Genomic DNA, 461373 nt, shown 5'->3' on the forward strand with positions numbered 1-461373 from the left:
AGTTCTGGAATGTAATTGTAGCAAGTGTCATGCTCTCGTTCTGTACTTCAATGCCCTCTTTGGCTTCAATCGCCTGGTGCAATCCATCACTGTAACGACGTCCAGACATCAGACGACCTGTGAATTCATCAACGATCATGACTTCCTCATCACTCACCACATAATCCACGTCGCGACGCATGATAACGTTGGCTTTCAACCCCTGTACGATGTGATGGTTAAGTGTAACGTTGGCATGATCATACAAGTTCTCGATACCAAATGCTTTCTCTGCTTTTGCTACGCCCGCCTCAGTCAACGCTACGGATTTCACCTTGATGTCTACCGTAAAGTCTTCTTCAGGAACAAGTCGCTTCACAAAACGGTCTGCTGAATAGTACATGTCCGTCGATTTCTGAGCTTGTCCAGAGATAATGAGTGGCGTACGCGCCTCATCGACCAAGATGGAGTCCACTTCATCAATGATACAGAAGAACAATGGACGTTGTACCATTTGCTCTTTGTACAGCACCATGTTGTCACGCAGATAGTCAAAGCCAAATTCGTTGTTCGTTCCGTACGTAATATCACATGCATAAGCATGCTGCTTCAAAGCATGGTCCATACCGCTCAGGTTAACCCCTACCGTCATGCCCATGAATTCATAGATTTGTCCCATTTCCTGGCTATCCCGCTGTGCCAAATAGTCATTGACCGTAACCACGTGTACACCTTTGGACATCAATGCGTTCAGATATACCGGCAGTGTTCCTACCAGCGTTTTACCTTCACCCGTTTTCATCTCGGAAATACGGCCTTCATGCAGAGCGATACCGCCCAGCATCTGTACATCGTAGTGACGTTTGCCCAGTACACGGCGTGATGCCTCACGTACGGTTGCAAATGCCTCTGGAAGAAGTTCATCTGTCGTTTCTCCCTTTTCAATACGAGCACGGTATTCGTCCGTTTTACCTTTCAGTTGTTCATCAGACAACGCCTGAAATTGTGGTTCCAGTTTATTGATCACATCGACCGTCTTCATCAGACGTTTAACATCACGTTCGTTCATGTCGCCGAAGATCTTTTTGACAAGTCCTAGCATGGTATACCCCTTTCGCGCAAAACAGAATAGACCCCCTGTTGCCGCCACGCGACACCATCGGATGGATGTTGCATCCACTTGCCCGGGGGTGACAAACAATATAAAAAGTAATATAGGATGAATCAACTTCAGGCTTGCCAAGGGTTCCTCATGAAGCTGATTCGGTATTCAAACGGATTCGGTTATTAAAAACTAGCCGAAGCCCGAGCCTTGCGAATCATGTTCATGGTGCTGTGCCTGTCATTGATTATGATTAGCGATCATTCGTTGACAATTCTCCATCAGGACAATGATTCTCTTTGCATAAATTGTAACAGTTTGTAAGGGTCGCCGCAACACGCCACGGCACACTTCTTTGAACTTCTGAAGGATCTCAAATCGAGTTTAAGTGCAAAAAATCATAGTCGTTAGCCGAAGCCATCGATTGCCATGTTTGATTTTGCACGGTAGACTGCCCTGCCAACGAATTTTTATGGTAAATTTGGATGGAAATCTCAATATCCAGTTCTCGAATGCATGTGTACGAATATTTTCGTAACCATCTGAATCTGGTCGTATCATTGCACAGTTTGTGCTTCTTCTTACTATCTATTAGACGCAGCAGCATAGGGAATAGTTTCACCATTTTATTTCCAATGGTCATTTCCCAGCCCCTTTACGCACAAAAGAGCCCCATCCCCTAAGGGATGGAAGCTCTTGTTAAGTCTAATCAGGAAACTACCTTTCCTGTGTTCATTATTGAAATTTAGATATTCATATGCAAGTCCGATCCGATGATCCTGTACGTTAAGATTAACCTTGTTCAATCAACCCGTACTTACCATCGTTCCGTTTGTAAACCACGCTAACTTCTTCACTATCAATGTTGGAGAATACGAAGAAATTGTGGCCAACCATGTTCATTTGGAGGATTGCCTCTTCCACGTCCATTGGTTTCAACATAAAGCGTTTCGTCCGTACAACTTCCAGATCATCTTCATCCGTGTCCACATCCAGTTCAGCTGTAGCTACAGTGCCTGTTGGATCTTCAACGAAGAGTGTTTTCAGGCTGCCTTCCTGGCGGAACTTACGGTTAATTTTGGTTTTATGTTTGCGGATCTGACGTTCCAGCTTGTCTACCACGGCGTCAATGGATGCGTACATATCGTCGCTCTCATCCTCAGCGCGGAGCACAATGCCTTTCAAAGGGATCGTCACCTCTACCGTATGCAAGCCTCTCGTCGTGCTCAATGTAACAGCACCGTCAGAGTTAAGGGGTGCATCGAAATACTTCTCGAGTCTACTCAACTTTTTGTCGACATAATCCTTCAAAGCATCAGTAACCTCGATTTGTTGACCTCGAATACTTAAATTCATAGGGCACTCCTCCTTTTTCCTTTGCCACTCCATTATAACACGAATGTAAGCGCCATGTAAAAACTCACGGTGACCGAATAATGACATCTGTTCAAGCCACATCTGCCAACGTAGGCATAACGCCATATTTCGCGATATTTCATCATAATCAGCCATAATCGCAAATTTACATGCTATGTCTTATTAGGCGCTTGATGATGTAATTAACCCATTTCGAGCATACTCAATCTATTATGTAAAATGAACTTCAATCTATCTCTTAAATCTATTAAATTTTTAAGAATATTGTTTCCTGAATGATCCTTAAATCTCGAATTTATTAGAACAAAAAAAGACCCCGGAACCTACCGGAGTCTGATGCTAGCGATAATTCAATTTGGTAACCATCTAACCATATATGTAGGTCGGATTGTCCGGATGATTATAATTTGATTACGTTAGCTGCTTGCGGTCCACGCGCGCCTTCGACGATGTCGAATTCTACGGATTGACCTTCTTCCAAAGTTTTGAATCCTTCGGATTGAATTGCGGAGAAATGTACGAATACGTCGCCGCCGTCTTCAGTTTCAATGAAACCGTAACCTTTTTCTGCGTTGAACCATTTTACTTTACCTTGCATGCACTAACATTCCCTTCGTCATCAAATGAAGTGAAGCTTTCGGCCTTAACCTCTGCCCACAATTCAGATAATACCACCCAAAGTTATCCATTGTCAATTGGTAAAGTAAATGTTTTCTTGGAATTTTTTGTAGATTAATTGGGGATTGTGTTGAACGGTGGGATATCTTGAATATATCAGGAAATTGGCGGGTTGATAAGTCGTGGGAGCTAAGATGAAGTGACCTATTTTAACATATATTATCAGCAAAAACACCCTTCACACAATCAATATGACTACTTACAAATCAGTTTAGTCGAGAGTTGCATGAAGGGTATTTATATGTTTCTTATTTTTTCTTGTCCATCAAAAAGCTATCTGGCGTATAGCTCGACTCGTAAGCATTTCTCTGTGTCTTGGCCTGACCGCGCTTATGCAACCAATCCTGTGCTTCCAGTCGCAAAACGTTCATACGTGCTACAATCTCATGATCATTGCTTAAGAGCTGTTCAATTTCCATCTTCTCAGTTAAACTTGCGGCCTGTAATGCGAACTGTTCAGCGAGTCCATCAATAATGATCTGACGTTCCTCAACAAAAGCTTCAAGCTGTTCATAATTCGCTTCATACAATATATCCATAATAGTTCCCGTTAGCTGCTGAAGCTGGGTCATGTACGTCAATTTATCCATGAGCACTTTCAGTAGAAACAGGTGATGCTTCTTGTCCTGCAGCAATTTTGGAAGCCTGGAGCCACGTCTCACGTAGATCCGTTAAATATCCCACTGCTTCTTCGGCTTTGGTCACATCTTTACGAATATTCGCTTCTACAAGCAGATAATTTGTATATTCATATAGTGAGTACAGACTCTTCGAAATATCATAAGAGCGATCCAGGGTACTCATCAATTCACTAACAATGGTTTGAGCTTTTCCAAGATTCAGATTCGCCTTCTCATTATCCTTCTGCGCCAACCCATCCATAGCCGTCTTCACAAAACGAATTGCCCCGTCATACAACATAATAACCAACTGCGCAGGGTTCGAAGTCTGAACCGAGGATTGACGGTATTTATCATAAGGAGATGTAATCAAATGGTCTCACCCTTTAAATTAAGATAGTCCCATACTGGACAAAAGACTCGACGACTGTGTTTGCAATTTATTCATCGCTGATTCCATCGCAGAAAATTGCTTGTAATAGCGATCTTCTGTCATTTGAAGGTTTCTTTGCATCGTTAATATACGACTATTATAACCTTTAAGTTGTTTCCCGATGACACTTTCCTCTTTAAAAGTACTCGTTAAATCCATCGAGAATTTATTGGTACCCGCGCGAGCAGAAATCATATCTAAAGTGCCTGTAATGCTATTTGTTAATTTATTGAAGATGCCTGAATCCGGAGCATTTGCGGAACCTTGAAATAGATCAATAGTAAGTTGAGGGTTAGCACTTATAGCATTTTTCAGCTTCGTCTCATCCGCTATAACCAACTTACCGTTCTCCATATAATTTCCTGTAGTAATACCAATTGCATTAAGACTTCCAAGTTTCTCCGTAATTGCTTCTCTCATTTTCGAGAGAACACTTGTGATTATGTCGTTATTTTTGAATAAACCGCTTTTGGCCTTCTCTGTCCAACTATCAATTTCGCCTTCTTTCAGTTCCTTTTTTTGTTCATCTGACAGAGGCTTAAAGTCACGATACTTAGTTTCATTAACTTTGCTATTAAGTGCTTTTATTAAATTATTGTAGTCCTCTATGAAACCCTTGATAGATTCCAGTGCCTTATCCGGATCACTTTGGGTTTTAACATTGGTAGGAACGTCTGTACCGCTACTATTAGTAACGTCCAATAATGTAAGTTGAACACCGTTGATAGTGAAAACGTTACTATTAACGTTTTTTATAGGTTCACCATTAATTGTGACTTCTGCATTCTCACCTTTAATAACCTCTTTGATCGCATCCGAGCCCTCAGCAAAAGGTACAGCTCCCTTGAATAGATTCAAAAATTCGTAGGAAGCTCCGCCCATCTTCACTTCTCCACCATTATTACCGGTGATCGTTAGTTTACCGCCATCGACTTTTGCAAACACATTAGCCTCTGTTTTTGAATTAATTGCTGATACTACTGCATCTATTGAGGTCGAAGCATCGAATGAAAAGTTATTCCCATTAATGCTGAAACTGTATCTTTTGGCTGGTGCACCCGGATCAGGATCTTTTCCATCCAGCATCTTTTGCAATTCAGCCAGTGTTTGGTTATTCGTGACGGTATTACCCGCCCCATTCGTTTCCACCACTGTCTTTTTGGAAAATAACGCTATCAATGAATTGCTTCCAGCCGGAGTATTAACTACTATCTCCCCTGCTTCCCCTCCAACCTTCGAGGCAATCGACAGCTTTCCAGTTATCTCATCATAACTTGCGACAGCATTGGCTTTTTCATTGGAATTGATCGTTGCTATCATAGAAGATATAGATGTCATACCATTAAATAGTGAATTGCCTGCACTATCCTTAAAGCTCACTCCATTAATGGTAATATCAAAACCTTTCTTAAGATATGCAGCCTCTTCTTCTTCACTAAGCTCTGACAATGCGATACCATCTAGCTGTGCCAGTGAAGTTGAACTAGGTACGCCTTGGCCTAAGCCAGGAGTCTGAAGTGTGGTTTTGGTAGCAAGTTTAGTTACACTGACCTTCATATCCACTCCGGTTGCCGTTGCCGTAGCTTCTGCTTTTACTGCAGTTGTGTTACCTGTAGTTACAGCTTTATTCGCATTTAGAGAGTCAGACTTTTTATATTTATCGTTCAGCTTATTTGTACGAAAATCATATAGCACACTGTTCAATTCACGGTACCCTTCTCTGGTCCACTGTAATATTTGCTTATCCTGATTAAGTTTATCTAGCGGTACCCGCTTCGTTGCCATCATGCTCTTGACCATACTATCAATATCCATGCCAGAAAACCCATTAATTCTTGTAACCAAAATCAGCACCTCCAAATATTAGATTTTCTCGTCCACCAGTATACCTGCGATTTCCATCATTTTAGCAACGAGATCCAGCGTTTTCTCTCGGGGAACTTCACGAATTAACTCACCGGTATCCTTATTAAGTACCTTCACCATAATATCATGCGTCTTCTCGTGGATGCTGATCTCCAGCGTGGTTTGAGGCCCTTGTAGAGATTTCACTGCTTGTTCAATCGTTCGAATAAGCTGCTCTTCAGCAACAGATACGTGTGTACCTTGCTTCTCCCCCGTCCCTTTAATATCTTGAGTTGGAGAAAATGGTTTTACCTGTGATGTCGGTTCTGTGCTGTGACTGCTCTCTGTACTGCTAGGTTTATTTGTGGTAGAACTAGCAGTAAGTGAAAACTGTACATTCATTATCCTGACCTCCAGCGACGCTTATTTATATTATATATCGGTTTCATTTAGGGATAATTTAGGATTTTATAGCTGTCAAGCGAGAAAAAAAGAAAAAAGCTCCGGGAAATCCCGGAGCTTTGGTCATACGAGAAGAAATTAACGAAGCAATTGCAGAACACCTTGTGGTTGTTGGTTAGCTTGTGCCAACATCGCTTGTGAAGCTTGAGCAAGAATGTTGTTCTTCGTTTGAGCCATCATTTCTTTAGCCATATCCACATCACGAATACGGGATTCAGCTGCACTCAAGTTCTCGGAAGCTGCACCCAAGTTGTTGATTGTGTGTTCCAAACGGTTTTGCATAGCACCCAGGTTACTACGTTGGGAAGATACTTTTTGCATAGCGTTTTGAACGGTTTCAATTGCAGTAGCAGCACCGAATTTGCTGGAGATATCGATGGATTTAACACCCAGAGCGTCTGCACGCATATCTCCTACAGAGATAAATGCCGTTTGACCTGCATTAGCACCAATTTGAGTCATGATGGAATTATCCAAATCACTGCTTGCAGCAACATCTTTACCGAATACAAAAGTCATACTCTCTCCGACTTTCATGTTTACATGTAAATCTCCGACTGCTAATGTAGTTGCGCCACCATTAAGAACTCCAGCTCCAAAAGTAAGGGTATCTTTATCTGTAATTGTAATACCCGTAGATTCTTTACCATCTGGCCCAATGATTTTATAATCATCAGCATCAAATCCAGTAGCAGTAGGATCTGCAGCTCCAGTTCTTACAATCATGTAAGCACCATCAGAATTAGATTTGGTAGCAGCTGTACCAGCCGCTGTATTTAAAGCTTCTAGGGCTGCAGAATCAATTTTAACACCGGAGTTATTGTTAACTTTTGCTGTACCAGCTACTGCTTCAGTTACACCTTTAGCAGAACCGTCCAACAATTTTTTCGTATTAAACTCTGTAGTGTTACCGATACGATCCAATTCAGTAACCAATTGTTTAACTTCGGATTGAAGTTCTTTACGGTCAGCATCTGTGTTTGTATCATTCGAGGATTGAACAGAAAGCTCACGCATACGTTGCAGGATGCTGTGGGATTCGTTCAATGCGCCTTCAGCAGTTTGAATCAAAGAGATCGCATCTTGTGAGTTTTTGGAAGCCATGTCCAAACCACGGATTTGACCACGCATTTTTTCGGAGATTGCCAGACCGGCAGCATCGTCACCGGCACGGTTGATACGAAGACCGGAAGACAATTTCTCGATATTTTTGTTTGTGTTAGCTGTGTTAGTAGACAGTTGACGATGAGTGTTCATCGCTGCGATATTGTGGTTGATAATCATTTGGTATTTCCTCCCTGAAATTGAGTTAGTTCCACATCCATGTGGTAAACGCCGCGACATTAAGGTCGGCCGCCCTGCCGAAGCAGCGTCTAAATAATATATCGACAGGAGGGGATCAACTGTTTATAGCAAATTGGAATTATTTTATTCTTTTTTAGTATTATTGTTCCGCAAGCGTTCCATAAACGCTTCAACGTTGACTGTCAAAGGCGTTGCAGATTCACGATTAGCTTCCTGGATCGATGTATAAATCTCCTGACGAAAGATATCGATATGCTTGGGTGCAGAAATTCCAATTCGCACGGTATCCCCTTCTACAGCGAGCACAGTTACCTCAATATGATCCTGAATTACAATAGACTCGCCCTTTTTTCGTGATAATACCAGCATGTCAGACTCCACCCTTCGCTGAGTTTGCTTCATCTTCTGCCCATATGAGATGACGTGTCTCATAGCTGGATTGATGGAGTACAACTTGCTTACCCACACGATTTTCGGGATTAAGCACAACTGGCGCAAGTAGATTCATTGTAGATTTATTTGTTTGAGAATGGATTGTAACTATGGAGTATACCGATACCTGATCCACGATGCCCATCTCTTCCTTATCTACCTCACTCAGTTCAAAACTATAATCAGATACAAACGTAAATGGACTCACTAACAAGAAAGATAAATCGGGTTCTTGCAGCGACTGTAAGTAACTGAACGGTGTACCCGCCCATGGAATCAAGGCAAATTCCGTCTCTTCTTCAAATCCCGGCAAACCTTTCGGAAACTGATATACATCGTCCCCACTAACCTCTACTTCTCCCCACGTGCTTGTATGAATAATAATACCAAACGCCTCCTTGGCGAAGAATTTATGCAAAAAGAGCCATAGTGGGCTGCTTCCAAGACCGTCTATAGCTCTACATTATAACTCACAACCCCATATCTATGGCAGGTGGAGTGTATTGAACTGATGCGTATTGTTTCACGTAGATATCTAGCTTGCCTCTTTGATACTCAATTTCCGGTTTATTAACAATAACATTCATTTCAGAAACAGCTGGTTCATAACTAATATCTGGCGGTCTCGTATCAATTTGAATATCTACGTTATCAAATGATGCGGGAGTTCTTGTTTCTGGAAAGGGCTTGGACTGCCAATCCGCACCTATAATATCAGCTATCGTATTCCCCGGTTTATGGATGGCAGCTAATTGATTCCCTTGCTGAACACGTTCAGCCATGTTTTGCAAGAACTGTTGCTGAATTCCTGAATAGATACGTGCATTCATGTCAATCATATTTCCACCATTATAGGCAGAGAAAGCTTTGCTCTGATCTACATGAAGAGTGATCGGATGACTCTGAACGGTTAACTTCGCCGGTCTGGTATTAAGCTGTACTTCCGCCTTAGGCTGACGAATAGAGTACTGACCAGGGTTAGTATCCATATTCAATATTGATGCCGTTGTTCGAATCTGAACAATGGGAAGAGTCTTCAAGGCGTATTTCCCCTTCCTATCTAAGGAAATCCACTAACGACGGAGAAATAATCTTAGCTCCAGCAGATAGGGAAGCATTATAAATATTCTCCTGTATTTTAGCTTTCATCATCACTTCTGCAACGTCTGCATCCTCCACCTTGGCCTGCATATCCGTCAGATTAATCTCAAGATCAGTCAAACGATCCGTCATTAAGTCTACCCGGTTAGTTTTCGCACCAATCTCGGCGCGGATTGCCAACATTTTGTTCATTCGGGTATCTATATTTTCTAATTGATTCGATAATCCCTTCGTATCCCCACTTGCTAGTGCCTTTATAATATTGTCGACTGTCACGAACAAATGATCATCTTCTGTTTCAAAGCCGAATACTTCATTGCCATTTACATTAATGGGAAGCTGCACACTCTCCCCAACAATAAAATTAATTTTCCCCTTGTCTGTAGCCACTGATGCTGCATTCGTCGTATCCAAGGAACCGTCTGCACTAGTAGGGAAATCATACGGCTTAACATCATAGGTTTCACCATTGAAAATATACTTACCATTCAGTTTACTGTTAGAAACATCAATAAGTTGTCCCTTAAGTTGTTTCACCTCTTCATTGATACTGTCAAGTGCAGACTGGGGGTTGGTATCTGTTGCACCTTGTACCGCTAACTCGCGAATACGTTGCAATACACTACCCGCTTGATTCAGAACGGTATCGTTAAACTCCAGCCAGGAAACCGCGCTATCCACATTTTTCTGATACTGCTCATTGGATGAGAGTTCTGCCCGATAACGAAGGGAGTACGTAATCCCTACCGGATCATCCGAGGGTTTATTAATTTTACGGCCCGTTGCCAGCTGGGTTTGTGTGTTATTCATCTGCTGAGCATTCCGGTTCAGGTTCAAAAGTAGCTGTGAACTGAGCATATTATTGGTTATTCTCATGGTCTGTTATGTCACTCCTTACTATTATCTGCCTACTACACCAGTAGAGTTAATCAATTTATCAAGCAGTTGGTCATATGTCGTCATAAAACGAGCAGATGCACTATAGGCATGCTGAAATTTAATCATATTTGCCATTTCTTCATCTAAGGATACGCCACTAACCGATTGACGTCGGGTGTCCACTTGCTGTACAAGAAACTCCGAATTTGACGTTTGACGTGCAGCTTCCTGAGACTGTACCCCAAGTTGTCCCACCATCGAGCTAAACTGTGCGCCAATGGTTGCATTGCGCAGGCCGTCCGCGGTCTTCATTGATGTATCCTTCAGATTGGCAATTAGAATAGCAAGGGTATTATTTCCTTTAATCACTGTTTCTGTTCCAGAAGCATCCACAGTTCGTAACGAAGTAGCAATCTTGTTCGGATCTGCCAGGATTTCTGCGTTCAATGAGATATTACCAGCTGTAATAGCCGTACCACCACCCGATGCTGTGAAGAATGGTAGGCCCGGTGCGGTCGTTCCGTCCATACTGTAACCAAGTTGATGCAGACCATTTAAGCCTTTTACTGTTACCGTCAGATCTGCAACCAGTGTACGAGCAGCCCCTGTATATGTAACACCATCCAAAACAGTGTTGTCAGGCAGGACAGAACCAGCAGGAATCGTAAGTTGGATATCTCCGTTAGCCAACGTGTTGGCTAAGTCATCCATTTGTTTCTGATAATCAGTCACCAAAGTGTCTCTGGACTTAATCATGCCGTGGACCTCGCCGTTGGTGAGCGTACCTGCTGCATACGCAGCATTCAGAAAAGCAGGATCTACCGCTACTTGTACCGCTCCACCTGTGACCAGTGCCTGTCCATTCATCTGAATCTGGTATCCTTGCGGAGAATCAGTGACAGTAACATTTATAATTTTGGACAATTTGTCCGTCATCAGATCACGTTGGTCACGCAAATCGTTGGCATTGTCACCAAGAGACTCTACTTTCACAATGGCGCTATTAAGATTCGCAATGTTACCCAGGTAACCTTGGATCTCATTACCTTTGACCCCGATGTTGTTATCCAAATCCTGACTAAGCGCATCCAGTTGGCGGCTAATCTGGTTCATCGCATCTGTTAGCGCCAGAGTCGTTTCTTTCACAATTCGACGTGCTGTAACGTCCTCTGGGTTTTTACTTAGATCTGACCATGATTTGTAGAAGTTATCCATAACCGTTCGAAAACCCGTATTGGATGGTTCGTTTACAATAGCTTCTAGTTTCTCTAGCGTATCTCTCTGAATGGACCAACTCCCGAAGTTGGTGTTTTCATTGCGATACTGGTCATCCAGGAATTTTTCACGCACACGTGTAATGGAATCGAACTCTACACCTGTACCGAGTTGTCCTGGTGTTGTGCTATGCAGAAATGCGAACGGCTCCATTGGAATAGATGCCTGCATGTTTACCTTTTGGCGTGAATAGCCTTCGGTGTTGGCATTGGCTATGTTATGGCCTGTTGTGCTAAGAGCTGTCGTCTGTGTGAACAAACTGCGTTTAGCCGTTTCGATTGAATGAAATGTAGATGTCACCTGGTTTCCCCCTAATTAATCAGGCACGCGTGTCAAACAGACCGATTCGCCCTGGATTGCCGTTCTTATCAGCAGGATGCTGATATGTGGCATCCTGTTCTGGCCGAGAAGCAAAGATGTCCATGGATAGGTCAATAAACATCAACGATTGCTCGATCAGCTTTTGATTCAGTTGATTGATTTCCTTTAATTCCTGCAGTGTTCCCGCCAGCTTCTTCTGGACTTCGAGCAATCGCTGTTTGTCAGCCGGGTCAAAAATCAGCTTCGAGATCTCGGTGATATTCAGGTTCAGCATGGACTTGATGCCTCGCTCCTGTAGCAGTTCGTGAACTGCGCTCTGCCGCTCGATCTCCAATGGCTCCTGTTGTTTCATGAAACGAGATTCTTTGTTGAGGAGGGCAATGAGTTCATCCACATCGTTTTTGACAATGACCTGTCTCTTGACCTCACTGAGTGCCAGCATATCGCGGTGACTTTGTTCCATTTGCTGCAAAACTGCAATCAATCTGTCCAGTGCTGCCATTACGTGATCACCTATTCCTTATCAAAAGACTTAAAATACGGCAGCAGCTTGTCAGCAAGCTTACTGCTATCTACCTGATACGTTCCTGAACTGACCTGTTCTTTCAGCTCCTGTATCCGTTGTATGCGTCCTGCATCCTGTGTACGACTTTGTTCCTCAAGCATCTTCATCGCCTCCGGAGAAATGGATACTTCGTCCTTACGGCGGCTCTTCTTGGCATCAGCCTGCTGATTGGATTCAACGTTCCTCTGATATGAATTGATGGCGCCAATCCTACTCGGTTCATTGATTTTCATTTAACTTGCACTTCCTTCCACATTAGAGTTTTACGACGATATACGTTTTTCTTACTTTATCTTTATGTTATCAAAATGATTAGGATAATAAAAAAAACCGATAATCTTTAATAAGTTTATCGGTACGTTTCAAAACATTTGTTATAGCAAAACATGTATTTGAGCCCTCGCTCCTATTAATCGCGTAGTTTGTCGACAGCATTGTAGGTTCGTCCGCCTACATTGTTGTTATCCTTCTGACCTACTTCACGAGCTGCTCCTGCCAAGTCTTTCGTCAAACGATTACGGCAAGAATCACACATATGACCTTCACGAATCAATGTACCGCATACTTCACAAGGATACATCATATTCGGGGCATTCTCGATGGAAATTCGTCCCTCACGAATGAATTTGGTAATGTTTTTAATTGAAACTTCTGTTGCATCGGATAGTTCCTGTATGTTGGTGCCCTTGTTTTCGCGCAAATAATCTACACAGATCTGATATTCCAGCTCTATTTCCTTAATACAGTTTGAACATACATCTCTAAAATTTAACGCATATAATTTACCGCAGCGAGGACAATTACCTAGATTCATCGCTAAAACGCCCCTCTCAAACTTCCGTTTCCGAATAGATAATAACTATACATTACCTTATTTTCTCTGATGAAGCCATAGTCTATTTACAAAACAAAAGAGGGAAACAGGATGCATATATACGCAACCCTGTTCCCCATTATACATCACTAATTCAAAGTTCTAATACTTAGTACTGAAGACCATACGCTTGTGTTCTGATCATTGAATGCCCGAACACGATATTTATGCGAACTGGACGGTAACAGATCAGACTGAATAAACGTTGTTTCACTGACAGTCGCCACAATTTGCCCATCGGCTTCAATTTCGTAAGACGAAGCTCCCTCAACCGCGTCCCACGTCAGAATAACGTTCGTTCTGTCCGAAGTTCCCTTCAGCACAGCTGCAGTTAATTGAGTCGTCCCCATTATGGTCTCACTCCAAGCTCCTGCACCAGAAGCATTTTTGGCACGAATCCGGAATGTATGCTCCGTATTTGGTGCAAGGCCACTTTTGGTGTAAGCAACTCCACTCACGGCTACCACCGTACCATCAATCTCAAGGTCATAACCAGTAGCTCCGGTAACGGCACCCCATTTCAGCGAGATACCCACTGTTGTTGCAGAGTTAATACTCAAACCTGAGACACTCGCAGGTAACGTAGTTTGGGACAATATTGCTGTCCATGCGCTCACATTGGTGTCGGTCAGGGCACGAATACGGTATTTATGAATCGTGCCACCAAGTACTCCATTATGGACATACGAGAGATCACTCACAGTAGCAACTACTATGCCATCTGCCTCAATCTCATATTTTGTTGCACCAGCAACTTCATTCCATGTCAGCGTAACTGAAGTTTCTTCAGGTACAGCTTTCAGTGTTGTTGGTACATTTAATTGGGTAGAGGCGGTTACGATCTCACTCCAGTTACCGATGCCAGCAGCATTTTTGCCACGAATGCGGAAGGTATGATCTGTATTGGCCAGAAGACCACTTTTCGTATAAGCAGCTCCACTCACAGAAATCACAACACCGTCAATTTCCAAATCATAAGCGGTAGCACCTGTAACAGGGGTCCATTTCATTGAGATAGCCACAGGTGTAGCGGCATTTAACATGAGACCGTTAACTATAGCAGGGATGGTACTTTGCGTCAGGATTGCTGTCCATGCACTCGTATTGGTCTCCGTCAACGCACGAATGCGATATTTGTGCGCCGTTCCTGGCAGCAATGATGTATGGGTGAAGCTAGGTTCTTCTACCGTTGCCACTACTGCTCCGTCTGCCTCAATCTCATACTTCGTTGCGTCTGCTACCTCAGCCCACGTCAGATTGACAGCAGTTTCTTCCGATGTTGCCTTTAATACTGGTGTATTCAGCAGTGTCGTTCCACTGATCAGGTCGCTCCATACCCCTACACCAGCGGCATTTTTCGAACGAATACGGAAGGTATGATCTGTGTTCGCTGCAAGACCACTCTTCGTGTAAGCTACTCCCGTTACGGGGACAACCGTTCCATCTATTTCTAAATCGTATCCTGTCGCTCCCGTTACCGCTGTCCATTTCAATGCAATAGCGACATTCGTGGCCGAGCTAACAGTTAATCCTGTAACTGAGGCAGGAATAGTACTCTGCGTCAGGATTGCTGTCCATGCACTCGTATTGGTAGCCGTCAACGCACGAATGCGATATTTGTGCGCCGTTCCTGGCAGCAATGATGTATGGGTGAAGCTAGGTTCTTCAACCGTTGCCACTACTGCTCCATCCGCTTCAATCTCATACTTCGTTGCGTCTGCTACCTCAGCCCACGTCAGCTTGACAGCAGTCTCTTCCGATGTTGCTTTTAATACTGGTGTATTCAGCAGTGTCGTTCCATTGATGAGTTCACTCCACACTCCTACACCGGCCGCATTCTTCGAACGAATACGGAAGGTATGATCTGTGTTCGCTGCAAGACCACTCTTCGTATAGGCTACTCCTGTTACGGGGACAACCGCTCCATCGATCTCCAGATCGTATCCTGTCGCTCCCGTTACTGCTGTCCATTTCAATGCAACAGCGACATTCGTGGCCGAGCTAACAGTTAATCCTGTAACTGAAGCAGGGATGGTACTCTGCGTCAGGATTGCTGTCCATGCACTCGTATTGGTAGCCGTCAACGCACGAATGCGATATTTGTGCGCCGTTCCTGGCAGCAATGATGTATGAGTGAAGCTAGGTTCTTCTACCGTTGCCACTACTGCTCCGTCCGCTTCAATCTCATACTTCATTGCATCAGCAATGGCTGCCCATGTCAGGTTGATTGCAGTTTCTTCCGATGTTGCTTTTAATACTGGTGTATTTAGCAGTGTCGTTCCATTGATGAATTCACTCCACACTCCTACACCGGCCGCATTCTTCGAACGAATACGGAAGGTATGATCTGTGTTCGCTGCAAGACCACTCTTCGTATAGGCTACTCCTGTTACGGGGACAACCACTCCATCGATTTCCAGATCGTATCCTGTCGCTCCCGTTACTACTGTCCATTTCAATGCAACAGCGACATTCGTGGCCGAGCTAACAGTTAATCCTGTAACTGAAGCAGGAATGGTACTCTGCGTCAGGATTGCTGTCCATGCACTCGTATTGGTCTCCGTCAACGCACGAATGCGATATTTGTGCGCCGTTCCTGGCAGCAATGATGTATGGGTGAAGCTAGGTTCTTCAACCGTTGCCACTACTGCTCCATCCGCTTCAATCTCATACTTCGTTGCGTCTGCTACCTCAGCCCACGTCAGCTTGACAGCAGTCTCTTCCGATGTTGCTTTTAATACTGGTGTATTTAGCAGTGTCGTTCCATTGATGAATTCACTCCACACTCCTACACCGGCCGCATTCTTCGAACGAATACGGAAGGTATGATCTGTGTTCGCTGCAAGACCACTCTTCGTATAGGCTACTCCTGTTACGGGGACAACCGTTCCATCAATCTCCAGATCGTATCCTGTCGCTCCCGCTACCGCTGTCCATTTCAATGCAATGGCTACATTCGTAACCGAGCTTACTGTTAATCCTGTAACTGAAGCAGGGATGGTGCTCTGCGTCAGGATTGCTGTCCATGCACTTGTATTGGTATCCGTCAACGCACGAATGCGATACTTATGGGCAGTTCCTGGCAGCAGCGCTGCATGGCTATAGTTAGGCTCTTCTACTGTTGCCACTACTGCTCCGTCAGCCTCAATCTCGTATGTAGTCGCATCTGCTACATCAGCCCAAGTCAGGTTGATATTCGTTTCTTCTGATACCGCCTTTAATACAGGTGTATTCAACAGTGTCGTTGTACTGAGCGGATCACTCCAATCACCCACACCTGCAGCATTTTTCGAACGAATACGGAAGGTGTGTTCTGTATTTGCTGCAAGGCTACTCTTTGTGTAGGCTACGCCAGTAACAGCTACAATTGTACCGTCAATCTCCAAATCATATCCTGTCGCTCCTGTCACTGCTGTCCATTTCAGACCAATAGCTGCATTAGTGACCGAGTTTATAGTGAGATTCGAAACAGGACCAGGGAGTGTACTTTGGGACAAAATTGTAGTCCATGCACTTGTATTCGTATCATTCAAAGCTCGTACACGATATTTATGAAGTGTCCCTGGTGATAGATCAGTGTGTGTATAAGCCGGATCTACAACAACTCCTACGTTACCTCCATCAGCTTCAACCTCATAAGAGGTAGCCCCCTCAATTGCAGGCCATACCAAAATCATCTCTTCTTGCGATGAAATTGCTTTAAGAACAGGTGTACTTAAAAGTGTCGAAACAGTTAGCATATCAGTCCACTTACCTACGCCGCCTGCATTTTTAGATCTCAATCGAAATGTGTGCTCGGTATTGGGCGTAAGAGCTGTCTTACTGTATGTTGTACCAGAGACCGGAACGACGACCCCATCAACCTCCAGGTCATATCCACTAGAACCTTTAATTGCAGTCCAACTTAAAGAGATTTTATTGAATGTATTTTCTGTAATTTTCAAATCACTTGCTGAGTCTGGCACAACAAGTTGCGTAACCGTTCTGCTCCAGTTGCTCTCATTATCTGAAGATAGTGCTTTTAATGCATAGGTATGACTGGAGTTTGCCTCCAAATCAACGTGTTCGTAATTAGTTACATTACCTAGATCAATCGGGGCTTCACCATCAATCTGGAGTTGATAACCATCGGCATGATTAATTGCAGCCCACTCTATTATATTTTTCCCTTGCTCAGAGCTCGTGGAGATAACAGGTTCGTTAAGCAGTGTTTTGATATTAAAGACACTACTCCATTCACTTTTGCCTATAGAATTTATAGCACGTATTTTGTAAGAGTAATTTTTGTTAGGGATAAGTACGGCATCATCGAAGCTCGTACCATAATAAGGCCCCATTAAAATACCATCACGCTCAAGTTCATATTGTACAGCTTCCTGTGCATGATCCCAGCGAATATGAGTAATGTTTTCACTTGAGTTACCCGTTATATTCGAAGGCACAGATGGTACTTTATTAATCGGTAACGGATTTACCTCCTGTTTGGTAAAAGAAGCGGGTTCAGCTTTACGTGTATAGTACGGATTTAGTTCAGAGTAAAAATCTACAACCTCTCCCGTATCTGCGTTTACAACCAAACTCAACTGTCTTACATCATAATCATATACATCAATTGGCGTTAGTTGACCCAGCACATTATAGTTAGTAATTGTCCACTGTCCAACTTGAGTACCCGACTGTCGGTACGTCATCTCGGTAGCAATTTCACGAACTTTGCTCAGATCGATAAGAAAAGCATTGTCTACCTGTCCGGCATATTTGGATGTGTACGATCCAAAACTTATATTGGTAATATCACTTGTGAAACCCAAGATAGACTGCCTTCTGGTGAACGAATAACCTGATGTTGAAATATTATAGGATCTCGCCCAACTTAAATTAATATCTTTCTGGTTCACCTGTAACTTACCATTATTATCAGTCATTACATATTGGTAATCATTACTTGATGAGACTATCCCGCTTCCTACTGCTGCATGTGCCCGGTTCCCCCCGTACACACCAAACTGTCCGAATACCAGCATGACTACTAGTAGACGGACGGTCCATAAGTAAAATCCATTTTTTCTTTTTCCTGCGACCACTTTTGTTCTCCCCTTCAAAAGATATGTTGTGCCACTCCCTATGCTGTCACTTGTGGTGAACGGCAAAACTATCTATTCTGCGTGAGAAAACCAATTCCTCTTTTTTACATGTGAAAATTTTCTTATAACGCTTTCATTCATAATTTCTTCAAACAACTATACTTCAAATGGTATAAATGGAGTGGAGACACGCATTAACATACCAATAATTAATAAAGGAATTTATTTTCCTGTCTACTATTAATCAGAATGTATAGATTCCCAACCTAGAGTGGCTAAAGAATACTAGACCCTCATTCATTATTTGGATTTCCTCCTAGGATCGTGCCAATGTCAATGTGTAAATCTCGACCCGAATCTCCATGGAAAAGGCAGCATTTAGGATAACCCGCCCACAAGCGTCCAAGGTGCTACCTGTTGTGTATATATCATCGATTAGCAGTAACTGTATGGTTTTGGCATGTGACATGCTCATCTGTGTTGGCAGATAAAATTCCCTGTATAGCTCTCCTATAAAATGCATGCCATCCGGGTTGATGGAAAAAACATTCTTCATCGTTTCAATACGCTCACCGCGTGATTTGAAGCTTTGTTTGGTGGTGTTGATCTGGCGCTGCAACAGATCCACGACGGGTAGGCGGCAGGCGGCGGCAAGTCCTGTCGCCAGCCGCTCTGCCTGATTGAAGCCGCGCTCGGCTAGGCGCTCGCTGCTCACCGGAACATAGGTGACTGCGTCAGGCCGCCATTGCGGCTTCTTTTGTTGAGCAGGTGTGGCGAGATGAGCCACGGGGGCTGGGGGTTCTTTTGCCGAAGCAGAATTCTGTTCCTCGCTCATCGCTTGAAAAGCTTGAATCAACAGCGCGGTTAAGAGCGGCGCGTATCGTTCATGGCCTCTGAATTTGTACATGCCTATCCATTCTTTCATAAGAGGGTTGTATTGTACGGCGCTGCGGTTGGAGATAAAAGAACGGTTTTGCATGTGTGGACGAGCACAGTCCGGGCACCCGACACCCCGACCACAACGCAGACAGCGGATGGAACGAATCCATGGAATCTGTTTCACACAGCGTGGGCATATGCCCGGATAGATTGGAGACAGAATCGCTCGAGTGCCACATGTCAGACAAGTTGCTCCCGGTGGGGCGAGCAGTTGGTGAAGACGCTGAGTCAGGTACTGCGCGTGATCGGTGATGTTGCTGAGCCAGTTTAACATTAGGATGCAAACCTCCAGTCTGATGAATGTAATGTGAAATATGGATATAAACTTGGTAGATGACGATTATGTTTGGGATGGCGAATGCAGATAGCCTTTCCGACGAGCGATAGCGTTCATTTTCCGAATCTGTGCAACGGCCTTCACCTGTGAACGTGTCCGACGAGAAGATGCAAAAATCACTCTGCCCGCCGGGTCATCCATGGAACGCCCTGCTCTACCCGCCATCTGAACCAGCGATGCCTCATCGAAGAGCCCATTGTCAGCATCCAATATAAAGACATCGCTTCGCGGAATGGTCACGCCACGCTCCAGAATTGTGGTGGTTACGAGCAGACGAATCATACGTTCACGAAAGGCTGTAACTTTGCTAGCGCGATCGGGGTCCTGAGATGATGTTCCTTCGATATGAATTCCGGGAAAGGTACGACGCATCAGGTTCACAAACGCCTCAATCTGGGCAATGCGTGTTACAAAGACAAATACCTGAGCGTCGCGCTTCAATGAAAATTGGATGTTACTCTTCAAGGCAGAAGGAAGATTTCGTTTCTTAATACATTCAGCAACGGTAACCATCTTGATCAATCTTGGCACGGGCAAAGGATGACGGTGGAAACGTACTGGAACTTTGGCATGAGTGAGTTTCCCCTGCGCTGCTTCCCTCTGTAGCCGAGCTGGCGGTGTGGCAGATAGATAAACAAAATTCCCGTCCGGTTTACAGGAGGATGCCGCCGCGTGAGCGAGCATGGGATCGTTGTGATAGGGGAAAGCATCCAGTTCGTCGATAATGACGAGATCGAACCCCTGATAAAAACGCATCAGTTGATGTGTGGTCGCGAGCGTGAGCTGAGCGTCTTTCCAGCGTTCGTCACTGCCTCCGTAAAGGGTAGCGAGTGAGGTGTCCGGGAAAGCCTTCGCCAGACGTGGAGCCAGCTCCAGCACCACGTCTCTGCGTGGCGTAGCGACCAGAGCTCGTCCGCCACGATCCAATGTATGTTGGAGCAGTGGGAAAATCATCTCGGTCTTGCCGGCCCCGGTCACGGCCCACAGCAAAAACCGCCCCGGCCCATCCCCTGCGGGTGGCCGGGCCAAAAACGCGAGCGCAGCGGCTGCTGCCGCGCTCTGCGCTGCGCTAAGCCCCCACCGGGCGAGCCCGCCGCCGGTGGGGGCCAAGGCCGTGCCACCACGCGGTGCTTCCCCGCGTGGTGGCACGGCCCCTTGCGCTGCACTGCGTAGCAGCAGCGCACAGGCACGGCTGCGCCCCAGCGCGAGGCAAGCCTCGCAGTAGGCGCACGCCGCCAGGCCGCAGGCAGCGCAGGGCACGCGCTGCCTGGCTTCGCTGCCACAACGGTGGCAGCGGGGCGCGCTCCGCGCGCGTCCAAGCCACGCGTGCCGACGGCGCGTGGCAGGCCCTTCAAGGGCGGCTGTGATGCTCAGCCGCCCATGCAAGCGCGCGAGCTGCGCAGCCGCGCGCCACTCCCCTGGCGGCTGGGCGGTATCCACCAGCAACGCCTCCGCCTCGGCCGCCAGTAATTGGCGGCCGCTGATCCGCTCAGCCAGCAGGGCCGCATCCCGCTCCAGCTGAGCCCAATGCCTGGCGGGATACGATTCTGGCATCCCGCCTACCAAAGCACCACGCACAGCGGGACTCCCCGGTTTGCCCGCTGTAGCTTTCCTGGCCTCTGTTTCACCCGAGGCCAGTTCATACACATCCAGATTTCGCGCAAGATAGCTCTGCCATTCGCGCTCGCCCCACTGATCCATGCCCCACTCCATCTCAAAATGTTCGACCAACCAGGATGCCTGGCTTAGCGGCAACGCCGTATCCAACAACAACCAGCGCAGCACATGGCGGCCACTTCCTCCCTCCAGCCACCAAGCTACATCCACTCGAATATCGAGAGACAACATCATTCTCCACCCTTCCCGTACACGGCGTACATATAAGGAAACTTTCATTTATGCTCCTCCCCCATCACACATTTTCCGAACGCAAAAAAAGCACATGACAACCCGGCTGTTCGCCGGAGCATGTGCTTCATGTCCATATTCGATCTTCGTATGATCAATCTACTTATCACTATACCAATTGAATCTCTACTTCACAAGATTAGTCATGCATCATATAATTCTTCTAATAACCAGAATCTATCTTTAAAATTGCGAAACTTTTTCCAGTCTGCTTCGTCTATACTTTTAAATTAAGAGTTCTGACTTCGAAAAGCTTATTTCTTTGACCAAGAATTCACCACATCCAGGCAATAACCATAGATTGCATAAAAACCCATTTTTAATTTAAAAGCAGACTTGGCTACAATTACAAAAAAAGACTACAGCTTCTGCTGTAATCTTTTCACTGTAGATCTGCGAAATGCCCATCCCATTTCCGTTCACACCCTGATCTATTGCTTTGGCTCACGCAAATCAATCAAGCGAAACGTGTGATCGGTCTGTGCTACCCGTTCAATATCAGCAGGGACAGCAGGCAGATAAGATGTCTCCATTCCTTGCCTTTGCATAAGCTTTTCAATAATCGTAATCGTTTCCGCTTCTGTACGATCAGCGACAACTGTTAATCTGAAGCTCTTTCCACGGTACAACAATTCCCGGCAAAGTGCTCTTACAGTGCCTTCGATCCGTCCTGCCTGATTGGAAGGGATGAGCAGGATCTGCTCGAAGCCTTCAGATTCCGGACGGGAAAGATGGCGCTGGTGCATGGCATGAACGGCCATTGCCGCCAGGAAGTATATGAGCAGAATCATAGTCAGATGAGCAACCATGGCAACTGCACCTCCTCGGAAGGTCATGCTCACCCATGGCGAACATCCCTGTATACAGCAGTATATGCTGTACTTTCTGAAGGGTTACATTTGCAACTCCTATCACTCATATTCCATTCTGATCGACACTGGACGAAGAAAGACAGGCCAGGTCATTCATTCACGCCTAGCTTGAACATATGTTCTGCACAACTTCACACTTTGCTCATTCACAGTGATAAAGTCCATTAACCCGCAGACCAATCCAACATTCTGGAAAGGGCGCGAGTGAACACCAATCTATACCTCATCAGGTTGCATCAACCAATGGACTGACTTCCGACAAGAATATTGCTTTAAGAAAAAATAAGGTATTAGAGCGTAACCCAACCATATTTAATCGAATTGATTACAGCTTGTGTACGGTCGTCCACTTCCATCTTCTGCAGAATACTGCTGACATGGTTTTTTACCGTTTTTTCACTGATGAACAGGAATTCACCAATCATTTTGTTGCTCTTACCTTCTGCCATCAAGCGCAGCACTTCAGCCTCACGACGTGTGAGCGGGTTATTGTCGCCAGCGACAAATTTAACGCCTGCTTCCTTCGAAGCTCCTTCACTCATTGCCCCTGTTTCATTAAGATACGTCATACGGCGCAGCTGCATGATCAGTTTGCCGGTTACTTTCGGATGAATGAATGCATGTCCTTCATGCACGGAACGAATCGCATTGATCAGAGACTCAGCCTCCATATCCTTCAGCAAGTATCCATTAGCCCCTTTACGAAGCGTCTCAAATACATAACTTTCATCATCATGAATGGACAAGATAATCACTTTGACATCAGGGAACAGCTCACGCAATTTCTCCGTTGCCTCAACCCCGTTTTCGATCGGCATGTTAATATCCATCAATACGATATCAGGTTTATCCTGATTACAGAACTCGAGCACTTGAATACCATCGCCGCACTCGCCGATGACCTCAATGTCGTCCTCCATATTTAAAATGCGTTTCAGTCCCTCACGGAACAGCTGATGATCATCAGCCAAAAGAACTTTAATTGATGCTTTACCAGTATCACGGTTTTCCATCATCCTGCTACTCCTTCCCCTTATCCACGTTTGTCGGGATATGAATTACTATTTTGGTTCCTTGATTTTCTCCGGATTCAATCTCTATTCTTCCTTCTAACAGTTCAACCCGTTCTCTCATCCCAATCAGACCGAAGTGGGTATGATCCTTGCTTTTCTTCGCAAGAAGCTCCGGTTTGAACCCAAGCCCATTGTCCTGAACGACAATTTTGACGAGCTGAGCCTGATATGTAATTTCCACTACAACATATGTGGGATAAGCATGCTTTGCAGCATTCGACAGACCTTCCTGCACGAGGCGGTAGATCGCAGCCTCCATGGCTGAAGATAAACGATGTTCCTTGCCTCTTGTTTCAAAAAGCGACCGGATTTTCGTTTTTACCTCAAAATCCTGCACATACTTCCGAAGCGTTGGAATCAGCCCCAGATCATCCAGTGCCATAGGACGCAGATTGAAAATTACTTTTCTCATTTCTTCAAGACTGGAACGAACCTGGCCTTTCAAATCTACTATTTCGGCCTGGACCATCTTAAAATCCTGCTTAATGAGCATTCTTTCTACAATTTCCGTCCTAAGCACTAGATTGGCTAGCATCTGCGCAGGCCCGTCATGAATCTCACGAGCAATGCGTTTCCGCTCTTCTTCCTGGGCCAAAATTATTTTCAAACCAATCATTTGTCGATTTTTGGCAGATTCGATGATCCGGGTCACTTGACCCAGTTCACCTGACAGGTACTCGAGTACAACACCCATCTGCGAACCGATGGTCTCGGCACGCTCCACAGAAGCTTCCACATTTTTGGCACGCTTCTGCAGATCATCCCGACGGGCCTTCAGATACATTTCCTTCTCACGATAAATCATCAAATCCAGCTGCAGCTGTGTTGCTTTCTCATACGCCTGCTTGATATCATGCTCGGAATACCGGACAAAGTCACGGCTAACCTCCGTCAGCCGGATCCGGGAACGGCGGTAGTTCAGCTCCAATTGATCTACTTTCTCGATCGTTTCCGCCGTCTCCTTCAGTACCGACTTCAACTCCTCGTTGAGTGTTTTCAGCTCATCGCGGGTCGAGTCCATGATTTCGAACATTTGATATTTGCTGTTTTCCATGACTTGTATGGCGTTTTTAATGACGCGGTCTATGGCATCGGCTTGTAAATCCACGTTTGTTCGACTCCATTTCTATCGTTTCCGGTATATATCATACCATATCACGATGAGATGGTAACGGTCTTCGTTTTCTGTTCCCATTTTACAGTCAGACCAAGTTGCTCGGAAACGAGTCTAAGCGGGACCAAAGTCCTACCACCCGTTACGTATGGTGCAACGGTTGCGCTCTGTCTTTTACCATTCAGAATGAATTCTTTCTGTCCTACAACCAGATCAATCAGCTTGCCCCCACGTAATACCGTGATCCGCTGATTTTTGCTATCCCAGCTTGCCTGACCACCAAAAGCATCCAAAACATGTTTGATTGGCACATACGTGGTACCATTTTTCAGGATCGGTGCTGCATCAATTGCTTTTTTCGTTCCATTCACTGTCATCGACTTCTGTCCAAGCACTAGCGAAGCTGTACCCGTAGGCAATCCGACTTCACTGGACTTGGAAGGCATCGTGAATGCGATGTTGTCAAAGGCAACCGTACCCGATTTCGCACGCTCATCCTGTCCTTCTTCCACGTTTACTACATAGACACGTTTCAGCTTCGCCGGATAGGCGATGTTCAGTCCGTTCAGGTCCACGCTCAGCTTCTTCCACCCGTTCCAGTCAATTGCCTTGGCGAGATCGGCATATACTGTTTTGCCATTGGCATCCGTGAATTCGGCACGCAGCCAGTTCAGGCTCTTATCTCCCATAACATCCATTGACATTGATGTGGCTGCAGCAGATAACTCTCTGCCGGTAGAACCGTTCAGTTGTGCATAAGCGTACATTTTGCCTGTTCCAGCTGTCATGTCATAACCGAGTTGCAGTACATTGGAGCCAGCTTTCTCACCCGTTCCTGATGTAACGGTTGCCGAACCAGTTACACCTGCTGCGTTCGTCGTGAAGTTGATCGGATAATTCACGTTTTCGAAATTCTCCCAGATCGTTTCGCTGGCAGAAGCCGAGAGTACTACGACTGTGCTATAACCATCATAACGTCCAATCGCATATCCCACTTGTGCACCGGAATTGACGGAAGATACCGTTAATTGGTCAGCAGTCACTTTACCTTTGAAGCCGATAAATTCCCATGTCAGCGAGTCTGCCGGAACCGTTACACTTTGTCCGCTCTTCGTCGTTGCCGTCACCGGAATTGACATCGTTGTGCCCGCTTTGAGCGAACCGAGACCCGATCCTGCTGTCAGGGAAGACAATTCACTTCCACCCAGTACCGATACTTTAATGGAGGATGAAGCTCCATTGCTCGTTGCCGTCAGGGTTGCTGTACCCGGCTTCAAGCCTTTGATCGTTCCGTTGCTAACACTCACGATGCTGTTGTTGCTGGACTTCCAGGACATGCTGATATCGCCTGTTGCGATCGGGTTATAGTAGGTGTCATATCCTTTGGCTGTGTACTTGCCCTCTTGTCCCACCAGCAACGTTTGGCTGCCACTCACGGCAAAGCCCTTCAGTTTACCTGCGGGAGCCGTAGAGAACACCCCCAGCGTGTTTACAACCTGACGTTGCTCGGTGCCATACTCTGTGTTGAACGTCAGGCTGGCTGTTTGCTCCCCTAACGGACGGGTCACCATTGTTGTGGAGCCGCCTCCGTCCAGGTTCATGCCTTTCCAGACACCCACACTGGTCATAAAGGACTGCAGTTCTGTCAGCGACATACCGCTGCTGTTACTATTTTTCTCTGCGGCAATGATGTAGACATACCGACCATCCTGGGAGTATCCTACTGCCGTTCTTGCACGAATGCCACCGATGCCTGAAGATGCGATATCACGGGAAAAGGAAGCTGCCTTTCCACCGTTCACCAAAATGGTGTGACCACCAATCATCATCTCCAGGTTACTTGGATCAACCGATTGCCCGGTTGTTTTGGCTTTTAACTTGTAATCCGCATCCAAGGTTTGTCCAACAGATAGATGGCTCATGATCCATGTCGCCGCTGTTCCATGCGCACGCAAAATGTACCCATCCTTCGGCACCGTCATGTTTAGCGCTTTTTTATCCGAGATTTGGGTAATTACCCCGTTCTGTACTAGAACCTCTGTTGGTGTTGTGGAAGGGTCATTTGGGCGTTTGGTGGACGTCCATTCCGGTGTATAAATATACATCGAATTGGCATGGCTATATTTTACCGCCCCCGACTCTACTGTATAATCCTCTTTATTTATCCCACGCAAAGCAAATGTTGAACCATCCTGTGCCTTCACGGTCCCATCAAAAGAATACTCGTCGATCATCGGTTTGCCATCCTTGGTCACCGTGAGGGCATACATGCCCGACAGTTCGGAAGGTGTGGAGACCAATACACCATCGGAGACCTGTCCACCAATGGGGGCGAGCTCCCCGGAGACATTGAAGTAATCGCCATTCACAGCGGCTACTGCACCATTTTCCTTAGCCATGGCACCTGTGCTCTGTTTACTGTTCAGATTACCGCCCTTGCCTGTCATTACATCCAGCTTCACATACGGGTTCTGCAGATCCACCTGGATCACATCCGCCAGTACGTTGACCTTGGAACCGGAACGTGTTGTCGTATATCTGTATTTCAAGAGCTTCGCACCCGAAGTCAGAATTTCCTCACTCAACTTGCTTGTATTCGTAGATGCTGCTGCGGCCACCGATTGCCATGAAGTACCCGACCACATCTGCCCGCCTGCACTCATCACTGGTGCAATCCAGATTACACCCGCCAGCGTCACAATCGCCCATTTCTTCACCTTACTACCCTTAACGTCTTCCAGCTGTTTCCCATGTTTCCCCAGCATGTCTGAAACGTCTCTCCCATCTTGTATATCAATCTTAGACATCACGGACACTACCCAATGACAGTAGATAGCGAGATCTCTAGTATACTCTTCTATTAATAGACTGCTTTTTGTGGAAAAAGTTACGCCAATAGCTAACTTTGAGGATATTCTTGGCAAAAAAGAATCCCAGGCACGGCATTAACTGCGCACCTGGGTTCTACCTGAATAATGATTTATGTTGAATCCTATTCTAATTCTTGAAAAAACATTTCGGGAAACTCTCTATTCGACTTTTGATCATACTTAACCGAATGCTTGGTTAACCAGGCGGCATAACGGATAGGTAAATAGAAATTTCCATCAATCTGAGTACCTGGCCTTTGTAATTCGTAGTAATCTCCCGATCCACTAATGTAACCATCATCCGGTAGGAAGATAAATGTTGAATTCCCGATCCTGCTGAAATCTCTCGATCTACCACTGAGTAATCCGCTTGGTACCCCATTAGTTGAATAAACTCTCGAAATGGAACATACACCGTTCCTGATTTTGTCATCAGTTTAATGTCTGTAGCCTTTTCATTAACGTACAGTTGTATGGATTCTTTATTGTTTTGGCATAAGCCAGAGATGGTATGGATATTAACCCCACAACGAGGGAGAATACTGGCATTTTTTAGCAAATTCACACCCTCTATCCATGAAAATCATGACTTTATAATATAAAAAAGCGAATTCGATCAGTTGAACTTATTCCCCTGATCGAATTCGCTTCACTAAGATAAAAGAGCTAATTACTATTACAGATATTCCAACTTATCCAGAACACGTTTCAACATCACTGCTGCCTGAGCGCGAGTTGCGTTCCCTTGGGGTTCGAATGTTCTCTCTGTCATACCTTGAATAATTCCCTCTTGCACTGCTTTGGCGACAGAATCCTTGGATTGGATTTTGTTACTGTCCTTGAACTTGGATAACGTCGAAGCGGCAGACGTGCTCAGAACTGTCGGTTGATCTGCATAGTCCAAGGCCCGCACCATCATAATGGCCATCTGCTCACGTGTAATCAGGCTATTAGGTCTGAAGGTACCATCCGTATTGCCAGTTATAATTCCGGCTTTGGCTGCTGCTCCGATATAGGCACCTGATGGGTCACCATAGCGCACATCCTTAAACTGCTGCACACTGGAGTAATCCCCCGGCAATCCGAGTCCTTTAGCAACCAATGTAGCGAATTCTGCACGTGTGATTTGCTGGTCCGGACTATAGAGCGTGCCATTCTGTCCATAAATAATCCACTTTGCAGACAATTCACTAATCACATCTTTCGCCCAATGAGACGTCGTATCTCGATAGACGACCGGGTGTGAGGCTGCTACAACGGTCTGATTACCGCTAAGTTGACCTCTAACCATAACCGCTCCCGATGCATTGGTAAACATATGAGGAATATTAGCAAGCATTAACGTACCTTGATCAATATACACTAGACCTGTATTTGCCCCTGATGTCGTTGAAGGTAATCGGAGAGCCAATTGGCTCTTGATCTGTTGCTCAGCACGTTGACCACTGTAACCATTGTATGCTGACAGATACACATCTGTAATGTCAGAAACCTTCTGTGCTCCTGCAGAGGCTAACATGCCGTCCATTGTACTAGAGATAGTTACCGGCACAGACTCCAACTGGACATACAAGTATGATGTATCTGAGCCGGTTGTTGCACTGACACTTTGTCCGATACTGGTTGGATTTAGACTTGATAGAGGGACAGACCATAAACGATCACCATACTTTACCCCAATGAATGCGAATCGTTCACGAGTTGCGATCTCCGTGAGCATGTTAATAGGGAATCCCACATAAGCGGATGTCTCTGTTGAAGGAACTTCAAACACAACCATGCGGCTTGAATTATTGGACAAGTTGGCATACTGGAAAGCCTGATTTAATTTGCTCGCATCCACATTAAACTGATGACTTGAACGACTGTTCCGTGACTGGGCAGAAGAAGATGTTGCCGAATCTGGGCTCATGATATACATAGACTGGTTAAATAAAGTTGTATCCGACAGCGTTAACCAAGATGGTAAACTACTATTCAAATTACCTGTATTAGTAGTCGTATTCGTCGAGCCATTTTGAGTTAAAGACAGTGGCCCAAAATTCTCCACGACAACACTTTGCAGCGTACGAAGTGGTATGATTCCCGGCGAGTAACTTACAGCACCCGTTTGTCCACTTGCTGGTGAACTGGATAGTTTTAACGTCAGTGTCGTACCTGCTGATGTAGCAGAAATAACACTAGCCGCTATTCCCCCCAGTTGCACATTAAATTGGGAAGGTGTCAGTGCAGTCTGCGACTGCAGAGACTCCCGGAACGTAATAGTGACTGTATCCCCCTGCAAAATTGCAGATTTGACTATACTGTTGCCGGCAGTATAGCTTACAGGAGAGAGGTTGATATACCCGGCAGGGTTACCATTGAGATCCGTTAAACGCAGTGCACCGGGTACATATGAGAGCGTTACATTTTGGCTGCTACCAACAACAGAAGCTAGAGTCAGCGTGATTGTATCATCTTCAACATCCGTATCGTTAACAAACAAAGGTTTACCATCTACTAAAACAGAAAACTGGCTTTTCAGCGGTTTGTTCGTTGTTCGGAGTGGTTCGTTATAACGAATCCACAGCTTGGAGCCGCTCACTTCAGCGCTCTGGAATTCAGGCGGTTTCGTATCAATGCTATTACGAACGTAGAAACCGCTGAATCCAGCTAGCGCTTGTCCACGACTATCTTTGACAGGGGAAGAACCTGGTGTATACGAGACACGAACTACTTCGCCATCTGTAATATTACGACTAAGATTTAAGGTGACGAGTGAACTATTGTTCACTGAGATACTGTTGATGCCCACTGAAGACTGATTTGCAGATACACTAAATTGCGCGGCTGCATCACTGGAAGTGACATATACAGTCTCAGGATAATACAAATTAATGGTACTGTAGTATGCTGTACCTTCACGCGGCTTGGACATCACGGAGTCCAGACTGTTCTCTACATCACGTGCTGCAAAAGAAGCTGCCGGATTCAGCGATGTATCCTGTATAGGGCGTAACCCCTGTGTATAACCTATCCGAACAACCTGCCCTACGGCTACGCCTGTATCCAAAACAACATTCACAGTATCTCCATATATATATGCACTACTTACATTACGAGCTTCACCATTTACAGTCACTGTAAAATTGTTATAAACCGGATCAACACTATTCAATGTCTCGTTGTAGGTAAGACGGATCGTATTATTGCTGTACATTTTTGCCGTCTTCAGGACAGGAGCAGTTGTATCTCTGCTTAGCGTCTTAAAGCTCCATGAGCTGTTTCCCGTCAATCCAGTGAACAGATTACCTGCTTTATCCCGGAATACATTGGCGGGAATATCCACGTAATAATTCGTGTTGCTTTCCAGCGTACTTTGCGGAACAATCCGCAACTGCCTATTATCGGAACTGTTAATGCTTGTCGTTACGGCTACAGTTCCTCCGTTTGCTTTTCTCAACATCACGTTAGCCGGATATTTTGTATCAAGCTCTTTGTTAAATGTTACTGTCAAATCTGACGTTAATGACGCACTGGTAGTTCCATTCGCCGGAAATACAGAAGAAACAGTGAGAGCCGTTGGGTCAGAGAGTACCCCAAAGCCCCATTCTGTTCCGTTTATTGCACTTATGTCATTCCCCTGCTCATCCCTCAAGAACCCTTCCGGCATTACGATATAAAATGATTTGTTACTATTCCAGTTTTCCTCAGGGTCAATCACTATGGTAGTTGTACCAAAACCTGAAATACGTGGAGAACCAGCATTCACTGCAACCTCCTCATACAACGAATCCCCTTGAAAAATCTGGATTTTCCCAGCACCTGCATTTACCTTTTTGTTAAACGTCATCGTCACATTGGATGAAGGAGCAACCTGCATTGCAGCATTCGCAGGGAGCTTGTTCACTATCGCCGCCGAGCCGACTCCCAGTGTACGAAACGTCCATTCCTTGTTCAACCCGGCAAAGGCTGTATTATTCACATCTGTGTAGACAAAGGAATTTGCATCGATCTGAACGTAATAAGTTCCACCCGGCAGAGGGGCATGATTAATTGTTACTTTTTTTCCCACATCTGGAGTGTTCGCATCATCTGGTGTAATGCTAATGTTACTAGACTCCGTAGCATCCACTTTAATTGGCTCGATAACTTCCGTATTATCCACCACACGTTTTATAGATATGTATCCGTTTGTAGTCCCCACAGCTTTACGAACGGGTTGATCAAATTCAATGACTAACGGTGTTGTTCCGTTCACATTATTTTCTCCTATGGCTGGTACCGTCGCCTTGATTCCAAGTGTTGTTAAGCTATCAGCTCCATAAGCCTCCTGTCCCACACCATTCCAACCAGTCAGCCATCCCTGAGCAGTCAACATAATGATCAATAATCCGAGCATGCTATTTCTTGCGATTTTTTTAAAATTCACCGATCTTCCCCCTTATCTCTATTTCTTCTCGCCTGGTGTACAGACCTCTTTATGTATGTCGGTTGGATCGTCATTATTTTTTAGAAAAAAGGGGATAAAAGGGATATTATGAATATGTTTGAATACATATTACTCTCCTTAGAATCTGTATTCAAAAAAGCCCTTAATTCCTTAAAGGAATCAAGAGCTTTTCATATTGCGATTAAGCTTACAGACCTGCTTGAGTTTTCAAAAGGTCTGCCTTGTCCACTTGCTCCCAAGGTACATCCAGGTCTGTACGGCCGAAGTGACCGTAAGCTGCTGTTTGTTTGTAGATCGGGCGACGCAGATCCAGCATACGGATGATGCCAGCCGGACGAAGATCGAAGTTGTTGTGTACAAGCTCCACTAATTTCTCTTCGCTGACTTTGCCAGTTCCGTATGTATCCACGTTAATCGATACCGGGTTGGCTACACCAATCGCGTAAGCGAGCTGGATTTCCACTTTGTCTGCAAGACCTGCAGCTACAAGGTTTTTTGCTACGTAACGAGCCGCATATGCTGCGGAGCGGTCTACTTTTGTTGGATCTTTACCAGAGAACGCACCACCGCCGTGACGTGCGTAACCGCCGTAGGTATCTACAATGATTTTACGTCCAGTGAGGCCTGCATCTCCCTGAGGGCCGCCAATAACGAAACGTCCTGTTGGGTTGATGAAATATTTAGTCTGCTCATCCAGCAATTCAGCTGGAACGACAGGCAAGATTACATGTTCTTTGATGTCTTTTTGAATCTGCTCCAGTGTAGTCTCTTCAGCGTGCTGAGTAGACACAACGATTGTATCCACACGTACCGGCTTGTCACCGTCGTACTCAATCGTTACTTGCGTTTTACCATCTGGACGAAGGTACTCCAATGTACCGTTCTTACGCACTTCAGCAAGACGGCGTGCGATACGGTGAGACAATGCGATTGGCAAAGGCATAAGTTCAGGCGTTTCGTTCGTTGCAAAACCGAACATCAAACCTTGGTCACCCGCACCAATATCTTCTGTTTCACGAGCGACTTGTTCCGGGTCACGGTTCTCAAGCGCTGCGTTAACGCCTTGGGCAATATCAGCGGACTGCTCATTCAGAGAAGTCAGAACTGCACAAGTGTTATAATCAAAACCGAACTTGGCACGTGTGTAGCCAATGTCCTTAATTGTATTACGAACGATGGACGGGATGTCCACATATTCAGAAGCTGAACTGATTTCACCGATGACAAGCACTAAGCCTGTGGCTACGGAAACTTCGCAAGCTACGCGAGCATTGGGGTCGTTTGCAAGAAACGCGTCCAATACGGCGTCTGAGATCTGATCGCAGATTTTATCCGGATGTCCTTCGGTTACAGACTCCGATGTAAATAGATGCCGGCCTTTAACAGACATGAAGTTTCAACCTCCCATAACTAGTAGTATGGCGATTGCCCGAACAAAACATGACAGCGATTCGTTCACTGTACCCTCGAAGCTTTCCAAAATGGAATAAGGACGCAGGGTCCGCAGTTACGAAGATAAGGATTTTTCAGGTAATTGCCTCTAACGAAAATCAACCTTTCCCTAGTGGAAAAGGTTGCATACCTCAAATGCCATCTTAACGTATTTGTCAAGACGTGTCAAACGAATTGGGATAAGGGAAATGTCCTATAAGTGCTGCTCTGCCTGACGAATCAGCCTCTTGGTGATCTCTCCACCAACTGATCCATTCTCGCGGGAAGTCAGGTGTCCCCACCCTTTGTATTGCCCATAAGAGTGATCACTCACTTCACCCAGTTCAGATCCAAATTCTGTATCTGCTCCAGTCAGACCTCTACGGCCATATCCCACATTGAGCCCGAATTCCGCAGCAATTTCATACTTCATCTGATCCAGCATTTGACGACTTTCCGGTACGACTCTGCGATTGCTTCTAGCCATGGTTCCTGCACCTCCGTTAATTGGTTGTCAACAGTTATAGAGTGAGCAGCAATAAGGCTCGCTAGCCGTATTAATGTTTGTTAGAACTGGGTAATCTGAGCAAATGAAATACATGACTAATGAATAATTCCTTTAACAGCTACAAATCCTATTTCAGAGTATATCCACCACGAACCATTACGGTTAGGCTATATTTATTTCCTTCCAATACCATGATCCCCCGTCCATCCCTTGGAAAAGAGAGCAGGTGATTGGTCGGCGCTGCCTTTCCATTCGTCAGGTCAATCCCGTCCGTCAGATCAGCTACACCATTCGTACCTTCACTGACGATCACAGCCTTGCCGCTACGTACAATGAACTCCGAGCCAGACTTCCCAATCAGCTGTTGACCCGGTTTCACCGTTACGATCTCAACGGCATCAGATGCGCCTGAGACCAGTGGAGGAAGTGAAGTGTCTCCACCTGTGCTACTGGAGTTCCCGGTTCCAGTCGAGCCGTTATTGCTGCCTGATGAGTTGCCAGACCCTGTGCTAGCGCCTCCACCCAATGCTTTTTGAATCTGCTGGTCTACATAACTCTTCGTTACAACCGGATCGTCTGCTGTTCCTGGCTGGCTTGTACCTGCACCGATGGCTGTATTGCTGTATACCGACCCAACCCACACGCCAACACCAATGGCGAGCGCTGCAAGGGATACTTTCATATAAGGTTTCATGTGAATCATTTTCCTCCTCTGGTAATCTATTAACTTTAACTATAGAGAAAAAATAGGGATGCGACAAGCAAAACCTCGTTTCCGTTGGGATGGAAACGAGGTTTTGTGGATAATTATAGTGCTGTCTGTTCTTTATCAAAACCCATCCGTTGGGAACGTAGGGAACTCCGGTTCTTCTTTTGGAAGCTTAGAAATGTCGTATCCATAACTTTGCTCTGCAAGACGGATACGTTGTCCTTGAAATTGATCATATACTGTCAAACGATACGAACCACCACGCAATTTTTCGAAGAAGCTGTCTTCTACACTCCAGCTCAGCGTCTGGTTGGTTCCCACTTTCAGATCTGTGCCCAAAGTCAGTTCTTTCTCATATGATTTACCGGCTTGATCCGTCAGTGTGAGAATTAACTTGTGCTCGTTCTCACCCATCTCAATCTCTTCATTGCGTGATAAACTGTAATTCATCTCGATCTGTACAGATGAGCTGCCTGCCAGATAAGCACGTACACTATTAGCTGTCCAAGAGTATGGATAGAGATCAATATTGGTTAGCGAACCTTGAACACTAATGGAAGTTGGCGGCACTTCGAATGCAAGAGCATTCACATAAGCAGTCGCTTCCCCTTCACCGGTTACAAATTTGCTGTCTGCAATACCTTCACCCACAATCAAGCGCAGGTCTGAGAAGGTAACGGATTTCGGAATCTTAGCCCAGAACGTAACAATCGACTTCTGACCCGGCCCAGGCAGACGCTCTGCTTGTTTCGCAGTGGCTCTGTAATACTGGCCATCCGATGTTTTGAAGTAACCTACCAGTTTTCCAAGTCCACTTTGACGCAATGATTTATTGGTCATTTCGAATTCGGTATATACAATATCCGATGACGTTCCCGGATAACGGATCGTTCTCCGCACACCCATTTCGGTCTCTTTATCCGCCGTGCCCAAAGTGTATGTCTTGCCGCTTCCAACATAAGATACCGGTGGAATTAATCCAGACGTATTTAACGTAATCCACTCATTCGTCTCTTCTTCACTAACTTTTTCGTTCAGACTAAGTTCCAGACGAGATATACGTAATTCAGAAGGAATCTTGGTCAACAGATAAGCCTCGGTTGTCATGCCCGCTCCAAGTAGCTTGCCACTTTGTGTGTAAATTAACTTCTTGTCTCCTTCAATCTCAGCAGAATCAATCATAAACATCGCTTCAAGTTCTGGAAGTTGTACCGTTTTGTTACCTGCATTACGAATGGTCACTTTTGCGGCAATAATGTCACTATCGAGCCACGGCAACCGCTGTAACGATCCAAAAGACACACCAAATGTACCTTTGTTATTCTTAATGACCGTTTCGGTCGTCAATCCATCTCCGCTGGATACCGATTCAGGAATCGCATAAACACCTACAGGATAGGAGAAGACAAAGCCATTCGTTGGAGAAGACGTTGTGGATTCCGTGCTTTCATTTTTGTCTACCGGACTCATTACATACAACTTGATTTTGCTCGTATCACCATCACCCTGAAGGGTTGCACTGAGCTTAATTGTCTTGATATCGCCTGGGTTCAACTTTAATGTATCCAGTGCTTTGGTTTCGATCGGATAGACTGTTCCGTCTGTATTCCGTACCTCGAAGGTATACGTCGGTACCTTAATCGCTTTCTTGCCTTCATTCTTAAGCTTCCATTGAAGGTTAAGACTATACTCACCATCATCGATTCGGACTTTGGCGGATTCAAGCAACGTGGACAAACGTTGTCCTTCAACAGAAATGATATTCGATTGATTGGCAGATACCTCTACATTCGTTTTGCTCGCTTCAGGCAGTTGTAACGCAGCAACAGGAAGAACACTCTTCTCTTCACCCTGTTCTTCTACCAGCAACAGCTCGGACTTTTGCAGCTTCACTGATGTAGGGAGAGAGGCCATCAGGCTAAGCGCTTTATTGGCCTGTGCCTGGATGCTGACATTTGTGCTGTCTTTATCCGGAGTTAACGGATAGTTCGTACCACTTGGCGTACGCAAAATCCATTTGGTATTCGGATTTTCAAGTAATTTATAACTGATATTGTTTAAATTCACGCCAATTTTCACATACTGATTCTTATCTTCACCTGGATACACTTTAATGCCAGATACTTTGACCTTCACAGCAGAATCGCTTAGACGAACCGTCTTCGGTTTGCCTACAGGTGTGGTAATGCTATAAGATGCGGGCACGTTAAACTTACCCAGCGTACGTTCATAGTTAGCTTGACTGAAATCCCATTTAACGATGAGGAAGTTCAGATCACTCAGTTTCACCTCCCGACCGACCTTCATGACATAGGTCAACTCCACCGTTGATCCCGGCGCAACCGTTTTCTTTTCCTGATCTTTTGCGATCAGTTTAGGTGAGAACGATGTTCCACCCTTTGTTTTCACTTTGCTCCAGTAATCGAGCATCATCATTGGGGTGCTGTCATTGTTATTGTAAGACAAAGTATACGTAACTACATTGCCGTCATCTTGCGCTAGGATGTTAACGTCCGTTAATCTCACAGAACTACGCGCTGTTACTTTGACAGGGGACAAGTTGTTCAGAGTATGTACAACCTTCTTCGTTGATGTTGTTGTTTTCTTCGATGTGCTATTTGAACTGGTGGCAGACGTTTTATTGGTTGTGCTCGCTGCCATCGCGATACCAGCCGTTGAACTGATCAACATCACACTCGCGAGCAAGCTCACAAACATTTTCTTTTGATCCACTTCCAAACCTCCCATATGTTGCTTGTTGCTTTATAGTATAAACGTATGAGAAGGGAAGAAAGTTACGATGTTGTTGTCTAATGATAGTATTAAATTTATTTCCTTAAAAATCAAAAACTCCTTGCATCAAAGATGCAAGGAGTTTTCTTAAAGATTCATTAATTATGGAGCCAAGATTGCGCTGTTTTGAGCGGCAACTGTGAATGCACCCAATGCATTAGCATTAGTATCAGTTACTGCACTAGCAGCATCGTTCTTAGTTCCGTTGAATTTCAACGATACAATTGCATTACCATTGTCAGCTTGAGCTGCAGTAGCAATAGCAGTTACTTTGATTTGATTAGTACCATCAACAGTTACGCTGCTGATAGCAACCTCATCAGAACCAATGTTCAAAGTGAACAATCCTTTGATAAAGTCGGGAGTTACATCATCACTCTTAACAACACTCTCAGAGAGGTTAATAGTAGCAGTGTACGTGTTTCCTACTTTAGTGAATGCACCATTTTCAAATGTTGGAGCAACGCCATCTTTAACATTTGTTGCTGCAATTGGTTGAATTTTATTTCCGTAAGCATCTTGCGTGTAGTTAGTTACAGTTCTCACTGTTACACCAGTAAGGTTTACAGGAATTGCGTTGTCAGCAAATTTCAACAACAATGTTTTGTTGTTATCAGCCAGTGTGTAAGAAGTAGGCTGAGATGCAACACCAGCAACCGAGAAGTCACTCAAGTTTACATTAGACAAAGCAGCGTTAAACTTGATTTTGATTTCTTTACGGCTTGTTGCATAGACATCACCAGTAACAGTGATCTCTGAACCAGTCAGATCTCCACCCAGGTTGTAAGTTCCGTTGTTGAAGTAGTTACCTTCGGAATCTTTGATGTAGCTAGCTGTAACAGAAGCACTGTTCCATTGCGTAGCTGTCAAAGTAGTTGGGAATGTAGTGTTAGTTACAGCAATACGAACAGTGTTAGTAGAGATCAAGTTAATATCATTGTTCTCTTTAGCGATTTGGTAAGTATTTCCACCAACTGTCACTGTGTACTTAGCTGCTTCTAATGCGTTACCTTCGCCAGAAGTTGCAAGTGTTTTGTTGAACTGAATGTAGATATAACCTGGTTTTTGACCAGTTACATCAGCCCATACACGGGAGATTTTACCGTTTTGAGCAGTGTTAGCATTCAAAGTAGCAGTGTATGGCAACAATACGTTACCTACATACGCTGTATCTACAACACCAGCAACAGTCAGAGTGTAAGTAGACTCAGAGTTCAAGCTACTTCCCAGGTTAACAACAACTGTTTTGTTGTTATCTGTGTAAACAGGTTTGATTACCGGATTTCCGTCTGCATCGATACCAGCAATAGATGGTACGTTACCTGCAGAATTTTTCAAAACATAGTTAGAAGCATCTGTTGCAGAATCAACTTTCAGCGATTTGCTGAATTGGAATTTAGCATAGTAGTTTCCGTTTTCAACGTAGAAGTCTGTGCTTACTACAGTTGGGCGAACTGTATCCAATGTTGGCGTTACTTTAGCATCTACAGAAGCAGTATTGTTGCTGTAGTCACTTACAGTAGCCAAGTGGATTGTGTTCTCAGTGTAGTTCAACGGGCTATTGAACTTCAAAGTTACTTTGTTATCGTTGATTTCGATAGTTTGTGCACTGTTACCAGTTACATTTGCATAAGCACTTGCAACACTTTTCACAGTCTCATCGAATTCAACAGTTACTTCTTTCAAGTCGTTAGACTTAACAGAAACAACTTGTGGAGCAGCTGTGTCTTCAGCAGCGGTGAATTTAGTTTCAACTGGAACGATAGTCAGACCAGAGAAATCTTTCACGTCGCTAACACGCAGAGTGTGTTCGCCAGCTGTAAGATCTGTAGTTACGATAGCTGTGTTAGGATATACATATTTAACAGAAGCAGCAATTACATTGTTGTCAACGCGGAAAGAAGTAGCGTTAACTGTAGATTGTTGAACTGGCTCACTGAATACTACTTTGAACGCTTTTGTTCCCAGAGCTTTAACTTCTTTAACTTCTGGAACTGCCACATCAAGTGGAGTGAACTCTACTTTTTGTGTAAAGGTTTTAGTTGCATCAGCATTTTTAACATTGTTGATTTGCAGGCTAGTTGCTCTTTGGTTAGTCAGAGCTGAAGAGTTTGCATCAACCAACAAAGTTACAGTTGTTTTGTCATCAGACAGTGTAGCACTTTTGAAAGTAATACCGCTAACAACATAGTTATTAGTGCTTTCAGCAGTAGCTGGATCTACAGTACCGTCGAATTTAACTGTGATTTCTTTCAGGTTAGTTGCAGTAACAGAAGATACTGCTTGAGCTACTGTAGTTACATAAGTAACTTTCTCAGTGAACTCTTTATCTTTGTAAGTAAATTTCACTTCAGTCTCTTTGTTAGCTTCGAGAGCTTTGTCCAAAGTTACTTTTACTGTTTCGCCGTCGCTGATTTTAAATTCTACTACTTTACCAGCTTCAGTTACTGTGTAAGAAGATACTTTCAAGCTTTGAGCTTGATCGATTGCGAATGCTGCACCTACCAACAACTCGCGGGAAGCATTACCAGCGAAGTTAGCGTTAGCGTCGATCAGACCTGCATTGATCGCTGCTTGAGCATAACCTTTAGCCCATGCTGCTGCACTGTTGTTAGTTTCAGTTGGGATTTCAAGATCAAGTGCACGAGTCAAGATTGTAGCCATTTCAGCTACTGTCACTTTACCGTTGAAGTCAAAGATTTTTTTCTCTACGTTTTTACCTTCCATGATACCCGCAGCTGTTACAGCTTCGATGTAAGGTACAGCCCAGTTTTTAGCTGTGTAGTTTTTGTCAGTGTAAGAAAGAGTTCCAGTGATCTCTTTCAGACCGAGCAATTTAGTGATAACTTTTGCGAACTCAGCACGAGTCATGTCTTTATCAAGACCTGCTGTGCCATCTGGATAACCAGAGAAGATACCTTTTGCTTTCAATGCATCAAACTGTTGTTGTGGTGAAACTGCTGTGTCACCGAATGCTACAGATGCAAACATTGAGAATGCCATTGCTGTAGACAATGCTACGGATAAAATTTTCTTCATAACCTTTTTTTCTCCTCCTTGGGCGTTCATAACATTTGAATTTTCTTTAATAGGGTCGCTCGTATTCCTCATATATTGTTGCACCCCCTTTCCAGAGTTTTGAGCAAGTTAATATAAATGATGTCTGTGAGCATATCACAGAAACTTGTAAACAAGATAATAGAATCACACGTAAATAGAGTAGTTTCCTAATCCTACCTACGTATTATACAATGGGTCTCTCGTGTCGTAAAGCAATTTTTTCTAATAAATAGACAAGATTCTTCACGAGGTCAATCTTGGTAAGTTCCCCAATGTTTTTGACTCTACATCTTAAACGCAGTAGATTTCAAAAAGTTGCGGATTCCTCAAAAAAAGTTTTGAACTTATTTATGTATTGATGCATTGCGGGTATTGCGCACGTTCAAAACCTTGTAATTAGCTGTATTAATTACGATTCCTCTAAAATTTTCATGTGTCCAAAATGATGTGGACGTTTATTTATACCCATTATTCTCCACGATGAAGCGACAAATTTCACAATAATAAAAAGGAGCCCTTTCAGGCCCCTTTTTATTGAAACTTATTGAATTAAATTAGCGAATTTTCATTGCCAGTTCAATAATCTGAGCACGCATATTCGGGTCGCTATTCAATCTCAGATACATATCGTCAATTGGTTGTCTGTTCTCACGGTATGTTTTCTCGTGCTTCATCGTAGTATGAGACCATTCAATCAATTCATTCTCAGCCAGAACCAGATTGTTATACGCATCATGGAATCCAGTGGACTGTACAAGTCCTTCCATCACTTCCTGAGAGATCTCCTCAGTCTTACGTGTATCTTCCAACTTTTTTTCCAGAATGACTGCCTGCTTCTCGAACTGTGTCTTTGCCTTCATGTAACCCAATTGAGCTCTCGAATAAATCGGTTTCATTAGCTAACTTCACCCTCTAGATCATTGTGTATTTACCGTTATTGTATCTTAATCTCTAACAAATTACAAAAATAGTTATTGGTAAAAAACAGATATCTTCTATTATAAAAGTTTTCTTTACCGAGTTGTTTTAGTCATAAAAAGGATCTGACCCTTTAATATAAGGGACAGATCCTTCCTATACTGCGTTAATATTTTTACGTAATTAGCTCAGGTTTTTAGGGAATACCTTTGTACTTTTCTTAAGCAACTCTACTGCAATCTTCCCAGCTTCTGCACGAGTGAGATTGCCTTTCGGGTTGAAGCTGATTTGTGCCTTTTTCTGTCCAGCTATCGTGGAAGAGGAGCCTTCCATAATTTTCGCTTTGGACACTGCCATAATGGATGGACCTGCATATTTCTCCATTTTGCCTGAATCAACAAAAGACTTGGCAAGTTGGGCTTCAAGTTTGCTATCATTGTTCGCCAGCTTCAATTTCAGGGCACGTGCAATCATAACAGCAGCTTGTTCACGTGTCAGCGGTTGATCAGGCCCAAATACTCCGTCAGTCAGTCCTGTTACGATCCCCGCTCTTGCTGCAGTTTCAATTCGGTCATAATCCCACGTTGCAGAGCGTGCACCTGGTACAAGATCCACAAAAGTACGGTTATTGTCGGAGTTAATTGGTAAATTAAGTCCTTTGACCAACAAGGTAGCAAACTCACCTCGGGTCGTCTGATCATCTGTACCAAATTGCTCAAAACGCAAGTTATTCATGAACCCTTTGGAATAAAGTCCATTCAAGATATTTCGAGCCCAGTTATGATTCGTTACATCATTATAGCTGCGGCTTAATTTCATAACTTTATAATACCCAAACTCGTCAAACGGTACAGTAACTGTATGTGCTTTTGTATCTACCTCACCACCAATATTTTCCCACTGACGATTAGCTGTGTAGCGATATACTGTAATCGTCGAACCTGCTTCGTCTACCACATTAGGGTCAAATGACAACGTAATTGTTCCCCGCTGTGATGGCGTAATTTTACGTTCTGCAGGAGTCTGTGGATTACCGAACAATCCTTCTACAGAGTATGGAGCAAGTCCGTCAGTTGGGGCAGCATATGTCGCCGAACCAAGATCCCCAGATTCACCCATACCACCATTTACCCAGAAAATCTGAGATATGCGACCGAAGTTGCTCGACGCACTCGTGGATCCAAAGTTAAGCAGATATTCATCCGGAATGCTCCATGCAGGTGCACCACTGCTTTCACCCGTTCCAGGGAAACCAATTACATTACCGTAGTCATTACGACGTTCTACGATACCTGTAGTCGGATCTGCAATACCAAACAGCAGTTTCGTATCTGGATAGTACTTCGTAATTCCTCTTGTATTCGTACTTTGCATAACAGTCCCTTTCGGGAAACTCAACTGTAAACCTTTATTAAAGACGGTATACTTGGTTGCTACCTTTGGAGCCATATACTGTGCGTCCACACCCACTGTTCCCGTGTAGAACACTTCAATCGTATCATTGATGCTTGCACCCGCACGGGTGATCGTAATTTTGATTTTGTTTTCCTTATCCTGCTTTAATCCTACATAATCATACACGAAACGGTTGTCCCCTAAATCTGTACGTTTCACAGCAGGATCTTTGCCGATTAATACTTGCGTTGCTCCCTCGGCTTCGATATCAAAATGAACAAAGTTTTTGTTCACCACAATTTGATTACCAACCGTAGGTTGAGGAGAAAGAATGCGATACGCACTTACTTCTCTAACAATTTCTAATCTTTGTGTTGTCTTAGCTCCGGTCTCATTGATTAATTCCAATGTGTACACATAAGTTCCTGGTGCATCAGCAACCAGATCCTGAACTCGCATGATAAAGTCTTTTTGGTTACCAGCAAGATCATACGTGTAACGTTCACCCGCAAATGTAACAATAGCATTATCTACCGAGTTAACCGGAAGATCAACAGATAGAATATTTTTCGTTCCCATGTTCAGGTTCATTTTAATTGCCCCGCTACCACGCAGGACTACATCGTAATTCTTCAAACTGGTTGTGTATTTATTATCGTTATAGATAAATTCAGGTGTCAGATTGAAAATCTGAGGAAGCTGCGGGTTATCCGCGCTGAATTCCTTCGGCGGGAAGCTTGGGCGATCTTTACCCACAGCTGGCTGGAAGTTCAAAATGGTAGATACATTGTTATCCACAACATAAATACGCAATTCTTTTCTGATTTCCCGAGCCTGTCCCTTGTCGTCCTTACCTATTCCTGTCAGAATAATACGATTTTCTCCGAAGACCAAAGGTCCGTTCTCCAAAGAAATATCGAGATTAATGTTAAATACTCCGGTCGTTTTATTCAACCAATTTGGTTGCAAGGCTTCTGAAGTATTAGTTGATCTTACTTTCTCACCATTAGCAAATACTTCTGCAACGAAAAAATCACTATTAATTGTATCTTCAAAATCAATGTATTGTCCTTTAACCGTAAGGGTATTTCCAGAACTTATATTGTAAGTCTGCCCATCAGTAAGGTTTTCTACATAAATAAAGTTCTTGGAGGCATAGGAAATCGTCACATCTCTATATGCTGTGGATCCCTCGTAATTAAAACGAACTGTCTGGTTACCGTTCTTCAAACCGGCCACTTTTAAAATATAACTGGTATCTGACACAGTCGCCACATATTGCAAAGGAATAGAGCTTGTTCCCAGTGGAAGATAGTTTGCTTTCAACCCCGTTTCTGGATCAGCAGGCTTACCATTCGTGTTTACCATAATATAGAAGTCTCCTGAATCTACTTTAGCTCCGTTCAGGGGTTCTCCTGTTGGCAGATTCGTTATACCAGTTCCGCTATACCCTTTAAGGTACTTCAGGTCAGTAATGACCGTTTGGCCTTTCATGTACTGGAAGTCCATCTTTTTGCTTACAGTCTTCGTTCCATAGGTTACGGATAAAGTATGATTTTGATCTACCAAAACTTCACCATCTGTATCTTTGTTAAAATTCACGGCATTAATATCAAAGGATACTAACCAGTACGATGGCGTGTTGTCCTTCAAACTTGGAATAAACAGTTCTTCGGTAAAAGTAGGCGTCTCTTTGGTTGTGTTGTTATCCACAAAGATCTCGGCACCCTCACTGAATTTATTTTTGTTCACTTCATCATAAGGTATCAGCATTTGCACATGTACTTTGGCCTTGTCTGTATCTTCTGTGAAGACTGGCTCAACACCGAGCAAACTCTGTTCATTACCATTTGAATCCAGCAAATCAAGTTTAACTACCGGGTTTTTTTCATCATAATAGAATAAGGAATAGTTAAATGTGAGTGTATCCGAGCCATTTTGTATCACCAACTTCAAGTCATTCACACCTGGTTTCAGCTTAAGCTGCGGCGAGAAGAACGTGCCATCTTGTAAAAGCTGTGTCGCCAAAGCCTGACCATTATTGACTGATACAGTTATCTTGATTGCATTCATCGCTTTACCTTGAAGGGTAACTTCATCTTTATTAACTACAATTTGTGTACCTTCATTGAGATCGAGATTGTCTGAACCGCCAAGTACCTGCAGTTTCTCTACATAAGGCACTTGGTCAAACAAAATGTAAAACGTCTCTGAACGTTCATTCTGTCCTTGTGCACCTGTAAAAGTAATCCGATTCATACCCGGATATAAGGTTACGTTTGCTCTGAAGCGGTTATCCGGTCTATCTACATCAAGGGTAACTACCGCTGGAGCAACACGTGTGGGGTCCTCTACCCAACTATTTTTACTTTGATCCCAGTTCAGGAGTTGGATGTTAGCACCCAATGTAGACCCCGTTACTTTGGTATACGTACCAGTAATCACTTGTTGCGCATCCGTCACTTTATATACTTTTTCTCTCGTTATCTGATTAGCCCCTGCCGTCAATGTTAAGTCAACCGTATTTCTCAAGTCAGATACATCGGGGGTAAAATAGCTTGTCAATTTGTCCGCCGCCGATGCGACTGGTGCAAGGCCAGCTGGTATTAGAGATACAACCAGTGCCACCATCATCAGCCAGATTAACGGCTTCTTCGTACGCTGCATTCAATCATCTCTCCTCTTTTTAAGTCAGTTACCTTTATATATCGGCAAAAGGTTCCAATTATTTAGTAAAAATCTCAAAATAAACAAAAAACCTTATCCACTAGGGATAAGGTTGGGTCTGGAATAATATTCAAGAATAGCTGTAACCATTACATTTATCTATTTATGATTTCGAACGAGTCTCCGGATTCAACTTGACGCGCATGCGCATCAGGAAGTTAATGACCGGTCTTCTCGTTTTGCTGACAAGCCCGATGACTTCTGCTCCCACTTGGAGGAAGAACATCATGATACAGATGACCACGAACGTTACCCAGTTCGCTTCGAACATCGCAGCGGAAGATTGAATAATCGCCAGAACTCCGAAGAAAGCGGCAATTCCATAAATGATCAGGACCGTCTGACGGTGACTGAATCCAAGTTCACGCAAGCAGTGATGCAGGTGACCTTTATCCGGTGCGAAAATCGGTTTCCGCTGTACCGCACGACGGATAATCGCGAAGAAGGTATCCGAGAGCGGCACACCGATAATGATCAGCGGTGTAATAAAGGACACGATAGCAATTTGTTTGAATCCCAGCATGGACAGCATCGCCAGAGAGAAACCAAGGAATAGCGATCCGGTATCCCCCATGAAGATCTTGGCCGGGTGGAAGTTGAAGAACAGGAATCCAATGATGCTACCCAGCAATACAAGGCACATCAACGCAATCATCATGTTACCCATCAGGAACGACATCACGGCAATGGTACCAATTGCAATACCAGATACACCGGCAGCCAGACCATCCAGACCGTCAATCAGGTTAATCGCATTCGTTACACCAACGATCCATAAGATCGTCAGCGGAATGGATACCCAAGCTTCGAGTGAAGAATAGGAATCCTGAAAAGGAATGTTGACGAAATCTACCCGGATATTAAATCCGAATACAACGACAGAAGCGGCAACGATCTGACCAAGCAACTTCACTTTGGCTGACAGTTCAAACCGATCATCAAGTGCTCCGATCAGCACGATAATTGTTCCACCAATCAGAAACGCGCTGACAAAACTCATATCCCGAGTCGTGAACCATGCCGATACAAACGGAAGCAATGCAGCAACTGTAATAATAAAGGCCAGGAATATCCCCAGACCACCAAGACGTGGCATGATCCGTGTGTGTACTTTACGTGCATTCGGCGTATCCATCGCGCCAATGCGGACTGCGAACTTTTTGACAAGTGGTGTCAGGGCAAGAGCCAGTCCCATTGACACGATAAATCCAATGATAAAGATCGCTACCATTTGAACATTCGACCCCCAATTATAATACCTGTACGAAATTATAAATCCCCTGATCTCTTTTTATATATAAAAATTATTGTTAGTCACTTTTGATGAAAAATTCCGTTACACGATAACGGAGAGTGCAAGGAAAACCTAGAGAAGTGTAACGCTTCTGTTTTCATGGAGTGGCACACATGTAATCCGGAATGAATTATACGCTCATCACACCCGAAAAGCCATCCTCAATTTCTAGCAAAAACACGCATTTATCTCGCAATTACCTGTTTTTAACGGACTTTCGTCACGTTTTCTTTGTCCCGCATCACCTTAACAGCGAATTTCGGAAGCGCAAGCATTCGGCCAGCCCGGCTTGGTTCACGCAACAAGCGATAGAACCACTCCAGTCTTAACTTTTGGAACAGTACAGGCGCACGTTTGGTTTTGCCCGAAATCACATCAAAGCTGCCACCAACGCCCATCGTTACGGGAACCTGCAATGCATCTTTATGCTTGTGAATCCACGGTTCTTGGGTGTCGGCCCCACGTGCTACAAACAACAGGTCAGGTGCCGCTTCCCGAATGGAAGCGATGACCTGTTCATCCTCAGCCGGACCAAAATAACCGTCGCGATAACCCACAATTCGAATCGCCGGATATTGCTGTTGTAACCGAACTGCCGTTTCTTGAATCACCTCAGGGGTGGAACCAAGGAGATATATGCCCCATCGATAGTTTTCTCCAACACGCAGCAATTCATGTAAAAGCTCAAATCCCGGCACTCGCTCAGCTACAGGATCTCCACAATAATTCGCAGCCCATACAACACCTGTTCCATCAGGAACAATCAATTCCGCAGCTTGCATGACTTTCATGATTGCGGGATTTTCCAATGCAGCCATAACCATAATGGGGTTGGCTGTAATGACCTGATGTGGTGTCTGCTTGGACAGCACAGCTTCCTGGAGAACCTTCACCGTTTCTTTCATCGTCAGTTTGGAAAAAGGAATGCCGTAGATCGAAACGGTAGGTATTGATCCGGTCTGACTCATCTTTATCTCATCCTTTGCGGCCTAAATAGTTAATAATCTGCTGTGCAGGCACTCTGGCTTCCTGCTTCAGTTGGGTGATGCCTTCTTCATGTTCCTTCAACCACTGTGAACGTTGATCCAACAGTCCAACGACAGTCTTGGCGAGTTTGTCTCCATCGAGTGTATCCGTACTGCCTGCTGGCTCACTATCCAGACGAAGCAGGAATTGATCAATCTTCGGATCATACGAGATGCCTACCGGCGGAACATACTGCGATGCCGCATAGATCAGACTGTGCAGACGCATACCGATGACGAGATCACACTTGCTGACTTCCTCCAGCATAAGCTGAGGGTCTGTCAGATCCGGTGTGATGCTAATCTCGCTGCCTTTGCTGGTCACATCACCGAGCATTTCCATAAGGAATCGTGATGCCTGTTCATCATTCGGCAAATGAAATGGCAGAAAACGCAAGTGCACAGCTCTTTTGGAGCACAACTTTTTCAATCCTGCAGCAATAGCCGTAAGCTCTTTGCGGTCTGACTCCCAGAACCGTACCGATATGCCGATCACAGGTAGCTTGGTGTGTTCTCCAGATGAAGGTTCCATCCGATTAGCTTGAGTAGCAGCATTTGCAGAAACAGCATTTGCTCCTCTCTCCACTTTTGCTTCAGGTAATGGCAAGCCCATTACTGGGTCGGGTACGACATGGATCTGATTCCACTGTAACCCGAGCCCACGCAGATAATCAGCGGACTGTTCATCACGAACGGATACATAGGTGCAGGCCTTGAAGACCGATTTGATCATAGGATTGAAAATGTTACGCTTCACAGGGCCAATCCCCTGTGCATAGATAAACGTTGGTTTTTTCAACCACTGGGCAAGCTTGATTACACCCAGATAATAAGGAATGGATTTCAGTCCAGTTGCATCCTGCAGTAGACTTCCTCCACCACTGATTAATCCGTCACTCTCCTTGAGAGCTTGACGGACTTCCTTCAGTTTCATCCGATGCACGGAACGCACACCGTACATGGAGGTGGTCCATTCGGGATCACCCGAGAGTACAATCGGTTCAATGGTGACGTTCGACCTTTGACTTTCCTCTTCCAGCGCTGTCAAAATCGACTTTAGCACCGCTTCGTCTCCGCTGTTGCGGAATCCGTAATACCCCGAGATGACTAACTTTTGAGAAGTGGTGACCATTTTTTCCAACATCCTTCCGCTACTTGCCACACACCCACAGCAATGATACCGAAGATTAAGCCAAGTCCCAACCCCATCACTCCACGAATGAGTGACAATACCGCCGGCGTATGAATATGCGCGAACGTATCCACCATGGACAACTGTCCAATCGCTGCAATAATGAGCACAAAGACGACTTTACGATATTTTAAAGCGGCGAACACGCCAACGATAAACAGCGGGTGTCCCAGCATAAATTCTTTGAATCTCGGCCGTACACCGAACGTATCTTCCAGCGTGGTACGCAGGAACATCTCGAACGGGGTAACCGATCCTGCATTACCTGTACGGGTTAAATAATAATAACCAACCGCGGCAGCAAAAACACCTAACACAACCATTAATACATTAATCGGTGTACGCAGCAGATCCTTGACTTGCTTGATAGAGAAGGAACCCGAGCCACGATAAAACACAATGTAGATCGCTACCAGTGCCATAGGTGCAAAGTGCAACAGACTTACACCGCGGAACTGGTTAATGACCAGACTGTACGTAATACTGTTAAGCAACGCGATGACAAAGGGTACCGCCAGGAACGACAGAATTGACGTTCTTACATATAAAACTAAAGTCTGCTTCAAACGACGACCCGCTGATGCGTCTGGTTGACGCTGTTGCTGATAGTTCACTGTACGAACAGCCAGCACCATCGCTATGGTCGGCGCAGCTATGGCCACAAGCAAGGCAATTCCTTGCTCCAGCAGTGTTGGTTTCAAAAGGAACAATCCCGCACTGCCCACCAGAGCAACTACAAATGTGATCAATGTCAGTAGTGGGATAAAATAAGAAACCATAAGTGCAATCATGGCAATCGCACCAACGAGAGCAACCAGCTTGGCATAACGCTGAATTGAAGAATCCTTAACAGTGAATGCTTCAGCCTGTCCAAGTTCAAATCCATGCTTCGCCATGCGTTCTACCGCATGCCCCGGTTCACCCAGGCTGTTGATCAGATTCTCAATTGGATCTGTAATCATGGCCTTGGCTGTATTCCGGCTAGGGGAAGCATTCATATAGAGCATACGAATGTTACGATCCTTGGTTGCCAGAACAAAACGGTCAGCAATGACATCGACGTCCAAGTTGGCATCACCGTCACTAAGCGAGTACAGACGCGTAACGTTGTAATCCGTTTTATACGCAAGAGTCTGGAATCCAGACTGTGGTTTCTTCAAATTCTCGATGGCTGCAAGACCAATATTGTGCTTGTTCAGCAACTGTGCGAACTGGTCGAGACTTTTCATCTCTTCATTATCATTGTACCCTTTCACAGCATCACCATCAAACAAGATACGATTCACGCCATTCTCTTCGAAGAAAGTAAGCAAGCGCTCCATCGATTCCTGGCTGTAAGGCACACTGTCTGAAATCCGCGGCAAAATGTAGAAACCTTTATCACGCAGCATCTTCACGGCTACCGGATCAGGCTGCAATGGTTGCATGTTGGCATTCTCCGGAGGAGTCTGCAATATTAAGCCGCTACGACCTTCATATTCCCATGGAACTACTGGGATCTGCCGATCAGCGAACGTTTGTTCAATAATAGGGGTATACGTCAGTGCGTTTTCCTCCGATGTAAATAACACATACGTGTAATTTGCATTAGAAGGAATCACATCTTTAGTCAGGTTTGCGAGATCCTGGCCGTTATACACCATTAGTCGGCGTGTCTTTCTGAGCTCATCCAATGTACTTTCGAACACAGCCATCGTTGTTACGCCTGCGTCTTTAAGACGAGTCAATTGTTCATTCATGAAATCTTGCGGATGTGCCTGATAGGCGGAGATATCCAGCAGACCTCTATAGTTGAAGACAAGCTCCACCTTTTTGGCAGAAGATTCTGTCTGCACCCGATCACTGATTACAGGGATGGACGCAACCAGACCGATAATAACGACGAGCCACAACCACTTCCGAGAAGCGTTATTCCAATAAAGCCATTTTTGACGCACTACATGTACCTCCTCAAGTGTTGGAACCAAATACACGTTCAGCTCAAGTAATTCGTTCATTTAACATTCATACAATAAATAGGATACAAACAGCTTGTGTCAACAAGTCCTCTTATATGCCAGATCCATCTACACTTTTATTTCAAAGAAAAACCCCTCCGCCAACCAACCTTACGGTGCGGAGAGGCCTTCTCATGTCCCTGCTTGTTGATGCATTCGTATTATTGTGCGTCTACACGCGACATCACTGTAGTTACCAGACGCTCGATCCGGCTTTCCGCATCTTCCAGGTTCTCTCCACGCACGGCGAAGTATACTTTGATCTTCGGTTCTGTTCCTGAAGGGCGCAAGCAGAACCATGAACCGTCTGCCAAAATAAACTTCAGCACGTTCTCCTTCGGAAGACCGTCTAGACCAAGGGAGTAGTCCAGTACATCTTGTACAGCAATTCCCGCTACTTCTTGTGGTGGATTAGAGCGCCAGTCCGTCATTTTCGTCTGAATCTGAGCTACGCCGTCTTTGCCTTTCAGCGTACGGGACTCCAGCTTCTCCAGGAAGTATCCGAATTGGTTGTACAGCTCTTGCAAGACATCATAGAGCGTCTTGCCTTGACTCTTATAATACGCAGCTGCTTCAGCAATCAGCATCGAGGCAAGGACAGCATCCTTGTCACGGGCATAATTGCCTGAAAGATAGCCATAACTCTCTTCATATCCGAATAAGAATGTATGACTGCCTGTTGCTTCGAACTGGTTCATTTTTTCACCAATATATTTGAAGCCTGTCAGTGTGTTCATCACTTCTGCACCGTAATGTTCAGCAATAACAGCACCCATCTCACTTGTTACGATCGTTTTGACAACTGCACCGTTGCTTGGCAGTGTACCCGTCTCTTGCAGGCGGCTCAACAGGTAATGTACCATAATGGCACCAGACTGGTTACCAGACAAGACGAAATATTTGCCATCGTTGTCTTTCACGACAGCACCCATACGGTCTGCATCCGGATCGGTTCCGATCAGAATATCAGCGCCCACGGATTCTCCTAACTTCATTGCGAGCGTAAAAGCTTCGCGTTCTTCCGGGTTAGGCGATTTCACTGTAGAGAACTCAGCATCCGGCTGTTCTTGTTCAGCCACAATGTGCACTTGCTCGAATCCGATCTGCTCCAGCACGCGACGTACAGGGACATTGCCTGTTCCGTGCAGCGGTGTGTAGACGATTTTGAACTGACTACCTATACCGGATTGGATCAGTTCGCCACTAAGGCTACGGCTTGCTACGGTATCCACGAACGCTTGGTCTTGCTCTTCACCCAACCAGATCAGGAGGCCTTGAGCTTCTGCTTCTTCTTGCGTCAGCTTCTTCACATCAGCAAGGGAAGGTACTTCTTGAATGTACTGAATGACTTTTTCCGCTTCATCCGGTACCAATTGACCGCCCTCATGATTGTACACTTTATATCCGTTATATTCCGGTGGGTTATGACTCGCTGTAACAACAATTCCGCCAGTGGCCTTCTGATGACGCACTGCGAATGACAATTCCGGAGTCGAACGAAGGGATGGGAACAGCTTGGCTACAATGCCGTTTCCAGCCAATACAAGCGCAGCATCCAGTGTGAATTCAGGTGAGAAATGACGGGAATCATGGGCAATAACGACAGAAGGCTTGCCTTCTTGGTCACCATGCTGTTCAAGCAGATAACGTGCAAATCCCTGAGTTGCCCGCCCCACAGTGTAACGGTTCATCCGGTTGCTTCCGGCACCAATAACTCCACGCAATCCCCCTGTACCGAACTCCAGGTTTCTGTAAAAACGTTCCTCCAGCTCTTTCGGCTGATCCTGCAAGTCACGAAGCTCCTGTTTCGTTGCTTCATCAATCGAAGCATCCTCCAACCATTGCTGCAACGTCTCTGCTGCTGCTGTGCTTAACTGTTCCATTCCGATAAACCCCTTCCGTCTATATAAATTCAGGTGTGCTGAGATACTTCAGCATCTTGCATCATTCGGCCCGACTACGTTCCTGCATGATGTAAATGCTCACGTATGTAATCAGCTTGGGTCAGACAGCGCAAACATGATTTCGCCTTCAGCGACCACTTTGTCGCCCACTCGGGCTGTTGCTTTACCTTTACCAATAGAACCCTTCAGACGCGTAATCTCCACTTCCAACATCAAGGTATCTCCGGGCACAACTTGTCCACGGAATCGGAAGTTGTCCAGTCCCGCCAAAAAGCCGATTTTCCCTTTGTTGCCTTCCATATTCAGAATGGCTACTGCGCCAACCTGAGCCAGCGCTTCTGTAATCAGTACACCCGGCATTACCGGATACTCTGGAAAATGACCAATAAAGAAAGGTTCGTTGATCGTTACGTTCTTCAATCCAACGGCACGTTTGCCATCCTCAATCTCTAGAATCTTGTCCACCAACAAAAACGGTGGGCGATGCGGGATGATCTCTTGAATCTGTTTGATATCGAGCATAGTGTAATCTCCTCTCGGGATGTTTATATGAGCATTCTTCATCATTAAGTTCTCATGTGCACAGGTGGCCGTTGCGGTTACGGATCGTTCTTTCGATCGCTGTTGTTTCCTAATGTTTCTGAACTATTTTCAGATGTATAACATTCGGAAACAAAGGCGAGCGCTTCGCTTCTTTCGACCGATTCCGTTCCCTCCACTGACTTTAGTGCGGACATGGAAAACCTGATTATGATCAAATCGAACCTCATATAAAAGGTTTTTAATTTTAATGTTGTATGAAAAGCATTTTTTCGGTTAACACTAGTTATATCCTTCATGACTGCAGTAGTGAAGGTTAAGATAAGGGGTCTCTCTTCGCGATGACGAATGTCTTTCGCAGGGGAGGCCTCTTTTGCTATGAAACGTCATCCATCATTATACTGTTTTCAACATCAAAAAGAAAACTCCTGCCTGCGCAGGAGTTTTCGCTGAACTCGTTACATTATGGAGCGAACACCAGATTATATACATGTTCCCATGTACTCCATTGCCATACGGAACCGATATCCTGTTTGCCCAGTACCACATATCCAGCTACCATTCCGCCAGCGAGGGCAAGAACAAGCAGGACCGGAACCAGGAACCATCTTGCGATGCGCCATCCACTCTTCTTCTTCTTGACTTCCTTCTTCTCCGGCTTACTGTTCTGCTGCTGTGTTTCTGTCATCACATTCACCTTTTACGCTCTCATATTGTTGGCAAGACCCAACATGGAATCACTCGAAGTCAGCGCTCGTGCTGCCAGCTGGTATGTTCGCTGTCCTTGCATAAGCAAAGACATCTCCTGTGTCAGATCTACATTGGATTGCTCCAGATAACCTGGACGGATCATGGCAGCCGCTTGACGTGTAGCCGCGTTGGCGCCAAATACATCATCCTCAGTCAATCCCGCATCCAGGCCGAATAGGTTATCCGCATACTGCACAAGTCCCTCAGGGCGTTCAATGTCTACCACTTGCAGCTGTGCTCCAATGGTTGCATTCGCCTCATTACCGCGTCGGATTAACAGGTTGCCATTTTCATCAAAAGCAACTTTGCTATTCGTCGGTGCCGTAATACGGTTGCCTAGACGATCCAGGGCAAAGTGACCTTCGCCGTTGACCATGACCATCATATCTGGTGCATTCGGAGTAGGCTTCGGTCTTGTATCCGGTACAAAATGAAATGCACCCTGACGTGTCCACATCTTCTCCCCATTGGCTTCAACCGCAAACATGGCATTTCCTTCAATGGCCAGATCGGTCGGAAGACCAGTCTCGTTTAAGGTACCTTGAGACATATCCTTAGTCACATCTGCCAAACGAGCACCAAAACCAAGGTTATATCCCATTGGTGTAGAACGTCCGTCGAGCTTGTACTTGTCGTGTTGTTGTTGCACCCGTGTGAGCACATCCTCGAAAGCCGCTTGCTTGCTCTTATAGCCTGCCGTATTCACGTTGGCAATATTATCGGAAATGACATCCAGACGCTGCTGTATAGCGGACATGGAAACCTTGGCACTAATCATGGAATTATTCATCGGTGGTTTACCCTCCCTTGTGTCCTGTCCACCCTCCCAAACCCTCCCTAGCAGGGAGGGCCCCAGATGGCGCTGCCCTCTGGACTCCCGAAACAGGCGGATTAGGTAAGTGGGGTACGATCTTGCTAAGTGACGGTGGTGTGTGTGCGCCGCGACTGCCCGACTATGATTCACGCCATAGTTCACATGGCTGAATCATAGTCGGGCACGCTCTTTATGCGGCGTGGTAGCTCCGCGTGGTCTCTTCCTTGCTTTGCTTCGCAAAGGACTGTCGAGACCGTCGCTGCGCTCAGGCACTGCTGCGCAACCCTCGCATAGGCTCGGATGCGTCTTGGCTCTTGCGCTCCGCGTGGTCTCTCCTTGCTTTGCTCCGCAAAGGACTGTCGAGACCGTCGCTGCGCTCAGGCACTGCTGCGCAACCCTCGCATAGGCTCGGATGCGTCTTGGCTCTTGTGCTCCGCGTGGTCTCTCCCTGCTTTGCTCCGCAAAGGGCTGTCGAGACCGTCGCTGCGCTCAGGCACTGCTGCGCAACCCTCGCATAGGCTCGGATGCGTCTTGGCTCTTGCGCTCCGCGTGGTCTCTCCCTGCTTTGCTTCGCAAAGGACTGTCGAGACCGTCGCTACGCTCAGGTACTGCCACGCAACCCTCGCATAGGCTCGGTTGCGTTTGGCTCTCCGCTTCGCGTTATATTTAAACGTCGGCGTTATACACGCCCGACTTCATTGACGGCTTTATCCAAACTGCGGTCGTAGAATTGCACGACCTTTTGGTTTGCTTCATACGCGCGGAATGCGGCGTTCATATCAACTGTGGCCTGTGAAGCATCCACATTCGATCCTTCAAGGTAACCCTGTCGGATCTGCACATTATCTCCTGCAGCAATCATCCGGGCCGTTGCCCCGTTTGCATCACTAAGACTGAAATTTCCATCACCTTGACGAACCAGCTGATTCGGCTGGTCAATGACACTGATCCCGAGTGTTACGCCTGTCGGTGCACCTGTTGCTGCATCCACAAGACGACCTTGCTCATCCACTTTAAATTGCTCCACAGAACCTGTCAACACGACAGGTTGGCCATTATTATCCAACACTTGTGAACCTGTCGAACTCAGCAATTGCCCCGTTCCTGTAATATCAAAGTGACCATCGCGTGTATATCTCGTGTTACCTTCCGCATCCTGAACTGTAAAATACGCCTGAGGTTGGTAAGTTACCGTGCCATCGGCCCGTACAAATTTGCCTGAAGCGTCAAACGGGACAGGTTGTCCAGTCTGCGGATCATTGACCGTCATATTGGATGAGATGGAAAAATCATTTTTCTGCCCCGTCTCCATAATAGTCCCTTGCAAATTCATGGACAAACTCTCTTCCGCGAACACACCCGTGTTCAGCTTGCCCAGCCGCTTTGTTGGAAGATTTGCATCTCCGCCTACCAAAGTAATGAGCATTTCAGGGAAGGAACGGCTTACGCTGTTCACCTGTTTGTATCCCGTGGTGTTCATATTTACGATATTCTGTGTTGCTGTGTCATGGCGGCGTTGTTGCGTAATCATTCCCGCAGTAGCGGTGTACAGACCTCTTAACATGAATTAACCCCTCTCCTCAAGCGCTTGTCCTGCATCGCAGGTGGCTGCTTGTCCGTTCTGCTTCCCGAGCATGGCGAACCTTTGCTATTTATATCGGCAGATTAGAACTTTTTCTTAACCACCTGATCCAAATTATTAAGCATAATGCCTGTCCCCTTCACGACACAATGCATTGGATCTTCCGCAACCCATACCGGTACATGCAATTCATTGGACAAAAGCTCGTCCAGTCCTTTGAGCAGTGCGCCTCCACCAGTCAACACTACACCACGGTCGATAATGTCCGCTGACAATTCTGGCGGTGTACGTTCCAATACTGACTTCGCTGCAACGATGATGGATTGCACAGAATCCCAGAGTGCTTCCTGTACTTCTTTTCCCGATATCGTTACGGTAACCGGCAGACCGGATACCATATCGCGTCCGCGAATATCCATCTCGGACTGATGTCCTCCTGGTGTCACGGAACCAATCGCAATCTTGATATCTTCCGCGGTCCGTTCGCCGATCATGAGCTTATACTTGGCTTTGATAAACTTGATAATAGCTTCGTCGAACTTGTCCCCTGCAACTTTAATAGAAGAGGCGGTGACCACGTCGCCCATAGAAAGGACTGCAACGTCAGTCGTGCCGCCGCCGATATCCACGACCATATTGCCGCTCGGCTGAAAAATATCCATTCCCGCACCGATCGCTGCCGCTTTCGGCTCTTCTTCCAGAAACACTTCTTTGGCACCGCTGCGCTCCGCCGCCTCGCGGATGGCCTTCTGCTCCACGGAAGTAATGTTCGTTGGTGCACAGATCAGAATTCGAGGGTGGCTGTACCAGCTTCTTGCACCTACACGATTTATGAAATGTCTGAGCATCGCTTCTGTAATCTCGAAGTCCGCAATAACGCCGTCGCGCAACGGTCTAATGGCAACAATGTTACCTGGAGTACGCCCCACCATACGACGCGCTTCTTCCCCAACAGCAAGGACACGCTTCGTATCTCTTTCAATGGTCACGACGGAAGGTTCATCGAGGACAACCCCGCTTCCTTTCACGTGAATAAGCACGTTCGCCGTGCCAAGATCAATACCGATATCCTTGCTAAACATAAAAGAGCCCCCAAAGTGATATTATTTGGTCAGCGTATCCTGTGAAAAAGAGTCCCTTATCACGTCACCGCTCGTTCGACAAAGTGCAACATATATATGTAAAAATCGGGCTGATAAGATGTCATAATTCGATCCTGTACCAGCTTTTAACATATCATACTTCAGGGGATGGATTCAATGCATGTGTGAGCTTTTTGGCCTACGTCTTTGAGAAGATGCTTACGATTTGGCGGAAGCCAACACCTCACGTTTCTTGCCACTCGTTTTTTTGTATTTGATTTTGGTCGCTTCACCGCCCCGCAAATGGCGGATTGACTTATGATACTCCAAAATGTGTTTCACCTGGTCAGCAAGATCAGGGTTGATTTCCGGCAGACGCTCCGTCAGATCCTTATGCACAGTACTCTTTGACACGCCGAATTCCTTGGCAATGGTACGGACCGTATTCCTCGTCTCAACAATGCAGCGACCAATTTTGATGGTCCGTTCCTTGATGTAATCGTGCACGCTCCCGCCTCCCTACTGTGTGGATAGTTTGGTACATTATATGAGGAGCATGCCTATATATTCGCGGTTTAGAGGTGTGACAAGCTTCGAAGGTCCCATTATTTTCTGAAAAACACAAAAAGAGCAGAGGTTTAACCCTCTGCCCGTCATGTTGCTGCGGTAAAAATCATTTATTTTTCCGGAAGATATCCTTGCGGGTTAACCGGCTGTCCGTCTTCGTACACTTCAAAGTGAAGGTGGTTGCCAAGCGTTTTACCCAATTCATTGACGCCAGCAGATGCAATCGCATCTCCCTGTTTCACTTCGTCGTCCTGTTTCACTTTGACGTCTGCCAAGCTTTGGTATACCGTCTTCAGGTTATCGCTGTGTGTGATTTCCACAACTTGACCTGTGAGCGGATTTTGTTCCACCCGTGTAACTTTACCGGCAAGCGCTGCTTTTACTTCAAACGTTTTGTTATCCCCACGTGCCAGATCCACACCTGTGTTCGGGATAAATGTATCATTGTACTGCACCATCGCCGCCTCATGTTCCTCCGTTGAAGCTTCGCTGTCATAGAAAGGTTTCACTACTGAAATTTCGGACGGCACCGCTACCGGCCATACAAAATTCTCCGACTTTGCAACAACTTCCACACTTTCCTGTTCTCCGCCTACTGCTGTTCCTTCTGTACCCGCCGGTGCACCTGTTTCTACTACCCCGCTAGCAGGGTCCGAGTTCAGCGTTTTGTCGCCTGTGCCCTGATAGACCCACACTAAGGTTAGTATAATGCCTGCTGCTGCGATGTAGGCTGCCGGGAAGACCCAGCGTTTGGACATTGCTCTTTTCCATGAAGAGGGCTGGCTAGCCGGTACTCCTTGAGTTGTTTTAGGAGTTTCTTCTTGGATTGTTTTTTTGTTTTGTTCATTCATCTTAATCACCTCAGTAACAAGTGTTACCGGGTGCAACTCTTTTATACACGCGCGACTCTAATTATTTTCACGGAGGTTTCAGAGAGTGCTATATATGTGGGGTTGAGTGGTTAGTACGTGCGCCGCTTCGGGGCCAGAAAACCTTTCGACCGCTGGTTACTACCGGATTTCTTTCTATCACCTTCTTTAAAGGTGATATCCGGTAGTAAAGGCAAGTTTATGCTTCCGATGCAGCTTTCTTTCAGAAAGCTTTTAGCTTCGCTTCTACAGGTCTTTTCTGTCCCCTGCGCTACCCGTACGCTCGCACTCTCCGAATATATAGCCGAATCTCGAAAGCTCCGGAATGGGTAGTTGGTAGAGAAGCCTGGATTGCTGGAATGGCTTTAACGGTAAATCCTTCTATGAAGTGCATTTATCGGCTGAGAGCGAAATGATATAGGATGTGACTGAGATACCACGCGTCTGGATTCGTTAGCCATCAGTTCCAAAACTAAACTGCTCATCTCCGTACGTTCGTATCCATCCCTGTTCATCTCTCCTACTTCGATGCCAGCATCTTGGATGCCTGTCCGAACGAGATGCCGGTATAGTAATGTTTGAGAATCTGGGTGGCGGTGTGTCCCTCCTGCGCCATGCCATTTGCTCCCCATTGGCTCATACCCACACCATGCCCATATCCGTACGTTGTAATCTGGACCTCATCTCCCACGGCCTTCCAACTGAACTGACTGGACCTTAACCCAAGCAACTTGCGAACCTCAGGACCGTTGAATGTTTCACCTGCGATCTGCATTTCCTTAATTCGATGCCCCTTGGTTGTAGATAATACTTCCATCCATGATCCATCCTTCTGAGCAGTAACCGGAATGGCATCCAGATTCAATTTCTGCAGAATCTCGCTACGTTTCATCGTAACGGTCTGTTTGAAGCCCGGAGCCAGACTTTTATCCCATGGACTGTCTACACTTTGCAGGTATGGCACAGCGTTCCCCCACACATCTTCTGCATTCTCCGTATATCCATTACTTGTAGAGAAAAAGGAAGCCGTGATCGCTTTGCCTTGATATGTCATGACCGCATCTCGACTTTCGTGTACAGCCTGTTGCAACTTCTCCCATTCCTTCGCCTTCCCCAGACGAGTCCATTCCGATTTCACCTGATCTGGCGGAATAAACACCTGGTGGCTGACCGTATCCGTCACATCCGCCGCACCCGATGGAACACCGCTTGTATCACTCGCAGCAAGTCTTCGTACGATAAATGTGCGCGCTGCAATCGCCTGCGCCTTTAATGCTTCCAGTCTGAATTCAGCCGGCATCTCTGCTGCCACTACCCCGGTAACATAGTCTTCCAATGGCAGATTCATCGTTGTCCCCGTTGCTGACAGGTATACGCGTACTTTGGGTTCGGGGTAGGTAACAGGGACTGCTGGCGTAGGAGCTGGGGTCCGTGTAATGTTGGCATCTGCTCGAGCAGGGGTTGGCTTAACCGATTCGCTCTCCCGCGGCCATACCAGAATCACCGGAATCAGTAATGCCATCGCCAATAATGCAGATACAGCGGCAGCCGGTTGCCACCTTGTGGGGTTGCGTCCCCATCGGTGTTTTCGTCCGAATGCCCGCATTCGACGACGCTTCACCCGGCGGAACTGGTCCATCTCAATAACAGGTATATGGATGTACTCGGCTGCCTGTCCGTCTAGTTTATCTGTCGACATCCGTTCTGGGCTTGAAGATTTTGCAGGCTGTGATGGGACAGCCCTCAGGTTCACTGGGGCAAGCTTGTCTTTTTCCACTCCAGAAACGATATTCTCCTCCGGCTCTTGCATACCCGGACGAGGGACAAGGGGTACCTTTACCTGTACACGAGCTTCTTTCATTCGAATATAACCCTCCGTTGTCTATGGCCGGTTAAGTGCCGGTCGTGTTGTTCAAATCCATAGTTTAGGGTATGAGCTGGCTCGATCTGATAGAACCTGATTTAAGAGAAACGGGGCCCTTTTCGTTCTGTTAACTTTCCAGCTTTCTTTTACCATGTACATCCTAAAAAGGTTGATCTGTCGCTGAATACCGGTGTTTATCCGGATACGACACCCTATATAAAGTATGCTCTTTCATTTGCTTCAAAATCGATACAGAATACGATGTTATGCTATACAAGTTAGGACCAGCTATTAATAGAATCAGGTATCAAACATCACGTCCGTCCTCTTGAAAATAAACACAAAAAAAGCCAAGCCGGATGGCTTAGCTTTATCATCTTTTACAACATATGTTCCATCGCATTTGTAATCCACACAACCGTGTGACTCAATACTACAGAACAGTATTCTTCTAATTCAATCCAGTGTTAAGCCAAAGTCGGTTGTACCTTAAACATCGGCACTTCTTTCTCCACTTTTTCACTAGGTGCTTTGGTTGCTTCCAACTTAGGCTCATCAACCGAGATCCGGTAGATGTCAGCGCCAAGTCCGTTAAGCTTCTCAGCGAGATGAACATAGCCACGGTCGATGTGATGAACACCGCCCACTTCTGTTGTACCTTCAGCAACAAGACCTGCAATAATGAGTGCGGCACCCGCACGCAAATCGGTAGCCGTAACTTTGGCACCCTTCAGTTTGGCATTCCCTGTGATGATGGACGAACGTCCTTCAACTTTGATCTCCGCATTCATCAATTGGAACTCATCCACATGCATGAATCGGTTTTCAAAAACAGTCTCTGTCACGACACTTGTTCCTTGAGATGCGAGCAAGAGCGCCATCATCTGAGATTGCATATCTGTCGGGAATCCTGGGTATGGTAATGTTTTTACATCCACAGCCTTAAGAGGACGATCTGCGATTACACGCACGCCATTCTCATCCGGTTGGATCGTTACACCCATCTCTTCAAGCTTCGCAATAACGGAGCCCAGATGATCAGAGATTGCACCTTCAATATACACGTCACCACCAGAAATTGCAGCAGCAGCCATATACGTACCAGCTTCTACCCGATCCGGGATGACCGTGTGTGTAACGCCTGTCAGTTTCTCCACACCTTCAATGCGGATTACGCCAGTACCAGCACCCCGTACTATGGCGCCCATTCCATTCAGGAAGTTGGCAAGATCCACAATTTCAGGTTCTTTTGCCGCGTTCTCCAGAACAGTTACACCTTCAGCCAATGTTGCAGCCATCATAATATTTTGAGTGGCACCTACGGAAGCCACATCCAGATAAATTTTCGCGCCACGCAACCGACCTTGGCTACGAGCTTCGATATAACCCTGGCCCAAGCTGATCTCTGCGCCCATGGCTTCAAAACCTTTCAAATGCTGATCAATAGGCCGTGTACCGATGGCACATCCACCAGGAAGTGAGATTCTTGTATGACCCATTCGCGTCAACAAAGGCCCCATGACCAGGAAAGACGCCCGCATTTTACTTACCCATTCATACGGGGCTTCGCAGGAAGTAAGTTTCTCCGCATTTACGGTAATCACTTCGTCCCGGTATGTAACTCCCGCTCCCAGCGATTCCAACACCTTGTTAATCGTCATCACATCGTCTAGAGGAGGTGCGTCAATAATGACGCTTTGTCCTTCTTCCCCTAAGAGAGAGGCAGCGATGATCGGAAGAACAGAATTTTTAGCGCCGCTAACTTTGACACTTCCGGTCAACCTTTTGCCACCGCGGACGATAAATTTGCTCATCATGGTTCCCTCCGCGCTTTTATTCCCTTTTCTTCATTCCGGAATACGTAAGCCCCACTATGTGTAGAAAGGACTGTTGCTGTGTGTGGAATTTCGACATATTCTGGCATATTGCACAGATGTCTGTTCAGAAAAGAATTAGTTTTTTATAATCCATATCAATGATACCATGTGCCGTGCATCTTGCTATTCAGCATGTAAAATCAGTGTCTACAAGCCAGCAGAGCATCAGAACAGACAGAGTGGGATGGTTATTAGCCGGCATCAACCGGATATCCCGTTTATAACTACAAAATAAGTGAACAATTGTGAATTCCCTAACTTCCATCATAACATTTTTGAATTGTACGATACAAGCATTTTTACATAAAACATCTCAAATTCATCCAATTTTACGTCACATTTTTTTCTTAATTTCTTTGCCGACAACTCATACTCTAATTGTTAACACAATTAATCGATGTTATTCGACAATGAACTCCTTCAAGATCCTAACAGATGATTAACCAACCATCTCAACATTAAAACAAATTACGCAACATTTGGGTCCAAGACAAGTAGTCAATGACAAAGCCAGCAACGGCGTGCCCCAAAATGATGGCGAGTAACAAATGTAACAGTCTTCCCTGAGCACCTCGTGGCTGTCTAATGATTAAATCCAGTTTGAGATTTTGCAATGCCCACCAAGACAATGCTATGCATAAAAGGGAGACGATAATTGAGACCAAGCCATTGGTACTTAGCGCCTGATTCACCTGATTCGTCAGATCAGTATCCATATATCCATTACCTCCACATTTGTTGCAGTGTCAGCATATCATATGCCGGGCACCCATAACTTGTTAGCATACTGACATGTCTTGAAGATAATATGCTGAACGTACTGTCAGATTTACTCCTGCCATGCAGGAATCTCCTGATGCCCAAAGGGCGAGCAGCAACAATCCGGCTGTGTATGACTATGGAATCTACTACGCAGCTTCCTGCTTCTGCTGACTCTATGGAATATAGGCTCTTTCATCATACATTGTCAATTACATTGATTTCCACTTCTAAAATAGTTTAATTTTAAAATGCCGGGATTTTGTGACTAAAACGACATAAAAGAGCGTTATTTCGATATCGATTCTGTCATTTCCTCGGAAATAATTTGAATTCCTCCATGCAAAAAATGGTTCTCTCAGTAGTAAAAGCGCCCACTACTTTAGTCCTACATTCTATTCAAAGCCTCATAAACGGTGAATAATATGCTTAAGAAATTCTCTATAATAAAGAATCTCCTGGATGTCCAAACAAACAATTTTGCTATATTCGATAAAACAATTCTATCAAGCAAACTCAAAAAAGCCCGGCATACTAAGCCGCCGGGCTTCCAAGAATCGTTTATTTGCCGAATACATTAATCCGGTTAACCGCTTTTTGCAGCGCGATCTCTGCACGACGGTGATCAAAGTGATCCTGATTGCTTTGGCTTGCAAGCCGACGTTCTGCCCGCTCTTTCGCCGCACGCGCACGATCCACATCAATGTTTTCCGGGAATTCAGCACTCTCTGCGAGTACAACAACCTTATCTTTACGAACTTCGATAAACCCGCCACCGATAGCAACTTGTTTATTTTCTTTTCCGTTATGAATATAGATCGGTGCAATCTGCAAAGGTGTAACCATAGGAATATGGCCTGGCAGAATGCCCAGTTCCCCTTCAATACCACGAGCCGTGATGCGATCTACCTGTTCCGAATAGACCAGACGCTCGGGTGTTACAATTTCCAACAAAAAGGTGCTCAATTCCATCCCTCCTGAAACTATCCGAAGGATAGCCCGCTTCATAAGGACAATCCTGGATTCAGACTAAACCAGTGTTTTGGCTTTCTCCACTGCCTCTTCAATTGTACCAACAAAGAGGAAAGCTGCTTCCGGAAGATCATCATACTTACCTTCGAGAATTTCTTTAAAGCTGCGCACCGTTTCTTTAACCGGAACGTATTTACCCGGAATACCGTTAAATGCTTCAGCAACGTGGAATGGCTGGGACAAGAAACGTTGGATTTTACGAGCACGGTATACAAGTGCTCTGTCTTCTTCACTCAACTCGTCCATACCCAGGATTGCAATGATATCTTGCAATTCATTGTAACGTGCCAAGATACGTTTAACGCCTTGAGCTACGCTGTAGTGTTCTTCACCTACAACTTCAGGGGACAAGATCCGGGAGCTGGAAGCCAGCGGATCTACCGCAGGGTAGATACCCATCTCGGAAATTTTACGCTCCAGGTTCGTCGTTGCATCCAAGTGGGCAAACGTCGTTGCAGGAGCCGGGTCAGTGTAGTCATCCGCAGGCACGTAGATGGCCTGGATGGATGTTACAGAACCTTTTTTCGTTGATGTGATACGCTCTTGCAATTGACCCATTTCTGTTGCCAGCGTAGGTTGGTAACCTACCGCGGAAGGCATACGTCCAAGCAAGGCAGATACTTCTGAACCCGCTTGGGTGAAACGGAAGATATTATCGATAAAGAGCAACACGTCACGGCCTTCTTCATCACGGAAATATTCCGCCATTGTCAGACCTGTGAGGGCTACACGAAGACGTGCGCCTGGAGGCTCGTTCATTTGTCCGAAGACCATTGCTGTTTTGTTGATAACGCCGGAATCACTCATCTCGTGATACAAGTCATTACCTTCACGTGTACGCTCACCAACACCCGCGAATACGGAGATACCACCGTGCTCTTGTGCGATGTTGTTGATCAATTCCTGAATGGTTACCGTCTTACCTACACCGGCACCACCGAAGAGGCCGATTTTACCACCTTTGGCGTAAGGAGCGAGCAAGTCGATAACTTTGATTCCTGTCTCCAGCATCTCTGCTTGGGTAGTCAGTTCATCAAATGCAGGTGCTGAACGGTGAATCGGGTTCTTGTGCTCAGCAGCTACGGCACCGCCAGTATCAATTGCTTCGCCGAGTACGTTAAATACACGACCCAGTGTCGCTTCGCCAACAGGTACAGAGATTGGTGCTCCTGTATCTAATGCTTCCATACCACGAACAAGTCCATCCGTGGTGGACATCGCAATACAACGTACCCGGTTGTCACCCAGATGTTTCGAAGCTTCGAGTGTAAGGTTTACACTAACGCCGCTCTCACTTACTGTAGTGATCGTAATGGCATTGAGGATTTCCGGCAGACCGCCGCGATCAAACTCGACGTCAACAACCGGACCCATGATGCTCACAACGCGTCCTTTGTTCATCTTAACGTTCCCCTCCTACAAGCCTGCTACTTTTGCAAAAATAATGTACCGTTCGCTTATCTTTGCTCTGCAAGCCTTCATTAATAAAAAACGGTTAGCCTTGTGCTGCGTTAGCACCTGCGACAATTTCCGTAATCTCCTGCGTAATCGCCGCTTGACGGGCACGGTTATAGGTCAATGACAAGTCGTTAATGAGTTTGGATGCATTTTTGGTTGCATTACCCATTGCTGTCATTTTCGCGCCCAGCTCACTTGCCTTACCATTCAGAAGCGCACCATAGATCAGCGTTTCCGCATAACGCGGAAGCAAAACCTCCAGTACAGCTTCAGCAGACGGCTCGTACTCGTATGCAGCTTGTCCTTCCGCAGCAGTTACCTCAGGTGTTTCCATCGGAAGAAGTTTTTCTACCGTAGGAATCTGGGTCAACGCATTCACAAAGCGATTATAACAAATGTACAATTCATCAAATTCAGCCAGTTCAAACCCATGAACCGCTTCGTGTGCAATGGATTTGATATCTGCAAATGAAGGCGAATCCGACAGATCTGTTGTTGTGGATGCCATCGCCATTTCACGACGTCTGAAGTAATCGCGTCCTTTACGTCCAATGACGAACAATTCGTAGTCATTCGAGGAGTTGTGGCGCTCTTTGAGCGTCTGATTAACCTGACGCAAAACGTTCGCATTGTATCCACCCGCAAGACCACGGTCCGATGTAATGATCAGGTAAGCTGTCTTTTTAACCGGACGGTTCTCCAGCATCGGGTGTTTAATATCTTGCGCGCTTGATGCAATACTTGCTACAACTTCTTTCAGTTTCTCCGAATAAGGACGGGCTGCTTCCGCTTTTTCCTGCGCTTTACGCAGTTTTGCCGCAGCTACCATCTCCATTGCTTTGGTGATCTGCTTGGTGCTTTGTACGCTTTTAATTTGCCGCTTAATTTCGCGCATGCCTTTTGCCATGATTTCACCACCTTAAAGTTTTGACAAAGTCAAAACTACATCGTAAGCACAACCCTACTTTGACTGAGTCAAAGTATTACATGCAGACATGCGGAATCGATTAGACAACTCCGCAGCTGCAATCATTTATTTAGACAGAGACAGCAAAGCTCTTTCTGAACTTCTCAATTGCGCCTTTCAGCGCGTTTTCGTTGTCTGCAGTCAATTCTTTAGTATCACGGATGGATGCAAGAATCTCCGGATGGCTGCTCTCCATGAACGCGAGGAACTCACGCTCGAAACGAGTAACATCCCCTGTTGGAATTTCATCCAGGAATCCTTTAACTGCAGTGTACAAGCTGACTACCTGTTGTTCTACAGGCAGAGGCTGGTTAACACCTTGCTTCAGGATTTCCATCATGCGTGCACCACGATTCAGGCGGGCCTGAGTCGCCTTATCCAGATCGGAACCGAACTGGGAGAACGCTTGAAGCTCACGATATTGAGCGAGGTCGAGACGCAGGGAACCTGCAACCTTTTTCATCGCTTTAATCTGAGCAGAACCACCGACACGGGATACGGAAATACCTACGTTGATCGCCGGGCGTTGTCCAGCATTGAACAAGTCAGCTTCCAGGAAGATCTGTCCGTCCGTGATGGAGATTACGTTCGTTGGAATGTATGCAGATACGTCGGAAGCTTGTGTTTCAATAAACGGAAGTGCGGTTAAAGAACCACCACCAAGTTCATCATTCAGCTTCGCAGCACGCTCCAGCAAACGGGAGTGCAGGTAGAAGACGTCACCCGGATAAGCCTCACGGCCTGGTGGACGACGAAGCAACAAGGAAAGCTCACGATATGCAGACGCTTGTTTGGTCAAGTCATCATAGATAACCAGAACGTGCTCGCCTTTGTACATGAAGTACTCACCCATCGAACAACCGGAATACGGTGCGATGTACAAAAGTGGTGATGGATCGGAAGCTGCTGCAGTTACAACGATTGTGTACTCCATTGCGCCTTTACGACGAAGAGTTTCCACAACTTGAGCAACCGTAGACTGTTTCTGACCAATAGCCACGTAGATACACTTCATGCCACTACCTTTTTGGTTCAGAATCGCGTCAATTGCGATGGATGTTTTACCTGTTTGACGGTCACCGATGATCAACTCACGTTGTCCACGGCCGATTGGAACCATTGCATCGATGGCTTTGATCCCTGTTTGCATTGGCTCATGAACCGATTTACGATCCATTACACCTGGTGCTTTACCTTCAACTGGACGGAATTCCGTTGTAGCGATTGGCCCTTTGCCATCTACTGGAATACCGAGTGGGTTCACAACGCGTCCAATCAATGCTTCGCCTACAGGCACTTGCATGATTTGACCAGTACGTTTCACTTGGTCGCCTTCACGAATATCGTAGTAAGGTCCCAGGATAACGACACCGACATTGCTTTCTTCCACGTTCATGGCGAGTCCCATAACACCGCTTGGGAATTCAACCAACTCGTTGGACATGACGTTCTCAAGTCCGTAAACACGAGCGATACCATCACCAACCTCGATTACCGTTCCGACTTCGACTACATCGATATCGGTCTTGTATTGTTCGATTTGGCTCTTAATTAATGTACTGATTTCTTCTGGTTTGATACTCAAGTGTCCTCACCCCAATCTACTGTACTCGTCTGTTAAAAGACTGCTCAAGACGTTCGAGCTTGCCAGCCAAGCTGCCGTCATAGATCGTATCGCCAATGGCGACTTTCAATCCGCCCAGCAGAGTCGGATCAACAATGTTCTCGATACGAATCTTTTTATTCACACGGCCACCGAATTCACGGGCTACCGCTTCTTTTTCTTCATCATTCAATGCATATGTCGAGTAGACGCGCGCATCAGCGAAGCCGAGCGACTCGCCTTGAATCTTCCGATAATCGTTCAGCAAATCTTCCAGCAATTCAACGCGTCCACGTTCAATCAACAGCAAGACCGTACGGATGACAGGCTCGGACACCTTGCCATCAAGGCTTGAATGAAGCACATTCTGCTTGGCTTCATCAGAGATATTAGGAGATATGATAAACTTCTGAATATCGGAATCTCCAGTCAATGCACTGACAACTACGCGCAGTTCCTGTTCAACCTCAAGCACCTGTTGTTGTTGAAGAGCAACTTCGAACAATGCTTTCGCATAACGCTTGGCAACCATCGTATCGCGGCTCATTGTCGGCCTCCTACCTCATTGAGGTATTGGTTCACAAGTTCCTCTTGTGCAGGACCGTTCTCAACTTCTTTTTTAATCAATTTGGATGCAATCTGAACGGAAGCTGTACCCAGTTCGCTGCGAAGCGCTGCAACTGCTTTGTTCTTCTCGCTCTCAATTTCGCGTATTGCATCGGTTTTAAGACGATTTGCTTCCGCGTTAGCATCTGCGAGAAGAGCTTCAGCCTGTTTACCGCCTGTTTGACGAGACTGCTCAATAATATCCTGAGCCTCTTGGCGCGCTTGCTCCAGAGCTTTCTTCTGTTCTTCAACATAAGTAACAGCCTGTTTACGAGTCTCAGCAGCCTCGTTCATCTCTGACATCACGAGTTCACGACGTTTTTCCATAATAGAGAACAAGGGTCCGAATGCGTAGCGACTAATCAACCAATATAGAATTCCAAAAGCAACAATCGCGAGAATCGTGTTTTCCCATAAGAAACTCAATCTGTTCACTCCTTCCTGGAGGTATCCTTAGAACTTTATCCCTTTCAGGATATTAGCAGTTAGCTAATAAAGAAGGCGCGGAGGGCTCAAGCCTTCCCCGCCATTCCATGGTTTATAATTTAGGCAGCTCCGTAGAACATGAATGCAAGTACCACACCAATGATCGGCAATACCTCGATCAAACCTACACCGATAAACATTGTTGTTTGAAGCGTTGATTTAGCTTCCGGCTGACGTGCAATACCATCCACCGTTCTGCTGATTACCATACCGTTAGCGATACTCGCGCCCAAAGCGCCCAATCCTGCAACAATTGCTGCTGCGATTAATGCCATTGCTCCCATTTGTATATCCTCCTTAAAAGTATAAATCAAATTTTATTGTTCAGCCTGACGAGAAATCCCGCAGGACTCAAACTTAATGTTCTTCGTGTGTCTCGATCGTCTGTGAAATATAAACCATCATCAAAATAACAAACACAAATGATTGGATGGCGCCGATAAAGATACTAAAGCCTTGCCATACCATTAGCAATGGAATAGCTGCTATGGCACCGAATACTTTAAACGTGGTCAACTTAAGAATCGTTGCAATCAACACTTCACCTGCAAAGATATTTGCAAATAGACGCATTCCGTGTGTCACTAGTTTTGAGATTGTCTCAATAATATTGATTGGCACGAAAAACGGGTAAGGTTGAAAATAGTGCTTCAGATAACCGCGTGTGTTACGGAACAATCCTAGACCGTGAGCTACGAGGAAGGCTACGAGAGCAAGTCCCATTGTAACGGACAAATCAGCTGTTGGCGATTTGAACCATGCAATCTCAATATGAGGATGAGCTTCCGGGTCTCTAGCGTGAGCCTCTTCATAGGCTTCTACTGCTGTGACAATTGGCTTACCGAATACCGTTGCTGCATTTACATCCTTGACATCCGTCACTGCTTGGAATGGAAGCCCTAGCATGTTACCTATGAAGATGAACAAAATCATCGTCAGCGCAAGAGAAATAAAATGTTTTCCCTTTTTCAGATCCATCGTGCTAGATATGATGTTACGTACAAATTCAACAGCCCACTCCATAAAGTTTTGCAGCTTGCCCGGATTCTCAACTGACAAATTCCGTGTAGCCACGATGGCAAAAATGAAAACGATAGCACTGGTTACAATCAACATCAGCAAAACGGACAAATCAAGATGAAAACCTCCGAGCATAATCACTGGAGCTTCATGCATACTTTTTTTCACCCCTTTCTCGACTTGAAAGCTACAGCACCTGAAAAATCAAACTTCTTTGCGGGACTTGATAATCCCTATAATCAGTAAGGAAAATTGCGCAATGACCAGACCACCTGCAACCGCATAAATATTGAAGTACTGCGGATAGCGCATCGATATAAAAATACCTAGCACTGCGAGCGCCGCTCTTGTCAAAAATCCCAGGTTCACGCGTTTCAGGTTACCTTCTGCCGCACCATCAGCCACCTTCTTCACTTTGTAGCCCAGGTAGATCGCATTGATCAAACTGATCGCCGCCCCAAGGGCTAATCCCAAAGCAATTGTTTCCAAACGCGGCATAAACGCCGCTGTAAGAAAACAGACCATAAGAAGATACATGATGAAAACAGTCATCGATCTGCGGTATCTGGTTAGTTCACTCATCACTTTCCCCCATGACTTTTTTCGCGATAAAGTAGATGCTTACACCGCCTGCCGCAAGAAAAAAGAGAACGCTTACGGCGATCCATATTCCGTTACCTCCGATGGTCTTGTCCAACCAGGAGCCAGCGTAATATCCGGCAACAGCGAGAATGGCAATCTCGATCCCAAATGCTGTCACGAGTCCCATTGCTTTCCACGCGTTATCGTCATGGTTACGGGATGAATTTGGTTTGTTCGAATCGGCCATTTTCCACGCCACCCTTGCAATCCCAGTTAATTTTACTGAATGATGAGAGCCTTTGTCAATTGAATGATTTTAGTGTTTTAAAGGGGGAAACGACGGGAGTATGGACCCTTAGAGCCCATAAACCCGCGGAAACCGTACAGTTTAACTGTATACTTACCCTTTATAAATCCGTCAGAAAAAAAGTATTATTTTTTGAATTTTCTGTGAAATGATTCCGGACGCTCACTATTTACACCAAAATGGTGCAAAATCGCATTGACAATTCTTTCCGAAGCATGTCCATCACCGTATGGATTGGCAGCCTGACTCATGCTTGCATACAGTGTTTCGTCTGTAAGCAGAGCTTTGGTCCGTTCATATACACGTTCCTCTTCGGTACCTACCAATTCCAGCGTTCCAGCTTCAATACCTTCCGGGCGTTCTGTTGTATCGCGCAATACGAGCACAGGCACACCAAACGAAGGCGCTTCTTCCTGCAAACCGCCTGAATCGGTCAAAATCAAGTGAGTATGCGGGTAAAAGTTATGCAAATCCACCACGTCTAGTGGATCAATTAGTTGAATACGGGGATGATTCCCCAAAATCGCGTGAGCCGGCTCCTTCACAGCAGGACTTGGATGCACCGGGTACACGATGGCAATATCTTCGAATTCGTCGGCAATCCGTTTGACGGCCTGGAAAATGTTGCGGTGAGGCTCGCCTTGAGATTCACGGCGATGAGCTGTCATCAGCACAAGGCGTTTGCCTTGGGCCCAATCAAGTACCGGGTGCGTGTAGTCCTCCCGTACTGTATATTGAAACACATCTGTTACCGTGTTGCCTGTGACGTACGTACTAGACTCCGATTTATTTTCTTTGGCAAGATTGGAAGAAGACCAATCCGTAGGCGCAAAGTGTAGATCAGCCAGTACTCCCGTCAGCTGACGGTTCATCTCTTCCGGATATGGAGACAGCTTGTTCCACGTCCGCAGTCCCGCTTCCACATGCCCTACCTGAATCTGTTGCAGGAATGCTGCGTAGCTCGCTACAAAGGTAGTCAATGTATCCCCATGAACCAGTACAATATCCGGCTTAGCTTCAGCTAATACCGGCTCCAGACCACCAAGTACACGAATCGTGATTTCGTTCAATGTCTGGCGGTCTTTCATTACATCCAGATCATAATCGGGATGAATGTCGAAAACTTCAAGTACCTGATCCAACATTTGACGATGCTGCGCAGTTACGCAAACTATGGATTCAATAGACTCGGGATGTTTTTGCAATTCCAAAATAAGTGGAGCCATCTTGATGGCTTCCGGACGCACCCCAAAGATCGTCATGACTTTAATTTTGTTGGACATTCGAGCAAAGCCCCTTTTCTATAAGTTCCGAACCTCTTACAAGCATGAAAATATGCTTATTTAGTGCCGTATAGACGGTCTCCTGCATCTCCAAGTCCTGGAACGATATAACCATGATCATCCAGACGGTCGTCCAGTGCTGCTACATAGATATCCACATCGGGATGTGCATCCTGTACAGCTTTTACGCCTTCCGGTGCTGCTACCAGGTTCATCATCTTGATTTGGGTACAGCCGCGTTTTTTGAGCACGTCAATGGCTGCAATTGCCGAACCGCCAGTTGCGAGCATCGGATCAATTACAATCAATTGACGCTCTGTCACGTCTGTAGGCAGTTTGGTGTAGTATTCTACCGGTTGCAGTGTTTCCGGGTCACGGAACAGACCAACATGTCCCACTTTTGCTGCTGGCAACAATTTCACAACGCCATCCAGCATTCCGAGTCCTGCACGCAGAATCGGCACCAGTCCGAGCATACGTCCAGAGATGACTTTACCCTGTGTAGCTGCTACAGGTGTCTGTACATCAATCGTTTCCAGTTCAACATCTCTTGTAATCTCATAAGCCATCAACGTTGCTACTTCATCCACCAATTCACGAAAATCTTTCGTATTCGTACGCATGTCGCGTATAAACGTCAGTTTGTGTTGAATCAAAGGGTGATCACATATTACTAATTTTCCCATCTAATTTGTCCCTCCGGTAAGTTCTTCATGTTCAGCATTTCCAAATATACCTAGCCACCATTCATGGGCTCGATAAATCCTGTATATTATATCATCACCAACAATGAATTACACCATCAAAGGGCACCCAATCATTACAGAATACCGAATCCTATAAAAAACAGGACCGGAAAATGAGTCATCCGGTCCTGTTTTGCTCATGCTGTTATGTCATTGAGTATGTTCAAAAACGTGTAAACACTTAAGATGCTCCGCAAACCGAATGACCTTTTGATCGCTGTTATCCCCCGATTTTTTTGAACCACCTTAATAAGGGGTAAATCCGGGGATAAAGGCGAGCGCTACGCTTCTTCAGGTTCTTTCGGTTTGCTCCGTCTGAGTGTTTACATTGAAAAACTCAAATACAAACACCATCAGCAAAGTTTTTTAGTATTTAAGGTCGGTATAGAGCGGGAATTGGTCTGTCAGTGCAGTCACTTCTGCACGAGCTTCATCCAGTTTCGCTGTATCCTTTGGATTTTTCAGTGTTTTGGCAATGATCTTACCGATCGCTACCATCGCTTCTTCGTTCATGCCACGTGAAGTTGCAGCAGGTGTACCAATTCGAATACCGCTCGTTACAAACGGGCTAGTAGGGTCGAATGGAATTGCATTTTTGTTCACGGTAATACCGATGGAATCAAGCACATGCTCAGCTTCCTTACCTGTGATGTTCACACTGCGTGTGTCGATCAGCATCAAGTGGTTATCTGTACCACCGGATACGATATTCAATCCTTCAGCGATCAGTGTTTCAGCCAGAACCTGTGCGTTTTTCACAACATTCTGTGCATACGTTTTGAACGAAGGTTGCAGTGCTTCACCAAATGCTACGGCTTTGGAAGCAATCACGTGCATCAGAGGTCCACCTTGGGAACCCGGGAATACGGCTTTATCAATCGCGGCTGCCCATGCTTTGCGGCACAGAATCATACCACCACGAGGTCCACGCAGCGTTTTGTGTGTTGTTGTTGTAACGAAATGCGCATGTGGAACCGGGTTTGGATGCAAACCCGCAGCAACCAGTCCGGCGATGTGAGCCATATCCACCATGAACAAAGCGCCTACATCATTGGCGATGGAAGCCAGCTTTTCAAAATCAATGGTACGCGGATATGCACTTGCACCTGCAACGATCAGACGAGGGCGGTGTTTGAAAGCCGCTTTGCGTACTTCATCATAATCAATCAGGAATGTATCTTCCTGTACGCCGTATGCTACGAAGTTGTACAGCAAACCGGATGCATTAACCGGGCTACCGTGTGTGAGGTGTCCACCATGGGCAAGGTTCATACCAAGTACAGTATCACCAGGTTTCAACGCTGCAAGATATACTGCCATGTTCGCTTGTGCGCCGGAGTGAGGCTGAACATTCACGTGTTCTGCTCCGAACAATTCTTTTGCACGATCACGCGCGATGTCTTCAACGATGTCCACATGCTCACAACCGCCATAGTAACGTTTGCCAGGATATCCTTCAGCGTACTTGTTGGTCAGAACAGATCCCAATGCTTCAATTACTGCTTCACTTACGATGTTCTCGGATGCAATCAGCTCAATGTTGTTCTGTTGACGTTTCAGTTCAAGATTCATCGCTTCCAGTACTGCCGGGTCATTCTTGCGCAATTGTTCCATGATTAAATTCCTCCCAGGTATAAGTGAAGTTATAAAGTGAAACTAATGTTTACACGAAAAACGGCGAGTGCAGCACCAATCTGAAGAAACGAAGTGGTCGCCTAAAAGCTTTCTTTAGAAAGCTACTCCGGAAGCATAGGCTATCACCGGATTTCTCCTTCTATCAAGGAATTCAAAAAAATCTGGGGATAACAGCGATCGGAAGATGGTGATGCAATCAAAGTCAGGAGTGTAACTCAATTGGTCTCGCTTCATATGTTAGTCACAAAATGTCGAATCTGGTTGTTCTTCCATACGATACACCGCACGTTCGCCGCCAATCAACTTCGGACGAGTCAACGCTGTGGTCACACGGGCATCTCCAACATAGCGGAGCGCTGTACGATAAGGTACGGCTACATGCCGGAGATGCATGCCAATCATCGTCTCCCCAATGTCCAGACCCGCATCGGCCTCCACATGTTCAGCCAGACATGGATCGGTCAGCGAACGATATGCTGCGGATGCCATGGAACCTCCGGCCTTGGGCACGGGTACTGCACCAACCTCAGTCAATCCAAGACGAGTTAGCACAGAACGTTCCATTACCAGCGCACGGTTCAGATGCTCGCAACATTGGAATACCGTGTCAAAACCGAACTCCTCCTGCACCTCGCGTATACCCGCAAGAAGCTGCTGCGCCACTTCAATGGCACCACTCGTACCAATTCGCTCGCCTGCGACTTCACTTGTGCTTGTACCGATCACAACGATCTGTCCAGGTCCAAGCAGTCCGGCTAGCGCCAGTTCATGCAAAATGGATGCGGTCTGTTCTTGCAATCCGGGTTGTTCCGAATCTAACTCTATAGTCATCCTATTATCGCCTCCCGATAAAATCATGCCCGCTTTCTCTTGGCTGTCCTTCGTATTCTTGCACGGCATCTCAGGTACTATTATAGCGAATAATCAGATGAAAGACGAAAAAAAGAGCAGTCTGCGGGTAACGCAGAATTGCTCTTTTGCCCAGGCGACCGGCCGTTTGTTCCGGTGCTCCATCGTGGTTATGCCCACTTCGTCGCCAGTTACACCGGATCCCTGTTTTCCCCTTCATCATAAAACAACCCGCGGCTAAAATCAACGGTTAATTTACATCACATGTCCTGTTTCTATAACCTGCCCCGCAGGATCAGAATTATCCCAGCTTATCCAAAAGCCGATCCAATGCAGTCCGAATCTCGGCCGCAGCTATATTGTAATCATCACGACTTCCCCCAAACGGATCGGAGATGTCGAAACTTGGAATTCGTTGTCTGATCTCAATGGCTCGCTCACGTTCCAATGCCAGGATCTCTTGCCCAAGAGCGCGTTTCATCTCCAGTGTCGCAAACAGGCTGTCCAACTCCTGAAGATCACTTAATACCTGTTCATCATCCTCCACATACTCTTTCAATGTATAGGTTTTGTGGACGGAGTCAGGAAAAACCTGCATAACATGCTGCTTGTGACTCCGTGTTAACGTAAGAACCAAGTCAGCCCAACCTACTAGATTGGAGCTAAGTTGTGTGGAATGAGGTGGTCCTTCCACGTTATGATCTCTCAACACCGCTTCCGCATGACGGGAGATCGGCATACCCGATGTTGCTGCCACACCTGCGGAACGAACCTCTACCTGAATGCCGCGCTCCGATGCCAATTTACGCAAAAGCCCCTCTGCCATGGGGCTGCGGCACGTATTCCCTGTACATACGAATAAAATATGTTTCATTGTGTTAGCCTCCCCATTTTACATATGATGCGAACGATATGATTACTCACGTTTTATTCTAAAATATAAACAAAAGTCCGAACGCTAGCAAGATTGCGCCACCAATAGCTTCGCCGTAATCACCGAGATTCTGACTCACCCGGCGGCCTAATAGCAGACCCATAACCGACATCACCCCACCACACACACCAAAGGCAAGGACTGTCAATATCAGATCATTACTAAACATCCCTAGTGAAACGCCAACGGAAAACGAATCCACACTTACGCTGAGTGAGAACAAAACAACGCCCAGCAGAGAACGGTGGTTCACCAGCTTGGTATCACCTTCGCGGAATGCATTCAGAATCATATGACCACCCAGTAGAACAAGCAATCCCCCCGCCGCATAAGTCGTAATGTCACCGAGCAGCGAGCTGACGTATTTGCCCATATACATGCCGATGAGCGGCATGATGATATGAAACAGCGCTGTTACTGTACTGATCCGCAATACATCCCTCAGTCGAATGCCCTTCATGCCAATTCCGATTCCGAGCGAGAACGCATCAAGGCCCAGCGCAACAGCCATGATCAAAATGGTTACCAACTGCCCTACATGGGCAGACACATCCCACATCCCCATACCCCCAAGTCACGTAAAGGTTCTTGTACACGATATGCGGACAAGGACCTAAACATGACCGATGAAAGGTAAACGGTGAAGGAGCTATGGAATTCGATGCTGGCTTTATAGATATCTTGATATTGTTTTGAAAAAAAGGGTGATTAGCTCTCCCTGACTGTATGATCAGGAGAGGTTAGGAGGGTTGCTGGTTGCCAACTTGTATGAGTTGGTTACCTGCAGCCTTGAGCAGCCGATTCATGACGGCTGCGCCCAGCCCTTCGCGTGAGCAGGCTTCAGCCACAATATATGTGGCGCCTTGCTCATCGCAGCTGCGCAGCGCGGCGTATAGCCGGCGCGCTGCTTCTTCCAGCTCGCTGGCGTCGCCCAGCGAGAACACGGCATCGGCGCGGTACTGCTCCGCGTGCTCGGCGAACGCCAGCACCGCGGTGCGCTCTCCGCGCTGCGCCGCCTCTGCGAGGGCGGCGCTGATCCAGGCCGCCACCGATGTGGGCGGCCCCTCCACCACGCACAGCGCCCCTGCGGGTGCGTAGTGCGTGTACTTCATGCCCGGCGAGCGCGGCGCCGGGCTGCCCACGCCAGTGGACCCCTCCGCGAGTAGCGCGGGGTCCGTGGCGACACGGGCGACAACGGCGGACAGTTGTTCCGCCGTAATGCCGCCAGGGCGCAGGATGGTGACGGCACCGTCGTCACCGACCTGCACGACCGTGGACTCGACGCCCACCCCAGTGGGGCCGCCGTCCACGATGCCGCCGATGCGGCCATCCAGATCCTCGCGCACATGAGACGCGAGTGTTGGGCTTGGCCGCCCGGAGCGGTTAGCGCTTGGCGCAGCCACAGGGCATGCCGCCGCCGCAATCAACTGCAAAGCCACCGGGTGGTCCGGCATGCGCACGGCCACCGTGTCCAGACCGGCGGTGACACGCGGTGACACCGCCCCCGGCCTAACCGGCAACACGAGCGTCAATGGTCCCGGCCAAAAGGCCGCCATCAGCGCTTCTGCCGTTTCATTCACTTCCGTGACCAGCGCATCCAACTGGTCACGGTGCGCGATATGCACAATCAGTGGATTGTCGGAAGGTCGGCCTTTGGCAACAAATACAGCCTCCACGGCTGCTGTGCTACGCGCATCGGCACCCAGGCCGTAGACCGTCTCGGTCGGAAAGGCCACCGTCTGTCCTTGACGGATGCAGGCTGCGGCAGCCTGCAAGTCGGCGAGCGCCTGTTGATCGGCGCTCCCCTTTTTCACATTCAACCCATTAATATTACCCAATCCGTGATCTTTTTCCTCGGCCACCAAGACGCGTACATCCCACATCTCGGTGACCAGTTCTCCCGGAGTTTTCGTCTCACGGTTTTCTCTGCTCATATATCATCATTCCTAAACTTCAAGTAGGTTAGTTCACAAACATTTTCAATATAAGCAATTATAACATACCTGTCCCGCCCCAGATGCCCTTCACACTTCGCTCCACGCATGAGTCTAGCTGTAACTTCTTCACACTCATGTATATAGGGCAGCTTCATAATTCGAAGTCACCCTTATGTGTATTGTTAATACATTGTTATACGAATAATCTAGTGACCCAACTCCATAGTTTCACAGCCATGTCCCACAGAAAGAATCTCGCCTCCGGTGTATCTCCCTGCACGGACGCCTCAGCATCTCCAGGTTCAGCCGCTGCAGCGGATACGGTTGAAGGTTTCGCCAGTGCATCTCCGGTCCCTGCATCAATGAAGCACAGCGGCGGGAACAACACACACCACCAGTTCTGACCTTTGCCTTCGCCCAGCGTGATCCGAACCGCTTCATAATCTCCCGCAGGATACACGGTGCCACCATATAGTTTGGTTGGGAACGGCACAGAACCCAGTTCCACCTGATACTCATAATGCAAACCGCGACTGGCCAGCTCTTCTCCTACCCGACCCTCAATCTCAGACAGATGCTCACGAATAACCTTGCGCGCTTCATCCAGACTTTGCGGATTCTCCAGCTCAGCTACCCACTCACCCATCTGAGCAACGACAGCATCCCGAATCTCGCGTTTCACTAATTGATCTCCCGGTGCATCCGAGTTTGCGAGAATCCGCAAGCGAATCGATTGTTCCGGAATCGCTGTGGCCGCCACAGCTGCATCCGTCTTCTGACCTTCCCACATCATGATAATCATCATAAGACATACAATAATAAGTCCAATTTGCTTTACAATTCGTCTGTTCATTCCGTTCTCCCCCTCGGCTCTCTGTTCACGTTACCTGCAACTCTCTCATGTCTATCAGTATGCCCCGGAGAACCGGAAGTAAACCTAGCATTTGCAATAAATCTACTACATCGATTCTATGATTTACATTCGCTCAACAGTCATGTTAAAAAGGCTGATCTGCACCTGGTTACAGGGCAAACCAACCTCTTTATTTCCATTTAATATCACGCGTTATACACTCCGCCGCTTTACTTATCACCTTGTACCTAAACCGACTCAACAATTACACAGCACTTTTCTCTTTCTTGAGCACATTCCATAACCGTTCCGACAACCGGGGTTGCTGCTCCCCCATCAGAAGTTCATCCTCCTCTTCTTGCCCATACAACTTAATGCTCATGACCACCCCAATACATGCCATATTAATAAGCAAGGAGGTGCCGCCATAACTGATGAACGGTAACGTAATGCCTGTGAGCGGCATCAGCCCGAGGAATGCCCCCACATTCTCGAACACCTGATACAACAGCATACCAATAATGCCTACAATGATGACGGGTCCTGCGCGGTCTTTGCATGTCAGAGCAATCAGCACCATGCGGTGGATCAGTATAAAGTACAGCAGAATCAGAATGGATGCACCGACAAAGCCAAACTCCTCTGCGATCACGACAAAAATGGAATCAGAATACGTATAGGGGACTCGTCCACTCTGAACGGATGTTCCTTGCAAATAACCTTTGCCGATGATTCCCCCTGACCCAATGGCTAATCCTGCATTCTTCGTATGCCACGAAGCCTTGGAGGTAGCCTTTTCCGGTACCAACCAAGGATCAATGCGCTCCGCCCAATGCTCCCGTTTCACCTTTTCAAGAAAGGTGAACACCTCGTCATGGTAGAAGGTATAGGCTTTGACAAAGCCAAAAAACGCCACTCCTATAATCGCCAGTCCGATCAATGCGTGCTTCAGCCTCATATTCCCGATCCAGAACACCGCAGCCAGAATCACCACATATCCCAGCGCATTACCCAAATCATTCTGAGCCATGACCAGGGCAAACGGAATAAATGCCCAGCAGCCAATGGGCACAATATCTCTCCAGAACTCCAGCGTGCTTCGTTGTCTCTTCACGATCAAATGGGCAAGGAACAGAATCAGAATCATCTTGAACAGTTCTGCCGGTTGAAACGAAAAGTTCTCACCCAGCTTCAGCCAGCCGTTGGCATTATTGATCGAACTGCCCAGGACATTGGCCAGGATCAGCAGTATGATTCCCAAGCCATACAAATAAAACGCATATTTCACATATAACTTGTAATTCACAAGCCCGATGACGAGCACCGCAATGAATCCGGCGGCATAGAAATACAGCGTTTTGATATGATGATTCGCCAGGGTGGCATCGGTCTGCGTCCCGCTATAAATCGCAAATACACTAATAATCATGAGCAGCAGCATTACAAAAAGTATCACACCGTCCATCTTCTTCAGCATTCTCAACATGTCTCCGTCCATCCCCCTGGATTCAACATTCTATCATTTCCAATTACACTCAATATTACCATTGTATAAAATTGGATGATCAAATGGAAACCCTGATTACGATTCAACAGTCTAGATTGCTAAATATAAAACAAAACAGACCCATCCACACTTGCTTGGATGGGTCTGTTTTCAGGATTGAAGTCAGTCTTCCTTGTTCTATAGCTTCTATGTCCCGTCATCGATTATGAAGGTTATTGTTCCTGCTGGGACGGTTTTCTTCTAAACAACTTCATAATTAGCTCCGTGATGCTTGGTTGTTCAGACGATCCGAGAATATCTTCGTTCTCTTCGGTATGGACCTTGATACTCATTGCAATCCCCATACTAATCATATTGATAATTAGAGAGGTTCCTCCATAACTGATAAATGGCAAGGTGATCCCCGTCAACGGCATGAGTCCGATAAATGGACCAATATTGACAAACACCTGGTATAGCAACATGGCAACAATACCCACAATCAGGTAAGGCCCCACCCTATCTTTGCATTCCAGTGCAATCAGCACAAGCCTATGGATCAGTATAAAGTAAAGCAAGAGCAATACGGACGCTCCAACAAAGCCAAATTCTTCTCCAATCTGCACAAAGATGGAGTCGGCATAAGCCAGCGGGACCCGGTTCGACTGAATCGTGGTACCTTCCATGTATCCCTTGCCACTAATGCCTCCTGAACCAATGGCCAGTTTGGCATTATAGGTCTGCCATAATACGTCTCTTGATGTCAGTTCAGGTACAAGCCAAGGGTCAAATCGCTCTGCCCAGTGAGCACGATTCATGCCTTTCAAAAATCCTGTGATTTCGTCATGATAATGAATATATGCCTGAACGCCCGCAACAATAGCACTAACAGCGAGCACAAAACCGATCACCGCATGTGTAAATTTCACATTACCGATCCATAAGAGACCAACCAGAATGACAATATAACTCAGAACCGCACCCAAGTCATTCTGTAACATGACAAGCATCAATGGGGGCAACACACATAAGCTGATCGGAATGACATCCCGGCCGAAATATAGTGTTCTATTCTTTTTCCTGGCCAGCAAGGCTGATAAAAAAACAATAAGACATAATTTGAACAACTCCGATGGCTGGAGACTTAATCCACCGATCGACAGCCAACCTTGTGCTCCATAATACTCTTTCCCGACAAACAGAACCAGAACCAGCAGTAACATGCCTACTGCATAGATGTACAGGTAATTCTTCACGATAAACTTATAGTTGATCATGGACATGCCAAAAAAGACAACAAAGCCTAAACAATAAAAAATAATCATGTTTTTGGGAAAGGCTTCCCATCTCGGTCTTCCAAAGGTCGTACTGTAAATAGACATGATACTAATAACCATGAGAGCCAGTAATATGAAAACAATAGAGTAGTCTATCTTTTTTAATTTATGCAGCATGTAATTATGTTCCCCCAAGCATTCAGAAATCTCCGGTATATCTCATTGTAGAGGATTTCACGGCAAAAAGAAAACCCGCGGAACCTTACATTTTCGTCACCTGTTCCGAAGTACGAACACCCAGGACATGCCGCTCGATTCCGGCAAGGTCCGGTACAATGATAATTTCCGGCCAATGTCCCGCCGTTTCAAGCAGAACCGCGATGTCGCGAGCCTGTCCCTGGCCCAGCTCAAAGCCAATGATCTGCGGCGGCGCAGGCAACAGCCCCAGTTGCTCAAGCATGATACGGTACGGTGCAAGCCCGTCCGGACCGCCGTCCAGTGCCATGCGCGGCTCATGATCGCGCACCTCTTGCTGTAACCCGGCGATATCCGCCGCCGGGATGTATGGCGGGTTGGACACCAGGATGTCCACCCGTGCCCCGGCGAACGGGGCCAGCAGATCGCCTTCACGGAAGTCGATCTGCACGCCGTTCGCGGCCGCGTTCCGCGCGGCCACTTGCAGGGCAGCCGCCGAGAGATCCCCGGCGCCAACCTGCCAGCGCGGGCGCAGTGAAGCCATCGTCACCGCGATGGCACCACTGCCCGTGCCGATATCGACGGCGAGCGGAGCGCCGTCAGGAAACACGCGATCGGCTTCGCGCAGCACAGCCTCGACCAACAGCTCGGTCTCCGGCCGCGGAATTAGCACGGCCGGCGTGACCTCGAACGGCAGCCCATAGAATTCCTGGCTGCCGATAATGTATTGCGCCGGCTCACCCGCAGCCTTGCGCGTGACGGCGTCCTCCCAGCGGCTGCGATGCTCGCTGGGAAAGGGCTCCGGCTGCATCATGTAGTACTGGGCTCCATAGACGCCGAGTATATGTTCCAGCAGCAGCCGAGCATTGTTTTGCGGCTCGTACACGCCGCACTTCTCCAAAAAAGAGGAAGCCTCCACGAAGGCTTCCCGACAGCTCTGTTCCGGCGTCATGACGAACTGCGCGCGGCTCACAGATTATTCTCCTCTATCCATCAACTCGGTCTGCTGAGCAATCGTCAGTGCAGACAAGATATCTTCAATCTCTCCGTTCATGATCTGATCCAGCTTGTGCATCGTCAGACCAATACGGTGATCCGTAACACGGCTTTGCGGGAAGTTGTACGTACGAATACGCTCACTGCGGTCGCCCGTTCCCACTTTGCTCTTCCGCTCAACAGAGATCTTCGCTTCCTCTTCCATACGTTTCATATCGAAGATCCGTGTACGAAGAACTTGCAACGCCTTTTCCTTATTAGAGTTCTGGGATTTTCCATCCTGGCACGTAGCCACGATTCCCGTTGGAACGTGCGTTACCCGTACTGCGGATTTCGTGGTATTAACCGATTGTCCGCCGGCACCACTGGAACAGAACGTATCGACACGAATGTCTTTATCATGAATTTCGATATCAAAATCTTCAGCTTCAGGCATCACCGCAACCGTTGAAGTTGACGTATGAATACGTCCGCCGGATTCGGTTGTTGGAATACGCTGCACGCGGTGTGCGCCGCTCTCATATTTCATTTTGCTGTAAGCGCCGCGTCCGTTGATCAGGAAAACAACCTCTTTGAATCCACCGAGATCATTTGTGTTAACGTCCATCAGCTCTACACGCCAGCCTTGTGCATCCGCATAACGTGTGTACATCCGGTACAGATCTGCTGCAAACAACGCGGCTTCATCACCACCAGCTGCTCCGCGAATCTCAACAATAACGTTCTTGTCGTCATTCGGATCTTTTGGCAACATGAGTACACGAATCAATTCGTCCAATTCCTTCTGGCGAGTGCTCAGTTCGTCAATTTCCATTTTGACCATCTCGCGCATCTCATCATCCAGTTTTTCGCCCTGCATTTCCTTCGCTGCTTCAAGATCCTCACTTACCTGTTTGTACTCATTGTACGCTTCATAAGTCGGTTGCAGATCCGATTGTTCTTTGGAATATTCCCGCAGCTTTTTGTTGTCACTTGCCACATCCGGGTCACACAACAACTCGCTCAACTTGTCATAACGGTCGGCTAACGCCTGTAATTTATCCAACATATATAGTCACCTCACGCTTTATTTTATCTATGCACATATCGTTTTCCGTATTTATTTCAAATCCATCATTAATGATATCTATAATCTATATTCCACAACGCACAGGATTCTCATCGAATCCCCTGACCGCAGCATGTATTCACATTCACGTATGATCGACGTATAACATCGCTACAACGTCATCAAATCCTTTACTTTTAAAGTGAAATCAAGAAATCGTGTACCCTGTGTGAAGTCCGCTTCAGCTCATCTGTTCAAGCGCGAAATCTAACGTGGTATACGACTCTTAATTATAGCATATTCTTATGGTTCTGAATAGTAACTGTTCCGCAAGCGGATGAACTAATTTTTATGCTGCAACATACGAATGAAATTGTTGTTCGATGTTGTTCCGAAATGTTCCTACTGTGGTATAATACAAGTATAGCAAGTGTAAAATAAACAAAAGCCACGATGCGCTAACATCGTGACTTCTCTAACAAAGGCCGGTGGGCGACCACGGCGAATTTCAATCAAACGAATGAAAAACCACCGGATTGCAAGGCGACCAACCTAATCCCGGTGGTTTTTCTTGTTCCGCGCTGCTTTCCACGCACTGCACAAGGCTATTAACCCCACTGCAATACTAACTAGCTTGTCGCTAATTTCCAGGAAATGCTGCACTACTGCAAGAAATGACACGGCGTCACCCCCTCTCGGGTAAGCATCGCCGTGTCGATAATCCACCGGTTACTTTGTCTTCTCTATTATACCATAATATGCCTATTCACAACTCTATTTCAGGAGTTGATTTTGTTTATAAAAACAAAGAATCCGTTTCTTATGGAAGACTGCTCTTCCGTTGCATCCCCTTCTGCAAAACGCTAAGTCAAAGACCCCACGAACTTCACGAGAAAGTTGCAGGGTCATCGCTATTGATTCTGCAACTTAAACCATTGGAAATGAATCGGCCACTCTAGCGAGGGAAGGACTCTTCCATTGGATACATGATGCCAGTATATAAGTTTATAACAACTTATACATTGAAACGGAAGTGCATAACGTCGCCGTCATTTACAACGTACTCTTTACCTTCAAGACGAAGTTGTCCGCGCTCTTTAGCACCGTTCATGGAACCCGCTGCTACCAGATCATCGTAGGAAACAACTTCTGCCCGGATGAATCCGCGCTCGAAGTCGGTGTGAATAACACCCGCTGCGCCAGGCGCTTTTGTTCCTTTACGGATTGTCCAAGCACGAACTTCCTGTACGCCTGCTGTGAAGTAAGTGTACAGACCGAGCAATTTGTAAGCCGCTTTGATCAACAGGTTCAGACCGGAATCCTCGATACCGAGTTCTTCCAGGAACATTTGTTTATCTTCGCCTTCCAGCTCGGAGATCTCTTCTTCAACCTTCGCACTGATTGGCACCACTTCTGCGTTCTCAGCAGCTGCGAATTCTCTTACTTTTTGCACGTAAGCATTGTTCGCCACATCACCAATTTCGTCCTCAGCTACATTGGCTGCGTACAGAACAGGTTTCAGAGTAAGCAAGTGCAGATCGCGTACGATCAGACGCTCATCATCGGTAAGTTCCATGCTGCGTGCTGGCTTGTCTTCGTACAGAACCGCCTTCACTTTCTCCAGCACTTCTACTTCTTGAGAGGCTGCCTTGTTGCCGCCCTTCATGTTTTTCTTTGAACGATCGATTTTTTTCTCAACACTCTCGATATCGGCCAGGATCAGCTCCAGATTGATAGTCTGGATGTCGCTTACCGGGTCAATCTTGCCATCGACGTGTGTAATGTTCTCATCTACAAAGCAACGTACCACGTGTACAATTGCATCTACTTCACGAATGTGGGCAAGGAACTTGTTACCAAGACCTTCACCTTTGCTCGCACCGCGAACAAGACCTGCGATATCTACAAACTCAAACGCGGTTGGTACTGTTTTCTTAGGCACAACAAGTTCTGTCAATTTGTCCAAACGCTCATCGGGTACTTCAACGATCCCCACGTTAGGGTCAATTGTACAGAACGGATAGTTTGCCGATTCGGCACCTGCTTGTGTAATTGCATTAAACAATGTAGATTTACCAACGTTAGGCAGACCCACGATTCCAGCTTTCAAAGCCATGTATATGACAACTCCTCATTGATTACTTGTTCGGTATGGATAATCCTATACATTATATATGACAAACCTCAAGGCATCAAGAAACTTCGCCAATTCGACCAGCACCCTCCGCTTCCCGAAATCCCCGGTTACTGCGGATAATTCGTTTTGCGCAGATCTTAGGTTTGGCCTAATTATCCGTTTTTAGATTTACCCTCTGATTTCCTTGTACATGGTCAGATCCGTTACCTCATATCCCATCTTGCGATACAGGCTGCTCGCTCGCACATTATGTCCAAACACATGCAAACCAATGCGATCCACGCCAAGACTCAAGGCCGTCTGTTCAAGCGCCTGCATTGTCTCTGTTCCGTATCCCTTACCACGGTAAGCTTCTTCAACCACAATATCCAGCAAAAAAGCATCTTTTCCACGACGATGATCCGTGATATTAAACCAGATATACCCTACATTGCCATCCATAGGATGCACCAGATTGTAGAGATACGCTCCAGGTGTATTCAAGCCTTCTGGCAGATAACGTTCATAAGATTCCTCCGCCAGTTGCTGCGCCTCTTCCTCCGCCCAGGTACCCGCTTCTACTTTTTCCTGTGCAAAATCCTTAATCGATCGAATGCGAAAACTCGCATAATCTTCCTGATTCATTGGAGAAAGTTCCAACTTATTTCCCTCCTCATTTGAATGTTCTATGTATGATCTCTGTGCACTCTTTTATGCACTACTATATCGTATTGTATCTCGTTATCCAGCTTAGTGCTTGAGTTATTCTGACGATTTAAATTTGAGAATGAACTGTGAAAGAGGATTGTATGTAATAACGATGCTTCACTCCGTGGACTTATGTTAAAATATAGGGGCGAGCGACCCGCCAAAGTTTCTCGCCCAAAGTCGATTGAATTATTCAATCGACTTTTTTTATTTTAACCTGATTGTATTGATTAATTAGATCATCCAGGACCATAGATTGCTGTATAACATGAGGATGAAGCAGATTTCTATAGTTCATCTTGAGTTGATAGAGCTTTTGTCTCGCTCCTTCGATCTGCAACTTGAGCTCACCACAAACCATATTCACCCCTCCCTGTTGTAACATTCTAGTCCATTCTGCTAATTAGTAGGTAATCAGGCGAACTCCAACACGAAAAAGCTCCCTTCAAAGTAGACAATTCACCATTCTACTTGAGGGAGCAGGTCATATTAAATTCAGAAACGCTGGTTAACTTCCCATGCCATGGCCATTAGTTATCATGATTACTGGACGGTCTTTTTCAACGGGTATGGGTTGAGTTATAGGAATAACTACGCCTACTGCGATACTGCATGTAACTATCAATACTGCCAATTTCATCTTCTTTTATCTTCAAAGCTCCCGAATCAATTTATTGTAACGCAGTTTAACTTCTTCGACTGAACAATACCGAAACTCCTCAAACAAAGATTCGAGAATACCCTCTTTATTCTTAATTTCAATTGCGAAATCCATACCTCTAAGGATCAACTCATATCCTTTTGTAAAATCTTGATGTTGTAAATAGTATCTACCTAGGCCGACAAGCAAAGTAACATATTGATCATTCGTATACTGCTCGCTGATTTTTCCAATACGGCTACTCTGTTCTTGGTACAAGAAATGCGCGTCATATGCTTCAAGAACTGAATCAATGTTGATATCAAACCGATTTGCCGCATTCACAATTGCACATAAAGCAGGAAAGATCTCATTTTCTCTCTCAGAGATGTAGTCCATATAACTTGGAATAACCTCTGTTTTACCTGACATTAGTTCATATAGATACCGGTTGCCTTCTGCCCATTCCTCGAACTGACGAATAACAACGGTTTCCTCTTCGCTCGGATCATTTACCCAACTATAATCGGTGTACAAAGAGACATATTGAAGTGCCTTTTCATATTCTTCATAGTAGAAACAAGCTTCTCCAAGCGCTAAATATGCGTACAAAACGTAAAAAATAATCTGCTTTTTGGGTTTAGCCTCGGGCTCTTCAGATGTTCCCCCTAATTCATAATGGATCATTGCTTTAAATTTTAACTTGTCAGCAAGATTCTTCACCTTATCCCATCGACGTAACGAAGCATACACATTAATCAAATCGTTCAATCCATCCAGCTGGTAGTGCTCATCAAGCCGATCTACAAAAAACTCAAACTGCGTAGCAAGTGTAAGATTGCTCAACTGATCCTTGGAAAGCCCGATTGTGAACAAACGATACTGACTTAGAGCCAACCGTTCAGAATGTTGCATTTTCTCACCCTCGGCTACACAAAGGTACAAGGGCTTGGCCGCTTCCAACTTCCCTTCACGATATAACTGTTCAGCCAACTCGAACAAAAGCGGTGCATAGGAAAGATTATCCATAATCAGATTAACGGCTTCTTCCATATAATCGACCTTACCGAGTTCGGCACAACGGTATAAAAAAGGCCCAAGTCTTCGCCAATCCGGGCTTGTATGTACAAAACACTCATGTATATATAATTCATAGAAGTAACCCTCTGTTAAACCCATCCCGGCAGTAATTCGATCCAACTGCTGCATGCCTATGGGACGCAGCCCGTTCAGCGTACCACTCAACGTCCCTGAGTTAATTCCCGATATCTCAGAGAATTGATTGAGTGTCATATGGTTCGTTTTTAAGTAGTCTGCTAAATGATCACGTATTGTGGCTACTGAGTTCAAAGATACACCACCTTTCCAAGCAAAATTAAGCAATGGTCAATAAAATCATACTATATACCTCAGTTAATTAGCAATATTTTACTTGTAAATATTTAACTATATGTTTAATGGGTTAGATACCTTTTATCTTTTAGGAACTGAAGTTTGATCTACCTTGATATATATAATGCAAAACAAAAACCTGCCCAATTTTGTTGAGCAGGTCTTTGTGGAAAATCACCATCAGTTTGATTCAAAACTTTATCATTTATGTTGTATTCCTCAGCCTACGAAATTAAAAACTTTTCTTAAAGAACCTTCCCAATGCAAAACCCACTAATCCGCTAGCATAAACACAAACTATGCTTATTAAAGCAAATACCACATTAGACGGAAGGTCCAGAACGTATCTTATTTCATAAGCAGGCCCCGCCCAAACGATGGACGCAGGAATAAATAGTATTGCTACGTCCAGGTAATAACCCGCAAGGAGCAAAAATACCCCCGTTAACCAAAATAAAGTAGATCGCAGCACAAACTCTTTCCCTTACTCCTCATACCCAGAACAAACCATACAAGAAGAAATAACAAAGAAGCTATGGCTTGATATAAATTGGGGGGATGGCCTTTTAAATATGAACTAAAATTAATGATAGTAAAGGGAATCGCAATCAATAGTATAAGTAACACTTGTTTATATTTATTCATTATATTGCTGTAAGGTAATTAACTTGTTTTTTTGGAGTGATAAGTGTTCCACTGTGCTGATCCAAATATCATTTTTGGTAACGTCCCATTGCGTGTCATTACCAAACACACTGTAGCTATACCATTCATAGATTACTCGATAACCCCATCACATCGCATAGAGCTTACCTCATCATATTTGACATAAGTGCTGGCATTATTACTTCACCAACCTTAACGCCGTTCCATCAGACGTGACGTCTGCTTCAAATCTTCAATCCGCCCTGCACCAATGCCAAACATCACGGTACGCAGCTCGAATTCGACCTGTTCCAACCGCTCATTCAGCGCATCATCGGAAGCGACTGCGGATTCGAGCAGAGATCGACCGAAGCCGGCGAGATCTGCACCGAGCGCGAGGGCTTTGGCTGCATCCACGCCTGTGTATAGTCCACCGCTGCCAATCAAGGCGCCCGCTGGGTTCAGCGCTCGTACTTCCTGAATACACTCCGCCGTGGGAATGCCCCAGTCGGCAAAAGCTTCAGCTGCTGCCCGGCGTACCGGGTTATTGTTGCGGTACTTCTCTACCTGTACCCAGCTTGTACCACCTGCACCGGCTACATCCATAAATGCAACACCCGCTTCATACAAGGCTTTCGCCGTCATGCCGTCGATACCAAAACCTACTTCTTTTACGCCAACAGGTACATCTAGCTCACGACACAAGTTCTCAATCCGCTGAAATAATCCACTAAAGTTGGTGTTACCTTCCGGCTGAAAAACCTCCTGCAACGTGTTCAGATGAAGCACGAGCATGTCCGCTCCCGCAATATCTACGGCGCGCTGGAAATCAGCCGTGCTGAAGCCATAGTTCAGCTGCACCGCGCCCAGGTTGGCAATGACCGGGATGTCCGGTGCCCAGCGACGCACATCGAAGGTACTTGCCAGTTCCGGCTGTTCCACGGCAGCCCGGATCGAACCTACGCCGAGCGCCCAGCCTCTGGCGTTCGCTACTCGGGCGAGGCGCTCATTGATGGCGCCTGTTGTTTTGCTTCCACCCGTCATCGAACTGATGAGCAAGGGTGTGCGCACCTTTTTTCCAATAAACGAAGTCTCCAGATGCACCTCTTCAAAATCCAGCTCCGGCAGTGGGTGATGACGAAACGCAAACCGTTCCATGCCGCTGGTTACCCCTTCTCCTGCCACATTCTCCTCAAGACAGAGGCGCACGTGTTCCAGCTTCCGTTCTCCCGTAGCCACTTCGGGAAGCAGCCGTTCGCCGGCTCGCTCTTGTTCATTCATGATGAGACCTCCTATGTGAGAATCGTGCGGATCGACAGGATAACCTGCCCGTTCCTTACTGCTATGTATATAAGTCTTTTGCAAAAGACAAAAACTTTAATCCTATAAGTATTACAACTTAACTTTATCCAGTATAACGTTCCAATCCAGCTATTGAAAGGATGCCCACAACAAACTTATCCTAAGATATCCGATGCCAACTTCTCACCAACAATCTGTCCGGACAACGTCACAATCGGGGTTCCATCATCGATTGGAAGAGACGCCGTAGATCGAGCCTTGATGCGCCACCATTATGGTGCAGTAATCCGCTTCACATGACCCATCATCGTACAGGTATCAGGCACATTGAATTGAACAACAGCAACCAACGTGATGATGTTCCCCTTCCAGACACATCGCTAGAACTTCGGGCAGATGCGGATAGATCGGGAACAGAACTGATAAATCGCTGTGAAATCAGCTATGTCATGAAGTGTTCCTGAGCTATCGAAGCTCTGCCTTGCTCTACAGCATCTCCTGCGTCAACATTGTCACCCGTGTGGTAATAGAAGTCAGCAAGCACAGAAGGGGGAGTCTAGCGTTGGCCTCATTACGCCGCAATACATCAGACCGCAAGTCTTCACGCGGCAAATTTCCATACATACGAACAGGGCTCGCCCTATTGGCATTATGGCTCATCGCCGTCATGCTCTATCAGACCTACAAACCATTACCACCGGGCATTTCCTATGAAAGTCCAGAGTACCGTGTGGATCAAGTCGAGTTCCTGCATGACCTCACATACCCTTCATCTGACGGACAAATGCAGCATGAACAACAGATCTTCCAGCGCATGCTTCAGATTGTAGAAGAAGCAGAGCAGTATGTCCTGGTGGATATGTTCTTGTTCAACAACTATCAACACAAAGGACAGAACTTCCCACCCGTAAGTACAGAATTCACCGACGCTCTGGTCGCCAAAAAAAATCAGCACCCGGACATGGATATCTGGTTCATTACAGATGAAGTAAATACCAACTATAACTCAGCACCCAATCCGTTGCTGGAACAAATGATACAAGCAGGCATTCACGTGGTCATCACCGATGTGGACCCTTTGCGTGATTCAACTCCGGTATACTCTGCGGTCTGGCGGACCTTCTTCCAATGGTTTGGCCAATCCGGGGATGGCTGGATCAAGAACCTGATGGCCACGGATGGCCCGGATGTAACCTTGCGTTCCTATCTGAAACTGCTTAACGTTAAGGCAAACCATCGCAAAGTTGTTGTTAGTGAAAAGACGGCGATTGTCTCTTCAGGCAATATCCATGATGCGAGTGCCTATCACTCGAACATCGCATTTGAAGTAACGGGTCCGATTATTGGAGATATTCTTCAGTCCGAGCAAGCTGTACTGGATATCTCGGGCGGAGGCCAGGTGCCCGTCTATACAGCTCCTTCCACGGATTCAAATACAGGTGACTTGCGGATTCGTTATTTGACCGAAGGCAAGGTGAATGACACTGTGCTCCACGAGATCAATCAAGCGAATGAAGGGGATATTTTATGGATGGGCATGTTCTATATCGCTTCTCCAAAAGTATTGGAAGCCCTGCTCGAAGCGGCAAAGCGCGGAACCGAGATCCGTCTTGTGCTTGATCCAAATGAAAACGCCTTTGGTCAGGAAAAGATCGGCATCCCGAACCGTCCTGTCGCCGCCGAATTACATGATAAATCCGACGGCAAAATACAGATCCGCTGGTACAACACCACCAAGGAGCAATATCATACCAAAATGATCTATCTTGCCAAAGCAACTGGAGACCATATTGTCCTTGGGGGATCAACCAACTTCACTCCAAGAAACATGAATGACTACAATCTGGAGAACGATCTATGGGTTGCCGCTCCACCAGACAATAAGTTTACGCTTGATATCGCGAATTATTTTGAGCGTATTTGGAATAATGATGATGCCGAGTTTACACTAAACCTGGATGAGTTTCAGGAAAAGACAACGTTTTTGAAAGGGATTGTATATAAGCTGCAACTGATTCTGGGTTTTACGACCTTCTAATTACCGTAGATTCATATATGTCCTATCCGCCTGTGCTCAAAGTGCAGGCGGATATTTTCATCTTGACAGGCGATGTGAAGTGTGAAAATATAATTACCTAACGACCGTTAGGAAGGTGATTGAATGACTGCACAATCCATTCGGGATGCAGCCCTGTTCCATTTTGCCAGAGACGGCTATGAGGGGGCTTCTCTAAGAGCTATTGCAGATGAAGTCGGGATTAAAAAACCGTCCATATATGCACATTTTAGCTGCAAGGATGACTTATTTTTACACACGCTGGCCTTTGCATTTCAAGAGGTGCAGCGGCACACCCTGGAGTATTTCCGTGATCATGCGGATCTGCCACTGGAGGATAGACTTAAGGGCTTGCTGGCCTGGTTCGAACAAGAATACAATGCCCATGCCTCTGCCCGCTTGATGCTGCGCAATTGTTTTTACCCACCACTTTCCCTGTATAGCGAAGTGATGGATCTGGTATATCCGTTTCTGGACGGAATGGAACGCGCGCTGACCCGCCTGCTGCAAAGGGCGATGCGTAATGGAGATCTGCCGCCGCTTCCCGCGGAACAGGCCGCCATTGCATTCATGACGTTTCTCGACGGTATTACCGTTGAGATTATCTATGGAAGTTCCCGTCGCTACAAGAGACGGTTGGAAGCATCCTGGCCTGTCTTCTGGCATGGCATTCATTATCTGAACGAAGAGGCACAAAGCATTGTGCCGGAAGGAGATTCAGCATCATGAACCGCAACTGGTTATATGTATTTATTGGGGGAATTATTGAGATTGTCTGGGTAAGCGGGCTGAAACATGCTTCGAATGCCTGGGAATGGACTTTGACGGGGATTGCCATCGTGATCAGCTTTGGACTGATCATTGCTGCTTCCAAAAGACTGCCTGTGGGTACGGTGTATGCCGTCTTTACGGGAATTGGTACAGCGGGTACTGTCCTTGCGGAAATGGTACTATTCGGCGAGCCGTTCCGCTTGGCCAAAGTATTGCTCATTGGACTGCTGCTCTGCGGCGTCATCGGACTGAAGCTGGTTACGGATCAGCAAGAAGCCAAGGGAGGTGCTGTATAATGGCTTGGATGGCAATTGTAGGTGCAGGTATATGTGAAATTTTCGGCGTGATCGGTATTAATGGTGCTTCTACTCGCAAAGGATGGCCTTATATCGTTCTGATGCTGGTATCGTTCGTGTTCAGCTTCTCGCTGTTATCCTATGCCATGACATCGATTCCCATGGGCACAGCATATGCCGTGTGGACCGGGATCGGGACGGTCGGCAGTACGTTAACAGGTATGTTCCTGTTCGGTGAGCGAAAAGAAGCGAAGCGTATCTTGTTTATCGCGATGATTTTGGTGGCAGCCGTTGGTCTCAAACTGATCACATAACGGAACAACTGAATTACACTCTATATCTCCGATTGCAGTACCACTTTCCGATCGTTGTTATCGTGTAATTCTTAGCTTCCATTATGATATTTATTAAATTTAGCAGTATAAATTAGACGACTTCGATCAGGAAGTCGTCTTTTTTTGGGAAATGATATAAATAGGGAACCTCTTTATACATTGCTACGTAAGAAAGGATGTCGTCATCATGAAAAAGAGAAGGCTATTGGTACGCATGGGTTCTTATACAGGGATACCCTTCTGATCTTCTTGACCAGCTTCAATCTCATCGTTCTTGGGACTACGATTGTACATACAGACTGCAACTTCTTACTTGTTATGCCTACTTCCTAGATTCACCCTCATATCACTATACCGATATCACTTCTTAACCCACTCTCATTTTCCAGTTTACTCCCATTTGAATTCTTTCAACCAGATCGTTTATACTTAGTTTGACCTTAAAGTCAATCAGAGAACTCACAAGTTCCGAATGAGGTGAATGTATCGTTAATGAACCCTATACATGAGATGAATGAGAAGAAAAAACTCATCATTACTACAGCACTCAAGCTATTCTCATCCAAGGGCAGTGCTGCAACATCCATGCAAGAGATTGCAGAATTATGCGGGATGTCCAAAGGCAGCCTCTACATCATGTTCAAATCCAAAGAGGAATTAGAAGCCAGTACTCTGGAGTACTGCATGTACACGCTAATGGACGAGATGACACAGATTGAGCATGAAACTAGCCTTACCTCGCGTGAACGTCTGCAAAAGCAGATCGAGACACTGTTGATCCATGTTGCCGAACTCAAGGAGTTTTTGCGAGTACAGATGCGCAGCATGATGATGGATGATGAACAGCAACGCAAGGAACAATGCCATCCGCTGCAAAGAGATCTGGAGGTCCGTACCTTACATTGGTTTAAGGATAAGCTGGAGGAGCAGTACGGATCGGAGATTGAACCTTATACGATTGACCTTATTTTGCTGACACAGGGGCTGTTCCTCTCCTACGTCAAGATCTGGTTTACGGAGATGCCGTCCCTTACTGTTTCCAAAATGGCAACAAATTTACTGCAAATGATGGACTATGCAGCGCACGGATTCCTTAAGCAGCGACCTTTGCCTTTGATTCCTTTGGAGGACTGGCCTGCCTGGATTACCGAACCCCATCCGGATTCCACGGTGATGCGGCATCCTATTCATATTATCAAGCAAATGCAGGATATCGCTGCCTCCGAATTGCCTGCTGGACAACCAAAGAATGATGCACTTGAAACCATTGCCATTCTCAGGCAGGAGATGATGGAATTCACGCCGCGGCGGGCCATTATTCTGGGCATGATGCACAATCTGGAGAATGTAACTGCCATTCAACCTTTGCACTCCGAGCTTCAGCATATTCTGGATGCCATGTATAGCCGGTTCATCCAAGCTGACTCGTCACACACATAAACAGGAGAAACAGAGAGGAGAAGAAACCATCGTATGAAAGGTATTATTAATTTTTCACTGAACAACAAGTTTGCGATTTGGATTCTGACGATTATCATCTCTTTCGCAGGTTTGTACAGCGGATTGACGATGAAACAAGAGACGATCCCGAACATCAACGTACCGTTTCTGAATGTCACTGCCATTGATCCGGGGGCTGCACCGGAGGGAATTGTTGAAGATGTCACGAAGCCACTGGAAGTAAAACTACGCAATGTGGATGGCGTGAAGACAGTTACCTCCACTTCCATGGAGAATGCAGCATCGATCACACTCGAATTTGATTATGGTACAGATCTGACCAACGCGACGGCAACCGTTCGTGAGGCACTGAATGAAGTACAACTGCCTGACAGCGTGCAGAAGCCGACCATTTCCAAGTTCAGCATTAACTCTTTCCCGGTTGTATCCCTAAGCCTGTCCGACAAGGACGGTGGTGACCTGGAACAATTGACACGACTGGTTGAATCGGATATTCAGCCTGCACTGGAAGATATTGACGGTGTAGCTCAGGTTCAGGTGTCCGGTCAATATGTGAAAGAAGTTCAATTGAAGTTTGATCAAGCCAAAATGGCCGAGCTGGGCCTAACTGAAGATACGGTAAACGGCATCGTTCAAGGTTCATCCATTCGTGTACCCCTTGGACTGTTCGAACTGGATAAATCCCAGAAGGCCGTTGTCGTAGATGGAAACATCATCGACATCGATGATCTGAAAAACCTTGCCATTCCAGTCGTACCCGGCGGTGCCGGAGCTTCCACAGGCAATGGTGCAAATGCAGCCCCTCAAGGCTCTGGAGCACCAACTGGTGAAGCTGGTCAAGGTACCGCTCCTGGCTCTGCACAAGGAACGGACCAGGCTGCAGGGCAGGCTGCTGGCGGCAATGCCAGTGCAGGCAGCCCATCGGGCGCTGCCAACGCACCTGGCATTCCAACTGTAAAACTAAGTGAAATTGCCAAGATCGAAGTCATCGGTCAAGCGGAATCCATTTCCCGGACAGACGGCAAGGAATCGATCGGTATTTCCGTTGTAAAATCCAACGATGCCAACACGGTTGATGTCGTTAACGCAGTCAAAGACAAAGCGGAAGAATTGCAGACGCAGTTCAAAAATGCTGATTTGACTGTACTGCTTGACCAAGGTAAACCGATTCAGGACTCGGTGAACACGATGCTGGGCAAAGCCGTATTTGGCGCCTTGTTTGCCATCCTGATCATCCTGCTGTTCCTGCGTAATATTCGTTCAACCATTATCTCCATTATCTCGATCCCGCTCTCCTTGCTCATGGCATTGACTGCGCTCAATATGATGGATATTACTTTGAACATGATGACGCTGGGTGCCATGACGGTTGCCATTGGACGGGTTGTCGATGACTCCATCGTTGTTATCGAGAACATCTACCGCAGATTAACACTCAAAGGCGAGAAACTGAAAGGCCGTGAACTGGTTCGCGAAGCAACGCGCGAGATGTTTGTTCCTATCCTTTCTTCCACGATCGTAACGATTGCGGTATTCCTGCCACTGGCATTGGTAAGCGGTATGGTGGGCGAACTGTTCCTGCCATTTGCACTGACCATGGTATTCGCCTTGCTGGCATCCCTGATCGTTGCCATTACGATCGTACCGATGCTCGCACATACCCTGTTCCGTAAAGGGTTGAAGAACAAGCAGAATCACGAAGAAAAACCAGGCAAGATGGCAGAAGGTTACAAACGCCTGCTGAACTGGACATTATCACACAAACTCATCACGGTTAGTATCGCAGTGATTCTACTGGTCGGCAGTTTGTTCCTGTACCCGTTTATCGGTGCAAGCTTCTTGCCGGAACAACAGGATAAATACGTGACTATTACGTACAGCCCACAAACCGGAGCTTTGCGTGAAGATGTGGAGAAAGAAGCACTCGTTGCCGAGAAGTGGTTGCTGGAACAACCAGGTCTGGAGAAAATGCAATATTCCATCGGCGGCACGAACCCACTGAGCAGCATGGGTGGCGGTAGCGGAAACTCAGCACTCTTCTATATCGAATATAACGAAGATACAAAAGACTTTGCTCAAGTGAAAGAACAGCTTGTCGAAGGTCTGAAGAAGGAAGTTACCGTAGGAACCTGGAATGAGCTCGACATGTCCGGCGGTCTGGGTGGCAGCGGCCTGAGCCTCTCCATCTATGGCGATAATGTAGAGCAACTCAAACCTGTATCGGATGAAATTCTGAAACTGGTTGAAGCGGATACGGATAATTTTGAAAAAGCAGATACTACACTCGCTGACACCTACGGGCAGTATACGCTCGTGGCAGATCAAGAGAAACTAAGTTCCCTGGGTCTGACTGCAGGCCAATTGGCTATGACACTGAGCCCGGCACGGGAACGTCCTGTGCTCACAGAAGTCGATATCGATAACAAAACGTATAAAGTATATGTAGAGACGGACAACAAAACATTCAGCAGTATTGATGAGATTGAGGATGAGACCGTCACTTCACCGCTTGGCATCGAAGTGCCAATCAAAGATGTTGCCAAAGTGGAAGAAGGTACGTCCCCGAACTCCATCATGCAAATTGATGGTAAGGTTGTTGTACAAGTGACAGCCAACATCCTGGCTTCCGATGTACAGAAAGCTTCGAGCAACTTACAGGCTGAGATCGACAAGCTGGATCTGCCTGATGGCGTTGAAGTGAAGTTCGGCGGTACAACCGAACAGATTAATGATACCTTTACTCAACTGGGTCTCGCCATGCTGGCAGCCATCGCCATTGTATACTTCGTGCTCGTTGTTACATTCGGCGGCGGATTGGCACCATTCGCAATCCTGTTCTCCCTGCCATTTACGGTTATTGGTATTATGGTCGGCTTGTTCATCGCTGGTGGTACGCTGGATGTCTCCGCCATGATGGGTGGACTGATGCTTATCGGAATCGTCGTCACCAACGCCATCGTGTTGATCGACCGTGTTATTCACAAGGAAAAAGAGGGTATGCCTACCCGTGAAGCCTTGCTGGAAGCCGGTGCAACTCGTCTGCGTCCAATTCTGATGACAGCTCTCGCAACGATCGGTGCCCTGTTGCCACTGGTAACTGGTCTCGAAGAAAGTGCGGGTATCATCTCGAAAGGTCTCGGAATTACCGTAATCGGCGGTCTGATCAGCTCCACGCTGCTCACACTGGTTATCGTACCGATTGTGTATGAGTTCTTGATGAAATTTAAAAAGAAAAGAATCGAAGATTAAGAAGTAGAGAGTCTTTCTCATGTAACGGTTCGAGTACAGCTTAAATACAGTCGATACTCTCCAACCTCTCGCCCCTTAGCACATAATTGGAATGATTAAATTCCGATATGATGCTAAGGGGCTTTTTTTATGTAAATTCACACGAGACATAGACTGACATAGCAATGCTTCATTTTAATCAAAATCACAAAAAGTGCAGATCCATTTGTCATTTGGAACAAATGAACGTGAGGTTTCAGCCCATCTGCTGTAAATAGACTTATAATATGAATTAATTATGTAAGCTGACGGATTCCATTACTCCAGATAGATCACATGTTATTGGGGAAGGACGGTGGTTGTGTGGGGGAGACAATGCTTCATATTCAGATCAGAGACATGCTAAAACGTCCCGTATTTCGCAAGGCAGAAGTCCTGGCCAGTGAACGCGCACTGGAGCGATATGTTCGCTGGGTTCATATCATGGAAGTTCCCGAGGTCGGGGACTTGCTCAATGGCGGGGAATTGGTACTGACGACAGGCATTGGCTGGCAGGATGGTGAGCAGCATGGCCTGTCTTTTCTACGTCAGTTAATTGCACGTGGGGCTGCCGGACTCTGTATGGAACTGGGGGATCACACCAAGTCGCAGCTCGGGGCTATGAAAGAAATTGCAGTCGCAGCGGATTTCCCGCTGATTTGGTTTCACGAACAAGTCCGTTATATTGATATTACGCAAGATCTGCATTTTACCCTGATTCGCAGTCATCAGCGGATGATTGCCGAACTCGACAGTCTCACCACCTCGTTTAACCAACTTCTTCTGAATGGAGACGGGGTACAACCCCTACTTCGATTATTGTCACGTACAACCGGATATGCCGTGGCATTATATCCACTTGAAGGGGAAGCAAGTGCAGTTCCCTATTGCCCTCCAGAGCAGCTGGAGACTCGTCGGCAGGATTGGTTTTTGCAGCGAGGTCATTCGGAGCGAGAGGATACTACAGCGTTAAAAGCATACACAGATAACACATTGCATGCGTTCAGCATGCCTGTTCAGGCGTTGGATTACACCTTTGCCGATCTTGTGCTCATGCGTCACAAACTGCCGGATCACGATTCAAGCATACCGATCAAACCCTCGGATGAATTCGTCATTCAGGCACTGGAACGTTGCGCAGCTGCGATTGCCCAGGACTGGATGCGAACCAAGTACATGGAAGAAAAACGTCGCTACAAAGAAGATATGTGGGTCATTGACTGGCTTAACGGACATCACTCCACGAAGGAAATCCATGAATATGTATCCACCGTTAATCCCCTTCTCGCAACAGGCAAAGCCACCATTATCTTATTCGATAGCAACCCCGCCTACACAGACAGCCTCAGACTTCAGAAGTTATTGATACAACGCAACATCGTCGCCCGGTCGGTATTTGCACGGGAGAACTTCACCCTCTACAGCACGGTTCTGAACCATCAGATCATTCTTATCATTCTCGACCCACTACCCGGATCTCAGCGCAAAAGCAGTCTATGGCGCTGCATCGAACAGCTGCAGCAGCACGAGCAGGAACAGACCCACCGCCTCTTCTCAGGCCTGTTCGGTATCGGTCATAGCTGCGCGGATCTCTCCCGTCTCAAGGATAGCCTGGAGTCCGCGAAGGAGACACTGCGGATTCAGAAGGACATCGGCGTGATGCAGCAGCCCTTTTACAGTAACCTTCATTGTTACCGTATCATTGCCAGCTTGAAGCAGAGCGGTAATCTGGATGACTTCATCGAAGAATATCTGGGGCCGCTCATCCGTTACGATGCAGAGAAAGGAGGTCAGCTGCTACGTACGCTCAAGCAATATTTGGTCCTGTGCTGCTCCAAGCAAGAGACGGCCACCGCGCTATATATCGTTAGACAGACGCTGTATCACCGTTTGGACAAAATCGAAGCCCTTTTGGGAGAAGACTATATCCTCCCCGAGAAAAGGGTTGCGATCGAACTTGCCATCTACGCCTATGAGTACGTTCATGGGCCAATCGCATGAAGAACTCCAGCATGGTCTAAGCTCCCCGCTGCTCCTGAAGCTGGCGAATCAGGATGTGACTGAACCACTTTCGTCCAGACGCAGTACCCACGTATTGCTCTTGTTTCTCTTCGGGAAGATCCGGGTGCCCCCATATGACGTGTGCACCCTCCAGATGTTCCCGTACCGCGTAGATCCGATAACCCTGTGCAACCATTCGCTCTATGGCGATCCTCTCCGCTTCAAACACATCATGATCCGACATTAGCTTCTCCCTCCATTCAATGCCGTCACGAACTGTTTCATCGGGATAGGTGTACCTGCATCATATTTATCACGCTTCACATACCGCCCCGCCCCTGCCAATCCGGCAAATTGCCGATCTCGAATGACATATTCCCCGCGGCACAGCACCGTCACCGGACATCCCTGTACCTTCATGCCTTCGAATGCGCTATAATCCACGTTCATATGATGCGTATCTGCCGAGATCACTCTGGAGATGGATGGGTCAAAAATAACAATATCCGCATCTGTCCCTACAGCGAGAGTACCTTTCTGCGGAAATAACCCAAATAACTTGCTCGCTCTTGTCGAACATAGATCAACCCACTGATTCAGCGTGATTCTACCTTTGGCTACACCTTCCGAATACAGAATGCTGAGGCGATCTTCAATGACAGGCCCCCCGTTCGGAATTTTGCTGAAATCATCCTTGCCCAGGTCCTTCTGCCCTTTAAAATTAAACGAACAATGATCAGAGCCAATCGTCTGCAACTGACCGCTTTTCAGTGCGTTCCAGAGTACTTCCTGATGAGCAGCTTCCCGGAGCGGTGGTGACCAGACATACTTCGCACCCTCGAAGTCCGGCTGATCCATAATCGACTGATCCAGTGTCAAATACTGCGGACAGGTCTCCCCCCAGATCCGATAGCCCATCTCACGCATGCGTGCGATCTGCTCCACCGCTTCCGCACAGGTCACGTGCACCACATACAACTGCGAATCCGCAAGTGCAGCCAGACGAGCCGCACGTCCTGTCGCTTCTCCCTCCAGCATGGATGGACGAGTCAGCGCATGGTGAATTGGCTCTGTGCGCCCTTCGGCGAGCGCCTGTCGCACCAGCAGATCAATGACATCCCCATTCTCGGCATGCACCATGACGAGTGCGCCATACTCTTTTGCCTTCTGCAACGTCTGGAAGAGAATCCCGTCATCCGCCTGGAACTGGTTTTTGTAAGCCATGAACACCTTGAAGGATGACACACCCTCTTCTTCAATAATCTGCGGCAGCTCTTCCAGCACCTGATCATTCATCTCGCCAATCATGAGATGGAACCCGTAATCGATGGCGGCTTTCCCCTCGGCTTTGGCATGCCACTCTCGGAGAGATTCGATTAATGGACGGCCTTTTTGTGTCAGGCAGAAATCAATGATCGTCGTTGTACCGCCAAAGGCTGCTGCTGCCGTTCCTGTCGCAAAATCATCTGCGGTTACCGTTCCACCGAATGGCATATCCAGATGCGTATGCGGATCGATCCCGCCAGGAATGACGTAACAGCCGGAAGCGTCCACGACTTCCGTTTGTTCGTCCGGGACAAGCCCGATGCCAATCTGTGTGATTTTACCCTTTTCGATCAACATATCTGCTTCAAAGGTATCCGATGCTGTGACCAACACACCATTACGAATCAATTTGCGGGTACTCATGATATCGCCTCCTTGGTTGATTGATCTCTAACCGATTGCAACATCGCAATCGCAGACTGACGTTCATTCCAGGTTACAGGTTCCTGCTCAGGCACAAGCTCAACCATCTCAATCGCCCCATCCACTGGGCAGACGATCGAACACAGATTACAGCCAACACAATCCTCTTCCACCACTTCCAGATAGGAACCGGATGGGTCGGTCAACATATCAATACACTGATGCGAGGTGTCCTCACACGCAATATGGCATTTGTTGCAATTGATGCAGACATCGCGGTTGATGCGGGCGACCACTTTGTAGTTCAGATCGAGATTGCCCCAATCCGAATAACGCGGAACCGTCTGACCTACCAATTCTGCTACACTGCTCAAACCCTTTTCCTCCAAATAATCATTCAGGCCATCAATCATGTCCTCCACAATGCGAAATCCGTGATGCATCGCTGCGGTACATACTTGAACCCCTGTAGCACCCATGAGCAAAAACTCTGCCGTGTCCCGCCAGTCGGAGATGCCACCAATCCCCGAGATCGGCACACCTACCTCCGGATTACGCGCACACTCGGCAACCATATTCAGTGCGATGGGCTTCACCGCTGGCCCACAATACCCGCCATGTGCGCCTTTGCCGCCCACATGCGGCACGGTATTCCACGAATCCAGATCCACACCTGCAAGAGAGTTAATCGTATTGATGAGGGAGATCGCATCCGCGCCGCCGCGGACAGCTGCCCGGGCGGTCGCTGTAATATCCGTGATATTCGGCGTGAGCTTCACAATAACTGGAGTGGTCGCCACTTCCTTCACCCACATCGTCTGCAGCTCCACCAGGTCAGGCTGTTGACCGGAGGCAGCTCCCATGCCCCGTTCGGCCATGCCATGCGGACAGCCAAAGTTCAGTTCCAAGCCGTCCACACCGACGGCCTCCACCTTTTTCACAATCTCATGCCACTTCTCCCGCGTAGGTTCCACCATCAGTGATGCCACAACCGCACGATCCGGGAAGCGCTTCTTGGTCTCGGCAATCTCTCGCAGATTCACTTCCAGCGGACGATCGGATATCAATTCAATATTGTTAAACCCTGCTACCCGCTGCCCGCCAAAATGCACTGCCGCAAAACGGGAGGATGTATTGATAATCGGCTCACCCAGCGTCTTCCACACCGCACCGCCCCAACCCGCTTCGAATGCACGCTGAACCTGATACCCTGTATTGGTCGGTGGTGCAGAAGCCAGCCAGAATGGATTGGGTGATCGAATACCTGCCAGATTAATGGATAAGTCAGCCATAACGATCCCTCCTTGGTGTTGTTTGAACTTGCAGTCTGCCGCTTACGGCGCGGAAGATACTTAAACGTACAGTTTGTTGCCCGTGCATTGTATAGGGCCTGCTCATGCCGTCTCTTCCACCTGCCCAGGCAACGCCTTCATAACTGCGGCGGCAGCCAGCTTACCCTGCTGTGCAGCCGAGACAACCATCGCTTCACCCTGGCCCTGACCAAAAATAACATCGCCTGCTGCATAGATCTGAGGGTGTGAGGTACGGTACGAATGCGGCTCGATCTCGACAACACCCCCGTGGTGACGCAGCCCAAACGCTTCAATTAACGGTAATAGACGATGCTGCCCAATCGCCCGGATGACCGTATCACATTCGATCATGAACTCCGATCCCTCCACAGGTACGGGCAACGCACGCCCACCCCCAGGCGGGGTAACTAGCTCCATTTTCACACATTCCACAGCTTGAACCCGACCATTCTCGTCTCCAATGATACGCTGCGGCATCGTAAACCAGCGGAACTCCACACCTTCCTGCTTGGCAAACGTATATTCAAACGCATACGCCGTCATCTGGCTTTCCCCGCGCCGATATAACATCTGCACCCGCTCGGCACCAAGACGTACCGAACAGGTCGCTGCATCTACCGCCGTATTGCCCGCGCCAATAACGGCGACCTTCAGACCATTCAACGCGGGCGGAACCCCCTGCTTCGTGGACTCGACCAGTTCAATGGCATCATAGACGCCTTCCAGTGTCTCTCCTTCAATGCCCAGCATAGGTACTGAACCCATGCCACATGCCAGAATGACCGCTTCATGTTGCTCTAGCAACTGCGTAGCAGGAATATCCACACCGATGCGCACCCCATAACGGATCTGCACACCCAGCGCTTCCACCTGCTCCACTTCCCATAGCGCAACCGATTCGGGCAAACGGAAAGATACGATGCCGTACGTATTCAGCCCGCCGCCTTTGGGTTTGGCTTCGTAGATCGTCACCTCATACCCTGCCCGCCCCAGTTCACGTGCCGCCGACAGTCCCGCAGGACCCGCTCCCACAACAGCAACGTTTCTCCCATTGGCAGGTGCTGCCTGGAATAACGGCTCGTTCTTCGCTCGAGCCCAATCAGTGGCGTAACGCTGTAAGTCACCTATTCGAATCGGCTTCGACGATTCGTTTAGTACACATGCGCCTTCACATAACTCTTCTGTGGGGCATACACGTGCGCAGCTGGCTCCAACCGGATTCGCATCCATGATGGTGCGGGCCGATCCTTTCAGGTGCCCTGTCGATATTTTGCTAATAAACGAAGGGATATTAATGTCGGTTGGACAAGCCTTGATACAAGGTGCATCGTAACAGTACAGACAGCGGTTCGACTCCTCCATGGCTTCCTTTCCTGTTATGGCGGGTTTCATCTCGGCAAAACGACTCTCCCACCCATAATCGGATAACGTTGTTCCTGAGCTGTTCATCAATGTCATGCACCTCCTGAAGTTTGATCCGGGCTAGCTTCCAGCTATCTTCACAGACGAACCAGATGTTCGTACGTTTCCGGCCTGCGATCGCGGTAGAACTGCCACACATTACGCACCTCACGAATCATCTCCGTGTCCATCTCGCCAATGACGACCTCATCCTGATCCCTGCTGCCTATCGCTACCATGCTGCCTCGCGGGTCGACCAGGTACGACTGTCCATAAAATTCACCCATATTCCATGGCGCCTCCACACCAACCCGGTTAATGGCTGCTACATAATAGCCGTTGGCTACCGCGTGAGCAGGCTGTTCCAGTTTCCACAGATATTCCGATGTACCCGCAACCGTAGCGGACGGATTGAACACAATCTCTGCCCCCGCGAGCCCGAGCAATCGTGCACCTTCCGGAAAATGACGATCATAACAGATGTACACGCCGACTCTGGCGTAGGCCGTATCAAATACCGGATAGCCGAGGTTGCCTGGTTTGAAATAATACTTTTCCCAGAACCCATTCGTGCCCTCACCCGCTTCCACATGCGGGATATGATGTTTGCGATATTTGCCCAGATATGAACCATCCGCATCAATGACGGCTGCCGTATTGTAATACGAAGCAATGCCCTCCACCTCGTACACGGGTAAAACAATCACCACCGCAAGCTCCTTCGCCAGCTCCTGAAAACGTCTGGTCGTTGGCCCTTCCGGCACCGGTTCAGCGGATGCATACCATTTGGGATTCTGCTCTGTGCAAAAATACGGGCCATAGAATACTTCCTGCAACCCGATGATCTTGGCCCCTCTTGCAGCAGCTTCACGGACCAGCGCAATGTGCTTCTGAACCGCAGCCCCTTTGTGCACCTCAACGGGAGCCGAACCCTCAATCCCATGTGAAGCCTGGATTAATCCGATGCTGATTTTGCCCATAACGTCACAACGCCTCCTCAGGTAAAATGATTGGTTGGTTCATTCCACTGCACATCCTCCGAATGGTGCGATACAACACTTCCGTGCCCAGTCCAATATCCTCAGGGGAGGAATATTCGCTGGGATGATGACTGATGCCGTCCTTGCTGCGGACAAAGATCATGCCATAATCACACACAAGCGAAAGGGCCAACGCATCATGGAACGGACCACTCATCAATTCTGGCAGAGTAACCCCGATCTCTTCCGCGGATGAACGAATCACCGACATGATTGGCTCTGCACAATACCGCGGCTCACTGTTCGTATCCTCTGTCAGCGAGTAAGTCAGACCATATCGGGAACTCACGTCATCCAAAATGTTCATCAATCGGGCTTCAAGCCGGTTCCTGCGCTCCATCTCCATATCTCGTAAGTCCACCGTGAAGCTGACTTCCTCCGGGATGATATTCCGTGAGTCTGGAAATACCCTCAGACTTCCCACCGTACCTACGGTTGGAGCTTCCGGGTCTTCTCTCACCATATCGTCAAAAGCCGCAATGACTTTGGCGCTGCCTGCCAAAGCATCATGCCGCATCCCCATCGGAACGGAGCCAGCATGACCCGCCATGCCTTTCATCGTCACCGTAAGCCACAGCGGGCCCGAGATGCCTGTCACCAGACCTACTGGAGCATCCAGAGCCTCAAGCACTGGTCCCTGCTCAATGTGCAGCTCCAGATAACTGCCAATGGAACCTGGCGGGTAGATCGCTTCTTCAAAATCCGAAGGAGAACAGCCGAAGGCTTCCAGCGCCTCCCGGCGAGTCACTCCATTTTTATCCTGCCGCTCCAGTTCGCCCTCTTCCAACTGACCCGTTATGCCACGTGAGCCGAACAGGCCTTTGTTAAAACGGGAACCCTCTTCATCGCAAAAGGCAATCACCTCAATCGGCATACGGGGCTGAATCCCACTTTCGATCAGGCATTGCACGGCTTCGAGCGCACCGAGCACACCGATCGCTCCATCATATCGACCTCCGTAGGGCTGGGAGTCGATGTGGGAACCAATCATGAGGATTGGCAGCGCCTGATCCGCACCTTCCAGACGACCAATCAGATTGCCGAAGGGATCAAGTCGTGTCGTCAGACCGGCCTTTTCCATCCAGAGACGAACCTGAATGATGCCGTCCATATCTTCTGGCGTCAGGGCAAGTCGGCAGACACCTGTCTCTGCGATTCGTCCAATCTGTGACAACTGCTCAATTCGCTCATTTAAGCGAAGCTGATTAATGAGTTTGCCTGTCGTGGTCTGCATCCTCCCTCGCCTCCTTGTGTGTTATCCATCTATGGCAACTAACCTGCGTCCAGGCTACGTAGCGCAACGAGCAAACTTCCAGCGATCAGATCCAACTCTTCCTCGGTGGTGACGAACGGTGGTGAGATCGTCAATATGTTCGCGAACCCCGGTACGGTATCGCCGTTCTTGCCAATCAGGATGCCGTCCCTTTTACAACTGGCGAGTACCTTCATTACCTTATCCGCCTCCGCAGGAGAACCGTCTGCTTCAATTAACTCAATGCCACAGGCGAATCCGAATGAACGGATATCCCCCACGACAGGAAGCTCGAGCAATGGCTCCAGCTTCTCACGAAGCAGGTGTCCCAGTTCTTCCGCCCGGCTGACCAGATTCTCTCGTTCCAGAATCTCCAGATTCGCCAGTGCCACCCGGCAGGACACGGGATTCCCGCCAAAGGTATTCACATGCCGAAAGTGTGCATCCGGTCCGGGCTCCCGGAATGTGTCATACAGATTAGCTCGCACGGCCGTTGCCGATAGCGGTGAATACGCGCTGGTCATGCCTTTCGCCATCGTCACAATATCTGGCTGTACGCCATAGTTCTGATGACCAAATTTCTGCCCCGAGCGGCCAAAACCGCAGATTACCTCATCTACAATGAGCAGTACTCCATAGCGCTGACAGATCTCTTGCACGGTACGCATATAATCCGGTGGTGGAACAATCATGCCGCCCCCAGTGATGACTGGTTCCATAATTACTGCGGCAACTGTCTCAGGACCTTCCCAACGAATCACCTCTTCATAGATGGTTGCACATTCGAGTCCGCATCCATCCTTGTTTCGTCCAAACGGACAGCGGTAACAATATGGTGGTGGAACATGAGAGAAACCTACGCCGAGCGGCTCGTATTTGATCTTGCGGGCGGCTTGCCCGGTGGCGCCCAGCGCTCCCATGGAGTTGCCGTGATACGCACGGTGACGGGAGATGAATTTGTGACGAGTAGGCTCACCATTCTGATGGTGGTACTGGCGGGCTATTTTGAAAGCCACCTCATTCGCATCTGAACCTGAGTTGGAGAAGAATATTCGATACTCCCCCTCCAGCCAGTCATTCAGCTTCTCCGCCAGCAAAATCGCCGGTTCGTGACTCTGCGTCATCGGTACATAAGCGAGTGCTTTCATCTGTTCGTAGGCACTTCTCGCAATCTCCTCACGACCATGCCCCACATTCACACACCACAGTCCAGACATCGCATCCAGATAACGCGTACCATCCTGATCGGTAATCCAGCTACCCTCCCCGCTTACCGCAATCATCGGATGATCGTTATGAGGCGAGATGTGATGCCATACGTATTTGCGATCCTTCTCCAGCCATTCTTCCTTCGTACCGCCAAGCGGCTGAGGCTGCTGATCCACAGAACTCATTCGTCATCCTCCTCCGCACACTTATTTCACCGCTTCTTCATAGATGCTTTTCTCCAGCGCTTCATCCAGGTTAGCGGCTTTTTTGATCAGGCCATAGTTCAGTGCAATGTCCGCTGTTCGAGTAAACGACTCATCCACAAAACTGCCGACTTGCTGCTCCGTAAACCCTTCCGGTCGAATCAGCTTCGCAATCTCTTCCAGCATCGTTACCTGATGTTCACGGGTGGTGCTGCCATCCGTCACATTACTCATCACGATATTCACCGTCTCATCCTGTTCATCAATGGCATAGTTCCAGCCTTTCAAAATGGCACGGGTCACTTTGACCGCAAGCTCACGGTTGCTGTCTACCCAATCCTTCTTGGCAATCAGCGTATCCTCCAGCATGCCAACACCGGCATCTTCAATGTTGAACACATCCAGATCGGATTCTTTCGTTCCACTTTCCAGTACCACGTGATATTCGTTATAGATCGTCGCCGTAGCCACATCCACCTGATCGTTGAAAAACTGATCCATCGTGAATCCCTGCTTCACCAGTTCAATATCTTTCTTCGGGTCCAGGCCATTCTTCTCCATGAACGCGAGGACCTGAAATTGCTGACTGCCGAACCAGGTACTGACCTTCTTTCCCTTCATCTGAGCCGGATCGGTAATGCCCAGGGACTTCTTGGCAATCAAACGATAGCTGCTCTTCTGTGAGATCTGGGCGAGCGAGACGAGTGGCAGGCCGTTATCCCGGCTGACCAGCAGACTGTCTACACCCGTAATGCCCACATCGGCCGCGCCATTGACCACCTGCTGCTCAATCACGATATCCGGACCACCCGGAATAATCTCGGCATCAATGCCTTCATCTGCAAAAAAGCCTTTTTCCTTCGCTGCATAGATCCCGGCAAACTGAGCCTGCGGCACCCATTTCAGCTGAATTTTCACTTTGGTTAAGGGTTGATCTGCTTCTCCCGCCCCTCCTGAACTCGCAGCGGCAGGCTCAGTAGCCGGCTCGGACTTCGTAGAACATGCGCCCAGCATCGTAACAATCAACAAGACCAATACCAGCAAACCCGGCTTCAACGTTTTGTACATGTACAGAACAACCCCCTGTTTATATACGAATTTTAAGCATCAGTCCGAGTTCAAAAAGTCTGCTTTTCAGTACCGTGGACTTTTTGAACAACCTCTATCAGGTAGTACGATCTATCTATGGTGGGTACCCTGATGAACATTATTGATCTGTGCGTGCACGATTCCACGGAATGAGTCGCTTTTCTGCCAGGACAACCGCTTCATACAACACAATGCCGAGCGCGGCGGCGATGACAATGCAGGACCAGGCCAAGGGCATGTTCGCCAGTCGAATCTGATCCGAGAGCAAGTACCCGAGCCCCTGGGAGGCGATGAAAAATTCACCCACTATGGCCCCGATAATACTGGTCGACATATTGATCTTTAGACCGGCAAAGAGGGAAGGCATGGCGTGAGGCACTCTCAGCTTCCAAAAAAACTGCATCCTGCTCGCAGCAAGGCCACTCAGCAGATCACTGTACTGCGGTTGAATTGAAGTCAGCCCTTTGAACAGGCTGACAGCCATGGCTGCCATCGTAATCACCGTGACAACAGCAATACGGGACCAGATCCCGTCACCGAACCAATTGTTCATAATTGGGGCAAGGGCCACGATGGGGACCGCGTTCAGCGCAGACAAAACCGTAACCGCCGCCCTGCCGCTTGTGGGAAAGAACGATGCACCCGCTGCCGCCATAGCGCCCAGCAGGGAACCGAGCAGGAAGCCACCCAGCATTTCGGTTCCGCTGTACATCGCGTAACGAAAGAGCATATTGGCATTTTCCTGTATGGATGCCGCAATCGCGGAAGGCACAGGCAGCTGGTAGCTTTCCAGCGAGAATATCCAATGAAACAACCTGAGCTGCCAGAGGGCGAGAAACAACACACCTGCACCCCAAGGAAGCATACTCAGTGCAACCGATCGTCCGCGAACGCCAGAGCCCGATCTGTCCTTTCCAGCTTGTCCCCGTTGTCCATGAATTTCCGATCCTGGGACAGATGCCGTCTGTGAACCATTGAGGGTCGTAGCCGCGCCAGTTACAGCAATCGCCACACCTTCATCACTTTTCCGGCTCAACACGCTACCTTCACTCATGTGGCCTGACCTCCTTTGGCCCTGAATTCAGGCTGCCAGGGAGTCAACCAACGTTCAGCCAGACTGATGGCCAGATACGAGATCAGGCCAATGCCGATGCTAAGCATGATGGTTGCCCAGAACATGCCAACTTGGGCATGGCCGTAATATAACGAACTGACCATCAGGACGCCGAGTCCGTCGGGAGCCCCCATCAATTCCACAACGATGGAGGAGGTCACCGCTAGCGGAGCAGCTATTTTCAACCCAGAAAATAGTCCCGGCAGTGCTGAGGGCAGCAGACATTTGATATAACGCGCGGTCAGTGAAGCTCCACAGGAACGCATCAGTTCCAGGTGCTCTGGTGCTGCACTTTTCAATCCTTTCAAGGTATGGATGATGATCGGAAAGAAGGTGACATACGCCGCCATAACAATCCGTGCCCACTCCGCGTTGTGGATGATGCCGTACACGATCGGAGCGAGTCCAATGACCGGAACCATCTGTGAGGAGACTACATATGGCGATAACGTGCGCTCCAGCCAGACAGCCGCGCTCATGAGCAGCGCCAGACCCAGACCCAGCAGCGTTCCCCCTGCGAAACCAATGGCTGCATTGCCAAACGTGACAGCCCCCTGCTCTGCGAGCGTACCCGAGTAACGAAACAGGGCTGCAAGAACATCGTGCAGATAAGGAAGGCGAGACGCCGCCTGCTGAGGTGACAGGAACAGTTGGAGCATCCAGGCGATTGCTTCCCATAGCACCAATACGGCCATAATCCAGATGACGACCCAGGAGCGATAGCCTGGTTTAAAGAATCGCAGGGACATGAGAGTCATCACGCTCCTCGTAGAAGCAATTGCGAATGATCGTGATCATGCGATAGAAAGCTTCTGTTTCTCTCAGTTCACTATGACGTTCGGAAGGCAGGTTGACGGAATGAATGGAATGTACTTGACCCGGATGCGCCGAGAGTACGATGATTCGGTCGGATAGAAATACCGCTTCGGGGATGCTGTGTGTGACAAAGAGGAAGGTCTTGCCTGTCGAGCGTTTGATCTCAAGCAGCTCCAATTGAAGCTTTTCTTTGGTGAATTCGTCCAGGGCGGAAAAGGGTTCATCCATGAGCAGCAATGGCGGATCAAGTGCAAGGGCACGTGCAATGGATACACGTTGCTGCATCCCGCCACTGAGCTGCCATGGATAATGGTCGGCGAAGCGGGATAGCCCTACCATTTCAAGCAGTTCACTGCTAATGCGGCGGCACTCCTTTCGGCGGGTACCGAGCAGCTCCAAGGGCAATTCCACATTGTGACGAACGGTGCGCCAATCGAACAAGGCTGGCGTCTGAAAGACGATGCCGAACTGCCGCTGTAGCCGAGCCCGTTCCGGCTCCTGACCTGCAATGCGAACAGTGCCTGAGGTGGGCTGAAGTAGATCACCCACCAGCCGGAGCAAGGTTGACTTGCCACAGCCGGAAGGGCCCAGCAGGGAGACAAACTCATTGGACTGAATCTGGAATGTAACATCCGACAAGGCAGTGACTTGTTGTGTCCCTGTGCCGAAGACAACGGACACATGATCAACATCAATATGGCAGGCTTCGGGGACTGTAGCTGAGGATATGGAGGACATGGGCATTCTCCTTTGTGAGAAGTTGTTTGCATTGCACACCAAGGCTGAATGGGAGGTTTATATACACGAACGTAACAGGTTTTGCTTGTTAGATAATACTATATCGCTTTGGGCGGGGATTACATTATACAGTGTGTTTTGAGTATGGGCCCGTTCATGTTACACAATGTAAAATGAGACCCATTCTCAGATGTATTCATGTGAGTTTCCTTGGTAGAAAGCTAACATATGTTTCACCTAACAATAAGCGTACGATCATTTGTATTTATTGAATGAATATTCGGAAAATATGACATATCCCCTCGTATTCTTGTTCGTTTTCTTGTATAAAGATTGAATAGAACGATAAGGACTTCCACCTGAGAGTGGGCAAGCTACGGAATGATGAATGCGGTATCATAATTCCGGTTCAACCACTACACAGGAGTGTCCATAGATCAATAGAACGAAGCTTGCAAATCCAGAAATCGGGGTGGTCATGATGTTTGATTGGCTGGGATGGAGAAAAGGTTTGCCACTATGGAGATCGTATCGGTTGAACGCACATATGAAGGAAGATGTAGAACAGATTTTTGAGGGGATTGCCGAAACGAGGCGCCAGCTTATGATGGACTGGGCAGAGGAACAATGGAATCACCTGGATCGATTGCTTCATCAAATACAGTCAGTTCGCCCCCAAGATGTGTTGCCAGGTTCATCTCAAATAAGCAAATTGGATGCATGGTTTCAATCCAGCTATAATCGAGCCGTCGATAGTACAGAGCTATTTATGCTGAACGAACAGAATCAGGTGGTATTCTCTACATATAAGAAACATATAGGACAGATCTATGAAGACTATGAAGCATTAATTGGACCAGGATTGAAGTATTCCAGAGCAGATCATCATGGAAAAAAGTGTCTGTATGGCCCTTATTCTGATCCACTGACGTTGGATATTGGACCACGCTCGTCCGCTTTTCACGATGATGTCACCTTGCTGTTTATCAACCCAATTCTACAGGAAGGTCGATATGTTGGTTCATTATGCAGTCGTGTTCCTGGAGATGTCCTGGGTGACCTGATTCAACGAGAATCAGGCCATATCTATCCCGATTCCGGTGACAACTATCTCTTTATGGCTGAGTCGAGATTACGGCCTCATCTGCAGCCCGGTACTGCCTTGTCTCGAAGCCGCTTCGAGGATCGTACCTTTACACATGGGGAAAATCTCAAAGATGGTGTCACCACAGATTGGGGCATCGTTTCCGTGAAGGAGCATACCGAGCTGGAACTCATGTTCACTGATCCATCGACCGGAGAGCTACACCCTGGCGTTGCGAACACCATTCAGAATGGTTCGAATCTGTTTGTAGCCTTTCCCGGATACTCGGATTACCGCCATATTTCTGTCATTGGCAAAGGTATCACCTTCCAGCTTCCACATTGTCCTGATCGGTGGGGCATGATGTGTGAGGGGGATCTGGAGGAAGTATACCGGATACGGAGCATTGGCTGGCGCCAGTTTAAGCAGCACAGTCTCTTCACGCTCTTGTCAGGGGTTACAGGAGCGGCCCTTGTCTATGCCCTTACTGGCAGTGGATGGAGCGCGGCACTACTTGCGGTTTTTAATGTGCTGTTCGGATTCTTCACTGCATTACGGCTGCATCGCAGCCAATATCGACGGGTTCATGACGACTTGCGCCGCATCAGCCGATTTATTCGAATCAATGCCGAAGGCAGAGGTGATCTAACACAGCGCCTGAATACTTCTGATTTTGCCCAAGACGAATCGGGTGAACTCGCGAAGTGGATCAACAACATGATTGACTCTCTGGAAGGCATTATGCTGAAGGTACAACTTGCCACGGTAGACGTTATGGACAACCAGTATCAGATGCGAACCTCAACAGAGACAACCCAGGGTACAACTGAGCGTGTGAACTACAAGCTTGGTTCGATGATTCAGGCCATTCGCACCCAACTGGAAGATCTCGATCAGGCCAAGATCGCTGCAGATCACATGCGCCTAACGCTGCAGCAACTAGAGACATCTGCAACCAAACAGATCGGCGTAGCCCAACAGGAAGTGGAACGAATCGGTGACAAAATGACCCAAATCTCCGGAGCGGTATCCGATACCAACCGTACCATCCTGTCCTTCATGGACACCATGAAAGAGATTTACCGTGCACTGGCTGTCATTGATGAAATTTCAGCTCAGACCAACCTGCTCGCGCTGAATGCTACCATTGAAGCTGCACGCGTGGGCGAACATGGCCAAGGGTTCTCGGTTGTGGCGGGGGAAATCCGTAAACTGGCCGATGTATCCCGCGCTTCTACTGAAGATATCCATCAGATTCTGGACCGAATCTCAACTGCAGCAGGAGCTGCATCCCAATTAATCACAGAGGGAGATCAGGTGCTGGCTGAAGGAACGACATTGGTTCAGGCCGCTTCGCAACTTCTGCAAAATGCTACCGCTGAAGAACCTGTACGCACACAAGTCGTGGATCAAGTGGTCATGCTAATGGAGAATATTGCTGCGATCAGCCATCAAAATCGAGCGACTTCCGCCGAGGTAGAAGCAGAGATGATGGAGCTGATCCATGATATGTTGCAGGTTCAGCATTCTTCGAATAATGTGGAAGCTATTACGGTCTTCCTGCAACAACTCGTTGGACAATTCCATCTGAACCACCCCGCCAAAAATGCTGTCATCTGACGTCATCGTTGACGCGGATTGGAGAAATAGCTAAAATTTGATGCAACTGTTCCTTTTGAAATTGTCATATCATTTATAATAGAAGATCTCCAATCTGAACCGATGAAAGGGTGGTCTGCATGGAATTGCTTCAGGATTCATTTGGCCGGATACATGACTACATCCGTATTTCTGTTACGGACCGCTGTAATTTACGCTGTGTGTACTGTATGCCTGCAGAGGGTATGGAGTTTGCTCCACATGATGAGATTATGAGCTACGAAGAAATAGCACAGGTGCTGAAAGTGCTTGCCCCGATGGGTATGCGCAAAGTACGACTCACCGGGGGCGAACCGCTGGTGCGCAAGGACCTGCACAAGCTCGTCAGCATGATCTCGGCGATTGACGGGATCGACGATATTGCACTGACTACCAACGCTCTTCTGCTGGACAAACAAGCTCAAGCATTGAAAGACGCTGGGTTGAACCGGATTAACATCAGTCTGGACTCCCTGCAAGCTAGTCGCTTCTCCATGATTACCCGTGGCGGGGATGTGAACAAAGTACTCAAAGGCATTGAGGCTGCAACAGCCGCTGGTCTCGCTCCAATCAAGCTGAATGTCGTGCTGATGAAGGGCATTAACGATGATGAAATTAAGGACTTTATTGCAATGACGATTGATCAACCTCTTCATGTGCGTTTTATTGAATATATGCCGATTGGACAGGCTTCGGATTCATGGCGCAAATCCTATTTGCCGCTGGAGGCCGTCACGGATGTATGTGCTGAGGCAGGTTGGGCGGTTGAAAATACAGCAGGCCCAGCGGGTAACGGCCCATCACGCAATATGAAAATTGTGGGCTCCGAAGGCACATTCGGATTAATTCATCCCGTGAGCGATCACTTCTGCGACAATTGCAACCGACTTCGGCTGACAGCTGACGGACATATCAAAGCCTGCCTCTACTGGTCAGATGAGTATAATGTTCGCCGCTTCGTGGATGATCCGGATGCCATGGCGGCGCTCTTCCTCAAAGCGCTGGGTACGAAACCGAAGAATCACGAGATGGCCCTGGCTCTGGAACAAAAAATGCAATCGCACACGCCGACGGTACGGCGCATGTCCCAGATTGGCGGATAACACGTGTTTCATGGATGTTGTACGCTGGCATTGTATACCTTTACGTGAATCAGCATTCATTACAGAAAACGTGAAATAGAGCGTTGCACAAGAATAAAATGATAACCAAAGCAGACGAGAACATGATGTTCTTGCCTGCTTTTTTGTCATATTTTCATAAATTTCTAAAAATATTTCATATTCCTCTGATGAGATGGAGCGTGGATTACAATGCATCGCAGAGGCTGTCCACAGGCTCATGAATTCTGGCTCCTGACTTCGAATGCTGGTTCCTGATTTCACAACCAAAAAACAGCCTTGACCTGGACGGACCATGTCCTTCAGATCAAGGCTATTCGCGTAAGTTTCCTAAGTTTGGTCGAATACCAAAAGCGAGTAGCTACCGGTGAAGCTGAGGGATTCTTTCGAATGTTACCCCTTTACAGCACCCTCCGCAATACCCTCCATAATGAACTTCTGGAAGAACGCGTAGATTAGAATAACCGGAATCGCAGTCAGTACCAGGGAGGACAGAATCAACGGCCATTCCTTGTTATATTCACCAAACAGCATGTTCGTCGACAGAATCAGCGTATAGCGGTTCACATCGGTCAACATGAGCAGTGGCAACAAGAAGTCATTCCAGATCCACAGGAAGTCAAGGATCGCGATGGTGACTGTAATCGGAAGCAAGAGCGGGAAGATAATCTGGAAGAACGTCTGGAATTCATTACATCCGTCCATCTGAGCCGATTCCTCCAATTCACGCGGAATGGACTTCACAAACCCGTGATAGAGGAAGATTGCCATGTTCACACCAAGTCCGATATAGATCAGGGCCAATCCGTATGTGCTTCCTTGAACACCCATGCCTTTGGCTACCCGTGTCAGTGGAATCATGATCGAGTGGAACGGCACCAGCATGGACGCAACAAACAGGAAGAAGATCAAGTTGCTCAAACGGCCGGAAGTACGTGACAGCTTGTATCCCGCCAGTGAGGCACAGAAGACGATTCCCCCGATCCCCAGAAAGGATACAATTGCCGAGTTCATCGAACTGCCCAGCAGATTGATTTTGTTAAACGCGTCCGAGTAATTCTCCCAGTGAAGCGTTGTCGGCAAAGCGATAAAGGACTGGAACATCTCACCCTGTGTCTTAAAAGAGTTCACCACCGCCATGTAGATCGGCAGCATGGCGACAAGAGAGCCCAGAATCAGCAGCAGTCGAATCAGATAACTGTTCAGTCGTTGCATCCTCATGCTTCCACCTCTTTCTTCTTCATGACGGTGATCTGGATGAGTGTAAATATGAGTACGATGATGAACAGCACAACCGATTTGGCACTCGCATAGCCGTATCTGAAGTTATTGGAGAACGCTTCTTCATAGATGTTCATCGTGATAACCTGCGTGGCTCTGCCCGGTCCACCACCAGTCAGTCCATACACCACTTCAAACACTTTGAATGCTCCGTTCAGTGTCAGGAAGAAACAGATGGTCACAGCATGAGTGATCATCGGCAACACCACATTGCGCAGCACCTGGAATGCGTTGGCCCCATCAATAACAGCCGCTTCCTTGAGACTTTTCGGCACACCCTGGAGAGCAGCCAGATAGATGATCATCATATAACCTACACCGTTCCATAGCGATACGATCAGAATGGAGTAAAATGAAAACTTCGGATCACCCAGCCATTGCTGGTCCAGGAACGAAAGGGCCAGTTTCTGTGCGAGCTGTGGCAGCACCTGAGAAAAGATAAATGTCCACATGAAAGCACTGATGATCGTACTGATCATATTAGGCATGAAGAACAGGGTCCGGAAGAGCCCCTTGCTGCGCGTCCGTGACTCAATCAACACGGCGAGCAGCAAGGCAATTCCATTTTGCAGAATCAGCATAAATATTACATATTTCATCGTGAACCATAGGGAGTTCAGAAAGTCGGGATCTTCTTTGAACAATTCCACAAAGTTGCCTAGACCGATAAAGCTGTAATCCCGATTGAGTCCGTTCCAATCCGTCAGGCTATAGAACATGCCGCTAAACGTAGGGTACAGCAGGAAAATCGCATAGATGACAAAGGCAGGCGCAGTGAACGCGAGCAATGACAGATACTTCTTGAACACATTCGTAGCCATAGGTTCTCCCCCTTTCAATCGAAGCGGATGATCGTAAACGAGGGAACGAAGAACGTTCTGTCTGCCGTATCATCTGCTTGGAGACTGCGACGAAATAAAGTACCGCTAATTTGTTGACTAAACTCTCAAAACCGTTGAGATTTTGCCAACAAAAGCAGGTACTAAATTCCTCGCAGCTCCTTACTTGTTGACTTTGTTGTAGGATTTCCACGCCTTGTCGAGCGCATCGATTACCTGCTGTTGATTTAATTGCCCAGAGTAGTAGCCTTGCAACGCTTTGCCTGACTCGTCTTTAACTGCTTGCGGGATGGATGGGTCCTGATAGGCTTTACCTTCATTCACATATTTCTGGGCATCGTCTACCCACGGGAAGCTCTTGAAATCATGGATCTTGGCAACTGGATTGAACTTGAGTGCTTCGAAGAATGCGCTTGAATCCTTGTCATCAAGAATGTAGTTCACGAAATCGAGTGCCACTTCTTTGTTCTTGCTAGATGACGATACTGCCAGTGAAGTAGAGGTACTCAGATTGATTTTGGTATCATCCGGATTGTCATTGATCGGCATGGGTGCTACACCGAAGTTCAGGTCCGGGTTGGACTTCAGGATGGTTTCGGCAAACCACGGTCCCTGAATCCACATTGCGGCGCTTCCTGAAGCGAAGGCTGCTGAACCATCATCTCCGCCCACTTCCAGCGCTTTGTGCGTTCCATTTGCATTGACCAGATCGAAGATATCGAACAATGCTTTCATATCCGAGAAGGAGCCCTGATCCTGATTCATCTTGTCGACGAAGTCTTTGTGCTCCGATTGGGTCAGTGCACCCACAGTGAGTGGCAGGAATAATTGCGGAATCCAGGATTCTTTGTAGGACAGTTCAAACGGTGTGATGTTGGCTGCTTTGAGTTTCTCCACGACCGCTTTCATTTCCGTTAACGTCGTCGGTACTTCAAGTCCCTGCTCTTCGAAAATATCTTTATTGTACAGATAACCCCATGATAACGTTTCCAACGGAACAGCTACGACTTTGCCCTCCGCATCCGTTACGGAAGGTTTAACCGAATCCAGCAATTTATCGACAAAAGGTTGACCCGACAGGTCTTCCAGATAACCCGCTTTGCTGAACGGTGGAATCTCATTGACCGCATGCAAGGCGAACACATCCGGTGCATCATTGGAGGCGAGTCGTGTCTTCAGAATCTGAGGTGCATTGTCCGCTGGCGGCATCTCCAGTTGCACGTTTACCTCAATGTTTTTCTCTGCTTTCTCCTTGGCTTTGAACTGTTCTATATATTTATCGTAATGTTCTTTCAGCCGAGGTTGTGCAACGAATACTTTGAGTGACACCGTGCTGCCTGATGCCGATTCTTCCTGCCCATTGTCCGTTCCTGCATTAGAGCCGCAACCTGCGAGCAGAACACTGACCAGTACCGCACTTGCTACGCTTTTCCATACTTTCATCTCTTATGACCTCCCGGTGTGACTGGTTTGTCTTTCATAGGCTCATTATATATCGGAAAATGAAAGCGCTTCATTGGACAAAATTAGACTGATGTATTGGATTATTTTAAACCTTAATCCAGCCACAAATGCTCTCTCAAACGACTCATTCCATGCTACTGCCTGAACTGCCCGGCATACGAGGTTGTCCCTTCCGCATCTCTCCCGGTGAAACTCCGAAATGTTTCTTGAACACCCGATAGAAGTAGGACACATCTTCATAACCCGCCATCTCGGCAATATGCTTGAACGGAATCTGTTCATCCATCACCCATTCCTTCGCTCGCGTCATGCGTAACTGGACAACATAGTCGGTCACATTCACCTCATACTCCTTCTTGAATACCTTGCTGAGATATTCCTTGCTAACAAAAAAGATCTGAGCGAGCTGCTCCAGCGTAATCATCTCCATACAATGCTGCTCAATGTATTGCTTCACCTCATTCAGATTCAGCTTGTTTTTGAACTTGCGCTGAGCAATCAGCTGCTCCAAAGCCTGATAGTAAGGTGCAGATATCCACTCCACTGCAGCAGATATAGATGTCAGTGCAGCGGCAGGAGGTAGCGCTGTTGCCACTGGCCGCTCGTACAAGCCGTTGGAGACGCACAACTCATCCAGCAAAGCCTGTAATTCATAAGCCACCCGCCCGAGCTGCCGGGGTCTGTTAATCTCGCATCGTTCCAGCTTCTGCTGTAATTGCTGGAACCATTCCCGCAGACTCTGAACGTTCAGGTCATTAAACCGCAGGCGAGCCTGCTGCTGAAACAAAGAAAAATCACCAGCAAACGTAGAGGGATACGACTCCCATGATTCAGGCGCAGATTCAACCTTTTCCAATTCTTTTGCACATTTGGCCAGCACACCATTCAGTTCATCCGGGTTTACCGGTTTGAGCAGATAATCAGCAGCCCGATGTCGGATCGCATGTTTGGCATAATTGAAGTCATCATACCCGCTCACCACGATTACCTTGATCTGTGGGTATTGTCCGCTCAACGTCTGTAACAGCTCCACACCGTCTGTGCCGGGCATGCGCATGTCGGTAATGATAATGTGAGGCTGATGCTGCTTGACCAGTTGTATGGCCTGCTCACCATCCTCTGCCTCACCTGCAACGGTCATGCCGAGCTCACTCCAATCTCCAAGGTTGCGCAGAATATCCCGGTTCCACGGTTCATCATCTACCAGCAGCACTCTGTACAGTTCTTTGTTCACAAGGCTTCGCCTCCTGTATTGCAGGGGATTCGTACTGTAACGCTTGTCCCCTGTCCGTATTCACTTTCCATGCTCATCCCGTATTCAGGTCCAAAATGCATCACCATTCGTGAAGCTGCATTGACCAGTCCAATACTCGTGCCTGAACTCCACACCCGATCTGCCTCCCAGGTAAGCCGCTCCAGTCTGGACTGCATCTCCGCTAATTTCTCAACATCCATACCCACGCCATTATCATGAATTCGAATGGTTACATCTTTGGATTCGCAGACGACCTCAATGCCCAGTTTCCACTCACCCTGCTTCTTCTCCAATCCATGTAAAAATGCGTTCTCCACAATCGGCTGCAGAGACAACTTGGGAATATAACATTCCCGAAGTTCCCCGGTGATCTCCAGTGTATATTCAAGCCTCCCGGCAAAACGCTGCTTCTGAATCAGCATATAATGCTCCAGCTGGTCCAGTTCAGACTGCAGGGGCACAAGCCCATCGGGCGCTCGCACAATATACCGAAACATCTCGCTCAAGGCTCGAATGACCTTGTAACTGTCTGCCGGTTTTTGCGAGTAGACCATGCCGCCAATCATCTGCAGCGTATTTTGCAGAAAATGCGGATGGATCTGGGATTGCAGTGCTTTGAGTTCGGCCGTCTGCTTCTCCAGATTCATCAAGTAGTTGTCACGAATATGTTCCCGAATACGACTTGCCATGCCGTGCAGATTTTTCTCCAGCAGGCCAATCTCATCTACCCGGCCGCTTCGTACCACTTCCCTGTCCTTGATCAGCTGGATACCCTTCATGGAATTCGCCAGTCTGACAATGGGCTTCGATGTACGCCAGGCCACCAGCGCAGCTAATCCCACAGATATGACGGTGGCCAGGCCACCCACGACCAGTCCGTATTTCATCGTGTCCAAAGCACTTTCGTTAACGACATGGGCAGGTACAATCTTGATCACACGCAATCCTGACGGCTCAATGGAATGAAAGAATACGTATTCCTTGGGCGTACGGATGAAGCCAGAACCTTCTTTCGTGCCTGCCAATTTCTCCAGTGCTTCCGCAGACGGCTGAATCCCTTGGTTAGGCTGATAGACTGGACTGCCCACGCTGTCAGCAATGTATACCGCATAGTCTCCACGGCTATCCAGCAGCTCCAGCGTCTGATTGAACTCAGCCCACTTGACCTCCAGACTGATGGCACCGATCTGTGCCTGATCCTCGAAGCGGTTCATGCTGCGGGTCATGTGAAACTTTTGCGGATCGTCCGGATCATTGATAATCGTAAAATCTTTATGTTGTGCGAAAAGCTCATGATACCCTTCCGGAATTTCCGATACTGCCTTGATGCGAGAATCCATGGAGTTGAAGGTGAACAGGGTGTCCAATTCTTTCAGGTACAGTTCAACGCCAAATACATAATTGCCAGCGGAATAGTATACACTGTTCAGCATATTGAACACGGCCTTCTGTTCATCGAATCGACTGGCTGCCGGCGCTTCCTGGGTCAACGCCAGATATTGATGCAATTCGTCACTGATCTGAATCGAATAAATAATATTGTTCATGCGGGCGAACTGTTCACCTAGATAGATGGAGGCCCAGTTCATATTGGCTCGGTTGGTCTCCATAATCTCCTCTTCCATGGAAGAGCGGGTATTCTCGGCTGCCATGGCGGTCATGGCAATGACGGGCAGAACGGCCAGCAGCGTCATGGTAAGGATCAATTTATTGCGAATGCTGCGTTTGAAAGGATCTGTCAGCTTCCGATAACATTCGGTAAACACATCGCATCCACTCCTGAGCTAAAATAAGACAAACGCCCCAGCATGGAAGCCGAGGGCGCTTTGGTCTTTATATTATTTTTTCTATTATTGTTCGATAATCCTTATGCCCCATGGCTCCAGTTCGATCTTCTCTCCCTTAGCAATCGGGGTTCCTGACAGAAGTTCGATCCCTTCCCCATAAGCATTCACGAAGGAAGTTGCCTTATCCGCATAATTGAAATAGTAGCGAATCGTGTTCCCTTGATCGTTCACACCTGTCTTCACAATGATAGGAAAAGCCAGCTCCTGATCGGCTCCCCATACGCCCGCTTCCTTCATGACACGCTCCAACACTTTACGGATCACGGCAGAACTGGTGTAACAGCCAACATAGGTTGCTTTGCCTTTTCCATAAGTATTCTGGGTAATTGCCGCATATTCACCCCAATGTGGATGATCATACCAAGCAAGTACTTCAGCCGTTGTTGGTGTAATCAGTTCCATCCAGGTATGAATCTGGTTATGCTCCTCACCAACCCCGAACGGATCGTCCCGCAGTGACACATGTTTGGGCTCTACAAAAAGGTTATAGCTGATCCCGCATGCCTCACTGATCAGGCCGGGCTGGCGAGTAGAGCGTACCTTGATATGCTCATTCGCAAATCCGCTTTTGAACGAGTAGACGATATGTCCGCCATCCTCTACGAATTGATTCAATTTTTCCAGCAATACATCCGAAGCAGCATACAGAGCAGGTACAACGAGCACATCATACTCCGCATAACTCTCAACAGATGGATCGATGAGGTCACAGCCCATGTTCATCTTGTACAACTCATCGTACATCCAGCGCACCACGTCATTGTAGTTCTTGTCACTGGTGAAGTTAAAACCAAACCACTTGATCGATGTCAGTGCCTCATTGCTGAACAGCACGGCTACCCGATTCTTTTTCTTCAGATTAACGAGCTTCGGACTCAGTCTTGCAAAATCCCTGCCAATCGTCTTCGCTTCGTTGTACACCGGATTCGGTTCAAAGTCATGACTGAGCAGTCCTTTCCAATAGGTCTCAAACGAATTGTGCAACGAATGCCAGTGCCAGTAGGCGACCATGTTCGCTCCTGATGCCAGATGACTGAATACCTGTAGACGCAACTGGCCCGGGTAAGGAACCCAATGCCAGAACGCCTGCGCTTCGGTCTCCAGTACAAGATAGTTCGATTGTTTGGTGGAACGCGCCACATCCCCACCGAATGAAATCTCAATGCCGGTCAGATCATCCTGGGAAGGATGGTAGATGTCCACACTGGTAATGTCAAAAGGTTTCGATGCGGCAAAATGATCCACATCCCCTTGAATGCCGTACGAATATCCACGCCAGTCGAAGTCAAAGTTCTGGGTAACAAACTGTCCTTCCTGTTTGTATTCATTCACGATCCCCACTTGCCAAGCCAAAAAGTTGGTCACCAGCTGTCGCTGGAACTTGGCAAATTCAGCCCCCAGACTGCCGTTGATCGTTCCTACAACAGACGGGAAGTCCTCCCAGCTATTGATCCGATTGCTCCAGTAATCGAGGCCAAATTCCCTGTTAAGCTCATCCAGAGAACTAAACTTGTTACGCATATATTTGACGAATTGCAGTTGCACATTATCTCCGGCTGTATTGTAATGCTTCGTCTCGTTATCTGTCTGATAACCGATTACCGCTGGATGTGTACTTACCCGAGAGATCAGCTTGCGGATGATTCGCTCGGCATAGAATAGATAAGTTGGATGTGTAATGTCCATGATCTGTCTTGCGCCGTATTTGCCAGGTCCCTGTGAGGTGGTAGCCAGCACGTCCGGATGTTCCTTCACCATCCACGTTGGAACAGCATACGTTGGTGTGCCAACGATGACCTGAATCCCCGCCTCATGCATGGCATCCAGCACACGATCTACAGAAGAAAAGTCAAATACACCATTCTGCGGTTCATGGGTACTCCAGGTGGATTCTGCAATACGGACCACATTGATGCCTGCATCCTTCATCATCTGAATATCCTTGTCCAATCTTTCGTAAGGCATATATTCATCATAGTAGGCTACGCCATACAATAATTTATCCATCATTTAATCTCCTTTTTGTCGGGAAATGTAGTTCTCTTGCGTTGCATATGAGTTGACATAATCCAATCCATAATGGTAGCGTTTACATTATTAGCGGTTGAAAAACTTGGATTGTTCAGTAACCACTACGCTGATGAGTCCCATGGATTATCCATGCTCGCGTTAAACTGATTATAATGAAGTATACTACGGGTGCCGATTGTACAAGGCGAGTTGTTTTTACCCTTTTCCGAGGTGAATGTTATGGATATCCGATCACAGCTCCGAGAAATGCCTCACCATACACTGGCCCACTGGCTGCCTATTATCGACTGTAACATCAAATTCTATGGTGCGCACAGCCAAGAAGTTCCATATGGATGGGCAATGCCAGAGGAATCACATCCGGGATTTGAGATCATGTTGATTATTGAAGGCACCCAGAAAAGTGTGATTCATGGTTATACCTATACCGTGGAGGAAGGTTCCATTCTCCTCATTCCGCCCGGGTTCAAACATACGAATCAATGTGTATCCACGGACGGCATGACTTATTTCAGTGCTCATTTTAATGTGGATGATCCTGTCTTCACCCTGAAGTTGATATCACAGCATAGCCGAATCTACGCTGCAGGTACAGCCGATAATAGGAAGATGCGTGTTGTGCTGGAGAGCTGGATGGGCATGATTAACGTATCTGAAGCCTACACGTCCACCGATAAAATGATCATGCAGGCACGCATGTTTGAACTGTTCGCCCTGTTGTCCCAAGCCGCTGACAATGAACCGGAGTCCGCCAATTCCGTTGCTGCTTCACACACACCAGCCCCAACAGCCATGCATTATGCGGGAGCTATTGCGGAAGCCATCAAGCAGGCATTCCATGCCCAGCTTCGAACCAAGGAAGACAGTGTATCCACGGTCAAAGTCGAGCAGATTATATCCTCGTTTGGCATCAGCCCGGGATATGGTTTGCAGGTCTTTCGCAAGGTGTACGGGCGATCACCCCGGGCCTACCTGTCCAGCCTGAAGTTGCAGGAAGCCAAAGTGCTGATCGAACAGCCAGAGCTGTCGCTCGGGGAAATTGCGTGGAAACTCGGATATACCCATCTGTCTCACTTCAGCAGACAATTCAAGCGCTGGACAGGCCAAAGTCCGCTGCAATACCGCAATCATCATGCAGACGCATCAGGCGATCCGGTATCCTACAGATCTGAATCGAGTCCAGAATCCTGATTGCGAATACGCTCGTATGCTTCCGGCGTGTTCATATTACTCATTTGCATTGCTAGTTGATGAACGCCTGCTCTCTCAAGTTCTTCCGCTTCGACATAGCGGCAACCAATCTCTTCAAGCCATTGCATGACTCGAAGATGCCCCTGCATCAGGCGCTGCTCCAGATCAGGGAGCACTCGCTTGTGATAAGCACCTGCAAGCGGATGGACACGTCCATCCACGCGCGGAACGATTGCAGAATAAGAGTCATTCGACTCGGCCAGCTTTTTTATGCCATCCAAAAAGGACGTTTGCAGGAGCGGCATATCGCAAGCGCAGACCAGATTCCATTCTGTATCGGAAGCTTCCAGTGCTGCGTGGAGACCTGCGAGTGGTCCTTTCCCCGGATAGCGATCCTGAACGCATTCGTATCCCATTTCACCGTAAGTTGCCATGTTGGGTCCGGCAGCTACGATGATACGCGATACGGCGGGTCTCATGGCCTTCGTCACATGTTGCAGTACAACAGAACCGTTCAGTTCCAGCATGGCCTTGTTGGCCCCCATGCGGCTGGATAACCCTCCTGCCAATATGATGCCTGTGAATTCCCTCGTGTTCATGTTGTTATCCTCCCTCCGATCACGATGTGTGTTTGGTTGCATCAATTTGAAAACGTTCGCTATGCATTGAATCCCCTTTCAACAAATGATACATTGAACAATATGCATTTGAAAGGAATGGCTTAATTGGACAGACCTGTACCTTCGAGAGGCAATCCCTCATTGGTTTCTCTGAAACTATATAACTTTTTCATATATGGAGCCATCTCAATCTTTGCCGGATTCCTGCAGCTCTACCTGCAAGAGATTGGCATGACCAAACTGGAGATTGGTAGTCTGATGGCGATTGGCCCCTTTGTATCTTTGTTCGCCAACCCGTTCTGGGGCTTCTGGAGCGATAAATCTCGCAATATTCGCATCATTCTGATGATTATGATGGGAGGCACATTTGTGCTCGCCCAGGGTGTGTTCTATGCGCCCAGTTATACATGGATCTATGTAGCCATGATCTTCTTTTATTTTTTTCAAAGTCCATTATTCGCTCAAACGAACAGTCTAATTCTCGGATATATCGATGGTACGACCCAAAAATTCGGGGCATTCCGGCTCTGGGGTTCACTCGGTTGGGCACTGACTGCCGTCGCTGCCGGACCGGTTATTGACCGTTTTGGCATCGGCAGTGTATCCATTATATTTGCGTGCATGATTGTTATCGCCTTTGTATTATCCGTATTTCTGCCCAGACAGCCTATCGCTTCGGATACGCCCGTGGTTACTTTTCGGCGGTTTGGCAAAGTCATGTTCAATCCGTATTTTATGACATTTATCGGCCTGGGTGTACTCGTGTCGGTGCCCAATGCGATGAACAGCACATTTATGTCGCTATATATCGTAGAGATGGGTGGTGACAAACAGATGGTCGGTTGGGCCATCTTCACCTCTTCCATTCTCGAAGTCGGTGTATTTCTGCTGCTGGACCGCTTACTCAAACGCAAAATGAGCATACTCCTGGCATCCCTTATCCTCATCAGTGTGCTGTTTGCACTTCGCTGGCAGCTCATGGCACTGGCTAACAATCCGCTGGAGATTGTATTCATTCAGCTGATGCACTCCATTACGTTCGGTGGATACTTCTATGTGGGTACTCAACTGACCATGCTGTTTATCCCAAGGCCTTACCGTTCCTCCGGTCAAGCTGTCTACACGATGGCCTGGGGCGGTCTCTCCGGCGTAATTGCCGGTCTGTTCGGTGGCTGGTTGTTCCAGAGCTTCGGTGCGGAAATCATGTATAGCATCGGCGTATTCTTCTCGCTCATCGGCGCGGTCGGATTCGGCATCATGTGGTTGTCGAATCGACGTAACGGCTATCAGCCAGTTGTGTTGACGGAGATGGGCAATATGGATGAGGACAGATAATCATTTGTTGCAGGCTATTCGAACGATTAAAGTTACACTGGCGCACTCCGATGCCAGAACAACCTTCTGATCGCTGTTATCTCCGGATTTTCTTGATTCCCTTTTTAAAGGGTAAAATCCGGAGATAAAGGCGAACGCTCCGCTTCTTCAGGTTATTTCTGTCCTCTACGTTAGGGTGTAACATCAGCGTACAAAAAACCGAAACAAAAGATTAAGAATAGGTGTAGTAAATAGAAAGGCGTCTAAGGTTTGTTGCTCCTAAAGAACCTTAGACGCCTTATTTGCAATAATTTCACGAAATTCTAAAGATAATGAATCTCAGCCACGTTATTCTGCATAATAGATTGAACCTGACTATATCCAGAAAAACAAAAGGGCATCCTTCGCCATGATCATGACGAAGGATGCCCTTCCTTTAACTTATAACTTGGCTGCTTACCAGCACTCTGATGAACAGACCTTAAGTTCATCCATCGGCCTTATGCCTTCGGCAGTTGGAACGAGCTTTTCAGAGATACGACCCGGTTAAATACCGGACGACCTGGCTCAGAATGCTTCGGATCTACGCTGAAGTAACCGTGACGGAAGAATTGGAATTTATCCTGAGCATTCGCTTCCTTCATCTCTTGTTCCACATACCCATTCACAATCTCAAGGGAGTTCGGGTTCAATTGATCCAGGAACGTTTTCTCCGGTTGCTCTTCCCCAACCTCAGTTTCAGCCCCGGCTACTGCCACTTCCACCTCTGCTTCCGGCGCTTCATCCAAGATCAAAGGTTCATATAGACGGAACTCAGCAGGTACCGCTTGAGTCGCTTCTACCCAGTGGATCGTACCTTTCACTTTACGGCCTGTGAAGCCACTGCCGCTCTTCGTCTCTACATCATAGGTACAATGAATCTCGGTTACATTGCCTTCTGCATCCTTGATCACATCGTTACATTTGATGAAGTATGCATGTTTCAGACGAACTTCGTTGCCAGGGAACAAACGGAAATATTTGTTCGGCGGATTCTCCATGAAATCGTCTTGTTCAATGTAAATCTCACGGGAGAACGGAATTTGGCGATTGCCCATCTCCGGGTTCTCCACATTGTTCTCTGCTTCAAGCCATTCCACTTGTCCTTCAGGATAGTTCGTAATGACCACTTTGAGCGGGTGCAGGACAGCCATCGTGCGCGGAGCCTTCAGTTTCAAGTCTTCACGTACAAAGTGCTCCAGCGTTTGCAGGTCGATAACCCCTTGGCTCTTCGAAATGCCTGTCTCAAATACGAAATCACGAATGGCTTCCGGTGTATATCCCCGGCGGCGCAGACCCGAAATTGTCGGCATACGCGGATCATCCCATCCATCGACATGACCTTCATCCACGAGAAGTTTCAACTTCCGCTTGCTTGTCACCATCTGGGACAGATTCAGGCGGCCAAATTCGTATTGACGTGGTTGGCTCTCCATCTCACATTCAGCGATAACCCAATCGTAGAACGGGCGTTGATCCTCAAACTCCAGGGAACAGAGGGAATGCGTTACACCTTCAATTGCATCTTCGAGCGGGTGAGCGAAGGCGTACATCGGATAGATGCACCATTTGTCGCCCGTGTTATGGTGATGTGCATGTGAAATCCGGTAAATAACCGGATCGCGCAGGTTGATATTCGGTGCAGACATATCGATCTTGGCACGCAGCACTTTCTCCCCGTTCTTGAATTCGCCTGCACGCATACGTGTGAACAGGTCGAGATTCTCTTCCACCGAACGATCACGGTACGGGCTGTTCTTGCCCGGCTCCGTCAGCGTTCCGCGCATTTCACGGATTTCGTCGGCGCTTTGGTCGTCGATGTAGGCTTTTCCATTTTCAATCAACAAGACAGCACGTTTGTACATCTCATCAAAATAATCCGAGGCAAAACGTTTCTCGTTCCACTCGTATCCGAGCCATTTTACGTCTTCCTGGATTGATTGAACGTACTCGACGTCTTCCTTGACCGGGTTCGTGTCATCAAAGCGCAGATTCGTTTTGCCGCCAAATTCGCCGCCCAGTGTAAAGTTAATCCAGATCGCCTTGGCATGGCCGATATGCAGATAACCGTTCGGTTCCGGAGGAAAACGTGTAATAACTTCCTGGACTTTCCCTGACCGGAGATCTTCGGTAATAATATTTTTGATAAAGTTAGGTGGGGTTGTACGATTGTCCACAGGTATCAAACCTTTCATGAATTGATTGGAGCTTTCGGGAATTGCAGCAATTCCGGCTATAATTCCTTTATAACGAATTCATTTCCTGAAAAAAAACTGTTTTCTTGGAAAGTTTCGTACGCGTTTCATTTAAATATACCTTTAACGGGGGAGGAGTTCAATAAAGAACGGCCCAAAGTCAGGATCAGCCGTGCATAAATAGGCCCAAAACCATTTTGACGGGTTCGCTCGAATCATGTAGCATGATAGTAAAAGTGCGTGTTCAAAAAGTTGGATTTTCAGTACCGAGAAGATGGAATGTAGCTAGAAATGGAGTAGCGGAGGGTAGGGAAAACTACGTGAGCAACGGACATTTCGGCTGAATTTCATATTCGATGCTGATCATGCCGCTAGGCATGAGTCGTAATCAAAAGCGGACTTTTTGAACAACCTCTAAAATCAAATTAAAGGGAGGGTTTCCCATTGAACACGCTTAAACTGACCAAAGAACAGCAGGATGAAGCCATTCGCACCATCCAGTCGTATTTCGAAGAGGAACGTGGCGAAGAACTGGGTGATCTGGCGGCCTGGGGAGTCCTCGACCTGTTCATGACACAGCTCGCTCCCTACATATATAATCAGGCACTCCGTGACGCACGTACAACGGTCAATCAACGTATGGCCTCAATGGAAGAAGACCTGTTTGCACTGGAGCAGAAGTTGCCCAAGACTTCCCGTTAATCCACTAATTTATAAAGAAAGAAGGTTGCATTCATGTTTACCTATTCATTGGATGAATATACCGAACTCCGGCCACTGGCCATGGAACATACCAAACCACTGTTCGAACTCACGGATCGTTCGCGGGATCAACTGAGACATTGGTTGCCGTGGGTGGATCATGTGACAGAAGTGGAACATACCTCGAACTTTATTACCAATGCGTTAAAACAAGGCGCTGAGAACGGCGGTTTCACTGCCGGAGTATGGTTAAAAGGGGATCTTGCCGGCGTCATCGGGTTCCAAGAGATTAACTGGACCAACCGCTCGGTAAGCATCGGATACTGGCTTGGAAAAGGCTTCGAAGGTCAGGGCCTGATGACAAGCGCTTGTCGTGTTCTGGTTGACTATGCACTGGTGACCCTGGATCTGAATCGCGTCGAGATTCGCTCGGCAACGAACAACAAACGGAGTCGCGCCATCCCTGAAAGACTCGGATTTGTTCTCGAAGGTGTCATTCGTCAGGCAGAGAAATTGCCTAAGGGATACGTGAACCATGCAGTGTACGGCATGCTGCAGCATGAATGGGAACTTTTACGCTAATTCGCCTACATAATAAATCAGGAGTGATCTCTCCCAACATATCGGAATAACAGGAATACCCTCTATCTCCACGGCATGTGGTGACAGAGGGTATTTTATTGTATCAATGACTTTTATAGTGCCCGGACCATACCACCATCCACGATCAGGGAGGTTCCCGTGATGTACGTATTGGCTCCGGATAACAGGAATACCACCGCTTTGGCAAACTCCTCCGGTTGACCGTAACGTCCTAGTGGAATCTCCTTGCGGAACTGCTCAGAGACCTCTTCCTCACTTACTCCGTTCTGCTCTGCCCGTGCTGCATCCAGCTCACGAATGCGGTCTGTTGCAATTCTTCCTGGTGCCACTGTATTGATTAAAATACCGTATGGAGCCAGCTCCTGAGACAAGGTCTTCGCCAATCCGAAAACGCCAGTACGGAACGTGTTGGACAGCACCAGACCCGGAATCGGCTGCTTCACCGAAGTTGAAGCGATATTCACAATGTGTCCTCCGCTTTCTTTCATATAAGGAAAAGCACCGCGAATCAGCCTTACATAACTGAGTACATTTAATTCAAATGCACGTTCCCAATCTTCATCAGTCAGTGACTCAAATGAACCCGATGGTGGACCACCCGAATTGTTCACCAGAATATCAATCTGCCCGAACAGTTCTGCCGTCTTGTGAATAAGCGCCTCAATATCTTCCTTGCGTGTCACATCGGTTGCACAATATTCCACACGCCCGCCACCGCCAAGCGCCAGAAGCTCCTGCTTCACTGCTGCGAGCTTTTCTTCGCTTCGGCTGGCGAGCATGACGTCAGCACCTTCTGCTGCCAATTGAGCGGCAACCGCTTTGCCCAGCCCGCGACTGGAAGCCAGCACCAGTGCTTTTTTACCCCGAAGTCCCATATCCATCGTTGTTCCTCCCCCTCAGCTACGTTTTTATTTGGTCTGGATAAAATAACCCATAAGAATATCATCCACATACTTGCCACCGATATAAAATTCGGATACCAACCTGCCTTCTGTCACAAATCCACACTGTGTATAAAACGTAATCGCTCCCGGATTGCTGGAGAGCACGCGCAGCCTGAGCTTGCGAACGCCTTGTTGGGCCGCATGCTGCTTGATGGCATCCATCAAAGCTGTAGCAATACCACAACGCCGATCATGAGGGTGAACTGCAATATGAATCTCGTAGACATGACGATTGACCGGCATACCTGTGGCTGGATTAAAGCCCACATAACCACATACCCGCTCTCCCTGCACCGCAATCAACTGGCTGCCTGGCGGACAATGCTGCAGATATTGCTGTCTGGAGCGCCACTGCATCGGTGCAGGTGAGGTGTGTTTATCCCATACCAGGGTGTCCAACTCCATTAGCTGGGCTGCATCTTTAATCTCAGATGGACGAATCGTAAATGTATGGCTGGTAAGCATAATGATTCAACCTTTCGTGCTATAGTCGACAACGCTGTACGGTACAACGTCGGGAGAGTTAAGAAACTTAGGAATAGGAAGACATTGTTCGTTTACTTCACTATTTAATCTTTTTTTGTTCTATATATTGTAGCATAGCCTCAGCTTTGACTAAAATTCCACCCGTTATTGAACCTTTTCGCAAAATGAAATAAACGCTTAACCTTGCCGTAACGTCATGGTTTATACTGGTTCGATAAGGAGGGGATGCATGATGAATATCAAAGAGGCAGCAAGCAGGCTCGGTATATCGGCGAGAGCCATTCGCTTTTATGAGGAAAAAGGGTTAATTCTACCATCCAAACAGTCCAGTAACGGGTATCGCACCTATACCGAGAATGATATCTGGCGGCTTCAGACCATTGCGGCTCTCCGTGAGATTGGCATGTCACTACAGGATATTACACACGCGCTTGGAGAGATCGATCAAGGAAACCAGCAGCGGCTGGAAGAATACCTGGAGCTGCAACAGGCCGTCATGTATGCCCAATGGATCGAGTTGAAACGTATGATGGACACAACCCAGCGCATGATTGACCTGAATCGTCAGGACGGACCGCTGGATGTCAGCCATCTGCACGATCTCGCGGACAGTGCGCGTCGCCTGCGAGAAGCACGGCAGAACTGGCATGATCGGTGGAATTATGATACGCAGGCAGCCATCCATGATCAGCGAGTGCAGACGGCAGGCAGAGTCAGTACTGGACAACCCCATTCAGAGGACAGGCAACGTTCGGACAACGCCTCGCCTGCAAGCCATGAGCATGGAGTTACACATTCATACCAAGATACAGATACTTCCGCGCCGAGCGATTCCAATGTTGGGATACAGCCTTATTTTTATCTGTATCACAACTATAATGAGGGGCTCGCACAAACGGCTCACTGGATCTCGCCCGCCCTTGGTGAGAAGGGACTTGATATAGGCACAGGCACGGGGAATCTGGCTGGGAAATTGCTACAGTACGGCGCAGACATGACCGCAATCGATCAGTCTCGGGAGATGCTTCGCAGATGTCGTACCAAACATCCTGAGATGCATGTGAAGCTTGGAAATTTTCTGGCCTTGCCGTTTGCGGATCAGTCCTTTGACTTTGTTGTGTCCAGTTTCGCCTTTCATCATCTGAGTCCAGACCAGCAACTACTGGCATTACAAGAGATGCAACGGGTATTAACCGTACGCGGACGAATCGGCCTAACCGATCTGATGTTTATCGATGCTGCTCACCGTAATTTCTACATTCAGCAGGCCGAAACCACAGGACATGAAGAACAACTGCGCGCCTTGCGCGAGCGTCACTTCCCTCTGCTGGGTGAGCTATGCGGCTGGTTGGAGCAACAGGGATACGTAACGAAGCATGTGCGGCATAATGAGCTGTTACATACATTACTGGCAGTTCCACTGCGGTGATCGATCATGAGCATATGCCAAAAAGGCCATCCCGCCTTGATTAAAGGAGGATGACCTTGGTAAACATTCATGCTACGAGATTACATATAAATATCAACAATTGCACGTTCAGTTGCACTGCGTGCCTGTCTGAATTCATCAAGTGAAATACTAACCCCGCCCAGACGGTAACGGTTCGCTGTACGCTCGGTACGAATGTCCTTGCCGTTTACCGCTACACGGCTCACAGCACCTTCATTCAAGTGATAGATGAACGTCACCGGCTCACCCGCATACTCGAATTCGAATTGCATACCATCCAGTTCAGCTGGCAATACCGGGTCAATGACCAGATCGCCGCCCTCTTGACGAATGCCAAGCGCATTGGAAATCAACTGGTTCATGTAGATTCCAGGGCCGCTGGAGTAGATTCTCCATCCACCCTTCACTTGTACAGTACCTTTACGAAGCTGGTCAAAATGTTCCTGTGCCTCGTAACGCGTATTGAACTTGCCGTCTGAACTGCTGAAGTACGAGTTCGCCTGGCGAATCTCCGCGTTAGGTACAACCTCGCCGATGCCAACCGGGTTGATCATCGCGAGACCATTCCACACCTGATCTGTCTTGCCGAGCTTCGCCATCGCTTCCACGTAACGGATATGGGCGTGTACATATTGCAAACCAATTTCCCGACCGAAGTTGGACGCTTGCTCTGCACGTTTGAAGTGTGTGCTTACTCCGCCAGCATATTGAGCCGGACGATTCATCAGACGCACGCCATCCGGGCACAGGAACTGTTCACGGATCAATGCGTAATGCGACTCTGCTTGCTCCGCATTCAGCAATTCACCGATCATGCTGCGCGTCATTGGCAGCAGACGATATTGAATGCCTGTCTCCGTGTCTGTTGGATGAAGCATCAGCTTCGCTTGGTCGGCTTCTTCCATGTATACAAAGCCTGGAATCACATCTGTGCCCAGCATGTAACGGTTAAAGTCCTCACGGATGCCTTGAGCCAGCACGTCCAGCTCCTGTGCAAAGTCTGCATCCTTATATTTCAACGCTTGCGAGAGCACGTTCACGGACTGATACGTCAATGCTACAGTCCAACTGCTCACCATGTACTGCTTGAGCTGTGCATTGGCTGGCTGGAGCGTATCATCCCAGTCACCGTCTCCGTAGGAAGACAGGAACGTATCGTGCAGGAAGTGTGAACGGATATACTCGATCTCTTTTTTCGCATGATCCAGTACAGTTGCCGTCTCTTCCGTGAACCCGAAGCTATGCTTGACGGTATAAGGTACTTTCTCATCCAGGATCGCATAGTCGCGAGTCGCTGTCAGGTAGTCCGCCAATACTTTCAACGGCCATACGATGATATCGCCATGACTTTCTTCCTGTTGAATCGCAAAGTATTTATCAAACATGAACCATTGCGGCCAGTTGCCATCATCTTCGTATTGGTGAGTATAGACCATTTTGATGATATCGCGAACTTGCTCATATTTTTGCGTAGCCATAAAGTACTCTACCGGACCTTGGCACACATCCCGCGTACCCCAAGCTGCACCGCCGTACTGCTCCAAACCGTGAGGCACGGAGTAGTGAACCAGCATATTGTGGGTATACCACCAAGCCAGCGCATTTACTTTGAACAGATCTTCTGCACGCTGACCTTCTCCACGAGACAAACGGAAACCGTTCATCACACCTGCGAAGAACTCGCGGTATGCCTGTACTTCCTCTTCAAAGGTCAGGCTCGAGCCTGCTACCACTCCGCTATCCACTTGGCCTTCCAATACCCCTTGTACCTTCAGCGTCCATTCAGAACTCGCTTCCAGACTAAGCGTGACCAGAGATGCAGCTCCACTGCGGATACCACTTGCCAGCAGCGTTTCGTCACCTACATTTACAGTTGCACCATTCACCGACATGCGGTATTGCAGATCCGGATACGTTCCTGCACTAATCGCTTGTGGATCAGCCTTGAAGATCAAAGTATCGCTATCCTGCGTCATATGCAGCGGATATTCGTATTCATTCACATTCATTGTAATCTGGTTTGTTACCAGGTAACGGTATGCCGTGCCACTTGTGGAACGCACGTTCATGCTTACTTCCGTCGTATGTGCCCCTGTATAGTTCGTCACGATGATCGTATCGGATTCGGTTTTGTAGATCCAACGTACATAGTTGAAGCCAATCTCGAACAGGGAAGGCATCGTCAGCAGACAATATTGTCCGTCCATTTCCACATAAATGCGTTGTCCCGCCGTCTTCGGCACGTTCAATGCATTGCGAGCATTACTGATCATTTTATTAAAATTGGTGTTACCAATAACGAGCTGTGAGTTGAAAATACCGTACATATACGACGTTGTCGTAATAACCGGTGCTCCAAGTTGCACGTTGCCACCACTCATCAGAATGTGACCGTGCGGACGCTCCACAAGCAATTCTTTCGCTTTCAGAACGATATGTTCATAGCTGCCTGTGAAGAAGGATAACAGTTCCTCACCGCTGTGCTCTTCCTGATGACGATCAGGGAACAGATCATGAATCTCATCTTGCGTCAGATCGAGTGTAACCAGCGGTTCTCCCAGGAAGGAGGACAGTTTCACCTGTTCCAACATGTCACCTTTCTCCACAGTCAGAGCCTGTACTTCATTCCATGCTGCAGTAACTTCATCCCCGAATTCCAGTGCAGAGATTCCTTCGGCATGATTAGGCTTCGCCAGTCCATAGAAGACTACCTGAGCTTCCCCATTCAGATTCAGCAGTTCAGATTGCAGCGCCGTGTAGGCAAATTCATACTGATATGTCTCATTTGCCAACATTGGGCGATTCAAGCTCTCTGGTTGATTCGTTTCCTTGTACGACAGACCGAAGAATTGGAATCCGTCTGTGGAGTAACCGACTGCTTTGGTCAGGGAACCTTGTTGCATATATGGAAATGCACCGCCCTGAGGCTGGTTTTGACGGGAACAAACGACATAACCTTTGGCTTCATCTTCAAATACCGTGTGGTCGATGTATTGTGACAGATAAGCTTCATTGCTGCGTACCGCACCCGGATCAGCAAGTCCTACATCCTGTCCGTACACCACGTCTACGTTATCTTGTTGTCCTGTGAGCTTCACATCCCAGAACCAGACACCTTGCGGTGTAGCCGTAAATACGACCTGGTAGCCAATGCCTTGTTCATTACCTTCCAGCTGGACTGTACCCTCCCAGATCAACTGGTTGCTGGATTGTGCCTTGCTTGTAATTACCTTGCTATTCGAACGTACACCCAGCAGCGGGAACGAGCTAATTTTCTCTCCCTCATGCACACGCAGGTACAGGTTGTTCAAAGATCCATCAATCTGGTTGCTGAGCAACTGATTCAGCATGGTTGTGCCGGATGTGGCCTGGTACAGGTCTCCACTGTTCAAAAAGGTAAAAGATAACTCTCCGGCACTCAACCGGATCGGTTCATTAATCATCGTTGTCATAAGGTTCACTCCTTGAATTAGTTAAAATCGAAACGTTTCGATACATTTGAAAAAGAATAGGGGCCTCTTCAAACCGGCCTTTTACAGCCCGTCCGGACGATAACCCCATCATTAAACTTTCACTTCAGCATGCAGGAAATTCTTCGCTTCCAGACCCGTTCTAAACCGAACGTACAGAGCTGCGCTCGATCATATTAATCGTTAACGTATACGATGGATCCACCGCTTCTCCGTTGAGCATCTGGAATAACAGATGTCCTGCAAGCGCCCCTGCTTCATGCTTCGGTTGGCGTATCGTCGTCAGCGGTGGACTCACATATTCGGACAACTGGATATCGTCAAAACCGATCACGGAAATGTCATTCGGCACTGATACACCACGCTCTTCCAATGCCTTCAGGCCGCCAATCGCCATCTCATCGTTACCGTAAAATACCGCTGAGGGAAGTTCGCCCTGCATGATCATCATCTTGGTCGCACTGTATCCGCCCTCACGCACAAAGTTGCCGTTCAGACGCCATTTGGACTTTTCCTCCAGTCCCGCCTCCCGCATCGCCCGCAGATACCCTTGGTAACGCATCGCATTGTCATACGAGTTGGATGGACCGCTGATATAAGCAATCTTTTGATGTCCTGCCTGAATCAGGTGGCGGGTAGCAAGGTAACCGCCCTGCTCTCCATCCACCAGCACGTTGACCAGATGGTCACTCGACAGCTGACGATCCATCACAATGATCGGAAAACGATGACCAGCAGACTCCACCAGAATATCATCATGAATGTTATGCGCCAGGATGATGGCTCCATCTACTCTTTTTTCACGCAAAAATCGTACTGCCGTTGAATCCCGTCCACCCATGGAACTGCAAGCAATCAGATCATACCCGTTTGCAAGTGCTACATCCTGTACACTACGGATCAACTCCGAGTAGTACGGACCTGACAGATCCGTCAGAATCAAAGCGATGGTGTTCGTACGGCTCCGTTTCAGGTCCATGGCAAAGCCGTTCTTGCGGTAATTCAGTTCTCGTGCTGCCTCAAGCACTTTAGCCTTGGTCTTGGCACTAACCTTGCTATCCCCGCTCAGCGCATAGGAAGCAGTCGAGAGTGCTACACCTGCGAGCTTTGCCACATCCTTAATCGTTGCCATTCCACGTTCGCTCCTTCTAAACTAAAACAAATTCTAAGGTTATCTACATTTTATACGGTACATGGTCTTAACAACCACTACATCCTAAACAATCGTTCATTAATCATTTTACATAACAATGGTATAGCTATCAATCGAAACGTTTCGAGGTATTTTCAAAAAAAATCCTTGTCTCCATCCTTAGGGTACCACTGTTAAATGTACCTCATTCCAATCTATACCAGTAATGATGGTTATGACGCGTCTTTCAATCTGGCGCCCTATGAACAGTTATCGCCTAACACAATGAAACTGGTAGCAAACGTCAGATTGAAACGTTTCGACATTTTCATTATAGTCGGTGTTGATAGCGATTTCAACCACTTTATCCATTTTCCACAGAAAAATATAAATTGCTCAATCTGTCCATCCCCGTCACTTCGTTTATAGTATATACTGCATAATAGTTCAGATTCGAGAATTACGCCAGTATACGAAGGGCATAAGACGAATGATGCCCTTGCTACCTATGTAAGGAGACGGTTATCTAATGCATACATCCAAACCAACTTACCCTAAAAAATCGCTGTCGCGCCCAGTTCCCTTGCAGAAAATTCAGTCCATCCCTGATGCCCTGTTCAAGCTGAGCCATCTGGTTCAACTTCACGACCGCGAGGCGTTCTCCCGTACAGATGAATTGTGGAGCACACATCATGTACTATACGTCATTACTGCTGGCCAGGCCATACTGATCAGTGCAGAGGGTAAATTGACATTAAATGCGGGCTCTGCAGTCGTCCGTCAAGCCGGAAAACTGCTTCAGCACGAGAACAACCGCGGCTCTCTGTCGCCAATACAGGGCATTGCTATTGCTTTTGATTCCACTGAAAATGAACAGCTGTTCTGGCCTTTCGGGATACCAGCCCCCATTGCGAGCCGGACGCTCACCGACAGGACAGTAGAGCTGATACAAGCAAGTTCGACAGGCCATGATTCGAGCCCCTTCAGGCCACATATGCTTTTCTATGAATTACTGGATATTTTGCGGGATCATGTAGCTCATTCTGCTCATGAAGATCACTCGTGGCTCGATGCTGTGCTCAGACATATCCATCAGATGTATACACATCCGCTGACTCGCGAACAATTGGCACGCGATGCGAATGTGAGTCCCGAGCATTTTTCAAGAGAGTTCAAAAAACATACTGGTCTTACGTTTGTTGAATATGTGACCCGTCTCAGAATCAGGATGGCTCAGGAGCATCTGTTGTTCGCGAACCCTACGCTACAGGAAATTGCACAACTGACAGGCTACAGGGACACCTTCTATCTGAGCCGCAAATTCAAACAGATGGTTGGCTCTGCACCAACACACTATCGGAAAATGCCCAAAAAGATCGTATCTCTAACTTATAACTACACCGCTTCTCTACTGGCACTGGGCCATACGCCTCACATGGGCGCCGTAGCCAGCTGGATGGAAGAAAAATTGGGCGAACATGGTCCTGAACATTTTGAACAGCATTCCGAATATGAGCTGGTTAAGCAGACCGATCTGATTACCAATGCTCATCCTGATGTCATTGTCGGTTATGCACCGCATCCCGCTTCCGATGACCTGCGTCTGATCGCACCGACTATCCTGATGCCCTTTGAGGAGCTCGATTGGCAGCAGCAGCTTCTCCATCTCGGCCGAATTACGGGGCTGGAGTCCAATGCACAAGCGTTGTTAGATCGATATCATCAACTTGAGCAAGAAGCCAATCATATGTTGGACCAACGGATGGAAGGAACACGTGGTTCTGCCGTTTGCATGTTTATGATTGGAGAGGACGGGGCTTATATCTACGGTCATGGCTGGGGCAGAGCTTCTCATGTGCTGTATCAATCGCTCGGCTTCACTCCACCCTCACGTATGGAGCAGGATGGACAGTTACTCACGGGGTACGTTCATGTTCCGTTGTCCGAGATTCACTTATATGCAGCAGATCACATGTTTGTTGCCTATCCTGAGGAACGCACCGAACGAGAAATGCTGGATAGCCTGCTGAATCAGGAATCATGGGGCACCCTCTCCGCCGTTCGTGAAGGACGTGTATACGAGATTGATGCCGACATGTTCTATGGATTCGATCCCCTGTCCGTCATGGAGCAGTTGCAGCTTATCATGCGTCACCTGACATCATAATTGTCCATGCTGTAGTGATCATAGTTGTCCATGTACAAATATCACATCTTCCTCTATGTTATTAATGAGAATAATAATCATTATTGATTATACACAGGGGGAACAAGGATATGTTTGCTGCAAAAAAACGCTTTTCCGGCTTGCTGCTTATACTCGCCATTATTATGATTCTGGCTGCTTGTAGCAGCGGTACAGGCTCAACTGCCACTGAACAAACATCGGCAGCGGGAACAGAAACGACAACCGGCTCTTCCGAGACGAACACAGACACGTCGTCCGGTTCGGATAATTCGAATGCTACACGGATCTACAAGTCACTAAGCGGGGATGTTGAAATTCCGGCTGAACCGAAACGGATCGTCACGGATATGTACGTAAGTGATCTGCTCGCACTGGGTGTGAAACCCGTTGGGGCTGTTCAATATTATTTGGAAAACCCGTTCTATGCAGATCAGGTGGCGGGCATAGAGAGTATCGGTGATCGGGCGGCGGTATCCCTGGAGAAGGTTGTTGCCTTGAACCCGGATCTGATCATTACCTACTCTGATCAAGCCGAAGAGATCGAAAGTTATAAAAAAATCGCACCGACCGTGGTCATCCCTTATGGTACATTCACCAATGTGCATGAAGAAATCCGGGGATTCGGTGAGCTGATGAACAAATCCGAAGCAGCCGAAGCTTGGCTGAAAACATACGATGAACGAATTGAAGCCGCTCGTGCCAAGGTGAAAACAGTCATCAAACCGGAGGAAACCTTCTCTATCCTTGAAGTATCCGACAAGAGTTATTACGGGTATGGAGACAACTTTGGTCGAGGAGGACAAGCGGTCTACCGCGCTTTGGAACTTGCTCCACTCGAAATCACCAAAAAAGAGCTGATGGGCGATACCCAATGGAAAGAAATTTCGCGCGAAGTTGTTGGTGATTATGCAGGGGATCATATCTTCTTGACCGTTGGGGAGAACAATAAAAATTACCAAGGTGATGCCATCTGGCAATCCCTGCCTGCAGTAAAAAACAATCAGGTGTATGAATTATTGGAAGACCGTTACTGGTACTTCGACCCGATTGCCATTCAAGGTCAGGCTGAAGAATTCGCCGATATGATCGTAGAACGTGCCGAGCAAAACCGCAAATAACATAAGGATGAATACAGGTGTCCGGACAGGCTAATCAGTCTGTTCGGACATTTGTGTCATATCAAGGAGGACTTACATATGCTTCGCCGTTTTATGTCTTATTATCGTCCTTACAAAAGGCTCTTTATATTGGACTTCTCCTGTGCCATCGCCGCTGCTCTGCTGGAGCTGGCCTTTCCACTCGCCGTTAACCGTGTGGTCGACCAACTGCTGCCGGCAGGCAATTGGTCCATGATCTTAGCGGCGTGTGTCGGGTTGCTCGGCATCTACCTGCTTAGTTCCTTTTTCCATTATGCAGTCACCTATTGGGGCCATAAGCTCGGCATTAATATCGAATCCGATATGCGGCGTGAACTATTCACACGTGTTCAGAAGCAGTCCTTCCGCTTCTTCGACAATAATAAGACCGGGCATCTGGTCTCCCGCATGACCAACGATCTGATGGATATTGGTGAGATTGCGCATCACGGTCCCGAGGACCTGTTCATTGCCCTCATGACACTCGCCGGAGCTTTCGGAATTATGCTGGGGATCAACTGGCAGCTCGCTGTGATGACGTTCATCATCGTGCCGCTGATGATCTACCTGTCGCTGTATTTCAGTCGCAAAATGTCCAAGGCGTTCAAGCGCATGTTTGCAGATATCGCCGATTATAATGCACGGGTCGAGAACAATGTGAGCGGCATCCGTGTGGTACAAGCTTTTGCCAATGAAAAGCATGAAGTTGGACGTTTCGTCGAGAACAACGAACGTTTCAGACTCACCAAACTGATCACCTACCGCATTATGGCCTGGAACTCTTCACTTAGCTTCATTCTGATGAAATTCGTGTCACTGTTTGTACTAGTGTGCGGAACCTGGTTTGTCATTCAAGGAAGTATGACTTACGGGGAGTTCATTGCTTTTGTGATGCTGTCCAATGTATTCCTCGGACCAATCGAGAAGATTAATTCCGTCATCGAGACGTATCCCAAAGGCATCGCCGGATTCAGACGTTACCTAGAGCTGCTTGAAGCTGTGCCGGATGTAGAAGATACACCTCAGGCGAAACCGATTCCGGATGTAAAAGGCGATATCGCCTTCCATAACGTTACCTTTTCTTATGGAGAACACAAACCTACGCTGTCTCAGGTCAATCTGGATATTCAGGCAGGCCAGACGGTTGCTCTGGTTGGACCTTCGGGCGGGGGTAAAACGACACTATGCAGTCTGATCCCACGTTTCTACGATGTGGACGCGGGGCATATCTCCATTGATGGAATTCCGGTGAAGGACATGACGCTGGAATCCCTGCGCTCCCATATCGGGATTGTGCAGCAGGATATTTTCCTGTTTGACGGAACGATTCGCGAAAATATTGCATACGGGAAACTGAATGCTTCCGATGAGGAAATCTGGCAAGCCATTCGCCGGGCCCAACTGGAAGAGCTGGTACAATCCCAGCCAGATGGACTGGACACCATGATCGGTGAACGTGGCGTGAAATTATCCGGCGGACAGAAGCAGCGTCTATCCATCGCAAGAATGATCCTGAAAAACCCGCCCATTCTCATTCTGGATGAAGCCACTTCCGCGCTCGACACCGAGACGGAAGCTGCCATTCAACTGGCGTTATCCGAGCTGGCTCAAGGACGTACGACATTGGTGATTGCCCATCGACTGGCGACGATCAGACACGCCGATCGCATCGTGGTGGTAGAGAACGGTAGCGTAGCTGAACAAGGCAGCCATGAAGAACTACTCGCGCGTAAAGGCTCGTACAGCAGACTGCATCAAGCCCAGTTTGGTTAAGCGCGAGGCTTAAACGGTTAAAATTCAACATATGAGTTGTAAAAAATAAGTCGCTACAACAACAACAAAACAACCTTTCCTCTAGTGACTAGAGGGAAGGTTGTTCTTTTATTTACTACTCGTTATAACTTCCCACCCAGTATTGCGTTCGCCCGTTCACGAAATTCCTTCGCTGCCTGCTCGGGCGTGATTTTGCCAAACAGCAGAAGATCATACAACTCACGTAGCACCGCAGTCACCTCGGCTGCACCCACAGGATCAGGCGGGTCCATCTGGCTGCTGTTATCTGCAACCCAATCAATATAGTCAAACACCTGCGCCAGTTCTGGTTCTACCAGCAGCTTCATTCGCTCTTTGACACTGGATGAGACAGGCACACCCCGCTCCCCTTTGAGCAGCAGATTGGCCTCCAAATCATTCACGAAAAAGCTGATGAACTTGGCAGCCTCTTCCTTATGTCTGGAATTGCCCGCCATGGAGAAAAACATACCTGGCTTCAAGAACAACCCATCCTGGCTGTTTGGCCCAGGCATCGGGGAAATGGTTAATGGCTTGCCATAACGCTGAGCGGTGCTGATAAACTGATTGGAATACCCCCAGCTAAACAGAGCCTCTCCCAGATAGAACGGGTCATTGTCGGGTTTGCCAATGTCTGACGTCCAGATATCCGGTGCAAAAATAAGCTTCTTCTCCGCGAGCTGCTTCATCCTGCCAAAATAATCGATAAACAGCCCATCATCTTCATACCCCAATCCCTTGCCATCCTCGGCGTATAGCTTGGAACCATACTGTCTCAAGTAATACGCAAAAAACTGTTCCGGCGTGAAGTAAGTTCCCAAATAGATGTCTTTCCCGAGCAATTGCTCGCCCATCTGGTCAAAGTCCGCCCATGTCCACGTCTCCGTTGGCAATTCAATATCATTGGCCTTCAACACTTCCGGATCATAGATGCTGAGCATGGCGTTAACACCCAAACTGAGCCCGTAGGTTTTTCTATTCAGGCTACCACTCTCCAGCTGTTCCTTCTCAATATCTGTCGTATCAATCAGTCCGCTCTGCATGTACGGCGTCATATCCTCCAACAGTTGCAGCGAGCTGTACTGGGACAGATAGGAGATGTCCATCTGGATAATGTCTGGCAGCGCATTGCCTGCTGCATGCGGGGCAAGTTTTCTCCAATACTCGTTGAAGCTGCTATAATCGTATTCGATGTTCACATGTGGGTTCAACTTCTCATACAGGTCGATAACAGCTATCGTTGCATTGTTGCGGAACTCCCCGCCCCACCAAGCGATTCTCAGCGTAATCGGTTCTTCTTCCACAATCATGCCTGGCCTTTGATCCAATTGACTCACGCAGCCAGGAAGAGTCAGCATAAGACAGAGCATGCCTATCATTCGCATCCATCTTCTCATATCTTCTCCTCCTTACCTGGTGATGGTGGTGGAAGCAGTACCGTTACTTTCGTTCCACGCCCCGGCTCACTCTCCAGCATAACATCATATTCTTCGCCAAAAGCCAGACGCACCCGCTCCCTGATATTCAGCAATCCAATACCTGTACCTCTGGTTTTCACTTCTCCACGAAGCACTTGTTCCACATATTCGGACTCCATGCCAGGACCGTGATCCTCAACGATAAGGGCTAGCCTGCCACCTGACATCTCGGCATACACACGAATCAGACATGATCCTACCTGTGGTTCCAATCCGTATTGAATGGCATTTTCCAACAGGGGCTGTAGGGTCAACTTGGGAATGGCACACCCCAGATAGGGAGCGGGCACATCCATACGGAAGTCCAGCCGCTGCCGGAAACGGTAGGTTTGAATGGTGATGTAATGGTTGACGATCTCCAGTTCTTCAGCGATGGTAATGATATTTTGCTTGAAGCTGATGGAGGAACGCAGCAAATATCCGAGTGACAGCACCATACTGGAGATTTGCTCCTGTCTGTTCTTTTTGGCGAGCCAATGGATCGAATCCAGCGCATTATACAAAAAGTGGGGATTGATCTGTGCCTGCAGTGCCTTGAACTCCGTTTCCTTAATGACCAGCTGGCTTGCATAATTTTCTTTGATCAATGTATTAATATGTGTAATCATCAGTCGATACGTACGCTGCAACAATCCCAGTTCATCCATGTGCTGGTGTGTTGGAATGGACAGATTGGCGTCTATGTTCTCCAGATCCCCATACTGAACCTCCTTCATCTGACTGATGAGCTGCCTGATCGGCCTCGTCAGACTGCGTGCGAAGACCATGCCAAGCGCAAGCACGACCAGAATTGCGATAAGATAGACGACAATCAGTATATTTTTCAACCATATAATACGTTCAAAAATTTCATCATAAGAGGCCATATTATAATAAATCCAGCCAGTATAAGAGGATTTCTTCTGGGAAAGAAATATCTCCCTCCCATCCAAGTTCTTAATCTCATATCCCCCACTGCCTGGAAGTGGATTCAGTCCGGTGGACACCGCTTCCGGAAGCTCGCGATATGGATAGACAACTTCACTGCCTGCTTTTAAAATAATGTCACTGTCCTTGCTGTCAATGCCCGCATACTCCTCAACCAGTCGCTCGATATTAATACGCAGAAACAGTATACCTACCGGTTCCAGAGTCATCGGTTCATAGGCTCGTACCTGACGCACCATAACCAGCATCGGGTCATCGTCATCCGGGTATAACCATCTCACTGCACCATTGGCCTGCTCCGCAGCCGCAATCATCCGATCATACTTTTCCTGGGATACGGTGAGCGTCTCGCCATATTTATTCACTCTTCCCCTGGAATCAATCAGATGAACGGACTGCACATAACGTGCAGCCCCACTAATATGCTCCCATAACCGATCCGTGATCTTCTTACGTTCAATAAAGCTTGAATATGCGCTATCGTCATCCAACAACGACTTCAAGGCTCTTTGAATTTGAGTATCGGAGATCATGTTCAATGATAACGCTTCCAACTTCTGGAGTTCAACATCCACTGTAGACGAAGAAAGGTTCAGAAGTCGGGACGACTTATCAAACAGCTGTTTGTCATACACCGAGTACGTATAGTACAAGGACCCAAACGCCAGGATGATGATAAACGCCATCATGAACATAATCATCAGAAACATTTTCATTTTGATGCTCAGTTTGCGGTAGGCTGTCATGACCAAAGCGCTCCTTTGAACCACGTGATACTACTAGGTATATCACATACAGGAAGGTTTCCCCAAAGTTTTAGCGCTCGATATCTTACGTATTATTTGGACTGATATCGATCATAGGCAGCCTGATGAACCTCAATCGCCCGGTCAATGTCCATGCTCTTGATCGTTTCAGCCATGGTGTCAAATTCGGTGATCGGCTTCTGTCCGCTAATAATGGCAGTCATTGTCTCATTCAAATACGTATTCACCTGACTCATGATGGACGTACTTGTGGTCACCTCATCTGTTGACAAACGAATTGGGGGAAGCGTTAATGCTGAGCTTGCTTTCATCCATTCCGCATTCGCCGCACGCTGTCCGTCGTCAAATAGTAAGGCATCCAGATAACGGCTATCCTGATTGATTGGACCGTCCATAATGGATAAGGCATAGGAAGCCAGTGCCTGGTCATATGTCAGACCGTTCGGATTATCAATGATGGTATCTGTGAATTTGACACCTTCCCCTTCACGAACATAGCTGTCATTTTCAATACCGAAGTTGAACAGATCACTACCCTCTTCGCTATAGTTGTAGTCCATCCACTGTACAATATATTTCAATTTGTCTTCGTCAGCGGAAGCCGTAATGGCCTCACCATAACTTAGTACCTTATTCTCGAGATTGAAGGTAGCATAAGAAGTTCCATCCGGAGATACGGGCCACGGTACGCCGGTTACGTTAAAGTTCGGATCGGTATCTCTCATCAGATTGAAGTATTTCCCCATGCCACTGAATACACCACCCTGATATGCGCCGGCCAGATCGCTGGTAACCTTATAGTCGAACGCTTTGCCGTCATTGGTCATGATCTCGGGATCAATCAGCCCTTCCTTGTACCACTTGGCCATGGTCTCCAAGAAATCACGGTAGCCCGGCTGAATCGGTCCGAATTCCACCTTGTCTCCATTCATCTGGAAGCCACCAATGACGCCAAAGGCCGCAGCAAAATCATGAAGCTTGGTCAGGTTGCCCGGCCCCCAGTTTCCGGTGAAAGGAAGCTCATCTGACTTCCCATTGCCGTTAGGGTCCTGTTCCTTGAATGCCTTGAGTACCGTATACCATTCATCGATGTTGGTAGGTACCTTAAGGTTCAATGCATCAAGCCAATCCTGGCGCATAATTAAACCGGAAGTGGCATTCAGCTTCAGTGCATCCAGCTTGAGCAGCGGGAACATATAGATCGTTCCATCGTCTAGTGCAATCTGCTTCTTCACATCCGGATCGGATTCAATAATCCGCTTCAAGTTCGGTGCATAACTGTCGATCAATTCATTCAACCGGATGATTCGACCGTCCTTGATCATTTTTTCCGGTCCGCCAACGGCATCCGCCCAGTTATAATAAATGACGTCCGGTAGCTCCTTCGTGGAGATCAGCAGATTGAACTGGTCACGCTGTTGTCCAAGCGGAGGGTGTGTGAACTTCACTTGGATGCCTGTCAGCTTCTCCTTTTCCTTGTAAGCTGCCATATCGCCAAAATTGTTCAAGGAAGCCGTCAGTTTGGCGTCATTGGCGCGCCAGTAGTCGATGGTAAATGGCTCAATTGTAATCGGTAGCGGAATCTCGGTCAACGCCTGAACCGCAGGTTCTGTTCCTTCTGCTGGCTCTGCGGTACCTGGTTCATTATCACCTGTACAACCCGCTAGTAAAGACATGGTAAGTAGCGATGACAACAGGATGGACCCCATTCTTTTTTTCACACAATTCGCCTCCATAGATTACTTTTTTATTGTTTCACAGCGCCGATTAGAGCACCCTGAACAAAATAACGTTGGATGAACGGATATACCAGCATAATAGGCAGCGTGGAGATAATGATGGTTGCATATTTGATGTTCTCTCCAATGGCGAATCCGGTATCGGCGCCCGCACCCATGGCCTCTGTACTACTGCTGATCAGAATATCACGCATAATAATCTGGATCGGATATAGCTCCTGACTGCGCAGGTAGAGCATCGGTCCGACATAATCATTCCAATGGTCAACCGCATAATACAGCATCATGACGGCCAGAATCGGTTTCGACAAGGGCAGCACAATCCGGAACAAAATCAGAAAGTCATTCGCGCCATCGAGCTTCGCCGATTCGATCAGACTGATCGGAATGCCCTCAAAGTTTGTTTTCATAATGAGGAAATAGAATGTGCTGATGGCACCCGGAATAATAAGCGCAAAACGGGTATCCACCATGCCCAGATTCTGAATTAACAGAAAAGTCGGAATCATACCCCCGCCGAAGAACATCGTGAACGTAATTAATTTCATCAACGTTTTCCTGCCCATCAGATCACCGCGTGACAGCCCATATGCGGCCAGCGAAGTCATGAGCAGATTGATGGCGGTACCCACCACAACATAGAACAAGGTGTTCATGTATCCCGTATAGATGCGAGTATCCTGAAATACCGACTTGTACGCTCCCAGCTGAAAACCTTCAGGAATGAGCATCAGCGAACGGGAACGCAGCATCTGATCCGGGTCGCTGATTGAAGAATTGAACACGTACAGCATCGGGTAAAAGCATAAAACCATGATCACCAAGAGCAGCAGTGTATTGAATACATCAAAAAGTCGTTCCCCTATAGACTGTCTCATCGCTTCACCTTCCGATTACCATAGACTTGTTGAGTTAAGCTTTCTGCTGATCGCGTTCGCGATAATGAGCAGCGCGAAATTAATGACGCCGTTAAATAGTCCGATGGCGGTTGAATACGTATAGTTCCCCTCCAAAATACCCGATCGATAGACAAAGGTGGAGATGACATCCGATGTCTCATAGGTCGGTGCCGTTTGCATCAGCAATATTTTCTGAAAATCAGCGTTCATCACTGCCCCCATGCGCAGAATTAACATAATCACAATCGTTGGCATAATGCCTGGCAGTGTAATATGAAGCAACTGTCTCCAGCGACCTGCACCGTCGATTTTGGAAGCCTCGTACAGCTGTGGATCAATCCCGCTGAGCGCCGCCAAAAAGATAATCGAAGCCCAGCCTGCACCCTGCCATATGTTGGACAGGATGTACATCGGACGGAACATATCTTTTTCCGCCAGAAACATAATCGGCTGCAGATCGAAAAAGTCACGAATGACGTTAAATAATCCACCGTCCAGAGATGAGAACGTTTTCAACATTCCAACCACGACGACAACCGAAATAAAGTGCGGCATATAACTGATGGTCTGTACTGCGCCTCTGAACCACTTCTTCCGGACTTCATTCAGCAGCAGTGCTAGTAGAATCGGAGCCGGGAAACCAAACACAATACTGTAAAAACTCAAAATCAGTGTGTTCTTAATCAGTCGCCAGAAATAATAACTTTCAAAAAACATGGTGAAGTTGTCAAATCCGACCCATTCGCCTGCCAAGATTCCTTTGATCGGGTTGTAGGATTCCTGAAATGCCATCAGTAGCCCGTACATTGGCCCATAGCTGAAAATCAGATAGTAGGCTACAACAGGAACGAGCATCAGATATACGTATCTGTTGCGGACAAGTTCCTTTTTCACCGAACTCCATTTGCCAGCTGGCTTCAAACGCCCAGGTTCAATCCCCCGGCTTCGATTCAGCTCCATCCACTCGCCCTCCACTCTCGGTATTGATTCACTAACATGACACTTCTAATGATAGAAGGGAGCGCCATTTCTTCCCATGCTCATTTCCGTTAAATGAATGTTCAAAACCGAGTTCTGTCCGACAAAAAAAGACCCTGCTGCCGATGAATGGCAAACAGGGCACGATCGTAGATCGATGTGGATCGGAAATACAGGTAAGCTATGCAGAAGCCGGTAGCAACCTGTCCTAGGGTACTTTTTTATACTCGGAAGGGGAGAAACCCGTGTATTTCTTGAACATTTTGCTGAAATACGGCCAGTTGGCACCAAAGCCTGTCTGTTCGGCAAGCGAGGATACGGTACAGTTCCCGTCCTGCTCCAGAAGCTCCAATGCTTTACGGAGGCGGTAGCTTAACACATAGTTCGTGAACTTCTCACCGGTTTCTTTCTTGAACATTTTGCCAATGTAGTCTGGATTCATGTATATTTCGCCGGCGATAGACTGGAGTGTTAGTGTTTCGTCCCTGTAGCGCTTCTCTACCAGCTGTTTCACACTACCTACCATCTGCGATTGTCTGGAGCGGTGTTGTTCGTAGCGGCGCAGGGTGATTTCTTTGGCGACGGCAAGCAGAAACTGTTGAAAAGAGTGCAGCGTGCTGGATTCAATCATGCCTGGCAACTGGTCCATATACCTTTTCATCTCGACAGAGCCACTGAGTCGAATCATCTCCATAAACATCTGAATAAGATAGGACTTCGTTTGGGATATATCGTATCGCAAGCTGGCAAGCAGCTGAAACATCCGGTTCAGCTCTGTTCCAACTTCCTGCCAGTGTCCAGCCTTGATTGCAGTAACCATCCGCTCCGGATCGTATTCGAATTCAGGAAGACTGCGCTCCCCGGGAGAGTAAATATCCCGCTCCATAATAAGACTGCCCTCACCAAGGTAAAAGCGGTAATTGAGATAAACCAGCGTCTGCATGTACAAATGGCGTGCCTGCGAAAGATCTCCTGGCTCGCTCAGCGCAATCGTGAGATCATCATGGTAATATCGGGTAAATGTGGCGCGAATCTCATCGATATTATGGAACAACTGCGTTTCAGACAACTTGTCCTCCATGATTAGTAGCACATGCCCCCCAACCGTGGCACTTAAGATTGGATTGTGAAAGATATCCTCGGCAATGTTCTTGACCGCGAACAAGTGCAAATACTCATGATCCCCCTCAATCTCTACCAGCAACAACCGGACACGCTGATCCTGAAACTGTACATCGAATAATTCCTCGAAATAATTCCATTCCTTGACCCCGTATGTTCTGTTCGTGACCAGTTCCTTCAGAAAATATTCCTTGGCATGCGGCAGTACACGCTCCAGATTATATTGGATCGACTGCACAAAACGCTCCTGATCGGTTAACTCCCGCTTCTCACTGACTAATTCACTAATAGCCTGTACGAGATGCTCTTCACTGCAGGGCTTGAGCAGATAGTGCTTCACTCCATAATGCATGGCCGTCTTCGCATATTCGAATTCGGTGAAACCCGTAAGCATGATGAATGAGATATCCTGATACTTCTCCGCCACTGCTTCAACCAGCTGTAACCCATCCATTCCCGGCATGCGAATGTCCGAGATGATAATATCCGGGCGTTGCCGCTCAATTGAAGCAAGCGCTTCCAAACCATCTTGAGCAATACCGATCAGTTCTGTTCCTAATCGGGGCCAGTTCACGACACTGGAGATCCCGTCCGAGATCATAAATTCATCATCGACCAACAAAACCTTGTACATCGTATGCATCCTCCTGCCTTTAACCAGTTCCATTCTATTATATGGGCATTATACACAAATAGAGGAGAGAACATTGAATAACATGGGATTGAACTATAACAAGTCTAATTTGTGAACATTTGTATCACGTGCGAAGTTATTGGCTACCGAATCATGGTTTATGCTGGTCCTTTGTTCAAACCAAACGACCTTCACCCTGCCATAGGGTGAAGGTTGGCTGCTGCTATGCATATGGGGGCTATATAGGTGACCATACATGCCCAAATCGATTTATTTTTTTACTGCGTGAATGAAATGTATCGTTTCAAATGCCCTTAGATGATCGATTCGATCCTGGAAAAACTGTTCCTGAATCGCCTCCGGAGTCAGATGCTCATAAATAAGTAGCCCTGCTTCATCAAGCAAGGCCTCCATCTCCACATATGCGTAGCCGGATTGCATCGGCTCACCACCCATTGCAGCCAATTTAACCATATTTTCAACCCGATTAAACATTCCTTTTTCCTCAAAAAGGTGCTCATCTGCATAATCCAGAACTATAGAGCTCCCGGTTGGCAGGTTCGCAAACACATGATGAATCACGTTAAACAGATCCTTTTTGGGCAAATAATACGAAACACCCAAGAGACTAGCCAACGTCTTCCGTTTCTTCAAACCTTCAAGAGTCAAGCTGTCATTCAAAAGCTCACGCGTAAAATCCATGGGTACAAAGTGAAGATTGTCCGGAATAGTCAGCTCGGCCTGATTCAGCCGCTCCTTCTTGAATTGCTGTGTAGCCGGATAATCCACTTCAATGATATCCAGCGTGTCCTCCAATTCCGGATGCCTCAAAGCAAACGTATCCATCCCGGCGCCAAGAATGACTACCTGCTTCAATCCCAACGCGACTTCATGCAAAAGTACATGCTCACAGTAAGCGGCCCGAGCCAGAGTTATTGGAGATAACTGTACCTGGTTAATCCATTTTAGAATCTTTTCCGGGTCGTCCTTGAGCTGGTCAGCCATATCCGGGTTGAAAAAATGAATGCCTCTAACCATGTTATTGCTGATATCTGAAAATTCTTGAGGAGAGATCAGCAATCTCGCCATAAAATCATCGAAAATGAGGGGTGTGTCATGTTGGCTGTGATAGGCTCGGCCAAAAGTCGAAATCAATGATGTGATACTGGATTCATTTTGCTTCATACTTATTCCTCCCGTACAAACAAAAATAAGATTCCCCTGGCCAGGAGAATCTTATTATAAACGGAATATTTATATATGTAAATTATAGCATAAATATATTATTTTGTCAACCATAATTTACGGATGAGCAGACAGATTAAAGTGGATTTATCGTCCACTTCAACTCGTTCTCCCTTCGCATCCTGATCCAACCCGAGTAGATCTGTTAGGCGTCCATCCCATACTCCTTCACCTCACGATTACGGTTCAACACCGCGTGCAGTACAAAACCAAGTACCGCAATCACCGCTGTGCCTGTTGCCAGCCACGCTACAGGAATAAGTCCCTGTTTGTCATACATGACTCCCATCGCATAGGGTCCGATAACCCGTCCAACTGCACCGATCCCACCGGATATTCCGATGTAAAAAGGTGCTGACCTGCCTGCATGTTCCGATATGAAGGCAGGCGTCGCAGGGGAGATCAGCATCTCTCCAAACGTGGCAAGTACCATTGCGAGCACCATGCCCGGATAGCTGTACATGGTAATCATGACAATGTAGGCCATGCCATAGAATACCGCACTCGCGGTCATCTGGGCAGTGGAAGTACGGGCCATGGTCCGTTTCACCCAGCTGGTAAAAGGTTGACCCACAAAGATCAGCACCCCGTTCAGGGTCCAGAGCAGACCGTACATTCTTTTTTCCATACCCTCAGAAATGATATACGGGGACACGCCTGTGTTCCAGATGGAATTGCCGAATAACAGAAACAGCACGCCCAAGCTCATAAACAGATATAATCGCGTATTGCCCAGCAGTGCCCAGACGCCCGGCCCATCGGGAACGGTTTTGCGTTTCGTTAGATGCACTTCCCCCTGATCCGGTTCGACTCGCGACAGATAATACCAGAAGAAAATCGCAAATCCGGCTGAGGTCACCCCATTCAGTACAAAGCTGAGGTGATAGGAAAAGTCAGCCAGAAAACCACTCAGCGCCGTACCAATCGCTACCCCGATATTGTTCGCCACATAGATAATATTGAATAATTCACCGCGTCGCTCCGCAAACCGGAAGCCAATAAAGGCCTGAATCGCTGGCAGCGACAATGAACTGAACAGGCCAATCCAGCCCATCGCACATATAAATATGACCCAATACGCGCTAATCCAGGGCAGCGCAAACAAACCTAATGCATTAAGCGCAAGTGAGCCAATGATCAGCTTCTTCACGCCCACCCGGTGATACAACGAACCTCCAAGCAATTGTCCGAAGATGCCTCCCAAGGATTGAATGAGGATTACAAAACCGGCGTTTGCCATCGTCCGTCCAAGCTCATCAAACACATACATGGTGGTTAGCGGCCACATGAGCGCACTGCCTGTTGCGTTAACCAGACTTGCCAGCAAAAATATTCTCACTTCTTTTGGATAGTTATCCAGCCATCTCATCATCTCTAATCCATTCTCCTTAGTACCTTAAAAACATATTACACACCAAAAAAACCTTTGCCCTGACGGCATAACCAGCCAGAACGAAGGCCTTTGGAAGTGTTACATCTACTGCTCTTTAGATCCTGCTAAAGTTCTATCCTTTGTTCATCTTACCTCAAATAATTCATGCTGCAAGCACACTCATTGACGCTTCACTTCGACAGTGGCCGAGAAGAATGTAGCCCCGTTACCCATGTCCGACAACCGATTGGAAGTCAGTGAATTCGCTCGCTGCTTCTTGCCGTCACCATCCCACCATAAGCCTTGGCTGATGACGGTTCCCGGCAGCATGGCCTCACTCACCTTGGCGGTAAGTTCGATGCGCCCGCGATCATTCCATACGACCACTGCATCTCCATCCTCCACGTTTCTACGGATGGCGTCCTCGGGGTGCATTTGCAATAAAGGCATCTTTTCCAATCGCTGATGTTTGGCTGAATTGCCAAAGGTGGAGTTCAGGAAATTATGATTTGGCGGCGATAGGAACATCAATGGATAGGTATCGGCAGGTCCAGCCGGATTCTCCCCATCATAACCTTCAATTAGAGCGCTATAGGTAGGGAGCGGCGGAAGGCCTCTCTGTTCCATCGTCTCCGAATACAATTCGATTTTACCTGAAGGTGTGGGCAGCTGTTCCAGAAATGCAGCTTGTGGCGTCATATCCAGCTTCACGAATCGATGTTCCATCAGCCCCTCCAACGTGACTCCATTCATGTAGGGGTTGCCCGTTCCCTGAAGTGCGTTCTCAATCATCTGTTCCGGCGTTTCTCCGAAGATCACAGGGTCATACCCCATGGCCTGTCCAAGCAGGGAAAACAGTTCGACATTACTCTTGCTCTCCCCGATCGGTGCAATCACCGGTTCTTGCAGATGAACGTACTGATGCCAATAAGAGGTATACAGGTCCGTCGCTTCAAATGATGACGTGGCTGGCAATACGATATCTGCATATTTCGCCGTATCCGTCATGAACAGATCATGCACAACCGTGAACAGATCCTCCCTTGCAAAACCTCGCTCTACCCGCTCGGTATCCGGTGCCACCACCAGTGGATTGCTGCAGTAGACCATCATGGCCCGGATTGGCTGCTCCGCTTCCAGCAGCGCTTCACCAATCCGGTTCATGTTCACCACTCGCGGCTCCGGATTCTGCCGCAGCTCCGGACGTTCCAGCGCGTCGCTATTCGTGCTCGCGTAGCTGTTGGTCCGAACGGCACCGCCGCCTTGCTTCAGCCATTGCCCTGTAATGGCAGGCAGACATGCAACGCTGCGAACATTCATACCCCCATTATCATGGTGCTGGAGGCCATTGCCGATGTGAATATGGGCTGCCTGTGCGTTGCCGTATAGTTCGGCCAGCTCCACAATCGTCTCCTCCGGCACGCCGGTAATGCGTGCAACGCGGTCAGGCGTGTAACTGCGGACATGATCACGCAGTGCCTCATGACCCACCGTATACTTTTGCATAAACGCCTCATCAGTTAGTCCCCGTTCGAACAGCACATGCATCAATCCCAGCGCCAGTGCGCTGTCCGTGCCTGGGTACAGCGGAATAAACCAGTCGCCCCATTGGGCCGTACGATTGCGATGAACGTCGATTACGACGATCTTGGCGCCGTTCTTGCGGGCCTTCTCCGCCAAAACGACCTGATGCATATTCGTACTCACAATATTGCCGCCCCATACCAGGATGAGATCCGCATGCTCCGTATCTTCCGGCACCGTTCCCCGGTTGGCGCCCATCGTATATTTCCAGCCGGTATTTCCGGCCGCATTACAGATCGTCTGCTCCAGCACACTTGCACCTAGCGCATTGAAGAAACGTCGGTCCATGCCGTCTACACCAAGAATGCCCATGTTGCCGTAGAAGCTGTAGGGCAGGATGCTCTCGGGGCCATAGGTTTCAGACAATGCAGTGAATTTTGTCGTAATCTCTCGAATCGCTTCATCCCAACTCATTCGTTCGAACTTACCTTCGCCTTTGACTCCTACACGTTTCATCGGATATTGTAGACGCTCGGGGTGATACACCCGCTCGGTCATATTTCTGACTTTATTACAGATGGCACCCTTCGTTATCGGATGGTCCGGATTGCCTGCCACCTTCACAATTCTACCGTTCTCTTTATGTAACAACAGACCACAAGTGTCCGGACAATCGAGCGGGCATACCGCTGCAAATACCCCATTCTCCTGATCGATCATCGTATGGCTCCCCCTCTTTAAAAGCTATCCCTATATCATATCTTCTTCGAGGTTATCACGTAAAGAGAACAGTATGTTTTCTCCCGAAATTCACCGCTATAGCAGCTTTAAATTATTTTCAAAAAAATGTTTTGTCGTTTGATTCAACTTCAGATTTCAGGGGTAAATTAAAAATAAGGCATTAGGCTAGTGTTTCCCCACTTCCTCCTTATGCCATATCATGGACCACTCCCGAAATTCGCCATGAACAGGTTTCGTTCCCCCGAACCTTGTCATGGCGAATTTATTTTGCGTTAAAATCCGACAAGTACTTCATAAAAAACGATACCGGTCTGCTCCATCACAGCATATTCGTTAGGCAGGTCAAGGTCGTTAACTGGGGTGACCCAATTACTGACCTTTTATAATTACTTTTTAATTTGAACTTCTACCTCAAGATTAGTTAGGTACTGTTTTAAAACCTCACCGTTTGTATCCTGTTTAAATGATCCATTCTCATTAATTTCAATAATGTAAGGTTTGATTGTTATTTTGTCTGGTATTGTATTATAAGGCTGGAATCGAATATCTGAGGTCAACTCGTTCCCATTCGTTTCATGCCATTCATTAGAACTAAGTAACTTTAGACTGTTTCCATCTGAATCGACAACGTCATAGGCTATGCTAAGTGTAAGTGGATCATACGCCTCTCCTTCTGGTAAACTCAACACAGTTGATAGATTCGTTGTTACTGGTGTAATTTCAACTTTCTGAAATTTTATTGTGAAATCTTCAGACTTCTTTGTCTCATTAATATTAGTCACAAAAGCGTCTGTTGCATTTTTCCCAACAGGGACTTCAATAGATAAAGTCTTGCTTTCTCCTTTAAGATCAACATTCAAAGTCAGATCAAAGGAATTAGGCAGTATTTTCCCTTCTTGGTTACGTAAATCTGAGAATTCAAGGATAACTGAATTGTTGTCAACACCGGCATATTGAAATACTCCAATGTCGTTTGAATTATCAGGACCAAAAGATTGAATATCTTCACCATTAATCAATAAACTTATATTTTTAATATCTTTTTTTAGTGGATTATTTGAGATTGATAATTCACTTGTTGGATTTCGCTCTAAGCTTAAGGAAACTCTCGTCCCATCATATATAATTTCCGGTACTACCAAAGATAGGTTTTCATTTGATGCACTTACGTTAGGGAAGTTAACTAAATTCTCATTAACTGCTACCCTTAACCCTAAGTCTCCTGCTAGCTTAAAGATACTCTTTACCCCAGGAACTTGTTGCAAAGATTCAGCCATTGTAGGTGACACAAATCCACTTGCAATCACCAGCGCTAAACTAGCAGCAACCGTTGTAGCAATAACACTTTTCTTCACTTTTCTTCTCCTTTCAATAGTGGTGATAGGTTTTATATTTTGTTCTTTAATTTTTGTCATAATGATATCTGAGAAATCCTTGTTTGGATCCATTTCACGAATTTTATTTATTACTTCATCCTCTTGTGGTTCCAAGTGTTTTTTCATGTTCTTCATGACCTCCATTTCTGTGTCTATTTAATTTTTTTCGAATACGTTCATATTTTTTTCTAGCATTTGCTGCAGTTATGTTAAGTACATGGCCCATCTCATCAAAAGAATACTCCTCTACAGCCCGTAACAGTAAAATGTACTTTTCATTGAAATTTAGCTGTTGCAGTAACACATCAATGTAATTTTTCTGGTTATCATTAGTTGATGAAACTGTGTTTAAATATTGAAAATCAAGAAGCAGTTGATAATCTCTGAATTTCTTCTTATTTAAATTTATAGAGTGGTTATACACGATCTTGTGAATCCAAGCAGAAAAAGAAACTGTTTTAGTATAGTCACCAATATGTTGATACACTTTAATGAAAATATCTTGAACTGCGTCATCTACTTGTTCTTTATCATTCAGTAAGTAATAACTATAGAGGTAAACTCTCTTCTGGTACTTCTCAATGATGACTCTGAACTTATCAGTATCGCCTTTCTTTATTTGCTGAATTACTTGATCAATTTCCTCACTGTCAATATTGCCTGGATGTTCAGAAGTCAATTGATATCGCCTCCTTCCTTGTACCTATATAACAATTGGAAAATTCAATTTGTGACACTTAGCTATTCTTTATTTTAGAAATCCTTCCGACTGTCATCTCCCTCCTCTTTGCTTGCAGCGATTCGTGTGATAAGTAGGGGGGAGTGATTTGTCTGCCTTCAGACACAGGGAAATAGAGCTTGTCTTACACCAAGTCCTTGCTCGATTATGTATTCCTTATTATTCAGCTTGACGAGGTCATGTAAAGCCGGCGGTTGCCATCGTTTGTACCGGGCATCCGGTTCTTGCAGCAAAGTTTGCCCAATGGCTCGAAGCAGATTATACGCAACCAAACCCGCACAGAGGAGCCTAAAGAAGGCCTGCAATGCGCAGAAACCAGGAAAAGGGCTCATTCACGATTCGGACCGAGGCATCATTTCACCATTTATGGTAGAGGAAATATGCAAATCCATCGTGATGGATGTACGAACATGAAGAAAAGAAAGATTTAATTAAAATCAAAATCGTTCATTTGATGGAAATTATTCTAGGGGTAGATATTCCGGGGTTGCAAAGTGCTTATCTTATCGCAAGTGTTGAACATAACAGAGGTGCACGAGAAATTTGCTCGGTGGGTGAAGTTGAACATACGATTCATATTAATATGCCTTGGCCTATCCCGGATGTTCACGAAAAGTATCGCAATGATATTTCAAAATCTTGCGATACTTTCTAATTGTTCTGCATGGATCTCGTCTTCAGTTCATGTCCTAACGTCCTGGGTAAGAGCTGCGCGAATCTCGTCCGGATCGGAGAGAGCAGCAACATGCCGGTCGCTTGGGGGGTTGTCTCATTCAGTTTTTGAATTAACTGACTCATTCGTCCTTGGGATACACCTATCAGCTCAGCCCTTTTTTTGTCATGCAGAAGGTTACTCTTTCATAGCCTTAGCAAGCCGAAGCGCTGCATCCTTACTGCGAGTAGGCTTCCATTCAAAAGGACGTTCTGTCGGTTTTTTTCAATGGAAGGAACCACTTCTTTTTAGAAGCTTTTCGTTCCTCTCCCTACGTAGCAGAAAGCAGACCCTAAAGCTTCTTTTATACATGAACTGCAAATGAAATAATCTTTAAAGTAGGTAAGTTGCTCCGTTGCGGAAAAAAATGTACATTCACATGTTCTATACTTCCGCAAAATTATGCGTGGATCATCAAAAAATATTCAATTGGATCTCCATGCTCGATCCCCAGGTTACGCTTCAGTTCAATAGGCAATACAATACGTCCAAGTGCGTCTATGTGGCGTACCATTCCCGTATCTTTATCTTTTTTCATCACTGTTTCCTCTCCTATTTTTTCCTTATTGTACCATATCACTTATAGTTCTATCGGACATTAAGACAATGTTATCTATGGAATGTTCGGGTTTTTAACAAAATAGGCAAGCCGCAGAGCTGGCCAAGTATCCAAATCGCCTTAAAAACGAACGTTGGTTGTCTTCAATATCTGTTAAGGCTCAGTGCGGGGTGTGAAGCGCGGCACAGGGACCTAGAGCGCCTTGGCCGGGACGGCTTAGGCGCTCTAGGTCTCGGGCCAAGTACCCCGCAGCGGTGCGTACCGGCTCCTAGGTGGCCGCTCTTGCCGCCATAGAGCCGGTAGCATCAGCCCTAACGCCTTAATCTCTTGCCCTGGTCTCCTTGATTGGTATAAACACTCCTGCAACACCTTCGATCCTCCTGCAGAAGCTGAAGCCCTTCCTGATCCGTAAGCCTTCCCTTATAGGTTGGTTTAAACCAAACCTAGGTTGCAACTAGGATACAAAAAAGGCGTTCCCAACAATCCAGGAATGCCCTTATCTTAGAACCTATTTGTAATAGTAATTTCTGGATTCATGTACGCGCCGATATAATTTTATCGAACGCAATCCAATCCCAATCATCGTCATACTGAAACTATATTTCCTTCCGAAACGTACACAAATGAGACCCGTCAACTCTTTAAATTGGTGATAAAATCAATAATATTATGCACTAACTTCATCATGTATAATTGATGTATAGATACTTTTTGGTGGTTTAGTTAACCGGTAATAAAATCTATATTCGAATGGAGATAAGTGCTATGGAGTACCGATTTGAACAAGGTTACTTTTTGATTTATTTTCCTGCTAGAAGTACCAGTACTGGAGACATTATGGTGGTTAAATTATTAGACAGTCCATTTAAAGATAGAATTGAATTCCTTATAAATAGCAAAAACTATGAGTGCACATCACGTAATGAATATTTAACGTTTGAGCCAAATTCAAACAATAAATCTGAAAAGCCCGGTGCATTCTCAGCGGTACGAAGTGAGTACAATCGAATGTGGGCAACAATGAATTCATATTTTGAATAGTAAAAATTTAATTGGCAGTTGGGGACGACCTACGTGTACACATGCTACGAAATGTGCCCTCTATGCCTGTTTGCTCCACATCGCTCTAGCCTCAGTCTCCACTGGTTCGATTGATGTCACTATCTCTGGCTTCACTTTCGGCTCCAACTTACGCAGGTACACCACCCAATATGCTGCAGCTACAAACAGAGCACCACCAGTCAGATTCCCGAGCCATACCGGAATGAAATTCATTACATATTGTCCCCATGAATAATATCCTTCGAAGATTGCTGCCGGGATGAGGAACATATTGGCCACAACGTGCTGAAATCCAATCGCCACAAATGCCATCGTTGGAAACCAAATGCCCAGTACCTTGCCACTCATCGTATCTGATGCATAAGATAGCCACACGGCCAGCGCAACCAGCCAGTTACAGCCGATTCCGGAGATAAAAGCCTGCAGGAAACCGTCATGCAGCTTATGCCCAGCCATATCCACGACTTTAGCCAGATATACACCCTCTCCAGTCAGACCAAGCACATGTCCAAATGCGTATGCGACAAACAAGGCTCCAACAAAGTTACCAATCGTCACTAAAGTTAGATTTTTCAACATGCTACCCGCGGATAATTTTCGTGCAATCGTAGCAAGCGGAACTGCCATCATATTTCCTGTCAGCAACTCGCCACCACCAATGAGTACCATGATCAACCCAACCGGGAACACCGCTGCTCCAATCAGATTAACCAGACTTCCCCACTCTGCTGGCGCAGAAGCGATCACCCGAATATCCAGTAGAAATCCCAGCGCGATAAAAGCCCCTGCCAAAAAACTGAGTACCAGTACAGACGATGCCGGGTATTGAGCCTTCTTCATTCCTGTTTGCGCCGTATATTGTGCAACCTCAAGAGGTGTTTTTGCTGCCATATCATTCATCCTTTCCTTTATTGTTCATACATCATTGAAATAAAACCATTTGGAAATTCCTTAGTTACGCGTCGAACGCCATATCCTAATTGTATCTCGGCTATACGCAAAACTTTGTGCAAATTATCACAATGTTATTTATAAAAGTTGTTATTAAGATCGTCATTCAAGGCCTGTGACAGTAAGAGATATAACGCAGGCTATTATGTAACTCCATACAAATATCAAAAAAAAGACTGGCGATATACTCGCCAGTCTTTGTGTATTTTATGGCTTCCTTACACCATTGCTGGTGCTTTCACTTCGATCGGAGGCAGTGCTTGCAGACCCGCCGTGTTCAGGAAGTTCCACGGTTTGTTGTAATGTGGCTGGAAGAAGAAGTCGATGAAGGCCAGCTCATCTACGGTCATGTTGTTTTGGATGCAGACCGAAATCGTATTAATCGATTGAGTCAGATCAACCTGTGACATTACTTGCGCTCCGACAATTCGACGAGTAGCCTGCTCATATACCACTTTAAGCAACAGTTTCTCAGCCGTTGGCATGAACTCCGGACGGTAGCTGTCTTCCAGTACGACGGATTCCACAATCAGACCCTCGTCAGCAGCAGACGTTTCCGTCATCCCTGTACCCGCGATATTTTGCTCATAAATTTTGATACCCGATGTTCCTTGTGTGCCCATATACGGTGTCGTAGGACGAACCAGGTTGCGAGCTACCAGTGTACCCATCCGCACGGCGTTGGTCGCCAGTGGAATGTATGATGCTTTGCCTGTCGGGTTGTAATGAATTGCACAGCTGTCGCCCGCAGCGAAGACGTCTTTTTGACTGGTTTGCATATATTTATCCACGATGATCGCGCCGTTTGGCAGCATATCCACTTGGCCTTTGAGCAGTTCGGTATTTGGACGGAAGCCGATGCACAGAATAACCAGATCGGTCTCAAACTCCCCTTTGGACGTGACTACTTTAGTTACTTTGCCATTCTCTCCAGTAAACTTCTGTACCGTTTGACCAAGAACCAGCTTGATGCCGCGTCCAGTCAGAGTATCTTCGATCGCATCCGTGAATTCAGGGTCCAGGTATTTGTTCAAAATCCGGTCCACACTGTCGATCAGGGTAACTTCCTTGCCGTTCATCTGGAAAGCTTCCACCAGCTCTACGCCGATATATCCTGCACCTACAACGGTAACGCGTTTGGCGTCTTTGGCTTTTTCAATAATCGTGTTGGAGTGATTGTAGTTTTTGCAAAGTAAAATGTTATCCATTTCGATGCCTTCCAGCTTCGGAACAACAGGCCATGAACCTGTTGTCACGATCAGTTTGTCAAACGTTTCTTCAAATTCTTCCCCAGTTTTCAGGTTTTTAGCCTGAAGAGTATGACCCTCGGCATCGACTGCCGTCACTTCATGAAGCATCTTGGTTACAACACCAAGCTCTGCTAACTGATTAGGCGAAGAATAGAACAAGCCGTCAGGATCTTTCACGACCCCGCCTACGTAGAGCGCAATGCCACAAGATAGGAAGGAGATATTGTCATTGCGTTCATACACCGTGATAGTAGCATCCGGGTACAATTTGGCGGTATTTACGATGGCTGCGGTCCCTGCGTGTGTACATCCGATAACTGCGATTTTCATTAAAAGTTCCTCCTCGAAATATATAAATGAGTTTGAATATAACGTTATTGTAGTTGTGAAATATTTCACTTCATAAGCGATACTGTGTATGTGATTTATTTCACTTTATACACTCATTATAATGTGATCTTTTTCACATTGCAATAGGCTGAGCAAAAAAAGTTTGTCGAAAGCAGTTATATCCTTTTATTTAAGCCTTTCTTCCCTTCGTTTTATTGATTTCATTGTCCCCGGATCCGTGTTGATTTATGCTATGCAATGGCTTCCGCAATCACTATATGGACGCTTTCAGTTAAAGCCCTCTTCCCTATTCAGTTTTGCTTGTACAAAAATAAATGAACTAATTTTCATGACAGGGTTGATTTTTAAATTGGTAAGCGCTTACAATAATAACGATCCTTTAAATGGATTATATGTAAATAAAATAACAAATCTTACTTTGTTCAGGAGGCGTTCATTTGAAGAAACGTTCAATGTCTGTTGCTTTCCGCATGGTTCCCGTTACGCTTGCCATCACCATGATGACAACTGGAGTAGCGCTCCCCTTCGCTTCTGCTTCTGTAGATTCTCCACCAGTTACAATTAAAACCGAGGTTCTGTCCTCCAAAGTCCCAGCAGGTGCCGATGTGTCTTCGCTCCTTCAGAAGTTCAGGGATATCAATCATTTTGCAACTGGCGATCTGGCCAAAGATACGGCCTATGCCCTGAATATCGTTTCATGGCAGATGCCGCACGGTGGATTTTACAAAGACATGAAAGAACAATATGCAGCTCCTTGGGACGGTGTAACAGCACGATCAGGCTGGAAAGACCCGAATGGAATTGAACTTGGCACCTTCGATAATGATGCGACAACTTCCGAGATCCGCTTTCTGGCTGACATGTATGAAAAAACGGGTAATCTGGCCTTTAAGAACAGTGTTCGTAAAGCGGTGGACTTTATCCTGATCTCTCAATATCCATCTGGAGGTTGGCCACAGGTTTATCCCAAACGAAGTAATTACTCTGACGCGGTGACTTACAACGACAATGCCATGGTACAAACGATGGTTTTGTTAGACGATATTGTTGAGCGAAGAAATGAGTTTAACAACGATATATGGACCTCCAATGATCGCAGCAAGCTGAAGAAAGCACTGGAGAAAGGCATTGAATATACGCTAAAAGCGCAAATTATCAATGATGGTCAGCCCACCGTTTGGGGTGCGCAGCATGATCCTGTGACCTATGCTCCTGTGACGGGCAGAGCGTATGAATTAGCATCCAAGTCGGGATCAGAGTCGGTGGCAATTACTGCTTTTCTCATGTCCAGGCCTCAGACTCCCGAGATTGAACAAGCCGCCAAAGGGGCTCTGCGATGGTTCGATACGGTGCGAGAGAATGGAACCAAGTATAACCGGCAAGGACCCGTATATTTTGAACCGGATGAAGGAAGTGTGATCTGGTACCGTTTCTACAATGTGGATGAAGATGTGCCTTTCTACGCGGATCGGGATGGAATGAAGTATATGAACATTCTGGAGATCAGTGAGGAACGAAGACACGGCTACTCCTGGGCCGGAAGCTATGCACGTAACCTGCTTAAGCTGGCCTCGGATCAAGGCTATTACACGTTAAGTAAGCCCTTGCCTTGATCCGAGGCCACATCTACCTGATAAGAAGCTAAATCTACGTCGTATGTAAAGTCATCAAAAAAGCCTATCCTCGCATAAGCAAGGATAGGCTTCTCTACAACCATGGTTTAACCGAGCAATTTCTCGATTTCTGCGCTCATGGCTTCCGGGGATTCTTTCGGTTCAACACGACCAACCACTTCACCTTCACGGTTAACAAGGAACTTGGTGAAGTTCCATTGGATGTCGCTTGTTTCACCTGCGCCGGGTTGTTGCTCTTTAAGGTATTGGAACAAAGGATGTGCTTCCTCACCATTCACATCTACCTTGGCAAACACCGGGAAATTCACACCATAGTTAATCTGGCAAAATGATTCGGCTTCCTCACTTGTACCTGGCTCTTGCCCTCCAAACTGGTTACAAGGGAACCCCAGTACAACCAAGCCTTGATCGCGATAACGATCGTAGAGCTTTTGCAATTCGCCGTATTGCGGGGTCAGTCCACACTTGCTGGCTGTATTGGCAATGACCAATACCTTACCTTGATACAGATCCAGTGAGACTTCCTGGTTCGCGGTGGTTACCGCCTGATATGAATATACGGACATGACTGATTCCTCCCATGACATATGTTGGTTTGGGCTGTTGCGAGCACGTTGAGATCCAATGAACCTACAGCCTGTCCTATTATTATAGACCTGATCCGATGCGATTACCAAATTCCGGTCTATCCATACCAATGCTCCGGGTTACTTTAGCCTGACTTGGCAGCCACAATGGCATCATACCGCTCTTGCCGCTCTGCCTTGGTTAGTTTGGGACAGCTGTAACAGTAGTTTTGCCCGCCATACACTTGATAGTGCAGACAGCATGTCGGCTTCATCAGCATGCTCTCTTCAGGTTGATGGGGATTAGCAATCTCGACCGGTTTGAATGACAGCAAGTTCTTGCGTAACCCCAGAGTTTCCGGTGGCATGGCGATGACATACTCTTACCCCTGAATCACTGCTTCTCGTTCTGATTCTGTAATGTCCATCTTCACTACGGTCGTCTTGAACCATCTCAGGATGGATGCGAGCTGTGCCCACATCTGACCAGTGTTCGCTTCCCCGGCGAGCGCCACGCCTTCAATCATGGGACCTAGTTGTTCGCCGTAATAGGCTGTGAGCAACTCATTCCGCCAAGGAGATACATCTCCAACACCATTGTTGACTGAATCAGGATGGGCATGCTCGGTTACATCTATAAGTTGAAAATGGATTACGGGGCGCCCTTCCTGGACCTCCAATTGCAGTTGGATATTCTCCAGGGAGATGTCTAGCGACGTATCACACATGGACGTCATGTAATGAATACCGAGCAGCAGACCGCGAACGGAGTGCATGAAGTATACAGCAGCAGAGCGAAGAGAATCCGCACGCAGATGCTCATTATAGGCTTCGAGCATAAGCTTTGCATTCTCCAGATGTCTTAACAATGTCAAAGGCATGCCAAAAACCGGTTCGTGAACCGGACCGGTCGTTATACGTCCATATTGCTCTAACCACGTGTAGTTAATTGCTCCCATCGGTTGCAAACCTCCCATGAATGCGAATGAGCCGCGTGCATTACGCACAGCGGCTTCATTCTATAGTGTAAGGACCACGTATGGCCCATGTCGTTAACTTCCTGTCGCTTGAACGCGTTGTTCTGCCCGTCCTCCTGCATGAACCATCGCGCTGTTCATGACCATCTGGTCTGGCTTTGCTGGTTGCTGGCGTTCCCCTGCAAGAGCGTAAGGCAAGCAAAGCGGTACACCGGAACGCGGGTCAATCACGATATCTGCTTCAATGTTAAATACTTCACGAAGCACATCCGAGTTCATAACTTCCACAGGTGAGCCATGAGCGATGGCTTTACCTTTTTTGATACCAATCATGTGATGTGCATAGCGGGAAGCATGATTCAAGTCATGTACAACCATAACAATGGTACGATTGGCTGTGGCATTCAGCTGCTCCAGTAATTGCAATACTTCGAGCTGATGAGCCATATCCAGGAACGTAGTCGGCTCGTCCAGGAAAAGGATGTCGGTTTCTTGGGCAAGTGCCATGGCGATCCAGGCACGTTGACGCTGTCCACCGGACAGTTGATCAATCGGACGATCATGGAATTCAGTCATGGCTGTCACTTCGATAGCCCATTCAATCATGCGTTTATCTTCAGAACGCATGGAACCAAATCCTTTTTGATAAGGAAAACGTCCGTAGGATACCAGTTCAGTAACCGTAAGTCCTTCAGGGGCTGTCGGGTTCTGTGGCAAAATCGCAAGTTGCTTGGCAACTTCACGCGTGGACTGCTTATGGATGGACTTCCCGTCGAGCAATACATTACCTGCTTTTGGAGCCATAATACGTGCCATCGTTTTCAGGATGGTTGACTTCCCTGAACCATTGGCTCCAACAAGTGCTGTAATTTTTCCTTGGGGAATCTGAATATTCAGATCCTCTACAATTAGTCTTTCCTCATAAGCGATATCCAGCTTGGTCGTCTCCAGACGAAACATGCGATCATCCCTCTCTCATTTATCCCGGTTATGTAATCCGGCTATAGACAACGACAACGAAATTGTAATTAAGTGTATTTCCGGCGCAAATATCTTCTACACTAAAGATACTGATAATCATTATCATTTGTCAACATAAAAAACCAAATTCTCTGCTCTTTTCTTGCTTTATTCCGTCTTTCTGAAGCAAATTGCAGATCTTCTTCCCGAATACATATGAGAGCTTTTCTCATTCATCACGCGCATTTCATCCATTCTGCTTATCTCTCGCACTCTTGAATCACAAACTTTGTGTCCGATTTGTGAATGAACAATTTATTTTCATGCAATGGCTGTATAAATTGAACTAAAGGATAGTTACACTGGCCACTCCGATGACAGAACAACCTTCTGATCGCTGTTATCCCCAGATTTTTTGATCCTTTTTTAAAGGGTAAATCCGGGGATAGCATATGCTTCCGATGTAGCTTTCTTTTAGAAAGCTTTTAGGCGAACGTTTCACTTCTTCAGGTTATTTCTGTCCTCTCCGTTTTTGTGTAAATGTTAGTTCAATATATTCATCCGCAATATAAAATAAAAAAAGACGACCTTGAAATCTAAAGTTCAAGGTCATCTACACACTCTCGTTCACTATGGTATGAAGATCATTTTTCATTATTTGGTAACTTACAGTTTCGGCTGCGGCATCAATTGGATCACCGTCATACTGCCCTGCGTACTCTTCACACTGACAATGCTCTCGGCATCCATATCAGCTGGCAGATCGATCTGCAATCCATACGGATAGAGACGATCTGCCTCTCCAATAGACATCTGTGAAGAAGTCGTCGCATCCTGTTCATTGGATACAGATGTGTCAGGCGATGTCGTATCTGTACCCGTTGTTGCATCGGTAGCAGGATCTGAAGTGGCATTACCTGACGTTGACGGATCTGCCTGCTGATCGCCATCCTCCGTCTGCTCTGTGTTCCCCGCATTTCCCGTTGAAGACCCATCCGCACTTCCTTCGGAAGCACTTCCTGAACCCCCATCGGAGGCATCTTGGGAATCCGGTTCTTCATTCCGATTAAAGCTCTCCCACTTGCCTGTTGAATCAAAATCCTGCGTGCTGCCATCGTTCATCATCAATTGGAGTGAACCTTGCTCAAACTCATCACTTCCCGTATCATTCCTGAAACGGATGACCAATTGAGCAGCTGCTTCCGTACCCTCTTGTTCACTCGCAGGAACCATATAAGCAATCTGTTCCGCGAGCTGTACCTCAGGTTCAGCCGGAATGACAGGTTCCTGGGTGGTAGGAGGAGATGCCCCTGGCGGCTCCACAGAATCATTCATCCATGCATATGTACCGCCAGCTATACCCAGAACCAGGATCAAGAGGATTAATCCGAACAGATTCTTCCTTTTACCCGTTAGCATCCGGACCAGCGGAGAGGACAATTCGGTCTTGGCACGGTCATAGGCCGGCTTCATCGCCTTGTTTGCTCTCGCATAATATGATTTGAAAGCCGACTTCGACTTGAAAGCTTCACGGTCATGGGACTTGAAATAGGCCACAAGGGCATCCGCATATCCTTTATGTGCATTGGAACCCCGGACAAACATCCGTTGACTCCCTGTCCATTCGAAGAATGGATACAACCCTTGAGCTCGATCTGCATGGCTACGAACAAATTCAATTAGGCCAGGATAATCCAACCGGTTGCTGCCGCTTCCTCCTCGATAAAAGGCCATTGGCAAAGCTTCATAGGCCGCTACTCCCGGGTGAGCCTGCAGCTCTCCGGCAAGCCAGCGACGTGTCCAGCGCTGAAGTTCATTGCGCTCCGCCAGGGAAAGTGTCTCCAATTGCTCTTCATCATTCCCCTCGCCACTAAGCCATGCTCTTGCAGCCAGCATCATGTTCGTTCGAGCGGATACATCGGAACCTTGGCGTGCCGCCCAGTCCCGAACCTCATCGCCATGCTGCAAAATATCAATGCTTAACAGCTGTTCACGATTAACCCGTTCCAGATCCAGATCTTGAATCATAAACAGGTTAATGACATAGGCCAGCTTGTCTGCAAGGCGGGTTAACTCTTCCTGATATGCCGGATCTTGACTGGCAGACGAAGATCCCCCTTTTCGATTAGGGCGGACTGTAGCTTTAGATTGGCCTATTCGTGCCGTAATGCCCTTATCATAGGTATCTTCCACGGATACCCGGTCGAGCACACTAACTCGCTGGAGGGCTTCATTAGCAGACTGAACCGGATTAGGCGCAGAACATAATCGTTCACGCAGCTCACTGGCTGTCCGCTCCAGCAAGTAGTTGTAGTGAATCGCAGATGGATGAGCTGTAACCCAACTTCGGATCACTTCCACGACGTTTGCTGCGGATTCCGTGCGTTTCAACTGATTGTCCAGATAAGGCTCGAACAATAACTTGGTGAGCGATTCATTGGACAGCACTTTATCAAAGAAAGCCCGATTCAGCTGCGGATCCCGATCCAGCACAGCATACAATTCTTGCACAGCGCGCATACGCTTCTGGGCACGGGCATTATTTACACCGTAGATGAAATAGTCCACAATCCGGGATTGCACCACGGGCGCAGCAACACTGAAATATTCTCCAATGCGAGCAGCAACGGCTTCTTCGGGTACATTCTCGCGCTTCACACTGTCCAGTTCGCGGCTAAGCAGGGTCAGGAACAGCTCGTTCAGACGTGAACGTTGCTGGGGCCCACCTTCCGGCTTCAGATAGGTTAACAAACCACTCAGGACGTGGCTTTTGTTATCCAGATACAGGTCTTCCATGCCTTGTTCAAGACCATAGAACACCGATAGTTCCCCATATGCTTCAATGGAAAGTTCCCGTCCAGGCTCCATACCGGACAGCATCTCATCAGCAAACGTATAAAACGCATCCGCAGCAGCAGGTTCCTGCAACAAGTACCAGGCGAATTCGGCATAAGGCAGTTTCGCCACAGATGCATCTGCATGCGTAACTCTGCCGGATACCAGATCAAAAGTGAAATCCTTCTCCGTATTCCGGTCTTTTGGACGCAGTGTACCCCGCTCTACAAACTGGATGTGAATTCCCTTCTTGGCCTGCGGCTCCTTGGCAAACGTCATGAAACCAAGCTGACGACGGAATGCATAGGGTAACGCCGTGTACAGCAAACGCAGCAATCCCTTCGCTCCGGCGGTCACTTCCTCTGCGGGAAGGTCAAGTGCAATATATACTTTTCTGCGTGTCGCTACGGATTGCATCACCGCGTAGAGCAAGCGCTTAAACAGCACTTCGTTCATTTTCAACGCACTCAGGATCTGACTTGGCGACGAATCAGGACCACTACCCGACGATATGGGCAATTCAGCAAGCGCAGGCAGTACTGTGCCTTGTTCGATGTCATAGGACGTGGCGAACACGGCATCCAGCCAGCCGCCTTGCTTCATCTGCTCTTCCGAACGTTCGGGAGACAAGACGTAATTATGAGCGAAAAAGGCACTGCGCAGCCCGGTGAAATCCGCAGCTTGGTACACATTTTGCCCAAGGATCGTCTCTCCACTCTCCAGATGAAGCAGGTGAATGGACGCCGGAAACTTCGTCTCGTCCTTCTCGCTACGGCCTGTCAGCTCCGCTGGAGCGTCATAGACACAGTAGGGGTGAAGCACTTTTTTGATAAAAGAAGGGTCCAGTCCCGGCGATGCCGCAACCGTATCGAACCCCTCTGTTGTGCGAAACACCCCGCGCCGCTCTCGGGTATACAACTGTTGTTCAATGGGCGGGGTTACGGAAGAACGCATCATCCCACTCTCCCCTCAATGTACTTCAGCTTGTACAACAGCCACAGGAAGGGTTCATCCACGCGGATCGGGCTAACCACACCCTGCAACTTCATATCCACCGGATTGCTGCCCAGCGCAGATACTGCGAAATAGGCTGTATCCTTGAAGTACACATCCATCGTGCCCTTGAACGGACGATCCACCTTCTCGATAAAACGCCGGATCTCCCCGTCGATATTCTCGAACTCGGTTAAGTCGAACCAATCGCGGTGCACCATGTTGCGGAAGACATTACTGTTGGATTTGATATAATCCCCCTCTTCATCCTTGAGGGAATGCAGCATGTCGCTTTTCGTGAGCACAACGGCTGTTGGAATATTGGTCTTGGCTTTGTCCTGATACGCGATAAAATCTCCGAACATCGTAAGCACCACGTCACGTGGCTCATCGTATCGTGGTGTCCACTCTCCCGGCTCATTGCCGAGATTAATACGGATTTTGTCCCGAATCGAACGAATCTGAAGCGGGTCCACCATGAACAGAATACCTGCCGAGTTCTTGATGTGCTGCCCGTGAAGTCCGAGATAATCCTGCTCCACCATACCTTCACCTGCGACGTCAAAGAACACCAGCGTCAGCGGTGCTTTATCTTCGTCCTTGAACACAAACTGGAAGATAAACGGCTCCTGTAACTTCTCCTTCTGCGTGGAATCCAGCAGATCGCCACGTTCAAACAACGGTTCTTCATAATCCGCACGGAACCGGCGGCTGATCTCCGCATTCAATGGCATGCAAGCCGCGTCAAAATGATCTGCCGTATAATGCTGCAATGTATGAATTAATGAAGTCATGTAGACGGATTTCCCCACCTGGGATGCACCAATGATGGATATGATATTGCTCGGTGCTTTACCCGCCGTAACAGGAAGCTCGTTATGACACTGCGGACACAACCGGCGGCGCGTAACGACACCATACCGATCGTTCAGGCCCATCACGATGTTATCTGAATAAATGCGATGTTCCTCCGGTACATCATGTGGAGCCAATACAGCCTCCATATCAAATACCGTATCGAGTCCGAACCTTTCACGGTACCGATTCAACTTCGCATCTTCCCCGAGTGCGTAGTCCTCATCATCATCGCGGTGATGGGCGGCGCGGAACACCACCTCTTCTGGTGAAAATTTGCTGAAACAATAAGGGCATACAATATCGTAAAACAGCGGACGTTCCTCCGGCTGTTGTCTCTTCAAAAACCGACTAAAAAAGCTCATAGCCACTCCCCTCCCCTGATCAGTTCAGACTAAGACAATTTACACTTGCACTACGATGACAGAGTAACCTTCCAATCGCTAGTCCAACTATCTAGTCTGATATAAGCCTATAGGCGGCTCCATATTTCGGTCCGTCCGTGAAGAATAACCGCACATAATCATCCTTGGCAACTTCAACGGGCGGCATCTCATTTCTTCCGGGAGCAAAATCACTCACAAAAGGATACACCGTACCATCTTCCTTATTCAACGGAACCCCGCCCTGCTTGCGAACATAACAGAGTGCTTCCTTTGGAACAGGTACTTCCGCTGTTACGGTGATCAAGACACTTTTTCGTTTCTGAAAAAAACCGCTCTTGTAGCGAATGGAAAAGCGAATATCCGCCTTCCCTGCGCTTGCAATCACCATGTTGTCCTCGTCTCGTTGACGAATCAGCACGGGCCCGTCGTCCTCCATCTGACACACATAGACCGTGTACTTGATGGCACCAAAACCCGTGATCCGATCCGTGTAACCATTGCTCGCCTTATATTCCTCTCTCGTGTACAGCTTCAGCTTGCCCTGTGCAGGCTCTTCACCGGTACGATCATCGCTCATCATATCCAGCTCCAGCCGTTCCACATATACAGCTTCTACCCGTTCCGGCCAGAGCCAGCGAAGTGTACAACGTCCTTCGTCCACCGCAAGTGTCAGTTTCCGAATCAAGGGTGTCGAAGGGTCTGCATCCGTAAACCGCATTTCCATTGACCTCCCGACGTTAGAATCCTTTGCTGCGTGTATCTCTTGCTCTCTGACCAAACCCTTCTGCTGAAGATGTTCCGCCACCAGCTTCACGACGACCCCTGCTCTTCCGCGGCGTGTTCTCCTTGATCGGAACAATCCAGGAGAAGAGGGTCAGTACGCCAGACAGGATGAGCACCGCACCGAGCCGTACAAATGTATCACCCACGTTCGAACCGTCCAGGCCCCATTCCAGCAGAAGCCCTGCCAGTAGACCCGACACAGCACCACCAATGCCGAAGCTGAGCGCGAGATGACGGTTATCAAACACGAGTCCGAGTGACACACCCAGCGCCACGCCAATTAGTAACACTACTGCTACACGGAAAATCGCCAGATAAACGCTCTGTTCCATCATGCCTGTACGCTCCGTTACCAGCGTCCGTTCATCAATCGTATCGTAGATCTGCTGGAATGCCAGATTCAGACCACCGGAATCCGGTACATCATAGTACATGCCACCCGTTTGCTGGGCAATATTACGCAGCAAATCCGTTCCTGATGGGTCCACCAGACTGAGGCCGACTGTATTAATGGTAATCTGTTCGTTGTTATATTGGGACAAAATATCGGCCGTATCCGCTTCACTGAAGCCATCGGATAACAAGATGACGACGGTACCGCGTTTCGGGTCCAGTTTGCCCTGAATCTGTTCCATGCCTTCCCGCAGCACGGCATCAAAATTGGTGCCGCCCGAAGTCGTGACAATGCCATCGATTTTGCTATAAACCTCATTCTTGGCCGTTTCACTATCCAGCGCAATAAACGGCTGCAACAACTGCGGTTGGTCATCAAATGTAATGACAGCTACCTGTTTATCGCTCTCCATTTGGCTGATCAGAGTCTTGGCTGCTTCAAAGCGTCCGTTATCCGGATCTGTCTCGCTCATGCTGCCCGAGTTGTCAATCATCAATACGATGTCTTTCACTTGCTTCACACCGCCCGGATTGATCTGGTACAACAATTGCAGGGCGAGTCCAGCAACAAACAACAGAGCCAGTGTTGCCGGAACAAGCAATTTCCACGACAGTCCCAGATACCGGAGCTTCCATGAAGCACCATTCAGCTTGGGTGAGATCATCTCTGCGATCAAACAGAACAATCCAACGCTCAGCGCCAGTACGCCGAAGTATAATCCCATCAGCAACAGACGCGGCATCTCTCCAAGCCATTGACGCAGCATGATTTCTCCTGCCGCAAAGCCCACTGCCCCGCCAATCAGGCTGAATAGGACCAGGAGAACATTGATTTTTCGCTGCATGTCTACATGCATCCTTTCCATACCAGCCCTAAGCAGGCTGAGTTAATACAAGATTGTAGCAGAGTGTCATGACACCCTCGGCGTCTTAACGCATGGGCGACAACTTCTCCACCAGACCTGCGGGGTGAAGTTCATAGCCATTCTCCGTATAGGAGTCATAATATACCTTTCCGTTCCGATACACCATGAGATCCTCCAGATGGAAACCTCCCATCAGATTCAGCTTCTCCACACCACTGCTGCGTTCTTCGTACACCACACCCAGCTTGTAGATGCGTGACGTCTCTTCGGCATGCGCCGCGTAGTCCATGAAAGCACTATGGTGGTCACCAAAGAAATATTTTTCTTCATACCGATGTTCCTGTGTATAGTCGAAGACCCGCACCCGAACGACGGCCTGATCCTCCAGCGTGTGATACAACCTGCGGAACAGATCATCCCGGGTTAATACGTCTTTGTCTCCGTAAGCAATCGTTACATTGGCCCGTTGCAACAGCTCTTCTTCAAATGGCAATTGCAGCGGCTCGGCCGTAAGTAGCAACGAGTGACATACCTCCATAAGACGTTTCAGTAAACGGTCATCGCCTTCCGTTGCGAGCCGGTTCATGTCTCCCATGTAACGGTCCTCAAACCATACATCCCGTCCGCGCTTGGTTTCCAGATCGGTGATTAGCTCTTCCGTCACTTTGCCGTAGTACTCCATCACGTTCTGACCGATGTATTCATCCGCAGCAGCGATACTTTGGGCAGCTGTCTCTCGCAGTGTGCGTTCCAGCGCTTCGAGTTCTGCTGTGACATGGCGACTGAAATGGTGAAGCTCTTCCATCTCCGTATCGTAGATACGCAGCAGATGTAATTCATTTTCCAGTCGCAGTAATTCCACCTTCGGTACATACACCCGCTCCAACATGCAGTCAATCAGATTGCGTACATTCTGCTTATCACGGAACAACGCTCGTTTGAACGACTGATCTTCCACACGCTCTTGCTGACGTTGCTCCAGCAGAGCACGTGCGGATTCAAGCTGCATCGATTTATCCCGAATCAGTCCGAGCAGTGCCTCACGTACACTGCCAGGCTCACTGCCACTCCAGGCTGCCCATTGGAAATAGCCAACCTCAGGATGCTGCACTCGGGATTGTTCGGCCTGACGGCGCAGGGAACCGCTAGAGCTGCGCTCGCACACACGTTCCTCCACGAGTCGTACTACGTTGTCGCGGAAGTATGACTCGGCTCCTTGTCCGAACAACGCTCTCTCCGCTTCACGTAGGGAGAGCGGCTTCAGCTCAGAGAAACCAACGTTATGCGTCATGATGCCGCTCATGCCACTAACCAGATCTTCATCGGGCAGCAGACCTTCGACTTTGCGTTCCACCGAGGCCGCATCCAGTCCGAAGAAAGCGAGTTTGTCCTTGATGCTCCAATCCGGCTCCTGCCGCATACGTGCGAGCAGATACCGATACAGGTGATATAACACCGTCAGCGCAATCGGTTTGTTGGGCCGCCTGATCTCGGCAAAACCCGCACTTGCATAACCATGCTGATCAGAGGTGGTACGAATATTGTTTTTAAAGGATGTATTGTTGTACGTGTTCGCTCCGGTGCTTGAAACGGTACCGGAGTGATCCGTATCCTGCTTCCGGTTCTTCAGCAGGCAGATTCGGCAGATGATCTCGGCATTCTCGATCCAACCACCGGGGACGCCAGTTCCACGCTCATTTTTGTCCGACAATATATAGACGAGATCGAATAAAGGAGACGCGGGATGTGTAACCGGAATGGAGATCCCATCCTCCGTCACCAGCAGTTTACCGCTGAACGTGTAATCCAAGGATTGCATATAATCCAGTTCACGCAGAAATGCAAGACCTGCTGCGCTGGCATACCCGAAGGAATCAACCTGTTCCATCTCACTGACCAATACATGCAGATCCGTCTGCACCGACTTGAAGGCTTGAGACAAAATGGTCTCCGTCAGCTTGGTGAGCTCTGGCAACAAAACATTCAGCGGATCATCCGCTCTGGTTACCACCGTAACGTAAATCCGATCAAATGACGAGTATAACCGTCCATATTCGGCAATTCGGTTACTGACCCGCCGAAGCGTACGATTCAGATCGTAGAGCGCCTGATCCGATTCATGGAAATTGCGGTGCACATCCTTACGCCGTGTTTTGGACGGTCGCTCCTTCTGCCCAGTGGACAGTGGCAAGCGGTGCAGAGTTACCTGTCCGTCGTCACCGGATGAGCCATCATTCCTCGTTTCACCCGGATCTGCTTCCTGATCTTCTGTCCCAATCTGAACGTAGACCACACCGTCTCCATTATCCCATTTCAACCGGTTAATCTCCCTCACGGCAGACACGGCAGGTGCAACTTGATCACCCACGAACAGAAACAAGGCCGGGTAATGGATGCTGCTGCGTCCATCACCCAGGCTGCCTTGGCGCTCCTGCTCTGTTGCGTACTGTACCGCGTACTTCTCCAGATCACGCTTCAGGGTATTGTTCGAGCCCAACTCCATCCCGGCCGCCATCTTACTTCAGCCTTCTGCGAATGTCGTTCAGCTTCGACGACATCGTTCTGTAGAACTGATAGATGTCTTCTCCGTTAGCCAGTTCTACTCGTTCATACTCCAGACGATCACGTGATTCCATGAACAGCGCAGCCAGATCATCCAACTTCGTCAGCAATGGGGTGATATCTTCTGAAGCCGTCAGATCATTATCCCGACGGGAGGCTTTACGCAGCAGTGTACTGCGGTCTTTTTCCGCCAGGCCGCGGAAGTTGCCAAACACTTCATACTCGGCAAAGTTACGGCTCTTCATCAGGTTCGCGAATGGCTCCCATGCGTCTTCTTCCGGATCACGGTCATAGACGTAGAGCGCACCTTTTTTGACGATGGTGTCGGTATATATCGCTTCGATGAAGCGATCATACCACTGCTCTTCGTCCTGGTACTGGGCAAGAATGCCTTCGAGTTCGGCGACTTTGGCCGAGATGGCATTCATCTTCGCCAGTTCCTCACGTACGCGCGCGATCAGCTGCGGGGAGCGTACCAGGTTTTCTTTGGCCATATCTTCATTAATACTGCCGAAAATATCCTTAACTCCTACACGCGGCAACCCTTCGGATTGCAGACGTTTCAGCTCGATCACCGCCCGCTTCACTTCGCCGAGGTTCGGCGTGGTGGACGTGAGACGCATGTCGTAGGCTCCCAGTTTGGCAGACAAATCAAACGCTTCTGTTGTCACAATCGCGTACCGGTTACTTGTATTCTCATCAATGGATTTGGCTGTCACAATGTTGTATCCAAGCGCCTCCTCGAATTCGTTACGCACACGAGCGTTATACTGCTTCACGCGGGCGTTCTCGTACACATCTCCCCATGATTTTTCCGGAATCGGAGACGGTAGATAGGTCCAGTTGTTTTTCTCCGTTTGTACCAAGTGTCGACCAATGCCTTCTTTGTCCAAAATGGTACGTTCATAGCTTTCCTCATATACCTTGAGCGGTGTATACACAAAGAGCGGTACCCCGTTGCGGGTGTTCAGCCAGAATATCCGGTTACGCACTTCACTTTCCTTAACAGTAAAATGAGATTTGCCTACCGCATTGTTCTGATAATTGCGAATCCCTTTCAGAATGCCCGGCGCCTGTGCCGGTACCGATACAAATCCCCATGAAGGGAAATGCAGACTGCCTGTACTGTTGCTCAGATTGAACACTGGAACGGCCTCATCATCCAGCTTGCCCGCAATGAAACGTTCCACGAACTTCTCGACCGACTCATCCTGACCGTATTTGATCACCAGGAAATCTTCCATGGAACGGGTAATCAGATCACCAAACTTCTCACTCAGGAAGTCGGAGATGGAACTGACGATATCAATCTCATTCTCCTTCACCCACTGGCTGGAGTTTTCCAGCAATTCACGGGAGAAGTCACGGATCAGATCATCCGTATCGCGCTTATCCAACAGTCCATCCACCACACTGACGATATCCGGTACACTTACCACGTTCCAGTAATATGTCTTGTTGCCTTTGTGATCAGCTTGTTCTTCGCCGCGTGTCAGCAGATCACCATTCTTGGCGAATATCGAGCTAAGCGCGTTCAGCGTTTCGGTAAATACGTTATAAATGCGGCTGTTTTCCTGGTTCAGCAACTCATACAGATCCTCATAGAACTCGATCATCTGATCATTGCGTTCCACGTCGGCGTGCAGCCAGTACTCATGAATCTTTGCTTCAATATAAGCATTCTTTTTCTTCTCTTTGGAGACAAAAGCACTCTTCGCATCGCCCAGCTTCTCCTCGGATTGCTCCTGAGCTGCTTCAATATCACGCGGAATGCGGAAGGCATTCTCACGCAGGGTTTCGATGTAGGACTGAATCATCTTAAGTACACAGAAGCCTTTTTCCGTATAAATTAGACGAGAGACATAGAACGGACCTTGTTCGGGATGCAAAAACATACGCCGGATCTGTTCGGTGAACTGCCCCGCTATCTCGCCAGGCAGCTGTTTCTTCGCCTTGATATATTCTTCACGAGCACGAGCCAGGAAGTTCTGCTCCAGTTCGGTGTCCATATTCACAACCTGAGATTTCACCACGTTGCCATAGGACAGACGTTCGCTGTTCTGATACCCTGGCAGCGGCTCAGGCACGCGTGCTTCAAAGGACTTGACCACACTTTCGAGATCAATGCCCAGCTTGCGGGCAAACTTCTCCGTGTCCTCCTGGTTCGGTGCTTTGGAGAACATGGTGTTCATTTTGTCGAACATCCGATACGCCAGATACGTGGTCATCTCTTCGATCGGCAGTACAGCCGAAGAAGCACCGATGATGTTGTAATCATAGTTGGCTGGGTACACCTTGTTCATCTGTGCAATGTTGGTGCGAATGTTGCTGATATAGTCATGGATCGCGAACTCCTCGCCAGACTGCTTCTCCTCACTTGCCATGAAGTTGGTAATGTTCTCGGCCGTGACGTTCATGCAATAATCGTAGGCGTTCTCCAGCAATTTGCCTTCGGTATTCGTCGCAGAGATCAGATGACACAGGTTAAATGGCGGCAGTGGTGAGTTGACGGTTAAAATATTGCCGTACTTCTGTGTAAACCGCTCACCGCGGCTATCCACGTTCATCCAGTAATCCAGCTCTTTGAGCGCAGCATATCCGTTCTTGCGAATGTATTCGCGAGTGTGTTCGCTCAAGCTTTTGTTGGACAGGTTCACGTCTGGTGTGAACAGGTAGCCCAGCGTATTCACGCGATCAATCCCCGCAGAGCCGTGATCACGTTCGATAATGCCGCGTACGATATAAGAAATATCGAGGAAGCAGCCGCTACCTGTACCGCCGGACAGACCTGTCAGCAGGAACACCATCAGTTTTTTGTTGGTGCCTACAGATAAGGTTTTGATCTTTTTGTCGATGGCCTGCACGACCTGATTAATCTTCGTGAACAGGAGCAGACGCCCAGCCTGACGCACCCCTGCTGCGCCGTTCATGCCATCCGTGATGCTCAGTTCCGGAGACAGCCAGTCTGTAATATATGGCTCCAGCACGCTACGGTTCTGAAGAAGTCCGCCAATCTCGGCATTAGACAGCAGAACGAATTCATTGATCGGATCGAGTCCGATCCCTTTATACTTTTTGGCACGATCCTGTTCGTTCGTCTCAAAAGCCAGAAACTCCACATTGTCCGGCTTGTCCATTTTCTTCTTGGATACGGGGTCCTGTGGTAGCTTGAAACGACGGTTAATCTGATATTTGAGGCGCAGCAGCGCATCAATTCCCGTTCCTCCCAGACCGATAATCAGAATGGGGTTATCAATCGTATCGACTCTGATTTTCTCACTGACAATACCTCCGCCAAGTGATACATCCAGTTGCTGAATATGTTCTCTAACAATCGGTTTCATTCCATGTCCTCCTTAGATTAACGCAGTCGGAACTACAACATAATTACACTTGCCACTCCGATGACAGAACAACCTTCCGATCGCTGTTATCCCCAGATTTTTCGATTCTCTTTTTCAAAGGTGAAAATCTGGGGATAAAGGCGAACGCTTCGCTTCTCCAGCTTTTTTCTGTCCTCTGCGTTCTCGTGTAAACGGTTAGTACCAACTTCTATTGGCATACATTTTTAGACCAGGTACTCGATCAATATCGTTTTGTCCGCCTGTTGCAGCGGGATGCTCAGTCGGTCACCGTTCTTCAGTTCAACGCCTGAGCTTGCATCGACTGCACGACCGGATTTCTCCAGCGTACCGCCTGCGGTGTTACGGATTATAATTCGATCCCCATTGCTGGGCGTAAATACATATTTTTCGGTTTCCTTCAGCTCAGGGTCCAGTTGCAACAACTGATGCAGATGGAACCTGCCCCGGAAGGATACCAGCTTTTTATATTGTGGGTAGGACTTGTCTCCCGTGTTCTCATCACGAATCTCCACAACCATCTGACCTACAAATCCCCGGTTTTTGCGTTTCAGCCAGCCCATCAGGAACCAGGCTCCAACACCTACCACTATCAGGGCTATAAAACCCAGGATGACAGGTAACCAAGGAAACGGCTTATCCTGTTCACCGCCTGATGTTGTCGGTTGAGTTCCGCTTCCGGCTGCTCCGCTCGCGTTGATCGTGATGGGCGCACTTTCACGGTAGAAGCTGTCTTCTTCTGCACGAATGACTAATTCATAGTTATGGTTGTCCGGTACTTCAAACGTCCCGGTGAAACCAGAACCTGTGTTTTCCAGCGGTTGTTCCTCACTTTTGCCTGTATCCACATCGTTCACAACCAGCGTGGCCTTCATATCCGTATACAGGTCATTATCCTGAAGCGGCTGACCGCCATTCTCCAGTTTGGCGGCTAGATCAACCTTGTCCCCTTTGGTATAGGACTTGGTCTTAATTGGGTCCACAACAAGCTGAAGATCATAGTTGAACAACAGGTTGATATCGATGCTGTCTTTCGGAGCCCCTTTTACCCGAAGTTTCCAGTCTCCTTCTTGGGGTTGCAACAGCTTCACGAGCGAATAGCTCTTCGAAGTCGAGAGCTTGGCTGCATCCGAGTTCAGATCCACGGCTTGTCCGGAAGGATCCGTCAATTGCACTTCCACCGGCTTCGAGGACATGATCGAAATATTTGCTTCCAATACACTGTCGTTCGGTACGTTCACGGTAACTTCCTGATAACTGCCGTTTCCCGTTACAGAGGGCAGCTTAACAACATTCAGTTTGGCATGATCGGCGAAGATCTCACTCAGAATCTGCGGCAGATCATCCGGCGTATCGGTAATGAATGACTTGCCTCCGGTCTGTTGTGCCAGATCTGCGAGTGCATCCTTGTTCAGCTTGCCATCCGCGTTCAGTCCAATCGTATACACCGGAATACCCTGATCCTGTGCTTCCTTCACGGCTTTCGCCAGATCAGCGTCGGATTGTGCCTGTGTACGGCCTTTGGTTTTGTTAAAGTCATTGTTGCCATCAGCCAGCAGCACGATCATCGGCGAATGGGATGGGTCTGCACCATGACTCAGTATGTTTACGGCTTCAGCGACACCAACGGAGACATCGGTATATGGGCCTCGGCCGAGCTGATCAATAAAATCCTTCAGGCTGCTCTTGTCCGTATCGGACTGAATCTCCAGCATAGCCTTTTCTCGCTCCACCTGATCGGTATAAGCAACAATCCCTACCTTGTCCCCTTGGACTGGCAGCATATCAATAAACATTTTCATGGCTTCATTACTGATCTTGTCACGGTCACTTGTATTCATCGAGTTACTTACATCGGCTACAAGTACCGCATCGATTCCGCTCGTCTGTGCCTGAGCCGCTGCAGCTTGTGGCAGCAACGCCTGAGGTAGCAGTAGCGTTAGAATTGCCAGCAGAACCATCGTTCCGCTGAGCCAGCGTATTTTGCGTGTCCGCAGCATTGGGTGTACTCCTTCACGTTTGAGATTAAAATGGGAATAGTTTATTATAGGCGTCAAGCCTTAAGGAAATCTTAACAGTCTACTAATAAATTCTGAAAAGCACCCCTATCTTGAGTTACAGTTTTGTAATGACTGACAAAAATCGACGATTTCACGCCTGTAACTGGCACAAAAGTACCAACTATGGAAATATGATATAGTTATTGCCAGCAAACTGCAATATAACAGCGCTTGTTTACCAAGCCATAGAAGGGAACGGATTATGGTTACATACGGATGCCTCGCCATATTGTTTCTTTTTGTCATGATAAAGGTAATTGCACTCCAGCTTCATCGGCGGAAACCGGTCTCCCGCGAAGACACGGATCGTACCCTATACACTATTCTGAATGGTGAGCGTGATTGAGCATGAGTACTAAACTAGTTGTATCCATAAGACCATTTCAACGAACGACCTATGCCTATGAAAAGTTGCAAGTCTGCACCCGTTGTGGACAGTATACCTGCCTGTGGGAAGAGGAGTGCACGGCCTGTGGCCGGGGTACCCTGAATTCCGTTCAGGCGAAGGCGACTTCCCGTGTGAAACGCCGAATTGCACGCGACTTGTTCATTACGATATTGTTCGGTGCAGCTGCCACCTATTTCGGTGAGACCATAGATCAGACCATGGCGGCAGCCAGCGTTTCCCTGCTGCTTCTGGCCTTACTGATCTTCATACAGAGCCGTTCGTTCGAGGTAGAACAGCAGCGCGAGTTGAAGCGCACATTGCAACAGGATGAGGAAATCATCCGACAGGGTATCAACCGTAATTGGGCTCTGGTCGCCGAAGCCCGAAAGCAGGATGAAGCATTGGCCTATGAGATGCTCCGCGAGATCGGCTCACTTGTCTACAACGACCGAGTTCGACTGCAACAGGTTGCATTGTTACAATCCTTTGTCCTGCGTAGTGATATGGATCTGCAGCTCAAGCCCTTGCTGCTAGGCAGCTTCGAGCGGCTACTGGCTGAATATATCGGTGAGATTGCACGACTTAAGCCGGAATTAATTCGTGAAGATGCGATTCGTTATATCGCTACCTATGAAGTGAACATTTTACAGCTCCACAACGGAATTCAGATACTTACAGCCGTAGCTGCTGCTGCTGTGCGCAAGAGCAAATATATTGAGTTATTCCCTAGTCTTATTACCCGCTACGCCCGCTTTATGCCCAAGGATCGGTTCATGCGGCTGTATCACACGATTGAACGCTATCCAAGCAAGGCACGAGGGGGACTGGCAGAGTCGGTGGGCCGGGTGTATAACGAGAAATATCGGGATCAGTACGCAGACGTTCACGTGTAGCAATGATCTATTGGGAATGAAAAACGTAGTTTAGTGCAAACTCACTCCGTGTATATAGACGAATGGAATTTCAACCACCCCTGCATGCACATCGGCAACAGGTATCGAATGTTATGATTCTAATGATATAAGAATTGATCCAAAAACACCCCATCCTTAGGTCTAGGATGAGGTGTTTTGAAGTTTGTGGCAGAGCAATGAGCAATAAGCAGTAACCATATTCAATTCTGGTGAAAAAAGGGCCGCGACATGCTTCCGTCGCGACCCTTGATCTGAGGGTTCGGTACATCTGTACCGGAACCCTCTCATGCTATCCGCCGTGCCAATCTCTGTGGCATGGCATGATGCGGTGCAATTGCGGCTGCATCGCCGCTTGCACCGAGTGCTTTACCGTCCGCGACGAGAATCGCGACGGTCACCCTTCGCCGGCCCGCGTCCTGCGGATTCCGGACGGCGAGAGCCTTCACTGCTGCGCCCGGAGCTGCGCTTGTCGGCGCTACGGCCAGCCCAGCCGCTGCTACCTGTACCACGTCCGCCTTGGCCCGCCGCACCGCGACTACTGTCGCTGCTGCGCGCGGAACCACGACCTGCGCTGCGCTCGTCGCCACTGCGACCTGCACCGCGTCCACCTTGACCTGCTGCGCCGCGACTGCTGTCGCTGGTGCGCGCGGAACCACGTCCTGCACTGCGTTCGTCGCCACTGCGGCCACCGCTACGCCCACCACTGCGTCCACCTTCACTGCGACCGCCTTCGCCGCCGCGGGAACCACGGCCACCACGTCCGCCATCTCTGCGATCGTTACGGCCTGCACCGCGACGGGCACTACCAGTTCCGGAAGAGCGTCCGCCTGAACGTTCGTCATCCCCTTGACTGTTGATGGAACGTCTAGCTGCTCCAGTCGAAGCAATTGGACCTTCACTCGTCCACTGGATGCGTGAAAGCTTCTGGTCGATACCTTGTTCAATTCGTGCAAGCTCTGGTCTGTCGTGCTCTGTTGCAAACGTTACTGCAAGACCCGTACCGCCTGCGCGGCCCGTACGACCGATTCGGTGGATATAACTTTCCGCATCATGCGGCATATCGTAGTTAAATACATGCGTGACGCCTTCTACATCAAGTCCACGTGCAGCTACATCTGTAGCAACCAGGACTTGCAGTTTGGCATCGCGGAACGCTTTCATTACGTTCTCACGCTTGGATTGGGACAGGTCTCCATGAAGTTCGTCACTTGCATAACCTGCTTCACGCAGATCTTCGTTCAGTTTGGATGCACGACGCTTAGTCCGGCAGAAAATGATCGCCAAGTATGGGCGATACGTATCAATCATGCCGCGAAGCGCTTCAAGCTTACCGCGATCCGTGCACTCCAAAACTTGCTGACGAATCTGTTTGATCGGAATAACAGATTGGGAAGATACCTTCACATCTTCCGGATCTTTCATGTACGTCTTCGCCAGGTTGCGAATACCCTTAGGCATCGTTGCAGAGAACAGCATGGTCTGACGTTTGTGTGGAAGCTCACTAAGAATCGTCTCCACATCGTCCAGGAAGCCCATGTGCAGCATTTGGTCGGCTTCATCCAGCACCAGTTTCTTCACATTATCAAGCTTCAACGTGCCACGGCGGAGGTGATCCAGGAGACGCCCCGGTGTACCAATAACGATCTGGGTACCGTTCTGTAATTTACGCAGTTGCTTGTCCACATCCTGCCCGCCGTATACGGCAAGCACATGCAGTTTATCGTCGTTAGCCGTGAGCTTCTTCGCTTCTTCCGTAATTTGCAGCGCAAGCTCACGCGTAGGCGCGATAATCAGCGCTTGCGGCGAACGGTCGGATACGTTAATTTTCTGAATAATCGGCAGCAAAAATGCCAGCGTTTTCCCTGTGCCTGTCTGTGCCTCGGCGATAATATCGCGTCCACCCAGCAGTACCGGAATCGAACGCTCCTGTACCGGAGTCGGCACGGTGATGCCCTGATGTTTCAGGATCTCGCACCATTCCGGGCGAATGCCCAGTTGTTCAAAGTTTGCCAATCGTTACACCTCTGTATATTCATTTAGATGAGTCCATTTCATAAAGACTTCAGTATCTGCAATCAAGACTAGCTTTCCTTATATCAATCATGATTATGAAATGAATTTTTTAAAAAGCAATCCACTCGTTGCTCTTCTTCTCCATACCCTGTAGTTTACACGTTAGTCAAGCAAAACAAAAGGGGATACAGCGTTACACCCTAACTTGTAGCACAAAATTCCAAGATCAGCGTAACTTCTATCGACCAAGTGACTTTAAGTCGGGTAATAAGAGTCTAGATCTGCCTTCAGGTTGCTGATGATGTGGATATGACCTAGCATGCCTCAGGCTTTAATAAAAAACAGCGACGCCCTCTCCCCGATTTCCGGAAAAGGTGCGCCGCTGATTAAAAGTTATCTTTTTATGTTATTTATTCGTTGTTTACTACGTTCCAACCATGTTAAGAACCGTGCCCTCCGGCTGTGGCCAATCCACTCCGTTCAAGAATACGAGAGCTTTCCTCGTTCAACCCACGCAGGTGCACGGTTTTGCCCAGCTTCGCGTATTTGAACTTCACTTTGCCAATAGCCACAACCGCAGTGTTATCCCAAATATGCGAACCTCCGAAATCAATCGTGATCTCCTTCGGATCAGCTTCTGCATCGAACTCATCCACAAACCGGGACGAAGAACCGAAGAAGAACGGTCCGTGAACCCGATATACTTTGTGCCCTTGTTCCTGGCTGGCCTGTACGCGAATCTTGGTCTGTTTCCAGCCAAAATGCAGCACACTGAGCACAACGCCGACCATGACCCCGATCGACAGATCGTGGGTATAGACCACAATTGCCACCGTCACGAGCATGACAAAGGCTTCCGCCCGAGGCACACGGGCAATATTTTTGATGGAACTCCAGTCGAATGTTCCGATACACACCATAAACATTACCCCAACGAGCGCACCCATCGGCACCTGTTTCACCACTCCGCTGAGCAGCAACAACAGAATCGCGAGAAACGCACCTGCGGTAAACGTGGATAATCTTCCGCGTCCGCCAGACTTCACATTAATCACCGATTGCCCAATCATGGCACAGCCCGCCATACCACCGAACAAACCGTTAATGAAGTTGGCAATTCCCTGACCACGTACTTCCCGGTTCTTGCTGCTCTTGGTCTCGGTCATCTCATCCACGATGGTAGCGGTCAGCAGAGATTCCAGCAAACCGACGAGTGCCAGAGTGAATGAATAGGGCAGCAAAATCATTAGCGTGTCCCAAGTCCATGCAATATTAGGCAAGTGGAACATTGGCAATGTACTGGTCAGGTTCCCCATATCGCCGACAGTCTTCACATCCAGATTTAACATCGCCGTAATGATCGTCATTACGATAATGGCAATCAGCGGAGCCGGTGCGGCTTTGAAAAACCTTGGCAAAATATAGACGATCGCCAGGGTACCTGCCACCATCGCATACATGATCCAATTCGCTCCCGTGAAATGGGTTAACTGCGCCATAAAGATTAGTATAGCCAGTGCGTTCACGAATCCGGTCAATACCGAATGAGGCACAAACGTAATGAATCGCCCCACCTTGAAAATACCCAAAATAAACTGAATAATTCCCGTCAATATCGTTGCTGCAAAAAGATATTCCACCCCATAATCCTTGACGAGTCCAACCATCAGTACCGCCATGGCTCCTGTTGCTGCCGAGATCATACCGGGTCTTCCACCTGCAATCGAGATCACAATTGCAATCGTAATCGAAGCGTATAATCCGACCATCGGATCGACACCCGCAATGATGGAGAACGCAATGGCTTCCGGAATTAACGCCAGCGCTACCGTAATGCCTGCCAGCACGTCTCCGCGAATGTTGCCAAACCATTGTTGTTTTAACGTATTCATATGTCTTTGCCGTTCCTCCTACGTGTATTCCTCATAATGGACAATCTTACTGAAGAGTAACGGAAGCCGTCACCACTAACCAACTACCCAGGACAGCACAAAACAACGGATCCCTCTCCGTATTATTCACCTATGCTCTTGCCTGAATTGCATCATTAACCATCGGTATAACCTTGGCGGGTTCATGAGCAATTACGTCTTTGCCGTTCCAGTGTGCACCGCTGATGTTCCATTACTGTCTTCAGTTGTCTTACTCGTGCGACATCAGGAGCTGATCCTGATGCCAATAGGTTTTCCCCTCTCAGAAAAACCGGGTCCGTTAATGTACTGACCTATTATTATAGTCACAGGACCGAATATGTACTAATACAGTTAAGGCGAAAAAATAGAACCTTTTCTCCTATTATCTTAATATTTCTATAATTTACTCATCAATGCTCTATTCACAAAAAATAACCCGCTAAGATCCTTTGGAGAAAGTCTCTTTACGGGTATTCTTGTGATGTCATGCTGATGCTAGAATCTTCCCGATTTGAATATCGAATAGAGCAGGAAAGCCACCATCAGAATCGCCACCAGGAAACCAATCTCAATGACCGGAATATCCCACAGCATCGTGGATTGGTTACTGATCGACGAACCGATAATCAAGCCCACCATGATGATACAGAAGGCGAGTAATACGATACTGAAGGACAGCCGATTACTAATCTGGTCCATTCTGCGCATGAGTGCATCCAGTTCAGGGACACTGATCTCCAGCCTCAGCTTGCCTTTACTAATAATGGATGATAACTGTCTTAACTGCCCTGGCAGACCAATGACACTCTCGGCCATATCAGCCGCACTGCGAAACAACCGATTCTTGATTCTTCCGGCGCTAAAACGTTCCTTGATCAACTTCCGGCCAAAGGGCTCGGCCATATCTACGATGCTCAGGGAAGGGTCGAGATGTTCGATTACACCTTCCATTGTCAGCAACGATTTACCGAGCAGCAGAATATCGGCAGGCATCACCACCCGATGCCTCTGGGCTACGCCGAACAAATCATTCAGCGCCTGACCCACGCTGATCCTGGAAAAGGGAATATCGTAATATTTGGTACGCAACTTGTCCAAATCCACATGAAGCCCACGCAGGTCCATGTCATCTGGCATCATGCCCAATTTCTCAATCGCCCGGATCATACTGTCCGTATCTTTGCGCATTAACCCAATAATAAGCGAAGCGAGCTGTTGCTTCATCTCATCACTCAGACTGCCCACCATGCCGAAGTCTATAAAGGCAAGACGACCATCCTTCAATACCATCAGGTTGCCCGGATGTGGGTCAGCGTGAAAGAATCCCTGAATAAAGATCTGATTCAATAATGAATCCACCAACCGCTCAGCAATGTTATTCAGATCATGACCACGTCTCACCAGTTCTTCACGATCATTGAGTTTAATGCCTTCGATATACTCCATAGTTAGCACACGTGACGAAGTCTGATCCCAGTAGATGGCCGGGATTTTGACCTTGTTGTCCTGTTGGTGCTGCTGTGCAATCTTTTCCGTATTCCGGCCTTCGATCGTATAATCCAGCTCGGCCATTAATGCCTGAGCGTATTCTTCTACCATTTGCGGAATCTGATATTGCTTCACCCAGTCCCAGCGCTTCTCTGCCATAGCTGTCAGTTCACGCAAGATATCCAGGTCACGCTGCACAATACGCGATATACCCGGCCGCTGAATCTTGATGGCTACCGATTCACCACTTTGAAGTTTGCCCAGATGCACCTGTCCAATGCTGGCCGCAGCTACAGGGGTATCCTCGAACCGGGAAAAGATCTCCTCCAGCGGTGTATCCAATTCCTGTTCCAAAATACCCCGTGCCGTCTCGGAAGAGAACGGCGGGACCTGATCCTGCAACTTCACCAGTTCACGAATGACAGACTCAGGCAATAGATCTGCCCTTGTACTTGCGAGTTGCCCCAGCTTGACGAAAGCTGGCCCCAGCTCCTGCAGCACAAGCCTGATGCGTTCACTCAGCGTTTTGGTGGTGTGTGCTTCACGCGACATCCACCGTCTGGGCAGAGCCAGCAGCTGGAACAAACCCAGCTCCTCGACCATATAACCGAAGCCATGACGCACTAGCGCCATGGCAATTTCACGGTATCTGCCGACATGTTTGATTCGCACTGCCATCTACTCGATCTCGTTTCCTTTGAGAGGAGGAGGAACTTCAAGTGGAGCCGGGGATTCATCAGGTTGGAGCTGTGTTGATTGGCCCAGTTCGGCAAGTTTTTTCTCCAGGACAGCAACGCGCTGTTCCAGACTGGTTACATCACTTTCGGATGCCACACCAGCTTCCTGAAGCACTCGCTTGACCTGTTCCTGAATCATTCTCTTGAACTGACCCTGCTCTTCATCGCCCCGTTCCAGCAGACGTTCAACCAAAGCTTTGGATTCACCGGGCGCAAGTTCCCCGCGCTTGACCAAATCATCCACGGTTTTCTCAATTTTTTCTTTGCTTACGACAGTAAGTCCAAGCCCTAACGAGATCGCCTTTTTGAACAAATCGCTCATTTTTGTCATCCTCCTCTTCGTTGATCTCTATATTATACCCCTTATACTCTGCATGCAAAGATGTCCGTCCGATCAGACGTAACGTGCAGCCCATTTACCTGCTTGCAGGAGTAATTTACGGTACGTTTCGTGTGCAAAAGACGGCACATGATGACCTGGCATCAGATAAACAATACGTCCAATCCCATATCGATGTGCCCAAACCGCAGGCTTCGGCCCTTCTTCGGATTGATATTCAAGCAATATCTTCGTTTCGGCAAAAGAACCAAACTCAAACTGATAAGGTTCTTCTTCCATTGTGAAATTCGAAATACCCTCCGTCACTGGATGGCTTTCGGCCGTTACAGTGAATTCAAGCGGTGCATAAGCCGGATGATGCAGGAACTTGGCACCGATCATCTGTTTGAGTTCATAACGATTTTGGAGCGAAATGCCGTTATGTATAATGACCAGTCCACCTCCATTACTTACATAGGACAACAAACCTGCTGTCTGCTGTGGAGAGACTTTACCCTTCCAATCGTCCATGTATGAGATACATACATCAAATCCGGTTATATTTTCTTGCAGCAGCATATTCCGATTCTCACTGCACTGCACAGTCATAGTATCATGGAAAATTCGGCTAATCTCTGCATCCACACCTTGAAGCGGGTGCCAGTCCGGATGCGTATAATCGCCAAGTAGTAATGCTTTTTTACGATGATCCATTCAATCAATCTCCTTTCTTGTTCACCTCACTGTATAAAACCACTACCAGGGAAGTGTGTCTCCCTTGTAGTCCACATATGCGGGCTGATCTCCTTTAAACTGCTCATGGCGGTCGATAAGTACTGCGATATGCTGTGCAGATTGCTCGGGCGTGAGATCCGCAGAAGCATCCAATTCTCCCCGCATATAACTCTGTACCCAACCGGGATGCACAAGCATCACTTGTCCGCCTTCATCCTTCAGACCATTGTGCACAAGACATGCCTGCATGTTCAAAGCAGCTTTGGACATGCAATAGGCAAACCATCCATCCCGACTGCATTGCTCCATACTTCCAGCCTCGGAAGAGATATCAACAATCAGCTTGGTCTGCCCTTGAAGAAGAAGGGGCAACAGGGAATGAGTCACACGCAGTGTGCCAAGAGTATTTACATTAAATACTTCAGCCATCTCCGCCATATTCAACGGCCCGCGGATATGATCCGTAATACTTCCTAGTATAGCCGCATTATTGATCAGCATATCCAGATGATTCGTACCCAGCTTCAATGTCTCCGTGAACAGAGCTACCGACAGGTCGTCCGCAATATCCAGTTCGATCGCCCGCAGATGGTCAGGGTATGCTTCTGCAAGCACACGAATCCCCTCGGAATCTTCCACATCCAGACCGGCCGCATACACGAGATAACCTCTCTTCAGCATCTGTGCTGTCAGAGCGAGTCCCAACCCCCGAGCAGCACCAGTTACACATACGGTTCTCATCATATTGTCCCTCCCTCGCCAATGATTCTGTCTTTAACTCATTCCACATATTCATCTGAAAACCTTTAATTCAGAATGGGGTTCCCCAACTTCACGACCAAAGACTCATGAGGTAAAAGCGAGATTAGAGCCATTCTGCTTATTGAATTGAGCGGTTTATTGCTCTGTTATTATTCCTGACCCAGATCGCTCCTGCCGATAGGCTAAACAATGTTCCACCCATCTTCGAGCCGCTGCCGGGTAAGATCCCAGATGAACGTGCGTGTACCCCGCCACGATGTTTCCTGCGGCATACCCTTCTTGCTTCAAGCTACGCAACCCCTTGGTCTCATACGCATAAGGAATCGTTTCTTCTTCACGATAGGTCATCGTGGAGTAATGAAATTCATGACCCCGAAGTACTTCACCCTTTTTCAGCAAAAAGGAATCCTGAACGCTACTAGCTTCACGGTAACCAAGGGCAGCTCGCTTCTTCTGCATCTGCACCTGTGCGGGGATAATGCCCGCCATCTCGAAAGTAACGCCCTCACGGTCAGTCAACGTTTCCCCGAGTACCATGTAGCCACCACACTCTGCGAATAAAGGCATGTTCGAACGCGCTGCTTCACGAAGCCCCCCCAGGAAACCATGGTTTCCTGCAATCACTGCTGCAAATTCCTCTGGAAATCCGCCGCCCAAATAGATGCCATCTGCTTCAACCGGAATACAATCACCAGCGATTGGACTGAAGAATTGTAATCGGGCCCCGGCTGCTTCGAGCAATTCCAGATTATCGGGATAATAGAAATTAAATGCCGCATCACGCGCAACGGCAATGACAGGCTGTACCGCATATGATACATGTCGATTATTAACGTGGATCCCTGAATTGGAATGTGAATCGTAATTCGAGCCTGATTCAGCATCAGCCGAATCTGTGTGGGTAGTAGTGACAGGAATCACTTCTTCTGGATTCAACGAAGGGGCACTTGCCGCCAATTCAAGCAGAAGATCCATATCGGTGCCTTCCATTAACACATCGGCAGCCCGCTGAAATAACGGTTCCAGTTCACCGCGCTCAATGGCAGGCACCAGCCCCAGATGTCTCTCCGGGATGGACATGTCTTCGTCCCGCTTCAGCCAGCCAACCACCGGAATGCCGCACATCTGCTCAATGGCTTTTTTCACCATGGTATAATGCCCTGCACTTCCACAACGGTTGACGATCACTCCGGCAATATTTAATTTAGGCTCCAGTTGTTGAAAACCAAGAACGATCGCGGCCGCACTGCGAGCCATGCTGCGTACATCCACGACCAGGATCACAGGAGTCTGCGTGACCAGAGCAATCTCTGCAGTCGAGCCTGTATTGCTGAGCGGATCTTTGCCATCGTAGAGGCCCATAACGCCTTCTATAATGGAAATATCATGCCCCGCCGATGCCTTCTCGAACGTATCCTTCACATACGCAGGGGAAGTCATCCATGCATCCAGATTGCGTGATGGCCTGCCCGTCACGGCGGTATGATATGTCGGATCAATATAGTCCGGGCCGCACTTGAACCCTTGTACACTCAAACCACGCTGGGCGAGTGCTCTCATCAGCCCCAAAGTTACTGTTGTTTTCCCTGCACCACTTCCGGTGCCTGCAATGATCAGTCGGGGTCTGGCGTTACGATTTGCAATGGTCATTGTCAATTCCACCTTTTCTTCGATATAACAAAACCGCATCATATAGCGATGCGGTAAGATAATGCTCACTTTTATTCATGAAATGAATGAAACCCGTGCTACGGAGATCGTCAGATTGCCGCTCTTTTTCTTCTCCAGCAACCAATGATCAGCTCCCGACGAAAGCAACGCCGCAGGTTCACTTACGCCATATGCTCCGGTATATTTGAATACCGTTTCGGATGGATTCGCAAGCTTCACCGTATTAAGCTCCGCAGGGGTGTAGGTCACGAGTTCCCAGCCGTATTTGGCGCAAAGAGCCAGCAGGCCTTCTTCATCCTTTTTCAGATCAATCGTGGCAATGTTGCGCACGCTCTTCACAGAGAGGGATAAATCCTCCAAGGTGGCGAGGACTTCCTGCTCCAATTCCTCTACAGATGTGCCGCGATTACAGCCTATACCGAGCACGAGGCTTTTCGGACGATACAATACGCCATTGGTGAGAAAACGTTCCTCTTCTTCTGCCGAAAGCAAGCGGTCACTGACGACCAGTGCAGCGTTGAACGGGAATGATTCCGTTTCCTCCAGGGTGTTGAAGACGCGAATATGATCCGGCACTGGTTTGTTATATCTCCACCAGTTCCGCTCCCCTGTCTCCTGAATGAGAGCTACAGGCTCTTCGTTCACAACAGCTGCACTGACAGGTGTCGCCTTGTCGAAGCTATCCACGATCCAACCCAGCTCCCGGCCAAACATATCCACCGGAATGGTACCTTGCACGTCCGAAGCCGTCGTAATGACAGCACGTGCGCCAAGCACCTCTGCGACCTGACGAGTCAACTCATTCGCCCCGCCAAGGTGACCAGACAGCACACTGATGACGTTCTCTCCGCGGTCATCAATGACCAGCACGGCGGGATCGACCTTTTTGTCCACCAAGATCGGTGCGATCATACGCACAACTGCACCCAGGGAGATGAACAGAATAATGCCATTATATCGTTTGAACAAATCAGGCAAAATCAGCTTCACTGAGCCTTCGAACAGCTCATAACCCAACTGCTCTTCATCCCCACGAGCAAACTTGCTCATATAATACACGTCCGTACCTTGGAACTGCCCCGCCAGATTACGCACCATCTCCACGCCATGCTTCGTGATGGCAACGGCTGCAAACGGATTACTCACCAGACTTCACTCCTTTGCGATAACCATGAGTGAAGGATTTATCGTACAGCTTGGAACGGTGGGCATCCCGGTTCACGAGGTCGGGATCGAGCGCCCAGCCCGCCAGAATCATCGCATGCATTGTAATGCCTGCGGCACGCAGATCCGCTGCCAGGTTGGCAAGCGTGGTCCGTACAATCTTCTGATCAGGCCATGTCGCACGCTGCACCACTGCAACCGGCGTATCTTCGCTCCAGCCTGCGGCGAGGAATTCAACCACGACTTTTTTCGCCAAAGTTGCACTCAGGAAGAGCGCGACCGTACAGTGATGTGATGCCAGATCACGCAGCTTCTCCCGCTCAGGCACAGGTGTGCGCCCTTCTGCACGCGTCAGAATTACGGTCTGTGTCAGTTCCGGTACAGTCAATTCAGCTCCCAGCGCAGCTGCCGAAGCAAAGACGGAGCTTACACCCGGAATGATCTCATATTCCACTCCCTGCTGTTTCAGCAGTACCATTTGTTCCAGAATCGCGCCGTACATCGCCGGATCACCAGTGTGCACACGCGCTACGCTACGACCCGCACGAGTGGCTTCACACATCAGCTCGACCTGACGTTCCAGATCCATGCCAGAGCTTTGCAGCACTTCTGCTTCGGGCTTCGCGGTAGCAATCAGTTCATCATTCACGAGTGAATCCGTATACAGCACCATATCCGCATTCTTTAAAATGTTCGAACCTTTCACGGTAATCAGTTCCGGGTCACCCGGGCCTGCACCTACAATGTAGACTTTCGCTTCCAATGTCTTCATTTACTCACCACCATCAGGCTCAGATATTCCAGCTCCTGCCCTTTCAGTTCACGGGCATCACGCCAGACCAGTTCATATGGAGAAGTGACTTTGGTAACGACCGAAGCTTTGCCGCCGAGTCCCATCTCGTCCAGCAAGTCAAGCATCGGGTCAAGCACCTTCGCCACTTTGATAAATACAATCGTATCGTGGTGCTCGATCGCCTGCCGCATCGCTTCTTTATCTGCCGTAGCCGGAATAATGCCCACCTGCTCGTCTCCATCTGCCAGATGAATATCTAGTGCTGCCGCTGCACCCAATACAGATGAGATGCCTGGAATCGAACTAATCGGCACTTCAGGATGCAGCTCTCGCATCAGCCGTGCCAGATGAATAAATGTGCTATACAGGTTCGGGTCGCCCTCGGTTACAAAGGCTACATCCTTGCCTTCCTTGAGTGCTCCCCAGCATGCTTCAACGGTCTTGCCCCATTCACGTTCAAGCACAACCGGATCCTTGGTCATCGGGAAGATCAGGCCGAGCATCTCTTTCTCTTCCGGGTTCACATACAGTTCCACGATCTCGTGGGCATATGATTTGCCGCCTTTGCGCTTCTTCGGATAAGCGACCACTGGACATTCCCGGATCATCCGATACGCCTTTACGGTAATCAGCTCCGGGTCTCCCGGCCCGACACCCACGCCATACAGCGTACCTACTGCTACCGTACTCATGTTGCTTCCCCCCTTGTCCTGTCCTTGAAAAGTCATTCTGCCGCTCCAGCTTCCGCTTCCTCTGTTACTCCGTGCTGTCCTGTGATCACGTAAATCGGATTCAATCCGTCAAAACGGGTCATGTTCAGGATCGGCTTGCTGCGCGCCGTCTGAAGTAACGTCACGGATGCCTCCAGGCCCGCTTCGCGCATGGCCTTCATGCTGTCATGCAGCGTTTCGATGGTCGCTGCATTCACCACGATGCGTCCCTCTGGCCGCAGCCGGGACGCACACAAGGCGATCAGCTGAGCGAGTTCGCCGCCGCTGCCGCCAATGAACACCGCATCCGGATTCGGTAGTTCGTCCAGCCCTGCTGGTGCTTTGGCATGCAGGACGGTGAAGTCTGTCCGGAATTTGATCCGGTTGGCCTCGATGTTCACGAGGTCACCTTCATTTTTTTCGATGGCGAAGACTTGTCCCTGCGGCGCGAGCCGCGTGCATTCTACCGCCACCGAGCCTGAGCCAGCGCCGATATCCCACACAATGCTGTCCACGCCAAGTCGCAGTTCAGCCAAGCTGAATGCGCGGACCTCACGCTTGGTGATCAGGCCTTTCTCCGGTTTGCGCTGATGGAATTCCTCATCGGCAAAACCGAATCCCCTGCGCGGCGCAGGTGCCTCCTTGCGGCGCAGCAAAATCACGACGTTCAGCGGGCCGCATTCTGCTGCCGCCAGCTCGTCCAGGGTGTAAAGGCGGGCACGTTCGTCTGCCCCGCCCAGGTTCTCGGCAACGTAGGCATCATACTCGGTCATGCCGAACTGTTGCAGATATGCCCCGATCGCAGCGGGGCTGTTGTGCTCGTCCGTGAGCAGCGCAATTTTGGCTTTGCCATCGATGCGCTGTGCGAGGCCCTTGAGCGGGCGTCCGTGCACGCTTTCGAGCACGGCATCGTGCCAGCTCTCGCCAAGCTGGGCAAATGCCAGCTGCAGCGAACTGAGATTAGGCCGGATCTCCAGTTGATCCGGGCCTAATTTGCGCGCCAGATACCCGGCGATGCCGTAGAACAGCGGGTCTCCCGAGGCAAGCACAACGACGTTGTGTGCGGCCTGCAACGCTTTTATTTTCACAACCAGATCGCTTAAACCACTCTTGATCGCTAACTTCTCACCCGCAAATGCCGGGAAATACTCCAGCTGGCGCTCTCCGCCCACAAGTACATCTGCCTCCTGAATGAGATTCAGGCTATCCGTTGTCAATCCTGCCGCGCCTTCTTCACCCACGCCGATAATGCGGATTTTACGATTCTTTGCTCCAGTTGCTGTCTTCGAGTTCACTGATTTCCGCCCTCCCCAGTTCCATTCCTTTCATCGTGACCAATACCACTTCCACCGTTATGCCGCCTCCCGCATGTTCCAAACAGTGCTGGCAAGCATATGTACATAACTTTTCAAAATAGGGCAAGTACCCCGCTTCAGTCATCATATCTGCCACCTGAGTCGCCGTGTTGGCTTCCTCGATCGCTTGCGCCAGTTCATCTCCGGCTCCGGTCTCCCGGGCCACAGACGCAAGAAATCCAAAATCCACCGGCGCACTCTTGGAGTGCACCATCATGACGCCTTGAGCCACTTTGGCAAATTTGCCGGGCATTCCGACCAGACTAATCCGTTTCATGCCCAGCCGTTTACCGTGTTTGATAGCAAATCCGACAAAGTCCCCCATCTGGATAAAGGCTTCCTCTGGCAACTCGGGCATCATCTTCATCGCATATTTTTCGCTACTACCGCCCGTCGTCAGCACAATATGTTCACAGCCCGATGCCTCAGCAACGGAAATAGCTTGTACGACACTCGCTCTGTAGGCAGAGGTGGAGAACGGAACGACCACGCCTCGTGTACCCAAGATGGAGATACCACCCAGAATACCGAGCCGGGAATTCAGGGTCTTCTTGGCGATCTCTTCGCCTTCCGGCACGCTGATCACGACCCGCACCCCTCTGGCTGTGCCATGTTCGGCAAGCACCTGGGTAACCGCTTCGGTAATCATGCGGCGCGGAACGGGGTTGATTGCCGCTTCGCCTACAGGCACGGGCAGTCCGGGCTTCGTGACTCGGCCTACGCCGATTCCCCCATCCAGCTCCATGCCGGGCTCGTCTCGCCACGACACATGCGCGATGATCTTCGCCCGATGTGTGGCGTCCGGGTCATCCCCCGCGTCCTTGATGGTGGCACAGGTCGCTACGCCATCGGTCAGTTCCTGCTCGATCAGTTCGAACGAGTGGTCAAAGCCCGCGGGCAATGAAACCACGGCCTGTGCCGGCGTAACACCTGTTAACAGGAGTTGCGTTGCTCCCTTGGCAACGGCTGTCGCGCACGCTCCTGTGGTGAAGCCGGAACGCATTGGTTTGTCGGGGTCTGGGGTATTGCCGCCTATCATGGGTTTTGAACCTCCCGTCCTTTGTTAGTTAGGTTGCATTACGCTGCGTGCGTGGGTGGTGGCTTTGGGCGCTTGGGTGGCCGCTACGGGTACGGATCGTTCTTATGATCGCTGTTGTCTCCAGATTTCTTTGATTCCCTATTCTAAAGGGAGAAATCCGGAGACAAAGGCGACCGCTTCGCTTCTTCAGAATCGATTCCGTCCCCTTCGCTGCTTCCTGCTTCTGCATCCACCTGGCACAGTGCGCAGTGCCACCTCTTGGGCTAAACTATGCCCTGAGGTTTGTTTTGGGTAACTGATCATTCCACGCCACTAAAACTTGGCATGGAATGTAGTTACGCAGTTTTGTGCTTGTGCGTCTGCTATTCATTTTTGCAGATGAGCGATACTTGGGGATTAACCACCTTATAACGGTGAACCAAGCTTACCCATGAAATTCGTTTCAGTCATGCGAACATGGATGTATGCCTTTTCGATGACATCTACCTTTTTACGAACCGAGAAGACGCTATTAGGGCCATATTCCACATACGAAAATTGTAACGAATCGTAGTGACGTTATTTTATTAAAAAGACGATGTTTCCAACGCTTTTTGGCGTTTTTCACCGGGATAGCGTTACTTAGGTTCGTTAAAATATGAAATGGATGATAATCCACAATATAAGATCTATACGGTTCGTTAACGCTGGCCAATACCTTATGGGCGGTTACATAATGATTAAGCCTTTACTGCCATCAGGGAGATGGCGTTCAGAGCCGCTACGACGATGGTGCTTCCGCCTTTACGGCCGATGTTGGTGATAAACGGGATGTCGAGTTTGCGCAGCTCGTCTTTGGACTCGGCTGCGGATACGAATCCAACTGGCATACCGATGATCAAGCCCGGTTTGGCTTCGCCTTCTTTGACTAAACGGATCAATTCCAGCAGTGCTGTTGGTGCGTTACCAATGGCGTAAATCCCGCCTTCGTACAATTGATTTGCTTTACGCGTCGAGATAATTGCCCGAGTAGTGTTAAGGCGCTTTGCCTCCTCCATCACATCTGGATCCGAAATATGTACGTGCACATCTCCGCCGAAACCGCGAATGCGATCCTTGCTTACGCCAGCTTGAATCATCTGAACATCCGCAATGACAGATTGGCCGGCGCGGAGTGCTGCAATACCTGCTTGAATGGCATCCGGATGGAACACCATGCTACGGCCCAGTTCGAAATCAGCCGAGGCGTGAATAACACGCTGTACCACGGGATATTGCTCATCCGTGAAAGGATGCTCACCCAGTTCCTCCGTGATCATCTCAAAGCTTTTGCCCTCAATCTCCTGTGGTTGTACGGTCAACGGTTTAAATTCCGTTTTGAAATCCATATGCATTTCACTCCTTCAAGTAGTGGTGTCATTCAAATATTCGTTATTCAAATTAAGACTATCGGGGTGTTCTACTGCACCAATACGCGCTTCAACTCATCCAGTACACCTTCAAAATGATCAAACACCGTCCCAAATTCAGCCTCGGGGCGTGAAATCAGCACAACATGAATGCCCAGCTCCAGTGCAGATTGGATTTTCTCATCCACCGCTCCGGTCTTGCCGCTCTCCTTGGTAACCATTACAGTCGTCGCATAGTGCTTGTACAAGGCTTCATTCATTTCACGGGAAAAAGGTCCCTGCATCGCAATAATATTGCGCTGTTCCACGCCAAGCTCACCGCATTTCTCCATATTGTCGAGACGTGGAAGCATGCGGGCAACGAGACGAATGTCCGGATCACCGAGCAGGTGCTTAGTGAAGATCTGCAACGTTTTGCTACCTGTGGTGAGCATGACGGAGCCCTTCAGCTCTTTGGCCTTGAGTGCTGCTTCATCGTAGGAAGATACCACATGAAGTAACGCATGATCATCGTACGCCAGGCCTGTCCGTTCATAACGAATGTATGGAATACCTGCCTGTTTCGCTGCTTCCATTGCATTGGCATGTGCTTCTTCGGCAAACGGATGACTTGCATCCACGATGGCACGGCTACCTTTTTCACGTACCAGTTCGACCATTGCCTCTACTGTCAAACGGCCTGTGCGAACGGGTAATCCAGCTTCGGTCAGGCTATTCGCCGCACTGTCGGTTACAACAGAAGTCAGCACGTCTGCACCTTGCTGCTGAATCTGTAAAGCCAGTTCCCTTGCATCACTCGTACCACACAACATGAAGATCATGGACGATTCACCTGCTCTAAAGTTGCCGCAACCTCAGCCTGATCGGGAGAAGCATCTTCCTGTACGGTTCCTTCGTGCTCGTGATGCGTATGATGCAGCTCTCCATCGTGATCATGATGATAATCGAGTGATGCTTCACGATCGACGGCAGCATGAGTGTGATCATGATCGTGGTCATGCTTATGCGTGTGTTCATCGTGTGTATGTACGTGCAGATGGTCATGCTTATCATGATGATGGGAGTGATCATGGTCTGAATGATCGTGACTGTGCGCATGGTTGTGTTCCTGATGGTGATCGTGGTCGTGATCGTGGTGATGATCATGGTCATGCCCATGGTCGTGATCATGATGGTGGTGATGGTGTTTGGCTGCTTCCAGTCTGAATTGGCAGTTGTCACAGTTGGCTGTTACACGTCCGTATAGCCCCTCATGGGCCCGCTCCAGTACGAGTTCAACCAGCTTCGGGTGAAATCCGAAATATCCACCAACCTCGACCTGAATGTCTGGATGTGCCGCTGCAAATTCCGCAGTCATTTCATCAATGCGCTTGATCAGTACACCTGTGAACAGGAAATAAGGCATGATAATGATTTTCTTCGCACCCAGCAGCAGACAGCGCTCTAATCCATCCGGGAATGAGGGCTGAGTCACGCCGATAAAGCTACTTTCCGTCCACTTGTAGGGTAGTTTCTCCCATAACATCCGGGTCATTTTGAAAAAGTCACTGTTGGCATCCGGGTCACTGCTCCCCCGTCCAAGCACCAATACTGCGGTCTCCTCATCCGTCACCGGAACAGGTGGAGCTGCTACTGCTGTTCCGCCTTGGGATGCCACAAGTACAGGCTGGGCTTCTTGCAGACGGGTCTGCATGATTTGAACGACTTTCTCATGAACACCGATAGGACGACCATATACGAATTCCACCTGCGGATAACGTGCCTTGGCACGGTCAATGGCATTAGGAATATCAATCTTGGCATGGCCGGCAGCAAACAGAATGATCGGCACCAACACGACACGTGTTGCCCCCCGATCCACACAAGCAGTAACGCCTTCGGCAATACTCGGTCTCGTTAACTCCAGAAAACAGGTCTCCACTAACGTAATCTCCGGTGCCTTCGCTGCCACCTCATTTGCGAACTCCTTCAGTTCCCGGTTCCCCTCGGGATCACGACTCCCGTGTCCCACCAACAATATTGCATCCATCTTTTGTTATTCCTCCCCCGCCTGACCTACAGATCAGGCTTTTCATATTCATTCTTCTGGCATTCCATTCGATACATCAATCCATCTATGTCAGCTAAAATCCAGCAAAGATTGCAAAATATTAAATAATTTCTGACAACGTAAACCTCCACGCAGGGACCGATTCAGTCAGGGACTTAATCGAGTCTTAGTCACCACATATCGGGTTTACTTCCACAGTGACCGGTGCATCCACATGGCGGAAGCCCTGAATCACGCCGACCCGCTTAAAGAATTTGTGGAAACGCTCGTTCGGATGGCCTTTTTCCTTGTAATCCGCCACAATGCGTTCCACAATCCCACCAATCTGGTCACCCGGAATTCCCTCCGCTACGGGCTGGGCAGGGTGAGCATTGCGACCGAACTTCTTGCCGCCGAGGAACAGGTCATATGCACCTTTGCGATACACGATGCCGATATCCTCCAGCACTGCCCCATAACATGCCATGCCGCAGCCATTCAGTGCCACACTCGTTTCTTTGGGTGCACCCAGTCCGCCGATCACCGCCTGCAGATGGTTAGCCATCGGGACGGCATCATCCTTCTCCATGTTGCAGAAGTCACAGGCCTTCACCTTGATGACATCTCCAATCGGGACAACGATAAAATTCGCTGCACGCAGCTCTTCTACCAGCGAGTCCGGTTCAAAGGTCGGCACTCTCAAAATGATCTGGTGCTCCGGCGTATACTCCAGTTCGCCGTCTTCACTTGCACACTGCGCCAGCAGCGCCATCTGGGCGGCAGTGAATTTCTTGTTGCCCACGCCGGGCGACACGCCAACTTCGAACAGCGGCGCCTTGCGCCCAGGCTCGGGCGCGGTGCGTACCGCCGTTGCGGTCGCAGCCTGTGGCGCACTTGCCGTGTGGCTTGGCGCTGCTGCTTCCAGCCAGCGGCTCGCCGATTCGCTCGCGAGCGCTCCGCCTGCCGCGAGCCGCGTCAGCGCCTCGGCGGCGAGCGCAGCTGCGCCGGCGCGTGGCGCTTCTGCGACCCTGCGCGGAGCGGCCTCTGCCGCCGCGAAAGCAGGTCGCTCGCCGGCAAGCACGGCGGTGCCAGCGCTGCCGGCTGGGCTTGCCGCAGGCATAGCGGCAGCAGCCCCGGCGCCAGCGGGCGGCTGCCCTTGCGGGGCCATGCCCGCTCCGGCGCTTGCGCCGCGCAGGGCTGGCTCCGCCTGTGGCTGCGCGGCCAATGCATCGCTGGCCGCGCTCTCGCCCGCTGCCTCGCCGGAGGCGGCAGCGCGGGCTTCCCTTGCGCCGAGCGACCATGGCTCGGCTTCCGTGCGCAGTCGCTCATGGGGTCTGAGCGACTGTTCCGCGGTATTCAGCGTATATTTCCGCTGATACCCGCGCGGGGTGACCATGAGTCCTTCGTACATCATGGTCGAGGAGTTGCCGATAATCACGGTCGTCAGCATGCCGATATCATGATTCAGCATATCCTCCAGTGTGGTCATGACAACGTCCTGACGCTCACGATATGCACTCTTCACCAGACCTACCGGTGTCTGTGGGTCACGATAACGCAGGATCATTTCCTGTGTCTCCACGATCTGGCGTGTACGCCGCCCACTGCGTGGATTGTAGAGGGCAATGACAAAATCAGCTGACGCTGCGGCTTCGACCCTGCGAATAATGGTCTCCCACGGCGTAAGGTGATCACTGAGGCTGATCGTACATGCATCATGCATGACGGGGGCTCCCAGTAGAGAAGCACATGACTGAATGGCCGATACGCCCGGAATGACTTCAACCGCAACACCCGTATCCGGCTTCCAGCCTTGCTCCATCAGAACCTCGTATACCAGACCTGCCATACCATATACGCCCGCGTCACCACTGGAGATTACCGCGACAATCTTGCCCATCTCCGCCTGTCGGACCGCTTCTTGCGCACGGCTTACTTCCTCTGTCATCCCCGTACGTACAATCGCTTGCCCATTCAACAGAGGTCGGATGAGATCCACGTAAGTGTTATATCCGATAATGACCTCACTCTCCTGAAGTGCTTCGAGTGCCCGCTTCGTGATGTGTTCCATCGCCCCCGGACCGAACCCGATAATTAGCAGCTTGCCTTGACCTTGCATTTCTTCTCCTCCTTCATCACACTAGTCGTACGGATTAAACAGTGAAGAAGGACGGCTATGCCGACCTTCTCCCCAACTGTTAAGCGTGTTCAATTCCTAGCTCTGTTAACTCTGTTCATCGAACCCAGGTCTTATAAACCAGCTGCGTGAGCTAACTGATCTATTCCTCTGCCACTATTTTTCCAACACAAAACTGGAGATCGTAGAGATATCACTTTCATGTAAAAACAAAAAAATCCCATCCTTATAACGGATGGGATACGCATGTACGTACACTCAAGAACACAGTCCCAGACTCCCAGAGGGTAATCCTGTGACTATGTGGCCCAAGGGGGCCAGCCGGGCGAACCGCTTGTTCGCCCAATTCCTGATTCTTCGTACACCATTCCTTTCCGCGAAGGGTTCGGTGACACATGCAAGGTAGGTCTCCTGGCTCTGGATCATCAGCTTCCTTTTCTGTCTTCCCCGGCTATGCGAGTGACTTGGATCAAAAAGGGCTTCACCATTACAGTGGCGGGACCGCTCGGGACTTTCACCCGATTCCCTGTTACCTCTTGCTTTACGCAAGAGCACCTTGCTTGTTTTCATTCAATATTGTCTTCATAATAACACCGGTCAGGAAATAATGTCCATGCTTATGATACTTGTCTCTTCTTCTATTTTCAGACAAAACAGAAAAAAGTCCTGATCCAAAAATAAGATCAGAACCCGGAATAACATATGCATATACAACTCGGTTAGAATCATCAAATTGCCTAAGGATTGAATTCGTTTAGACTCATTGCTCGACTGTTTTTTGCTGCTACTTGCGGATCTTGTCCGCATGTCCGGCTGCGAAGTAACGCCCTAGTTCAACGATGAGTGCGCCCATTTTCTCTTCCTCCGGAATCACCAGCGCCTCAATACCTTCTTCTCGCATCGAATTTGCCGTCACTTTACCCACAGACGCAGGGATTACACCTTGTCTGAAAGCTTCCAGCATCGGTTCGAGCTTATTCTGCGATGCCGCATATTGCGTCAGAAATCTAACCTGTGGTCCACTTGTGAAAGCAACAGCATCTATCTCGTACTGTACAATCTCATTCAAAAGCTGTTCCAGTTCAGCCTCTTCCGGTGGTACATGGCGGTAAGGAAGCACTTGGCGCACGATTGCTCCTTGTTCCTCTAACCATGCAACGAGTTTGGGAGCTGTCTCCCCATGAAGCTGCAACATCACCTTTTTCCCTGCGAGATCATGTGGGGCGAATTCACGAATGAGCCCGTCCGTGCTGCCATCGTCATCCCGTACTAACGGCGTTAACTTGCGCTTTCTCAGTGCATTCACCGTCTTGTATCCTCTGGCCGCAATTGAGGATTCCGACAGCGCATCCAGTAGTTTTCCCGCGACTTCCATATCCTCAGCCATTTCAAACAACGCGTCCAGACCCATGCCAGTGGTCAATACCGCCCAGTCTGGCGGGTCCGAGATCCAGGATACCAGACCATCCCTGATATTCCGATCATCCAGAAATACCGTTCCCTGTGCCGGTCGCACAAGCGGAATTCCACCCATTTTTTCAACCAGTAAGGACATCTCTTTCGACTTTCGTGGTCCTGTCAATGCTACACGTACACCTGCCAAATGTTGAGCCATTCATGTTCCCCCCGTTAGTTCAGCCGAATGTTCATCAGTCTGACTACAGTATACAGGGTACTGCAGTGAAGGGAAACGGTGTTCAACGTGTTTCTGTCCATTTATCTATAACGATTTTTGATGGTTTGCATCAGGAAGGCTGGAGCTCCCCACCATGGGAATCCTTCCGTCTCTTCTCCCCATCCTTTCCTGAATCAGCCGATTTCTGCTCCTTTTCCTGCTTTTCTCGCTTGGATTGCTCTCCAGATTTCTGTTCGGAAGATTCATCGGTATCCTTTTTGCGAGGACGAAGAAACAGAAACAGCACGATCGGAAACAGCACCTCAAACACAATGGCGATCCATGTCCATTCCCGGGTAAAACGATTGAGCTGAATCGCGTTTCGGAAGAACCAGAAAGCACATACGAATCCGACCAAGGCGACCGGGCCCGTCATCATCTTTCCCGACACTTTCGGGATCATCCGCTTCAGTCCCCAGCAGACAAAGTATAGATCAAATGCAATCTTCGTGATCATGGTCGGCATGGTTACTGCTGCCAGTGCCAGGTCAAACCGGTCCAGAAAGTCACTAATTTGTAGTTGTCGTGCCAGCTCATACGAAGGATATACCAATCTCGAAGCAATAGGAACGCCAATAGAAGTGATAGTTTCCACAATAATCAGCATCATGAGCAGTGCCGAGAGGATAATTCCCCATAGAATTGACTTGAAACGAAAATCGCTTCCCTTGACTACAAACGGCAATGCAATCATCTCTCCATAAAAAGAAAATATGTACCAACTCCCCTTGCTTACTCCTGCAACATCAACATGAAAATAAGGCATGAGATTATCCATATTTACCTGCTGAATAAGCATGAAAGGTATAATCACCGAGATCAGCAGAAACAGGGTAACATACAACTCCGCCATTCCGATTAAAGAACCCAGTCCACCTCGAACGATAAAGACCCCCATGACCACCAGAGATAATACAATAATGGAAATGGGTGTGTTCTCCAGTAGCGTTATACTTACATAGTCACCCGATAGTCGGATATCTCTTGCAAAAACGAAGAAAAAAAATAGAATGTACAGCAATCCCATTACTCTCCCCAAAAACGGGAATCGCTGAATAAGGGATTCGAACAGATCCTGATCGGGAAATCGCCGCTGGACCCGACTTATCAACCATAGAGACGCCATCATCACAAGAACAACGGGCACATATGAGAGATAGGCATGCTGCTTCGCGTTGGAAATGGCCTGCGCGTGAGGCTGAATCAGCGTACCTGTAATACTGAGTAGCAGCACGAGCAGCACGATCTGCCGATGAGTCACACTCTGATTCATACAATACCTCCTTTCCGTCATTCATTCTGCAATCTGCATACTCCCTTATCTGCAATCTATGGTAAAGGTAAAAATCGCTGAATAACATGGCTTATCCATACCGTGACATATTGCGTTTTACTCAAGTGACTGACATAGAACCAAATGCCCGTTCCCAATGCAATCAGACCATAGGATATCCAGCGATTAATGGCTGCTGCCTGTTTCATATGTCTGAAATCCATCAAGATGAACACAATTGCCATGCCCAGATAGGTAAATAAAAGCGGTTTAATCATGTACGACCTCCTCCTCTATGACACCGATCGGTTTATTGATCACTCCTACATTTTCAATAATGACATGGGGAATAACGGTTACCTCAACTTCAGGATAAATGACATCCCATCGATCCTTCATCTTGTCCCATTCCGCAGGCAGGTGCTGATGGATAGATCGACCGATTCCAAGAATATCGGCATGATACTTCTGCTGAACCAATCGGACGCCTTCCTCAATGTCTGACTTTATTTTCTTGTGGATGGCATCATTTAACTTCAATATCTCTTCCTCTCGCCGGTCACCGTAATTCGATTCGTTATCCACGATAACTCCCTTGGCGTACAGTTGAATGTTCACCTTAACCTTGTCATTCTTGACACTGGGATGCAGCGAAGAATTGTTCTCGTTCAGTTTAATGAATATATCTCCTTCTCCCCGTGGAGCCTCGACTATAACCTCTGGCGCATTGGCCTCACCCATGGCCAGAATCAGTGCATCTGCCGGTGTTTTGTCGATCATGCCTACCATCTTGTCTTTCTTGAAAATGGCCAATCCATCCATCTTGATGTTCGTTTTGGGGTCCTTCCAGTTCTTCGGCACAGTGTCAACAACCGAAGCTATGGGCAGAAAAGGATCTACGCCTTCGCTAAGAATGGAATCTATAAACGTCTTGAGTGAGCGGGGATTTCGCATATTTAAAAAACACAATTCCCGCACCATCTCAGATGGAAATTTTTCTATGGGTGCATCAGTATCCAAGACCTTATATGCTTCTCCTCTTGTCACAACCGGCAAAGCTGAGAAACGATTGAGCGGGTAACGTGTCATCAAATCCAGCATAGGGGCAACGCCCTCCCTCGCCAAATCCTCACCGATGAGCAGAGTACGACGATGAGCGTAATATATTCTGCGTGAGAGCGCCTTTTGCCCTTCAAGAGATGTTCCGTGAAAGGTTTTGGCTGTATTGGACAATATGAACCAAGATTTATCACCACTTGTGCCCCCTCCTCCTCCTTCACTCCCGGCAGAACCGGATTGTCCAGGAAGCGCAATCTGCAAGCTGGACCTGTAGTTATCCTTCTCCTTATCAATCGCGATTCCGATCACAAAGGCGACATCATTAATCTCTTCACGATCCCAACAGCCCGAGATTAGAACAGTACATAACAGCAGTACAGCCACTGCGCGATACTTAAGTATGAACTGCATGTGTTTACCACCCTTCCTCTGCTTCGGGGGAACCATTAATCTTCTCATTCATCCGTTTCTGGTTATCATGGACGGTAGATGGACGATTGATCATTTTCCACCACGGCACACGAATGAGAATATCCTTGGTATCCGTTTTACTGTAAGGGCTAAGACCCGACAGATAAGGCACACCAAATGAAGTCATCTGGGTCAGATGCACCGAAATCAGGACCAGACCGATCACGATGCCATACAGTCCGAACATGCCAGCCAGTAACATGATCGGAAAACGTAATAGACGAACGGTAATCGCAAAGTTAAACCGCGGAATCGTAAAGGAAGCGATACCTGTCATGGATACGATAATAACCATCGGTGCAGATACAATCCCTGCCTGAACGGCTGCCTGCCCAATTACAAGTGCACCCAAGATACTGACGGCCTGTCCAACCGTTTTCGGCAACCTGACTCCTGCTTCACGAAGTGCCTCGAAGGATAGCTCCATGATGAGAGCTTCAACCAGTGCCGGAAAAGGAATGGCTTCCCGTGCTCCGGCGATACTCAGTATCAATGTGGTTGGCAGCATATCCTGATGAAATGTCGTAATAGCGATGTACAGTGCTGGCAGGAATAACGCAATGGCTACGAACAAAAAGCGAATCCAGCGCACAAGATTACTGATAAAGAATCGCTCATAATAATCCTCGCTGGCTTGAAGCATCTGCCACATCGTAACAGGGGCAATCAGCGCAAATGGCGTACCATCGACCATTATGGTAATTCGCCCTTCTAGTAGATTGCCTGCTACCGTATCCGGTCGCTCCGAATAGTGCATCTGGGGAAAGGGAGAATACGGATGGTCCTCAATTAACTCCTCGATATATCCTGTTTCCAGAATGCTGTCAATTTTGATCTTTTCCAGGCGTTCCTTAACGTCTTGGACCAGCTTTGGATCCGCGATCCCTTCCAAGTAAGTCAGAACGATATCCGTTTTGGTTTCGGTACCCAGCGTCATGCTCACCATCTTGAGGGCAGGTGTCTTCAATTTGAAGCGTAATAATGCTGTGTTCACTCGTAACGTTTCCGTAAATCCTTCCCGTGGCCCCCGAATGACAGATTCCGTCTGAGGTTCCTCCACACCGCGTCTTGCGCCACCTTTGACATTGAACATCCAGGCTTCGGCACTTCCATCGACCACCAGAAGTGCGGAGGATGCAAGGATACCTTCTGTCGCAGCAGCCCAAGTTTCAACTCGCTTCACCTGCGTCAGCTCTACGCGAGTATCATCCAGTGGAACATCAGGTTCATCTGTACGTTGCTGTATCAATCCACGAATGATCGGACGCAGCATGTGATCCTGAATATCAGCCGAATTAACAATGCCTTCGATGTATACCAGCAGCCCTTTCACTTCAGGCGTGATCATGACATTACGGAAAACCACATCCGAGCAATCGGAGAAGATCTCCTTTATCGCCTGAATCTGAGTTTCATGTACTGCGCTGATCGGCTGCCGCAGAAAAGGCGGGGACGGCAGTCCCAGAGGAACATGTTTTTTTTCTTCTGAAGCTGGTCCCGAAGTTCTGGACTTGTCTTTCCCTGATGTTTTGTCTGCCATATGCCGTCCCTCCGTTCTGTTTTTTATACAAGGTAGCTTGTGCCAGACAGCAGGGAATTATGTGGTCCTTTTTGCAAAATTAAGAATGCATTCTCCGAATCCAGACAGCAAAAAGGCCTCTGTATTCACAGAGACCTTCTGGGATGTTCCAAATTCTATAGTGACTTATAAGTTAATCGGCAAAATAATCATCAGGGACATAACGAATTTCCGACTTCGCATAGATACTTAGCGTGTGACTCTCCCCGTCATACGCTACCCGCTCACCCTCTACATAGTACCAATGCTTCAAAAGGGGCTGAGCCTTGCGTTGGACGAATCGAAATACGTTCAGTTCCTGTCTGAGCTCCAGGATCTGTTCCACGGTCTGCTCGTCCAGACCCGTCACGGTAAATACGAAACCTGTGCCCTCCTGTTGGAACCGATAGGACAGTGCATCTATTTTGCTATTAGCCAATCCTTGTCCAGTCACCGCATGCTTAACCATAAACCATTCCTGCTGCGCCATACGTATAATCCTCCTCTGTTCTTGGAGTTTATTCCAACACCCATCTACGGCAAATCAATGATCATATAGAACGTATCTTCGTTTGCTTGCAGCTCTATTGAACTGCATTGTTCCACACGAGCCGTGTCGCCTTCATTCAACAGGTACTCTCCATTCAATCCCAACGTTCCTTCGATGGAGAAAATGTACATGCGACGTCCCGTATCCTGATTAAAGGTTAACGTCTCGTCTTTGGCCAATCGGCTGAGGTAGATCGTCATATCTTGATGAATGGTTGCCATTCTTGGTCCCCCATCTGGCGATACAATAGGTACAAGCGCTCCTGCCAATGCCGCTGGATCAAATGATGTGGTCTCGTAGGAGGGCTGCAACCCTTTCGTCTGTGGCATGAACCAGAGCTGAAGCAAACGTACTTCTTCGGTATCGGATGCATTATGCTCGGTATGAATCATGCCACTGCCTGCTGACATCCGCTGAATACCACCAAAGCCTGTAACGGCTACATTACCCAGGTTATCTTCATGTCGCAGCTTGCCGTTCAGCACGATGGATACAATCTCCATGTCACTATGCGGGTGAGCCCCAAAACCGCGACCAGGCGCGATCACATCGTCGTTCGCGACCCGCATCGGTCCAAACGAGGTATTCTCCGGGTCTTGGTATTCTCCAAAGGAAAAGCTGTGACTGCCACGAAGCCAGCCTCGGTCAAAGCTGGAGCGGGCATCGGATGGAATGACGTTAATCATAAATTCATCCTCCTTATTTTTTCTTAGTAGCACACTTATTCTCATTGTATCAAACCATAGGCTTGTCGTCCAAATAAGGCAAAAAGGCTGTTGCGTTTGAAAAAAGCTCTCTACCGATCAGCCCGGTTCGCGAATACAGCTTCGAAACCAGGCTGGCCATAGAGAGCCTCATTGCAGGATTAATCCCGCACTTCAATATTTTTTTAATCAATGGTTATTGGATTCAAGCACTCACATTCTGACGAGCGTTCCCCTGTCTGGAGATAAGATAATCCACAGCCAGGAAGCGGCTTCCTGTGAAGAGCAGTGTCAGGGAACCAGCCAGCAGCAGGTAATCTAACTCGGTACCACTCAGGAACGGCTCACCCATTTTGGCTGTAAACAGAACTCCAACCATAACGATGACGAACAGGGCTGCAAACACCCGTGTTCCCAGGCCCAAAATCATCGCCGCACCACCCACCAACTCAATGATGGCTACAACGGATGCAAGAAATCCGGGAATACCGATACTTTCGAAGAAACCTACTGTACCACTGATTCCACCTTCGAATTTACTCCAGCCGTGCAATACAAAGATCAAACCGATCATAATCCTTGAGAAAAGTAATCCAATCTCTACACTTTTGCTATTCATGTTCATCTTCCTTCCTAGTGTTATACTCGACCTCACATTTAGCTAAGTTGATTCATCCAATGGACCAAACAAACAAGATAGACAGCAACAGGAAAACGGTAGCCGACATCAGAACGGCGTAGCGTGGCAATCTCAGCGTAACGTCCTGTTCCGGGTCCAGCAGACGTGAAATTCGGACATTTACCGACGTATCCGCAAATGACGATTGAACAGTTAGTTCTTTTGCTCCCCAAGGTTCAGGACAAGCACGGAGCAGCTTGAGCAAAGCACTGCCAATACCTGCCGCGTTTCCTGTACGCTCAATGGCCTCATTATCCGCCAGAATCTCTCTCACGATATTGTAATGTTTCGACGTATGCTTCAATACGGGAATATAAGGCATCATAATTGCAAATACCGACAGCAGCGTGGTTTTCAGTGGGTCACGGTGCCACAGATGGTGGACTTCATGATACACAACCGCAGTCTCCTCTTCTGCATCAAGCATCGTCAGAAGCCCTGTGGAGAGTACGATACAAGGTCTCCATAGACCAATTGTAAATGCAACTGGGGATGGCTTGTCCACGACAATGAATCCCGGCTGTCCGAGAGGGTGATATCTCGACTCCAGTTCACGGGACAGTGCCCGGATCTCCATGGAACGGAGTTTACGCACAGCTGCCCTGGTTTTCATCATGCGAACCGTAAGCAACCAGCCTGTTCCGGCGAATGTCAGCAAGACGAGTGCGAGCAGAAAATGCCCCACGGATAACCAGCCCAGTCGGCTCATCCAATGATTGCAGAGCCAGAGCAGATTAAACGGGATATCCCAGCCAAAAATCTTGTACATCGCGTACATGAACATCTGCATGAACACGAGTAACGGAATGCCAAACCCGACGGTAAACAACAGCTTCGAGCGGGCCTTCCACATCTTAATCGCTATCCTTTTTCCACTGCTTGATCTTCTGTTCCAGGCGTTCAATCAGACCCGCATCTGCTTCATCCAGGGCATCCAGCATATGATTTAATGCCAGCGCTCCGAATTCATCCACCAACTCATGTGACAGTTCCTTGGATTGGTCGTTCATAAACTCCTCCTTGCTCTGTACCGGTTGGTACAAAGATGTTCTGCCCTTTTGAGACTTGCCAAGCAGTCCTTTGTCTACGAGCCGATTCATGACGGTCATGACTGTATTAAAATTGACGTCTTTGTCTTGTTCAAGTGCGGTCTGCACTTCACGGATGCTACTGCCAGGACGAGCCCATAAAATGTCCATGATCTTGGCCTCCAGCGGACCGAAAAATCGGTTGAGCCCACGCTCACCCACTTTGAAATTGTGTATTCTCATATTCTGACACCCCTCACACTACCCATTGTAGTGCCATCAAGTGAGAAGTCAACCTCTATGTCAGCTATTTTATGTAAATGATTTGTAAATTTGTTTTCCATTTCACCAAAAAAAGCATAAAGACCGGGAGTTCCGCAATTTCACGGTTCTGCCCGGCCTTCACCTTAATATCAGCCTATATTATGTTATGCGTACATGGTCAGACTGCGTTTTATTTTCTATCCTGTGACGGCATATGTGCAGAAATATCCACGCCAAGTCCATGAGCCAAACGTCCGCCAAGCTGTCCATCGGCCCGGAAGAAGTGGCAGAGGGCACGCATTTGAATATCAACAGATACACCCTTGAGATCATTGATCAGATTATCCAGCAAATGCTGCTGCTCTACAGGGGTAAATGAACGGAAAAGCTCCCCTGCCTGCGTATAATCATCCGTTTTCTCGATTTTCTCACGTGTAACATACCCTTGCAACGGAACCTGACTGTCCCGGTATGCCGGATCTTCCTGCGGGCTGTTCCCGGAACTGTTAGGTTCATAGTTCACCGGAGATGGGTCCTGATTCACATTCATGAGTCCATCACGCTGATGGTTACGAACGGGTGCGTAAGGGCAATTCACCGGAATTTGCAAATAGTTCGTTCCAAGCCGGTGACGTTGTGTATCCGGATAAGAGAATAATCGCCCTTGCAGCAATTTGTCCTCAGAAGGCTCAATTCCAGGTACAACCGCACTTGGAGAAAAGGCAGCCTGCTCCACTTCCGCAAAGAAGTTTTGCGGATTTCGATTCAGGGTCATAGTTCCTACCGTATGGAACGGGAGTACATCCTCAGGCCAGGTCTTCGTAGGGTCGAGTGGATCAAAAGCAAAATCATCCATATGTTCAGGCTTCAATAGTTGTACCTGAAGCTTCCACTGCGGGTATTGCCCGTTCTTGATATGTTCACGAAGATCACGGGTAGCATGGTTAAAGTCCTGGCCCTGTACCTCGGCAGCTTCCTGACGAGAGAAGCCTCGAACCCCTTGTGCAGACTCCCACTTATACTTCACATAGTGGACCTGTCCCTGTGCATTGATCCATTTGAAAGCATGTACGCCGAATCCATCCATCTCCCGATAATTCGCCGGTATACCCAGGTCAGAGAACAACCAGGTCATCATGTGGGTTGATTCCGGTGAAAGGGTCATAAAGTCCCAATAGCGAGCTGGGTCCTGAATGTTGGTATCTGGAGCTGGCTTCAGGGAGTGAACCATGTCAGGGAACTTCATGGCATCACGAATGAAGAAGACAGGCAGATGGTTGCCCACGATATCATAGTTGCCTTCGCGTGTGTAGAATTTGACGGCAAATCCACGTGGATCTCGTGCAGTCTCTGGTGATCCCGTACCGTGAATAACAGTCGAAAAACGAACCAGCACATCGGTCTCCGTACCTGGATCTTGCAGGAAGTCCGCTGTTGTATAAGCCTTCATACTCTGCTCTAGCGTGAATACGCCGTGGGCTCCGGCACCTCTCGCATGTACGACTCTCTCGGGAATGCGTTCACGGTCAAAGTGGGCAATTTTCTCAATAAGATGGTAGTCTTCAAGCAGTGTCGGTCCTCTTCTGCCTGCTGTGCGGGAATTCTGATTATCACCTACAGGTGCACCTTGATTGGTTGTCATACGTTCTGTCATCATGTCGTCCTCCTCTAATGGGTCTCACGGCTGCTATATATCGACTATTAAAATCATATTCGGCTTCGGTTTAAATATACATTTAGACTTGATCTAACTGTTAAATTGATTCTAACATGTCCCATTCATCTGTTGCATGAGGTTCACATGAGATTACGATGAGGTTCTTGATCCAATCATGAATGATGCATGAACATACGTGAGCGATAGATATAAAAAAAGCGGACTAATCCGCCAGGCGGTAGCCCACTCCTCTTACTGTTACGATATATTGCGGCGAAGACGCGTTATCGCCCAATTTTTTGCGCAAACTTTTGATATGAACATCAACCACATTACTTCCACCCGTAAAATCTGTCTCCCAGATATCGCTGAGCATCTCCTCACGGGAAATGACTGCACCTTTGGCATCGATCAGCTTGAGCAACAGATCATACTCGGTCTTGGTCAGATGAATCCGGTTATTATCGCGCTGCACACTCATCCGTTCACGATCCAGCCATAGATCCTTGAATCCGACACGCTGCCCTTCCTCAGGCAAAAATCCACGTTTCGGCATAGCAGGACTGTTGCCAATCATACGTTGCACCCGGTAAAGAGCTTCCTGCGGACGTGCAGGCCACACCAACAACTCTTCCTGAAGCATCGGTCCACTCGCGCTGCCGATCATCTTCTCACCGACCAGATACAGACATGGCGTTGTGTGTTCTGCCTCCCGGTTCAATCGGCTGCTGATCCCAGCAAATGCATCGATGGTTCCGGCAACCGACAGATCATAGATCAACAGATCGAAGACAAGGCGTTCATGCAGATCCGGTTCCCAGCGGTGAAAGACCAGCACATCGAAGCAGCTATCCGTCAAGGCCTTAACCAGTTCGTGCACCTGCCCCGGCATCGGGCTGATCAGAATAACACGCCGTGTAACAGGACAATTGTCCACAAGAGGTGTTGAATCGGACAGGGCGGGTTTAACCCGAATGGGTAAACGGCGGCCAGGCAGCTTTATTTTTACTTGATCCGTTTGTTTCTGCATTCCCCGCAGACACCTCCAAAGACCACATGAGCATGGTCGATTGCATATCCGGTTTCCTCAGCTACCTGTTTCATCCATTGTGGAGGAACCTCCGTCATCACCTCGTCCACTTTGCCGCACACTTCACACATAATGTGCTGGTGATCATCCATGCGGGCATCATATCGGCTTGCTGTCTCTCCGAGTTTAAGCTCCCGTATCAATTCTTTGTCCGTCAGATAACGAAGGGAATTATATACCGTACCATAGGCCAGGTTATATCCTTGTTCCACGAGTCGATTCATTACCTCAGCAGCTGTCGGGTGATCTTCCGAATGGCGCACCACATCATATACTGCTTGCCGTTGTATCGTCAGATTTAAAGTTCTCACAATCATTTCTCCTTTATCATTAATGCATTTTATATGTTATCAGACACGCTGATATTCTACTTACAATAGTCTTCCCAGTTAAAGGGGATGAATTTTGATTTAGATTAAGTATAAATCTCATTGTATAATGAAGTCAATATCCACGCCAACAACCCGGATATGGAATTAAAAACAACTTTCCCAGCAATCCCCTCAATGATTTGGGATAATATGGTTCGCTACAGCACCATTTTTCAGATAAAATGTAGAGATGTGCGTAAAAAGGGGGAATGTCGGTTGTTAAGCACTTTTTTCATCAATATCTGTGTCATGATTACGTTTATGTATGTGTCCGGAATCATCGCCAAGTTCTATAGTATCCGATTGCCTTTTCCCTCCTTACGTGTTCAGTTGATCGGCGGCTTATTATTCGGCATATATGGCACAGTACTCATGAACTATTCCTTCCCTCTGAACGAAAGTACGATTGTAGATCTACGGCATCTGCCCATCGTTACCGCAGCGGTATATCTGGGAGGACTGGCTTCGGTCGTTACAGGACTTGTTATCTCAATTCTTCGTATTCTGATGTTCGGCATATCATCTTCTGCTATTGATGCCGGATTTATCATGACTCTGATCGGATTGTCCGGTGTATATTTCGCCTATGCTTCCTGGTCCAGACTGACCAAAATTATTACGATGAACCTGCTGGGCATCACGTTGATCTTTATTATTCTTATGTTGAACACGGACAGCATGAATTCATTAATGAAGGTATATCCGTTACAGATGACGATTTCGTTTGTCGGTGGGATTTTTATCTATTTCATCGCAGAATTTATTAATAAATCGAATGAAATGTTATTCCTTTTGGAGAGAAGAGCATCTACCGACCATCTTACCAACCTGAGCAATCGAAGACAGTTCGAAAAGTCACTCCAATCGGAGCTTCAGCATGCGCGGGAATACCAACAAAAGCTGTCCTTGCTTGCCATCGATATAGACCGATTCAAAAAGGTAAATGACACCTTCGGTCATTCCGCGGGAGATGCGGTTCTGAAGCAACTCGGACAACTGCTCGTTGAGCATGCGCGTTCCACTGATATCGTGTCACGAAACGGTGGTGAAGAATTCGCCATTCTCTTGCTCGATTGTGGACACCGACAGGCCATGGCTATCGCTGAATCGACCCGGCAAGGGGTAGAGAAATATCAATTTGCCCTGCCTGACGGGCACACGATACGAATAACGATTTCCATCGGTGTAGCCGTATATCCAGATCATTGTGATGATCATGATGATAACGACTTCTTCGAACAGGCTGACCGTGCACTATATGAAGCCAAGAATACAGGGCGTAATCGCGTCTGTGACTTACCACTTCGCTCTCTGCCTCTTACGCTTTAAAGCCTGTTATCACCTGTCATGTTCCACTTAACAAAAAGGGATGTCACGTTCGCCATTCAGGCGTACAGGACATCCCTTTGCTTATGGATGATTATATATCATCCGATCTTGTGTGCTGACAGGAGATTAAGCAAGAATACGCTCAATCTCCTCGACAATGGCAGCATCCAGCTTCACGCCAGATGCAGCTGCGTTCTCTTTCACCTGCTCGGGACGACTCGCCCCTACAAGTGCACTGGATACGTTGCTCTGGCGCAGAATCCATGCCAGGGCCAGTTGGCCAACCTTCAGATCCAGCTTGTCCGCCACCTCAATCAGTTGACGAACTTTTCCGATGCGATCTGCATTGATCTTTCCTTCGTCCCAGCCCAGCTTGGCAGCACGGCTGTTCTCCGGAATATCGGAAACGGACGTATATTTTCCGGTCAATAGACCTTGAGCAAGCGGGGAGTATACGACTTGTCCGATGCCTTTGCGCTCACCCAGCGGAATAATCTCATTTTCGATATATCGGTCAAACATGTTGTACACCGGCTGATTGACCACGATATGATCCAAAAGCAGGCGGTCTGCTGTACCCAAAGCAGCTTCCATCTGAGCCGCAGTCCACTGGCTGACGCCAACATACAATACTTTGCCCTGACGTACCAGGTCATCAAGCGCACGCAGTGTTTCTTCGATCGGTGTTTCTGTATGATAACGATGGCAATAATAGATATCCACATATTCAGCGCCTAAGCGCTTCAAGCTGGCTTCACATTGCTCCATGATATGTTTACGAGACAGACCCTGGTCATTCGGACCATCCCCCATTTTTCCAAATACTTTGGTTGCAAGTACATAGGAGTCACGGGAGTAGGCTTTGAGCGTCTGCCCAAGCAGTTCTTCTGCTGCACCCCGTTCGTATACATTGGCTGTGTCAAAAAAGTTAATGCCTTCATCGAATGCAGTTTCAATTGATTTCACCGCATTTTCACGTTCCACATACCCTCCGTACGTCAGCCAGCTTCCCAAGCTGATCTCGCTTACTTTCAGTCCGCTTCCACCCAATCTGCGATAATCCAATGTACATCCTCCTCTGTTGGTTATAAAGATGAAGTTCACATTCTATTGTAACGTAACCAGCTCGGATGAAAAGAGTTTTGGTTCAGAAAATGGAAAATTAAAAAGAGAATACCTTAATTTGTCTACTCGATTAAGGCAGCGTAATACTCAATGCATTCAACAGATCAGCTTGTCTGACCGGCTTCGTCAGAACAGCATCAAAGGCTTCCGCTTCATGCAGGTCAATGTGCATGCCATAGGGAACCAGAACAATGACGGGCAGATTTTCCACGCGCTGCTTCAGCTCATGTACAAAATCAACTACTCCGCCTTCCAGAAGTCCCATATCTACAACGGCCACATCCGGCTTGAAGCCTTCCTTGATCCACTCATGCGCTACACTCGAACCTGAAGTCATACGCACATCCATCTCCCATCTGCGCATCAGAGAAGAGACACCTTGCAGAATGTCAAATCCGAATAGCTGTCACAATCTATACTTATATGATTAACACCGTAGAAATATATGAGAATCATACTCCTGCTTATTGCCCATTTGCGGTCAAAAACAGGTCTTAACGGATGGTTTAACAAACGAAAAGTTATGGGAAAACGCCTTTTCAGACTGATCAGAGTCCATCTTGGCCGACTTCGGATATTATGCTTGCAGGATAACTAGAAATTATACGCTTCCGCTCAGACTTTAGGAACCTTTATCCACAGCAATTAAAGGAAAGTCCACTTTGTCCTGTAAGGTATGTGATCATTATCACACCAAAAAAACCACATATAGTTTATAAATGGATGAGAAGAATCTACATATAGTGTTATACGGAAATTGAATGATATCCAAATCATTTTAGGAGGAACCTTACATGAACATGCTTGAGTATGCCACTCCACCGGCATCCGATCTATTATCCGACCTGGGAAGACGAATTATTGGCGCAGAAGATGCCGATACGCTGAGGGAAAATGCCAATCTGAACGGAGACTCCTTCAGCGGCAAGATGAGCAGGCTCGGTTCGGAGACCGCCAAGTGGCATGCTCTGCGTCATGTGTTGCCGGAAGAGCTTGCTCAAGCTGTGGAGAACGGGGATCTGTACGTGCACGATCTGGATCAGTATGCACTCGGAACGACCAACTGCATCTTTATCCCGTTTGACCGTCTTCTGGCTGCAGGTTTCAATACAGGTAACGGATCGGTTCGCACACCTCAGACGATCATGTCTGCCATGGCCCTGGTTGCGATCATCTTCCAGTCCCAACAGAACAGTCAATATGGCGGTGTGTCAGCCAACAAGATTGACTGGGATCTGGCTCCCTATGTACAGCGATCGTTCCGCAAACATTACCGCAAAGGACAACGTCTCTTCGGTGAAAATGTCCTGATCGGGGATGAACAGCTTCATCTGGATAGTATCGAAGCGAAGAATCAGTGCCCGCAGGCGTATGCCTTCGCCTATGAAGAGACTGAACTGGAGACAGGACAAGCTGCTGAATCGCTGATTCATAACCTGAATACGATGAGCAGTCGTGCAGGTGGTCAGATTCCGTTCACTTCACTGAACTATGGATTATGTACATCAGCGGAAGGTCGGTTGGTTTCACGCTCGTTGCTGGAAGCAACCATCCGCGGTCTGGGTAACGGGGAGACACCCGTGTTCCCTCAACATATTTTCCAGTGCAAACAGGGCATCAATCAGGCTCAAGGCGAGCCGAACTATGACTTGTTCCGTCTCGCAGTCACCTGTTCATCCCGGCGGATGTATCCCAACTTTGTCAATGTGGATGCCTCCTTCAATCTCCCCTTCTATCATCCGGAAGATCCGGATACGATCATCGCCACCATGGGATGCCGTACACGTACACTGGCTGATCGATTTGGACGTAATCGCCAGAGTGGTAAGGGTAACCTGTCCTTCAACACTATTAATCTGGTTAAGCTCGGCATCCGGTTTGGTATCTGCCAAGGCAGCAGAGCCGTTGCGGATCGGGCAGGATTCTACACCGCACTGGAATCCGTAATGTATAATGCTGCTAACGGTCTGTTACATCGCTACCGAATCCAGACCGCGCAACCTGCCAAGGCATCCGATTTCATGATGCGGGAGGGTGTATGGGAAGGTGGAGAGCAACTCGCTTCCAATGAACCTGTTGCGGATCTGCTGAAACACGGTACGTTATCCCTTGGTTTTATCGGTCTCGCTGAATGTATGACAGCTCTCTACGGGCGTCATCATGGGCAGGACACGCATGTACATCGTGAAGCGCTGAACATTATTCGGACCATGCGAGAGTTCTGTGATCGGATGAGCGAGCAGCATAACCTGAACATCACCCTGTTTGCCACGCCTGCTGAAGGTTTGTCCGGCAAGTTCACAAAGATCGACAGAGAGCGTTATGGCCTCATTCCTGGAGTTAATGATCGGGAGTATTATACGAATTCATTCCATATCCCGGTCTATCACACTCTTCCAGCTTATCGGAAGATTGAACTGGAGGCCCCGTTCCATACGTTATGCAATGCGGGTGCAATCTCCTATGTGGAGCTTGACGGGAACGTTCGAGCCAACACCGCCGCTTTCCTGCGGATCGTGCAATATGCACTGGCACAGGATATCGGATATTTTTCCATTAATCACCCCATTGATCGCTGCCCTGCATGTGGTTATGAAGGGGTCATCGGGGATGTATGTCCAGGCTGCGAAGCCCACGAGAACCATGTCCACTTCCAGCGATTACGCCGCGTAACGGGTTATCTGACTGGAGATTACAAAGTACGCTTCAATGCTGCGAAGCAGGCCGAAGTGCGGGATCGGGTGAAGCACCGGTGAATCTGTATGGTTACATCCCGGAATCGGTGAATGAAGGGACAGGCCTGCGCGCCGTGTTATTCATCAGCGGATGTCGTCACGCCTGTCCGGGCTGCTTCAGTCCGGATTCGTGGAGCTTTCGAGCAGGTGAGCCTTTTACAGAGGAGCGGCAGCAGCAGATTCTGCATGAAGTGACGAACCATCCCTTGCTGGATGGCGTTACGTTGTGTGGTGGTGATCCCTTTTTCTCGGCAGCAGAATGTACGTCCTGGGTTCAGCAGCTTCGCGCTTCACGTCCTGATCTGACGGTGTGGGCTTACACGGGATTCGAATATGAAGAGCTGGTCACTGACCCTGTGAGAGCGGAGCTTGCCCGATTATGCGATGTCATTATCGACGGGCGATATGTTGAAGCCGAGCGTGATGTCTCCCTGCCCTTCCGCGGCAGCCGGAATCAGCGTTTGATTGATGTCAGTGCAACACTAGCCACTCAAAAGGTCGTTACCATACAGCTCAGTATGTTGTAAGGCACGAGTCCTCAAGGACTCGTGTCTTTTTGACGTAGCGTCGCCTATTTGAAAGAGAAATGTTGTATCCTTTCTCTCTACTTTCTTCTCTATTGCATGATGATATATTATATAGGTAGTTATCAATTTAGCTTTTTAAAATTTAACCGTTTACATAAGGTAGCCAGGGAGGATTAACCTTTTATATGGATATTGTTCAAGCATTAATTACATGTATGCCTTTCTTTCGAGACACTATCCGTCAGGATGTAACCCTGTCCATTATTGATCATGAGAAATTCCTATATTTCTCAGCAGGGGAATCGTTAAAGCAACTGAATTATCAACCCGGAGACCCTCTGTTGGATGGAAATCGAAATTTTGCAGATCTGAACGGGGGTACAGTAAAAAGATTCGATCACTACCCTAAAGATTTATTCGGCATTCCTTTTGACGTGGCTTTTATTCCCATCAAAAATGAACACGGTGAAGTCATCGCCCTGTTTAACCTGCTCTACAGTATGGATGATCAGGATCAGCTGCAACAACTCATGGATGCTACCGAAAATCTGACTAACCAGTTAATTGACAGTGTACAGCACGTAGCCGCGCACTCCGAAGAACTCAGTGCCACAACCGAAGAGATCCGGAACAACTCCAAACAAGCCGTACAGAAATCAGGAAATGTAACTCAAGTTGCCAGCTTCATTCGTGAAATCTCTGAACAAACCAATCTGCTCGGCTTGAATGCAGCTATAGAAGCTGCTCATGTAGGGGAAGCAGGTGCTGGTTTCGGCGTGGTTGCCAAAGAAATTCGCAAACTGTCTGTCGATACCAAGGAAGCGACGGCCCGTATTGAAGATTCTCTTCTCTCGGTTCGGCAATCCATTCAAGGCATGGAGAATGAACTTGGTGAGATCACTGCGAGCTCCCAAGAGCAAGCTGAACTCGTAAACAATTTCATGAGCACGATCGAGCAATTGAACGAAACCAACAAGCAATTGAAGCAATTTGTGCAAAAAATGATTTCGTTTGACGGAAAATAAAGATACATTTGATGGAACGTAAAAAAATGCATTTGATAGCGAACAACGAACTAAAGCCTCCGAATGTATTCGGAGGCTTCTTCATTAGCTATATGACTTAACGAATCTCGAAGTGACTGATGCGTACGCCTGCGGACAGCAGAATGTATACATTCTGCGTACCTGCTACACCCGTAAGTCCCGCCTTCACGGTAGACCACTGTTGGGCTTCTCCCTGTGTCAGTTCCACACGTCCTGCGAGCGTACCTTCCGGAGAGCCGAGTCGCACTTCCAACATAGCGCCTGCCTGTTCCGCGGATACACGAGCTTCCAGTGCGGTTGCACCAACACCCAGATCTGCGTCGTTGAATGCAATCCATCCTTGCTCTCCAACTACACGGACAGCACTTCCGCCCTCTTTGCTCTCATCCAGGTCAACACCCAGATAAGCGTCATAATTCTCAGCACGAGTTGCAACACTCAGATTACGAGCAGGGATTGTCTCTCCTTCTACTGTCAGGTCTGCAACCAGCTGAACATCAGAGGATGACTTGGCAACCATGATGGAATATATTCCACTTTCCACGACATACCGATCACGAGTCACATCCCAGATGGCCAGTTCCTGCACAGGTAAGGTGAAGCTGACTTTCGCTGTAGCTCCGGATTCGATATGAAGACGACGGAATCCTTTTAACGTTTTGAGTGGACGTTTCACCCGGGATTTGCCTGCACGAACGTACAATTGTACAACTTCGTCACTGGCAATTGAACCGGTATTGGTTACATCTACAGTTACCGTAACGTTGCCCTCTGTGCCCACTTGAGTTGGGCTAAGTTCCAAATTGCTGTATTTAAACGTCGCATACGTCAGACCATGTCCAAACGGATACAATACATTGCCTTCAAAATATTGATACGTCCGACCGGATTGAATGATATCGTAATCCTTGATGTCCGTCAGTTGATCTGCCGATTGGACCCACGTCATGTTCAGACGGCCTGCTGGAGCATAGTCGCCATAGAGTACGTCAGCCACTGCGTTACCCAGTTCCTGTCCTGCGTGCGAAGTATACAGTACAGCCGGGATGTTCTCCTGAACCCAATTGGATGTGAACGGATAACTCCCCACAATGACCACAACCGTATTCGGGTTCGCGGCATAGACCGCCTCAACCAGACGTTGCTGGGATTCGGCCAGATCCAGACTTGGACGGTCAATCTCTTCTTTACCATTTACAAGCGGATTGTTACCCACAAAGACAATCGCCGTTTCTGCAGCCTTGGCAGCTGCTACCGCTTCCTCAAGTCCATTCACAATGATATCCTGCTTGAATGTCTCTGTGGCACCGAAGGTTTTCAGATCTTCAGACACTGCGAATGCATCGTTTCCACCATTAGGTGCAGTCACCGTTTTGCCATTCCATGTGGTCAGACCCACACTGCCATCCTCTTGTGGCAACAGGTGGAATACTTCCTTCACGAACCAACCATACACTTCATCTGCGGATGCTGTAACGATCTCTTCATCTGTCGTCAGATATTTGCCGTTGCTTTCGGCCTGCAAGGTATAACTTCCGAAGCCCCAATCGGACACCATAAACGTCTCCGCTTCTCCCGAAGCAATAACAGGTGATTTCTCACCTTCCGCCAGTCCAATCTTCTTCCCATTGGCTATGGAAGTTAACGTAATGCGATCATTTCCATCCTTGAACGCAACCTTGTCGCTGCCTACTTTGCCACGGATCGCTTCAAGCGGGGATACGTTATACGGCATGGTACCTGCATACCAGTCACGATAGACCGTTCCACCCAGTTGACCAATCACAGCCACTTTACCTGCTTTTGTTTTGTCCAGCGGGAGTGTGCCTTTGTCGTTCTTGAGCAGCACTACTTGTTCTCTCGCTGCTCTGAGGGACAATCCTTTCGCTTTCTCCGTCATCATGGACTCTTCACCAATAGCAGCGTAAGGATTGCCCTCTTCCGGATCAAACTCGCCCAGACGGAAACGCACACGGAACGTATTGAACAACGCCTTGTCGATGTCATCCATCGTGAGTGTGCCTTGTTCCAATCCTTCACGCAGCGCCTGCTTGGACAGTTCAGCATCATCGGTGATGCTATCAATTCCAGCCTTCACAGATTCTACGGTACCCGGTGTGTGGGAATCATAGTATTTATGATCGTTCTTAATGCCCATCACATCGCCTGCGTCACTGACAACGAAGCCATCCATGCCCCATTCGCCTTTGACAATCTCGTTCACAAATGGATGCAACAATGCTGGCGTACCGTTAATGGAGTTGTACGCAGTCATCATGGATTGTGCGCCGCCTTCCTTAAACGGCTTCTCGAATGCTTTCAGATAATATTCACGCATATTGCGCGGGTCGATGCTGGACGAACCGCTTCCGCGGTCCACTTCGTTATTGTTGGCGAGGAAATGCTTCAAGGTAGCGACCGCTTTGTAATACTTCGGATGGTCGCCCTGAATTCCTTTGACCAATGCTGTCGTCAGCTCGGCTGTCAGTTCCGGATCTTCGCCATAAGCCTCTTCATTCCGTCCCCAACGCGGGTCACGTTCCATATCCACTGTAGGTGCCCACAGCGTAAGACCGTTCACTGCCGGATTGCGTTTGTAAAATACACGTGCCTCGTCTCCGAGCACGGAACCAATCTCCTTCATCAGGTCCGCATCCCATGTGCATGCCAGCCCCACCGGTTGCGGGAAAGATGTTGCTTCACCAAGCCAGGCCAGACCGTGTGCTGCTTCTGTACCATGTTTGTATGCAGGTACACCCAAGCGGTCTACTGCCGGCTGATATTGCAGCATGGATTCAATTTTTTCATCTTCAGTCAAGCGGGATACAAGGTCCTTCACCCGGGTGTCTAACTCTAGTGCTGTATCTTGAAACGGATATTTCGTTTGGTTGGTCGTCATATGGAATCTCCTTTGGTGATCGGTAGTTGGTTGGAATGATAGCGAATACATATCTTAGCAAAAAACGCGTATAATTTCGGCTGTATTCGTTCTTCCAATGTGGAAATTAATCCTTTTATAATAAGCATTTATAGCTGTGTAACCTCTTTTTTTTCATATACCTAAAACGGTTTCGGTAATCTTATCATATAGCATGTTTAACAAAAAAAACAGAGGTGCATCACAGGAAATTGTGAACATCCCCCTGCAAAATCTGAAGAGTATCGTTTTTTTCTGGAATAGTCTGGCAATCATGAATAAGAGTATGACGACTTTCGCTGAACAACATCCCATTTCGATAGATTGAAGATAATCAAGGAGGAAAAAAAATGAGTGACAATCAGCAGCCCAAGACGGGTCTGCCCCCGGTCCCGGAATCACTGTGGCGTGCTACACATGAATTCGATAGCTATCCGAAACTGACAGAAGATATTACCGCTGATGTGGCCATTATTGGTGCAGGCATTGCCGGTATTACTACAGCCTATTTGCTGGCACAGACGGGTATGCGTGTCGTCGTTCTGGAGGCGGGAAAAGTATTAGATGGTACAACTGGTCATACGACTGCCAAGGTATCAGCACAGCACGGCGTCATATTCGATGAGATTATGCATCACTTCGGACACGAACAGGCTCGGATGTACTATGAAGGCAATGCTCAAGCTGCCAAGTGGATGCGCAATCTGGTCAAGGAAAAACAGATTGATTGTCAGTGGGCGGATGAAGATGCCTACGTCTATATTCAATCCGAAGAGAATCTCAAAAAACTGGAGGTCGAACTGACTGCCTATGGCAAACTGAATATCCCTGGCGAGTGGGTAGATCCCCTCCCTATTCCGGTTCCAGCCAGAGCTGGCATTCGTATGCCGGGTCAGGCACGATTTGATCCACTGGCCTATCTGCACTACTTGCTCGATTCAGCTGTAAAGCACGGGGTACAGATCTACGAGTATACGACAGTTACGGATGTAGAGGAAGATACTTCACTGCATGTAAGAACCTATAGCGATGGACCTTCTGTAACAGCGGATCATGTGGTCGTGGCTTCTCATTTTCCCGTCTATGATCCTGGATTCTATTTCACCCGATTGCATGCCGACCGCTCTTATGCCGTATTAGTCGAACCTGAGAAACCTTATGCCGGCGGCATGTACGTCTCTGATGATAAACCGTATCGTTCCTTGCGTTCTGTTATATATGACGGGAAGGAACATATCCTCTTTGGAAGCGAAAACCACAAAACCGGACAAGGTATCTCCACCTTCGATCATTATGAACGCCTGGAGCAGTTCGCGGCGGAGACATTCGGTATTCGCAACATTCCTTATCGCTGGTCAGCCCAGGATCTGATCTCCATTGACAAGGTGCCCTACATCGGACCGATTACTGGAAGACATGAACGCGTCTATGTCGCGACTGGATTTGCCAAATGGGGCATGACGACTGGTACAATGGCCGGTCATATTCTCGCAGATCGCATCACCGGACGTGACAATCCGCATGCTGAAGTATTTGATCCAGCAAGATTCAAGGCAGATCCTGGCATGAAGAACTTTATTGTGGAGAACGCCAATGTAGCCAAGGAATTAATCTCTGGTAAAGTAGACATTGTTCACAAAAATGTTAGCGATATTGGTGAAGACGAAGGAGCTGTCGTTCGACATAATGGCAAACGGGCTGGCGCCTACAAGGACACCAGTGGCAAACTGTTTCTGGTGGATACCACCTGTACTCATCTGGGGTGTGAAGTCGAATGGAACGAGGGGGAGCGTTCATGGGATTGCCCATGCCATGGTTCCCGCTACAATTATGCAGGCCATGTCATTGAGGGCCCTGCTGTGGAAGACCTTAAAGTTCTGGACGCTCAGGATTAACCGACACTTAGGGATTAATCTGTAAACCGCTGATACAAAAAATCATCTCACAGACCGGATCGGAATCCGCCTCCAGACGGAAGTAACCGATCCGGTTTTTGCGTATGCTGAATTATAGCTAAACAAACCGTTTCGGTTGCGCATCAACATTAAACGAATAGTTATGGGATAAATCGTGACATGGAACTATTTTAAAATCACTACCTTGCATTAAACACTACTGAATGCTATGATGAATTCACTACTACTGAACAATAAACACTAGTGATAAATGAAGCTACTAAGGAGGAACCTGTGTGAATGTGAACATCCAGTTCAAAAAAGGAGTATTGGAGCTGTGCGTCCTGGTATTAATTAACCGCCAGGATCGGTATGGCTACGAACTGGCTCAGGCGGTCTCCAAACATATTGAAGTTGCTGAAGGTGCACTGTATCCCTTGCTTAGACGGCTTGTAAATGACGGGTACTGCACCACCTATCTGCAAGAATCAACTGAAGGACCGCCGCGCAAGTATTACCGACTGTCCGATACAGGTCGAGACTACATGACGGCACTGACGACAGAATGGAATGAATTTGTGCGCAATGTCGCAAATCTGATTGAGGAAGGAACCCCTAATGAATAGACAACAATTTATGAAAGCCATGGAAGTTCATCTACGGCCGATGGACCCATTCGAACGGGCTGAGTTGCTCGCCGACTATGATCAACATTTCGAGCTCGGATTAAGAGAAGGCCGACTGGAAGAGGAGATCGCCCGGGAACTCGGACAGCCGGAAGAGATCGCCAAGGAAGCACTCGGTGATCGGTATGACATCCATACACCGGGTTCAGATGCGTTCTATGCACCAACGTATCAAGAAATGCGTTCACCCAGAAACAGCACCAGAGCCACTCGCAACTTTTTTACAGCCGTCGGCCTGTTGTTTCTTAATCTGATTCTAGGGATCCCACTTGGTCTCGTGATGTGGTCAGTATGGCTTGTCATTGCCAGCCTGTCCTTGCTGGTATTGGCTCCTGTGGCAGCGGTTGTGGATTTCGTATTCCTGAGCCAACTCGATAAAGCAGAGATCTTCGTTGCGATTGGCGCTTTCGGTGTCGGCATTTGTTTTGCCATCGCATCCAAGTACGTTTTTAAAGCCTTCAAAATCGTCACTCTTCAATACATTAGATGGAATAAAAACATGATGAAAGGAGATGTTTCCGCATGAGTACCAAAAAATGGCTTGCTTTGGCCGTGATATGTATTGGAATCGGTTTGCTCGGAACATCCATCTATGGAGTTCAGTTCGGAGATGAGCGGGAGAATTACTCCAAACGATGGGATTTCAAAGAGGATGAATTGCAGAACATTGCTATTAATGCTAATTTCAGTGCGGATATTGAATTTGTCGTAAGCCCGGATTCGAACGGTTATATCGAAGTGGATGGCAAATGGGACCCTGCCGTAGTTAGAAGCTTCGAACAAGCCACCTTATCCAACGGCACATTCCAACTGTCTCAGACAGAACGTGAACGATTGCAGTTTTTCACCCTGTATTGGAATGATCGAGATTCCACAATAACTGTAGCCCTGCCCGAAGGACACCAATTAAATGAGGTTAATCTGGATTCTTCTTCAAGCGACTGGGATCTGACAGGTCTGAGTGCCAATCAGCTTGAGCTAAATAACACCTCAGGTTCCATTCGTCTGGAAAACATCAAGGTACCCCATATTGAGTTGGCTCTAACTTCAGGTGACATTACCGCTTCCATGATTGATGGAGACATGACCGTGAAACAGACATCGGGAAGCCTCACGGCTGATCAGGTAATAGGTCATGTAAACAGTGAGATTAAATCAGGTGATATCGAGATCACTGAATTAAACGGCGCAGCCGATGTTCAATTCACTTCGGGAAGCATCCATATTGAGCAGTCCCATTCTGCCCCGATTAATGCATCCGGAACATCAGGTGATATTTTCATTCAAGCTGCACCTGATTTTGACGGAATCTATGACGCTAAGGCTACTTCCGGAAGTGTAGATGTACCTGAATCCCCGATGGTGAGCCGGGAATTAATCAAAGCTCGTACCTCTTCCGGGAGCATCGAGATTACCAAATAGTGATGAAGCAATTTTCCGAACTGTGGGTAATATAGTATAATCAGATGCCAGTCCAATTCTAAGGAGGAATTACCCACATGGAACTTAAAAATAAAACAGCGATCATCACAGGTGCTGGTAAAGGTATCGGCCGTGCGATTGCTGAGGCACTTGCCAAAGAAGGTGTGCACCTTGGACTTATTGCACGTACCGCTGCCGATCTTCAGGCTCTTCAACAATCTCTTAGTCAAGAATACGGCGTGAAAGTAACCAGTGCTGTAGCAGATATATCGGATCGTACACAGGCGGAAGCCGCTGTAGCAGCCATCGAGATGGAACTCGGCGCGGTGGATATCCTGATCAATAATGCAGGCATCGCAAGCTTCGGCACATTGCTGGATATGGACCCAGAAGAGTGGGAACGCATCTTGCATGTTAACGTTATGGGTACATATTACGTCACGCGTGCTGTGCTTCCAAGCATGATCAAGGAAAGTAGCGGTAGCATTATCAATATTGCTTCCACTGCAGGTGAGCGCGGGTTCGCTACAGGTTCGGCATACTGCGCATCCAAGTTTGCGCTACTCGGCATGACCGAATCTCTGATGCAGGAAGTGCGCAAGTCCAACATTCGTGTAACGGCGCTGACACCAAGTACAGTGAATACGGAGCTCGCGACCAATGCAGGACTGAAAATCGGGGACGAAGATCGCATGATGCAAGCAGAAGATGTGGCTGAACTTGCACTGGCAACGCTCAAGCTGTCCGACCGTGTGTTCGTCAAAGCCGCAGGCATCTGGACGACCAATCCGCAATAGACCGCATGAGATAGATAAAGGTGGGAGGGGGCATATGCTCCCTCCTTTTTATGTATTCCATAGATGATCCAGACCCAATTCCTTGGACACCGCAATGATCACCACCGCAGGCTCCTCACCGATATTGGTCACTTCATGGGGGACTATCGCATTCCAGGTGAACGAATCACCCGCTTCGAGAATTTCCACATCTTCGCATTGCTCCGCACGAATCTTACCCTGCAAGACCAGATGGCTCTCCTCTCCTGCATGTTTGCTAACCCCTGTCGAAACACCTGGAGGTAACTCCACGATGGACATACGCATCGCGCCTTTGGCTGTGAGCTGCTGTACTTTGATCTGTCCGCTTCCCGCCGTCGTTTCCTTGCGCTCGTTCTTACGCACCACGTTCATCCGTTGCTCCGGCGGATCGTACGAATAGCCAAGCCAATATCCATATCGCGTCCCTCCCCTTCTATTGATTGATGACATAAACCTCCATTTATTCGGCGCGTGCCTCAACAAAGATAATCCGATTGCCGAATGGATCCGTTACGGTCAGCTCCCTTGAATTCCAAGGCGTCTCCTCTATACCGGGCCGCGCATGTTTGTACTCTTTCTGATGAAGCGCACCATGTAATGCATCCAGGTTATCCGTCTCCACACGTAAGGCGGCTCCAGGTGTACAATCTCCATGATGTTCGGACAGATGAATCACGATAGAATCGAGCGAAATCTGCATATATAAGGGCATATCTTGCTCAAATCGATGTTCCCAATCCAATTGGAATCCCAGGTATTCAAGGTAAAATTCTCTGGCCTTGTTTTCATCAAATATCCTCAGAATAGGCACGATACTCTTTAACATCCTGATCACGTCCTCGGGAATAGAATATAATTCATCTTCAGCGAATCTTCTATTAACTGCTTTCAAGGTTTCTTATACATAACATATTTTCATCATACAAAGAAAGTATTGACCCTACAATGAAACCATGATAAATGTTGTTCACCAATAAGAATATTTATTTCATATTAGTGAACTTAATCAAGAAACGATATCATCAACTTATTCCTCAACAGGTGGTGTTCTCAATGAATTCTCCTTATATACATGAAGTCCGATTACCGTCCCATTACCATGCAGGGCATCGGAACAAACGGGCATCACTCCTGTTCAAAGCGTATCAGTATGGCAACCTTAGTCTGTCCTGCTGGAAGTTTGATTAAAGAGGATATATAAAAGTTTAGTACTCTTATATAGTAGATAAATAATTAGCGTGGGTTACAGGGATTGCCCCTGTTGCTCACGCTTTATTTGTTGTTAGGAGCAACTTCCATGAAGTTGGTAGATGGAGCTGTGGATGTAACTAGCTGTGCTGGTTATGCAACAACCGCCTTTGAATGATGAGACCATCGGAGCCTGTAAGACAAGACTGTAGTTTCTTGTGTGCTTTTCTGGATTATAACTATAATATGAGGTGAAATTAGGCACAGTTTGCTCGCATATCACTCAGCATATTATCTCAATAGCTCATACGGAGGGGGATTGGATGCCAGAACAGCGTATATATGAATTGATGGATGAATTGGATGAATTGCTTTGAGGAAAAGGTACACGATGAGGAAAGCCGGGAGCTGTTCAACGCATATCGCGAGTTTGAAGGCGTGACGGAGGAGCAGCTTGACGCATTCGAGCGTTCGGAACTTACGTGCCATGGAGGCCATTGAGTACTGAGATACACATGATGATATGACCTTTTTTTCATAATGCTGGGATATGTCAAAGCGGTTATAATAACATTTAGTGGAAATGCACATGCTGTATAGATAAGATTGCCTTTTCTACACCTAATACATTGATCTGGGAGGGACAAACGAAGTGGCTGAACAACCGAAGTCTGAGAGCTTTCTGTCTCTCGTCAAAAAGGGGAATACATCCTCCGCCGTAGCGATGGCAGGGAATGCCGTACTTGCCGTATGCAAAGGAGGGGCTTTCCTATTCAGTGGCAGTGGTGCCATGTTCGCTTCGGCGATGCACTCACTCGCTGATGCCATTAATCAAGGGTTTGTCTTTGTCGGAAGTGTGTTGTCCGAGAAAAAACCTACACGCCGCTTCCCGACCGGATTCGGACGGGTCATCAACATTTTCTGTATGATCGCCGTTATTGTCGTGACGATTATGGCCTATGAAACCATCCATGAAGGTATACACCTTCTCCAGCATCCTGCTGGTCATTCCGGGGGCCTCTGGATTAACATCGGTGTGCTCGTCTTGAACATTCTGATCGACGGGGCCATTCTGATCAAAGCTATGAAGGAAATCCTCAAAGAAGCACGCGCACCCAAAGCCGCCGGATTTGCCTTGGTCCCCGCTGCCATCAAAAACGTAGGCCGTGCTGCACCGCCAACCCGTCTCGTATTTTACGAAGATGTTGTGGCTGTCCTTGGTGCCCTGTTAGCGCTGATCTCCGTCGTGGTCATTGCCTTAACCAATTTTGCATTGCTTGATGGTATTGTAACGACGATTATTGGATGCTTGATGATCGCTGTAGCCTTCCGTGTCGGTTATGATAATATGATCGGATTGATTGGTGTAGCGGCTCCGCAGGATATTGAGGACAAAGTGTCCCAGACCATTCTGGCAGACACGCACGTTGCCGATATTCAGATGATGCGTATCATTCAGGAAGGCCGTTATTATCATGTGGAGGGTCTGATTGAACTGACCAAAGGACTCAGCCTGGCTGATGCGGATGACATCAAGTTCCGTATTCAGGAGAAACTGATGACGAACCCCGACATCGCCGATGCAGCCATCTCTATTATTGAGGATGACGGTGTGAACAGCTGGGGCAAGAAACATTCAGATGTCGTGAAATAACGAGCTTCGCTTTTGATAAAAAGAATGACAGAACCCACTCTTCAACAGAGTGGGTTTTTAGATGTTCAACTACACCCTCATCTAAGGAGTATAGTTTCTCCAAACATACCTACCTAGACTTTGGTCTAGGTTCACTTTAACTCCAAAGACGGAGGATAGACTTTTCCAGTTCATGGTATGCTGTGAATAACGAAAGTAATTGCTCTACATACAACTGTTCGGAAAATTGATCTTGTATTGAGAAGGAGAGATATTATGGCTAAACGTACGATCCTTGCGCCTGTTCTCATTTTGCTGGGCGTGTACCTGATTCTGAACCAGGGAGGTTCACTCGGTCCGGGTACGATCTTCGCGACCTTCTGGCCAACGTTATTCCTGATTCCACTCGGGCTGTTCTTCCACTGGCTCTACTTCTCCATGATTGGCAGAGGGGTTGGACTGCTGGTTCCTGGTGGGTTGCTGCTCACCGTTGGTATCGTGTGTCAGATCGCCATGCTGTTTAACAACTGGAGTACGATGTGGCCGGGCTTCATTCTGGCTGTAGCTGTTGGTTTGTTCGAATTGTATTGGTTTGGTGGTCGGAACAAATGGTTGCTGATCCCCATCAACATTCTAACGGTTATATCACTGCTGTTCTTCGCCGTGATGTCAATTGGCACGATGCTGAACAACTTGAGCTTTATCCAACCGTTCGCGGCCATTGTGTTGATTATGGGTGGGGCGTGGATCATGGTGGGTCGCAAAAAGCGCATGTAGTGGCAATTATATAAGATGAATAGGTGGGATCAACTGAGCCACTCCGGTGACAGAACAACTTCTGATCGCTGTTATCCCCGGATTTTTTTGAATTCCATCTAGAATGGGAAAATCCGGGGATAAAGGCGAGCGCTTCGCTTCTTCAGTTTTTTCTGTCCCCTCCGTTAACGTGTGATCTTAAATGTTCATCTTATATGGCACTTCAAGCGCTATTGCTCTGAAGCAGGTAAAAAATAGGGGTGCTGCTCGTCATTCAGTTGAAATGACGAGCAGCACCCCTTTTTGATTTCTCAGATCTAACGAACTGTCACAGGTGATGATCAACCTTATAAAGCAGGGTAGATTCGTTAGCAGGCCCGACATGTATGAAACGCACGTTCATCCTGCGCCTCTCACTCGAACCTCTTATTTGCTGTGCATTTTAAACTCCAGGAACAGGTCGTTATAATGCGAGAGCATTTTTTTACCCAGATTATCGTAAACCTCAAGCTTACCTGTCAGTGTCTCGTCCGGATAGAAGCGTTCATCCTCGGAGATGTCCTCTGGCAGCTGCTTAAGTGCCTCGGCGTTCGGGGTGGAATACCCGACATACTCCGCATTGCGAGCGGCATGATCCGGGTCCAGCATGAAGTTGATAAACTGGTGTGCCCCTTCAATATTAGTCGCCGTTTTCGGAATAACCATGTTATCGAACCAGAGGTTCGAACCTTCTTCCGGCACCATGTAATCCAGCTTGTCGTTTTCATCCATAATCTCGGACGCATCCCCGGACCATACGAGCCCAACGGCTGCTTCCTCATTCGCGAGCAACATCTTGATCTCGTCACCAACAATTGCTCTGACGTTCGGTGTCAGTGTAGACAGCTTCTTCAGAGCTTCTTGCAGATGATCTTCGTTGGTATCGTTCAGGGAATACCCGAGACTGTTGAGACCCATACCAATGACTTCACGTGCACCGTCAAGGAGCAGGATCTGGTTTTTCAGACGTGGGTCCCACAGGTCGTTCCAGCTATCAAACGTTAATCCACCCACCAGTTCGGGATTGTACACCACCCCCACCGTTCCCCAGAAATAAGGGATGGAGTACTTGTTGCCTTCATCAAAGGACAAGTCCATGAACCGAGGATCGATGTTGTCCAGATGGGTCAATTTGCTATGTTCGAGTGGAACGAGCAGGTCTTCTTCTTTCATTTTGCTAATCGCATATTCGGAAGGAATCGCCACATCAAACGTGGTTCCCCCCTGCTCAATCTTGGTCAGCATCGCTTCATTGGAGTCAAACGTCTGATAGATCACTTTAATGCCCGTCTCGTCCTCAAACTCCTTAAGCAGATCCGGGTCGATATAATCGCCCCAGTTATAGATGGTCAGCGTGTTACCGCCAGAATACCCCTGACTCTTGTTCAGATACGAAGCCAGGATCATCAGGGCAAAGGCGGCCACGAATACAATTGCAAATGTCCGTACCAGTTGCTTCATGGACGCAGCCCCTTCCCTCCAGGTGGAATCCGCGTTGCACGGCGGTTAATGAAGTAATATCCAACGACCAGCAACACCGTCAACAGGAACAACAGGGTAGACAGCGCATTGATGGACAAGGATACGCCCTGCCTTGCTCTGGAGTATATCTCTACAGAGAGTGTTGAATACCCATTACCCGTGACGAAGAATGTTACTGCAAAATCATCAAGTGAGTATGTCAGTGCCATGAAGAATCCGGCAAAAATACCCGGTTTCACGTATGGCAGCACTACACGCGTCAGAATCTGCCATGAACCAGCGCCCAGATCCCGTGCCGCATCCATCAGTGTCGGACTCATCTCCTGTAGCTTCGGCAGTACCATTATGACAACAATCGGCACACTGAACGCAATATGAGACAGCAACACCGAAGTGAAGCCCAGTTTGATGCCAATCATGGTGAATAGAATCAGGAACGATGCACCAATGATCACATCGGGACTAACGATGAGCACGTTATTGAGTGACAGCAACGTATTTTTGGTCCGTTTGCGTCGCACATGGTAGATCGCCAGTGCTCCTGCTACACCAAGGATTGTTGAGATGGCCGATGACAGCAGCGCAATGATAAATGTATTCAGCACAATGATGAGCAGCCGAGTATCGGCGAACACCTCTCTGTACCATTCGAGCGTGAATCCTTCGAAGCTGCGCATATGGCCGCCACTATTGAAGGAATAGAAGATCAGATACGCAATCGGTGCGTACAGTATGGCGAATACAACGGCTAGATAGACGTTAGACAGCTTTCCGTTTCTTCCCATTACGCACCTCCTTCTTGCCTGATCCAGTCAGGAACATAATAATCGCCATCGCAATAATTAAAAAGACGGCAATCGTTGAGCCCATCCCCCAGTCCTGGGTGACGAGAAAATGCTGTTCAATCGCTGTTCCCAGCGTAATTACACGGTTCCCCGCAATGAGGCGGGTAATCATGAACAGAGACAGCGCAGGAATAAATACAGCCTGACAGCCTGATTTCACACCGCTAATCGTCAGCGGAAAGATAACCCGGCGAAATGTCAGCCACGATGAGGCCCCCAGATCCCGCGCCGCGTAGATCAATGATGGATTCATCTCTTCCAGCGCATTGAAGATCGGCAGGATCATGAATGGAATGAAGATGTACACCGAGACAAAGATAAAGCTGAAGTCGGTGAACAAGATCTGCTGTGTGCCAATACCCACTACTTCAAGCAGAGAGTTGGTCAAGCCGTACGTTCCGAACAGCCCGATGAAGGCATACGCTTTTAACAAAAGATTGATCCAGCTTGGCAGAATGATCAGCAGCAACCATAGCTGCTTGTGCTTCGTCCGGGTCAGCATATACGCCGTCGGGTAGGAAATTAACAGCGAGAAGGCCGTAATCAGAAATGCATACCAGAACGAACTGAGCGTCATCTGCAAGTACACAGGTGTGAAGAACCGGGCGTAGTTGCCAAACGTGAAGTTGCCTTCGACGTCGAAGAACGAATAATAGATGACCAGCAGAACCGGCGCCACAACGAACAACACCATCCATAATACATATGGAATCAGATACGCATTGCGTGTGCTGGCCTTAGTCTGCATGAGCGGCCTCTTGATAGGCTTCGAGACGTTTGTCGAACTCTTCCTCGGTCTCGTTAAAGCGCATGACGTGTACCGCTTCCGGGTCAAAATACAGTCCAATCCGCGCGCCTACAACGGCTTTCTTGGTTGAATGAACAAGCCATTCATTGCCCGCATCGTCGTACGTGGATATCTCGTAATGCACCCCGCGGAATAACTGGGAATCCACATTGACCTTGAGCTTGCCCTGGTCTTCAATTGTAATTTCCAGATCCTCTGGGCGAATAACAATCTCTACCGGCTCGTCCGGTTGGAGACCCTGATCGACACACTCGTGCTGTGCACCAGCGAATTCCACCACAAAGTCCTGCTTCATTTTGCCTGATACAATGTTCGATTCCCCGATAAAGTCCGCCACAAAGCGGTTAATCGGCTCATCATAGATATCATTCGGTGTACCGCTCTGTTGAATCACGCCGCCATTGAGGACAAAGATCTCGTCCGACATCGCCAACGCCTCTTCCTGATCATGTGTGACAAAAATGAACGTGATGCCCAGTCGTTGTTGCAGCTCCCGAAGCTCATACTGCATTTCGGTCCGCAGCTTCAGATCGAGTGCTGACAAAGGCTCGTCCAGTAGAAGAATTTCAGGTTCGTTCACAATCGCACGTGCAATCGCAACACGTTGTCGTTGTCCGCCGGACATTTCGCCAATTTCACGGTTTTCATAACCGGAAAGATTGACGAATTTGAGGGCTTCCAACACTTTGCTGCGAATTTCAACCGTTTTCATCTTTTTGATCCGCAAACCAAAAGCCACGTTCTCAAATACATTCAAATGTGGAAATAACGCATAATCCTGAAATACAGTATTCACCTGCCGCTGGTGGGCAGGCACTCGGTTGATGAGCGCACCGTTAAAATAAATACTGCCCTGTGTCGGCTCCGCAAAGCCGGCAATCAGCCGCAATATGGTTGTTTTCCCGCACCCTGACGGGCCAAGAAGCGTATAAAATTTACCCCGCTCAATCTCAAAGCTGACCGCCTTCAATACGGCTTCATCCTGATCGTATTGCTGGGTCACCCCTTCAAAGCGGATAATCGGTTGTTGTTCTGACATGCTTCACATCGCCCCCTTATACTTGAGGTACATCTTAAGTCTGTACACTTTCGTTCATGTATCCTTATTGATAACCCATCTATTATATATGATTCAGGTATATCCGCAATGGTTTTGATGTAAACGCCACGTGTCATTTCTTCTTATTTTCAGAAATCCTGCATACATTACGGGTATATGTCGATATCTACGCATTTCTTTGGGAAAATGCAGCACATTTGGGATTCCATTTTATGGTGAGAGGAGTCTTGGCTTTTGGATATTCGTCGTAACCTGCCTTTGCTGATGACGATTTGTTTCCTTAGTCAGATGGGCGGTTTCATGATCCTGCCCCTGTTTCCTTTGTTTATTGAGGAATTCGGCCTGTCCGGCTGGATGATGGGGGTTATTTTTGCACTTTTTTATGTGGGGAAAGTGATTGGTGGCATTCCTGCAGCGGCAATGTATAAGAAACTAGGTGGTAAAAAAGCTCTCATCCTCATGCTGTTACTGCTCGCTGTCTGTATGGGTGGTTTCGCGCTGTCTACTGCTGCGGTGTTATTCGGCCTGCTCCGACTGCTGCAGGGGCTTGCTTCCACCGGCCTTACCGTGGTCGTGCGTTCCATCATCGGGGATGGGGGCAGTGTAGACAACCGCGGACTGTACAATGGCTATATCAGCAGCAGTGAGGGTGGCGGTATGGTACTTGGCCCAGTCATTAGTGGCTGGCTTGCATTGCACTGGCCCTTATCGGTGCCTTTTTTGCTCGTTACCTTATGTTGTCTAATGGCCGTGGTCGCTGCGATGGGGATGAAGACGACGACACAGGCTAAAGCCAATCATGGATCTGGGGATACGTTAAGTGATCATCTAATAGAGGATCCTTCGGCTACTGTGACACAAGAACCTCTGGACAAATCAACACATTCGCCACTCTCCACGGATGAAGTTGTTGTAGATTCCACCACTAGTGACTCCCACCCCCATACTGTAACGACTGTCCCTCCTTTCCCTTCAACAACATCTTCTGGCCCAACTACAAGGCTTACCCGGCGGCAACAGCTAATTGGCTACGGTACGGTGCATTTTCTGGAGATGAGTGCCTATGCGGTATTCCTCACCTATTTCGCACTGTATGCAGCTCACATCATGCACTGGAACCCCTTTGCAACCAGTCTCGCCTTCACCGTCTCCGGGATCTCTACGCTTGCCGCTGCTCCCTTTGTTGGTTATCTCTCTGACCGGATGGGCGATCGCCTGTTGCTCTGCATGCTTGGCATGTTCCTGATTGGAATTGAAGTCGTTGTATTTCTAAGCACGTCCTCCTATCTGTGGGTCTACGTTGGTATGCTGATTGGCGGGGTCGGAGGGGCCTGTTACATGGATTCATTCTTTGCTCATATTGGTGATCACATCCCGGACGAGAGTCGAAGTTCTGTCATAGGCAAAATCGTCTCTGCGGCCGAGATCGGCTCCATTGTGTCTCCATTGGTGGCAGCACTACTGATGGAGATTGGGTCGCTGTACTCCGTGTTTGTGTTCAATCTGGTGCTGATTGCTGCTGCCATTGTAGTTCAAGCCGCGATGCGCAGTCGGTATCGATTGAAAGAGGGGTAGTCCTTCTTTGGAAAAAATAATCGCAAAAAATAACCCGCCTGCACAACTCAGTGTGCAAACGGGCATTTCATTGATGCATCCCCGGCCTGAGGCTGGTGATTCTCCACTTGTGCATTCTGCTGCTCGCTGCTTCGCGGCTCTGCGGCAGATGCCACGCCATCTTTCAGGGTATACGCCTGATCTTGACGGAAAAAGTTCGGCTTCACGATCTCATTACGATAGGAGCTGTGGAAAATATGTGTCGTCGCCGGGGACACTGGCGGAATTAGCCACACCCAATCCCCGGTCAGCTCACGTCCAGCCTTCTCTTCTCGCTGTTCGAACATGGCAAATTGCGCTGCTGCCGTGTGGTGATCCACCATGCTCACACCTGCTTTTTTGAACGAATACAGCACAGCCACATTCAGTTCCACCAACGCCCGATCCTTCCACAGCGTCGTTTCACTCGACGTATTGAGTCCAAGCGCTGCCGCCACCGCAGGTAGTTTGTTATACCGGAACGTATCAGCCAGATTACGGGCGCCGATCTCTGTTCCCATATACCAACCGTTAAACGGCGCTGCCGGGTAAGATAAACCGCCAATCTCCAGTCGCATATCAGCAATCATCGGCACACCGTACCAGCGCATGCCCAGCTCGGCAATCTCCGCTCGCTCGGGGTGTTCAATAGTTACTTCCACAATCTCTTCCTCGGGAACAGCGTACCACTCGGGTTCTTGTCCTCTTGCCTGAATAATGAGTGGTAATACATCATAGGAGCCACCTGCTCCTTGCCAGCCAAGGGACATGGCAGCCTTGGTCAGCTCCACGGAAGCAGGATCTCCAATAATGCCTTGCTCTGTCTCATATCCTGCATAACGGATGAGCTGATGATTCCAGAGCCGTACGGGAGCTCCACTCGGCCCATCCGGTGGAAGGATGGTGATCATCGGAATGACTTTACCTCCGTTAGAAGCTACAGAGATGTGGTTCAGCACAGCATCCGCTGCCGTTCCTGCTGTATCGGCATGACGTGCGTCCACGATCCGCAGCTTGTCCCAGAACAGCCGTCCGATGCAGCGGTTGCTGTTCCGCCATGCCATTTTACAACCCTGCTCCAATTCCTCTGTGGTGTGTACATAAGTATCTGTTTCCTGAATCTCGCTCATAACGACAGCAAGCCGGGCCTGCGCGTCTTCACGCGAATAGCCCAGCTCTTCGTAACATGTATATATAAACCGTTCAGCTTCTTCCTGCAATTGTTCCAGGTCTGACCGCATTGTTCACTCCACCATTCTGTACTTCTTGGATGCCATCATTATACGGCAAGCACACCGGATTTGTAAGCGAACGGACACTTTGTTCACGGACTCTACATATCGTTGTCAGGATGTAGGGTGACTTTGTTTATTTGCCCAGAAATGCGTTTAACATCCAGACCTCTTTATCCAGCGCAGCGGTGAATCCAATCAGCATATCTTCCGTTGCGTTATCTTCCGCTTCTCCTGCTTCGTGAATGCCTTGACGAATCACTTCCACCATCGTACGCAGATCAGTAACCACCGACTCTACCATACGCTCAGCAGACAACTGGCCTTGCGCCTCTTCAATCGGAGACAGACGCAGTTGTTCAGTCATGGTTGCTACCGGACGTCCACCAATAGCAAGCAAGCGTTCAGCAACTTCATCCATATTCGCTGTAGCGAGGTTGTACAGTTCTTCGAATTTGGCGTGCAGTGTGAAGAAATGAGGTCCTTGAACATACCAGTGGAAGTGATGCAGTTTCGTGTACATTACGGACCAACCTGCGATCTGACGGTTCAGAACCTCTTGAAGTGCTGTGGCGTTGTTAGCAAAAGTGTTGTTTCTAGTTTGAATTGTGCTCATGGAATTTATCCCCTCTCGAATATAAAAATGGTTTTGAAATTTAGGATGGACTGCTTTAATTCGCTTCTTTTGATTTAGACTTAATCTAAATCCTGTTTTAATTATAACACCGCATATACGGTTTGGGAAGGCTTTTGCCCTGTCTTGTAAATGAAGATTCCATGAAGCTGAACTTCATTCTGTAACATTACAAAATGGGAATCCAACCTAGACCACAGGACTGATCCATTGAGATCACGTAGTGCTCATCAAATCAGATCATACGTTGTATTTATACCTTCAATCGCGCTGACGTACAGCGAACATTATCACAGTGCTTTTAACACAAAAACAGCCCTTCATCTACGTGAGATGAAAGGACTGCATAAACACACCTATATCATTTTTATTGCTGAACGAGCTCAAAAGTCAGAATACGACTGATTTCTTCATAGCTCCGTGCTACAAAATGGGGCTGATGATCGGACTCCGGCAATGCCTCCCGATGGTTGAACCAGATAACTGACCACCCCGCATCCACTGCACCTACCACATCATTACGCCACGAGTCTCCAATGTAATAGCTGGAACGAGCTTCTGTCCCGGTCTGCTTACTCACATATTCAAACAACCTGCGATCCGGCTTGGCATACCCAGTCGTACCGGAGATGAAGATCAGGTGCTCGTCCACGAGACTAAGCACATCCAGTGCTTCAAGCTTACGCCGCTGATGCTCCCCTTCTCCATTGGTGATTAGACCGACAGTATGGCCTTCTGCCTGAAGCCTTCTGATTAGCTCATATGCTCCTTCAAAAGGTACAATCTCAAATTGTCTGCTCAAATACTGCGCTTGTAGCTCTTCAGCTTGTCCTGATTGGAGGGATATTCCAAACTCCTCCATCGTCAGCTCAAACCTCCGACGGCGCATTCGCTCCACCGCATCCGGTTCTGGCACAGCGGATAGATCTTCTTGAGCAGACAGCCAGTCACTATAATAACGAAAACGATGATAGGCCTCAGCATAATCGAAATCATCAGCCAATCCGAGAACGTCCTCCAACGCGCCACGAAGCGGCTGCAGGTGATCGTATAAGGTATCATCTACATCGAAAAATATGGTTTTAGCATTATTTTTTTCATTCATAATGGTTGTCTATCCTCCTGCTTTTGCGTCCAAACATTCTCTTCTTACTATATATGTATTCTTTTGTCCCGTCCAAAAGAGGATTTCTTGCAGCCCTCTCTAGGTTAAACCATAGCCAAAGACCTCTGTCTTGCAAAGAAGCATTAAACAGTCATTCATATACATAAAAAACACCCCATTTCACAACTCATGGTCATGAAATGGGGTGACGCTCTTTTTTTAATAAACTCTATTCTACAATCAACGGTACAACCTTACCTGCATTCACATCAATCAGGCCATGGTCCGTAATCTTCAGCGCGGGACTTACCGCAAGGGAGTGAGTACTGATCGACATGATCGGGTTGTAATGCACATAGCCAAGTGATAACATGGCGGCGCGTAATTCTTTCACTTGATGGGACACCACTGCAAGCGGTTCTTCCGTCAAAATGCCACCTACGGGAAGTTCCAGATGGGACAGTACCTTACCGTCTTCCACTACACAGAATCCACCCTGGCTCGAAATCACTGTGTTAGCTGCCATTATCATATCTTCACGGTTATGTCCTACCACCAGCAGGTTGTGATTGTCGTGTGAGTATGTCGTTGCAATAGCACCACGCTTGATGGTGTCTCCACCAATCAGGCCATGTGCTCGATTGCCGTTCACGCCATAACGTTCAAAGGTCGCGATCTGGGCATATCCGCTGTCTTCCCACTGCAATTCGCCATCCGAAGACTGAATTGGTGCAATATGCTCTTCTACAAAAGTAGAACCATCCTTCACCATCATGACACGGCATTGGTACTCCCCTTCACCAGCTAGATCAACATCTGATCCACTGACTTTTGGGTCTGACAACTGAATTGCAAAATCTGCTACGCCCAGCTTCTCCAACTGTACGCTCTTATAGAAGTGTGGTGGGAACTGTCCTGTGCTCCGTTCCTGCTTATACGGTTCGTAGTCGTCATAAGCTTTGCGGCCTTTTTTATACACCTGATCAATCGACAGTTTCCCCAGGTTGGACAGTAACACGTAATCCGCCACTTTGCCTGGCGCGATGCTGCCACGGTCGGTCATTTTCATACGGAGTGCAGGGGTAAATGTTGCTGCGTAGATCGCATCTTCCGGGCGCATCCCCATCTGAATTGCCTTGCGTACGATATGATCCAGATGACCACGCTCCACCAGTGAATCTGGCATCACATCATCCGTCACGAAGCAGAAATGCTGCGCCACATCATGTTGAATCAGGTACTCCATGACTTCCGGGGTCATTGATTTCTCTTGGATTTCAATAAACATGCCTGCCGCAATCCGCGCCTTCAATCCCTCAATGCTCTGATGGGTATGGTCGGAATCAATACCTGCGTAGATCAGTCGATGCAGATCGAGTCCAAGCAGTTTCGGTGTATGACCTTCGATCACCAGATCGGGATAGTTTTCGCGGATATGCTGTAAAATCTGGTTCGTCTTGCAATCCGGATCACGGATCACATCCACATAGTTCATGATCTCACCCAGACAGATGATCTCGCCAGTTGCGAGCAGCACGTCCATGTCTTCGATCTCAATCGAACCGCCTGTTGTCTCCATCGGGGTTGCCGGAACGGAACTTGGGATCGCATAGAACATGTCCACCGTCGTCTCCCGACTCGCAGCCATCATCTCCTGCACCCCTTCCAGCCCGAACACATTCGCCATCTCATGCGGTTCCGCTACAATGGACGTTACCCCGCAGCCAATCAGACCATGGGAAAAGGTTTCCGGTGTCACCATCGTACTTTCGATATGCAGATGAATATCGATCAAGCCAGGAATCATGTATCTTCCCCGCGCATCAATGACTTCATCTGCCTGAATCATCTCCGGTCCGCCGGGTCCAACATACATGAATCTGCCGTCGAGTACAGCAACGTTGTTCATTTCAAACCGTTTATAATAACTGTTATACACATGTACATTCACAATGAGTTGATCTGCACGCATGGGGCATAATCTCCTTCTTTCACAAGCATTTCACCGCGATCCGGACTGGACAATGAAACTGCACTTTAATCTGATGCACTGCACTTGATTGCGTACCACTGCCTCGTCCGGAATCATCGCATGAAACACCTTCTTTGCTGCTCTTATTTCTTAAAGCTACTCCCTACATTCACGACTACTCTACCAGTACAAGCTTGTCCTGTGGGAAAATCAAGCTGACACGCTGCCCACTAAGGTACGGTGTTTCCATCTCCTGATTTGCTGTAAAGTCACCCAGTTCCGTCTCGATTACATACTGATAACTGCGTCCCAGATACGTGCTGACTTTGATAATCCCCGGCAAGGCGTTCACCACATCCGCAGAAGTATCACCACTAACCATCAGATCATCCGGGCGAATCGCACCTTTGCGTGCACCGGGACGTGCTGTTCCGGGATGTGCTGTTGCTGTAAACGTACGTCCACCTGCGCTCAGGGTAATCACTTCACCAGCATCACTACGCTCTGCGAATTCAATGAAATTATGGAACCCGATGAATCGTGCTACAAATTCCGTTGCGGGATATTTGAAAATAGTTTCCGGGCGGTCGAGCTGCTCGACTACACCTTTGTTCATAATCGCGACCTGATCCGAGATGGAGAAGCACTCTTCCTGGTCATGAGAGACATACAGCGTTGTAATGCCCAGCTCTTGCTGAATCCGGCGAATCTCCACCCGCATGTTGAGTCGCAGGTTAGCATCCAGATTACTGAGTGGTTCGTCGAACAAGAGCAAGTCAGGCTCAATCACCAATGCCCGGGCAATCGCCACACGTTGACGCTGTCCACCGGACAGTTCTTGTGGAAAACGTTTCTCAAATCCATTCAAGTTAACGACTTCAAGGATTCGCATCACACGGGAAGAGATATCCTTGTCTTTCACCTTGCGCATCCGCAGGCCAAAGGCCACGTTGTCATAGACAGACAGATGCGGGAATAACGCATAACTCTGAAATACAAATCCGAAGTTCCGCTTGTTCGCCGGAACCTTCGTATAATCCTTGCCGCCGAACATAAACTTGCCCTGCGATGCTTCCAGGAATCCGGCGATGAGGCGCAGCGTAGTTGTTTTGCCGCAACCGCTCGGTCCGAGCAGGGAGAGCAGCTTACCTTTTTCCAGATCCAACTGAAAATCTTTCAGGATTGTCTGCTTATCGTATGCCACGGATACGTGGTCTAATGTCAGCAATGCCATAGCGTTCTGCGCCTCCAATTAACGTTTAGTAAAGTATGAAAATCCGCCCATGATCCGTTCGATCACGAACATTAAGAGTCCAGTCAGCACCATCAACAGCACGGAAATCGCTGCAATCGTTGGGTCAAAATAATTCTCGACATACGTCAGCATCTGAATCGGTAATGTGCTTACCCCTGGTCCGGTCATGAACACCGAGATATCCACGTTGTTGAAGGACTCCAGGAAGGCAATCAGCACCGCCGCCAGAATACCGGAACGAATGTTAGGTAGCACGATCGTGAAGAACGTTCTTACGCGTCCCGCGCCGAGACTCAGCGCAGCTTCTTCCACTGCAAAGTCAAAGCTCGACAGACTCGACGCAATAACCCGAATGATAAATGGAAGCATGATAATCGTATGACCGATCAATAGTCCAAGATACATCGGCAGATGGTAGATTACGATCAGGTATTTCATCAATGTAAAACCGAGCACGATTCCCGGGATCAGTACCGGGGACAGGAACAGTGCGTTCAGCACAGACTTGCCTTTAAAATCATAACGACTGAGTGCATACGCAGCCGGTACGCCGAGCACCAGTGCCAACAGGTTCCCCAGCAGGGAAATGAGGATGGACGTCTGGAACGTGCGGAGGAATCCGCCTGTGTTGAAAATATTCTCATACCAGCGGAAGGAGAACCCTTCCGGCGGAAATTTGAGTACCGTTCCCGGTTCAAACGAAGTGACCGATATGATCAGAAGCGGGCCCAGCAGAAAGATAAAGACCAGCAGACTGAACAGGCCCAGCCCGATATGTTTCTCCCGCATATGTCTACCCCTTCGGATTTAAAGTTTTGGCCATTTTGTTCATGACACCGACCACGACAAATGTAATCACAATCATAATCGCGGCAACAACCGAGGCCAGATACCAGTCGTTGAGGGTCATGGCGTTCTGATACAGGAACGTAGCAATTACACGCTGTTTTCCTCCAAGGAGGGCAGGTGTGGTATACGCCGTCAGGCTTCCGACAAAGACAAGCACGGCTCCAATCACAAGTCCTGGCACAGCCAGTGGGAACACGACCCGGCGGAATGCCGTAATGCGCGATGCACCCAGACTTTGTGCTGCTTTGAGCAGGTCACCGTCAATGTTCTCAAGCACACCGACCAAAGAGATAATCATCAGTGGCAGGAACAGGTGCGTCAGACCGATCATCATCGCTACCGGTGTGTACAGAATATCCAGCGGCTTGTCCACGATGCCCAGACCAACAAGGGTGTTATTGATCAGCCCTTTGCGTCCAAGGATAATCATCCAGCTAAACGAGCGCACGACCGGGCTCGTCAGCAGCGGGAAGATCGCCAGTGCCAGCAAAATGCCTTTGCGGCGCGGTGCTTTCTGCGAGATATAATAAGCTGTCGGGAATCCGAGCACCACACAGACGATGGTGGTGACCACGCTGACTTGCAGCGTCGTAAGCAATATTTTCAAAAAGTATGGGTCTCTGAAAAAATGCATATATCCTTCAAACGTGAAGGAGTTTTCTTGGAAAAACGTCGACCCGATCGTCAGGACAATCGGAATGATCATAAATGCCGCCAAAAACACGAACCCCGGCAGCAATAGCCAGTAGATTACTGATTTCTTCATCGCGATACTCCTGACTTGTAAATTTAATTCGAGATTGATACTTGAGTACTCCGACTGCAGTACCGTCCTTCGATCCCTGTTATCTCCCGATTTTTTTGATTCATTTTCATAGGTGAAAATCGGGGGATAAAGGGGAACGCTTCGCTTCTCCAGATCGGTTCTGCACTCTCCGCAATCGTATAAATATCTTATTGGGCAGAGTAGCTACGCGTTTAACGCGTTGACAAACAGTTCAAGGAAGCTTTCTGCGTCTACGGTTTCGCAGACGAGGGTGTTGGGTTGCTCGCCCAAACGGTTTTGGAAATCACATACCATCTGGCCATCGCACAGGCGGCTGGCGGTTTCGACATCGACGTAATACGATTTGCGTCCTACCAGTTCTGGGGCAAGGGCTACACCCACAGCTAGTGGATCATGCAACGCGCAAGCGCGAACGCCGTTCATTTGTTCATAACGGTTGATATAAATCTCGGTGCTTTGAGCGACGTACGCACGAAGTACAGGATCTGTGAGACGCTCAATCGTTGCTTCATTCAGCAATGTTTGACGCGTCACATCCAGTCCGACTTGAGTAAGCTTCTCGATACCTGCGTGCAATACGATACGAGCCGCTTCCGGATCAGCGTAGGTGTTGTACTCGGCTGTCGGTGTAATATTGCCATGTCCGCGAACAACACCACCCATGAAGATGACTTCCTTCAATAAAGAAGGCAGTTCAGGACACTTCATCAGCGCGAGTGCCAGATTCGTTAAGGGTGCGGTCATGATCAATGTGAGTTCGCCTGGATATCGCTTGGCTTGTTCCACGATAAAGTCAGGCGCAAAACCTTCCTCAGCTTGCTTGGACACCGCCGGATCAGGCAGCGCACCGCCCAATCCATCCTGTCCATGTACCCGGTGTTCATAATGCGACTTGCGAGTGAGGGGGCCAGATGCTCCGGCAATCACCGGAATGGCTGGTGCACCTGCGAGTTCAAGAATTTTGCATGTATTCTCTGTTGCCTGCTGGAGTGATACGTTCCCACAGACTGTGGTGATACCGAGAATATCCAACTTCCGGCTTTTGACGGCCAGCAAAATTGCCAGTGCATCGTCAATCCCCGTGTCCACGTCCAGAATGATGCGATTCTGCGCTTCACTCATCCGTTCTCAACTCCTATACGGTGTTATGGTTGCTTGCTGCAAATGATATAAGTTCAACATGTTGACCAAAGATAACTATTCAGTCGATTACGTGTTTTATTGTGCAATCTCACGGTTCCAGCGATCTGTCCAGCCTTTAACTTGTTGATTCACGAATTCCATATCAAGCTTGTTCAGCTTCTCAACCACTTCAGCACCGTATGTTACGCCTTCTGCTTCTTCAGCAGTCAGTTCAACCTTCGTGTTTACCGGGGAATCGACTTTGGCTTTAGCAGATTTCGCTTGTACATCCTGGCTGAGCTGCCAATTGATGAACTCTTCAGCAAGCTCTTTGTTTTTGCTACCCTTCACGACATTGATTGTGTTCATCACGGCATATGCACCTTCGCTAGGTGTAACAAACTTTGCATTAGGCACGGCTGCTTTCAGATCTTTGAAATACATTTCCATGATCGGTCCGCCTGCAATCTCTTCTTGGGAGAACATGTTCACGAATTCGGACGTTTGGCTGTAGAATTTCACCACATTGCCGCTTAATTTTTTCAGTTCAGCAAATGCCGCATCTTCATTAAACGTCTCGTTTCCGGCTACACGGGAAGCTGCATCCACAACCATTGGGCCTGCCGTTGCCGTAATATTCGGGATGGTCAGGTTACCCTCGAACGCCGGGTCCCACAAGTCACTCCATGAAGTCACTTCTTTGGAAACGAGGTCCGGGTTATAAGCGATTCCGAGCTGTCCAACCGTGTAGGCCGGGCCATAATCTTCACCAAGTGGTGCTTTGGCAATATCATAAATGTCATTTACATTTGGAATTTTGGAGCGGTCGATTTTCTCAAACAGACCTTCATCGATACCTTGTTGCGCATAGTAGTCAGACAGGTAGATGACATCGACATTCGATGTACCTTGGCGGATTTTGTTCAAACGCTCAGCGTTATTGCCGACTTCGAGCACGATGTCTACATTATGTTCTTTTTCAAAGGGACCAAATACCGATTCATTGAAGAAATCTTCCGAGAAGCCCCAAGTGGAGATAACCAATTTGTTAGCCGCTGTTCCCCCACTGCCTGATCCGCCTGTTGCATCCTCTGTGCTGCTACCACAACCTGCAAGTAATACCGATGTCATTGCCACTGCTGCCAAACCGCTAATCCACTTTTTCATCATGATCCTTATTCCCCCTGATATGTGTGATGTGTATGAAAAAACAAAAAGAAAAGCGCTCTTGTATAAACAAGAACACTTTTCTTCGTAAACAAAGGAAAGCGACACCCGCTGCCGGTACATCATCGGTTTCTGCTTCAGAATCAATCCAAAGACAGACGCCATCATATGAAATTGTACGGAACCTGATCATGAATCCGGTCAACAACCCCCGTAAGCATCAACAAGAATCAATCCTGCCGATCCATCCTAGGCCTGTTCCAGAATCACATTCGTGATCGCCCACTGAGTGGACGCATCATAATCCCGCAATATAGCTTCAATTGGCAAACCCATGTGTTGCTCGAGCTTCTCCCGGAATTTCTTCTTATATAAGACAGACATGCGGAAGTCCACTTCCAGCTTTAAGCCGGGGGCCTCCCCTTCCAGGGCGTCAGAGCGCGGTGAACGTCGGTGCTTCGCGTAGAAGGTAACAATATTCTGGTCAATGGTCACTCTCAGGAGAGTGGTGCCAAATCCGAACAGTTCCTTCGAAATTTCGTTATAATACTGGCACATCTTCTTCTTGCTCTCATTGCTGTCCAGTAGTTCCATGAACTCACCCACATCTCTTACTACCGTACATTCGACGTGTTAACACGATTGATTATACATAAATATACGATCATAGGCAACCCAAAAGATATAGTTAACATGATAATAACACATAAAAGCGAACGATGAGACATTAACTGCCGAAAACAATTCGTCTTATACCACAGTGAAATTTACATTAATATGCCTGCATGTCAGTTCTATACTATTGTTACTTCTAAACTCCATTTTAATACCAGGATTCGAGTCTTCGTTTCAACTTTCCCTATAGGGGTATTAATTCCTGCGAAACATAGACAAACTTCGTCACCAACCGTTAAAATGAGACACAATGTTTACATGTTTTTATTTTCTAGAAATTGGAGGCTTATACCATGAAATGTCCAGTATGTAATCACGAAAATGGAGATGCCCATTTTTGCGAGAGGTGCGGCTCTAATCTAACGCAAACAACCTCTTCGCCCACTCCTGTACCGAATCCGGAACCTGCTGCTTCTTCCGAACCGAAATACACCCGTTGGTCCAGTACACAGGCCACATCTTCCCAGGCACCGGTTCCGCCCAACACACCATCCGTCTCGACTCAAAAGCAACACTCAACAGAATCAACAAACACCAATGACCACGCTTCTACAGGAGACAACAGTTCCAATCAGTGGAATAATATCGTGCAGAATGAGAAAGTTCAGCAAGCCAAAGAAGTAAGTAAACAGTATCTATCCTATTTTCTCAGTGTATTGGCCCGTCCTTATCAGACGATGAAAACCGTTGGTGAGCAACATTCCCTTAACGGATGGCTGACGATGGCGCTGATTGCAGTCTTATCTTCTACATACTTCTTAATTACCTTTAGTCGCATAGGCATGGACGGCTTGTTCATTGGTGGATTTATCCGACCTCTATTGTTCACCGCCATTATCCTGATTGCCTCTATTGCACTGATGTACGCTATTCTGAAGATTGAAAAAATAACATTCCGTCCCAAAACACTGGTTGCCCAGTTCGGTACATTGCTTGTTCCTGCTGTCGTATCCCTCGTTCTGGCGAATCTGTTTATTATCATCTCGTATTCCATCGCAATTTCATTGCTCGCTGTCTCGTATATCATTATCTTTGTCGCTCTGAACTCAGTGCTGTTCCAATATCCACTGAATCGCACCAAAGCAGCCATCGATAGCATGTACAGTGTCCTGATCGCCAATGTGGTCGTGTTCTTTATTCTGTATCGATTGTTGGGTGAGATTGTTATTAGACTGATCGGCCTGATGCTTTCACCGTTTGGTCGTCTGTAAAATAGTTCAGTCGGAATAAAGCTTATTTACACTTGTTACTCCGATGACAGAACAACCTTCCGATCGCTGTTATCTCTTTAGATTTATATTGAGACCTTCCCTGCTCACGTGGGGAAGGTCTCTTTTGATTTTCTAAGGCAGCATTGCGTTGGGTATGTATCATACACTATAATGTGTAGTGCAACAGGTATGTTCTTATTTACGTAATAAACACGACTAGCAACTCCTGTTACGTAATGAGAGGGTTCACTATTGCCAGTCACACTACATTACGTAGTGTAATGATCTCATTTCACAAAGAAAGAAGAGGAACTCTCTATGGACATGACTCATATGAATCATATGCAAATGGAGAACGAGGCAGGAACATCCTATCTGTGGCTCATCGTAGGTGCAATCGTGTTGCTGTTCTCCATCGCCGCCTATATCTGGGCATCACTCACACAGGGCAAAATCCTGAGTCACATGAAAAAGAAAGAACGGGCCGACATTCAGAAGAAAGGTCGTTCCCTTCGGCTGGTTGCACATGCATTGATGGCTGTGTCGATTATTACGTTTGGCCTTTTCTTCATGCAAGGTGCAGGGACAAAGTATGATGTGGCAGATCTGGCGTCCAACGCGACCATCGATGTGACTGATGATAAATATTATGGGGCAGACCATACAGAGGAACCGATCCAGTATGAGATGACCATCCCAACATCGGGACCGCATAATCCGCATGATATCAAGTTTGGATTTTACACCGACTTCCCAGGCTATAATTACCTTGTTCACAATCTGGAGCATGGGGATATCATCATTTATTATCGTGAGAACGCAAGCGAAGATTTGAAAGAACGTCTGAAGTATCTTGCCAAATTCCGCGAAGCAGGAGCAGGTATTCTGGCTGTACCCAACAAGGATATTCCCGAAGGCAGTGAAATCGTGGTGACGGCATGGACCAAAACGATGAAGCTTGACCAATTCGACGATGCCAAAGTGGGTACTTTTATCCATAAATATATTAATCAGGGGCCAGAAAAGATTCCTGCCTCCATTCGCCAGGGCGGCGGAACGATGTAGTTATACTGCCTCGATAGATCAGCCCACAACAAAAAAGCCGCATGGCAGGACGGGATTATGGGTTCAACCCCATATCCAGACCACTGTCTGCGGCTTTATTTTTTGTACCTTTAATGATGGCACGCCCTGAGGCTGCTTGAATTAATAGCGCTGCGGAGCAGCTTTTTTACCCAAATCCGTCATGTACGTAAAGAACGCTTCCGGATCGGTATCATACACCAGTTGTACTGGACGTCCGTCTGCTTGCTCCACCGTGCGGCCCTGGCTAGGACCATCCGGGATGACAATACAGTTTACGGTTTTCTTCTTCACGATGTCCTCGCGTCCAACGGAAGCCGTTGTCAGCACATCCCACAGATAGTATGTGGAATTCGTCTCGCTGTACACCAGTGGCGGACAACCTGCGTAACAGTTCCCCAGGAAATCAACGCCTTCGAAGCGGCGTTCTGCTGCCCAGCGGTTACGGACGGCTGGAGTCAGTGGTACTTTGTTCGTACTTTCCAGTGCAACCAGATCAATCTGGATACCACTCTGCCACACACGATAAGCCGCTTCCGGGTCCCAGAATACGTTCCATTCAGCTGTGCCGTCATGCTCGGGCTCTTCTACGTTACCGCGCTCAAATGTGCCACCCATCCAGACCAGCTTATCGATTTTCTCTTCAATGTCTGGTGCTTCGTCGAGTGCACGCGCAAGGTCCGTCAGTGGTCCTGTGAACAGAAGCAGCGTTTTGCCTTCGGTATTGCGTACTTTCTCGATCAGATGCTGATGAGCTGGAACGGCAGAGAGTGGTGCTTCCATTTTGCCCGACTCGTTCAGTACAGGAAGTGCATCTACATAGAAGGAATGCAGTCTCCAAGCCGCAGGAAATGGATTTTTCCCTCTGGAGTTGGATTTGGATACCTCTACGGAATATGTACTGAAACGATCGATGATTTTACGGCTGGCATCTGTTGCTGGCTCAAGATATCCGTCTGCCGGAATAACCGATACGCCGGTTACATGTACATTGTCCATTTGCAGAAGCATGAACAGCGATACGAGGTCATCCACACCGCCGTCATGGTTAAAATACACATTAAGTTGGTTCATCATGCTTGCTTTCATCCTTCCCCTGGTTGTCCCATTGATGTTGATCATCCGTCTGCTCAAGGCCGACGCTCCCTCTATTATGTCCCATAACCCTTGGCTACGTAAACCTTCCCCATGCAAAGAAAACAGGGATCACGCCTCATCCTGCGGATATTTTACAGTTCCACCATTCCATCTCAGGTGGACAACTGGTTGTCATCTTCATGGTCCGAAAAATAAAGAAATGGACAGCGGGCTTGAAGCCCCGCTGTCCATCTCACCTAATCCATGGATTACATGGACTGGTTCTGTTTCTCCTCATTCTTCTCTGCAATCGGCACATACTTGCCTGGCCAGAAAGCCCATTTGCCCAGTAATGCGGTGATAGCCGGTACCATGAACGGACGAACCAGGAAGGTATCCAGCATCACACCTACAGCTGTGATAATACCAAACTGCACCAACACCTGAATTGGCAATGTAGCAAGTACCGCAAATGTTCCTGCCAAGATCAGACCGGCAGAGGTAATAACAGATCCAGTCTCGCCTACCCCTTCCTTGATGGCTTGACGGAGCGGCATCGTTTTGCGTTTCTGCCAGATGCTAGAGATCATGAAGATGTTGTAGTCTTCACCCAGTGCCACGAGGAATACGAAGGAATACAGCGGAATCGCTCCCTGAATGGCATCTGCGCCAAGTCCATAGTGAATGATGATCCAACCGAGACCCAGTGCAGAGAAATACGATAGAACGACTGTCGCGATCAGGTACGCTGTGGCTACGATTGAACGCAAGTACAACAGCAGTAACAATGTAATCATGCCGATGACTACCGGAATAATGATCTTGGCATCGCGTTCTCCCGTCACTTCAATATCATACTGTTCAGCCGTCTGACCATCGATCCAGACCTGACTGTCCACATTAGCTACACCAGCATCTTGAAGCGCCTGTTCCGCAGTAGCCCGCAGATCCGGGATATGTTGCATCGCCTCCATGGAATATGGATTCAGATTGAATTCCACATCAAAAGCGGTAATGTTGGCATTCTCGGCGCCCTGCTGGGCATCGCCTACTTTGCTAATGTAATCCAGCGATTCGAGACGCTGCTTCAGATCAGTTTCTTCGCCACCTGCATCAACGATCACTTTCACTGGAGCCAGCTCACCTTGGGAGAACTGTTCGCCAATGACTGTGAACCCTTCGCGGGAAGGCACATCTTCCGGGAAGGAAGACAACAGATCATATGTGAATTTAACCTGAGTAGAGAATACAGCCAGTCCTCCCAGCAATACCAAGGTAATCGCAAGAACGGTCCATGGCTTCGTTACTACAACACGGCCAATCCAGCTTTCCTTGATTTTGCGCGGAGCCGGAGCCGGTTTGCCTTTTTTCTTGGCACGTTCCACTTCCATCTCATGTGTACGCGGTACGAATGGATAGAATGAACCCCGACCGAAGATCGCGAGAAGCGCCGGAACCAGCGTCAGACTTGCAATAAACATAATAAAGATGGACAGACTGAATGGTACGGCAAAACGATGATATGCACCGTATTCAGCCAGCAACAGTACGAGCATTGCTGCAACGACCGTGAATCCACTCATGGCAATGGCGCCAGATGATCCGGTAATTGCCTGGAAGATGGCTTTCTTTTTGTCTGGCTCATGATAGAGAATTTGGCGGTATCTGGAGATCATGAACAGACAGTAATCTGTACCTGCTCCGAATAACAAGACGGTCATGATGGAGATCGACTGTGCGTCCACCGTGATCCAGCCTTGATCTGCCATGAATCCGAGAATGGGGCTTGTTACCATATACGCGAATCCAACCGCAATAATCGGGATAATTGCCAATACCGGCGAGCGGTAGATCAACAGCAACAGTACTAATACCAGTACAACCGTAGCGATAAGCAAGGATACATCGGCGGAGGAGAACAGTCCGCTCGCATCAATGGATATTCCTACAGGCCCTGTTACACGGGCAATCAGTGTATTGGTATCATCTATGGCTACATCGAACGGGTTGGCCCCGAAGATGTCTTTTGTTTTTTGCTCAAGCGCTTCAATGCCTTCCTTCAATTGTTCTGCATCAGCACCTTCATTGAAGAAAAGTGGCATAACCAAGGTACTCCCGTCTTCCGAAAGCTGGCCTTTCAATGCCTGTGGTGGCAATTGATAGAGTGGCACAACGGACTGCTGTTGTTCTACCGGATCTTGATCCAGCCGCTCCGTTAATGCCTGAATGTTCTGAATCTGCTCATCCGTCAGACCGCCGGCTTGACGCCATACGATCAGTGCGGGCAGTCCTTCACCACCAGGGAATTCCTTCTCGGCAAGTGCAGCTGCCTGAACCGATGGTTTGGATTCACTCAGATCCTGTGCGTTATTAGTTTCACGATCACCTACAGCAGGCCATACCATGCCAAGAACAACGGCGATAATGATCCATACCAACAGCGTAATCCATTTGCTTCGTTTGCCGGCAACCCAGCGGCCGTAACCCGAACCTTCCTGCATTGTCTCTTCATCTCCCTATTCTGTTTCTATGAAGCCCTAATATATATAATGGTGTAGTAATGAACCACGGGTCATAGTATAATCGAGTTAATTATATATACCGGAAGGTTAATTTTGCAATGCCTAATTTTGTGAACACGTCTAACAAGCAATTAAATACGTAAAGAGGTATGCACCTATGAGCAAAAAAACAAACATTCCCCGTTCACCGGGTAGACCCAAAGCAGGTGTGGATCAAGCATCTGTCCAAACCAACATATTGATGACCGCGTCACGTCTGTTTATGGAATACGGGTATGAACCCGTCTCTCTTCAGCAGATCGCTTCGTTATGTAATGTGACTAAAGCATCGATCTATTATCACTTCTCCAGCAAAGCGGAGCTGTTCACCGTTGCCATCACCCGCATGATGGCGATGGGCATGCAGCAGACCTCTCTTCGTCTGGATGAACCCGGCTCATTGCAAGAACGGCTGGTTAAGGTTGCCGAAGCGAAGATGCAACACTCCCATATTGAAACGGAGACCATGATGCGTGAAGCCGAGAAACATCTGGACATGGAGCAACTTACTCAGATTCGGGAAGCAGAGGTTCGTATTTTTGAAGTACTAGCCACTCATTTTCAGAAGGAGATGGACAACGGTTATTTGCGGGCCGCCAGTCCCATGCTGCTTGCCCATGCGTTTACGTCACTGCTGATGCTCGCGAACCGCGAAGATGTGCGCAACATGAATGGCGGAAGCATTGAGGAACTCGCCCAGGAACTGGTGGACCTGTTTCTGGATGGAGCTGTTGGGCGGAACTGATGCTGATGCTAGCTCCAGATTCTGGCCAATGCAGCAATACCCGGGTCAATGCGTTCCGGTTCTATTCCGGCAAACCGATAATGAACTCTCTTTTGCCATCTACTGGTTCGCTCCCATCAATATGTAACGCTACTTGAAGAGGCAGGGCAATCTCAATCTGTCCCGCTATGAACTATAGGAGGAAACAATATGTCTCAACCAAAACCATCCCAACGCATCCCCCGTCTGCTGGAAACGCAGCGCATATACCTGCGTCCTTTCGAGATTACGGATGTGGATGTATATTTCCCTGGTCTGTTTGACACCGAGATGCGTAGGCTGACGGGTACACAGAACAGCTTCACACGCACTCAGGTTGAACGTTATGTCGAAAACGCCGCACAGGATGACTCCAGACTCATGTTGCTTATTGCTTTGCAGGAAAATGATCAGATCATTGGAGATGTCGTCCTAATGGACATGCATGCCAAGAATCGCAGTGCACACATACGGATTGCCATCGATCAGGCGGAGCATCAAGGCAAAGGCTACGGCAGCGAAGCATTGCTGCTTATGCTGGACTACGGCTTCGGCATTTGCAATCTGCATCGAATTGAACTTGAGGTTTACGCCTTCAACGAGCGAGCCATTCGCACGTATGAGAAACTCGGATTTCAGCGCGAGGGTGTGAAGCGGGACGCTTTGTTCTACAATCACCAATATCATGATTCCATACAGATGAGCCTGCTGGAAGAGGAGTTTCGGCAACGTCATATGAATGATCAGGCAGGGAGTAATTAAGTTTTCGATCAGCCAAAATCAACCCAAAAACCGGGGAATTTAGTACCCTTCCCCGGTAAGAAACTTCAAACGACCCGTCAGCACGGACAGCTCGGCGGGTGTCTTCATATACAATTCGCCATCCGTATCGGCTGACATCGGCGCATCGGTCTTCAATTTGAGCGTAGATGCCTTGAAGTATGAAATGCTTCCATTCTGAGGTTGCCAATCGCCCTCAGGCTTATGCGATAGAATCTCTCGCAACAGCGGAATGCCTGTCTCATGAATAATGAGCACGTCCAGCTCACCATCCTGCAACGCATCCGGTGCAAAAGGTAATGCATTGGTGCCCAGGAAACGGCCATTGGCTGCGTAGATCATCACAGCTTCGCCCTCCATCTCTTTCCCATCCGCCTCCATTTGATAATGAAACGGCTCTGTATGACTAATCGTCTGTAACGTGCTGATGAAATAACTGAGCTTCCCCAGCGCGCCTTTCAGATTCTCATTAATATTCTGCGATGTATCACTGATTAAGCCAATGCCAAAAAAGTTCGTGAACACCCGATCATTCGCGCGTCCAACATCAATGGACACCACACGACCCGCCAGTATTTCCTGCGCCGCCGTCTCTGCATCCGGTGAAATACCGAGCGAACGCGCAAAGTCATTACAGGTGCCTCCAGGTAATATGCCAATCAACGGAGGATGTTGCAGATCAGCCAGTCCATTCACGCATTCATGCACCGTGCCATCCCCGCCCAGGATAAACACCACATCAAATTGTTCTCCGCGTTCAAGGCACAGCTTCTCTCCTTCACCCGGTCCATCCGTACCCACAATAACGAGTTCGTAAACAGCGGGAGCGAGCACGCCAGCTACAAGACCAACTGTATTCTCTCGATTGGCCTTGCCCGAATGATGATGATGAATTAACAAGGCTTTGTTAAACTCCATCCTTCTCTTCCTCCATTCCAATGCTTGTTAACCTTTACCCAGAAAGGTTGAAGCCGTAAACAAGCCTTTCGCTAAGTACCTCCTCATCATGATCCAAAATAGGTTCCCCAATCAGGTATGCATCCTAATCGTCATTCATTCGTAATAGCTATATAAGTTCAACTCATTTCCTTGTTTAACCAGAATGTATGCATGAGAAAAATGGTTTCTCCACACCTTATGTCATAAGGCCGCAAATTTTTACTGGTGATAACCCATTCAAAGCGAGTCAAAACGGTTATATCTATACCATATACGAATGGAGGGATTCCCTATGATTCCGGCAACGTTGGAACAATTGGAGCAAGTTCGCAAGGAATGCCGCACCATGGTTCGCAAAAGAGCTACTGCTTCCGCAGGTACAACACTCGTTCCACTGCCCGGTACAGACGTACTGGCTGATGTGGGGATGCTGATGCAGCTGTTGCCTGCCATTAACAATAAATTCGGATTATCGCAAAAACAGCTGGATGGTATGGACCCCGAGACCAAATCCATGATCTATGGATTCGTGATGTCCATCGGTAGCAAAGTAATTGGACGTATGGTAACCAAGGAGTTGGTCGTACAGGTTCTGAAAAGAGTCGGGGTTCGCGTTGCTACCAAATCGGTCGCCAAATTCGTTCCATTTGCAGGACAGGGGCTGGCTGCCACACTCAGCTTCACGGCCATGCGCTACGTGGGTAACAAACATGTCGATGACTGCTATGACGTCGTCAAACGCATGATTGAGCAGCGCGAATTGATCCCGGGTGAGCCGGCTCCGTCTGCACTGGATGAAGCTACCGATGATGCAAAGGTGGAAGTGAAGGCACCTTCCAGTAACGGCACTGATGTACCTGATAAAAAGTCCAATGATGAGTAAATGAATACTGCATATCATATCATCAATGCTCAAAATACATGACAAATAGCCGGGAACCCTTAGAGGGTACTCCCGGCTATTCTTGTTAATTCAATCTAATTATTATTATTAAATTGCCTGCGGTTGTTGCTCCGTAAACTGACTATTGTACAGATCCGCATAGAAGCCCTGACTTGCCATCAATTCCTCATGATTGCCTTGTTCAATCACGTTACCATGATCCATCACCAGGATCAGATCGGCGCCGCGAATGGTGGACAACCGGTGTGCAATGACAAAGCTCGTGCGATCCTTCATCAGATCATTCATCGCTTTCTGGATAAATACTTCAGTCCGTGTATCTACGCTACTCGTCGCTTCATCCAGAATCAGAATGGCCGGGTTCGCCAGAATTGCTCTCGCAATCGTAAGCAACTGCTTCTGTCCCTGGGAAATGTTCGATGCTTCTTCATTCAGCACCGTATCATATCCATCAGGCAGTGTACGAATGAAGTGGTCCGCATGGGCTGCATCGGCTGCCTTGAAGACGTCCTCTTCCGTTGCGCCTTCTCGTCCATAAGCGATGTTGTCACGAATCGTTCCGTTGAATAACCAGGTATCCTGAAGCACCATTCCAAACAGGCTGCGCAACTTGCCGCGTTCCATATCCTGAATATTGACACCATCAATCGTAATCTGACCATCCTGAATTTCGTAGAAACGCATCAACAGGTTGATCAGGGTTGTTTTACCGGCACCTGTTGGTCCCACAATGGCTACCGTTTGCCCCGGTTTCACATCAATGTTCATGTTGCGAATGAGCAACTCATTCTCTTTATATCCAAAATTAACACCTTGGAATGCAACTGCGCCTTTAGGCTGCTGTAATTGCACGGGTTGTTTGGACTCCGAAACTTCTTCCTCTTCGTCCAGCAACTCGAATACCCGCTCCGCCGAAGCGATCGTCGATTGAATGATATTGGAGATGTTCGCGATCTGGTTAATTGGTTGGGTGAATTGACGGGAGTACTGTGTGAAGGCCAGAATATCCCCGATGGAGATGGCTCCGCGTGTAACGAAGATCCCGCCGACCACACAAATCAGCACATAACCCAGGTTACCGACAAAGCTCATGAGTGGCATAATGATACCCGAGATAAACTGGGCTTTCCAGCCGGACTCATACAACTCCTCATTAACCTTCTCGAATTGTTGTACCGATTCTTCTTCACGTCCAAATGCTTTGACGACTTTGTGCCCTGTGTACATCTCTTCGACATGACCATTCAATTCACCAAGCGATTTCTGTTGACCCGCAAAGTGTTTTTGCGAACGGGATGCCACCAGCATAACCACTACCACACTGAGTGGCAGCGTCAAAATGGTGATCAGGGTCATCCACGGACTAATCGTCAGCATCATGATAATTACACCGACAATGGTTACTACAGACGTTATGAATTGCGCCAAACTTTGCTGAAGCGTATTACTAATGTTGTCCACGTCATTCGTGGCACGGCTGAGAGTCTCCCCATGGGTACGAGAGTCAAAATATTTCAGTGGCAACCGTCCAACCTTCTCGCTGATCTGCTCACGCATGTCATATACAACTCGTTGGGCCACACCGGCCATCAGGTATTGTTGTAGATACATAAATGCAGCACTGAACAGATAGAGCCCGACAAGCAGATACAACACTTTGATCAATGCCGGAAAATCAATCCCTGCTCCCTGCACACCCTGAAGGATGGCAATCGCGCCTTGACTGAGAATATCTGTACCTTCCGCCATGACCTTCGGACTGATGATGCTAAATACGGTACTTAGAATAGCTGCAATCAGCACACCTAACAGTAGATAACGGTGAGGCTGAAGATAATGAATTAAGCGACGCAGTGTGCCTTTGAAATCTTTCGCTTTCTCGGCGGGAGGTCGCATGCCCATTCCGGGACCTGGTCCCGGTCCGCCAGAGGCACGGGGTGCCTTGTGTTTCTCTGTACGTTCACTCATGCGATCTCCTCCTCAGTCAGCTGGGAGGATACAATCTCGCGATACACTTCATTGTGCTCCAGCAGCTCTTTATGTGTTCCTGAACCGACAATTCGTCCTTCATCCATGACCAGAATGCGATCTGCATCCATAACTGTACTTACACGCTGAGCCACGATGAGCACAGCCGCCTCTGTCGTTTCAGATTTCAGTGCAGCACGAAGACGGGAATCTGTTTTGAAATCAAGGGCCGAGAAACTGTCGTCAAAGATATAGACTTCCGGACGACGAACGAGTGCGCGAGCGATGGACAAACGCTGTTTTTGCCCACCAGACACATTACTACCCCCTTGAGAGATGAGGCTGTCATATCCGTCTTTCATCTCGGAGATAAAATTCTCCGCCTGCGCCGTCCGAGCTGCATGAACAATCTCTTCCATCGTGGCATCATCTTTGCCGTGACGAATATTCTCCGTAATCGTTCCGGTGAAGAGAACTGCCTTTTGCGGTACAAAACCAATTTTCCCGCGCAAATCCTCCTGCCGAAGTTCACGCACATCCGTTCCATTTACTCGAACACTGCCCTCTGTCACATCATAGAAACGAGGAATGAGACTGAGCAATGTGGATTTTCCTGAACCGGTACCTCCGATAATCGCTGTGGTCTCACCTGGGCGAGCTGTGAATGAAATGTTGGATAATGCCGGATTCTCCGCACCTGGGTAACGGAAAGTCACATTATCGAACTCAATCGTACCTTGCAGTGCTTTCATGGCGCGAGGCTGATCTGGATTGCTAAGATCAGGTTGCATATCAAGCACTTCGTTGATCCGCTCTGCCGAAGCCGATGCTCTCGGGATCATGACGAAGATCATGGAAACCATAATGAGGGAGAACATAATCTGCATGGCGTACTGAATAAATGCAATCAGTGAGCCAATATCCATATTTCCGCTGTCGATCCGTTGTCCTCCAAAGTACAGAATGGCGATCATGGAGAAGTTCATCACGAGCATCATGACAGGCATCAAGGTTGCCATAAGCACATTTACTTTAATGGACACATCTCTCAGATCTGAATTGGCTCCATTAAAGCGGGCACGCTCATGTTTCCCGCGATTAAATGAACGAACCACGCGAATTCCTGTTAACTGTTCACGAAGAACCAGGTTGAGACGATCCAGTTTTTTCTGAATGGTTTTGAACAAAGGTAAACCCTTTGCCCCAATCAACGCAATGGCTCCCCCCAACACAGGAAGCACAACCAGAAAGATGGTAGATAATTTGGCATCCTGGGATACCGCCATGAAGATACCCCCGATACACATGAGCGGAGCCATAATCATCATGCGCAGCATCATTGTAAGTACGTTCTGCACCTGTGTAATATCATTCGTTGTACGCGTAATCAGTGAAGCTGTACCCATCTTATCGAATTCCTGGAGCGAAAAGTTCTCCACATGGCGGAATACTCTGCTACGCAGTTGTTTGGCAAATCCACCCGCTGTACGGGAAGAGAGGTAACTGGCAATAATCGAACACGCTGTTCCGGCAATCGCAATGACCAGCATCCAACCGCCAATCTGCCAGATGTACGGGATGTCTCCTTTAATAATGCCGTGATTCACGATGTCCGCCATTAACGTAGGCAGGTACAGTTCAGCCAAAGATTGTAACATGATCAGACCCAGAATGAAGAAAATGGGTACTTTGTATGGCTTCAACATGCGAAACAGTTTCATCATGGCGTATCATCTCCTTGTGTGGAATCATCCTTTTGCGAAGAAGTCAGTGTATCAAAAAAGGTGTATACCTTCGTCAATAGCTCAGCCAGCTGAGTGCTGTCTTCTTCTCCCAGGTGTTTAACGAGTTTGTTGAATATCTCCATGCGCTCTTCATGAGCAGCCCGAATGACTTCACGGCCTGCTTCAGTAATCGTGATGCGGACAGCACGTCGATCCTCCGGGTCCATTGTCCGCTTGACCAACCCCTCATCTTCAAGACCCCGAATAACCGGTGTAATAGTTGGTGACTTCACTCGTAGCAAAGCACTAATTTCGGATACTTTCATCCCGGGGTGATTGGACTGGATGGTGTCATTGAAATTAGGCGGATTGTCCTGCCAGTTCAATTGCTCTCCCGGGTGCACCCCGTGGAGCAAACAACCCAACACCATAATTTCATTGTGATTGCGCCCATGAGGTTTATGTTGCCTCCATTTCCCTTTGTTAAATTGCATGATGGAGTATAAAAGCTTCTGAGCGACCGGATCTATACCAGTCATAATGGGTCCCTCCTTGTTTTTTATCAATCCATAGCGTCTAACATGAAAGGACTCCTATTAAATAGTCATACGATTAAATAGACAGTCAATTAATTAGGTCTACTAAGTATATTATCGTGAGAAACAAAAGTCAAACAACTAAAAACAACCAAAAAAATCCCATCCTATACTCCGGTTGAAGATGACCGGGGGTATGAGATGGGAGCACTTTATATTAAGAAATGGCACTCTCTTTGCAGTATTAGGTGCGCTAGATAAGCATCAGGACTGCGAGGCAGAGACCGTTTTGAGCGCTGAGGCAAACGGGAAATATTCCTTTGCATTGTTGTAGGCGATGCCTTGAACGATCTGACTGAGCAGTTCTAGATCCTGTGGTGCTTCGCCCTGTTCAGCCCATTCACCAATGAGATTGCAGACCAGACGACGGAAATACTCATGCCGCGTATAGGACAGGAAGCTGCGTGAATCAGTCAACATGCCGACAAAGCGGCTGAGCAGACCGACATTCGCCAGGGCTTTCATCTGGGCTAACATGCCATCCTTCGTATCATTGAACCACCAGGCGGCACCAAGCTGAATTTTACCCGGAATGCCTCCGCCCTGGAAGCTGCCGATAATCGCCGCGAGCACTTCGTTGTCCCTTGGATTCAGGGAATACAGAATCGTTTTGGGCAGTGCTTGCTGCTGTTCCAATGCATCGAGTAAACCAATCATTGCCGATGACAGTGGCGTATCATTGACCGCATCGTAGCCGGTATCCGGCCCAAGTTTGGCAAACATCCGTGTGTTGTTGTTACGGGCTGCATTGATATGGAACTGCATCACCCAGCCCCGATCTGCATACAGTTTGCCAAGGAACGTCAGTGTTACCGTCTTGTACTTGTCCTCTTCCTCACGAGTTACCTTATGACCCGCAAGTGCCTTGGCAAAGATGGCACCCGCTTCTTCGCGTGTAGCCACACCATAAGGGACATAATCAAGCGCATGGTCAGAGACTCTGCCGCCTACAGAATGGAAGAATTCCACCCGTGACTCTAGCGCAGCAAGGAATGATTCATAATCGGAAATCGCTGTACCGGATGCCTGTGATAGCTTGCCCACCCACTCGGTGAAGGTATCTCGATTCAATTCCAACCCTTTATCCGGGCGGAAAGAAGGCAATACCGCTGTATCAAAACCTTCGATCTCCTGAATCTTAAGATGATACTCCAGAGAATCCGTTGGATCATCTGTTGTGCAGACCACGGTCACATTGGATTTGGTAATCAGATCACGTGCACCGAATCCGTCACTGTTTAGCTTGGCATTTACTTTTTCCCAAATGGCTGGTGCGCTTGTCTCATTCAGTACTTCGTACACGCCGAAGTATCGTTGTAATTCCAGATGTGACCACGCGTACAGCGGATTACCAATCATCATGGGTACCGTTTTGGCGTAAGCCAGGAAACGATCGTAATCCGTCACCCCTTCACCACCGGTTATATATTGCTCTTCAATTCCGTTCGCGCGCATGAGCCGCCACTTGTAGTGATCACCGTATAACCAGGCCTCTGTAATATTGCCGAAGGTTTTGTTCTCGTAGATCTCCTGAGGACTGAGATGGCAATGATAGTCAATAATCGGCATGTCTTTGGCATAATCCTCATATAACTTGATCGCCGTTTCATTGTGCAGTAGAAATTGTTCATCCAGAAAAGATTTCATTCGCCTCGCACGCTCCCTTTAGGTGAGTTTACGTTCATATGGGTTCACTTCCCATCTTTACGCTACACTGTTTAACCCCAAAGTTCAATATAAAATGATAGCGTTATCAAAAAAGGTTGATTTAGGCATACATCCTTAAACAAGGTATACTGTTTTTAACGTAAGAATGCTGATCTGAAGATGACACAAGGAGATGAAATGCAATGAAAATCACATTTCTCGGCACAGGAGACATGTTCAGCGTGGAGCAGCACCACAATAGTATGCTGGCTGAATTCGGAGAGACGCATCTGGTCATTGATTTTCCGGAATCGAATGCCAAAGCGCTTAAGGAGTACGGTTTTCCAATGACCGATATTCACAACGTCTTTATTACCCATCTGCATGAGGATCATATTAACGGTGTACAGATGTTGGGTTATTACGCACAGATTGTAGGCGACCGCAAACCCCGTCTGTTCATCCACGAACAATTGGTAGAGCCGCTCTGGAACATTCTATCCCCGGGTATGCGCTACACAACCGATGGTGAACGTACCATGGACGATTACTACGATGTAGTTCCACTGCCCGATGGAGGCACATTCCAACTGGGGGGCGTGACGTTTGAGACGTTTCGGACTCAGCATGTTCCCGGTATGGTCAGTAACGGACTGCTCGCCAAGCCTTACTTCTATTACAGTGCAGACAGTACACTCGATCAGGAACGGGTGGAACAGGTCGCCTCTGATGTGCAGCTGATTTTCCATGAATGCCATATGCATGATCTGGTGATCAAGTCACACACCTCACTGAAAGATCTGGAACAACTGCCTGCCGAAGTGAGACAGAAAACCGTGTTAATGCATTATCATGATGAATACGCCGATGCGGATAAACGGGAACAGTTCAACCGAGAGCATGATCTGCGGATGGTTGGTACGCTGGAATCATTTGAACTGGAGTAAGTAAACAGAAAACTTATTAAGAACAAACCAATAACCACCTGCCCGGCAGAAACTCGTCGGTTCAGGTGGAATAACGGTCTATATATGGTTGTTTCTAATATCATTTATTCTCATTCATTGATTCTGTTACTCAGCGTCAGCACAGTCCTCATTCTGCTCTGGAAGGGCCCATACCGAGACACCTCCACCGCACACATGGAAAGTAGCCCAGCCGTCTTTTTCAATAGTAATCTGATCCTCACAGCTAAGGGTCAGATCTACCCAGACTTCACCAGCACGATGCTCACCAATGAACATTCTTTTCTCACCATCATCCCCATTGGAGATAACTACCGCACAACCGGAGCCTTCGATTTCCTCTACGCCACGACGTACCCAGCCAATCGTATTCGCGTGATCGAAGTAATCTTCTTGCTCTCCATACGCCTTGTTGCAACGAGCTGACAGCAGAATGTCCAGAATTTCCTTTTTGCCATCCACAGGTTCAGGTCCGCCAATGCCATAATAATCGCCGTAGAACACAACCGGATAACCATCTCGACGTAATAACGTCAAGGCATAGGCACTCGGCTTAAACCAATCTCCAATCCATGATTCCAACGCTTCATGAGGTTGGGAGTCGTGGTTATCTACAAAAGTTACTGCATGGGTAGGATGGGTCTGAACCAAGGTATCATCAAAAATTTTAGAGAGATCAAATTCTCTGCCTGCAAGTGAAGCCTCATGCAACTTGTAGTGAAGAGACACATCAAACAGATCAATCTGATAGTCTACCGTATCGAGGAATTCACGACATGCATCCAGGTTCGAATTCCAGAACTCGCCTACGATGTAAAAATCCTGACCGCGTTTGCGGATCATCTCTGTTGCAAATTCCTTAATGAATTCGTGGTTGATATGCTTAATGGCATCAAGTCGGAAACCACCACACTGGAGGGTATCAATAAGCCATTTCCCCCAGTCAATCATCTCACGCCTTACATCCGGGTGGTTATAATCTATATTGGCGAACATCAGATAGTCATAATTGCCAAACTCATCATCGACATTCTCGTTCCACTTCTTGTTCTCTCCTGCGATGCGGAATACACCTGTTCGTTCTTCCCTGGCATCAAAGTCCGTGCCATTAAAGTGTTCAGAAGTCCACTTAAAAGAGGAGTATTGATCCCCCCGACCCGGGAATGTGAATTTGGTCCAGCCCTCAATCTCGAACGGTTTGGAAATTTCCTTCGTCCGATCATTCGGATCAACCTCAATCACTTTGAAGACTTCCTTCTCATCTGCTCCGGCCTTATGGTTCATGACCAGATCCACATAGACGGCAATTCCGTTCTTCTGACACTCAGCAATGGCCTCCACCAGTTCCTGCTTGGTGCCATATTTGGTGCGCACGGTACCCTTTTGGTCAAATTCACCCAAATCATACAGATCATATACACCATAGCCTGTATCCTCAGCGGACACCGCTTTGGTTACGGGAGGAATCCATATCGAATCAATGCCTTTGGCTTTCAGTTCCGGGGCCATTTCAGCCAGTCGCTTCCAATGATCTCCGTCTGCAGCCAGGTGCCATTCAAAAAACTGCATCATGGTATGATTTCTCTTCATTATAAACCGACCTCCTTGATTGCTTTCGAAGCGGACCGCGGAACGGATAGGGTATTCGCCGTTGTTCGTTCGTTGCTAACCAAGTTATAACCCTTTCACCCTACCCTTCAATCATGTAAAAGAGACAAAATCGAAAAATAAATGTTACATAAGTTGAACTAAAGATTATTTACACTGACACTACGATGACAGAATAACCTTCCAATCGCTGTTATCCCCAGATTTTTTGATTCCCTTTTTCGAAGGGGAAAATCCGAGGATAAAGGCGAACGCTTCGCTTTTTCAGGTTTTTTCTGTCCTCTCCGTTATCGTGTAAATGATTAGTTCAACTTATATACAGACATCATTTCAAACGTAGTTCGTTTATCAAATTCGCTTATAATCCTGCCACTCCTCGGGTAGGAGGGAACGATAAGGTTCCTGAGTGAATCGATCATCAACCAGGACCAGTACACCCCTGTCTTCTTCCGTTCGAATCAGCCTTCCTCCTGCCTGCAGCACCTTGTTCATACCTGGGAAAATATAGGCATAATTGAACCCATTGCGCCCTGTACGGTCATAATAATCACGAAGTACATTGTTCTCAAGACCAATCTGCGGCAGCCCCGCACCTACCACAACGACGCCATTCAAGCGGTCTCCCGGCAGATCGACACCTTCCGAGAATACGCCACCCATGACGGCAAATACCAATCGTGTTCGTTCAGGGTTTGGTTGGAACGCATCCAGAAACTGCTCCCGTTCCAGTTCGTTCATGCCCTGCTTCTGTATAACCGTATCTGCTTCATTTGGAAGCTGTGTATAGGTTTCATATATTTCTCGCATATAAGGGTAAGAAGGGAAGAACACCATCAGATTACTGCGCGGCCATTCGGCCACCAGCTGTTGCAGCATCTCCGCAATGGGTCGCCGGGATTGCTCCCGGTCCTTATATCGCACAGATAATGGCAGAAGTCTTACATCCAGTTGTTCACGCTGAAATGGCGATGGAATCTGCAATGTATAATCCTCTTCCTCTGCACCCAGCATATCCCGATAATAGCGAAGAGGTGACAAGGTTGCCGAGAAATGAATGAGTGAGCGGAATCCTTTGGCCGTCTGACGAAGCAGCACAGAGGGATCGAGACAGAACAACTTCACTCTCACTTCACTTCGAACACACTCTGCATAAGTAATAAAACGTTCATCATAGAGCTTGGCAATGCGCAGGAAGTTTTGTGCCGTGAAGTAGGCATCGAGCAGCAACTGATCCGTCTCTGCATTCCCCGAACCACCTTCGACCAGACATTGCTCCGCAACCATGACAAAAGGCTCCAGCAGTTCAATCAGTTCCTCCGGTGCCTCCTGCTGTATGATCTTCCCTTCATCTCCACCATTTTTGCGAAGGGTAATCAGATACTTATCAATGGCTCCAGTGTAGTCAACAATGGCTTTGGCTGCCGACACACTGCTGTTCAGGGGCTGGAACTCCCTTTTCACATCCAGGAACACCGCTTTCTCCAGCTCTGCGGAAAACATCGTTCGGCCACGATCGACCAGATTATGGGCCTCGTCCACCAATAACACCGTCTTGCGCTTCTGCTCCTCCAACATTCGTTTCAGAGAAATACGCGGATCAAAAATATAGTTATAATCGCAGATGACCGCATCGGCAGCGTATGCCGCATCCAGTGAAAACTCAAACGGACACACCCGATGTTTGCGTGCATACTGCTCGATGACCGGACGTGTCATTAATGTCTCATGTTCCAGCATATCCAGCACGGCCCCGTTAATACGGTCGTAATATCCTTCGCACATGCCGCATTGTCCCGTATCACAAGCTTCCTCTTCTTTAAAACAGATCTTGTCCTTCGCGGTCAGACTGATCACATGCATCTTCAATCCTTCCGATTGCATCCGGGCAAAAGCTTCTTCTGCCGCCACCCGTGTCGTCGTCCTCGCGGTCAGATAGAACAGTCGGCTGGCTTCGCCTTCGCCAATCGCTTTGACCGTGGGAAACAGTACGGACATCGTTTTACCAATGCCTGTTGGTGCTTTGGCCATCAATCCCTGGCCTTCACGAATGGTCTTGTACACGGCTCCTGCCAGCTTCCGCTGTCCCTCCCGGTATTTACGAAAAGGAAACGGCAGCTCTCGCACACTGACATCACGCTCTTCTTCATACGCAGCAATCATCTCTGCATACGGCGCATAGCCGGCAATCACTTCTGCCGCAAACTGTTCCAGTTCCTGTCGCTCTGCCATTCGGCGGAATCGTCTTTCTTCATGGGTCACCGAATGCACATACGTAAGTTGCACTTGCATGCGCGGTTCATCCTGCTGAACGGCGTACATGTAGGCATACATCTTCGCCTGCGCCCAATGCACGGGCAGTCCGTCACCCAGGTCGTCCAGATTGCCCGCAGTGGATTTGATCTCATCCACCGTTAACTGACCCTCCAAACGGATCAGACCGTCACATCGCCCTTCCACCACATAGGTCAGATCGCCATGTTGAATCTCAGCCTCGAGTACGATCTCTTTCAGATCTTCTTCGGTGTATCCCTTCTGTACCCGCTGATGGATTCGAGTCCCCTCCTGCATCGATGCATTGGTCCGGAACCCTGGCCGTATGCTGCCACTGCGGTACACATACTCCACCAAAGGTCTAACCGATATCCGAATTGTTGTTGTCATACGATCACCCGTTCTGTTTGTAGTGACTATACTTTATCATGAAAAGACATGCTCAAACCAGTTGATCCGCCGATTGGACTCACCGATTCCCATATGCTATGTTGAGGTATATAAGTTGAACTAGTTAATGTTACACTTACCACTCCGATGACAGAACAACCTTCCGATCGCTGTTATCCCCAGATTTTTTTGATCCCCCCTTAATGGGGAAAATCCGGTGATAGTGTATGCTTCCGATGTAGCTTTCTTTCAGAAAGCTTTCAGGCGCACACTTCGCTTCTTCAGGTTATTTCTGTCCTCTGCGTTCTCGTGTAAACGTATAGTTTAACTATTTATATAAGGAGGCAGCTTCTATGTATATCTATTTGGTTCTTTCACCGATTCCGGATGCACTTGCTGCATACCCTCATCTAACTTTGCGAAGCGAAGAGCAGGTGCGACTGGCTATTGAATCCGCAGAACGTCTGATGAATATCGAGTCTGATGATAAAGTAGCCGCATATGAAGCTTTCGATGCCGCAGGCTCCTGGACTGGCGGAGGTTATGCTGTTTTGAACAATATCCCTGTCACAGAGGATGGTCGTAACGATTTCGAAGAACGGTTCAAGAACCGTGCCCGCAAAGTCGAAGACGAGGCTGGTTTTATCGGTATTCGTGTGCTTCGTCCATTGAAGGATGACACGTATGTTGTACTTACACTCTGGCAATCCGAGGAACATTTCAAAGGCTGGCAGGAATCCCAAGCATATAATCACGCTCACCGAAACCGTAGTACAAGCGAAGGCCTGACTGCACAGAAGCCCAACATGTTTCCCAGACCTTCCTACGTTACAACGTACACTATAGAATAAACAATCGGGTTATATCCGGCTTTCATTAGAGTAACCCGTGACTACCACACCTCTTCCCTGCTGGAAGAGGTTTTTTGTTGTCGATTCATGGCGGCTTTCATTTTTTTGACATGGACATGCTGAGATAGGATAATACTTGTTAAATGAAACTTCGGAAGGGAAGGCGGTACCTTGTCACGCAGTTCACTCACCCGGTTTCTAAGCGGACCGTTTATATTCTTTACCATCATCATGATGATCAAAAGTTCACTGGCCTGGATTGTTATTTTCGATGACATCCCTGTCTGGAAACCACTGCTGACCGAATTGCCGCTCATCTGGATTGGCTTCTGTCTGATTGAGTGGTTTGCTGCCAAACGACGGATGTGGATATACCTTGCCGTGAATCTGCTGCTCTCAGGGATTTTCTTTGCAGCCATCATGTACTACAAATACTATGGCGTAATCGTTAACTATCACGCACTGGCACAGGTGAATCAAGTGACCTCTGTCAAGAGCAGTATGTTCTCTTTACTTGACCCCTATTATTTGTTTATTTTTGCAGACGTTCTGATTATTGGGGGGATACTCATTCGTCGTCGGATCAAACACGGGAGTACAGAGCGCCCGGACCGGATTCCGCTTGAACGACGTGCCAGAAGACGTGTTGCTTCGGTCATTCTGACCCTGTCCATGATTCTGTGCATGCTCAACATCTATCCCAATCGGGCCAGTATGAGTGAGATTACACAAGCAGAACAGATGGGCATCCTCGGTTATGAAGCCTATACTATTCTGGATCGACCCGATGAACTTGTGCCCATTGCCCACATTGATCAGGCTGACATTGACCAGTTGAAGCAAACGACCGAACTTCCTGGGATTGTGGAGCAGGGGGTAGCGAGCGGACGTAACGTGATTATGCTTCAGTTGGAGTCATTTCAGAACTTCCTGATTGGATTAGAGGTAGATGGACAGGAGATCACGCCCAATCTGAATCAATTGGCTGGACAGAGCCTGTATTTTCCGAACTTCTATCAGCAAGTGGGGCAAGGAAATACCTCGGATGCAGAATTTGTTGTGAATACATCATTTTACACCCCGCCGAACGGGGCAGCAACGACTGTATATGCAGATAAAGCCCTGCCGAGCCTGCCCAAGTTGATGTCTGCAAACGGGTATCAGACAGCCACATTCCATACGAATGATGTTCGTTTCTGGAATCGGGATCAGCTATACCTGGCACTTGGATTCGACCAGTATTATGATATTGATTATTTCGGCACACAGGACTCCATCGCCTTTTCGGCTTCGGATGAGGTTCTGTATTCCAAAACACTGGATAAGCTGGAATCCATGCAGTCTTCGGGTGATCCCTTCTATGCCCATATCATCTCCATGTCAGCCCACCACCCGTACACGCTGCCTGATAACAAGGTCAAGCTGACGCTGCCTGAGCGTTACAAAGATACGTTGCCCGGCGATTATCTGATATCCCAGCATTATGCTGATCAGGCGGTTGGACAGTTGATTGCGGGATTGAAAGAACGGGGATTATGGGAAAATAGTCTGTTCGTCTTGTATGGGGATCACCTCGGACTTCCCATCTATTCACTGGACCGGGATGACGAAGTTCTTATGAAAGAGTTGTATGGTCGGGAATATACATCAGCAGATATGATTAACATTCCACTCATTATCTCGGCTCCGGGCATTACCACGGGCGCACAACTGGAACAGCTCGGAGGCCAAGTGGACATTCTGCCAACGATTGCTGGACTCATCGGAGTATCGTTAGATGACCAATTACACTTTGGACAGGATTTGCTGCATGAAGGTGGGAATCTGCTACCTGAACGCTATTACCTTCCTTCCGGGTCGGTGCTGAACGATGCTTCTCTCTTCATTCCAGCGACCGGATATGGTGACGGAACGCATTATTCCCTAGCTGATGCGGGCAGGCAGGATGCAAGGCAGAAACAGACGGACATCCCTTCAGAAGAGACGCCGGAGAATCCGGGAGAAAAGGGGTCTCCAACTATATCCAGCTCCAATAAAAGTGAGGTTTCCTCTTCGCGGTTTATAACGAAAGAACAATATGATCGGGCATTGGATCTTGCACATTTGTCCAACAGTTATTTAAGCCAGTTACCGGACCGAAAGCCTACACAATAATTGAATCTTTCACTGAAACTCCATACGGCGACCTTCCTCTCTTAACATAGAGGGAACGGTCGCTGTTTATTTTTACAGAGCCAGACTAGTGGCCTATCTGTTCGTGAGCAGACCATCAAAGAGCCAGTTACCTTCCTCGGTACGAGTGAAATAAATATCCAATGCACTGTTTCCATCAGACCACATTAAAGCCATATGCAACCTGAACTGCAGGCTGTTAATAGAACAGTGAACATCCATATCAACAACATTCTTCTTTTTCTCATCTAATCGCCTCCTTAATATAATGAATGCAAACATTTATTTTCCATATTTATGGTAACATATGCCACCTCCAAGAAAAAAGAGTATCTTGTTAATTCAGAAGATTAACAAAAAATGACCCGAACCCTGTTAGTCAGAGCTCGGGTCATTCATATGATTACAACGGCAGTAGCGCAACGGTCTTGCGAGCAGTCAATTGCTCTACCATGGCAAGCCATTCCTGCGGTTTGTTTGGTAACACTGCATAATATCGATTCAGGAAATCAGCCACCAGGCTGGCTGGCAGTTCACCGAGTGACTCATCGCCTGGCATGAAGCACAGATCCAGTCCGCCAACCGCTTCACCGTCACCTTGCCAAGATGGATGAACATACGGAAAGTCCAGACGCTGGTACCCCAGATGGGATAGCACTTCACGACGTACATACGGGTCCATTGGCTTGATGCCACCGAACTCGTGATCCTGACTCAGATAAGGATTATAGATTTCGGCAAACATGCCGAACAATTCTTTTCCATTTACCGCAGCCAGCTTCTGCAGATCACGCTTACGGTGATTCGCCAGGAAACTGCCGATCCCCAGACCTTCGCGCCCAATAATCGTGAAGTCCGTCATGGCGACGTTCCAGTCCTCGTAATAACGGTACTCTGTCGCCCCAACAACTTGTCCTTCATGTACAGCCACGAACACCCGAATACCCGGATCTTCCAACGGTTCTGCCCACAGGGGGAAGTCCAGCACTTCTTCCCGCGGGAAAATCTCCTGCATCAGCTTGTGCATTTGGGCAAATAGTGGATCTTGAATGGATGTAATACGCGTGAATTCCATGGATAAATGCCTCCTCGATCGATGATATATTTCATTGGATATTTCTTTATTTGAATGGATTCCGCCACTCCATCAGGGCAGCATAGTTGCAGGACTCCTCATCATCCAGATAGTCTGCAGTTACTCCTACCGGCATGCGGCCACAACGAAGCAGGAACGATATCACCGGATCACGCTTCTCTCCCGCAGCCACCTGGTCCACATATTCCTGCGCAGACAGCTGGTCTGCAACCAGATGATAACCCGGCATTCTACCCGCACCTAGTAACCGATCCATCCCCTGTGCAATGACAAGATGGTACATCGCCTGCATCATAAGCTGAGCCAGTCCCCACTTGCGGTACTTTGGACGAACACAGAGATCGACAATATACAGCGTGTTGCCATCCGGCTGGTGGTTACGAATATAGCCGTCATCCGTTACTTCGGCCCAGGTATGACTTACTGGATGTGCAGAGTCCCATTGCATCCGTAAGGAAGTCATCGATCCGGCTAGTTCTCCATCTACTTCAATACAGATCGCGCCCTCTGGATAATGCCCTACATGACTGTTGAGCTGTTCGTGACTCCAAAGCAGCTCTTCCGGATAAGGTGGAGGGAAACTCTCTGCCTGAATACGAATGAGCTCCTCAAAGTCGGCTGCTACATAATTGCGGACGACGGCCTTTACCCTTTTGCCACTTCGCTCCGGGTCGGTGATCAGCATTTCTTTGGTATACATGTTGCCGGGTCGCCCCTTTCCACTGACAAATGAATTTCCTGCTCTGTTCCATTCGGTTATAAACGTTGCTGCCTACTCCCAATCGGTATACAGATCAGTACGGCGGTCACGCCAGGTCGTTACCGATCCACGTTCGCGCACCTCATACAATAAGTCCAGATCCAGATCGGCCGTTACAATCATATCGTTGTTAATTTCACCCTCGGCCAGAATGCCACGTGGCGGGAACGGGATATCATTCGGCGTAATGATCGCTGCCTGTCCATAGTTGGCACGCATGAAATCAACGGTCGGCAGATTACCCACCGTTCCGGTTAACACAACATACACCTGATTCTCTACCGCGCGGGCATGACTCGTATAGCGTACACGGTAGAAACCGTGGCGATCGTCCGTACAGGAAGGACAGAAGATTACATCTGCACCTTTGGCTTTGGCCATCCGCACAATCTCCGGGAATTCAATATCGTAACAGGTCAGCATTGCAATGCGGCCTTTATCCGTGTCAAATACTTCAAGTCCATTCCCCGGAGCCATATTCCATTCCTGGACTTCGGTTGGTGTAATGTGAATCTTGTCCTGGCGCGCGATGCGACCATCCGGGTAGAACATGTGGGCTGTATTATACAGCTTTCCTTCACGACGAATGACGTGAGTTCCCCCGATGAGGTGCATGCCGTACTTGGCAGCTAGTGATGTGAATAGTTGTTCATATTGTTCCGTAAAGTTCGGCAGATCCTCAATCGTCAGTGCATTGCCTTGTTCATCTCCAATGGACATTAATTGCGTTGTGAAAAATTCCGGGAACAGTACGAATTCGGTTCCGTATTCGCTCGCTGTCCGTATGTAATGCTCAGCCTGAGCGGCGAACTGCTCAAATGAGCTGATTGTGTGCAATTGGTATTGTACAGCGGATACCCGCAGTTTCATTTTCCTACACCTCCACCATGATTATGCTTCCATTGTAACAACGATCCAGGGTCAACAAAAGAGTATTTACACGGAGCACTACAATGACAGAACCACCTTCGATCGCTTCCTTACTCGCCTAGCATCGACTGCGTGAATCCGATCCACTCTCTCGTGGCAAAAGACAGATAGCGGTCTTTCCGCCAGATCATGCCGAGTTGCCATGGAATCACAGGCTCCGTTACGGGGATGATGCTCACACGCATATGATCCACCTCACGACAGATGGTCTCCGGTAGCAAGGCTACCCCCAGATTGGCGGCAACCATCGCACTGAGCAGATCCCACTGAGAACTCTCATACACCACCCGGGGTTGGAACCCGGCCTCCTGACAGGCCGCAATAATCCGGTCATGCAACGCAAAATCCTCCCGAAACAATACAAAGGCGTCGTTTTCCAGTTCATGCAACGCAACCGATTCTTTCTCCGCAAGTGGATGTGAAGGGTGCACGAGCAGGTTCAGCTTCTCTTTGACAAAGACAAAATGATCCAAAAGCTCATCCACGGTTGGCAGTACTGCAACGCCAATATCCAGTGCACCGCTGATCACATCGGCCTCCACTTTTTTGGCCCCATCCTCAAATAGCTGAATAGTTACCTGCGGGTAAGCTTTGTGAAATTCACCAATGATCATGGGAAAAAAGCTGGACCCTACCATCGGCGGCAAGCCGATTCGTAGATGGCCTTTCTTCAAGTTCATCAGGTCATCCAGCTCGGATGACAGATTGCGGAACGATTTTTCAATCTCCAGTGCCTGCCGAAAAAACACATGACCTGCATCCGTTAGTTCCACTTTCTTACCATAACGATCCAACAACGTGATACCCAATTCCTCTTCAAGACTCTTGACGGTCTTGCTGATGGTGGGCTGGGTGATATATAGCACTTCAGCGGCTTTTGTGAAGCTCTGTTGCCTGGCGACTTCCAGAAAATATTGCAAATGGCGGATATCCATCGGTTGATCCCCACCTCTCATAGATAAATGGAATAGTAAACATTCTTAATATGCATTTTACTCATGAAAGAATGCCATGTAAAATTTGTGATATCAAGTGAATCATTTTCATAATTACTCAAACGATTACGTTGATTATACAAGGAGGGATTGAAGTGAAAAAATGGGGCCTTGGTATTGCACAGGTTGCGCTTTTAATGGTTTTTTCACTGATTATGGACCTGCTGGCCCGTACTCTCCATCTTCCTGTACCGGGTTCGATACTCGGTATGGTCGTGCTATTCATTCTGCTTCAGACCCGTGTCGTGAAGCTGCGCTGGATTGAAGTTGGAGCTGCCTGGCTACTCGGTGAACTATTGTTATTTTTTATTCCGTCAGCCGTTGGCATCATGAACTATATGCCCATGCTGGAGCATGACGGTCTGCAGATTTTATTCATCGTACTGCTTAGTACATTTCTGGTCATGTCCTGTACAGGACTGGTGGCTACACGAATTGCGAAACGAAAGGAGCGTCACACCGGATGATTGGATTCCTCTGCCTGTTGTTAACCGTCGGTATATACGGAGTTGCCAAACGAATGTATCGGAATCTGCCAAAAGTTTATCTGTCTCCGCTGCTCATTACGCCACTGCTTGTCGTAGGCATATTGCTCGCAACGGGAACGGATTATACCACGTATAGCAGCGGCGGCAAATGGCTGAGCCTGCTGCTTCAACCAGCCACCGTGGCTTTTGCCGTACCGCTGTATACCTTTTTTCATGTACTCAAAAAACATATTTCCGAGATCGTCTTCAGTGTCATGACTGGCTCAGTGGTTGCCGTGCTTTCTTCTGCCCTGCTCGCCAAATGGTTGCAACTGGATTCCGGGCTGATCCATAGCTTGATCCCGCGCTCCATTACAACGCCAATTGCCATGAACGTATCAGCAACCATCGGGGGAATTCCGGCAGTTACAGCGGTTTTTGTCATTATGACCGGTCTGCTCGGAGTAATTATGGGTCCTACTATTGTTAAGATGCTGCACATCGATGGCGAGATTGCACGAGGCACACTATTTGGAACCGGTGCCCATGGCACAGGGACATCCAAAGCATTTGAACTGAGTTCCTTGACAGGTACCATCTCCAGTATCTCCATGGTGCTGGCCGCATTGTTCACTTTAGCCGTTGCACCCATCCTTTCCAAACTTATTTTCCCATAATAGATGGAATAATCCCACTTATTTGAAATATTATTGTTGTATTAAAGCCCTTTCTTCCTTACAATAAGGACAGGTTTTTAATTGTGAATATTGCGGGGGAGATGCGATGAAAAGAACCGGAATGAAGAGATCTCTGGACCGTCTTGGACGAATTGTCCTTCCCAAAGAAATGCGGGATACGATGGAAATCCATATCGGCGATCCGCTTGAGTTTTTCATTGAAGGGAAAGAGCTGATTTTAAGAAAGTACAAATCAACATTATGTATTTTTTGTGGTGATGTAGATACGGAAATGTATTTCAAAGAACAATTCATCTGCCGGGCTTGTGCAATTCAATTAAAACACCCGGATGACTCTCCCGACTGGTTCGTACCTCAGAACAAACAGGCTCCTGCACCCGTGGAGCGTCCTGCTACCAAATCCGCCTCAGTCTCATCTCCCGCTAGGGAAGAAGGGACCACTGCTGACAACCAAGAATACCCGGACCTGCGACCCAAGACGGCACGCATGCTGCAACAGATGAAAGAAATTGTTGAACAGAATCCCGGTTTGGCTCAACAGCAAATTGCGGAAAAGCTTGGCATTAGCCAAGGACGCGTCTCTCAATTAAAAAAGTTACTATAATAAGAATGGTATTCGATCATTTATAGTCAGAAGACCTTCCGATTCAGGAAGTCCCGCTGCAAGAGAACCCGTTGTTTTTCGTGGGTTCTTCTTTTTTTATGCTCATCTGCAGCGGCCATCTCATGATATAGTTTCAGATCTTCTATTCATTTTCCTTTACACCTGAATGGCATCCATATGTCCTTCTTCTTCCTCTTCCAATCTGCGCATGCCCACAACCAGGACAATCATGTTAGCTACCAACAACACAGCCGGGAACGGAACAGCATCATATTGTGCATAGATCAGATGACTTCCCACAGCTCCAATCAGAATGAACGTCAGTATGCCAGAAGCCAGGATGCGAGTACGTGGAATCAGCAGCCCCACTGCACTGAGCAACTCGGCAGCACCAAGCAGATACATGGTCCATGTTGGATAAGAGAAACTTTCGAAGGTCTGAATCATCATGTCTGCTCCACTGATCTTGTTAAACCCTGTCATGACGAATACACCTGCTAGCACAACCAGAAAAATATAACCCAAAATCTTGTTCATATGTATATCCTCCTATAGCGAATTGAATGTTCCCACTATGTAATGATTATTTTGGCGATAAATGGTAAAAAAAGAATCTATGTAAAAGTTCCCCGAAGGTAACTCTGTTTTCATCTATTTAGCTAAGTTCACTTTCGAAATAGTACATGTGTATATTATACATATTATTTATCACTAACTTACTTTTATGAAGTTAGTATACAATGATAAGATAATTTCTTCAAGTAATTTTTCGCTGTATGATGTATAATACATACAAAAGGTATGTTACAGTATATTTTGTAGTGACCGTCATTAAACTGAATGTTCTACCATTCTTAGCGCGGCAGAAACCATGTCTTTCATATACATCAGCGAAAAAAATGATCATGAATCGAGGTGAACACGTTGAAGCTAAAAAAAGTAAAAGCACCAAGTCCCTGTATGATCACTCAGGCCATAGACATTATAGGCAAGAAGTGGGTACTGTTAATTATGTACCAACTGTTGTCCGGACCGAAGCGGTTTACGGAGCTTGAAGCAGAGATGGCCATCAGTGGACGACTTTTATCGGAGCGATTGAAGGAAATGGAGACAGAAGGTATCGTAACCCGGCACATGTTTCCCGAGATTCCTCCTCGTGTAGAGTATGAGTTAACACCCAAAGGCAGAGCCATTGAGCCTGTCATTGATCAGATCTACAGCTGGTCTTCCGACTGGTTGAAACAGCAGAAATCCGAGTAATATGGACTCCTGTCCCATTTATTTCCACTCAACACAAATACGCCTGAATCAGGTTGATCTACGGATCAATCCCCGATTCAGGCGTATTTATATTTTTAATGAGAGAGATGCTTTGAAGGCTGAAGCTGTACCGGCAGGCCGGAATCTGCAGATACCAGCGCAGCCGTCGTAATCTCCTGTGTACGACAGGCATCCGCATAATCGGACAGAATTCGTGAACGGTCTCCCGTACGCAGGGCGTGAATGAACGCTTCATTTTCACGCTCATATGGATTATGTCCTGCCGGAATCTCCAGTCCTGCCATCGCATGTGTTGCAGCACTTGGCAGAAGCAAACGTTCCGGCGTCCAATCCCACACCCCTGCATCCGTGTAGAACTGCAGCCCTGCACCGCCCTCTCCGTCTGGCAACAGACAGGTATTGGCGATGCTTGCAATCGCTCCACTTTCCAGCTTGAGCGTCACATTCGCTACATCGGCAACAGTAACATGCTCATGCTTCTCATGCATGCTTCGCTGAGCTGCTACGGCGTACACCTCCGTAACTTCTCCTGCACAATACCGAAGCAAGTCTACGATATGTGTGGTCTGCTCCACGAATTGCCCACCTGAACCATCCTGGCGCCGCCACCATGCAACTCCTGGCATTCCGCCCATCCAGCGGCCAAGTGCCATGCCAACCGTCTGTTCTTTCATGGCCTGTTGCAATACTTGAGCAGCCTCCTGATAACGGAAATGGTAGCCGACTGAGGTTAACAAGCCGCTCTTCTGTACCTGATCCAACACCTGACGCGGAACGTCCATTCCAGTACTCAGCGGTTTCTCGACCAGGAATGGAATTCCGCGACGATTCAATTCCGACTCAATCGATCCGTGAGACATCGGAGGCACACAGATATACACCGCATCCAGCTTCTCACCATCCAGCATATGTTCAAGTTCACCGTAACCAACAGCATCATAGACGGAGGCCATAGCCTCTGCCTTTTCCAACGTTGTTCCACAGACACTCGCAACACGAACACCTTCCATTCGTGCGAGAATATCTGCATGTACCTTACTGAACCAGCCTGTTCCAATGATTCCGATCTGTAATGTCATGGATGTAATCCCCTCTCTGTGTTACACGCTTACATGTTCCATTCGACTTTCAGTTGCGAAATCCTGCCTCAGATTTTGCCGGATGCTTCCAACAACAGCTGATCCAGTTCCTGTGTATGCATAACCACTTGCTCTTCAGACCAGTTCAAATGCCCGGCCATATAGGAGATAACCGCTGCCTTATAACGACGGACCTCATCAATACGGAAAAATAGATCTCCTGTTCTTCGTACCAAAAAGTCAGACGGGGTTACTGCCATCTCTTCTTCGATCGCATAACGTAACATCAGCAGTAGCTCCTGTGATAGGCCATGAAGCTCGGCCTTGGTGTGTGGATCAGGCATTCGCTCATACAGGGCCTCCACATTGGAACCATACGTGCGGACCAGCCGCTCCGCAGCAGGTCGAGTAAGCCCCAAGGCAACACCATCCTTGATCTTGCGCTCCGCATACGATGCGAATCCAGCCGAACCTCCTACGTCCCCGCCGGATATGGGCATCTTCTTCGTTACGCAAGGACCTATGGATTGTCCGTGCTCCTGCTCCATCTGGCGCGCGACCAGATTAACGACCATCTCGGCCATTTTACGGTATCCGGTTAATTTGCCCCCGGCAATGGTAATCAGATCGGAATCGGATACCCAGACTTCGTCCTTACGTGAAATTTCGGAAGGATTCTTGCCTTCCTCATGAATTAATGGACGTACACCCGCCCATCCGGATTCCACATCCTCGATACCAATCTGTACATCCGGAAACATGCCATTGACTGCATCAATCACATAATCGCGGTCCGAGTCGGAGATTAGCGGATGTGCAGGATCGTCCTGATATACGGTGTCGGTTGTCCCCACATAGGTTTTGCCATCACGAGGGACAGCAAATACCATTCGACCATCTGGCGTATCAAAATAAACCGCCTGTCTTAGCGGAAACCGTTCACCATCGAAAACCAAATGAATACCTTTGGTCATCTGTAGCGTTTTCCCCTGGCGTGAACCATCCAATTCCCGCAGCCCATCCACCCAGGGACCGGAAGCGTTGATCACCTTGCTTGCTTTCAGCGTATAGGTCTGACCATCGATCTGATCCACGGCAAGAATACCTGTAATCTTGCCATTCTCCTTCAGGAAACCTGTTGCCTTCACATAGTTCACTGCCTGTGCCCCACGTTTGACAGCTTCTTTCATGACTTCAATGGTGAGCCTGGCATCGTCTGTCCGGTACTCCACATAGAGTCCACCACCCAACAATCCCTGTTTGCGCAGCAAAGGTTCACTATCCGACACTGCACCGGCATTCAGCATTTGGCGTCGTTCACTGCGCTTCACCCCGGCGAGCCGATCATATACCATCAGACCAATGGATGTGCTGAAGCGGCCGAACGTACCTGCCGTGTAGATTGGTAGCAACATCGGTTCCGGTGTTGTCACATGCGGCCCATTCTCGTACACTACAGCCCGCTCCCGTCCTACCTCCGAAACCATTTTCACTTCATATTGCTTCAAATAACGCAAACCGCCATGGACCAATTTGGTCGAACGACTGGATGTTCCTGCTGCAAAATCCTGCATTTCTACAAGCGCTGTCTTCAATCCACGGGAAGCCGCATCCAATGCAATCCCTGCACCTGTAATCCCGCCGCCAATAATCAATATGTCAAAATGTGCATTCGCCATTCTTTCCAAATATTCGGTCCGGTGTGCTGACGAGAACGTTTCTGCCATCCTTGAACCCCCTATTGATTCCCTTGATGTATCCGCAAAAAAACAAAAAAAAAGGACCACGTCATTCGCTCAGCAATTGCTGAGCGGCACGTGGTCCCTCCCGATCTCCAGACATCATTTTTTAACTTGTGCCTTTATCCTATCACAGATTTTTGACGGCGTGAAGTCCTGAAATGACACATTATTCAAAAAAAATTCAAAAAGTTGTTCTGCCAAAGGATGGAATTTCAAATGAATCCACTAACCTTAACTTTTTCCTTATAGTGGGCATATGGTTTCGCTTCCCCAGGAAGAATTCCCCTGTAAATCATGCATCATTTTCCACCAGTAAATATCATTTATAACATAAGTTTAGTGATAAAGTACAAATGCCCACATCGAGAGAATTGCAGATTAATCATATATCTTTTATTTGAAGGCCATCGCTGCGTTCACTGCACGCTTCCAGCCTGCATACAGTTCTGTCCGTTGTTCCTCAGCCATAACAGGATGGAAGACACGCTCGGTATTCTCATGATCGGTCAATTCATCCGCGTTCGTCCAATACCCCACCGCCAGACCTGCCAGATAAGCCGCACCCAATGCAGTTGTTTCATTCACTGTAGGGCGTTCGACGGGAATGCCCAGAATATCACTCTGGAATTGCATCAGGAAATCATTGGCCGCCGCGCCGCCATCGACACGCAGAGCATGCACGGGTATACCCGAGTCGGATTCCATCGCCTCCAGTACATCTTTGGTCTGATACGCCAATGCCTCCAGTGTAGCACGGATAAAGTGCTCCTTCGTCGTGCCCCGGGTCAGGCCGAACACCGCACCCTTAACCTCACTATCCCAATACGGACTGCCCAGTCCCACAAATGCAGGTACCATATAAACGCCGTCTGTCGAAGGCACACGTGAGGCGTAGTCCTCACTATCTTTTGAAGAGCGAAGCATTCTTAAACCGTCACGCAGCCACTGAACCGCTGAGCCTGCAACAAAAATGCTGCCTTCGAGTGCATACTCAACTTTACCATTCATCCCCCAGGCAATGGTTGTAATGAGTCCGTGATCCGATTGCACCGGATTCTCTCCCGTATTCATGAGCATGAAACATCCGGTACCATATGTATTTTTCATACTGCCCTTGGTATAACAGCCCTGACCAAACATCGCTGCCTGCTGATCTCCTGCCGCCCCCGCAATCGGAATCCGATGACCGAAAAAATGATAGTCTGTCGTGTGTGCATATACCTCGGATGAACCTCGCACCTCTGGCAGCATGGCCTTAGGAATGTCGAGAATACCCAACAATTCGTCATCCCATTGCAGATCATAGATGTTATACATCAGGGTACGTGAGGCATTGGATATATCCGTGACGTGTGTACCCCCGCTTAGTTTCCAGATCAGCCAGCTATCAATCGTGCCAAACAACAGTTCACCCTTTTCTGCCCGCTCTCGGGCACCAGGGACATGATCCAGAATCCATTTCACCTTCGTTCCCGAGAAGTAGGGATCGATCAATAATCCTGTTTTGCGGCGAAAAAGGTCCCCGAGTCCCTGCGTCTTCAATTCTTCACAGATGTCTGCGGTCTGTCTGGACTGCCATACCACTGCATTATAGATGGGTCTGCCTGTTTCTTTGTCCCATACCACAACAGTCTCCCGCTGATTCGTAATTCCAATTCCGGCAATCTGGACAGGTTTGATCCCGCTCTCTGCCAGACATGAAGCCATCACCGCAAGAATGGAACTCCAGATTTCGTTGGCATTCTGCTCTACCCAGCCCGGCTTGGGGAAATATTGGGGAAATTCCTGCTGAGCAATGTGCACAATCTCTCCGCCGTGGTTAAACAGAATGGCCCGGGAGCTAGTCGTTCCTTGATCCAGAGCCAATATATATTTTTCCATACAGACAACCTCCTGTTGTGGGTTCTTTTTAAGGTGTAAGCGATTTCTCAAAATGTCGGATCAGCTCTGCGTTGGAAGTGGTCACTGCCGTCGCTCCGACGCCAAGCGCAAGTTCAACCTCTTCCGGTGAGCGGATCAGTCCCCCCGCAATAATAGGGATACCTGTACGCACAGATACTTCAGCAATAATATGTGGAATGACGCCAGGTAGTACTTCAATATAATCCGGTTGGGTTTTGGCCAGCAACAGATAACTTTTCTCCAGAGCATGGGTGTCCAGCAGAAAAATACGTTGTATGGCTGTAATGCCCTTCTGCTTCGCCTTCTGGATTACACTTGCCCTTGTAGAGATCAGTCCTGCTGGGCGAATGTGCTGACACAGATACTCTGCCGCATACTCATCGTTTTTCAATCCCTGTACCAGATCTGCATGCAAAAGTATCTTTTTGTCATACCGCCGCGCCTCGTCCATTACACTCTGAAGCTGTGCAATATGAGTTTCCAGCATCACCCCATAAGTATAAGGGCCTTCAATTATCGCCTCAAACTGCTTCATGCTTTTCGCAGCCGGCAACATACGTTGTCCCTCAAATGGCACCTTGGTTCCTCCCGCATTCATCAGATGCCTATATTGTATAATCCATGCCGTGCGAACGGCAAGCCATTCCGTGAATCAGGAAGATCTGAACGCTATGTTGTTATCCATACTAAAAAGCCGTTACTGCACTTCTCCATAACGGAGAGTACAACAACGGCTAATCAGCTAATCGCATACATCTATATAATGATTAAGCCTGCGCATGCGGAAGCAACGTCTCTGCCCCAGCCCAGCCATCACTTTCTGCCAAGTGACCGGAACGATTCACTTTCGTTTGCAGATACTTCTCGTTAAAAGCAGAACGATCTCCCCATAATGGCACACGTCCACCCACATTCAATCCCGCTTCCTGCAAGGCAGCCAGCTTCCGTGGATTGTTGGTGATCAGTGTAACCGGAGCAGAGCGAAGCGCACGCAATACGGCAATCGCATCGTCATAATTGCGGGCATCGTCTGTGAATCCGAGCTGCAAGTTCGCATCCACCGTATCCAGACCTTCTTCTTGCAAAATGTACGCCATCGCTTTGCTGAACAGACCGATGCCACGTCCTTCATGGTTGGCAAGGTAGAACAGTGCGCCCGCTCCGTGAGCAGCGATCATTTTCATGGATTGCTCCAATTGGAAGCCGCAATCACAACGTTTGCTGCCAAAGATGTCGCCTGTATGACAGATGCTATGCATCCGGATCAGCGCTTCTTGTGCGTCGGCAAAGTCACCATACACCAGAACACTGGATTGTTGACGCTCTGCCAACTCAGCCTCAGCAAGGGATTCAATCAACTCCCCGCTCTCCATCGCTTTGTCTGACTTCATCCAGCTGTACCACTGGAATGTCTTGGTCTCTCCATCAAGGTTTACCGGGAGCTTAATCGGCCCTACGAGGTATATAAACTCTTTTCCACTCGGAAAAGTCTGGATTTTGGGGGCAAGCAGTTGAATAATATGTGAATTGATCATTGTCGTTCCTCCTGTTTAGGCCAACTTGTATATGGATTGATTCGCATCCTGAGCAAAAATGGATCACTTGGATATTATATAGTACGTATCTATATTATTCTCATTATCATTAGTTACTTTATGTAAGTTAGTTTAAAATAAAAATTATAAAGTGTCAAGTAACTTTTATTTTTAAAGTAACTACTAAAATTATGTTACGCAACGGACACAAATATGTGTTTCATTTCAGGAATATTGGGTATGAGTTTATAAACTGCTCATACACTAATGTTGTAGTCCAAAGCACTTCATGCCTCGAACTTAACGATGAGGGGGTTATGCACATGATCCGCCGGAAAAGAACATGCTGGACAGCCATATTGATGGTCTGCGTCCTGCTCATAAGCGGATGCTCCATCTGGCCCGGACAGGACGATTCAGCGAACAACAAAAAGGTAACGCTTACATTATGGTACTGGAACCGTTCCATCGATGATAAGTTGATTGCCAGGGCTAAGGAAAAGTTCCCCAATATTGAACTAACAGCTCAGAAAATCGGCGGTGATTTCAAAGCAAAGCTCAAAACAACACTCGCTGCACGCTCAGGTGAACCAGACATTGTGGCATTGAACGACTGGATCATGGAGCTATTCCCCAGTGAGGACCGTTTTTATAATCTGTATGATCTCGGTGCTGGAGATATTGAAGACCAATATCTGCCGTGGAAATGGAAGCAAGGCGTTACGCCAAGTGGACAGATGATCGGGTTCCCGATGGATACGGGACCAACAGCCCTCTTCTACCGAGAAGATCTGTTTAAGGAGGCCGGATTGCCATCTGAACCCGAAGACGTCACACGCCAGATCAACAACTGGGATGCATATGCCGCTGCTGGAGAACAGCTCAAGGAGAAATTCGGAGGCAAGGTATATCTGACCGATAACATTGGAAGCGTTTACAATCAAGTGCTGTCGCAAGGAGCTGAACGTTATTTCCGTCCGGATGGTTCATTCATCGGTATGGATTCTGCTCTGGTTCGAACAAGCTGGGATACATCCATATCTTTCAAAGAGAAGGGACTGCTTGCCAACGCAGACGGCTGGACACCAGGCTGGAACGCCGCGATGAATAATGGCGAGATCGCCTCGTTCGTAGGTGCTGTCTGGATGAAGCAAGTTCTTCAGGAAGCCGCTCCAGATACATCCGGGAAGTGGCGGGTCGCTCGGGCACCAGGGGGAGATGGCAATAACGGGGGATCATTCCTGTCCATCCTGAAGTCGAGTGAACATCCTCAGGAAGCCTTCGAACTGGTTCGCTGGCTGCAAAGTCCCGAGAATCAGCTGGAGCAATATCAGACATTGAACCTGTTCCCTTCTGCTCCAGGTGTGTTTGATGACCCTGCCATGAAAGAAGAGGAACCTTTCTTTGGCGGACAGGCAACAGGACCAGTATTTGCCGAATCGGCACAGCAAGTGCCGGATGCTTTTTTTGGAGAAAGATACCCCTCCGTACACAACATTATTACTCGAAGGCTGAATGATGTCGCGAAGCAAAATGCCGATCCTCAGCAGGTCTGGACGGATACGGTGCACCGCGTCGAGCGGGAATTACAGCGTTAACCTGAAGAACGTGTGGTTTCGTTATCCGCAAAGGAGGAATTCATATGGCTGTAACTGAACCTCGTCTTACTCCCGATCCCGGAAATGCAAGACCTGATCTGGATCGGCAGAAGTCACTGTGGTCCAGGATGTGGGAGCATCGTGCACTTTATGTTGCGATATCGCCGTTTTATATTCTGTTTGCGGTATTTGGCCTGTTCCCGATCGGATTCTCACTCTATCTGGCTTTTCATAAATGGGATGGCATTGGTGTCATGACGTACAACGGGTTCAACAATTTCAAATACATGCTGACTGATGCCGAGTTCTGGCAAGCCGTGGGCAATACGTTCATGATCTGGATCTATTCGACGATTCCGATGCTCTTCTTCGCCCTGATTATTGCCTTTCTGCTGCATGCACCATTTGTGAAGTTCCGCACCCTGTTTCGGGTTGGTTATTTCCTGCCGAACGTCACGTCCATCGTGGCGGTAGCCATCATCTTCGGTGCCTTGTTTGCCAACAATTATGGCTTTCTCAATTATCTGTTGCAGTCGGTCGGATTACCGGTTGTGGAGTGGCTGAATGCACCATGGGGCATCAAAGTCGCAATCTCCTCCATGGTGGTCTGGCGCTGGACTGGATATAACGCCGTCATCTATCTGGCCGGGCTACAGAGTATCCCGCAGACGTTATACGAAGCAGCCAAGATTGATGGCGCATCAGCGATACAGTCCTTTTTTCGAATTACGATTCCGATGCTGCGTCCTGTGATCCTGTTTACGGTCATTACATCAACGATTGGCGGTATGCAGCTGTTCACCGAGCCGCAAGTATTGGTAGGCAATGATGGTGGCGCGGGTGCAGCAGGCATGACGATTGTACTGTACCTCTACCGTGAATCCTTCATTAACAATTACTTTGGATATGGTGCTGCTGTTGGCTGGGGTATGTTCCTCATTATCGCCCTGTTCTCGATTGTGAACTGGAAGCTTGTTCAAGGCAAATCATCCTGATGTGATAAGGGGGAGCGCACATGGCGACCAAACACCTCAAATCGCTGGTGTTGTATACCGGTCTTATCGGGGGCATGCTCATATCCATGTTCCCGTTCTATTGGCTGATTGTAATGTCTACCCGGACAACGTCCGATATCTACAAGTTCCCGCCCCAGCTCTGGTTCGGGGGTGAACTGTGGAATAATATCACGCGGGTGATGCAGCAGATTGATTTCTGGGGGGCTTTTCTGAATACGTTGTTTGTGTCAGGCCTCGTAACGATCCTGGTGCTGTTTTTTGACTCACTGGCGGGATTTGCGTTTGCGAAGTTTGATTTTCCCGGCAAAAAGTGGCTCTTCATCCTGCTGCTCGCCACCATGATGGTTCCTTCCCAGCTGTCGCTGGTGCCGTCCTTCGTGCTGATGGCTACGTTCGGCTGGGTCGGTTCCTTCAAAGCCCTTATTATTCCGGGCATGGTGAACGCCTTCGGCATCTTCTGGATTCGCCAGTATGCCACGGAGTCGATTCCGAATGATCTGCTGGATGCAGGACGCATTGACGGCTGTAATTTCTTCCGACTCTATTGGAACGTGGCGCTGCCCATTCTGCGACCTGCCTTTGCTTTCCTCGGCGCGTTCACCTTTATCGGGGTATGGAATGATTATCTGTGGCCTTTGATCGTCCTGACAGATGAACGTAAGTATACGTTGCAGATTGCGTTGTCTCAATTGAACGGGCTGTATAACACAGACTATGCCATGGTTATCGCGGGTACATTGCTCGCCGTCATTCCGCTTATCGTCATGTTCCTGTTCATCAGTCGCCAGTTTATCTCGGATATTGCCGCAGGAGCAGTGAAGGATTAAGATTCTGGCATTTTGATCCATCCCTCAAGTCTGATATTCTTATCTATAGATAAATACCAGATGCCATATAAGTTGGATGAATAGCGCCACGTGCGCGGAGGGGACAGAAAGAGCCTGAAGAAATGGAATTAAAAGCTTTCCAGAGGAAAGCTACTTCGAAAGCATATGCTTCGCATTTACGCGATCGGAAGGCTTTCTGTACCCGAAGTGTTAACGTGTAACAGCATTCATTTCACTTATATATTCAAGAAAGAGGGATGACAAAATGGCTTCTTCACCCTATATGATCGGCGTAGATATCGGCACGACCTCCACCAAGGGCGTCTTGTTCGAACAGAACGGAACCATTGTGGCTCAAGGCAGTGCCGATTATCCGCTGCACACCCCCACACCTGCGATTGCGGAGCAGGATGCGGAAGATATTTTCAAAGCAGTCATCGAATCCGTTAAACAGGCCACTTCCAAAGCGGGAGTGAAGCCTGAGGATATCCTGTTTGTATCGTTCAGTTCAGCGATGCACAGCATCCTGCCAGTCGATCAACACGGCAAACCGCTGATGCGGGCCATGACATGGGCAGATAATCGCAGTGCCGAGTGGACCGAAGTACTCAAATCGGAGATGAATGGTCACGAAATCTATCTGAGAACAGGCACGCCGATTCATCCGATGTCCCCACTCACCAAGATCATGTGGCTTACCCGAGATCAACCGGAACTATTCAGACAGACACATAAATTCATATCCATGAAAGAATATGTCTTCTATAAATTATTCTCTGAATACGTCATCGACCACTCGATGGCCTCAGCCACCGGACTCATGAATCTCGAGAAACTCAACTGGGATGCAGAAGCGCTTCATGTGGCGGGTATTACGCCGGAGCACCTATCCCGACTTGTACCGACCACACATGTGCTGAAACAGGGATTGCACCCGGAGTACGCCAAGGAGATGGGCATTGCGGTCACCACACCATTTGTCATCGGGGCCAGTGATGGCGTGCTCTCCAACTTGGGCGTGAATGCCATTGATCCAGGCGTCGTGGCTGTAACCATTGGTACTAGCGGAGCAATTCGTACAGTCGTGGACAAACCGGTGACCGATCCAAAAGGACGTTTCTTCTGTTATGCGCTCACGGAGGATGCATGGGTCATTGGCGGACCGGTGAATAACGGCGGTGTTATTTTCCGCTGGATTCGGGACGAGTTTGCGGCTTCCGAGGTGGAAACGGCGAAGCGACTTGGCATCGATCCGTATGAAGTGCTGACGCGTGTCGCCGAAAATGTACCTCCGGGTTCGGAAGGTCTTTTGTTCCATCCGTACATGACGGGTGAGCGGGCTCCGCTCTGGAATCCGAACGCACGCGGCTCGTTCTTCGGTCTGACGCTGCATCATAAGAAGGAACATATGATTCGCGCTGCACTTGAGGGTGTATTGTTCAACCTATACACCGTCATGCTGGCGATTGAAGAAAAGATCGGTCGTCCGAAAAAAATCCAGGCAACTGGCGGCTTCGCCCGCTCTGAGTTGTGGCGTCAGATGATGGCGGATATTTTCGATCAGGATGTCATCATTCCCGAAAGCATTGAAAGCTCCTGCCTCGGCGCAGCTGTACTGGGCTTGTACGCCCTTGGCCGCATCGATTCCCTGAGTGCCGTCTCCGGCATGATCGGATCAACACATCGGCACCAGCCGGACCCGGACAGTGTCCGCGTCTATCGGGAACTGCTGCCGATCTTCATCCGCATCTCCCGCAAATTCGAAGAGGAGTATGCGGATATCGCTGCTTTTCAGAATAAGACGATGCAAGGATAGGAATGGCATGCAAGTACGTTTAAGAAGACCCTCCCGCCATGTTTTGGACATGCGGGAGGGTCCTTTTTCATGTACAGATCTTCATGTACGATTTTTATGTACCCATTTTCTTGCAGAAACTGTGCTATTGGATAGATGAAGCCCTCGTCCTCAGTGCCTTTCAAATTAGCTAAATATGCCACACAAAAAAAAGCCAAACAGTTTGAAAGACTGTGGGGCTTCTACGCTATTACTGATTATACTTGCTGAACGCATTCTGATCGGCCTGTACATTCTCCAGGTACACGATCTGCCCCGCATCATTCACACGCGCAATATCAATGCCTGCTTTGGCATATACCGTTCCGTCCCCCGCTTGTCCGCATACCGCCCAGTTGGTTTGATAGCTGCCATCAGGCTGTTGCACCCAACCGTCCCACATATGTTTTACGTCTTTATTGTACTCGTAGAAAACCTTCATAAAACCGTCGAATCCTGTTCGGCTGGTGCCGTTAAGCACAATCTCTGCGTCCGGTGTGAAAAGAGATAACAAATCTTCCATGGCACGCTCGTCTGTACGTGAAGCATCAAATAAACGGAAATAGTTGTTCAACAGTGTAGTGGTATTTGTAGCACTCATTCATATTCCTCCTAGAATAAAAAATCCGATTTCCAATCTTTCAGTTCGAATATTTTCGAACTAAGTGAAAAGAAATGTAACATACTTCTTATACTCCCCGCAAGGTATAGTTCGAAATTTTTCAAACATTGAAAGAGAAAGCCGAATATGCTAACGTCATAGATATGAGAACTCCAACGATACCTATGGCTTCGGAATTCAAGCTGACCACGGTCTGCAATGCATTGGGTGATCCGATCCGCATGAAAATTGCACACTGTCTGGCCAGCTCTGGCGAGAAAAACTGTTCCGCCTTCGAAGTAGACCATATTTCCAAATCCACGTTGTCCCATCACATCAAAATTTTACGTGAAGCTGGCGTGATTCAGCCGCGCATTGAAGGTAAACAGCATTTTTATTCCCTACGAAAGGAAGAACTGAACACGCGTTTTCCAGGACTGGTCGAGATGATCCTGAATACAACCACGGAATACGCACATTAAAGCAGGTCTGAGATGAAGAACCACATTGATCGCAATTCGGATACAGGAGGCTCAACATATGGACAAAAAAGCCGCAAAGATACTGCTGAGCACGTTCTGGGGAGGCGGCGGTTGGAAAACAACTTCCGCACCCTTCTCTGGAGATGAATTTGAGTATGCCAAAAGCAAAGGCGTTATGTTCGACCCACTCACGATCACGCATGATGAGATTATCCAGCGTTTGTACGCTATGCATCAGGATGACTCCTTCAAGGGACGCGTGATTTCGGCCTTTCTACATAGTCTGTCCACCAAAAAAGTTTACCTGCGCAGCGCATTATCGAGCTGGGCTTTAACATCGAACATGCCTTTGCACACCTACGCGGAACGCACTGCGCTTCACGCTAACACCAGTGCCTGTGGGGATTGCAATTTCCTGCGTTTGCAGTCAGACAAGGAATATTCCAACGTCGACTTGAACGTCCTTAATTTTGAACGGATTAAGTGGGGTGGCGTGCGTCATGGTTGGTTACTCTACTGCCTGATGGATCTGGAATTACTGCTACAGGACAAGGATGCAAACTATGAAGTGACACCTGAAGATCAGGCTATCCTTGTAAATCTTCTTGAAGCAGCACAGACAGAAGATCCCAAGGACAGTGCACGTTCACTGGAGAAAAAGTGGAAGGATCTCTTCCCTTCCAGCAAACAGGAGCGGGATGCCCTGCTGGAAATTTGGGCCGCAGCCAGTATACTGGCCCCTGGAGATAAACCGAGAAAAGGCAAGGGTGGCTCCAATGATTTCGTCTTTGCAGCAACTTGGCAAGGCGATGATGGATATCATGTAGAAACAGCCCTCCATTACTTCGGCAACTATCTTCCTCAAAAGCAATAGAATCCGATTTTTGCTCACCTTGACGTGCGTCTGGTTACAATAATGACATCGACAGATTTCCTGTTTAACTCGTATAATAAGGGGAAATTGGTAGATGGGAGTGAAACAAGCGAGTTTATGGTATACATACTGGCTTTTATAGTGTCTTTTGCTGTCGTGGTTCTGCTTATTCCGCCGCTTGGTCGATTGGCTCACCGGCTCGATTTTGTGGACAAGCCCCGGGAAGATGTGGAGCGTAAGCTGCACAGGCAACCTATCCCGCTCACGGCGAGTTACGCGATATTTACTGGATTTTTCCTGACATACATTGCTCTTACGAAAGAAATCACATGGGAAACGGCCGCTTTAGTTGCTGGCGGTATGCTTCTGCTAACGATTGGTACCGTCGACGACTGGTACAAAACAAAAGGCAAAGATTTTCCTGCCCTGCCCAAGATGCTCGTACAGGTCTCTGCGGCAGTGCTCGTATTTGCTTCGGGCATTGCATTCACCGGATTCGTGAATCCCTTCAACGCGGAATATGTCATGCTCCCGATCTGGCTGCAATTCATTCTCACGATCCTGTGGATCTTCGGGGTGACAACAGTCATCAACTTCTCGGACGGCATGGACGGACTGGCTGGCGGACTATCAGCCATCTCGGCTATTACCCTGTTCATCGTGGCCCTTGCCAAAGGTCAAAGTGATTCCGCACTCATGTCGATCATTCTGGTCGGTGTGACGATCGGTTATCTGAAGTACAACAAAGCTCCTGCCAAAGTGTTCATGGGCGATGCAGGTGCTACGTTCCTCGGCTTCATTCTGGCTGTTATTGCTCTGGATGGTGCATTCAAACAAGCAACCATGTTGTCCATTTTCATTCCGATTCTGGCGCTGGGTGTACCGATCTTCGACAACATCTTTGTTGTTATCAAACGCTTCATTCAAGGCAAAGCGATCTACCAGGCCGATGCAAGTCAAGCCCATTATCGGCTGCTGCGTGCAGGATTGAATCACAAACAGGTTGTTGCTGTGCTCTATCTCGTCAGCACTTGTCTTTGCCTTTCCTCCATTATTTTAATGTTAGTAGAAATGTGAAATGTAATTATCCGTAACGAAAGCGGTCATATCGGAATAGGAAAAGAGACGAGCCCAAGATTTCTTGGCTCGTCTCTTTGTTATGCTCCCATGATATTCTACCGAGATAGCTACCGTGCGAACTCATTATGTCGTTTGGACTGTCTAGCCGGGAGTTTTCTAACCAGTTCATGCCCAACTGGAACCTTTGCAGAATACCTGTGACTACCCCGACGGCAAAGTTAATCAGGAACAGCTTGCCCACTTCATCTATTCATGGAAGATACTCATGTTTGGTACGGAATGCCCATATGTTAGTCTCAGGCATATCATGCGAAGTGCCGTGAGGGCTTTACATATGAAGTGAAAGCATGAAGCACATGCAGAGAGAATGAAACACCATAATACAGTCAAGGTGAGGTGAAGCAGTCATGGAAAAACCTGTGCCATTACCAGGGGTAGATCCCGAATCCAGCCCGATTGAGGACAGTACAGCCCAGTCGCCTGTCCGGTATATTCTCTTCCCTCGCAAAGGGGGCTGGTCCTCCTTTCCCTATCCCGATATCGCTGCGCTGCTGTCGATCGAGGGAGATGTCTATTATGTCAGCAGCCTGAAGCAGACAGAGGATGTACCTGCGGCCATCACCGTCATCTCCCTCCCTGAAGCCGAACAACTACTGTTGGAACCTCGCACCGTAGCAGTGGTCACCCATCCCTACTGGCTAATGGCTACAGCTTCGCTGGAGCCCGAGCTCTGTATCGCCCTGCTCCCTGAGCCTGCTGGAAATGAAGCAGAATCTCCGCTGTGGGAGAGCAGTATTTCCAAACTGGTCGGCATCGCCGATCTGGTGGGTACATCCTCCGAAACACGTTACATGAAGCTGCTATTCCAAGGCGTACGCGCTATCTGGCTGGGCGGCGAAGACCCTTCACCCGCGGGTACGATGCAAAAGGATGATCTTGAAGTCCCTCTTCGGGACTACGAACTGTTCTTCCTGCATGCGCTGCGGCAGATCCTGTCCGGAACGCTGGATAGCGTCACCCTGCTTCAATGCAGTGTACGTGGTGACTTCTACCGCCAGCTCCGGGCCAAAGCAGGGGCCCATGAGACAATATCCTTTTTATTGGCAGCTTATGAGTATCTGCTTGAGGATCCACGAGCCACCACATCACTTCAGGAGGCCTTCACCCACGCGGTTATGAACGGTCGCAGTGATTGTGTAGTCTCTCATTATCGATTCCTGTCTGCCATTCATGCCCGGGCCGGAAAGTTGGAGGATGCCCTGCTGGTATACGGAATCAGTGCAGGCGACGAACAGGAACGGCATCATTATGAACAGCTATGTCGCTGGTTTGAGGCGGGAGAAGATCAACTTGTGCGAGCGGAGTTGCTACGTATGAACGATGATTACGGAAACGCCCTGCGGATCCTGGACGAACTTGGCGGAGAAACCGCGAGACATTGGAAATTCCGCATCTACCAGGAGACTGGACGTGTGGAAGAGGCACTGGCTCTGGTGCATGCAGTCGATATTCAGGATGATGCCAGTCGTCGGGATTATCAGCAATTATCCGGAAGTGCGCTAGCACTGCGAGGGGAACGACACGGGGCAGTCCGACATTTCCTTGAGACGGCACTGGAGGATGAAGATGCGTTGGCCCGGATTGTCGAGCTAGAGCTGTTAGATCATGCTGTGCAGCAATTGCTTGGGGAGGTGCCATGATGCTGGACCCGAAGAAGCGTAGACAACAGGTGAATGGGCCGATGGTGCACAGAGATATCCTAACCGAAACCACTTACACGCCAACGGAAACAGTAGATCGGACACATACAGACTCATTGGAAAATGGTGATCACACGCCGGATCATGCGCAACAATCACAAGGCTCCCGAAGCCAAGTGCATCTGTGGACTGACGCACAAGGTCAGTTCGATCAGGATATTGCTGCAATAAACGAGGAAACGAGCGTATTCAAAGAGCCTTTCTCCATTCGTCGGGTTCGCAAAAGCAAAGGCAACAAGCTCACCGCCATGCTCCAGGTTCGCAATGAACGCGGCCGATACCTTGAAGAAGTATTGCATGATCTGAGTGAGTTCGTAGACGAGATCGTCATTGTGGACGATGCCAGCACAGACGGAACCCCGGATCTATGCAAAGCCTACCCGAAGGTAGTTCGTCTGGAGGTGCTGGAGAAACCGTTATTCGCCGAGGAATGGCGACTTCGCAATACCTTATGGCAAGCAGCTGCGAGAACGCATCCCGACTGGTTGCTCTCGGTTGACGCGGATGAGTTATACAGCTCAGAGGCCAAGAAAGCCATACGCGCTCTGATTAATCAGGAGTATGCGGACTGGTTTGCATTCCGTTTCTACGATATGTGGGGCGGCCGAACCCACTACCGGGAAGATGATCTTTGGTGTCTGCACAAACGGCATACCGCTTCACTTGTACGATATATGCCTGGATATCCTTATTTTTATCCACAGCAGAATCATCACGTTCCCCGTCTTCCCTTGTCCTGCACTGTATTGCCTGGGGTCAGCACGGAACTGAAGGTACAGCACCTCGGTTGGGCTGGCAGTCTGGAGGACCGGGTTCGTAAATATTTGCGCTACAAACGTATTGATCCGAGCGGTGAGTGGGGCAATCTTGCACATTACGAGTCGATCCTTGATCCGGAACCTCGGCTGATTCCCTGGAAGGAGGGACAGTGAGATGGGCGTGGTGAGTATTCTGACGCATAGCTTCACCGATGGATACAATCGGGAGTTCGGGCGGGTATTTGGCGGTGGACTGGAGCGTTACATTCTGGATCTGTGCAGTGTCATCCGTGGACTCGGGCACATTCCCGAGGTTCATCAGCTCTCCTATTTTGAAGCGTTTCAGACCCGGACGGAGCAGATCGATGTATTTGGCTATGCGTACGACATGAACGATGTGCCCGAAGCCTTCGACCGGATGGCAGCCGCAGCGCGCGGCCCAGTGATCTATGCCAGTTGTTTGTGGCAACCTATCACCTATAAACCCGGCAGTCTTGGCATCTGTCACGGCATTAACTGGGATCGTCCCGGACTGCCACTGGAGACCAAACAACAAGTAGCAGAACATATTCAGTTGGCTCTGGATGGACTTGTACGTATTGTGTCTGTCGATTCCCATTTCCAGACCTTTTGCCGGGCCGCATGCACCTATACCGATCCAAGACAGGTTGTCCTGATTCCCAATGCCGTAGATACATCCTATTTCACACCAGCCCCGCCAACGCGCACCTTGGAGCAGGAACGTGAAGACGAATGGCTTGCTGCTTGGAAGAGCGATCTGGCGAGTCATGAGGAGAATGTTGGTGCAGTTATATCAGGGGTGCAAGTTGCAGAGGACAAGGGTAGAACGAGTGGTGATGGTGCGGACAGTGATAGGGTTAACGGAGATGGAGATACCGACCGAGAGGGACCGATTGAAAAGAAAGCTGTGGATGCTCGTGTAACCTCAGCCCGTCCCCTTCGCATTATATATCCGCGCCGCATTAGCATGGAGCGGGGCATTATTCCGATGATGCTGGCAGCAGATAAGCTGCTCGGAGCCTTTCCCGATCTGGAGATTGAATTTGCAGGGGAACTGGTCGAAGGCAGTACGGTTGGGAGAGCCTTTCGTTATTGGCATCGTACTCATCCACATGCAGATCGAATTAACCAGCGCACATATGATTTTCGGGATATTCGGGAGGCCTACCATCAGGCAGATATCGCCGTGATTCCAACGGTTTTCTCAGAGGGTACCTCCTATGCCTGTCTGGAAGCGATGAGCTGCGGACTTCCCGTGATTGCGTCCAATGTTGGTGGATTGAATGATCTGATTCAAGACGGGTTTAACGGGCTGCTGGTACCTCCTGGCGAGCAGGAATTGACTGCCGCACTGGTACGTCTCGTTCAAGATCGAGCCGAGCGTGAACGACTCGGGATCTACGCGCGCGAGACCGCACTGTCCTATGATCTTTCCAGATGGCGGAGCCGGTGGAGTACGGTGCTGGAATCTTTTTTGGCAGAGACAGGATTGAAGGAGGGAATTCGAGGATGATGGATACGCCCAAGGCAACGGAATTCATGGAATCAAGATACATTCGGCAAAGTGACCCTAAAACAGACATACTGGTCTTCCCCCTGCATCCGGCATGGTGGAGCCGTCCTTATGAATATGAATGGGCCCGGCGTTTTGCCCGTCCAGATGATGTCGTCCTTGATGCAGCCTGCGGCATCTCCCATCCGTTCAAATTCTGGCTTGCAGAACACTGCTGTGAGGTTCATGCCTGCGACTGGGATAAACGTATTTTGTCTGAAGAAGCGATCAGGCTGGATATTGCTGCGGATTTTGGCGAGCAGGCCGCTCAGGATCTGCCGAATTCGAGTCTCGTCCGATTGCACCGTGCGCAGGCCAATCTGGCCCAGCTTCCGTATGAGTCTGGTAAGTTTGATCGGGTGTTCTGTATCTCCGTCTTGGAACATCTGGATACGGGCACGATGCTGCGGGCTTTTCGTGAATTCGCCCGAGTGCTGAAGCCCGACGGACAATTGATCGCTACCTTCGATGTGCCGGAGATGCGGCCTGATCTACTGGAGACGATCATGGCCGTTACCGGATTAACCATTGAAGATAAGCTGAATGTGGAAGAGCCGGATGATGCCATATGGTCTGATATGTATGGCACGCCGATTAGATGTTTCCGGGCTGTGATATGCAAAGGTTGAGACTGGTTGGGTTGCTTTGAGTTAAGTGCAGAGTGGAAAGGAGCGCGTGAACCGTGCGCTCCGGGGCCGGCACTTCGTCCGCATGGGGCTGCTGTGCGCCGTCCGGCATGCCGCATAGCGCAAGCAGCCCGCAGTGTTCCGCAGGAGGAAGGCGCTGCGGACAACGCCAGCACGCTACGAGGCGGCAGGGCTTGCAGCAGGTCCTTTTCTATTCAATGAATCTGGAAGATACGTCGTTCCTCCAGGTCAGGCTATCAATCTCACTGTTAGCGGTTCACTTTCGGTTGGAGGACTAATGGCCTCCACGGCCTATCTTGCCTGGTGGGAAGTGTGATTTCTCAGTATCCGACATTCCAGCACAGCAAACAGCCGCCTTCGGTGACTACCGGAAGCGGCTGTTTGTCTGACTGTAGATACAATGTTGTTAGGAATCGGGTCAGAGCAGTCAGGCCGATTCCTGCGGAACGATCTCTCTGGCTTCAGACATGGAGGGCTGCTTCACCTCCCACAAGACACGCTGCAGCAGTATGCCGGCCAGGCCGATTACCAATGTAGCGAGACCGATATATTGAAAGGTCGGACTCGGCCCTGTGGCACGAATCAGGGCACCGCCAGCGAGTGGAGCAATCACGAGTACCACACTGGACAGTGAATTTTGAATGCCAAAGACACGTCCTACATAGGCAGGAGGGGTTTCTTTTTGCAGTAAATAATTCAGTGTCACCATAAAGAGTCCATTCCCTATCCCGATACAGAGGCCCCAGATGATGACCCAAATTTCGGGTGTATCCGGGCTGATCCATCCCAATGCAGCGATTCCGGCACCCACGAAAAGATATCCTCCACCGAGTCCCCAACCATATCCCATTCTCGGAAGCCGATTTAATAATAGAATGATGACCACCGCTCCGGCACCTGCCGATGAACCCAACCAACCTAGCAGCGATTCATTACCCGGCTTGATCTCCCGGAACAGGGTCGTAAACTGATAATCGATCATGAGAATGGCCATGAGTCCAAAACAGCCAAACAACATCGTGCTCAGTATGACACGGCTGCTCCGTATAAACTGCCAACCTTGCTGCCACTGGGTGAACAAAGATTCCGATGCACCCTCTGTACCATCAACACTTCCGTCTGGTTCAACAGGCTCCGATTTCTCCGTCAACCGCCGCAAAGGCCACAACACTGCCCCCGACAACAGACGGGTACAGGCATTAATGACAATACAGATCTGTGGTGAGAAAAAGGCCAAAATGACTGCGCCCAGAAGTGGTCCCGCCACTTTCGAGCACTGGCTCACAAAACCGTTCAGGGAAGATGCCTGGAACAGATGCTCCTCTGCCACCACCTGACGGGTTAACGCCTGCTGGGCTGGAACATGGAATACATTCATCATGGCCCGCAAGGCGAGAAGTGGAAGCAACCATAACGGGCTTGGCGCAAACAAAATGGCAATGGTCAGGGCAACCGTAATCACACCACACAGCATCATGATCCTCACTTTATGAAGTCGATCAGCCAATGCACCTGCAACGGAGCCCAGCAATATGCCCGGGACAGCCATACATACTGGAATAAGCGCAATGATCAGCGGGTCTGCACCCCAACGGTAGGCCACCATCACCTGGATGGCGAGTGTATCGAACCAGTCTCCAAACGTAGCCAGAGAGTATGCGATAAACATGCGGACAAACCGGAGGTTGGTCCATAGTCTTCTGGAGGGTTCAGCAGATGGATCTGGTAATTCGGTTGATACATTGGATGTGGACTCATTTAAAATGACGGTCATACATGTACTTCCTCCCTTGATTACAGCCGTTTGTGGTCTGTATGTTCCTTGGCTGTAATCATAAGGGAGTTATATCAGAGGAAGATCAGAGGGTGGGGATACAGAAGACAAAAAGTGGCGTACCTTATCTACAATTTGTTGTCCATAGGTGGGAACACCGTAACTTTTACCGATCTCTGCATACATTTGACGATATTTGCTGCGAAGTCTGCCTTCAATTCGGTGATGACCCAGGAATAGGAGAATCTGATATGCAGCATTCAGATATAGCGGTGCGTTCAGCGACATTTTCAATACATCCAGACCGTCATCCATTCTTAACTCTGCCTCACGAATCCGTCCCTGCCGAAGTAACCATAATCCTTCCATCACCTGAAAACGTCCGATCTCTCGCAGATAGGGTGCATCCTTCAACCCTGCTCGCATTACTGCCATCTGAGCCTCAACAGCTTCGCTGCTGCCACCCCACAGTTCCACATACAACGCTGCAAGTGCTACAGGCAGTCTGAAATTCTTGAGCTCGTCTGTCTCTATTACACGATACGTTTCTTCCAGCTGTGCTTTGGCCCTTTGATATTGGCCTACCTCTACATAGACTTCGATTATGTTCAAAATGCGGAGTTCCCGAAGCTGATCGGCAGACAATGCAGATGAACTCAATGCCTGCTCATACATAGGTAAGCTTACGGATGGTTCAATTAGCGAGTGAACATAGATTAATAACCAGTACAAGCGTTCTTCGAAAGCAACTTCTTTCGTTGTAATCAACCATGCCAGATCTCCCTGTATAAACCGGATATACAACTGATAATAAGGGACAATCTGAATGCCGAGTGCTTCCTGCTGTTGAACCAGGGTCTGTATGGCGTTTCCCTGTCCAAACAAGTGATATTTACGAAGTAATCCGTGGATGGCTTCCTGCATTTCTGGGTTCTGAGCAGAAGGGCTAGCGGGTAGAGCGGACTTATTCTCCTGCACAGCAAGCCGATAACCGTATCCCCGTACCGTATCCAGACTGATCTCGTCCCAGCGTTTCAGTTTCTTACGCAGACGATAGATATGATCATCCACGGTGCGTTCAACCGGATATTCCAGCGGCCATACCCGGTCCAGTAATTGACTGCGAGTGAAGGCTTTATCCTTGTTTTCATACAAAAAACGAAAAAGTGCAAATTCCTTCGCCAGCAGACGAATGGATTCCATTCGCCGTGTTACCGTATATGTCCCCTCATCCAATTGCAAAGACATGTCTGGTTCCTCCTATGTATTCTTCTCATCGTGTGTTCAACATACCACAAAAACCCTTTGCGAGAACGCAAAAGGTTTCTGTCGTGTAGATGGTTTAGATTGTACATCACGTATATCTGTTCTTCGAACAAGTTATTACCTTATCTTAGCCCAGCACGACACGATCGTCTGCCATTTTTTTGCCGCTAATACGTTCGAATTCGCTCAGTAGTTCCGGTACCGTCAAGGTACGCTTACGCTCTTCGCTGACGTCCAGAATAATCCGGCCTTTGTCCATCATGATCAAACGGTTACCCAGGCGAATCGCCTGCTCCATATTGTGCGTCACCATCAATGTAGTCAATCTCATCTCACGCACCAGTGTCTCTGTCAGTTCCGTGATCAGTTCGGCACGTGAAGGATCAAGAGCTGCCGTATGCTCATCCAGCAGCAGAATCTGCGGCTGGGTAAACGTCGCCATCAGCAGACTAAGTGCCTGCCGCTCCCCGCCTGACAAGAGACCGACTTTCGCGTTAGGCCGCTTTTCCAGTCCGATTCCCAGCTTCTCCAGTTGCGTATTGAAAATTTCACGTCTGGCACGGGTCACGCCAAAGCCCAGCCCACGCCCCTTGCCACGTTTGTATGCCATCGCCATATTTTCTTCAATGGACATATGCGGCGCTGTTCCTGCCATCGGGTCCTGAAACACCCGGCCAATCCAGCTGCTCCGCTTGTGCTCCGGCAAGTTTTTAATCGAACGGTCATTGATCAGTACATCACCCATATCCGGCTTCATCACACCCGAGATAATGTTCATCAGCGTGGATTTTCCGGCTCCGTTACTGCCAATCACCGTCACAAAGTCTCCCGGATTCATCGTCAGATTCACACCAACCAGCGCGGTCTTCTCATCTGTTGTACCTGGGTTGAACAGCTTGGTTACTTGCGTAATCTCCAGCATGATCACATACCTCCCTTCGCCTGTTGACCCCCGGATTGCATCAACTCTTCCGTTCGTTTGCGAGCCAGACTTCGCTGCTTCATGGAGCGCTGCATCGTTGGGAATACAAGGGCGATAATAACAATTACCGCGGTGATCAGTTTCAGATCAGATGTATCGAACCATTCCACTTGAAGGGCAAGCGCGACCACAATCCGGTATATGATCGAACCAACGATTGCTGCAAGTGTAGCCCAGAATACCGTTCTTGCTCCAAGAATGGCCTCACCAATAATTACCGAAGCCAGACCGATGACGATCATACCGATGCCCATCGTGATGTCTGCAAAGCCGGATTGCTGTGCGATGAATGCACCAGACAAGGCAACCAGTCCATTGGATAAGCTGACACCTACAATCGTAGTCACATCCGTATTTGCACCAAAGCTGCGAATCATGCGTTTGTTATCACCTGTCGCGCGGAGCGCAAGTCCAATATCTGTTTTCATGAACAGATCAAGCATGATTTTAAACACCAGCACTACGATGATAATTAGCACCATGACATGTTCACCCGAGAATGGATTATCCATGCCCATAATGGATTTATTCGGTGCGCCAAGGATACGCATATTAATGGAGTAGAGCGCGATCATCATCAAAATACCGGATAACAATCCGTTAATTTTGCCTTTGGTATGAAGCAGACCTGTACATGCCCCAGCCACCATGCCTCCAGCCATTGCCGCCAAACAAGCAACCCAAGGAGAGAAGTCATTGGATATCATAACCGCCGCGATTGCGCCTCCTGTTGTAAAACTTCCGTCTACGGTAAGGTCAGGAAAATCGAGTATGCGGAACGTAATATATACACCAAGTGCCATCAGTGCGTATAAAAGCCCCAGCTCGATTGCCCCTTCAATTGAATTCCAGCTTATACTCACGCTACTTCCTCCCTGTCCGAAAAGAATGAGGCGAACCCGTTGCACGTCCGCCTCGCATCCATACTGCCTGATTACGATCCGGTCCAATTATTGAATCAATCTCATAACTCATTAAATTATTGTTTTTGTAACTAGAAATATACAAATTGAATCGTTTTGATCTATATCTACCCTTGATTGAAGCAACTAAAGGTATTATGAATTGATTCTATTGAATAATGTTGTTATCCTGGTCTTGCACTTCCGCCTTCATCTCGTCCGTAACCGTAATGCCTTGGGCTTCAGCCGCTTTCAGGTTCAGGATCAGATCCAGTTTGTCCGGAACGGTGACTTTCATGTCACCCGGTTTCGTACCATTCTTCAGAATGTCCGCGGCCATCTCACCAACCTGGTATCCGTGGTCATAGTATTTGAAGCCAACGGTTGCGAAAGCTCCTTTTTCAACGGTATCCCGGTCACTGGAGAAGAACGGAATTTTATTGCTGTTCGCCGTTTGGATAATGGTGTCAACCGCACTCACGACAGAGTTATCGAGCGTGATGTAGAACGCATCCACTTTGCCAACGAGAGAATCGGTTGCCTGTTTTACTTCAGATGTATTCGTAACTGGTGCTTTCACCAGCTTGATATTATGTGTTGCCAGCGCCTTTTCTGCGTTATCTGCCATAACCACAGCATTCGGTTCACCTTCGTTAATAACCAAACCTACCGTTTTCACATCCGGCAGATTTTTGGCGATAAAGTCAGCCAATTGCACGATGGCCTCCGGATTTGTATCCGATGCACCTGTAACGTTGCCGCCCGGCTTGTCCATATCAGTCACCAGTTTGGCACCCAGTGGGTCTGTTACCGCTGCGAACAGCAATGGCTTGTCCTTCACTTGTTGAGCCAGCGCCAGTGCAGATGGTGTTGCGATGCCGAGTACGAGATCGTTTTTGGAATCACCTGAGATTTTCTGTGCAATGGACAGGTTGTTCGTCGAATCACCTTGCGCGTTATTGTAATCGATTTTGAGGTTCTTGTTCTCTTCAATGCCTGCTTCCTTCAGGGCTGCGATGAACCCTTCACGTGTAGCATCCAGAGATGGATGTTCAACAATTTGCGAGATGGCAATCTGATATGATTTTTCCTCGCTGCCTCCACCTGTTGTAGTCCCCGATCCTTCGGATTCCGAACCTGTACCGCTGTTATTTCCGCAACCTGCCGCAACGATCATTGAAGCGACCATCATAAGTGACATCCAGAATTTCTTTTTCATGTGTGAGAACCCCTCTCCATCTTATAAAATGTAGTTACCTACCTTATCGCTATTCCATTGGCACGATAGGGCCGGACAAAACGAACGCTTCAACGCATTGTTGCTTTGATCGACAAAAGCAGACAAATATAGACTTTCCTCATGCGACTGAAGTCCATGACCCGTGTTGCTGTAATATTGTTTCCCTAATATTAAGGTGCGTCCCGATATACGTCAATGGTTGAACCGCTTCCAATTTAGTTTCATCGTATGATTGTGATAGAAAACATTACACAACAGCAAAAAAGGCAACCCGCAAGTTATGCGAGATGCCTTTGTCTTATTCAACTAATTCCCCAACGCTTCGCGAATCTCATACTTGCACCTTTTGCCGCCATCGGCGTAACATTCGGTACGCTCCACCTCCGCTTGAAGCAGCGAGCGGAACAGTTCCAGTTCACAGCGACAAGCTTGCTTGTAGACACTCGCGACTTGCACAATCGGGCAGTTCATTTCCGTAATGACGTAGGTGCCATCTTCTTCTCTGGACGCATCCGCCATATATCCGTTGGCATTCTGAATACGCGCGAGTTCCTCCACTCGTCCGGCCAGATCCTGGCCCTCCATCTGTGGCAATCCGCTGCGAAGCAGCTTGTCCCGGCGACTCTCGAACAACGCATCCACCACACCGCTCCTGGCTGAGTCAGACAATTCTTCAAGCAGTTCCAGCGTCAGGGACGAATATGATTTTGGAAAATAGCTGTCCCCGCGTACCGTTAGATGGTACACCGAGGACGGACGTCCAGCCGTAGCCCGGGCTTCCCCAACCTCAATCCAGCCGTCCTGCTCCAATGCCGTCAGATGACGACGAATGGCCATGCCGGTCAGACCCAGCTCAGCAGTCATTTCCCTCGCAGTCATTGTGCCTTGCTGCTTCAGCATGAACAAAATCCGTTCACGCGTCGTTCGTTCCTCTTCGCGCTTCACGATCAGCACCTGCTCTCCTGCTTATGCGTGTACCGGTGCTGCCTCCCGGCAAGCATCCGAGCAAAAGCGGTTATGCGTCTCTTCGCAATCCTCACAGCTTACATGCTGCAGGTTGCAGGTTGGACAATTAATATATCGGTCATGTGTCGTTCCACAGTGATAACAGCTGGCAATGACGATATCCTCGTCTGTCCGGTTAATCGGTACAGAGATCCGCTCGTCAAACACGTAACACTTGCCATCGAACAGATGGCCTTGTACTTCCGGATCTTTACCGTACGTGACAATACCACCGTCCAGTTGAGCCACGTCCTGGAATCCTTCATTGATCATGAACCCGGTCAGCTTCTCGCAGCGAATGCCGCCAGTGCAGTAGGTAATGATCGTTTTGTCCTTCATGTCACCCAGGTTCTCCCGAATCCACTCCGGAAACTCGCGGAACGACTCGACATCTGGACGAATGGCCCCGCGGAAATGACCAATTTCGTATTCGTAGTCATTGCGACCATCGATAACGATGACGTCATCACGTTGCAGATGTTCATGGAACTCTTTCGGTGAAAGGCGTTTGCCGCTAATCACATTCGGATCCAGATCTTCGTCCACGCGGAACGTAACCAGCTCTGCTTTGTGACGAACAAAGATCTTTTTGAACGCATGCTCTTCCACATCATCAATCTTGAACACCATGTCGCTGAATAGCGGGTTGGCACGCATGTCTTTCATGTACTGCTCTGTCTGTTCAGGTGTTCCGGATACCGTGCCGTTAATGCCTTCGGATGCAATCAGAATACGGCCTTTCACACCCAGGTCCTTACAGTATTGCAGATGCTCTTGTGTAAACGTCTCAGGGTCTTCAATCTTCACGAACTTATAATATAAAAGCACGCGGTACGCGCTGTTACACATGTATATCACCTGTTCCTATTCCATGTTGTTATTAGCCGGGTCATCCGGCAAGACGACTACGTTGCACCCTTACTGTTAAAAAGAAAATAAACAGCCGCCCGAAACATCGTCTCGAACTGCTGCCTGACATTCGACTTTTATTCCTGCATTCTAGTTTATCGGAAGCGGAATAGCTTAGTCAATATAAATGTATAGAAAGGGATGAAAGATATGGAACATTTCAACCATATATGATATGCATCTGGAAAAGCCAAAAAAATATTTCGAATTTGAACTAAAATCGTATTCATTTTTGCTCTCATATCCATTAAACTATGCTCATCATTATATGGCTTACCCACACCGACTAGCAAAAGAAGTGGATGGGAGCAAGCATACGGTGAACATATTAGGAGGAAAATGGGGATGAGAACGTGAGTTTAACACTGTTCAGAAAAGTAAGCATTCTGTGGTTGGTATTCCTGCTCGGATTAAGTGTGCTGTGGAATAACTCTGGCATGGTACAACGAGTGCACGCTGCAGAGGAAAAGCCATACATTGGGGAGATTCATTTATTTCCCTACAACGCAGCCCCATCAGGATGGGTGCCTGCGGATGGACGAACGTTTTCTATAAGCCAAAATACAGCTCTCTTCTCGTTGCTAGGCAATAATTATGGTGGAGATGGAAAATCAACATTTGCAATACCTGATCTATCCAATATTGCACCTCAAGGTTTAGGCTACTACATAGCCATAGACGGAATCTTTCCTCCCCGTAACGCGGATTCTCCTTATGCCAAAAATGCTATGCTTGGTGAGGTTCGCCTGTTTCCTTACTACTTTACACCTCAGGGGTGGTTGCGTGTAGAGGGTCAGTCTCTCCATATCTCTGATTACACTGAACTATTCAATATGATTGGCACAACCTTCGGTGGAGATGGGACGGAAACCTTCCAATTACCTACATTACCTAAAATCAAAGGTGACATTATTCATTACGCTGTATTTACGCACCGTGCCGAGACTGGCGGAACAGGGCTCGCGTACACTGGCGAGATCATTCCCATGCTGGTTCAACTATCGACTCCAAACTGGATTGAGGCCGATGGATCTTCACTGCCCATCAACCAAAATCAGGCCTTATTTAGTCTATTAGGCACCAAATTTGGGGGTGATGGCCAGGTAAGTTTCAGAGTACCTAATCTGAATAACACACCATCCGCATTGGTGTATTATGTTGTCAAAACAGGCATATTCCCTGATTTTGGAGGTGGCATTCCGCCCAATGCAACAGCAGATACTTACACTACCAGCCAAAACACGCCTCTGACTGTGCCATCACCGGGATTGATGGCCAACGACAGTAATGCTTCTACCGCCTCTTTAAGCACTGAACCGCTGAATGGAACCGTGGAACTTGATTCTAACGGTGCATTGGCCTACACTCCGAATACCAACTTTGTAGGAACAGACCATTTTTATTACACTGCCTCTAATCCATGGGGTACGAGTAATCCTGCGTTAGTTACCATAACAGTTGAGCAGGACTTGGCGCCGATCGTCAGCGGGGTAACAGACGAGGGTATATATAATCAAACGGTCACGCCTACATTTAATAGCGGTACAGCACTCCTGAATGGTTCTGCATTCACTAGCGGCACTCCGGTTACAGAAGATGGAGATTACACATTGGTGGTAACCAACCACATTGGCAGTACAACAGTCCACTTTTCCATTGATACGGTCCCTCCTGTTGTAACGGGTGTCATCAATGATGGAATATACGATGCAAGCCCGACCATCACCTTTAATGAGGGGACAGCCACCCTTGATGGTTCTCCATTCCTCAGCGGGGAGACGTTCAATGTTGAAGGTGAACATGTGCTGGTCGTTACCGATGCGGCAGGCAATACGACAACAATCCATTTCAGCTTTTATGCGCCACGGACTCTGACGTTTAACAGTAATGGCGGTTCTGAGGTAACTGAACAAACGGTGTCTTACGGTGACAAGGTTATTGTTCCAGCAGTTCCAACTAAAGCAGGATACACCTTTGCTGGATGGTATACCGATTCAGGTCTGAGTCAGGCTTTTGATTTTGACAATACCACCGTTACCACTGATATCACTCTGTATGCGAAATGGACGGTCAACTCCTATACCGTTAACTTCGAAACTAATGGTGGGTCAGTCGTTCCTGATCAGTCAGTCACGTATGGTGAGTTGGCGGCAGCTCCTGATGATCCAACCAAAGCAGGACACACTTTCGCAGGCTGGTATACTGAGCCTGAATGGAGTACGCCATTTGACCTGAATACTAGATCGATTGTCCAGGACACCACATTGTATGCAAAATGGGCACCAAACACATATAAGGTAACGTTTAATACACTTGGAGGATCAGCAGTATCCGATGCAGCTGTTGAATACGGTCAGAAACTTTCAGCACCTGCTTCGCCAAGCCGTTCCGGCTATACGTTTGCAGGCTGGTATGCAGACCCCGAGTTGAAGACTCCATTCAACTTTGCTCAAACAGAGATTACAGCCGATCTGATCTTATATGCCAAATGGAGTGTTAATTCCACGCCACCATCAGGTGGTAATGATGGTAACAACAGCGGCGGCGTCTCCGGCAACCAGAATAACAACGGGTCGAGCAGTACCCCTTCGTCGCCTAATACCATAACCCATTCGTCCACGAATGGACGTTTAACACTTGCTGCGGGGCAGGCTGGGCAAGTGAGTTTGGGCGATGGCATTACTGTAACCATCCCGGCTGGAGCAACTAATCAAGAAATGAAGATCACGATTGACCAGATTACAGATTCTTCGGACTTGCTAACTAATCAGACTAAACTCATCAGCCCGGTATATGAGTTACTTAAGAATGTTCAACAGAACTTCAATAAATACGTAACCTTGAATCTGACATTTGATACATCAAGCTTGCCAACCAATCACCAGGCTGGACTATTCTACTTTGATGAACAAAACAAGTTGTGGATCTCTGCGGGAGAAGCTTCAATTCATGACAATCAAGTCAACGTAGACGTGGACCATTTCACCAAATTTGCTGTTTTTGCTGTTGAACAACCCAAGGCGCCAGCAGAGATTGCATTTAGCGATGTCGACGGGCACTGGGCGGAAGATTTCATTCAGGAAGCCATCCGTGAAGGTATCGTGAGTGGATTTTCCGATGGGTCCTTCAAGCCTAATGCATCCGTTACGCGTGCAGAATTTACGGTGATGCTAATGAATACGCTGAAAACAGAATACACTGAAGCGGCAATAACTTTTACCGATCATGCAAAAATAGGAACTTGGGCAGAGTCTGCTGTCGCTCGTGCCTTGCAAGCAGGGTTTATTCAGGGAGATACCAAGGGAGCTTTCCGCCCCAATGATGCTATAACTCGTGCTGAGATGGCTGTCCTGGTAGCCGGTGCGCTTCAATTAAAAGCGCTAACTGGCACAAGCTCAACCTTTGCAGACGATGCACAGATTCCGCTTTGGGCCAAAGCAGCTGTCGCTGGCATGCAAAAAGCCGGGATGCTGCACGGTAAAGGGCTCAACACCTTTGCTCCAAGTGATAAAACCACGCGTGCAGAAGCGGTCAAACTACTGTTGAACGCAAAAAATTAGTGTGTATATCTAGAAGCCTGTTCCTTCCGGGAACAGGCTTTTCTGATTGTTTTATTCCGAGATCGTAATGACCGAGGTTACAAAGTGATACGACTCATTCTCCAATATCGCCTGCGATAACAGGATTTTATTGCCTTCCGGACTCCAGGCGAGTGGGTCAGAAGCGTTGTCCATATCCGCCGAAATCTGGAACTGTTCTGCCGATTCCGTGTTGGAGACGAATAATCCCTTTTCGTTGTCATTCTCTGAATTGATCGTATACGCAATCTTCGAATCGTCACCTGACCAGCTTGTGCCGAAGATCTGTGTGCCTCTGGCGAGCGTGGCTTTTTCATTGCCTTCCAGATCGGTGAGTACCAGCGCCCGTTTGGTATCCGCTGTTCTTTTCACAATGGCAAGCCTGGTTCCGTCATTGGAGGGAATGACCCACTCCACGCTTTTCAACACCTGTTTCACTTCACCAGAAGTGGTATCGTATGCATTCAACTGGCCGTCTTCGCCCGTAATATAATAGATCGTACCGTTTGAAACCTCGATGCTCCGCACATTAAAATTGCCTGTCTCCACCACTACCTCCGTTGTACCGTCCACACTTGCCGAGATGAGATCACCCTTCATATTGGGAAAAACAACATGTTCTTTATCCAGCCACGCGCCTTCTTGGATAAATCCGTCCTCCTTGCCAGCAGGGGTTGTCTCCCCGTTATGCAGGTTCAGGAAGTAGCCTTTGCCCGTATTTTCCTCCGGCTCCCGGTAGAACAGGTACTGACCATCCGGTGACACCAGCGGTGCACCCAGACTGACTTCACTTTCCTTGAGCGGCGTGTCTGTACCTTTGGTCAGATCATACATATATAAGTTATGCGGGTATCTTTCCTGACCTTCAACCGTAACGGGTTTCAAGGACTTGTTCTCCTTGTCGGATACAATCCAATCATCACTAAGCCATGTAATCCCGCGCATATTCGGCAACTTATCAATTTTCTCCAGCTTGAAGCTCTGGTACACAGACGTGTTGGTATTATCTTTCACTATAATATCGGTGCCCGTTTTCCCACCTTGTGCGTTGCCCCCCGGCTCCGTCGTTCCCCCGCATGCTGCTGTCGTTAGCAGGGCAATGGCCCCGAACGTCCCCAAAGCTGCTTGTTTCCAATTCATCATGGTCCCCCCTGGTTTCTCTTGCTATAGACCAAGCATACGCCTTGCATACTTCCAAAGTTATTCAGACTTGTTTCGAACTTGTAAACTTGCATCAGCCAAAGGGAAAATGAGCTGGAACGTCACACCTTCCCCATCCTCTGGATCGCCCGGATGGCTCGGTAGTAAGGTGATTGTACCGCCCTGTTTCTCAACAAACTGCTTCACAAGAGATAGTCCGAGTCCAGTTCCGCCCGTTTTTCTGGCCCGGTCTTTGTTCACGGTGTAAAAAGGTTCAAAGATCTTCTCCTGTGCCTCTGCCGGAATCGGCGTACCCGAGTTGTAGATACGAACGACCGCTTGGAGATCCTGCATCCGCAGTTCGTTCTTCACCCGGATCACGCCATCCGGGACGTTATATTTGATGGCATTATCCAACAGGTTGATGAAAATATGCATAAGACTTTCCCGATCACTGCGGATCACCGCCGGCTCAAGCTCCAGTTCCATGTTTAACCCAAACTTCTCAGCTTTCCCCCGCATGCGACCACAGGCGTCTGCCAGCAGAGCACTGACCTCGACATCTTCGGCCTGGTTCTCGAAGTCGTACTTCTCTAGGGCAGATAAATGTAAGACTTTCTCGACCATCTCGTACAGCCGCTCGGTTTCTTTGCCAATGTTATTCGTAGCATCATCAAGCAGTTGCGGATCATCCTTATACATGTCGAGCAGCTCAACATAGGCTTTGATCGACGTCAGCGGCGTCTTGAACTCATGGCTGATGTTACCGATATATTGTTTCTGCTGCTGTTCCAGCGCCTGAAGCTTCTCAATCGCCAGTTGCAGCTTCTGCTGCTCCGCATGCATGGCTGTGATATTTTGCTGAATGGATGTACTCATATAATAGATGCCCTGCCCAAGCTCGCCCAGTTCATCCTTGCGTCTTACAGGTGACTCCGTAATGTAGTCGCCTTCCCGAATGGAATCTGCGGACTTCTTAAGCCGGGTAATAGCGACAGCAAACCGATTGTAGAACAGATACCCCAGAATGAAGCTCAGCGCCACAACCGCAATCCCCGCCCACATGAACAGTTGAAGGATACGGGCATAAAAATCATGGTAACTCTGGACCGGATACTGCATCCACACGGCACCCATCTGCCCATCCGGACCGTCCAGTGGCGCGGCGTAGAGCAGGGTGTCTCCTTGTTCATGATAGGCAATTTTATTTTGCAGCGCATAGTTGAGCGTATCCTGCACAATCGCACTCTCCCCAGAGCTGATCGATGAACCGACCTGCTGGCCTTTCATATCATAGAGCGCTATCGGCAATCCGGTGGAATTGGCCAGTTCCTGTGCAAGCCTGCGGCCGTTTTGTTGTAAAAAGACTTCCTGTTCCAGATGAACGGACTCGGTGTAGTAGGACTGTCGCACATTCAAGTTGACCAACCGTGTCTGCTGAGACAGAATCCCCTCAATCTGTGACTGCTGGTTACGCTCAATACCTCGCAGTACAAGTGAGCTGAGCACCACCACCGTCAGGATGAGCAATGCTGCCAGAAAAACACTGAATTTCAGCTTGATGCTGACTCTCATACGGCCCCGCCCGATTCAGGCGCAGCGGCTTTGTAGCCAATCCCGTATACGGTCTGCAATTTTTGCTGATCCGTATCTCCGATTTTTTTGCGCAAACGCTGAATATGAATGTCCACAGTTCGGGTTCCACCCGCATATTCCATCCCCCACACCCGATCCAGCAGATCGTCTCGCGTGTACACCCGCTCAGGATTGGACATGAGAATGGTCAGCAGATCGAACTCTTTCGGTGTCAGATCCAGCTTCTCCTCATTTACGGTCACTGTGCGGTGAGCGACATGAATACGCAGTTCGCCATTCACGATAGCTTGGTTCTTCAAACCATCAGGTGGTGGACTGCTCTTCTCGACACGGCGCATCAGTGCTTTTACCCTTGCGAGCAGTTCACGTATCTCGAACGGTTTGGTCATGTAATCATCCGCACCCATTTCAAGGCCGACAATCTTGTCCACGATATCATTTTTGACGGTCAGTAAAATAATGCCGATATCCTCCCGGTCCTCCAGCCTGCGACAGACACCGTATCCATCGAGCCTCGGCATCATCACATCCAGAATCATGACCTGCGGGTGAAACGATGCGACCTTGACCAAGGCTTCTTCACCGTCACTCGCGGTCTCTACTTCATATCCTTCGCGCCGCAGCGCGTAAGCAATGGCACTGACGATGCTTGATTCGTCATCTACCACGAGCACCTTTTTATTCATGGGATTCATCCTCTACGTTACACGAGATAACTTCAAGTGCAGTACCGCCTTTCGATCGCTGTTAGTTGATAAAGGGCGTAGCATATGCTTCCGAAGTAACTTTCTTACAGAAAGCTTTGAACTTCGTTTCTTCAGACTGGTTCTGCACTCTTCGTTTTCGTGTAAATATTCAGTTCTTTTTATTTATGTTAGCAAGGTCCGTGCGAATTAGCTATGGATGAGTTATCAATTTGTATGAGAGCGTATGTCCTCTCAGCTTGGACTTGGCTCTACTTTCTTTATACCCTAAAGGCAACAAAAAGAGCCAACCCGCAATTGGATCAGCCCTTGATCTATAGATTCCCAATTCATGTTACTGTTTAGGCAACTGCTTATTGATCACCTCTGCATTTACTCCTCAAAGGACAGATTCAGCGGCTCGTCCGACATCTCGTACTCTGTCTCCATATGTGTCAGCGGTGTGTTCAGATCCACTTCCTCGAAGCGGAAGCTGTCGACCCACACTTTTCCTTTACCATTTAAAATAACCCCAAACGAAATAACCGCGCTGCCTTCCGGCACATCAAGTACAATGTTGTACTGGTTCCATGGCTGTGTACCCGTGATTGGCCGATCATGCATGTTATCAAATTGAAGTACATCATGGACGTTATTATCCACACGCATCCATAATCCGCAGAACGCATCCACACGCTCGGTCTTCACGAATCCCGATAACTTCATCCGGTTACCCACATACTTGTCCGCCCTGAACTGCTGCATCATCGTTGCGAACTCGTTAGGCTCCATCGGCGTAACGGCCTTCAAATACCCTGAAGCTTTCCCCTGATGCACTTCAGCAGGATCAATACCCATCTCATAATTCTGCGGGTGACTTCCGGTTAACATCCAGCCTGTAATCGTTGACGTCTGATTCATCTGTAATTCTCCTCCTCTGGTTCTTCCTTCGAATAATTGCAAATCGAACAATTTGCGAAAACGTCCTGGTGGCATGCCATATAATTTGCGGAATGCGCGGGTGAAGGCTTCCTGACTCTCAAATCCACATGCCAAGGAAATGTCCAGAATGCCTGCATCCGTGGTTCGCAGGGCCGTGGACGCCAGACTCATCCGGCGATTGCGGATATAATCCACGACGGTCATGCCCACCTCATTACGGAAAATCCGGTGATAGTGATAAGGCGACAACAACGCCTCCGATGCCACTTCTTCCAGCCCGATCTCCTCATGCAGATGGGTCTCAATATAGAACAAACTTTGCTGAATCATTGCACGGTAACGGCTCAACTGAAGTAAAGCCCCCTTCCATATCCTTACTATACGTGAACGATGTCATAGCCGTTTTGATCATTTTTGCTAAGTTGGATTCTATTGACTCTACCGAGAACGCAAAAAAGAGCCAATCACGGATTATATCCTTTCCGTCATTGACTCTCCTTTTATTTATTCGTACATCATTCTTCCTCAGACAGCCGGTACTGGCTGTGCACCAGGCTCTTCTTCATCATGCTCCACCAGTTCATGTTTCTCCCAGGCTCTGCTCTTCCAGCGGAAGTACATAATGACCGCTCGGGTCCACTCATCTGCCGCAATGGCAAGCCATACACCCGCAAGCCCCAGATGAAGCTGGAATATAAGAAGATACCCCAGTGGCAGACTCATGCAGACCATGGAGATCAGACCCATGTATACCGGGAACTTTGCATCCCCTGCCGCACGCAAGGAACCTATAATCACAATATTGCAGGTACGTCCGGTTTCGAGTAAAAGACTCAGTAAAATCACTTGAGCCCCCAGCTTGATAATTTCCGGATTATCCGTGAATATGCTCATCAGCGGCACACGGAACAGAATGATGATCACATCAATGATAACCGTAGCCAGAAGCGCCCATTTTACACTGTCAAAAACACGTTTGTACGCATCGTCTTTGCGCCGTGCACCCACAAGCCGGCCTACAATGATGGATGTCCCCATACCAATCGCCATGCTGAACAAGTAGATATAGCTGGAGATGTTACCCGCATACTGCTTGGTTGCCATGGCTTCTGCGCCCAGATAGGTCACATACAGCGTGAACACGAGCTGGCAGGAATGATATACCATGGATTCCATCGCAGACGGAATGCCAATCCGCAGAATTTTGCCAATAAAATGTTTGGACAATTTAATGTAGTATTCGAAATCCACCCGCACCTCGCTCACACGATACAACAACCAGAAGAAGATCAGCAGGCAGATAAAACGACTGCCCACCGTGGAAATGGCTGCCCCTTCCACCCCAAGCTTCGGCAGACCAAAGTGACCAAAGATCAGTGCATAGTTACCAACCACGTGAATCACGTTCATGAATACAGCGACGTACATCGTTTCTTTGGTATAACCATGTGTACGGATCGTCGCAGCCAGCGCATTAATGAGTGCCTGGAGGAAGATCCCGCCACCGACGATATTTATATACGAACGGGCAAAATCATAAATTTCGCCTTGAATGTTCAGGAGTGATAACAGATGTCCTCCGAACAGAAGAAAGATTCCGCTCAGGACCAGCCCCACAATAAGGTTCAGTGTAATGGCATTACCTGTAACCTGTGCTGCTTCACTTAGCTTTTTCGATCCAATATATTGTGCCACTACAATCGCAGCACCATGTCCAATGACTTCCAGTACAAGTATAGCGATAGAAATAATCTGGTTGGCTGCTCCAACGCCGGAGACCGCGTTATCGGACACCGAGCTGAGCATGAGCGTATCTACGCTCCCCATCAACATAAATAAGAAGAGTTCCAAGAAAATAGGCCATGTTAGCCGAATCAGATTCAGATCCTTGGCATCAGACCGAAGGGACTCTTTGGTTGAGGATATTGCTGTCATTTTCTCACCTTTCCCATGTGGGCTTTAATTCTTAGGGTATGTTAGCACAGGTAGTTTGAAAATGCAGTAGTTTTGCGAAAATAGTTGAAAGTTTTTTGTAATCCCATAAATAGGAATTTTCATTGCTTTCATCAAGCCCATCTTCCGTACGCTTACCAGACATTTCAGAAGACAAAAAAGGACCCTTCCAACTTGCCCTTTAAGCAAGTAATAGAAGAGTCCTTGACCTTTTAACCTTTAACAGAACCCGCAGCAATTCCCTCCACGATTCGATTACTCAGAATGAGAAAAGCAATCAGGATTGGCATAATGCTGATCATCAGCGTCGCACCAATGGCTCCCCAATCCGTTGTATATTGACCGATAAAGTTCTGCACCCCAACAGTCAGGGTCTTATACGCATCTGTACTGATGAACGTATTGACGAAGATGAATTCATTCCAGTTATAGATCATGTTAATGATCGCCGTTGTGGAGATGACCGAAGACGTCATCGGCAGCACAATCCGGAAGAAAATCCGATGCACGGAGCAACCATCCATTACAGCGGCTTCTTCCACCTCCCGAGGGAGCGCGTAGTAGAATCCGAGTAGAATCATAATGGTAATTGGCATATTAAATGCAATATAGGACAGGATGACTGACAAAGGATGATCCGTTAGATGAAGCTTCAGGAATAAGCTGAACAGCGGGATCAACGTGGAGTGTACCGGAATCATCAGACCCACCATGAATAACCCCAGCACTAGTGAACGACCCTTCCAGCGCATACGCGTAATCGCAAAGGTCACCAGACTGGCAAACAACACGGTGAACACAACCGAGACCACCGTAATCCATACACTGTTGAAAAAGTATAAGCTGATATTACCTTCAGTCCATACCTTGACATAGTTCTCCCAACGCGGCGTAGCAGGAAGGGAAAAAGGCGCCATGTCGAATACTTCCTGATTATTTTTAAGCGAGAATAACAGCAACCATACCAAGGGCAGAATTTGCAGCACAGCTACCAGGGACAAGAGGAAATATAGTAGAACATAGCCGAATCTTCTGAGCCATGCCGAACCTCGGTCTGTCCCCGGGTAAGTTGGCAATCTAACGGCCGTATCCGTCTTCACCGGGATGGACCTCCTTTCATTTCACTTACGTCAGGAATACTGAATCGTATCTTTGGATGCTGTCGCTTTTCGAAGCAACCAGGTAACCAGCAGACAGATCAAGAGCAGGAAGAAACCTACAGCACTGCCGTAACCAAAGTCGAAGCTGCGGAACGCCTGACGGTACATATAGGAGGCCATTACTTCGCTGGAGCCATTCGGTCCGCCATCGGTCATCACGTAGATGAGATCGAAATATTTGAGCGAGCCCACCACAGCCAGCACCACGGTCACCTTGATGACTTCTGTAATAAGCGGCAGCTTGATTCGAAAAGCGATCTGCCACGGGCTTGCCCCGTCAATCCGGGCGGCTTCCACCAGGGATTCCGGAATATTTTTGAGCGCCGCATAATAGATCAAAATATAAAAGCCCGCATACTGCCACAGAATTGGCACGAACAATGCATACAGTACCAGGGATGGCTCGGCCAGCCAGGCTGGTGGATTGCTGAATCCAATCGCCTCCAGGAATGTATTCAGCACACCATTGCTGGGATGATATATTTTCAGCCATAGCTGGGCGATGGCTACGGAAGACAACAGCATCGGGATCAGGTATATTTTTCGAAAAAAGTTCGCGCCCTTGATCTTGCCCGACAGCACCAGAGCAATCATGAGATAACCGATCAGGCTCAGCGCGGAGAATAAAGCAAGTAAAAAGGTATGATTCGCACTCTGCCAGAATGTTCCGTCCTGAAGCAATCTGGCGTAATTATCCAATCCAATAAAGGTCATTGCACCGATCCCGTCCCATTGCATCAAACCATAATATCCGGTGAGCACGATCGGGATGTAGACCAAGACCAGCAGCAGAAGCAGTGCAGGAAGCACGTACAACGCAGCAACGAGACGGTTGGACATGACTTTGTCCATCACATTATCCTCCCTTCAAGCGTTCAAGCGCGTGTACGTCAATTGCCTTTATCAATCGCAGCCTGATGATTCTTCACAAAGTCCTCTGGTGTCACCGCTTTGCCAAACAACGCCTGAATCATGTCCAGATGTGCCTGAGCCGCTGCCGGTCTCATCTGCACGTCTGCAAAGAGCGTAAGACTGCTCGCCTGATTCAATTCGTTCAGCAGGTCTGTGTAGAGCTGTGGCAACTCTACTTGAGCCGTATCCACTTTGGTAGCCGGGATGACGCCTGCTTCAGTCACCGAGCTCTCGCCCCATTTTTCCACAAAGTATTGCACGAACTTCTGCGCTTCTTCCTTCACTTTGGAGTTCTGGGCCACGAACAGCCCTACGCCTGGACCACCTACCCAGCTGTTAATGTCGCTCTTACCGCCTTCAATCGTCGGGAATTTGAAAAATCCGATCTTATCCTTGAATTCCTGTGGAATGTCCGGGTTCGTCGTGAAGTTCGGCAGTTCCCAGGTACCCATCAGATACATGGCAGCTTTTTCGTTCATGAATTCGGATTTGCCCTCATCGTTAGACAACCCGTTGAAGCCTTTGTTGAAGGCATTCATTTCCACCAGCTTTTGTACCTCCGCAGCAGCTTGAGTCAGAGCAGGATCGTCAAACTTGCCAGAGCCATTGATGGCCTTTTCCAATGCATCTCCACCTAACCGATTCGCCAGATACATATACCAGAGCGAGCCCGTCCAGCGGTCTTTATTACCCAGTGCGATCGGTACTTCACCGTTCTCTGTCAGTGTCTTCAGCACACTCAGGAATTCATCGTACGTTGCTGGCGGCTGTAGATTATATTTGGCAAAAATGGCCTTGTTATAATAAATGGGGGAGATATTCAGCTCAATGGGCAACGCATATGTTTTGCCGTCTATCGCATAGGCTTCGGTTGTGCCGGCTATGAATTTGTCGCCCAGCGAGCCGCTCAACAGATCATCCACCGGTGCGAACAGATTGCCTTTCACATAAGGCTCCAGAAATCCAGCAGCCCAAGTTACACCCACATCGGGAAGTTCATTGGATGCAGACAGGATTTTCAGTTTGTTCTTGTATTGTTCATTCTCCAGCACTTCTTGTTTAATGGTCACATTCGGGTGCTCCGTCTGATACTGCTTGATGATATCGTTGACCAGTTTGTTCTGCTGTGCGGAACTTCCTGCTGGCCAGAGGTGCATGAATTTGAGGGTCACTTTTCCATCTGTTCCATTGCCGCCCGTTTCACCCTCTTGATCAGAACTTGAATTGTTGCATCCGGATAAAATTACTGCGAGAACCAGCGTCCATGACAGAAGCATGGCCATCGTCTTTTTGCTCATCATCCCAACCCCCTTGGTTTTTTCGGTTAATGTAACCGCTTTAACCAAATTGTAGCACGCACCCAACACACCTATAAGACTAGGACGATTTGGAAAAACTCCACTTTTTTGAGGTAATTTATTACCTCGTATTATTGAGGGAATGACGATATTTGCTTGGGCTAAGCCCCTCCAGACTTTTAAATACCTTGATAAAGTACTTATCCGTCTGATAACCGACCTGTTCCGCAATCTCCGAGATTGGCATAGTCGTCTGCACAAGCAACTCCTTGGCGCGCTGAATGCGTTTACGGGTAAGATACTCACTAAAATTGATTCCAATCTGCTCCTTGAACAACACGCTGAAGTAACTGGAGTTTAGATGGAGTAAGTCAGCAATCTCACGCATGGTCACATGTTCACCCAGATGAGTCTCCACATAAGCCAAAGCTTCACTGATCTGGCTATTGAGCCTCTGTTCCCCGCGCTCCTTGGCATCCAGAAGCTTGGGGTCAACCATTTCCTGCATTGTTTGAATGCGTCGCTGTTGTTCGCTGAACTTTAGGGCTTTCTCGACGGTCTGAAGCAACTGTTCCTTATCAATGGGTTTCAACATATACTCCACGACCCCCAGCTTAATAGCCTGCTGGGCGTACTGAAAATCGGCATGTCCCGACATAATCAGGACAACAGGCTTGTTCGAAAAATGCTGAATGGCTTCAATCAGAGACAAGCCGGAGAATTCTGGCATGCGAACATCCGTTATTAACAGATCTGCCGGCTTTTTCTTGAGCCATTCCACGGCCTCGACGCCACTTTCTGCAGTCTGAATGTGATTTCGTCCTGCCGACCATCCTTCCAGTGTTTTACGAATACCCTCTCTTGTACGTGGCTCATCATCAACGATAAGAATCGTTTTGTCACGAATCATATGCACCCTCCGTTCCCTTGGGAATCTCAAAGCAAATGACGGTCCCTTCGCCAACCTTGCTCGTAATGGATAGCTTGCAACGTTCGCCGAGTTGGCTGCCAAAGTAAAGCTTCAACCGCCGATGTACGTTGATCAGACCTACGCCTGTACCCTTATTGGATACAGCGGGACCGCCATGTAAGGCATGAATGACAGATTGAAGCCGGGATTCATCCATCCCGGGACCATCATCCCGAACCTCAATGCGAACCAGATTCTCCTCTATCGAAGCCACATGGACGATTATCTTTCCCGGGCCCAGTTTACTTTCAATCCCATGAAGAATCGCATTTTCGACCAAGGGCTGTATGAGCAGTTTCGGAATTGGGACCTTACGCACCGCATCGCTTAGCTGAATCTCCCATTGCATTCTTTCTCCCAACCGCATCTGCATAATTCGAAGATAACGCTCGGCGTGTTCCAGCTCATCGGCCATCGTAACCCATTCATCCTGCTGGGAACTGGAGATAATGTAGCGAAACAACCGGGACATCGCCACGACCATACGTGCCATCTCCTCGTCTCCCTTCTCCTCAAGGGACCAATAGAACGCTTCCAGTGTATTGAATAGAAAATGGGGGTTAATCTGAGATTGTAGCGCCTTTAACTCAGCTCGGGACTGCATGACTTCCTTCTCATGAACCACCCGGGTCAATTCGTTCTGCCTGTAGACCATCTGATTATAAACCTCGTTGAGTTCATTGATCTCCATCGTAGAGCTGACCATCAGATTGGGCTTCATCGCTCCCGGCTGTGCACCACGCATGGCTCGCATTAGCCGGATTAACGGACGTGTAATCATCGTGGACAGAAAGAACGACATGACGAGGAACAGAATAACACCAATCATTCCCGAGACGAGCAGCGCCGTCCTCAAGATGGACACACCTTCCGTTGTCTCCCGCAGCGGTGTCAGGACAGCAAGTGTCCATCCGGTTAATTCAGACTTTTGCCGGACGACGATATAGGACTCCTCTCCATTCTGGACGACAGATCCACTGTACAGTATGGCTTTTGGGTCGAGATTAATCTTCGGATCAGAAGTCACTACCTCTCCTTCTGCGTCCAAGAGCATGATGGAGTCCTGCGAACCATCTGCCCCATTCGAATCATTGAGTTGAAAAAAACTCCGCTGCATCCGCACCACAACATAGCCTCCATGTTCAAAAGAATGATCCAGTAGATTAATCCTTCGAATAGCCAGAAGCACTCCCGGATCTTCCGGATCAGAGCCTGCCCACACCATCCTGCCTTTTCCTTCGTCCGCTTGGGTGATCCAGCTACGCTCCACCCTGAGATCGAGGGATCGGTCATCCATCGGAAAAATGCGATTATAACCTGTAGTGTATATTTCCATACTTTGCGCGCCGTTGATGAAAGATTGATAACTACCTGCAATCTGCAAGAGAGCTTGACGCTGATTAAAGGTGGCCGGTTTGCCTTGCTTCTCATCGCTGAGCAGACGCTGCACATATGAATCATCCGCAACCTGGGCTGTCAGGGAGTTCACCTGTGCAATGAGTGCATCCATTCTGCCACTGGCTTGGACTGCGGTTTGATGGATATGTTTCTCGGCATTGCTTTTTAGCAGAGCGGCCACCCGATCATAGGCGGATATGCCTGCGAGCAGCAGAACAACGAGCATCACCATAACGAAACCAATGAAGATCTGATTGCGAAGTGAGTTGAAATGTCTCTTTTTTCCCTGCAACTTCCCCATTCCCCTTTCTCTGCATGTAAAAGAAACCGCCAACTTACGCCTATGCTCTTGAAGACTGGGTACAAACGATGCCGGATTCATCCACGTATTCAGTTCATTCGTTAAAGCGCTTGCAAAATTGAACCTTAATCTTCTTCTCTTCTAGTCTTTGTTTAACGTTTAAACTAACGACTAAAAAATAGCATAGATTTACAGGTTAATCAATCCACCTGAAGAGCTTCCGAACGATAAATGAGGATGATCAAAAAAGAGAGGGGACTCTTAAAGTCCACCTCTCTTATCTGTATCTCTTGCACCGATGCTATTCTTTCTCACATCTATCCGTTATTTCACAGACCCTTGTGTAACCCCGTTGATGATCCACTTCTGTGCGAACAGATAGATGATAATCATCGGCAGTAACGCGAGCAGGTAGGATGCAAATGCAAGGTTAAATTCGGTATTGAACTGCCCTTGGAATACATACTGTACCAGCGGTAACGTGTACTGTCCCGGATCACTGATAATAATGAGTGGCAGCAAGAAGTCGTTGTACGTGGACAGGCAAGTTAGAATACCAACCGTGGCACTGATGGGCGCCATGAGCGGGAAAATGATTTTCCAGAACGTGCCCCACGTCGTCGCCCCATCCACAAAAGCCGCTTCCTCCAGCGCTACCGGAATGGACCGGATGTATCCAACGTACACAAATACGTTAAATGCCAGGCCATAGACCGTATGCAGCAGGATCAGACCTACCAGATTCGTCATCTCCAGCGATGAGGTCAGCTTAACAATCGGCAGCATGATGATCGGGAACGGAATGAACATCGCGCTGACAAAGTAATAATAGAGCCCTTTGAAAAACTTGCGTTTCTCCATATTCCGCGCAATGGCATAGGCCACCATCGAGTTACTGAGCAACGTCAAGAGTACAGTTGATGCGGTAACGATCGCACTGTTACGGAACGATTGGAAGAAGTTCGTCATGTCGATGGCCCTCGCGAAATTCTCCCAGTGAAGCGTTGTCGGAATGGCAAAGACCGATTGGGCCATCTGTTCCGGATTTTTCAAAGCAATCGTAACGGTCATATACAATGGGAACAGGATAAACAGGGTACCCAGCACAACGAGCAGCATAACGAGCCAATTGATTCGTGTACGGCTTCTCATTACAGATCCATCTCCCTTCTTTGCAGGAACCGGATTTGCAGAATTGAAATCACCGCAATAACGATGAAGTAAATAACCGAGTTCGCAGATTGATACGCATATTCGCCGCCTTCAAATCCTCCGGTGTAGATCAGGTGGGAGATGGACTGCGTCGCCCGTCCGGGACCACCGTTGGTCAAGGCTACGATTTGGTCGAAGACCATCAGCGAGTTTTTCATCGCCAACACCATATTAATGGTGAAGAATGGGGCAATAAGCGGGAAGGTAATACTCCAGAATTCACGCCATTTGCCTGCGCCGTCGAGGTTGGAAGCCTCATACAGTGTCGTTGGTATCGTTTGCAGACCAGCCAAATACAGAATCGTATTCAGGGCCACGGATTGCCATACTGCAACAATGACGATACCGATCCAAGCCAGACTTTCGCTACCAAGTATGTTCGTGGATAGCGCGTTGATACCCAGATTTTGTCCCCAGATCGGGAATACGTTGGAGAATAAGTAGTTAAATATGTAACCTACGATCAGCACACTCAGAATATTGGGCAGGAAGTAAATGCCGCGGAAAAAGTTACGAAACTTGATCTTGGCATTCAGCCCGAGTGCAATGAGCAGGCTCAGGATATTGGTCAGGATCGTCACAACGATCGCGAACTTGAACGTAAACCAGTAGGCGTTACCTACATTGTCATCCTGGAACAAGTTAAAATAGTTTTTGAAGCCAACAAAATCATATTCTTTCCCGAATCCGTTGTAATTCGTAAATGAATAATAGATGCCCTGGAGGGCCGGCAGTGTCATAAATACGAAGAACAATACTACCGCCGGAACCGTCATCCAGTAATAAGGTGCGATACGCTTGTTCATATTCCATCCTCCTTCAGACAAGGGTTAACGCCGATTCGCGACCTTGTCCCATTCTTTGTCGAGTGTATCTAGATAGTTGTCGATGTTTTGGTTCTGCAAAAAGGACTGTACGATGGAATTCAGCTGCACGGCAGCCGGTATATAGTGATCGGCAAAGTCAACGACCTTGCCCTGCTCAATATAAGGCATCAATTCCTGTACCGCAGGATCATCCTGTTTCACCCCTTCTACCGCAGAGAACAGCGTCTGTTCACCAATGTATCTTCCGATATTTTCAGGCTTTAACAGAAACGTAATGAATGTCTCTGCCTGCTCGCGATTAGGCGTGTCCGCTGCGATGGTAAACAGAGAGTCAATCCCGTTCACCAGCTTGATTTCACTTGCATCGTTGCCCGTTGGGAATGGGAAGAAACCGATGTCAACATTCGGGTTCGCTTTGCGAATCTCCGAGATGGCCCAGGTTCCCTGGATGTACATGAAGGCTTCACCGTTAGCAAAAGCACGGTTACCGTCCGAATAGGCTTTACCAAAGTTATCGCCGTGACCGTACTTCATGAGTTCCAGCTGCTTCTCAGCTACCTCGCGGTATTCCTCCTTGAACGTCACTTTGTTATCGCGCCGCTCTTGGTAGAAATCAATACCGACCAGATTGGAGCCAAGTGCATTGAAGGGCAGGCTCGTCTGCCAGTCATCCTTGTATGTGAAGTAAAATGGAATCTCACCTGCATCCTTGATCTTTTGGGCGGTCGCAATGAGTTCATCCCACGTCTTGGGTACGTCCAATCCCATTTCCCTAAACAGCGTTTTGTTGTACATGATGCCGTTCGCATTAGTTGCGTAAGGAACACCTGTCACTTCGTCCATCCCTGTGACATCCTTCAGCATTTGTATGTAGTTCGGATCAATCGTCTGGAGTAATGAGCTGTCCGTCAGATTGGTGAAAATATCACTCTGGGCCAAAATGGAATAGGTGTCGGTTGCGCCCATGGCCATAATATCCGGTATATCATTTTTGACGACACGCGTTTTCAATACTGTCTCCGCATCGGGCGGATTCACCTGTGTCACCTGAATATCGTCATGCTCTGCGTTGAACGTTTTGATCAATTCATCAAAGGTTGTTTTGGCTTCAGGTTTGTTCTGGAAAAATTCAATCTGCACTTTGCCATTCGCACTATCCCCACTGGTGCAGGAAGATAGAAGTACAGCCATCATTCCACACAGCAACATTGTCCCGAGAGCCTTGGTAAGCGTTGTTCTCATGTTGTACCTCCCTCAGCTTTATACGTAAAGATTTACCCATTCAGGTGGTGAAATAACCATTTGGTTAATTCTTCCACAAGCTCATACTATGAGCGTTGGCTATCAGCCCTTTATTATTTCTAAAACGGTTTCGGTAAAATTGAATCAAGGCAGTTCTTCCCATGACCCGAATCAGGCATAACAAAAAGGACACTGGATGATATCCAATGTCCCTCATTTATTAAGCTTATATTCAGCCACTGTAACGTTTTTATCCAACCTATTACGAACGCTCAACTTTCGGCAGAGCATTGCGTAAACGCTTGGCCCGATAACTCTGAAATGCACGAATTAACATGCCGATGATGATCATCACCACACCTACATTAATCGCGACATCGGCCAAATTCAAGATTCCGCGCCCTGACGGAAACACGAGGAAATCCGTTACCCGGGCATAGATAAATCGATCAATCGCATTTCCCAAGGCCCCGCCAACCATAAAACCAGCGCCTGCCTGCATCCAGAAACCGCGAATTTCACCTTTTCTGCGGTAATACAGCATGCCTGCTATGAACAGAACAGCGATCACGCCGAAGAGACGCGCATTCCCTTGAAACAGACTGCCAGCCATTCCGCTATTCTCGTAATGCTGCAATTGCATGCCGGAGTCACCCAGTCTCATCACGTCACCGACTTCCATATACATCCTCACTGCAATTTTGGTTCCCTGATCCACCAAAGTTACCAGCAGTGCTACAAAATAAAACAGCATCTTGCCTCTCCTCCTGCCTACTGAACGACAAATTATTTTAACTTTAAGAGTTTTGTATATTAGGTTCCCTTCACTTTAACACAGCCGATGTATGGTCTCCAAATGAGTGGTCTTTAACTGTGCATAAAAGATCTACTAACATCGTTCAGACTGCATCGAGAAGGGACTACACCCATCCATGTCGAATGTAGACATCAAATCATATATGTAAAGGGGCTGCCTGTAATTTGAACCTGACCATGACAGAGAAATTAAAGGAAATGCAGCAGGAAGAAAAGGACTTGGTATTTGGCACATTTGATTCTGAAATGGCGCTTAGACTTGGCATGCATCTGGTCGAGGAAGCGAAACGTCGTTCACAAGCCGTAACTATTGATATCACCCTGAAGGGACATCGCCTCTTTTTGCACGCCATGGAAGGCACTCATCCCGATAACGAAGATTGGATCCGCCGCAAGAACAATGTTGTTAATCATTTCTCCTCTAGCTCTTGGCATACTGCCCTGCGGTTGAGAAACGAAAATCAGACACTTGAGCAAGACTTCAATCTGCCTTCATCGGACTATGTCCTGGCTGGAGGGGCTTTCCCGCTGATTCTGAAAAATGAGGGACAGGTCGGCACCATTACGGTATCGGGTTTGCCTGATGAGGAAGACCATGATCTGGTCACGACCGGCATTCGCTCGTTTTTGTTGCAGCAAAATTAGATTAAACGTGTAAAAAAGCCCCCCTGATCTATATAGATCGGGTGGGCTTTACTAGCCAAAGCAGCATGCTCAGGACGGATTTTTACTTTTCATAATATGGTACACATTGCTAAAGCTGCCGGAGAGAATACCGGTAATCGGAAATATGGCCCAATTGATATCCCACCGCTGGAATACAAAGCCTGTGAACAAGAAGATGGCTGTCGCCAGCGGCCATACAATAGCTTCTACGGCTCTCACAACCTTTACTTCTTGCTTTTTTTCTGCCGTCAGCTGGTGCTTATCCATCAAGTTCGTGTAAGCCCCTTGAATATTGCCGTAGTATACAAACAGGAATACCCCTACCCCAGCCATGATCATAAAGGCAGATACACCATAAGAAGCGTAGTTTTCGTTGAAAGAGGCAGCTGCGAAAATAAAAACAGGAGACAGAATGCACAGGCAGACACCCGTAATGATGGCTACACGATAAGTTAGGGCGAAGTTCTCCTGGCTACGCTGAAGACTCATTTTAAGTGTATAGGGAAGTTGAAAGCCCTTCTCCATATGACTGAAACGATCTAGCTTCATGCCACTATGAATGAACATGCCAACCCCAATGGCAATCAGTACGAACATGCCGATCAAGCCCAATACAGCGCCCGTTTCTTCCGAACGGTTTGCAGCTAAATAGGCATAGTTCTCAAACAAGGTATCCATGAAAATCAGAAATGCCACACCCGACGCGCACAATAAAACACCCAGTCCAATCCAAAATCCAGCATTTCTTTTCGCAGTGGTATATGCGTAAATCTCTTCTTCCGTCAGTACAGGTACTGCCTCTTCTGTGCTGACTGGCTGAATACCGAGTTCGGCTGTTAATTCCTCGATGTTACCAAATTCCGAGATCACAATGCCGATGGCTTCATTCTCCGACTTGCCTTCTCGCTTCAATTCCAGATACTTATCTTCCATCCCCGAAAGGAGCTCCTGCTTCAGATGCTCCACCTCGGGAGTCTTCGGCAGACCAGCAAACATGTTCTCCAGATACACCATAATTGTCTCCATGTTCCGTCACAACTCCCTGATAAATAGATTAACAACCTCCTGCGTAACCTTCCATTCCTCACACTTCTGTCTGTAATAGTCGAGGCCAGGCGGCGTAATCCGGTAATAGGTACGGCGCTTTCCCAGACTATTCTCATCCAGGTAAAACGATTCAATATAACCGTTCTTCTCCAATCGCGTGAAGGCCGAGTATAATGTCGTCTCCTTCATGACGTACTTTTCCTCTGTCAGCTGCCTGATGTTCTTGGAAATCTCGTAGCCGTACGACTCCCCTTCGAGCAGCATGTAGAGGATCAGCGTATCATTGTAGCCACGTATAACGTCACTGCTGATCACAAAAGTTACTCCTCCTCGTTACTTCACCTGTCGTAGTAGTTGAAGTATAGCACAACTTACTACGACAGGTGAAGTAGTTCTTCTAAAAATGGGCAATAAAAAATCCGTACCTGGAAAAGGTACGGATTTTTTTCTTTTACGTGCAGTTTAATTACTGCGTTTATTGGATCGCTGAGAGAACATCCAGCAGCATGGATTTGAATTTGGGCCGATCAATGGCCTCACATACACGCACATTGGGCTCTTTGCCAAAACGTCCGTTGATATCGACCACACTGTATCCACGTGTCAGCTCTCCTGCCGCTTCCACATCCACATAATATTGACCTGACTTGGTCATGATGGATTCATCTGCGGCTACAGCCATCAGCAATGTATCGGGATGAGTGGTGCCATTCAGCTTATGTACCGACTTGTTGAACTGCATAACCACTTTGTTAATGGCTGTGAAGAAATCAGCACCGGATGTGCCCAGAGCAGCAATCTCTGCATGATCATTATCGTCCATGACTGAATATTGGGTGCACATCTCCCAGCCAACCATCGTGATCGGGATGCCTGCATGCAGTACAATTTTCGCTGCTTCCGGGTCCACGTAGAAGTTATATTCCGCCGCCGGCGTGATGTTGCCCAGTGCATTATTCGTTCCGCCCATGATGTACAAGTGAGCAATCTCCGAAATAATCGTGGGGTCCTTCTGAATTGCCATTGCAATATTAGTTAGCGGAGCAATCGCCAAGAGCTCAATTTCACCCGGATGTGCATGCACCTTCTCAATGATAAAATCAACCGCGTGCCCGCTCTCGGGACGTTGATCCGCCTTGGGAAAATGCGCGCCGCCCATGCCGTCATCGCCATGCACATCTTCCACTGTGCGGTGCTGAGCCTTTCCATAGGCCATTAGCGGACGCTCGCAACCTTTATATACAGGCACCTTGCCGCCATGTCCAGCAACCTGTACCGTGTACAGTGCATTTTCAACTTCCTGGTCGAATTGTACGTTACCGCCCGTGATGGTGATGCCTTCCACCTGAAAGTGGTGCAATGCCGTCAGGATCGCAATCGTATCGTCTCCTGCTGTATCTGTATCGATGATGACTCTTCTCATGATGCCGCGCTCCTTCTTCCGTTTGATATTCATTTAGAACAAAAATACAAGATTACACTTAATAACTCTGCGTACAGAATAATCTTACGATCACTGTTACCCTCGGATTTTTTGTATACCTTCTGTCAAAGGTAAAAATCCGATGATAAATGTGAACGCTTCGCTTCTCCAGATTTTTTCTGTCCTCTTCGTTTACGTGTAAACACTATATTTATTCTAAATTATCGTTAATCCCTATGTCTTATTTTACATCAAAAACGTACCGATGACGATGGAAACGCCGATGATAATCGAACGCAGCAGCTGCGCTACCGCCATATTGCCTCGTGCAATTTCTTCGCAAACTCGCATTTTGGGCGTGAGGAAGTCAAATATAATATAGACCAGACACAGAATAATGATGCCCAGCGCCGACCACAACAGCATATCCAGCCACGAGTGCGTAGAGAATGATACCATTCCGACAATAATACACAGCCCCAGCAATTTGCTGCCCATATACATGCCTGCCGCCTCGTTACCTTTGGCGATTTCCTCACTATCGTTATACCGGGTCAATTTGCTAAAAGCGAAATATCCACATACCAATACCACCAGCAGAATGCCTATACCCACCGCAACATTCAGCAAGTTCAATCCCAAGTTCTCCATTCTTTCTCCTCCTCATCATTCATCCGTCCACGAACTGTAGCCGCGCAATAATAAGCCATATCTCCGGTTACTTTCTCCCCGACCCGTGGTAGCATCCCTGCCAAACGCCCACCGATAACAAACACCCCTGTAAGCAGATAGCCGCTGTACGCTCCATCTTCCGTCTCGATCACAACCTGTTCCATCGGAACCAGCTGCTGATAGATTTTGGGCTGGTTTTCGTAATAAGCTGTGATTTCCTCTTCATCCTCTTTGGCTTGATCTTTTACCCTCAGGGTTGAATCGTGAGCCGACTCTATCTTCTGAACTGCACTTCCATCCAGCAAAAGAGTGCCTCTACCTTCGCGCCCCCAATAGCTTTTGGCTACATATGACATGGCGTTCAGCTCGAAAGGCTCTGCCGAAAAATAGGTGGGCAGCAGATATCGGGAAATCACGTCCATTTCCGCTTCATCAAAGAGGGTAAACCCGCAATAATCCGGGGTCTGCTCGTTACGCTCGTAGAGCGACCAGATTGCCGCCATGAAGCCTTTGCTCTGCATCAGTACATGCTGAACCGGATTCATCAGGCCTAGTCGTCCCTCCCGTACAAGATCAAGCAGAGCTACGCCAATCTCCACACCTGTCGTCTCATCCCGATCATCGATAAGATACTCCAGTGGATAAAGGCGATACAGCAGGTTAATCTCCCGACCCTGATGGTAAAGCGCCTCACCAGGAACAATCTCCAGTTCCTCCAGTGGGGCATACACGGCTTCGTATCCGGCTTCCTGACAGCGTCTCATCAGGTATTCCGTATTCGTTCGATCTTCGACATGTTCGCCAAAAGAAGTAAACGTCACCGGACCCTGCAATCCCTGCTCTGCATAGAATTCCAGCCACATCTTGAAACACGCCCGAATACGTGCATCCATCTCGGCAGATGGCGCAGTGAACGCAGCATCCTCAGTTAGACCAACCAGGATATCCTCCAATGCAGCAGCCTCCGGTATCCCCGTAGGCGTGTCCGTATTATTTTCAATACACTTCGGCCCAGCTTCTCCGATAATCCAGTCCTGACGGGTAATGCCTCCAGTGACCATCTCCATACGTGCTGCCGGAATAAGCCCCGGATGGATACCGAGCTGATGCTCTAGAAAAGAATCCGGCATATATTGCTGGATAAATCGCATCACTTTACAGTAAATGCCGTCTACCGCCTCCGCTGCCGCACGCAGCTCCTGTACCTCCGAGGGAGAATAGACCGTCAATGCAGGCACACAATACTGCTTCCCGTACATTCGATGATATGGGATCTGTTGTCCCGCTTCATCCTGAAATACCTCTTCGTGACTAAACGGCAGTTGAACCACTTGCCTCATCCGGTTATCCTCCCGAACTGCGGAAGAAGCTACCGAAGCCGCTTGATTTGGACTTGGATTTGCTATAAGAGCTGTTACTGTCCTTGTTGCTTCGATACGACGACCCACCGTAGTAATAGTGTCCGCTACTGGAGTCATATTCACATCCGGTATCATACTCCGGGTCACATTCATCATTGTTGCTGCCACAACCGGATAACACGGCAGGAACCGCCAGCATCAGGGAGAAAGCAACCAGCTTCGCTTTTGATCCGGGCTTGGATGCTTGCCCCTGCTCTTGGTCACTCATCACAGATCCACCTCTTTCATATAAAACAATACTTTCTTGCGATCCGCATCCAGCACGGAATACAGGAACTCATACGTCTTGCCACCGCGAACCATGTAATGGTCCAGCAGTTGCTCGGCAAGCTCCATCGTATAGGTGGATGACGCTGTGAGCTCCAACTCCTGAAACGAACTTCCATTCCACAGCATATACTCTGCGCTGTACATGGAAGACATTTTGCACATCGCCAGCGCAGCATCCGCAATGGCTGCACCGTACTCGTCCGGCATCTGTTGGTCATATGCCGTCACGTATACTGCATGTTCCCGCCCATCCTGGCATTCATTGGACAGATGTGCCCAGAGTTTGTTTTTCATCAGGGTGGCATCCACCAGTTTGCGCATGAATAGTTCATCCCGCGTGACTGAAGTCTGTTCCAGCACCCCTGTCTCCGCCTGTCGATCATCCGACCAACTCCGATACGTCAATGAATAATAGATACCGGTAACCTCCCTTATTGCGAGCTCTTAGATGAGCCGTTTCAATTCATACAAACGTATTTAACGCATCAGAAGGAAAAAAGTTACACTAATGAATCATTTCATATTACCTTTAGCTGCTTCAAATCAAGGCTAGACATAGATCAAAATGGTTTAATTTGTCTATGTCTAGTTACAAAACTCCATTTTTAATGAGTTATGAATGATTCTATTCACCATGACATGTAATAAAGCTACTGTTCGAGGCGTCGTCGATGATGCTACATTCGTGATTTAACGCTTGCTTGGCTAGCACGCAGATTCCGCGTTTGGTATGTAACCCAGGTGCAAAAAGGCCGGAGAAGACTCTCCGACCTCGCTTGTTCAATCTTATGCTCGTGCTATTCTGACTTATAACTCAGCCCACTGGGCCAATACATCATTGTATTCAGCGGACAATTGCTCGCGTTCATTCCAGCGTTGTTCCAGTTCAAGCGGATTGTTCTGTACCGTTTCCAACTGTTGATCCAACGCCTGAATCTCTGCCTCAAGACGAGCCAAGGTCTGTTCCAGCTTTTCCGCAAACTGTTTGTTACCATTTCTACTTTTATGATTCGATGCAGTTGATGCCGAAGAGGCCATCGCCTTACCTGATCCAGTGGAAACCTCATGATCTCGACTTCCACCAGCAGCCGCAACAGTGGAACTGTTCACTGCCGAGGTTGCTTCTGGCTTCTTCCCCGATCTGGCAGTCCCGCCGGGCGCGGACGTCAAACCTGACTTCATCTCTGACTTGGCATTCCCACGAGAAGAAACTCCCGCTCCTGCTGTAACTTGACCTGTCGCCGCTGCACGAGCTTGCAAATCAAGCTTCTTCTCACGATACGCCTCATAGTCTCCGAGATAAGCGGTCATCTGTCCGTCCTCCAGTTCCCAGACACGGGAAGCAAGGCGATTGACGAAATACCGATCATGCGAGATGGCAAGTACGGTTCCTTCAAAATCAACCAAGGACTCTTCCAACGCTTCTCTGGATGCGATATCCAGATGGTTGGTCGGCTCATCGAGCAGCAGTACATTGGGTTTGCGTTGCACCAGCAGAGCCAAACGCAGGCGCGTCCATTCCCCGCCAGATAATTGCCCGACAGAGCGGAATACATCTGCACCGTAGAACAGGTATCGGGCCAGAATTCCGCGAGCCTCGCCTTCCTCCACGCCCGCTTCCAGACGGAAGTATTCGAGTACATTCAGCTTCGGATTCGTGGGTTCCTCCTGTTGAGCCAGATACCCGACATCCACACGTGCCCCCCACTCCAGCTTGCCAGCATTGGGCTGCTCGTCACCAAGCAACAGCTTGAACAGGGTCGTCTTTCCGGAACCATTGCGGCCAATGAGTGCAATTTTATCCCCATATTCTAGCAGACCCGAGATTCCACGCAGGATTTCACGCTCACCATAGCTCTTCTCGACCTGTTCCAATACCGCTACCCGTTTGCCCGTTCGATCCGTAGGGCGCACATCGAACTCGGCATTGCGGCGCTCCAGCACAGGACGCTTCACCTGTTCCATCCGCTCGATTGCTTTACGCATCGAAGCCGCCCGCCTGAAGAACTTTTCATTCCCACCAACTCGGCCCCACTCCTCCAGCTGGCGGATCGTTTCTTTCATTTTCTTGATAACCTTCTGTTGCTCTTTGAACTCCTCGAATTGCTGCAACAGCCGTTGTTCCTTCACTTTCATATATTCCGTATAACCGCCAGCAGACGTTTCCGCTTCTCCATCCTCCAGCTCCAGTGTTCGATTCACTACCCGATCCAGAAAATAGCGATCATGCGAGATCAGGACAATGGTGCCGGGGTATTCTCGTAAATATCCTTCCAGCCACTCGACCCGCTCCAGATCGAGATGGTTCGTCGGCTCATCCAGCAATAACAGATCGGGCCTTACGATTAGCTGTGAAGCCAGCACTACCCGAGTCTGCTCCCCACCGGACAGGGAACTGAAGCGCCAACCATAATGCGCCTTGTCGATATCCAGACCGTCCGCCACCTGATCGATCCGGGCATCCATTTCGTATCCACCCTCACGCTCGAACTGGTCTTGCAGCGCTGCATAACGTTTCAGCAGGCGCTCCAATTGACTAGGGTCTGCTGCACATGCCGGATCGGACATTTGCTGCTCCATTTCCTTCATTTGCGTGGAACATACCATGAGCTCCTTGAATCCAAGACTCAGTACATCCAGTACGGTATGGTCATCCAATCCTTCCGGAACCTGGGCCACATATCCCACTCGTGTATCTTTCTTTATCATCAATTGACCCTCGTCCGGCTTGTTCAGCCTTGCCATCAGGCGCATGAGTGTTGTCTTACCGCTTCCGTTGCGGCCGATCAGGGCGACCTTGTCGCCTTCCATAATTTCAAATGTAATGCCGTCCAGCACCAGATGTGCTCCGTGGTATTGAGTCAGTTGTTGTGCGCTAATAATCATCATAATAAGGTTCCTCCTATAGGTTGGAAGATCCTGACCGCAACACAAAAAGAGCCGCAGGAGGTTAGCTCCGCGGCCCTTCAGAATTCAAGCAATATCGCTTATCGTCCGAATGAGGTCAAGGCAGGCATCTTCTCGCAAATGTTAACTTCCGTATATTCAAAATTGGACAGACTTCTCCCGTTGGTCAGAAAAGTATGAACAATGCCAGCCATAGCAATCGGCAGCTGGCTAATACGGTTGTTAAGCATCTCGTGATTCACCTGTCTTCACCTCCCTTGTCATAATTAATGTCAATATATCACAGACGAATGTATTCCTGCAACCATCCTATCGCCCAATTTAATCTTACTGTACAGTAGTTTCATTCTTCCGCTTAATCCCTGCCCCGTCGCCGAAGCATCACATCCCTGATCGCCACCGTAATGAGTGTTAACATTCCCGCGGTACCGAATGATACACCGAGCAGAGCATATCCGATGCCATTCCATCCGCCAATATTGATGCTGATCATGATTACAACGGCACCGCCAAGCAAAGCCACACATGGCAATATATACTGAACCCACGTCATTCGCCGTCCTTGCATCCGGTAGATAAGCCATTCAATCAGCAACTGCACCGCCCACATTCCCAAAGTCCACATGATCAGTACTTCCATAAGGTTCCCCTCCTGTTGCTGGATGGATCAAGCCCTTCGTTACAGACCTTCCTTTACTTCAACCAATCCGAGAAAAAGTTCCGGTATCCTTCTTTCATCTTCGTGCGCGAAAAAGCACTAAACGCATACTCCCGGTTGTCTTCTGAGACACTGCGCGGTGCAGCCGCAGCCATGTTCACCAGTTCAAACCAGTTATCCTCATTGCCTGCAAAGGCATGTGTGGATCGAATGTGACCGTAGCAGGCATGCTCCGGCTTCACGACCATTTTGCCCATCGCCATCGCTTCCGTCAGTGGCATTGCAAACGTATCAAAGGCCGAACAACTCCAGTAGACCTTCGATGAGTTCATCAGGGTAAAAATCTCATCCTGGGTGAGCGCAAACTTCAGCTTCACGTTGTCCGGAATGTCGTACTTCTTCATGCTTTCCTGATAGCGTACACCGCCGAACACCATGTACACTTCCTTGTCCGGGTTCTGCCGCGCATATTCCAGGACCAAGTCCGGGCGACGGTTCGCCTCATCCCGACCGATCCAGAGCACACGATTATGCACAACCTGACTCGGGTCATAGTGCCGGTTCGCCAGCTCTTCGCTAAATCCAATCGGAATGACGTTCACGTCATGTACGCCGAAATTGCGACCCAGCTCTGTTTTCAAAAACTCCGTCTGCACAATGGCTTTATCCACCATCGTATAAAATGGCTTCATCATCTCATATCCCGTCAGCGCGGGATCGGGGAAACTGTGCGGGAACAACACACTCTTCGGTAAGAACATCTTCAAAAACGTAAACCCGGATACGGTGTAGATGACATGCTCTATATTTTGGCTATGAATCTGATCCAGCACGATATCGTAGTTCACCAGGTCGCCTTTCTCATGCTCATAACCTGGCAACCAGTCATATCCGCTGACATGACGCTCCGGAGAGATGAACACAATATCCACGCCCAACTCCAGACCAATTTGTTTCAGCCGATCCGCAAATACGCGCGGCCCCTGAGCTTCTGTAAATTGAATTTTACGCATAACAAGTCCGACTTTACGCAAACTTCTCACCTCTCATTTCTATTCCTCACGCATATGCTTCATGCACTGTTCCAGCGTCGCTGCCGTCTCGTGCCACTGGCTTCGCAGCTGCTCCTTCGGCCACACACATTCCTCACTCCTCAGATCACCGTCAATCAAACCCAGCATCCAGAGCGAGAATACAATAGCATAGGCATCGTACCATCCTGTAAAAAGAACCCGTTCAATCTGTACGCCCAAGCTCCCCAGTTTGTCCAAATAAACATCCATAACCCGCTCTCGCAGGGCAGGCGTAACCGTTCTGGGAAACAGCGGATGCGAGAGATCCACCAGATGGTACACATCCCACAGCGGCGTATTCAGATGGGCATGCTCCCAGTCCAAGATGACCAGCCTGCCGTCCACCTCCGCCATGTTACCCGGATGCAAATCTCCGTGACAAAGAACGGTTGGAAGTTCTTCCTCTGCCGTGAGGATCAACCTGGTGATCTTGTCCCAATCCGATGCGGACAGCTGCATGTCCAGTCTGGACAACAGATCAACAGTAGATTGCTTCTGCATTTGCAACTCATCCAACATCGTGCGAATGGACGGTTTCTGGCCCACGCGAGGCAGCTCGCTCCAATCCGTAACAGGCAATGCATGCCACGCTGCCATATGTGCCGCTGCGCCGAGCATCGTCGCTTCTTGCGAATTATGCACAAGCTGCCCCAGATCCTCGTAGATCATCCAGCTCTGTGCTGGTGCAATTGTAAGATCAGACGCAGCAATAAGCTGCGGGTAGAACGGCGGTAATCCAGACATCACACGCTCGTACATCCATCGTTCCCGCCCATGCTGCGCAGGATTCGTCAGCGGTTTGAAAATATAACTTCCACCGGTAGGAACAGTAAATCGCTCCACATATCGTCCGTTCATTCCTTTATACAATGGTTCTCGATTGGTTATATATTGATCATTCAGCATTCCTTCAGACGTCACCCAGCTGTGTGCATCCTTCTCTTCATAAACGCTACCCACCATCCATATCGTTCTCCCTGCTGTTCGTATCCTCATGTTATGATTTCTATCCATCATACGTTGCCGCTCACAAGCCTGCAAGCTTAGGTCGTAAGTGCCTATTCAAGGAATCAAATCAGAGGATTCAAAAGTGCTTCTTGCATTTTAGTTAGTAATCACTTACTATACAATCATGAAGAACAAACCTCATGTGGATAGCAAAAAGAAAGATATCTTACAAGCGGCTATGCGCTTGTTCGCAACCAAAGGCGTTGACGGCATATCCGTCAAAGAGATCGGTGACGCCGCCGGAGTAACCGACGCGGCGATCTACAAACATTTTAAAAACAAAGATGCCGTTGCCCTGGAAGCCTTCACTCAATACTGTGTCGACTATACTGCATTGATTGACGGGTATGTTCGCCGGGAAGGCCCCGTACTGGAACGCTTCAAGCAACTGGTTACCGAGGTGCTCCATCTGCATGATGAAGATCCCTACGGACTGCTGCTGATTTCACAGAATCATGAAATATTCATTGAAGCTGGAAGCAGCGAGGATTACCGTCAGCCATTGGATGCGTTAATGGATCTGATCGATCAGGGAATCATGCGAGGGGAGCTTCCTCAGCAGGATTCGAGGCTCACAGGCGTACTGATTATTGGTGCGATTACACGTATGGCGGTCTCCAGTATGCAAGGTGAGCTACCGGAGCTGTTGGTACCTTATACGGGCGAGACTGTTCATCGTCTTGCATCAATGTTGGGGCAAGTACCACAAGAGTAGAACTGGAGAGGGCAACCATTCTGACCTCGCAGAACACCAAGTAAGGTTTGGGGCTACACGTTATATAAGTACGAGTTCAAAAAGTCTGGTTTTCAGTACCGAGAAGATGGAATGAAGCTAGAAATGGAGTAGCGGAGCGTAGAGAAAACTACGTGAGCAACGGACATTTCGGCTGAATCCCATATTCGATGCTGATGATGCCGCTAGGCATGATTCGTAATCAAAAGCGGACTTTTTGAACAACCTCTAAAAGAGAATCGTCAACATACCATCAGGGTATACAGATCGATTATCGGGTCATACGTGACCTTTTCTTTTTACACATGAGGTTAGTGTTCATTAACTAAAATAGTCAGGAAGTGTCATCTTCGATGAAGAAAATATTAATTATTCAAGGCAATCCCGTCTCACCCAGTTACAACGGCGCAATCGCCGAGGCGTACCGCAAAGGTGCGGTGCAGGCGGGTGCCGACGTCCGCATGATCACCTTGAACGAGTTGGCGTTCAACATGAATCTGGAGGGAGGATATCGTAATAAACTTCCACTTGAGCCAGATTTGCTACAAGCCCAAGAAGCGATCAAGTGGGCCGAGCATCTCGTATGGGTATTCCCAATCTGGTGGGGAGGACCGCCTGCCCTGCTGAAAGGTTTTGTTGACCGAATCTTCATGCCAGGATATGCCTTCAAGTATCAAAAAGGAAAACCTTTCCCGGATCAACTGCTCAAAGGCCGCACCGCTCGCATGATCACCACGATGGATGGTCCGAGCTGGTACTTCAAATGGTTCCAAGGTGAGCCCGCACACAAGATGATGAAAATCTCCACGTTGGGACTTACCGGCATCAAGCCTGTGCGGATAACAATGGTAGATCAAGTTGGCAAAAAATCAGAGGAACAAAGGAAGCATTGGTTGGATAAGATCGAACAGCTTGGGCGGAAGATGGGGTAAGACAGAAAATTGCCTAATCCTAAACAAAACAAAAAAGGGATGTCCCTACGTCATGTTCAAGACGGGACACCCCTTTGTTGCGTTCGTTATAGTCTAACGAACCTTGCACACGCTATTAGCTTCATTTCATACAGATCTGCATTTCAACGAATCGTAGACACGTTATTTACACGATCCCGCAACAGTACGAGCAACGCATTACCCAAACGAAATACGGCCTGACGGATGCTCAGGCAAAATAGCTGTAACCAGCTGCTGGACAACAGGATGATCCGACTGCATTACCGAATCCCCCGCATCACCGCTATAGACAATCCTGCCCTGATCCATTACCGCAATGCGGTCACAGATTGTCATGGCGGCCCGGATGTCATGCGTGATAAAGAGGTACGACAACCCATACGACGCTCTGAGGTCCGCCAGCAAGGATAGGATTTGCGTCTGGTGCACCATATCCAGGCTGCTGATCGATTCGTCCAATACGATTAACTTTGGCTTGAGAGCGATGGCTCGTGCGATGTTGACTCGCTGTAATTGGCCACCGCTGAACTGTTGCGGGAGCTTGTTTGCATCCTCAGGTGTAAGTCCAACCTGCTCAAGCAATTGTCCAATCACACGAAGTTGTTCTTTTGCCGACAAACGCTCGTAATTATCCAGCGGCTCCCCAATGATCTGCGCGGCAGTCATAAGCGGATTTACAGCCGAATAACAGTCCTGGAACACGACTTGCAGATCACGTCGTAATCCCTTAAGCACGGGTTTGCTGGATCGGTAGATATCCTGACCCTGAAACAAAATCTGACCCTGGCTGGGCTTCTCCAGCCCAAGTATGATTTTCCCCAAGGTACTTTTACCTGCTCCGCTGGTACCCAACAATCCCAGACAAACACCCTTTTCAATCGTAAGTGAAATGTCTGCCAGCACAGGAGGACGCGCTCCCGAACGATCCAGCCAATTGCGTTTGCTATAGCTATGGCTTACTTCACGTACCTGAAGCATCAGGTCATCCTCCTCTCTTGTACTTGGCAGAAGCAATCTCCGAAGAAGACGAAATTACACATCATCATGTCCATCCCACCCCTGCGCTACCCGCTTCAAACAGAGCTCACACCAGTTCTACACTTACATTCACTAACGATTCCACTCTTTATTAGTCGCTAACTTCCTATCGTCCCAAAAACATACTGGGCCTGGCATTTAACAACATCCGTGTATATTCATGCTGCGGGTGATCAAACAGTTGATACACATCCGCCTGCTCTACAATTCGTCCCTTCTGCATAACCGCGACTTCATCCGCCATTTGCGAGATCACACCCAGATCGTGGGAGATGAGCAAGATGGATGTACCGTATTCCGTACGTAGCCGATCCAATTCCTGAAGCACCTTCAACTGATTCACGACATCCAGTGCCGTCGTTGGTTCATCGGCAATAACCAGGGCTGGTCGCAGGCACATCGATATGGCGATCATCACCCGCTGCAACATGCCTCCACTCAGTTGGTAGGGATATCGCTTCATCAGTTTGGCCGGTTCGGGCAAGTTCATATCTGCCAAGGCAGCAATAGCCCGCTCCCGGGCCGCTGCTTTGGACATTTCTGTATGCGTACGTAAAGTTTCAATGAATTGAGATCCAATCGTATATACGGGTGTAAAAGCATTCATCGGATTCTGCATAATAAATCCGATGTCCTTGCCGCGGATGCGTCGCATCTCCTCACCTGACAATGAGCTAAGCTCCCGCCCATTCAGACGGATGCTGCCCGACACTTCCATCCTGCGTGGATCAAGCAGATGGAGCAACGCGTTACACGTAACGGTCTTGCCGCTGCCACTCTCACCGACCAGACCGAAGACACGACCTTTTTTTAATTCGAAATCAATGGGCTCCAGTAACGGGACTGAACCCTCCGCTGTTCTAAGATTCACTTGCAGACCACGAACTTCGAGTACTTTCGCTGCATCATCCATCGTTACGTTCACCTCCATATGCCTTTGGTTCCGAACCATTACCTTTTTGCAATGCCATAACGCTCGGATAACGCTTCTCCCAAGATGTTGAACGTAATGACCACCAGCAGAATCAATGCACCCGGATAGATCATCAACTCCGGATGACTGCGAATATAACCCGTTCCTTCATGAATCATGGCTCCCCATTCTGCATTCGGTGGTTGAATACCTAGTCCCAGGAAGGACAGAGCGGATATATCCATAATCGCCCATCCCATCTCCAGCGTGCCCATTACAACGATGGGACGCTGCACGTTGGGGATGATATGTCTGCGGATAATCGTCCATGAAGAGGAGCCGCTAATCCGCGCCGCTGCGATGAAGTTCCGTTCCTTCAGACTAACGACCATATTCCGGCAGATGCGTGCATAATACACCCACTGTACCATCATGAGGGCTAGAAGAACCTGCATCAGACCTGGACCAAAGATCCCTACAATGCCCAGCACCAGCACCAGATTCGGAAACGCCATAATGCCTTCACACAATCGCATCAGCAGACTGTCCACCCAGCCACCGAGGTACCCGGAGATCGAACCCACAATGACACCTATGAGCAAAGAAGACAGAAAGATCAGGGTAGCAAATCCGAGCGACACCCGAGCGCCATATATTAACCTGGTGAGATTGTCGCGTCCCAGATGATCCGTTCCCAGCCAATGCTCAAAGGATGGACTCGCCAGCTTCTGTAACAGATTCACCTTCACAGGGTCATGAGGAGCAATCCATGGGGCTAATAACGCTACCATGAAGAAAAGCAATATGATCACTGAGCATATCTGAATGGCTCTCTGTCCTTTAAATACCGCACGCCATTTGTTTATCAATGTTCTGCCCGTCCTTTCGCTGAAATCCGTGGGTCCATCATTAGCTGCACCAGATCAACGAGCAGATTGCATACGATGAACAGGCATGCCGCCAGGAAGACATAACATTGAATAACGGGAATATCCCGATTAAATATCGCATCGACAAAGTATCGTCCGAACCCAGGCCAGGAAAACACTTGCTCCACAATAATGGTGCCTGTGAGCAGCTTGCCCATACTCATACCCATCCCCGTAATGAGGGGCGATATGGCGATTTTCAGGACATGTTTCAGCATAATGACTCGTTCGCGAATCCCGCGCGTTCTCGCATACTGTACATATGTCTCCTGCAATTGCTCCAGTACACTGGAACGCAATAATCGGGTGTAGATCGCAATAAGAATCAAGGAGAGTGTAATCGTAGGCAGAACCAGATTCTCCCACGATCCACGTCCCTCCACAGGCAGCCAGTCCAGCTTCACCGAGAAAAAGAAGATCAGCAGGTAACCGAGCCAGAATTGTGGAATAGATGCTCCAAAATAGGAAATCGCACGGCTGACCATGTCAATCCAGCTATTCTTATACACTGCTGCCAGTATTCCCAAAGGAATACTCACCAAAGCCGATAACAATATACTCCAGAGGGCTAGTTCAGCCGTAGCCGGGAGCCTTAATTTCACTTCATCCCATACCGGTTTATTCGTCAGATATGAGGTGCCGAAGTCGAGCTTGGCAATCTTCTGAATCGTATGCATATATTGGGTTAACATAGGCTGATCCAGACCGAACTCATGCCGCTTTTGCGCAAGCAGCTCCGGTGTTGGATAGATATGAGCGGCTGTCAGATAAGCCTCGGCCGGATCAACCGGCGATATATGAATAAGCGCAAAGGTCACAAGTGTAGCGATAAAAACGATAGGAATGATCGCGATCATTCGTTTACCAATATAACCGATCACCAAACGTTCCTCCTTTTATCAAGCTACATGACCTTACCAAGGCCTTACCACTTCCGAAATTAAAGTAATTACTAATTATTGATCGCCCAATTCGATTCCCACAAATGGATTTTCATCACGATTCGCCGGGAAAATAAAGTTGGAGATTTTCTTCTGATATACAGCCGTTTTCTTAATATAAGAGATCGGTACGATCGCCGATTGCTCCTGAAGTGTCTTCAGGATGGAGCCATATAGTTCCTGGCGTTTCGTCTCGTCTGTGGAAGACAGGGCTGCATGCACCTGATCGTCCAGTTCCTTTTTCATCGGCAACGCACTCAAGGTCTCGGAAATCCCGAATCCAGGGTTCGCCACAACATTAATGAAGGAATGTGGATCATATGGCGCACCATAGTTGTACCAGAAATACAGGTCGAAATCATTGGCTTTCAAACGCTTGATCTGTACCGTCAGTTCCAGTCCAGTGAGGTTTACCTTAACCCCAAGCTCGCTCCATTCTGCCTGAATGGTCTCAGCCATCGCTTTCTGAATCGGGTCCGTCTTGTCAAAAATCATCTCAAAATCAAGCTGCTGACCGTCTTTCTCACGAACCGTACCACCAGCCGGCAGCTTCCAGCCCGCTTCATCCAACAACGCTTTGGTTTTCTCCACGTCATACGTGATCGGTTCCAAGTCTACATTGGTGTACGGATAGTTTTTGGACAATACGGTATCGGCTGGCTCTTCCAAACCGGAAGTGACGCCTTCCACCATCGCCTGTTTGTTGAATCCTTGCTGGAGGGCCATCCGTACTCTGACATCCGACATCTTCGGATTGGAAGAGTTCAGCAACAGACTGCGAGTTCCCACAGGATCAGACAATTGGGTCACATACTCATCGTTGTCACGAAGTTGTTGGAACGCATCCAGGCTGATCACACCTTCACCGTAGATCAGGTCGAGATCACCCTTTTCAAAAGCAAGGACACGGGTCTCCCCATCAGGAATGATTTTAACCGTAATCTCATCTACCTTCGGTGCTGTTCCCCAATAGTTCGGGTTACGCTTGAAGACGGCATATTCGTCCTGCTTGTATTCAGCCAGCATCCACGGGCCAGTACCCACCGGCTCTTTGATGCCTTGGGAAGTATCTCCGTCATCCGGGAATCCGGCTTCACCCAGGAAGCGGAAAGGACGAACTACAGACAAATCCTGCAAGACCGGATAATACGGCTCTGTGAGTGTCAACTGGAAAGTCTGATCGTCCACAACCTCCGTCTTGTCGAGCACGCCTACAATGCCCAGCCAGCTATGTGTATCTTTATTTTTCATAACAGCTTCAAAATTCTTTTTCACAATCTCAGCATTAAATGGCGTGCCATCTGAGAATTTCACACCTTGGCGAAGCTTGAATGTGTATACTTTGCCGTCATCGGAGATGGTCCATGATTCTGCCAGGGCAGGTTCCAGTTTTCCGTCCTTCTGGTAACTGATCAGCGGCTCATAGAGCATGGATTGGGCAAATAATTGCGAAGGATTGTACGTATGCGGATTCATTGTACCGATATCACGTGGCCATGACATCGTAATCGACTTCGTAGATGTTTGATCCGAAGCAGCAGATGAGGATTGATCTGCACTTCCTGTATTGCTGCAGCCCACGATAACCAATAGCAACAAGAGCATAGTTGCCAGTGTGAGAGCCGAAGATTTGCGATGTTGTACAATCATGGATGTAGAACCCCTTTTCTCTATTTCATGATAATGATTCTCATATTCATTCATTAAGAATAGGCAGGAGCCCTCCTTTTGTCAATAAAATTCGACATGGTATGTGTTGTTACTAAAATAGCCAAAAAACCTTTCCTGTAGGAGGAAAGGCTTTTTGATCTGAATGTGAATTACAACTGGAAAAATAAGTTCCACCATTATCTGCTATTCCTTGCTCACAGCATGGAAATCATCAAAGTACATATGGAGATATATCACTGAGATTCATCTTCACATACACCTTCTTGTTTCTCGTTTAAGTTTCTACAGTGATGCCTTCATAGAACCGACGAATCATTTTCTCCACAGGCTTACCATACACCCCATAACCGTCGTCAATCAGCGCATTCTTCTCCGCATGCAGATGTGCGCTCCAATCCCATAGACCGAACCCGCGTACCCAGTCACGCTGACTGACATGCCGGAACATCGCTTCATAGAAACGCTCCTGTTCCTCAGCGCTCACTTCGCCTTCCAGTCCCCAATCGTTCGGTACCTGGGCTGATCCATCGCGGCTGGGACAGCCTGCTTCCGCGAAGAAAAAGGGTTTGCCATAGGGAGCAATCGCCTGCTCAATTCGATCCAGCTGCGCCTCCCAATCTCCAATGGGATAATAACCACTGGAAGAGATCACGTCCACTGCATCCCACCACTTCACATGACCTTCCTGATATTTGTCTGTGTTGTATGACACCAGTCCAGTGTACACTTCACGCACACCAGCGATCACCTCGCGCCACTCTTGATCCCGACGCTCGGATTGCACCATCTCACAGCCTACGATGAACATCTCGCACTTTTCCTGCTCTGCAATCGCTGCATAATGCTTCTGAAATGCCGTGTAGCTGCGGAACCAATCCTTCCACTTCGGCTCACAAGGCACATCGATATCAAAAAAGTTAATGTGTGCACGCCATGTGCCGTCGGTGCAGTTGACGGTTGGTTTCAGAATGACACGCAGCCCGAGTGTGCGGGCATAACGAATCATGTCGACCAGTTCATCATCCTCCACCAGATGTGCACCCCGGTACTTCACTTCTACCGCCTGCGGATGATCCTGATGTGCCGCCAGTGCAAAAATAACATGTGAACTGCCTGTGCGTTCAGCCATCAGACGCAAGGATTCTTTGGCCTCCGGCTTGCGGAAGTCACCCTTGCCACTCATCCAGCCAAATGTAAATCCTTTGATGTAATCCATATATGTTGGCACTGTAAAGCCCCTTTCACCGTTCCTGTCACTCCGAGTGCAGTACCATCTTCCGATCGCCGTTATCCCCAGATTTTCTGATTCCCTTTAAAAGGGTAAAATCCGTTGATAAATGCGAACACTCCGTTTCTTCAGATTGGTTCTGCACTCTCCGTTAGTGTGTGAATTAACTTTTTTAGGTTTTACTACAATTACAGCTTGCCTTCCTCGCGGTCACCTGCAATAACCTCGTCCGTCTCGATCACATAGTTCACGATCTCTTCGATGGTCGTGTACGCCACGCCCACATACGTGTCGGCAGCACCGTAATAGATGGCGATACGTCCGGTCTCGGCATCATGCAGCGTTGCGCATGGGAAGATGACGTTATCAACGAAGCCTTGTTCTTCATACCACTTTTCCGGTGTCAGCACGAAGTTAGAGGAACGATACTTTACTTTGGAAGGCTCATCCAGATCCAGAATGACCGCCCCCATGCTATATACCAATCCATTACAGGTTCCCGTGACGCCGTGGTAGAACATCAGCCAGCCTTCGGACGTTTCGATCGGAGCAGGGCCGCCACCAATTTTGACCGATTGCCACCAGCCCTGACCGCCTTTGCTCATCACATGACGGTGCTTGCCCCAGTACACAAGATCAGGGCTCTCACTCAGGAAAATATCTCCGAATGGTGTATGTCCACTGTCACTTGGTCTGGACAACATCACATAGTTGTCGTTGATTTTGCGCGGGAACAACACACCATTACGATTGAATGGCAGCATTGGATTTTCGAGGCGGACAAATGTTTTGAAGTCATCTGTTTTGGCCAGGCCCAGTGCTGCACCGTAGAAGTCTGTACACCAGATGATGTAATACGTATCCTCGACTTTGACCAAACGTGGATCGTACGCATAGTTCGGCATGAACGGATCGCCATTCTCATCCACAAATGCAATGCGCTCTTCTTCAATCGTCCACTCCAAACCGTCCTCACTCGCTCCCATGTGAAGGTGCGGACGGCCATTAACGGTTTCAGCACGGAATACCCCAATGAATTTTCCTTCATAAGGAACAACGGCACTGTTGAAAATGCGGGCAACGCCTTTGACCGGATTACGCGGAACCACTGGATTCGCCGAGTGTCTCCATACCGGGCCTTCCGTTCCCTCCGGTTTGTTCTCCCACGGCATATTCGGCAAAGCGTCCCCAACAATGTATACGTTTTTCGTTTCGGCAACTGACATTTTTCATTTCTCCCTTCGGTTAGGCTTTATGAAATGAATACTAAAATTACACTAGACCACTTTGATGACAGAACAACCTTCCGATCGCCGTTATCCCCAGATTTTTTGATACCCTTATCAAAGGGGGAAATCCGGGGATAAATGCGACCACTTCGTTTCTCCAGCTTTTTTCTGTCCTCTTCGTTCCTGTGCATTCTCATATGCATTTCATATAGCCTTTCGTTTTTTATTTAACGGAGCCTTGCGCGAAGCCGTTGTAGATGTACTTCTGTAGCAGCAAGAAGATGATCATCGTTGGAATAATGGCGATCATGATGCCAGCGCTGATGACTTCCCACTGCGATCCGAACGGTCCCTTGAATTTGAACAAGGCGGTGGATATGACCTGTAGATCGGTCTTCGGCATGTACAGGAACGGTGTGTAGAAGTCGTTATAGATGTTAACGCCCTTCACGATAATGACCGTTACAATGGCTGGTTTCAGCAGTGGCAGAATGATTTTCCAGTAGATCGTGAAGTATGATGCGCCATCCAGCATGGCGGATTCATCCAGTGCACTTGAGATGGAACCCAGGAACTGCAGGAAGATATACACCGCGATGATATCTGTACCCAGGTACATCACGATGGCTGCCCAGCGCGTGTTAAACAGGTCTAGGGCGTTGATGATCTGGAATGTGGCGACCTGCGTCGTAACACTTGGAATCAGGGTGGCGAGCAGGAATGCCGCGACCATGATTTTCTTGCCTTTGAATTTGAAACGATCCAGCACATACGCGATCATGGAACCCGTTAAGGTTGCACCTATAATGGAGATGATCAGGATAATAATTGTATTTTTGAAACCGACCAGCATGTTGCCATCCACAAAAGCCTTCGCATAGTTCGCAAAGTTCAGCCAGTTGGCTGGCGGGGCAAGCGGGCTGCTGGTAGCGTATTCCGCATTGGTTTTGAGAGAGGCAAACAGGATGACCACGATGGGTAACAGCGCGATAAACGCCGCAATAACCAGGGAAGCATATTTAACCACGCTCGCAAGGGTGTATTTGAATTGGTTCACGTTCATTCCTCCCCTTTCATGGTGACGCGCTGAACGAGCGTAACGAGAATAACGATCAAGAGCAGCACCACAGCCATGGCGGATGCCAGTCCCAGCTTGCCATATTTAAACGCCAAATGAACCGTCTGGATTACAAATGTCATACTGCCGTTGGAACCATCAGTCATGATATATGGAATATCGAACGCACTAATTGCGCCGCTAATCGCCAAGATCAGGTTGAGCTGCAGGATGCGTGTAATGCTTGGCAGGATGATGTGGCGGAATTGCTGCCAGCGATTGGCACCATCAATATCGGATGCTTCATACACATCCTTCGGAATGGAGGAGATTGCACCCAGGAAAATGATAAAGTTAAAACCCATGTATCTCCATACCGATGCACCTGCGAGTGACACGTTAATAATATTAGGATTACCGAGCCAGAGCTGCGTGTATTGTCCCAACCCTACAGCATGCATGAGCATATCGAGTGTACCGTCCGGTTTGAAGAAAAAAAGGAAGATAAAACCGATGGCTACCCCATTCAGCAAATAAGGGAAGAACAGTATGCCTTTGAAGAAGTTTTTGCCTCGAACTTTGAAACTCAGAATCGTGGCAAAGTAAAGCGCCAATCCCATCTGTAAGAACGTGGCTACGAAGTAATACAGGCTGACAATAAATACTTTGAAATATTCGGGATCACTGAATATGCGCGTGTAGTTCTCAAAGCCAACATAATCGAACCTTTTACTGTATCCGTTCCAATCGGTGAAACTGTATTTGAACATGTTGATGACTGGTAAGTATGCAAACGTGAACAGCAACGCCAGCGGAATAATTGAGAAGGCACAGATGATAAATATGCGTTGCGCTGAGTAGCCCCAATTCGAAAGTTTTAAGTACTTCATGCTCTCCACACCTCCAAGCGGTTCTCCCGCCTATATATCGAAAGACTCCCATCCAATGGAATTCTGGTGGAACAACTGCCGAGGAAGAGCATCTGGCATCATGCTTCCGAATGCCAGATGCTCCATTTATACATGGACTTACATGCCCCCGCAGTCCTTTTACCGCCAGATCCACTCAGGTCATTCTCGTTATTTCGTGAGTTCTGCTCTTGCTTTTACCCACTTGTCGTTCAGATCTTTCATGATGTCGTCATACGATTCCTTGCGGTTCCCAATACCTGCTTCGATAATGCGTTTCTTGAAGTCAGGCTGCCAGAGGCCGATCTCACCTTCGTTATCGATCTTGTCGACCAGACCTTCCTGACCTTCTTTTGCAGGTGTAAGCGTGGAGAATTTCACATCTTTATACTGATCCAAAATCGGTGGCAATTCAGCATTCTTGTCTGCATCCATACCGCCGCCCTGTTCAACTGCGTAGTTCGATTTCGCCAGGAACCAGTCAATCCAGGCTTTGGCAGCAGGTTTGTTCTCACTGTTCACGTTCATGCCGATGTTATAGTCGGCGGAGAGAGGAACTACAACCTCACTTGCATTGGTTGGGAAAGGTAAGAATCCAATGTCGTCCGGGTTATCCGTCATCCCTTGGATCTGTGTGATCGCCCAAGAGCCCAGTGCCATTGTAGCAATTTTGCCTTTGGCGAGATCCGCTTTGGAGCTTTCCCAGTCGGTTGTCGTTGGATCTTTCTCAATTAGACCGTTCTTGGCTGCATCATAGAGCACTTTATATAGTTCATAGTGCGGCTGACCAGGCACAAAGTTCTCATCTGTGTTCGGTTGGTCCACGTTAACGTAATCCACACTGCCTGCAACTGTTGGCAGATCCGATTCCCATTGGGTTAATGCCCAGCCAGATGCATAGTTGGTGTAAAGCGGAACCGCATCTGTATTGTCTTTGACCAGTTGAAGCGCAGCCTGGAATTGCTCCGGTGTTTTTGGAATTTCCATAATGCCTGCTTCTTTGAAGACCTGTTTGTTATAAATGATTCCGGAGAACGTGATCACGGTAGGAATACCGTAGACCTGACCATCCACCATGCGTTCTTCAATGGCGGTGTATTTGTCTTTCAATTCATCGTACGTGCCGAGCGGCTCGAAAAAGTCCGGGATATCTGCGATCGGAACACTGGTCGGAATCATCAGTACATCACCATAATCCTTGGTGCTCATACGGATTTTCACTTGTCCTTCGTAGTCGGCCAGCGCCTGAAAGTTTACTTTTACATCGGGATATTCCTTGTTGAATTCTGCCGCGTAGTCTTTGAACACGGTATCCACAATATCTGTCCGTTGCGTCAGAACGGTTATTTCACCTTTGATATCTGCCGGATCTGTACTGATCTCCTCCCCTGCCTGCGAAGATCCACCTCCGGATGAACATGCAGCAAGTAGTGAAGTGATGAGCAGCATCGTCAGCAACATCATCCAACCTTTGTTTTTTCTCAATTGTTTCGACCCCTTTCTTAAATTTGTTAAGTTATCGTTAAGGTTACAAAATGAATTCTATTATGGTAACGCTTACCTGTCAATTTATTTATTTATAACCTAACAATAAAAATTGCGAGGTAATTCGTTGACATCTGTTTTTCAGAGCACTAATATTGTTTAATAAAGTTACCGTTAACTTAACGAATCGAGATTGATGTAACACGTTGAAGGAGTGCTCACTTATGAATACCAAAACAACCCAACTCCAATCTGAGATGAAGGAACATTGGGAAAAGCAGATTTTACCCTTCTGGTCCAACCTCAAAGATACAACCCACGGTGGATTCTACGGCTGGGTCGGCAATGATCTTCAGGTTAATCAACAGGCACCCAAAGGCGGGATCGCCACGGCACGGCAACTCTGGTCTTTTGCAGCAGCGTATCGGGTTACCGGAAACGAGAGATGGCGCGAGCACGCTGAACATGCATACCGTTTTCTCGCCGATCATGTGATGGATACCGAATATGGCGGCATGTACTGGATGGTAGATTACACAGGGGAAGCGCTGGACACGAGCAAACATGTGTATACGCAATCATTCGGCGTGTATTCACTCAGTGAGTACTATCGTGCTACCGGGGATGCTTCTGCATTGGAACTTGCGAAAATGCTTTTCGCTCTAATCGAGGACAAAGGTCTGGATGCCGAACTACCTGCGTACAAGGAACAATTTGATCGCACATGGAAGGAACAGCCCAATGAAATGCTGAGCGAAAATGGGGTTATTGCGGACTACACAATGAATACGCATATCCATGTGCTGGAGGCCTACACCACGCTCTATCGAGTGTGGCCGGATCAACAAGTGAAGGCGGCACTGGGACGCCTGCTCGGAATTTTGTATGAACGCGTGTATGACCAAGACACCAAGTTTCTCGGGGTATTTTTCAACAAACAGTGGGAATCCATCATCGATCTGCGCTCGTTCGGACATGACATTGAAGCCAGCTGGCTGATCGACGAAACGTTAAAAGTGCTGGGGCTGGAACAACATCCGGAGTATGCAGCGATGGTAACAGATATTGCCTATAACATCTCCAATGTAGCCGTGAATGCTGATGGTTCCCTGCTAAATGAACAAGAAGGTGAACATATCGATGAGAAGCGAATTTGGTGGGTTCAAGCCGAGGCGATGGTCGGTTTCTATAATGCATATCAGCGTACAGGTGATCCACTGTTTCTGGAGAGAGTGGAACGCCTGTGGAGATATACGAAAGAAAACATCATAGATCAGCGCGCTGGTGGGGAATGGTACTGGTCGGTTGATGGGAACGGCACACCGGATCAGAGCGAAATTGCCGGACCGTGGAAATGTCCGTATCACAATAGCAGATTCTGTATTGAACTAATCGAGAGGATGGGATCAGAATGATACACCCGAAATACAAGGAGTTACTGGAGAAACAGGAGCAGCTGCTTACTCGCCCCAATGAGATCAATTCTTCCTTCTACAACGGCGTATATGATCGGTATCAATATCCGGTAATCACTCGCCATCATGTACCGCTGCATTGGAGATTCGATCTGGATGAGACGACCAACCCGCATTTCATGGAGCGTCTGGGCATTAATGCGACGCTGAATCCGGGAGCCATCTATTTCAATGGCAAATACGTCATGGTTATTCGTACCGAAGGATTGGATCGCAAATCGATCTTCGCGCTCGCCGAGAGTGACAATGGCATCGACGGATTCCGATTTACAGGTAAACCATTAGTCTGGGAAGATATTGATGCGGATGAAACCAATCAATATGATATGCGCTTGGTTCAACATGAGGATGGCTGGATCTATGGCATCTATTGCTCGGAACGCAAAGACCCGGAAGCACCTGCATTTGACACGTCCAGCGCAGTGGCACAGGCAGGACTGGTTCGGACACGAGATCTCACAAGCTGGGAACGGTTGCCCAACATAACAACGAATTCCCCTCAACAGCGCAATGTCGTATTGCACCCGGAATTCGTGGATGGAAAGTATGCCTTCTACACCCGTCCACAGGACGGATTCATCTCAACAGGCAGCGGCGGCGGAATTGCCTTCGGTCTGTGTGAGGATATATTGAACCCGGTCATTCATGAAGAGACGATTATCGACGAACGGCAATATCATACGGTCTATGAGGTCAAAAATGGCCAGGGCCCTGCTCCGCTCAAGACGGATCGTGGCTGGATTCACATTGCTCACGGGGTTCGGAACACCGCGGCAGGCCTGCGTTATGTGTTATACACCTTCGCTACGGATCTGAATGATCCGGCGCGTATTATCGCCAAGCCGGGCGGCCACTTCATTGCCCCTTATGACGATGAGCGTGTAGGCGATGTATCCAATGTTATTTTCTGCAATGGTGCTGTAGTCAACGAAAATAATGAGGTCTTTATCTATTACGCATCCAGTGATACCCGCTGTCATGTGGCAACAACCACGCTGGAAAAACTAGTCGATTATACGTTCAATACACCGGCTGATCCATATCGTTCACTGGACTGTGCCAGCCAGCGGGGTCAGCTGATAGAACAGAATGAGAAGCTTTTACAGAAACAATTGACATAACATCGCTGTAGCAACCTTTCATGCAAACCTGAAATATGCTGAAAATAGCGAAACAACAGTCAGAATGGCTTTATTCCAAGTTGGTAACGATGTATACTGATATGGATTGTTATTATGTATGGAGAAAGCGCTCATCATAATGACAGCACATTGTGCCTATACCGGCTTGAAGGAGGCGACCATACTGAAGAACAATATCACCATGCGGGATATCGCCGACAGGCTCGGGGTCAGCAGTGTGACCGTCTCGAAAGCATTGAATGATAAAGATGGCGTGAGTGGCGAATTAAAGGAAAAAATTAAAGTGCTTGCTGTTGAAATGGGCTACCGGTATAATGCTGCTGCCCGTTCCATGAAGGAAGGCTTAACCCATAATATTGGCGTAATTATCCCGGAGCGTTTTACCGGGCCTACGCAGTCGTTCTATGTACGCGTGTTCCAGCGCATCACCAAACATCTGGAGGAACAGGGCTATTACGGCATTCTGCATATTCTGAATGTGGAGGATGAGGAAGAGTTAACGCTTCCCAAGCTATACAGCGATAACAAGGTTGATGGTTTCATCGTGCTTGGACAGATCAGCAAAGAGTATATTGAATTGGTGCGATCAATGGATGTTCCCAAGATGTTTCTCGACTTCTACGATGAACATTCGGATATCGATTCCGTCGTTACCGATAACTTCTACGCTGCCTATGAACTGACGAACTATTTGGTTCAGCAGGGTCACCGTAACATTGCTTACGTGGGGAACCTGTATTCCACAAGCAGCATTCAGGACCGATTCCTCGGATATTACAAATCCTTGCTGGAACATCGGTTGCCGATGAATCCGGATCTGGTTCTGGATGATCGGGATGAACGGGGTACGTTTATTGAGATTGATCTGCCCGAGCAGCTGCCAACGGCCTTTGTATGCAACTGTGATCAGGTCGCTCATCTACTGGTTCAAAAACTGACTTCCATGGATATTCAGGTACCTGGCCAATGCTCTGTTGTTGGTTTTGATAATGATATCTATGCCATGCTCTCCGATCCCAAGCTGACAACCGTCGAAGTGGATGTGGAACAGATGGCACGCACGGCAGTTCAGTCCATGCTCAAGAAGATCGACAACCCGAACCGCAGTTTCGGTCGTGTACACGTGAAAGGCAACATCATCTATCGTGAATCGGTAAGTGCTGCGTCTGCCTCATCAGATACCATGGATATCTGAATTAAAAAATGAAATGAATGAACACAGATGACTGGCCTCTATCTTACTGGCCAGTCTTTTCTGATGCATCGGAGCTTAAAGACGGCGACGATCTGTTGAATCCATCAAAAATGTAGTCGTTCTCCAAATCGAGAGGATGAGGATCAGCTCATACACATTGGTTAAAGTTCCACTTTCCACTGGCAGGGAGATTAACTGCCCTACAAACAACAATGCAGTCCCAACAAACAGCCATACCCATTTATGTTTGAAAAGAACGATCAGACTAACAAATAAGAGTACAATCCCCACGATGATAACCATCATCGGCGGACCTCCATGACCTTCTGCCATATACCTCAGTACTCCATACTCTTCTATAACAGTGAGATTTTTAACCTCCGATATAGTAAAGCCTACAATCTGGTAGAAAACCAGACCCAGTGTTATCAGCCATGCTGCCACATTCGTTATACTGTTATTCGCAAACTTGGCACCTGAGCTACGCAAGATATGTTGGCTCACAAGAATAAGGGTAGGGGTAGCACAGGCATGTAGCCAAAATCGAAGGCTACTGAGAACCATTAGCGGTTCCCCTTCCCCTATTATATTACCTAGAGCAAGAATTCCATTATCATATGCCAAGCTGAACGCTACGAATAACTGAAAACTGGAATACGACAGCCATTGCTTCCTCTGGGTCAAAACGACGGTCATCCGAATAACAAGTATCAAATAAACAAGAGTAAGTGCGAAGTATATCCATACATCCAAGCTGCTTCACCATCCCTATATCCAGCCCTATCAGACAGAAACGGCTGTTCTAATCTAATAAATTATATTTACCGGTAAGTAAAATTACAAGGTGAATTTGTATAAATGGATAATTTGTCATAAATTACTCACAGAGGTAATCAAGATGAATAACGGATTTACAACGTTCACCCTGAAGACCAAAACATGCTGTAAATGATTCACCCTTACAAAGAATCATTCTTCAAACGGCCGCCAAACTGTTTATGGGGTTGATTCATATAAAAAGAGTACTCCCGGCTATCGTAGCTGCAGGAGCACTCTTTTCTTTGTTTGAAGAATGAAAAAGCAACAGGTTACTCTGATGCCCCCTCACTTTGTTCTCAGAATTTAAATCACATCATCGTCTAATAACTTGTCTTCAACCAATTATCCTTGGACCAGGTCAATTTACCAGAACCTGCGCCATTGGAAGCGGTGAGACGTGCATTCAGCGTGGATGGGTCATCCACCTGATAGTTGTAAGGGAGTGACGTGAAGCCGTTCCAGGAGAAGGGTTTTACCACGGCCGGGATCGGTGCAAGCGGACTGCCGGATGTATCACTGCTGCCTCGGAACGAACTTCCATCGAGAGAATACATGGTATCGGTCACTCTGATTTTGCCAGTATAGTTGGCATCGGCGGGATCAGTCTGATTGTTGCGAACAGGATACAGAACATCCTTGATGACTGAATTCTCGATCAATACGGCTCCGCTCTCTGTGGAGATTGCCCCATTGCCAATGATATCGAACTTATAGCCTTTGGACGCAATCGCTGTTGACATCGCGGTGGTGATTTTGGCTTTGGCGGCACGTGCTCCGGTTGCATCCATCACAATATTATAGGCATGTGCGTTACCTCCGCGGAGACGTGGCATCCGGTCCTGAATATCCTTGTACAGGTTATGGTGCAGCGTCATGGACAGATTGGCGTTAGCCGACTCCAGACTGGTGGAACCGACCAGATGTCCTTTCTTCTGCGGTCCAGAGATAGCGATAATGTCTGCTTTGCTGAGACCAACCGCACTGCTGCGCAGGTAGTTGTACATGGGATAGGAAGCCTTGTTTGCTTCCAATTCATTGATCTGCTGGGTAACCCAGCTATTTGAGCTGCCGTCATCCCCTTTGAAGAGGGACCAGGAGATGGTCACGCCGCTGGTTCCTTTTTTCGAATCGACGAGTCCGTCATAAGCTTTATTGAATGTGCAGTGGTCAATCCATACGTTGCTGCTCTCTTCCAGGGTAATGTAATCCCAATCGTTCTTGTCATAGTCGCCTTTGGTAGATTCATCCCATTCCCATAACTCATCGAATTCCAGGTTGCGGATAATGACATTCGAGCTTCGTTTCACACTGATCGCAACGTGTTTGATTTTGGAACCGTTAGCGGAGAAAATCGTGAGTCCGTTGAAACCATCAATGGTGAGCTTACTGACACCTGTCTGTTTCAATACGGGATGCGTCAACGCATCATTATGCTTGGCAAAAGGAGATGTCTTCGCTGCACTCGGAATTTCATTCCATCCCAGATTCAGATCGTTCATGATCTCGACGACTTTGACACCGGAGTTCTTTTTCAGAGCCAACGCCAGATCGGTCGCATTATACACTTTCTTATATGTGGATGTGTTCGATTCACTGATGATCCCGCCACCTGCGTTTCCTTGGGAGAAGCCTGTGAGATTGTAGTCTGCGTTACCCGCTGCCTGTACACTTGCCGGTCCCGACAATAAAGTTAACCCCAACGTCAGAGCCAAGGCTGTGCTGCATAAACTTCGAAATTTGATTTTCATCGATTCCATTCCTCCCGAAATATAATGATTATATTCGCCCATCGCTGCCATGCCGTGTTACGAAGGACATGTTCTCAATGTAAATGTTGAAAGCGATTACAACAATAATCCCTATCTCACATGTAGGCGGGAATGGCTGGTACGGCAAGGGATTGTACTATAAGCAACCTTGAATCGTACGGAGTTAACTTGGGGAGTAAGGTTTCAGAGATACGTTAGGCAACAAGAAAATTTCGGATGGGATGAAACTAAAAAAGCAGGACTGCATCTGCTGCAGACCTGCTCGATTTTACTTTTTAATGGAACGTGTCCAGAAGCCGCCATGGAACTGTTTGGGCTCTACGGTGATGACAAATGCTTTGGGGTCCAGACTGAGAATCGTCTGATAGAGCAGTTTCTGGTTCTTTCGTTTCGCCAGAATCTCCATCACGAGCCGATCTCCGTCACGTCCACTACCCACCCAGGCCGTAACGCCGTACCCTTTGTCCCGCAGGGCATTCGCAACGTTGCTTCCCATCTGGTTACAGATGACTTTAACGGTAACGTAACCGAGGGCAATCTTCTCTTCGATCCAGGCCCCAAGTAACACACCGAGTCCATAACCTACCGCGTAGACGATCAGGGCAGAAGGTTGGGTTAGATACTTGAGCACCAGATTCAGACCGAGTACATAGATCACAATCTCACCCATGCTGATCAGAGCGGCGATATATTTCTGTCCTTTGAGTGTCAGAATCATCCGTAATGTATAAGCCGATACGTATACAATCTGGATCAAAAAGATAAATACCAATATTTTAAACAATCACAATCCCTCTTTCCTGGCCTTCACAGCTAACTCGGCCCTCTGCTGCATATTCTCAACGACTTCGTTTCATCCACGCTTCCTGTATGTTCGTTCTATCTCCATCATTGGACGTTATGCCCTCATTCTAAACGGTTGAATGTAAATCCGTAGGCATTTTCTGCTCTCCGGCATGCCGGAACTGCCATTATAGAACCGTTTGTACCGATTATCAACCCGGCGGAGGTCCCAGGGTCGAAAACCGATGCCTGTGAATATGTTATATCATCATATAGCCGAGCACGATCGCGCAAGATAGCAGGTTAGAACCAGATTAGAACCAGGTTGGATTGGTCAAAACAGAAGGGGGTACCGTCATGCAGTTATGGCAGGAGATGGAGCGGGAAGGCATGGAGGAACTCATTTTTTGCCATGATGCAGATAGTGGATTGAGGGCAGTCATTGCCATTCATAGCACGGCCCTTGGACCTGCGCTGGGCGGATGCCGTTACTGGACGTATGCGTCCGAAGATGTAGCTGTTCGGGATGCCGTAAAGCTTGCCAAAGGCATGACGTACAAAAATGCAATCTCTGGACTACCGTACGGCGGTGGAAAAGTGGTCATATGGGATGTACCTTTTGCGAAGAATGCAAAACCGGATCAAGGTAGTCACGGGTCTCCGAGCGTTGAGCATGTCGCTGGAGACTTAGAGGTAGAGCAGCAAGAGCGCGTTGCCTCTGAACGGAAAGTCGCTGCTGATCAGGTGACATTTGATAAAGATAAAAGCCTGGATAATGACGTATCCAGGCGGGCGCAGCGCTTCCGTGCACTGGGACGTTGTCTGGAGCGGCTGAACGGGCGGTACGTGACCGGTCTTGATCTGGGTACAACGGCGACAGACATGGACCAGATCCGAATGGAGACCGCACATGTGACGGACACCACCGGTTCACTTGGGGCGCAGGATGACTTCACTGCCGAGATGACCGCCTACGGCGTACACATCGGCATTGTGACCTCGCTGCGCCAGCAAGGCATTGCATCCTTGCAGGGCATACCCGTTGCCGTCCAGGGACTGGGCAAGGTCGGGTATGCCCTGTGCCGTTACCTGCATGCAGCCGGGGCACGGCTCATTGTGGCAGACGTTGTACCGGAGCGTGTACAACGTGCCCTTGTGCAGTTCAGCGGCGCCATCTCGGCCGATCCGGCCCATATCCACGCCGCTGACTGCAAGGTCTTCGCCCCCTGTGCCCTGGGGGGCGTACTGACCCCGGCAACGGTGGAGGAGCTGCGCTGCTCCATCGTTGCCGGGGCGGCCAACAACCAGCTGAGTGAACGACAGCTGGTTGCAGGCCGCATGCAGGCGCGCGGCATTCTGTACGCGCCTGATTATGTGCTGGGTGCAGGCGGAATCATCTCCACCGCCTGCGAGCTGGAAGGCGCCGGGCCTGACCTGATCCGCCAGAACGTGGCGGGGATTGCAGGCACGCTGAGCAAGGTATATGCAGAAGCTGCGCAATCTGCAATCATCTCCACAGCGGATGCAGCCGATCGGCTGGCAGAATCCACCCTCCGATCGGGCCAACAGAAATAGATCCCCACACCGCCACCAAATTATATTCACACCTCCAACACATTCTCCATTACTCTAGGTGAAAGAGAACCTCCTTGCCTTACTCCATACTAACGAATCGGATACACGCTATTTGCCCCCCTTAGCATGGATCTAATATCTAACAAATCACAGCGACGCTATTTTGCCTAATTTGGTCCTTTTTCGAGCTAAACGGCTACTTTTCGGAAGGAGAGCGTTCCTCAGTTTCGTTAGCGCTACGACAAGGGTTTCCCTGGAGTAGATCACCTATCAAAAAGAGCTAACCTCGACATCAACGTCAAGGTTAGCTCTTCTTTATTCTTCCGATACTCTTGCCCTTTGGCTCTTTTGTTCCATCGCTCTTTATAGGAACTGCATTAGTTTTCATGTAACTGTTCCTCTTGTTGCATGCACCCTCTTGTTCGTGCTTACTATTACTCTTACTATCATACGCTATTCTTAAACTGCGACCGACCTCTTCTCCGCTGTCTTCTTCACCCGATATAATAAGGTCCACATGAGCACATTGACCACAATCAGAATCGCGCCATAGATCCAGATGCCCCCTGACACCGAACGGAAAAAGACATGAACTCCCCATAGCATGGCGAGCACAGGTAGGGCGGCAAATACATACCAGCTATCACTTTGCTGCGCCACACTGAAAGATTGAGAGAATGGCGGCTTACGCAACAACAACTTGCCTGCTAACGGGATAAGCGCCATAGCGGTCAGCAGAATTATCGCAATATCCGGCAGAATCCGTAGCCCAAATGTCCAGGTGAACACAAGGGCATTCACCACAAATACAGGCAGGAACATATTGCACAAGAACGCCTTCAGCGCACCTTTATATAACGCGCTATCATTCGCCATCGGTGCAGCGCGAAAGGTCCAGAACGCCTTGTATTGTCCCGAATATTTCAGCATGACCACAACCGTTACAACCAGCATCAGCACGATGTAAAAAGTGTATACAAACGAAGTTTGCCTAAACTCCGCCCAGGTGGACGATTGCAACTCGGTGAACCAGAATACATAAGGCAACACGAATGATAGACCAAGCGATGGATACACCTTCAGCTTGAATTCCCGTTCATTGCGCATCATGCTGGCCGATAGACGGAAGCAAGCCTGCTCCTCTCTGGAACGGCTGACCAGCTTGGAGATCCAACGATCCCACGTTCCGCGTCTGCGTCCGGAAGACTGACCCGAGTGTGCCATTTTCTCCAAATACAACTCGAAGGAAGGCATAAGCTTCACATAGATGGCCATGCTTACAACGGGAACAACCACAGCCATTGCAGAGAAGGTATATATCCAGACGTTCCCGTCTCCGGTGAACAACCATTCAAATACAGCCGCATACCATAACGGAGGCAACAGTAATTGCCACCAAGCGGGGGTGAATACCATATCAAAGTCAATAATACTGAACGAACGAATCACTAGCTGATAACCAATCGCGATTCCAACCGATAGCAGAATCTGCACCATGTTGATCATATCCTTCAGCTTCTCGCCATCCAGAAACTTCATCATAAACAGATAGTTCAAAGACGTTGTCACCAGAATCAGCATGTTGATCAGAATTAATTCCACGAGGAAGATCAGGAAGAATCCGATCCCATGCGTAATTAACCCGGCAATTAGCGGTACGCCTGTTAATGAACCCGTCAGCAGTATTAGATAGACACCAGCATGTATGGCTCGGGCCATCCCCACCGTTCGCCCATTAACGGGCTTTGTCATGATAATATTGCGATCCCGGATGTCCAAGAGCACAGAGGAAAAGTCCGAAATCATGGACGTCATGATCATAAACATTAATATACCGAACACAAGACCCATCTGAAGCATGAAATGCCCCGTATCCCACACAACAAAGGGCACCATCAACAGTCCCATTAATCCATACAACCACAGGGAACGAAGAAACTGATTTCCGTCCTTGTTCTCCTTTTTCGCTGAGTTTGATGACAAAATGGTAGGCACTCTGCGCTGATCCATCTGGAATTTCACTCGCAAAATCAGGCGAAGCACATCATAATCCGCCCCTGTTCTAGCGATGATTGGCCGAAAGCGATCCAGGATCTTCAGCGTGCGGAAGTCGGAGGATTCCTCCATATTAGTACACCTCCTGCACAATCGATACAAAGCGCTCAGCAATGACTTTGTGCTCATTGAAGCCCGTCAATTGATTGAATACTTCCTCCAGTGTGCCTTCCATGGACTGTTGCTGGAGCTGCTTGAATGTACCATCTGCTACCACTCGCCCTTCAGCAATCAATACGATTCGACTGCTGATCTTCTCCACCACATCCATGATGTGGGACGAATAGAAGATGGTCGTACCTTTGGCTGACAACTGCGACAAAATTTCCTTTACCACCATCACACTATTGGCATCCAATCCGCTGAGCGGTTCATCCAGGAACAACAGATCCGGGTCATGCAGCAGCGCAGAGATCAACAGCACTTTCTGACGCATGCCTTTGGAGAAGGATGCAATGCGGGAATGATATGATTTTTCCAATCCAAAACAATCCATCAATAGCTTGGCTTTGTAATCCGCATCTTCATAGGACAGGCCATACAATTCCCCCGTGAATGTCAGATACTCCGCAGGCGTTAATTGTTCGTACAATTCCGCCACCTCCGGGACATACCCGATTCTGCGTTTATATTCCACATCACCGTTCGCGATATCCTTGCCAAAGATTCGAACCGTGCCTACATATCCTTCAACCAGCCCGAGTAAAATCTTGACTGTCGTACTCTTGCCAGCCCCATTCGGACCAATATAACCAATCATCTCTCCGCGATTCACTTCCAGATCAATGCCGTTCAGCACATAACGACCGTTGTACCGCATACGCAAGCCTTCAATTGATAGTACTTGTTCTCCACTCACTTCGTTATCCAGCTCCTATCTCTATGTATTTCTACAATTCTACTAGTTTACCACAGTTTGGATATCGGGACAGAAATCCTCTCCTAATTAACACTACTTAATATTTCGATGATATTCAGCTAATAAATCAAATCTATAGTAGTCGTATAGACGTCTAGACATATGAGGGGAAGGAGAACAGATTGAACAGATTAAATGTAAGTCTAAAATACGGAACTTTCATGGTTTTACTCCTATGGACGCTGTTTCCGATCTATTGGATGCTCGTCATTGCTACCCAGAAATCGTCTGATTTGTTTGCTAAAGTATCCATATTTCCGCAATCCATAACACTGGAACATATATTCCGTATTTTTACGGAAGACAACTACATCCAGCCCATGTTCAATAGTTTCGTGATCACAATCAGCTCGATGTTGATCGTACTGGCTTTGGGATTGACCTCTGCATATGTACTTGGACGCAGAACCTTCCGAAGTCATTTCAAAATCTTCAAAAACTCGCTCATGATCTGGATTTTGCTGGTTCGTGTCTTGCCGCCGATTACGTTTGCACTGCCACTGTACATCATGATGAACGACGCAGGACTGCTGAATACAAAGATTCCGATTATCATCGCGCATGTCCTGATGAATATCCCTCTCGTCATTTGGTTTATGATGGCATTCTTCTACGGTGTTCCAGGTGAAATCGAGGAAAGTGCGCGGATCGATGGTGCATCTGAATTTATGATTTTTTACAAAGTGATGCTGCCGCTGGTGTTGCCGGGGATTGCTGCCGTGACGATCTTGTCCTTCATGGCATCATGGAATGAATATCTGTACAGTGTAATCTTCATCCAAAGCCCTGACAGTTTCACCATTCCACTCAAACTCGCCACACTGAACAGCGAGCAGGAACTGACAGAGTGGGGTAAGGTAGCGGGCGGCGGTCTGGTATCTGTGCTGCCAGTACTGCTGACAGCCATCTTCTTGCAGAAACATCTAATTAGCGGCTTAACCGCCGGTGCAGTTAAAGAATAGGGAGATGTGAGAGAAAAATGAGAAAAAAGATGTCGTATATGCTGAGTATGTTGTTAACAACGGCGGTACTGTTCACCGGATGTCAATCTCAGGAACAGGCTGCTGGACAAGGTTCAAGTCAAGGAACAGATAAGCTGGTCATTGCGGCAAGAGGTGGTTCCCATGTCGATGCGATGAATGCAGTTAAGGCATCTTTCGAGACAGAACACAATGTGAAGATCGATATTATCGGGCTGGAATCCGCTGATTTGAAGCAAAAGGTATCCCTCGATGCGAAGAATAAAAATGGCGCATATGATCTGATTATGGCGGATGATCCGTGGATGCCACAATTCAGTGAAGCAAACATTTTTGCCAAACTGTCTGACCTCGGAATCAAGGAAGACACAGACTTCGAAGAGTCCTCCCTCGCCCTTGGGAAGTCCCCGTATGCTACAGGAGATCTGTATGCACTTCCTTTCTCCGGCAACGTGCAGCTGTTCTTCTACAATCAAGAACTGCTGAAGAGCAATAACTATGATGTTCCGGAAAACTGGGCAGACGTGCTTGAGATGGCCAAGGCCATTCATGCGAAGGATGGAACTGCTGGCTACGTCATTCGCGGTCAGCAGGGTAACCCGATCGTATCCGACTTCCTGCCGTTGTTCTGGGCACAAGGCGGACAGATCTTCGACGATAATTGGAAAGCACAGATTGACTCTGACGCCGGTCGGCAAGCGTTAGATACCTATATCGGCCTGCTCGCTGTAGGAGAAAACTATGAGAACACCGACATTGTCGGATCCGTGTCGGAAGGCCGTGCAGCGATGGCTCTCGGCTGGCCATCCTGGTTCATCAAAGGTGAAACCGCCAGTGCGGATTATGCTGTAATCCCGTCCAAGGCCTCATCTGACGCTCAATCCGTTCCTACAGGCATGATCGGCAACTGGATGATGGGTGTAGCTGCCAACTCTCACAATCCGGAACTTGCCGCTGAGTTCCTGTCATTCATCACCAGCAGTGACACGCAGAAGCAAATGGTGGAACATGGTGGTGTGCCTACTCGGAAAAGTGTCTATCAGGACGCTGAACTTACTGCAAAGTATAAACATTTCCCCGTTATGCTGGAGGCATTACAGAACTCGGTAGCAAGACCACGAACAGCAAAATGGTCACAAGTAGAAGAAGCTCTCGGTGCTGAATTGTCCGCTGCTATTGCAGGAACCAAAACCGTGGATAAGGCACTATCAGATGCAAACAAGGCAATGAATGACATCATGCAATAAGAGGTTCATTCAATCTAAAGGAGTGGACTGAACTTGGCTAGTAAACGAGGCTTTCAATGGGCGATGCTGGCACCAGTAACCTTGTTATTGATCTGTGTCACCGTTTTCCCGTTGATCTACACGATTACGAACAGCTTCACCGATTATTATTACTTGGCGAGCGATGCGAAGGAGTTCATCGGGTTAAGCAATTATATGAAGATTATTCAGGATGAACAGTTTCTTCAAGCCGTCTGGAATACGATTAAATTCATGCTTCTGGCCGTTTCTATTGAAACGGCTCTGGGGCTTGGGATTGCCGTGCTTATCGAGAGCATGAGACGCGGACAAAAGGTGCTGCGGATCACGATGCTCATTCCGTCTTTATTGCCACCGGTCACAGTGGCGTTAATCTGGCAAATGATGCTCAGCAACCATAACGGGGTTATTAATCATCTGCTCCACTGGTTTGGCGTAGGACCGTTCAATTTCCTAATGGACATTAACATTGCCTTCAATGCCATATTGTTTATTGATATTTGGCAATGGACACCGTTCGCTTTCCTGCTGCTATATGCCGGGTTACAATCGGTTCCACGCTCACAATATGAGGCCGCAAGAGTAGACGGAGCAGGCAAAATGCGAATTTTCCTTCACATTACATTACCGAATATGTTGCCGACCCTGTTCATGGTCATTTTACTTCGGACCATCGATACGTTCCGGTTATTTGATAAAGTGAACATCCTGACTGGCGGCGGGCCAGCGAATTCCACGACGACGATTACACAGTATATCTACAAGCAAGGTGTATACAACCTTCAAATTGGGTACGGAGCTGCAGCATCAGTCATTATGGTACTGCTGGTTCTGGTGTTCTCCGTGTTCTACATTAAACGTTCGATGGGAGGAACGGAATGAAGTGGTTTATCGATTTTCTTAATGTAGGTTTTGGTGAGGCAACGGTCATTCGGCGGATGGAGGAGAACTGCACCTACTGCCTCGTGGTAGACGGCGGGGATGTGGACCCAATGACCAACCCTCGCCGGTGTAGCCTCGATCAATACCTTCGGGAGTATGAGATTGAGAAGATTGACGTGCTGGTCCTGACCCATTTTCACAAAGATCATATCGGTGGAGTGCTTCCCATTCTGGGTCATGTCCCTGTTGAAGAGGTCATCCTGCATATCCCATTACCGGAACATGTACAGAAAAGCGGATTAAATGATTTTACCACGCCAATTCTGGGTTCGCTCTCGCTATATGCATCCATCCTCAACCTGCTGGAGGAACTAAGCATTACAGTGACTCAGATCCATGAGCCTTTTACCATTATTGAGGGTGATATGGCGTTCCGAATCCTCATGCCAAGCCATCACAGATTGAGGCAATTGGCAGAAGAATTGGAGCTGCTGGACGTAACCAATCTGGATCTTCAGGAGGAGAGATTGACCGCTATCGACCGCATGCTGAATCACACATCCTTAGCTGTATTAATTAAGAATAAAGAAAACTCAAAAGCACTGCTCACCTCGGATGTAGGCGTTGATTTTTGGAAGCCCTACGATGACGAGATTGGGCAAATTCACACCCTGCAAGCACCACACCATGGTGATACTAGCCATCTATCCGAAGCATGCCTTCATCATTGGGCGCCACAAGTGGTTATTATCAGTGCAGATGATCAAGGGACCTATCAGCTTCCACATCCGGGGATGGAGTCGTTGGTTCACGAGCATTCCGAAGCTAAACTCTATTACACGGAGGCAGCGTCCAGCACGCATCGGATTATCCGTGTAGATGCAGTGGAAGGAACGTTACAACTGGTTGAATAAATCAATCATAAATTATAAAATTTACAGGAATTGAGGTCTGAATAATTGAGTGGTTACCAGCACATCAAGCAGGAATTGGAAATGATGATCGAAAACAAAATATGGAATGTAGGCGAGAAACTGCCCTCCGAATATGAGCTCGCCAAACATTTTAGTGTCAGCAGAGAGACACTGCGCTCAGCGATCAAGCTATTGGAGCAGGATGGCAAGCTGCTCGTCAAGCATGGGGTCGGCACCTTTGTGATCAAACCACTACCCGGTATCCCTAGTCGGCTGGAGTTTCTTCAGAGCATCGGAACCATGATCAAGTTGGCGGGATTGACCGAAACGGATAGCAAGGAAATGATCGGAGAGGTAGATTGCATGGAGGAATGGGCGAAGGCGCTGAACATCGAAGAGGGTTCCCAGGTTGTGAAGGTGGAGCGAATTCGATATGCAGATGGAGAAGCCGTGACCTACTCCGTTAATATTATGCCTAAGGACTTGGTAGGAGATGCTTTTGAACGTGCAGACTTCTCGGGTTCCTTGTTCAATTTTCTGGAGAAAGAATGTAGTATCCATATTGCCAAAGCAGACACGGAACTGGTTGTTCCTCCTAACAAGGACAAGTATGTTGAGAGATTGAAGAATCATCAGGAAGAGACTCCGGTTCTTCTTATGAAACAATTGCATTACGACCAGCAGAACCGGGAAGTACTGTATTCCTATGATTATTTGAGAAGTGATGTCTTCCAGTTCTGGATTCGCCGAGAACGCAAGTGAACGAGTGCGGTCATCATCGATAAGACCCTTATCCGCATATGAATGGGATGAGGGTCTTATCCATGTCTTATTAATGGGTTTAATTATTGCATCTTAACAATCTGGAAGTGCTGATTCGTGCCGCCATTATCGGTCCACTGGATGGCTGCTGCTCCATCTGCCAAGGATTGACTGGAGATGTCCAATACTTTGCCGGTACTGCGGTTCTTCAATTTATAATACCCTCCACCTACATGGACGGGCTGCCATTGTTGGCTGGCCCAACCACCATCGTTCCATTGTTCAATGACAGCCCCATCGGTTGTGGCACCATTCTCCACCCCAATCAGTTTGCCGCTGGAACGGTTGATGATTTTGACATAGCCGCCACCCGCATCGGTAATCTGCCATTGTTGACTTGTCGTCCCCCCATCTGATCGCTGCTCCAGATCCGCACCATTAGCAGCGGAACCACCAATAACATTTAGCAGTTTGTTACTCTTACGGCTAATCAGCTGATATGACGCATTCGGGTCCCATACATCCGGTGTACTCACTCCAGTCACAGTCCCTGTTGCTGTATCTATCGTAATACTGCTGGCCCAGCTCATCGCCAGACTGGTTGCGCTCGGGAACGAGAGGGGCAGCCAGATATACTTGGAATCCTGTACAGGTCCGCTCCAGGCACCCGCCCAGCGATCACCCAGGTAGAGATAGGATGTGGTCTGTGAACCTTCTACCGGAACAACATAGGTCGATTGGGAACCATATGTTGTGCTGTCACCGAAGTTGCTGAGACCGCTCCATGTACCTGTAATGCTGGAGGCTGTGGCATATTTGGCCTGATTCGGATTCCAGCCAGTCGCACCCGAAGTGATCAGGAAGTAAACACCGTCCTTTTTGAACATAGCAGGCGCTTCACGATATTGTCCGGGCCACAGTGTTGTGACAAGCGATTCCACTCCCAGGAAATCCGGGGTCAGCTTATATATATTCAGATCGGCATTCACTCGGGTCGCAGAGATTAGATAAGCAGTTCCGTTATCGTTGTACACCGTCATATCTCTGGAGTCATAGCCAAGCGGGCGGTAACTGCCCACATACGTGTAATTGCCATCAACCGTATTAGAAGTAGCTACGGCCACTCGGGCCTCCCCATAATCCAGACCATTCTCCTTGTGCATCCAAAGCACATATTTGCCGGTAGCACTGTTGTAGATGACCTTCGGGCGTTCGATGTTGGAGATATTTAGCTCGGCTGCCGAGCTGCTGGTGAGCACATCATTGCGATACTCCCAGTTCTTCAGATCCGATGAACGATACACGGACACGGCCTTGAACGTTCCATTCGCATTGCGGTTCTCCCCAAACCAGTAATAATACCCGTTTGTCTTGATCATCCCGCCCCCATGGGCATGAACAACATTGCCATTGGTATCCTTGAACTGTACCCCGTTCGTTACACTGAGCGGAGCAGCTGACGCATTCGGTCCGGGTGTAAGCAGCATGCCTATGGATTGAAGCGCCAAGAGCACAGCAAACAGATAACGCAAGCGGCGGGTAAAGCGACGTGAATGTGTATTCTTTTTTAACCATCCATCGTTCATAGCCATATCGTAATGCACCTCCATGTTTTTAGTGAAGCGCTTACATAAAATTAAATCGATATGTCTCATCTGCCTCCGATCGATGATGCATTTTAGCATTAGAATTCTTGGCAAGACTAGCTGGGCTTCACCTCCCTGACTCTGATTGTATGCGCCACGTCCCTGCTCGCATAGTGAACAATCTGGCGGAACATGTACAATTTCATACTCCGCTCTCTCCATAGACAGCAAAAAGACGCTTCCCCCGAAGCGTCCTCTGCTATACCTGCCCTGCCCTCCATAATTTAACTTGTCTCTGGCTGTGTGTGGCTGATCGCGGGCAGGTGCATGATATGATGTTTTATCGGCGTATACTCGCCCTTATTGCTTAATCTTCGTCGTCAAAATCCTGGTCGAACGAAAACACTTTGCCTGTATTGGCATCGATATCTACATCCGCTTCACCTTGAGCGGTTCTCAGCTCGATCTCATACACATAGCGACCATCATCATGATCCAGCTCGACTTTGGTTACTTTACCACCTGTCACCTGCTTCAATGCAATGTTTGAAGCTTGGGATGCCGTCAATTTGACCTGCTTGGAAGCAGAGGTGTTAGATGTGTTGCCTGTTACAGTACCTTGATAATCATCGTCATCATCGTAGTCTTCATCATCCACAACTGCAAGGATTTTACCTGTGTAGGCATCCAGACGAACGACAACATCATCGGTTCCTTTTCTGTCGATCTCAATTTCATAGAACGTTTGGCCGTTTCTGCGCTCCAGATCCACGTCATCCACTTTACCATCGGCTGCTTTCAACGCTAGCGCTTTCGCTTGTGATGCATTCAGCATTTTGCCTGTGCTGTTCTGATTCTGTGTTACGGATTGTGTCGTTGACGTTGGTGTAGTTTGCACCGATTGTCCGTTCACATTCCCGCTAGCCGCTACGGCTGATCCACCAAGTAATACCGCTGCCGACAAGCTACCAATCCAAAGTTTATGTTTGTTCATCATCATCATTCATCTCCTCGTTTGTTGTTTTCGTTCTCGTCTACATTTATAGAATAACCTGCAGGAATGAGAGATCAGCGAGAGTTAGATTAGAATTTGATGAGAAAATGAGGAGAGTGCTCATTTAACAGATGTTCATTATCCATGTAATCTAAACTAAATGAAAAAGATGACCCCTAAATTAGGAATCATCTGTTCAACAAGGTGAAACTATATATTCAATGGATTCCTGTACAAGTGTTAATCCTCGTCCTCATCCCAAGTCACGGAACGAATCACTCCCGAGATGGCATTCACTTGCACAATGGCCTCCCGGCCATCCTCCAGATCAATTTCAACCAGGTAATACGGATTGCCACTATTGGTTCCACGAAGTTCGATGTCGTCCACTTCTCCCGGGACCTCGGCAAGTGCCTTCTGCTTCGCTTGCTTTTCGCTCAGAAACTGAGGCTTGGGATCTTCCTTCGCCGGTTCAGTTGTCGGTGCTGCTATTGTTTTGGAGGATATCGTCTCTCCGGTATATGGATCAATCGTGAGTTCTTCACGGCTGTTATCCTTTGCCTTCACTACCGCGGTGTATACCGGACTGCCTTCTTGCTCCACAAGTTCAAGGGAGACCAATTGGTCATCCGTTTGTTGTTTTAACAGCGCCGTCTTGATCTGCTCGCGGCTCCATAACGTCTTCTCTTCCGCTTGCGGATTGGACTCCAGTCGTTTGATGGAGTTCACAGTGGCTGTAACGGCATCCACTTGCACGTCATACAGTCCGGTCTCCGAGCGAAGCTGCATGATGTACGTCCCATCCTTCAACGTAGAATTCACAATCTCCCCTGGATATTGATCCAGTACGGATTGAGCTGCTGCATCTGCCGTAAGCACTGCACCAGTCGATTGCCACGGCTTCCACCAAGCAACAGCTGCCACAATCAGGACAACGAGAAGCCCTGCACCCCACCATATGGATCTCCGCGATTTTGCCCATCCGCTGTTCCTTTGTTCTTCCCGTTTCATTTCCGGTGGTCGCTGCTCATGCTCTGTCATCACGTTTCCCCCTATGCGCTCTCTTATCATCCCCAGTTGATCTGATGCTTATCAGTATATAAGAGAAGAATGAGAATTTCATGAGAGCGGTCCGTTCTGAACCGATAGGGGCAAAATAATCGAAGCCTCGGTGCCTTTACCTTCGGTGCTGGTCAGTTCGATTCGGGCTCCCACTGCACCTGCAAGTTCTTTGGCGAGAGATAACCCCAGACCTGAACCACTTGCGCCTCCGCTACGTGTTCTGGCCGGATCAGCCCGGTAGAATCGGTCAAATACCTTCTCCAGCTCGTCCTCCCGCATCCCAATTCCGGTATCCACGATCCGAATACGGCACTCTTGTCCCTTGGCTTCCAGCCTGACTTCAATCGCTTCTTCACTATACTTCCGGGCATTATCCAGCAAAATAAACAACAGCTGCTTCAGCTTACTCTCATCGCTGATCGCCCAGATTGGACCCGAATCTTCACACCGGACTTCACGGTGATAGGCTTCGCGAAACGCACGTGTGGAGTCTGTTGCCAGTCTCGTGATATCCACACGCGTCAACTGCACATTCCACTGCTCTGGCTGCTTCGCGAGCAGTAGCAGTTGCTCGGTCATCTCTCGCATGCGGACAGATTCGGACAGAATCGCTTCCACCGCTTCATCAAATACCTCGGGCCGCTCTTTCCCTCGCCGCTGCAGCAGACTGGCATAACTCTCAATAATGGTCAACGGTGTTTTGAGCTCATGGGATGCATCCGAGACGAATCGCTCCTGCCGTTCAAAGTTGGATTCGAGCAGGTCCATCATCCGGTTGAAAGTCTGTCCCATCGTTTTCAGTTCATCCTTCGATCCTTCCTCCAATGGAAGACGCTTGAATCGGCCGCTGGACTGAATATCACTCATTGTGCGTGTCATCTGCTGAATCGGTCTGGTCATCCGGTTCGCCAGAATCCGGCTGGAGATAATGGCTGGAATGAGGGCAATAATCGTGACCGCAACAAGCACGGTTCGTAGTACAGACAGACGATTCTCCGTCTCTGCAACGCTCTCGGTGACCTGCACATTCACCACCTCGCCATCTGGCCAGATGACCGGGACTGAAACCCATACATAACCGATCTGTTCCACTTGGGTATACTCTGACTTCTTCTCACTTTCATACTTATAAGGCAGCTTGCTGAGCTGTTCGGAAGCTGCTGTTGTCGTCACCGGGGAACTGGTGCCGTCTTCATTGACGATCCGAAGCATGCCGTTCACAGGCGCGTAGGCCCGCAGCAAGTCGTCCGGCGGAATGGAGTCGGCAGACTGACGCACTCCTTTCACAATGGACTCCGCTTCCGCTTCCACCCGATTAACCTCGTTATCAATCGACATCCGTTCAAACACGATATAGACGGACAGGTTGACCGCGATTAACAGCACGGCAAATAATACAGATGAATATCCGTAGATTTTACTGCGCAGGCTCATAACTGTTCCTTCAGGACGTATCCTACGCCACGTACGGTATGTATTAAAGGCGGTGTGAATCCGTTATCCACCTTTTTGCGCACATAACGGATATACACATCCACCACATTGGTATCTCCATAATAATCGTATCCCCACACAGCCTGCACAATCTGGTCCCGACTGAGCACCTGACGTTGATTCTGAAGCAGGTACACCAGCAGGTCGAACTCACGCGGAGTAAGCTCAATAGGCACGCCATCTCGGAATACCTCTCGCGTTCCTTCATGCAGTTTCAATCCGGCAGCCATTAACCAACCCTCAGCTTCATCCTTATACCCAGATGAGTCATTCCCTGCATTAGATGTAGTAGATGAAGCAGAAGAAGTAACGGACGCGACTGCACTAAGCCGTAATGCGGCCCGAACTCTGGCTAGTAATTCTTCAATCTGAAACGGCTTGGTGATGTAGTCATTGGCTCCGAGATCCAGACCAGACACCTTATCTTCCACGGAATCTTTGGCGGTGAGCATAATGATCGGAACTGTAGCATCTTTGGCCCGAACTCGGCGCAATACTTCAATTCCACTCAGACCAGGCAGCATCACATCAAGCAGAATCAGATCCCACCGACCTTCCGCATACTTCTCCAACCCTTCTGTTCCACTACCTGCCTTGCCCACCTGATATCCCTCATACTGTAATTCCAGTTCAAGCAGACGTGCTATTTTGGGCTCATCCTCTATGATCAGCACGGCTTCGTTCATGCAGCGCTCCCCCTCATCCCCATCATTTCATTCTCCCGTTATCTTACAACACTATCTATAGTTTGCCCAAGGCATCTTCTATGGGATGATCCCCGGCAATCAGATCAAAAGCCATCCGGTACGTCTTCTCTTCCTGCAAAGCAGCCACAATGACGCGGGCTACATCTGCACGCGGGATGCTTCCCGGCTCCAGATCGGTTCCAACTGCAATCTTGCCTGTGCCCGGTTCATTCTCCAGACCACCAGGACGAATAATGGTGTAATTCAGATCACTTGCAAACAGTGCACGATCCGCATAATGTTTGGCTACGTAATATGGCTTGATGGACTCGGACCATTTCTCCCGTTGATCTGCGCCATACGCACTGACCAGAATATATCTGGAGATTCCTTGCTGCTCTGCGGCTTCCATCGTCTTCACCGCACCATCGAGATCAATTAGCAGCGTTTTGTCCTGACCGGTAGATCCGCCAGAACCCGCCGTAAACACAATCGCATTATGATCCTTCATTGCCTCAGCCAAATCCTCAACACTACCCTCCAGATCACCGATCACCACATCGGCACCGAGTTCTTTCAGTGCGTCCGCCTGTTCCGGTTTGCGGATCATGGCCGTTACTTTATGTTTGCCTTCCTGTATAAGCTGTTCCACCACAAACTTGCCGATTTGTCCATTTGCTCCTATAACTAAAACGTTCATACGTCATGTCTCCTCTCAGTTGAACGGGCTGCTTGTTGTTGCTCCCCGTTCCTTTAGATGCTCATCCTATAATTTAAACGAAAGCCGGCGCTTCTAAGCGCCGGCTTCATGTTCATGCCCGTTCAGTACATCTATGAAATGTGAATTCTTCCGTTGTCCCATTAATATGCCATATCCCCTAGGTACTTTATACGTGACCTCACACGGACCACTTCTGCTGGTCCCTTTTCACCTCTGCATACCTGTGATTCTTTTAACCCTCACAACAAAAAAGGACGCCCGAAAGGGCGCCCTTGAATAGCATGAAGATTAGTAAGCCAGTGCGAACAAACCGTGAATGTGAGCCAGGTAACGGATGTTACTTGCTTCTTTCATCATGGTTGCAGGCAGACCTTTCAGACGAGTCTGGTTGCCACCGATCATGCCGACAGCATCTTTACGACCCAGACTTCCCAGCGTACCGGAGAATACTGGTGTGAAGGATTCCATTGCGCCACCTTTGAACATTACGCCCAGGTTGTGACCAATGGTTTCACCCATTTGCCAAGCCAATTGTGCTGTTGGAGGGTAAGGGCGAGCGCCTTCGCTAGGGAAGACCACTGCGCTGTCACCAGCAACAAACACGTCTTTGTGAGAAGTAGATTGCAGAACTTCCGTAACTTTCGCACGGCCACGATCCACTTCAATTCCGCTGTTAGCAACAACCGCGTTGCCTTGTACGCCACCTGTCCATACGAGTGTGTTCGTAGGGATGGAGCTGCCGTCTTTCAGCAGAACTTCGTTTTCTTTCATCTCAGTGATCGCTACGCCAACGATGAAGTTAACGCCACGTTTCTCAAGACTCGATTTTGCACGCTCAACCAGCTCTGGCGGGAATCCTGCCAGGATGGAAGGGCCTGCTTCAACCGTGTACAGGGATACTTCTTTGAAATCGATCCCTTTCTCTTGACATACTGCAGGAAGCAGGTCAGCGAATTCGCCAACAAGCTCAATACCTGTCAAACCGCCGCCACCAATAACAAACGTAGCGTCTGCTTTGTTGCCGGACTGTTTGTAAGCATCAAGACGCGCTTCAACGTGTGCACGAATACGGTTTGCATCGCTAACCGATTTGAGCGTGAAGCTGTACTCTTGCAATCCCGGAATTCCGAAGAATGCCGTTTCGCTGCCCAGGGCAACGACGAGTGCATCGTAAGAGTATGTGGAGCCGCTGGTCATCAGAACTTTCTTCTCGTCCGGCTTGATTGTATCCACCGTATCGATTTTCAAGTTCACGTTTTTGCCACGCAGCAATTTTTCGAGTGGAAGAGCAACTGCTTGCTCAGCAATGCTTCCCGCTGCAAGACGGTGCAGTTCCGTGATAATTTGGTGTGTAGGGTAACGGTTAACGACAGTAATTGTCGCTTCTTCCGGAGACAAGTATTGACGCGCAGTCAATGCAGTCAACAGACCGCCGTATCCTCCACCCAAGATCAAAATTTGCTTCGACATATCCATCCTCCGTTCTTCTAAGTCTTAACGTTTCTGTTGTTGACGCTCGTTCAGGATGCTCAGGAAAGATTGAGCAAAACGAAGCGATTGTTGTACGTTTGGATCTTTGAGCATTTTCAGCATAGCGAACAAGCCAACTGAAGTTTGCTCTGTTTGCGCACGATCATTGGCTTCGATGGCAGCAGAAGCTACACCTTTAGCTTTGTCTACAACAGGCTTAGCGAACTCGCCCATTGCGCTCATTGTGTCGCTGATCAGAACTTTGTCTGTTGCTACACTTTGTGCAAAGTCATAAGCTTTCGTCATAGCAGTAACCATTTCAGCCAATTTAGGCAGGTTCTCCACCAGAACGGTTAAAGACTCCTGTACCTCAGGCTTCATCAGTTGATCCAGAACGTCCAAGGACTGGCGCTCGGAAACGTTGGCACCTTCTGTAACTGGCACCTCTTGTTGAGTAGGCGATTGTGACATAAGAGAAAGTCCTCCTTTACTTTGGGATAGAAGTCCGCGACTTTCATGATGCCTGTCAAGCAGAGCCGAACCACAAAATACATCGAATACATCTAAATGTACCAAATTTCACACAATAGGATGAGCGTAGCTCATGGCTACTCCCATATCATGCATTGTATCTTGGATCTATTGCGGACAACATGTGTTGACGCACAAAACGACAAGCAGGCCGAAACCGAACTCTATACCCTTATATTACACCTCTTACACATGAACATGAAAAAGAAATTTTTTACACTTGTGAAGATATTGTGAACATTGTAACAAAATCGATTTTTTTGTCAACCCATGCAGGCAAGCTAACGCTGCCGATCTTCCTGTCCAAGATCCGTATTCCTACCACATATGGTATTAAGACAAGATCACATATGACCAGATGTGCGATATGTACACAAGGAAGGATTAGTTTAGCGATATTCACAGGAATTGTTTTCCAAATTCAATAATCTCGCGCAACGAAATTGGTCACTGTCGTTATTATGCAGCGATGAGCACAGCCTTATTCCATCAATGAGACATCTTTTCTATTTCAAGTATGAACCTCTTGCGCCGCGAATGCAAAATATGGGTCAATCCTCTTTTGTTTAGAATGCTGGCATCCCGGTTAATTAGGACTACACCAGACAACGAAGGAGATGTTCGATATGAGTAATTCAACTGGCGATAAAATCAAAGCAGGCGTAAACAAGGCCAAAGGCGAAGTGAAGGATCAGATCGGTAATGCAACCAACAACAGATCCCTTCAGGCTGAGGGTAAGAAAGACAAAGCCAAAGGTGCTGTACAGGATAAAATTGCCGACGTCAAAAAAGATCACTAGATCTTTTGGATGTAAGGTCAACAGCACGATCATTCGTGCAATAGATAGATGTCAAATAGCTTAACCGTCCGTGTTCGGATGAATCCGTCGTATATGTGACGGAGGCGCAAAAAAGCCAAGGAAGGTGTTTCTCCATACACCCTTCCCTGGCTTTTTTTGTGCAATTTATACAGCTGGAACTGCATACCTTGCCATATCGATAATGAAACTGCGCGTTTCCCTTGTTGTATGATATTCACGGCTGAACTGTCTCACCCATTCAGGATGTGCCTGGTACCAACGGAAGGTTCTTTCCAATCCCTGCTCCAGGTTAATTTGCGGTAGCCATCCCAATTCCGCTCTTAACTTGCCTGAATGCACGACCAGACTGGATCCTCTGGACTGGGTTGGTTCCTGCTCCCGGATCTCTACAGCAGCTACGGATCGATCCATCGGTTTCAACAATTCCCCAATTTCCTGCATGGTTGTCCCAATCCCAGTTGAGATGTTATAAACTTGTCCGTCTTTGCCGTTCAGCATAATCTGTTCAATAGCCCGGAGCGCATCATCCACATACAAAAAATCGCGCACTGCCGATCCCTGGATATCCAAAGGCAGTCCATCCAGCATCCGACCGAAGTTTCGGGGAATAACACGGTCTGGCAATTGCCATGGACCATAGAGGTTGGTCAAACGGAAGAGTTTGACTGGAAGCTGGTAACATTGCGCGTATGAGTGAGCCAGCATTTCACAGGCGACTTTGGACGCGGAATAAGGAGAGACGGGTGCATACGGATCCGATTCGTGATAGACTCTGCCCCAATCGCCGCCATACACTTCAACGGATGAGGCCAGTAAGACTGAAATGTGATGTTCCGTAGCATATTGCAGGATAGCCTGTGTGCTGAGTGTATTATTGCGGAAGACTTCCCCAGGCTGATGATACGAATAATCCACATGTGGCATGGCAGCCAGATGAATAATGTAATCAGTCCCTGCAGGCAGATGAATCTGATCTGATGCAAGGTCACAACAGATGAAAGGCATCTCATGCAGAGGAGAGATATGAACAAGCCTCTGACAATAGTCATCCCGATCCAAAAGGGTAATTCGATGCCCCTTTTGCGCCAAATACTGTGAAAGATTAAATCCCAAAAATCCAGAAGCCCCTGTAATCACAATGTTCACACACGATTCCCCCTTGCGATTTATACAACGAGTGCATTGAAGAGAGTTTATGTACTGAGTATAACCTTAAAATGATACATTTTGTATCATTTTACAATTGTTTTTTGTTCGTCCTTGAGGATATCGGGTAATTTATCATGAGGTGATATGAGATGAATGAACGAAAAAAGAACATAGAGACGTTATTCCTTCAGGATAATGGTGTAATTCCCAATCATCCGACCCTGCCTGTGCTTTTGTATAAGAATGTATGGGCAGAAGAGGCTCTTCATGCAGAATCGTTGCTGAACCGTAATGGGTGGGGAAACAGCTGGTTGAATGGTGTGTTCAATTATCATCATTATCATAGTAATGCTCATGAGACTCTTGCTGTGGTGAGTGGATTCGTAAAGCTGATTCTAGGCGGGGAAAACGGACAGAAGGTATACCTTCAAACAGGCGACGTTGTTGTACTTCCTGCTGGAACAGGACATAAACGTCTGGAGTCTAGCGCCGACTTTCGTATTGCCGGTGCCTATCCGGGCGGCATGAGTTACAACACACGAACAGGTAAGGAAGGCGAGCGACACAAAGCGCTTCAGGAGATTCAAGAGGTTCCAATCCCGCATACTGATCCGGTCTATGGACAAGATGGGCCACTAATGGAACTCTGGAATGGGAAGAAATCATAACAGAAATGAAAATAATAAAGAAGCATGTTATTGAACAATACACAGGAGAAGTCGGTCCATTAATCAACAGAAACAAATAGACTGTTCCCCGGACAAGTAGGAGCACTATACCGGAGAACAGTCTATTTTAATTAGGGAAGCTTGGCTGCTGGAACCTTAGACACATTGCATAATATCCAACCTGTTATACAAGAGAAAATGTCCATTTCTTCCGTCTTATTATTACATCTTCGATCTCGTCGCTCTTTCTTACTATCATGTGGCCATCAATCTTAGTCCCTTTTAGCAATCAGCAAGTCGGACGCTGTAGTACCTTATCGCAAGCGGCTTTCCATCCATCTCCAGTTGGCCTTGTAGCACCAGTTGTCGCAATCGATACTCCACGAACGAAGCACTTATGTGTTGACTACTCGTACCAATCACTTCACCCACAATACGAGCTGCTCGGATATACTTGCCTGGCTCCCAGTTGGGTGTCAGTTCTCTCACCTTCTTCATAATGTACTCATCCAATGCATCTTCAGGCAGACTACGAATCTCGCCATCCTCCATCATACGTAACTGCCCAGGCTGTGCCGAAAGTTCCAGCCACTCTTGTTCCAGTTGGCGGCGCTCCTGCTTCGACAGCGGCTCTTGCCCTGAGCAGACCTGCCACATCGCCAGAAGCTTCTCCGGAAGAATCTCGCCTGTATGGAGCACATCGTATTGAACGTCAGGACGATTGAATAATTGCTGATATAGTCCACTCGTCTCGATAAGATATATGGGACTCTCACTGCTACGCAATAAATGCATGGCGAAAAGTAGCCCGGTCTTTTCATGAGCATTGTTCGTATACCAGATAATAATCGACGTCTGAGAATCAATGGACTGTATGGTGGCGTTTAGCTCAAATAATGATTCCAGTTCATGCATGGCATATGCCTCACGTTCATTGAGACACAATCGTTCGGTCAGCCAGAGATGCCTGCGCTGCAAATCTGTACGAAGGGTCAGATCACCTAACGGCCCCACCGCATAATCATCATCCATGGAGAAAAAACTCCGTTTTTCCCGATCAGGTAATGTACTCAAGCCCACTTTCAGACTACCTAGAGGTGAATCTCCAAACGTAATATGAATTTCATTTGGCTTGTCAGCCTCGGCCAAAGCCTGTTGCTCCAGCCGCCCCAGATCAAAAGAGGTATCCATATCCCGAAACAGGGACTGTATTGTTTCCGCAAAATCTACTATTTCGCCTTGCTCTTCCTGCTGCTTGACCACGAGTGCTGATTGCATATAGAGCACACGTAATAGTGAACGAAGTTCATTTTCATTCAAACGATTTAACATTCGGCTGAATGCATAGATATCGTCAATCATGCTGACCTCCTCGAGCTAGCGTCAATGTTGCAAAAAATTATATATCTACACCCATAACTTCTTTGATTAAGAGGAAATCGATTTTCCAGAGGGTTGATTCAGATCATGTAGGTCTTCACCATCTGACGACGACCGGGTAAAGTGTCGCTCCAATTTGCGGCTTGCCCACAGGGATACGGCTATGAACAGCAATACGCCTACCCAGCGTATAGGGTGCTCCAGAAATTGTTCCACATTGGAACCAATATACGTAACAGAGAAGATCATGATCGCTTTGCCACAGCCCACTGCCAGCAGGAAGGATAATAACCGCATTCGTGCGATACCTGCCGCCACATTAATAATGACAAACGGACCTACCGGGAAGATGCTCAGCAGAAAGACATAACCGAACGCGTTCCTCCGAATCCATACCATGCTGCGCTGCACACGGGGTTTACGTGCCCATCGTTCCACAAAAGCGGATTTCCCGATCTCCCGTACAATCAGAAATGTAACGGTACAACCGAGAACCATGCCGATCCATGAATATAAAAACCCTGCCCACAGACCGTATACCGCACCGTTCACGCCCACAATTAATAGCGTTGGCAGTGGCGGCACAAATGATTTCATAAACGTAAGCAAAATTCCCGGTAACGGGCCCAAAGAGCGAAACTTCTCCAGCCAGAAACGAATATTTTCTTCCGTGATATATGACATAATGTCCAATGCCGCTGGGGTCATCTGCATCCATCCAATCTATACAGTCTACTTTCTAGTTTGGTTATTCCACATGCAACTTCATCATTCAAACAAATGCTGAGACACATCCTAACTAACGTCCTCCCAGTATAACGTACATCTTCGATGAACACCGTTGTCAATTTGAAGAAATTATTGCACCAACGAACTTACTTCCCACCAAAATCAAAAAAGCACACCTCGACCTCTTCGGTCTTGGTGTGCTCTTATTATGAGAACCCCTATTCACACTATGTTGGGGGTATCGTATCCGTTTATTCCAGCTGTGCTTCCTGCATTGCGAGTTCAATCAATTCTGCCTGATGTGCTGCATTCCATTCCGGAATGCCTGAACGCATGAACTCTTCGGCATCCATCGCTGCTTTGGACTGGTTGCACAGATTGCAGGCGCAGACACAGTTGAGCGGGGTGGTATGTCCACCTTTGGCACGCGGCAGCAGATGGTCAATCGTATCTCCATACGATCCACAGAAGTAACAGGTGTAGTGATCCCGGGTCAAAATATACCGCTTGAAATCCTTATTGCTGAACAATCGACGAATCGTGTACCGATTGACCACCACAGCAGCTTTTTCCTTGACCAGCGTGACCGCAAGCTCCATGTCCACTTCCTGATGCCAACGCCTGCCCTTGTCCGTCTTGCCTCGCATCCGTACCATACCTTGTCGGTTGGTCCGGAGCGAAGCCGGATCTTCCGGGTCGATGGCCACCGGGGTCGCCGGAGTCTGACGGCGGGGACGGCCGTCCATTCCAGCTGCGTGACTGCGGCTGGAATGCGCGGGGCGCTGCCCTGATGTACCGCGGGTAGCGTCTTCGCCGTTCGCCTTGGGCGCACGCTCCTTGCGCGCCTGGCGCGGCTTGGACCCTGGCGAGCCAGGCTGGCGCACGGGCGCAGGAGGCCCTGCCTCCGCAGCAGCCCCCGGCGCTTGCCCGGGCTCGCGCCCGGTGGCGGCAGGCTGTGCCTCCGCCGCCGTAGGTGCAGCGACCGTGGTGGCATCGCCACGGTCGCTCAGGGCCGGCGCATGGGCCTCAGCAGCTACGCTGCGGGCCTGCCCTGCGCCGGGCGTGAGCGCGGCAGCACGCTTGCGGCGCCGCTTGCGCTTGCGTTTGGCTGCGGTCTGTTGATCCGCAGCCATGGGCTCTGCTGCCGGGCCTTGCGGCTCAGCCGGCAGCAGAGCTTGGGCCGCCGCGGTCTGCTCGGCGGCCTGGTCTGCAGCGGCAGCTCGCGCGCCAGCCCGCTGTGCAATGCCCTTATCATTCGCAGCAGCATGGCCCTGCGAATGCCCTTCTTCCCCACGCCAGCGCTCACGTGGCTGTGGCTCAGCTCCCAACTGACCTGCCGAGCCATCACGCTCTAAGCTCGTCTCTGCTTGCTCATTGCCCGTGAGAATCTCTGCACGTTTGCTCTTCCGGCGTCTTCTCCTCTTCTTCCGGTTGCCCGAGGAAGAAATACCTGAAGAAATCACCAAGTCAGCATGTGCGGGATGTTCATCCTCTGCAGAAGATGACTCAGCCAAGGGCAGTGAGTCCAGACGTCCCTCCGGCTCAGTCATGGCAGCAGATCTCTGCTTCACATAAACAGTCCGCTCTCGTTCATTCTTCGCTGAGGCAGACGGCCGGTCAGTAACCTCACGGGTCTCCAAGCCATCCCGTTGACGCCCGATCCGTTCATTCGTTTGTTCGCTCACGCTTGAACCGGTATCGTGATCAGCCTGTCCACCGAGCTGACGACAGCTGCGACAGGCTCCCCGTCTGGCTCCGGGGCCTGCCCGCTTTCCGGTTCTGCGCCGGAATTCGGACATCGACCGCTGTTGTCCGCAATACATGCATGTCTTGGTCAATCGCGCTTCTTGTTCCGTCTTTCCTTGCCGGAAAGGGGCTGGCCCCGTCTCCATGTTGTCACCTCGGTTCCGAATGAATCCGGTTTCTTTCTATTGTATCACATCTGCTCGTGAACACCGTCATGGCCATAGGCCTGATAATCTTTCGAATTGTACTCCTGTGTCTGTTCACTGCATTCGTGAAGAATGTGTTCCACATATTCCAATATATCTTGCATCGGTCTCCCGCATTTATCGCATGTTGTCATTTTTCTCACCTTAATCCTGTTCTTCGAAGTTCCGTTCCGACTTATGATTACCCCTCGTACATGATAAAGAAACACCCGTTCCCCACATCACACTCATATGAATAGACCAAAAAAAACCGTTTCCTGCTCTCCCCTAAGGTCGACCAAGAAACGGTTTATTATTCCTGTATTGGCAGTGTATCTTAACGAACATCCAATTGCCCCGAGTTCTGTTGTGGCGCCAGACGTGGTTTCGGTTTTGGCAGATTGCCAAAGATCACCCATGCATATGGAACGAACCTTGCCGTCAATCCAACGACGATCCACGAAGCGATCAGAGCTACACCGAATCCTCCGGCATACCACAGATGCACTAACCACGACACTCCTGTTTGCGGTGGATAATTCCGATACACCAGCAGGAAGAATGGATGGATCAGATAGATTCCAAAAGACAGTGCCCCAAGACGGTTCAGCGGTTTAACGATTAGCGACGGCCCTTTGCGGTATAGCAGATAAGAGATCTGGATGAGTACCAGCGCACAAGCGAAGGTATGCACATTCCAGAAGAATTCATACCACAGTGTGTTATACGTTGCAATCTTCAAACGCAGCTGATAATAGATGTACACATGGCCCAGTCCGGCAATGATCCACACCGCCCAGAGCAGAATCCATGAAGCTACGCGCCCTTTGGTTGCATTAGCCCGACTGATAACGAACCATTGCTTGATTTTAGGAAAGTACACCCCGATAAATGCCCCAAGCATGAAATAGGAAAAGTACGAGAATGCCCAGCTTCCCTTATTGGGTACCTGGAACCCATATTTATTACTTACGATGAATGCCCATTGAATCAATAACCCAATGGGTACAGACCATTTCACCACGGAAGGATACTTCTTGAGCAGCCATAACACCAATGGGAATAACAGATAGAATTGCATGTTAATAAACACAAAGTACAGATGTGTATAGGCCTTACCCGTAAACAATTTCGTAATGAAACTTACTGTGGATTCACCGAACGGTCGGCCCTGGTAATGTGTGAAATGCAGGATAACAAAATACATCAATGAGAACAGGAAATATGGAAGCAAAATATACACAAATCTTTTCTTGTAAAAGTTACTTACGAGTTTCTTGTCCAGCGGACGGGAATAATAGTTATAGAACAGTACGAAACTGCTCATAAAAATAAAGGTAGGCGTACCATATTTCATAAAGATATTAATAAAGTTGTACAGCCAGTAATAGCCCGAACCGGTCATGTCCACCGTCGCGTAAGAAGTGGAATGCACACTCAGTACGCCGATAATCGCCATGGCACGTACCAGATTCAGCTCCGGAATCCGCTCTCTTTTCAGTGTTTCACTCATGTTAACGTTTCTCCTTCATGTGTTCGTCAATATGTCAGATATGACTTAATACGATAAAGCTCTCTATCTATTAAAAGCCATAATGCTTAAGATGGGTAGTCCATTTTCTTAACAATTCCTAAATTTTCATCATATTTCACACTATTTTCATGTCTATATATGTAAAAAAGACCGCGAGTACGCGGTCTTAAAGCCCTCAATCCTTAAATTATTTTATTTTGGTTCTACTGGTATAAAAATGGTAAACTCGGGCTCTGGATCATATGGATCCTGATTCATCGGGTACACTTCATAGTGTGTAAGAGGACCTTCCGATACCTTATGACCCTGATCCTCTATCCAGGCATAGATACGATTGTAGGAGGATTCCACGGGCTGTCCTTTCACATGGCTACACGCTGCATAGTCATGGGCCGGAACATGGATATTCACCATGCCTTTCGGAATCAACTGTGCTCCCCTTTCACCGACCTGGACCGCTACATAATGGACGAATCCTTCATTTGTCATATGATAAGACAGCCCCAGAAGTTCATCCGGATGAAGCAGATCCGTGATTTCATGCAGACGACGCTTGAATTCCGCTTGTACGACTCGGATGCCTCCCGCTCCCGCCTCCGCGAAAGTGCCCTCCCATTGCAAACCGATGATCGTAGTCGCTTTCTTATGTACCAACGCAGCAGATCGATCTTGTTCCATATGTTTCACCCTTCCACTCGATTTTTTCTCAGGCCTGTGCTGTTGTCCCGTTCCTGACTCTATTTTATACTAATACTGTGACAAATCCTGTCAGTATAACCTATGATTTTTCAGGAGTGAACTGGATATGACCAAGACGGAACGTTTGATTGAACTAATCATGCGAGTATACGAGAAGCCCACATTCACTGTGGATGAGATGGCAGCTGAATTTGGAGTTTCCTATCGTACCATGCTTCGTTATCTGCATGAACTTAGCGGCATGGGGGTCCCTTTATATGCCGAGCCTGGCCGCAGAGGTGGATATTTCTTGCTGCAACCCATTAACCCGGGAGCCCATACGATAGCGCAACGAATCCCCGACAACTCCCCGTTCCAACGGATCGTTCGTCCAGATACTTATGTGGTCGGACTTGAATTTCAGGCTCCTTTTACAGCATTCTATATGGCCCAGGTACTAATTCCCAAGCTCTGGGCAGAACTGGAACAAAGACAACACGAAATTCCCCGCCGGAACCGAGCGGGGATGAAGACAGGAGTCGTCCTGAACCGGCAACGCCTCTATCACTATATTGCCGGAGTAGAGGTGTCTCACTTTCATGAGATACCCAAAGGTATGATGGGCATAACCCTACCGGCCCGCGAATATGCAGTATACTCACACCTCGGGGATCATGACCGGGTACAGGTGGACGAAACCTATTTATTGATGATACACAAGTTAAGGGTGCGAGGTCTGGAACCTGATCTATCGGCCTATGGCTTGGAGATTAGAGAAACCGGATCTTCAAGCATCCGTATGCATGTCCCTCTCCTCGACGACACTACGCCTTCACACGACTCGCCAGAATCTGTTTGTACACGTCAATAGCTGCCTGCCTTGATGCCTTCAGATCGACAATGGCATCCTTGCGCGGCTGATGGATGTCCTTGCTGTGCAGATCCTTCAACTCAGGCAACCATTTGCGAATATAATCGCCTTGCGGATCATATTTCTCGGATTGTGTTACCGGATTGTTCACCCGAAAATACGGTGCTGCATTCTCACCAAGCGAGGCACACCACAACCAGTTACCGCGGTTCTGAATATTGTCATAGTCACGCAGTTTGCGTCTGAAATAGGCTTCACCCAAGGTGAACGGGCATTGAAGGTTTTTGGTAAGGAACATCGCCGTAAGAATGCGCAATCGGTTCGGCATATGTCCAGTCTCGTTCAGCTCCGTCATCGCTGCATCAATAATCGGAATGCCTGTCTCCGCCCTGCACCACCGTTCGAAGTGACCGTCATGAAGGGCCGAGAGATCGTACACCTTTTCATATGTAAAATAGTGACTCTCATAGACTGCCCGATACAGGTAGAAGTCACGGAAGCACAGCTGCCTCTGCCGTGCGGCTCGCCGCATCATACATCTTGCGAATGGATACAGCCCCCACTGCCACGTAAGAACTGAGATGGCTCGGTTCGTAGGCTTCATATTCATCCCGATGATCACCGTATTCAGCAATTCTATCCGATAAGAATTGATCCAGCATAAGATGCGGGTCATCATCATCCGAATCACTGGACTCCAGCAACTCCGGAGGTACCCTCATCGCATCCGGCCATTCAATCTGGCGATTACTCACCTTCAACTCTGCAACCGTTGTTGTCGAAGGAGGGTTGGGATGTTCATTCATGAACTCCACCCACCGCCGATGGAAAGCCGCAAATACCTTATAAGGCTCCGACTTGCCTGTAAAATGTGCAAATCCATTCAAATCCAACAGTAGATGATCCGTCAATTGCGTGAACGAAACATCGTACGCCTCACTTACCTTACGTATGGCTCTGTCCCGCTCCATCGCATATGGCGTCATGTCCCGGTGGACCACAATCTCATTAATATCGTCTTTGAAATACTTAAGGATGAAATCAACCACTTCAGCCGGTTTGCCATAAACAACATGCAGTTTTCGTCTGGCTTCAAGATACTGTCTACCTAGTTTCGCCGCATGCTGTAGAAAATTAACGCCGCTGTGTTCCTTCTCTCGGCTCTGGCGCAGCAGAAATGGATCATAGATGAGTACATGCACACTCTCATCTTCGTGTTCCCGCAAATCATCGAATGCAGCCAGATCATCCGTACGCAGATCTTTGCGGTGTATGAATAGTTTCACGCCTCACCCTCCTACCTGAACTTATGATGTGTCAGGTTCCTATATTACCTGCTTGTTTCAGGCTCCGGATGATGTGCACCGGAGTTCCCTTGCTTTGGCTCTCGCCCAGTAGTAATCACGCCCTTCCAGATAATCAGCACGATAGAGTGGAATCATATGCCTCAGGTCATCAACATTGTCTGATGTGATGGCATTGTAGACCACGGCTCTCTCGAATTGTTCCACGTCTCTTACGTACCGGTTTAAGTACATAACCCAGTGCATGCAGCTCGAATGCCTCCACCGCATGATCGGCGTAAGCCGTTGAAAGAACCCCAAGCCGACTTCCACCGAGTGAACGGGCGGATCGACCTGGGGTTGCACTTAATTCTTGTATCTAATCTTGGCGTTTTCGAAACTGTTCAGTCTGCAGCCAGCGACGCTTGTTCGCTTCTACTTCACAACTTGGGCAAGCTTCTGAACAATCCCGGCCCATCCCTGCTCCATACGTTCGCGCACCATGGCGTGAGCCTGTCCAAACTCAGTCAGTTTATCCGCATCCCAACCGCTGTGAATCAGTGTGAAATCCGTCCCTTCCGGCTGTTCAAGCAGTTGGAACGTCAAAGTCCAGTCTTTCCCCCATCGAAATGATAACTTCTGTAGCGGAAGTACCTCCGTCACCTGACAAGGCGATTGACCAAAGGGGCCTGCTTCCAATATAAATTCATGACCTTCTACGGGTTCCAGATTCCCTGGCATGAACCAGGTCCCCAGTCCTTCCGCTGTCGAGACCATCTCCCACACTTTCTCTACAGGTGCATGGAGCAAAAGTTCCTGCCGGATATCCGGTAATGCACTTGATGATTCCACTCGTATCGCCTCCTTGGATATATATCATTCATTGTTTGAGTTTTGAAGATACATGTCAAACCGATTCGTATATTATATAATTGGAACATATTACATAAAAGGTGCGTGATTCCTATGATAGTCTGCTCTGAAAAATTCAATTCCAACCGTTACCGGAAGGGATAATCATAATGACTCCCCTTCCACGTTTTCAATCAATTACATTTAAATGTGGGGGATACCATACCATGTCATTCCGTTATTATGGTCCATTATGCACCGCCGTTTATGATCAAACGAAACCCGTGGGACACTCCTTGGGAGGAGACATTGAATTCTATCGCCATTACCTTCGAGGCTGCAAAGGACGTATCCTTGAAGCCATGTCTGGTTCTGGCCGAGTGCTCATTCCTTTGCTTGAAGCTGGGCTGAACGTAGATGGCCTTGATTACTCAACAGATATGATTGGCTCCTGCCGTTCTCGATGTACGGAGCGGGCATTGCCCATGCCCGAGCTGTTCGTTGCCGATCTGGAGAAGCTTGATCTTCCGTATCGATACGAAGCCATTATCATTCCCGGAGGTTCTCTGCTCCTCATCCAAGACAGACAGGCGTCGATTAACGCATTGCGTAATCTATTTCAACACCTGGAACCTGGAGGCAAGCTCGTTTTTGATCTGTTTCTGCCCGATGTGACACAGCGCCCTTCTATAGAGACATCAATCGTCCCATTACCCGATGGGGATACGATCACAGTAGAAGTGAAAACCATAGAATTGAACCTTCTACACCAGTACAAAGTGAGTTTGATTCGCTATGAACAATGGCATCAGGGCGCTCTTGTTGCTACCGAGATGCAACAACTCAACTTGCGTTGGTACGGCATAGAAGAGTTACGCCTGATTCTCGAACACATTGGCTTCTCCGATATCAAAGTGTACGCTGATTTTAACCCGGATCAGCCACCTACACAGTCGAATCAAAAATTCGTCTATGAAGCAACTCGAAGAAGGGCATAGTCACATACAAAATCAGGCCACAGCATGAGGTTTAACCCATGCTGCGGCCTTTTTTTACTATATAAAATTTGCACTAACATTTACACGAAAACGAAGAGGACAGAAATAAGTTGAAGAAGCGAAGCGTTCGCCTTTATCCGCAGATTTTCACCTTTGAAAAAGTGAATCAAAAAATCTGGGGATAACAGCGATCGGAAGGTTATTCTGTCATCGGAGTGGCAAGTGTAAATATAATTTAGAGCCGATTAGTATCCACGAGAATATTGCTCCGCAATGGCGGCTTGATCCTTGCTGACACCCAGTTCCAGAGCCGCATGGTTCGCCCAGTACGGATCGCGCAGCATACCTCTGCCAACCGCAACCAGATCCGCATCTCCGTTGCCAATAACCGCCTGAGCCAGAGCTGCATCCTCGAGCATTCCCACTGCGATGACAGGAACGTTTAATTCTTCACGGAAACGACGGGCAAATGGCAATTGGTAACCTGGATAGTTACCAGGTTTCCGTTGTCCGGAAGGGCCTTCACCGCCTGAGCTGACATGGAACATGTCCACGCCTGCGTCCTGGTAGGCACGGGAGATATGAATGGTATGCTCGATGTCATATCCACCATCAGCGTATTCTACAGCCGAAATCCGCAAAATGAGCGGCACGCCTTCCGGCATTTCCTTTTTCACAGCACGAATGACTTCAACCCCAAAACGGGACAGATCCTGCCCATACACATCCTCGCGATGGTTCATCAGCGGAGAATGGAACTGGTGAATAAGGTACCCGTGTGCGCCATGCAGCTCAATGGCATCCACTCCCGCCTGTACTGCGCGGCGAACACCGTCTGCGAACTTCTGCACCATGCCTTCTGCCTCTTCCGTACTCAAAGCACGAGGTTCCTTGTACTTCTCTCCAGGGAATGTGACCACTGACGGGGCAACGGGTTGCTCTGCATCCTCTGCTTTCCGTCCCGCATGTGCAATCTGAATGGCTACTTTGGAGCCGTAAGCATGGATTCCATCGACAAGTTTGGTGAAGGCAGGGATATGCTCATCTGACCATATTCCCAAGTCATTGTCCGTAATGCGTCCATCTGGGTCCACATCCGTCATCTCGATTACAATCAGTCCTGTACCTCCAACCGCGCGGCTCACATAGTGAACCTGATGCCAATCGTTCGGGATGCCATCCTTCGCCGTCACGGAATATTGGCACATCGGTGCCATGACGACACGGTTACTTAATTGCAAATTTTTAAATTGATAGGGGGAAAATAATTTCTCAGTCATTTATACTGCATCTCCTGTTCCTTAATCATGATATATATGAAACCTTACTTATTGGTCCAAGTCCGAAAACAGTTTCCCGTTCTTGCCATAGTTGTCCTTCTCCAGATCCTCAATGAAGATAAAGACCTTGCTCGGATCAACATCCAGTGTCTCACAAGCCACTTGGGTCATACGTTCAATCAACTGACGTTTCTGCTCCGTCGTCTTGCCTTCCAGTACCTTAACGGTGATAAATGGCATGTCTTGAACACATCCTTTCTTCACTGATTATTATGAACCTGACGTATGGAAATGCAAGTACGTACATTTTGGTGCCTAGGGCCCTTTTGGATACTGGTCATCCTCACATATCGGTTCTGCCCATTCTGGAAATGACTGCAAAACATGATATGATAACCATAGAGATATACAGGAAATACTATACCCCAAAAGAAATAAATCCAAGCTAGGGAGAGATTATAGATGAAGGATATATTAATTCAAAGACTGAGTACTTATGTTCGGATGGACACCCAATCCGATGAAAATAGTGAGACATGCCCTTCCACATCCGGCCAGTTGGAATTGGGCAAACTGCTCGTGGAAGAATGTAACTCCATTGGTCTACAGGAAGTGACAATGGATGAGAACGGTTATGTCATGGCTACATTGCCGTCCAATACCGACAAGGATGTTCCCGTGATTGGTTTCCTGGCTCACCTTGATACAGCGACCGATTTTACAGGTAAAGATGTTAAACCGCAGGTTATCGATAACTATGACGGTGGTGACATTGTTCTGAATTCGGAACTGGACGTTGTGCTGTCCAACAAGGATTTCCCGGAACTCCACGAATATAAAGGCCACACGCTGATTACATCGGACGGTACAACGCTGCTTGGGGCAGACAATAAAGCTGGCATTGCCGAGATTATGACGGCGATGGCCTATCTGATTGAGCACCCGGAAGTGAAACACGGTAAGATTCGGGTTGCATTTACCCCGGATGAAGAGATTGGCCGTGGACCCCACAAATTCGACGTAGCTGCTTTTGGAGCCAAATATGCTTACACGGTCGACGGCGGACCCCTTGGTGAGCTGGAATACGAGAGCTTTAACGCAGCTGCCGCCAAGATTACATTACGAGGCACCAATGTACATCCCGGAACAGCGAAGGATAAAATGGTGAACTCTCTGAAAATCGCGATGGAATTGAATCGACGCCTGCCTGCAGAAGAAGCTCCCGAATTCACGGATGGTTATGATGGGTTCTACCATCTGTTGTCCATGGAGGGTGACGTTGAACTGACGAAAATGAGCTACATCATCCGTGACTTTGACCGGAAGAAGTTTGAAGAGCGTAAAACGAATCTGCTCCATATCGCAAACGAACTGAAGACCAAATACGGAGAGAAAAGCATCACTGTAGAGTTGAATGACCAGTACTATAACATGCGTGAGAAAATCGAACCGGTACGCCAGATTGTAGACATTGCCCATGAAGCCATGACCCGACTGGACATCGAACCGGTTATTCGCCCGATCCGAGGAGGTACAGACGGTTCCCAGCTATCGTATATGGGCATGCCAACACCGAATATATTTACTGGCGGTGAGAACTACCATGGCAAATTCGAATATGTATCGGTAGACAATATGGTTAAGGCAACTCGTGTCATTGTAGAGATCGCTCAATTGTTTGAGCAACGCGGCGATATCTAATTCGCTTGAAGCGCGGTGCACCAAGAGCACCCTCTGGTATATTCCGGAGGGTGCTCTTGGTTGTGTTTTATTGTATTTTATTATGTCGTGTCATATCGTATAGATACGCCAGCTTGGCCTTTAGTTTATAAGCCATCACTCATATATATTGCCTCCCGCGATGGCGCGCAGTTGTTCCAGATCACAGATCATAAGCTTCCGCTGCACTTTACGAATAATATTTCGATTACACAGCTCGTGAATGACCCTGTTGAGATGTCTGTAGCTGGTACCCAGCATATCCGCCAGTTCGGTCAGTTTGGAGGTCTGAATCTCTTCCGAGGAGGGCTCGTTTGGGTCCATCGTGGACAACAGGTAGCTGGCAAATCGGCTCTCTACCGGATATAGCATATTCAGACTGGACAGGTTGGAGAAGGTGTCCAACTTGTGCGTAACTTGACTGAGCATGAAGTGAAGAAATTTGGGGTTTTCTGCATACGTATTCTGGAGAGAGCGATAGCTAATACCAAGCAGCAGACTGTTGCTCACAGACTCTACCGTATTCTTGGCCTCCTTGCCATTAACCAGCTCCAGATCGCCCACGAGTGCTAATGGTGTACTGAAACGGAGCAACAGAGACTTGCCGTTAGACAGTGTGGTATATATCTTGAGCTTACCCTGTACAAGAAAATACAATCGTTCAGGTCGTTCACCTTTGGCACAGATCAATTCGCCTTTGGCAGCCTCCAGCAGTCTTAATTCTGCGAGTGCAGGCTCGTCCAGCACCTGGTCCAACCCATTCTCACGTGCGAGCTGGCGCACAAGTCCAAAATCCATGATTTCTTTCATATCGACTCCCCCTCCGTTGCTCTATTTACCGTACACAAAAGGACACATGTCCTAGATTTGATATACATCCGTACAAATATCTTGATATAAAAATAGTTACAACTAGCACTTATATCCAATAAATCATTTTAGATGGGAAATATTTTAAAATTTAATCATAAAATGTTCATTCTTTTAAGAGAATGCCGTTCACGAAAGGCCATTTCTGTCCGATGATAGATAGAGTCATTCCATAGAACGTTAATATATTTTGTTCAAATATTGAAAGGATGGTCCTATTCCATGAACATTGTAGATGCACTGCTTAAAGTAATGCCTTATATCAGTCAGATTCTCAGAGAACCAGCAAGCTTAACGGTATATGATCACGAGAAGGTATTGGAAGTCATTACCAATGATAGGTTTGACCTTGGTTTTGAAAAAGGAATGGCGCTCTTGGATTCATTCCAAAACTTTGCCGTCTTAAAAAATGGAAGAGAAGCCAGCCTTTCTACGATTCCCAAGGAGGTATTTGGTATTGAACTGGATACCCTGAACATTCCGATCTTTGATGATCATCAACAAGTCGTCGCTGTTTTCTGTGTATCTTACGACCAATCGAATCAGAACCAACTTGAAGACATTATACAAGAAAATCAAACCATCAATGGTAACCTGGTTGATATGGTGCAGCATGTCGCCGCTCATGCCGAAGAATTGCAAGCAACCAGTGAGCAGATTTTGCAGAACACAAGACTTGCTGTTCAGAATTCTTCCCAAATCAACAAGGTAGCCGGGTTCATTCGAGAAATCTCCGAACAAACGAACTTGCTTGGCCTGAATGCCGCCATTGAAGCTGCCCGTGTTGGTGAAGCGGGTGCCGGCTTCGGTGTAGTTGCATCCGAAGTACGGAAGCTCTCTGTGGATGCCAAACAAGCCACAAGTGATATCGATACCAGTCTGAGAGATGTACAACAGGTGATCAAACAGATGGAAGTTGAAGTGTCCCAGATCGCTGCCTCTTCACAGGAACAAGCGACGCTTGTATCCTCCTTCACAGATGTCATCGAGAAGCTCAATGACACAGGCGAGCGAATGAAGATTCTGTCTGAACAACTGATTAGCTACTCCATTAACAAACAATCATAATGTATCTGTTAGATGAACTTCGGCTAGTCCGAGGAACAATCTACTATGTATGTAACAAACAGGACTCGGGTTGCCCAATGATGGATAATCCAAGTCCTGTTTATTATGTCTATTTGTATGAATTAACCCCATTCAGCTCCATCTTATTTCAGCACATGGACTGATTTATCCCCAATAACTTCTGCTTCGGATTCCCAGCACTCCACCTCACCCGGAATATGAATGCGGTCCCGTGTAAAGATCGGGTCACGCCCTTCAGCTTTCTGTTTCTTGTAATCCTTCAGTGCTTCAAAAGTCACCTTGGACAGCATCAGAATAGCAATCAGGTTCACCACAACCATGAGCCCCATGAACAAGTCTGCCAAATCCCATACCAGCTGCACCTTGGCAACCGCACCGAAAATCACCATTGCGATAACGCAAATACGGTATACCCACAGCCAAACCTTGTTGGACTTGATAAATTCAATGTTGGTTTCACCGTAGTAATAGTTTCCGATTAGCGTACTGAAGGCAAACAGGAACACCATGACCGCCAGGAATCCTGATGCCCATGAGCCAATGTGTACACTTAATGCAGCCTGAGTCAATTCAATGCCACCCAGATTGGAACCTTTGTACACCCCGGATAGCAAAATAATCATGGCTGTGCTTGTACATATAACAAGCGTATCTATCAGCACGCCAAAAGCCTGAATAAGTCCCTGCTTCACCGGATGTGTTGCATCCGCTGTTGCAGCGGCATTCGGGGCACTACCCATGCCCGCCTCATTGGAGAACAATCCGCGTTTTACACCGTTCATCAACGCAGCACCCAACGTTCCTCCAGCGACCTGTTCAATGCCAAAGGCACTTTTGACGATCAACGCGATCATGGCTGGAAGCTGGGTAATGTTCGCCAGCACCACAAAAGCCGCTACCCCAATGTATAATACGGCAAGTACAACGACAATGTACTCCGATGCTTTTGCAATCCGTTTGACACCGCCCATAATAATTCCTGCAAATATTACAGCCATAATGATACCCACCGTTAACCGATCCGTACCGAATGAGTTTTCGAATGCGACAGTAATTGTATTGGACTGCACCGCATTAAAGACCAAACCGAATGAGAGCGTAATGAGAATGGCAAATAGAATCCCCATCCAGCGTTTGCCCAACCCACGTTCCATATAATACGCAGGACCCCCACGGAATCCGCCCTTATCCTTCACTTTATAGATCTGAGCCAGCGTGCTCTCCACAAAACTGGAGGCTGATCCGATAATTGCAATGATCCACATCCAGAATATTGCACCAGGTCCTCCCAAAGCGATGGCCAGTGCAATACCGGTAATATTCCCTGTACCTACGCGGGCCGCCATACTGATACAGAACGCCTGAAATGGTGAAATTTTGCCTGATTCCTTGCTTTTCGGTTCTCGAAGCACCTTTATCATATCTCCAATCATGCGGAATTGCATGAATCGGGTTTTGGTGGTGAAGTATATACCACATACTACCAAAAGTATAATTAAGACTTTGGACCATAGAAAATCATTGAAAATGACGACAATATCTTGTATTGTTTGCTCCATCGGTATGCCCCTTTATAGGTGTATTTCACGTACAGAGATGGGTCACATGAAAAGTTTGTACCATTCTGCACAACTCTTGACCCAGACTTTGGGATGTTACTTATACTACAAGTACATCTACGAAAATCGACAAATACCTACATGCAATCTCTACATTTATTTTAAAAATGGGCGTTGCTCGCCTAATCTTTGTCACTTAACCTGACATATCAGGTTCTATGCAAGAAGGAAAGGAACGATTACACTGGAACGAGAGTTCGCGACGGAGTTAACCGTCTTTACCATAGATTTATCGATCACACCATTCGCAGAGAAAGGAGATGACGGATATGCGTTATTTTATTGTGGATGATGATCCTGGCGTTCGTTCCATGCTGATGGATATTATTGAGGATGAAGGACTTGGCGATATTGCCGGAGAAGCTGAGGACGGAGCACAGATTCACGCGGAGATATTGGAGTTGCATAAGGTCGATGTACTGCTGATTGATCTGCTGATGCCACAACGGGACGGGATTCAGACCGTGCGTGCCCTTGAAGGAAGGTTCGAGGGCAAGATCGTCATGATCTCCCAGATCGAGTCGAAAAACATGATCGGAGAAGCCTATTCACTAGGGATTGAATATTATATTACGAAGCCGATTAACCGGCTGGAGATTCTATCCGTTCTGCGGCTGGTGGGCGAGAGGTTGCGTATGCAGCAATCCATCGCAGATATTCAGCGTACATTGCAGGGATTGTCCGGATTTCATTCTACCGAGCGCACTGCCACTCCGGTTCCAGATAAAACAATTACTACAACGGGACATTTCTTGCTGTCCGAGATGGGCATGATTGGAGAAGCTGGCAGCAGGGATCTGCTGGACATGCTGGAATATCTGGAGCAGGTGGAGACAGAGGAACATAAATTGTCGCCCTATACGTTCCCTTCCCTCAAAGACATCTTCCAGAATGTAGCCATTCGCAAGCTGGGATACGATGCCCCACTCGCTGAGGTGAACAAGGAGATCAAGGCGTCAGAACAACGTGTCCGCAGAGCCATCTTCCAGACCCTGAGCCACGTGGTCTCCCTGGGATTAACGGATTATACACATCCCAAGTTCGAGAACTATGCATCCAAATTTTTCGATTTTACCGAAATCCGCAAGAAAATGCTGGAGTTGCAAAACAATGTGGAGCCTTCCCTGTCCCAGACCCGCATTAATACGAAAAAGTTCGTACAGGTATTATATTTGGAAGCCAAACGGTTGCTGCATTAAGCAGATTGATGATGAATACGATGCAAAAAACAAACGGACATGAATACTACGCCGGTAGGTACACCTCATTAACTGAGGCTGTCCATTCCGGCTATATCCATGCCCGATTATACGATCAGGCGTTACTCATCTATGTGATTCGTTTCTGTATATAAAATCAAAATCCTTCAGGTTCAGCCCCGTGGATGTTTTCGGCTAATTCGGTTGTACTCATTGATCAATTCGTCCAATGCCTTAGACTGCCGAATTACATCGGGATGCCCAAGACCACCCTTGTTATGCTCCACCAGCATATGAAGGTTATGTCTGGCCTTCTCTATTTTATTTTTCAAATCCAAACTCATAACCATGACCCCTGATACCTCCTTATTCTGTGAACCATTTTAGTTTTTCCTGTCAATCTATAGTTGGATTAACATATGGCATAGGGGACAAGGATGTTTTGTATTCTTCTCCAAATTTTGATAAATACTATTCTATCATACAAGAGTGTATCCGCGAAAGACTGATGCAACGCCCTTTTACCCGTTAACGAAGAGCTGGATTCTATGGATTGACCTCACTGCCGCCTTCCAGAATCGAATGTGTCGTTATTGTGTATATTTAAATGTAAAATTGGTTGCCTAATCCTGACATAAGTCTTACAATGATTCGTCTATTGGTGCAAAAGGTAATAAAATCCCTTTCCATAACGGTGCCATTCAGGTACAATAGGGCGATGTGTGTGTCCGGACCCGGCGGATACAAAGGATGTAATTTAGAGGACGGCCAACGACGGCCATGATCCTGATTTGATATTATTGGAGGCTTATCATCACCATGCAGACTGATTCACAGACTAAAGTCAAAATTGTTAATGCCGATCCCAGCGCAATGGGATTATTTGGGTTGGCTATTGTAACCCTGGTCGCTTCTTCCCAGAAGCTTGGCATTACAGAAGGACTTAGCTACGCTATTCCTTGGGCGATCTTCCTGGGTGCTTTTGCCCAGTTATTCGCTTGCATTCAAGATTCCAAACGCAACAACACCTTTGGTACAACGGCTTTCGGCGCGTACGCATTCTTCTGGTTCGCCATGGCTGCCAACTGGATGATCAAAATGGGTGTATTCGGCTCCACGCTTGCTGAACAAGCCGATGGCAAGCAGCTCGGATTTGCTTTTGCCGGATACCTGGTATTTACCCTGTTCATGACGATCGGTGCTATTGAAGCGAATAAAGTATTGCTTATCATCTTCATTCTGATTGACTTCCTGTTCCTTGGTTTGACCTTTGATGCTTTCGGCGTAGCTCCTCACATTTTCCACACCATTGCAGCATACGCTGAACTGGCGATCGGAATTGTGTCCCTGTACGGTACAGGTGCTTCGGTACTGAATGCTCACTTTGGCTATACGTTCTTGCCGATTGGCAAACCGTCCGGCATCTTCAAACCCAAGGCTTAATATACAGCAGTAAACCGCCAGCGCGCCGGTCCGCGCCTGGCGGTTTTTTTGCAGTCTGACTTCATTTGAATATGTATCTGACCGACACCTATACTAGGGATAATAGATCATAAATAGACCCTGCAACACAAGAAATGCCACAGCAGCCATACTGTAAGGAGGAAAAAGCATGAGAGAGATACCGAAACCTACGGAGATGGATCAGGTGGAGAAAAAGTATGTACGCGAAACGCGTTGTTTTAAGACGGCACGAGTGTTTCCAACCGATGTCAACAATCATAACACACTGTTCGGCGGCAAGCTGATGTCCTACATCGATGATATCGCATCCATCGCTGCTTCCAAACTGTGCCGGGTCAATACCGTAACGGCTTCAACCGACTCTGTCGACTTCCTGTACCCGATTAACCCGACAGATTCCGTTACGCTGGAATCGTTCGCGTCCTGGACAGGACGAAGTTCCATGGAGATTTTTGTGAAGGTGATTCGTGAGGATCTGAAGACCGGAGAGAAGAAAATTGCAGCGACAGCTTTTCTGACCTTTGTGGCCCTGGACGAAAATAATCGCAAACTGATCGTACCTCGCATTATCCCGGAGACGGAAGAAGAGAAGAAATTATACGAGACCGCTCCGGATCGGGCGGCCATGCGGAAACAACGGCGGGAAGAGAGCAAGAAATTCGCTGACTTCCTGACCGTTACTTATCCTTGGGAATAAGAACACGGTTGAACACAAGCAATACATTATCTGGACGATGCCGGATAGATGGACATTGGTCTGCTATCCGGCAGTTCGCCACCCATGGAGACACACCACTGCTGGTAGAGGCGATATGCTGCTCCACTCTCCAGCAACCCCTGACAAGTGTATATGCCCTCTTCAATGGAATTGACACGTCCGGCCGTGTACAAGCGGAAGCCTCCATTTAACAATACCTGATTCACAAAAGCAATATGACCCTCTCCGCTTAAAACACTTTCTGCCACTTCGAGCTGTTTGGCAGCCGTCCATACCAGTTCCGGCACAGGCATATCCAGTTCATAAGCTGCGGGGTCAATCAGTTCCAGCTTCATATCTCCGTCTTCTACTGCGTATACGCGGGTTGGCCGATCGATGTACAGATCCTCAGAACCTTCCATTCCCTGTATCACATAAGCACGGCGGTAGGCAAAGCGGGTAAGCAGCTTCGCAATCCGATCCAGAAAGGTATTATGAAACACACCAAACACCAGGTATGGTGAACGGTTATAATCTATCAGTTTCTCTGCCGTATTAAACACCGTGCGGAAGCCCAACTCTTCCCGTAACGGACGAAGCTTACGAAGAGGCGCGCACCAATCCTCGGAAGACACGTACATGACACCCGAACGCATTGCAGCACTCCGGGCATCTTCACGATCCATCTTACCTGTATCTATTCCTGCTTCCTTCAACAATACCGACAACGTAACGCCCCATTTGGGTGGTAAAGGATCACTCCCGTGTAAAGTCACCGGCAACCCCGCCGCTGCGAGTACAAATGCAACCGGAAACGTAGCCATGAATGACTTTGTCCGTCCGTCATAAGGACCGGCACAGTCCAATCCGTCCTGAAATACGGAGAAACGTTCCGCACTGTTACGACAAGCATGAACAAAGGCTTCCAGTTCCTCGACGTTTTCCATTTTCATACGTTCAGCCATAAGAAATGCAGCCGTCTGGGCAGGGGAAACCTCCTGTTTCAGGATTTTCTCTGCTACGGTCAGTGCCTCTGTATAATTCAGATCACGCGAGCCTCGTTTCCCACGTCCGACCTCTCGGAGTATCTGAGACATATCCATGGAGAATCCTCCTTCCGATTAAGACTGGAGCAGTTGATGTGCCTTCACAATCGCTGTAGCCACATCGACCATCCGTTTGCGTTCATCCATCGCTTTCTTGCGTAACAGGTCATAGGCTTCGGCCTCGGAGATCTGCTTCAGATCACTAAGGATAGCCTTCGCCATATCAATCCACTTCCGATCTTCAAGTCTGGATTGCAGCTGCTTCCGTTCCTGCTCCCACTGCTTGCGTTCCATGTAGCGGCGGGCTGCAAAGTGAAGGGTCCAGTGGATCTCCGGTCCGGTCATCGATGGTGTAAGTATTCCATCAAGTGAGGTTTCGACCTCGCACGATTCTGCGGAAGAGGAGGCCGTGTCTGGCGCGCACCACCAGAGCAACGGGGTATCCGACTTCCCCTTTCCCAGGCAATTCCCCCAGTATTCCACATCAGTCAGGGATAGGTGCAAAATGGATGCTTCCGCCTCACGAGCCAGCTTCAGCACTTCCGATTCGCTGCCTGCCACCTGTACATGGTACCCGTTTGCTCCCAGCAGCTTCTCCGGTGTCAGAGGGATTGCACCGGATGAGGCAGCTATCGTTGGTTGTACACGGATGACCAATAAAGATCGCATGATGGATCAATCCCTCCCTATTACGTATAGTCAGAGTCCCTAACATTTAAGGCGTTAATACATAAAAGCAATAAATGTGTCATGTTACCTGACAAAAACCAAATAGTCATGATTATACATTCTGAATTCAACATGTTGATAAGCATTTCATGCCTCGCCATCCTGCAATAAAAAAGGGTTAAACAGTGCCCATGGCACCTTTTCTACAGTTTAATTCGTATCCGGTATGCTAATTTCATCTAAATCCTTCAATCTTATGGAGGTATGTCCATAAAACGTCGTCGTCCCATTTGATATTCCAATAAACTCATGTAAACATAATTAACTTTAAATTTCAAATACTTTTTTATGTTAACTATCTTGACATGGTTAGATCGATCTTTTATAGTTAAGCCATAACAACTCCATATTTGAATCGATCACAGTTACAACGGCGTAGCTGGTTGAAACGGCAATGAAGCCTGTTTTGCAATCTCGGAGCAAGGGATGCGTATGTATATGCGCAGTCCTCCGAGGCATAACAGGCTTTTTCGATTTTAGAGACAAGGTTTTGAGGCAGTTTGCAGAATGGACCTAAGGGGGCTAATCATAATGAGTACAACGAAAAAACTGGTGCTGGTCGGTAATGGCATGGCGGGAATCCGCACAATTGAACATATCCTTAAGCTTGCTCCGCATGCTTATGAAATTACAGTCTTCGGCGCAGAGCCGCATCCCAACTACAACCGTATCATGCTATCCTCTGTATTGGCTGGCGGAACAACGATCGAAGATATCGTAATCAACGAGTGGACCTGGTATGAAGATAACGGCATTCGGGTATACCCGGGTGACCCAGTCGTTCAGATCGATGCCGAGCGCAAGGAAGTTGTATCTCAGAATGGTGTACGCACAACCTACGATGAGCTGATTATGGCAACGGGTTCACAGGCGTTCATCCTGCCACTTCCCGGCGCTAATAAGGAAGGCGTTATCGGATTCCGTGATATTAAAGACTGTGAAACGATGATGGAAGCATCACAAAAGTATCGTAAAGCTGCCGTCATTGGAGGCGGATTGCTTGGACTGGAAGCAGCACGGGGACTGCTTAATCTGGGCATGGACGTCACTGTCATCCATATTAACGGCCATCTGATGGACCGGAATCTGGATTTGCCGGCAGGCCTAATGCTTCAGCGGGAGCTTGAAGAGCAGGGCATGAAGTTCCTTTTGAACAAACATACCGAAGAGATCACAGGGAAACATCGAGTAAAAGCCCTACGTTTCACTGATCAAACGGTGCTTGAAGCGGATCTGGTTGTCATGGCAGTCGGGATTCGCCCTCAGATTGAACTGGCTCGCAATACCGGCCTCGATGTGAATCGCGGAGTCATTGTAGATGATTATATGCATACCAGCATTCCTGGCATCTCTGCCGTCGGCGAATGTGCAGAACACCGTGGCATTGCTTACGGACTGGTTGCTCCATTATATGAACAAGGTATGGTGCTCGCGAAACGTCTGGCTGGCGCGGCAACCGAAGGATACGAAGGTTCAGTCACTTCTACCAAGCTGAAAGTATCCGGTGTTGACGTATTCTCTGCCGGACAATTCAAAGACGCTGCGGACACTCGCAGCATTCGTATTCAGGATGACGTCGATGGTGTGTACAAAAAGATGGTAATCAAAGACGGAAAGTTGATCGGGGCTGTATTGTTCGGAGATACCACAGACGGCGCATCCCTCTTCTCCCTCATTAAGAGTGGCGAGAACATCAGTGGTCGCGAGAAAGAAATTTTGCTCGGCGTACCTTCCGGTGGCTCCGGATCTGGCCCATCTGTCGCAGAACGAATGGCCAGTATGCCGGATGACGAGATCGTCTGTGGTTGTAACGGTGTTACCAAGGCTTCCATCGGGGATGCTGTTCTGAATAAAGGCTGTAATACGCTCGGTGCAATCAAGTCCTGTACCAAAGCTTCCGCTTCTTGCGGCGGATGCAAACCTATTATCGAAAATCTGCTCACGTATTACGCAGGTGATAATGTAGGCGAACAGACCAAAGAAGGCATCTGTGGCTGCACATCCTATGATCGGGATGAGATTGTTGCTCAGATCAAGGAGATGGGACTCAAAAGCGTTAAGGAAGTCATGAATGTTCTCGGTTGGAATGAACCGGAAGGCTGCTCCAAGTGTCGTCCTTCCCTCAATTATTATCTCGGTATGATCTGGCCGGCTGAATACACAGACGAGCGTGTATCCAAATTCACCAATGAACGTTATCATGCCAACATCCAGAAGGACGGTACCTACTCCGTTATTCCACGGATCTATGGTGGTGTCACTTCCCCGGCGGAATTGATCAAGATTGCGACTGTTGCAGAGAAATACGATGTGCCTTTGGTGAAATTCACGGGTGGACAACGACTCGATCTGCTTGGTGTTCAGAAGGAGAACCTGCCGAAGATCTGGGAAGAGCTCGATATGCCTTCCGGTTTCGGTTATGGCAAGGCGCTGCGTACGGTGAAGACTTGTGTAGGTAATACGTTCTGCCGATTCGGCACACAGGATTCCATTGAGATGGGTATTCGTCTGGAGAAAAAACTCGACAAGATGGTGGCTCCAGCCAAAGTGAAACTCGCTGTCTCTGGTTGTCCGCGGAACTGTGCTGAAGCAACCATCAAGGATCTGGGTGTTGTCGCAATTGATGGCGCTTGGGAGATTCATGTTGGCGGTAACGCCGGAGTCAAGGTTCGTGCAGCCGAGTTGCTGTGTACGGTGAAGACCGATGCCGAAGTGGAAGAGTGGACTTACTCTTACCTGCAATACTATAGAGAGAACGCAAAATGGAATGAGAGAACAGCGGCATGGATTGAACGGGTAGGTCTGGATCATGTGAAGGAAGCATTGGCGGATCGGGATGTACGTCTCGCTCTGGTTGAACGTCTGGAAGTTACACTGGGTCACACGGTTGATCCTTGGAAAGAAATCATTGAAGACGAGAAATTGCGTAAAAACTTCACCCCACTGTCCGGTGCCGAGCCGGTAACTCACTAGAAGAGGAGGAACAGCAATGAACAAATTCCGGATTGGACACCTTGCGGATATTGATGAAAAGGGAGCACGGACATTCCTGATACAGGATACCGAAATTGCAGTCTTCAAGCTGAGTGACGGAAGTCTGCACGCCGTCGAGAATCGCTGCCCTCACAAGGGCGGCAAGCTGTCGGAAGGCATGGTATGCGGGACAACCGTTCATTGTCCTTTGCATGATTGGAAAATTGATCTACGTAACGGTAAGGTACATGAGCCGGATGAAGGCTGCTTGAATACCTACAAAACAGAAGTGGATGGCAACAGCGGAGAAATTTACATCACGATTGCGGGCTAAATGCTAGAGATACCCTGACATCAAGGAGGCGTGCGCTATGGATTTTGTTAAACCTGCAGAAGTGCTGCAATCGATGGTCGAAGCTGGTGAAAGCAAGGCCAGAATGAACCGGGTACAGATGCTGATCCGCGGTTTTCTGGCGGGGGCTATCCTTGCCTTTGCAACCACACTGGCATATACCGCTGTATCTCAAACTTCCGTTGGTTTGGCAGGTGCACTGATATTCCCGGCTGGATTCGTCATTATTATTCTGCTGGGTCTTGAATTGGTGACAGGAAACTTTGCGATGCTTCCACTCGCAGTGTTGAAACGTAGAATTACGTGGATGGATATGCTCCGAAATTATTTCTGGGTGATCACCGGTCATCTGATCGGATGTGCATTCTATGCTCTCTTATACGGCCTGACCATTACGAAGATGGGTACGGATATGAGCAATCCTTTGATTCAGACGCTGATCCAGACCAGTGAAGCCAAGACACTGGGGTATCAGCATTTGGGTGGAGCAGGCATTGTTCTGGTCATCATCAAGGCCATTCTATGTAACTGGATGGTCACACTCGGGGCTGTCATGGCGATGACGTCCACTTCCACACTGGGCAAAATCGTAGCGATGTGGCTGCCCATTACGATATTTTTCGCTCAGGGATTTGAGCACGCTGTGGTAAATATGTTCGTCATTCCAGCAGGCATGATGCTCGGCGCACAGGTCAGTATCGCTGACTGGTGGTTGTGGAATCAAATTCCGGTGTTGGTGGGCAATCTCATAGGCGGAGCCGTATTTACTGGACTCGGTCTGTATGCCGCCCACCACTGGGGAAATCCGGTGAAGCTATCGACCAAACTGGCGACCATTCAAGGTGGTCGTTCAGGATTGGCAAGTTCCGATGCTGGACCGAAACTGGGGACACGATCATGAGTCGGGGCCTGGTTAGTATTATTGGCGCTGGTCCTGGAGATCCGGATCTGATTACGGTAAAAGCCCTGAAACGTATTCAGTCCGCAGATGTCATTATGTATGATCGGCTTGTGAATGACCAATTGCTCGCTGAGGCTCGTGAAGGAGCACTCCGCATCTACTGCGGCAAGGCTCCAGGCCTTCACTCCATGAGTCAGGAGATGATTGGACGGATGCTTGCTGCGCATGCAGCAGAAGGCAAACAAGTCGTACGACTCAAGGGTGGCGATCCGTTTATCTTTGGTCGTGGTGGTGAAGAAGCGCTTGTGCTGGCGGAAGCAGGGATTGCATTTGAGGTCATTCCTGGCATCACTTCGGCTGTAGGTACATCCGCTTCATCCCTTATTCCGTTAACCCATCGCGGGGTTGCTTCATCCTTCGCATGTGTCACGGGAACCGGCAGTGATGGAAGTGTATCTTCGGTTCGCTGGGACCTGCTCGCTCATAGTGTGGATACACTGGTCATCTACATGGGTATTAGCCAACTGCCCCAGATCCAACATGAATTGCTTCACCATGGCAAAAGTGGACACACCCCTGCGGCTTTAATCGAACGGGGAACCACTTCGGAGGAACGCATTATTACCGGCACACTTGCCGAACTCCATTCCCTCGCCCTGTCACATCAAGTGAATAATCCCGCATTAATTATGGTCGGAGAATCGGTCCTGATCCGCGAACAGCTGCTTCAGATGCAACAGGCCGCGAACGCCTCCATGACCGGATAATCTGACTTAATCCAACAGCATACGCTCATGAATAGACCGACCCTTCTGCCCTGGTTCAATCAGCAGACGGGTCGGTTTGATGTTAATCAGTGCCGTAAGCTGCTCTCCCATATAATGCGCAGAATATTTGAATCCAATCTCTGCCCAATGCATGATCACGCCTACCGTAGCAGATACCAGATAACTTAACATGATGTCGTAATTAATCGTCCACTCACTATCCTCGGTCACCAATACAAAATCTTCGGTTAGATACGTTCTAAACATATTGCACAGCCTGGAACCCATATCCGAATGCATCGTTATTAATGCACGAAAGATATCCTGATGGGCTTCAATATATTCGAATACAGGCATCGTGGATGGCAGCAATGCCGTCATGTCCACTTCTTTGAGCTGTGCGTATGGTTCTGCATAAGCTCGCCCCACTCCCTGCATGAAATCATCCAGAATGAACTGCAACAACTCCGGTTTGCCGGGAAAATGTAAATAGAAGGTTCCTCGGTTGTAATCCGCCCGCTCCGTAATATCTCGAATGGTTAAAGCATCCGCTCCTTTCTCTAATATCAAAGAAACTGCCGCAGCGATGATGGCATCCTGTGTTCTTCGTGCTCTCCGGTCCTGAGGATGTTCAATGATCAACATTCTCGCCTCCTTTGTTCATTATTGTAATATAAATGAACACCGCTTACATCTCTGTCCGATAGCTGACATATGCGCTGTCAATGATTATTGTCATACTGCTATGTATATCTTAACATTGAGACAGGAAAGATAGACGACAGGTTGAAACTTTTTTTGAGAAATACCTGCCAATAATGAATAAGGAGCGGATTAACTCATGAGTACATCTTACACACATACAGCCGTTATTACAGGAGCAGCCGGAGGCATTGGTAAAGAATTGGCACGCCGCCTCGCTGAGCGCAAAATCAACCTGGTTCTGGTGGACCTGAATGAAGAAGCCATTCAACAGACGATTACCGATCTGAACCTCGACAAAGAGCATGTAATCGCCGTAAAAGCGAATGTATCCCAAGAAGCAGACGTGAAAAACTATGTGCAAAAAGCACTGGATGCATTTGGCCGAATCGATTATTTTGCTAACAATGCCGGGATTGAAGGCCCAACAGGGCTGATCGAAGACCTGAGTGTTGAAGCACTGGATACGGTCTATAACGTTAACATTCGCGGGGTATTCCTGGGTCTGCAGAACGTCATTCCGGTCATGAAAAAACAAAAATCCGGTGCGATTCTCAATACCTCTTCCCTCGCGGGTCTGATGGGTGCACCTGCTGTGTCTCCGTATATTATGTCCAAACATGCCGTAGTCGGTCTCACGCGTACCGCTGCGAATGAACTTGCACCTTATAATATCCGGGTTAACGCTGTATTGCCAGGCACAATCAACACACGTATGATGCGCCAGATCGAAGCTAATTCCGGTAACGTGGAAGATTATCAAACGGCAACCGTGTCCAGCATTCCAATGGGCCGTTATGGCGAACCGGAAGAAGTCGCTGCGGTGATGAACTTCCTATTGTCCGAAGAAGCATCCTATGTAACAGCTTCCCTCTACACCGTAGATGGCGGCATGATGGGTCAATAAGAAGCTGCAAACGGTAGGATTGCTCGATAGATTGGGTCGATAGAACTCCATTTCCATCCTTAGTAGGAGCTACACCGACAGGCAACCCGTAGGAATGGATACCTTTCGCTACAATCCAAAAAAAGCCTCAACACCACAGTAACGTGGAGTTGAGGTCTTTTTTCAGTACAACACTTTCCCGAACTAATGAATCTCAGATTCGTTAAATTCCCATACAAGCGATATTCGCCTGAATAGTGCCTGTCAGGTTCGCTAAATGTTCTATACCGAACTTAATCGACATACCCTGCGTGACCCTTATCCATCAGATAGTCCATTTCAGCATCCAAAATGCTTTCCACCGTCAACTCATCCAGCTTCACATCTTTACGACTAAGAATGTAGTCAGCCAGATCATCGCCGTCAATATCCACATCGTTACCTTTGGCATTCTCATGCGCCTTGTTAATGTACGCTTGCTCATGCTTCAGCACAAGAGCGATATTTGCCTGGCTTGCCTTCGTTTTATCTGCAATATATTGCATCATTTCTTGTTCGTTAATTGAATTTGCTTCTGCCACGTTTAGTTCATCTCCTTGAGTCATCTTGAGTCATACATACTGTTGCCATTGTAGCATAGGTTAACCCATTACCGGCAGAACTTATGCCTGACGAACGATTATAGGGCCAGAGTGAAGGAGCGCATCTCTCAAACCCTTACGACAACCGCACGTAAAATGTAGCGCCTTCTCCGACCACGCTTTGAGCATACACCTCTCCTTTGTGCTGATCCACAATGGAGCGGGCAATCGCCAGACCCAGACCATGCCCACCATGTTTGCGTGCTCTTGACGAATCGGTGCGATAGAATCGATCGAAGATCCGGTCCAGATGTTCCGGTGCAATGCCTTCCCCTGTGTTGGACACGGCCAGCATGACATCATTATTCTGTTTCTGGAGAGTGACGTTCACGGACCCTTTGGGACCGGAATACTTCACAGCATTATCGAGCAGGATCAGAATGACCTGTTTAATCTGTTCACTGTTCCCATGAACCATAAGATTCGGCTCAATGTTGTAATCGAGGGAAATGTTTTTCTCAAATATTACGGCTTCCATCGGCAAAATTATACTCTCCACCGCATCGCTCATATTGAACTTTGCATGAATCATCGATGAGCGTGAGTCGTCCATCTGGGTCAGATACAACAGATCATTCGTAAGTCCGGTCATGCGCTCGGTCTCCGACTTGATATAGTGAAGCCACTTCGCCTGGTTGGCTATGGTATCCTCTTGATTCGCCAGCAGCACGTCGGCATTGGTATTGATGATCGCCAGCGGCGTCTTCAGCTCATGTGAAGCATCACCGATGAATTGTTTTTGCTTCTCAAACGCTTCTCTGACCGGTGCAATGGAACGATTTGCAAAATAACGGCTCAAGAAGTAGATCACAATCAGCATAACCAGTCCAACCACAGCAAATGTATAGATCAGATTCGTCAGAATGCCTTGTTGTGCCGTCACATCAATAAACACAATCATATGTCCATCAACGCTCGGATCAATCACATAGGCCCAGTCCGTTCCATCCAGTGCAAATTGTCCCGTCTGTCGTTCCGAATCACCAACTTTATCTTGGTCAACCTTTTGCAGCGCCTCGGTGTAGAAGGTTTCTTCCATATCAAATCGGGAATGCGTATCCGTAATCTTCCACTGATCATCCGTCTTAATCATGAACGAAACGGAACGTGCGGGAGGTGAGTTGGGATCACCTCCCGGTCCTCCATTATCTCCACCCATAGCATCGGAAGGTAGTGATTCTGAACGCGGCATCTTGGATGAATTATAAGGACTATGGTAGAAATCCGACACTTTGTACAACTCCATATTCGTCTCACGTTGCACATTCTGATAAGTAATCGTATAGATCGTCGCAAATGCCACCAGCATCATAATAGATATGGACACCAGATTCACGATCAGGAATCGATTTCGGAGTTTCTTGAACATCAGGACGTCACCTCAAGTACATACCCCACACCCCGAATCGTGTTAATGCGGACAGCAGAGTTCAGGAAGGTTAATTTTTTACGTAAAAAAGATATATAGACCTCCACATTGTTATACTCCACTTCCGAGTCGAATCCCCATAACTTCTCAATAATCTGCTCTTTGGAGGTAATCGCCTGTTTGCGGGCAATCAACAGCTCCAGCAGTTCATTCTCCTTCAAGTTCAGCTTGATCTCCTTCCCCTGAACGCTCAGCTTCAATTGGGTTGTATTCAGCTCAATGTCGCCAAACTTCAGTCCATCCTCGGGAACCACTTCGCCCTTCCGTCGTAAGGCTGCACGAATCCGGGCCAGCAATTCCTCTGTGGCGAAAGGCTTGGCGATATAATCATCGGCACCATAATCGAGACCTGTGACCTTGTCCGACAGTTCACCTTTGGCAGTGAGCAGAATGACAGGCGTATGATTCCCTTCACTGCGAAGTTTCTTCAGGACGGTGATCCCGTCCATCTCCGGCATCATGATGTCGAGCAGTAATAGGTCGTATATACCGCTCTGCGCATAATCCAGTCCTGATCTGCCGTCGTGGACCATATCCACGGAGTAGTTGTTTTTTTTCAAAATCTGCGACACAGCCTCTGCCAAATGAACCTCATCTTCCGCAATTAATATTCTCATGATCTATTCATTCCTCTGCTTGAATTATTCATCTTCATTAACCCTTTATGATATCACCTATTCTATCAATCAAACCTTGAATCAATCTTAATTCATTTTGTGCATGCGCACTATTATAGGAAGGTAAAAAAATGTTAACGCAATGTAAAACCATTTAAGATTCATTCAAGGTTGGCGCTCTAAGATACAGACATGGAAGAAATACACGATGCAACAAAACATACAACTCGCAAACGAAAGGAATGAGTCCCACATGGCGATTGAAGTATTCAACCGATATGAGAGCAAGTATCTTCTGACGGATGAGCAGTACGCACATTTCTACAATGACCTGCTGAAATACATGGAGCTGGATGCCTACAACAAGAAACATGAGTATTACTCCATCAGTAACCTGTACTTTGACACTCCACAAGATTCGCTGATCCGCGCCAGTCTCTCCAAACCGAAATACAAGGAGAAGCTGAGACTGCGGGCTTATGGAATACCTGAAGAAAATGCCAAAGTGTATCTGGAGATCAAAAAGAAAGTCTTCGGCCTGGTGAACAAGCGCAGAACAGCCTTGAAGTTGGATGAAGCCTACGAATTCGTTCGCTCGGGACAGGCGCCAGAGCTGGCGGATTACATGAATAAGCAGGTTGTCGAAGAGATCAAATATTTCCTTCGGGTATACGATCTGGAACCGAAAGTGTATCTGGCGTATGAACGCAAAGCGTTGTTCGACAAGAACAGCCGCGATCTCCGCATTACCTTTGATACCAACATTCGCAGCCGCAGATACGATCTGAAGCTGGAACAGGGAGATTACGGTGAACCGCTGGTGAAGGACGGTCGGTGGCTGATGGAAGTGAAGGCCGAGAAAACCGTTCCGATGTGGCTGTCACAACTACTTTCCGAGCATGGACTGTACCGTACCGGATTCTCCAAATACGGCAACGAGTACAGACATCTGGCGCGAACAACGAACCTGAATTATCAGACAGAACGCATTCTTGTGCCAGGTACCGATTTCAACCCATCCATAGAACAAGATAAAACGATCATAGAAAGAGAGCGTGTCCTATATGCTTGATTCCCTTTTCAGCTCAGCCCTAACCGATACCAACCTGACGTTTAACAACGCAGTCATTACCATTGGTCTTGCCATCCTTCTGGGGCTCGTCATCAGCCTCACCTACATGAAGACCAACCAAAGCACATACTCCCAGAGCTTTACCTTAACGATGGTTGTCCTGCCCGTCATTGTCGCCATCATCATCCTGCTCATCGGCAGCAACATCGCACGAGCTTTCAGCTTGGCGGGTGCCTTCTCCATCATTCGTTTCCGCAGTGCGCCTGGTGATCCAAAAGACATTGCTTATGTATTGTTCACGATGGCTTCCGGTCTTGCCTGCGGTGTAGGCGCTTTTGGATACGCGGTGCTGTTCACCATTATCCTGTGTGTTCTGATGTTTGTCCTGAGTCGCTTCAACTTCGGCGGCAAGAAAAGTCAGCTGAAAACGCTGAAAGTCACCATTCCCGAAAACTTGAGCTATGAAGAAGCACTTAATGAAGTGTTCCATACATTCAACGTACCTTTTGATCTGAAAAAAATCAGAACGACCGAACTCGGCAGTCTGTATGAGCTGGTCTACAGTGTAACCATTCACGAAAGTGTTAGCCAAAAGGAATTCCTCGACGCCATCCGTACACGGAACGGCAACCTGGATATCTCCTTAACCATGAGTCCAACAACAGAATATTAATTTTTAATTCGAAGGGAACGATCCAATATGAAGAAGAACATGATAACAGGCAGCAAACTATGGTCCATCGCTATGATTACCAGCCTACTCGCAGCATGCAGTGCACCAGCAACCACAAGCACAACGGCCAATGCCGCAACGTCAACGACAGGAACAACCAAAACGGTATCCGTCAGCGAGCAAACTTCTGTAAAATACGCAGACCTGGTCTCTCTGGATGCTGACGATACCAATATTAGCTGGAGTGAGGCGGATTCCACAGCGATTAAGCTGAACGGAACAACGGCAACGGTAACCGGTTCGGGTGCCAAAGCAGCGAATGGCTCAGTAACCATCTCCGAGGCAGGCACTTATGTACTTAGCGGTGAGCTTACTGACGGCCAGATCGTGGTCAACGTTGCCGATAAGGGCACCGTGCATCTCGTATTAAACGGAGCAACCATTCGTGATAACGACAGTGCAGCGATCTACATTCAGCAAGCCGGTAAAGCGGTGATTACACTCGAAAAAGGAACCAAGAATACCGTTTCCGATGGTAAAACGTATGTATACGCCGACGCTACGACAGACGAGCCGGATGCTGCGATCTTCAGCAAAGCGGATCTTACGTTCAACGGTGCAGGTCAATTAACCGTCACAGGTAACTATAACGAAGGTATTACAAGCAAGGATGACCTGAAAATCATTAGCGGTACCATCAGTGTCAAAGCAACCGATGACGGCATCAAAGGTAAAGATATGGTTGCCATTCAGGCAGGTACCATTACCATTCAAGCCGAAGGCGACGGCATTAAATCGACCAATGACACGGATACCACCAAAGGCTACGTTGCTATCGCAGGAGGTACCTTCGATATTCAGAGTGGCAACGACGGTATTCAAGCCGAAACCGCACTCGTTGCGGATGGCGGCACATACAACATTGTGACTGCCGGCGGCAGCGCCAACGCACCAGCCAAAGTAGAAGAAGGTCCTTTTGGCGGCGGTGGCGGTGGATGGGGTGGCGGCACACCACCAACCGATATGGGTACACCACCGGATGGCGAGCCTCCTGCGGATATGCCGGAGATTCCGAATAGCAGCAGTACGAATGCAGGTGCTAATACGAACGGCGCAGCAGTATCCAGCTCTGCTAGTGCAGCACCAGCGACGGATTCCAATGCCGATGCGGATACAGCAACAACAGCAACCGAGTCCACAAGTGCCAAAGCGCTCAAAGCAGGTACAGACCTTACGGTTAATGGCGGTACGTATGCCATTGATTCCATGGATGATTCCCTGCACAGCAACAATAACGTAACCGTCAACGATGGAACATTCAGCATTGAATCTGGTGATGACGGCATTCATGCAGATCAGGAGCTAACGATTAACGGTGGAACCATCACCATTGCGAAGAGCTACGAAGGACTCGAGGGGGCAATCATCACCCTGAACGATGGGGATGTGGATGTAACGGCATCCGATGATGGCGTAAATGCTGCAGGTGGCGAGACGGAAACAACTGCGAATACAGCGGCAAGTACAGATAGCACGACTACAGCAACTGATGCCGCAACGACATCCAACATCTCTGTGACCGAAACGACGGGCACAACATCGACTACCGATCAGGCATCCCAAGGTACAGCTGCTAATCAGCAAGGACGTGGACCAGGCGGTATGGGCGGTGCAGCAGCGAGCAATAACGAGTTCCACATTAACGGTGGTTCCCTCACTGTGAACGCAGGTGGTGATGGACTGGATTCCAATGGTTCCATTAACATGACTGGCGGAACGGTTATTGTGAACGGACCGACGGATAGCGGCAACGGAGCATTGGATTATGATGGCACATTTGAAATCAGTGGTGGATACCTCGTGGCTGCCGGAAGCTCTGGCATGGTACAAGGAACATCTGATGCGTCTACGCAAAATACCATTGTGATGACATTCCCTGCAACCCAAAAAGCTGGAACACTTGTACATGTACAAGATAGCGAAGGCAACAACATTTTGACGTTCGCTCCGGCAAAAGATTATCAAACGGTGGTAGTCAGCTCTCCGGATCTTGCGAAAGATGGTTCCTACGTGATCTACTCCGGTGGTACGTCCACAGGTAAAGCGGTAGATGGACTCTACACAGACGGTACGTATAGTGGTGGAACTCAAGTGGTTGCCTTCCAATCGACAAGCAATGTAACTTGGGTGAATGAATCTGGTGTAACTACAGCCAATTCAGGTATGGGTGGTCCAGGAGGAGGCCGTGGCCAAGGCGGCTTCGCAGGCGGTAGAAATCGGACGCAATCCGGTACAACCTCTGAGAGCACAGGCACTACTACGGATTCTGCAAAATAAGACATGATGCTGAGCGGTAAAGGTTAACTGGCCTATTCAGACTAAAACAGAAAAGGCTCCGAATTCACTTTCACAGTGAGTTCGGAGCCTTCTTTCGTTATTCTTTTGGAAACAGGATTAGAGCGCTCTGCCAAGGTGAAGTCGATGCACTCCTTCTCCTCAAAAGGTATAGACATACACCTTGGTCCGCAAGGTATCGCGGCATGTAATGGTGCGTAGCGGTTCTTTTCCCGGCAAGGCAAAACAGACGCTAATGACCTTGGCTCCAGGCGGAAGCTCCCGACTGAACTTGTCCAGCAGCCGGGTCATGGCTCCCGGGAACAGATAACAGATGACACAGTCTGCATGTTCATAGGAACTGGTGTAGATGTCCCCGCGCATGAAACGCAGCCTGCCATGAAGAGAATACCCTTTTCCCTTCGCTCGCCTTAAGCGAACACTAAGATAGGCGATCAATTGAGAAGACCACAAGGGAATGATAGAATTCTCAATCCCAGTCAGCCTTTTCCCAGGACAGTGCCTTACAACATCCAGTCCCAGTGTGCCCCATCCGGAGCCCGCTTCAAGCACATCCCCGTACCCGGGAATCCGGTTCACCTCTTGAATGACCACCTGCCTGACACGGCTGGATGTGGGCATCGGTGAAATTCCATTCTTCCAACTGATGAGCACGATGGATATGACGCCGATCAATGTCACCACGGCAATCAGCCATGGAATCAGGTAAATGATGAACATGAACTCATCCCTTTGTTATTACTCTTCATTCCGGTACATGAGACTTCATATATACACCTTTTTTGTATACAGACTTAATGGTAAAGTGTACACCCAGCTTGCGATTCGTCCGATAGATCAGCGAGTTAATCTCGTCGATCCCTACCGCTTCACTCTCCAGCATGCTCCGCTCCGGCCACACCTGAGCCACAATCTGTTCCCTTGTCACAAAGTGGTCCAGCTCACTGTACAGCAACTTGAACAGCTGATATTCCTTCTTGGATAGTGGAATTTCCACTTCTCCAATCTGCACCGTTTGCAGGTGATCCTGTAAACGTACGCCTTCACCCAGCAGATCTGACACCCGATACTCCCTGGTCTCTCCAAGATCGCCTTCCGTGCGAAGCTGGATCAGGCCGTTGACCAACGTCAGGCTGTCTCCCTCGCCAAACGGATATTTCTCATACGGAACGAGGCGCTGCCCGTTCAGTTCGGTTCCATTTTTGCTATCCAGATCCTCAATCCATAGCTGCTGTTGTGCATCATAATGAATGCGGCAATGCCGCTTCGATATCATCTGATTATAGACAGACAAGTCCAACCCACTGCCGCCTGTGTAACGTCCCACGGTAATGGAGCGACCTTGGCTTACATAAGCGAATGAGCCGTCACTTTCCTGTCCTGGCGTACGAATGACGATTTTTGCCGTCTCCCGCATGTTATTCTCCCACCTTCAATGATCACTCGATCTCTATAAACATTTTGTAACAATAATGATAAGATCATCAGATTTGTTCCATTGTTTGCACCGCTATACATCCATATAGTGATATACAGGAACGATTTATGTTTGGCCCTGCTAACTCTACTATACCAGACGTTGTGCTTTTTTTCTCATAACGGCCGGATGTCTACTTTAGCTCATTCAACAAGAGAGGTACCTCCCTATGAACAAAAAAAACATTTTCATATACGTGCTGCTCGCCTTCGCCTTGTCCATAACATTAACCGTGCTCTCCCGTATGAATGACGATGGCGGAGAATCACTGAAAGGCACATCGGCTTCCGAAACCTCATGGTTACAAATGAAGATCCAGCCCTAATCTACTCTATTATAACGTGATCTCCGCGCAAAACGTTTCATGAATGTCATATTAGGCTAAGCCATAGACTCACATCAATAAGGCCCCAGATTGCTGGTAACAGCAGCCCGGAGCCTCATTTCAATCCAAAGAATCTATATTACACAAAAGATCATCTATGAGCTGCATAACAACAGAGATAACGGCTCATTTCCCAAAGCAAAGTAAAGTGGACAGTGGACACTCCCATCATCCGCACTCACATCAACGCCGCTTCTTTCTCGCACCGAATTTCATCCACGCATACACGACAAGAGCTACAGGGCCAGCAAGCCATAACAACTGCCATAGCATGATTTTCAGATCGAATCCCATTTCAAGAATTCCTCCCCATATGATCGCAAAGGTCACTACAGTCGTTCAAAATCCAAATCAGTCTTCTTCCTCCGGCACAGTCGGTTCGTCGTCAGGCTTCGCTGTTTCTCTGGACTGTATTTCCTCCATTCGGCTGGATACCTTCTGATACAGGTAAGAGATCCCCAGCAATAGCACACCGAAGCTGAAATAGGCAAAGATTTTGCTGCCCGAGGTCAGCATACCCACATCATAGAACACCATCTTACCCGTAGCGAATAACGTTAGGCCAAGGCCCAGACGCCGAATCATGACATATTTTCTACGGAATCCATACGCAATATAGAGAATCGCCAGCAGCAGATAGATCAGGCTGAACATCAGCCCCACATCGCCCCACTGGAACTGAATCGTCAGGAATACGGTGATGACACCCAGCAGATATACCCCTGCGATAACCGGGTACCATTCAATGCTCTTGAACTGCCCTCGGATGCCTGCAATCAGTAGATCCCTTCCTGCAAAGAATACCCCTACATTGAAAATAATAACCACCAGCAATCCTACAATCTCTGCCGCTGTATGCTGTTGAACTTCCGGCTGAAGCGCTGGCATAGTTAAGGTTACGGCCAGTGCAATACAGCAGCCCACGGCATGCAGGAAGGTGGTGTACACCTGCACAAAGTGGTCACGCAGCAACTTCACTTTGCTCAGTCCATAGGCCAATGCAATGGTGAGCGCTGCGAACATTAATAACTTGTAGAACATGTATAACAGGAACGTCCCATCGACAGCTCTGGTATACAATTCATTCGACTCATACAGTACGTATAACCACAGATTCGCAAGTGCTACATACTTGAATCCGTTCAGGAAACCCAGCTCCAACGCGCTGTAATTGAATCTCTCTCTGGAAGATGAGTTGCTGTGAACTGCCCAGGCATAATACAGTGTAATAAGTAAGGTTCCCAGCGTGATGCTGGTGTATTTTAACATAAAGTAAGAACGTTCCCCGATGAAAAATAGCGCCAGCAGGTCATAGTACACGAAAGTGATTAGACATAGAAGCACAATGCCCCATCCTGCACGTTCCACCGATTTGAGCCGTTTCAGATGTCCGAGTGTGACCAGCAGAACGCCCTCAATTAACCAACCCATCGATAACCACTTGGCCCCGAACTGGAACGGAATAATCAGAATGGCGAATGTCAGGGAAGTCACATAAAAGAGTAATATCGTCTGTTTCTCCTGAGCCATATGGCGCTGGACAAATCGTGCGAGGCCCAGATACACCACGCAGAAGATCAACGCCAGCAAGCCCTGAGCATCATTCCAACCCGCCACATCAAATAACACATATAACATCAGACAGCTGATACTCGTATTCATAGCGAGTAGAGCGAAATCCCACCAAGTTAACTTCATCCGGTGTTTGAACGGATATGCCAGTGTAATGCCCAGATATAATGCAAACGTCACAATGGAATACAACATGCCAACCTTCTCACTTGGCGACAGCCATAAGAGGATGAGCATGGACGGTGTGTTGAACAGGAAACTGATATAGTGCACCACAGGCCACCGTTTGCCGAATGAGATGAATACAATAATGCCGTTTAAGAGCAACAGATAGATCATGGCTACATAGACAGCCGAGCCTTCAAGCCCAAACGAGAACATGTAGGAGAATAGCGGAAGATATCCGCCTACCAGACCCAGTGAACAGATGGTCTTCGACTGGTATCTCAAGGACAGCAATACGGAGATTGCCGATACCAATACAGACAAGCCAAGTCCCGTATATAACCCGATAATATGCAGTAAAAAGTAACTATAGAAGACGGAGCCGAACAACACGGATATCCCACCGCCGAGCAGCCCCATCGCAAACGTCTGCCTTTTGCGGCGGAACAGCCACTCTCCTCCAGCGAGCATCAGTGCACCGAGCAGGAAAAAGGCTCCACTCTTCATCTCGTCATTGAACCAGGTCGAGTACGAATATTGGAACGCTGCTCCAACGCCCAGAATGAGGAGTAGGATAGCAACCTTGTTGATCCAGCTGAGTCCAATCTTCATCTCCATGCGATTCTGCTTGATTCGCCGCTGAATAGTCTCTTCGCTCAATCCTTCCTCCGCCATCTGCTCATACCCACGACCCATGTGCCCACGTAGAGCCTCTTCTCTCTCACGTACGGCCTGTCTGTGCAATTCGATACGCTCATTCACCTCTGCCGCAAGGTAAGCAATCCTCTCCTTCACCTCATGAGAATCCTCCTGCAGCTCCTGCGCTGCCTGGTTGTAAAGCGCGTTCAGATTGGATTTGGTTCGATGTTCATGAGATGCAATTCGATCATTATGTACCGCTGTTTTCCCTTGAAAATAGGTCTCCATCTTCTCCCGGGATACCCGGATCAGATTCAGCTTCTCATCCAGCATCTGTTCGGATAACGCCATGCGAAGACGTGCATTCTCTTCTTCCATCTTGCGCGAGCGAAGTTCCAGCTGTTGCAGCTTGAGCTTGTGGGCCTCGTACTGTTCCTGCAACTGTTCATTCTGAACGATCAGGTCATCGGACTGGTACTCCTGGAGCAAGGCGTGATACTCCTTCGCCAGTTGCTTCTGCTGCTCCTGAACCTGTTGAAGCCGATCCTTAAACTCCTTCATGAGCTTCCTCCGTTGGTTGATGTTTAATCTTTTCCCTATATTTTACTATATGTATGCCATAAAAAGAGGTTTAAACATTAGATATATCCGTGCAATATTTCATCCAAAGGATCCCAAACACAAAAAAAGCCGGGAAGCATACGCTTCTCCGGACTTATATTCATATACATACACCTTGGCATTACAGATAAATCTGGCACACACTTTGATCCATTCTCGGAGTTGGCGGAGTGCACAACCACAACTTCTCCATCACAAGAATCGAGGCTTATGCCGCATCATTCGTCTCCGATTGGTCGGCTGATTCCGGTTCTATAATCTCGGTCGCATCCGGGTCCAGCCAACTGGCGATCATGCCACGCACATATTGCAGATCGTCCTCCGACAGATCATAGTACCATGTGCCACCGCGCGTCGCACCCTCACCCTTCAGCATATAATTGCTGATCGTTGGTATGCTGTCTTTCATATATAAGGACTCGGCAAATTTCACGATAAAGTCCGAGGTCATGTTGGTTGTAAAATTCGATCCGGCAATCTGGATTACATCCGGGATCTTGGTCAGATTTTTGACCTCCAGCGCACGATTCATGAAGGCACTTAAGAAAATTCGGTGACGCATCGTCCGATTGAAATCGGAATCTTCCCGGTAACGCACATAACCAAGCGCTTCTTCGCCGCTATAGATTGGTTTGTTGGCTTCAACAAACAGCTTCTCATGCGCTTTTGATTTGTTTTCAATGTTCTTTTTGATTGGCAGTTCAACGCCGCCCACCGCATCGACAATATCCTTGAGTCCGTTAAAATTAATTGCGGCATAGAAATCCACTTTGTTCCCCAGCAGATTCTCCACCGTGTCCATCGCCATCTTGGCTTCACCATGGGCATAAGCTGAATTGATCTTCGACTTCACATCCCGACCGACAATCTCGGTATAGGAATCACGCGGAATAGACAGCAGCAGCACTTTATTATCTTCTGGACGCACAACAGAATAGATCATGGTATCCGAACGGCTTGGTTCGTTATCCCGTTGGTCAATCCCTAGCAACAATAACGAGAATGGATCGGTATGTTCCACAACGGGTGCATCCTGATCACCAACCGGCTTGAAGGATTCATCGAGTGTTTCCTTTACGCTATCCGAAGCAAACAGGTTAAATGCAAACACGACGAGTTGCTTTTGATAGATAAATCCGAGTCCTCCCAACACCAGCAGCACACTCAGGGTGATGATCAACGACTTCTTCCATCTCTTCTTCGGCTTCTTCGGCTTCCGCCTTGTTAAATGTGCAGCACTGTTTTCCATCATATCTCCTTTAATAACGGGTTCTTAGAATCATTTAACTATATTAATAACACGTTTTCAATAGATTACGTTATAATCTGCATTACAAATGCGTGTTCAAAAAGTTTGGTTTTCAGTACCGAGAAGATGGAATGAAGCTAGAAATGGAGTAGCGGAGCGTAGGCAAAACTACGTGAGCAACGGACATTTCGGCTGAATTTCATATTCGATGCTGATGATGCCACCAGGCATCATTCGTAATCAAAAGCGGACTTTTTGAACAACCTCTACAAGAAAAGGAGCGATGAATGATGGAATATCGACATTTGGGCAATAGTGGTCTGGGTGTGTCGGCACTGGGGCTCGGCACCAATGCGTTTGGCAAACGCGCGGATGAAGCAGCTTCTACCCGCATTATTCATGCAGCGATGGATCAGGGCATCAACTTTATCGATACAGCCAATATCTATGCAGGTACAGAATCAGAACGAATCATTGGACAGGCCCTCGCAGGTCGACGGGAAAACGCGGTGCTTGCTACCAAAGCCGGGTTACCCCGGCATGATGGTCCCCATGGGCGGGGCTCGTCCCGCTACCATTTGCAACAAGAGCTGGAAGATAGCTTGCGGCGTCTGCAAACGGATTATGTGGATCTGTATCAGATCCATACCTTTGATCCGTATACACCGCTGGATGAGACACTGCGCACACTGGACGATATGGTCACTTCCGGTAAAGTCCGTTACATCGGAGCCTCCAACTATGCAGCTTGGGAGCTGATGAAAGCACTGGGGATCAGTGAACAGAAAGGTTATGTACGCTACATCTCCACCCAAACCAGTTACTCTCTGGCTGACCGTACACCTGAGCTGGAATTGATACCGATGTGTCTGGATCAGGGTGTAGGCTTTATCCCGTATTTCCCACTGGCAGGTGGCATTCTCACGGGTAAATATAACGGACAGGCAAGTGTGCCTTCCGGGTCCAGAGCAGACACCGATCCGTCCTTCAACCGTTTCCTGCTGGAGCATAACATCCAGCTAAGTGAACAAGTGAGTGCTAAAGCTGCTTCATATGGCTGCTCCCCGAGCGTGCTGTCACTCGCATGGCTACTGGCACGCCCGGCTGTCTCCACAGTGATTGTTGGCGCTACACACACTGAACAGCTGGAACACAATCTCGCTAGTCTGGACTTGTCACTGCCAGATGAGCTGTTGTCCGATCTGGATCAGATCAGCGACTCTTTCCGCCGCCGCGAGCCGTTTGCGTCCTACCGAATGGATTGAGGCAACTGAAATAAACCTCCCTATGCTTGCGGTGGGAGGTTTATTTGGTGTCTGGCATATATATCATAAGATGATTAATTATAAAAATTTCCAATTTAACTACAATATGTAGTTAAATAAATGAAAAAATTATATTAAAGATTACCCCTCTGTCTTATGTTGAATGAACTTCTGCATAATCTCCAAATACTCTTCCTTGCGGTCACCCACAATATCAAAGAATGCCTTGTCAGACTCCTCTACCAAGTGGATCCCCTCTACAGCCAGACGGGTTCCTTCTTCCGTCGTTGTAATAATATTGGCACGTGTATCCGTCTGATGACGAGCACGGGTAATCAACCCTCTCTTTTCAAGAGCACGCAGCACCTGAGAAGTCACGTTAACGTCCACTTTGGCAAATTGGGCAATCTGAACTTGCGTAACGCCTTTGCCTTCCTCATCGTGTTCATTGAGCCATAGACAGGCGTGCAACAATACAAATTGGGGTTGTGTCAGTTCGAGGGGCTCCAGCACTCTGCGTACTTCCTTTTGCCACATCGCTGTAACCTGCCAGAGCAGGTATCCTGGGCTTTCCTGCGCATTTTTATACCGTGAGCTTGTCATTTCATACCTCCATGATGTGTGACTTATGCAGCAGAATATGTACCCATCAGACATATAAGTCCGTTATTCTTATAACGATGATGAAAACTCATCCGTTGCAACTCTGTGTGTTCTTCTGCAATCATATTTAGCGCGCAGGGATAAACTGCTTCACCCATTGTCCGAATCCTTGCGGATTGCGGCTCTGTATCAGAATGGTTCCTTCTCCCCGGAACCGGCATACCAATCCTTCTCCACTAGTAACACTGGAGAACCAGCCCTGGGAAGCTTTCTCAATGCGATAATCTACATAATGGGGCCATGCCACCAGATGGGCATTATCCACGATCATTTCTTCACCCGCAGCCAGATTGATCGCATGGATTGCACCATAGGAAGACAGAAATACAGTTCCACGCCCGCTGATCTCAATAATAAAGAAGCCTTCTCCCGAAAAGAGACCTTTCTTCAGGTTTTGCATTTTGGTATTTACCTGAATGCCTTCGGTACCAGCCAGAAATCCGTCTTTCTGTACATAGAGTGAATAGGAACCGTCCAATTCAACAGCTTCCACATCGCCCATGCTTGAAGGTGAGAGTAGAATCTCTGCCGTTCCGCCCGCAGCCGTCAATTCCTGAAAGAAGAACTTCTCCCCGCTCAGCATTCGACCGAACCCGGCAAACATTCCACCTTCTGCTGAACCCTTCAGTTCAACCGTCGGAGTCATGGATACCATCGCACCGCTTTCGGCCTTGAAACGTTCTCCCCGCTGCAAATGTACTTTAAGCATCGCAAAAGCACCATCATATAAAATTTCATAGTTCACGGTTGCACCAGCTCCCTATTGTCCGAGTTAAAATCATTCAGCCCGTTATCTTCCAACACTGCCGATTTGTCTCCGTACTCCTTCACAATATGCTGATCTCCCCAATTACAGAGCGCATTAAGAATCGGTTCAAGACTCCGCCCATAATCGCTCAATTCGTACTCTACCTTGGGAGGGACCTGATTATATACGATTCGGTTCACGATTCCGTCATTTTCAAGCTCTCTCAGTTGCTGTGTTAACATTTTCTGTGTAATAGCGGGCATAATACGCTTAAGATCACTGGTTCGCTTCTTCCCATGTGTCAGATGACATAGAATGACGCATTTCCACTTGCCACCGATCACCTCCAGGGTTGCTTCAACCGAGATGTTATATTTTTTTCGAACCATAACTTGTTTCCTCCCTGATGAATTGAATTACATCCGATGCATGCTGTATAGGCACCAAAAAGTACGTAGGGTACTAAAAAGTACGTACTATTCAATCTATACCGAATAACTCATAATAGCATTTGCCGGTACGTAAATCTACATTCTGGGGAGTTGAGCAAGAAATGTTACAAGATTCAAAACGCAGCACGTGGGCGCTGCTGGCGCTGGCCATTAGTGCATTTGCTATCGGTACAACTGAGTTTATCAGCGTTGGGCTACTGCCCCTCATTGCAGATGACCTGGGCATTTCCGTAACTACAGCGGGACTGACCGTTACCTTATATGCCTTAGGCGTTACCTTTGGGGCTCCTGTCCTGACCTCACTGACGTCTACCGTATCACGCAAAACGCTACTGCTTGCCATCATGATCATCTTCATTGCGGGTAACACGATGGCTTCGCTATCGACGGGTATCACCATGTTACTCATTGCACGCGTGGTATCCGCTCTGGCACACGGAGTATTCATGTCCATCGGCTCCACGATTGCAGCGGATCTAGTACCTGCCAACCGCAGAGCAAGTGCCATTGCCATTATGTTCTCCGGGCTAACAATAGCCACGGTAACGGGCGTACCTCTCGGAACACTCATCGGCCAACATTGGGGCTGGCGTGCTGCTTTTATCCTGATTGTTGTGGTTGGCATCGTTGCGATGATTGGGAATTTGATACTCGTTCCATCCACGTTGAAACGCGGAACACGAACAGCATTTCGGGATCAGCTGAAGCTGGTTACAGGTGGACGCTTACTGTTAGCTTTCGCCATCACTGCCGTTGGATACGGAGGAACATTTGTTGTCTTTACGTATCTGTCCCCGTTGTTACATGATATTAGCGGCTATTCCGAGAAAACAGTAGCGTTCATTCTGTTGTTATACGGAATCGCCATTGCAGTCGGCAATATCATCGGTGGTAGAGCAGCCAACCGCAACCCGCTCAAGGCCCTATTCTACATGTTCATCATTCAGACCATCATTCTGGGCATCATGTACTTTACCGTCCCGTTCAAGTTGGCAGCACTGCTAACCATTATGGGAATGGGCCTGCTCGCCTTCATGAATGTGCCTGGCCTTCAGATGTATGTAGTAACCTTGGCCGAACGATATGCACCACAGGCCAAGGATGTAGCCTCTGCCTTCAACATCGCCGCGTTTAATGCAGGCATTGCCATAGGTGCCTATCTGGGTGGAGTGATCAATGACTCCATAGGATTAATTCACACGACATGGGTTGGTGCCTTGATGGTTCTCATAGCTGTAATCCTGACTGCATGGGCTAAAATGCTGGAAAGCAAGGATCAACATGTACCCGCCGAAATGGAGAAGGCTTCGTTCTAAGTTGCATCCCAACCATTGGGCTCGGCCTGGGGATATTGGTTTCAAATACATGAGGAAAACCGGTTTCACATCGTATTTTATTATACTATATACGTTGAACCCAATTTGATCTACTATGATTTGATTTTGTATGATGAAATAACGGAAATTCAGCTTCAAATGACTGATTTTTACACAATTGAAGGAGGAAATCTCATGACAACAACACAAACCGCACAACATTTGCAATCCAAAGTAACGCTGCACAATGGTGTTCATATGCCTTGGTTCGGACTTGGCGTATTTAAGGTAGAAGAAGGATCTGAGTTGATTGCAGCCGTGAAAAATGCGATTAAACATGGCTACCGCAGCATCGATACTGCTGCAATATACGGTAACGAAGCCGGTGTGGGCCAAGCGATTGCCGAAGCTTTGCAAGAGAACAACCTGAAGCGCGAAGAACTGTTCGTGACATCCAAAGTTTGGAATGCAGACCTCGGATATGAAGAGACCCTTGCCGCTTTTGATACCACATTGAACAAACTGGGACTGGAATATCTGGATCTGTATCTGATTCACTGGCCAAAAGCAGGCAAATACAAAGCAGCCTGGAAAGCGATCGAGGAACTGTACGCAGCCGGCCGCATTAAGGCTATTGGCGTAAGCAACTTCCAGATTCATCATCTCGAAGACCTGATGCAGGATGCCAAAGTGAAGCCGATGATCAATCAGGTGGAATACCACCCTCGCCTGACTCAGGTTGAGCTTAAAGCTTTCTGTGAAAAGAATGGTATTCGGCTTGAAGCTTGGTCGCCTCTGATGCAAGGCCAGCTGTTGGACAATCCAGTACTCACGGCGATTGCTTCAGCCAAAGGCAAATCGGTTGCACAAGTAATCCTGCGTTGGGATCTGCAAAATGGGGTCATTACTATTCCGAAGTCCACTAAGGAACAGCGGATTATCGAGAACTCCTCCATCTTCGACTTTGAACTTTCAAAGGAAGAGATGGATCAGATCAGTGCCCTGAACGAAGATGTACGCGTTGGACCCGATCCAGACAACTTCGATTTCTAATAGATAGCCTTTTGGGAGCCTGCTTTGATATAACACAGCGAAAACCACCGGATCAATCAAGAGCCGGTGGTTTTTGGTCTTCTATTTGTATACTGCACGCTTCAATTAAAAAAGTTGTAATCCATATTTTAACTATTGAACCTGCCACAATGCGGGAACGTTGGATGGCTCCCACCCGGGTAAGGATGTGTGGGCTTGCAAGCATTTGTACGTCTTGCCGCTATACGTGACCACCTCTCCTGTAGTGTAGGCTGTATTCGCCTGCCAAGCGGAAACTCCCGGATTTGTCGTTCCTGTTGCCGTTTTTACAGTCACAGCACTACTCGCAGCAGACAGATTACCCGCCGCATCCTTTGCTTTCACCGTAAATGTGTACGAGGTATCCGCTGCAAGCCCGCTGATCGTTGCCGTCGTTCCGTTCACCGTTGTTGCCAGTACCGTCCCGTTGTACACATCATAACCCGTTACACCTACATTGTCTGTCGATGCCGTCCAGCTAAGTGTAATGCTGGAGGATGTTTGCGCAGTCGACGCAAGGTTCGTTGGCGCAGTTGGCGCCTGCGTATCTCCTACTGGCTGAGCCGTTGTGCTTACGGTTACAGCATTACTGGCTGCAGACAGATTGCCTGCCGCATCTTTTGCTTTTACCGTAAAGCTATATGAAGTACCCGGCGTAAGTCCGCTGATCATTGCGGTCGTTCCATTAACGGAGGTCGCAAGATTAGCACCGTTGTAGACGTTATAACCGGTCACACCTACATTATCTGTTGAAGCATTCCAGGCCAGCGTCACCGAGTTTGCCGTCACGCCTGTCGAACGGGCATTTCCGGGTACGCTCGGTGCTGTCGTATCTACTGGCGGCAAGGTGCCTCCATTGGACAGATCCGATTGCAGCTTGTTTTGGAGCGTTTTGTTACGGTCACCACTCAGCTCCCAGAACATCGCTCCACCGAGTCCTTTGCTCTTGATATAAGCCGTTTTATATCCAACAGACTCCGCATCGTCATAGCTGATAAAGCGCTTGTTGGACGCATTATAGAGATATGGCACTTTGGCCGTGTCATTCCAGTAACGCGTATACCCGTTTTTGTTGATGTAATTGGCTTCCAGATCGTAGAAATCAAAGGAGCCTGCTTCCCATGTTCCAACGGAAGAACCACCCGTGCACGTCTGGTACTGGCCGCTATTTGCCTGTGCGCATCCATCCCAGCCACGTCCATAGAATGGAACACCAAGTACAAGTTTAGCAGCCGGCACACCTGCATTCAGATGCCCTTGTGCTCCGGCAGCTACATTAAATGTATTGGCATCCGGCACGCCAGCAGTTGAAGCCGCAGGATCATAGTTCAATGGTGCATTATGTGCGCTGATTTTTTGCCAAGCCCCGTTAAAATCGTAGGTCATGATGTTAATCCAGTCGACGATGGCAGCAATTTTTGCAAGCTCCGTATTGGCAGCGTAGGTCGCAGATGCACCGCTGGCAATCGTAAGCAGATACTTCTTGCCGTCCACAGCCCCTGCTGCATCCAGCTTTTCACGGATTTTGCTCAAGAGCAAGGTGTAATTCTGCTTATCTTCAGGACGTTTGCTGTTACCATCGAGCCCGCCAGATACCGGGTACTCCCAGTCCAGATCCACCCCGTCAAAATTGTACTTCCGCAGAAATTCCACGGCAGAGTTCGCAAATACCTCTCGGGTTGCAGCAGTCGCAGCTACATCGGAGAAGCGGTTGGACCACGTCCATCCTCCCACGGAGATGATTGTCTTCAGATTAGGATTAATCTGTTTCAACTTGTTCAGCTGATTGATATTGCCTGCAATGGGTTGATCCCACGTATCTCCTGCAAATGTCTTACCCGTATCGATCCAAGGATCGCCAAGGACGATCGTTCCGTTGGGCACATTGATCGTCTGACTTTTTTCATTCTGACAGGTCCAGGTCACAGGATTTGGCCCCGAAGGGTCCGGATTTCCATGAATGCCGTTCCAGCAAATATCAGCAAAAGCATAGTTGATATGCGTCACTTTGTTCGGATCGATATCGGTTACATTATAGTTTCTCCCATACGCGGCCCAGGACGGGTAATAACCAACAATTTTATAAGTATCTGCTGCTTCTGCCGTAGCAGGTTGGAGTGTAAATGAAGGGATAATAACAGATAAGAGCAGGGACAGACCCAGGAAAAACGTTGCGGTTTTCTTCCAAACCGTGTGTTTATTTACATTTGGCATTTAGTACACAGCCTCCTTTGTTGTTTGCGTGCTAAAACCATTCAGGAATGAACGATGTGCATTTGAGAACTGGTTGTTCGTATACGCATCCCAATTAATCGACCAGGTCATAATCCCCTTAAGGCCTGCATAAGCAGCAGGTTGGCGAAGGGTGTAGGAGCCACCGTATGACACACCTTTGATCAAATAATTCAGTGCCTTTTGCAGCTCAGCTGGCGGCGTATAACCGCCCCCGGCAGCCTGCTGAGAAGCCGGTACACCGATTGCAATCTGGTCCGGTCGCAAGGGACTAAAGAATGGTCCTGAGCTTCCGCCTACATTAAAACCTTGAAGCAGCATTTCAGCCATAGCCACATGGAAATCAGCTGTTCCTTGGGCGTAGGAGCGCCCATCCAACCCCACCATGGAGCCCGTATTATAGTGCTGTACATGAAGCAGGGTCAGGTCATTACGCAAGGCATGGATGACTGGCAGGTATGCTCCCCAAGGGCCGCCATAGCTCAGATATCCGCCCTGTACATAGGCCGTCTCCGGTGCTGCCGTCAGGATGAAATTGGCGCCAAAATGAGATTTAACCGCCTTTACGCCATTGATGAGATTAACGATCTTCGGTGTCGTCGGACTACGGAAATCGGTATCCCCCGCATTAAGAGACAGGGAGCTTCCTTCCAGATCGATATCCAGACCATTGAAACCATAGGTGGAAATAATTGATTTTAACGATTCTTCAAACTGCTGTCTCTTGGTCGCATCGGTGAGTTCAATGGTGCCATTGGCTCCCCCCATGGAAAGCAGCACTTTTTTTCCTTGGCTTTGAAGGTAGGCAATATCGGATTTGAATTCGGCTACCGTCGCATTATACGGAGTAAAAGCAAGCGTTCCGCTACCATGTGAAATCGGTTCGGCAAAGGAGACATTAATGACGTCATAGGCTGTTGATACGTTACGAAGTCTGATATTGGTAGAACCATTGTCGAAGTTGTGCCAGTAGCCGATCAGCCATTTGCTGCCGGTTGGCCCAGGATGAGAAGATCCGTTGGAAGTCGTTACACTGAGGGATGTGCTCGCAGCAGATGTATTGCCTGCGGCATCTTTTGCTTTTACCGTAAAAACATAAGTCGTGCCAGCTGTCAGTCCCGTTACGACAGCCGTTGCACCTGAGGTGCTTGTCACGGGAACACCGTTTCGATACACCTCATATCCGGTTACGCCCACGTTATCCGTGGATGCATTCCAAGCCAGATTGACTGAGGTGTCCGTGATGGAGGATGAGGTTAGACCAGTCGGCACAGAAGGGGGTGCCGTATCAGGACCCGGAGTCTCTCCCCCTCCGCCGGTATTTTCACCGACGTATTTCCACAACGCAGGAACATTGGAAGGCTCCCAACCAGTCAACGCCGTATGGGGCTGAATACACTCATAATCTTTATTTTGATATGTTACGAGATCTCCTTTCTTGTATGCGGTGCCTGTCTGCCACAGGGCAGCGGCGTCAGCTCTTGGTGCAAACCACGAAATAATCAGAAGAAATGCCAAAGCGAATGTAATGACCGGGCGGAATCGAACAGCTTTATTCAAGCAAAATCCCTCCTGTACTAGGTTATTCTCACCTTGCAGACAAAGCTTCACTGGTTCACTCACATGTAATCCGCGATCGATTCGAGCCTCATTAAACCGTTTGACGCTAAGTGCCTCATCACTCCCTTCACTTACCAAAATGGACCTTCCCTCTCGTTCTCTTTTTTAACAGTCACCATCCAAATTTTACAGGGAATTTACAGATCCTCACCCTGTATTTAATCAGTAAAATGCAAATCAGATAAGGGATAAATTATTTCTATGGGGGGCGAAAAATGTGAGATACCGCACAAAAAAGGCTCTCTACCAAGTCTTTAAGAGACTTGGTAGAGAGCCTTTACCTTTTATTTCGCACAGTAGAAAGTTGACTTGCCACTGATTAGCCCTTCTCCTCACCGAAAGGTTGCCACCCGTCCACACCGGACAGAACAAGAGGTATCGCGTATTCGGCCGCTTCCTGCTCACTGAGTGTTTTCGCCCATGGGACCCGTACCATCGCATTTCCAGCCCCAGGTCCGGCACTGTGATATTCGGCGTACGCAACCGTCGCTTCCGCATCGGTTTTGTTCCAGTTATGCCAGCCCTCCTGCTTCACATGAGCACCAATCCAACAGTTCAAGAAACAGACTTTGGCATGATTACGCCAGGGTCTACCAAGGTATACCGACTGGGGAGGTGCGTTGCTGGTCAGATCACAATCGATAAATACATATCCATAACGTACATCCTCAGGTGTAGAAGCTGCGGTAATCCAGCCGTTCACTTCTCCGTTCGCAGCCGCCACATCAGACAAACGGTTCTTCGCAAAGATCTCACAACCCTTGAACACAGCCGTAGCCGAGCCGAAAATAAAATCGATGTCGCCCTCAATGTAACAGTCCTCATAATATTGACGCAGCTTTCGCCGCTCGGCACCATCTCGTGGCCCGCCAAAGTAGCTGCGATCCAGCGGCTGCTCCGGCAATGGCCCGGTAAAGATCGTATCCTGATGGCCGATAAAGCGACAATCACGGAATGCAGCCCGATCTCCATCCACATAAATAGCCAACGCCTGACCTACCACCTTACCTGGCCCAGCAGAATTAACAAAAGAAAGTCGCTCGGCTATAAAGTCGTCAGCTCCGATGAAGGCAGCATACGAATGAAACGTATGATACTGTGATCCATCTGGAAACTTCTTGAGTGCATGATCATCATACGTGATGACGGTCTGCTCCGCTCCCTCGCCTACCAGATGAATCATCGGCTTCTCAATATGCAGCTTCTCATAATATTCGCCCGGCTTAATTCGGATCTCGAAGCTTTCAGTTCCGTTGTCTGGAGCGGCATCAAGAGCCGCTTGTATGGTAGCATAATCACCTGTCCCATCCGAAGCAACGATATAATATCGTGTCTTTTGATCCTGATCCGAATACGGTGACACCTGCTTACTCATGACAATCGCTCCATTTCCAGCGCAGCCAGCAATAACGGAGCCACACCCATAAAGGAATCGCTTACAATTTCTTCGCTCACATAGTAGCTGTAAGAGCCGTCCCGATCCAGACTGAGTCCTGCCCCATGGCAGATACCATTGAGTTTCACCCCGTCAGTGGTTTCATCCACCAATCTGGAGGTCAGCCCATTCCAACCTTTCTCCGCCGCCTCTCTGAAATGTGGCTCCAGATAACGCAACCGTACACCCTTCGCAAGTGCATACACGAACATGCTTGAGCCGGAAGCTTCCAGATAATTGCCCTTGCGGAAACCCTGATCGAGTACTTGGAACCACAGCCCACTCTCCTGCTCCTGCACGCGAACCAATGCATGACACATCCGTTCGAAGATACCAATAATCGTTCCACGCTTCGGATGATGCACAGGGAAATGCTCCACACTGTCTACAATAGCCATCGCATACCAGCCCATCGCACGACTCCAGAAGTGTGCGGAGCATCCGGTCAATGCATCGGCCCAGACCTGTTCTTTGGATTCATCCCAGCCATGATAGAGCAGCCCGGTGCGTGGATCACGCGTTTTGCGTTCAATCAGCAAGATCTGATGAGCTACCTCATCCCATAATTCCGGGCGATTGAACTGCTTCGCATACTGAGCCAGAAAAGGAGACGACATATACAACCCATCCAGCCACATCTGGAATGGATAGATCTTTTTGTGCCAAAAGCCGCCTTCGGATGTTCGGGGCTGCCCTGCGAGTTGCGCCGCCAGTAGATGTGCTGCTTCCGTGTATCGCTGATCTCCGGTAGTATCCATCAATCCAAACAGGTTTTTGCCCTGATTGATCTGATCCAGGTTGTATTCTTCAAGTGAATACGTCGCAATGGAACCATCTTGCTGCACATACATATCCATATGTCTCTTCATAAAAGCAATGTACTCGTCCTTGCCGTACTGTTTACCCGTGCGCGCCATTGCCATTAGTGTCATACCCTGAACATAAGCCCATCGTTCAGAAGGAAACGCATGATAGCCGTCCCCGTCACATTGCTGGATAATCGTCTCTGCTATTCGCTCAGACCAGGATAATTGCGTCTGTACCTGCATAACGGACCCCTCCTTGAATGTTGTACCATCCTTAACGTGCACATGTGCGTCTAATCATTCTTGTTCTTGGTTACTGGCATATTGCCGTTGAATTGCGATGATTCAACTTCGGCTGAATTACCACCGGATAGTCCACCTGTTCATCACGGATCAACGATACAATCAGCTCTGCGGCCTGCGCAGCCAGTTCATCCAGCGGTGGTCCAATCGTTGTCAGTGCGACCTCGGCATATTGCATATCTGGCAGATCATCGTAACCGATCAATGAGATATCCCGTGGGACACTGTAACCCGCTTCGAGCAAGGCCCGTAGCGCTCCCCGGGTCACCAGGTTGTTCAATCCGATAAAAGCCGTGGGTGACTCCGGGCCAAATGTATGATTACGTATGGCAAAATATCCATCTTCCCAAGAGGAATGTGCTGGCAGTACATGGTCTTCGTTGAACATTAAGCCTGTGCGCTGCATCGCTTCCCTGTATCCTTCCAGTTTGATATTCTGCGAGTTACCGATAAAACCGATTCGGGTATGACCGAGTGATTGCAGGTGCTCAACTGCTTTGAATATGCCCTCTTTGCGATCAATCTTAATGTATGGAGAGTTGGGCGTCTCATCTGTACCCAGCACGAAACATGGCATGTTGAGTGTCGCGAACTTTTTCCAGAATACATCCCGATTGTCCAAGGCATAGTCCCACAGGATACAACCGTCCACACGCAGCTGGCTGAAGACATCTACCCCGTCATCGGCGACGACCAGAATCATCTGGTATCCCCGTTTCTTCAGCTCCGCGTGCAGATTACCCGATATGTTCGAGAACAGCGGATTACTCAGCTCATCCAGCACAAAACCGATGATATTGCTTCTGCCCGTGGAGAGCTGCCGAGCCAACATATTTTTCCGATACTGGTGTTTCTCCGCAACGGCGAGCACCTTCTGTTTCGTCGCAGGTTTGATTCGAGGATCATCGTTAAGGGCCTTGGATACCGTGCTATAGCTCACCCCCGCCAATTTGGCAATGTCTTTAATGGTTATCAAAATCAATCAACACCCTTCATACCTTGGGAAACTTATTGCTGTGCAGCTTTATACCGATCATACTGCGCCTGTCTGCCAGCAATAACCTGCTCAATATTCATCTTTTTCAATGTTTCAATATAACTGTCGAACTGATCCAGACTGGCATCTCCGCTAATGAATTTGAAGTTCATCTCTTCCACATATGTCGTGATGTCAGGCATCGCCATGCTCTCTACACTTGCCTCATCCGGCAGCGCGTAGACAAACGGGAACGGTTCACGGATGTACGGCTCCAGCTCCTTGTCGAGCTTGGCATGCCATTCGGCTACGACTGAATCGGCAGAGTCGGTGGATTGAATGTTAGGCAGATTGACAGGTCCGATCCCGAGCTTCTGAATGTATTCATTGTCTTTGCCTTTGTCCGTGAATGTCTTCACGCCATTCTCTTCCGTATACGTATCGTCCTTGATGCCCCATGTATAATACGTCTGTGCTTCCTCACTTACGGCATAGTCCAGGAAACGGAAAGCAAGCTCCGGATTTTTGCTATCACGCGTAATGCCAAAGATACCACTTACCGGTGTACGTCCTACATAGAACTGATCCCCATGCGGTCCTTTCAGTGGCAGAATGCCTTTGAAGATGGGCTCTGCCGGATCATAATCCTTGAAGAGCGGGCTATAGACCATCGACATGTACCAGCTAAAATTAAACGTCGCTCCCGTCACATCCTGAGAAATGCGCGAGGTCACCTGATCACTTGTGGTGCTGGCATAATCCACGCCAAGCAGACCTTCCTTGTACAAGCCGTTCAAGTAAGCCAGATATTCCTTGTAGGCAGGCTCATAATAGCTGAAATGCACCTTGCCCTGATCGTCCGCATAGAACTGATTGGACAGATCCAGACCAAAAACAGGACCAAATGCCATCGACACAAATTTGGATTCCATGGACAGGGGAATCTCATCAGCCTGCCCGTTGCCATTCGGGTCATCCGTCTTGAATTTGCGCAGCATCGCTGTGAACTCATCCAGTGTGGTCGGTTCGTTCAATCCCAACTTCTTCAGCCAGCGCTGATTGATCATAAACACAGGCATATAGTTTCGGGTGAGCGTCTGCTGCGGGATATAATACATTTTACCATCTGGCGTCGTTAAACTGGCTTTAACCGAAGGGGACTTTTCATATATTTTTTTGAGATTCATGCCGTACTTATCCACCAGTTCGTTAATCGGGATAAACAAACCACTGTTGATGTATTTCATGAGCTGATCCTGATCCGGCAAGTAGACGATATCCGGCAATCCCGTACCCGCAGCCAGCCTCGGATTCACAGCATCCGCGTAATTCTGTGGTGGAATCAGATCCCAATCAACCTCAACACCGGCATTGCTCTCGATTTTCTTCACAATTGCGGCGGTAGACAGATCCACATTGGTCGTCCATGCGTTGGTTCCGAGAACAGACAACTTGGCATCCGACTGATCCGTTACCGGTCCTGCACCGGTGTAATTAAATGCAGGTTCCGAGCTGGTCGGAGTACCTCCCGCATCAGTCCCTGCCCCTGTTCCACCGCTACAACCCGCAAGGCTGATTGCCAGTATCGCTGCCATTACACTTTTTCTTCCTGCCCCTTTAAATCTCATCCATCATTCCTCCTTAGGTATGAACAGTCCTGAACAACCTTGGTTAATCCTGATGCCCGGGTAAAAAAGGCTATCCTTTCACGGCTCCGAGGGTGATCCCTTTAACGAAGTACCGTTGGATAAACGGGTAAATTGTAACAATAGGCAGAATGCTGACCACAATGGATACATAACGAACCTGAAGGGAGGAGACCGCCAGTGCACCCGAAGTCATCGTACCTCCCATCTTCTGCATCACTTCAGGGGAAGCCATGATCAACACCCTTCGCAGGAACATCTGTAACGGCTGCATATCCTGCTTGCCCAGATATAATAGGGCCGAGAAGAAATTGTTCCAGTGGAATACCGCATAGTACAGGGTAAGTACAGCAAGTGTTGGCTTGATGATCGGAACCGCCAGACGATACAGCATCGTCAGCTCGTTGGCCCCATCTATACTCGCACTCTCGAAGATCTCATTCGGAATGCCTTCAAAAGCCGAGCGGCAGATCATGACGTTAAACGTAATGACCAGTACAGGCAGCACCATTACCCAGCGGGTATTGTATAGCCCAAGTGATGTTATGAGCATGTAGACCGGAATGAGTCCCCCAGAGAAATACATGGTAAAGGCGATAAAAAAATTCAGTTTTCTACGCAGAAAAAATTGCTGTCTCGATAACGGGAAGGCAGCGAGGCATGTTGCCACGATGTTCAACAGTGTGCCAACCACGGTGTACCAGACGGTGTTGTAGAATGAAACCCACAATTCCTTGTATTGCAGAACCATTTGGTAACCTGACAGGGTGAACCCGACGGGCCACAGCACAACTTTTTGTTTGTCGATGGCATCCACCGAGCTGAATGAAATACTGATTACATACAGGAAGGGATACAATGTAATCACAACCGCCAGTATAGTCAGCAGGTAGACACATCCGTAGAACAACCGATCACTACTCGATTTTTGCATACAGCATCTCCTTTGGGTTCGGTTATGGTGTTACCAGAGTGACATCTTGGTCAGGCGTCGGGTCATGGAATTGGCTGCAAAGACAAGCACAAATGTGATAATGGAGTTGAACAAACCTACTGCTGTGGCGAAGCCATAGTTCTGTCCCTCAATCCCCATCCGGTAGACGTAGGTAGACAATACATCGGCAGTTTCGTAGGTGGCTCCGTTGTAGAGCAGATATACTTTCTCGAAGCCTACGCTCATAATGCCGCCAAGCGATAGAAGCAGGAGAATGACGATCGTTGGTTTGATGCTGGGAAGGGTCAGGTGCCAGAGCTCCTGAAACTTGTTGACCCCATCAATTTTGCCGGAATCGTACATCTCGGGATCAATGCCCATAATGGCTGCAATGTAGATGATGGAGCTGAAGCCGAAGCTCTGCCAGATGTCTGAACTGGTGAAGATGGTCCGGAACCAGCCAGCCTCCATCATGAAGTTCACTTTGTCCATGCCGAGTTTGGCGATTAGCGTGTTCACGATACCGTCTGTTGGTGACAGGAAGTTGATAATCATGCCGGCTACAACGACGGTGGAGATGAAGTGGGGAAGATACGTAACGGTCTGGGCAAATCGCTTGAATGTCCGGTTCTTGATCTCTACGATGCAGACCGCGAACAGAATGGGGATGGAGAAGCCAAACAGGAGCGGCAGAAAGGCAAGCAAAAACGTATTGCGCAGCAGTCGCCAAAAATAGATGGAATTCACGAACTGTTCAAACCAGCGCAGGCCTACCCATTCCCCACTGAACATGCCTTGCCCCGGCAAGAAATTACGAAATGCGAGTAACACGCCAGGCATCGGAAGGTACATAAAAATGAGGTAATACAGAAAGATAGGCGAGAACATCAGCAGCAAATACTTATCCCGTCTGATCAAGCTGAACAACGTGGACATACGTCTCTTCACCTTAAATCACTTCCCTTCGTTTCATAATTACAACGTTTGAATTTTTATATGAGCATATTCTTCATAATTGGTATATGGATTATAGTTATCCGTATATCAATTCTATTACCATTGAAAAATTGCTATTTTATCATCAATCTCGCTAAAACTGCTTCAAGTATTCTGATGGTTAACCATAATTACAACGTTGTAATTTTAACCTAATGTATACGCTTACATTAACTTTTCCCCATCTTAGCAAAGTCTCCATCGTTTGGCAACAACAAAAATCAGTGTCATGCTGGAATGTTCTGAATGCAGTCTCGCATACGCGAGACTGGCTATTGAAATCTACACCTGATTCCGATATTCCATCGGGGTCATACCATACACTCGCTGAAAGGCCCTGTAAAACTGACTGACGCTGGAAAATCCCAGCTCATAACTGATTGTGGTCACTGAATCAATCGTAAGGCGAAGCCTCCTGGATGCCTCTTCTACACGCAAACTCAGCAGATATTGATATGGTGTTGATCCCGTAAGACCCTTGAAAGAACGCATGAAATGATACCGGCTCTGATGTGCAACCATCGCCATTGAATCAATATCCATTGGGCTCGTGTAGGCACTGTGAATGTACTCCAACACTCGGCGAAGATGAGGGTCAATAACTGTACCGTTATCTACAATCCCTTTTCCATTTTCCTGCCCCATCAACATGCGTCTTAGATACGTCTCGACCGCCAGCTCTGCTTCCTGTACTTGCAGCAAATCTGGCATGTCATCTAACAAAATGGAATTCCAGCCTCGAAACAGACTGCTGATCTCCGCCGGATCAAAGGTCTGGGTAGGCCGAAACTCAGCTCGTCCCCCACGTGACTCTGCCCCTTCGAAACTGCCTAATGGCGGTTTACGGAACTTGATCACAATGACAGCCGAATCCGACCCTATTTCAAAATAATGCTCGGTCTGGGGATGAGCAATAATCCCTATGCCTGCTTTTAGCGGGTATGCGTGCCGTTCCTGTACCAGATGACATTGGCCTCTGACCGGCAGCGTTAGCTGGTACCAGTCGTCATGTACATGCGGCTCATTCGCGAATCCTCCGGTAGCTTTCCATAATTCCAACCCATTTAGCGTCATGTTTAATTCCATCGTTTCCTCACCTGCTGACATTATAGCAAATCGTGCTCACTTTCCAAGCACTTTTCACAAAGACAATACCCGACCATATCTCTTATCATTGAAAAAAATAAATCGAGGTGATCTCACATGGCTCAGGCCACTTTAAGCAAAATGCAAATCAACTCCTCCGCCAATTGGGCACTCGCCGGAGTCAGCTTCGCCCATCTGCTGAATGATGCGATGCAGACGGTTGTTCCGTCTGGCTTCAGCGTGATCATTGTCTATGCACAGGAATTGCTTCCTCGTCATATTGGAACCGTATCCGGATTGTTTTTCGGCCTGTCATTCGGCATGGCTGGACTTGGCTCGGTTTGTTAGGTTCTTTAATTGACGTGACCAGCGTTGCGTTTGTTATCAAGTTATGTTCGTTTTTGCCACTGCTTGGTGTGTGTGCTGTATTTCTGCGCAGGGATCGACCAAGGACAGCGTGATGACCGTTGAAACCTCTTTGGTTTTGTGACTACAATACACCTAGGACAATTGAGGATAACAGAAGGAAGGAATAACGCATGATTATTGATGTACAACATGTCACTTGGAAAAGGGGCCCTCACACCCTGCTGAACGATGTCAATTGGCAGGTCAATGACGGTGAACACTGGGCGCTGCTTGGCCTGAATGGCTCTGGCAAAACAACACTCCTGAACATGATCACCGGATATCTCTGGCCGACCGAAGGCAAGATATCCGTGTTAGGCCATGAATATGGTGATGTGGATCTGAGGCAGCTTCGCAAATCCATCGGCTGGGTCAGTTCATCTCTGCAAGAGAAATTGCACGGTACAGACCGCACACAGTATGTGGTGATCAGCGGTAAACACGCCACCATTGGCCTGTATGACAAGCTGTCAGATGATGATCTGGATCAGGCACAAGAATTGATGCAAACGCTGGGTTGTCAGCACCTGTGGGATCGTGAATATCGCACCTGTTCCCAAGGTGAGAAACAGAAACTTCTCATTGCCCGAGCACTAATGGCCAATCCGCGCGTACTTATTCTGGACGAGCCTTGTAATGGACTGGATCTATTCTCAAGAGAGCGACTGCTGGAGAGCATCCGTGAATTGTCCCAGCGTCCGGATACCCCTTCACTCATCTATGTCACCCATCACACGGAGGAAATATTGCCCGTATTCAGTCACAGCCTCTTGCTGCGCCGGGGCGAAGTCGTCAGTAGCGGATTAACAGGTGATCTGATGAACACGGAAGTGCTGAGCAACTTCTTCGAGGCACCTGTTGAAGTCGATCGGCATGGAGAACGTGTCTATGTCAGAGCTGCAGGGGATTCATAATCGAGGGTTATACACAGTAAACGTATCAAAGGTATCGAAACATAACAGTAAAAGCGCAATATCTTATCCACATGTGGATAGATTTTGCGCCTTTTACTCCTATATCTAGTGTTATCCACCGTTTTCTGTGTAGAACTTTCTACTTTATGAGTATAACTTTACGGTTTCATCTATTTATCTATACGCTTTATCACTATCTACTTCCGGGCACCTAAAAACAGAAACAGCGGAATGCGCTTTCTGCGCAGATAGGTTTCCTCGTTTACAAAATGAGCACGCTGTGGTGCTGACTCGCGCAAATGCTCCACATGGAACCCTGCACGTTGCAATGCCATATAGTACGATTCAATGGATCGATGCATCTTTTTCACAGAACCGCCAAGCCACTGCTGCTCACGATATCCTTCCACAAAATATTGATCAACCACCCAATCCGTTCGAGTCCCGGAGGGTTGCAGCGTGGATGTGATCACAGGATGTTCTACCGAGAATACAAATGTACCATTCTCTTTCAACGTATCGTATATGTTGCGGAATAGACTGTCCACATCCTCAATATAGTGAATAGCCAGTCTCGATATAACCAGATCGTACACGCCGGCCGGGTAGGTCCAATCCTCCATGAACGCTTGCTCAATCCGGGCATTCAATCCGGTTACCGACTCGTTGGCTGCCTGAATCATATTCCCAGAACCTTCAATCCCCGTATACGTTGTACCTGAAAGATCCATACTCAGCAATTCTGCCGCGAACCTTGCATCTCCACAACCGAGGTCCAGAATATTTTTGCCAGCAACGTCTCCGATCAACTCCAGCATTACCGGCTTCTCCAATGTATCATTGGCGTTCTCCTGCCACTTGCGACGTTCCATGTACTTTTCGAAATTCGCGTCATTATCGTAAAAGTCTGATCCTCTGCCCTGCATTCCGTTACCCTCCATTTCGGATAAGCATGCTTCATACTTACAGCTTGTAAGAGTATACAGAATGTGGATGTACCTGGCTATACCAGAAAAGGCTGTTGTCTGGATTTACCCAGCAAACAGCCTCTCTGTCTTACACTTGTACCTTTTTGTCGCTTAGCCAAAACGTTGCGTCTTGTACCACTTGCTCTCGCGTTTTCGGATCTTGTCCATAATCAAAGAGTAGAATGCCTTGATCGAAATCAGAATAAAGAGTTGTGCATACGTGAAATAGGATACGCAGGCGTATATAAAATTATGGGTATTGCTCTGTCCAATATCTGCGGCAAGCGCCAGATTAATCTGGAGCACGTAAATAAAGTACATGAGTGCCCAACCAATGACGAGGAACACATATGCATCGCCGGCAAATTGAAACGGTGAACTTACCTCCGGTTTAAATATGGCGATGACCCGATAAACCAGATTCACGAGGAATATAATGTCCGATACAATGATTGCAAGCATGAACCAGAAATAACTGACGGCATAATAGATGACCAGCAACTTATTACGCCAACTGGAGCGGTTAAACAAGTTATGAATGTTATCCAGTACTACCTGGTAGTTACCTTTGGCCCAGCGTTCGCGCTGCTTCATGTATACACTCAGCTGTTCCGGTTCCTGCTGATAGGCTTCCGCTTGCGGCGCAAGCGCTACAAACTGTCCACGATTCAATATCTCGAATGACAACGCGGTATCTTCTGTGATGGCTGTAACATCCCAACCACCAATCTCCCGAATCAACTCGGTTTTAATAATATAATTCGTTCCTGGAATGGAACCGAGCTGGAACAATTCCCACAGGCCTGTGTGATACACACGTTGCGAAGTGATGATCTCCAGATTGATGCATTTGGAGAGGAAATTCTGACCTCTGTTGCGTGCTTTGTTTCTGCCAAAAACAACGCCATATTGTTCAGGGTTCTCAAGCGATTTTTGCGCCAAAAACATTAATGAATTGCGTTCAGGTGCGGCATCTGCATCGAAGATACAGATCCAATCGCCCGTGGCTAGCTCCAACCCATCATTTAACGCACCCGACTTACCACCCGTTCCTTTACGTTCCATAACGGTTACATTCCGATGAGCGTAGCTGGTTTGGCTAAGGAATGATTTCAGTTTCACTGCTGTATCATCTGTGCAGTTATCCGCGATCACGATGACCTGAACTTTATCCTCCGGATAATTCAAGCGCAAGATGTGCTCTACCGTCGCGACAATGACCAGATCCTCGTTGTGTGCAGGAACCATGACAGTGACTGTCGGATAATGATCCATATTTTCTGGAATCTGAATCCCTTTCTTGTCCTGTTTATTAATAAAACGAATGGCACCCGCCATAATAACAATCGACTCGAATACGGCAATCCAGATACTGAATATGGATAATATTAAAATAAAATCAGCCACTTACCTTCCTCCGATCATACTTGCGAATAACTTTCGATCGAAAACGAAGGGTTGCAATCGTTAACCAAATCGTAAATACCGCGAATATACAACTGACGGCGATACAGATCGGGATGAACCAGGACATATAGTCCACAGGCCTCTCTCCTTCCCGTTATATATATTCACCGATGAGATCGGTCTCTGTGTTTCGTTCAAGGGCAGCAATTACTGCGTCTATATCCTCATACTTGCTGAACTGCTCTTTCTGGAATACCAGAGCGCCGGATCTGATCACGGTCTGCAGCTCATTTCCCTTTTTATCGATCATGTGAATATCCATTATGGCTTTTTTGATCCGCTGTGTAAGAACTGGAAGGTATTCCACATTTGCCATCGGACATATGATGACAAATCGCCCACGATCCACGAAAAATTTATAATCCTCATATCGAATCTGCTTCTGAATCGTACCCGAGATTTCAAGCAGGAACTGTGCGTACCGGACAGAACCGAGAGATTCCATCACCAGTGGCAAAAATTCAAGCTTGAACATGGCAATGCTGAATCCATACTTTTCGGAATATCGACGAGCAAGGTTACTATGTTTGATTAATGTATCTGCCAGAGCTGCTTTATTACCAAGCGTTGTATCCAGATCGATCTCCGGGTTACGATCCTGCATGTCTTGCAGACGCTCCACTACACGTGCACTGCGCAGCAGGCTTGCCTTGATAAACGATGCCACAGCAAAGTTGGCCGGGATGAGTAACCACCAGGAGAATACAAGCACATTCGCATCAGCGTATGTAACAAGCCACACAAAATAAGAGACCAGATAAATAAATCCCACGACGACAGATACGCCAACCGGCAACAAAAGACCAAGGACCAACGCACCCAGCGACACGATACTAAAAATAACATCCCCTGTGGTATAGCTCTGATTCATATGAATTTTAAGATAAATCATTAGTAGTTGAATCACGGCAAGTGCAATTAAAAGGCCATATCCCCAAGCAATACGGCGGGTAGGTGCTTTATTTCTCATAGTTCCTTCTCTCCGTTGAATTGATAAAGCTCTTGCTCAGATTCACTTATATATGACAAAATTAGACAAATCAATGCTAACATAATGAATCGTTCATTAGATGACAAAACCATTACTTTTTAAAGTTTTTCTGTAAAGTACTTTCTCCTAATAAAGGAAAAAGATTATCAAACAGATGTGTGTTACCGTCAAATACATATCCACCTGGATAACGCTCATCCTGACTACGCAACGTTATCATATGGTTATACAGCTGTTTAGCCCATTTTGGATCACCTGAACGAACAGCAAGCAAGATGGCGAGACCATATACCGATGAGGATTCATAAGATACCCCAGGTGTATGGGATTCCCGCTTATACTGTCCGGGTAGCTGGTGCCGGGAGCTGAACTCCTTTTTCAAAAAAGCAATGAGCTTGTCCGGTTTGCGATCGGTCACCGTTAAGTGATTTGCCACAATCAACTGGTCGATCAGATTCACCGTATCATCATACGTATATTCTTTACGGATCACATTGAAGGTCTTGGGATAGAACAGGCCATCATCCGGCATATTCTTCAATAAGGCTTCATATCTGGCATAAGTTCCCGGCTCCAGCATTTGGTGCTTCTCCATCGCTTGCAGCGCAGGCAGGTCCACATAGACCAGGCTTAATGTATCCGTTGAATGCCCACCCGCAAAATCGTGGAAATCCACTAAATACCCCTGCTGCTGAGTCAAATGCATCAAGCTGCGGGATATGGCTGATGCGGTCGCCAAATAGGCCTCTCTTCCTTGCTCCCACTGATCTGATGCCTGCAACAAGGCACCAATAATACGAAGATCATCGCCAAGTGCATTTGTCGTTACATGGGATTCACCCTCGGCATCCAGCTTCCAGGCGATATACGGGTCTGGCGGCGTGAGAAAGTAGGTCGTCAGTTGCTCATAACTCTGCTCGAACAAAGCCTGATCATCACTCGCTACCGCATACTGCATCCATAGACCGAGTGACTCCGATAAAGCCTCTCTACCCGCTACGATATCTGCTTCCTCCGAAGCTGCATCCTGTAAGTAGGTGGCCAGTGTTCCGTTCGGGTTGGTCATATCATTCTTGATAAAGGCTACCGTTGGGGATTCTTCGTTCATCAGGAACCGCTCCCTCATCAACATCACACTGGCTGCTGTAATACTGATGAGCAGTAGAAGCAGCCACGTTCGTTTTTTTCGAAATATGATCTTCACGCCACTCCTCCTGCATGTATACGGCTGTGAACCCCTAGTCCTTCGGGTCAAGGTCTGCGACACATCTAAAGTTCGCATTTATTCCAGGTGATCCATGTAGGGCCGTCGTCCACCCTTTTTAACAAATTTCCAGTCCACTTCAATGTTATGACGCATGCGCCTGAGAAGGTGAATCGCTGTCTCGATCTCTTCCTCCGTCAGACCGTCCAGCGTTACCTGATCTGAATGCACGCCCTCTTTACGAATAAATTCCCATGCCTCAAGCCCAGCTTCGGTGGGATATAACACTTTATTCTTCCTATTACCCATTGCTGGCTGTTTAATAATGAATCCATCCGATTCGAGTTTGCTAATAGCCCTTGCCGCAGTCGTACGATCTACTTTGATCAGTTCAGCGAGCTGATTCGGGATAATCCCCGGATTCTCACAGATTCGATACAGATATAGATACTGTCCCCGGGAGAGGTTCAGATGCTGAAACTCCACGTTACTGATTGAATCCAGACAACGGGCGATCATACCAATTTCACGCAGCACTTCTTTCTTTTCATTCAACACATTCACGCCCCTATAAAATTGTTGCATTCGCAACATAATTGATGGTATAACTACAGTTGAATTGGTTTCAATTTTAACCAAATCGCTTGAATCATGTAAAAGAAAGAGACTCGTTTACTTTCCTGTTATGTACCAGTTTATCACGTTAGGATAACATTACGATCACCCAAAGGAGAAACATTCATGAATACAACGATTGTTGAAGTTAATAATCAGGAATTGCTCGATGCCTGCTTTGCCATTCGCACAGCTATTTTCGTCGAAGAACAAGGCGTGCCCGCAGCGGATGAATTCGACGCTCATGATACATTAGACGCGGAGGCACGCCACATTCTACTCTACGTAGACGGTGTACCTGCTGCTTCCTCCAGGCTGCGCGTTGTGGAACAGGTCGCCAAATTGGAACGGATCTGCGTCATGCTCGATTACCGCAAACACGGCCTGGGTCGTATACTGATCGACAAGCTGGAGCAGATGGCTGTTGCCGAAGGACTTGAGAAAGCCAAGCTGCACGCACAGGTGCAGGCTTCCGGGTTCTACGAACGTCTCGGATATGCACCGGCGTCGGAAGTATTTATGGAAGACGGCATCCCCCATCTGCTGATGATCAAAAAACTGAAATAATGACATTCCAAAAACGCCTCTGTCATCACTTCTCAGTGATGTACAGAGGCGTCTTTATACTCAGAAAAGCATTCGTGATCGAACGGTTATGATACGTAAGGGCACGGATCACAGCAACCACGCATCCTGACTTATCTACCATCTCCGTGCTGTGTCTTATTCTTATCCCATTGCCAGACGGTCTGGCTCGGATTCAGCAGCGTTGTTCTTCATTTGTTTACTACGCAACTGTCCGCAGGCGGCATCAATATCGGTACCGTGTTCCATACGTACAGTTGAGTTGATGTTGTTCTTTTTGAGTGTATCATAGAAGCCCAGAATCGATTCTTCTGTACTCCGTTGATACTGACTGTGCTCATCCACCGGGTTGTAAGGAATCAGATTCACACTGACCATACTCTTGCGGCTGGACAACAGCTCAGCCAGTTCCGCAGCATGCTCACGCTGATCGTTAACATCACGCAACAGGATGTACTCAAACATGATGCGTTTGTTCGTTGTAGCCAGATAATAATCCACCGCATCCATCAATTGCTCAATGGGGAAAGCCCGGTTGATCTTCATGATGTGTGTGCGCAGTTCATTATTTGGTGCATGCAGAGAGATCGCCAGATTAACCTGCAGACTGCTGTCTGCAAATTCCTTGATCTTATCCGGAAGGCCACTTGTGGATACCGTAATCCGTTTGGCTGCCAGCGCCAATCCTTTGCGATCTTTGATGACCTCGATGAAATCACTCATGTGCTGGAAGTTATCGAATGGTTCGCCAATACCCATCACAACCACATTTGTTACCCGCTCGTCTTGACCCGCTGCATCCAGATGTCGCTGTACGTGCATGATCTGTTCCACAATCTCTCCAGCAGTCAGGTCACGGCTTTTCTTGATCAGGCCGCTCGCACAGAAGCTACAGCCAATATTACAGCCGACTTGTGTGGTCACACATACAGTAAGTCCGTATTTTTGCCGCATCAATACCGTCTCGATCAGGTTGCCGTCCTGCATCCGAAGCAAAAATTTCACGGTACCATCTGCCGATTCCTGCTTCACATGTTCACTCAGCGAATTCATTGTGAAATGTTCAGAGAGCACATCCAGACACTCCTGACGTACATCGGTCATCGCAGGAAAATCATGTACACGCTCTTGATATAACCATTCCCAGATCCGGGATGCACGGGATTTCTTCTGCCCATGCTCCGGTAGCCAGGAACGTAATTGCTCTAATGTTAATCCATATATGGATGATTTGTTCATTGTATAATCCTCTTTTCGCAAAAAAGCTATGGCTTATCGGTCCTACCCAAAAAACCTCTACTCCGTATTGTCCCAAAATTGAAGCGGGAAAACAAGGGCTTTAGCATTTCTTCCAAGAGGTTTTATCTATGGCAAATCTGCACAACAGACCACATTTATGCCTATCAGGTCTTCATTTTAGAAGTGAATGATACCCGATGTGTGCAGAAGAACCAGCAGAACCAGGATCGGTGCCACGTAACGAAGCATGAACAACCACACCCGGAACCATCCGGAACGCAGGCCGGAAGCTTCCGCAGCCGTTTTCCAGAAGTATCCGGCGAAAATCGTCACAAGCAATCCACCAACAGGCAGCAGGATGTTGGACGCTACAAAGTCCATCCAGTCGAACACACTCTTCGATCCAATGGTCCATTCAGGCAGCAAGCCGAGCGACAATACCGAAGGAAGTCCCACGATGAAGACTGCGAGTGATATCACCCATACCGCACGATTCCGGCTCCAGGACAGACGTTCCATGAAATATTTTACCGGAACTTCCAGCAAGGATACTCCCGAAGTCAATGCGGCAATAGCCAGAAGGATGAAGAACAGTCCGCCAAACAGGAAGCCAAGTGGCATCGCCGAGAAGGCTGCCGGAAGCGCTATAAAGATGAGTGACGGTCCCTGATCCGGTGCGATACCAAATGAGAATGTCGTTGGGAAGATGATCAGGCCGGCAATGAACGCATAGAGCAGGTCACCCGCACCAACAGCGATGGTGGCCGCTCCGAGCGATTGATTTTTGTCCACATACGAACCATAGGTTATTAGAATACCCATTCCGAGTGACAGGGAGAAGAAGGCATGTCCGAGCGCCACCAGTGCTGATTCCGTTGTAAGTTGCGAGAAATCAGGATTCAGGAAAAAGGAAACCCCCGCACCTGCACCAGGCAACGTTACGGCCCGTATCATCAAGATAATGAGTAGCACCAGCATGGCGGGAATTAACACTTTGTTAAACTTCTCAATCCCGTTGGATACCCCTTTGGCTACAATCCAGCCTACGACAAGTACCGCGACCAGTTGCCACACGATCGGCATATAACCGCCTACGAAGGAATTGAATTGTCCCGCATAATCTGGATTGTTAAACAATGTTCCACTGAAGGACGTAATCGCATATTGCAAGGTCCAGCCTGCAATAATGACATAAAAAGAAAGGATGATAAAAGGCGTCAGTACTTGCAGCAAACCGGCTGCGAGCCAGCCTTTATGTCCGCCTGCTTTGATAAAAGCAGTTGCAGCACTTCCTCTGCCGCTACGACCAATCGCAAGTTCGGCGAGCAGCACCGGCAGACCAATCAGCAGCAAACAAACGATGAAGAGCAGGAAAAACGCAGCTCCTCCGTTCTCCCCCGTAATATACGGGAACTTCCACATGTTACCCAGACCAACTGAACTACCAATGGCTGCCAGAATGAATCCAGCACGCGAGAAGCGCTCACCTTTGCCAGCGTTGTCTTGATCGAGATTAGGCTTACTAAAATTCATCGTATCTACTCCATCACTTTAAAGTTTTCCCGTAATTATATACTACTCACCTTGTCAGGTCATTCGAAATTCGAAATTTGTCGAAATGTTATTTTTTTACATATGAATACACAGGGAAATCTTCATCGCGTACGTTCCCTAGAAACATTATGTGACAAAGTCCGTCCGCCCAACCCTATGAAGTTAAAATGAAGTAAATCGCCCAAGCATTCAAGCTCAATATAATAAAAAAAGGTGTCCCCTCAGCCACGTTCATGACTGCGAAGCACCTCGTTGCCGTATTACACTTTAATCTGAAGCAGCTCATATTTGATAACGCCCATCGGAGCATTTACATGAATGACGCTGCCCACTTCTTTGCCCATCAATTCTTTGCCCAGCGGGCTCTCGTACGAAATTTTATTATCCGCAACGTCAGCCTCGGCAGGGCCAACCACTTTATATTCAATCTTCTCGGCGAACTCAATATCATTAAGAAACACCGTCGATCCAATGCTCACTTTGTTGGAGTCTATATTATCTGAAGTGATGACCCTTGCTTTTGTCAGCATCTTCTCCAGAATCAAAATCCGAGTCTCCATAAAGGCCTGATCATCTTTGGCTGAATGATACTCACTATTTTCCTTCAGGTCACCGTAACTGATCGCGAGTTTCAGACGCTCAGCCAATTCTTTGCGCTTCACCGTCTTCAATTCCCTCAGTTCGTCCTCCAGCTTTTCCAAGCCTTCCTGTGTCAAAATCACTTCATCATTAGCCATTTTTCCATCTCCTAATCCTGCTATCTATCTATATTCTAACCTATATCCACTCCAAAGGGTTAGCATACCCCAGAAAAAGAAATAGCCCATCCATATATTGTATTTTGATTGCATCAAAACGATGTTAATCTCTTGAGATCATTTTTAATACTGTACTCATTAATTGTACCGTTACAATCTGCTCAACTGATTGTGTATATTTTAACCAATCACTTTTACAATGAACTCAGGGCAGCAGAAGTTTATAAAATTCGGCCTGCAACCCACTATATAACATGAGGTGATCTGGATGAGTGAACCATTGAATACAGCTGAAATACAGGCCTATCTGAAACGGATCGGCATTGATGACATAAAGAAACCCACACTGGAATTCTTATTTGAACTCCAGCGAGCACATGTGCAATATCTATCCTGGCAAACGGTCGATATTTTTGCAGGTCGTCCTGCGGGAATCAATCTTCAAGAGTCGATCCAACTTATATTACATGGGCGCAGCGGATACTGTTTTCATCTAAATGGTGCATTTAGTGTTCTTCTCCGCTCTCTGGGTTACAAGGTGGATTGGCATCGCGGCGGAGTACAGCCCCATGGAGAACAACCACGAGTGAACTCGTTCCATCTCGGTCTATCTGTCCTTTTGCCGGATGCTGACCCGACAGTTGAGTGCTGGATTGTGGATGTAGGCCTGGGTGGAATGCCCTTCGAACCTCTGCCACTTCGTTATGGAACCTATGGTTCGGCACCATTCACGTATCAATTGATGCCATCATCTGTTGTTGCTGGCGGGTGGCGCCTCGAATATGAACCAAACGGACCAAGCGAGGGTGTAGACTACGCTCCTACAGCAATCACCAGCCTGGAAGAGTTCATTCCGAAGCATGAATTCTACAGTCGAGCGGCCGAATCACCTTGGCATAACGTATTTTTGCTTCGTCAGCGGGATGAGAACTGTAGTCATGAACTACGTGGATGTATGCTCCGAACACATGATATGGAAGGGATTCGGAAAACGGAGATCCAGACCTACACAGAGTGGCGTGACGTGTTAACTGGCATATTCCATGAGCCATTGGTGAATTACAGTGAACTGGAATGCCAAGACATGTGGGATCGCGTACAGACTGCCCATACGGAATGGAAGCGAGCGCAAGAAGCGTGAAGATGTATAGCTTGAAACCGTAACATGTGGCGCGGATAGCCTGCTTGATTGGAGAATCATTAGAGAGATCCATTGAGGATCGTTCCATATAAAGGAAAGTTATTGATCCATGCCGAATTATGTCCTCAGGTGATAAATGATGATAACTATTCGTGTGCTCCAAGTTCCAGAAGTATTGCCCGAGGCGTACTGGAACCACTTTCTGTCGCAAGTCTCTGCCGAGCGATGTGCTCAGGCTTCGCGTTTTGTGCGTCAGGCTGACGCGTATCGCTCCGTGCTGGGGGAGATATTGACTCGTGTGACTCTAAGCATGTTAACCGGCTTGAGACCTGATGAGCTTTCTTTTACCCGTAACTCCTACGGCAAACCTTTGCTCAATCACCATTCCAATGTGCAATTCAACGTTTCCCATTCTGGGGATTGGATTGCTCTGATCTCTGGCGGTACAGTTGAACTGGGCGTGGATGTGGAAAAAATAGCACCGATTGACATGCAGATTGCAGAGCGCTTCTTCTCTACATCCGAAAGCCAGTTCCTGGCTGCGCAGCCTGCCGAGATGCAGCGGGAGATCTTCTATCGTCTATGGACGCTGAAGGAAAGCTATATCAAGGCAGTCGGTATGGGCCTGTCCATTCCACTGAATTCCTTCGCCATCCTACCTAATGAGCGGGAAGGGTGGCATTGTGAGCAGGCCGTGGAATATCGCTTCAACAGTCAGCGACTGGACGATGGGCATATGCTGGCAGCCTGTTCGGCTGGGGGAGAGCTGCCGAGCCAGCCCGAAATCATAACCTTGGAGGATCTGTACACGGAGTTGGTGTAGTGTACGGCGGAGGCCTAACATATCTGATACGCCTTATGACTAGAATTGTATGGCTGTGGCGTTCTAAATGGTCCTAAAACACAAAATAAGTCACACCAGAAAAAGAGCGAGCGGTCCGGCAGCAATGTACTCTGGAGATGTCTTCGAGGATAAAAGAACGATTGAATTCATGTTTGAACCAACGTTATATTATCCGGAAACGAATATCCCAAGGGCCGGAAATGGTGCCGCTTCCCACGCCGCGATCTCCTCGCGAACGATCGGAGGGACCTTCGTGCCGAGCAGCTCGACCGAACGAAGCACGTCGTCATGATTTTTCATCGTGCCGACCGACGTATACAGCATGAAGCGGGTAATGGCGACCGTCTCCGGACTGCCTACATAAAGAGCGCCTTCCGGGCCGTGCAGGACGTCGAATCCTTGACGCGAGTAAGGCCCCCAGCCGCGTTCCTTTCCGAGCACGTTCATCGCGTACTGCATCGAAGGAAAAAACTTGTCCGCCGCCTCGTCGTCGGTACCCCCGACCAATTCGTGCGAGTGCGAAGCGACCGGAAGCAGGGAAGCGTCATGGCCGCCGTGCTCCGCCGCCCGTTTGTACAGGTCGACCAGCGGCGCGAATTGCGTTGGGCGTCCGCCGATAATCGACAGCACGAGCGGAAGGTTAAGTAGACCCGTACGCACGACCGATTCCTGATTGCCGCCGCTTCCGATCCAAAGACATTTCACTTATTCTTCTATTGAACGAGTAGAGCAATCAATGCCGTAAGCAGTGTGGACAGTCCGTTATTCACAATATGTACGATGACGCCCGGCCAGATCGATTTCGTTCGATAAAACAAATAAGAAGTCGCAAGCCCCGTTACGAAAGCTACAATAAGAATCTCGTTCAAGCCGTGAATCAGCGCAAAAATGACAGAGCTACCGAGAATAGATACCCACGGTCCATAGCGGAGCAGCGCATTCGTCACCACGCCTCTAAACACCAATTCTTCACCGATCGGCGTTGCGACTGCAATCAACAGAAGCTGAACCAGCAAAGGGAAAATCCCGCTCGTCGCCGCTGTATTGTAGGGTTCTTGGACATTTTGAATCTCGCCTCCAAGAACGATGAACAGTAGGGCAAGCACTTTGGAAACCACAAAGACCGCAAATCCAAAAGTCAGACCTTTAAGCAGCCAACGCCCGGATACGCGGGTCAGACCGAAGGATATCGGATTGCGGATTCGAAGCCAATAGGCTGCCAGAAATGCTCCCACTCCGGCTAACGCGGATAACGCGGAAAGGCTCTGACCGTAAAAGACGGCTTCGCTCGATATTGTCGCATTAATCAAAGATGCCCCTGCAAGGACAAGGAAAGTATGAGCCAACAAACCTATAACGATTTCGATCCAACCCGGCCGACGCAAATTCTGTGTCATCTCCTGCACGAATTTCCAGCTCCTCTGTTTTATTGTTTTCTGGACCGCAACCTACTCGCAACGCTTATAATCAATCAAAAATAAAATAAATCTTCGAATTTCTTGTCCAATGCGATACAGAGAATCAAGGCCAGTTTGGCTGTCGGATTAAACTGTCCCGTTTCAATTGAGCTGATCGTATTTCGGGACACGCCGACCATTTTGGCCAATTGTACCTGTGATAAGCGCTGCTCGGCTCGGGCTTCTTTTAACCGGTTATTGAGAATCAATTTGTCTTCCATCGGCTCAACCGCCCTGCATGGCAATTAGACTGTGAATGTGAACACCCGATAAAATAAGCGCTGCCAGTGTATAGACGGTGGCCAGCACAATATCGTGTCTGCGTCTCATTCGGATGACTTTGACAATAAAGCTTGTAGCCGGAACGGAAAAGATAACTGCATACAAACCAAAGTCGAAGCCGTCGCCCATCAGACTTTGCAGGACGAAGAAAAGGGTAGCCAGTAAGATCGCCGTGATCGACCCGGCAAAGCCCGCCGCAACTTCCGCCTCATGCTTGAACAAATCCCTGTGCTTATTTTCCTGTCTGCTTCTCGACAAGATGTCTTCTTTATTGATAAAAACTCCTCCTTATAATTTTGCCAAGTTTACTTGTCAAAACTTATCATACACACGCCAAGTTTACTTGTCAAAACTTTTGTGAAAATCCCCGATTATGACAATTGTTTTTACATTTATTTTATGTGCAAATATTTTGTATCGGGAAATGCCAAGTATAGAACCGTCTCAAATAGAACGACAAACTTAAAAATAGATTATATAACAATCGGAGCACGATTATTGCAGATAAAAAGCCTAATTCCTCGATAGACTAGCAAGAGGAATCAGGCTTTTTATTTACGTTATTTTATATATTACCCAAGTAAAGCAATCATCGGCTATAAGCATTACCAAAACGTAGACAATACACACAAACGCCTTGGAGTTCAGGCGAAACCTCATCTGCCAACCTCATGAATCATGCCCGGCATCCCCGTTTCATCACAGAGACTCAGCGGCTTCAGGTCAGTCCATTGCTCCGCAATGTAATCCAGACATACACGTCGTTTGGCCTTCCCCAGCATCAGCGTCCAACCTGCTGGTACCGAAATGGATGCAGGCCACAGCGAATACTGTCCTTCATCATTCATTAACACCAGATAATTGCTGTCTTCATTTTCAAAAGGGTTGCTCATCAGCTTATCCTCCTATTTGTGTTGAATGTTACACTTCTTGTTCAGCATCTCCAGCCGGACGGAAAGGGTACGGCAGATTTCCTCCAATGGACCCGGCTGACAGAGGTCTTTATGACGACAGGCAATATCATGACGTTCCAGTTGTCCTCCGATGTATGCATTCCACATCTCCGGTTCGATTGGATCGAACCAGTCCGGAATAATGGTGGATCGGAAGAAGATCAGGTCACCTTCGAATCGGGATGGCGTGTATGCCCCCAAGATTCGGACAGAATTTTCGTAGGTTTTCCGCAGCTTCATGATTGTCTCTTCATCCAGGCTCGCCAACGCACTTCCTTCGCTACGAAGGATGCGCATCGCTGTCGCCATATCCAGCGGCCCATCCCCAATACTGTCCGGATCATATCCGCCGAGTGCAAGCAATGCCGTTAACGCTTCTTCCTCATCCGGTTCCCCGCGAATAGGCAGATAATGACTCGGATACGCATCCAGCATGGCAAGAAACTCTACTTCCTCTCCTTCGGACTGAAGCTGCACGGCCATCGCCTGAGCCACGTTGCCACCAAGAGACCAGCCCAGCAAACGATACGGACCTTCAGGCTGCACAGACCGGATGTGACGGATGTAATCCGCCGTCATATCCTCCAGTGTCGACGGAAGCACTTCATACTCGGCAATCCCCCTTGCTTGCAATCCATACAGCGGATACTCCATGCCCAGATGTTTCATCAACCCGGCGTAACACCAACTGAGTCCTCCTGCCGGATGCACACAGAATACTGGCAGATGCTGCCCATGCGTCCGGAGCGGCAACAACACTTGCAGCGAGCTTTTCCCCGAATCTGCGCCCATCTCCAATCGCTCAGCCAGTTCAGCCACCGTAGCGGTTTCGAACAAAATACCGATGCCCGGCTCCTTGCCCATCGCTTCACGAATTCGACTCATCAGGCGTACCGCAAGTAGCGAATGACCGCCCAGTTCGAAGAAGCTGTCATCGATACTCACACTTCGCACTCCCAATACTTCCGCAAAAAGATCACAGAGAATCTGCTCCTGCGGATTGCGCGGTGCCCGGCCATCAGCCGATAATTGCAACTCCGGTGCAGGCAATGCTTTGCGATCCAGCTTGCCATTCGGCGTAAGTGGCAGGATCTCCATCACTACAACGGCAGATGGAACCATATAATCCGGAAGGCTCGCTGACGCATGTCGGCGTAACGCAGCCGTTTCCAGTTCTGCTTCAATATCCGGTGCAGGAACAACGTATGCCACAAGACGCTTATCGCCGGGCTGGTCTTCACGAACGATAACAGCAGCCTGAGCCACGCCCGGATGTTTGGCCAGTACAGCCTCAATCTCGCCAAGTTCAATACGGAACCCGCGGATTTTCACCTGTTGATCGGCTCGTCCCAGATAATCGAGTGAACCATCATGCAGCCGTTTAGCCAAATCTCCCGTACGGTACATACGCGTTCCCGGTGGGCCGTACGGATCGGCAATGAATCGCTCTGCCGTTAGATCAGGCCGCCCCCAATACCCACGTGCCAGACCCGCGCCCGCCACATACATCTCTCCAGTTACTCCTGTCGGCACAGGCTTCAGATGATCATCCAGCACATAGACGCGCAGGTCTGGAATAGCGCATCCGATCCAGCTGCTTGCACCTTCTGCCGAGCTGCCTGCATGAAGTTCCTTGTAGCTGACATGGACCGTTGTTTCCGTAATACCATACATATTGATGAGTCTTGGGGCGTCATCCGCATGGCGTTCATACCAGTCATCCAAACGTCCCAGCTCCAGTGCCTCGCCTCCAAAGATCACATAGCGGAGCGCAAGCTGCTGTCCCCAGACCGGATTTTCCCTGTCAGCCTGCATCAGTTGGTAGAAGGCGGATGGTGTCTGGTTCAGAACGGTTACTTTTTGCTCGGCGAGCAATTGCAAGAATGCTCCAGGTGATCGGCTAATCTCATGGGGAACAACTACCAAGCTGCCTCCATACAACAGGGGGCCCCAGATTTCCCACACGGAGAAGTCAAACGCATAGGAATGGAACAACGTCCACACATCGCTCTCGTCAAAATGGAACCAGTGCTGCGTTGCATCCAATAGCCGGATGACATTCGCATGTGGAATCACGACACCTTTGGGTTTCCCTGTTGAACCCGAGGTGTAGATCATATAAGCCGGGCTCAGCGGAGTTACCCGTCCGTTCCGTTCATGGTCTGCCAGGTTTCGCTCATCCATGGATTCCAATTGCTGCAAGTTGTGCAGATCATCCATATTAATACATGCAATGTTCGCAATCTGCGGCAGCAGGGCATATACCTCTGTACTTGTAATCATCACTTTCGGTGATGCGTCCGTCAGCATATGCGTTAAACGGTCTGCAGGATAGTTCGGGTCCAGTGGCAGATAGGCGGCACCCGTTTTGAGTACGGCAAGAATGGCTACAACCATTTCTACTGAACGAGGTAAGGCCAGTGCCACCATCTGTTCCGGCCCAGCACCTTCTGCGATCAACAGTCTCGCCAGTCGATTAGCCCGTGCATTCAACTCCCTGTAAGTCATACGGATATCCTCACAATGGAGGGCTACCGAACTGGCGTGAGCGGCTGCCTGCACTTCAAAACGCTCGGCTATGGTCAGCTGTGGACCTTCGTCCAGTGTAGATGTCCACTCCTTTTCAAACTGAGCATGTTCTAATGGTGTAACCAGGTCAAATCTGCTGATGCGTTCATCCATTTGCTGTATAGCATCCTCAAGCACCTGCATCAACCGAACCACGAGTTCTCCGGCAGTCGATTCACGGTAGAGGTCTGCACTATACTCCAATACGCCTTTAATTCCAGCTGGAAGTCCGTTCTGTTCCCGTTTCTCCGTCAGTTCAAGCGTAAGGTCGAATTTGGATGAACCCACACCGTGGATGCGAGTCTCTGCTTCAACACCTGGCAGCTCAAGACGAATATCCGGCGTATTTTGCAACACCAGCATCACCTGAAAGAGCGGATGTTTAGAACGAGATCGGGGCGGATTCAGCACTTCGACCAGCCGTTCAAACGGTAAATCCTGATGTTCATAAGCAGAGAGGTCTGCTTCCCGCACGCGGGCCAATAGCTCTCGGAAGGTCGGATCGCCCGAAGTGTCTGTACGCAGGACAAGCGTATTGATGAACATCCCCACGACATCATCCAGCGCATCGTCACTCCGTCCGGCAATGGGTGTGCCTATCGCAATATCCGTCCCTCCACCCATTCGAGTAAGCAACACCGATAACGCTGAGTGAAGAAGCATGAACAGACTGACCTTATGTTCACGGGCAACTGCCGTCAGCTGTTCATGCAGACGTTGACTGATCGCAAATGGCACCGTCCCACCTCGGTAACTGGACACAACTGGACGAGCATAGTCTGCCGGGAACGTGACTTGTTCTGGCAAGCCTGCGAGCTGGTCAGTCCAGAACGCTAACTGCCTCGCGATCAGGCTGTCCTGTCGCTTCTCATCCCCAAGCAAGCTCTCCTGCCACACCGCATAGTCTGCATACTGAATACGTAGCGG

394 protein-coding genes, 3 pseudogenes and 2 riboswitches (2 of these 399 cut by a window edge) are annotated in these 461373 nt (G+C 48.1%); of the genes and pseudogenes, 98 read left to right on the forward strand and 299 right to left on the reverse strand.

The window, feature by feature from the left end:
- The 75 genes from secA to fni form a co-directional block, all read right to left on the reverse strand.
- A protein-coding gene (gene secA, locus AC4G47_RS27520; protein WP_458124292.1) for a preprotein translocase subunit SecA crosses the window boundary here: on the reverse strand, positions 1–1081 show its start. 1424 nt of this gene lie to the left of the window's left edge; the window shows 1081 of its 2505 coding nt (coding positions 1–1081); it begins with the start codon at positions 1079–1081; its stop codon lies beyond the left edge, outside the window.
- A 792-nt stretch (positions 1082–1873) separates the two neighbouring features.
- Entirely contained in the window at positions 1874–2437 is a 564-nt protein-coding gene (gene hpf, locus AC4G47_RS27525; protein WP_491103700.1) for a ribosome hibernation-promoting factor, HPF/YfiA family, read from the reverse strand.
- 421 nt (positions 2438–2858) lie between these two features.
- Complete coding sequence (locus tag AC4G47_RS27530; RefSeq protein ID WP_024631599.1) at positions 2859–3056, reverse strand: cold shock domain-containing protein; 198 nt, start codon at positions 3054–3056, stop codon at positions 2859–2861.
- 328 nt (positions 3057–3384) lie between these two features.
- On the reverse strand, positions 3385–3726 hold the full coding sequence (locus AC4G47_RS27535; protein ID WP_491103701.1) for a flagellar protein FliT: 342 nt from the start codon (positions 3724–3726) through the stop codon (positions 3385–3387).
- Positions 3719–4129 (reverse strand): flagellar export chaperone FliS, encoded by a 411-nt coding sequence (fliS, locus tag AC4G47_RS27540; RefSeq protein WP_491103703.1) that lies wholly within the window; start codon positions 4127–4129, stop codon positions 3719–3721. The genes AC4G47_RS27535 and fliS overlap by 8 nt, the downstream gene beginning before the upstream one ends.
- Before the next feature lie 18 nt (positions 4130–4147).
- Positions 4148–6034, reverse strand: coding sequence for a flagellar filament capping protein FliD (gene fliD / locus AC4G47_RS27545; RefSeq protein ID WP_491103705.1), 1887 nt, complete (start codon positions 6032–6034; stop codon positions 4148–4150).
- Positions 6035–6052: 18 nt separating this feature from the next.
- Positions 6053–6436, reverse strand: a complete 384-nt coding sequence (locus AC4G47_RS27550; protein WP_491103706.1) for a flagellar protein FlaG — start codon at positions 6434–6436, stop codon at positions 6053–6055.
- 138 nt (positions 6437–6574) lie between these two features.
- Positions 6575–7780, reverse strand: a complete 1206-nt coding sequence (locus tag AC4G47_RS27555; RefSeq protein WP_491103707.1) for a flagellin N-terminal helical domain-containing protein — start codon at positions 7778–7780, stop codon at positions 6575–6577.
- Between the two features lie 144 nt (positions 7781–7924).
- Positions 7925–8170 (reverse strand): carbon storage regulator CsrA, encoded by a 246-nt coding sequence (gene csrA / locus AC4G47_RS27560; protein WP_491103709.1) that lies wholly within the window; start codon positions 8168–8170, stop codon positions 7925–7927.
- A gap of 1 nt (position 8171) precedes the next feature.
- Positions 8172–8651 carry a flagellar assembly protein FliW gene (locus tag AC4G47_RS27565; RefSeq protein WP_491103710.1) on the reverse strand — a complete coding sequence of 160 codons (480 nt, stop codon included), beginning with the start codon at positions 8649–8651 and terminating at the stop codon, positions 8172–8174.
- Positions 8652–8703: 52 nt separating this feature from the next.
- A complete protein-coding gene (locus AC4G47_RS27570) occupies positions 8704–9273 on the reverse strand; it encodes a DUF6470 family protein (protein ID WP_491103711.1) in 570 nt (189 codons plus the stop codon).
- A gap of 16 nt (positions 9274–9289) precedes the next feature.
- A complete protein-coding gene (flgL, locus tag AC4G47_RS27575) occupies positions 9290–10210 on the reverse strand; it encodes a flagellar hook-associated protein FlgL (RefSeq protein WP_491103713.1) in 921 nt (306 codons plus the stop codon).
- A gap of 24 nt (positions 10211–10234) precedes the next feature.
- Positions 10235–11788: a flagellar hook-associated protein FlgK gene (flgK, locus tag AC4G47_RS27580; protein WP_491103714.1), complete on the reverse strand. Its 1554-nt coding sequence runs from the start codon at positions 11786–11788 to the stop codon at positions 10235–10237.
- Positions 11789–11807: 19 nt separating this feature from the next.
- Positions 11808–12311, reverse strand: a complete 504-nt coding sequence (locus AC4G47_RS27585; RefSeq protein ID WP_145324373.1) for a flagellar protein FlgN — start codon at positions 12309–12311, stop codon at positions 11808–11810.
- An 11-nt stretch (positions 12312–12322) separates the two neighbouring features.
- Complete coding sequence (gene flgM / locus AC4G47_RS27590) at positions 12323–12607, reverse strand: flagellar biosynthesis anti-sigma factor FlgM (protein WP_047840678.1); 285 nt, start codon at positions 12605–12607, stop codon at positions 12323–12325.
- A 176-nt stretch (positions 12608–12783) separates the two neighbouring features.
- Positions 12784–13188, reverse strand: coding sequence for a TIGR03826 family flagellar region protein (locus tag AC4G47_RS27595; protein WP_336762415.1), 405 nt, complete (start codon positions 13186–13188; stop codon positions 12784–12786).
- Between the two features lie 149 nt (positions 13189–13337).
- Positions 13338–18332 (reverse strand): fibronectin type III domain-containing protein, encoded by a 4995-nt coding sequence (locus tag AC4G47_RS27600; RefSeq protein WP_491103715.1) that lies wholly within the window; start codon positions 18330–18332, stop codon positions 13338–13340.
- Positions 18333–18648: 316 nt separating this feature from the next.
- Complete coding sequence (locus AC4G47_RS27605) at positions 18649–19545, reverse strand: ComFC family protein (RefSeq protein WP_491103716.1); 897 nt, start codon at positions 19543–19545, stop codon at positions 18649–18651.
- 66 nt (positions 19546–19611) lie between these two features.
- On the reverse strand, positions 19612–21504 hold the full coding sequence (locus AC4G47_RS27610) for a helicase-related protein (protein ID WP_491103717.1): 1893 nt from the start codon (positions 21502–21504) through the stop codon (positions 19612–19614).
- A gap of 443 nt (positions 21505–21947) precedes the next feature.
- Positions 21948–22325, reverse strand: coding sequence for a hypothetical protein (locus tag AC4G47_RS27615; RefSeq protein WP_336762423.1), 378 nt, complete (start codon positions 22323–22325; stop codon positions 21948–21950).
- A 353-nt stretch (positions 22326–22678) separates the two neighbouring features.
- Positions 22679–23401, reverse strand: coding sequence for a response regulator transcription factor (locus tag AC4G47_RS27620; protein WP_026081439.1), 723 nt, complete (start codon positions 23399–23401; stop codon positions 22679–22681).
- A gap of 7 nt (positions 23402–23408) precedes the next feature.
- Complete coding sequence (locus tag AC4G47_RS27625; RefSeq protein WP_307541774.1) at positions 23409–24569, reverse strand: sensor histidine kinase; 1161 nt, start codon at positions 24567–24569, stop codon at positions 23409–23411.
- A 47-nt stretch (positions 24570–24616) separates the two neighbouring features.
- Complete coding sequence (locus AC4G47_RS27630) at positions 24617–27340, reverse strand: stalk domain-containing protein (protein ID WP_491106812.1); 2724 nt, start codon at positions 27338–27340, stop codon at positions 24617–24619.
- Between the two features lie 301 nt (positions 27341–27641).
- Complete coding sequence (locus tag AC4G47_RS27635) at positions 27642–28010, reverse strand: hypothetical protein (protein ID WP_491103719.1); 369 nt, start codon at positions 28008–28010, stop codon at positions 27642–27644.
- A gap of 111 nt (positions 28011–28121) precedes the next feature.
- Entirely contained in the window at positions 28122–31856 is a 3735-nt protein-coding gene (locus tag AC4G47_RS27640; RefSeq protein WP_491103721.1) for a SwmB domain-containing protein, read from the reverse strand.
- A gap of 208 nt (positions 31857–32064) precedes the next feature.
- Positions 32065–33267, reverse strand: a complete 1203-nt coding sequence (gene metK / locus AC4G47_RS27645; RefSeq protein WP_491103722.1) for a methionine adenosyltransferase — start codon at positions 33265–33267, stop codon at positions 32065–32067.
- 255 nt (positions 33268–33522) lie between these two features.
- Entirely contained in the window at positions 33523–33795 is a 273-nt protein-coding gene (locus AC4G47_RS27650) for an alpha/beta-type small acid-soluble spore protein (protein WP_491103724.1), read from the reverse strand.
- A gap of 148 nt (positions 33796–33943) precedes the next feature.
- A complete protein-coding gene (locus tag AC4G47_RS27655) occupies positions 33944–34510 on the reverse strand; it encodes a hypothetical protein (RefSeq protein ID WP_491103726.1) in 567 nt (188 codons plus the stop codon).
- A gap of 135 nt (positions 34511–34645) precedes the next feature.
- Positions 34646–37258 carry a hypothetical protein gene (locus AC4G47_RS27660; RefSeq protein ID WP_491103727.1) on the reverse strand — a complete coding sequence of 871 codons (2613 nt, stop codon included), beginning with the start codon at positions 37256–37258 and terminating at the stop codon, positions 34646–34648.
- A gap of 162 nt (positions 37259–37420) precedes the next feature.
- On the reverse strand, positions 37421–40429 hold the full coding sequence (locus AC4G47_RS27665) for an S-layer homology domain-containing protein (protein ID WP_491103729.1): 3009 nt from the start codon (positions 40427–40429) through the stop codon (positions 37421–37423).
- Positions 40430–40932: 503 nt separating this feature from the next.
- Complete coding sequence (locus AC4G47_RS27670; RefSeq protein ID WP_017691958.1) at positions 40933–41274, reverse strand: hypothetical protein; 342 nt, start codon at positions 41272–41274, stop codon at positions 40933–40935.
- A gap of 205 nt (positions 41275–41479) precedes the next feature.
- Complete coding sequence (locus AC4G47_RS27675; protein ID WP_491103730.1) at positions 41480–45358, reverse strand: S-layer homology domain-containing protein; 3879 nt, start codon at positions 45356–45358, stop codon at positions 41480–41482.
- A 163-nt stretch (positions 45359–45521) separates the two neighbouring features.
- Positions 45522–46649 (reverse strand): glycosyltransferase family 4 protein, encoded by a 1128-nt coding sequence (locus AC4G47_RS27680; protein ID WP_036612523.1) that lies wholly within the window; start codon positions 46647–46649, stop codon positions 45522–45524.
- Between the two features lie 269 nt (positions 46650–46918).
- The gene (locus AC4G47_RS27685) at positions 46919–47680 is read right to left on the reverse strand and encodes a WecB/TagA/CpsF family glycosyltransferase (protein WP_491103731.1); all 762 of its coding nucleotides are present in this window, start codon (positions 47678–47680) and stop codon (positions 46919–46921) included.
- 7 nt (positions 47681–47687) lie between these two features.
- Positions 47688–48869: a polysaccharide pyruvyl transferase CsaB gene (gene csaB / locus AC4G47_RS27690; protein WP_491103732.1), complete on the reverse strand. Its 1182-nt coding sequence runs from the start codon at positions 48867–48869 to the stop codon at positions 47688–47690.
- A complete protein-coding gene (locus tag AC4G47_RS27695; RefSeq protein ID WP_491103734.1) occupies positions 48845–50866 on the reverse strand; it encodes a DUF5693 family protein in 2022 nt (673 codons plus the stop codon). The genes csaB and AC4G47_RS27695 overlap by 25 nt, the downstream gene beginning before the upstream one ends.
- Positions 50867–51087: 221 nt before the next feature.
- Positions 51088–52809 (reverse strand): phospho-sugar mutase, encoded by a 1722-nt coding sequence (locus AC4G47_RS27700; protein WP_491103735.1) that lies wholly within the window; start codon positions 52807–52809, stop codon positions 51088–51090.
- A gap of 111 nt (positions 52810–52920) precedes the next feature.
- A complete protein-coding gene (gene fabZ, locus AC4G47_RS27705) occupies positions 52921–53352 on the reverse strand; it encodes a 3-hydroxyacyl-ACP dehydratase FabZ (protein WP_491103737.1) in 432 nt (143 codons plus the stop codon).
- Between the two features lie 481 nt (positions 53353–53833).
- Positions 53834–54058, reverse strand: coding sequence for a DNA-directed RNA polymerase subunit beta (locus tag AC4G47_RS27710; RefSeq protein WP_017691949.1), 225 nt, complete (start codon positions 54056–54058; stop codon positions 53834–53836).
- A gap of 12 nt (positions 54059–54070) precedes the next feature.
- Positions 54071–54910 (reverse strand): flagellar hook-basal body protein, encoded by an 840-nt coding sequence (locus tag AC4G47_RS27715; protein WP_491103738.1) that lies wholly within the window; start codon positions 54908–54910, stop codon positions 54071–54073.
- A 703-nt stretch (positions 54911–55613) separates the two neighbouring features.
- On the reverse strand, positions 55614–56498 hold the full coding sequence (locus AC4G47_RS27720) for a flagellar hook-basal body protein (protein ID WP_491103739.1): 885 nt from the start codon (positions 56496–56498) through the stop codon (positions 55614–55616).
- 101 nt (positions 56499–56599) lie between these two features.
- Positions 56600–57598 (reverse strand): rod shape-determining protein, encoded by a 999-nt coding sequence (locus AC4G47_RS27725; RefSeq protein WP_458124326.1) that lies wholly within the window; start codon positions 57596–57598, stop codon positions 56600–56602.
- A gap of 219 nt (positions 57599–57817) precedes the next feature.
- On the reverse strand, positions 57818–58105 hold the full coding sequence (gene spoIIID / locus AC4G47_RS27730; protein WP_024632710.1) for a sporulation transcriptional regulator SpoIIID: 288 nt from the start codon (positions 58103–58105) through the stop codon (positions 57818–57820).
- Positions 58106–58275: 170 nt separating this feature from the next.
- Complete coding sequence (locus AC4G47_RS27735) at positions 58276–59016, reverse strand: peptidoglycan DD-metalloendopeptidase family protein (protein WP_458124327.1); 741 nt, start codon at positions 59014–59016, stop codon at positions 58276–58278.
- 538 nt (positions 59017–59554) lie between these two features.
- Positions 59555–60895, reverse strand: coding sequence for a stage II sporulation protein D (gene spoIID / locus AC4G47_RS27740; RefSeq protein ID WP_491103742.1), 1341 nt, complete (start codon positions 60893–60895; stop codon positions 59555–59557).
- A 470-nt stretch (positions 60896–61365) separates the two neighbouring features.
- Positions 61366–62712, reverse strand: coding sequence for a UDP-N-acetylglucosamine 1-carboxyvinyltransferase (gene murA, locus AC4G47_RS27745; protein ID WP_491106813.1), 1347 nt, complete (start codon positions 62710–62712; stop codon positions 61366–61368).
- A 521-nt stretch (positions 62713–63233) separates the two neighbouring features.
- Positions 63234–63491, reverse strand: a complete 258-nt coding sequence (locus AC4G47_RS27750; RefSeq protein WP_124116534.1) for a DUF1146 family protein — start codon at positions 63489–63491, stop codon at positions 63234–63236.
- A gap of 604 nt (positions 63492–64095) precedes the next feature.
- Entirely contained in the window at positions 64096–64500 is a 405-nt protein-coding gene (locus AC4G47_RS27755) for a F0F1 ATP synthase subunit epsilon (protein WP_458124330.1), read from the reverse strand.
- A gap of 63 nt (positions 64501–64563) precedes the next feature.
- Complete coding sequence (atpD, locus tag AC4G47_RS27760; protein ID WP_458124331.1) at positions 64564–65967, reverse strand: F0F1 ATP synthase subunit beta; 1404 nt, start codon at positions 65965–65967, stop codon at positions 64564–64566.
- Between the two features lie 94 nt (positions 65968–66061).
- Complete coding sequence (gene atpG, locus AC4G47_RS27765; RefSeq protein ID WP_491103744.1) at positions 66062–66931, reverse strand: ATP synthase F1 subunit gamma; 870 nt, start codon at positions 66929–66931, stop codon at positions 66062–66064.
- A 130-nt stretch (positions 66932–67061) separates the two neighbouring features.
- On the reverse strand, positions 67062–68576 hold the full coding sequence (gene atpA, locus AC4G47_RS27770; RefSeq protein WP_047840700.1) for a F0F1 ATP synthase subunit alpha: 1515 nt from the start codon (positions 68574–68576) through the stop codon (positions 67062–67064).
- A 16-nt stretch (positions 68577–68592) separates the two neighbouring features.
- The gene (locus AC4G47_RS27775; protein ID WP_458124333.1) at positions 68593–69141 is read right to left on the reverse strand and encodes a F0F1 ATP synthase subunit delta; all 549 of its coding nucleotides are present in this window, start codon (positions 69139–69141) and stop codon (positions 68593–68595) included.
- The gene (atpF, locus tag AC4G47_RS27780; protein ID WP_458124334.1) at positions 69138–69626 is read right to left on the reverse strand and encodes a F0F1 ATP synthase subunit B; all 489 of its coding nucleotides are present in this window, start codon (positions 69624–69626) and stop codon (positions 69138–69140) included. Before atpF ends, AC4G47_RS27775 begins: the two co-directional genes overlap by 4 nt.
- Positions 69627–69745: 119 nt before the next feature.
- Positions 69746–69970, reverse strand: a complete 225-nt coding sequence (atpE, locus tag AC4G47_RS27785) for a F0F1 ATP synthase subunit C (protein WP_056693857.1) — start codon at positions 69968–69970, stop codon at positions 69746–69748.
- Positions 69971–70043: 73 nt separating this feature from the next.
- Entirely contained in the window at positions 70044–70862 is an 819-nt protein-coding gene (atpB, locus tag AC4G47_RS27790; protein WP_458124335.1) for a F0F1 ATP synthase subunit A, read from the reverse strand.
- A 48-nt stretch (positions 70863–70910) separates the two neighbouring features.
- A complete protein-coding gene (locus AC4G47_RS27795; protein ID WP_458124336.1) occupies positions 70911–71288 on the reverse strand; it encodes an ATP synthase subunit I in 378 nt (125 codons plus the stop codon).
- Positions 71281–71535: an AtpZ/AtpI family protein gene (locus AC4G47_RS27800; RefSeq protein WP_491103747.1), complete on the reverse strand. Its 255-nt coding sequence runs from the start codon at positions 71533–71535 to the stop codon at positions 71281–71283. The genes AC4G47_RS27795 and AC4G47_RS27800 overlap by 8 nt, the downstream gene beginning before the upstream one ends.
- A 185-nt stretch (positions 71536–71720) precedes the next feature.
- Positions 71721–72878 (reverse strand): non-hydrolyzing UDP-N-acetylglucosamine 2-epimerase, encoded by a 1158-nt coding sequence (gene wecB / locus AC4G47_RS27805; RefSeq protein ID WP_145324431.1) that lies wholly within the window; start codon positions 72876–72878, stop codon positions 71721–71723.
- A 56-nt stretch (positions 72879–72934) separates the two neighbouring features.
- Positions 72935–73564, reverse strand: a complete 630-nt coding sequence (upp, locus tag AC4G47_RS27810) for a uracil phosphoribosyltransferase (RefSeq protein WP_017691929.1) — start codon at positions 73562–73564, stop codon at positions 72935–72937.
- 426 nt (positions 73565–73990) lie between these two features.
- Complete coding sequence (gene glyA, locus AC4G47_RS27815; RefSeq protein WP_165980299.1) at positions 73991–75238, reverse strand: serine hydroxymethyltransferase; 1248 nt, start codon at positions 75236–75238, stop codon at positions 73991–73993.
- Positions 75239–75496: 258 nt separating this feature from the next.
- Positions 75497–76090 (reverse strand): TIGR01440 family protein, encoded by a 594-nt coding sequence (locus AC4G47_RS27820; protein ID WP_491103750.1) that lies wholly within the window; start codon positions 76088–76090, stop codon positions 75497–75499.
- 141 nt (positions 76091–76231) lie between these two features.
- Positions 76232–76313: riboswitch (ZMP/ZTP riboswitch) on the reverse strand.
- A gap of 96 nt (positions 76314–76409) precedes the next feature.
- A complete protein-coding gene (locus tag AC4G47_RS27825) occupies positions 76410–76982 on the reverse strand; it encodes a low molecular weight protein arginine phosphatase (protein WP_491103752.1) in 573 nt (190 codons plus the stop codon).
- A gap of 58 nt (positions 76983–77040) precedes the next feature.
- Positions 77041–77601, reverse strand: a complete 561-nt coding sequence (locus AC4G47_RS27830) for a manganese efflux pump MntP (RefSeq protein WP_491103753.1) — start codon at positions 77599–77601, stop codon at positions 77041–77043.
- 181 nt (positions 77602–77782) lie between these two features.
- A complete protein-coding gene (locus AC4G47_RS27835) occupies positions 77783–78976 on the reverse strand; it encodes an L-threonylcarbamoyladenylate synthase (protein WP_491103754.1) in 1194 nt (397 codons plus the stop codon).
- Between the two features lie 196 nt (positions 78977–79172).
- Positions 79173–79832 (reverse strand): stage II sporulation protein R, encoded by a 660-nt coding sequence (spoIIR, locus tag AC4G47_RS27840; RefSeq protein WP_491103755.1) that lies wholly within the window; start codon positions 79830–79832, stop codon positions 79173–79175.
- 265 nt (positions 79833–80097) lie between these two features.
- The gene (locus tag AC4G47_RS27845) at positions 80098–81318 is read right to left on the reverse strand and encodes an FtsW/RodA/SpoVE family cell cycle protein (protein WP_491103757.1); all 1221 of its coding nucleotides are present in this window, start codon (positions 81316–81318) and stop codon (positions 80098–80100) included.
- A gap of 233 nt (positions 81319–81551) precedes the next feature.
- Positions 81552–82772 carry an FtsW/RodA/SpoVE family cell cycle protein gene (locus tag AC4G47_RS27850; protein ID WP_491103759.1) on the reverse strand — a complete coding sequence of 407 codons (1221 nt, stop codon included), beginning with the start codon at positions 82770–82772 and terminating at the stop codon, positions 81552–81554.
- 85 nt (positions 82773–82857) lie between these two features.
- The gene (gene prmC / locus AC4G47_RS27855) at positions 82858–83742 is read right to left on the reverse strand and encodes a peptide chain release factor N(5)-glutamine methyltransferase (RefSeq protein WP_491106814.1); all 885 of its coding nucleotides are present in this window, start codon (positions 83740–83742) and stop codon (positions 82858–82860) included.
- A gap of 24 nt (positions 83743–83766) precedes the next feature.
- On the reverse strand, positions 83767–84834 hold the full coding sequence (gene prfA, locus AC4G47_RS27860; protein ID WP_062836950.1) for a peptide chain release factor 1: 1068 nt from the start codon (positions 84832–84834) through the stop codon (positions 83767–83769).
- Positions 84835–85386: 552 nt separating this feature from the next.
- On the reverse strand, positions 85387–85515 hold the full coding sequence (locus AC4G47_RS27865) for a hypothetical protein (protein WP_458124343.1): 129 nt from the start codon (positions 85513–85515) through the stop codon (positions 85387–85389).
- 334 nt (positions 85516–85849) lie between these two features.
- Positions 85850–86950: a redox-regulated ATPase YchF gene (gene ychF, locus AC4G47_RS27870; RefSeq protein ID WP_145324445.1), complete on the reverse strand. Its 1101-nt coding sequence runs from the start codon at positions 86948–86950 to the stop codon at positions 85850–85852.
- 189 nt (positions 86951–87139) lie between these two features.
- Entirely contained in the window at positions 87140–87610 is a 471-nt protein-coding gene (locus AC4G47_RS27875; protein ID WP_491103760.1) for a GNAT family N-acetyltransferase, read from the reverse strand.
- Between the two features lie 241 nt (positions 87611–87851).
- Positions 87852–88043 (reverse strand): aspartyl-phosphate phosphatase Spo0E family protein, encoded by a 192-nt coding sequence (locus tag AC4G47_RS27880; RefSeq protein ID WP_491103761.1) that lies wholly within the window; start codon positions 88041–88043, stop codon positions 87852–87854.
- 267 nt (positions 88044–88310) lie between these two features.
- Positions 88311–89648 (reverse strand): transcriptional regulator, encoded by a 1338-nt coding sequence (locus AC4G47_RS27885; protein WP_491103762.1) that lies wholly within the window; start codon positions 89646–89648, stop codon positions 88311–88313.
- A 900-nt stretch (positions 89649–90548) separates the two neighbouring features.
- Positions 90549–91616, reverse strand: coding sequence for a type 2 isopentenyl-diphosphate Delta-isomerase (fni, locus tag AC4G47_RS27890; RefSeq protein ID WP_491103763.1), 1068 nt, complete (start codon positions 91614–91616; stop codon positions 90549–90551).
- Between the two features lie 583 nt (positions 91617–92199).
- Here fni and AC4G47_RS27895 point away from each other — a divergent pair.
- The 7 genes from AC4G47_RS27895 (at position 92200) to AC4G47_RS27925 (ending at position 101824) form a co-directional block, all read left to right on the forward strand.
- A complete protein-coding gene (locus tag AC4G47_RS27895) occupies positions 92200–93675 on the forward strand; it encodes a phospholipase D family protein (RefSeq protein ID WP_491103764.1) in 1476 nt (491 codons plus the stop codon).
- 123 nt (positions 93676–93798) lie between these two features.
- A complete protein-coding gene (locus tag AC4G47_RS27900; RefSeq protein ID WP_458124351.1) occupies positions 93799–94422 on the forward strand; it encodes a TetR/AcrR family transcriptional regulator in 624 nt (207 codons plus the stop codon).
- Positions 94419–94760, forward strand: a complete 342-nt coding sequence (locus tag AC4G47_RS27905; RefSeq protein ID WP_458124352.1) for a DMT family transporter — start codon at positions 94419–94421, stop codon at positions 94758–94760. The genes AC4G47_RS27900 and AC4G47_RS27905 overlap by 4 nt, the downstream gene beginning before the upstream one ends.
- Positions 94760–95074 (forward strand): DMT family transporter, encoded by a 315-nt coding sequence (locus AC4G47_RS27910; RefSeq protein ID WP_062836933.1) that lies wholly within the window; start codon positions 94760–94762, stop codon positions 95072–95074. Before AC4G47_RS27905 ends, AC4G47_RS27910 begins: the two co-directional genes overlap by 1 nt.
- A 513-nt stretch (positions 95075–95587) precedes the next feature.
- Complete coding sequence (locus AC4G47_RS27915) at positions 95588–96535, forward strand: TetR/AcrR family transcriptional regulator (RefSeq protein WP_458124353.1); 948 nt, start codon at positions 95588–95590, stop codon at positions 96533–96535.
- A 33-nt stretch (positions 96536–96568) separates the two neighbouring features.
- Entirely contained in the window at positions 96569–99805 is a 3237-nt protein-coding gene (locus AC4G47_RS27920) for an efflux RND transporter permease subunit (RefSeq protein WP_491103766.1), read from the forward strand.
- Positions 99806–100147: 342 nt separating this feature from the next.
- Entirely contained in the window at positions 100148–101824 is a 1677-nt protein-coding gene (locus tag AC4G47_RS27925) for a PucR family transcriptional regulator (protein WP_458124355.1), read from the forward strand.
- A gap of 16 nt (positions 101825–101840) precedes the next feature.
- Here AC4G47_RS27925 and AC4G47_RS27930 read toward each other — a convergent pair whose 3' ends face one another.
- The 11 genes from AC4G47_RS27930 to AC4G47_RS27980 form a co-directional block, all read right to left on the reverse strand.
- Complete coding sequence (locus tag AC4G47_RS27930) at positions 101841–102068, reverse strand: hypothetical protein (RefSeq protein ID WP_062836929.1); 228 nt, start codon at positions 102066–102068, stop codon at positions 101841–101843.
- A complete protein-coding gene (gene hydA / locus AC4G47_RS27935; protein ID WP_491103768.1) occupies positions 102068–103513 on the reverse strand; it encodes a dihydropyrimidinase in 1446 nt (481 codons plus the stop codon). Before hydA ends, AC4G47_RS27930 begins: the two co-directional genes overlap by 1 nt.
- Positions 103510–104805: an NAD-dependent dihydropyrimidine dehydrogenase subunit PreA gene (gene preA, locus AC4G47_RS27940; protein WP_491103770.1), complete on the reverse strand. Its 1296-nt coding sequence runs from the start codon at positions 104803–104805 to the stop codon at positions 103510–103512. Before preA ends, hydA begins: the two co-directional genes overlap by 4 nt.
- Before the next feature lie 102 nt (positions 104806–104907).
- Positions 104908–106275, reverse strand: coding sequence for an NAD(P)-dependent oxidoreductase (locus tag AC4G47_RS27945; RefSeq protein ID WP_491106815.1), 1368 nt, complete (start codon positions 106273–106275; stop codon positions 104908–104910).
- A gap of 50 nt (positions 106276–106325) precedes the next feature.
- Positions 106326–107207: a nitrilase-related carbon-nitrogen hydrolase gene (locus AC4G47_RS27950; RefSeq protein WP_491103771.1), complete on the reverse strand. Its 882-nt coding sequence runs from the start codon at positions 107205–107207 to the stop codon at positions 106326–106328.
- A 4-nt stretch (positions 107208–107211) separates the two neighbouring features.
- Complete coding sequence (locus AC4G47_RS27955) at positions 107212–108501, reverse strand: M20 family metallo-hydrolase (protein WP_491103772.1); 1290 nt, start codon at positions 108499–108501, stop codon at positions 107212–107214.
- Between the two features lie 38 nt (positions 108502–108539).
- Entirely contained in the window at positions 108540–109913 is a 1374-nt protein-coding gene (locus AC4G47_RS27960) for an aspartate aminotransferase family protein (protein WP_491103773.1), read from the reverse strand.
- 21 nt (positions 109914–109934) lie between these two features.
- On the reverse strand, positions 109935–110999 hold the full coding sequence (locus tag AC4G47_RS27965) for an ABC transporter substrate-binding protein (protein ID WP_491103774.1): 1065 nt from the start codon (positions 110997–110999) through the stop codon (positions 109935–109937).
- Between the two features lie 139 nt (positions 111000–111138).
- The gene (locus tag AC4G47_RS27970) at positions 111139–112074 is read right to left on the reverse strand and encodes an ABC transporter permease (protein ID WP_491103775.1); all 936 of its coding nucleotides are present in this window, start codon (positions 112072–112074) and stop codon (positions 111139–111141) included.
- Entirely contained in the window at positions 112071–112883 is an 813-nt protein-coding gene (locus tag AC4G47_RS27975) for an ABC transporter permease (protein ID WP_491103776.1), read from the reverse strand. The genes AC4G47_RS27970 and AC4G47_RS27975 overlap by 4 nt, the downstream gene beginning before the upstream one ends.
- The gene (locus tag AC4G47_RS27980) at positions 112864–113688 is read right to left on the reverse strand and encodes an ABC transporter ATP-binding protein (protein ID WP_491103777.1); all 825 of its coding nucleotides are present in this window, start codon (positions 113686–113688) and stop codon (positions 112864–112866) included. Before AC4G47_RS27980 ends, AC4G47_RS27975 begins: the two co-directional genes overlap by 20 nt.
- A gap of 478 nt (positions 113689–114166) precedes the next feature.
- Between AC4G47_RS27980 and AC4G47_RS27985 the strand changes: the two genes are divergently transcribed.
- Positions 114167–116392, forward strand: coding sequence for a methyl-accepting chemotaxis protein (locus tag AC4G47_RS27985; protein WP_491103778.1), 2226 nt, complete (start codon positions 114167–114169; stop codon positions 116390–116392).
- 119 nt (positions 116393–116511) lie between these two features.
- Entirely contained in the window at positions 116512–117513 is a 1002-nt protein-coding gene (gene moaA / locus AC4G47_RS27990; protein WP_145324497.1) for a GTP 3',8-cyclase MoaA, read from the forward strand.
- A 411-nt stretch (positions 117514–117924) separates the two neighbouring features.
- Here the strand turns inward: moaA and AC4G47_RS27995 are convergent, their stop codons facing one another.
- From AC4G47_RS27995 to AC4G47_RS28020, 6 genes are all read right to left on the reverse strand, one after another.
- Positions 117925–118752: a carbohydrate ABC transporter permease gene (locus AC4G47_RS27995; protein ID WP_017691892.1), complete on the reverse strand. Its 828-nt coding sequence runs from the start codon at positions 118750–118752 to the stop codon at positions 117925–117927.
- A complete protein-coding gene (locus AC4G47_RS28000) occupies positions 118749–119633 on the reverse strand; it encodes a carbohydrate ABC transporter permease (protein WP_491103780.1) in 885 nt (294 codons plus the stop codon). The genes AC4G47_RS27995 and AC4G47_RS28000 overlap by 4 nt, the downstream gene beginning before the upstream one ends.
- Positions 119634–119813: 180 nt before the next feature.
- Positions 119814–121094: an ABC transporter substrate-binding protein gene (locus tag AC4G47_RS28005; RefSeq protein WP_491103781.1), complete on the reverse strand. Its 1281-nt coding sequence runs from the start codon at positions 121092–121094 to the stop codon at positions 119814–119816.
- Between the two features lie 145 nt (positions 121095–121239).
- Positions 121240–122349, reverse strand: coding sequence for a response regulator (locus AC4G47_RS28010; RefSeq protein WP_491103782.1), 1110 nt, complete (start codon positions 122347–122349; stop codon positions 121240–121242).
- Positions 122346–124136, reverse strand: a complete 1791-nt coding sequence (locus AC4G47_RS28015) for a sensor histidine kinase (protein ID WP_491103783.1) — start codon at positions 124134–124136, stop codon at positions 122346–122348. The genes AC4G47_RS28010 and AC4G47_RS28015 overlap by 4 nt, the downstream gene beginning before the upstream one ends.
- A gap of 84 nt (positions 124137–124220) precedes the next feature.
- Positions 124221–126224 carry a beta-galactosidase gene (locus AC4G47_RS28020; RefSeq protein ID WP_491103784.1) on the reverse strand — a complete coding sequence of 668 codons (2004 nt, stop codon included), beginning with the start codon at positions 126222–126224 and terminating at the stop codon, positions 124221–124223.
- A gap of 243 nt (positions 126225–126467) precedes the next feature.
- Between AC4G47_RS28020 and AC4G47_RS28025 the strand changes: the two genes are divergently transcribed.
- On the forward strand, positions 126468–127439 hold the full coding sequence (locus AC4G47_RS28025; protein ID WP_491103786.1) for an AraC family transcriptional regulator: 972 nt from the start codon (positions 126468–126470) through the stop codon (positions 127437–127439).
- Here the strand turns inward: AC4G47_RS28025 and mobA are convergent.
- Entirely contained in the window at positions 127409–128038 is a 630-nt protein-coding gene (gene mobA, locus AC4G47_RS28030; RefSeq protein ID WP_491103788.1) for a molybdenum cofactor guanylyltransferase, read from the reverse strand. The two genes, AC4G47_RS28025 and mobA, sit on opposite strands and share 31 nt — an antisense overlap.
- A 162-nt stretch (positions 128039–128200) precedes the next feature.
- Here mobA and AC4G47_RS28035 point away from each other — a divergent pair, with 162 nt between their 5' ends.
- Positions 128201–129394, forward strand: a complete 1194-nt coding sequence (locus AC4G47_RS28035) for an MFS transporter (RefSeq protein ID WP_145324519.1) — start codon at positions 128201–128203, stop codon at positions 129392–129394.
- A 479-nt stretch (positions 129395–129873) separates the two neighbouring features.
- Here AC4G47_RS28035 and AC4G47_RS28040 read toward each other — a convergent pair whose 3' ends face one another.
- Complete coding sequence (locus tag AC4G47_RS28040; protein WP_491103789.1) at positions 129874–131607, reverse strand: glutamine--tRNA ligase/YqeY domain fusion protein; 1734 nt, start codon at positions 131605–131607, stop codon at positions 129874–129876.
- Between the two features lie 444 nt (positions 131608–132051).
- Between AC4G47_RS28040 and AC4G47_RS28045 the strand changes: the two genes are divergently transcribed.
- Both AC4G47_RS28045 and AC4G47_RS28050 read left to right on the forward strand, forming a co-directional pair.
- A complete protein-coding gene (locus tag AC4G47_RS28045; protein WP_133386130.1) occupies positions 132052–132309 on the forward strand; it encodes a DUF2164 domain-containing protein in 258 nt (85 codons plus the stop codon).
- Between the two features lie 33 nt (positions 132310–132342).
- Positions 132343–132891, forward strand: coding sequence for a GNAT family N-acetyltransferase (locus AC4G47_RS28050; RefSeq protein ID WP_145324523.1), 549 nt, complete (start codon positions 132343–132345; stop codon positions 132889–132891).
- Between the two features lie 113 nt (positions 132892–133004).
- Here the strand turns inward: AC4G47_RS28050 and AC4G47_RS28055 are convergent, their stop codons facing one another.
- Positions 133005–133793 (reverse strand): SDR family oxidoreductase, encoded by a 789-nt coding sequence (locus AC4G47_RS28055; protein WP_491103791.1) that lies wholly within the window; start codon positions 133791–133793, stop codon positions 133005–133007.
- Positions 133794–133820: 27 nt separating this feature from the next.
- Positions 133821–134321 carry a GNAT family N-acetyltransferase gene (locus AC4G47_RS28060; RefSeq protein ID WP_145324527.1) on the reverse strand — a complete coding sequence of 167 codons (501 nt, stop codon included), beginning with the start codon at positions 134319–134321 and terminating at the stop codon, positions 133821–133823.
- A 250-nt stretch (positions 134322–134571) separates the two neighbouring features.
- Here AC4G47_RS28060 and AC4G47_RS28065 point away from each other — a divergent pair, with 250 nt between their 5' ends.
- Positions 134572–135771 carry a methyltransferase domain-containing protein gene (locus tag AC4G47_RS28065; protein WP_491103792.1) on the forward strand — a complete coding sequence of 400 codons (1200 nt, stop codon included), beginning with the start codon at positions 134572–134574 and terminating at the stop codon, positions 135769–135771.
- Between the two features lie 80 nt (positions 135772–135851).
- On the opposite strand, the gene AC4G47_RS28070 is transcribed toward AC4G47_RS28065, so the two are convergent.
- Positions 135852–139244, reverse strand: coding sequence for a GH36-type glycosyl hydrolase domain-containing protein (locus AC4G47_RS28070; protein ID WP_491103794.1), 3393 nt, complete (start codon positions 139242–139244; stop codon positions 135852–135854).
- A gap of 160 nt (positions 139245–139404) precedes the next feature.
- Positions 139405–140394: a LacI family DNA-binding transcriptional regulator gene (locus AC4G47_RS28075; protein WP_458124378.1), complete on the reverse strand. Its 990-nt coding sequence runs from the start codon at positions 140392–140394 to the stop codon at positions 139405–139407.
- A 529-nt stretch (positions 140395–140923) separates the two neighbouring features.
- Here AC4G47_RS28075 and AC4G47_RS28080 point away from each other — a divergent pair.
- The 3 genes from AC4G47_RS28080 (at position 140924) to AC4G47_RS28090 (ending at position 145491) form a co-directional block, all read left to right on the forward strand.
- Entirely contained in the window at positions 140924–142561 is a 1638-nt protein-coding gene (locus AC4G47_RS28080; protein ID WP_491103795.1) for an ABC transporter substrate-binding protein, read from the forward strand.
- A 110-nt stretch (positions 142562–142671) separates the two neighbouring features.
- Positions 142672–143700 (forward strand): ABC transporter substrate-binding protein, encoded by a 1029-nt coding sequence (locus tag AC4G47_RS28085; protein ID WP_491103796.1) that lies wholly within the window; start codon positions 142672–142674, stop codon positions 143698–143700.
- Positions 143701–143778: 78 nt separating this feature from the next.
- Entirely contained in the window at positions 143779–145491 is a 1713-nt protein-coding gene (locus AC4G47_RS28090) for an ABC transporter ATP-binding protein (RefSeq protein WP_491103798.1), read from the forward strand.
- 122 nt (positions 145492–145613) lie between these two features.
- Here AC4G47_RS28090 and AC4G47_RS28095 read toward each other — a convergent pair whose 3' ends face one another.
- The 11 genes from AC4G47_RS28095 to AC4G47_RS28145 all read right to left on the reverse strand — a co-directional run bounded on the left by AC4G47_RS28095 (position 145614) and on the right by AC4G47_RS28145 (position 160990).
- Entirely contained in the window at positions 145614–146906 is a 1293-nt protein-coding gene (locus tag AC4G47_RS28095; RefSeq protein ID WP_491103800.1) for an ABC transporter substrate-binding protein, read from the reverse strand.
- A complete protein-coding gene (locus AC4G47_RS28100; protein WP_491103801.1) occupies positions 146903–148660 on the reverse strand; it encodes a sensor histidine kinase in 1758 nt (585 codons plus the stop codon). The genes AC4G47_RS28095 and AC4G47_RS28100 overlap by 4 nt, the downstream gene beginning before the upstream one ends.
- A 92-nt stretch (positions 148661–148752) precedes the next feature.
- A complete protein-coding gene (locus tag AC4G47_RS28105; protein ID WP_491103802.1) occupies positions 148753–150402 on the reverse strand; it encodes a type 2 periplasmic-binding domain-containing protein in 1650 nt (549 codons plus the stop codon).
- A gap of 26 nt (positions 150403–150428) precedes the next feature.
- Entirely contained in the window at positions 150429–151298 is an 870-nt protein-coding gene (locus AC4G47_RS28110; protein ID WP_169479833.1) for a carbohydrate ABC transporter permease, read from the reverse strand.
- Positions 151299–151313: 15 nt separating this feature from the next.
- Complete coding sequence (locus AC4G47_RS28115) at positions 151314–152174, reverse strand: ABC transporter permease (protein ID WP_235193717.1); 861 nt, start codon at positions 152172–152174, stop codon at positions 151314–151316.
- A 331-nt stretch (positions 152175–152505) separates the two neighbouring features.
- Entirely contained in the window at positions 152506–154053 is a 1548-nt protein-coding gene (locus tag AC4G47_RS28120; RefSeq protein WP_491103803.1) for a response regulator, read from the reverse strand.
- A 270-nt stretch (positions 154054–154323) separates the two neighbouring features.
- Complete coding sequence (locus AC4G47_RS28125; RefSeq protein WP_491103804.1) at positions 154324–155238, reverse strand: class I SAM-dependent methyltransferase; 915 nt, start codon at positions 155236–155238, stop codon at positions 154324–154326.
- Positions 155239–155443: 205 nt separating this feature from the next.
- Positions 155444–156667, reverse strand: a complete 1224-nt coding sequence (locus AC4G47_RS28130) for an MFS transporter (protein WP_491106816.1) — start codon at positions 156665–156667, stop codon at positions 155444–155446.
- A 183-nt stretch (positions 156668–156850) separates the two neighbouring features.
- Positions 156851–158914 carry a molybdopterin-containing oxidoreductase family protein gene (locus tag AC4G47_RS28135; RefSeq protein ID WP_491103806.1) on the reverse strand — a complete coding sequence of 688 codons (2064 nt, stop codon included), beginning with the start codon at positions 158912–158914 and terminating at the stop codon, positions 156851–156853.
- A gap of 407 nt (positions 158915–159321) precedes the next feature.
- On the reverse strand, positions 159322–160437 hold the full coding sequence (locus AC4G47_RS28140) for a DUF4179 domain-containing protein (protein WP_491103808.1): 1116 nt from the start codon (positions 160435–160437) through the stop codon (positions 159322–159324).
- Entirely contained in the window at positions 160406–160990 is a 585-nt protein-coding gene (locus AC4G47_RS28145; protein ID WP_491103809.1) for an RNA polymerase sigma factor, read from the reverse strand. Before AC4G47_RS28145 ends, AC4G47_RS28140 begins: the two co-directional genes overlap by 32 nt.
- A 460-nt stretch (positions 160991–161450) precedes the next feature.
- On the opposite strand from AC4G47_RS28145, the gene AC4G47_RS28150 reads away from it, so the two are divergent.
- Positions 161451–161705, forward strand: a complete 255-nt coding sequence (locus tag AC4G47_RS28150; protein WP_491103810.1) for a hypothetical protein — start codon at positions 161451–161453, stop codon at positions 161703–161705.
- A gap of 457 nt (positions 161706–162162) precedes the next feature.
- Here AC4G47_RS28150 and AC4G47_RS28155 read toward each other — a convergent pair whose 3' ends face one another.
- The 3 genes from AC4G47_RS28155 to AC4G47_RS28165 form a co-directional block, all read right to left on the reverse strand.
- Entirely contained in the window at positions 162163–162300 is a 138-nt protein-coding gene (locus tag AC4G47_RS28155) for an AbrB/MazE/SpoVT family DNA-binding domain-containing protein (RefSeq protein WP_491103811.1), read from the reverse strand.
- 1122 nt (positions 162301–163422) lie between these two features.
- Positions 163423–164274, reverse strand: a complete 852-nt coding sequence (locus AC4G47_RS28160; protein WP_458124388.1) for a formate/nitrite transporter family protein — start codon at positions 164272–164274, stop codon at positions 163423–163425.
- Positions 164275–164552: 278 nt separating this feature from the next.
- Positions 164553–165914, reverse strand: coding sequence for an FAD-dependent oxidoreductase (locus AC4G47_RS28165; protein WP_491103813.1), 1362 nt, complete (start codon positions 165912–165914; stop codon positions 164553–164555).
- 458 nt (positions 165915–166372) lie between these two features.
- Between AC4G47_RS28165 and pelA the strand changes: the two genes are divergently transcribed.
- Entirely contained in the window at positions 166373–167548 is a 1176-nt protein-coding gene (gene pelA, locus AC4G47_RS28170) for a pectate lyase (protein WP_491103814.1), read from the forward strand.
- A gap of 107 nt (positions 167549–167655) precedes the next feature.
- On the opposite strand, the gene AC4G47_RS28175 is transcribed toward pelA, so the two are convergent.
- The 11 genes from AC4G47_RS28175 to AC4G47_RS28225 form a co-directional block, all read right to left on the reverse strand.
- Positions 167656–168135, reverse strand: a complete 480-nt coding sequence (locus AC4G47_RS28175) for a glutathione peroxidase (protein WP_336762611.1) — start codon at positions 168133–168135, stop codon at positions 167656–167658.
- Between the two features lie 146 nt (positions 168136–168281).
- Positions 168282–168503: a (2Fe-2S)-binding protein gene (locus AC4G47_RS28180; RefSeq protein WP_491103815.1), complete on the reverse strand. Its 222-nt coding sequence runs from the start codon at positions 168501–168503 to the stop codon at positions 168282–168284.
- Between the two features lie 15 nt (positions 168504–168518).
- Complete coding sequence (locus AC4G47_RS28185; RefSeq protein WP_491103816.1) at positions 168519–169094, reverse strand: hypothetical protein; 576 nt, start codon at positions 169092–169094, stop codon at positions 168519–168521.
- Positions 169095–169187: 93 nt separating this feature from the next.
- Entirely contained in the window at positions 169188–170072 is an 885-nt protein-coding gene (locus AC4G47_RS28190) for an ABC transporter ATP-binding protein (protein ID WP_491103817.1), read from the reverse strand.
- Positions 170073–170738: 666 nt separating this feature from the next.
- The gene (locus AC4G47_RS28195) at positions 170739–173864 is read right to left on the reverse strand and encodes a GAP1-N2 domain-containing protein (protein WP_491103818.1); all 3126 of its coding nucleotides are present in this window, start codon (positions 173862–173864) and stop codon (positions 170739–170741) included.
- A complete protein-coding gene (locus AC4G47_RS28200) occupies positions 173861–175120 on the reverse strand; it encodes a TRAFAC clade GTPase domain-containing protein (protein WP_024632789.1) in 1260 nt (419 codons plus the stop codon). Before AC4G47_RS28200 ends, AC4G47_RS28195 begins: the two co-directional genes overlap by 4 nt.
- 91 nt (positions 175121–175211) lie before the next feature.
- Positions 175212–175859 (reverse strand): beta-mannanase, encoded by a 648-nt coding sequence (locus AC4G47_RS28205; RefSeq protein ID WP_491103819.1) that lies wholly within the window; start codon positions 175857–175859, stop codon positions 175212–175214.
- 19 nt (positions 175860–175878) lie between these two features.
- A complete protein-coding gene (locus AC4G47_RS28210; protein ID WP_491103821.1) occupies positions 175879–177162 on the reverse strand; it encodes a vWA domain-containing protein in 1284 nt (427 codons plus the stop codon).
- 85 nt (positions 177163–177247) lie between these two features.
- On the reverse strand, positions 177248–179698 hold the full coding sequence (locus AC4G47_RS28215; RefSeq protein WP_491103822.1) for a transcription initiation factor TFIID: 2451 nt from the start codon (positions 179696–179698) through the stop codon (positions 177248–177250).
- A 1-nt stretch (position 179699) separates the two neighbouring features.
- A complete protein-coding gene (locus AC4G47_RS28220; protein WP_491103823.1) occupies positions 179700–183089 on the reverse strand; it encodes a tubulin-like doman-containing protein in 3390 nt (1129 codons plus the stop codon).
- 224 nt (positions 183090–183313) lie between these two features.
- A complete protein-coding gene (locus AC4G47_RS28225; protein ID WP_491103825.1) occupies positions 183314–185107 on the reverse strand; it encodes a vWA domain-containing protein in 1794 nt (597 codons plus the stop codon).
- A 262-nt stretch (positions 185108–185369) separates the two neighbouring features.
- On the opposite strand from AC4G47_RS28225, the gene AC4G47_RS28230 reads away from it, so the two are divergent.
- Together AC4G47_RS28230 and AC4G47_RS28235 are read left to right on the forward strand one after the other, a co-directional pair.
- Complete coding sequence (locus AC4G47_RS28230; RefSeq protein WP_307415805.1) at positions 185370–185513, forward strand: hypothetical protein; 144 nt, start codon at positions 185370–185372, stop codon at positions 185511–185513.
- Positions 185514–185515: 2 nt separating this feature from the next.
- Complete coding sequence (locus AC4G47_RS28235) at positions 185516–186448, forward strand: hypothetical protein (protein WP_491103826.1); 933 nt, start codon at positions 185516–185518, stop codon at positions 186446–186448.
- 387 nt (positions 186449–186835) lie between these two features.
- Here AC4G47_RS28235 and AC4G47_RS28240 read toward each other — a convergent pair whose 3' ends face one another.
- The 29 genes from AC4G47_RS28240 to AC4G47_RS28380 all read right to left on the reverse strand — a co-directional run bounded on the left by AC4G47_RS28240 (position 186836) and on the right by AC4G47_RS28380 (position 219041).
- Positions 186836–188482 carry a DEAD/DEAH box helicase gene (locus AC4G47_RS28240; RefSeq protein ID WP_491103827.1) on the reverse strand — a complete coding sequence of 549 codons (1647 nt, stop codon included), beginning with the start codon at positions 188480–188482 and terminating at the stop codon, positions 186836–186838.
- 440 nt (positions 188483–188922) lie between these two features.
- Complete coding sequence (locus AC4G47_RS28245; RefSeq protein ID WP_491103829.1) at positions 188923–190374, reverse strand: SulP family inorganic anion transporter; 1452 nt, start codon at positions 190372–190374, stop codon at positions 188923–188925.
- Positions 190375–190890: 516 nt separating this feature from the next.
- Positions 190891–192561: an ABC1 kinase family protein gene (locus AC4G47_RS28250; protein WP_491103830.1), complete on the reverse strand. Its 1671-nt coding sequence runs from the start codon at positions 192559–192561 to the stop codon at positions 190891–190893.
- On the reverse strand, positions 192562–192942 hold the full coding sequence (locus AC4G47_RS28255; RefSeq protein ID WP_458124404.1) for a phasin family protein: 381 nt from the start codon (positions 192940–192942) through the stop codon (positions 192562–192564).
- Between the two features lie 72 nt (positions 192943–193014).
- Positions 193015–193653 (reverse strand): ThuA domain-containing protein, encoded by a 639-nt coding sequence (locus AC4G47_RS28260; protein WP_145324581.1) that lies wholly within the window; start codon positions 193651–193653, stop codon positions 193015–193017.
- 42 nt (positions 193654–193695) lie between these two features.
- Positions 193696–194418, reverse strand: coding sequence for an SDR family oxidoreductase (locus AC4G47_RS28265; RefSeq protein WP_336762643.1), 723 nt, complete (start codon positions 194416–194418; stop codon positions 193696–193698).
- A 153-nt stretch (positions 194419–194571) separates the two neighbouring features.
- The gene (locus tag AC4G47_RS28270; RefSeq protein WP_491103831.1) at positions 194572–196086 is read right to left on the reverse strand and encodes a cobyrinic acid a,c-diamide synthase CobB; all 1515 of its coding nucleotides are present in this window, start codon (positions 196084–196086) and stop codon (positions 194572–194574) included.
- A 75-nt stretch (positions 196087–196161) separates the two neighbouring features.
- Positions 196162–197253, reverse strand: a complete 1092-nt coding sequence (locus AC4G47_RS28275) for a cobalt-precorrin 5A hydrolase (RefSeq protein ID WP_458124406.1) — start codon at positions 197251–197253, stop codon at positions 196162–196164.
- Complete coding sequence (cobM, locus tag AC4G47_RS28280) at positions 197246–198043, reverse strand: precorrin-4 C(11)-methyltransferase (protein ID WP_458124407.1); 798 nt, start codon at positions 198041–198043, stop codon at positions 197246–197248. The genes AC4G47_RS28275 and cobM overlap by 8 nt, the downstream gene beginning before the upstream one ends.
- Positions 198040–198756, reverse strand: coding sequence for a precorrin-2 C(20)-methyltransferase (gene cobI / locus AC4G47_RS28285; protein ID WP_491103833.1), 717 nt, complete (start codon positions 198754–198756; stop codon positions 198040–198042). Before cobI ends, cobM begins: the two co-directional genes overlap by 4 nt.
- A gap of 32 nt (positions 198757–198788) precedes the next feature.
- Positions 198789–200069 carry a precorrin-6y C5,15-methyltransferase (decarboxylating) subunit CbiE gene (gene cbiE, locus AC4G47_RS28290; RefSeq protein WP_458124409.1) on the reverse strand — a complete coding sequence of 427 codons (1281 nt, stop codon included), beginning with the start codon at positions 200067–200069 and terminating at the stop codon, positions 198789–198791.
- Positions 200032–201168 (reverse strand): cobalt-precorrin-5B (C(1))-methyltransferase, encoded by a 1137-nt coding sequence (locus AC4G47_RS28295; protein ID WP_491103834.1) that lies wholly within the window; start codon positions 201166–201168, stop codon positions 200032–200034. Before AC4G47_RS28295 ends, cbiE begins: the two co-directional genes overlap by 38 nt.
- A 719-nt stretch (positions 201169–201887) precedes the next feature.
- Positions 201888–202535: a precorrin-8X methylmutase gene (locus tag AC4G47_RS28300; RefSeq protein ID WP_062836865.1), complete on the reverse strand. Its 648-nt coding sequence runs from the start codon at positions 202533–202535 to the stop codon at positions 201888–201890.
- Between the two features lie 71 nt (positions 202536–202606).
- Positions 202607–203377: a precorrin-6A reductase gene (gene cobK / locus AC4G47_RS28305; RefSeq protein WP_076332457.1), complete on the reverse strand. Its 771-nt coding sequence runs from the start codon at positions 203375–203377 to the stop codon at positions 202607–202609.
- The gene (locus AC4G47_RS28310; protein ID WP_491103835.1) at positions 203374–204585 is read right to left on the reverse strand and encodes a sirohydrochlorin chelatase; all 1212 of its coding nucleotides are present in this window, start codon (positions 204583–204585) and stop codon (positions 203374–203376) included. Before AC4G47_RS28310 ends, cobK begins: the two co-directional genes overlap by 4 nt.
- 187 nt (positions 204586–204772) lie before the next feature.
- Positions 204773–206704 carry a precorrin-3B C(17)-methyltransferase gene (gene cobJ / locus AC4G47_RS28315; protein WP_491103836.1) on the reverse strand — a complete coding sequence of 644 codons (1932 nt, stop codon included), beginning with the start codon at positions 206702–206704 and terminating at the stop codon, positions 204773–204775.
- Positions 206705–207106: 402 nt separating this feature from the next.
- A riboswitch (cobalamin riboswitch) is annotated at positions 207107–207296 on the reverse strand.
- A 210-nt stretch (positions 207297–207506) separates the two neighbouring features.
- Positions 207507–208337 carry a uroporphyrinogen-III synthase gene (locus tag AC4G47_RS28320; RefSeq protein WP_491103837.1) on the reverse strand — a complete coding sequence of 277 codons (831 nt, stop codon included), beginning with the start codon at positions 208335–208337 and terminating at the stop codon, positions 207507–207509.
- Between the two features lie 130 nt (positions 208338–208467).
- Complete coding sequence (locus tag AC4G47_RS28325) at positions 208468–209670, reverse strand: GerAB/ArcD/ProY family transporter (protein WP_458124416.1); 1203 nt, start codon at positions 209668–209670, stop codon at positions 208468–208470.
- Positions 209671–209726: 56 nt separating this feature from the next.
- Entirely contained in the window at positions 209727–209948 is a 222-nt protein-coding gene (locus tag AC4G47_RS28330; protein ID WP_458124417.1) for a hypothetical protein, read from the reverse strand.
- Entirely contained in the window at positions 209941–211140 is a 1200-nt protein-coding gene (locus tag AC4G47_RS28335; RefSeq protein ID WP_491103838.1) for a Ger(x)C family spore germination protein, read from the reverse strand. The genes AC4G47_RS28330 and AC4G47_RS28335 overlap by 8 nt, the downstream gene beginning before the upstream one ends.
- A 4-nt stretch (positions 211141–211144) precedes the next feature.
- A complete protein-coding gene (locus AC4G47_RS28340) occupies positions 211145–212740 on the reverse strand; it encodes a spore germination protein (RefSeq protein ID WP_491103840.1) in 1596 nt (531 codons plus the stop codon).
- Between the two features lie 172 nt (positions 212741–212912).
- On the reverse strand, positions 212913–213248 hold the full coding sequence (locus AC4G47_RS28345) for a hypothetical protein (protein ID WP_491103841.1): 336 nt from the start codon (positions 213246–213248) through the stop codon (positions 212913–212915).
- 44 nt (positions 213249–213292) lie between these two features.
- Positions 213293–213994 carry a pirin family protein gene (locus AC4G47_RS28350; protein ID WP_491103842.1) on the reverse strand — a complete coding sequence of 234 codons (702 nt, stop codon included), beginning with the start codon at positions 213992–213994 and terminating at the stop codon, positions 213293–213295.
- A 223-nt stretch (positions 213995–214217) separates the two neighbouring features.
- The gene (locus AC4G47_RS28355; protein ID WP_458124422.1) at positions 214218–214631 is read right to left on the reverse strand and encodes a DoxX family protein; all 414 of its coding nucleotides are present in this window, start codon (positions 214629–214631) and stop codon (positions 214218–214220) included.
- 52 nt (positions 214632–214683) lie between these two features.
- Positions 214684–215544 (reverse strand): M56 family metallopeptidase, encoded by an 861-nt coding sequence (locus AC4G47_RS28360; protein WP_491103843.1) that lies wholly within the window; start codon positions 215542–215544, stop codon positions 214684–214686.
- Position 215545: 1 nt separating this feature from the next.
- A complete protein-coding gene (locus tag AC4G47_RS28365) occupies positions 215546–215962 on the reverse strand; it encodes a BlaI/MecI/CopY family transcriptional regulator (RefSeq protein ID WP_017691824.1) in 417 nt (138 codons plus the stop codon).
- Between the two features lie 211 nt (positions 215963–216173).
- Positions 216174–217637 (reverse strand): catalase, encoded by a 1464-nt coding sequence (locus tag AC4G47_RS28370; RefSeq protein WP_491106817.1) that lies wholly within the window; start codon positions 217635–217637, stop codon positions 216174–216176.
- A gap of 226 nt (positions 217638–217863) precedes the next feature.
- A complete protein-coding gene (locus AC4G47_RS28375; RefSeq protein WP_458124424.1) occupies positions 217864–218670 on the reverse strand; it encodes a winged helix-turn-helix domain-containing protein in 807 nt (268 codons plus the stop codon).
- Positions 218646–219041, reverse strand: a complete 396-nt coding sequence (locus AC4G47_RS28380) for a Fur family transcriptional regulator (protein WP_145324627.1) — start codon at positions 219039–219041, stop codon at positions 218646–218648. The genes AC4G47_RS28375 and AC4G47_RS28380 overlap by 25 nt, the downstream gene beginning before the upstream one ends.
- A 276-nt stretch (positions 219042–219317) precedes the next feature.
- Here AC4G47_RS28380 and AC4G47_RS28385 point away from each other — a divergent pair, with 276 nt between their 5' ends.
- Positions 219318–220430, forward strand: coding sequence for a GGDEF domain-containing protein (locus AC4G47_RS28385; protein ID WP_491103846.1), 1113 nt, complete (start codon positions 219318–219320; stop codon positions 220428–220430).
- Between the two features lie 126 nt (positions 220431–220556).
- Here the strand turns inward: AC4G47_RS28385 and AC4G47_RS28390 are convergent, their stop codons facing one another.
- Both AC4G47_RS28390 and AC4G47_RS28395 read right to left on the reverse strand, forming a co-directional pair.
- Complete coding sequence (locus tag AC4G47_RS28390) at positions 220557–221495, reverse strand: aldo/keto reductase family protein (protein ID WP_491103848.1); 939 nt, start codon at positions 221493–221495, stop codon at positions 220557–220559.
- Between the two features lie 130 nt (positions 221496–221625).
- Positions 221626–221943, reverse strand: coding sequence for a response regulator (locus AC4G47_RS28395; RefSeq protein WP_491106818.1), 318 nt, complete (start codon positions 221941–221943; stop codon positions 221626–221628).
- 406 nt (positions 221944–222349) lie between these two features.
- Between AC4G47_RS28395 and AC4G47_RS28400 the strand changes: the two genes are divergently transcribed.
- From AC4G47_RS28400 to AC4G47_RS28410, 3 genes are all read left to right on the forward strand, one after another.
- On the forward strand, positions 222350–224311 hold the full coding sequence (locus tag AC4G47_RS28400; protein ID WP_491103850.1) for an anaerobic ribonucleoside triphosphate reductase: 1962 nt from the start codon (positions 222350–222352) through the stop codon (positions 224309–224311).
- A complete protein-coding gene (gene nrdG / locus AC4G47_RS28405; RefSeq protein ID WP_491103851.1) occupies positions 224308–224817 on the forward strand; it encodes an anaerobic ribonucleoside-triphosphate reductase activating protein in 510 nt (169 codons plus the stop codon). Before AC4G47_RS28400 ends, nrdG begins: the two co-directional genes overlap by 4 nt.
- Positions 224818–225002: 185 nt before the next feature.
- Complete coding sequence (locus AC4G47_RS28410; RefSeq protein ID WP_491103852.1) at positions 225003–225842, forward strand: methyl-accepting chemotaxis protein; 840 nt, start codon at positions 225003–225005, stop codon at positions 225840–225842.
- 97 nt (positions 225843–225939) lie between these two features.
- Here AC4G47_RS28410 and AC4G47_RS28415 read toward each other — a convergent pair whose 3' ends face one another.
- On the reverse strand, positions 225940–228762 hold the full coding sequence (locus AC4G47_RS28415) for a glycoside hydrolase family 3 C-terminal domain-containing protein (RefSeq protein ID WP_491103853.1): 2823 nt from the start codon (positions 228760–228762) through the stop codon (positions 225940–225942).
- Between the two features lie 368 nt (positions 228763–229130).
- Here AC4G47_RS28415 and AC4G47_RS28420 point away from each other — a divergent pair, with 368 nt between their 5' ends.
- The 5 genes from AC4G47_RS28420 (at position 229131) to AC4G47_RS28440 (ending at position 233580) form a co-directional block, all read left to right on the forward strand.
- A complete protein-coding gene (locus AC4G47_RS28420; protein ID WP_491103854.1) occupies positions 229131–230675 on the forward strand; it encodes an FAD-dependent oxidoreductase in 1545 nt (514 codons plus the stop codon).
- A 296-nt stretch (positions 230676–230971) separates the two neighbouring features.
- Positions 230972–231301 carry a PadR family transcriptional regulator gene (locus AC4G47_RS28425; RefSeq protein WP_091036026.1) on the forward strand — a complete coding sequence of 110 codons (330 nt, stop codon included), beginning with the start codon at positions 230972–230974 and terminating at the stop codon, positions 231299–231301.
- Positions 231294–231887, forward strand: coding sequence for an HAAS signaling domain-containing protein (locus AC4G47_RS28430; protein ID WP_491103856.1), 594 nt, complete (start codon positions 231294–231296; stop codon positions 231885–231887). Before AC4G47_RS28425 ends, AC4G47_RS28430 begins: the two co-directional genes overlap by 8 nt.
- Positions 231884–232783: a DUF4097 family beta strand repeat-containing protein gene (locus AC4G47_RS28435; protein ID WP_491103857.1), complete on the forward strand. Its 900-nt coding sequence runs from the start codon at positions 231884–231886 to the stop codon at positions 232781–232783. Before AC4G47_RS28430 ends, AC4G47_RS28435 begins: the two co-directional genes overlap by 4 nt.
- Positions 232784–232860: 77 nt before the next feature.
- Complete coding sequence (locus AC4G47_RS28440) at positions 232861–233580, forward strand: 3-ketoacyl-ACP reductase (RefSeq protein WP_458124437.1); 720 nt, start codon at positions 232861–232863, stop codon at positions 233578–233580.
- Positions 233581–233628: 48 nt separating this feature from the next.
- On the opposite strand, the gene AC4G47_RS28445 is transcribed toward AC4G47_RS28440, so the two are convergent.
- Positions 233629–234051, reverse strand: coding sequence for a cupin domain-containing protein (locus AC4G47_RS28445; protein WP_491103858.1), 423 nt, complete (start codon positions 234049–234051; stop codon positions 233629–233631).
- A gap of 10 nt (positions 234052–234061) precedes the next feature.
- Entirely contained in the window at positions 234062–234427 is a 366-nt protein-coding gene (locus tag AC4G47_RS28450) for a glyoxalase superfamily protein (RefSeq protein ID WP_491103859.1), read from the reverse strand.
- 227 nt (positions 234428–234654) lie between these two features.
- Here AC4G47_RS28450 and AC4G47_RS28455 point away from each other — a divergent pair, with 227 nt between their 5' ends.
- The 4 genes from AC4G47_RS28455 (at position 234655) to AC4G47_RS28470 (ending at position 237199) form a co-directional block, all read left to right on the forward strand.
- On the forward strand, positions 234655–234789 hold the full coding sequence (locus AC4G47_RS28455) for a hypothetical protein (RefSeq protein ID WP_491103861.1): 135 nt from the start codon (positions 234655–234657) through the stop codon (positions 234787–234789).
- A 363-nt stretch (positions 234790–235152) separates the two neighbouring features.
- Entirely contained in the window at positions 235153–235290 is a 138-nt protein-coding gene (locus AC4G47_RS28460) for a hypothetical protein (protein ID WP_491103862.1), read from the forward strand.
- Between the two features lie 151 nt (positions 235291–235441).
- The gene (locus tag AC4G47_RS28465; protein ID WP_491103864.1) at positions 235442–236443 is read left to right on the forward strand and encodes a cation diffusion facilitator family transporter; all 1002 of its coding nucleotides are present in this window, start codon (positions 235442–235444) and stop codon (positions 236441–236443) included.
- 255 nt (positions 236444–236698) lie between these two features.
- Entirely contained in the window at positions 236699–237199 is a 501-nt protein-coding gene (locus AC4G47_RS28470; RefSeq protein ID WP_491103865.1) for a hypothetical protein, read from the forward strand.
- Between the two features lie 405 nt (positions 237200–237604).
- On the opposite strand, the gene AC4G47_RS28475 is transcribed toward AC4G47_RS28470, so the two are convergent.
- From AC4G47_RS28475 to AC4G47_RS28490, 4 genes are read right to left on the reverse strand one after another with little or no spacing between them, the layout of a single operon-like run.
- Positions 237605–238678 (reverse strand): ABC transporter substrate-binding protein, encoded by a 1074-nt coding sequence (locus tag AC4G47_RS28475; protein ID WP_458124443.1) that lies wholly within the window; start codon positions 238676–238678, stop codon positions 237605–237607.
- Positions 238675–239484, reverse strand: a complete 810-nt coding sequence (locus AC4G47_RS28480) for an ABC transporter permease (RefSeq protein ID WP_062836831.1) — start codon at positions 239482–239484, stop codon at positions 238675–238677. The genes AC4G47_RS28475 and AC4G47_RS28480 overlap by 4 nt, the downstream gene beginning before the upstream one ends.
- Positions 239459–240292, reverse strand: coding sequence for an ABC transporter permease (locus AC4G47_RS28485; RefSeq protein ID WP_017691799.1), 834 nt, complete (start codon positions 240290–240292; stop codon positions 239459–239461). The genes AC4G47_RS28480 and AC4G47_RS28485 overlap by 26 nt, the downstream gene beginning before the upstream one ends.
- On the reverse strand, positions 240282–241391 hold the full coding sequence (locus AC4G47_RS28490; protein WP_491103866.1) for an ABC transporter ATP-binding protein: 1110 nt from the start codon (positions 241389–241391) through the stop codon (positions 240282–240284). Before AC4G47_RS28490 ends, AC4G47_RS28485 begins: the two co-directional genes overlap by 11 nt.
- Positions 241392–241646: 255 nt before the next feature.
- Here AC4G47_RS28490 and AC4G47_RS28495 point away from each other — a divergent pair, with 255 nt between their 5' ends.
- Positions 241647–242987, forward strand: coding sequence for an MFS transporter (locus tag AC4G47_RS28495; RefSeq protein WP_491103867.1), 1341 nt, complete (start codon positions 241647–241649; stop codon positions 242985–242987).
- A gap of 47 nt (positions 242988–243034) precedes the next feature.
- Here AC4G47_RS28495 and AC4G47_RS28500 read toward each other — a convergent pair whose 3' ends face one another.
- The 10 genes from AC4G47_RS28500 to AC4G47_RS28545 form a co-directional block, all read right to left on the reverse strand.
- Entirely contained in the window at positions 243035–244246 is a 1212-nt protein-coding gene (locus AC4G47_RS28500) for a nitric oxide synthase oxygenase (protein WP_491103868.1), read from the reverse strand.
- Between the two features lie 127 nt (positions 244247–244373).
- Positions 244374–244853: a Dps family protein gene (locus AC4G47_RS28505; RefSeq protein WP_491103869.1), complete on the reverse strand. Its 480-nt coding sequence runs from the start codon at positions 244851–244853 to the stop codon at positions 244374–244376.
- A 385-nt stretch (positions 244854–245238) separates the two neighbouring features.
- Positions 245239–245976: an HAD family hydrolase gene (locus tag AC4G47_RS28510; protein ID WP_491103870.1), complete on the reverse strand. Its 738-nt coding sequence runs from the start codon at positions 245974–245976 to the stop codon at positions 245239–245241.
- A 229-nt stretch (positions 245977–246205) separates the two neighbouring features.
- Positions 246206–247948 (reverse strand): adenine deaminase, encoded by a 1743-nt coding sequence (locus tag AC4G47_RS28515; RefSeq protein ID WP_491103872.1) that lies wholly within the window; start codon positions 247946–247948, stop codon positions 246206–246208.
- Between the two features lie 175 nt (positions 247949–248123).
- The gene (locus AC4G47_RS28520) at positions 248124–249182 is read right to left on the reverse strand and encodes an ABC transporter ATP-binding protein (protein ID WP_458124451.1); all 1059 of its coding nucleotides are present in this window, start codon (positions 249180–249182) and stop codon (positions 248124–248126) included.
- Positions 249183–249200: 18 nt separating this feature from the next.
- The gene (locus tag AC4G47_RS28525; RefSeq protein ID WP_458124452.1) at positions 249201–249992 is read right to left on the reverse strand and encodes an ABC transporter permease; all 792 of its coding nucleotides are present in this window, start codon (positions 249990–249992) and stop codon (positions 249201–249203) included.
- Positions 249993–249996: 4 nt separating this feature from the next.
- Positions 249997–250818, reverse strand: a complete 822-nt coding sequence (locus AC4G47_RS28530; protein ID WP_491103874.1) for an ABC transporter permease — start codon at positions 250816–250818, stop codon at positions 249997–249999.
- A gap of 204 nt (positions 250819–251022) precedes the next feature.
- Positions 251023–251961, reverse strand: a complete 939-nt coding sequence (locus AC4G47_RS28535) for a nucleoside hydrolase (RefSeq protein WP_458124453.1) — start codon at positions 251959–251961, stop codon at positions 251023–251025.
- 96 nt (positions 251962–252057) lie between these two features.
- The gene (locus tag AC4G47_RS28540) at positions 252058–253128 is read right to left on the reverse strand and encodes an ABC transporter substrate-binding protein (protein WP_491106819.1); all 1071 of its coding nucleotides are present in this window, start codon (positions 253126–253128) and stop codon (positions 252058–252060) included.
- Between the two features lie 249 nt (positions 253129–253377).
- Positions 253378–253722 (reverse strand): Na-translocating system protein MpsC family protein, encoded by a 345-nt coding sequence (locus AC4G47_RS28545; RefSeq protein WP_017691786.1) that lies wholly within the window; start codon positions 253720–253722, stop codon positions 253378–253380.
- Between the two features lie 374 nt (positions 253723–254096).
- Between AC4G47_RS28545 and AC4G47_RS28550 the strand changes: the two genes are divergently transcribed.
- Positions 254097–255014, forward strand: a complete 918-nt coding sequence (locus tag AC4G47_RS28550) for a hypothetical protein (protein WP_491103877.1) — start codon at positions 254097–254099, stop codon at positions 255012–255014.
- A 318-nt stretch (positions 255015–255332) separates the two neighbouring features.
- The gene (locus AC4G47_RS28555; protein ID WP_491103878.1) at positions 255333–256079 is read left to right on the forward strand and encodes a thioredoxin-like domain-containing protein; all 747 of its coding nucleotides are present in this window, start codon (positions 255333–255335) and stop codon (positions 256077–256079) included.
- A gap of 141 nt (positions 256080–256220) precedes the next feature.
- Here the strand turns inward: AC4G47_RS28555 and AC4G47_RS28560 are convergent, their stop codons facing one another.
- Positions 256221–257171: a nucleoside hydrolase gene (locus AC4G47_RS28560; RefSeq protein WP_491106820.1), complete on the reverse strand. Its 951-nt coding sequence runs from the start codon at positions 257169–257171 to the stop codon at positions 256221–256223.
- Positions 257172–257443: 272 nt separating this feature from the next.
- On the reverse strand, positions 257444–259675 hold the full coding sequence (locus AC4G47_RS28565; protein ID WP_491103880.1) for an MMPL family transporter: 2232 nt from the start codon (positions 259673–259675) through the stop codon (positions 257444–257446).
- 178 nt (positions 259676–259853) lie between these two features.
- On the opposite strand from AC4G47_RS28565, the gene AC4G47_RS28570 reads away from it, so the two are divergent.
- On the forward strand, positions 259854–260480 hold the full coding sequence (locus AC4G47_RS28570) for a TetR/AcrR family transcriptional regulator (protein ID WP_458124458.1): 627 nt from the start codon (positions 259854–259856) through the stop codon (positions 260478–260480).
- A gap of 189 nt (positions 260481–260669) precedes the next feature.
- Positions 260670–261260 carry a GNAT family N-acetyltransferase gene (locus tag AC4G47_RS28575; RefSeq protein ID WP_491103882.1) on the forward strand — a complete coding sequence of 197 codons (591 nt, stop codon included), beginning with the start codon at positions 260670–260672 and terminating at the stop codon, positions 261258–261260.
- A 39-nt stretch (positions 261261–261299) separates the two neighbouring features.
- On the opposite strand, the gene AC4G47_RS28580 is transcribed toward AC4G47_RS28575, so the two are convergent.
- The gene (locus tag AC4G47_RS28580) at positions 261300–262196 is read right to left on the reverse strand and encodes a diacylglycerol/lipid kinase family protein (protein WP_491103884.1); all 897 of its coding nucleotides are present in this window, start codon (positions 262194–262196) and stop codon (positions 261300–261302) included.
- Between the two features lie 313 nt (positions 262197–262509).
- On the opposite strand from AC4G47_RS28580, the gene AC4G47_RS28585 reads away from it, so the two are divergent.
- Entirely contained in the window at positions 262510–263100 is a 591-nt protein-coding gene (locus tag AC4G47_RS28585) for a hypothetical protein (RefSeq protein WP_491103886.1), read from the forward strand.
- 108 nt (positions 263101–263208) lie between these two features.
- Here AC4G47_RS28585 and AC4G47_RS28590 read toward each other — a convergent pair whose 3' ends face one another.
- The 4 genes from AC4G47_RS28590 to uxaC form a co-directional block, all read right to left on the reverse strand.
- A complete protein-coding gene (locus AC4G47_RS28590; protein ID WP_491103887.1) occupies positions 263209–265089 on the reverse strand; it encodes an ABC transporter ATP-binding protein in 1881 nt (626 codons plus the stop codon).
- On the reverse strand, positions 265086–266813 hold the full coding sequence (locus tag AC4G47_RS28595) for an ABC transporter ATP-binding protein (RefSeq protein WP_491103889.1): 1728 nt from the start codon (positions 266811–266813) through the stop codon (positions 265086–265088). The genes AC4G47_RS28590 and AC4G47_RS28595 overlap by 4 nt, the downstream gene beginning before the upstream one ends.
- A complete protein-coding gene (locus AC4G47_RS28600) occupies positions 266810–267352 on the reverse strand; it encodes a MarR family winged helix-turn-helix transcriptional regulator (protein ID WP_491103891.1) in 543 nt (180 codons plus the stop codon). Before AC4G47_RS28600 ends, AC4G47_RS28595 begins: the two co-directional genes overlap by 4 nt.
- Positions 267353–267613: 261 nt before the next feature.
- On the reverse strand, positions 267614–269056 hold the full coding sequence (gene uxaC / locus AC4G47_RS28605; protein WP_491103893.1) for a glucuronate isomerase: 1443 nt from the start codon (positions 269054–269056) through the stop codon (positions 267614–267616).
- Between the two features lie 203 nt (positions 269057–269259).
- Here uxaC and AC4G47_RS28610 point away from each other — a divergent pair, with 203 nt between their 5' ends.
- Entirely contained in the window at positions 269260–270003 is a 744-nt protein-coding gene (locus AC4G47_RS28610) for an MBL fold metallo-hydrolase (protein WP_491103895.1), read from the forward strand.
- 126 nt (positions 270004–270129) lie between these two features.
- Here the strand turns inward: AC4G47_RS28610 and AC4G47_RS28615 are convergent, their stop codons facing one another.
- Both AC4G47_RS28615 and AC4G47_RS28620 read right to left on the reverse strand, forming a co-directional pair.
- Positions 270130–271611 carry an alpha-amylase gene (locus AC4G47_RS28615; RefSeq protein ID WP_491103897.1) on the reverse strand — a complete coding sequence of 494 codons (1482 nt, stop codon included), beginning with the start codon at positions 271609–271611 and terminating at the stop codon, positions 270130–270132.
- Positions 271612–271977: 366 nt separating this feature from the next.
- On the reverse strand, positions 271978–274290 hold the full coding sequence (locus AC4G47_RS28620) for a helicase C-terminal domain-containing protein (RefSeq protein WP_491103899.1): 2313 nt from the start codon (positions 274288–274290) through the stop codon (positions 271978–271980).
- A gap of 353 nt (positions 274291–274643) precedes the next feature.
- Between AC4G47_RS28620 and AC4G47_RS28625 the strand changes: the two genes are divergently transcribed.
- Together AC4G47_RS28625 and AC4G47_RS28630 are read left to right on the forward strand one after the other, a co-directional pair.
- Positions 274644–275141, forward strand: coding sequence for an antibiotic biosynthesis monooxygenase family protein (locus AC4G47_RS28625; protein ID WP_491103901.1), 498 nt, complete (start codon positions 274644–274646; stop codon positions 275139–275141).
- Positions 275142–275312: 171 nt separating this feature from the next.
- The gene (locus AC4G47_RS28630; protein WP_491103903.1) at positions 275313–277295 is read left to right on the forward strand and encodes an LTA synthase family protein; all 1983 of its coding nucleotides are present in this window, start codon (positions 275313–275315) and stop codon (positions 277293–277295) included.
- A gap of 421 nt (positions 277296–277716) precedes the next feature.
- Here AC4G47_RS28630 and AC4G47_RS28635 read toward each other — a convergent pair whose 3' ends face one another.
- The 4 genes from AC4G47_RS28635 to cidR all read right to left on the reverse strand — a co-directional run bounded on the left by AC4G47_RS28635 (position 277717) and on the right by cidR (position 281034).
- A complete protein-coding gene (locus tag AC4G47_RS28635; protein WP_491103905.1) occupies positions 277717–278388 on the reverse strand; it encodes a GNAT family N-acetyltransferase in 672 nt (223 codons plus the stop codon).
- 46 nt (positions 278389–278434) lie between these two features.
- Complete coding sequence (locus tag AC4G47_RS28640; RefSeq protein WP_491103907.1) at positions 278435–279109, reverse strand: GNAT family N-acetyltransferase; 675 nt, start codon at positions 279107–279109, stop codon at positions 278435–278437.
- A 72-nt stretch (positions 279110–279181) separates the two neighbouring features.
- On the reverse strand, positions 279182–280039 hold the full coding sequence (locus AC4G47_RS28645) for a carbon-nitrogen hydrolase family protein (protein ID WP_491103909.1): 858 nt from the start codon (positions 280037–280039) through the stop codon (positions 279182–279184).
- A gap of 110 nt (positions 280040–280149) precedes the next feature.
- A complete protein-coding gene (cidR, locus tag AC4G47_RS28650) occupies positions 280150–281034 on the reverse strand; it encodes a cidABC operon transcriptional activator CidR (RefSeq protein ID WP_458124475.1) in 885 nt (294 codons plus the stop codon).
- Between the two features lie 155 nt (positions 281035–281189).
- Here cidR and AC4G47_RS28655 point away from each other — a divergent pair, with 155 nt between their 5' ends.
- The 3 genes from AC4G47_RS28655 (at position 281190) to AC4G47_RS28665 (ending at position 282863) form a co-directional block, all read left to right on the forward strand.
- Entirely contained in the window at positions 281190–281561 is a 372-nt protein-coding gene (locus AC4G47_RS28655; RefSeq protein ID WP_145324724.1) for a CidA/LrgA family protein, read from the forward strand.
- Positions 281558–282238, forward strand: a complete 681-nt coding sequence (locus tag AC4G47_RS28660) for an LrgB family protein (protein ID WP_336762773.1) — start codon at positions 281558–281560, stop codon at positions 282236–282238. The genes AC4G47_RS28655 and AC4G47_RS28660 overlap by 4 nt, the downstream gene beginning before the upstream one ends.
- A gap of 106 nt (positions 282239–282344) precedes the next feature.
- The gene (locus AC4G47_RS28665) at positions 282345–282863 is read left to right on the forward strand and encodes an AbrB/MazE/SpoVT family DNA-binding domain-containing protein (RefSeq protein WP_458124476.1); all 519 of its coding nucleotides are present in this window, start codon (positions 282345–282347) and stop codon (positions 282861–282863) included.
- Positions 282864–283019: 156 nt separating this feature from the next.
- Here the strand turns inward: AC4G47_RS28665 and AC4G47_RS28670 are convergent, their stop codons facing one another.
- Positions 283020–283400 carry a DoxX family protein gene (locus AC4G47_RS28670; protein WP_491103911.1) on the reverse strand — a complete coding sequence of 127 codons (381 nt, stop codon included), beginning with the start codon at positions 283398–283400 and terminating at the stop codon, positions 283020–283022.
- Positions 283401–283823: 423 nt separating this feature from the next.
- Here AC4G47_RS28670 and AC4G47_RS28675 point away from each other — a divergent pair, with 423 nt between their 5' ends.
- On the forward strand, positions 283824–284123 hold the full coding sequence (locus AC4G47_RS28675; protein WP_026081419.1) for a winged helix-turn-helix transcriptional regulator: 300 nt from the start codon (positions 283824–283826) through the stop codon (positions 284121–284123).
- 95 nt (positions 284124–284218) lie between these two features.
- Here AC4G47_RS28675 and AC4G47_RS28680 read toward each other — a convergent pair whose 3' ends face one another.
- The 5 genes from AC4G47_RS28680 to AC4G47_RS28700 all read right to left on the reverse strand — a co-directional run bounded on the left by AC4G47_RS28680 (position 284219) and on the right by AC4G47_RS28700 (position 290402).
- Positions 284219–285223: a Gfo/Idh/MocA family protein gene (locus AC4G47_RS28680; protein WP_491103913.1), complete on the reverse strand. Its 1005-nt coding sequence runs from the start codon at positions 285221–285223 to the stop codon at positions 284219–284221.
- A 68-nt stretch (positions 285224–285291) separates the two neighbouring features.
- Positions 285292–286950: a glycerol-3-phosphate dehydrogenase/oxidase gene (locus AC4G47_RS28685; RefSeq protein ID WP_458124479.1), complete on the reverse strand. Its 1659-nt coding sequence runs from the start codon at positions 286948–286950 to the stop codon at positions 285292–285294.
- 408 nt (positions 286951–287358) lie between these two features.
- Positions 287359–288846 carry a glycerol kinase GlpK gene (gene glpK, locus AC4G47_RS28690; protein WP_491103915.1) on the reverse strand — a complete coding sequence of 496 codons (1488 nt, stop codon included), beginning with the start codon at positions 288844–288846 and terminating at the stop codon, positions 287359–287361.
- A gap of 28 nt (positions 288847–288874) precedes the next feature.
- Positions 288875–289444, reverse strand: a complete 570-nt coding sequence (locus AC4G47_RS28695) for a glycerol-3-phosphate responsive antiterminator (protein ID WP_491103917.1) — start codon at positions 289442–289444, stop codon at positions 288875–288877.
- 190 nt (positions 289445–289634) lie between these two features.
- Entirely contained in the window at positions 289635–290402 is a 768-nt protein-coding gene (locus tag AC4G47_RS28700) for a GTP cyclohydrolase II (protein WP_076329272.1), read from the reverse strand.
- 323 nt (positions 290403–290725) lie between these two features.
- Between AC4G47_RS28700 and AC4G47_RS28705 the strand changes: the two genes are divergently transcribed.
- The 4 genes from AC4G47_RS28705 to gntK all read left to right on the forward strand — a co-directional run bounded on the left by AC4G47_RS28705 (position 290726) and on the right by gntK (position 295659).
- Positions 290726–292000, forward strand: a complete 1275-nt coding sequence (locus AC4G47_RS28705) for an ABC transporter substrate-binding protein (protein WP_491103919.1) — start codon at positions 290726–290728, stop codon at positions 291998–292000.
- Positions 292001–292128: 128 nt separating this feature from the next.
- Complete coding sequence (locus AC4G47_RS28710) at positions 292129–292995, forward strand: carbohydrate ABC transporter permease (RefSeq protein WP_091013252.1); 867 nt, start codon at positions 292129–292131, stop codon at positions 292993–292995.
- A gap of 20 nt (positions 292996–293015) precedes the next feature.
- Positions 293016–293843 carry a carbohydrate ABC transporter permease gene (locus AC4G47_RS28715; protein ID WP_458124483.1) on the forward strand — a complete coding sequence of 276 codons (828 nt, stop codon included), beginning with the start codon at positions 293016–293018 and terminating at the stop codon, positions 293841–293843.
- Positions 293844–294108: 265 nt separating this feature from the next.
- Positions 294109–295659: a gluconokinase gene (gene gntK, locus AC4G47_RS28720; protein WP_491103921.1), complete on the forward strand. Its 1551-nt coding sequence runs from the start codon at positions 294109–294111 to the stop codon at positions 295657–295659.
- Positions 295660–295888: 229 nt separating this feature from the next.
- On the opposite strand, the gene AC4G47_RS28725 is transcribed toward gntK, so the two are convergent.
- Positions 295889–296278, reverse strand: coding sequence for a nuclear transport factor 2 family protein (locus AC4G47_RS28725; protein WP_491103922.1), 390 nt, complete (start codon positions 296276–296278; stop codon positions 295889–295891).
- Positions 296279–296442: 164 nt separating this feature from the next.
- On the opposite strand from AC4G47_RS28725, the gene AC4G47_RS28730 reads away from it, so the two are divergent.
- The 3 genes from AC4G47_RS28730 to AC4G47_RS28740 all read left to right on the forward strand — a co-directional run bounded on the left by AC4G47_RS28730 (position 296443) and on the right by AC4G47_RS28740 (position 298711).
- On the forward strand, positions 296443–296760 hold the full coding sequence (locus AC4G47_RS28730) for an ArsR/SmtB family transcription factor (RefSeq protein ID WP_491106821.1): 318 nt from the start codon (positions 296443–296445) through the stop codon (positions 296758–296760).
- A gap of 58 nt (positions 296761–296818) precedes the next feature.
- Entirely contained in the window at positions 296819–297634 is an 816-nt protein-coding gene (locus AC4G47_RS28735; protein ID WP_491103924.1) for a hypothetical protein, read from the forward strand.
- A gap of 117 nt (positions 297635–297751) precedes the next feature.
- Complete coding sequence (locus AC4G47_RS28740; protein WP_145325010.1) at positions 297752–298711, forward strand: MraY family glycosyltransferase; 960 nt, start codon at positions 297752–297754, stop codon at positions 298709–298711.
- Positions 298712–298859: 148 nt separating this feature from the next.
- Here AC4G47_RS28740 and AC4G47_RS28745 read toward each other — a convergent pair.
- A pseudogene (locus AC4G47_RS28745) lies at positions 298860–298952 on the reverse strand (cytochrome ubiquinol oxidase subunit I); the annotation flags it as partial.
- Between the two features lie 169 nt (positions 298953–299121).
- Between AC4G47_RS28745 and AC4G47_RS28750 the strand changes: the two are divergent.
- From AC4G47_RS28750 to AC4G47_RS28770, 5 genes are all read left to right on the forward strand, one after another.
- The gene (locus tag AC4G47_RS28750) at positions 299122–300414 is read left to right on the forward strand and encodes a hypothetical protein (RefSeq protein ID WP_491103926.1); all 1293 of its coding nucleotides are present in this window, start codon (positions 299122–299124) and stop codon (positions 300412–300414) included.
- Positions 300414–301406: a glycosyltransferase gene (locus tag AC4G47_RS28755; protein WP_491103928.1), complete on the forward strand. Its 993-nt coding sequence runs from the start codon at positions 300414–300416 to the stop codon at positions 301404–301406. The genes AC4G47_RS28750 and AC4G47_RS28755 overlap by 1 nt, the downstream gene beginning before the upstream one ends.
- A 1-nt stretch (position 301407) precedes the next feature.
- Positions 301408–302766, forward strand: a complete 1359-nt coding sequence (locus AC4G47_RS28760; RefSeq protein WP_491103930.1) for a glycosyltransferase family 4 protein — start codon at positions 301408–301410, stop codon at positions 302764–302766.
- Positions 302763–303434 (forward strand): class I SAM-dependent methyltransferase, encoded by a 672-nt coding sequence (locus AC4G47_RS28765; protein ID WP_491103931.1) that lies wholly within the window; start codon positions 302763–302765, stop codon positions 303432–303434. Before AC4G47_RS28760 ends, AC4G47_RS28765 begins: the two co-directional genes overlap by 4 nt.
- 133 nt (positions 303435–303567) lie before the next feature.
- Complete coding sequence (locus tag AC4G47_RS28770) at positions 303568–303768, forward strand: hypothetical protein (protein WP_491103932.1); 201 nt, start codon at positions 303568–303570, stop codon at positions 303766–303768.
- Positions 303769–303879: 111 nt separating this feature from the next.
- Here AC4G47_RS28770 and AC4G47_RS28775 read toward each other — a convergent pair whose 3' ends face one another.
- From AC4G47_RS28775 to trhO, 7 genes are all read right to left on the reverse strand, one after another.
- The gene (locus tag AC4G47_RS28775) at positions 303880–305226 is read right to left on the reverse strand and encodes an MFS transporter (RefSeq protein WP_491103933.1); all 1347 of its coding nucleotides are present in this window, start codon (positions 305224–305226) and stop codon (positions 303880–303882) included.
- Between the two features lie 69 nt (positions 305227–305295).
- Positions 305296–306474 (reverse strand): winged helix-turn-helix domain-containing protein, encoded by a 1179-nt coding sequence (locus AC4G47_RS28780; protein WP_491103934.1) that lies wholly within the window; start codon positions 306472–306474, stop codon positions 305296–305298.
- Between the two features lie 145 nt (positions 306475–306619).
- A complete protein-coding gene (locus AC4G47_RS28785) occupies positions 306620–307414 on the reverse strand; it encodes an ABC transporter ATP-binding protein (RefSeq protein WP_491103935.1) in 795 nt (264 codons plus the stop codon).
- A gap of 2 nt (positions 307415–307416) precedes the next feature.
- A complete protein-coding gene (locus tag AC4G47_RS28790; RefSeq protein WP_491106822.1) occupies positions 307417–308277 on the reverse strand; it encodes an ABC transporter permease in 861 nt (286 codons plus the stop codon).
- 268 nt (positions 308278–308545) lie between these two features.
- Positions 308546–309595, reverse strand: a complete 1050-nt coding sequence (locus AC4G47_RS28795) for an ABC transporter substrate-binding protein (protein ID WP_491103936.1) — start codon at positions 309593–309595, stop codon at positions 308546–308548.
- Between the two features lie 327 nt (positions 309596–309922).
- Positions 309923–310570: a helix-turn-helix transcriptional regulator gene (locus AC4G47_RS28800; protein ID WP_491103937.1), complete on the reverse strand. Its 648-nt coding sequence runs from the start codon at positions 310568–310570 to the stop codon at positions 309923–309925.
- A gap of 12 nt (positions 310571–310582) precedes the next feature.
- Entirely contained in the window at positions 310583–311470 is an 888-nt protein-coding gene (gene trhO, locus AC4G47_RS28805; RefSeq protein WP_491103938.1) for an oxygen-dependent tRNA uridine(34) hydroxylase TrhO, read from the reverse strand.
- Positions 311471–311883: 413 nt separating this feature from the next.
- Between trhO and AC4G47_RS28810 the strand changes: the two genes are divergently transcribed.
- Positions 311884–315090 carry an InlB B-repeat-containing protein gene (locus tag AC4G47_RS28810; RefSeq protein ID WP_491103939.1) on the forward strand — a complete coding sequence of 1069 codons (3207 nt, stop codon included), beginning with the start codon at positions 311884–311886 and terminating at the stop codon, positions 315088–315090.
- Positions 315091–315141: 51 nt separating this feature from the next.
- Here AC4G47_RS28810 and AC4G47_RS28815 read toward each other — a convergent pair whose 3' ends face one another.
- From AC4G47_RS28815 to lspA, 14 genes are all read right to left on the reverse strand, one after another.
- A complete protein-coding gene (locus AC4G47_RS28815; protein ID WP_491103940.1) occupies positions 315142–316248 on the reverse strand; it encodes a hypothetical protein in 1107 nt (368 codons plus the stop codon).
- A gap of 60 nt (positions 316249–316308) precedes the next feature.
- On the reverse strand, positions 316309–317823 hold the full coding sequence (locus AC4G47_RS28820; RefSeq protein ID WP_491103941.1) for a sensor histidine kinase: 1515 nt from the start codon (positions 317821–317823) through the stop codon (positions 316309–316311).
- Positions 317820–318530 (reverse strand): response regulator transcription factor, encoded by a 711-nt coding sequence (locus AC4G47_RS28825; RefSeq protein WP_491103942.1) that lies wholly within the window; start codon positions 318528–318530, stop codon positions 317820–317822. The genes AC4G47_RS28820 and AC4G47_RS28825 overlap by 4 nt, the downstream gene beginning before the upstream one ends.
- Before the next feature lie 390 nt (positions 318531–318920).
- Positions 318921–319817 (reverse strand): helix-turn-helix transcriptional regulator, encoded by an 897-nt coding sequence (locus AC4G47_RS28830; protein ID WP_491103944.1) that lies wholly within the window; start codon positions 319815–319817, stop codon positions 318921–318923.
- A gap of 177 nt (positions 319818–319994) precedes the next feature.
- Complete coding sequence (locus AC4G47_RS28835) at positions 319995–321404, reverse strand: MATE family efflux transporter (protein ID WP_491103945.1); 1410 nt, start codon at positions 321402–321404, stop codon at positions 319995–319997.
- A gap of 230 nt (positions 321405–321634) precedes the next feature.
- Entirely contained in the window at positions 321635–322498 is an 864-nt protein-coding gene (locus AC4G47_RS28840; RefSeq protein ID WP_458127368.1) for a carbohydrate ABC transporter permease, read from the reverse strand.
- 54 nt (positions 322499–322552) lie between these two features.
- Complete coding sequence (locus AC4G47_RS28845) at positions 322553–323434, reverse strand: carbohydrate ABC transporter permease (RefSeq protein WP_491103947.1); 882 nt, start codon at positions 323432–323434, stop codon at positions 322553–322555.
- Between the two features lie 38 nt (positions 323435–323472).
- Positions 323473–324792 carry an extracellular solute-binding protein gene (locus AC4G47_RS28850; protein ID WP_491106823.1) on the reverse strand — a complete coding sequence of 440 codons (1320 nt, stop codon included), beginning with the start codon at positions 324790–324792 and terminating at the stop codon, positions 323473–323475.
- 121 nt (positions 324793–324913) lie between these two features.
- Positions 324914–325702, reverse strand: a complete 789-nt coding sequence (locus tag AC4G47_RS28855) for a response regulator transcription factor (protein WP_491103949.1) — start codon at positions 325700–325702, stop codon at positions 324914–324916.
- Complete coding sequence (locus tag AC4G47_RS28860; RefSeq protein WP_491103950.1) at positions 325692–327452, reverse strand: sensor histidine kinase; 1761 nt, start codon at positions 327450–327452, stop codon at positions 325692–325694. Before AC4G47_RS28860 ends, AC4G47_RS28855 begins: the two co-directional genes overlap by 11 nt.
- 333 nt (positions 327453–327785) lie before the next feature.
- Positions 327786–328613: a carbohydrate ABC transporter permease gene (locus AC4G47_RS28865; protein WP_491103952.1), complete on the reverse strand. Its 828-nt coding sequence runs from the start codon at positions 328611–328613 to the stop codon at positions 327786–327788.
- Entirely contained in the window at positions 328613–329479 is an 867-nt protein-coding gene (locus AC4G47_RS28870) for a carbohydrate ABC transporter permease (RefSeq protein ID WP_036606633.1), read from the reverse strand. The genes AC4G47_RS28865 and AC4G47_RS28870 overlap by 1 nt, the downstream gene beginning before the upstream one ends.
- Before the next feature lie 24 nt (positions 329480–329503).
- The gene (locus tag AC4G47_RS28875; protein ID WP_491106824.1) at positions 329504–330694 is read right to left on the reverse strand and encodes an ABC transporter substrate-binding protein; all 1191 of its coding nucleotides are present in this window, start codon (positions 330692–330694) and stop codon (positions 329504–329506) included.
- A gap of 310 nt (positions 330695–331004) precedes the next feature.
- Positions 331005–331496 carry a signal peptidase II gene (gene lspA, locus AC4G47_RS28880; protein WP_458124506.1) on the reverse strand — a complete coding sequence of 164 codons (492 nt, stop codon included), beginning with the start codon at positions 331494–331496 and terminating at the stop codon, positions 331005–331007.
- Positions 331497–331723: 227 nt separating this feature from the next.
- Between lspA and AC4G47_RS28885 the strand changes: the two genes are divergently transcribed.
- The gene (locus tag AC4G47_RS28885) at positions 331724–332203 is read left to right on the forward strand and encodes a heme-degrading domain-containing protein (protein ID WP_491103954.1); all 480 of its coding nucleotides are present in this window, start codon (positions 331724–331726) and stop codon (positions 332201–332203) included.
- A 69-nt stretch (positions 332204–332272) separates the two neighbouring features.
- On the opposite strand, the gene AC4G47_RS28890 is transcribed toward AC4G47_RS28885, so the two are convergent.
- The 12 genes from AC4G47_RS28890 to AC4G47_RS28945 all read right to left on the reverse strand — a co-directional run bounded on the left by AC4G47_RS28890 (position 332273) and on the right by AC4G47_RS28945 (position 342658).
- Positions 332273–333250, reverse strand: a complete 978-nt coding sequence (locus tag AC4G47_RS28890; RefSeq protein ID WP_491103955.1) for a permease prefix domain 1-containing protein — start codon at positions 333248–333250, stop codon at positions 332273–332275.
- A 6-nt stretch (positions 333251–333256) separates the two neighbouring features.
- On the reverse strand, positions 333257–333586 hold the full coding sequence (locus AC4G47_RS28895; protein ID WP_458124509.1) for a PadR family transcriptional regulator: 330 nt from the start codon (positions 333584–333586) through the stop codon (positions 333257–333259).
- A 160-nt stretch (positions 333587–333746) separates the two neighbouring features.
- Positions 333747–334694 (reverse strand): nucleoside hydrolase, encoded by a 948-nt coding sequence (locus AC4G47_RS28900; protein WP_491103957.1) that lies wholly within the window; start codon positions 334692–334694, stop codon positions 333747–333749.
- Positions 334695–334940: 246 nt separating this feature from the next.
- Complete coding sequence (locus tag AC4G47_RS28905) at positions 334941–335345, reverse strand: DUF350 domain-containing protein (protein ID WP_491103959.1); 405 nt, start codon at positions 335343–335345, stop codon at positions 334941–334943.
- On the reverse strand, positions 335327–336706 hold the full coding sequence (locus AC4G47_RS28910; RefSeq protein WP_491103961.1) for a glutathionylspermidine synthase family protein: 1380 nt from the start codon (positions 336704–336706) through the stop codon (positions 335327–335329). Before AC4G47_RS28910 ends, AC4G47_RS28905 begins: the two co-directional genes overlap by 19 nt.
- A 4-nt stretch (positions 336707–336710) precedes the next feature.
- Entirely contained in the window at positions 336711–336995 is a 285-nt protein-coding gene (locus AC4G47_RS28915; protein ID WP_491103962.1) for a hypothetical protein, read from the reverse strand.
- Entirely contained in the window at positions 336995–337417 is a 423-nt protein-coding gene (locus tag AC4G47_RS28920) for a hypothetical protein (RefSeq protein WP_491103963.1), read from the reverse strand. The genes AC4G47_RS28915 and AC4G47_RS28920 overlap by 1 nt, the downstream gene beginning before the upstream one ends.
- 447 nt (positions 337418–337864) lie before the next feature.
- Positions 337865–339946: a ribosomal protection-like ABC-F family protein gene (abc-f, locus tag AC4G47_RS28925; protein ID WP_491103965.1), complete on the reverse strand. Its 2082-nt coding sequence runs from the start codon at positions 339944–339946 to the stop codon at positions 337865–337867.
- Positions 339947–340044: 98 nt separating this feature from the next.
- On the reverse strand, positions 340045–340206 hold the full coding sequence (locus AC4G47_RS28930) for a hypothetical protein (RefSeq protein ID WP_017691697.1): 162 nt from the start codon (positions 340204–340206) through the stop codon (positions 340045–340047).
- A gap of 113 nt (positions 340207–340319) precedes the next feature.
- A complete protein-coding gene (locus AC4G47_RS28935; protein ID WP_458124515.1) occupies positions 340320–340604 on the reverse strand; it encodes a YesK family protein in 285 nt (94 codons plus the stop codon).
- 53 nt (positions 340605–340657) lie between these two features.
- A complete protein-coding gene (locus tag AC4G47_RS28940; protein WP_491103967.1) occupies positions 340658–341656 on the reverse strand; it encodes a glycosyltransferase in 999 nt (332 codons plus the stop codon).
- Between the two features lie 18 nt (positions 341657–341674).
- Positions 341675–342658: a phosphotransferase family protein gene (locus AC4G47_RS28945; protein WP_491103968.1), complete on the reverse strand. Its 984-nt coding sequence runs from the start codon at positions 342656–342658 to the stop codon at positions 341675–341677.
- Positions 342659–342827: 169 nt separating this feature from the next.
- Here AC4G47_RS28945 and AC4G47_RS28950 point away from each other — a divergent pair, with 169 nt between their 5' ends.
- Positions 342828–343418 carry a TetR/AcrR family transcriptional regulator gene (locus AC4G47_RS28950; RefSeq protein WP_491103969.1) on the forward strand — a complete coding sequence of 197 codons (591 nt, stop codon included), beginning with the start codon at positions 342828–342830 and terminating at the stop codon, positions 343416–343418.
- Positions 343419–343789: 371 nt separating this feature from the next.
- On the forward strand, positions 343790–344368 hold the full coding sequence (locus tag AC4G47_RS28955; protein ID WP_491103970.1) for an NAD(P)H-dependent oxidoreductase: 579 nt from the start codon (positions 343790–343792) through the stop codon (positions 344366–344368).
- A gap of 198 nt (positions 344369–344566) precedes the next feature.
- On the opposite strand, the gene nikE is transcribed toward AC4G47_RS28955, so the two are convergent.
- The 10 genes from nikE to AC4G47_RS29005 form a co-directional block, all read right to left on the reverse strand.
- Positions 344567–345367, reverse strand: a complete 801-nt coding sequence (gene nikE / locus AC4G47_RS28960; RefSeq protein ID WP_491103972.1) for a nickel import ATP-binding protein NikE — start codon at positions 345365–345367, stop codon at positions 344567–344569.
- Between the two features lie 166 nt (positions 345368–345533).
- A complete protein-coding gene (gene nikD, locus AC4G47_RS28965) occupies positions 345534–346340 on the reverse strand; it encodes a nickel import ATP-binding protein NikD (RefSeq protein WP_491103974.1) in 807 nt (268 codons plus the stop codon).
- 38 nt (positions 346341–346378) lie between these two features.
- Positions 346379–347209: a nickel ABC transporter permease subunit NikC gene (nikC, locus tag AC4G47_RS28970; RefSeq protein WP_458124522.1), complete on the reverse strand. Its 831-nt coding sequence runs from the start codon at positions 347207–347209 to the stop codon at positions 346379–346381.
- Positions 347206–348150, reverse strand: a complete 945-nt coding sequence (gene nikB, locus AC4G47_RS28975) for a nickel ABC transporter permease subunit NikB (RefSeq protein WP_491103975.1) — start codon at positions 348148–348150, stop codon at positions 347206–347208. The genes nikC and nikB overlap by 4 nt, the downstream gene beginning before the upstream one ends.
- Before the next feature lie 75 nt (positions 348151–348225).
- On the reverse strand, positions 348226–349860 hold the full coding sequence (nikA, locus tag AC4G47_RS28980; RefSeq protein WP_491103976.1) for a nickel ABC transporter substrate-binding protein: 1635 nt from the start codon (positions 349858–349860) through the stop codon (positions 348226–348228).
- A gap of 295 nt (positions 349861–350155) precedes the next feature.
- Positions 350156–351097, reverse strand: a complete 942-nt coding sequence (locus AC4G47_RS28985) for a glycoside hydrolase family 113 (RefSeq protein WP_491106825.1) — start codon at positions 351095–351097, stop codon at positions 350156–350158.
- A gap of 200 nt (positions 351098–351297) precedes the next feature.
- A complete protein-coding gene (locus AC4G47_RS28990; protein ID WP_491103977.1) occupies positions 351298–352335 on the reverse strand; it encodes a glycoside hydrolase family 130 protein in 1038 nt (345 codons plus the stop codon).
- Between the two features lie 226 nt (positions 352336–352561).
- Positions 352562–353401 carry a carbohydrate ABC transporter permease gene (locus tag AC4G47_RS28995; protein ID WP_491103978.1) on the reverse strand — a complete coding sequence of 280 codons (840 nt, stop codon included), beginning with the start codon at positions 353399–353401 and terminating at the stop codon, positions 352562–352564.
- Positions 353398–354285: a carbohydrate ABC transporter permease gene (locus AC4G47_RS29000; protein WP_017691677.1), complete on the reverse strand. Its 888-nt coding sequence runs from the start codon at positions 354283–354285 to the stop codon at positions 353398–353400. The genes AC4G47_RS28995 and AC4G47_RS29000 overlap by 4 nt, the downstream gene beginning before the upstream one ends.
- 189 nt (positions 354286–354474) lie before the next feature.
- The gene (locus AC4G47_RS29005) at positions 354475–355788 is read right to left on the reverse strand and encodes an ABC transporter substrate-binding protein (protein WP_491103980.1); all 1314 of its coding nucleotides are present in this window, start codon (positions 355786–355788) and stop codon (positions 354475–354477) included.
- Positions 355789–356012: 224 nt separating this feature from the next.
- Here AC4G47_RS29005 and AC4G47_RS29010 point away from each other — a divergent pair, with 224 nt between their 5' ends.
- The 3 genes from AC4G47_RS29010 to AC4G47_RS29020 all read left to right on the forward strand — a co-directional run bounded on the left by AC4G47_RS29010 (position 356013) and on the right by AC4G47_RS29020 (position 359600).
- Entirely contained in the window at positions 356013–357203 is a 1191-nt protein-coding gene (locus AC4G47_RS29010) for an AGE family epimerase/isomerase (protein WP_491103982.1), read from the forward strand.
- Positions 357200–358384, forward strand: a complete 1185-nt coding sequence (locus AC4G47_RS29015) for a glycoside hydrolase family 130 protein (protein WP_458124528.1) — start codon at positions 357200–357202, stop codon at positions 358382–358384. The genes AC4G47_RS29010 and AC4G47_RS29015 overlap by 4 nt, the downstream gene beginning before the upstream one ends.
- A gap of 139 nt (positions 358385–358523) precedes the next feature.
- Complete coding sequence (locus AC4G47_RS29020; RefSeq protein WP_458124529.1) at positions 358524–359600, forward strand: substrate-binding domain-containing protein; 1077 nt, start codon at positions 358524–358526, stop codon at positions 359598–359600.
- A gap of 75 nt (positions 359601–359675) precedes the next feature.
- Here the strand turns inward: AC4G47_RS29020 and AC4G47_RS29025 are convergent, their stop codons facing one another.
- From AC4G47_RS29025 to AC4G47_RS29035, 3 genes are all read right to left on the reverse strand, one after another.
- Positions 359676–360164 carry a hypothetical protein gene (locus AC4G47_RS29025; RefSeq protein ID WP_491103984.1) on the reverse strand — a complete coding sequence of 163 codons (489 nt, stop codon included), beginning with the start codon at positions 360162–360164 and terminating at the stop codon, positions 359676–359678.
- Between the two features lie 575 nt (positions 360165–360739).
- Positions 360740–362167, reverse strand: coding sequence for a pectate lyase family protein (locus AC4G47_RS29030; protein WP_491103986.1), 1428 nt, complete (start codon positions 362165–362167; stop codon positions 360740–360742).
- 289 nt (positions 362168–362456) lie between these two features.
- Complete coding sequence (locus tag AC4G47_RS29035) at positions 362457–362972, reverse strand: DUF2179 domain-containing protein (RefSeq protein ID WP_091012544.1); 516 nt, start codon at positions 362970–362972, stop codon at positions 362457–362459.
- 356 nt (positions 362973–363328) lie between these two features.
- Here AC4G47_RS29035 and AC4G47_RS29040 point away from each other — a divergent pair, with 356 nt between their 5' ends.
- The gene (locus AC4G47_RS29040; RefSeq protein WP_491103987.1) at positions 363329–364546 is read left to right on the forward strand and encodes a Leu/Phe/Val dehydrogenase; all 1218 of its coding nucleotides are present in this window, start codon (positions 363329–363331) and stop codon (positions 364544–364546) included.
- 459 nt (positions 364547–365005) lie between these two features.
- Here the strand turns inward: AC4G47_RS29040 and AC4G47_RS29045 are convergent, their stop codons facing one another.
- Together AC4G47_RS29045 and AC4G47_RS29050 are read right to left on the reverse strand one after the other, a co-directional pair.
- Positions 365006–366673, reverse strand: a complete 1668-nt coding sequence (locus AC4G47_RS29045; RefSeq protein ID WP_491103988.1) for a hypothetical protein — start codon at positions 366671–366673, stop codon at positions 365006–365008.
- Between the two features lies 1 nt (position 366674).
- On the reverse strand, positions 366675–367460 hold the full coding sequence (locus tag AC4G47_RS29050) for an ABC transporter ATP-binding protein (RefSeq protein WP_491103989.1): 786 nt from the start codon (positions 367458–367460) through the stop codon (positions 366675–366677).
- Positions 367461–367642: 182 nt separating this feature from the next.
- Between AC4G47_RS29050 and AC4G47_RS29055 the strand changes: the two genes are divergently transcribed.
- The 5 genes from AC4G47_RS29055 to AC4G47_RS29075 are packed head-to-tail and all read left to right on the forward strand — an operon-like array spanning position 367643 to position 372323.
- The gene (locus AC4G47_RS29055) at positions 367643–368482 is read left to right on the forward strand and encodes a carbohydrate ABC transporter permease (RefSeq protein ID WP_491103990.1); all 840 of its coding nucleotides are present in this window, start codon (positions 367643–367645) and stop codon (positions 368480–368482) included.
- A 17-nt stretch (positions 368483–368499) separates the two neighbouring features.
- Positions 368500–369747, forward strand: a complete 1248-nt coding sequence (locus AC4G47_RS29060) for an extracellular solute-binding protein (protein ID WP_458124536.1) — start codon at positions 368500–368502, stop codon at positions 369745–369747.
- 33 nt (positions 369748–369780) lie between these two features.
- Complete coding sequence (locus AC4G47_RS29065) at positions 369781–370647, forward strand: carbohydrate ABC transporter permease (RefSeq protein ID WP_491103991.1); 867 nt, start codon at positions 369781–369783, stop codon at positions 370645–370647.
- A complete protein-coding gene (locus AC4G47_RS29070) occupies positions 370644–371561 on the forward strand; it encodes a ComEC/Rec2 family competence protein (protein ID WP_491103992.1) in 918 nt (305 codons plus the stop codon). Before AC4G47_RS29065 ends, AC4G47_RS29070 begins: the two co-directional genes overlap by 4 nt.
- 45 nt (positions 371562–371606) lie before the next feature.
- The gene (locus tag AC4G47_RS29075) at positions 371607–372323 is read left to right on the forward strand and encodes a GntR family transcriptional regulator (protein WP_491103993.1); all 717 of its coding nucleotides are present in this window, start codon (positions 371607–371609) and stop codon (positions 372321–372323) included.
- A gap of 83 nt (positions 372324–372406) precedes the next feature.
- Here AC4G47_RS29075 and AC4G47_RS29080 read toward each other — a convergent pair whose 3' ends face one another.
- The 8 genes from AC4G47_RS29080 to AC4G47_RS29115 form a co-directional block, all read right to left on the reverse strand.
- Positions 372407–373915, reverse strand: a complete 1509-nt coding sequence (locus AC4G47_RS29080) for an RICIN domain-containing protein (protein WP_491103994.1) — start codon at positions 373913–373915, stop codon at positions 372407–372409.
- A gap of 361 nt (positions 373916–374276) precedes the next feature.
- Positions 374277–374906 (reverse strand): PepSY domain-containing protein, encoded by a 630-nt coding sequence (locus tag AC4G47_RS29085; RefSeq protein WP_491103995.1) that lies wholly within the window; start codon positions 374904–374906, stop codon positions 374277–374279.
- A gap of 237 nt (positions 374907–375143) precedes the next feature.
- A complete protein-coding gene (locus tag AC4G47_RS29090) occupies positions 375144–375944 on the reverse strand; it encodes a PepSY domain-containing protein (protein ID WP_491103996.1) in 801 nt (266 codons plus the stop codon).
- A 78-nt stretch (positions 375945–376022) separates the two neighbouring features.
- Positions 376023–377399 (reverse strand): sensor histidine kinase, encoded by a 1377-nt coding sequence (locus tag AC4G47_RS29095; RefSeq protein ID WP_491103997.1) that lies wholly within the window; start codon positions 377397–377399, stop codon positions 376023–376025.
- Positions 377396–378145, reverse strand: coding sequence for a response regulator transcription factor (locus AC4G47_RS29100; RefSeq protein WP_491103998.1), 750 nt, complete (start codon positions 378143–378145; stop codon positions 377396–377398). Before AC4G47_RS29100 ends, AC4G47_RS29095 begins: the two co-directional genes overlap by 4 nt.
- Positions 378146–378200: 55 nt before the next feature.
- Complete coding sequence (locus AC4G47_RS29105) at positions 378201–378845, reverse strand: SDR family oxidoreductase (RefSeq protein WP_491104000.1); 645 nt, start codon at positions 378843–378845, stop codon at positions 378201–378203.
- A 309-nt stretch (positions 378846–379154) separates the two neighbouring features.
- A complete protein-coding gene (locus tag AC4G47_RS29110; protein WP_036606574.1) occupies positions 379155–380336 on the reverse strand; it encodes an NAD(P)/FAD-dependent oxidoreductase in 1182 nt (393 codons plus the stop codon).
- Positions 380337–380360: 24 nt separating this feature from the next.
- Positions 380361–380807, reverse strand: a complete 447-nt coding sequence (locus AC4G47_RS29115; protein WP_124116740.1) for a DUF1641 domain-containing protein — start codon at positions 380805–380807, stop codon at positions 380361–380363.
- Positions 380808–381493: 686 nt separating this feature from the next.
- Between AC4G47_RS29115 and AC4G47_RS29120 the strand changes: the two genes are divergently transcribed.
- The gene (locus AC4G47_RS29120) at positions 381494–381667 is read left to right on the forward strand and encodes a CsbD family protein (protein WP_433748699.1); all 174 of its coding nucleotides are present in this window, start codon (positions 381494–381496) and stop codon (positions 381665–381667) included.
- Positions 381668–381832: 165 nt separating this feature from the next.
- Here the strand turns inward: AC4G47_RS29120 and AC4G47_RS29125 are convergent, their stop codons facing one another.
- A complete protein-coding gene (locus AC4G47_RS29125) occupies positions 381833–382834 on the reverse strand; it encodes an NAD-dependent epimerase/dehydratase family protein (RefSeq protein WP_491104001.1) in 1002 nt (333 codons plus the stop codon).
- Positions 382835–382986: 152 nt separating this feature from the next.
- On the opposite strand from AC4G47_RS29125, the gene AC4G47_RS29130 reads away from it, so the two are divergent.
- Positions 382987–383505: a cupin domain-containing protein gene (locus AC4G47_RS29130; RefSeq protein ID WP_491104002.1), complete on the forward strand. Its 519-nt coding sequence runs from the start codon at positions 382987–382989 to the stop codon at positions 383503–383505.
- Positions 383506–383787: 282 nt separating this feature from the next.
- Here AC4G47_RS29130 and AC4G47_RS29135 read toward each other — a convergent pair whose 3' ends face one another.
- The 5 genes from AC4G47_RS29135 to AC4G47_RS29155 form a co-directional block, all read right to left on the reverse strand.
- Positions 383788–384867, reverse strand: coding sequence for a DUF1835 domain-containing protein (locus AC4G47_RS29135; RefSeq protein ID WP_491104003.1), 1080 nt, complete (start codon positions 384865–384867; stop codon positions 383788–383790).
- 66 nt (positions 384868–384933) lie between these two features.
- Positions 384934–385593 carry a TVP38/TMEM64 family protein gene (locus tag AC4G47_RS29140; RefSeq protein WP_458124549.1) on the reverse strand — a complete coding sequence of 220 codons (660 nt, stop codon included), beginning with the start codon at positions 385591–385593 and terminating at the stop codon, positions 384934–384936.
- A 272-nt stretch (positions 385594–385865) separates the two neighbouring features.
- Entirely contained in the window at positions 385866–386498 is a 633-nt protein-coding gene (locus tag AC4G47_RS29145; RefSeq protein ID WP_491104004.1) for an HNH endonuclease, read from the reverse strand.
- Positions 386499–387882: 1384 nt separating this feature from the next.
- Entirely contained in the window at positions 387883–389058 is a 1176-nt protein-coding gene (locus AC4G47_RS29150) for an acyltransferase (protein WP_491104005.1), read from the reverse strand.
- A gap of 213 nt (positions 389059–389271) precedes the next feature.
- Positions 389272–389757, reverse strand: coding sequence for a GyrI-like domain-containing protein (locus tag AC4G47_RS29155; RefSeq protein WP_458124551.1), 486 nt, complete (start codon positions 389755–389757; stop codon positions 389272–389274).
- A 127-nt stretch (positions 389758–389884) separates the two neighbouring features.
- Between AC4G47_RS29155 and AC4G47_RS29160 the strand changes: the two genes are divergently transcribed.
- The gene (locus AC4G47_RS29160) at positions 389885–390628 is read left to right on the forward strand and encodes an HTH domain-containing protein (protein ID WP_491104006.1); all 744 of its coding nucleotides are present in this window, start codon (positions 389885–389887) and stop codon (positions 390626–390628) included.
- On the opposite strand, the gene AC4G47_RS29165 is transcribed toward AC4G47_RS29160, so the two are convergent.
- From AC4G47_RS29165 to AC4G47_RS29180, 4 genes are all read right to left on the reverse strand, one after another.
- Positions 390582–391163, reverse strand: coding sequence for an FAD-binding domain-containing protein (locus AC4G47_RS29165; RefSeq protein WP_491104007.1), 582 nt, complete (start codon positions 391161–391163; stop codon positions 390582–390584). The genes AC4G47_RS29160 and AC4G47_RS29165 overlap by 47 nt on opposite strands.
- Positions 391120–391914 (reverse strand): deoxyribodipyrimidine photo-lyase, encoded by a 795-nt coding sequence (locus AC4G47_RS29170; RefSeq protein WP_491104008.1) that lies wholly within the window; start codon positions 391912–391914, stop codon positions 391120–391122. The genes AC4G47_RS29165 and AC4G47_RS29170 overlap by 44 nt, the downstream gene beginning before the upstream one ends.
- 57 nt (positions 391915–391971) lie before the next feature.
- Entirely contained in the window at positions 391972–392178 is a 207-nt protein-coding gene (locus AC4G47_RS29175) for a hypothetical protein (RefSeq protein WP_458124553.1), read from the reverse strand.
- Between the two features lie 168 nt (positions 392179–392346).
- Positions 392347–392769 (reverse strand): SRPBCC family protein, encoded by a 423-nt coding sequence (locus AC4G47_RS29180; RefSeq protein ID WP_491106826.1) that lies wholly within the window; start codon positions 392767–392769, stop codon positions 392347–392349.
- A 221-nt stretch (positions 392770–392990) separates the two neighbouring features.
- On the opposite strand from AC4G47_RS29180, the gene AC4G47_RS29185 reads away from it, so the two are divergent.
- Positions 392991–393761 (forward strand): class I SAM-dependent methyltransferase, encoded by a 771-nt coding sequence (locus AC4G47_RS29185; RefSeq protein ID WP_491104010.1) that lies wholly within the window; start codon positions 392991–392993, stop codon positions 393759–393761.
- A 245-nt stretch (positions 393762–394006) separates the two neighbouring features.
- On the opposite strand, the gene AC4G47_RS29190 is transcribed toward AC4G47_RS29185, so the two are convergent.
- On the reverse strand, positions 394007–395041 hold the full coding sequence (locus AC4G47_RS29190) for an NADH:flavin oxidoreductase/NADH oxidase (RefSeq protein ID WP_491104011.1): 1035 nt from the start codon (positions 395039–395041) through the stop codon (positions 394007–394009).
- A gap of 48 nt (positions 395042–395089) precedes the next feature.
- The gene (locus AC4G47_RS29195; RefSeq protein ID WP_458124557.1) at positions 395090–395281 is read right to left on the reverse strand and encodes a tautomerase family protein; all 192 of its coding nucleotides are present in this window, start codon (positions 395279–395281) and stop codon (positions 395090–395092) included.
- A gap of 222 nt (positions 395282–395503) precedes the next feature.
- Here AC4G47_RS29195 and pepT point away from each other — a divergent pair, with 222 nt between their 5' ends.
- Entirely contained in the window at positions 395504–396742 is a 1239-nt protein-coding gene (gene pepT, locus AC4G47_RS29200; protein ID WP_491104012.1) for a peptidase T, read from the forward strand.
- A gap of 135 nt (positions 396743–396877) precedes the next feature.
- Here the strand turns inward: pepT and AC4G47_RS29205 are convergent, their stop codons facing one another.
- Complete coding sequence (locus AC4G47_RS29205) at positions 396878–397570, reverse strand: Crp/Fnr family transcriptional regulator (protein ID WP_491104013.1); 693 nt, start codon at positions 397568–397570, stop codon at positions 396878–396880.
- Positions 397571–398233: 663 nt separating this feature from the next.
- Here AC4G47_RS29205 and AC4G47_RS29210 point away from each other — a divergent pair.
- Complete coding sequence (locus AC4G47_RS29210; RefSeq protein WP_458127372.1) at positions 398234–398698, forward strand: methyl-accepting chemotaxis protein; 465 nt, start codon at positions 398234–398236, stop codon at positions 398696–398698.
- Between the two features lie 143 nt (positions 398699–398841).
- On the opposite strand, the gene AC4G47_RS29215 is transcribed toward AC4G47_RS29210, so the two are convergent.
- Positions 398842–400278, reverse strand: a complete 1437-nt coding sequence (locus AC4G47_RS29215) for an alanine/glycine:cation symporter family protein (RefSeq protein ID WP_458124560.1) — start codon at positions 400276–400278, stop codon at positions 398842–398844.
- A gap of 329 nt (positions 400279–400607) precedes the next feature.
- On the opposite strand from AC4G47_RS29215, the gene AC4G47_RS29220 reads away from it, so the two are divergent.
- Positions 400608–401537 (forward strand): response regulator, encoded by a 930-nt coding sequence (locus AC4G47_RS29220; RefSeq protein ID WP_458124561.1) that lies wholly within the window; start codon positions 400608–400610, stop codon positions 401535–401537.
- 173 nt (positions 401538–401710) lie between these two features.
- Here AC4G47_RS29220 and AC4G47_RS29225 read toward each other — a convergent pair whose 3' ends face one another.
- Positions 401711–401887 (reverse strand): aspartyl-phosphate phosphatase Spo0E family protein, encoded by a 177-nt coding sequence (locus tag AC4G47_RS29225; protein ID WP_491104014.1) that lies wholly within the window; start codon positions 401885–401887, stop codon positions 401711–401713.
- A 469-nt stretch (positions 401888–402356) separates the two neighbouring features.
- On the opposite strand from AC4G47_RS29225, the gene AC4G47_RS29230 reads away from it, so the two are divergent.
- A complete protein-coding gene (locus AC4G47_RS29230; RefSeq protein ID WP_017691635.1) occupies positions 402357–402980 on the forward strand; it encodes an acetate uptake transporter in 624 nt (207 codons plus the stop codon).
- Positions 402981–403185: 205 nt separating this feature from the next.
- The gene (locus tag AC4G47_RS29235; RefSeq protein ID WP_026081401.1) at positions 403186–403698 is read left to right on the forward strand and encodes an acyl-CoA thioesterase; all 513 of its coding nucleotides are present in this window, start codon (positions 403186–403188) and stop codon (positions 403696–403698) included.
- A gap of 26 nt (positions 403699–403724) precedes the next feature.
- Here AC4G47_RS29235 and AC4G47_RS29240 read toward each other — a convergent pair whose 3' ends face one another.
- Together AC4G47_RS29240 and AC4G47_RS29245 are read right to left on the reverse strand one after the other, a co-directional pair.
- Entirely contained in the window at positions 403725–404801 is a 1077-nt protein-coding gene (locus AC4G47_RS29240; protein WP_458124564.1) for an anthranilate phosphoribosyltransferase, read from the reverse strand.
- A gap of 18 nt (positions 404802–404819) precedes the next feature.
- Positions 404820–405413 (reverse strand): ANTAR domain-containing response regulator, encoded by a 594-nt coding sequence (locus AC4G47_RS29245; RefSeq protein ID WP_491104016.1) that lies wholly within the window; start codon positions 405411–405413, stop codon positions 404820–404822.
- A gap of 591 nt (positions 405414–406004) precedes the next feature.
- On the opposite strand from AC4G47_RS29245, the gene nirB reads away from it, so the two are divergent.
- The 4 genes from nirB to cobA are packed head-to-tail and all read left to right on the forward strand — an operon-like array spanning position 406005 to position 410466.
- On the forward strand, positions 406005–408446 hold the full coding sequence (gene nirB / locus AC4G47_RS29250) for a nitrite reductase large subunit NirB (protein ID WP_491104017.1): 2442 nt from the start codon (positions 406005–406007) through the stop codon (positions 408444–408446).
- Between the two features lie 16 nt (positions 408447–408462).
- Positions 408463–408780, forward strand: a complete 318-nt coding sequence (gene nirD / locus AC4G47_RS29255) for a nitrite reductase small subunit NirD (RefSeq protein WP_076213936.1) — start codon at positions 408463–408465, stop codon at positions 408778–408780.
- A gap of 37 nt (positions 408781–408817) precedes the next feature.
- Positions 408818–409699, forward strand: coding sequence for a formate/nitrite transporter family protein (locus tag AC4G47_RS29260; protein WP_491104019.1), 882 nt, complete (start codon positions 408818–408820; stop codon positions 409697–409699).
- The gene (cobA, locus tag AC4G47_RS29265) at positions 409696–410466 is read left to right on the forward strand and encodes a uroporphyrinogen-III C-methyltransferase (RefSeq protein WP_491104020.1); all 771 of its coding nucleotides are present in this window, start codon (positions 409696–409698) and stop codon (positions 410464–410466) included. The genes AC4G47_RS29260 and cobA overlap by 4 nt, the downstream gene beginning before the upstream one ends.
- A gap of 6 nt (positions 410467–410472) precedes the next feature.
- Here cobA and AC4G47_RS29270 read toward each other — a convergent pair whose 3' ends face one another.
- Positions 410473–411111 carry a TetR/AcrR family transcriptional regulator gene (locus AC4G47_RS29270; protein ID WP_491104021.1) on the reverse strand — a complete coding sequence of 213 codons (639 nt, stop codon included), beginning with the start codon at positions 411109–411111 and terminating at the stop codon, positions 410473–410475.
- 196 nt (positions 411112–411307) lie between these two features.
- Here AC4G47_RS29270 and AC4G47_RS29275 point away from each other — a divergent pair, with 196 nt between their 5' ends.
- On the forward strand, positions 411308–412075 hold the full coding sequence (locus tag AC4G47_RS29275; protein WP_491104023.1) for an SDR family NAD(P)-dependent oxidoreductase: 768 nt from the start codon (positions 411308–411310) through the stop codon (positions 412073–412075).
- 272 nt (positions 412076–412347) lie between these two features.
- Here AC4G47_RS29275 and AC4G47_RS29280 read toward each other — a convergent pair whose 3' ends face one another.
- The 3 genes from AC4G47_RS29280 to AC4G47_RS29290 form a co-directional block, all read right to left on the reverse strand.
- Positions 412348–412602, reverse strand: coding sequence for a hypothetical protein (locus AC4G47_RS29280; RefSeq protein WP_124116914.1), 255 nt, complete (start codon positions 412600–412602; stop codon positions 412348–412350).
- 169 nt (positions 412603–412771) lie between these two features.
- Positions 412772–414064, reverse strand: a complete 1293-nt coding sequence (locus AC4G47_RS29285; RefSeq protein ID WP_491104024.1) for a sensor histidine kinase — start codon at positions 414062–414064, stop codon at positions 412772–412774.
- The gene (locus AC4G47_RS29290; RefSeq protein WP_036612327.1) at positions 414064–414741 is read right to left on the reverse strand and encodes a response regulator transcription factor; all 678 of its coding nucleotides are present in this window, start codon (positions 414739–414741) and stop codon (positions 414064–414066) included. The genes AC4G47_RS29285 and AC4G47_RS29290 overlap by 1 nt, the downstream gene beginning before the upstream one ends.
- A 253-nt stretch (positions 414742–414994) precedes the next feature.
- On the opposite strand from AC4G47_RS29290, the gene AC4G47_RS29295 reads away from it, so the two are divergent.
- The 3 genes from AC4G47_RS29295 to AC4G47_RS29305 are packed head-to-tail and all read left to right on the forward strand — an operon-like array spanning position 414995 to position 418823.
- Positions 414995–415813: a polyphosphate polymerase domain-containing protein gene (locus AC4G47_RS29295; RefSeq protein WP_100528190.1), complete on the forward strand. Its 819-nt coding sequence runs from the start codon at positions 414995–414997 to the stop codon at positions 415811–415813.
- The gene (locus AC4G47_RS29300; protein WP_491104026.1) at positions 415806–416486 is read left to right on the forward strand and encodes a DUF4956 domain-containing protein; all 681 of its coding nucleotides are present in this window, start codon (positions 415806–415808) and stop codon (positions 416484–416486) included. Before AC4G47_RS29295 ends, AC4G47_RS29300 begins: the two co-directional genes overlap by 8 nt.
- A gap of 27 nt (positions 416487–416513) precedes the next feature.
- On the forward strand, positions 416514–418823 hold the full coding sequence (locus AC4G47_RS29305; RefSeq protein WP_491104027.1) for a carbohydrate-binding domain-containing protein: 2310 nt from the start codon (positions 416514–416516) through the stop codon (positions 418821–418823).
- Between the two features lie 159 nt (positions 418824–418982).
- Here the strand turns inward: AC4G47_RS29305 and AC4G47_RS29310 are convergent, their stop codons facing one another.
- Both AC4G47_RS29310 and AC4G47_RS29315 read right to left on the reverse strand, forming a co-directional pair.
- The gene (locus tag AC4G47_RS29310) at positions 418983–419561 is read right to left on the reverse strand and encodes a class I SAM-dependent methyltransferase (RefSeq protein WP_491104028.1); all 579 of its coding nucleotides are present in this window, start codon (positions 419559–419561) and stop codon (positions 418983–418985) included.
- Positions 419562–419586: 25 nt separating this feature from the next.
- Entirely contained in the window at positions 419587–420258 is a 672-nt protein-coding gene (locus AC4G47_RS29315) for an FHA domain-containing protein (RefSeq protein ID WP_491104029.1), read from the reverse strand.
- Between the two features lie 229 nt (positions 420259–420487).
- Here AC4G47_RS29315 and AC4G47_RS29320 point away from each other — a divergent pair, with 229 nt between their 5' ends.
- The gene (locus AC4G47_RS29320; protein ID WP_491104031.1) at positions 420488–420643 is read left to right on the forward strand and encodes a hypothetical protein; all 156 of its coding nucleotides are present in this window, start codon (positions 420488–420490) and stop codon (positions 420641–420643) included.
- 411 nt (positions 420644–421054) lie between these two features.
- Here the strand turns inward: AC4G47_RS29320 and AC4G47_RS29325 are convergent, their stop codons facing one another.
- Both AC4G47_RS29325 and AC4G47_RS29330 read right to left on the reverse strand, forming a co-directional pair.
- Entirely contained in the window at positions 421055–423640 is a 2586-nt protein-coding gene (locus AC4G47_RS29325; protein WP_491104032.1) for a DUF2339 domain-containing protein, read from the reverse strand.
- A gap of 268 nt (positions 423641–423908) precedes the next feature.
- Positions 423909–424952 carry an LCP family protein gene (locus AC4G47_RS29330; protein ID WP_491104033.1) on the reverse strand — a complete coding sequence of 348 codons (1044 nt, stop codon included), beginning with the start codon at positions 424950–424952 and terminating at the stop codon, positions 423909–423911.
- A gap of 287 nt (positions 424953–425239) precedes the next feature.
- Here AC4G47_RS29330 and AC4G47_RS29335 point away from each other — a divergent pair, with 287 nt between their 5' ends.
- Complete coding sequence (locus AC4G47_RS29335; RefSeq protein ID WP_491106827.1) at positions 425240–426214, forward strand: aldo/keto reductase; 975 nt, start codon at positions 425240–425242, stop codon at positions 426212–426214.
- 141 nt (positions 426215–426355) lie between these two features.
- Here the strand turns inward: AC4G47_RS29335 and AC4G47_RS29340 are convergent, their stop codons facing one another.
- The 3 genes from AC4G47_RS29340 to AC4G47_RS29350 form a co-directional block, all read right to left on the reverse strand.
- Positions 426356–426817 (reverse strand): MarR family winged helix-turn-helix transcriptional regulator, encoded by a 462-nt coding sequence (locus AC4G47_RS29340; RefSeq protein ID WP_491104034.1) that lies wholly within the window; start codon positions 426815–426817, stop codon positions 426356–426358.
- Positions 426818–426944: 127 nt separating this feature from the next.
- Positions 426945–427622: a TIGR00266 family protein gene (locus AC4G47_RS29345; RefSeq protein ID WP_491104035.1), complete on the reverse strand. Its 678-nt coding sequence runs from the start codon at positions 427620–427622 to the stop codon at positions 426945–426947.
- Positions 427619–428014: a winged helix-turn-helix transcriptional regulator gene (locus AC4G47_RS29350; protein ID WP_062836690.1), complete on the reverse strand. Its 396-nt coding sequence runs from the start codon at positions 428012–428014 to the stop codon at positions 427619–427621. Before AC4G47_RS29350 ends, AC4G47_RS29345 begins: the two co-directional genes overlap by 4 nt.
- Before the next feature lie 164 nt (positions 428015–428178).
- Here AC4G47_RS29350 and AC4G47_RS29355 point away from each other — a divergent pair, with 164 nt between their 5' ends.
- Positions 428179–429393 carry an MFS transporter gene (locus tag AC4G47_RS29355; protein WP_491104037.1) on the forward strand — a complete coding sequence of 405 codons (1215 nt, stop codon included), beginning with the start codon at positions 428179–428181 and terminating at the stop codon, positions 429391–429393.
- A gap of 195 nt (positions 429394–429588) precedes the next feature.
- The gene (locus AC4G47_RS29360) at positions 429589–430446 is read left to right on the forward strand and encodes an aldo/keto reductase (RefSeq protein WP_491104038.1); all 858 of its coding nucleotides are present in this window, start codon (positions 429589–429591) and stop codon (positions 430444–430446) included.
- Positions 430447–430578: 132 nt separating this feature from the next.
- On the opposite strand, the gene AC4G47_RS29365 is transcribed toward AC4G47_RS29360, so the two are convergent.
- The 9 genes from AC4G47_RS29365 to AC4G47_RS29405 form a co-directional block, all read right to left on the reverse strand.
- On the reverse strand, positions 430579–432678 hold the full coding sequence (locus AC4G47_RS29365) for a glycosyl hydrolase family 18 protein (RefSeq protein ID WP_491104039.1): 2100 nt from the start codon (positions 432676–432678) through the stop codon (positions 430579–430581).
- Positions 432679–434256 (reverse strand): chitinase, encoded by a 1578-nt coding sequence (locus AC4G47_RS29370; RefSeq protein ID WP_491104040.1) that lies wholly within the window; start codon positions 434254–434256, stop codon positions 432679–432681. It lies immediately after the preceding gene.
- 379 nt (positions 434257–434635) lie between these two features.
- On the reverse strand, positions 434636–435691 hold the full coding sequence (locus tag AC4G47_RS29375) for a pectinesterase family protein (RefSeq protein WP_491104041.1): 1056 nt from the start codon (positions 435689–435691) through the stop codon (positions 434636–434638).
- Positions 435688–436800 carry a glycoside hydrolase family 88/105 protein gene (locus AC4G47_RS29380; RefSeq protein ID WP_491104043.1) on the reverse strand — a complete coding sequence of 371 codons (1113 nt, stop codon included), beginning with the start codon at positions 436798–436800 and terminating at the stop codon, positions 435688–435690. Before AC4G47_RS29380 ends, AC4G47_RS29375 begins: the two co-directional genes overlap by 4 nt.
- Before the next feature lie 70 nt (positions 436801–436870).
- On the reverse strand, positions 436871–437836 hold the full coding sequence (locus AC4G47_RS29385; protein WP_458124591.1) for a LacI family DNA-binding transcriptional regulator: 966 nt from the start codon (positions 437834–437836) through the stop codon (positions 436871–436873).
- Positions 437837–437868: 32 nt separating this feature from the next.
- Positions 437869–439464, reverse strand: coding sequence for an extracellular solute-binding protein (locus tag AC4G47_RS29390; protein ID WP_491104044.1), 1596 nt, complete (start codon positions 439462–439464; stop codon positions 437869–437871).
- Positions 439465–439534: 70 nt separating this feature from the next.
- Positions 439535–440416, reverse strand: a complete 882-nt coding sequence (locus AC4G47_RS29395) for a carbohydrate ABC transporter permease (RefSeq protein ID WP_062836682.1) — start codon at positions 440414–440416, stop codon at positions 439535–439537.
- A 30-nt stretch (positions 440417–440446) separates the two neighbouring features.
- Positions 440447–441352: an ABC transporter permease gene (locus AC4G47_RS29400; RefSeq protein WP_076332232.1), complete on the reverse strand. Its 906-nt coding sequence runs from the start codon at positions 441350–441352 to the stop codon at positions 440447–440449.
- Between the two features lie 342 nt (positions 441353–441694).
- Positions 441695–442498 (reverse strand): helix-turn-helix domain-containing protein, encoded by an 804-nt coding sequence (locus tag AC4G47_RS29405; protein WP_491104045.1) that lies wholly within the window; start codon positions 442496–442498, stop codon positions 441695–441697.
- A 219-nt stretch (positions 442499–442717) separates the two neighbouring features.
- Between AC4G47_RS29405 and AC4G47_RS29410 the strand changes: the two are divergent.
- A pseudogene (locus AC4G47_RS29410) lies at positions 442718–442959 on the forward strand (MFS transporter); the annotation flags it as partial.
- A 78-nt stretch (positions 442960–443037) separates the two neighbouring features.
- Positions 443038–443820, forward strand: coding sequence for an ABC transporter ATP-binding protein (locus AC4G47_RS29415; protein WP_458124595.1), 783 nt, complete (start codon positions 443038–443040; stop codon positions 443818–443820).
- A gap of 197 nt (positions 443821–444017) precedes the next feature.
- Here AC4G47_RS29415 and AC4G47_RS29420 read toward each other — a convergent pair whose 3' ends face one another.
- The 5 genes from AC4G47_RS29420 to AC4G47_RS29440 form a co-directional block, all read right to left on the reverse strand.
- Positions 444018–444746, reverse strand: a complete 729-nt coding sequence (locus AC4G47_RS29420) for a class I SAM-dependent DNA methyltransferase (protein ID WP_491104047.1) — start codon at positions 444744–444746, stop codon at positions 444018–444020.
- A gap of 153 nt (positions 444747–444899) precedes the next feature.
- Positions 444900–446195, reverse strand: a complete 1296-nt coding sequence (locus AC4G47_RS29425; protein ID WP_491104048.1) for a glycosyltransferase family 2 protein — start codon at positions 446193–446195, stop codon at positions 444900–444902.
- A 154-nt stretch (positions 446196–446349) separates the two neighbouring features.
- A complete protein-coding gene (locus tag AC4G47_RS29430; RefSeq protein WP_491104049.1) occupies positions 446350–447225 on the reverse strand; it encodes a diguanylate cyclase domain-containing protein in 876 nt (291 codons plus the stop codon).
- 112 nt (positions 447226–447337) lie between these two features.
- On the reverse strand, positions 447338–448450 hold the full coding sequence (locus AC4G47_RS29435) for a glycosyl hydrolase family 8 (RefSeq protein ID WP_491104050.1): 1113 nt from the start codon (positions 448448–448450) through the stop codon (positions 447338–447340).
- 78 nt (positions 448451–448528) lie between these two features.
- Positions 448529–448969 carry a MarR family winged helix-turn-helix transcriptional regulator gene (locus tag AC4G47_RS29440; RefSeq protein WP_458127377.1) on the reverse strand — a complete coding sequence of 147 codons (441 nt, stop codon included), beginning with the start codon at positions 448967–448969 and terminating at the stop codon, positions 448529–448531.
- A 222-nt stretch (positions 448970–449191) separates the two neighbouring features.
- On the opposite strand from AC4G47_RS29440, the gene AC4G47_RS29445 reads away from it, so the two are divergent.
- Positions 449192–449632, forward strand: a complete 441-nt coding sequence (locus AC4G47_RS29445; RefSeq protein ID WP_491104052.1) for a GNAT family N-acetyltransferase — start codon at positions 449192–449194, stop codon at positions 449630–449632.
- A gap of 162 nt (positions 449633–449794) precedes the next feature.
- Here AC4G47_RS29445 and rlmN read toward each other — a convergent pair whose 3' ends face one another.
- From rlmN to greA, 3 genes are all read right to left on the reverse strand, one after another.
- Positions 449795–450889 carry a dual-specificity RNA methyltransferase RlmN gene (gene rlmN, locus AC4G47_RS29450; protein WP_145324837.1) on the reverse strand — a complete coding sequence of 365 codons (1095 nt, stop codon included), beginning with the start codon at positions 450887–450889 and terminating at the stop codon, positions 449795–449797.
- Between the two features lie 177 nt (positions 450890–451066).
- A complete protein-coding gene (locus tag AC4G47_RS29455) occupies positions 451067–452422 on the reverse strand; it encodes a sodium-dependent transporter (RefSeq protein ID WP_458124599.1) in 1356 nt (451 codons plus the stop codon).
- A gap of 281 nt (positions 452423–452703) precedes the next feature.
- Positions 452704–453180: a transcription elongation factor GreA gene (gene greA, locus AC4G47_RS29460; RefSeq protein WP_458124600.1), complete on the reverse strand. Its 477-nt coding sequence runs from the start codon at positions 453178–453180 to the stop codon at positions 452704–452706.
- Between the two features lie 289 nt (positions 453181–453469).
- Here greA and AC4G47_RS29465 point away from each other — a divergent pair, with 289 nt between their 5' ends.
- Complete coding sequence (locus AC4G47_RS29465) at positions 453470–454342, forward strand: arylamine N-acetyltransferase family protein (RefSeq protein ID WP_491104054.1); 873 nt, start codon at positions 453470–453472, stop codon at positions 454340–454342.
- 136 nt (positions 454343–454478) lie between these two features.
- Positions 454479–455165: a 4'-phosphopantetheinyl transferase family protein gene (locus tag AC4G47_RS29470; RefSeq protein ID WP_491104056.1), complete on the forward strand. Its 687-nt coding sequence runs from the start codon at positions 454479–454481 to the stop codon at positions 455163–455165.
- 189 nt (positions 455166–455354) lie between these two features.
- Here AC4G47_RS29470 and AC4G47_RS29475 read toward each other — a convergent pair.
- The 6 genes and pseudogenes from AC4G47_RS29475 to AC4G47_RS29500 form a co-directional block, all read right to left on the reverse strand.
- Positions 455355–455882, reverse strand: a pseudogene (locus AC4G47_RS29475) (LLM class oxidoreductase); the annotation flags it as partial.
- 17 nt (positions 455883–455899) lie between these two features.
- On the reverse strand, positions 455900–456583 hold the full coding sequence (locus AC4G47_RS29480; protein ID WP_491106828.1) for a CPBP family glutamic-type intramembrane protease: 684 nt from the start codon (positions 456581–456583) through the stop codon (positions 455900–455902).
- Between the two features lie 74 nt (positions 456584–456657).
- Positions 456658–456864 carry a helix-turn-helix transcriptional regulator gene (locus AC4G47_RS29485; protein ID WP_491104057.1) on the reverse strand — a complete coding sequence of 69 codons (207 nt, stop codon included), beginning with the start codon at positions 456862–456864 and terminating at the stop codon, positions 456658–456660.
- Between the two features lie 4 nt (positions 456865–456868).
- Positions 456869–457201, reverse strand: a complete 333-nt coding sequence (locus AC4G47_RS29490) for a DUF6442 family protein (RefSeq protein WP_491106829.1) — start codon at positions 457199–457201, stop codon at positions 456869–456871.
- Positions 457202–457581: 380 nt separating this feature from the next.
- Positions 457582–457818: an MbtH family protein gene (locus tag AC4G47_RS29495; RefSeq protein ID WP_491104059.1), complete on the reverse strand. Its 237-nt coding sequence runs from the start codon at positions 457816–457818 to the stop codon at positions 457582–457584.
- 12 nt (positions 457819–457830) lie between these two features.
- Positions 457831–461373, reverse strand: partial view of an amino acid adenylation domain-containing protein gene (locus AC4G47_RS29500; protein ID WP_491104060.1) — the end only. 3684 nt of this gene lie beyond the right edge of the window; 3543 of the gene's 7227 nt are visible here — the last part of the coding sequence; the start codon falls outside the window, past its right edge — the gene reads right to left on this strand; its stop codon occupies positions 457831–457833.

It is taken from the genome of Paenibacillus sp. Negev47 (genome assembly GCF_058313655.1).

Bases quoted from the DNA above. Each gene is read 5' to 3' on its own strand.
- hpf (WP_491103700.1), bottom strand. From the start codon at position 2,437: ATGAATTTAAGTATTCGAGGTCAACAAATCGAGGTTACTGATGCTTTG.
- AC4G47_RS27530 (WP_024631599.1), bottom strand. From the start codon at position 3,056: ATGCAAGGTAAAGTAAAATGGTTCAACGCAGAAAAAGGTTACGGTTTC.
- AC4G47_RS27535 (WP_491103701.1), bottom strand. From the start codon at position 3,726: ATGGATAAATTGACGTACATGACCCAGCTTCAGCAGCTAACGGGAACT.
- AC4G47_RS27550 (WP_491103706.1), bottom strand. From the start codon at position 6,436: ATGAATGTACAGTTTTCACTTACTGCTAGTTCTACCACAAATAAACCT.
- AC4G47_RS27555 (WP_491103707.1), bottom strand. From the start codon at position 7,780: ATGATTATCAACCACAATATCGCAGCGATGAACACTCATCGTCAACTG.
- csrA (WP_491103709.1), bottom strand. From the start codon at position 8,170: ATGCTGGTATTATCACGAAAAAAGGGCGAGTCTATTGTAATTCAGGAT.
- flgL (WP_491103713.1), bottom strand. From the start codon at position 10,210: ATGAGAATAACCAATAATATGCTCAGTTCACAGCTACTTTTGAACCTG.
- AC4G47_RS27585 (WP_145324373.1), bottom strand. From the start codon at position 12,311: ATGGCAGCACTGGACAGATTGATTGCAGTTTTGCAGCAAATGGAACAA.
- flgM (WP_047840678.1), bottom strand. From the start codon at position 12,607: ATGAAAATCAATGAACCGAGTAGGATTGGCGCCATCAATTCATATCAG.
- AC4G47_RS27595 (WP_336762415.1), bottom strand. From the start codon at position 13,188: ATGAATCTAGGTAATTGTCCTCGCTGCGGTAAATTATATGCGTTAAAT.
- AC4G47_RS27605 (WP_491103716.1), bottom strand. From the start codon at position 19,545: ATGTTAAACTGGCTCAGCAACATCACCGATCACGCGCAGTACCTGACT.
- AC4G47_RS27610 (WP_491103717.1), bottom strand. From the start codon at position 21,504: ATGAAAGTTTCCTTATATGTACGCCGTGTACGGGAAGGGTGGAGAATG.
- AC4G47_RS27615 (WP_336762423.1), bottom strand. From the start codon at position 22,325: ATGGTTGCTCATCTGACTATGATTCTGCTCATATACTTCCTGGCGGCA.
- AC4G47_RS27620 (WP_026081439.1), bottom strand. From the start codon at position 23,401: ATGGAAAACCGTGATACTGGTAAAGCATCAATTAAAGTTCTTTTGGCT.
- AC4G47_RS27630 (WP_491106812.1), bottom strand. From the start codon at position 27,340: ATGCTGGGGAAACATGGGAAACAGCTGGAAGACGTTAAGGGTAGTAAG.
- metK (WP_491103722.1), bottom strand. From the start codon at position 33,267: ATGTCTGTTAAAGGCCGGCATCTATTTACATCGGAGTCTGTAACCGAA.
- AC4G47_RS27650 (WP_491103724.1), bottom strand. From the start codon at position 33,795: ATGGCTAGAAGCAATCGCAGAGTCGTACCGGAAAGTCGTCAAATGCTG.
- AC4G47_RS27655 (WP_491103726.1), bottom strand. From the start codon at position 34,510: ATGAAACCTTATATGAAAGTATCCCTTGCAGCGCTCGCCATTGGTGTT.
- AC4G47_RS27665 (WP_491103729.1), bottom strand. From the start codon at position 40,429: ATGAGGAATACGAGCGACCCTATTAAAGAAAATTCAAATGTTATGAAC.
- AC4G47_RS27670 (WP_017691958.1), bottom strand. From the start codon at position 41,274: ATGAAACCGATTTATTCGAGAGCTCAATTGGGTTACATGAAGGCAAAG.
- AC4G47_RS27675 (WP_491103730.1), bottom strand. From the start codon at position 45,358: ATGCAGCGTACGAAGAAGCCGTTAATCTGGCTGATGATGGTGGCACTG.
- AC4G47_RS27680 (WP_036612523.1), bottom strand. From the start codon at position 46,649: ATGGTAGCGATCTTTATCATTGGATTTATCGTGTCAATGGGACTGGCT.
- AC4G47_RS27685 (WP_491103731.1), bottom strand. From the start codon at position 47,680: ATGAGTCAGACCGGATCAATACCTACCGTTTCGATCTACGGCATTCCT.
- csaB (WP_491103732.1), bottom strand. From the start codon at position 48,869: ATGGTCACCACTTCTCAAAAGTTAGTCATCTCGGGGTATTACGGATTC.
- AC4G47_RS27700 (WP_491103735.1), bottom strand. From the start codon at position 52,809: ATGGAACAGTTAAGCACAGCAGCAGCAGAGACGTTGCAGCAATGGTTG.
- fabZ (WP_491103737.1), bottom strand. From the start codon at position 53,352: ATGCTCGATATCAAACAGATTCAAGAGATCATCCCGCATCGCCCACCG.
- AC4G47_RS27710 (WP_017691949.1), bottom strand. From the start codon at position 54,058: ATGACAGAAACACAGCAGCAGAACAGTAAGCCGGAGAAGAAGGAAGTC.
- AC4G47_RS27715 (WP_491103738.1), bottom strand. From the start codon at position 54,910: ATGAATAATTCCATGATTAGTGCCAAGGTTTCCATGTCCGCTATACAG.
- AC4G47_RS27720 (WP_491103739.1), bottom strand. From the start codon at position 56,498: ATGTTAAGAGGTCTGTACACCGCTACTGCGGGAATGATTACGCAACAA.
- AC4G47_RS27725 (WP_458124326.1), bottom strand. From the start codon at position 57,598: ATGTTTAGCAAGGATATCGGTATTGATCTTGGCACGGCGAACGTGCTT.
- AC4G47_RS27735 (WP_458124327.1), bottom strand. From the start codon at position 59,016: ATGAATGAACAAAACAAAAAAACAATCCAAGAAGAAACTCCTAAAACA.
- spoIID (WP_491103742.1), bottom strand. From the start codon at position 60,895: ATGAAAGAAGCTCGTGTACAGGTAAAGGTACCCCTTGTCCCTCGTCCG.
- murA (WP_491106813.1), bottom strand. From the start codon at position 62,712: ATGAGCAAATTTATCGTCCGCGGTGGCAAAAGGTTGACCGGAAGTGTC.
- AC4G47_RS27750 (WP_124116534.1), bottom strand. From the start codon at position 63,491: ATGGATACTGATCTGACGAATCAGGTGAATCAGGCGCTAAGTACCAAT.
- atpD (WP_458124331.1), bottom strand. From the start codon at position 65,967: ATGAACAAAGGACGCGTTGTGAGCATCATGGGTCCGGTTGTTGACGTC.
- atpG (WP_491103744.1), bottom strand. From the start codon at position 66,931: ATGGCAAAAGGCATGCGCGAAATTAAGCGGCAAATTAAAAGCGTACAA.
- AC4G47_RS27775 (WP_458124333.1), bottom strand. From the start codon at position 69,141: ATGAGCCGCGATACGATGGTTGCCAAGCGTTATGCGAAAGCATTGTTC.
- atpE (WP_056693857.1), bottom strand. From the start codon at position 69,970: ATGGGAGCAATGGCATTAATCGCAGCAGCAATTGTTGCAGGATTGGGC.
- atpB (WP_458124335.1), bottom strand. From the start codon at position 70,862: ATGCATGAAGCTCCAGTGATTATGCTCGGAGGTTTTCATCTTGATTTG.
- AC4G47_RS27795 (WP_458124336.1), bottom strand. From the start codon at position 71,288: ATGAGTGAACTAACCAGATACCGCAGATCGATGACTGTTTTCATCATG.
- AC4G47_RS27800 (WP_491103747.1), bottom strand. From the start codon at position 71,535: ATGGCCGATTCGAACAAACCAAATTCATCCCGTAACCATGACGATAAC.
- wecB (WP_145324431.1), bottom strand. From the start codon at position 72,878: ATGTCCAACAAAATTAAAGTCATGACGATCTTTGGGGTGCGTCCGGAA.
- upp (WP_017691929.1), bottom strand. From the start codon at position 73,564: ATGGGAAAATTAGTAATATGTGATCACCCTTTGATTCAACACAAACTG.
- glyA (WP_165980299.1), bottom strand. From the start codon at position 75,238: ATGGAACAATTGCGCAAGAATGACCCGGCAGTACTGGAAGCGATGAAT.
- AC4G47_RS27820 (WP_491103750.1), bottom strand. From the start codon at position 76,090: ATGACTATAGAGTTAGATTCGGAACAACCCGGATTGCAAGAACAGACC.
- AC4G47_RS27825 (WP_491103752.1), bottom strand. From the start codon at position 76,982: ATGAAACATATTTTATTCGTATGTACAGGGAATACGTGCCGCAGCCCC.
- AC4G47_RS27830 (WP_491103753.1), bottom strand. From the start codon at position 77,601: ATGTGGGATGTGTCTGCCCATGTAGGGCAGTTGGTAACCATTTTGATC.
- AC4G47_RS27835 (WP_491103754.1), bottom strand. From the start codon at position 78,976: ATGAGCAGAGAAAACCGTGAGACGAAAACTCCGGGAGAACTGGTCACC.
- spoIIR (WP_491103755.1), bottom strand. From the start codon at position 79,832: ATGAACAGACGAATTGTAAAGCAAATTGGACTTATTATTGTATGTCTT.
- AC4G47_RS27845 (WP_491103757.1), bottom strand. From the start codon at position 81,318: ATGTTGAGAATGCTGAAGAAGATGGACGGTGTGATACTTTTTGTAATG.
- AC4G47_RS27850 (WP_491103759.1), bottom strand. From the start codon at position 82,772: ATGCTGCATAAATTAAAAAAGATAGACTACTCTATTGTTTTCATATTA.
- prmC (WP_491106814.1), bottom strand. From the start codon at position 83,742: ATGACGCCGGAACAGAGCTGTCGGGAAGCCTTCGTGGAGGCTTCCTCT.
- prfA (WP_062836950.1), bottom strand. From the start codon at position 84,834: ATGTTGGATAAATTACAGGCGTTAGCCGACCGTTATGACAAGTTGAGC.
- ychF (WP_145324445.1), bottom strand. From the start codon at position 86,950: ATGGCTTTGAAAGCTGGAATCGTGGGTCTGCCTAACGTTGGTAAATCT.
- AC4G47_RS27880 (WP_491103761.1), bottom strand. From the start codon at position 88,043: ATGTTACAACAGGGAGGGGTGAATATGGTTTGTGGTGAGCTCAAGTTG.
- fni (WP_491103763.1), bottom strand. From the start codon at position 91,616: ATGAATGAACAAGAGCGAGCCGGCGAACGGCTGCTTCCCGAAGTGGCT.
- AC4G47_RS27900 (WP_458124351.1), top strand. From the start codon at position 93,799: ATGACTGCACAATCCATTCGGGATGCAGCCCTGTTCCATTTTGCCAGA.
- AC4G47_RS27905 (WP_458124352.1), top strand. From the start codon at position 94,419: ATGAACCGCAACTGGTTATATGTATTTATTGGGGGAATTATTGAGATT.
- AC4G47_RS27910 (WP_062836933.1), top strand. From the start codon at position 94,760: ATGGCTTGGATGGCAATTGTAGGTGCAGGTATATGTGAAATTTTCGGC.
- AC4G47_RS27915 (WP_458124353.1), top strand. From the start codon at position 95,588: ATGAACCCTATACATGAGATGAATGAGAAGAAAAAACTCATCATTACT.
- AC4G47_RS27920 (WP_491103766.1), top strand. From the start codon at position 96,569: ATGAAAGGTATTATTAATTTTTCACTGAACAACAAGTTTGCGATTTGG.
- AC4G47_RS27930 (WP_062836929.1), bottom strand. From the start codon at position 102,068: ATGTCGGATCATGATGTGTTTGAAGCGGAGAGGATCGCCATAGAGCGA.
- hydA (WP_491103768.1), bottom strand. From the start codon at position 103,513: ATGAGTACCCGCAAATTGATTCGTAATGGTGTGTTGGTCACAGCATCG.
- preA (WP_491103770.1), bottom strand. From the start codon at position 104,805: ATGGCTGACTTATCCATTAATCTGGCAGGTATTCGATCACCCAATCCA.
- AC4G47_RS27945 (WP_491106815.1), bottom strand. From the start codon at position 106,275: ATGAACAGCTCAGGAACAACGTTATCCGATTATGGGTGGGAGAGTCGT.
- AC4G47_RS27950 (WP_491103771.1), bottom strand. From the start codon at position 107,207: ATGGGCAAAATCAGCATCGGATTAATCCAGGCTTCACATGGGATTGAG.
- AC4G47_RS27955 (WP_491103772.1), bottom strand. From the start codon at position 108,501: ATGCAGACCACGACAGGCAAACTCATTAATCAGCTTCGCTTAAATGAG.
- AC4G47_RS27960 (WP_491103773.1), bottom strand. From the start codon at position 109,913: ATGAGTTCTGTGGATCAGCAGCCTCAGCCGCTTGGCGGTACGAAGGAA.
- AC4G47_RS27965 (WP_491103774.1), bottom strand. From the start codon at position 110,999: ATGTACAAAACGTTGAAGCCGGGTTTGCTGGTATTGGTCTTGTTGATT.
- AC4G47_RS27970 (WP_491103775.1), bottom strand. From the start codon at position 112,074: ATGAGTGAAGGTAGCGTGTTGAGCCGGAAAAGTGATGAAGGTGTGGCG.
- AC4G47_RS27975 (WP_491103776.1), bottom strand. From the start codon at position 112,883: ATGTCCCTGCGATTCTTTAAACCAGGCTATCGCTCCTGGGTCGTCATC.
- AC4G47_RS27980 (WP_491103777.1), bottom strand. From the start codon at position 113,688: ATGTCCTCCATATCCTCAGCTACAGTCCCCGAAGCCTGCCATATTGAT.
- AC4G47_RS27985 (WP_491103778.1), top strand. From the start codon at position 114,167: ATGATGTTTGATTGGCTGGGATGGAGAAAAGGTTTGCCACTATGGAGA.
- moaA (WP_145324497.1), top strand. From the start codon at position 116,512: ATGGAATTGCTTCAGGATTCATTTGGCCGGATACATGACTACATCCGT.
- AC4G47_RS27995 (WP_017691892.1), bottom strand. From the start codon at position 118,752: ATGAGGATGCAACGACTGAACAGTTATCTGATTCGACTGCTGCTGATT.
- AC4G47_RS28000 (WP_491103780.1), bottom strand. From the start codon at position 119,633: ATGGCTACGAATGTGTTCAAGAAGTATCTGTCATTGCTCGCGTTCACT.
- AC4G47_RS28005 (WP_491103781.1), bottom strand. From the start codon at position 121,094: ATGAAAGTATGGAAAAGCGTAGCAAGTGCGGTACTGGTCAGTGTTCTG.
- AC4G47_RS28020 (WP_491103784.1), bottom strand. From the start codon at position 126,224: ATGGATAAATTATTGTATGGCGTAGCCTACTATGATGAATATATGCCT.
- AC4G47_RS28025 (WP_491103786.1), top strand. From the start codon at position 126,468: ATGGATATCCGATCACAGCTCCGAGAAATGCCTCACCATACACTGGCC.
- mobA (WP_491103788.1), bottom strand. From the start codon at position 128,038: ATGAACACGAGGGAATTCACAGGCATCATATTGGCAGGAGGGTTATCC.
- AC4G47_RS28040 (WP_491103789.1), bottom strand. From the start codon at position 131,607: ATGAAAGGTTTGATACCTGTGGACAATCGTACAACCCCACCTAACTTT.
- AC4G47_RS28050 (WP_145324523.1), top strand. From the start codon at position 132,343: ATGTTTACCTATTCATTGGATGAATATACCGAACTCCGGCCACTGGCC.
- AC4G47_RS28055 (WP_491103791.1), bottom strand. From the start codon at position 133,793: ATGGATATGGGACTTCGGGGTAAAAAAGCACTGGTGCTGGCTTCCAGT.
- AC4G47_RS28060 (WP_145324527.1), bottom strand. From the start codon at position 134,321: ATGCTTACCAGCCATACATTTACGATTCGTCCATCTGAGATTAAAGAT.
- AC4G47_RS28065 (WP_491103792.1), top strand. From the start codon at position 134,572: ATGATGAATATCAAAGAGGCAGCAAGCAGGCTCGGTATATCGGCGAGA.
- AC4G47_RS28070 (WP_491103794.1), bottom strand. From the start codon at position 139,244: ATGACAACGATGATTAATGAACCGATCCGGTTGAGTGCCGGAGAGTTA.
- AC4G47_RS28075 (WP_458124378.1), bottom strand. From the start codon at position 140,394: ATGGCAACGATTAAGGATGTGGCAAAGCTCGCAGGTGTAGCACTCTCG.
- AC4G47_RS28080 (WP_491103795.1), top strand. From the start codon at position 140,924: ATGCATACATCCAAACCAACTTACCCTAAAAAATCGCTGTCGCGCCCA.
- AC4G47_RS28085 (WP_491103796.1), top strand. From the start codon at position 142,672: ATGTTTGCTGCAAAAAAACGCTTTTCCGGCTTGCTGCTTATACTCGCC.
- AC4G47_RS28090 (WP_491103798.1), top strand. From the start codon at position 143,779: ATGCTTCGCCGTTTTATGTCTTATTATCGTCCTTACAAAAGGCTCTTT.
- AC4G47_RS28095 (WP_491103800.1), bottom strand. From the start codon at position 146,906: ATGAGAAGATGGATGCGAATGATAGGCATGCTCTGTCTTATGCTGACT.
- AC4G47_RS28100 (WP_491103801.1), bottom strand. From the start codon at position 148,660: ATGACAGCCTACCGCAAACTGAGCATCAAAATGAAAATGTTTCTGATG.
- AC4G47_RS28110 (WP_169479833.1), bottom strand. From the start codon at position 151,298: ATGAGACAGTCTATAGGGGAACGACTTTTTGATGTATTCAATACACTG.
- AC4G47_RS28115 (WP_235193717.1), bottom strand. From the start codon at position 152,174: ATGCTCGTTCCTGTTGTAGCCTACTATCTGATTTTCAGCTATGGGCCA.
- AC4G47_RS28120 (WP_491103803.1), bottom strand. From the start codon at position 154,053: ATGTACAAGGTTTTGTTGGTCGATGATGAATTTATGATCTCGGACGGG.
- AC4G47_RS28125 (WP_491103804.1), bottom strand. From the start codon at position 155,238: ATGAAGCAAAATGAATCCAGTATCACATCATTGATTTCGACTTTTGGC.
- AC4G47_RS28130 (WP_491106816.1), bottom strand. From the start codon at position 156,667: ATGAGATGGCTGGATAACTATCCAAAAGAAGTGAGAATATTTTTGCTG.
- AC4G47_RS28135 (WP_491103806.1), bottom strand. From the start codon at position 158,914: ATGATCGATCAGGAGAATGGGGTATTTGCAGCGGTATGCCCGCTCGAT.
- AC4G47_RS28140 (WP_491103808.1), bottom strand. From the start codon at position 160,437: ATGAAAAAACACTTGGAACCACAAGAGGATGAAGTAATAAATAAAATT.
- AC4G47_RS28150 (WP_491103810.1), top strand. From the start codon at position 161,451: ATGTACGAACATGAAGAAAAGAAAGATTTAATTAAAATCAAAATCGTT.
- AC4G47_RS28155 (WP_491103811.1), bottom strand. From the start codon at position 162,300: ATGAAAAAAGATAAAGATACGGGAATGGTACGCCACATAGACGCACTT.
- AC4G47_RS28160 (WP_458124388.1), bottom strand. From the start codon at position 164,274: ATGGCAGCAAAAACACCTCTTGAGGTTGCACAATATACGGCGCAAACA.
- AC4G47_RS28165 (WP_491103813.1), bottom strand. From the start codon at position 165,914: ATGAAAATCGCAGTTATCGGATGTACACACGCAGGGACCGCAGCCATC.
- AC4G47_RS28175 (WP_336762611.1), bottom strand. From the start codon at position 168,135: ATGTCCGTATATTCATATCAGGCGGTAACCACCGCGAACCAGGAAGTC.
- AC4G47_RS28180 (WP_491103815.1), bottom strand. From the start codon at position 168,503: ATGCCACCGGAAACTCTGGGGTTACGCAAGAACTTGCTGTCATTCAAA.
- AC4G47_RS28185 (WP_491103816.1), bottom strand. From the start codon at position 169,094: ATGGGAGCAATTAACTACACGTGGTTAGAGCAATATGGACGTATAACG.
- AC4G47_RS28190 (WP_491103817.1), bottom strand. From the start codon at position 170,072: ATGTTTCGTCTGGAGACGACCAAGCTGGATATCGCTTATGAGGAAAGA.
- AC4G47_RS28195 (WP_491103818.1), bottom strand. From the start codon at position 173,864: ATGATGCGTTCTTCCGTAACCCCGCCCATTGAACAACAGTTGTATACC.
- AC4G47_RS28200 (WP_024632789.1), bottom strand. From the start codon at position 175,120: ATGAGCTTTTTTAGTCGGTTTTTGAAGAGACAACAGCCGGAGGAACGT.
- AC4G47_RS28205 (WP_491103819.1), bottom strand. From the start codon at position 175,859: ATGCGGTTTACGGATGCAGACCCTTCGACACCCTTGATTCGGAAACTG.
- AC4G47_RS28210 (WP_491103821.1), bottom strand. From the start codon at position 177,162: ATGCAGCGAAAAATCAATGTTCTCCTGGTCCTATTCAGCCTGATTGGC.
- AC4G47_RS28215 (WP_491103822.1), bottom strand. From the start codon at position 179,698: ATGGCGGCCGGGATGGAGTTGGGCTCGAACAATACCCTGAAGCGTGAT.
- AC4G47_RS28220 (WP_491103823.1), bottom strand. From the start codon at position 183,089: ATGAAACCGATTGTTAGAGAACATATTCAGCAACTGGATGTATCACTT.
- AC4G47_RS28225 (WP_491103825.1), bottom strand. From the start codon at position 185,107: ATGCTGCGGACACGCAAAATACGCTGGCTCAGCGGAACGATGGTTCTG.
- AC4G47_RS28230 (WP_307415805.1), top strand. From the start codon at position 185,370: ATGGTTACATACGGATGCCTCGCCATATTGTTTCTTTTTGTCATGATA.
- AC4G47_RS28235 (WP_491103826.1), top strand. From the start codon at position 185,516: ATGAGTACTAAACTAGTTGTATCCATAAGACCATTTCAACGAACGACC.
- AC4G47_RS28245 (WP_491103829.1), bottom strand. From the start codon at position 190,374: ATGAATACGTTAAAACAACAATGGTTTGGCAACATTCGCGGAGACGTG.
- AC4G47_RS28250 (WP_491103830.1), bottom strand. From the start codon at position 192,561: ATGGCAGTGCGAATCAAACATGTCGGCAGATACCGTGAAATTGCCATG.
- AC4G47_RS28255 (WP_458124404.1), bottom strand. From the start codon at position 192,942: ATGAGCGATTTGTTCAAAAAGGCGATCTCGTTAGGGCTTGGACTTACT.
- AC4G47_RS28260 (WP_145324581.1), bottom strand. From the start codon at position 193,653: ATGGATCATCGTAAAAAAGCATTACTACTTGGCGATTATACGCATCCG.
- AC4G47_RS28265 (WP_336762643.1), bottom strand. From the start codon at position 194,418: ATGATGAGAACCGTATGTGTAACTGGTGCTGCTCGGGGGTTGGGACTC.
- AC4G47_RS28270 (WP_491103831.1), bottom strand. From the start codon at position 196,086: ATGACCATTGCAAATCGTAACGCCAGACCCCGACTGATCATTGCAGGC.
- cobM (WP_458124407.1), bottom strand. From the start codon at position 198,043: ATGAAGACATTGGAAGCGAAAGTCTACATTGTAGGTGCAGGCCCGGGT.
- cobI (WP_491103833.1), bottom strand. From the start codon at position 198,756: ATGAGTACGGTAGCAGTAGGTACGCTGTATGGCGTGGGTGTCGGGCCG.
- AC4G47_RS28295 (WP_491103834.1), bottom strand. From the start codon at position 201,168: ATGATAGGCGGCAATACCCCAGACCCCGACAAACCAATGCGTTCCGGC.
- AC4G47_RS28300 (WP_062836865.1), bottom strand. From the start codon at position 202,535: ATGGATTTCAAAACGGAATTTAAACCGTTGACCGTACAACCACAGGAG.
- cobK (WP_076332457.1), bottom strand. From the start codon at position 203,377: ATGATCTTCATGTTGTGTGGTACGAGTGATGCAAGGGAACTGGCTTTA.
- AC4G47_RS28310 (WP_491103835.1), bottom strand. From the start codon at position 204,585: ATGGATGCAATATTGTTGGTGGGACACGGGAGTCGTGATCCCGAGGGG.
- cobJ (WP_491103836.1), bottom strand. From the start codon at position 206,704: ATGCAAGGTCAAGGCAAGCTGCTAATTATCGGGTTCGGTCCGGGGGCG.
- AC4G47_RS28320 (WP_491103837.1), bottom strand. From the start codon at position 208,337: ATGGCTCAACATTTGGCAGGTGTACGTGTAGCATTGACAGGACCACGA.
- AC4G47_RS28325 (WP_458124416.1), bottom strand. From the start codon at position 209,670: ATGAATCAGAGTGTGACTCATCGGCAGATCGTGCTGCTCGTGCTGCTA.
- AC4G47_RS28330 (WP_458124417.1), bottom strand. From the start codon at position 209,948: ATGATTAAACCGCTTTTATTTACCTATCTGGGCATGGCAATTGTGTTC.
- AC4G47_RS28335 (WP_491103838.1), bottom strand. From the start codon at position 211,140: ATGCAGTTCATACTTAAGTATCGCGCAGTGGCTGTACTGCTGTTATGT.
- AC4G47_RS28340 (WP_491103840.1), bottom strand. From the start codon at position 212,740: ATGGCAGACAAAACATCAGGGAAAGACAAGTCCAGAACTTCGGGACCA.
- AC4G47_RS28345 (WP_491103841.1), bottom strand. From the start codon at position 213,248: ATGGCGCAGCAGGAATGGTTTATGGTTAAGCATGCGGTGACTGGACAA.
- AC4G47_RS28350 (WP_491103842.1), bottom strand. From the start codon at position 213,994: ATGATTAACGTCATTCCATCCGATGCCCGCTCCAGCTTTGACCGAGGC.
- AC4G47_RS28355 (WP_458124422.1), bottom strand. From the start codon at position 214,631: ATGAATAGCAAAAGTGTAGAGATTGGATTACTTTTCTCAAGGATTATG.
- AC4G47_RS28360 (WP_491103843.1), bottom strand. From the start codon at position 215,544: ATGTGGAAGGCCCGCTCGAAGCTGTTGTTTACCGTCGGGTTTGGCATT.
- AC4G47_RS28365 (WP_017691824.1), bottom strand. From the start codon at position 215,962: ATGAGAATACACAATTTCAAAGTGGGTGAGCGTGGGCTCAACCGATTT.
- AC4G47_RS28370 (WP_491106817.1), bottom strand. From the start codon at position 217,637: ATGACAGAACGTATGACAACCAATCAAGGTGCACCTGTAGGTGATAAT.
- AC4G47_RS28375 (WP_458124424.1), bottom strand. From the start codon at position 218,670: ATGCAGAAACAAACGGATCAAGTAAAAATAAAGCTGCCTGGCCGCCGT.
- AC4G47_RS28400 (WP_491103850.1), top strand. From the start codon at position 222,350: ATGAACATGCTTGAGTATGCCACTCCACCGGCATCCGATCTATTATCC.
- AC4G47_RS28410 (WP_491103852.1), top strand. From the start codon at position 225,003: ATGGATATTGTTCAAGCATTAATTACATGTATGCCTTTCTTTCGAGAC.
- AC4G47_RS28415 (WP_491103853.1), bottom strand. From the start codon at position 228,762: ATGACGACCAACCAAACGAAATATCCGTTTCAAGATACAGCACTAGAG.
- AC4G47_RS28420 (WP_491103854.1), top strand. From the start codon at position 229,131: ATGAGTGACAATCAGCAGCCCAAGACGGGTCTGCCCCCGGTCCCGGAA.
- AC4G47_RS28430 (WP_491103856.1), top strand. From the start codon at position 231,294: ATGAATAGACAACAATTTATGAAAGCCATGGAAGTTCATCTACGGCCG.
- AC4G47_RS28435 (WP_491103857.1), top strand. From the start codon at position 231,884: ATGAGTACCAAAAAATGGCTTGCTTTGGCCGTGATATGTATTGGAATC.
- AC4G47_RS28440 (WP_458124437.1), top strand. From the start codon at position 232,861: ATGGAACTTAAAAATAAAACAGCGATCATCACAGGTGCTGGTAAAGGT.
- AC4G47_RS28445 (WP_491103858.1), bottom strand. From the start codon at position 234,051: ATGTCATCAATCAATAGAAGGGGAGGGACGCGATATGGATATTGGCTT.
- AC4G47_RS28450 (WP_491103859.1), bottom strand. From the start codon at position 234,427: ATGTTAAAGAGTATCGTGCCTATTCTGAGGATATTTGATGAAAACAAG.
- AC4G47_RS28455 (WP_491103861.1), top strand. From the start codon at position 234,655: ATGAATTCTCCTTATATACATGAAGTCCGATTACCGTCCCATTACCAT.
- AC4G47_RS28460 (WP_491103862.1), top strand. From the start codon at position 235,153: ATGAATTGCTTTGAGGAAAAGGTACACGATGAGGAAAGCCGGGAGCTG.
- AC4G47_RS28470 (WP_491103865.1), top strand. From the start codon at position 236,699: ATGGCTAAACGTACGATCCTTGCGCCTGTTCTCATTTTGCTGGGCGTG.
- AC4G47_RS28475 (WP_458124443.1), bottom strand. From the start codon at position 238,678: ATGAAGCAACTGGTACGGACATTTGCAATTGTATTCGTGGCCGCCTTT.
- AC4G47_RS28480 (WP_062836831.1), bottom strand. From the start codon at position 239,484: ATGGGAAGAAACGGAAAGCTGTCTAACGTCTATCTAGCCGTTGTATTC.
- AC4G47_RS28485 (WP_017691799.1), bottom strand. From the start codon at position 240,292: ATGCAGACTAAGGCCAGCACACGCAATGCGTATCTGATTCCATATGTA.
- AC4G47_RS28490 (WP_491103866.1), bottom strand. From the start codon at position 241,391: ATGTCAGAACAACAACCGATTATCCGCTTTGAAGGGGTGACCCAGCAA.
- AC4G47_RS28500 (WP_491103868.1), bottom strand. From the start codon at position 244,246: ATGCGGTCAGACCTGGAACAATTGCAGGAAGAAGCTGAACGGTTTATA.
- AC4G47_RS28505 (WP_491103869.1), bottom strand. From the start codon at position 244,853: ATGAGCACAATTCAAACTAGAAACAACACTTTTGCTAACAACGCCACA.
- AC4G47_RS28510 (WP_491103870.1), bottom strand. From the start codon at position 245,976: ATGAATGAAAAAAATAATGCTAAAACCATATTTTTCGATGTAGATGAT.
- AC4G47_RS28515 (WP_491103872.1), bottom strand. From the start codon at position 247,948: ATGCGTGCAGATCAACTCATTGTGAATGTACATGTGTATAACAGTTAT.
- AC4G47_RS28520 (WP_458124451.1), bottom strand. From the start codon at position 249,182: ATGGCATTGCTGACATTAGACCACGTATCCGTGGCATACGATAAGCAG.
- AC4G47_RS28525 (WP_458124452.1), bottom strand. From the start codon at position 249,992: ATGCGGGAGAAACATATCGGGCTGGGCCTGTTCAGTCTGCTGGTCTTT.
- AC4G47_RS28530 (WP_491103874.1), bottom strand. From the start codon at position 250,818: ATGAAGAAATCAGTAATCTACTGGCTATTGCTGCCGGGGTTCGTGTTT.
- AC4G47_RS28535 (WP_458124453.1), bottom strand. From the start codon at position 251,961: ATGAGTGAAGCGCAGAATCGCATCATTCTGGACGTGGACACGGGGATT.
- AC4G47_RS28540 (WP_491106819.1), bottom strand. From the start codon at position 253,128: ATGAAAAAGTGGATTAGCGGTTTGGCAGCAGTGGCAATGACATCGGTA.
- AC4G47_RS28545 (WP_017691786.1), bottom strand. From the start codon at position 253,722: ATGGAACTACTGGACAGCAATGAGAGCAAGAAGAAGATGTGCCAGTAT.
- AC4G47_RS28550 (WP_491103877.1), top strand. From the start codon at position 254,097: ATGAAATGTCCAGTATGTAATCACGAAAATGGAGATGCCCATTTTTGC.
- AC4G47_RS28555 (WP_491103878.1), top strand. From the start codon at position 255,333: ATGGACATGACTCATATGAATCATATGCAAATGGAGAACGAGGCAGGA.
- AC4G47_RS28560 (WP_491106820.1), bottom strand. From the start codon at position 257,171: ATGAACCAACTTAATGTGTATTTTAACCATGACGGCGGTGTGGATGAC.
- AC4G47_RS28565 (WP_491103880.1), bottom strand. From the start codon at position 259,675: ATGCAGGAAGGTTCGGGTTACGGCCGCTGGGTTGCCGGCAAACGAAGC.
- AC4G47_RS28570 (WP_458124458.1), top strand. From the start codon at position 259,854: ATGAGCAAAAAAACAAACATTCCCCGTTCACCGGGTAGACCCAAAGCA.
- AC4G47_RS28575 (WP_491103882.1), top strand. From the start codon at position 260,670: ATGTCTCAACCAAAACCATCCCAACGCATCCCCCGTCTGCTGGAAACG.
- AC4G47_RS28580 (WP_491103884.1), bottom strand. From the start codon at position 262,196: ATGGAGTTTAACAAAGCCTTGTTAATTCATCATCATCATTCGGGCAAG.
- AC4G47_RS28585 (WP_491103886.1), top strand. From the start codon at position 262,510: ATGATTCCGGCAACGTTGGAACAATTGGAGCAAGTTCGCAAGGAATGC.
- AC4G47_RS28590 (WP_491103887.1), bottom strand. From the start codon at position 265,089: ATGAGTGAACGTACAGAGAAACACAAGGCACCCCGTGCCTCTGGCGGA.
- AC4G47_RS28595 (WP_491103889.1), bottom strand. From the start codon at position 266,813: ATGATGAAACTGTTTCGCATGTTGAAGCCATACAAAGTACCCATTTTC.
- AC4G47_RS28600 (WP_491103891.1), bottom strand. From the start codon at position 267,352: ATGACTGGTATAGATCCGGTCGCTCAGAAGCTTTTATACTCCATCATG.
- uxaC (WP_491103893.1), bottom strand. From the start codon at position 269,056: ATGAAATCTTTTCTGGATGAACAATTTCTACTGCACAATGAAACGGCG.
- AC4G47_RS28610 (WP_491103895.1), top strand. From the start codon at position 269,260: ATGAAAATCACATTTCTCGGCACAGGAGACATGTTCAGCGTGGAGCAG.
- AC4G47_RS28615 (WP_491103897.1), bottom strand. From the start codon at position 271,611: ATGAAGAGAAATCATACCATGATGCAGTTTTTTGAATGGCACCTGGCT.
- AC4G47_RS28620 (WP_491103899.1), bottom strand. From the start codon at position 274,290: ATGACAACAACAATTCGGATATCGGTTAGACCTTTGGTGGAGTATGTG.
- AC4G47_RS28625 (WP_491103901.1), top strand. From the start codon at position 274,644: ATGTATATCTATTTGGTTCTTTCACCGATTCCGGATGCACTTGCTGCA.
- AC4G47_RS28635 (WP_491103905.1), bottom strand. From the start codon at position 278,388: ATGGAATTCACGCGTATTACATCCATTCAAGATCCACTATTTGCCCAA.
- AC4G47_RS28640 (WP_491103907.1), bottom strand. From the start codon at position 279,109: ATGTATACCAAAGAAATGCTGATCACCGACCCGGAGCGAAGTGGCAAA.
- AC4G47_RS28645 (WP_491103909.1), bottom strand. From the start codon at position 280,039: ATGAAACTGCGGGTATCCGCTGTACAATACCAATTGCACACAATCAGC.
- cidR (WP_458124475.1), bottom strand. From the start codon at position 281,034: ATGGATATCCGCCATTTGCAATATTTTCTGGAAGTCGCCAGGCAACAG.
- AC4G47_RS28660 (WP_336762773.1), top strand. From the start codon at position 281,558: ATGATTGGATTCCTCTGCCTGTTGTTAACCGTCGGTATATACGGAGTT.
- AC4G47_RS28665 (WP_458124476.1), top strand. From the start codon at position 282,345: ATGAAAAGAACCGGAATGAAGAGATCTCTGGACCGTCTTGGACGAATT.
- AC4G47_RS28670 (WP_491103911.1), bottom strand. From the start codon at position 283,400: ATGAACAAGATTTTGGGTTATATTTTTCTGGTTGTGCTAGCAGGTGTA.
- AC4G47_RS28675 (WP_026081419.1), top strand. From the start codon at position 283,824: ATGATCACTCAGGCCATAGACATTATAGGCAAGAAGTGGGTACTGTTA.
- AC4G47_RS28680 (WP_491103913.1), bottom strand. From the start codon at position 285,223: ATGACATTACAGATCGGAATCATTGGAACAGGCTGGTTCAGTAAGGTA.
- AC4G47_RS28685 (WP_458124479.1), bottom strand. From the start codon at position 286,950: ATGGCAGAAACGTTCTCGTCAGCACACCGGACCGAATATTTGGAAAGA.
- glpK (WP_491103915.1), bottom strand. From the start codon at position 288,846: ATGGAAAAATATATATTGGCTCTGGATCAAGGAACGACTAGCTCCCGG.
- AC4G47_RS28700 (WP_076329272.1), bottom strand. From the start codon at position 290,402: ATGATCAATTCACATATTATTCAACTGCTTGCCCCCAAAATCCAGACT.
- AC4G47_RS28705 (WP_491103919.1), top strand. From the start codon at position 290,726: ATGATCCGCCGGAAAAGAACATGCTGGACAGCCATATTGATGGTCTGC.
- AC4G47_RS28710 (WP_091013252.1), top strand. From the start codon at position 292,129: ATGTGGGAGCATCGTGCACTTTATGTTGCGATATCGCCGTTTTATATT.
- AC4G47_RS28715 (WP_458124483.1), top strand. From the start codon at position 293,016: ATGGCGACCAAACACCTCAAATCGCTGGTGTTGTATACCGGTCTTATC.
- gntK (WP_491103921.1), top strand. From the start codon at position 294,109: ATGGCTTCTTCACCCTATATGATCGGCGTAGATATCGGCACGACCTCC.
- AC4G47_RS28725 (WP_491103922.1), bottom strand. From the start codon at position 296,278: ATGAGTGCTACAAATACCACTACACTGTTGAACAACTATTTCCGTTTA.
- AC4G47_RS28730 (WP_491106821.1), top strand. From the start codon at position 296,443: ATGAGAACTCCAACGATACCTATGGCTTCGGAATTCAAGCTGACCACG.
- AC4G47_RS28735 (WP_491103924.1), top strand. From the start codon at position 296,819: ATGGACAAAAAAGCCGCAAAGATACTGCTGAGCACGTTCTGGGGAGGC.
- AC4G47_RS28740 (WP_145325010.1), top strand. From the start codon at position 297,752: ATGGTATACATACTGGCTTTTATAGTGTCTTTTGCTGTCGTGGTTCTG.
- AC4G47_RS28750 (WP_491103926.1), top strand. From the start codon at position 299,122: ATGGAAAAACCTGTGCCATTACCAGGGGTAGATCCCGAATCCAGCCCG.
- AC4G47_RS28755 (WP_491103928.1), top strand. From the start codon at position 300,414: ATGCTGGACCCGAAGAAGCGTAGACAACAGGTGAATGGGCCGATGGTG.
- AC4G47_RS28760 (WP_491103930.1), top strand. From the start codon at position 301,408: ATGGGCGTGGTGAGTATTCTGACGCATAGCTTCACCGATGGATACAAT.
- AC4G47_RS28765 (WP_491103931.1), top strand. From the start codon at position 302,763: ATGATGGATACGCCCAAGGCAACGGAATTCATGGAATCAAGATACATT.
- AC4G47_RS28775 (WP_491103933.1), bottom strand. From the start codon at position 305,226: ATGACCGTCATTTTAAATGAGTCCACATCCAATGTATCAACCGAATTA.
- AC4G47_RS28780 (WP_491103934.1), bottom strand. From the start codon at position 306,474: ATGTCTTTGCAATTGGATGAGGGGACATATACGGTAACACGGCGAATG.
- AC4G47_RS28785 (WP_491103935.1), bottom strand. From the start codon at position 307,414: ATGCTGGAGATTACGCAAGTAACCAAGCTGTTCAACCCAGGTACAACA.
- AC4G47_RS28790 (WP_491106822.1), bottom strand. From the start codon at position 308,277: ATGGCACTTGGTGTATATATTACGTTCCGCATACTCGATTTTCCTGAC.
- AC4G47_RS28795 (WP_491103936.1), bottom strand. From the start codon at position 309,595: ATGAAAAAGAAATTCTGGATGTCACTTATGATGGTCGCTTCAATGATC.
- trhO (WP_491103938.1), bottom strand. From the start codon at position 311,470: ATGTGTAACAGCGCGTACCGCGTGCTTTTATATTATAAGTTCGTGAAG.
- AC4G47_RS28815 (WP_491103940.1), bottom strand. From the start codon at position 316,248: ATGAATTGGAAACAAGCAGCTTTGGGGACGTTCGGGGCCATTGCCCTG.
- AC4G47_RS28820 (WP_491103941.1), bottom strand. From the start codon at position 317,823: ATGAGAGTCAGCATCAAGCTGAAATTCAGTGTTTTTCTGGCAGCATTG.
- AC4G47_RS28825 (WP_491103942.1), bottom strand. From the start codon at position 318,530: ATGAATAAAAAGGTGCTCGTGGTAGATGACGAATCAAGCATCGTCAGT.
- AC4G47_RS28835 (WP_491103945.1), bottom strand. From the start codon at position 321,404: ATGACAGCAATATCCTCAACCAAAGAGTCCCTTCGGTCTGATGCCAAG.
- AC4G47_RS28845 (WP_491103947.1), bottom strand. From the start codon at position 323,434: ATGGACAAAGTCATGTCCAACCGTCTCGTTGCTGCGTTGTACGTGCTT.
- AC4G47_RS28850 (WP_491106823.1), bottom strand. From the start codon at position 324,792: ATGAGCAAAAAGACGATGGCCATGCTTCTGTCATGGACGCTGGTTCTC.
- AC4G47_RS28855 (WP_491103949.1), bottom strand. From the start codon at position 325,702: ATGATTCGTGACAAAACGATTCTTATCGTTGATGATGAGCCACGTACA.
- AC4G47_RS28865 (WP_491103952.1), bottom strand. From the start codon at position 328,613: ATGAGAAGCCGTACACGAATCAATTGGCTCGTTATGCTGCTCGTTGTG.
- AC4G47_RS28870 (WP_036606633.1), bottom strand. From the start codon at position 329,479: ATGAACAAGCGTATCGCACCTTATTACTGGATGACGGTTCCGGCGGTA.
- AC4G47_RS28875 (WP_491106824.1), bottom strand. From the start codon at position 330,694: ATGATGGCTGTACTTCTATCTTCCTGCACCAGTGGGGATAGTGCGAAT.
- lspA (WP_458124506.1), bottom strand. From the start codon at position 331,496: ATGCTGTTTTATTTTGTAGCACTGCTGGTAACTTTGGTGGATCAGGGA.
- AC4G47_RS28890 (WP_491103955.1), bottom strand. From the start codon at position 333,250: ATGGAGACAATTATGGTGTATCTGGAGAACATGTTTGCTGGTCTGCCG.
- AC4G47_RS28900 (WP_491103957.1), bottom strand. From the start codon at position 334,694: ATGAGAAGAGTCATCATCGATACAGATACAGCAGGAGACGATACGATT.
- AC4G47_RS28905 (WP_491103959.1), bottom strand. From the start codon at position 335,345: ATGGAGAACTTGGGATTGAACTTGCTGAATGTTGCGGTGGGTATAGGC.
- AC4G47_RS28910 (WP_491103961.1), bottom strand. From the start codon at position 336,706: ATGAGGCAAGTGGTTCAACTGCCGTTTAGTCACGAAGAGGTATTTCAG.
- AC4G47_RS28915 (WP_491103962.1), bottom strand. From the start codon at position 336,995: ATGAGTGACCAAGAGCAGGGGCAAGCATCCAAGCCCGGATCAAAAGCG.
- abc-f (WP_491103965.1), bottom strand. From the start codon at position 339,946: ATGATGATTATTAGCGCACAACAACTGACTCAATACCACGGAGCACAT.
- AC4G47_RS28935 (WP_458124515.1), bottom strand. From the start codon at position 340,604: ATGGAAGTACTGATCATGTGGACTTTGGGAATGTGGGCGGTGCAGTTG.
- AC4G47_RS28945 (WP_491103968.1), bottom strand. From the start codon at position 342,658: ATGGTGGGTAGCGTTTATGAAGAGAAGGATGCACACAGCTGGGTGACG.
- AC4G47_RS28950 (WP_491103969.1), top strand. From the start codon at position 342,828: ATGAAGAACAAACCTCATGTGGATAGCAAAAAGAAAGATATCTTACAA.
- AC4G47_RS28955 (WP_491103970.1), top strand. From the start codon at position 343,790: ATGAAGAAAATATTAATTATTCAAGGCAATCCCGTCTCACCCAGTTAC.
- nikE (WP_491103972.1), bottom strand. From the start codon at position 345,367: ATGCTTCAGGTACGTGAAGTAAGCCATAGCTATAGCAAACGCAATTGG.
- nikD (WP_491103974.1), bottom strand. From the start codon at position 346,340: ATGGATGATGCAGCGAAAGTACTCGAAGTTCGTGGTCTGCAAGTGAAT.
- nikA (WP_491103976.1), bottom strand. From the start codon at position 349,860: ATGATTGTACAACATCGCAAATCTTCGGCTCTCACACTGGCAACTATG.
- AC4G47_RS28985 (WP_491106825.1), bottom strand. From the start codon at position 351,097: ATGGATTACATCAAAGGATTTACATTTGGCTGGATGAGTGGCAAGGGT.
- AC4G47_RS28990 (WP_491103977.1), bottom strand. From the start codon at position 352,335: ATGTCAGTTGCCGAAACGAAAAACGTATACATTGTTGGGGACGCTTTG.
- AC4G47_RS28995 (WP_491103978.1), bottom strand. From the start codon at position 353,401: ATGAACGTGAACCAATTCAAATACACCCTTGCGAGCGTGGTTAAATAT.
- AC4G47_RS29000 (WP_017691677.1), bottom strand. From the start codon at position 354,285: ATGAAGTACTTAAAACTTTCGAATTGGGGCTACTCAGCGCAACGCATA.
- AC4G47_RS29010 (WP_491103982.1), top strand. From the start codon at position 356,013: ATGAATACCAAAACAACCCAACTCCAATCTGAGATGAAGGAACATTGG.
- AC4G47_RS29015 (WP_458124528.1), top strand. From the start codon at position 357,200: ATGATACACCCGAAATACAAGGAGTTACTGGAGAAACAGGAGCAGCTG.
- AC4G47_RS29020 (WP_458124529.1), top strand. From the start codon at position 358,524: ATGACAGCACATTGTGCCTATACCGGCTTGAAGGAGGCGACCATACTG.
- AC4G47_RS29025 (WP_491103984.1), bottom strand. From the start codon at position 360,164: ATGGTTCTCAGTAGCCTTCGATTTTGGCTACATGCCTGTGCTACCCCT.
- AC4G47_RS29030 (WP_491103986.1), bottom strand. From the start codon at position 362,167: ATGAAAATCAAATTTCGAAGTTTATGCAGCACAGCCTTGGCTCTGACG.
- AC4G47_RS29040 (WP_491103987.1), top strand. From the start codon at position 363,329: ATGCAGTTATGGCAGGAGATGGAGCGGGAAGGCATGGAGGAACTCATT.
- AC4G47_RS29045 (WP_491103988.1), bottom strand. From the start codon at position 366,673: ATGGAGGAATCCTCCGACTTCCGCACGCTGAAGATCCTGGATCGCTTT.
- AC4G47_RS29060 (WP_458124536.1), top strand. From the start codon at position 368,500: ATGAGAAAAAAGATGTCGTATATGCTGAGTATGTTGTTAACAACGGCG.
- AC4G47_RS29070 (WP_491103992.1), top strand. From the start codon at position 370,644: ATGAAGTGGTTTATCGATTTTCTTAATGTAGGTTTTGGTGAGGCAACG.
- AC4G47_RS29080 (WP_491103994.1), bottom strand. From the start codon at position 373,915: ATGGCTATGAACGATGGATGGTTAAAAAAGAATACACATTCACGTCGC.
- AC4G47_RS29085 (WP_491103995.1), bottom strand. From the start codon at position 374,906: ATGATGAACAAACATAAACTTTGGATTGGTAGCTTGTCGGCAGCGGTA.
- AC4G47_RS29090 (WP_491103996.1), bottom strand. From the start codon at position 375,944: ATGACAGAGCATGAGCAGCGACCACCGGAAATGAAACGGGAAGAACAA.
- AC4G47_RS29095 (WP_491103997.1), bottom strand. From the start codon at position 377,399: ATGAGCCTGCGCAGTAAAATCTACGGATATTCATCTGTATTATTTGCC.
- AC4G47_RS29100 (WP_491103998.1), bottom strand. From the start codon at position 378,145: ATGAACGAAGCCGTGCTGATCATAGAGGATGAGCCCAAAATAGCACGT.
- AC4G47_RS29105 (WP_491104000.1), bottom strand. From the start codon at position 378,845: ATGAACGTTTTAGTTATAGGAGCAAATGGACAAATCGGCAAGTTTGTG.
- AC4G47_RS29110 (WP_036606574.1), bottom strand. From the start codon at position 380,336: ATGTCGAAGCAAATTTTGATCTTGGGTGGAGGATACGGCGGTCTGTTG.
- AC4G47_RS29115 (WP_124116740.1), bottom strand. From the start codon at position 380,807: ATGTCACAATCGCCTACTCAACAAGAGGTGCCAGTTACAGAAGGTGCC.
- AC4G47_RS29120 (WP_433748699.1), top strand. From the start codon at position 381,494: ATGAGTAATTCAACTGGCGATAAAATCAAAGCAGGCGTAAACAAGGCC.
- AC4G47_RS29130 (WP_491104002.1), top strand. From the start codon at position 382,987: ATGAATGAACGAAAAAAGAACATAGAGACGTTATTCCTTCAGGATAAT.
- AC4G47_RS29135 (WP_491104003.1), bottom strand. From the start codon at position 384,867: ATGATTGACGATATCTATGCATTCAGCCGAATGTTAAATCGTTTGAAT.
- AC4G47_RS29140 (WP_458124549.1), bottom strand. From the start codon at position 385,593: ATGACCCCAGCGGCATTGGACATTATGTCATATATCACGGAAGAAAAT.
- AC4G47_RS29150 (WP_491104005.1), bottom strand. From the start codon at position 389,058: ATGAGTGAAACACTGAAAAGAGAGCGGATTCCGGAGCTGAATCTGGTA.
- AC4G47_RS29155 (WP_458124551.1), bottom strand. From the start codon at position 389,757: ATGGAACAAGATCGATCTGCTGCGTTGGTACATAAGAAAGCGACTACG.
- AC4G47_RS29160 (WP_491104006.1), top strand. From the start codon at position 389,885: ATGACCAAGACGGAACGTTTGATTGAACTAATCATGCGAGTATACGAG.
- AC4G47_RS29165 (WP_491104007.1), bottom strand. From the start codon at position 391,163: ATGATGCGGCGAGCCGCACGGCAGAGGCAGCTGTGCTTCCGTGACTTC.
- AC4G47_RS29175 (WP_458124553.1), bottom strand. From the start codon at position 392,178: ATGCACTGGGTTATGTACTTAAACCGGTACGTAAGAGACGTGGAACAA.
- AC4G47_RS29185 (WP_491104010.1), top strand. From the start codon at position 392,991: ATGTCATTCCGTTATTATGGTCCATTATGCACCGCCGTTTATGATCAA.
- AC4G47_RS29190 (WP_491104011.1), bottom strand. From the start codon at position 395,041: ATGACTGAGAAATTATTTTCCCCCTATCAATTTAAAAATTTGCAATTA.
- AC4G47_RS29195 (WP_458124557.1), bottom strand. From the start codon at position 395,281: ATGCCATTTATCACCGTTAAGGTACTGGAAGGCAAGACGACGGAGCAG.
- pepT (WP_491104012.1), top strand. From the start codon at position 395,504: ATGAAGGATATATTAATTCAAAGACTGAGTACTTATGTTCGGATGGAC.
- AC4G47_RS29205 (WP_491104013.1), bottom strand. From the start codon at position 397,570: ATGAAAGAAATCATGGATTTTGGACTTGTGCGCCAGCTCGCACGTGAG.
- AC4G47_RS29210 (WP_458127372.1), top strand. From the start codon at position 398,234: ATGGTGCAGCATGTCGCCGCTCATGCCGAAGAATTGCAAGCAACCAGT.
- AC4G47_RS29215 (WP_458124560.1), bottom strand. From the start codon at position 400,278: ATGGAGCAAACAATACAAGATATTGTCGTCATTTTCAATGATTTTCTA.
- AC4G47_RS29220 (WP_458124561.1), top strand. From the start codon at position 400,608: ATGCGTTATTTTATTGTGGATGATGATCCTGGCGTTCGTTCCATGCTG.
- AC4G47_RS29225 (WP_491104014.1), bottom strand. From the start codon at position 401,887: ATGGTTATGAGTTTGGATTTGAAAAATAAAATAGAGAAGGCCAGACAT.
- AC4G47_RS29230 (WP_017691635.1), top strand. From the start codon at position 402,357: ATGCAGACTGATTCACAGACTAAAGTCAAAATTGTTAATGCCGATCCC.
- AC4G47_RS29240 (WP_458124564.1), bottom strand. From the start codon at position 404,801: ATGGATATGTCTCAGATACTCCGAGAGGTCGGACGTGGGAAACGAGGC.
- AC4G47_RS29245 (WP_491104016.1), bottom strand. From the start codon at position 405,413: ATGCGATCTTTATTGGTCATCCGTGTACAACCAACGATAGCTGCCTCA.
- nirB (WP_491104017.1), top strand. From the start codon at position 406,005: ATGAGTACAACGAAAAAACTGGTGCTGGTCGGTAATGGCATGGCGGGA.
- nirD (WP_076213936.1), top strand. From the start codon at position 408,463: ATGAACAAATTCCGGATTGGACACCTTGCGGATATTGATGAAAAGGGA.
- AC4G47_RS29260 (WP_491104019.1), top strand. From the start codon at position 408,818: ATGGATTTTGTTAAACCTGCAGAAGTGCTGCAATCGATGGTCGAAGCT.
- cobA (WP_491104020.1), top strand. From the start codon at position 409,696: ATGAGTCGGGGCCTGGTTAGTATTATTGGCGCTGGTCCTGGAGATCCG.
- AC4G47_RS29270 (WP_491104021.1), bottom strand. From the start codon at position 411,111: ATGTTGATCATTGAACATCCTCAGGACCGGAGAGCACGAAGAACACAG.
- AC4G47_RS29275 (WP_491104023.1), top strand. From the start codon at position 411,308: ATGAGTACATCTTACACACATACAGCCGTTATTACAGGAGCAGCCGGA.
- AC4G47_RS29280 (WP_124116914.1), bottom strand. From the start codon at position 412,602: ATGATGCAATATATTGCAGATAAAACGAAGGCAAGCCAGGCAAATATC.
- AC4G47_RS29285 (WP_491104024.1), bottom strand. From the start codon at position 414,064: ATGTTCAAGAAACTCCGAAATCGATTCCTGATCGTGAATCTGGTGTCC.
- AC4G47_RS29290 (WP_036612327.1), bottom strand. From the start codon at position 414,741: ATGAGAATATTAATTGCGGAAGATGAGGTTCATTTGGCAGAGGCTGTG.
- AC4G47_RS29295 (WP_100528190.1), top strand. From the start codon at position 414,995: ATGGCGATTGAAGTATTCAACCGATATGAGAGCAAGTATCTTCTGACG.
- AC4G47_RS29300 (WP_491104026.1), top strand. From the start codon at position 415,806: ATGCTTGATTCCCTTTTCAGCTCAGCCCTAACCGATACCAACCTGACG.
- AC4G47_RS29305 (WP_491104027.1), top strand. From the start codon at position 416,514: ATGAAGAAGAACATGATAACAGGCAGCAAACTATGGTCCATCGCTATG.
- AC4G47_RS29310 (WP_491104028.1), bottom strand. From the start codon at position 419,561: ATGTTCATCATTTACCTGATTCCATGGCTGATTGCCGTGGTGACATTG.
- AC4G47_RS29315 (WP_491104029.1), bottom strand. From the start codon at position 420,258: ATGCGGGAGACGGCAAAAATCGTCATTCGTACGCCAGGACAGGAAAGT.
- AC4G47_RS29320 (WP_491104031.1), top strand. From the start codon at position 420,488: ATGAACAAAAAAAACATTTTCATATACGTGCTGCTCGCCTTCGCCTTG.
- AC4G47_RS29325 (WP_491104032.1), bottom strand. From the start codon at position 423,640: ATGAAGGAGTTTAAGGATCGGCTTCAACAGGTTCAGGAGCAGCAGAAG.
- AC4G47_RS29330 (WP_491104033.1), bottom strand. From the start codon at position 424,952: ATGATGGAAAACAGTGCTGCACATTTAACAAGGCGGAAGCCGAAGAAG.
- AC4G47_RS29335 (WP_491106827.1), top strand. From the start codon at position 425,240: ATGGAATATCGACATTTGGGCAATAGTGGTCTGGGTGTGTCGGCACTG.
- AC4G47_RS29340 (WP_491104034.1), bottom strand. From the start codon at position 426,817: ATGACAAGCTCACGGTATAAAAATGCGCAGGAAAGCCCAGGATACCTG.
- AC4G47_RS29350 (WP_062836690.1), bottom strand. From the start codon at position 428,014: ATGGTTCGAAAAAAATATAACATCTCGGTTGAAGCAACCCTGGAGGTG.
- AC4G47_RS29355 (WP_491104037.1), top strand. From the start codon at position 428,179: ATGTTACAAGATTCAAAACGCAGCACGTGGGCGCTGCTGGCGCTGGCC.
- AC4G47_RS29360 (WP_491104038.1), top strand. From the start codon at position 429,589: ATGACAACAACACAAACCGCACAACATTTGCAATCCAAAGTAACGCTG.
- AC4G47_RS29365 (WP_491104039.1), bottom strand. From the start codon at position 432,678: ATGCCAAATGTAAATAAACACACGGTTTGGAAGAAAACCGCAACGTTT.
- AC4G47_RS29375 (WP_491104041.1), bottom strand. From the start codon at position 435,691: ATGAGTAAGCAGGTGTCACCGTATTCGGATCAGGATCAAAAGACACGA.
- AC4G47_RS29380 (WP_491104043.1), bottom strand. From the start codon at position 436,800: ATGCAGGTACAGACGCAATTATCCTGGTCTGAGCGAATAGCAGAGACG.
- AC4G47_RS29390 (WP_491104044.1), bottom strand. From the start codon at position 439,464: ATGAGATTTAAAGGGGCAGGAAGAAAAAGTGTAATGGCAGCGATACTG.
- AC4G47_RS29395 (WP_062836682.1), bottom strand. From the start codon at position 440,416: ATGCAAAAATCGAGTAGTGATCGGTTGTTCTACGGATGTGTCTACCTG.
- AC4G47_RS29400 (WP_076332232.1), bottom strand. From the start codon at position 441,352: ATGTCCACGTTGTTCAGCTTGATCAGACGGGATAAGTATTTGCTGCTG.
- AC4G47_RS29405 (WP_491104045.1), bottom strand. From the start codon at position 442,498: ATGGAATTAAACATGACGCTAAATGGGTTGGAATTATGGAAAGCTACC.
- AC4G47_RS29415 (WP_458124595.1), top strand. From the start codon at position 443,038: ATGATTATTGATGTACAACATGTCACTTGGAAAAGGGGCCCTCACACC.
- AC4G47_RS29420 (WP_491104047.1), bottom strand. From the start codon at position 444,746: ATGCAGGGCAGAGGATCAGACTTTTACGATAATGACGCGAATTTCGAA.
- AC4G47_RS29430 (WP_491104049.1), bottom strand. From the start codon at position 447,225: ATGAGAAATAAAGCACCTACCCGCCGTATTGCTTGGGGATATGGCCTT.
- AC4G47_RS29440 (WP_458127377.1), bottom strand. From the start codon at position 448,969: ATGATCGCCCGTTGTCTGGATTCAATCAGTAACGTGGAGTTTCAGCAT.
- AC4G47_RS29445 (WP_491104052.1), top strand. From the start codon at position 449,192: ATGAATACAACGATTGTTGAAGTTAATAATCAGGAATTGCTCGATGCC.
- rlmN (WP_145324837.1), bottom strand. From the start codon at position 450,889: ATGAACAAATCATCCATATATGGATTAACATTAGAGCAATTACGTTCC.
- AC4G47_RS29455 (WP_458124599.1), bottom strand. From the start codon at position 452,422: ATGAATTTTAGTAAGCCTAATCTCGATCAAGACAACGCTGGCAAAGGT.
- greA (WP_458124600.1), bottom strand. From the start codon at position 453,180: ATGGCTAATGATGAAGTGATTTTGACACAGGAAGGCTTGGAAAAGCTG.
- AC4G47_RS29465 (WP_491104054.1), top strand. From the start codon at position 453,470: ATGAGTGAACCATTGAATACAGCTGAAATACAGGCCTATCTGAAACGG.
- AC4G47_RS29470 (WP_491104056.1), top strand. From the start codon at position 454,479: ATGATGATAACTATTCGTGTGCTCCAAGTTCCAGAAGTATTGCCCGAG.
- AC4G47_RS29480 (WP_491106828.1), bottom strand. From the start codon at position 456,583: ATGACACAGAATTTGCGTCGGCCGGGTTGGATCGAAATCGTTATAGGT.
- AC4G47_RS29485 (WP_491104057.1), bottom strand. From the start codon at position 456,864: ATGGAAGACAAATTGATTCTCAATAACCGGTTAAAAGAAGCCCGAGCC.
- AC4G47_RS29495 (WP_491104059.1), bottom strand. From the start codon at position 457,818: ATGAGCAACCCTTTTGAAAATGAAGACAGCAATTATCTGGTGTTAATG.